The following is a 452,114-nucleotide window of genomic DNA, read 5'->3' as shown; positions in this document are numbered from 1 at the left end:
GCTGGCAAGGGATGGATACCGCAGGACGTGGCCGACCAGCTGACCCGGCATTACCGCGCCCACCGGGATGTGGAACACCGCATCCAGATGGTTCATGACGCGCAGACCCACGCCGTGCCCAATACCGAGGATGGGATTGAACGGGTCGCCTGCCTGATGGGCATTGACCGCGAGACATTGGTTGCGGACCTGACCCGCCGCCTGGCCGAAGTGCACGAATTGACCGAAGGTTTCTTTGCGCCGGGTCCAGGCGCGGGGGCCAAGCCAACCCCGGTCGAGGACTCGGCGTTTGACCAGGGCATCATGGCGCGCTGGACCACCTATCCGGCCCTGCGGTCACAGCGCGGCGCACGGATTTTCGAACGGCTAAAGCCCGAGCTTCTGTCGCGGCTGGCCAAGACCGCCCAACCCGATGAATCGCTGCGGGCGCTGGACGGTTTCCTGGGCGGCCTGCCTGCCGGGGTGCAGCTGTTTTCCCTGTTCGAGGCCAACCCGCAACTGATTGATCTGCTGGTGGATATCGTGGGCACCTCGCATGCGCTGGCGGCCCACCTGTCCCGCAACGCCTCGGTCTTTGATGCGGTGATCGGGGGCAGTTTCTTCAGCGCGTGGCCGGGGCTGGACAGCCTTCGGAACGAATTGGAGCAGGCGTTGCAGGCCGAGCCTGACTATGAAACGCAGCTGGATTACGCCCGCCGATGGTGCAAGGAGTGGCACTTTCGGATCGGGGTTCACCACCTGCGCGGGCTGATCGACGGGGCGCAGGCGGGCCGACAATATGCCGAACTGGCCGAGGCCGTCATCGCAGCGATCCTGCCTTGCGTGGCGACGCAGTTTGCTTTGAAACACGGGCCCGCGCCTGGACGCGGTGCGGCGGTGCTGGGCATGGGGTCGCTGGGGGCGGGGCGGATCAATTCGCAATCCGACCTGGATATGATCGTCATTTACGACCCGCAGGATCAGGACATGTCCGACGGCCCGCGCCCGCTGGCGACACGCACCTATTACGCGCGGTTCACCCAGGCGCTGATCACGGCCCTTTCTGCCCCGATGTCGCAGGGGCGCCTGTACGAGGTAGACATGCGCCTGCGCCCTTCGGGCAATCAGGGGCCGGTGGCCACAAGCTGGGCCAGCTTCACCAACTACCAGCAGAACGAGGCTTGGGTCTGGGAACACCTGGCCCTGACGCGCGCGCATGTGGTGGCGGGCAGTACGGCGCTGGCCAGCGATATCGAAGCCTTTCGTGCCCGGTTCCTGGCATGCCCCCGCGACCGCGGCAAGGTTTTGCAAGAGGTCGCCGAAATGCGCGCGCGCCTTGCGGCGGCCAAGGCGCCAGCCGGGCTCTGGGATGCCAAGAACGGCCCCGGCCGGATGATGGATATCGAACTGGTCGCGGAAACCGGCGCCCTGTTGTCGGGTGCGGCCGAACGGGATGTCAGCTCTGGTCTGGACGGGGCTGTCGCTGCCGGGCTTCTGGATGCCGCGCAGGCGCAAACGCTGAAATCCTGTTACGATCTATTCTGGTCGGTGCAATGTGCCGCCCGCCTGTTGTCGGGCAAGGTGATCGACGCGGACAAGATCGGGCAGGGCGGTACCGAATTCCTGTGCCGGGCCACCGGATATGACCGGGTCGAGGCGCTTCAGGCCGCGTTGCTGGACAGCTATGCCATAGCCGCCGACCTGATCGGCGCTGTTACCGGAAAGGCCGAAAATGGCACGCAGTGACGACCCCAATGACCCCAAGGGCCTGATACGAGAGGCCTACCGCATCGACGGTATCGCTTTGCCCGAATGCCGCAGCATCTTTCTGGACTGGGCGCTCAGCCTGCCCCAGACATGCGACCAGAAACAGGCGATTGCGACCCTGCACAAGGTCTATTCCGCACAACAGGCCGATCACCCCATGACGCAGGTCTTGCACGAAGGGCTGCAATCGGCCCCATCCCCTCGGCGTCGGGGGGGCTGGCGCGCCCGCGCGCGCTGATCGCAGCGGGGTTTTCCAACGGGGCTTCCCCCTGTGGCGGTTCGCGACTATGAGGTCCCCATGACCCAAGCCGACAATACCGACCGCCCCCGTATCCGTCTAAAACCCAAGGCCAATGCCCGCAGCCTGCGGCACGGGTTTCCCTGGGTCTATGCCAATGACATCGTCACGGACCGGCGGACGCGGAAAATACCGGCCGGAGCGCTGGCCGTGCTCGAAGATGACAAGCGGTCGCCGATCGCGCTGGTTGCGGTCAACCCGGTCTCGAAGATCATGTGCCGGGTGCTGGACCGCGACCTGAATGCCCAAATCGACGCCGCTTGGTTCAAGGCCCGGATCGCGCGGGCGCTGGCCTTGCGCGAACGGCTTTATGACGCCCCGTTCTATCGCCTGATCCACGCCGAGGCTGACGGGCTTCCGGGCGTCGTCATCGACCGGTTCGGCGATACCTGCGTGGTCCAGCCCAACGCCGCCTGGGCCGAGGCACGTCTGGACGCGCTGGCCGAGGCATTGACCGCCGTCACAGGCGTTCGCACCATCCTCAAGAACGCATCCGGTCGGGCCCGCGGGCTTGAAGGCCTGGACGAGGTGAATGCCACCTTGCGCGGCACCGCACCCCAGGCACCGCTGCCCGTGCCGATGAATGGGGCGACCTATATGGCCGACCTTGCCGAAGGGCAGAAAACCGGCCTGTTCTACGATCAACGCCCCAATCACGCCTTTGCCGCAGGCCTGGTTCACCCCGGCGCCTCGGTGCTTGATGTCTTCAGCCATGTCGGCGGCTTTGCCCTTGCGATGCTGGCCGGTGGCGCGGCGCAGGCGCTGTCTGTCGATGGCTCGGCCGCCGCGCTGGACTTCGCCCGCCAGGGGGCCGAAGCGTCAGGGCTGTCCGACCGGTTTCAAACACGTCAGGGCGATGCCTTCGAGGTGTTGACCGACCTGGGGCAGGAGGGCGCGCAGTTCGATGTTGTCATCTGCGACCCACCTGCCTTTGCACCATCGCGTCAGGCGCTGGATGCGGGTCTGCGTGCCTATGAACGGATTGCCCGGCTGGCCGCGCCCCTGGTCCGGCCGGGGGGCTATCTGGGCCTGTGTTCCTGCTCGCATGCCGCCGATCTGGGCCGGTTCCGCGATGCCTCGTCACGCGGCATCGGCCGGGCCGGTCGCCAGGCACAGCTGATCCACACGGGCTTTGCCGGCCCCGATCACCCGCAATTGCCGCAACTGGCGGAAAGCGGCTATCTCAAGGCCGTGTTCTACCGCCTGTGAAAGCTGTTCTCGATACCTGCGTCATTTATCCGACGGTGATGCGCGAAATGCTCCTGGGCGCGGCGCGGCTTGGGCATTTCACGCCGATCTGGTCACCCAGGATACTCGAAGAATGGGCCCGCGCCGCCCGCAAGATCGGCCCCGATGGCGAGGCGCAGGCGCGCGCGGAAATCGCACTGGCTCAGGCCGCATGGCCCAAGGCCACGCATCCCGGCGCCCCGGCGCTGGAAAACAGGCTCTGGCTGCCCGATGCCGCCGATATCCACGTTCTTGCAACGGCGGTTTCCACCTCGGCGGATGTCATCGTCACCGTCAATGCCAAGGATTTCCCCCGCAATATCCTGGCCGAAGAAGGGCTGGAGCGCTGCGACCCGGACGGGCTGCTATACCGCTTCTGGCTGGCCGACCCCAAGGGCCTGGTCACCGTTGCCTCTCAGGTGCTGGACGAAGCAAACCGCCTGTCCGGTGATCGCTGGCTTCTGCGTCCGCTGATGAAAAAGGCCCGCCTTCCGCGCCTTGGCAAAGCCCTGACAAGCTAAGCCCGATCCCCTTCATCTGGCCAAAAATATCCCGGAGAGCGCGAGAGGCTGGCCTCTCGCGGCCCCACGCTAATCACCCGATCCCCAGCGCTGCTCAAGCGCCTCCAGCGCCGCGATGCGCTCTGACGTATCGGGATGGCTCATCAACCAGGCCGGGGCGACACCAGCCCGGTGTTGCGTCAGGTCTTCCAGCTTGTGAAACAGGGATTTCTGCGGCCCGATCCCGATCCCGGCCTTGGTCAGCAGGGCGGCGGCATATTCATCGGCCTCATACTCATCCCCGCGTGACAGGCGCGAGGCCAACAGATGCGTCAGCATATTGGCAATCCAGGCACCAATAAAGGGAATGAACCGGTTCAACAGCATCATCAACGCGGCGCGCAACGCGTTCTGGCCGGAAAAGTCGATCATCCGCCGCCGGGCATGCCCCAGCGCCACATGCCCCAGCTCATGCGCGATGACGCTGGCCATTTCCTCGGCCGAGACCTCTCCGTTGCGGAACTTGCGATAGAACCCGCGGGTGATGAATATCCGCCCATCCGGGGCCGCGAGCCCGTTCACCGGGTCGATCTCGTAGATATAGACAGGCACCCGGTCGATCCCAAGCGCCGCCGCCAGCCGGTCCGTCATGCGCTTCAACGCCGGATCGGCCAGCTCGGTCGATTTCGCATCCAGTTCGCGATGCGTGCGCCAGACCGAAATCCGGTACATGACAATGGCATAGGCGACGGCCAGAAGGATCGGTGTCAGGCGAAGCATAAGGCAAATATGGGCAGACGCAGGTGTTGAGACAATATCGGTTCGGGCAATTTGTCTGGTTCGCGGGACAATGTCGACCGCGATCTACGGGCGTTCAATGTCAGCCAAGCGGTGATGTCAGGCAAATAACAACGCGCCGGACTTGCAAGCCCGGCGCGTTTCAATCTTCAGCGGTGATGGCAAGACCTTAGTGTTTGCCTTTCCATGGAACCAGGATGTTCTCAGCCTTGCGCATCAGGATATCAATGCCAAAGCCGATCACACCAATCAGAATGATCCCCATCAGAACGATGTCCGTCAGGGTGAACTTGGAGGCGACCATGATCATCATCCCTGCGCCCTCGGATGCGGCGACAAGTTCGGCGGCCACAACCGTGCCCCAACAGACCCCCATCGCGACACGGGCACCAGTGAAAATCTCGGGCAGCGAGTTGGGCACGATCACATAGCGCATGATCTGCCATTTGCTGGCCCCCAGTGAATAGGCGGCATGCACCTTTGAGATATTCACCCCGGACACACCGGATCGCGCGGCAATGGCCATGATCCACAGCGCGGCCAGGAACAACAGGATAATCTTGCCGGCCTCGCCGATGCCGAACCAGATGATGATCAATGGGATCAGCGCCAATGGCGGCACCGGCCGCATGAATTCGACAATCGGGTCGAACCAGCCACGGAACCACCCGTTGAGACCCATGGCATAGCCCAACGGGATACCAATCAGCGCCCCGGCAAGAAAGCCTGCGATGACCCGGAACAATGAATAACCAAGATGCACGGCAAGCGTACTGCCGCGATAGCCTTCGCGGCCAATCTCGACCACTCGGTCAACCACCGCCTCGGGCGGCGGAAGATAGACCGGGTCCATCTGCAGGCCCTTGGGCGGCGTGAAACTGATCGCGCCCTTGTCGGTAAGGGTAAACCGCCCCTTGTCATTGGTGACAACCACACCGGCGGAAATCGGTTCGCCGTCGATGGCAACAACTGACGCGCCTTGCTTGCGGTTAACTTCGTCGTTGCTGTCGAACAGAATTGTTTGCGTGCGCGATGCGGTCATGGCCACGGCATCGTCCTTGGAAATTCCCTCGCCCGGCTCGACCTGGAATTTTGCCACGTCTTCGCCAAAGTTGAAGACCCGGACAAAGACCGTGGCGTCGTCGCGATTGCCGTTGCCATCGTCAAGTGTGTAGTCAAACGAGGTTTCGCCCACGAACGGTGATGGCGCCTGCAGGAAACCGGGCACCCAGTTCGAACCGGTAAAAGCACCCCAGATCAAGAAGATCGTGATCACCGAAATAATGCTGGCCCAACGGTTCGAGACCACCGCGCTTTCATCGCCAAAGGTGACGGTTTTGAGCGACGTGTAATCCGATTGTGCGCGCTGGACGACAAACTTGATGACAAAGAACGACCCCACAAAGATCGCGACATAAACGAGAAGAATGATGAAGCCGGTCATTGGTTGTCCTCCGTGCGCCCCATGATTTCCTCTTCCATGTCCCAGATCATTTCGAGGATTTCCTCGCGGGTAGGGCCATAATCCGGGTGTTTCTTGACTTCGCGCAGGTCGGCCCCGACGCCCATGTCGGCAAAGGGCAACCGGTATTCTTTGTGGATGCGCCCCGGGCGGGGGGCCATCACCAGAAGGCGCTCGCCCAGCAAAAGAGCCTCTTCCACCGAGTGGGTGATCAGGATGATGGTTTTGCCGGTCTCTTTCCAGAGTTTCAAAACCAGACCCTGCATCTTTTCACGGGTCAGCGCGTCAAGCGCGCCCAAGGGTTCATCCATCAAGATGACATCGGGGTCATTGGCAAGACAGCGGGCCAGGGCGACGCGCTGTTGCATACCGCCTGACAGCTCGTAAATCGCTTTGTCCTTGAAATCACCCAAGCCGGTGACATCAAGCAAATGATCGACATGTTCGCCCCACTGCGCTTCTTTCTGACCCTTCATACGGGGGCCAAAGCTGACATTCTCGCGCACATCCATCCATTCAAAAAGCGCGCCCTGCTGGAACACCATGCCGCGTTCGGCATCCGGTCCGATGCAGGTGTGGCCATTCATCACCACCTGGCCTTCGGTGGGGGCCAAAAACCCGGCAACGATATTAAGAAGCGTGGTCTTGCCACAGCCCGACGGGCCAAGCACGCTCATCAACTCGCCCTCTTTTAGGTGTAGCGATACGTCTTTCAACGCCTGCACCGAGCTGCCATTTGGCAGGTCGAAACGCATTGAAACGTTTTCGATGGACAGTCCCGACATGCCCTGCCTCTCCTGTTTTTTTGGTTGTTTTGTTTTGACTGCTCTTCAATCCCTTTCGCACCCCCGCAAGGCGATCCGTTGGGAAACAAGAGCAATTGTTAAGATGCGCAGCGGCCCGGTTGACCCGGGCCGTGCAAGTTTCGCCTCTTACATATCGCCGGACGCTGCCAGCGGTCCAGTATTAACGGCACCGTCATAGCTGTCGAGCGCACTGTCGATGCTTTTTGCATCAACAAACACGTCTGCTACGCCCTTCATGAACGCCTGAGCGTTGCCACCGAGCCAAGCTTCGCTCAGCTGGTCTTCGACTGTCGGGAAGGTGAAGGTCGAAATGGTCGCCATGGTGGCGTCTTCATCCATACCCGCATCCTTGGCGATCACCGGCAGCATCTCGGCTCGGTTCGCCTCGTCCGCCCACATGGCATTGGCGTCGGCAGTCACCTTGAGGAATTTCGACACCAGTTCGCTGTTCTCGGCAACCCAACCCGCAGGGCCAGAGGTCACATCAAACACCAGGATGCCGATCTCGGTCTTCTCGTCGCCGGTCAAAAGCACGTTGCCATGTTCCAGCGCGCGGCGAAGCGATCCGCCCCAGCCACAGAACATGTCGATCGAGCCCTGGGCAATCGCAGCAGCGGCATCCGGCGGGTCCATGTCGACAACTTCCATGCTCTCGACATCCACGCCAAAGTGGCTCATCTGCTTCAGGAAGCCATAGTGAGCCGCAGTGCCAAGCGGCACGGCAACCTTCTTGCCGGCCAGCTCACCGGCATTGGTCTTGTCGATTTCCAGATCCGAGCGCACGACGCAGTTGTCATTTTCGGCATAGCTGACGGCCACATCGAGGATTTGCAGGTCCTGCCCCGCCGAGGTGGCGACCACAAAGGGCGGCAGGCCTTGGCTGACTGAAAGATTCACATCGCCAGAAGCCATGGCGGCGGACATTTTCACACCTGATTCAAAGCTGACCCAGTTGACTTTGACGCCCAGCGCTTCGTCATAGGTGCCCATTTGCTTGGCGTATTCAAACGGCATCGGCCACTCAAGGAAATACGCCACGGTTATTTCTTCGGCACTGGCATGTGACGCAGTCAACATTGCAGTTCCAGCGGCCAGCGCGGCCATAGATTGCCGAATGGTTTTGGATTTCATGTTTTTCTCCCGGTTGGAATTAGGTTTGGCCCATCTTTTTGGCGGACTCGTTGTGTTGAGTTGGACGCGGTGAGTTCACAACAGTTTTTATCGCGAATCTCGGAAAAGGACGCGATTCCACGATAATAAGATTGTAGTTTCTAATTTTTCGAAATGCTAGATTCATCTGAGACCCAACTTGAAAGGCCGATCATGCAACTGACGAAACTGAGCCTTAGGGGCCTGGAGATTTTTCAACTTGTTGCCAGTTCCGGATCCGCACGCAAAGTTGCGGCTGACACCGGGCTGTCAATCAGCACCGTATCGCATCATTTGCGCCGCCTGGAAGACGATCTTGGGGTCGTTCTTCTGGATCATACGCGCCGTCCGATGGTCCTGACACCGGTCGGAGCTATCTTTCTTCGCTACATTGACGGAGGCTTGCGCCTGATCCGGCGCGGTGAAATCGAACTGGCATCGGGTAACTTGGTCGAAGCTCAAAATCTTCGCCTTGGGATTGTCGATGACTTCGAAAGCGAAGTCGCACCCGAGTTGACGCAATTCCTAATGAGGGCGATGCCAAAATGCATCTTCAGACATTACACGCGCCCGAGCCACGAGATTCTTGAACTGCTTCAGAAACAGGCGCTGGATGCGGGCGTCGCGACAAGACCACCCCATGACCTGCCCGGGTTGATCGAATACCCATTGCTGCGCGATCCGTTTGTTCTGGCCGTGCCAAAGTCGAACAAATCCCCATCCGAAGAACTGCTGCAAGGCGGGTCCGGGCTGCCCTTTTTGCGGTATTCACGAGAACAGTTGATCGGAAACTTGATCGAAACCCATCTGCGGCGCAGCAAGATAACGCTGGAGAACCGCTTCGAACTGGAAAGCAATCAGTCAATAATGGGCATGATCGCAGAAGAAATCGGCTGGGCGATCACCACCCCGTCCCAGTATGGGCGTGCCAGACGCTTTCACGACAGGATAACGCTTCTTCCGTTTCCAAGGAAAAATTTCGCACGCACGGTTTCGCTTTATACAACGGAATTCTACCCCCGCGAGCTGACCACGCTGATCGCCGAAACATTCCGCCGTCTTTTGTCACGACATGTGGTCGAGCAGGTCACCGCCAGTTCCCCCTGGCTGCTTCACGACTTTAAACTGTTGACCGACGCGGACGAACAGGTCTGATCCACGACACCACCGGTTCACGCAAATCCCCCAAAGGGCATGACGGATTGGGCATCGGGGCGGGGCCAAGCCGCATTGACGCCTTTGCCCGGTGTGGAAGTGGGTATAGCGGCAAACTTTTCATCTATTAACAATGTATTACTTGCATTTATTGAGGTGGTAGGCCGGGCATCGAGGCAACGCTGCGGGGGTTTTAGTAAAACGTTATCCAATATTCATTTCGAATTTTTAGGATTTGCCGGTGCCGGATTGTGAAAATCTGAGATCGACCTATCCAATGGGTCTCGGTGAGTTTGGAGGCTCCTGCCATGAAATCACGGACCAAGGTTGTCGTTATCGGCGGCGGCATAGCTGGCTGCTCTACGCTGTATCATTTGACGCAGGAAGGCTGGAGTGACGTGGTTCTGGTCGAGCGCAACGAGCTAACCAGCGGCACCACCTGGCACTCGGCTGCGCAGGTCACGAACTTTGGCGGAAACCAGACGATGGTTGGGCTGAAGACGCATTCGATCAACCTTTACAAAACGCTGTCCGAGAACCCGGACTATCCGATCAACTATCACCACGCCGATGGTGGTATCCGTTTGGCCAATACCGAACAGCAGATGCAGGGCTATCGCCATTTCTCGTCGATGGCCCGCGGCATGGGCGTGGACCTGGAGGTGATCGACGCCGCGGAATGCGCCCGCCGCCACCCGTTGATTTCCACCACAAACCTGCTGGGCGGTCTGTGGGATCCGCTGGATGGCGACATCGATCCCGCGCAGCTTTGTCAGGCGCTGGCCTTCCATGCCCGCAAAGCCGGGGCCGAGGTCTATCGCAATACGCCCGTGACCGGGCTTGCCCAGCACAAGGATGACACCTGGACCGTGCATACCGAACATGGCGATATCGACTGTGACATCGTCGTGAATGCCTGCGGGTATCGCGTGAACGAGGTGGGCGCGATGATGGGTGTGCATCACCCCGTCGCCTCGATGGAGCACCAGTATTTCCTGACCGAGGACATCCCCGCCATCGCCGAGGCTGGCCACCGGATGCCTTTGCTGCGCTGCCCGATCTCGGATTATTACAGCCGCCAGGAAAAGGGCGGGTTGCTGGTCGGCTTCTATGAACAGGAGTGCAAAACCTGGGGCATGGACGGGATTGATCCGAATTTCGTCAACGCGCTGTGCCCTGACGATCTTGACCGCGTCATGGACGTTCTGGCTGGTGCTTTCGAACGTATGCCTGCGCTGGAAGAAACCGGTATCCGCGCGGTCGTCAACGGTCCCATCACCTATACGATCGACGGCGCCCCGTTGGTGGGCCCGATCCCCGGAAAACGCAATGCGTTCTGCATTATCGGGTTGCGCGCGGGGCTGGGCGAAGGTGGCGGTCACGGCTGGCTTCTGGCGCAACAGATCGTGCATGGGGAATCCTGCTATGACACCTGGTGCATCGACCCGCGCCGTTTCACCGGGCACACAAATGTTGAACTGACCGCGTTGAAGGCGGTCGAAGACTATCAGAACGAATTCCGCTTTCACTTTCCGCATGAACACCGCCCGGCCGGACGCCCTGCAAAAACCACACCGTTGACGCCGATCCTTGCCGCCCAAGGCGCAGCGTTCACCGTGGTAAACGGATGGGAGCGGTTGGATTACATCAAGCCCACGCCCGATTTTCACCCGACATTGTCATTCAATTTCGACGAAGCCTTCGACGTCATTGGCGCAGAAGTCAAAAACGTTCAGGAAAACGTTGGCCTGTGCGAGGTTAACGGCTTTAACCGGTTTGAAATCACTGGTGCGGATCGCCACAGCTTCCTTGATCGCATGTTCTGCGGCCACGTAACCAAACGCGATGGCCGAGTTGGCCTTGGCTATATGCTGAATGACCATGGCATGGTCAAAGGCGAAGCCACGGTGGCGAACCTGCCCAAAAGCGACCGTGGACCCGCGCGTGTCTGGTTTGGTTCAGCCGCCGCAGCCGAGTTTCACGACATGGATTGGCTGACCCAGCATCTAATCGCGGGCGAAGACGTTCAGATCAGGTCGCTGACCAACGACCAGACGATTCTGGTTCTGGCTGGCCCCAAGGCGCGGGATGTGCTTTCCGCCTGTGCGCGCGGGGGCTGGTCCAAAGAAGCATTCCCGTGGCTTTCCGTCCGCGAATGCTTTGTCGGGTTCTCACCGGCAACCGTTCTGGGCATCAGCTTTTCCGGCGAACTGGCCTATGAAATCCACGTTCCAAATGCCTCGCTTTATGCTGCTTATCTGGCCCTGCGGGCTGCGGGCGAAACATACGGTCTGAAACTGTTCGGTGCCCGCGCGGTTGACTCGATGCGCATGGAGAAGGGCTTCATGCACTGGAAAGCCGACCTGCTGACCGAATTCGACCCGTTTGAAACCGCGCTTGATCGCTTTGTGAAGCTGGACAAGGCCGCAGATTTCATCGGCAAGGAGGCCTTGAAAAAGCGCCATGCCGCTGGCCCGAACAAGATGCTGGTGCAGTTGAAAATCGACGCAACCCACGCACCCGCGCATAGCGGAGCCTCGTTGATGCGGGGCGACAAAGTGGTCGGCACTATCACCTCGGGCGACTGGGGCTATCGCGTGGGCATGAACCTTGCCTATGCCTTTGTCGAACCGGCTTTGGCAACAAAGGGCTGCACCATGGAGCTGGACCTGTGCGGAGATCGCGTTGCGGCCACGGTCATTGCGCAGTCACCCTATGACCCCACCTTCGCGTTGATGCGGAGCTGACCCATGCCGCAAGAGGTTCATTTCGCTGTTCTGGTTGCCGAAGGGGGCGTACCCAAAGTGCTGGCACAGCCCGTCGGTCAGGTCTTGCGCTTGGATCGCATCCGGGAAGACGATGACGGCCAACCGCGCACCGTTGTGGATGTTGAAGCATTTCCTCTTTCCCGGTTGGAACCGGGGGGCGCGGTGACAGACCAGAACATGGATGCACCAGCCCATACCTCTGAACCGGCCAAGACTTTGGGTGTCACAACCCGCCAGCTGGAACGCAAGTTCCAAAACACTGACGGCCAAAGCCGTGATCGGCGGCGTGCCCAGCTGTCCGGTACAGTGTCTCACGGAAAACCCATGACAATTACCAAAGGATTTCAATATGCACCTGTCTCGTTTCCCGCGCGTCCACCTTGCCCACTTGTCCACGCCGCTCGAACCGATGAAGCGGCTGTCAGAAAAGCTTGGCGTTGATCTGTGGATCAAGCGCGACGACTGCACCGGTATGTCGACAGGCGGAAACAAGACGCGCAAGCTTGAATTTCTGATGGCCGAGGCGCTGGAACAGGGTGCCGATATGGTGATGACACAGGGCGCCACCCAAACCAACCACGGTCGCCAGACCGCCGCGTTTGCCGCCAGGCTTGGCCTCAGGTGTCATATACTGTTGGAAGATCGCACCGGTTACGAGGATGCGAATTACAACAACAACGGCAACGTTCTTTTGGATCACCTGCACGGCGCCACCACCGAAAAATTCCCCGGTGGTCACGATATGCCCGGCGAGATGGAACATGCAGCAGAGAAGATGCGTGCCAAGGGCCACAAGGTTTACGTCATACCGGGTGGCGGCTCTAACCCGACCGGTGCACTTGGCTATGTGAACTGTGCCTTTGAACTTTTGGCGCAGGCCAATGATGCCGGGCTAAAGATCGACAGGGTTGTGCATGCCACCGGATCTTCGGGTACTCAGGCCGGGCTTGTCACGGGGTTCTGCGCAATGAATTCTGGCATTCCGGTTCTGGGTATCGGCACCCGCGCACCGCAGCCCAAGCAGGAACAGATGGTCTATGACCTGGCATGCAGGACCGCAGAAAAGCTTGGCTGTCCGGGCGTGGTGGCGCGCGACGACGTCATGGCCAACACCGACTATGTCGGCGAGGGGTACGGCCTCCCTACCGAAAGCGGTATCGAGGCGATACGGATGTTCGCCGAGTTCGAGGGCATCCTGCTTGATCCCTGTTATTCCGCCAAAGGCGCGGCGGGTTTGATCGACTTGGCCCGCAAAGGCGAATTCAAGGGCGAAACCATCGTGTTCGTGCACACGGGCGGCTCGGCATCACTGGGCGGCTATGATTTCGCTTTCGACAACGCTGATCGCTGGGTCAACCTTTAGGGAAATGGTCACCGTGGCATTGAAATTCACCGAACCGTTCGCTCAGCAGGATACAGGTCCGGACTGCGTATCCGATGCCGCAATGGCCGTTTTGCAGAGCGGCCGACCGCATCGGTCCACCCGTGCCGAAGCGGAGGGTGGCGATGTTTCCGCGCTTGCATCCGGGTGCCGCGATTGGCACGGCTGCGACGTTTGTCTCGCGGTTGTATCCGGTGGTGGCCAGCCGGTTCCTGAGAAGATCGACGAAAACCTGCGTCTGGATCGAAAAATCGGGACAAACGGTGCCCGCGTCCTGCTGTTGTCACAAATGTGCGGGCATCCTTGTGACATGAACCGCTTCATACAGACCTGTGACGCCCGCGACGTTGTTGTGATCTTGGGGTGCGCCCCATCGATGGGCGCCAGATGGAACGGCACTTGGTCAGGCTTGTTCGGCAGGATGGCGTGTTCTTCGACCCAGACCCACAAGCATTTGAATTCCAAAGCGCGAGGGTTTCCGACACCCGGTGACCCAACCCTTGCAGCGCGGGCAACGATCTTGTCAGGCTGCTTTATGCCGTTTGACATGCGCCTGCCTGTGACCTGGTCGAACAAAGACTGCGCCCGGGGTGCCGCGAACAGTTGCGACATCGTTCAATCGGTGGCCGCATGACGCGATCCGGTGCAAAACCCGTCGTGGGCATCCTTGGCGGTATGGGGCCCGAGGCAACGATCCTGTTGCAACAGCGCGTTCTGGCAACGGTCGAGGCCAGAGATGACAGTGATCACCTGCCTCTGCTGATTGATATGAACCCGCAAGTCCCCTCGCGCATCGCTCATTTGATCGAAGGCACGGGCCCCACGCCGGCACCAACCCTGGCGGCAATGGCCAGGCGGCTGGAACAGTTGGGCGCGACGGCTCTGGCAATGCCCTGCAACACGGCACATCACTATGCGCAGGCGATCACCCAGGCCACCACGATCCCTTTTCTGAACATGGTGGACCTGTCCGTCGCCCAGGCGGCACAATCCCTGATCCCCGGCGGCCGGATCGGTTTCCTGGCCTCGCCTGCGGTGCGGAAAGCAAAGGTTTTTACCCCTGCGTTGGACAGGGCCGGGGTAACGGAATTGTGGCCCGAAGACATGGACCGATTGCTGGAAACGATCAGACTGATCAAGGCGCAAGGTCCTGCACCCGAGGCCTTGCAGGCGCTGACACAGCTGGGCCACGAACTGGACCAGGCCGGCGCAGACATTCTGTTCATCGCCTGTTCCGAATTTTCCCTTCTTGCGCAAGACCTGCAAACCTCGCTTCCGGTCGTCGATACGCTCGACGTGCTTGCCCGTGCGATTTTCAAACACACGCAAACCCAAGAGGTGTCCCCGTGACTGTGACCTACCTGAAAAAGGCCGCCCCCCGTCCGACCGCAGAAAACAACGACATCCGTGACATCGTGCGGGTCATGTTGGCAAATATCGAACGTGGCGGCGAAGCGGCGGTCAGGGATTACGCCCAAAAACTGGACGGGTTTACCGGCGAAATCGTTCTGTCGGACGAAGCTCGCGCGGCCGCCTGTGCCCGCGTTTCGGACGTGCTAAAGGCGGATATCCAGTTTGCCCATGCCAACATCCGCCGTTTCGCCGAGGCTCAGCAAGCCACGGTGCTGGACTGCGAGATCGAGGTCATGCCGGGCCTGATGGCGGGGCAAAAGCAGATCCCGGTCTCAAGCGCCGGGTGCTATGTGCCCGGTGGGCGTTACAGCCATATCGCCAGCGCCCTGATGACGATTACCACTGCCAAGGTCGCAGGTGTCGGCCACATAACCGCCGTTTCGCCGCCGCGCGATGGCGGCATCCCCGATGCCATCGTCTATGCGATGGACCTGAGCGGAGCGGACCTGATCCTGAACCTGGGCGGGGTACAGGGCATCGCCGCGATGGCACAGGGGCTGTTCGGCGCAAAGCCCGCCGACATCCTGGTAGGCCCCGGAAACTCATATGTCGCCGAGGCAAAACGCATGCTGTTCGGCGCGGTGGGCATCGACATGTTCGCGGGCCCCACGGACTCATTGGTGATCGCAGATCACACGGCCTCGGTTGAAACCGTGGCCTGGGACCTCGTCAGCCAGGCCGAACATGGTGCCGACAGCCCGGTCTGGCTGATCGCAACCGACCGCAATTTGGCCGAAGGCGTTCTTGAACGCGTGCATGCGCTGATTTCCAAGTTGCCGGAACCCAATGCCTCGGCCGCCCGAACGTCCTGGGAAGACCGGGCCGAAGTTGTCCTTTGCGACACCCGCGAAGAAGCCGCGACCATGTCCGACCGCTATGCGCCCGAGCATCTTCAGGTTCAGGCGAACGACCTTGACTGGTGGCTGAATCGGCTCAGCGCCTATGGTTCACTGTTTCTGGGCGAAGAAACAACGGTCTCGTTCGGGGATAAAACTTCCGGGCCGAACCATGTTCTGCCGACAAGCGGAGCCGCGCGTTACACCGGCGGGCTGTCGGTCCACAAGTTCACCAAAACGGTGACCTGGCAGCGTTGCAGCCCCGACGCAGCGCATGAACTGGCGCAGCGGACCGCCCGCATCAGCCGGATGGAAGGCATGGAAGGCCATGCCCGCGCCGCCGAGATACGGCTGGTTGCCTCCCTTTCGATCCCATAGCCCCTTCAGTGCGAGGGGAACAGGGATTGCGCTGCATGCAGACCCACCAACACAGCAAAAACCCGCAAGGGACAAGCGTTTTGGGTCCCTTGGCGTCACGCTATCCTTGAACCTGTCCGCAGCAAGCCCTGGACCCTGATCTTGCCCGCCGATGGAAAAGGCCGGCCTTTCCGCGCCTTGCAAAACCCTGACAGTCCAGACCCGATCCCCTTCATCTGGCCAAAAATATCCCGGAGAGCGCGAGAGGCTGGCCTCTCGCTCCCCCGCGCTCAGCTCGCGATGCGGGCGCTCAGGCTTCGACCAGGTCGTAATGCCGGATCAGACGGCTTTCGACCAACTCGGCCTCGGCCGGGTCGACATGCGGGCTTGCATAATCCTCTCCGACAAAGGCTTTCAGGGCGTCCAGAGATTCCCATATCATCACGAAACTGAACTCGCGCGGGGTATCCTTGCGCGGTGCCCCCGGCAGCACGCTGACGATCCCTTTCGTGTTTTTCATCAGCGGTATGGCCGATTCGTGAAAGAACCGGCTGAACTCGGCCTCTTTTCCTGGCCGCGTCACAACCTGGAATATGCGCATGATCATGGTGCTTTCCCCCGGTTTTCGTGTGAACCCCTATGATAGCACAGGTTTCCCGGGTGGGGGTGGCGGGTGGCCTTACCGCGTCAGGTCGCGCATACCCTGTTCAAGGCCCGCCAGCGTCATCGGCACCATGCGGTTCTCGAAAATCTCGCGGATCATGCCGATGGAATGGGTGTATTCCCAGTATTTCTCGGGCACCGGATTGATCCACAGGTTCGACGCCCACTGATCCCGCGCGCGCTGCAGCCAGACCTGGCCTGCCTCGGGGTTCCAATGCTCGTTCGCGCCGCCGGGATAGGCGATCTCGTAGGGGCTCATCGACGCGTCGCCGACGAAGATGCATTTATAATCCGATCCATAGGTGCACAGCACCTCATGCGTGGGGGTCTGCTGGTCCCAGCGGCGGCGGTTGTCGCGCCAGACGCCTTCGTAAAGGCAATTGTGGAAATAGTAATATTCCAGGTGCTTGAACTCGGTCCGCGCCGCCGAGAACAGTTCCTCGACCACCTTGATATGCGGGTCCATCGACCCGCCGATGTCGAGAAACAGCAATACCTTGACGGCGTTGTGGCGTTCGGGCCGTGTCTTGACGTCCAGATAGCCATGCTCGGCGGTGGCGCGGATGGTGCCGTCCAGATCCAGTTCCTCGGCCGCACCCTCGCGCGCCCAGCGGCGCAGGCGCTTCAGCGCCACCTTGATGTTGCGGGTTCCCAGTTCGACCGTGTCGTCCAGGTTCTTGAATTCACGCTTGTCCCAGACCTTGACCGCGCGTTGGTGGCGGCTTTCCTTCTGGCCGATCCGCACGCCTTCGGGGTTATAGCCATAGGCCCCGAACGGAGAGGTCCCCGCGGTGCCGATCCACTTGTTTCCGCCCTGATGGCGGCCCTGCTGGTCCTTCAGGCGTTCGCGCAGGGTTTCCATCAGCTTGTCAAAGCCGCCCATGGCCTCGATCTCGGCCTTTTCTTCGTCCGACAGGTGCTTTTCAGCCATCTTGGCCAACCATTCCGCCGGAATGTCCACCGCGTCCAGAACCTGTTCGAACCCGATTTCGGCAAGCCCGTCGAAACTGGCGGCGAAGGCGCGGTCGAACTTGTCGATATTGCGTTCATCCTTCACCATCGACACGCGGGCGAGGTAATAAAACGCCTCGACATCATAGGTGGCCAGCCCCTTTTTCATACCCTCCAGAAAGGTCAGGTATTCGCGCAAGGAAACGGGAATGCCCGCATTGCGGAGGTTTTCGAAAAAAGGCAGGAACATCGGTCTAGACTACCAGGCGAACAAGGATCAGGGAAATCACAAGGCCCACCAGCGCAAAGGCAATGCCATACCCGGCCGCATATTGCGCCATGTCGGCGTGGCTGCCATTGCGTTTGCGCGCGGTTACCGCACCCAGTGCCGCGCCAAGCGCGGCCATTGCCAGAACAACTAACATGCGTCGATCATCCGCCTCTGCTGCTTTGCGGGGTCTGCTGCGCGACGTCCTGCATCAACGAGCGCACCACCAGATCCGAACCAAAGCCGTACCGCGCCCATCCCAGACTGTCCAGCCTGACCGCGCGCGCCTGGTCCTGGCGCCCGGCCTGTTTCAGCGCCTCGGATTTCAGCAGCATCAATGTCGCCAGCATCGAGGCATTTTCGGCCCGTCGCGCGACCCCGATGGCGGTATCCAGATCAGGCAGCACCTCGGGGCCCTTGCCACGGGCCAGGGCATAGGCGGCGGTTTGCGTGGTCACATGCGCCCGGTGCAGTTCGGTGCCGGGCGCGGCCCTGAGAAAACCCAGCGCGGTTGCGTATTGGGCTTGCGCCGCCTCGGGGGCGTCAAACTGGCCCAACCGGCCCAAAAGGTAGTGCGGATAGGCGCGCCGGTGGTCGGTCCAGCCCATTTGCGCGCCGATCCGTGCAGCTTGCTGGGCGGCCCGGATCTGCCGGGGCGATGGGGTGCCGCCGCCCAGCGATTTCTGCACCGCGTCGATCCATGCGCGGGGCGTGTCCGAAACCGATTGCGCAGGCACCGTGTTCCCGCGCGGGTTCAACCGGCTGAGAATGCCGGGGATGACTGCGGCGACTTGTTCGCGGGTCATGCCGTTTTGCAGTTCGGGCGCGTAAGAGGCGCGCAGCATCAACATGTCGAACCCGGTCAGGACGGTGTGGAAATTGTCATCGTTGAAAACCGAATCCGGCAGCCGGTACAGGTCGTTCAACGGCCCCAGCGCCTGTGCCAGCTCTTCGTTCAGGCAATCCCGGACTTCTTGCGGATTGACGTCATTGGGGATGAAAATCCCCAACCGGTCGCGGCGGCGCAGCTCTGTCCAGTTGCTTTTGCGCTTGCGCCGGTCGCGGCGGTATTCCTCAAGGCTTGAGGCGTTGGGGACGACGAAACAGGCGGCCTGGGGCAGGATGCGCTGTATCTGTTTCTGGCTCACGGCCTGGATGGTGATATTGGCCTGCCCTGATGTGACCTGGCGAATGTCGATGCGCGCCTCGTTGCGCAACCGTTGCAGAACCCGCGCCAGGTCGGGCTGCATCGTCGGCGGCGGCGTTCCGGTCAGGCGCACCGTGATCGGCATGTCGAACCGGGTAAAGACCGGCAGGGGGGTTCCGCTTTCCAGTTGGAAATGCAGGTCCAGAAAATCCCTGGCCATATCCGTATTGGCACGCGCCGGGGGAACGGGGCGGGGCGTGCCAAAGGCCTTGGCCGCCGGCAAGGCGATCTCGGTCGCCTTTACCTCGTCGGGCAGGGTGATCGTTTCAACGCCCGGGCTGCACCCGGTCAGCACCAACAGGACAAGGGCGGGCCACCATCGCATCACGACCGCTGGTATTTGACAAAGGGGGTCAGCGTGCCGATCCGGTCATACAGCTTGCGGGCGGTGTGATTGAAATCCTGCGTCAGCCAATAGACCGTGGGCGCGCCCCGCCGGTCGGCTTCGGCGTAAACGGCCTGGATCAGGGCGCGGCCAATGCCGGTTCCCCGGACAGAAGGTTTGGCAAAAAGATCCTGCAGGTAACACACATCCTCGGTTTTCCAGGCATGGCGATGAAACAGGAAATGGGTCAGCCCGACCAGTTGACCGTCGACCTCAGCCACGAAACAGGAAAAATCGCGCGGATCATCCCCCAGCAACCGGTCGAATGTCGACCCGTACACGTCATCAGGCAGTTGCGTTTCGTAGAACGCAAGATAGGCGCGCCACAACTCGGACCACGCGGCGCGGTCGTTCTTTGTCAACGGGCGGATAGTTGGGGATTGCGTCACGCGGGCATCCTGTTCTTGTCGGTGTGGTCTTGCTCGACTGCGGATTTGGCCCAATGCTGTCACCGGCCCCGGCCCATGGCAAGCCGCAATCACGATCTGTTCAAACCGGGCCGATCACCGCTTGCTGCGGGCCAGAAAGGCCAGCCGTTCGAACAGGTGAACATCCTGTTCGTTCTTCAGCAACGCGCCATGCAGCTTGGGCAACGCATCGGCACCGTCCCGCTTGAGGTCTTCGGCGCTCAGGTCCTCGGCCAGCAGCAGTTTCAACCAGTCCAGCACCTCCGAGGTCGATGGCTTTTTCTTGAGCCCCTGCGTTTCGCGGATTTCGTAGAACTGGGTCAGCGCCGTGGTCAAAAGCGCGTCCTTGATACCGGGGTGATGCACCTCGACGATGCGGCGCATCGTGGCCTCATCGGGGAAGCGGATATAGTGAAAGAAACACCGCCGCAGGAACGCGTCGGGCAGTTCTTTTTCATTGTTCGACGTGATGATCACGATGGGGCGGTGCCTGGCCCGGATCGTCGCGCCGGTTTCGTAGACATGGAACTCCATCTTGTCGAGTTCCTGCAGCAGGTCATTGGGAAACTCGATATCGGCCTTGTCGATCTCGTCAATCAGCAGAACGACCTTTTCGTCCGCCTCGAAGGCCTGCCACAGCTTGCCCTTGCGAATATAGTTCGCCACGTCATGTACACGTTCGTCACCCAACTGGCTGTCGCGCAACCGGCTGACCGCATCGTATTCATAAAGGCCCTGCTGCGCGCGGGTGGTCGATTTGACGTTCCACTCGATCATCTTAAGACCCAGCGCGCCCGCCACCTGCTTGGCCAGCTCGGTCTTGCCGGTGCCCGGCTCACCCTTGACCAGCAGCGGGCGTTCCAGCGTCACGGCAGCGTTCACGGCAATGGTCAGGTCATCGGTGGCGACATATTCTGCGGTGCCTTGGAAACGTGCGGTCATCTTGCTCTCATCCGGTTGCAGTTCGTTCTGCGGGTTGCGGTGCAGCCCTTGGGTTACAGAGCAGCGTCGCCTTTTACAACCCGCGCCCCCGCGTCGACTGGCGGCGAGCCCCGTAAGACCCGCGCGATTCGCCCATTGCCGGGGCCAAACACAGGCGCCGCCTGCCCGAAAATCGCCATGTAAATTACATATTAAAACAAGGTTTTGCCGATAAAAGTCTCACAATTAGGCCGGGTTGCGTGACGCTGCGCAGGATCGACGTTTGTGTAGTGACATTCCGGTCTCGGTCAGTTACACGCTGCGCAAAAGGGGGTGCCAAATGTCAGGTGAAACAACCGCAACCGACGTTACTGGCCATGCCAAGGGAGCAGAAATGAAACAGGAAGTTTTTCTGCCGGAAGACTATCGCCCGGCCGAAGATGAACCTTTCATGAATGACCGGCAGCTTGAGTATTTTCGCCGCAAGCTGCTGGATTGGAAGAATGAACTGTTGGCGGGCAGCCGCGACACGATCGAAGGGCTGCAGGACAACACCCGCAACATTCCCGACGTCGCTGACCGCGCAAGCGAGGAAACCGACCGGGCGCTGGAACTTCGGACCCGGGACCGTCAGCGCAAATTGGTCGCCAAGATCGACTCGGCCCTGCGCCGGATTGACGAAGGCGAATACGGCTATTGCGAAAAAACCGGTGACCCGATCTCGTTGAAACGTCTGGATGCGCGGCCGATCGCCACCATGACGCTTGAGGCACAAGAGCGCCACGAGCGCCGCGAGAAGGTGCACCGCGACGATTGATCGCTACACCATCCCAAGGGATACACGCCAGGGCCTGTGGCTCTGGCGTTTTTTATGGGATAAGCCATACCCATGTGTCTGAACGGTCAAAAATTCTGTGTGATCGGCGCGGGGATCGGTGGTCTGGCGGCCTCTATCGCGTTGCGGAAACAGGGTGCCGACATCCTGGTTCTGGAACAGGCCCGCGAAATTACCGAAGTTGGTGCCGGTCTTCAGATCAGCGAAAACGGCATGACCATCCTGCGCGCGCTGGGCGTTGTCGGAGAGGTGCCCGAAGCCGGGCAGCGCTCTTACGGGACCGTGATCCGCGATTACAGGTCGGGCCGTTTCATCAGCATGATCCGGGAACCTGCGGCCGGGCCAACCTATTACTACCACCGCGCGGACCTGATCGCGCTGTTGCGCCGGGCCGCTGTGGATGCGGGGGTGGACATCCGGCTGGCCACCCAGGTTGCCGGGGTTGAGGATCACGCCGACCACGCGCGCGTTCTTCTGGCCGATGGCAGCAGCCTGCAGGCAGATTGGGTTGTCGCTGCCGATGGGGGGCGCAGCGCCGTGCGCCCGCTTCTCAACGGTGAAGAGCTGCTGGGTTTTACCCATCAGGTCGCATGGCGCGCCACCATCCCCTGGAACCGCAACCTGGAGACGCCCCGGGCACATCTGACCATGGGTCCGGGCCGGCACGTCGTCACCTATCCGCTGCGCGATCAGCGTCTGCTCAACATCGTTGCGGTCGAGGAACGGTCCGACTGGCAAGAGGAAGGCTGGCGGCTGACGGGTGATCCAGATGACCTTAGGTCCCGGTTTTCAGAGTTCGGCGGCAAGGTGCACGACGTTTTGCAGCAGGTCACACAGACACATCTGTGGGCCCTGTTTCTGCGTCCCGTCGCGCGAAAATGGCAAAGCGGGCGTATCGCGCTTTTGGGCGATGCCGCGCACCCGACACTTCCGTTCATGGCGCAAGGGGCCTGTCTTGCGCTCGAAGATGCGTGGATCTTGGCGCGCGCATTCTCGGAACAGAGCCTGGATGCCGCATTGCCGGGCTACGAGGCAACCCGCGCGCCCAGGGCGCGGCAGGTGGTCGAGGCGGCCTCGGCCAACGCCCGGAATTTCCACCTCAGGGGCCCCGCGCGGATTGCCGCGCAGATGGCGCTGACGGCGCTGGGGCCACGCCTTGGTCGGCGGTATGACTGGATCTACAGCTACGACGCGACGGCCTGAAAGGGCTAGATGTCCAGATCGACCCAAACCGGCACATGATCTGACGGTTTCTCGTGCCCGCGTATCTCGGCGTCAATTCGGCAGTCACGCAAAAGATCCGCCGCCTGGGGCGTCAGCAGGAAATGGTCGATGCGGATCCCGTCATCCTTGTTCCACGCACCCCCCTGATAGTCCCAGAAAGAATAGTGCCCGGGACCTTGCGTCCGCGCGCGGAAGGCATCGGTAAAGCCCAGGTTCACGATCCGGCGGAAAGCGGCCCTGCTTTGCGGGCGAAACAGGGCGTCCTCGCGCCAGTCATCGGGTCGGCGGGCATCTTCGGCCTGGGGGATGATGTTGTAATCCCCCGCCATCAGCGCGGGCTCTTCACAGGCCATCAAGGCGCGCGCGCGGTCATACAGGCGTTCCATCCAGGCAAGCTTGTAGTCATATTTCGGCCCCGGCGCAGGGTTGCCGTTGGGCAGGTACAGCCCGCAGATGCGCAGGGCCTTTTCCCGGCCGAGAACAGTCGCCTCGATCCAGCGGGCCTGTTCATCCGCATCATCGCCGGGCAAACCGCGTGATACGTCTTCCAGGGGCAGCTTGGACAGGATCGCAACGCCGTTAAAGCTCTTTTGACCATGTGTTTCGACGCTGTAGCCCCGGTTTTCAAATAGCTCGACCGGAAAATTCTCGTCGACCGACTTGATCTCCTGCAGGATGACGACATCGGGCTGGGCGTCGTCCAGCCACCGGGGGAGCGCCTCGATCCGCGCCTTGATGCCGTTGATGTTGAACGTGGCGACCTTCATGCGCGTTCCTCCGTATCCTCTCGGCAACCTATCGCGCAGAACAGGTCCAACGGCAAGGGACGTACCGGGGGATTGCGAGGCTCTGCCTCGCGCTCCGGGATATTAATGGCCAGATGAAGAAACGGATTGTTAACCGGTTTGATCCAACTTGGTCTGGCGGTACAGGCGGGGACGCCGATGACCGCGCCAGGTGAAGCTCTCCGGCTTCCTCCCGGAGAGCGGATCCCTCTTCATCTGGCTGAAAATATCCTGGGGGTGTGGGGGCAAAGCCCCCACCTGAAACCCGTTTGCGTTACATCGAAAACGACGTACCGCAGCCGCAGGAAGCGGTGGCATTGGGGTTTTCGATAACGAAGCGCGCGCCGATAAGCTCTTGCGTAAAGTCAATCACCGCGTTTTCCAGAAACGGCAGCGAGATCGCGTCGACCACGACTTTCTGACCTTTACCCTCGAGAACAAGATCGTCATCCCGCGGGGCGTCCAGTGCGATTTCATACTGAAACCCCGAACACCCGCCGCCTTCGACGGCGACGCGCAGCGCCTGGCCCAGTTTGGCCGCACCGATCTCGGCAAGGCGGTCAAAGGCGCGCTCGGTGACTGATGGGGGCAGATTCATCCCAAACTCCAAAGGTTTATTTCCTTTACGCCTTACAATATAGAAAGTGCAAGGACAGGCGACAAGGACATCACCATTGCAAAGAGCGGGTTTTGCCTCTGATCCGGAGCGGGCGCGGGGGCGGCTGGTCCACGAGGAAGAGAGCAGTTTTCGGTCTTGTTTTCAACGAGACCGCGACAGGATTATTCACGCCAGTGCGTTTCGGCGCCTGAAACACAAGACACAGGTGTTTGTCGAGCATGAGGGCGATAATTACCGGACCCGGCTCACCCATTCGATCGAGGTTGCCCAGGTGGCGCGGACCATTGCGGGGGCGTTGGGCCTCAACCCCGAACTGACCGAGGCCGTGGCCCTGGCCCATGATCTTGGGCATACGCCTTTTGGGCATACGGGCGAGGATGCCATGCATGCACTGATGGCGCCTTATGGCGGGTTCGATCACAACGCGCAGGCCATTCGGATCGTTACCAAGCTTGAACGGCATTATGCCGAATTTGACGGGTGCAACCTGACCTGGGAATGCCTGGAGGGGATTGCCAAGCATAACGGGCCCGTCGTGGGCGATCTGCCTTGGGCGCTGGCAGAATGTGATGCGGGGTTTGACCTGGAATTGCACACCCATGCCAGCGGCGAGGCGCAGGTTGCGGCCTTGTCGGATGACATTGCCTATAACAATCACGATCTGTTGGATGGGTTGCGCGCCGGTCTGTTCGACGATGACGATATCGCGCAGCTGCCCATCGTCGGGGACTGTTACGATGCGGTTGACCGGCGCTACCCGGGGCTGGACGCTTACCGGCGCCGGCACGAGGCGCTGCGGCGGGTGTTTGGCGTCATGGTCTCCGATGTCATTGATACGTCGCGCGACCGGCTTGCGGGGTCGGGGGCGCACACGGTCGAAGACATCCGGGCGCTGGGATATCCGGTTATCCGGTTCTCGGACACACTTTGGGGACAGCTCCGGGATATTCGGGCGTTTCTGTTTACGCGGATGTACCGCGCGCCCAGCGTCATGGAGGTGCGGGCCGAGGTCGGCAAAGTGGTCGAGGACCTGTTTCCGATCTATCTGGGCGATCCCTTGCAAATGCCCGCTCGGTGGCATGCTGATATCGAGGCGGCAAGCGACACAACCGCCCTGGCGCGGATCGTTTCAGACTATATCGCCGGAATGACCGATCGTTTCGCGCTGCAGGAACATGCACGGCTGACCGCGGCCTGATCGCCGCGCCCCAAAGCGGACCGGCGATTGCATTCTGACCTGTCGCTTCCATTGACCTTGTCGCCTTGCGTGGTAAACCGCCGGGCAAGCAAAAGGACATCCGAAATGAACCTGTTTTCCGAGATCCGCGGCCTTGTACTGGACGCGCTGGCGCAGATGCAGTCCGAAGGCGCTCTGGCGCAGGGGCTGAGCTTTGACAATGTGGCCGTTGAGCCGCCGCGTGACGCTGCACATGGCGACATGGCAACCAACGCGGCGATGGTGCTGGCCAAACCCGCCAAGATGAAGCCGCGCGACATTGCGGATGTGCTGGCCGCCAAGCTGGCCGCAGATGACCGGATCACCAGCGCCGAAGTCGCAGGCCCCGGTTTTCTGAACCTGCGCCTTGCGCCATCGGTCTGGCAGGGTGTTCTGGCGGCGGTGCTAGAGAAGGGCACCGATTATGGCCGTTCGGACATGGGGCAGGGGCAGAAGGTCAACGTGGAATATGTCTCGGCCAACCCGACCGGACCGCTGCATGTGGGCCATACGCGGGGGGCTGTGTTCGGGGACGCTCTGGCAAGCCTGCTGGCCTATTCCGGCCATGATGTGACGCGCGAGTATTACATCAACGATGGTGGGGCGCAGGTGGATGTTCTGGCGCGTTCCGCATTCGAGCGGTATCGCGAGGCCAATGGCCTCAGCCCCGAGATTGCCGAAGGCCTGTATCCGGGCGATTACCTGATCCCAATCGGTGAGGCGCTGAAGGCGAAATACGGCGACAGCCTGATCGACCAGCCCGAAAGCGAGTGGCTGGAAGACCTGCGCGAATTCGCCACCGACGCGATGATGGACCTGATCCGCGCGGACCTAAAGGCGCTGGGCGTCGAGATGGACGTGTTCTTCTCGGAAAAATCGCTTTATGGCACGGGCCGGATCGAGGCCGCGCTGCAATCGCTGACCGACAAGGGCCTGATCTATGAGGGCGTGCTGGAACCGCCAAAGGGCAAAAAACCCGAAGATTGGGAACCGCGCGAGCAGACCCTGTTCAAATCGACCGAACATGGGGATGACGTAGATCGGCCGGTGAAAAAGTCCGACGGCAGCTGGACCTATTTCGCCCCGGATATCGCCTATCACTATGACAAGGTCAGCCGTGGTTTTGACGCGCTGATCGACGTGTTCGGCGCCGACCATGGCGGGTATGTCAAGCGGATGAAGGCGGCTGTTTCGGCATTGTCCGATGGCAAGGTGCCGCTGGATATCAAGCTGACGCAGCTGGTGAAGCTGTGGAAAAACGGCGAGCCGTTCAAGATGTCCAAACGGGCAGGGAACTTTGTCACCCTGCGTGATGTGGTCGATCAGGTCGGGCCAGATGTCACCCGTTTTGTCATGCTGACCCGCAAGAATGACGCGACGCTTGATTTCGACTTTGACAAGGTGCTGGAACAAAGCCGCGAGAACCCGGTTTTCTATGTCCAGTATGCCCATGCCCGCGTCATGAGCGTGCTGCGCCGCGCCGCCGAGGCGGGGATCGCGGCCGAAGATGCCGCCCTGAAAAGTGCCGATCTGGGCAAGATCGATCACCCGTCGGAACTGACCGTGGCCAAAAAGCTGGCAGAATGGCCGCGTCTGGTCGAGATCGCCGCGCGCACCAATGAACCGCATCGCGTTGCCTTCTATCTGTATGAACTTGCAGGGGATTTTCACGCGCTCTGGAACAAGGGTAACGACGAGACCCAGTTGCGTTTCATCCAGGATGGCGATGTTGCCACAAGCCAGTCAAAAATCGCATTGGCCCGGTCCGTTTCTGTTGTGATTTCAGCGGGCTTGGGTATTCTTGGCGTTACTCCGGCGCAGGAGATGCGGTAAACAATACCGTCCGAACCGCCGGTCCGAGGCAGACAAGAAATGACCCGCGCGCCATGATTTTCGGCGCACACGGGCAGTGAGGCGGATATGGCGAGTTACGATTACTCGGGGCAGGTGCGCCCCGAGCAAGGGCATTACACGAATCAGAGCCATCCGCAGGATGGCTATGACTATTCCGATGACACCGATGTGCAGGGCCAGGCGCCGCGCGGCGCCGCCGGGCTGGGGCGCATGCTCAATGTGATGGGCGCGGTTGCCTCGCTGGCATTGGTCGCCGGTGTCGGCGTCTGGAGCTATAAGCTGGTGATGCGCGATGTCAGCGGTGTGCCGGTGGTGCGGGCCGTCGAAGGGCCGATGCGCATCCAGCCGGAAAATCCCGGCGGAACGATGGCCGACCATCAGGGCCTTGCCGTCAATACGGTTGCTGCCGAAGGATCGGCAGCGCCGCCCGCCGACCGGTTGATCCTGGCGCCGCGCCCTGTGTCGCTGGCCGAGGAAGACGCGCCGATGGGAACGTTGAAGCCGACCGCGGCTGTGCATGTGGTCGAAGAGGATATCTCGGAGCAGGAAGCGGCCCGTTTGCGGCAGGGGGCTGTCGATGCCCTCGTGGCTGGGTTGGCTGATGACGCCAAGCCCACCCAGGACCCTGAGGGCGTTCAGCTTGCCGCGCTGGCCACGCCGGAAGACGACGAACCGGCAATTGATCCCGCTGATCTGGCGGCGCTGCAACCGGATCCGGAACTGGCCGTGCTGCCCGGGGTCCGCCGGTCCTTGCGTCCGTTGAACCGTCCGGCGCGGGCCACCCCTGTGGCGCTTGCCAATAATGCGGGCTCAGAAGACGCGATCAACGCCGCCGTCAAGGCCGCGGTCGGGTTGGACGTTGATCCTGACACTTTGGCCAAGGGTACGCGGCTGGCGCAGCTTGGGGCATATGAAAGCACCGATGTGGCACAGGCCGAATGGGCGCGGCTGAGCGGTCAGTTTGGTGAATATATGGATGGAAAGCAGCGGGTTATTCAGAAAACCTCAAGTGGTGGTCGCACCTTTTACCGCTTGCGGGTTCTGGGTTTTGATGACCTAAGCGACTCGCGGCAGTTTTGCGCTGCGCTGGTTGCCCGCGGCGCCGATTGCATCCCGGTGGCCGTACGGTGACATATGGCGCGGCTATCACCGATGCCGAAGGTTTGCGCCTGACACCGGAAGAAAAGACCCTTTTTCGCGATATGAACCCGTTTGGGTTCATCCTGTTTGCGCGCAATATCGAGACCGCCGATCAGGTCCGTGCCTTGTGCGGCGATTTCCGCGAGGCCGTAGGGCGCGACTGCCCGATCACCATCGACCAGGAAGGTGGCCGGGTGCAACGGTTGCGCGGACCGCTGGCGCGGAACTGGCTGCCGCCGCTGGATCATTGCGACCGGGCCGGCAATGGGGCCGAGCGGGCCATGTACCTGCGGTATCGCCTGATCGCGGCGGAACTGTTTGCGCTGGGTATCGACAGCAATTGCGCCCCGATGGTGGATGTGGCGCGCGACAGCACACATGAATTCCTGCGCAACCGCTGTTACGGCGCCGACGCCGATCGCGTATCGGTCATCGGACGCGCCGTCGCGCAGGGGCATCTGGACGGCGGCGTTCTGCCGGTTCTCAAACATGTTCCGGGTCACGGTTTGGCGACGCTGGACAGCCACCATGACCTGCCGCATGTGGACGCACCGCTGGATGAACTGGATGCCCGGGATTTTGCCCCGTTCCGCGCCCTGAACGATCTGCCGATGGGGATGACGGCGCATCTGGTCTATGACCGGATTGACCCGCAGCCCGCGACGGTTTCGCCCACCATGATGGCGCTTATCCGCGAAAGGATCGGCTTTGACGGCCTGATCATGACCGACGATATCTCGATGAAGGCGCTGTCGGGGTCGCTGGCCGACCTGTCGCGGCAGGCGCTTGAGGCCGGGTGCGATGTCGTCTTGCATTGCAACGGCAGCTTTGCCGAAAGGGCCGCAGTGATGCAGGCCGCCGGTGCAATGTCGCAGGCGGCGCAAACCCGCGCCGACCGGGCGCTGGCGATGCGCACCCCACCCGAGGAACTTGACATCGACGCCGCCGAGGCGGAACTATCTCGCCTAATGGGCGGGCAGGTGTATGAACGATAGCCTCTTTAGCGAAGACGCGGTTTCGGTTGCGGATCGGCTTGCAGCCGAGGCGCTGATTGTCGACGTCGACGGGTTCGAAGGCCCGCTGGACGTTTTGCTGACCCTGTCGCGCACGCAAAAGGTGGACCTGCGCAAAATCTCGGTTCTGGCGCTGGCACAGCAATACCTGACTTTTGTCGAAAAGGCGCGCGCGCTGCGGATTGAACTGGCCGCCGACTATCTGGTCATGGCGGCCTGGCTGGCCTTTTTGAAATCGCGCCTGCTGCTGCCGCCGGACCCCGACGATGAGGGGCCGTCGGGCGAGGAACTGGCCGCGCATCTGGCCTTTCAGCTTGAGCGTCTGCAGGCGATGCGCGATGCCGCTGCACGGCTGATGGCGCGCGACCAACTGGGGCGCGACTTTTTCAAGCGCGGGCAGGGCGAGGATGTCACGCGCATTCGCACCGTGACCTATTCGGCCACCTTGCTGGACCTGATGCAGGGCTATGCCCGCATTCGCACGCGTGACGAATTCCGGCCCTTTGTAATGGACCGGGACGCGGTGTTCACGATGGAACAGGCATTGGAACGCATGCGCCCGCTGATCGGCTTTGCCGGGGCGTGGACCGATATGGAAACCTATCTGCCCGATGGCTGGGATGCCGATCCCGTCCGCAGGCGTTCGGCCACGGCGGCGACATTTGCGGCCTCGTTGGAATTGGTGAAAGAAGGACATATGGAAATCAAGCAAAGCGAAACCTTTGCCCCGATCCACCTGCGCAAAAGGACCGATGACCGTGACTGACGCCCCCCAGGAAGATGGCTCTGGCACGCTGTTCGAGGCACCGCCCCTGGCCGAACAGGAACGCATGGTCGAAGCGGTTCTGTTCGCCAGCGCCGAGCCGGTGACACTCGCCGATCTCGAAGCCCGGATGCCCCATGGCAGCAATGCGGCGCAGGCCGTTGACCTGCTTAGGAAAAGATACGAGGGGCGCGGTGTTCGCGTGGTCCAGGTTGGCGAGGCCTGGGCAATCCGCACGGCCCCTGACCTGGGTTTCCTGATGCAAAAGGAAACGGTCGAGACCCGTAAACTCAGCCGCGCCGCAATCGAAACGCTTGCCATCGTGGCCTATCATCAGCCCTGCACGCGGGCCGAGATCGAGGAAATCCGGGGCGTATCAGTGTCCCGCGGAACCATCGATCAGTTGCTGGAGATGGAGTGGATCAGGCTGGGCCGCCGCCGCATGACGCCGGGCCGCCCCGTGACATTCGTCGTGACCCCGCAATTCCTTGATCATTTCGGGCTGGAAAACGCGCGCGATCTGCCGGGCCTCAAGGAACTGCGCGCGGCCGGGTTGCTGGAAAACCGCCCGCCGCCGGGCGCGATGCCGATGGGCGAGGGGGCATCAGGCGAAGACGAGGATGACGAGCAGACAGAACTGTTCGAGGATGAGTAATCGCCCGACCCCTTTCATCCGGGCAAACAGGGCCTATCTTGGGGTGCGAAATCGGAGATATCCATGAACGCCAACCGGATCATCAACATGATTATGCGCCAGATCATGCGCCGCGTTGTGACGCGTGGCATTGGCGCGGGGTTGGATATGGCGGGCCGGTTGCGCGACACGGACGGCACCACCGGATCACGGGGCGGCAGCGACACAAAGGACGGCGCGCCCGGTCCGAAACTCGATACACGGCAGGCGCAGCGCATAACCCGGCAGATGCGGCGGTTCATGCGCTTTTGACCTAGCCCACCGCCTTGAAATGTTTGGAAAGTTTCAGGCCTTGCCCCTGGTAATTCGACGCGATTCCGGCGCCGTAAAGCTGCGTCGGCAACTCGGCCATTCGTTCATAGACCAAACGTCCTACGACCTGACCATGCTCAAGCACGAAAGGCGCCTCGTGGCAGCGCACCTCAAGCACGCCGCGTGATCCGGCGCCACCCGCATCGGCATGGCCGAAGCCGGGATCGAAGAAACCGGCGTAATGCACGCGAAACTCGCCGACCATGGCCAGATAGGGCGCCATTTCGGCGGCGTATAGGGGCGGGATATGCACCGCCTCGCGGCTGACAAGAATGTAAAAGGCGCCGGGGTCCAGGATGATGCGCCCATCCTTGGTGTGCACCTCTTCCCAGTATTCCTGCGGGTCGTATTCACCGATCCGGTCCAGGTCGATCACCCCGGTATGGGGTTTCGCGCGGTAACCGACAAGATCGGTGTCGGGCAATTGCAGGTCGACCGAAAAGCCCAGCCCGTCCTGGATCACCGCCGGACCATCCACCAGCGGCGAGGCGTTGTGCAGCGCGGTCAGTTCCGCGTCGCTCAGGACCGCTTGGCCCTTGCGGAAACGGATCTGATTCAGCCGCATGCCCGGACGCACCAGAACGGAAAACGAGCGTGGGCAGATCTCGGCGAAAAGCGGACCGGCATAGCCTGCCGGAACGCGGTCAAACTCGGTGCCGCCATCGGTGATGGTGCGGGTCAGCAAATCCAGCCGCCCGGTCGAGCTTTTGGCATTGGCAACCGCGCTGATGTCCTGCGGCAGGGCCAAAGTCTCCATCAAAGGCACCAAGTACACGCAGCCTTTTTCAAGAACGGCACCGTCGCTGATGTCGATGCGGTGCATTTCGAATTCGGACAGACGTTCGGAAACGGATCGGCCTTCGCCCGCCAGGAACGAGGCTCGAACGCGGTAAGCGACTGTTCCCAAACGCAAATCAAGACTGGCGGGTTGGACCTGCTCGGTCAGAATATCGAGGGTGGCGGTGATTTCACCGCGGGCAATCATCGCTTCGATTTGCTGGTTTGGGCATACGCCGGTCATTCCGATCCCCCCTGATGCCAAGGCGGGATCAGGCCGGCCTGCCATGAACGTCGGTGTGATTTGGTCGGGCTAGCAGGACTCGAACCTGCGACCTTCCGTCCCCCAGACGGACGCGCTACCAGGCTGCGCCATAGCCCGACGTTGGGGTGTTCATAAAGGTTTTCCCGGCAGGGGCAAGAGCAAAACATTGCCTTTTTTGTTATCCCGCAGCCCGGGGTTCGACGCGGTTCATCCAATCGCGAAGCTCTTTCGCGATGGGTGCGATTTCACGCAACAGGTCGGCGTCAAACTCGGTTCGGTTCCAGGCCAGCGAGGCAACCCCGCCCAGCAGGGGCGCGGCATCCACGGGCGCGGGTTCTGACGATGCGGGCGCATCGCGCGCCGGCTGCGGCTGAGGCGCAGCGGCGGGTGCATCGGCCCGGTCGTCGGGCCGCTGTTGCGGCACATCCCCCAGATCCATCCCGATCTGTGTGGATTCGGCGGCGGGTTTCGCGGCAAAGGGCACAACCGTGTCGTCCTTCGGCACTTCGGGCTCGGCCATCTCGTCCAGCCCTTGCGACAGCGACGCGACATGCGCAACGCCTTGTTCGCGCAGGATTCTCTGGACGCCCTTGATGGTTATTCCGTCTTCGTGCAGCAGTTTCTTGATGCCGCCCAGCAGGCGCATGTCATTGGGGCGGTAATACCGCCTGCCGCCAGCGCGTTTGACCGGTTTGACCTGATTGAATCGGCTTTCCCAGAATCGCAGCACATGGGCCTGAACACCGAGCCAATCCGCGACCTCGCTGATCGTGCGAAATGCGTCGGGGGATTTGCTCATCTCTGCCTGTTCCTGAACTTACTTGCGGTTCCCGGCGGCGACGCGATCCTTCATCAGGTGCGACGGGCGAAAGGTCAGCACGCGACGCGGCTGAATCGGAACTTCTTCGCCGGTTTTCGGATTGCGGCCAATGCGGGCGGTCTTGTCGCGCACGCTGAAAGTGCCGAAAGACGAAATCTTGACCTGCTCGCCACGCACAAGCGCGTCGGACATGTGGTTCAGTACGCTTTCGACCAGCTGCGCGCTTTCGTTACGTGACAAACCGACTTCACGAAAGACGGCCTCGCTCAGATCCATGCGGGTCAGTGTTTTGTCGCCCATGCTTTTTTCCCCTGTTGATGTCAAAGCATAGGGCGAGGGGAAATTCACTGTCAATATCAATGAATTGCACGCGGCGGTGTAAGCTGGAATGCGCCGGTTACCAGCGCAGGACCACCGCGCCCCAGGCCAGCCCGCCGCCGATCGCCTCGGTAACGATCAGGTCGCCCTGTTTGATCTGGCCGCGTTCCTTGCCCACCGACAACGCCAGAGGGATCGACGCTGCCGACGTATTGCCGTGATCCTGAACGGTGACGACTACGCGTTCCATCGGCAAACCCATTTTCTTGGCGGTGCCCTGAATGATGCGGATATTGGCCTGATGCGGCACGATCCAGTTCACATCCGCGCTGTTCAGCCCCGCACGCCCTAACGCGGTCTCGGCGGTTTTTGCCAGCTTTTCAACGGCATGGCGGAAAACCTGGTTGCCTTGCATCCGCAGGTAGCCGGTCGTTTGCGTGGATACGCCACCATCGACATAAAGCAGATCCTTGAACCGCCCGTCAGAGTTCAGGTCGGTTGCCAGGATGCCGCGGTCGTCGGGTGTTCCGGCGCCGTCCTGCAATTCCAGGACCAGCGCGCCGGCACCGTCGCCAAACAGGACGCAGGTCGAGCGGTCGCTCCAATCCATGATTCGCGAAAATGTCTCGGCGCCGATCACCAGCACGCGGCGCGCCTGTCCCGACAGGATCAGCGCATTGGCGTTGCTCAGCGCAAAAACGAATCCGGCGCAGACGGCCTGAACGTCAAAGGCAAACCCCTTGGTCATGCCCAGGCGGGCCTGAACCATGGTCGCAGCCGACGGGAAGGTCAGGTCAGCGGTCGAGGTCGCGACGATGATTGCGTCGATATCATCGGCCTCTAGCCCCGCATCCTTCAGTGCGGCCTGGGCCGCGTTGGTGGCAAGATCGGATGTCGTTTCGCCGTCAGCGGCAAAATGGCGCCGCTCGATCCCCGACCGGGTACGAATCCATTCATCCGATGTATCTAAGGTCTGTTCAAACTCGGAATTCGGGACAACGCGGCTGGGCAAATAATGTCCGACACCTACAACAACTGAACGGCCTGCCATGTGGGGTTACTGCCTTCTAAGTTATTTTTCGGTCTGCGGTGCAGACTGCGCGGCATCTTGTGCAAGCTCGACCGTGGATGCAACCCGTGCCGCCAATTTTTCCGAGAAACCGGATTGCGCCAGCGTAAAGGCCAGTTTGACCGCCGCCGATACGCCGGTCGGGTCCGCGCCGCCATGCGATTTGACGACGGTTCCGTTCAGGCCCAGGAAAACCCCGCCATTCACCCGGCGCGGGTCAATCCGTTTCTTCAGGCGCTGCAACGAGGTGATCGCAAGAACCGAGGCAAGCCGCGAGAGGGGCGAGTATTTGAAGGCCTGGCGCAGCAGGTCACCGATCAGGCTGGCGGTTCCTTCGCCGGTCTTGATCGCGACATTGCCAGTGAAACCGTCCGTGACGATGACATCGGCCTTGTCGCCCGGAATGTCGCTGCCTTCGACGAAACCGACAAAATCGAAATTGGCGGGGTCGGCGAATTCGGCAATCATCCCATGGGCTTCTTTCAGCTCGGGGCGGCCCTTGTGTTCTTCGGTTCCGACATTCAGCAAGCCGATGCGCGGCCGGCTGAGCGCCATGCCGTTGCGCGCGTAAGACGCCCCCATCAGCGCATATTGCAACAAATCCTTGGCGTCGGCGCGTACATCCGCGCCCACATCCAGCATCACGTTGAACCCCTGGGGGTTGCGTGACGGCCAGAGGATTGCGATGGCAGGACGGCTCACGCCCGGCAATTTGCGCAGGCGCATCATCGACAGCGCCATCAGCGCGCCGGTATTGCCGCAGGATACGGCCCCGTGGGCCTCGCCTTTGCGCACGGCCTCAAGCGTGGACCACATCGAGGTCTGCTTGCCGTTGCGCACCACCTGGCTGGGCTTGTCTTCCATCGTGACCACGTCAGGGCAATCACGAAAAACGACGCGCCCATCAAGGACACGCCGTTTGGCAACCAGTTTGCGCAGCACATCTTCTTTGCCGTGCAGAAGAAACCCAATCTCGGGGTTCTTCTTGGCCGAAATCGCAATGCCGGAAACAACGACCGCGGGACCGGAATCCCCGCCCATTGCGTCAACCGATATGATGATCTGTCCAGTTTGCGTGGGCTGCGCCGTCATACCTGGGTCTGAGTCCGATCGCGCTTAGGCCGCGTCTTCGTCCAGGTCGATTTCATCGGCCTGTGCGACGACTTCGCGATCGTCATAGTGGCCGCAGGACGCACATACGTGGTGCGGGCGCTTCAGCTCGCCGCAGTTCGGGCATTCGTTCGGGTTTGCAGCAACCAGAGCGTCGTGTGCGCGGCGGTTGTTGCGACGCGACTTGGAAACTTTGTTTTGTTGGACGGCCATGGTCTCAACCTTTGTCTGACTGGGGCCCGCGGATTCGCCGCCGGCCGGGTTTCATTCTTCGTTTTTATCGTGGTGTGACGCGCGTTTAGGGGACCAGCCCCGCGTTGTCCAACCCAAATTCCGATGAGCGCGCGAAAATACTGCGATTCTCGACATGTTCAAGCGATTTTTCTGACCGCCTGCTATGACAGGAAATCTGCCCTATGTCACTCGTCTTTTTTCAGGCTGTCGCGCAGGGCGGCCAGCCCGGCGAACGGTTTGACGTCATCATCGGTCATCGCCTGCTGTCCCGGCTCGGTATAGATCGCCTGTTCCAGATGTGCGCCATCCTTGCGCGGATATTGTGGCAGGGCCAGCGACAGCGCCTCGATCATGACTTGCGCGGGGTCGATTTCGGGGCCCAGGGCCTCGGTCTCGTCATCTTCGGGCATTTCGAATTCCGGCTCATCGGGGTCCGACCAGTTGGCCAGAAAGACCCGGCGGACCGGGATGTCGATCCGGGTTGTCACCGGGTCCAGCGTGATCACGCAGGGCTGCACCACGGTCGCCCCCAAAACGCCGGACAGCAGCCAGTCACGCTTGGCCTGCGCGCGCAGGTCACCCGAAAAGCTGAGCTTGCGCAGGCCCTCAAGGCCCAGCTCTTGGCGGATCGCCTCCTGCTGTTGCGCGGTGGGGCGCAATTCGAACCGGGTCGGGGCGTTTTGCGGCAGGTCGCTCACCCGTAGAGGGGATTGATAGGTCATTGGAACCCTTTCCTGTGTTGAACCGGGGCAACGGTTTCTGTAATCGGATAGAAGCCGGACGGTGCCAAGGCAAGAGGGTGAAGATGGTGATGGTAACGAACAAGCTGACCAAAGCGTCAAGGATGTTTGCCTGCGGCGTTGTTTTGGCGGCTGCCTGTGCCTGCACGCCGATCTACAAGAATCACGGCTATATTCCGACGCCGGAAGACCTGGCCGAGGTCAAAGTCGGTGTCGATACGCGCGAAACGGTCATCGAAACCATCGGCGCCCCCAGCTCTTCGGGCGTTCTAAGGGATTCGGGGTTCTACTACGTGTCGTCGCGCGTGCGCCATTATGGCCCCAAACGCCCCAAGGTCGTTTCGCGCGAACTGGTCGCCGTGAGTTTTGATCAGCGTGGCGTGGTCCGCAACATCGAGCGGTTCGGACTGGAAGACGGGCTGGTGATCCCGCTGGAGCGCCGCGTGACGGATTCCAGCGTTCAGGACAAGGGCTTCCTGCGGCAGCTGCTGGGCAATATCGGGAACTTCAACCCGGCCAATATCCCGGGCGCCAACTAAGGCGGTTTTCGCGGCGCGGGGCTTCACACGGCGGTCACATTCCCCATGTTAGTCACCGGGCATCGAGTGTCGGTCGGCGACCGTGGAGGGTGTGACCATGGCCAATGCAATATTGCTGAGCAAGGGGCGGTATCGCGCACGGATCGCGCAGTCGGGGCAGGATGTGGCGGCGGCGCAGCAGCTGCGCACCCTGGCCTTTGGGACACCCGCGCTGGATCGTGACGCATTTGATGAGACCTGCGTGCATATCCTGGTCGAGGATGTGCGGGCCGATGGTCGCCTGGTGTGCTGTTTCCGCATGTTGACCATGGGCGATGGCGCCGAGATCGGGCGCAGCTATTCGGCACAGTTCTACGATCTGTCGGCGCTGGAGGGTTTCAGAGGACGCATGGTCGAGATGGGCCGGTTCTGCATTCATCCCGATTGCGCCGACCCAGATATCCTGCGGGTCGCATGGGGGGCAATGACCGCCTATGTGGACCGCAACCAAGTCGAGATGCTGTTTGGCTGTTCTTCTTTCGCCGGAACCGCGACCGAGGATTACCTGGACGCTTTTGCCATGCTGAAGCACCGCCACCTTGCACCAAAGCGCTGGTTGCCTCGGGTCAAGGCACCCGACGTGTTCCGCTTTGCCGCGCGGCTGCGGCGCAGGCCGGATGCCAAGCAGGCGATGCTGCGGATGCCGCCCCTGCTGCGCACCTACCTGATGATGGGGGGATGGGTCAGCGATCATGCGGTCGTTGATCGGCAGATGAATACGCTTCATGTGTTCACGGGGTTGGAAATCGGGTCGATTCCCCCGGCACGAAAACGGCTGCTACGGGCGGTGGCGGGGTGATATGAGTATTTTCGAAAAGGTGAAGCAGGGGCGTTGACGCCTTGTGCCTGCCGGTTTAGCTGGCGGCATGGCGAGAATTCCATTGTTGCAGATGACCGGCATTTCCCTGACATTCGGGGGTGATCCGGTATTTTCCGAGCTTGATTTGGTGGTGCAGCCCGGCGACCGCGTGGCGCTGGTCGGGCGCAACGGGTCGGGCAAATCGACCTTGATGAAGGTGATGGCGGGGTTGGTTGAGGCTGATCGCGGCGGGCTGGTGGTGCCTCCGGGCAAATCCGTGGGCTATATGGAGCAGGACCCCGGGATGGAGGGGTTCGCGACGTTGGGCGACTATGCCGCCAGCGGTCTGGAGCCCGGAGAGATGTACAAGGTCGAGCGGGCAGGCGAGGGATTGAAGTTTGACCCGTCGCGCCCGGTGGACACGGCCTCGGGCGGCGAGCGGCGGCGTGCGGCGCTGGCCAAGCTGATGGCCGAGGCGCCGGACCTGATGTTGCTGGATGAGCCTACGAACCATCTGGACATTGAAGCGATTGCCTGGCTGGAGCGAGAGCTGGGGTCGACCCGGGCGGCCTATGTTCTGATCTCGCATGACCGGGCGTTTCTGCGGGCGCTGACACGGGCCACGCTGTGGATCGACAGGGGCATGGTGCGGCGGCAGGAACAGGGGTTCGAGGCCTTTGAGGCATGGCGCGACAAGGTCTGGGACGAGGAAGATCAGCAGCGTCACAAGCTGAACCGGTTGATCAAGGCCGAAGCCCGCTGGGCCGTGGAGGGCATCAGCGCCCGCCGCAAGCGCAACCAGGGCCGGGTGCGCGCCCTGCAGGCGTTGCGGGCCGAGCGTGCGGCGCAGATTGCCCGGCAGGGATCGGCGGCGCTGGCGCTGGATTCCGGTCCGAAATCCGGTCGCAAGGTTATCGAGGCGAAGGGCCTGTCCAAGACCTATGGTGACAAGCGGATCGTGCGGAACCTGGACCTTTTGGTTCAGCGCGGGGATCGGGTGGCGTTTGTCGGGCCAAACGGCGTGGGCAAGACGACGCTGCTGAAGATGTTGTTGGGGCAGGAGGCCCCGGATGCAGGAACCGTGACGCTGGGCACCAACCTTGAGATTGCGTTTTTCGATCAGGCCCGTGCGCAGCTGGACCCGGAAATGAGCCTGTGGGACAGCCTGACCGGTGACCCCGAGATGCGGGTGTCGGGTAAGGCGGACCAGGTGATGGTGGGTGGTCAGCCCAAGCATGTGGTTGGTTACCTCAAGGAGTTTCTGTTCGACGACGCGCAGGCAAGAGCGGCTGTTAAGTCATTGTCCGGAGGGGAAAAAGCGCGGTTATTGCTGGCCAAGCTGATGGCGAAGCCATCGAATGTATTGGTGCTGGACGAACCCACCAATGACCTGGATGTCGAAACGCTGGACCTGTTGCAGGAACTGCTGGGCGATTATGACGGCACCGTTCTTTTGGTCAGTCACGACCGCGATTTCCTGGACCGTATCGCCACCACGACCATCGCGATGGAAGGGGACGGCCGGGCCACGGTTTATGCGGGGGGCTGGTCAGACTATATGTCTCAGCGCGCCCAGGTCGATGAGAAAAAGCAGGAAAAGACAAAGCCTTCCAAGCCAAAGGTAAAGCATGACGCCAAGCCGAAATCGGGATTGTCGTTCTCGGAAAAGCACCGGCTGGAAAAGCTGCCTGGCGAAATGGAACGGCTTGCCGCCGAGATTGCCAAGCTTGAAGAGTTGCTGTCGGACCCGGACCTGTTCGGGCGCGAGCCGGTCAAGTTCCAGAAGGCGACCGAAGCCCTGGTCGAACGGCAGGAAAAGCTGGCGGCGGCCGAGGATGAATGGCTGGTGCTGGAAGAGAAGGCCGAGGCCGGGTGAGTATGAGTTGTACAACTTTGACGGGCGAAGTTGTATGTGTTGTACGAAACTTGAGCCGCGACTTTGGCCCCGTTTTGTCAACGGTCGGTTAACCGGTCTGCGCCACCGTGTTCAGCCTGATGACGTGACACGCTGGTCCGTACAATCGGCGAGGCGGTGGGATGTTAGGGTTTTGGTAATACAGGGTTAATGGTGCGGGCGTATGGGTCGGGCGGGATTGCCGACAACGGTCGCGCCGGTCGGGACGTCTTTGGTGACGACACTGCCTGCGCCGATGATTGCGTCATCGCCGATGGTCACGCCGGGCAGGACGATGGCGCCGCCTCCGATCCAGACGTTATGTCCGATCGTGACGGGCAGGGCGATTTCCAACCCCTGTTGGCGCGCGTCCGGGTCCGTGGCGTGCTGGGCGCAGTATATGTGAACGCCCGGTCCGATCAGGGTGCGGTTTCCGACCCGGACCGCGGCAGTATCCAGGACCGTGCAGCCCGCGTTGAAGTAGACGCCATCGCCGAGATGGATGTTGATGCCATAGGCACAGTGGAACGGCGCTTCGAGAAAGCACCCTTTGCCGGTGGATGCAAACAGCGCGTGCAGGTCCGGGGCCATCGCGCCGCGCCTGTCCGGGGGGCAGGTGTTGTGCGCGTGAACGGCAAGCCGGGCGCGGGCGCGCAGGGCTTCAAGCTCGGCGTCCAGGCAGGAATACCACTGCCCGGACTGCATCTTTTCACGTTCAGACATGCGCGCAGGCTATCGCATCCGCAGGGCACCGTCGATGCGGATGACCTCGCCGTTCAGATAGCCCATTTCGACGATGAACCCGGCCAGCCGCCCGTATTCGCGCGGATCGCCCAGGCGCGCGGGGTTTGGCACATCGGCGGCAAGCTGTTGTTGTACGTCTTCGGGCAGGCCAGCCAGCATCGGGGTCATGAAAATGCCCGGCGCAATGGCCATTACGCGGATGCCGGTCGCGGCCAGGTCGCGTGCCATGGGCAGGGTCATTCCGACCACGCCCCCCTTGGACGCGGCATAGGCGGCCTGGCCTTTCTGGCCGTCAAAGGCCGCGATCGAGGCGGTGTTGATGATCACGCCCCGCGCGCCGTCGGGTTCGGGATCGTTCCCGGCCATCTCGGCGGCGGCCAGGCGCGAGACATTGAAGGTGCCGATCAGGTTGATGTCGATCGTGCGCTGGAATGCGTCCAGCGGGTGCGGGCCGTCTTTGCCGACGGTTTTGGCCCCGATGGCGATACCTGCACAGTTCACGGCAGCCGTAATCTTGCCCATCCGATCCTTGGCCAGCGCGATGGCCGACGCGACCGAGCCTTCGTCCGTGACATCGGTTTGCGCGAAATGCCCGCCGATTTCGGCGGCGACACTGGCCCCGCGTTCGGCATCGCGGTCAAGGATGGTAACCTGCGCGCCTTGCTCGGCAAAGTGGCGGGCGGTGGCCTCGCCCAGACCCGATGCGCCCCCGGTTATGACGGCTGCGGTGGTGGATAGCTGCATGGCGGGTTCCCTCTGCGTGATATGAACATGTGTTCATTTAAATCACGCCCCCCGCCGCTGTCCAGTCATGAGATGGGGCCGAAACAGGGAATTCCGGCAAAGTCTGACACGCGGCCTGGGGTGATGAAATGAATACGGGCCCGGAAACTGTCAGAGTTTCCGGGCCCGTTTGGCAGGGGGAAAGGGCGACTGACCGCCGTGGCGGTTACGCGTTACCCCAGTTGCACCAGCGCGTGGCGTTTCTTGCCCGCGCTCAGTTTGATCGGAGAGGACAAGGCGCCTGCGTCGATCATCAGGCCTGCATCGGTCAGCGGCGCGTCGTCCAGCTTGGCGCCGTTTTCCGAAATCAGGCGCTTGGCTTCTTTGCCGGACTTGGCGAGACCGGATTTCACGATCAACTGCACGATCGACATGCCATCGCCCAACTCATCCGCGCTGAGCGTGAGGGTCGGAAGGTCTCCGCCAACACCACCTTTTTCGAACACTTCGCGGGCGGTGGCCTCGGCGGTTGCGGCGGCTTCGGCCCCGTGCAGCAGGGTGGTCACCTCATTGGCGAGGCGGATTTTGGCCTCGTTGATCTCGGACCCCTGCAACGTGCCCATGCGGTCGCATTCATCCACCGGCAGTTCGGTAAAGATTTTCAGGAACCGGCCCACATCGGCGTCGGTGGTGTTGCGCCAGAACTGCCAGAATTCATATGGCGACAGCATATCGCCGTTCAGCCACACCGCGCCGCCCTGCGATTTGCCCATCTTGCGGCCATCGCTGGTGGTCAGCAGGGGCGTGGTCAGGCCATAGATCTCGTGATCCAGCACGCGGCGGGTCAGGTCGATACCGTTGACGATATTGCCCCATTGGTCGGAACCGCCCATCTGCAACACGCATTTATACCGGCGGTTCAGTTCCAGGAAGTCATAGGCCTGCAGGATCATGTAGTTGAATTCAAGGAAGCTGAGCGATTGTTCGCGGTCCAGCCGCGATTTTACCGACTCGAAGGACAGCATCCGGTTGACCGAGAAATGCCGCCCGATATCGCGCAGGAAATCGAGGTAGTTCAGGCTGTCCAGCCATTCGGCATTGTTCAGCATCAGCGCGCCGGTGTCGCTGTCATCATAGGACAGGTACTTGGCAAAGACCTTTTGCATCCCGGCGATATTGGCGTCGATCTGTTCCGGCCCCAGCAGGGGGCGTTCATCCGAGCGGAAAGACGGATCGCCCACCTTGGTGGTGCCGCCGCCCATCAGGGTGATCGGCTTGTGCCCGGTCTTTTGCAGCCAGCGCAGCACCATGATGTTCATCAGGTGACCCACATGCAGTGACTGCGCCGTGGCGTCATAGCCGATATAAGCCGTCTGCACCCCAGAGATCAGCGCGTCGTCAAGGCCCTGATAATCGGTGCAATCGGCGAGAAAGCCGCGCTCGATCATCGTGGCGATGAAATCCGATTTGGGGTGGTAGGTCATATCGTGCCCTTTGGGTTGAAGTTGCGGGGCACTGTATAGGCGGCTCACCGGTCGAGGAAAAGGCACGAAATGGCCGGGTCAGGCCGCCAGGCTTCTGTCGGGGTCGGTTCGGGGCAGGCGAAAGGCAAGGGCCATCGCCGCGACGTTCAGGGCGGCCAGGATAATGATCGGGGTGACCGGGTCATGCAGATGGGCCACCGCGCCCAGGATTGCGGCGAACACGATACCGGCCAGGCCCGCAGCGACGTCGCCGAACGCGACAAGAAAGGCGCGCTCGGCCTTTTTGGTCATCTCGATGACATAGAGGTAGCGGCCGTAGATCACGCCATTTCCGCCAAGCGACAACAGCAATATGACCAGCGTGTAAAGCCAGATGTTCTGGGCATACCCCATCAGTGTGAACGCAAGCGCCAATACTGCCGACATGGCCGAGACCAGGCATCCCAGATACATCACCGGCCGCACCGACCGCCAGCCGCTGAGCCTGCCCCAGATGACCGAGCCGATGACCACCCCGGCGCTGGCGCCAATCACGAAATAGCTGAGCGAATGCTTGGTGCCCACGTGAAACGTTGCTGCATGGATCGTATAGAACGGCATCGCCAGTTCGACCGAGATGAACAGAAGCCGGGCCAGCAGAAACTTGCGGTACCACCTATAGGTCATCCCCGTCCTGAAACCGGCGACCAGTTCGTTCAGGGGTTTGGTCCGGGTCGGGACCGGCGCGGTTCGGAGGCCGTGTTCCTCTTCGAAAATCCGGACACCGGCAAAGCTGATGCCAGCGGCAAACAGGGCCACGACGCCACACCACATGACGACGATATGGCGCTGCATCGGCTGATCGGACACCAACAGGTCCTTGGTAACCCATACCACGACAATCGCCAGAATGCCCGATATGGTCGCCTGTGCGAACAGCATCCGGTTGCGTTTCGCATCCGGTACCGAAACGCCATAGACCTGGCTGACACCCAGGCTGTTGATGCCCCGGCACAGGCCCATGACGATCGCCGTCGTCAAAAACAGAAGCACCACCAATGCCTGCGGCAATTGGGTTGCGAACAGGGCGACAAGCGCCAGAACCGCGCCGGTCAGGATGTTCGGAACGTAAACCGCCAGTTTGGCGCGGGTGATGCGGTTGATAAACGGAGACACGAATATCTCGGCAATCAGGCGGGCTCCGGTCACACATGGCAAAAGCAGGCCAGCCACAAAGGTCGGGGCCCCAAGCGCGAGGTACAGAAACGGTAGGACGAGGCGCGGATTGACCAACTGACCGCCGATCGTCGCCAGCGCTCCGGACCAGAAAATAATCTGATAGTTCCGGCCTTGGCTTTGGTCCATTGTATCCGTCGGGTCCTGCTGGGGCATCTGATGCTCTGGTCTGTCTGGTCCTTGGTCCGGTTGCGTGCGGTGCGGTGATGCTTGCCCGAAACGCCCGATGTTGCAATGCCCGCGTTTCAGGTTCGGGCGTCCGGGTGCCGAGGCAGGGCAAAGCGGCCCTCAGGGGGCGCAGGTGTTGATCCCGGGTACCGTCGCCGGAAATTCGACACGCATGACTTGCGCCGCGAGCGAAATGAGGGGCAATTTGGCCCTGCCGCACAGCAGGAGAATTTACGGGTGGTCCAGAACAATATCCGAACCGGGACAATCCGGGCGCTGGGCGCGATGTCCGGCACGTCGCTGGACGGGGTCGATACGGCCGTTGTCGAAACCGACGGGCACAGGATCATGGGGTTCGGCCCGACCGCGTATCGCGCGTATTCGCCGCAGGAACGCACCATATTGCAAGGCGCGCTTGGGCAGTGGAGCGGCGCGCAGGTGGACGCCGCGCAGGACCTTGTGACGCAGGCCCATGCCGAGGCGCTTTGCGCCTATGAGGACGTGGATCTTGTCGGATTTCACGGCCAGACGCTGGCGCATGAGCCGCGCGGGCGCGGCACGTTGCAGGTTGGCGACGGGGAATGGCTGTCTCAGGCGCTGGGTTTGCCGGTGGTCTGGGATTTCCGCAGCGATGACGTGGCGATGGGGGGCGAAGGGGCGCCGCTTGCGCCTTTTTTCCATTTCGCCTGTGCCAAGTGGATCGGGGCCGATCAGCCGGTCTGTTTCCTGAACCTGGGCGGGGTCGGGAACCTGACCTATGTGGACCCGTCCTTTGACGGGCCGGAAGAGCCCGGTGCCTTGCTGGCCTTTGATACCGGGCCGGCCAATGCCCCGGTGGATGACCTGATGCAGGCGCGGCTGGGTCTGCCGATGGACCGGGATGGCCGGGTGGCACGCGGCGGGCAGGTCGAGGCCGGGGCGCTGGAACTGTTCCTGGCCGAGCCGTTTTTTGCCCGGATGCCGCCCAAGTCGCTGGACCGGAACGACTTTTCCGAGATGATCGGCCTGGTCCGCGAACTGAGCGATTCAGATGCCGTGGCGACCCTGACCGCGATGTGTGCCGCCGGGGTGGCGCAGGGGATGGAACATTGCCCGAAGGCCCCGTCGCGGGTTCTTGTCACCGGTGGCGGACGCCGTAACCCGGTGTTGATGCAGATGCTGTCGGTTTCGCTGGATTGTCCGGTCGAGCCGGTCGAAACCGTGGGGCTGGACGGCGATATGCTAGAGGCCCAAGCCTTTGCCTATCTGGCGGTGCGCGTGGCGCGACGCCTGCCGACCTCGTGCCCCGGAACGACCGGCGTCAAGGCCCTGGTCGGGGGTGGCGTGCTCAGCTCGCCGGTTCGAAATGGCACGTAAGACCGGGTGATCAACCGTCCGGGGGGATGTCGAAACCGGGCGCGGCCAGTTCAAACCCTTCGAACAGAAACCCCGGCGACACGGTGCAACTGACCAGCGTATATGCGCCGGTGCTGTGGGCGGCCTGCCAATGGCCGCTGGGCACGATGACCTGCGGCGCGCCCTGGGCCAGGTCGGGGGTCAGCAGGTGCCGCGAGGCCGGGCCGGCATCCGTGGCGCTGGTTGCAAGGACAAGCGGCGCGCCCGCGTGGTAAAGCCAGATCTCGGTCGCGTCGACGCGGTGCCAATGGCTGCGTTCGCCCGCGCAAAGCAGGAAGTAGATGCAGGTGCCCGTCGGACGGCCGGCATTTTCGGCACGCCAGGTTTCGGCAAACCAGCCGCCTTCGGGGTGACGCCTGAGGTTGAGCCGGTCGATGATCTCTTGCGCGGTCATGTGGTCCTGTGATCCTCGGGCTGGAAAGGGGTGGGTGCGATTATGCCGGGGATGGGCCGCATCCGCTATGGCAATTGCGGGAACAGGTCATATGTTTGCCCCATGACCCTGACGATCCCTTTTGACAATTCCTATGCCCGCCTGCCGGATGGCTTTTTTGCCCGCCAGGCCCCCGAGCCGGTGCGCGCGCCGGCGCTGATTGCCTTCAATACCGACCTGGCGCGATTGCTGAACATCTCGCCCGGCGAGGCGCAAGAGATGGCGCAGGCCTTTTCCGGCAACCACCTGCCAGAAGGCGCAGACCCGCTGGCGCAGCTGTATTCGGGGCATCAGTTCGGTCATTACAACCCGCAATTGGGCGACGGGCGCGCGGTGCTTTTGGGCGAAACCGTCGGGGCCGACGGGGTTCGGCGCGACATACAGCTCAAGGGATCGGGCCGCACGCCCTTTTCCCGGCAGGGTGACGGGCGGGCGTGGCTGGGACCTGTCCTGCGCGAATACGTGGTGTCCGAGGCGATGCACGGGCTGGGGATACCGACGACGCGCGCATTGGCAGCTGTCGAAACCGGCGAGACGGTTTTGCGCGAAGGTCCGATGCCCGGCGCGGTGCTGACCCGCGTGGCGCAAAGCCATCTGCGCGTGGGGACATTCCAAGTCTTCGCGTCGCGGGGCCAGACCGACAGCCTGCGCCGCCTGACCGAATACGCGCTGCATCGGCATTATCCCCAGGCCGGTGGTCCGATGGGGCTGTTGCGGGCGGTGCGTGACGCCCAGGCCGCCTTGATCGCGGGCTGGATGAGCGTGGGCTTCATCCACGGGGTGATGAACACAGACAATTGTTCCGTCGCAGGCGAGACCATAGATTACGGCCCCTGTGCGTTCATGGACACCTATCACCCCAACACTGTCTACAGTTCGATTGACCGGATGGGGCGCTATGCCTATTCGAACCAGCCCGAGATTGCGGTTTGGAATATTGCGCAACTTGCGACCGCGCTGATCCAGCAGATGGATGACAAGGACGTAGCCGTGGAAGAGGCAACCGAAATCGTTCACGCGATGCCGGAGCTGATGCAAAACCACTGGCTGGACAGGTTCCGCGCCAAGATCGGGCTGGCGAGTGCGGAACAGGGTGATTTGCAGCTGATCTCGGACTTGCTGACGCGGATGGCGCAGAACCAGGCCGATTTCACCAACACGTTTCGCGCGCTGGGCACGGGTGCGGCCCGCGACCAGTTCACCGACCCGCAAGCCTTTGATATCTGGCAGGATGGCTGGCAAGCGCGCCTGCAGCGCGAGGCCTCGGCCCCGTCCGTCATGGCTGCGGCGAACCCGGCCTATATCCCGCGCAATCACCGGGTCGAGCAGATGATCCAGGCCGCGGTTCAGGGCGATTTTGCCCCGTTTCACAGGCTGAACGCGGTTCTGGCGGCCCCTTATCAGGAACAGGCCGGGTGTTCGGACCTGGCGCGCGCGCCCAGCGAAGCCGAGGTGGTGCACGCAACCTTTTGCGGCACATGATCCAGCGGTCGTTCCAAAGCCGCCGCGCAAGCGGTGAACGGGCGCCTGCGTCAGGCGCCGGGTGCCGCAATTGCGCGTGTTCCCATGGGTTCGGGGTTGCCATGAGGGGCGCAGACAACAATTCTGGGTCGCGAACAACCCGTGGACCGTTATGACCCAGACGTCGCACCTGCGCATTGCCAGCTACAACATCCAGAAATGTGTCGGGCTGGACTTTCGGCGGCAACCGCAACGCATTCTTCAGGTGCTGGACCGGTTGCAGGCCGATATCGTCGTGCTGCAAGAGGCCGACAAGCGCCTGCCGCCCCGGCCTGCGGCGCTGCCTGCTTTCATGCTGCTTGAGGCCGGGTGGCAGGTCGTTGACCTGGGCGGCGCGGGCAGTCTGGGCTGGCACGGCAATGCCGTGATCTGGCGCGGCGCGGACATCCGGGTTCACGAGGTCGGGCATCACGACTTGCCGGGGTTCGAACCGCGCGGTGCCGTGCGCGTCGAATTCGAGACCCGCATCGGCGCCTTGCGGGTCATGGGCATGCATCTGGGCCTGTTGCCAGCGTCGCGTCGACGTCAGATCACCCATATCCGCCAGGATGGCAGTGGCCTGTCGGACATGCCGACAGTCTGGGCCGGAGATTTCAACGAATGGTCGCGCCAACCGGTGCTGGACCATCTTGCGCCCGAAATGCGGTTTCTGCCGCCGATGCCCAGCTTTCCGGCGGCGCAACCGCTGGGCGCGCTGGACCGGATCGCGCTGGGCGCGGGGCTCGAAGCGGTCGGTCACGGCGTGCATGACGAACGCCCGGCCCATATCGCCTCGGACCATCTGCCGGTCTGGGCCGACCTGCGCCGCGCCGCATGACAAAGTCGAAATCCGCTGTGGCGCAGTCGGCGCAGACATATTATGACGGAAACCCGAAGAACCGTGGGGGGCACCATGTCGGATACCATCATCGCGCGCTGCGAGGCCAAGGGCCTGCGTATGACCGGCCAGCGCCGGACCATTGCGCAGGTCTTGCAGCAAAGCGATGACCACCCCGATGTCGAGGAATTGTATGCCCGCGCGTCCTCGCTCGATTCGGGGATCTCGATTGCCACGGTCTATCGCACCGTCAAACTGTTCGAAGAGGCCGGGATTCTGGAACGCCTTGAATTTGGCGACGGGCGTGCGCGGTACGAAGATGCCGAGCGTGACCACCACGATCACCTGATCGACATGCAATCAGGCAAGGTGATCGAATTCGTCGACCCCGAGATCGAGGCGCTGCAGGAAAAGATTGCCGCCAAGCTGGGATACGAGCTGAAAGGGCATCGGCTGGAGCTGTATGGCGTGCCGCGCAAGCGCGACTGACCCATCAGCATCCGCGATTGGGTGCCCAACGGCATTTCATCAATCCGCGTCGGATAGGGCTTGCCAGACAGCAGGGCATGCGGTTTCAGTGCGCATGCAGGCGGGCCTTTCAGACGCCTGGATCAACGGACGCGCATATGAACAACGTAAACGGCATCTTGCTGGTCATCGGGTCGATGGCCGCTTTTACGCTTGAGGACATGTTCATCAAGCACCTGTCGGCAACCGTGCCGACCGGGCAGATCATGGCCGTTCTGGGCCTGGTCTGCGCGCTTGTCTTTGCCGCACTGGCCCTAGCGACGCGCAAACGCATGTTCGACCCGGCCGCCTGGCGCCCGCTGCCCTTGCTGCGCGCGGGCACCGAGGCAATCGGCGCGCTGAGCTTCGTGACCGCCCTGTCGCTGGTGGACCTGTCGACGGTGGCGGCGGTATTTCAGGCCATGCCGCTGGTCGTGACGATGGGGGCCGCCCTGTTTCTGCGCGAACAGGTCGGGTGGCGCCGCTGGAGCGCAATCGGCGTCGGTTTCATCGGCGTTCTGATGATCATCCGCCCCGGCCTGGATGGGTTTCGCCCCGAGGCGCTGTTCGTGGTTGCCAGTGTCATTGCCATTGCCGCGCGCGACCTGATCACGCGCCGCCTGGAGGCCCGCGTCGCCTCGGCCGTTGTGGCAATGCAGGCCTATGTGGCGGTGGCGCTGGCCGGGGCCATCCTGATGGCCGTGACCGCGCAGCCGATCACCCCGATGCAACCGGGTCAGTTCGGCCCCTATACGGGCGCTGTGGTGTTTGGGGTCCTGGGGTATTTCGGCATCGTGACCGCCATGCGGGTGGGCGAGGCCTCGGCCCTGACGCCTTTTCGGTATACGCGCCTTTTGTTCTCGATCCTGGCGGGGATGTGGATGTTCAACGAACGGCCTGATCACATGACCCTGATCGGGGCCTCGCTGATCATCGGGTCCGGCATGTACACGTTCATTCGTGAACAGCGGCTGGCGCGCAGGCTGGCCATGGCCGCGGCCTGATCGGCACCTTTTGGCGCAATCATCGCCCGGTTGGGCCGGCCGTCACCGCGTTTTGCGTGTTAGCGATAACAGAAGCGGTTTACTTTTCGGCGCGTGCTGCTATGAGGCATGCAACCGAATGTATCTGTAGGGGCATCCAACATGAGCACCATCATCGACATCCACGCACGCGAAATCCTGGACAGCCGGGGCAACCCGACCGTCGAAGTCGACGTGATCCTGGAGGACGGAACGATGGGCCGCGCGGCGGTACCCTCGGGTGCGTCGACCGGTGCCTATGAAGCCGTCGAAAAGCGCGACAACGATTCCGAGCGTTACCTGGGCAAGGGCGTGCTTGAGGCGGTCGCCGCCGTGAATGGCGAAATCGCCGAAGAGCTGGCGGGTTTTGACGCGACCGAGCAGGTCGCGATCGACGCCGCCATGATCGAGCTGGACGGGACCGAGAACAAAGGCCGCCTGGGCGCCAATGCCATCCTGGGCGTGTCGCTGGCGGCGGCCAAGGCTGCGGCGGATTTCACGACCCAGCCGCTCTATCGCTATGTGGGCGGGACCTCGGCGCGGGTGCTGCCGGTTCCGATGATGAATATCATCAACGGCGGCGAACATGCCGACAACCCGATCGACATTCAGGAATTCATGATCATGCCGGTCGCGGCCAGCAACATCCGCGATGCGGTCCGCATGGGGTCCGAGGTGTTCCACACGCTGAAAAAGGAACTGTCAGCCGCCGGCCTGGCCACCGGGGTGGGCGACGAGGGCGGTTTTGCGCCCAATATCGCCAGCACCCGCGAGGCCCTGGATTTCATCCTGAAATCCATCGAAAAGGCAGGTTACAAGCCGGGTGACGAGATCCATCTGGCGTTGGATTGCGCGGCGACCGAATATTACAAGGACGGCAAATATGTCCTGTCGGGTGAGGGCAAGACCCTGACATCCGAGGAAAACGCCGATTACCTGGCCGCCCTGGTCAACGACTATCCGATCATCTCGATCGAGGACGGCATGTCGGAAGACGACTGGGACGGCTGGAAGGCGCTGACCGACGCCATCGGCGACAAGGTGCAACTGGTGGGTGACGACCTGTTCGTGACCAACCCCGCACGCCTTGCAACCGGGATCAAGCGCGGGTGCGCCAACTCGATGCTGGTCAAGGTGAACCAGATCGGGTCGCTGACCGAGACCCTACGCGCGGTCGATATGGCCCACCGTGCCGGATACACCAACGTGATGTCGCACCGCTCGGGCGAGACCGAGGATGCCACCATCGCAGACCTGGCCGTGGCCACCAATTGCGGGCAGATCAAAACCGGCTCGTTGGCGCGGTCGGACCGGTTGGCCAAGTACAACCAGTTGATCCGTATCGAAGAAAGCCTGGGCGAAATCGCCGAATACGCAGGTCGATCGATCCTTCGCTGAGCGAAGTGTTCATGCTATAGTCATCGCCGCGACCAAGGGAACGGCGATGCTTGCCATCATAGAACCGGAAACACCGCAACAGTTTGATGATGTCAGGCAGTTGTGCTGGGAATACAGGGATTTCCTGATCGGGCTGGGCGGGAAAAGCGCGCAGGTCTGTCTGCGTGCCTATCCGCATGACCAGTATGACGCCTTGATGCAGACGCTTGAGACCTATCACGCCCGGCCTGATGGCGGGTTGCGGCTTGCGATATACCGCGGTGAACCGGTCGGCTGCGGAATGTTCCAGAAATTCGATCCGGACACTGCAGAGATAAAACGCGTCTTTGTCCGCGAATCCGCGCGCGGTACGGGTGCGGGCCGGGGCATCATGAATGCGCTGATTCGCGATTGCCGGGACCGTGGCTATGACCGGATTCTGATGGATACCGGCAAGATCCTGACGGCCGCACGCGGGCTGTACAGTTCGCTGGGGTTTGCACAGCGCGGCCCCTATCAGGAATTTCACAAGAACGCGTTCAACCTGCTGACTTATTTCGAGATGGACCTCAGGGCCTCTCCGTAAGTCCGGCCGGGGCTGTGCCCTGCAAAAAGAATGTCAATAAAATATGCATAACGCCCGATATGTGTGAACTAGTTACTGGTTCCCCAGCGGGCCGCCCCGTATTGTTGAGAAATTCAGCAAAAGGGGGATGTCATGCAAAAGCGTATTACCTTGACTGCTATGGCCGCAATTGTCGCGGGTTTCCTGTCAGCCTGTGCGCAGGAAAACACCTATCCGATATCCGGGGACCCGGTATCGTCGGACGATCCGGTTCAAGAGATGTATAACCCAAGCCTGATCTTTAGGGGCGAGTGGCGCTAGAGCTTCTTGCTCATCAGCATGTAACGCTCGCGCGCCTCGAACCCGGTCCGCAGATACAGTTTCTGCGCGGCCTCGTTGGTTCGGTCGACCTCAAGATGCAGCGCCGTCAAACCGGCACCGGCAAGGGCCTTGGGCAGGTCCAGAAGGACCTCGGTCGCGATTCCGCGGCCCCGGATGGCGGGGCGGATGTAGATTTCATCGACAAAGGCATCCATGCCGCCGAATTCGACAGACCACCCGAAGGTCAGGATCAGATAGCCCAGCGGCGCGCGCGACGGGCCGATCAGGTAGACACAGCCATGCGGGATACCCTGCAACAAGGGCAACAAGGCGTCGCGCCGCTTGTCGCTGTCCTGCGCGATCCCGGCCTCGGTGTGAAACGCCGCCACAAGGCTCATCAGGCGGTCCAGGTCATCGGGGCGGGCCAGTCGAAGGGATGCGCTCATAGCCGGGCCAGCCTTTCCGACAGCAGGTCAAAGAAGCCGTCCGCGTCCAAATCGCCGATGAACATCGCGTTGGGCGGGCGGTCAGTCACGCCCCACCAGTCGGCGACTGTCATGCCCAGGGTCAGTTCGGACCCGGTTTCGATCTCGACATTGACGTGACGGCCCGAAAACAGCGCGGGCCGTATCAGATAGGCCGTCACGCAAGGGTCGTGCAGCGGCGCGCCCGAACTGCCGTATTTGGTCTTGTCGAACCGTTCAAAGAAATCGGTCATCTCGGCCACGGCGATGCCGACCTTGCTGCCCAATGCGCGAAAGGCGTCGTTGCGCGGTTTCGTGACAAGCGCCTTGTGGGTGACGTCCAGCGGCATCACCACAATGGGAACTTTGGATTTGAACACGATATCAGCGGCTTCGGGGTCGACGTAGATGTTGAACTCTGCCGCCGGGGTGATGTTTCCGACCTCGAAATACGCGCCGCCCATCAGCACGATTTCCTGAACCCGGTCGACAATGTCGGGCGCTTTGAGGAAGGCGGATGCAATATTGGTCAGCGGGCCCAGCGGGCACAGCGTGACGGTTCCGGGATCATGGGCGCGCAGGGTGTCGATGATGAAGTCGACGGCGTGGCCGTCGGTCAGCGGCATCTGCGGGTCGGGCAGAACCGGGCCATCAAGCCCTGTCTTGCCATGCACATGCTCGGCCGTGATCAGAGGGCGGCGCAGGGGGCGGTCACATCCGGCATGGACCGGTACATCTGTATGACCGGCCAGTTCGCAGACGATGCGCGCGTTCTTGGCCGTCAGTTCCAGCGGCACGTTCCCGGCAACAGCCGTGATGCCCAGCACGTCGATCTCGTCGGGGCTGGCAAGCGCCAGCAGGATGGCCACGGCGTCGTCCTGACCGGGATCGGTGTCGATGATGATCTTGCGCGGTGCCATGGGTGCCTCTTGTCTGTGCGAAGCCGGACACTGGCAAGTGCCGCCAGTCTTGTCCAGTTGTTTCAGGCGCCGCTGGCGGTATCGACCGGCGGGAGTTTGCCGTTGGCGCGGTGTTCCTCGGTCTTCACCTCGTCCCACAGCGCGTCCATCTCGGCCAGATCGCTTTGCGCGGGCGTTTTGCCGCGCGCCGCCAGCCGGGATTCAACCTGTTCAAAGCGGCGGGTGAACTTGGCATTGGCGCGGCGCAGGGCGGCCTCGGGCTCGATGCCCAAATGGCGGCCCAGATTGACGATGACGAACAGCAGGTCGCCGAACTCGTCCTCAAGCGCGTCGGCATCCATGCTGTCGCGGGCCTCTTCCAGTTCGGCGGCTTCTTCGGTGATCTTGGCCAGCACATGGCTGGCATCGGGCCAGTCAAAGCCGACGCGCGCGGCGCGTTTCTGCAGCTTGTGGGCGCGCAGCAGGGCGGGCAGGTTGGCGGCCACGCCGTCCAGCGCGCCTTTTTGTTCCTTGCCTGCGCGTTCGGCGGCTTTGATCGCCTCCCAATCCACGGTTTGCTGCTCGGCCGATTTGTCGCGGGATTCGTCGCCGAACACATGCGGGTGGCGGGAAACCATCTTGTCGGACATGGTGCGCACCACGTCCTGAAAGGTGAAATGCCCAGCCTCGTCAGCCATCTGCGCGTGAAAGACCGATTGGAACAGCAGGTCGCCCAGCTCTCCTTTCAGTTCATCCCAGGCCTTGCGCTCGATGGCGTCGGCGACCTCATAGGCTTCTTCGATCGTATAGGGGGCGATGGTGGCGAAATCCTGTTCGATATCCCACGGGCAGCCCGATTGCGGGTCGCGCAGGCGGCGCATAATTTCCAGCAGACGTTCGATTCCGGCGTCTGGATCATGGATCAGCGTGTTTTCTGCCATTGCGAAGCCCCTTTTTCCGGTGTCTGATGCAGACATCCCGCAGTCCCGATCAGGAGTCCACCCCATATGCCCGTCGTGAACCGAATTGCCGATTTCGCCGCCGACATGGCCCGGTGGCGCCAGCACCTGCATACGATCCCTGAGCTTGAGTTCGAATGTTACGAGACCGCCGCCTTTGTGGCCGAGCGTCTGCGCGAGTTCGGGGTGGATGAACTGCATGAAGGGATTGCCAAGACCGGTATGGTCGCGATCATCAACGGGCAGGGCGACGGGCCGACAATCGGGTTGCGCGCCGATATGGACGCGCTGCCGATTACCGAGGAAACGGGTGTGGATTACGCGTCAAAGAACCCCGGCAAGATGCATGCCTGCGGTCATGACGGCCATACCACGATGCTGCTGGGGGCTGCGCGCTATTTGGCAGAAACACGGAATTTCGCGGGCCGCGTGGCGCTGATCTTTCAACCGGCCGAGGAAGAGGGCGGCGGCGCGGGCGTGATGGTCCAAGAGGGCATCATGGAGCGGTTCGGCATCTCTCAGGTCTATGGCATCCACAACACGCCGGGGCGGCCCGAGGGCAGTTTCCAGACCACGCCGGGGCCGATCATGGCGGCGGTCGATACGTTCGAAATCCATGTGCAGGGCGTCGGCGGCCACGGGGCAATGCCGCATGAAACCCGCGACCCGGTCATGGCGGCCTGCGGTATGGCGCAGGCTTTGCAGACCATTGTCAGCCGCAACAATTACGCGCTGGACGACCTTGTCGTGTCGGTCACGCAGATCCATGCCGGGACCGTGAACAATGTCATTCCCGACACCGCCTATCTGAACGGCACGGTGCGCACCTTTGACCCGGCGGTGCAACAGATGGTGCGCGAACGGATGGCGCAGATCGTCGAGGGGCAGGCGGCGTCCTACGGGGTGACGGCGCGGCTGGATTACGAGGTTGGCTATCCCGCAACGATCAACGATCCCGAAAGCACGGCTTTTGCCGCAGAGACCGCGCGCGAGGTATCCGGGGCCGACCGGGTGACTGACCGGGCCGGGCGCGAAATGGGCGCCGAGGATTTCTCGTACATGTTGCAGGCACGGCCCGGCGCCTATCTGTTCCTGGGCCAGGGCGACGGCGCGGGCCTGCATCATCCCAAATACAACTTCAATGACGATATCGCCCCCGTCGGCGCGTCCTTCTTTGCCCGGATCGTCGAACGGGCACAGCCGGTCGGCTGAGGGCGAGCACAACAGGATCACAAGGACCAAGACACAAGACATGGCACTGGAAGATGCAAAGAACCAGGTGGACGAGGCGTTCACCAATCCCGACCTCAAGGGGCTGTCTTACGAGAACACCTTTGGCGGGGCGACCTCGTTCCTGCGGCGGCTTTATACCAAGGACCTGAAGGGCGTTGATATTGCCGTGACCGGCGTGCCGTTTGACCAGGCGGTGACCAACCGCCCCGGCACCCGTCTTGGTCCGCGTGCCATCCGCGAGGCCAGCGCCCTGCAATCGCCCGACGCGCCCTATGGCTGGCCGTTTGATGCGCTCAGCGAGCTGGCCATCATCGACTATGGCGACATGGCCTATGATTATGCGAATATCCCCGCTTTCCCCGACACGCTGACCGATCATATCCGCACGATCCTGAAGGCCGACGTGGCCTCGGTCACGTTGGGGGGCGACCACTATATCAGTTTTCCGATCCTGAAAGCCTATGCCGAGAAATACGGGCCGATGTCGCTGTTGCAATTCGATGCGCATACCGACACCTGGGCCGATGACGACATGAGCCGGGTGGACCACGGAACGATGTTCTACAAGGCGGTGAAATCGGGGATTGTTGACCCCAAACGCTCGGTCCAGGTGGGTATTCGCACGCATAACGAGGATACGTTGGGCGTCAATATCATCGACGCACGCGAGGTCTATGAATCCGGCCCGGCTGTCGTTGCGCAAAAGATCAAGGGCATATTGGGTGATCGCCCGGTTTACCTGAGCTTCGACATTGACGGGCTGGACCCGGCCTTTGCCCCCGGCACCGGCACGCCGGTCTGGGGCGGGCTAAGCTCGATCCAGGCGCAGATCATCCTGCGCGACATTGCCGGGATCAATATCAAGGGCGGGGATGTGGTCGAGGTCTCGCCACCCTTTGACACGTCGGGGGCAACGGCCATTGCGGGGGCCCATGTCGCAACCCAGATCATCTGCCTGTTGGGCTGGAACCAGCTGAAATAGACAAAACCGCCCGCGAATGTCGCGGCTTTAACCTTTGGTTAGCCATGTTTTTGCAGGGTACGCGCAGGGAATTATGACGGGATGGGGTTCAGCACATGACCGAATTCAACCAGCCGATCGGCGGCAATGACCTGGCGCGGTTTTCCGGGCCGAACACGTTCATGCGCTTGCCGCAGGCGTCCTCGCTGGACGGGCTGGATGTGGCGGTGCTGGGTATCCCGATGGATATCGGCACCTCGTGGCGATCGGGCACACGGTTCGGGCCCAAGCAGATCCGTGCCGAAAGCGCGATGATCCGGCCCTATAACATGGCAACGCTTGCGGCCCCGTTTGACAGCTTGCAGGTTGCCGATATCGGGGACCTGGCGATCAACACGTTTTCCCTGTCGGACAGCCTGTCGATCATCAAGGACAGCTATGACGGTATCCTGGCCCAGGGCGTGACGCCGCTGGCGATGGGGGGGGACCATTCCATCACCTTGCCGATTCTGCGGGCGATGGCCGGAAAACACGGCCCGGTGGCGCTGGTTCACGTCGATGCCCACGCGGACGTCAATGACGAGATGTTCGGCGAGCGCGAGACCCACGGCACCGTGTTTCGCCGCGCCTACGAAGAAGGGCTGATCGTCGCCGACAAGACCTTTCAGGTCGGCATTCGCGGGTCCGGCTATGCGGCCAGCGATTTTACCGAGGCACAGGGCTGGGGCTTTACCCAATTTCCCGCCTGGGACCTGTGGCAGCAGAACCTGACCGAGATCGGATCGCGCATTCGCAAGACGATCGGGGATCATCCTGTCTATGTCACCTATGACATCGACAGTCTTGACCCGGCCTATGCGCCGGGTACGGGCACGCCTGAGATTGGCGGGTTGACCACGCCGCAGGCGCTGCAACTGATCCACGCGCTGCAGGGGATGAACGTTGTGGGATGCGACCTGGTCGAGGTGTCGCCCCCTTATGACCCTTCGGGAAACACGGCCCTGACGGCGGCAAACCTGCTGTTTGAATTGCTGTGCATCCTGCCGGGTGTAACGTCCCGGTAGTCGGGTGCGGGGCGCGCGGTTTTCAGGCTTTGGCCGGCTGTCCGTGGCATCCGAAGCGGGTGGGGCATGAAGCTGTTTGCCGTGGTGTGCCTGGTCGGCCTGCCGGTTCTGGCCGGGGTCTATGTGCGCGTGGCGCCCTCGGACCCGGCCCGATGGCATGTCAGCCCGCAAGGCGCGCACCGGGACATGGCGACAGGGGTGGTGCGGGTGGTTGAAACCGGGCCCGGCGGGCTTGCGCGGCTGGACCGGATCGCGCGCGGCGCGCCCCGCACGCATGTTCTGGCCGGGTCGGTGGATGAGGGGATGATCACCTATGTCACGCGCAGCAGGGTATTTGGGTTTCCGGACTATACGACCGCCCAGCAGGTCGGCGGCAGCCTGCACATCCATGGCCGGTTACGATTTGGCCGCGCCGATTTCGGTGTCAACCGCGCCCGCGTCGATGGCTGGCTGAGCCGGTTGCAACCCTGACGACAGGCACCCGTCCTGTACCTCGCGCCACATCGGTACGTTCAGCGACATCTGGCACTGCGCCATGAACATGCGCCCGTCGACCTGCAGGCAGATCATCTGACCCAGTTCCACGCGGGTCCCGGATTTGTCGGTGCAATAGCAGTCCTGCAGCTTGCCCCCCGGTCCGATCACATCGGCCAGGCCGGGTGCGGCGCAGACTGTCAGGACTAGGATCAAACGTTTCATACCCCAAGACTAGCACAAGCCGGGGCCTTGACCAAAGCCCCCGGATGAGAGACACCGCCCGGATGATCCCCGAAGAACGACTTGAACAGATCACCCAGCGTTTCCAGTATCTCGAAGCTGCCATGGCCGATGGCGCCTCGGGCGGGGATATCGCCGCGCTGGCCAAGGAATATTCCGACCTCAAACCGGTGGTCGACCAGATCACCGAGTGGCGGCACCTGGTGGCCGATCTGGCCGAGGCCCAGGCGATGTTGTCCGACCCGGACATGAAGGAACTGGCCGAAGAAGAGATCCCCGCGCTCAGATCCCGCATCCCCGAGGCCGAACACGCGCTGCAACTTGCGCTGTTGCCCAAGGACGCCGCCGATGCGCGCCCTGCGATGCTGGAAATTCGCCCCGGCACCGGCGGGGATGAGGCCGCGCTGTTCGCGGGCGACCTGCTGCGCATGTACCAGCGCTATGCGGAAGGTCGGGGCTGGCAGTTTGAAATCATCGAGGAACAGGCCTCGGATCTGGGCGGCATCAAAGAGGTCGTGGCCCATATCAAGGGCGACAACGTCTTTGCGCGGATGAAATACGAATCCGGCGTTCACCGGGTGCAGCGTGTGCCCGAAACCGAAAGCGGCGGGCGCATCCATACCTCGGCGGCGACAGTGGCGGTTCTGCCCGAGGCCGAGGATGTCGACATCCAGATCGACGCGGGCGATATCCGCATCGACACAATGCGGTCATCTGGGGCAGGGGGGCAGCACGTCAACACCACCGACTCGGCCGTGCGGATCACGCATTTGCCGACCGGCCTTGTCGTGACCAGTTCCGAGAAATCCCAGCACCGCAACCGCGAGATCGCGATGCAGGTGCTGAAGACGCGGCTGTATGACCTTGAACGTCAACGCATCGACAGTGAACGCTCGGCGGATCGTGCCAGCCAGGTCGGCTCGGGCGACCGGTCCGAACGCATCCGGACGTATAATTTCCCGCAAGGGCGCATGACCGATCACCGCATCAACCTGACGCTTTATAAGCTGGATCAGGTCATGCAGGGCGACTTGGATGAGGTCATCGACGCCCTGACCGCCGATGACCAGGCGCGCCTGCTAGCCGAGATGGCGCAATGAATGGCGCGCTGACCGCCGCACAGGCCATGGCGGCCGCGACGGCGCGGTTGCGGGCTGCGGGTGTTGCCGATCCGGCGCGGGATGCGCGGCTGCTGCTGGCCCATGCGGCGCGGATCGAAGCCAGCCGCGTTACGCTGATCGCCCCCGAGGACCTGCCGCCTGAAATTGCCGAACGCTATGATCATCTGATCGCGCTGCGGGCCATCCGTGTGCCCGTGTCGCACCTGCTGGGCGAGCGCGAGTTCTATGGGCGCAGGTTTCGCGTCAGCGGCGATGTCCTTGACCCGCGCCCCGAAACCGAGGCGCTGATCGAAGCGGCGTTAAGCGAGCCGTTTGATCATGTTCTGGACCTTGGCGTCGGGTCCGGCTGCATCCTGATCACCTTGCTGGCCGAGCGGCGCAGCGCCTCGGGGCTGGGCGTTGACCTGAGCGAGGCGGCCTGCTTGCAGGCCAGCGCAAATGCCGTTCTGCACAAGGTTCAGGACCGTGCGGAAATCGTGCAGTCGAACTGGTTCGGCAATGTGGACGGGCATTTCGACCTGATCGTGTCAAACCCGCCCTACATCGCGCGCGACGAGATGGACGCCCTTAGCCCCGAGGTCCGCGAACACGAGCCACGCATGGCGCTGACCGATGAAGGCGACGGGCTGGATGCCTATCGCCGCATCGCGGCATCCGCACCGGACCACCTGGCGCCGGGCGGGCGCATCCTGGTCGAGATCGGCCCGACCCAGGCCCGTGATGTATGTGCGCTTTTCGATGCGACCGGTCTGGTCAGGACGACGGTTATTCCCGATCTGGATGGCCGCGACAGGGTCGTTGGCGCCAAATTGCCGCGATAAGGTCGGGGCTGAGGCCAAAAAGCGCCGCTTGATGTAAAAAAGCTGCGAAAATATGGATAAACCTCTTGTCTGCGCGGTCAGGACATGTTTACTCAGACTTAGTCGGCGAGGTTGACGCTGTTCCAGCGCGCCCCTGACGCCAAGCCCAAAAAAGTCGATGACGCGTAACGGCACAAGCTTCTGAGCGGCGCAAGGTACGGGTTGATCGACAGCGAATGACAAGGCTGACGTAAAGTAAGATGAGATCATCCAAATCCCGCTCGCGGGCCAAGAACAACCGCAATCGTCCTTCCGGCGGCAACGTCGTAAACCGGGTCTTTGACAGTTCAGGACCCGAAGGCAAGGTGCGCGGAACGCCGCAGCAGATCATTGACAAGTACAACCAACTGGCGCGGGACGCGCAGTTGGCCAATGACCGTGTGGCCGCCGAGAACTTTCAGCAGCATGCCGAACATTACCTGCGCCTTCTGAGCGAAGCGCAGCGCGAGATGGAGGCCAAGCGCGAAGAGCAGGAACGCCAGAACCGCGAGCGCCAGGCGGAACGGGACCGCGAGCGTGCCGAACGGCAGGAACGCGAGGCGGCCCGCCAGTCTGACCCCGCCGAGGCGCCACAGCCTGACGTGCTGGATTTCGGCAACGAAGCGGCCGCGCCCGGATCGGGTCTGGTCGAAACCCCTGAAAGCAAGGGCGGCGAAGGCGGCACCGAATCCGCCGAGCCCCGCAAGGAAAAGGCGCCACGTCGCCCCCGGTCGCGCAAGCCCAAACCGGCGGCAGAACCGGCCAAGTCGCCCTCGGGTGATGGCGATGCGCCCGAAGCGGCGGAATAACGCGGCCTTCACAGTCGAATTGAATTCAACCCCGGTGCGCCTGCATCGGGGTTTTTTTTCATGTGGGTTTTTCATGGGTTTTGCGCGCGGATCGCCCGGTCAGGGCGCCGGCTTGATCTGGCGGGAGAGGGCGCAGAATGCCTCGAGCGGGATCTGCTCGGCCCGGTCGGTCGGCTTGATCCCGGCGGCGAGCAGCCGGTCCTCGATGTCGGGCGCGATACCTTTGAGCGAGGCCCGAAGCATTTTTCGACGCTGGTTGAAGGCCGTCGCAACGACGCGGGACAGGGTGGCGGCGTCTGCGGGAAAGCGGGGCTTTGGCAGGGCGATCAGGTGCACCACCGCGCTGGAGACCTTGGGCGGCGGCGTAAAGGCACCGGGCGGCAAGGACATGGCGATGCGGGCATCCGATCTCCATTGTGCAAGAATGGCCAGCCGCCCATAGGCTTTGCTGCCGGGGCGCGCGACGATACGTTCGGCAACTTCGCGCTGGAACATCAGCGTCAGGCTTTGCCAGAAAGGCGGCCAGTCGGGGGGTGTCAGCCAACGCACCAGCAACTCGGTCCCCACGTTGTAGGGCAGGTTGGCGGCGATGCGGATCGGGGGCGTCAGATGCGTCAACGGGTCGATTTCCAGCGCGTCACCGTTGATCACCTCAAGCCGACCGGGATAGGCGGCGGCGATGTCATTCAGGGCGGCGATACAGCGATTGTCTTTTTCGACGGCCACAACCCGGCGCGCGCCTTCCGACAGCAATCCGCGGGTCAGGCCGCCGGGTCCAGGGCCGATTTCAAGAACATCGCATTGGGTCAGATCCCCGGCCTGGCGTGCAATCTTGGCGGTCAGGTTGAGGTCCAGCAGAAAGTTCTGGCCCAGGGATTTGCGCGCCGAGAGCTGATGTGTCGCTATGACCTCGCGCAGCGGCGGAAGGGTGTCGATTGCGCTCATGTCGCGGTTCCGATTGCATGGGGGCGCAGAGAATGCGTTGCGGACATTTTGCCTCCGGCGGGGATATTTTCAGCCAGGTGAAGCATCAGGACGCGTGGGCCATGCGGTGCGCCAGTTTGAGGGCCTCGATCAGGCTGGTGGCCGAGGCCTGCCCCTGTCCGGCAATGTCCAGTGCTGTGCCGTGATCGGGCGAGGTGCGGATGAAAGGCAGGCCCAGTGTCACGTTCACGCCGCGGTCGAAATCCAGTGTCTTGATCGGGATAAGGGCCTGATCGTGGTACATGGCGATGGCCGCGTCATAGCGGGCGCGGGCCTGGGGGTGGAACATCGTATCTGCCGGGTGCGGGCCTGTCACGCTGTGATCGGCGGGGTCCAGCGAAGACAGGAAGGGGGCGATCCAGTCCAGTTCCTCGGTGCCCATCTTGCCGCCTTCGCCCGCATGCGGGTTGAGACCGGCAACGGCCAGGCGCGGGTGGTCGATGCCGAACCGGGTCCGCAGCCCCTGGGCGGTGATTTCGATCGTTTCGCGCAGCAGATCGGGTGTCAGTGCGGCGGGGACCTGCGACAGGGCGATGTGGATCGTGGCGGGGACGACGCGCAGCTGATCGCTGGCCAGCATCATCACCACGCGCTCGCATCCGGCAAGTGCTGCCAGAAACTCGGTATGGCCGGGAAAGGAAAACCCGGCCCCGTCAATCAGCGCCTTTTTGTGGATCGGGCCGGTGCACAGCGCCGAGGCGGTCCCGGAGCGGACCAGCGAAACGCCCCGTTCGATGGCGTCGATCACCGACGGGGCATTGGCCGGGTCAGGCTGGCCGGGCCGGTTTGGGGCCGGAAAGGGCAGGTGCAGCACCGGCAGCGCATCGGCGCAGACGGTCTGCGCCTGCGCCGGATCGTCGATGGCGGCGGTCGGGACATCGTCGGGAAGGTGGGTTACGTCGCCGATATAGAAAAACGGGCAGGTGTCGCGCAGGCTCTGCCACGCCCGGCCTGCGATTTCCGGTCCGATTCCGGCCGGTTCACCGCAGCTGAGCGCGATGGGGGCTGTCATGGCTCGATGATTGTCGCATCGGCCCGCAGCTGTTCCAGCAGGCTTTCCGAGAAGGCCTGAAGTCTTTGCTGGGTCAACGCGTTGGCCACGTCCACGCGGGTGGTTTCCTCGCCCAGGTCGCGTGTCCGTTTGCACAGCATCAGGAACATCAGGGTCTGACCGTTGTTCCGGGTCAGCGCGGTCGAGACTTCGCCGGAATCGAGCTTGGCCAGTTCTACCGCCACGTCCTGCGGAATTTCGGATGGTTTGGCGGAGATACGGTCAAGCACCTCGGGGGGCTGGCCCTTGGCAACGCCATAGAGGTCTTCGCAGCCATCGACATTTTCGCGCAGCTCTGCGGCGGCTTTCAGGGTCTCGGGGCTGCGCCCGCCTGCCATGTAATAGACCGCATAGTCGATTTCCGAATAGCGCGGCGTGCCGGTCGACACTTCGCGCAGCCCGCGCATCTGGAACAGGGCGACCGCGTTGGGCAGGGACAGCGGCTTGGTGACCTCGCCGTTCTTGAGGCCCAGGATGACCGGTTGCAGAGCGGGCGGAAGGTTGGCGATTGGCAACCAGTCCAGGCGGCCGCCATTTTCGCGGGTGGCGGCGGCCGAATATTGCGTCGCCGCCGAGGAAAACGCGTCAACGGTTTGCAATTGCGCGATTTCGTCGGCCAGCGCTTCGGCCTGGGCCAGGGTTTGGGGTGTCACCGGGATGATGACCTCGGACAGCAGAACCTGCAGCCCGCCGCCACCGGCCTGTCCCATGGCCCGGTCGATTTCTTCGTCTGTCGGGCGGGCCTGCGATATGAACCGCGCGCTGATATAGTCGCGCCAGGACATCTGGTTTGCCACGAAGTCGCGCACTGTTTCCTTGTCGACACCGGCATCGCCCAGAAGCTTGATGAATTCTTCGGGGGACAAACGCCCGCGGGCGGCAAATTCGTCGATCCCGACCTGAATATCCTCGGGTGCGGTTTCAATGCCGGCTTTCTTCATCTCTTGCTTGCGCAGGCGGTCGTCGATCAGGGCCTGGCGCACTTCGGCCTCGGAACTGCCGGGAATTCCCAGCAGGTCAAGGAATTGCTGGCGCTGTTGCAGTTCGTACCAGGTCACAACGTCCTGATTGACGCGCACGGCGGGCGAAAACAGGCTTTGCCCATTGGCCAGGGGCGGGACGAGCGCCACCAGCAGGGCGGTTGCGGCCGAAAGGACCGTGCGGCGTTGCGGGGGGCGAATAAACCTGGAAAAAACTGATATCAGCTGCATGCTCTTTTGTACTTTTTGCCACCGCCTTCGACGGCGTATCCTGTCAGTGCAACGGTAAAGCCGAATTCTGTCGAAGGCTCAATACTTGATGTTGAGGTATAGCGCCGTCTGATGGACATGTTCACCTGCACACACTCGTTCTCATAGGTCACCCCCAGCCCCAGCCGGATCGGTTCGGATTCGCTCAGATCATACCGCGCGACGGCCTGGGTCAGCCAGTTCTGGTCGATCCGGTAGCGTCCGGTCAACCAGATCTCGGAAATTTCGTCACCCGCGTTTTCGGCCGGATCTGCCTCTTGCCAGATATAGCTGCCGGTCAGCCGGGTGTCACCCTGGGTCCAGGCGCCGCGAAATTCGGCCTTGGTAAAGCTCAGATCACCATCCAGCAGACCGCGTGCGGCCAGCGACAGGCCCTTGTCGGTTTTCAGCTGGCCTGCCAGCAGAAGGTCCGAGGATGTGCCCTGCAGGCCCGATGTCAGGGTGAAGTCGGGATCGGCATCGGCGCGAAACACCTGTCCGATCGTGGCCAGCGCCTGCCAGCCGCCGGGCGCGTAGCGCGCCCAGTTCAGGCCCATCACCGCTGTGGCGCCATCCTCGCGGCGGTCTTCGGCGGGGAAGCGCGACAGCGACAGCAGGTTGCCCTGGTCGAATTCCTGAAAGGTGCTTTCGTCATTGGGCACATCCGTGTCGGACACATGGGTCCATCCGACCTGCGCGATCGGCTCCAGGAACTGGGTGGCCCCGCCTTGTTCGCGGCGCAGCATCGGATAACGCAACGTCATGGCGGCGCGCGGCGTGGACCGGGTGACCTGGTTGGGATAGGCGGTGTCATCGCGGATGTCGAACGTGTCGATCGAGGCGCCAATCTGCGCATCCGCGCGCAGGCCCGATGCAAAGGTCCAGCTGCGCAGCCATTGGGCGTCGAAAGTGGCGCGCGCCACGTCGCGGCCGATGCTGTCCTCGTTGCTGGTGCGCGTGTGGGTGTGGCCCACGAGGCCCAGCCGCACCTCGCCGCCCAGCGCGCCGGGAAAGAACCGCTTTTGATAGTTGATGTCGAATACGCGCGACGGGATTTCATCCTGGTCTTCGCTGTCGCGCAATGTCTTGTAGTGGATAAAGCTGGTCTTGAAGGCCGTGTCGCGCTTGATCCGCTGCAGGGCGATTTCGCTGCGCAGCCGGTCAAGATCGGGCAGGCCGTAATCGGCCAGATAGGCATCATCCGAGGCGGCCTGAACGTCGAAGGTCAGTTTGAAATCGTTGCGCAGGTCAAACCAGCCCTCGGCAAACAGGTAACCCCGGTCCTGATCCGCCTGCACGTCATCGCGGGTAAAGGCGCCTTCGAACTGGATGCGGCCATTTCTGAACGCCTGCCGATAGCGATACCCAAGGGTCGTTGTCTTGGACGACAGATAGGGGGTCAGCGTCAGGTCCTTGTGATCGCCCAGCTTGAAGAAATACGGAACCTGGACACCTGTTCCCAGCTGCGACGTCGTGCGGATGGAAGGCACCAGGAAACCGGTCGCGCGTTCCAGCGTCGGGTCGGGCAGACGCAGGGCCGGGAAATAAAAGACCGGGAAATCGAGGATGCGGAACTGGGCGCCTTCGAAATACAATTGCCGTTCCAGCTGGTCATGGGTGACCTTGCGCGCCCGGATCTGCCAGAGCGGCGGCTTGCCGTTGGCGCAGACATGGCACGAGGTCGCCGAGACCTTGCTGAACTGCGTATACCGCCCGGTCGAGCGGGTGGCCTGAACCGAGGCGATCTGGACCTGCTGATCGAAGACCAGCCGCGCGCCGCTGAGCAGGCCGTTCTGAAATCCACCGTCCAGTTGCGCAGAATCGGCCAGCACGGTCGACCGGCCGCCCTGGTCGATGCGGATCGGGCCGTCCAGTGTCAGCTCTCCGGTTTCGCGGTCATAGGTGATGCGCCGGGCCGACAGTTTGACGTCGCCCTGGAAGGCTTCGACATTGCCCTCGGCGATCAGCTTTCGGTCCGGGGTGATAAAGATCTTGTCCGCCACCAGAAGGGCGGGCTGATCCTGCTGCTCGGCCGATCCTTCGGCCGGTTGCTGGTTCGGGCCGGGCTGCGGCCCGGTCTGGGATGCGGCCGAAACCGGCAGGCACAGAACAAGCGCGGTCGAGACAAGGACGGGAACCAGGGACCGCATCAGCCATCCTCCGCATGCAGCAGCAGGCCAAGCGCAAGCAAGATCGCCGCAAAGGGCGGGGCCCAGGCCGCGACATAGATCGGCAGCTGTCCGTTCTCACCAAGGATCTGTGCAAAGTTGCGCACGAAATAGATGACGAAACCCAAAAGAACCGCGGTCAGAACCGCGATGCCGGTACCGCCGAACCGGACGTGGCGCATGGTGAAGGCCGCGCCGATCAGGACCATCGAGACCAGGAAGAAGGGGCGTGCCAGCTGCACCTGAAGCCAGACCTCGTATTGCTTGGTCGAGAAACCGGCTTCGCGCAGGTCCCGTATCAGCTGGGGCAGGTCATAGACGGACACCGAATCCTGCTGTCCCAGCGTATCCAGTATCCGTTCGCGCGTCAGCGTTGTCGGCAGTTTCAGGACTTCGTGCTCGACCGCGCTGGCCTCGGGCGGGGTATCCTGCTCCAGCGGCCAGACCTTGGCGTTGTAAAGCGCCCAGTTTCCATTTTCCAACTGCGCCCGCTCGGCCTGGATCTGTTCGGTCGGCATGCCTTGGGGCGAAAAGGTGATGATGGTAACGTCGCGCAGCCCGAAATCGTCCTCGGTGCTGGTGCCGCTGGCGTGGATAACGGCCTGACCGGTTGGCGAGCCCTGGCGCAGCCACAGCCCCTCGCGGCTGATCGACAGGGTCGAGTTGCCGTTGTTGCGATAGCCGTCGGCGAGGCGCTGGAACTCTTCCGAGGTGGCCGCCGAAATCGGGTTGAGCAGCGCAACCGCAAGCGCCCCGATGACAAGAGCCAGCAAAACCGGCGCGACCAGCGCCCGGATGCCGGACCGGCCAATCGCCCGGGTCACCACCAGCTCAGAGCTGCGGGCCAGCCCGATGAACAGCGCGATGGTGGCAAGGATCATCAGCAGCGGCAGCATCTCGCTGATGGCGGCCGGTGTGTTCAGCAGCGTCAGCTGCAACAGCTGGCCAAAGGACAGGTCCACGTCTTCGAACCGACGCACCTGCTCGATCAGGTCGATCAGGATCATCAGCGTCAGAAAGATGCCGCCGATCACGACAAAGCTCTGCAGGAACCTGCGGGCGAAATACCGGTCAAGGATCACCGCGCCAACCCCGGCTTGTCGCCTTGGGGCGGGGTCAGGTCAGAATCGCTCTGGCTTTTTGTGATGCGCGACGGCTTATGCCTGCCGTGTGGTGCCAAGTCTTCTCCCCCGAGCCTGCCGGTTATTTTCGCGCGACCTTAATGCAATTGCGTGGCGGGGAAAACTGCTATCTGGTCAAGATCGGCAGGCCGCGTTAGGTCTTGGGAAAGCGCAATTCAGGAGCAAGCGATGAGCAGTCTGGTATCGATCCGTTTTCAGGCCTTTGATCTGGAGGAAATGGCCCAGGCCGAAGGCCGTGTCGTGATCATCATTCCCGCCGAGGGCAAGATGGGCCCCGCGGCACGGCGGGCCAACAGGCTGACACGCGGCGCCGTGGCGCGATTGGTGGAAAGCGACCGTTTCGCCAAGGCCAAATCGGGCGACGTAGTCTCGCTGGCCTGGCCCGCCGGAATGGCGGCCGAGGCGCTTGATGTCCTGGTCCTGCCGCGACGCCCCGATACGGACGAGGCCCGCAAGGCCGGTGCCGCGATTGCCAAATGCGCCGCGGGCAAGCCGGTTCTGGTGATGGCGGCCAACCAGGTCCGGACCGAAGATCTGGCCATGGGCATTGCGCTGCGCAGCTATGATTTCGATGCGCACAAGACCAAGGAATCGGACGCGCCCGGCGGGGTTGTCATTGCCCATTCCAAACATGCCGAGGTCGAGGCCGGGTTTGCCCCGCTTTATGCGGTTGCCGATGGCGTGCGCATGACGCGGGACCTGACCAACGAGCCTGCCAATGTGCTGACGACAACCGCATTCGCCGATCGCCTGGCCGAGATGGAATCGCTGGGCCTGACCGTCGAGGTGCTGGACGAGGACAAGCTGGCCGAACTGGGCATGCGCACCTTGCTGAGCGTCGGCCAGGGGTCGGACAGCCCGTCCAAGGTGGTGGTCATGCACTGGAATGGCGGCGACAAGGACGACGCGCCGCTGGCGCTGGTCGGCAAGGGCGTTGTCTTTGATACGGGTGGAATATCGCTGAAGCCTGCCGCAGGCATGGAAGACATGACCATGGATATGGGCGGCGCGGGTGTCGTTGCAGGCACCATGCGGGCGCTGGCCAAACGCAAGGCACAGGCCAACGTGGTGGGGCTGGTCGGCCTGGTCGAGAACATGCCGTCGGGCAATGCCACGCGGCCGGGCGACGTGGTCCGCTCGATGAAGGGGGACACGGTTGAAATTATCAATACGGATGCCGAGGGGCGGTTGGTTCTGTGTGACGTGATGTGGTACGCGCAGGAACGGTTCAACCCTGTCGGCATGGTTGATCTGGCCACGCTGACCGGGGCGGTGATCATCGGGCTGGGGCACGAGAATGCCGGTGTCTTTTCCAACAACGATACGTTCTGTGATGCCTTCCTCAAGGCCGCCCGGGCCGAGGACGAGGGCGCATGGCGTCTGCCGCTGGGCAAGAAATACGACGATATGCTGAAATCGCGGATTGCCGATATGAAGAATGTCGGGGGACGGCCTGCGGGCTCGATCACGGCGGCGCAGTTCCTGCAACGGTTCGTCAAGGACGGCACGCCGTGGATTCACCTGGATATCGCGGGGGTGGCCTCGGTCGCGGCCGAGACTTCCTATGCGCCCAAGGGGGCGACCGGGTGGGGCGTGCGTGCGCTGAGCCGGTTTGTGGCGGATAATTTCGAGTAGGTTTCGTGGGCGCCGTCTATTTCTATCATCTGACCCGGCAGCCGTTGGAACGGACTCTGCCGGTGCTGCTGGACAAGGCCCGGCAGGCCGGGTGGCGCATCGCGGTGCGCGGAACCGACGCGGCGCGGCTGGACTGGCTGGATGAAAGGCTGTGGTCAGAGCCCGCAGACGGGTTTTTGCCGCATGGTTGCGCAGGTGGGCCCCATGACGCGGATCAGCCGATTTTGCTGACCACGGGGGCTGCGGCCAATGACCCGGCCTGTGTGATGGCGATTGACGGCGCGCCCGTTGACCCGGACGAGGTGGCGGGGCTGGAACGCGTCTGCATCCTGTTTGACGGCAACGATGACGCGGCCGTGCAGCATGCTCGTGGCCAGTGGAAGACACTGACCGGCGCCGGGTGCGCGGCGCAATACTGGTCCGAGGAAAGCGGGCGCTGGGAAAAGAAAGCCGAGGCATGAGCCGCGGCATTGACCAAATTCAGGAGATTTCGGAATGGAAATGAAGCCTTTGGGCCGAACGGGGATCATGGTGTCGGACCTGTGTCTTGGAACCATGACCTTTGGAACGCAGACCACCGAAGCGGACGGGCATCGCCAGATCGAGATGGCGCTGGAGGCGGGGGTCAACTTCCTAGACGCCGCCGAGATGTATCCGGTCAACCCGATCTCGAAAGAGACCGTGGGGCGTACCGAAGAGATCCTGGGGAACTGGAATGCGGCCAACCCGTCGCGGCGGGGTGACTATGTTCTGGCGACCAAGCATTCGGGGGCAGGGTTTGCTCATGTTCGTGACGGGGCCCCGATCTCGGCGCAGACAATCCCGCAGGCCGTCGAGGGGTCGCTGAAGCGGTTGCAGACGGAATATATCGATCTGTACCAGTTCCACTGGCCCAATCGCGGAAGCTATATGTTCCGCCAGAACTGGGATTACGCGCCCTCGGGCGACAATTCGCAGGATGTTTTGGACAATATGCAGGCCTGTCTTGAGGCGCTGGCCGCGCAGGTGGACAAGGGCAACATCCGCGCGTTCGGCCTGTCGAATGAAAGCGCCTGGGGCACTGCGCAATGGCTTAGGCTGGCGCAGGAAACCGGCGGCCCGCGCGTGGCGTCGGTTCAGAACGAGTATTCGTTGCTGTGCCGCCTTTACGATACGGACATGGCCGAGCTGAGCATGCATGAAGATGTGGGCCTGCTGGCGTTTTCGCCATTGGCGGCGGGTTTCCTGACCGGGAAATACCAGGATGGCGCCGTGCCGGGGGCCTCGCGCATGTCGATCGTGCCGCAAATGGGCGGGCGGAATACGGATCGGACATACCAGGCAGTTGCAGCCTATCTGGATATCGCCGAGCGTCACGGCCTGGACCCGGTCCACATGGCGCTTGCGTGGTGCCAGGCGCGGCCTTTCATGCTGTCGGCCATATTCGGGGCGACCACGGTGGCGCAGCTGGAGCATATCCTGGCGGGCAAGGATATTGTCCTGTCCGAGGCTGTGATGTCCGAGATCGCGGCCGCGCATCGCGCCTTTCCGATGCCGTATTGATGTGGCCAAGGGGTGCAGGGGGCGCTACCCCCGACGCCTGCGGCGTCTCCCCCGGGATATTTTTGGCCAGATGAAGCGGGATCCCGTCAGTGATGGGTGGGATGGGCGCGTTCCTGCCTGAGGTCGCGCGCCGAAAGCCCGTGGGCGGTGCGGAAGGCGCGGGCAAAGCTGGATTGCGACCCGAATCCTGTGGCCAGCGCCACGTCCAACAGAGACATGTCCGTATCGGTTACCAGGCGGCGCGCCTCGGCCAGGCGCAGTTGCAGGTAGTGATCCTGAGGCGTGGTGTCGAGGCGCAGCCGGAACTGTTGTTGCAGGGTGCGCGGGCTGGTGCCCAGCGTATCGGCGATCTGGGCCAGCGGCAGCGGGTCGTCCAGCGCGGCCTGCATCAAGGCATTGGCCCTGGCGGTCAGTGCAGTGTGGCGGTGCGGCGCGCCGGTGCGGCTTTGCGGTTTGCCGGGATCGGATGTGCCGTCATAGAGGAACAGGCCCGAGACGCGGGCGGCAAACCCCGCCCCGTGGCGGGCTGCGATGATGTGCAGCATCATATCGACCGCGGGGATCGCGCCGCCTGAGGTCAGGCGGCGGTCGGATACTGTGAACCGGTCGGGGCGGACATCCACATTCGGAAAGCGGGCGGCGAAGTTTTCGAGGTCTTCCCAATGGGTTGTGGCGGGGTGGTGGTCCAGCAGCCCAGCCTCAGCCAGCAACCAGGGGCCGCCGTCAATCCCGGCCAGGGTGGCGCCGGTGGCCGCAATGCGGCGCAGCCCGGCCAGCAGGCTGGGCGTGGCGTGGCGGGCCAGTTGGAACCCGGCGACGACGATCAGCAGGTCGCAGGTTTGCAACCGCGCCAGCGGGGTGCCCGGCACCTGCAAGGCGCTGGTCAGCACGGCCGGTTCGGCCGTCGCGGTGATATAGTCCCAGTCAAAAGCCGGGCGGTCGGCCAGGCGGTTGGCCGCGCGCATCGGGTCGACCGCAGAGGCGAAGCTGAGCGTGTTGCAGTCATCCAGCACCAGCACAGCGGTTTTCAGGGCGCGGTGTTCGGGCTGTAGTATGTTTTTTGCGGATTGCATCAAGTTCGATTCGTATTTTGCCAAGTTCTTTGGCCAAGGCTGCGTCAGAGTCGGGGCGAAACGCAAACCGATATCGGGGGACAAGCCTGGGGAAAACAGGCCGCGAAACCGGGTATAACTTGGGGAAAACATGATGCCTCTGGAAATGAACCGCGACGTTTTCATCACCTGCGCCGTGACCGGATCGGGGGGGACGCAGGAGCGCAGTCCGCATGTGCCGCGCTCGCCCGCGCAGATTGCCGAAAGCGCGATTGCCGCCGCCAAGGCGGGGGCGGCGGTGGTGCATTGCCATGTGCGTGACCCCGAGACCGGGGTGCCGAGCCGCCGGCTGGATTTGTACCGGGAGGTCACGGACCGGATTCGGGATGCGGAAGTGGATGTGGTTCTGAACCTGACGGCTGGCATGGGGGGCGACATCGTTTTTGGGGGCGTCGAGAGCCCGTTTCCGGTGAACGCGGCCGGGACCGATATGGTCGGCGCGAGCGAACGGGTGGCGCATATTGCCGAATGCCTGCCCGAGATCTGTACCCTGGATTGCGGCACCATGAACTTTGCCGAGGCAGATTATGTGATGACCAACACGCCCGGTGCATTGCGGGCGATGGGGCAGATGATGACCGATCTGGGGGTGAAGCCCGAGATCGAGGCCTTTGACACCGGCCACCTTTGGTTTGCCAGGCAATTGGTGAAAGAGGGTATTTTGGAGCCCGACGCCCTGGTGCAGCTTTGCATGGGTGTTCCCTGGGGCGCGCCGGATGATCTGAATACTTTCTTGGCGATGGTGAACAACGTGCCTGAGGATTGGACCTTTAGCGCCTTTGCCCTGGGGCGGCACCAGATGGCATTCGTGGCCGCTTCGGTGTTGGCGGGGGGGAATGTGCGTGTCGGACTGGAGGATAACCTGTGGTTGGACAAGGGGGTGCTGGCCGAGAACTGGCAGTTGGTCGAGCGCGCGGGCAGTATCATCGAAAACATGGGTGCGCGCGTGATTGGACCGCAGGAGGTGCGCGAGAAGCTGCGCCTGGAAAAGCGGGCGCCGGTGTCGAAGGGGTGATTGGTGGTGCCTTGGGGGCCAGCCCCCAAACCCCCGGAGTATTTTGCAAAAGATGAAGCAGCGATGGCGGGTGGGGTTTCAGACTGCGCCTGTCAGGAGGTTTGATGATGAAGACAGCAGCAATCATTGGCGGCGGGGTGATCGGTGGCGGATGGGCTGCCCGGTTTTTGTTGAATGGCTGGGATGTGCGGGTTTTTGACCCTGACCCCGAGGCTGAACGCAAGATCGGAGAGGTTCTGGACAATGCGCGGCGGTCGTTGCCCGGTCTGAGTGATGTGCCGATGCCGCCCGAGGGCAGGTTGAGTTTTCATGGCGACATGGGGGAGGCTGTCCGCGGCGCGGCATGGATTCAGGAGAGCGTTCCCGAGCGGTTGGATTTGAAGCGCAAGGTCTATGCCGGGGTGCAGGCGGCATGTGATCCGGGCGCGATCATCGGGTCATCGACCAGCGGGTTCAAGCCGTCCGAGTTGCAGGACGGTGCGTTGCGGGCAGGGCAGATCCTGGTGACCCATCCATTCAACCCGGTCTATTTGCTGCCCCTGGTCGAGTTGGTGCCGACGCAGGCGAACGCGCCCGAACTGGTGGCGCGGGCGCGGGAGGTTTTGACATCGGTCGGGTTTTTCCCGCTGCAGGTCAGGAAAGAGATCGATGCCCATATTGCCGACCGGTTTCTTGAGGCCGTCTGGCGCGAGGCGTTGTGGCTGGTCAAGGACGGGGTCGCCACGACCGAGGAGGTCGACGAGGCGATCCGTATGGGGTTTGGTATCCGCTGGGCGCAGATGGGGCTGTTCGAGACCTATCGCGTGGCCGGTGGCGAGGCCGGGATGCGGCATTTCATGGCGCAGTTCGGCCCGGCGCTGAAATGGCCGTGGACCAGGCTGATGGATGTGCCCGAGTTTACCGACGCGTTGGTCGACATGATTGCCGATCAGTCGGATGCGCAGTCCGGCATGCATTCGATCCGCGAGTTGGAGCGCATTCGCGACAACAACCTTGTGGGCATGATGCGGGCGCTCAAGGTGCAGAACTATGGCGCCGGGGCGGTGCTGAACCAGCAGGATGAACGTCTGAAACCCGGTGCGCTGCCGACGCTGGACCAGGCGGATCTGAGCCAGCCGATCCTGACGCTGGCCCGTGCCGTTCCGTTGGACTGGACCGATTACAACGGCCACATGAACGAGGCGAAATACCTTGAGGCTTTTGCGGCGGCGACTGACCGGTTCATGGAAATCATCGGCTGCGATATGGAATATATCGCCACGGGTGGCAGCTATTTCACCGCCGAGAACCATATTCGTTACATGAATGAGGTTCATGCCGGTGCCAGGATCGAAATCCGGACCCAGATGCTGTTGGGGCAGGGCAAGAAGCTGCACGTGTTTCACAGCATGTATTCCGGCGATGTGCTGTTGGCGACGGGCGAGAGTTTTTTGCTGCATGTCAGCCTTGAGACCCGCCGCCCCAGTGCGCCGTCACCGCAGATCGAGGCCGCGATGGCGCGGGTTGCCGAGGCGCAGGGTGATTTGCCCTATCCGGACGGGGCGGGCGCGGCGATCCGCATGCCGTCATGACGGGGCGGGTTCTGATAACGGCCGGGGCCTCGGGGGTTGGGCGCGCCATGGCCGACGCCTTTGATGCGGCCGGGGCCCGCGTCTGGGTTGCGGATGTTGACGCCAAGGCACTGGCCGATTGTCCGGCGCAGTGGCGCAGGTCCGTGGTCGACGTGACGGACGAGGCTGCGGTGGCCGGCCTGTTTCAACAGCTTGAGGCCGATTGGGGCGGGTTGGATACCCTATGCGCCAATGCGGGCATTGCGGGACCGACCGCGGCGGTTGAGGATGTTCTCTTAAGCGACTGGAAAGACTGCGTTGCCGTCAATCTTGAGGGCGCGTTCCTTTGTGCGAAACATGCGGTTCCCCTTTTCAAGAGGCAGGCGAGCGGCGCGATCGTTATCACCGCGTCCACGGCCGGTCAGTTTGGCTATCCGAACCGGGCGCCTTATGCGGCTGCGAAATGGGGGGTGATCGGGCTGGGCAAGACCCTGGCGATGGAGCTGGGGCCGCACGGGATACGGTGCAACATTATCTGCCCCGGTGCCGTCGAGGGCGCGCGCATGGAAGGCGTGTTGCAACGCGAGGCGCAGGCCAAGGGCATGACCCGTGATCAGGTTTACGCGGGCTATGCCTCGGGCACGTCGATGGGCCGATTTGTAGAGGCGCGCGACATCGCGAATATGGCGGTCTTCCTGGCCTCGGACGCGGCGCGGCTTGTGTCGGGGCAGGTGATCGCGGTCGATGGGCACACGGTCAACCCCGACCCCAAGCTCTGAGCGCTGGTTGGCCCCCGGGCCGCATCGCAGTTATTACCCTTGATTGGGGCCGCGAATCTGCCGGATCGTACGGCGCACGGCCAGCCAGTCCTGGGCTTGCCGGGCCTCGCCTGCGGCTTCGCATTCGCGCATTTTCCGGGCGGCTTCGGCCTCGGCCTGGTCGCCGTGGACCGAGTACAGGGCGCGTGCATATTGGGCGGTTTTGAGTGCATCCATTGGTATCATCCTCCGTTCATGGTCGGATCGTCCGAATGTTCGTGCAGGGTGATTATATCATTGGATCGCCAAAATGACACCTTTCGCAGCCAAAGCGGTCACATCTCGGCATCGGTGATGGCTGCGCGCAATTGCTGCAGATACGCCGGAAAATGCCTGGCCGTCATGTCCGCCTGGCGCACCAGCGTGTCGAAATGCCTACTGAACAGCTCGATCCGGTCCCGGTCGCGAAAGGCCATATAGTGACTTCCGGCATAGAACACGCACAGCAACGGGCCAAAGATCGTCATCGGCGCGCAATAAAGCCGTTTGGCATCGTACAGGTATATCCGCAGACGGGGATAAAGCTGGTCGCACAGGTCCAAAAGGTGATCTATCTGGTCCAGCCGGACCTGCCTGTCCAGCCCCGCGTAATAGCCCGAGGCATGGGCAAAGCTGTCGACTTCATACAGGGGAAGGGCGATTTCGTAATCGGATTGGGCGCTGCGCATCCATGTCAGCCGGTCTGCTGAGGCCCCGATCGCCTGGTCTGCGGTCCGGCCCAGATGGGGGGCATATTCCCATTCCAGAACGGCGCGGGTTTTCAACATGTCCGGCAGCGCCGCAGGTACATAGCGGATCTTGTAGCCCGCGGCCTGTTGGTGCCATTCGAAAATGCGTTCATCGACAAGGGCGCGGGGGGCTTCGGTCATGGTCAGGGAACTGGCCAGCAACTCGGCCGCGCTTTCGGGCCTGTCTGACAGGCTGAGCAGCCAGTCCGCCGACACCCCAAGGGCCGAGGCGCAACTGCCGATGACATGGGCGTTGGGCAACCGGGCCCCGTCATCGGTCAGCAGCTGCGAAACCGTGGACCGGTCGACCCCGATCATCCGGGCCAGGGCGCTTTGACTGACGCTGCGGTCTTGCATTGCGCGCGCCAGGCGCAGCCGGAACTGCGCAGCGCGGTCTCGTTTGTCCAGTTTTTCCTGCATGTGGTGGTAAATATCACAGATGTAGAATTTTGTTAATCATTTACCGAATGTCCCCCTGTGCTGTTCGAAAGTAACTCTTGGGAAACAAAAACGAATATGGGGTTCGGAATGGAGACACGTCACAGGTCAGTCGTGAAGGCCGTCATCTGGAATGCGATGGGGCTTGCCGTGATGGCGCTTGTCGGGCGTATCGCCACGGGATCGGCGGCGATGGGCGGGGCGCTGGCTGTGGTCAATACCGGCATCGGGCTGACGATGTACGTGATCTATGAGCGCATCTGGGCCGGTATTTCCTGGGGGCGCAATGGCTGATCCCCTACGCATGCCCGACAAGCCCGAATGGGGCACATTTGCCCTGATCATTGGCTGCTATGTCGTCTGGTTGGTCGTGATCCACTGGGGCGCAGACTGGTCGGTCGGGGCTGCGATCCCGGCCATGGCCCTTGTTGCGGCATTGCATTCCTCGCTGACGCATGAAGCGCTGCACGGTCACCCGTTCCGGGCCAAATGGCTAAACGAAGCTCTGGTGGCGTTGCCGCTGACGTTGTTCATTCCCTACAACCGGTTTCGCGATCTGCATCTTGCGCATCACATGGATGCGACTCTGACCGACCCCTATGACGACCCGGAATCCAACTATCTTGATCCCGCCGTGTTTCAGGCGCTGCCGGGGTGGCAGCGGACCGTTCTGTCGGCGAATAACACGTTGCTGGGGCGGATGGTTCTGGGGCCGGCAATCGGGCAGGTGGCATTCCTGCGCGATGAATGGCGGGGGCTGCGGCGTGGCGACCGCGCCATATTGCTGGCATGGGCGTTGCATCTTCCTGCGCTTGGGGTCGTTTTGTGGATCGTGGCACAGTCGCCGATGCCGGTCTGGGCCTTTGTCATCGCGGCCTATTCGGGGCTGGGGCTGGTCAAGATCCGCACCTTTCTGGAACATCGCGCCCATGAAAAGTCCCGCGCAAGAACCGTCATCGTCGAAGATCGCGGAGTTCTGTCTTTTCTGTTTCTCAACAATAACCTGCACGTCGTTCATCACATGAACCCCTCGGCCCCGTGGTACCGTTTGCCCGGGCTGTACCGGGCGGACAGGGACAGGTATCTGTCTTGCAACGAGGCCTATGTCTATCGCTCGTATGCCGAGGTGTTTCGCCGGTATTTCTGGCGGGCCAAGGACCCTGTCGCGCATCCACTCTGGCCAAAGCCCTGAATTGCGGACAAAAGGGAGCCCATGAGCTTGTGGATTCCCGTCACTCTGGCTGCGGCGACCTTTCAGACGGTCCGTTTTATGCTGCAAAAATCCCTGAGCAGCATCAGGCTGACCGCATCCGGGGCGACCTTTGCCCGGTTTGCCTATTCGGCACCGCTGGCCGTCGCGGCGCTGTGTGCGGTTCTTTTGCTGGGCGACCGGGACCTGCCGCAGATGAACATGCTGTTTGGCGTGTTCGTCGTGGTTGGCGGCATCGCGCAGATACTGGCAACGATCTGTGTCGTGGCCCTGTTCAAACAGCGCAATTTTGCCGTGGGGATCACGTTCGCCAAGACCGAGGTGATCCAGACGGCGCTTGTCGGGTTCGTGGTGCTGGGCGATACGATCTCGGGCGGGGCAGTGATTGCGATCGGGCTTGGGCTGTGGGCGGTTCTGCTGCTGTCAAAGGTGCCGGGCGGGTCGGGGGTCTGGTGGCGGCACCTGACGAACCGGGCATCGCAACTGGGGCTGGGGTCAGGCCTTTTGTTTGCCTTTTCCGCCGTCAGTTACCGGGGCGCGTCATTGCAATTGGCGGATGGTGACGCCTGGTTTCGGGCGCTGGTCACGCTGGCCTGCGTGACCGCGTTTCAACTGCTCGGCATGTGGGTCTGGCTGATGTGGCGCGACCGGGGGGAATTGCGGGCCGTTTGGGAAACGCGCCGCACCGGCATCTTTGTCGGCCTGACCAGCCTGAGCGGATCGTTCTGCTGGTTCCTGGCCTTCACGTTGCAGAATGCGGCCTATGTCAAGGCGGTCGGACAGGTCGAGCTTGTCCTCAGCCTGCTGGCCTCGACCCTGGTCTTCCACGAGACCATAACCCGGCGCGAAATCGCCGGGATCACGATATTGGGGCTGTCGATACTGGTGCTGGTCCTGACGATCTGAACCGCCCGGACCGGCTGTCGCCAGCCCGGAGGCAAGAGGGCAGGTGAGGCGTCCGGCGTTACCCGGCGCGGCGTTCATCAAAGCTGAGCGCGATAAAGCTGGGCAGGTGGTCACCCATGCCGACAACCGCCGGACCCTTGTCATCCTTGCGATTGCGTCCGCGGCCCCGAGGCTCTTTGTCCTTTTTCCCGTCGCCTTTCCTGGCGTCAGATTTCGGCTCGGGCTTGTCATCGGCCGGTTTGGAGCGGGATTTGCGGTCAGATTTGGGCGCGTCTTCGGTGCGTTCCTCGATCTTGACCGGGTTTTCCAGGCGCGGGATCTCTTTCTGGATCAGCTTTTCGATGGCATCCAACGCCTTGTCGTCGCGGGGCACGCAGATGGTGATCGCCTTGCCCTCGCGTCCGGCGCGGCCGGTTCGACCGATGCGGTGAACGTAATCCTCGGCATGGCTGGGGACGTCAAAGTTGAAGACATGGCTGACCGAGGGCACATCAAGCCCGCGCGCGGCCACGTCGGACGCCACCAGCAACCGCAAGCTGCCATCGCGGAATCCGTCCAAAGTTCGCATGCGCTGCGACTGGTCCAGGTCGCCATGAATAGCGGCCGCGTCATAGCCATATTTCTTGAGCGATTTCGCGCAGATATCCACATCCGTCTTGCGGTTGCAGAAGATGATTGCGTTGGTGCAGCTTTCGCCTTCGGCGTCGATCAGCGCCCGCAGAACCTTGCGCTTCATGCTGGCTTCGCGGTCGCGGCGGCCTGCCTTGAACTGGACCACACCCTGTTCAATGGTCTCTGACGCGGTGGCCTGGCGGGCAACTTCGATCCGGGCAGGGGCCGACAGGAACGTGTCGGTGATCCGCTCGATCTCGGGCGCCATGGTGGCCGAAAAGAACAGGGTCTGGCGGGTAAAGGGCGTCAGCGAGAAAATACGTTCGATATCGGGGATGAACCCCATATCCAGCATCCGGTCGGCCTCATCGACGACCATGATCTGCACACCGGTCAGCAGCAGCTTGCCGCGTTCGAAATGGTCCAGCAACCGGCCCGGCGTGGCGATCAGAACATCGACGCCGCGATCGATCAGGGCCTCTTGTTCCTTGAAGCTGACGCCGCCGATTAGCAGCGCCTTGGTCAGCTTGAGATGCTTGGTGTAGGTGTCGAAATTCTCGGCCACCTGCGCGGCCAGTTCCCGTGTCGGGCACAGCACGAGCGAGCGCGGCATGCGTGCGCGTGCGCGGCCACGGGCCAGCAGGGTGATCATGGGCAGGGTGAAACTGGCGGTTTTGCCGGTCCCGGTCTGCGCAATACCCAGGACATCGCGCCCTTCCAGCGCATGCGGAATAGCGCCTTCCTGAATCGGGGTAGGGGTTTCGTATCCGGCTTCCTCAATGGCTTTGAGGACCTTCGGGTTCAGGTTCAGTTCGTTGAATTTTGTCATTTATGTCCGGTTCATGCGGACACTAGACCTGGCCCGCGCGTCTGAAAAATGCCGGGCCCGGATGGCCATGCGCCTCATGCGCGTTTCGGCTTGAACGCGGACATAACAAAATCGTGCGGCCCGGTCAAATGAACTTGGCTTAACCATTTCTATCCGGGATTTCGTGCAACAATTCAGCAGCTTCCGGGGAAGTGTTTCGCAAGTTTCCGGTCCAGGTCTAGCGGGCGATGCAGGATCATGCCGTGTTCCTGCAGCCTGGCGCGAACCCGGGAGTCGACGGCGCTCAACTCATCGTAGAATTCGCGCAGTCCTGCCTCGCCCTGATCGGCTTCGATCCAGCTGAGCAGCTCGTGCATGTTCAGCCCGCCAATCTCGCGCGGGACATTGGGGGCCATGCCGGGCTGGTACGATCCCTGTTTCAACCGGAACCGATAGTGGCGCAGCCAGTGGTCCCAATCCGGGGCATGCCGGTGGCACAGTTCGGTTTCGGGCAGTTGATAGCGGTGTCTGAGCATCTCGCCGTCCTGAAAGACGTTGTGGATGCGAAAGCTGACATGCGTCATCCCGGTGCGCAGGAACAGCTTGCCCTGAACGTGGCTCAGGAATCCGCCCAGAACAAAAGCGCCATAGGTGGGATATAGCGCCTGCACGATGCTGTCGCGGTCGGGACCGATGGGAATGAACGCCTTGTACAGGTCCGCGTTGCCGTCGATGGCCTCGACCGGGCGAACGCGGGCAAGAGGCATGTCCGGGGGCACCGCCGCAAGCAGGTCGGCAATCGGCCGCGCGGGCCACAGGAATTCGTCGATGTCGATATGGGCCAGCCAGTCCAGATCGGTGCGGCGGTACATGAACGAGGCGTTGGCCGTCTGCCGGACCTGGTGCTTGTCGGGCCGTTGCCTTTTGCGCCAGCTCCAATGCGCCGCGTCGCAGGTCCAGACCTGAATGCGCGGGTGGCTGCTCAGCGCGTCAAAGGCCTGGGGGTTTTCCTCGTCCAGGAACAGGTACAGCGCATCGGCCCCCAGATCGAGGTGATGGGCCGCAAACCCCAGAATGTCGCGGGCGGAGCCGCGCAGGGTGGAAACAACGCCCCAGCGGGTCATTTGCGCCCTTGGCGTTCGGCCCGAAGGTCGCGCATGGTTTTCAAGCGGCGGAACACCCCGCCGGGGTCGCGATTCAGCTGATCCAGCAGGTGGTCGGCCAGCGGGCCGATTGTTTCGTCCGATCTGGCCGCCTGCCAGACCGGCGCAATCAGGTTGATGTCCAGCCCGCCGGATTTCAGAGAATAAGACGCCATGTCCAGCGGCAGCGGCGCATCCGCCTTGCGCCCGAACGGGTAGGCCAGATCAGGCGTGCGCCCCGAAAACAGACGCTCGAACTCGTACAGTTTCATCATGCCGAACAGCATGCGCAGGGCCTGTCCGACTTCGCGTTGGGTCTGGGTCTCACCGTGATCGGCAAAGGTCTGAACCGACGAGACCAGCCAGCGCAGGTTCAGCTCGGCAATCAGGTGGGTGGCCTGCTCGGCCCAGAGGCGGCGAAACAGGGCCGGAACGTGCGCCGGTTGCGACCGCTTGCGCAGGACCGAGATCAATTGCGCGTTCAAAAAGGCCAGTTCTGATTTGCCCACGAACTCGGCGGCGATCTGGCGCCGCTTGCGCGTCCAGGCGCATTCGGCAATGTCGGGGTCTGCGAGGGTGGCGCTTTGGGGGACCGACCGGCGCGCCAACGCATCAAGGTCGATGTCGGGGGGCGGCAGCAGACCCGGACCGAAGTCAAACGGCGCGCGGCGCCCCTCGTACCGGTCCAGCATGGCCGCCAACCCGCCGGGATAGGTCAGGTCGTCATCGCTCATGCGGGCAGAATTGCACAGCCGGACTCGCCCGCGCAATCGTGCAGGTGCATCACGTCATCATTTCCTTGGTCGCGGTCAGGTTCAGGGCCGGGTAATCGCGCACAACCCGGTCGATATCCCATTGCAGGCGGGTCAGATACACGATGTCGCCGTCATGGTCATGGGCGATATGCTGCTTATTGGCGTTGACGAATTTCTCGACCTCGGCCTTGTCGCCGCTGACCCAGCGGGCCGAGGTGAATTGCGACGCCTCGAACCGCACGGGCAGGCCGTATTCCATCTCGATCCGGCTGGCCAGAACCTCGAACTGCAATGCGCCGACCACGCCCACGATAAAGCCGGAACCAATGGACGGCTTGAAGACCTTGGCCGCGCCTTCCTCGGCGAATTGCATCAGCGCCTTTTCCAGGTGCTTGGCCTTCATCGGGTCACCGGGGCGGACGGTTTGCAGCAGTTCCGGGGCAAAGGACGGGATGCCGGTCACGCGGATCGCCTCGCCCTCGGTCAGCGTGTCGCCGATACGCAATTGCCCGTGGTTGGGGATGCCGATGATGTCACCGGCCCAGGCCTCTTCGGCCAGTTCCCGGTCCGAGGCCAGAAACAGCACAGGATTCGAAATCGCCATCGGCTTTTTCGACCGCACATGGGTCAGCTTCATGCCGCGTTTGAAATGGCCTGAGGCCATGCGAACAAAAGCCACACGGTCGCGGTGCTTGGGGTCCATGTTGGCCTGCACCTTGAACACGAAACCGGCAACCTTCTTTTCGTCCGGCGCAATCTGCCGGGGCTCGGCCGACTGGACCTGCGGCTGCGGACCATAGGCGCCAATGCCTTCCATCAGTTCCTTGACACCGAACGAGTTGATGGCCGAGCCGAACCAGATCGGGGTCATGTGCCCCTCAAGCACGGCTTGCGGGTCAAGCTTGGGCAGCAATTCGCGCGCCATCTCGACCTCTTCCAGCAGCTTGTCCAGCAGATGGGCGGGCACATGATCGGCCAGCTTGGGGTCGTCGAGGCCGTTGATCTGGATGCTCTCGGCCACCTTGTTCCGGTCGGCGCGGTCCATCAGTTCCAGCCGATCGCGCAGCATGTCATAGCAGCCGATGAAATCGCGGCCCACGCCGATGGGCCACGCGGCGGGCGTGACGTCGATGGCCAGCATTTCCTGAATTTCGTCGATGATCTCGAACGTATCGCGGCTTTCGCGGTCCATCTTGTTACAGAAGGTCAGGATCGGCAGATCGCGCAGGCGGCAGACTTCGAACAGTTTCTGCGTCTGGCTTTCGACACCTTTCGCACCATCGATCACCATCACGGCGGCGTCCACGGCAGTCAGCGTACGATAGGTATCTTCCGAGAAATCGCTGTGGCCGGGGGTGTCCACCAGATTGAACCGGAAATTGTCATAGTCAAACGACATCGCCGAGGCGGATACCGAGATGCCGCGGTCCTTTTCCATCTGCATGAAGTCAGATCGCGTGCGCCGTGCCTCGCCCTTGGCGCGCACCTGTCCGGCCATCTGGATCGCGCCCCCATACAACAGGAACTTTTCGGTCAGCGTCGTCTTGCCCGCATCCGGGTGCGAGATGATGGCGAATGTTCTGCGCCGCGCGATTTCGGGCGGCAGGACGGGCTGGTTGGTGGCGGTATCAAGCATGAGGGCGCGTATAGGCGGGGAAACCTGCCGAGGCAAGACAAAGGGGCTGGTTCGAATCGATGACATGTGGCAAAAGGAACATATAGTGAACAAAATTGGTGGAGTGGATCGATGAATTTGAAAGAAATTGCCGACGAACTGGTTGCCGGATGCCGCGAAGACCGGGCCAAGGAAAACCTGGATAAGCTTTATGCGCCCGATGCCGTTTCGGTCGAGGGGCAGGATTTCGAAGGCATGGGCCGTGAAACCAAGGGTATCGACGCCATCCGTGGCAAACACGAATGGTGGGAAGGGGCGCATGAGGTGTCTGGCGCCTCGGTCAGCGACCCGCTTCCGCATGGCGAGGACCGTTTTGCCGTCATTTTCGAGGTGCAGGGCAAGGTCAAGGCGTCGGGCGAGAGCTTCGACATGAAAGAGGTGGGCGTTTACCACGTCGCCAATGGCAAGATCGTTCGGGAAGAGTTCTTTTACTGACACGGTTTGGTTTCTGGTCTTCCCTGTCTGGCCGGTGCTAGACATGCAGCAGCAACAGATGGGGAGGATCACATGGAACTGGGAATTCACGGAAAACGCGCGCTGGTCTGTGCCGGAAGCAAGGGGCTTGGTCTGGGCTGTGCCGAAGCACTGGCGGCGGCTGGTGTCGACCTTGTGCTGAACGCCCGCGGGGCCGATGCGCTGGAATCCGCGGCGGCGCAGTTGCGGTCTGACCACGGCGTCGATGTGCGCGCGGTCGCCTGTGACGTGACCACGCCCGAGGGGCAGGAACAGGTGATCGAGGCCGCGCAAGGCGTTGATATCCTGGTGACAAATGCGGGCGGCCCGCCGCCGGGCATGTGGTCGGACTGGGACCGGGACGATTTCATCAAGGCGCTGGATGCCAATATGCTGACGCCCATCACCTTTATGAAGGCTTTGCTGCCGGGGATGATGGACAAGGGATGGGGCCGGGTGGTCAATATCACTTCGCAATCCGTGCGCGCGCCGATTGCGGTGCTTGGCCTGTCGAACGCGGCCCGCACCGGCCTGACCGGCTATGTGGCCGGCACTGCGCGGCAGGTGGCGCCCAAAGGGGTGACGATCAACAATCTTCTGCCCGGTATCCATGCAACGGACCGGGCCGATGCGCTGGATGGCGGCGTGGCCGCGCAACAGGGCATCTCTCTGGACGAGGCGCGGGCCAGCCGGGCCGAAACGATCCCTGCGCGCCGCTATGGCACGCGGCAGGAATTCGGCGCTGCCTGCGCCTTTCTCTGTTCGCAACATGCCGGGTTTATCGTTGGCCAGAATATCCTGCTGGATGGCGGCGCGACCAACCTGACGATGTGATGGCCGGACCATGGCGCAGGGATATTCGCTGAAGGATCAGTTGTTCAACGCCGAAAGGACCCGGTATCTGGCGGGCCTTTTCGCGGGCGCAACCCCGTCATTCGACGCCGCCACGTTCGAGGCCGAGGTCCTGTCGCGTCTGCCCGAGCTGGAGTTGAAAGAGCGCATGACCTGGATCGCGGCCTGCCTGCAAAACGCGCTGCCGGGGCCTTTGCCCAAGGTCGCGCCTATCATCCTGCGGGCATTGCCACCGCCGCTGGACCCCACGCGCACCGACGATGATTTCGGCGACTTTATCTTTGCCCCGCTGGGGGAATGGGTGGTTGCCGTGGGTCTGGATCACCCGGATCTGGCATTGGATGTGCTGGCAGAGCTGACCCAGAGGTTTTCGATGGAATGGGCGATCAGGCCCTTTCTGAACGCGCATCCCGATCGGGTTCTGGCCCGAATGCAGGGATGGTGTGGGCATTCCAGCTATCATGTGCGCCGCCTGGTCAGCGAGGGCACCCGACCGCGTTTGCCATGGGGGCAGGCGATCGGCCTTGGCCTGTCCGATCCGCTGCCATTGCTGGACCGGTTGCATGGCGATCCTACCCGTTTCGTGACGCGCTCGGTGGCCAATCACCTTAACGATATCGCCAAGAAAGAGCCTTCGATCGTTCTGGACCGGCTGCGCCACTGGCGGGCCCAGGGCGGACAGGCGGCGCGGGAAATGGACTGGATGACCGGCCATGCGCTGCGCGGGCTGATCAAGGATGGGCACCCCGACGCGATGCGGATGCAGGGGTATGACCCCGATGCCGATATCACGGCCGATATCCGCCTTGATGGCGCCCCCCGGATCGGCGATGCGCTGGAGTTTTCGGTGACGTTGAACGGTCAGGAAGGTCAACGGGTTCTGGTCGATTATATCGTTCATTTTCAGCGTCCAACGGGAAAAACCTCATCCAAGGTATTCAAGTTGAAACAGAGCGTGTTAAAAGGCGATGGCCTGACAATGACAAAGCGTCACAAGCTGAAGGCCGACGCAACAACGTTTCAGCTGGTTCCGGGGGCGCATCGTTTGGACATCCAGGTCAACGGTGTGGTGCGCGGCGGGGTTCCGTTTGATCTTTTGGCCTGACCGTAAAACGCCGGGGCTGTCCTTGAACCTTGTCTGTATGCCTGTCGTCCGAACCGGTTTCGCACGCGCCCTCTGCGGTGGTGTGGACCTGCCATGTGGCTGATGCCTTGCACCCAAGGGGCGGGGTTGTTATCCCCGCCAAGGCCCGGTGGATGAAGTCGGGTTTTGCTACGGGATACATCGGTGACAGTGACGGCAGCCCCTCCGCGTCTGGAAATCCGCAACATGGTCTGCCGGTTTGGCGGCCGGCTTGTTGTGGACGATGTATCGCTGACCGTGCAGGCGGGGCAGGTGACTTGCCTTTTGGGGCCGTCGGGCTGCGGAAAATCGACCACGCTGCGCATGATCGCCGGGGTCGAGATGCAGGATTCGGGCGAAATCTATGTTGATGGCAAGCTGATCTGCGACACGGTGTTCCGCGTCCCTCCGGAACGGCGTCAGATCGGGCTGATGTTCCAGGATTTCGCCCTGTTTCCGCATCTGAGCGTGGCCGACAACGTGGCCTTTGGCCTGAAGGGCAGCAAGGAAGAAAAACGCGCCCGCGTCCAGGAGTTGCTGGAAAAGGTTGATCTGATCCGGTTCATCGACGGCTTTCCGCACCAGTTGTCGGGCGGCGAACAACAGCGTGTGGCGCTGGCCCGCGCGCTGGCGCCGCGTCCGCGCATCATGCTTATGGACGAGCCTTTCTCGGGGTTGGACAACCGCTTGCGCGACGGTATCCGCGACGAGACTTTGGCCATCCTGAAACAGGAAGACGCCGCCGTTCTGCTGGTCACCCACGAGCCGGAAGAGGCGATGCGCATGGCGGATGAGATTGCGCTGATGCGCCGGGGCAGGATCGTCCAGCAGGGCGCGCCCTATAACGTATATACCCGACCCGCCGACAAGGCCGCAGTGGCGTTTTTCAGTGATATCAACGTCTTGCAGGCGCAGGTAAACGGGGCCTTGGCCCAGACGCCCTTTGGCCGCTTTCTGGCGCCCGGGATCGCTGACGGAACAGATGTCGAGATTGTGTTCCGGCCACAGCATGTCAGGCTGGATTTTGATCGCAACGGCAAAGGCCCGGCCCCGACACCGGCCGATGGCGTCGCCGCGCGCGGGGTCGTTGAACGGGCCCGTTTTCTGGGCAATGAAAGCCTTGTGGAATTCCGCATGGATTACGACGGGTCGATCCTCAAGGCGACCGTGCCCAATGTCTTTGTGCCCAAGCCGGGGCGGGTCATGTGGCTGACCGTGCGCCGGGACAGGTGCTTTGTTTTCCCGGCCTGACCGGCATTTGACGCAGTTTGCGGGCAAGTGGTGCCTGAATGCCGCAGATTGCGCGCGTCCCTTGCTTGCCGCAGCGCAGGGGCGGGTCTATCAAGGGCAAAACGCGGGGGTAAGGCGAAGTCATGCGAATTCTTCTGACCAATGATGATGGTATCAACGCGCCGGGCCTTGCGGTGCTTGAGGCGATTGCCGGTGATCTGGCTGGCCCCGAGGGCGAGGTTTGGGTGGTCGCGCCTGCATTCGAGCAATCGGGCGTCGGTCATTGCATCAGCTATACCCACCCGATGATGGTCGCCAAGCTGGGCGAGAAACGCTTTGCCGCCGAAGGGTCGCCCGCGGATTGCGTGCTGGCGGGTTTGCATGACGTGATGAAGGATGCGCAGCCCGATCTGGTTCTTTCAGGTGTGAACAGGGGCAATAATTCGGCCGAGAATACGCTGTATTCGGGAACCATTGGTGGCGCGATGGAGGCCGCCCTGCAGGGCGTTCCGGCCATTGCCCTGTCGCAATATTTCGGCCCGGCAAACCTTGGGCTGGATAACCCGTTCGAAGCCGCGCAGCGCTTTGGCGCGGACCTGGTGCGGCGCATCCTGGCGGCGATGCCGGAAACCCAGGGCGATTACCGGCTGTTCTACAACGTGAATTTCCCGCCGGTATCAGCGGATGCCGTGCGCGGAACGCGGGTTGCCGCGCAGGGGTTCCGGCGCGACACGCATTTCGGGGTCGAGCCGCACAGCTCGCCTTCGGGGCGGCGGTTCCTGTGGATCAAGGGCGGGTATCAGCACAATCCGACCGCGCCGGGGACGGATGCGGCGGTGAATCTGGACGGGTATATCTCGGTGACGCCGATGCGCGCCGATCTGACCGCGCATGACGCGCTGGAGGCGTTGAAGGCGATCGAATGACCGGGCCTGATCCCCAGACAATCATGCAGTTCCTGTTTGCCCTGCGTTCGCGCGGGGTGACGGATGCCCGTGTTCTTGCAGCGATGGAGCAGGTCGACCGGGGCAGGTTCGTGCGCGGGCTGTTTGCTGACCGGGCCTATGAGGATACGCCGCTGCCTATTACCTGCGGCCAGACGATCAGCCAGCCCTCGGTCGTCGGGCTGATGACGCAGGCCCTGCAGGTGCGCCCGCGCGATACGGTGCTGGAGGTCGGAACAGGCTCGGGCTATCAGGCGGCGATCCTGGCCAAGCTGGCGCGGCGGGTTTACACGGTTGAACGGCACAAGCGCCTGGTGCGGGAAACCGGGCAGCTGTTTCGTGACCTGGGGCTGACCAATGTCACCGCTATGCTGTCGGACGGGTCCTTTGGTCTGCCCGAACAGGCACCGTTTGATCGGATCATAGTCACCGCCGCCGCCGAGGACCCGCCCGGGCCGCTCTTGGCGCAGCTTAAAATCGGCGGTATCATGGTGTTGCCCGTGGGGCAGTCGGATGCGGTTCAGACCCTGATACGGGTCAGGCGAACCGAAGACGGCCTGGACTATGATGAATTGTTGCCCGTCCGTTTCGTGCCCCTTCTTGAGGGGCTTGGGAAGGACGAGGTCTGAAAGACGTTTTCGGAATTGAGCGCCGGAACCCCGGCAAACAGGGGCAGGTGCGAGGACAGTGAGTGATATGAGAGCAGTGAGCAAAACAGCCATGCGCCGCGGCACGACCGCGATTGCCGCCCTGGTGGTCCTGGCCGGGTGTAACGGCCCGTTGGATTATGACCTGCGGGGGCAGTTGGGCGGGTTTTCCACCACCCAGGCCGCGCAATCGGCAACCACCAGCCGCCCCGCCACGGATGCGCGTGGCGTGATCACCTATCCGACCTACCAGGTTGCCGTGGCACAGCGGGGCGATTCCGTCAGTGACATAGCTGCCCGTGTCGGTTTGCCGGCAAGCGAGCTGGCGACATTCAACGGTCTGAACCCCGGCGATACGTTGCGCGAAGGCGAGGTTCTGGCCCTACCGCGCTCGGTCGGCGGCAGCGGCACCGGGGTGGACATCGAATCGCTGGCCTCGAACGCCATTGACCAGGCGCCCGAGTCCGGGTCGGTAAGCACATCGACGCTGGAACCCGCCAAACCGGCCCCCGCGCCGGTGCCTGCGGGCCCAGAGCCGATCCGGCACAAGGTCAAGCGGGGCGAGACCGCCTATACCATTTCCCGACTGTACCAGGTGCCAGTGGAATCGCTGGCCGAGTGGAATGGGCTGGGGTCCGATTTCACCGTGCGCGAGGGGCAGTACCTGCTGATACCCGTCAAGGATCAGGCGGCCCCGCGCAACAGCGCGGCTGCCGGTGCCGCTGCGGGTGCGGGGGCGGCCGCGGTGACCGCGCCGGGCGAAGGGTCGCCGACCCCGACGCCGCCAAGCGCCACCCAGCCCTTGCCCGAACAGGATGTGGCGGCTGCGACGCCTGCGCCGGATGTGACGGCCGAGGCGCCCACCAATACCAGCACGGCGGCCCTGGGCCTGCCCGTAACCGGCAAGATCGTGCGCACCTATGACAAGGGCAAGAACGAAGGCATCGATATCGCAGCGGCGCCCGGTTCGGCGGTCAACGCCGCCGAGGCCGGAACGGTTGCCGCGATCACCGCGGATGCCGACCAGGTGCCGATCATCGTGGTCAAACACACCAATGACCTGCTGACGGTCTATGCCAATGTCGACGGGATCACGGTCAAGAAAGGCGATCGTGTCCGGCGCGGGCAAAAGATTGCGGCTTTGCGCGGCGGCGACAACGCCTATGTGCATTTCGAAGTGCGCAAAGGGTTCGAATCGGTTGATCCCGAGCCGTACCTGAAGTGAGGGCTGTCGGGTAGCTCGCTGGGATGGCCCGTTCCGGGCCATGCCTCCGGCGGGGATATTTTTGGCCAGATGAAGAGCGGATCAGGTCTGAGGATCATAGTCGCTTAGCCGTTTTCCCGGTTCGTCAGCAAAGATTTCAGGCAGCGGCGTGACGGATTCGATCAGGTCGATGCGAAAGACGCGGAACCCGTCGCGCAACTCGCACCACGCGGTCAGTGTCCACACCCGCCCCCAATATTCCATGTGGAGCGGGCGGATGGTGCGTTCGGTCAATCTGCCGTCTATGCGGCGGTAAGACAGGTGCAGTTTCTGGCGGGATTTTATGGCGGTGCGGATCGGCGCCATATGCGCCAGCGCGCGCGCGGCATCGGCAAAGGGGTAGACGGCGAATTTCCATGCATCGGCTTCGGCAACGACCTGTGTGGGCAGGACGGCGTCGATCTTGTCGGCCAGCGACTCGGCGGCTGTTTTCAGGGTGGGGTCGGCGGCCTGGGCCACGATGGCCATGCCGAGATTCAGCGCCTCGAGTTCGGCAGGTGTCAGGTTCAGCGGGGGCAGGGTGATCTGCTCGCGCACCAAGTATCCGACACCGCGTTCCCCTTCGACCGGCACGCCCGAGGCGGCAAGCGTGTCCATGTCGCGATAGATCGTGCGGACCGACACTTCGAGCCGGTCCGCGATGTCCTGCGCGCGGTGCAGTTTGCCGTCACGCAGGATCTGGATGATGTCGAACAGGCGATCCGTGCGGCGCATGTCACGCCGTCCGGGCCGCGCCTAGGCGGTCATGTTCCATAGCACATTCTCATGGCGCAGCCGGACGCTGTCGGGTTGAATGGCAGCCATCAGGGCAGGGGCGAAATCCTGTTGCGGGAATTGGGCTGCCACGTCCTGTGCGGCTTTCATGTCCTGCCAGATGACATAGTCGGTCCAACGCCCGTCCGCGCCCTGACTGAGCTGGCGATGAGCAAAGCCGGGTGCCGCACGGACGAAAGCTTCGGTCGCCTGGCTGAGTTTTACGAACGCATCCGGGGTTACGCCGTCCGCCAGCGAAAAGGTGACGATTTCTGCAACTTGGGTCATGTGAATCTCCGTTGACCAGGGTGTGTGGTCACGATTTAGCCGGGTCCAACTGACATAAACCTGTCAGTTGAGAAAGGCCAGTCCTGAAAAACCGGTCTTTGCAGGGGTAATTGACGGTCAATTTTGATCTACCTCTCTTTTGCGGCGCGGTGCGCGGGCGTAAACACGTCTTGAAAACGAATACCCGGTGCGCGTGGCGCCGGTGAACAAGGAGATTAAGACATGCTCAACAATATCGGCCTTCCCGGTCTGCTGCTGATTGCCGTTGTGGTGCTGGTGCTGTTTGGCCGCGGCAAGATCAGTTCCCTGATGGGCGAGGTGGGCAAAGGCATCACAGCGTTCAAAAAGGGCGTCAAGGACGGCACCGAAGAGATCGAACAGGACGTGTCCGAGCTGGCCAAGGACGTCACGCCCGACTCCGACAAGGACAAGGTCTGATCCGGTATGTTTGACCTGGGCTGGACCGAGCTTTTGGTCATCGGCGTCGTTGCCCTGATCGTGGTGGGGCCAAAGGACCTGCCGGTGCTGTTTCGCAATGTTGGCCGATGGGTCGGCAAAGCCCGCGGCATGGCCCGCGAATTTTCGAATGCCATGAACGAAGCCGCGGACGAGGCTGGCGTGAACGACATTCGCAAGGGTCTGACCGCCGCAACCAACCCGGTCGGCACTGCCATGGACGGGGTAAAACAGGCCGCGCAGGATATGGCAAAAAGCATGGACCCGACCAAGTTCGATCCTGACAGCGAAACGGGCAAGCTTGCCGCCGAACGGGCCGAGCAAGCCAAGAAGATCCAGGCGTCGACCGCCCGTGCGGCAGCCGAGCGCAAGGCCAGAGAAGCTGCTGATGCGTTGGCAAAGGCAGAAGAAGCCGAAGCCGCGCTGAATACCGAAAGCAAGACATGACCAAGACCGACGAGATCGAGGACAGCTCTGCCCCTTTGATCGAACACCTGACCGAATTGCGCACGCGCCTGATCCATTGTGTCGTGGCGTTCCTGATCGGCATGGTGATCTGCTTCACCGTGGCCACGCCGATTTTCAACTTTCTGACCCAGCCACTCTGTGATGTGCTGTCGGAACGCGGCCAGGATTGCGACCTTATTTTCATCTCGCCACAAGAAGGTTTCTTCGTGGCCATCAAGGTCTCGCTGCTGGGCGGGTTCATCCTGTCCTTTCCCTATATCGGAATGCAGATGTGGCGGTTTGTGGCGCCGGGACTTTACCGGTCGGAAAAGAACGCGTTTCTGCCATTTATGCTGGCCTCGCCTTTCATGTTTCTGTTGGGGGCCAGTTTTGCGTTTTACGTCGTGACGCCTCTGGCCTATGACTTCTTCCTTGGTTTCCAGCAATTCGGAACCGAGGGGGAAGCGGTTGCAGAGGGCGCCACCGGGGCACCCTTAAGCGTGGTGTTTCAGGGCTCGGCCCAGGAATATCTGAACCTGACGATCAAGTTCATCGTGGCCTTTGGCCTGTGCTTTCAACTGCCTGTTTTGCTGACCCTGATGGGCAAGGCCGGGTTGGTCAGCGCCGAAGGTTTGGGGGCCGTTCGAAAATATGCCGTGGTGGCAATCCTTGTGTTGGCGGCCATCGTAACCCCCCCCGACGTGATCACGCAGATCATCCTGTTTGTCGTGGTCTATGGCCTCTACGAAATCTCGATCTTCCTCGTCGCCCGTGTCGAGAAAAAGCGCGAAGAGCAATTGCGCGCCGACGGCTATTACGACGATGAAGAGGCCGAGGCGGATGCCGACATGATGCAAGATTACGAAGACGAAAAGTAACGCATCGACTATTGGTGATCAGGCGCGTAATTGGGCGCGCCTGGCACATACGCCGCCGCGCACAGCCGACCAAGACCGGAGACCCCGAATGGACGACCCAGCAGCCCTGAACCGTATCGCCGAGGCGCTAGAACGCATGGCACCGGCGCCGCGGGCAGCTCCTGATTTTGCCTCGGCCCCCGCTTTTGTCTGGCAGGTGGACCCCGATCGCCTTGCGCCGGTCGAACAGGTCAGCCGGGTCGATCTGGACCTGTTGGTCGGCATCAACAGGTCCCGCGACACGCTGCTGGACAATACCCGCCGTTTTGCAACCGGGTTCAAGGCCAACAACGCGTTGCTCTGGGGCGCCCGGGGAATGGGAAAATCCAGCCTGGTCAAGGCGGTACACGGTACATTGCAGGCCGATCACCCGGACCTCAAGCTGGTCGAGCTCCAGCGCGAGGACATGGGATCAGTCGCACGTCTGCTGAACCATCTGCGCGCCGCACCTTACCGGTTCATCCTGTTCTGCGACGACCTGTCCTTCAGCCATGATGACCAGCATTACAAATCCCTCAAGGCCGTTCTTGACGGCGGTATCGAGGGCCGTCCAGAAAACGTGGTGTTCTACGCCACGTCGAACCGCCGCCACCTGATGCCGCGGGACATGATCGAGAATGAACGCTCCAGCGCGATCAACCCCTCTGAGGCGGTCGAGGAAAAAGTCTCGCTCTCGGATCGGTTCGGCTTGTGGCTGGGCTTCCACCCTTGCGATCAGGACGAATACTTCGCAATGATCGACCGCTACTGCGCGGCATATGGCGTTACGGTCGCGGCCGATACGCTGCGTGCCGAAGCAATCGAATGGCAGGCCACCCGAGGGGCCCGTTCAGGCCGGGTTGCGTGGCAATTTTTCGTCGATCTGGCCGGGCGCAACGGCGTTCATATCGCGTAACCCGCCCGCTTCATCTGGCCAAAAATATCCCCGCCGGAGGCATGGCCCGGTACGGGCCAATTCACAGTTTGGCCAAAATCTCGGCGGCGGCATCTGCCGGGCTGGTCAGCGCTTCGCGGTCTTCGCCCGGATGGAACCGTGCGCGCACGGCGGTGGGCATCGCGGCAGGCTCGACGATCGACACGCGCGGGCCGGTGCGCTCGGTCTCCGCCGCCCAGCTTCGGGCCAACGACATTTGCGCCGCCTTGGTCGCGCCATAGATCCCATAGAATTTTTCGCCCGCGCGGGGGTCGTCAAAGAACACGGCGTGTCCCTCTTCGCCCAAAAGCAGCGCGACATAAGGGATCAGGACCGAGGTTGCCGTGGCGTTGGTCCCCAGTGCCTTGGTCCATTCCTTGGGATCAACGAAATGCGCAGGCGTCAGGGCCGAGCTGTGGATGGCCGTGTGCAACCACAGATCCACCTTGCCCCACCGATCATGGATGCCGCGGCACAGGGTGGCCATCGCATCGGGGTCGGTGATGTCCATCGGCGCCAGCGTTGCCGAGCCGCCCTTGGCCTGGATACGGTCATCCAGCTCCTCCAGCCCGCCAGTGGTCCGGGCCACGGCGACGATGTGGTAGTGCGGGGCCAGCGCCTCGGCGAGGGCAGCGCCCAATCCGCGAGAGGCCCCGGTGACAAGGGCGATTTTGGTCTGATCGGTCATGCAGGCGGTTTGAACCGACAGGCGCGGGGCGTCAAGGCAGGATCAACTGCCGGGGATCGTGATCCGGCGGGTCTGGCCGCTTTGTCGCACCATGACACCATGCTCATCAATGGCCACCACCGTACCAGACGCAACGCGGCTGCCGGTCTTGACCTCTTTTACCCGCCCCGAGGACAGGCGCATCAGGGCGCGCATATCCGCGCCTGGCCCAAAAACACCCAGGACCGAGACCGAATGTTTATGAAGCACATTTTTCTGCGTGGCCGTGCTTGCGACTGTGGTGTTCGACATAAGATACGACCCGTACCAAAGCCCGGGTCCCTTGTGATGCGTGGTTGAAGGCGGTCGGATAGCAAGGGCGCCTGCGAAACAAAAGGCTTCCGCTGGGGCAATTGTTTCGGCCCAGCGACCCAAGAACCGGAAGCCCTTGCAAACGCGCCGGGTTCTTCTTCCGGCTGTAGGCGGAAAATTACCAATCCAGGAAAGCTCGGGTCAGGTCACAACGGGGGCACCCTCGGCGGGTGCCGGAACACCGACGTGATTCGCGCTGCGCGGGCGGGCAGGGGGCGGCCCGCATTCAGGCCGTGACTTAACCCGAAGCCAGCTTGGCCGCGTTCCACGACCCGCCGACGACCTGCATGTCATCCTTTTTCTGGCTAGCGCGGCTGCTGTTTTCCAAACTGTCCAAGTAGTCTTCGCTGACGCTGCCGGTGATGTACTGGCCGTTGAAGCACGAGCAATCAAAGGCCTCGATCTCGGGATTGCCCTCTTTCGCGGCCCAGATCAGGTCATCCAGGTGCTGATAGAACAGCGCATCTGCGCCCAGTTCCTGGCGGATTTCTTCGATGTCCTTGCCGTTTGCGATCAGCTCATGCTTGGTGGGCATGTCGATGCCATAGACATTGGGGTATTTCACCGGCGGCGAGGCGCTGGCGATATAGACCTTCTTGGCGCCGGCTTCCCGGCACATTTGTACGATCTTCTTGATGGTGTTGCCCCGCACGATCGAATCGTCGATCAGCAGCACGTTGTGTCCCTCAAACTCCAGCGGAACCGCGTTCAGCTTGCGACGCACGGATTTCTGCCGTTCGGCCTGGCCGGGCATGATGAACGTGCGCCCGACATAGCGGTTCTTGACCAGGCCTTCGCGGTAGGGGATGCCGGTGATCTTTGCCGCTTCCAATGCGACAGGGCGGGCGCTGTCGGGGACTGGGATGATCCGGTCGATATCCAGCCCGGAGTCCTGGATCTGCCTGGCCAGGGTTTGCCCCATGCGCATCTGTGTCTTGTAGACCGACACGCCATCCAACAGGGAATCGGGTCGCGCCAGGTAGACATATTCAAAAATGCACGGGGTCAGCTTGCCCTCGACCGCCTGGAACGTGTGCATGTTGCCTTCGAGGTCGATCAGGATCGCCTCGCCGGGGTTCAGGTCGCGAAGCTTTTCGAACCCGTTGATACCAAAAGCCACATCCTCTGACGCAAAGGCATAATCATCGCCATTGCCATCCGTGGCGCGTTTTGCAACCGACAGGGGCCGGATGCCGAACGGGTCACGAAAGGCCAGCATGCCGACACCGGCCACCAGGCAAATGACCGAATAGGCGCCCTGGACCCGTTCCATGGTCATTTTCACCCCGGCAAACAGGTTGCGAATAGGTTCGGCGTTGCCGTTGACCTTGATCGCATCGGCAACCTTGTCGGCCAGCACATTCAGCAGAATTTCGGAATCCGAGGTGGTCCGCAGGTGGCGGCTGTATTTTCCGGTCACCTTCTCGCGCTGTTCGGCGGTGTTGGTGATATTGCCGTTGTGGACCAGGTAGATGCCGTAGGGGGCGTTTACGAAGAACGGTTGCGCCTCGGCGGCGCTGAGCGATCCCGCGGTCGGATAACGCACATGCCCCATGCCCACCTTGCCCAGCAGGGTTTCGGCATCGGCGCTGTTGAACACGTCCTTGACCAGGCCGTTGGCCTTTTTCTCGCGGAAGAATTCGCCGTTATAGGTTACAATCCCCGACGCATCCTGTCCCCGATGCTGAAGCATCAGCAAACCGTCATAGATTTCCGCAAAGACATCATGTGTCCTGCTTGCGATCCCCAATATCCCACACATGTACGGGCTCCAATACCTATGACATTGTCATGTTGAGTTTACGCGACACCCAGCGGCGGCCTGCCTGTGCAATGTGGTCCCGACTTCTGATTGCTGGCGCTGGCTGCACCTTGACCGCCAATGCGGCGGACACGGCAAAAAGCGCGAAGAAAAACAGAAATAACAAGATCGGCGGCTCCGATTCCGTGGCGGTTCGGGTCTCACATAATGCCTAACGCTGCCCCTGTCATCAAAGGATCACAAATCCTGTTTTTCCGTTGCCTGTTTTTCACAGGCCCCGCGGCCCTGGGCGCAAAAAGATGACTTTTTTCGCGCCTTGTGCTGTCATGGGGGCAAGCCCGGCAACACGGGCGAAACAGGGTTTCGGACGAGACAGCGATATGTGGCAAAACAGACCTGCACCCAACAAACAAGCCCCGGTCAAGCGGCGGTGTCACCGGTGTCGCGGGCAGGGGCGCGCGCCCTGTCAGATCTGCAAGGGGTCGGGCGAGGTGGTCAAGGGCAGGGACGTCTTGGGAAACCCGCAATCCAGCCGCTGTGACGGCTGTTTCGGTCTCAAGGCAACCCGGTGCGCCCAATGCGGCGGCGAAGGGTTCATCTGAGCCGGGCAGCGCCCCGAATGACCCGGCCCTGACGGTCAGAAAAAAGCCCGGTCCTGAGGCCGGGCTTGTTTGTTCTGTGCGATGCGGCCTGAAGGCCGTGCTTAGCCGTCTGTGCCCGCGGTGCAGCTGGCGACAAGATCCTCGTACTGGTTGGTGACCCATCCCAGTGCGGCCTCGGGGTTTTGTTCTTCGATCTTGCTGCTGAACTGGTCAAACACCTGTGCCGAACGGCTTTCGTCGACGATGGTATAGGATTGGCCGGTCATCACCGTGTCATAGACAAAAAAGGCGATTGCAACCAACAGGATGCCGCGCGCGATGCCAAAGAAGAACCCCAGCGCCTGATCCAGTCCGCCAAGCGCCGAGCGTTGCACAAGCGACGAAAACAGCGGTGTGAATATGCTGACTACGATCAGCGCAACGGCAAAAACGGCGGCAAACCCGGTGATCACCGACAATTCGCAACTGTCACGCAGGAACTCTCCGACGACCGGGATCTCCTTGACCAGCGGTACGACCTGCGGTGCGAAGATGAATGCAAGCACGGCCGCCGCGACCCAGCCTGCAATGGCCAGAACCTCGCGCATGAAGCCGCGCGAATAGGCCAGCAGGCCTGACAGCACGACGATCAGGGCAACCACCCCGTCAATTATTGTAAAACCTTCCATGGCCCTCGCCTGTTCTTTTTGCTGCCCCTCAGGGCGCGACTTTAACCTGCTCCGAAGGTTTCGCCAACAAACCCCACCAAATCAGTGTGTCGGGTGAGTGTCAGACCTGCCACAGTGCCGGTTTTGCCCCCAGCCGGAGCTATTGCGGATGTGAAACCAAGTTTTTGCGCTTCTTTCAACCTGTTTTCGGTTTGCGATGCAGGTCTAAGTGCCCCTGATAGCGAGATTTCTCCGAATACGACGGTATCGGCGGGCAGGGCGGTGTCTTCGCGGGCGCTGAGCAATGCGGCTGCAACGGCCAAGTCCGCGGCGGGTTCGCTGACTTTCAGCCCTCCGGCCACGTTCAGATAGACATCCAGCCCCGTGAAGGGAATTCCGCAGCGCGCTTCGAGCACGGCAAGGATCATCGCAAGGCGTCCGCTGTCCCAGCCGACGACCGTTCGGCGCGGTTGCGAATGGGGCGAAGGGGCCACCAGCGCCTGAAGCTCGACCAGCACGGGGCGGGTGCCTTCGATACCGGCAAATACGGCCGATCCGGGGCTGGGGGTGCCGCGTTCGGACAAAAACAGGGCCGAGGGGTTGGTGACCTGCGCCAATCCCTTGCCTGTCATCTCGAACACGCCGATCTCATCCGCTGGGCCAAAGCGGTTTTTGACCGCGCGCAGGATACGGAACTGGTGGCCGCGCTCGCCTTCGAAATACAGCACCGTGTCGACCATATGTTCGACCACGCGGGGGCCCGCGATCTGGCCGTCCTTGGTGACATGGCCGACCATGATGATCGAAACACCGTGCCGTTTCGCAAACGTGGTCAATTCATGGGCTGCGGCGCGAACTTGTGACACCGAGCCGGGCGCGCTGTCGACATTGTCGGCCCACATGGTCTGAATCGAGTCGATGATGGCCAGGCCGGGCTTTTCCGCCTCGAGCGTGGTCAGAATATCGCGCAGATTGGTTTCGGCGGCCAGGTGAACGGGCGCGTCCTGCAGGCCCAACCGGCGGGCCCGCATCCGGACCTGGGCGCTGGCTTCCTCGCCCGAGACATAGATGGTTTTGACGCCCGCGCGCGCGAAACGTGCAGCGGCTTGCAGCAACAGGGTGGATTTGCCGATGCCGGGGTCTCCGCCCACCAGCAGTGCCGAGGCGGGCACAAGGCCGCCCCCCAGGACCCGGTCCAATTCTTCGACCCCGCAAAGGGTGCGGGGCGGGGGTGTTTCCTCGGTCGCCAGGTCCGACAGCGCGATGGCCTGGCCACGTTTGCCGCCCAGCGACTTTTTGGCCGGGCCGGACGAAAGCGGCGTTTCCTGAACGATGGTGTTCCATTCGCCGCAGGCGTCGCAGCGCCCGGACCATCTTGTATGCGAGGCGCCGCAGGCCGAGCAGGTGAAGGAAGGTGTCTTTGCCATGCCGCCCTTGGTGCCCGAGGATGGGCGGTTCTTCAAGCCCTTGTGGGCTGTCTTCACCGCCGGTGGGCGGCCGTGTCCTCAGGCCCCCATGGGGCCATCGTCCGCGGCAGGCGCCGGTGGCGCCTATTCGGCGGCGCGCGGAGGTCGCGACATGGCAATGATGCTGGCGGCATCGGGGTCGCTGCCATCCGGTGGAACGGTCAGCTGCGCCGACAATTCGGGCAGAAGTTCGAACAATTCATCGCGCAGGCGTGTCAGTTGCGAACGAGCAATGGATTCCTCGATTTCGATGTCGCGGGTCCATTGCTGCAATTCATGCAGGATGGTCTGGGCGTCCTCGATCCTTTGCTGAAAGGTTTCGACCTCTTGCTGGCGCTGATGCAGAAAGCCGCGGGCCCGGCTGACATTGTCATCGCCATAGGTCTGGGCCAGTTCCTGGCTGACCTTGCTCATCTGTGCGGCCAGTTCCAGCACATCGGGTTCCAGCGCCTGCAGGTCGGGGTGATCGCGCAGAAAGGCCATGCGTTCCTTGACCGCATCGAATTCCGAGGCCAGCGCGAAGGCGCCGCTGCGGTCGGCGGCATGGGCCGTCTGGTAGGCGTCGACCACATCCTGCATCTTGAGAGAAAAGCTGCGATGCGCAGTCTCCAGCGCCATGATCCGGGCATTGGCGGGCAGGTAAAAGACCAGCATCACGATCAGGCAGGTCACGCCGATCTGGACATAGGTCCCTGCATTGGCAATGGCGACATCGCCCAACCCGGCCTGAAGAGACAGCCACGGCCAGACCCCCGTCGCCGCCAGCAGCGTGGCGGCAATGGCAAACAGCGCCGCGGCACAAATGAAATACAACGTGACGCGCAGAAAAATGGTTTGGGCTTGTAATGTAATTGCGTGGAGGGCGGCCATGGCAGTCCTTCTCCTTTCGAAACCGGTACAATCCGGGTCGGAAGCGAAGGAACCAACAACCAAGCAGGTCGGTCCGCCGCGGACCCGCAAAACTCTCAAAACACAACTGCTCGAATGGCTGTCATGATAGCAAGTTTTGCGTTTCCAATCAATTATCTCGGGGCGGTTCGTGATTTAGATTGCAGTTCGGTAACGTAGCCCAGCCCGATCGAGGCCAGAATGCAGGCCGTGAACAGGTACAGCCCCCATGCGGTTTCTATGGTGGCGTAAGAAATGCCCTTGGCCAGCGTGATATAGAGCGCGATCAGGAAAATATCGGCCATGGCGAGCTTGCCCATGATGTTCAGCGCAGGCTGAACACGCGGGTCCAGCAGGTCCCATTGAACCAAAGCGGTGCCGATGGTTTTGATATAGGGCGCAAAGAGCGCGAAAACGGTGACGACCAGCGCAAGGATGATGTCGGATTTCCACAAGGATTGGAGGCCAGTGATGACGCTGATTTCCGAAAGGCCGAAGATCGGCAGGAGGCCCGCGCGCATCAGTGGGGCGAACCACGCGATGGGGTAGAAGATCAGGAGCGAGAGGGTGGCGAGGCGTAGGGTCATGAACAAGATTTTTGGTAAGGCTATTGAATACCTAATGAGTGGAAGGATCTGCGGCAAGTTCTGAGTTGCGGCCGCTTGAGTTGAGTGTAAGTTTAAGTAAGTCTTAAATTAATCAGCTTTAGATTGCAGTGCCTGACCCTATAATAAAGATCGTAAATGGCCCATCCGCGTTGAGCAAAGGAATCGCTGCTGCGGGAACTGACGGCTTAAATGCTGTCTTTTCTGCTGGGAGTGCTGCAGCAGACAGATTACCGTTTGACCGAGAGCAGCTCTTTGGTGTTTTGCATTTCCGGCTCTACGAAACGGATCGCGCACGAAAAAGGGCCGGATGGTTTGGTGGACGTCTATTCAACAAGTTTTCTGGTGAAGACCCCGGCTACATCCCGGTTTCCGGTACACATCTTCGGCAAGTGTTTGATGCGATACGCATTCAAACCCCCGACTTTGTGATAAACGCCGGGCAGTATCTATTGCGCTATGACTACGCTAAGCGCGCGTATGATCAGCTAAAGCAGGAACGCGAGGCGGAGAGAGCTTAACGCACCGCCTCAATCGGCCCTTCTGCACTCCCGCTGATGAACTGCTCTACATAAGGATCACCCGAGGCATCCATCTGACCCACAGGCCCGGTCCATTGGATCACACCTCCGTGCAGCATCGCCACGTTGTCGGCAATCGCGCGGACGGAACTCATGTCGTGGGTGATGGTCATGGCGGTTGCGCCCATCTCGGTCACGATCTCGCGGATCAGGTCGTTGATGACGCCGGACATGATCGGGTCGAGGCCCGTGGTGGGCTCGTCGAAAAAGATGATCTCGGGCTCGGCGGCGATGGCACGGGCCAGGCCCACGCGTTTTTGCATGCCGCCTGACAGTTCGGCCGGGAACCGGTCGGCGACGTCTGCTTTCAGACCCACGCGGCGCAGTTTCTCGATGGCGATTTCGCGCGCCTCATCCGCGGGGCGTTTCAGCGAACCGCGCAGCAGGCGAAAGGCGACGTTCTGCCAGACGGTCAGCGAGTCAAACAGGGCCGCGCCCTGAAACAGCATGCCAAACCGCGCCAGAAACGCATCCCGGTCGCCTTTTCTGGCGTCTTTTCCGTCGACATAGATCAAGCCGCTGTCAGGCTGGATCAGGCCGAGGATACATTTCAGCGCAACCGATTTCCCCGTGCCAGAGCCGCCGATGATGACCATCGACGTGCCCTTTGGGATCTCAAGGTTCATACCTTGCAGGACGTGGTTTTCGTCAAAGGCCTTATGCACGTTCTCCATTCGGATCATAGCGAGAAGAACACCCCTGTCAGAACGAAGTTTGCGGCAAGGATCAGCACGGCGGCGGCCTCGACCGAACCTTTGGTGGCCCGGCCCACGCCCTGTGCGCCGCGGCCCGAATGCATGCCGAAATAGCACCCCATGATGGCCGCGATCATGCCAAAGGCCGCGCCTTTGACCAGCGACGACAGGATGTCGAGCGGTTCCAGGAAATCGACCGTGTTTTTCAGATAAGCCGCCGGGTTGAAGCCCAGGTTTTGCGTGGCCACCACATAGCCGCCCGCGATGCCGATGATGTCGCCGACCGCAACCAGAACCGGCACTGTGATCAGCGCGGCCAGAACGCGCGGGGCGGTCAGGTATTTCATCGGGTGGGTCGACAGGGTGACCAGCGCGTCAATCTGCTCGGTCACTTTCATGGTGGCGATCTCGGCCGCGATCGACGAGGTGACACGGGCCGCGATCATCAGGCCGACCATGACGGGGCCAAGTTCGCGCACCATGCCGATGGCGACGATCTGGGGGACCACGGCCTCGGCGTTGAAACGCGCGCCACCGGCATAGATCTGCAGGGCCAGCGCGCCGCCGGTAAAGATGGTGGTCAGGCCCACGACCGGCAGGGACAGCCAGCCGATATTCAGCAGCGCCATCCCGAACTCTCGCGGGTAAAAGGGCGGTCGGAAGATATGCGAAACGGCGTCCAGCGCAAACAGGGTCACACGGCCAAAGGCCGAAAACAGGCTCAGGACCGCACGGCCCAGTTCGGCAAGCCAGGCGATGGGGTTCATTCCACGTAGCCCCGCGAATAGCGGCTGCCCAGCGAGGTCAGGATTTCGTATCCGATGGTCCCGGCCGCCTCGGCCAGGTCATCCACCGTCTGATGGCCGTTGAGGATGCGCAGCCGGTCGGGCGCGTGGCTCAGGTCGGTGACGTCGACCGTGATCAGGTCCATCGAGATGCGCCCGACCACCGGGCAGGGCTGGCCGCCTGCAAACGTGTCGATGCCGCCGCCGATGGCCCGGTGCAGCCCGTCCGCATAGCCAGCCGCGACCGTGGCGATGCGCGACGGCCTGCGTGCGGTCCAGCTGTTGCCATAGCCGACGGCTTCCCCGACCTCGAGCGTGCGGATCTGGACCACCGGCAGATCGACCGTCACCACCGGTTTGGCCGCCGCAAAGGGCATGCCGCCATAGAGGCCGATGCCGGGGCGGCAAAAATCAAAGTGGAATTCTGACCCCAGCAAAACCCCCCCGGTCGCCGCCAGCGACCGCGGCGCGGAGATACCGTCGGTCATGTCGCGGAAAGCCTGCAATTGCTGATGGTTCATCGCGTGGTCGGGCTCGTCCGAGCAGGCGAGGTGGGACATGACGACCACGGGGTTAAGCGCCTCGGCCTGCGGGCGCAATTCGGCCCAGTCGGCGGGTTCCAGCCCCAGCCGGTTCATGCCGCTGTCCAGTTGAATGCCGAACGGATGGTCGGGCAGCGCCTGAACGTGGCGTTGGAACTGCTCAGGCGAATTGAGCAGCGGGGTCAGGTCATGGGCGCGCAACAGGTCGGCATCGCCCTCCATATGCCCCGAGAACACGCAGATCATCGGACCGGGGCCAATGGCCTTGCGCACGGCGGCGCCTTCCTCGGCCACGGCGACAAAGAACTTGCGCACGCCTTCTTCGGCCAACGTGTCGGCCACGGGGCCTGCGCCCAGCCCATAGGCATCGGCCTTGACCACGGCGCCGGTCTCGACCTCTGTCATCGCATCCAGTGCCCGCCAGTTGCTGGCAAGGGCCTGAAGATTGATTGTCAAACGTGCGGTACTCATGGGTCTGTTCATGACATTGCCAATCCGAAGGTCAAGAGGGAAAGCCGCATTTGCGCCCGCTATTGCAAGGCTTGTCGCCGCTATCGGCCCAAACCGGCCGCAAACCCGAGGGAAACGGGCGGGCATTCGCGGAAAGCGCCGCGCAGGCGATTGTGCGGGCCCCGGCACAAAAAGCGCGGGGCAGGGCAGATCGTCGACCGATTTCGGCTGCCCGCCATTGAGGTTGCCCCACGGCGATGCAACAGTAACGAACCGTCAGAACTGGGAAACTCGACCCAAGGGGGGCCTATGGAACTTGTCGCCGGAATGACCGACCAACCGCAACAGTTTGCACAGCTATTCGCGGATGTATTCACGGCCTCTGAAGGCGAGGACGAAGGCCGGGCCATCGGCGCATTCGTCCAAGAGATGTTGGCCGACACGCCCCCCGAGGCGCTTTATGTCTTTTCGGCCCGCACAGGTGACGCCTTGCTGGGCGGCATCCTGTTTTCCCGGCTGGAATTCGTGCAGGACCCGCGGCGGGTCTTTATCCTGTCGCCGGTTGCCGTGCGGACGGACCATCAGGCGCAGGGCGTCGGGCAAAAGCTGATCGGGTTCGGCCTGGACAGGCTGCGCGCCGACGGGGTTGATGTGGCGATGACCTATGGCGATCCGGCCTATTACGTCAAAACGGGCTTTCAGCCGCTGACCGAAGATCAGGCCAGCCCGCCATTGCCGCTGAGCCACCCGCATGGCTGGCTTGGGCAGGCGCTGAACGGGCAGCCTCTGGCACCGCTTGTCGGGCCGTCGCGCTGTGTTTCCGCACTGAACAAACCGGAATTGTGGTAGTTGGGGGTCAGTACCCTTCGATCTCGCCGCCCTGCTGCCAGGGTTTGATCAGGTTGCCAAAGCGGGTGAACTGAGCCTCGAAGGACAGCTCGACCGTGCCGATTGGGCCGTGGCGCTGCTTGCCGACGATGACCTCGGCCTTGCCATGCAGGCGCTCCATCGCCTGCTTCCACTCTTCCATCTTGTCCAGCTCGTGATCGCCGGGCTTTTCACGTTCTTTGTAATATTCCTCGCGGTAGACGAACATGACCACGTCGGCATCCTGCTCGATCGAGCCCGATTCCCGCAGGTCGGACAATTGCGGGCGCTTGTCATCGCGGCTTTCGACCTGACGCGACAGCTGTGACAGGGCGATGACGGGGATGTTCAGTTCCTTGGCAATGGCCTTCATGCCCATCGAAATCTCGGCGATCTCGTTGACGCGGTTGTCGGCCATGCCACGGCACAGCTGAAGGTAGTCGATCACCAAAAGGTCCAGCCCATGCGTCCGCTTTAGTCGCCGCGCCCGCGCGGCCAGCTGCGAAATCGGCAGGGCCGGGGTGTCGTCGATGAACAACGGGCAGGCCTCAAGCGTCTTGGCGGCATCCACAAAGCGGCGGAACTCGGCCTCGGTCATATCGCCCTGACGGATCTTGTGGGACGAGATTTCGGATGCCTCGGCCAGAACCCGGCCCGCCAGCTGTTCGGCGCTCATCTCAAGCGAGAAGAAACCCACCACGCCGCCATCAACCGCGCCCTCGGTGCCATCGGGTTTCAACCCGCGCTTATAGGCCTTGGCGACGTTGAAGGCCACGTTGGTTGCCAACGAGGTTTTCCCCATCGAGGGACGACCGGCAAGAATGATCAGGTCCGACGGGTGCAGGCCACCCAGCTGCTTGTCCAGATCGGCCAGACCGGTCGAGATGCCGGCCATCCCGCCGCCACGCTGATAGGCCTCGTTGGTAACGTTGACCGCCTCGGTCACCGCCTTGAGAAAGGACTGAAACCCCTGTTCGGTCTGACCCTGCTCGGACAGCTGGTACAGCTGCTGTTCGGCTTCGACGATCTGTTCCTTGGGCTCGCTGGCCACGTCCACGCGGGCGGCCTTGTCCGAGATATCGCGGCCCAACCGGATCAGCTCACGCCGAATGGCAAGGTCATAGATCATCTGGGCGTAGTCATGCACGGCAAAGGCGCTGATCGAGGCACCGGCCAGTTTGGCCAGATAGGCCGGGCCGCCAAGCTCTTTCAGCCCCTCATCCTCGGCCATGAAGGATTTCAGCGTCACCGGAGAGGCCAGCGCGTTCTTTGCGATACGTGCGGCCGCCACCTCGTAGATGCGGGCATGGACCGGGTCAAAGAAATGCTCGGCCCCGATGACCGAGGCGACCCTGTCATACAGATCGTTGTTGGTCAGGATCGCACCCAGAAGCTGTTGTTCGGCCTCGATGGAATGGGGCATGGTTTCGGCGTTTTGAATCTGTGCCGCCGCCTGTTCGATACTGCTGATCTCGTTCATTGCTGCTCTCACCGTCCCTTGGGACAAGGTCCATAGCCCGGCCTTGCGAGTCGTGGCAAATTGTATGTTTTCTGGGGATAGGCTGTGCATATCTCCAGTCCCCTCCATATTGACGGACGCGAAGGGGCTGCGTCAACATATTGTGGGCTGGCCCGATCCCGCAGCCTGTATCGGCAGCGGGGTCAGGCCGGTGCTGGCCTCAGGTCTTGCGGGCCTCTTGCCAGCCGCGCGGGTCGTTCAGAAACGCCTCGACCCCGCTCAGGGTTTCTTCGTCAAACGCCTGTTGCGCCTTGGCCTCGGCCAGAACGTCCCACCATGTACACAGGCTGTGCAGTTTGACCCCGTGATCACCCAGCGTTTTTTCGGTTTCGGGGAATATGCCGTAATAGAAGATCACCGCCGTGTGGCCGCAGGTGGCGCCAGTTTCGCGGATCGCGTCCACGAAAGACAGTTTCGAGCCGCCATCGGTGGTCAGGTCCTCGACCAGCAGCACACGTTCGCCTTCGCTCATTGCGCCTTCGATGCGGGCGTTGCGGCCATAGCCCTTGGGTTTCTTGCGCACATAGGTCATCGGCAGCGCCATGCGTTCGGCGACCATGGCCGCAAAGGGGATGCCCGCAGTCTCGCCGCCTGCGATGTTGTCGAAAGCTTCGAAACCGGCATCGCGCATGACGGTGACGGTCAGAAAATCCATCAGCGTGGACCGGATCCGCGGGTATGAAATCAGCTTGCGGCAGTCGATATAGGTGGGGCTGGGAAGACCCGATGCCAGCGTGAACGGCTCTCGCGCGTTGAAATGCACGGCCTTGATCTCCAGCAGCATCCGCGCGGTCAGGCGGGCGATTTCGGTGCTGTCGGGAAAGGAACTGGGGATCATGGCGCAAACCTCGGGGCTGAAAGAGTGTTGCGGGCTGATAGCCTGACGGCGGGGCCGCTGTCGAGAGGAGATGCGCCCAAACGAAAAGCGGACCCCCAAAGGGATCCGCTTTGGCCCATGCGGGCACCGAGCTGGCTGAGGTGGGCTCAGCTGCTCATATCATAGGCGCGCTCTCCGTGAACCGAGAGGTCGAGCCCGTTTGTCTCGGTCTCCGGGTCTACGCGAAGCGGCGTGATCAGTGCAACCACCTTGATCAACACAATCGTGACAACTGACGTAAAGGCACCCACGATAACCAGCCCGCCAAGCTGTGCAGTCCAGGCGCCCAGGCCGAATACGGCAATCATGATGGTGCCGAAGATGCCGCCAAGCCCGTGCACGGCAAAGACGTCCAGCGTGTCGTCGATGTTCAGCTTGTTGCGCACGATGTTGACGCCTTCCTGGCACAGAACCCCTGCGACGGCACCGATGATCAGGGCCTGCACCGGGTCGACATATCCCGACGCGGGTGTGATCGAAGCGAGGCCTGCAATCGTACCGGTCACCAGCCCCACCATCGAGGCCTTGCCGTATTTGATGCGCTCCCACAGGGCCCAGGACAGCGACGCGGTGGCGGCCGAGATATGGGTCACGGTCATCGCCATCGCGGCACCGCCATCAGCGGCCAGCTGTGACCCGCCGTTAAAGCCGAACCAGCCAACCCACAACATCGCCGCGCCGATCATCACGAAACCGGGGTTGTGCGGCGGCGTGGTGCGGTTCTGGCGCGGGCCAAGGACGACGGCGATGATCAGCGCGGCGATACCGGCGGTTTCGTGAACCACGATGCCACCGGCGAAATCGCGAACGCCGACCTCTCCGAGAATTCCGCCATCGGTCAGGATGCCGCCGCCCCAGATCCAGTGAACGACCGGTGCATAGCACAACAGCATCCACAAGGCCGAGAATGTCAGGACAAAGCCAAAGCCGACCCGTTCCACATAGGCCCCGACGATCAGGGCCGGGGTGATGATGGCAAAGGTCATCTGAAAGGCGAAAAACAGGATCTCGGGCAAATTGCCTGACAGGCTGTCCGCATCGACGCCATTCAGAAAGGCCTTGCCCAGGCCGCCCCACAGCCCCGATCCCCCATCGCCGAACGCGATGGAATAGCCCGCGACCAGCCACAGAACGCTCATCAGGCAGGCAATCGAAAAACAGTGCATGAAAACGCTCAGGACGTTTCGCGCGCGCACCAGGCCGCCGTAAAACAGGGCAAGTCCCGGTAATGTCATGAACAGGACCAATGCGGTTGCAACGATGATCCAGGCTGTATCGGCTCCGTTCATGGGCCAGTCTCCTTTTGCCGTATACTGGTGCCGGACCGCAGGGACAACCCGCAGCCCAACACGATGTGAGCGGTGGTGCGCGCTCTTGAAGCGGAGGGCGGGCGCAGAAAAAAGAGGCAAGGCCCCAAAAAGCCGCACAAAATAGGGGCTTTTTGCAAAGCGATTATAAAAAGGGCTGAAATGGGATGTGGGTGCCTAAAAGGTGGGCAGTTCCTGAATGCCGCGCAAAAGCAGGTTCAGCGCATGATCCCGTGCCGCGTGGCGCACGCGATCCCGCCCCAGCGGGCCAAATTCGACGGTTTCGGTGACAGTGGCCCGGCCCGAGGACGCCAGCCCGAAACAGACCCGCCCTTCGGGTTTGAATTCTGATCCGCCCGGCCCGGCAATGCCGGTGACCGAAACCGCCAGGGATGCATGCGAAAACCGCAGGGCACCGTCGGCCATTTCCCCGGCAACCTGTTCTGAGACGGCGCCATGGGCGGCAAGCGTGTCGGCGGCGACGCCCAACATTTCCTGCTTGGCGGTGTTCGTGTAGGTCACGAACCCCCGCTCGACCACGGCTGAGCTGCCGGGGATGTCGGTCAGGGCCGCCGCGACCATGCCGCCCGTGCAGCTTTCGGCGGTGGCGATCATGATGCCGCGGGCCTTGGCGTGTTCCAGCAGGTTTGCGGCGTTCACAGGCCCAGTACCCCATGCGAAATGCCAGCCAGGACCAGAACCCCGATGGCGGCGAAACCCCCGGCGATCACGTCGTCCAGCATGACGCCCATCGGGTCGCCCCGACGGTCTGCCCAGCCGACCGGGCCGGGCTTGGTGATGTCGAACAGGCGAAACAGGGCAAAGCCCGCGACCCAGCCGGGCCACAGCGCGGTGATGTCGATGCCATGCGCCCAGGACGGGTAGGAAATTGCCCAAAGCGCGATGAATTGCCCGGCGACCTCGTCGATCACGATTTCCGACGGGTCGTGATCATCCTTGCCGGCCGTCAGTTCGCGCGTGGCCCACAGGCCCGCCACGAAAACAAGGCCGGTGGCCAGAACCAACAGGGGAAACCCGCCGAGCATGTGCAGGGCCCAGGCCAGTGGCAGCGCGGCCAGCGACCCCCATGTGCCCGGTGCCGGTCTGATATGCCCGACACCGCAGACGGTCCCGATCAGGGATGCCGCGCTCATGATTTCACCAGGCAGGCCGTGGCGAGCGCCGCGATGCCCTCGCTGCGGCCGGTAAAACCCAGCCTCTCGGACGTGGTTGCCTTGACCGATACCTGGTCGGGACGCAGCCCCAGGATTGCCGCCAGTGTTTCGCGCATGGCCGCGGCGTGGGGGCCAATCTTGGGATATTCGCAGACCAGCGTGCAATCGACATTCGAGATGCGGTATCCCATGGTCTGGGCAAGCTGGGCGGCGTGACGCAGGAATATGTCGCTGGCCGCACCTTTCCATTGCGGGTCCGAGGGCGGGAAATGCTGGCCGATATCGCCCTGCGCCAGCGCGCCATAGATCGCGTCGGTGATTGCGTGCATGCCAACATCAGCGTCCGAGTGCCCCTGCAAGCCGCGATCATGCGCGACGGGAACGCCGCACAGTATGACGTGATCTCCGGGGCCGAACCTGTGCACGTCGTATCCGTTGCCCAGTCTTACATCCATGTCCATTCCCACTATGCGTTCTGCCCGTGCGAAATCGCCGGGCGTTGTGATCTTTAGGTTGTCCGGGTCGCCGGGCACGATGGCCACGTCTATTCCGGCGGACCGGGCGACCTCGACATCGTCGGCCGCGCCGCCGGGATGGGTGCTGTGCGCATCCAGGATCGCATCAAGGTGAAACCCCTGCGGCGTTTGCGCCGCAAACAGCCCGGCACGGTCGCGCGTGCCGGTCACGATCGCCCCGTCGCCGGTCCACAGCGCATCGGTCACCACCAGACCGGGGGCCGCGGCGCGGCTGTTGTCCAGCGCACCCAAAACGTCGCGGATGATCCGTTCACTTACACAAGGCCTGGCAACGTCATGGATCAGCACCCGCGATACGCCCAACCCGTCAAGCGCCGCCAGGCCGTTCCGGACCGACGCGGCGCGGTCGGGGCCGCCCTCGGCCAGGATCAGCCCCGTGTCGCGGTATTGTTCCCAGGCATCACAATCCTGTGCCGACACCACAAGGACGATATGGTCGACCAGGCCCCGAAAGGCACCAATGCTGCGGTCGGCGACCGAACGCCCGGCCAGTATGCGCCACTGTTTGGGCATGACCCCTCCGGCGCGCGATCCGCGTCCGGCGGCGACGATGATGGCGGCGGTGGTCATGGGGTCTGGCTCTCCTGTTTGGCCATTGTTTAGGCGGCGGTGAATGCAGAGGCAATCACCCGTGGTAACTTGCCCAAAAAATAGGCAGATGATGATTTTGCGGGCTTGAAGGCCGCCGTTTTGTTGTTCATATGCCGCGAATTCGATATCTAAAACCCAACTGCTCAAGGATTAAGCACGTTGACTCTGCATCTTGCTGACAAGGAATTGCACCCGCCGGTCTTGCTGGCACCGATGGCCGGAATCACCGATCGTCCGTTCCGCGACCTCGTCTCGCGGTTCGGCGCGGGGCTTGTGGTCAGTGAAATGGTCGCCAGCCAGGAGATGGTACAGGCCAAACCCGGCGTGCGCGAACGTGCGGAACTGTCTGCCGATGTGGAAAACACGGCGGTGCAACTGGCGGGGCGCGATGGCCACTGGATGGCCGAGGCAGCCCGGCAGGTCGTGGACCGGGGGGCGCGGGTCATTGATATCAACATGGGGTGCCCGGCCAAGAAAGTGACCAACGGGTATTCGGGATCGGCGCTGATGAAGACGCCGGACCACGCGCTGCACCTGATCGAATCGGTGGTCGGCGCGGTTGACGTTCCGGTGACGCTAAAGACGCGGCTGGGCTGGGATGATGCGGCATTGAATGCGCCCGATATCGCCCGCCGGGCGCAAGAGGCAGGGGTGCAGATGGTGACAATCCACGGCCGCACGCGGTGCCAGTTCTACAAGGGGCGCGCCGATTGGGCCGCAATTGCCGCCGTCAAGGATGCCGTTTCGATCCCGGTCGTGGCCAATGGCGACATCGTTGACACGGGCTCGGCCGACAGGGCCATGCGCCTTTCGGGGGCCGATGGCGTCATGGTGGGGCGTGGCGCGCAGGGGCGCCCTTGGATATTGGCACAGATCGGTCACGACCTGTTCGGGACCGCGCCGCCCGTTATCCCTGTGGGCCCGGACCTGATCGACATGGTGCGCGCGCATTACGAGGCGATGTTGGTATTCTACGGCATCGAACTGGGGCTGCGCGTCGCCCGCAAACACCTGGGATGGTACATGGACGCGGCGGGCACGGCCCCGTGCCTGCGCCGCACGATCCTGACCGCGCGCGACCCGGCCGAGGTTCTGCGCCTGTTGGGCGATGCCCTGGATCACACCGGAAAGGAAGCCGCATGACGCCCGATCGCGATATCTGGACATCGCTGCCAGTGCCCGCGTTCATCATTGATGACGCCGATCTCATCACCGATGTGAACTCGTCAGGCGAGGGGTTTCTGAACGCGTCGCGCAAGGCGGTTGTCGGTCAGCCCGTGTGGGACCAGATCGCGGTGGATGCGCCGCTGGAAGAGGCGCTGTTGCGGGCCAGGGCGCAGGGCACACCGTTATTCGTCAACGATGTGGATGTCGGGACGGGCAGCAGGGCACCGCTGCAATGCGCGTTGCAGATCGCGCCACTTGTGGGGCAGCCCGGTTCGATGATCATGATCATCACGCCGCGCGAACTGGCCGGGCGCATGACCCGCGGCAACACGGTCAAATCAGCCGCGCAATCTGCGATTGGCATGGCCGAGATGCTGGCCCATGAGATCAAGAACCCGCTGGCCGGGATCACCGGGGCCGCCCAGTTGCTGAGCATGAATATCTCGCAGGAAGACCTTGAACTGACCGATCTGATCGTCGCCGAAAGCCGCCGGATCGTGAAGCTGTTGGAACAGGTCGAACAATTCGGAAACCTGTCGCGCCCGGATTTCAAGCCGGTCAACATTCACGACGTTCTGGACCGTGCGCGGCGTTCGGCGCTGTTGGGCTTTGGCGCACAGATGAAAATCATCGAGGATTACGATCCCTCGCTGCCGCTGGCCTATGGCGACCCGGATCAGTTCCTTCAGGTTGTTCTGAACCTGCTCAAAAACGCATCCGAGGCCGCCGGTCCCGACGGAGGGACGATCCGCCTGCGGACCTATTTCGAACACTCGTTCCGCCTGCGCCGCAGCGACGGCTCGGGGCATTCGCTGCCCCTGCAGGTCGAGATCATTGATGACGGACCGGGCCTGCCCGAGGACATCCGGGGCGATATTTTCGACCCGTTTGTTTCAGGCAAGGAAAACGGCACCGGCCTCGGGCTGGCGCTGGTCAGCAAGATTGTCTCGGACCATGACGGCTGGATTTCTGCCGATTCCGTGCCGGGACGCACCGTATTCCGCCTGTCGCTGCGACGGGCACCCCGAGACACAGAACAAGGCCGCTAAGAGCACAAGATAGGAGACCTTCCGATGGATGGCACAGTACTGGTAGCAGATGACGACCGCACGATCCGCACGGTTCTGACGCAGGCCCTGACCCGGGCCGGGTGCAAGGTGCATGCCACCTCGTCCCTGACCACGCTCATGCGCTGGGTCGGCGAAGGCAAGGGCGACGTGGTGATCTCGGATGTGGTCATGCCCGACGGAAATGGCCTTGAGATGTTGCCCAAGATTTCGCAGGACCGACCGGGGCTGCCGGTAATCGTGATCTCGGCGCAGAACACGATCATGACGGCGATTCAGGCGGCCGAGGCCGAGGCATATGACTATTTGCCCAAGCCGTTCGACCTGCCGGACCTGATGAAACGGACCGCCCGTGCGCTTGAGCAGAAACAGCGGGTTCAGCCCGAAGCCGCGGATGACGCCGAAGACCGTCCGGACGAATTGCCCCTGGTCGGGCGGACCCCGGTCATGCAGGCACTTTACCGTCTTGTCGCCCGTGTCATGAACACGGACCTTTCGGTCATGATCTCGGGCGAAAGCGGAACCGGAAAGTCGCTGATTGCACGGGCTATTCACGATTTCTCGGACCGCCGCACCTTGCCCTTCGTGACCGCGACCGCTGCCGACCTGCGCGACCTCGAAGGCCCGGCGCGGGTGATGGCCCGTGTGCGGGGCGGCACGCTTTTGATCGACGAGATCAACGATATCGACGACGAGATTCAGGCCCGTATCGTGCGCATGATGGATACGCCGGGCGATCACATCCCGCGTTTCATGGCCACCAGCCAGTCTGACCTGACCGAAGCGATGGAAACCGGGCGCGTGCGCCAGGACCTGTATTACAGGCTGTGCGGGGCGACGATCCACGTTCCGGCGCTGCGCGAACGGGTCGACGATATCACGCTGCTGGCCGATCATTTCCTGGCTCGCGAGGAACGCGAAAACGGCGCCAAACGCTGGCTCAGCCCCGAGGCGGTGGAACTGGTGCGGCGCTATTCCTGGCCCGGCAACGTGCGCCAGCTGGAAAACGCCATTCGCCGCCTGAGCCTGACCAGCCGGTCCGACGAGATTTCCAAGATCGAAGTCGAAACGGTGCTGGGCAGCCAGCCCGAAGCCGAGCCGGTTCTGGGTGGCGGTGAGCGTGAAAAGCTGTCGGCCTCGGTCGCGCGCCATTTGCGCCGGTATTTCGACCTGCATGGCAACATGTTGCCGCCGCCGGGCCTGTATCAGCGTATCCTGCGCGAAGTCGAGGCGCCGCTGATCGAAATTGCGCTTGAGGCAACCGGCGGAAATCAGGCGAAATGCGCCGATTTGTTGGGGATCAACCGGAATACGCTGCGCAAAAAGATCACCGAACTCGATATTCAGGTGACACGCCGCCGCAAACTGATGTAATATCGCCACACAAAGCGTGGCATCCGGGTTCTGGCCCGGCAAAGATCACGAAATATGGCGGTCCGTCGCAACAGCGACACATCAGGATGAGGGCAGACAGTGGCAACCCGGGCACAGAGCGGGCCGATTTTATGGATGAATCGGTGGCGTAAATCCCGAAAACTGCGCAATTTCGGTACCTTGGGGCTGGTTGTTCTGGGGCCGGTTCTGACGCTTGCGACCTATCTGGTGATCGGTCCGTTTGATCTTGGGGCCTCGGCGCCGACCCTGCGTCTGATTCTGCTGGCCGATCTGGTCTACATCCTTGTGGTCGCCGCGCTGGTGTTCAGCCAATTGGGCAATCTTATCGTCGCGCGCCGTGCCAAATCGGCGGGGTCGCGGCTGCACTTGCGTCTGATCGGCGCGTTTACCCTGTTGGCGCTGGTTCCGACTGTCACCGTGGCGATCTTTGCCGGGTTGACGGTGAATATCGGGCTTGAGGGCTGGTTCTCGGATCGGGTGCGGCAGGTTGTTGGGTCGTCGCTGACGGCGGCCGAAGCGTACGAGCTGGAACACCGCAGCGGGCTGACCCAGGACGCCGCCGTGCTGGCCCGTTTCCTGGATAATGCGCGGTCGCTGGATTTCTATATCTCGGACGCGGAACTGCGCGAGGTTCTTGCGCAGGGGCAGGCGCAGATACAACGGGGCCTGCGTGAGGCCTATGTGATTGATGGCAGTGGTGAAATCAGGTCGCGCGGCGACCGGTCTTATCTGTTCAATTACGAGGCACCAACCCCGGAACAGATCATCGAATCCCAGGACAAGGGCCTGTTGATCATCGCGGATTGGCCCAACAACGAATTTCGGGCCCTTGTGCCGTTGCAGGCCTATCTGGACCGTTACCTGTATGTCAGCCGCGATGTTGACGGGCAGTTGCTGACGCTGCTTGATGACACCAAGGAAACCGCGCAGTTCTATCAGCAACTGGAGAACGAACGGGGTCGTGTCCTGTTCGAGTTCGGCTTGCTGTACCTTGGGTTCGCGGTCATCCTGATCCTGGCCGCCGTGTCGCTGGGTATGTGGTTTGCCGAACGCCTGTCGCGCCCGGTGGGGCGGCTGACAACGGCGGCACAGCGGGTTGGCGCGGGCGATCTGGGCGTGCAGGTCATCGAAGAGGCCAGCGATGACGAAATTGCCATGCTGGGCCGGTATTTCAACCAGATGACGCGACAGTTGAAGGGCCAGCGGGACACGCTGCTGGAAAACACCCGCCAGATCGAACGCCGGCGGCGGCTGTTCGATTCGGTTCTCAGCTCGGTCACCTCGGGCGTGGTCGGGGTCGATTCCGACGGGTGCGTTACTTTCGTGAACCGGTCCGCCGAACGTCTGCTGGACTGGTCGCGCGGCGAAGAACACCTGTCCATCGGTATTGCCGTGCCCGAGTTCCTGCCGCTGTTCGAAAGCCTTAAGGAAAGCGGGCAAGAGGCCGTGCAGGGCGAGGTCAAGGTGACCCGCAAGGGGCAGTTGGAAAACCTGCTTGTCCGCATGGCCACCCGGCGCGGCGAAGATGGCGGGCTTGAGGGATATGTGGTTGCCTTTGACGACGTGACCGATCTGGTCAGCGCGCAGCGTATGGCTGCGTGGGGCGACGTGGCCCGGCGCATCGCGCATGAGATCAAGAACCCGCTGACCCCGATCCAGCTGAGCGCCGAGCGCATCAAGCGCAAGTTTTCGCGCAAGCTGGACGAAGAGGATTGCGACAGCCTGGTGTCGATGACCGATGTGATCGTGCGTCAGACCAACGACTTGCGGCGCATTGTCGATGAGTTCTCGAAATTCGCCCGGATGCCCGAACCGGAACGCCGCGAGGAAGACATCGCCGGGCTGGTGCGCGAGGCGGTTCTGTTGCAGCAGGCCGGGCAGCCCGATGTGCGCATTGATGCAGAGCTGCCGGATCAGCCCATTCTGGCCGATGTTGATGCAACCATGCTGAGCCAGGCGCTGACGAACCTGATCAAGAACGCGGGAGAAGCCATTGAAAGCCTTAAGCAAAAAGGGGCGCCAGAAAACCTGGAGCCGCAGATACAGGTAAAGGTGGCCACAGATCAGGCCGGAACCGAGATCACCATTGCCGACAATGGCATCGGCCTGCCCGAGGACCGGGCGCGGCTGTTTGAACCTTATGTCACCACGCGGGACGAGGGCACCGGTCTGGGGCTGCCCATTGTGAAGAAGATCATCGAAGAACATGGCGGAGCGCTGACCCTGGAAGACGCGCCCACCTTTGACGGACAGGACCATTTTGGCGCGATGGCCGTTATCCGTTTGCCAGGGGCCTCAGGCGGCCCGACCAATGCGCCGGAAAAAGTGGCGATTAAAACCAACAAACTGAAAGCAGGCCAAAGATGAGCGACATTCTGATCGTAGATGACGAACGCGATATTCGCGAATTGGTGTCCGACATTCTGGAGGACGAAGGCTATTCCACCCGGCTGGCGGCGAACTCGGACGAGTGCATGTCGTCAATCAACGCAGAGCCGCCGGGGCTGTTGATCCTGGATATCTGGCTGAAGGACAGCCGCATGGACGGGATCGACATTCTCAAGGCCGTCAAGCGTGACAACCCGGATGTGCCGGTGGTGATCATTTCCGGCCATGGCAACATCGAGATTGCCGTGGCGGCGATAAAGCAGGGCGCGTATGATTTCATCGAAAAGCCCTTTAACATTGACCAGTTGATGGTCGTGATCCGCCGCGCGATGGAAACCTCGCGCCTGCGCCGCGAAAACGCCTCGCTCAAGCGCAAGGAAGTCAGCAATTCCGACATGATCGGCAAATCGGCCGCTTTCCGCACGATGCAGGGGCATCTGGACAAGGTCACGAAATCCAACGGCCGGGTCATGCTCAGCGGGCCTGCGGGGTCAGGCAAGGAAATCGCCGCGCGTTATATTCATGCGCATTCGAACCGGGCCAATGCGCCCTTTGTGACCGTGAATTGCGCCGGGATCGAACCCGAACGGGTCGAAGAGGTCCTGTTTGGCCGCGAATCCGCCGAGAGGGGCGTGGAATCGGGCCTTTTGGAAGAGGCGCATGGCGGCGTGGTCTATTTCGACGAGGTCGCGGATATGCCGCTGGGGACCCAGTCAAAGATCCTGCGCGTGCTGGTTGATCAGCAGTTCCAGCGCGTCGGCGGCTCGGACAAGGTGCGGGTCGATCTGCGGGTGATATCCTCGACCAACCGCGATCTGGAAACCGAGATTTCCGCGAACCGGTTCCGCGAAGAGCTTTATCACCGGCTGAACGTGGTGCCGATCGCGGTTCCCTCGCTTGAGGAACGCCGCGAAGACATCCCGGTTCTTGCGCAGCATTTCATTGAAATGTGCAACGAAACCCAGGGGCTGCCGGTTCGCGACCTGTCCGAGGAAGCGGTTGCGTTGTTGCAGACCATGACCTGGCCCGGCAATGTCCGACAGCTGAAGAACCTGATCGAAAGGGTGCTTATCCTGGGCGATGGTTCTGGCCCGATCGAGGCGCGCGAACTGCCGAACGAAGAAGAAAAGACCGACGATTCAGGCCGGGTGGTGCTGTCTGGCGCGCTGGCAACGCTTCCGCTGCGCGAAGCCCGCGAGGCGTTCGAGCGTGAGTACCTTCTGACGCAAATCAACCGGTTTGGCGGCAATATCAGCCGCACCGCCAGTTTCGTGGGCATGGAACGCAGCGCGCTGCACCGCAAGCTCAAGTCTTTGGGGGTTGTCACCTCGAACAAGTCGGGCGCGCGGGTTGCGCAACTGGATGAGGCCGAGCCGGTAGAATAAGGGCGCAATCGGGGCCGGTTGACGCCGCCCCGAAAAGGGCGTCCGGCACGGCGGGCCCGCCCGACCGGAGGCTGCGGCGCAGCGCGGAGCGGCCGAAACCGAGCCATGCGAAATGGTGTCGCCGCGCAATTGCCAATGTCAGGGCGCCTGCGTTTTTCGGATTTCCGCCGCCGACCGTCGGCGTTACAACCCGCCCTATGAGATTTCCGTTCATGACGTTTTTGCAGGTCATCCTGTTGTGGTTGGCCGGGCTGGGCGCGGCCACGCAATTTGCCAAGATTGCCGTGCCGTTTGCCGAGGTCGGTCTTTTTTACCCGGCCCATGCCGAGGCGCTTGGATGGCTTTTGTCCATCATCAGCCTGATGGGGGCGATACTGGGCGCTGTTTCGGGGGCGATTGCGGGCAAGATCGGCCCGCTGCGCCTTTTGGCTTTTGGACTGGTGCTTGGTGGTGCGGTCTCGCTGCTGCAGGCCATGATCCCGCCATTTCCGGTCATGCTGGCCAGCCGGATCGTCGAAGGGCTTTCGCATCTGGCAATCGTGGTGGCCGCGCCGACATTGATTGCGCAGCTGACCCGGGGCAGGGCGCGCAATGCCGCCATGGTTCTGTGGAGCTCGTTCTTTGGTGTGGCCTTTGCGCTGAATGTCTGGATCGGGTTGCCATTCGTGGACTGGTACGGCCTGCCTGCCTATTTCGCGCTGCACGGCATTTTGATGCTGGTGATCATGGCGCTGGTCCTGATGTGCCGCATCCGCGTGGTGCAGGACCAGGTCGATCACGGGGGCAGGGGTGTTGCGCTGTTTGTTCAGGCCCATCTGAACAGCTATCGGTCGGCTTATGTGTCGGCCCCGGCGATCGGGTGGTTCTTTTATACGCTGACCTTCGTGTCGCTTTTGGCGATCCTGCCGGGCCGGCTGCCTTCGGGGCTGAGCGCGCAAATCGCCGGGCTGATGCCTTTGGCCGGAATTGTCCTGTCCTGGCTGGCGGTGCCTGTATTGCTGAACGTCATGTCCGCCGTGGCGGTGGTCAATATCGGCTTTGGGCTGGGTATCATCGCCCTGGCGGCATCGTATTTCGGTGCGCCGCTGTGGATGGTCTGCATCGGTTTGTTCTCGGTTCTGGGGCTTGTTCAGGGCGGCAGCTTTGCCGCTGTCCCGCAGTTGAACCAAACGGCAGACAACCAGGCGCTGAGCTATGGGGCGCTGGCGCAGATGGGAAATGCCGGAAACCTGCTGGGCACACCGGTCCTGCTGTGGGTGCTTGGGCGCAGCGATGAGGCGGGAATGTTCGCCGCCGTCATCGGGTTTTACGCTGCTGCCATGCTGTTGCATCTCTGGCTCGGGTTCCGCCGCAGACATGACCGGAAACCGGACGGATAAGCCGACCGCGCCATCAGCCGGATTGGCCCGGCGTGATGATCTGGAACGATCCGTCGTCGAATTTCACGAAACACGAGGCCGTGCCCAACGGCGGCAGCCGGGTTGTGGCCATCGCAGGGGCGCCGGATTTCACCGCCTGCTTGCAGGGCGGCAGACTGACCGGGCGATAGCCTTTTTCGGCCATGCATTGCGCCTCGACCTTGTTGCGCAGCGGCTGGTTCACGTCGACCGTGTAGATATTGCCCTGTTGCCACCAGCCGGGCGATTGCCAGCAGCGCCCGCGACCGTCGCAATAGGTGCGCCCGGGCCAGTAAACCGGCGGGCTTTGACGGACCTGGTTGGCCACGGGGGCTTTTTCCAGCGCCAGCACCTGGCACCGGGTCGTCTCGGTCTGCATCTGCGACACGGTTTCCCCCTCGCGGTAATACAGCGAAAGCGGACCGCAGGCCGTCAGGATCGCCGGTAGAATAAGCAGGCGTGTCACTGTTTTCATATGCTTACATTGCCTCACCTTTCGAACCATGACAATTCAATTGACCCGTTTGGGGGCATCTGTCATTCAAAGCGTTCAGGCAGAAGGGCCAATACCATGAAGGTCATCATTTGCGGCGCAGGCCAGGTCGGCTGGCAGATTGCGCGTCACCTGTCGGGCGAACTGAATGACGTGACGGTGGTGGACAACAACCCCGACCTTGTCCGGCGGGCCACCGAAACGCTGGATGTACAGGGCATTGCCGGTTTTGCCAGCTACCCCGACGTGCTGGAACGCGCCGGCGCGCGGGACGCCGACATGATCATCGCGGCCACGCATTCGGACGAGGTGAACATGGTCACCTGCCAGATGGCCCATTCGGTCTTTGCCATTCAGCGCAAGATTGCGCGGCTCAGGTCGAAATCCTATCTCGAAGCCATCCACTCGGACCTGTATCGGCGCGACCACCTGCCGATCGACGTGGTCATCAGCCCCGAACGCGAGGTCGCCGCGGCGGCCATGCGGCGGCTGTCGGCGCCGTCGGCCTTTGACACCGAAATTTTCATGGACGGCAAGGCGCAGCTGCTTGGGCTTAGGGTCGACGAGGATTGCCCGATCGTGAACACGCCCCTGCGGCAGCTGACAGACCTGTTTTCCACGCTCAGTTCCATCGTCGTCGGTATCCGGCGCGAAGGAACGCTGTTTGCGCCGGAATCCGAGGATCAGCTGTTCGAAGGTGACGAATGTTATGTCTTTACCAATGTCAAAGACGTGGACCGCACGGTCGAGGTTTTTGGCAAGGCGCAGAAAAAGCAGGACCGGCTGGTCATTGTCGGCGGCGGGAATGTCGGGCTTGAGGTCGCGCGCACGCTTGAGGAACGCGAAAGCCGTGTCCGGGCCAAGATCGTGGAACGCGACCGGCGGTGTGCGGAAATGGCGGCCGAGGCGTTGGAACGCACGATTGTTCTGAACGGTGACGGGCTGGATGCGGCCCTGCTGCGCGAGGCGGGGATCGAACGGGCCGACGCCATGCTGGCGGTGACGGATGATGACCGCACCAACATGCTGGCCGCCGTGCGCGCCAAGGCCGAAGGCTGTGCGCTGGCGATTGCGTTGATCAACGATCCCAGCATGGTTGCCCTGATGGGGCCGCTGGGGATCGACGCCTATATCAACCCGCGCGCCACCACGGTCAGTTCGATCCTGCGCCATATCCGCCATGGCCGGGTCCGGCAGGTCTATTCGATCGGCGATGCCGAGGCCGAGGTGATCGAGGCCGAGGTTCTGTCGACCTCGCCCCTGGCCGGGCAGAAACTGCGCGATATCGACTTTCCCGAAGGCGTTCTGGTGGGTGCAGTGCGTAAAGGCGACGAGGTCTTGCGTCCGACGGGCAGCCTGCGGATCGACGAAAAGGATGTGGTTGCCATTTTCGCGATGGCCAAGGATGTCCCCGAAGTCGAACGCCTGATGCAGGTTTCGATAGATTTCTTCTGATGGGTGTCGCGCGCAGACAGCAGGTCGGGGTGTTGCGGCGGTTGCCGTTATTTCTGCTGATCTGGGGGATGGCATCGCTGGCGATGTGGATTCCCGCAATCTATGCGCTTGCGCTGGATGATCACCCGACGTCGCGGTCGTTCTTTTATTCGGGGTTGCTGGGCGTTTTCCTTGTCGGCCTTGTCGCGCTGGCGATGATGAACCGCCAGCCCAGATACGGAACGCTGGGGCAGCTGGCCGTCTTGCTTGCGACCTTTACCATCCTGCCGCTGTTTCTGGCAGTGCCGTTCCATGACGCGGTTGGCAATACCACGTTTCTGAACGCGTATTTCGATATGGTCAGCGCCCTGACCACGACCGGGGCCGACCTGTTTCCCGACCCGTCCCGCCTGTTGGCGCCGCTGCATCTGTGGCGCGCGCTGGTGGGGTGGCTGGGCGGATTGCTGATGTGGATTTCGGCCGCGGCGATCCTGGCTCCGCTGTCGCTGGGCGGGTTCGAGATTACCGCACGCGGACAGCCGGGTCGCCCGGTTTCGGGCGTGGCGCAAAGCGAAAAGGTGGACCCGCGCGGGCGGCTGCTGCGGGTGTCGCGCACGCTGACCCCTGTCTATGTCGGTCTGACGGCGGTGATCTGGGTTCTGCTGCTGATCGCGGGCGAGGCCGGGTTGACCGCGATCTGCCACGCGATGTCGGTGATGGCCACCTCGGGGATTTCGCCGGTCGGCGGGCTGGAAGGGGCCGCAGCCGGCGTGACGGGCGAAGCGATCCTGTTCCTGTTCATGTTCTTTGCCCTGTCCCGCCTGACGTTTTCCGCCGACACAGCCGCTTCGGGCCAGTTGCGGCTGGACCAGGACCCCGAGTTCCGGATCGGCCTGATGATCGTTGTCGCGGTGGCGCTGCTGCTGTTCTTCCGCGCTTTGGCAGGCGTCGCCGAACTGGGCGAACATGTGGATGTTTGGCAATTGCTGAATGTGATGTGGGGGATGGTGTTTACCGTCATGTCCTTTCTGACCACGGCCGGGTTTGAAAGCGCGAACTGGAATGATGCGCAGCAATTGTCGGGGCTGGGAACGCCGGGGCTGGTCCTGATGGGGCTTGCCCTGATCGGCGGTGGCGTCGCCACGACCGCCGGGGGCGTCAAGCTGCTGCGGGTCTATGCCCTGTACCTTAACGGTGCGCGCGAGATTGATCGTCTGATCTATCCGTCTTCGGTAAGCCGCGAAGGCGGCCACAATCGCCGCATCCAGAGCGACGGCGCCTTTATCGCCTGGATCTTTCTGATGATGTTTGCCATCACGCTGGGGCTGTTTGACGTGTTGCTGGCGGCCTTTGGCGTCACTTTCGAACACGCCATGGTACTGAGCGTCGCGACACTCAGCACAACCGGGCCGCTGATCGAACTGGCCACCGACGACCCGATCCGCCTGATTGACCTGGGCGGGGGGGCAAAACTTGTGCTTTGTGCCGCGATGGTGATCGGACGGCTTGAGACATTGGCAATCATCGCCCTGATCACGCCTGCGTTGTGGCGGGGTTGAACACCCGTCAGCCCTGCCGGTTTGGTGCGTGATTTTTCATCTGGAATATCTTGGCGCGCCACTCCATACTCGGCCAGAGGGAGCGCGTTGGTCCGCAGCGCGTAGCAAGAACAACGGCGAGACTATAAAAACATGGCTTCGGACAGACAGAATCTTCAGGACGCGTTCCTGAACAATGTACGCAAAGCAAAAGTCCCGGTCACGATTTTCCTGATCAACGGTGTCAAATTGCAGGGTGTGATCACCTGGTTCGATAATTTCTGCGTATTGTTGCGCCGCGACGGACAGTCGCAGTTGGTATACAAACACGCGATTTCGACCATCATGCCATCGCAACCGATCAACCTGTACGAGGGCGAAGACGCCTCTTGATGGAACATGACAGGACGCGCACCCGGGCCTGGGTGCTGCATCCCGAAATCAAATCAGACGAACAGCGCCGCGTTCCCGAACCGGCGCTGGCCGAAGCTGTGGCGCTTGCCGACGCTTTGCCTGACCTCGACGTGGTCGGGTCTGAAATCGTGCGTCTGCAACGCGCCCAGCCCGGTCTGTTGTTCGGAAGCGGCAAGATCGAAGAACTGGGTGCCCGGCTGCATGACCACGAGGTCGAGCTTGTCCTGATCGACGGTCCGGTCACCCCGGTCCAGCAACGCAATCTGGAAAAGGCCTGGAAGGTCAAGATCCTGGATCGCACCGGGCTGATCCTTGAGATCTTCAGCGACCGCGCCCGCACCCGCGAGGGTGTGTTGCAGGTCGAGATGGCCGCGCTCAGCTATCAGAGAACCCGGCTGGTGCGGGCCTGGACCCACCTGGAGCGTCAACGGGGCGGGCTGGGCTTTGTCGGCGGCCCCGGCGAAACCCAGATCGAGGCAGACCGCCGCGCGATTGACGAGCAGCTTGTCCGCTTGCGGCGGCAATTGCAGAAGGTGGTCAAGACACGCACCCTGCACCGGGCGGCGCGGGCCAAGGTACCGTATCCGATTGTTGCGCTGGTGGGCTATACCAATGCCGGAAAATCGACGCTTTTCAACCGTTTGACCGGGGCCGAGGTGATGGCCAAGGACATGCTGTTTGCCACGCTGGACCCGACAATGCGCCGGGTGCAGCTGCCCGACGGCCCCGAGGTGATCCTGTCGGACACGGTGGGGTTCATCTCGAACCTGCCAACAGAGCTGGTCGCGGCTTTTCGCGCCACGCTGGAAGAGGTGCTTGGCGCGGACCTGATCGTGCATGTGCGCGATATCAGCCACGCGGAAACCGATGCGCAGGCGCGCGATGTCGCGGCGATCCTGGCGTCGCTGGGCGTCGATGACGAACGGCCGCAGCTTGAAGTCTGGAACAAGATCGACCTGCTGACCCCGGATGAGCGTGACGCGGCGTTAGCGCGGGCCGAACGTGACGCGGATATCTTTGCCCTGTCAGCCGTTACCGGCGAGGGGCTGCCGCAATTGTTGGAACAGATTGCGACCACGATTCAGGGCGCTCGGCATCAGGCCACTTTGACGCTTGGCTTCGCCGAGGGGAACAAGCGCGCCTGGCTGTTCCGGCAGGATGTGGTGCGCGCCGAGGACCAGACAGAGACAGGGTTTGTCCTGCAGGTTCTGTGGACCGACAAGCAAGCCGCGCAATTCGCGGCGCTGTGATCCCTCTCCAGAACTGAGGTAGGCATGTCAGACGAAAAGATATTTCTGAACGGGCACATCATGGTGCCTGCCGACAGGATCGAACAGGTGCGGGCGGCCTTGCCGGACCACATCGCGCTGACCCGTGATGAACCCGGCTGCCTCGTCTTTGAAGTTCTGGAAGACCCCGATACTGCGGGCCGTTTCAATGTACGGGAAGTGTTCGAAAATCAGGCCGCCTTTGACGCCCATCAGGCCCGTATGCGGGCATCGGACTGGTTCCGGGTCACGCAAGGCCTGCCGCGCGACTATTCGATCACCCGGCAACAGGATCAAAGACCGTCGATCTGACGCTGAAAATCGTCGGCGTCGAACCAGCCCTGCGACGCGATGACTTTGTGTTCCGCGTCCAGGTCCCATTCTTCCCAGCCGCGCGTGACGACAAGGTTGCCGGTTTCGGCATGGTGCCCTTCCAGCGTCCAGACAAAGATGGCGTGGCTGCCCGCCCATCGCAACATGTCGCAGCGCAGTTCAAGGTCGGGAAACTGCGCGTGAAATCCGCGCGCCATTTCGGAAATTGCGGCGCGCCCCTGCAGGGGTTCGCCCCGGTTGATGGATATCTGACCTTCGGGGACAAAAAACGCCGCAACCGCGTCCGGATCGCCCGAGCTCCAGGCTATGGCATAGTCGCGCGCAAGATTGTTCAGGGTGTCTCGAACGCTGCCCACCGGCCTTTTCCCCCATGTCCGTACATCGGCCCTCAGGATGCTAGTCGAAAAGGGGGCAGCGCGTCCATGTAAGGCCGCCGCAAGGGGCGGGGAATTGCCGATGCCGCGCGGTCTTAGCGTGGCGTAAGGACGGTGACGCCAACCGCTGCGGCACGGGCCAGGTCGATATCCAGGGACATGGGGATGTATTCGCCGCGCCGCCACAGCTGTGCCTGGTCATCATAGTATCGCGACAGGAAATGGCCGGACTGGCCCGTTGCGGTGATAAAGACCGAGCTGTCGGGATCGGCGAAATCGTAGACGCCGCGATACCCTGCGCCATGCACGTTTTGGAACGGGTCGGGGCCATCGCCCGACGTGCGGCCCCGCAGCAAGGTGTTGTCGCCGCCGCTGGTGGATTGGCGGATATTGACGAAATACCGCAGCACCGGGATTGTCCCCAGAACCGGATGGTCATGGGTGGCCTGGTGTGCATCGCCCCAGCGCAGTGATTCCAGCGCGCCGCCATAGCGTTCCGTTATCCAGATCAGCGCATCGTCCAGCGCCAGGCGGGCCATATCGGTGCAGGTCTCAACCGGGGCGCTTTGCCGGACATCGCACCAGGCCCCGGCACCGTCGATGTTGCGGTATACGCGTTCGATGAACAACGGCTCGACATGTTTGAACTCGTTTGCCAGCGGCCCCAGCTCATCCGCGATCAGGCGGATTTGCAAGGCCCTCAGCCAGGCTGCATAGATCAGCGGCTCGGGCAGGTGCTCGTTCATCTCGCCGTTCCATTCAGCCAGCAGGGACAGGGCGATCTGGCGCTGGCGTTCGGGGGTGCCTGCCGGTGCGGCCTGGCCGGTGAACCACAGGTCGGCGCCGATCAGCGGCAGCAGGGACCGTGCGGTAAAGCTGACCGTGTCAAGCTGCGCCTCGATAAAGCTGTCGCGGGTATGTACCTCGCGCGATTGCATCAGCCGTTCCCAGCGGTGGACCCGCTGCGTATCGCCCCATTCATACGAGACATGGTCGGGAAAGGGGCGGTCGATGATCTTGTTGTTGGTATTGCCCAGAATGCCGCCCAAAGGGGCCACGAATTCAGGGTTATCGGCAAAGGGAAGCCGCCCCTGCCACAGGTTTTCGCGCAGCCATCCTTGCGTCGGGACGCGGCCCTTGCCGACATTTCGCCGGTCGCGGGCGGGCATGGCGCCGATCAGCTTTAGCCCGATGGTGTTCTGGTCGACCAGCGACAGGTTCTGCGACGGGGCGATGAACCCCTCGGCCACGCGGATCGCTTGTTGGACGGTGTCGGCATTCATCAGGGCCATCGACGCCGTCATCGACGTATCGCGCGGGCTGAGCGCGGTCCAGCTGAGCGAGGCGACATGCCCCGGCGGGGTGATACTGGCCAGGTCAAGATGCGAGCCCGGCAGAACCGGTCCGTTGTCGGTCCAGCGCAGCGTCAGCGTAACGGGGGCGGCATTCTTGATGTCGATAATGGACGGGCGCGTCTGGAACTGCTTATAGCCGTCAGGCGTCAGGTATTCTTCTGGGTTGTCGGGGTTGAGCTGTTCGATATGAACGTCCTGATCATCCAGGTAAGACGAGGTCAGCCCCCAGCCCAGCCGATCGCTGCGCCCGGTCATGATGGCCGGAACACCGGGGATCGAGGCGCCGATGACGCCCCCCTTGGCCAGTTCCAGCCGGGCCAGGTACCAGATGCCGGGGGCGGTGAAACCCAGATGCGGATCGTTGGCCAGCAGCGTGCCGCCACTGGCGGACCGGGACGGCGCGGCAGTCCATGCGTTGGATGCGCCAGCAAGCCCCCGCACGGGAATTGGCGACAACGGATGCACGGGTTCGGCGTCGCTGGCCGCGTATCGGGGCAGGCCGGGAAACAGTGCAGCATATTCCGGCAGCGCCGCGATGCCCGAACCGGGAACATCGGGCAGGATATCGGCAAGCCGCGCCGGGTCGTTCAGCATCAGCGATGTCCGCGCCCGCAGCACCTCGTCGCGCATATGGCCCGACAATTGCAGGCTCATCAGCTTGATGATCGCAAGGCTGTCGCCGGGTTGCCAGGGCGAAACCGGCGCGTTGAACAGGAACATCTCGGGCGCGCCACGTCCCAGCGCCATTTCGTTGATTTCCGTCAGCCGGGCATTTACCCCCGCGGAATAGGCCCGCAGGGCAGCCCTGGTATAATCGTCCTGAACCTCGACCGACCGGTGGGCAAGCCCATAAAGGTCCAACCGGCGCAGGAACTTGTCGACGGAAACGGTGCGCGCGCCAAAGACCTCGGACAGCCGCCCCTGGACGGTCCGGCGCAGGATGGTCATCTGCCACAACCGATCCTGGGCATGGGCATACCCCAGTCCGAAAAAGACATCCGGGTCGGTTTGCCCAAGGATATGCGGGACATTGGCGGTATCCCGGACGATTTCGACAGGCGCGTCCAGCCCGTCAACAGTCAGGGTTTGGTCATAGTCGGGCAGGGACTGGCTGGCCAGGAAATAGACCAGCCCGATGGCGCCAAGCGTCAGCAAGACAAGCCCCGACGCGACCCGCATCAACCAGCGAAAGACATGACCCATCGGTGCCGTACCACTTTGTTCAATTCAAGTTGCGCCAAGTCTATTTCATGGCGCGGGTGTCCGAAAGAGGAACCGCCCGAAAATCTGGCCGCGAAAGGAAAGACCCCGCCAGAACCGGTTGGGATCTGGCGGGGTCCAAGGGTGGGGGAGTGGTATGTGGTTTACGGAATGATCCGCGTGTATTTCTGACCCTCGACCGTTGCGCCGATCTGCAGTCCGGCCTGACCGAATATGGCCGCCAGGACCGGGGTACGCAGGGTTGTTGTATCTGTCGAAAGCTGGTCGCCCTGATCGCTGACCACGTATCCGATATCGGCCCCCGCGGTCCAACCGCTGGAGCGGCGGAAATCGTTCAGCGCGTCCTCGGTCATGAAGAACAGGACATGCGCGTATTGCTGGGCGCCGATCTGCAGGCCAGCCGTGCCCTTGACGGCCGAGTAATAGTCGACCGTTGCCCCCTGAATGCGCAGCGCGCCGCGCCCATAGCCGCCACCAAAGACGAAACCGGCTTCGGTGATCAAGGGCATGACCAGCATGCCGTTCGCCTTGTCGGCGATTTCAACCGTATTGGGATAGCGGCTGTACATTTCGTTCAGCGTGGCGTCGACGCGCGCGTCGATGGTCGCCGCGTTGGAATTGCCAATGCCGTTGCCGCAAGCGGCGGTCAGCGTCAGTCCGGCCATGCCAAAGGCAAAGCCGCGACGGCTCAATCGAGGTGTCTGGAAACTGCTCATGTTTATTTTTTCTCTGTCGATGTGCCTGAAATGCCGGGTCGTCCCGATCTTATGTGCAAGAATACGCCGATTGCGCCTGCGTGTCACGGAAAAGCTGCCCCGACTACGCAGGTCATCGGCGAAATCTTGCAAGATACCGGGGAATTAGCCTTGAAGGATACGGGCCACCTGCGGTGCGAAATAGGTCAGGATGCCGTTGCAGCCCGCGCGTTTGAACGCCAGCAGGCTTTCCAGCATGACCTGTTCGCCGTCGATCCAGCCGTTTTGCGCCGCGGCCTGTATCATCGCGTATTCGCCGGACACCTGATAGGCATAGGTCGGCGCGCCAAAGGTGTCTTTGACCCGTCGGCAGATATCCAGATAGGGCAACCCCGGTTTGATCATGACCATGTCTGCGCCTTCGGTCAGGTCGCGTTCGATCAGGCGCAGCGCCTCATCCGTGTTGGCCGGATCCATCTGATAGGTCTTCTTGTCTCCGGTCAGCGCCCCGGATGCGCCCACCGCATCGCGGAACGGGCCGTAAAAGGCGCTGGCATATTTGGCGGCATAGCTGAGGATCATCACCCGCTGGTGACCCGCCGATTCAAGCGCGCGGCGCATTTCGCCGATACGGCCATCCATCATGTCCGACGGACCGATGATGTCGGCCCCGGCCTCGGCCTGGGCCAGCGTCATCTTGACCAGCGCCTCGACCGTCCGGTCATTCACGATCTCGCCATCCACGACATAGCCGTCATGGCCGTTGATGTTGTAGGGGTCCAGCGCCACGTCCGTCATCACCGCGATATCGGGCGCCGCGGCCTTGATCGCGCGAATGGCGCGGTTCGACAGGTTGTCGGGGTTCCAGGCCTCGGCGCAGTCTTCGGTCTTCAGCGCGGTGTCGGTATAGGGAAAGATGCAGATGGCCGGAATTCCCAGCGCCTGTGCCTCGGTCGCGGCGCGGGCGATCAGGTCGACCGAGCGGCGCATGACGCCGGGCATCGAGGGCACGGGTTCTTCGATGCCTTCGCCATCGCGCACGAAAACGGGCCAGATCAGATCCTGTATGCCCAGGCTGTTTTCGCGAACCAGCCCCCGGATCGCATCGGATTGACGCGCCCTGCGAAAGCGGGCAAGTGGATAGGGGGCGACGGTCGGTTTCATGCGTGTTCTCCTTGAACATTCGCGCATTGGGTGGCATGAATTCGCCGTGGTCTCAAGGGTACCAATGGACGCGCCGCCGCGATAAACCCCCTGATGAATTGAACAAAGGTTTGGGTTTGGACTGGTACTCTTCGATCTTCGAACTCATCGACATGCGCAGCTTTTCGAATCTGTGGTTCTGGATCGCATTGGCGGTTCTGTGGTCCTCGGCCAGCCATTGGGTGATGGGTGTGCCCTATGACCTGGTCGTGCGGGCCCGTCGTGTCGGCGGACAGTCCGAGGCAGACCTGCTGGACATCGTGCGTATCAACACCAATCGGCTGATCTATATCGCGGATGTATCCGGAGTGGTCATCTTTTCGTTTTGCTGTTTCATTTTCGCCGGTCTGGTGACGCTGGGCTTTTTCTATCATGTCGAATTCGCGCAGGCGGTGTTCCTGCTGCTGTTTCCGATGTCCCTGGTTGCGATGATGAACGTCAAGGTCGCCCGCCGTTTGCGGCAGCAGGAATTGACCGTGGACCGCGTGTCAAAGATCCTGACCCGCAGCCGCGTCTACACCCAGATCATCGGGATGATCGCGATACTGGTCACTTCGCTTTGGGGCATGTATCAGAACCTTTCGATCGGCGTTCTGGGATAAGAAATCTGAAAGGCACGGCAATGACGGCTCCGAACCACGTAACTGTCGGCGGCGCCCCGGAAGGGCATGACGCGCAGCTTGTCCTGAACGAGGTCGCCCGGTCGGGTGGGCCGGTGGCCCATGTCGCCCGTGACGACAAGCGGTTGGAGGCGATGCGCGCCGCCTTGGCCTTTTTCGCGCCTGACATGCCGGTCTTTGTCTTTCCGGGTTGGGATTGCCTGCCTTATGACCGGGTTTCGCCCAATGCCGATATTGCCGCGGCGCGTGTGGCGACCCTTGCGGCACTGGTCCATCAGATGCCGGACCGGTTTGTGTTGCTGACTACGCTGAATGCGGCGACGCAACGCGTTCCGGCCCGCGCGACCCTGCGCGAGGCGGCGTTCTCGGCCCGGGTGGGCCAGCGCGTTGACGAAAACGCGCTGCGCAATTTCCTGGTGCGGATGGGGTTTGTCCAAAGCCCGACGGTGATGGAGCCGGGCGACTATGCCATTCGCGGCGGCATCATCGACATCTACCCGCCGGGCGAGGCCGGGCCGGTGCGGCTGGACCTGTTCGGCGACGTGCTGGACGGCGCGCGCCGGTTCGATCCGGTCTCGCAACGCACGACAGACAAGCTGGATATCGTGGAACTGGCCCCGGTCTCTGAGGTCATTCTGGATGACGCCGCGATAACCCGGTTCCGCCAGAACTATCGCATCGAATTTGGCGCGGCGGGCACCGATGATCCGCTGTACGAGGCCGTCAGCGCGGGCCGCAAACATCAGGGCATCGAGCATTGGTTGCCGTTCTTCCACGAGACCTTGGAAACGCTGTTCGACTATCTGCCGGGGGCAACGATATCGTTGGATGATCAGGTTACGCCTGCGCGTCTGGCGCGGTGGGACACCATTGCCGATCAGTATGAAACCCGGCGGCTGGCGCTGGAAAACCGATCACGCATGGACACGGTGTATAAACCGACGCCGCCTGCGTTGCTGTATCTTGACGATGCCGCATGGCAGGCCGCAATCGGCGACCGCCGGGTGCTGCAGTTCAGCCCCTTGCCGCAGGCCAGCGGACCGGGGGTGATCGATGCAGGCGGGCGGATCGGGCGCAATTTTGCCCCCGAACGTCAACAGGAAAGCATCAGCCTGTTTGGCGCGCTGACCAGCCATATCACCGACAAGATGGCCAAGGGGCCGGTGTTGATTGCGTCTTACTCCGAAGGCGCCCGCGAACGGCTGACGGGGCTGATCGAGGATGAAGGTCTGGCCGAGGCGATCCCGGTGATGAACGGCACCCGCGTCGGCAAACGGGGCCTGCATCTGGCCGTCTGGGCGTTGGAACACGGGTTCGAAACCCCCGATCTGACGGTCATCGCCGAACAGGATGTGCTGGGTGACCGTCTGATCCGCCAGCCCAAGAAACGCCGCAAGGCCGAGAATTTCCTGACCGAGACCCAATCCCTCAGCCCCGGCGATCTGGTGGTGCATGTGGACCACGGTATCGGCCGCTATATGGGGATGGAGGTGGTCACGGCCGCCGGGGCGGCGCATGAATGCCTGCTGTTGGAATATGCCGAAGCGGCCAAGCTGTACTTGCCGGTCGAGAACATCGAGCTGCTGTCGAAATACGGCCATGACGAAGGTCTGCTGGACCGTCTGGGCGGCGGCGCGTGGCAGGCCAAAAAGGCCAAGCTGAAAGAGCGCATCCGCGAGATGGCGGACAAGCTGATCCGCATCGCCGCCGAACGCGCCCTGCGCAAAGCGCCCGTGATGGACCCGCCGCCCCACGCGTGGGAGGAGTTCAGCGCGCGCTTTCCCTATCAGGAAACCGACGATCAGTTGCGTGCGATTTCCGAGGTAATGGAGGACATGCATTCCGGCGCGCCGATGGATCGTCTGATCTGCGGCGATGTGGGCTTTGGCAAGACCGAGGTCGCCATGCGCGCGGCCTTTGTGGCGGCCATGTCCGGTGTGCAGGTCGCCGTTGTCGCGCCGACCACGTTGCTGGCGCGCCAGCACGCCGCCAGTTTCAGGGAGCGGTTCCGGGGTTTCCCGCTGGAGGTGCGTCAGCTTTCGCGCTTTGTCTCGGCCAAAGAGGCGCAGCAGACCCGCGACGGGCTGGCGCGCGGCACGGTGGATATCGTGATCGGCACCCATGCGCTGTTGGCCAAAGGGGTGCGGTTCAGCAATCTGGGCCTGCTGATCATCGACGAGGAACAGCATTTCGGGGTTGGCCACAAGGAACGGCTGAAACAGCTGCGTTCCGACATCCATGTGCTGACCCTGACCGCCACGCCAATCCCGCGCACGCTGCAACTGTCGCTGACCGGGGTTCGCGATCTGTCGATTATCGGCACGCCGCCTATCGACCGGCTGGCGATCCGCACCTATGTCAGCGAGTTCGACGCGGTGACGATCCGCGAGGCGCTTTTGCGCGAACATTATCGCGGCGGGCAGAGCTTTTACGTGGTGCCGCGCATCTCGGACCTTCCCGAGATCGAGGAATTCCTGAAGGAACAACTGCCGGAACTGACCTATGTGGTTGCCCACGGGCAGATGGCGGCGGGCGAGCTTGATGACCGCATGAACGCCTTTTACGACGGCAAGTATGACGTGCTGCTGGCCACGACGATCGTGGAAAGCGGGCTGGATATTCCGACGGCTAACACGATGGTGGTGCACCGGGCGGATATGTTCGGTCTTGCGCAGCTTTATCAAATCCGGGGCCGGGTGGGGCGCTCGAAAACCCGGGCCTATGCTTATCTGACCACCAAGCCGCGCGCGCGCCTGACGGCGACGGCTGAAAAGCGGCTGCGGGTTCTGGGCTCGCTCGATACGCTGGGGGCCGGGTTCACTTTGGCCAGCCAGGACCTGGACATTCGCGGCGCCGGTAACCTGCTGGGCGAGGAACAATCCGGCCAGATGCGTGACGTCGGCTATGAACTGTATCAGTCGATGCTGGAAGAGGCGATTGCCAAGATCAAATCCGGTGAAATGGAGGGGCTGTCGGACGCCGATGACCAATGGGCGCCGCAGATCAATCTGGGCGTCCCGGTTCTGATCCCCGAGGACTATGTGCCCGATCTGGACGTGCGTCTGGGCCTTTACCGCCGCCTGTCGTCGCTGTCGACCAAGGTCGAGCTTGAGGGCTTTGCCGCCGAACTGATCGACCGGTTTGGTGCATTGCCCAAAGAGGTCAACACCTTGATGCTGGTCGTGCGCATCAAGGCCATGTGCAAACGCGCAGGCATCGCCAAGCTGGATGGCGGGCCAAAGGGCGCGACGATTCAGTTCCACAATGACAAATTCGCCTCGCCTCAGGGTCTGGTCGAGTTCATCCAGAACCAGCGCGGGCTGGCCAAGGTCAAAGACAACAAGATCGTCGTGCGCCGCGACTGGAAGAAAGACAGCGACAAGATCAAAGGCGCCTTTGCCATTGCGCGCGACCTGGCGGAAAAGGTCGTGGCTGAAAGGAAGAAAAAGACGAAAGCCTAGTCGCCGGTGACAAAGGTGCAGATTTGCCAGTCGCCCGCCTCGGTTTTCACCAGCGCAGCGCGATAGCCGACCATAGACCACAGAAAATCGCTGTGCATGAAGCCCGATGTGCCATCCGTCAGCCGGACTTTCTGATACTCGGCCCCCGATCGGTGTTCGGGGATAATGACGACTTCGTGGCTGATAAGGTCCAGGATCGGGTCGCTGCGCGACGGGCCCGAGCGCAGCGAAACACGGTCGCCGGTGACGAAATAGGCCGTGAACGGGTCCAATGCGGCAGGCAGGGTGATTTTCCAGGCATGCGGCATCCAGAATTCGCCCTGGTCGTCGAAATATCCCGGCTGTGACAGCGTATCCTGCAACGCCTGCCAATAGGCGTCGGCATTGCCGGTGGCATCCGCCGACTGCGCCTTGGGCGGCTGCGTCAGGTTGCTGCGCAATTCTTCGGGGCCGCCCTCGGTGCCGTGGCTCAGATAGATGTCGGGGCAGGCCGCGGCTACCACCGCTTCGGTATCGCGGGCCCTGACCTTTGACAGCACGTCGGCGCGAAATTCGACCAGCGCAGGATCACGATCCGCTTCGTCCAGGGGCGGAAAACTCTGGCGCTGTGCCAGGGCGGGCGCGGCGCTCAGCAGCAGGGCCGCAAGATATGTGGTTTTCATTCAGCCGCCCTCATCGCCGCCTGAGCGCAAAAACAGGACGCCCCCACCGCGCGATCCGCGCGCGCCAATGCAAGGCTAAGGCGCTGTTGCACCTGTTTGATTTCAACGTCTTCCTTGCGCGCCTTCAGACAGTCGTGCAAGCCCTTGAGGCTCCAGACATTGTCGGGATGGATCGACGCCCGGCCGAGCGTGCCGCCCAGGCCCAGATCCTCGCGATAGACGGCCTCGGCTTCGGCGACGTGACCCTGTTCGAACAGCAAAGCCCCCAGCGCGTGCCGGGTTGGCTGCATCCAGCCCCACGGCTCGTCATAGGGCAGCGCGTCATCCAATTCGACCGAGCGGCGCAGATGGGCATAGGCAAGATCGAAATTGCCCTTGCGGTACTCGATCTCGCCGCGTGCCATTTCTGCCGCGATATCAAGCAGGTCGACGACGCGGTTATTGTGCAGAAGCCGCGAGTCCGGGACGCAGGATTTTGCCGCGAGGAACAACCGTTCTTCGGCTTCGGCCTCGGCAATCTGGCCGGTCGCCGCATGGGCGATGGCGCGGGCATAGTGGATCGTGGCGGTCAGAGTCCGATAGAGGTCGGGCTCGTCGGGCAGGTCCAGCGCCTTGGCCTCTTCCCAGCGGCCAAAGCGGATCAGGATATGTGGACCCATGGCCATGTAGCTTTCGAAATAATCCGCCATGGGCGGGCTTTCGATGCGCAGCAAATCCGCCGGCGTGGTGTCCCACAGGCCCTGGTTGGCGCGCAGGGCGGGTTCGATCTGGCCCAAGAACATGGCGCCGTAAATGGCAAAGTGATAATTGTGCTGGCGATAGCCGGTGTAGATGTTGAAGGCGCCTTCGCGCTCAAAGTACTTCAGGTCGGCCTCGGTGGCCTTGGCGTTCCAGTGGGCGACATTGTGATAATGGCCGCACAGCACGTCGATATGGGTCGGCATGTGGATCAGGTGCCCGGAATCCGGGACCAGCGTGCGCAGCACGTCGCCCGCTTTCAGCGCCTTCTCGGGCGTGGGCGACATCTCCATCAGGTGCACATAAAGATGCAGCAGGCCGGGATGTGACATGGCGGCGGGGTCATTGGCCATTGCCCATTCCAGCGCCTCTTGTGCCTCAAGCGTGGCGGCGCCTTTGGCGGGCTGGCCGGTTTTCAGGTCCCACATCTGCCAGGGGGTCAGGTTCAGCAGGGCCTCGACGAAAATCGTGCGCAGCGCCAGATGGTCGGGCTGGGCCGCAAAGGCCGCGCGCATGGCGTCGGCGAAATCGTGATCCCAGGACTGCATGTCTTCGATCGGGGTCCGCTGCGGATAGCGGGCGGGCAGCGCGCGGATCAATGCCTGTTCGGCCTCGGTGCAGCCGTCCATCGTAGCCAGCGCGTTTTGGGTGGCGTCATAGGCCGTGGCCAGGGCCGTTTCGCGCCCCTGATCATCGCGCCGCCACCAGGGCATGTTATAGTTCGGCCCAGCCGCATAGGCGACGCCCCAATGGGCCATGGCGCAGTCGGGGTCATGTTCCAGCGCCTGTTGAAAACAGGCGACGGCCTCTTCGTGGTTATAGGCATAGGTCCAGATCAGACCACGATCGAACCAAAGCTGCGCCTTGGCGGACGGGGTGGTTACCGGGCAGGTATGCGCGCCCAGATCATAGTAGTCGCCCATTGAGAAACCTCCGCTGATTGCGGGCAGGTTAGCGCGATTCCCACGCTCTGCACAGATCAGGCGGGCAGGCGGTCTTCGATCCGCCCCATATGCACCATCAGCCCAAAGCCAAGGATGCACATGGCCAGGATACCGATTGTCAGCGGCCCCAGAGTTCCGTCGAACAACAGTCCGATGGGCGCCGCGATTGCGGCGGCCAGCACGGTGGAAATCGACCCGATGACCGATGCGGCCATACCCGCGATATGGCCCATCGGCTCCATCGCGATGGCGTTCAGGTTGCCCATCGTAACCCCGGCCATAAAGAACACGGTCGTTTGCCAGAAAACGAACAGGGCAAAGGATGCCGGGGCTGACAGGTCGGACATGTTCAGAACGATCACCAGCGACGTGATCACGATCTGCGCCCCCAGCGCCCAGGTGACGATCCGGCGCATGCCGACGCGCACCACCATGGCGGCGTTCAAAAGGCTGGCCGAACCGGACATCAGCGCCACGAAACCGAACCAGAACGGAAAGCTGTCGGCGCGGTCGTGAATGACGTCATAGACCTGCTGCACCATGGTCAGCATGGTGAACAGCATTCCCATGCACAATGTCTGCACAAGGATCGACAGGCGAACGGTGGGGTGGGCGAACATCTCTTTGATCGCCGAGATCATCAGCGGCAGGCGAAAGGGGCGGCGGTCTTCGACGGCCAGGGACTCGGGCAGGCGGAAGCTCATCCAGACTATGATGATCAGCGCAAAAAGGATGAAGGACGCAAAGACACCGCGCCACCCGGCAAAGGCGATTACGGCGGCGCCTGCCATTGGCGCGATAGCGGGAACCAATGTGAAGATCATCATCGCAATCGAGACAATCCGCGCCATTTCGCGGCCTGAAAACAGGTCGCGGATGATTGCCATGGCCACGACGCGCGGCCCGGCCGAGCCCAAACCCTGTGCCACGCGGGCGGCCAGAACCAGTTCCAGCGACGAGCTGGCCCAGGCCACGGCCGAGGCCGCGATATACACGACCGCGCCTGCAAAAATCACGGGCCTGCGGCCAATCGCGTCGGAAATCGGGCCGGTGAAGAATGTCCCTATGCCCATACCCAGCACAAAACTGGTCAGGATCAGCTGTGCCCGGTTCACATCATCCGGGCTGAGCTGGGCACCGATCTCGGGCAGGGCGGGCAGCATCGAGTCGATCGAAAAGGCGATGGTGGCGAACATCATCGCGATCAGCGCAATGAACTCCGCCTTGGAAATGCGATCAGCCATGAGGGGACTCCTTACCCAACCGCGCTATCACGGTTGGGCAGGATCGGGTAGGTTGGAAAATGCACAGACCTATGTGCTATTCTGCAGGTGAAGCCTCAATCTGAGACATGATCTCGGCAATCACTTTTTCCCATAGTTCAGGCGGTTGCGCCCCCGGAACCGCGTGCTGGTTGGCCACGATAAAGGTCGGAACGGAACTGACGCCCATCTCGCGCGAATGGGTGTCACGGGTGCGGATGTCGTCGCGGTCGGCATCTGATTTCAGCAGTTTCAGGACAACGGCGGCGTCCATTCCGGCGCCGTCGGCGATATCGGCCAGAACCTCGTGGTCGCCAATGTCGCGGGCCTGCACGAAGTAGGCTTGGAACAAGGCATCGACCACGGCGTTCTGCTTGCCTTCAATCCCGGCCCAATGGATCAGGCGATGCGCGTCCAGCGTGTTGGGCGTGCGTTTCATCCCTTCAAAGTCGATTGTCAAACCTGCGGTCTCGGCGTGCTCGACCACCGGTGCATAGGCACGGATGGCACCATCCTTGCCGCCGAACTTGCGTTCCAGGTATTCGCGCCGATCCATACCGGCGTCGGGCATGTCGGGGTTCAGCTGGAACGGGTGCCACTCGATCACGAAGGGGTGGTCGGGGATGCGGGCCAGCGCCTTGTCCAGATGGGTCTTGCCGATATAGCACCACGGGCAGATCGGATCGGACATGATGTCGAGTTTCACAGTCTGGGTCATTTAGACGAAGCCTTGAAATAGGCCGGCAGGGCGCGGCGCAGAAGTTTCCCGTTGCCGCCGGTGGGCAGGGCCGGAAGGTGTACAAAGGCGCGCGGCTGCTTGTAGCGCGCCAGGTTTTCTTCGACATAGGCTGCAAGGACCGCATCGTCCAGCTTTTCCGGGCCGGTATAGAACGCAGCTATCACGAATGTGTCCTGTTTCACCTCGACGGCCGCCGCGCCGACCTGGGTTATTCCGGGGTGCCGGGTCAGGACGGCTTCGACCTCGACCGGCGACACCCGGTATCCGCCCGCGTTCATCATGTCATCGTCGCGGCCCAGATAGGTGACCTGGCCGTCGACGGCCATGGCGCCCTGATCACCGGTCAGGAACCAGTCGCCCTGCATCCGGGCCTGGGCCTCGTCCGGCGCGTTGAGATAGGTCAGCATCAGGCCGGGGTCGCTTTGGTGGATGGCAATCGTGCCTTCCTGCCCCTGCGGGACGGGATCACCGTCGGGCCCCAGAATCGCCACCCGCCGCCCGACCTGAGGCTGCCCCAGCGCCGCGCCACGCGCCGGATGGGCAGGGCAGGATGAGATGAAGGTTGAACATTCGGACATGCCATAAGCTTCGTACAGCTCGGTGCCGGTCGCCTGCACCCAGGTTTCATGCAATTGCGGCGAAAGCTTTTCGCCCGCGCACAGGCCATGGCGCAGATGCGGCAGGTCCGGCGTGTTTTTGGCCTGCAATATCTTGCGGTAAACCCCCGGCGCGGCTGCGAAAATCGTGGCGCGGTTGCGGTGCAGCAGACCGGGCAATTGCGACAGCGCCGTTCCGGGTTCGGGGATCAGGGCCGTTGCGCCGATGGTCCAGGGGTCCATCAGCCCGGTGCCCAGCGTATAGGTCCAGTTGAATGCCCCCGCATGGCATAACCGGTCGTCAGGCCGCAGCCCGTACCACCCGTCCACCATCATCTGGCGGGCCCAGATCGCACGGTGGGCATGCGCCACGGCCCGCGGATTGCCCGACGTGCCAGAGGTATAGACGACATAGGCCATCCGGTCCGGGTCGCCCATGTCGAACCGGGCCGGGGGCAGGGCGCGCATGTCGGCAAGGGCGTCCAGCCCGATCTGGCGCGGATGGTCCGCGCAGGCCACTGACGGGTCGCGCAGGACCGCCGCCGGGGACAGCTCTGCGATCATCCGGGCCGTTTCCGGTTCGGTCAGCAGCGAAGAGGTCGGCACCGGCACAAGCCCCACCGCGATGCAGCCAAGATAGGCAATCGGGAAATCCACGGTATTTCCAAGCCGCATCAGGACGATGTCGCCGGGGGTCAGCCCCATATGCAGCAGCCCGGCCCCGGTGCCCAGGATGGCCGCCTTGAGCTGCCCAAAGCTCCAGTCTTGCGACCCGTCCGGGGTCAGGACCGACAGTGCCACCTTGTGCGCCTGCGCGTCGGCCCGGCGCAGCACATGGGCGGCCAGGTTGAACGGCGCGGGGCAGGGTTGGGGCGGGCCTTGATCAAAAACAGACAGCATGGGAATTGGCTATCGCCGAAGATGGCGCGTTGCAAGCATGCGGTCGTGGCCCTATAGAATGACCATGACAACCCGAGACCATAATTCGATCATCCGTATCGCCCGCGACAACGGCGACAGACCCGAGGCCGAGCCTGTTGACCTGGGCGCGCGCGTGCGCGAATTGCGCAAGGCGCGGCAATGGACGCTGGAACAGGCGGCCAACCAGGCGGGGCTGGCGCGGTCCACGCTCAGCAAGATCGAGAACGGTCAGATGTCGCCGACCTATGACGCGCTCAAGAAACTGGCGACGGGTCTGGAAATCTCGGTCCCGCAACTGTTCACCCCGCCCGAGCGCGATCAGGTGATCGGACGCATGTCGGTGACAAAGGCCGGCGAAGGCGCGGCACATGCCACCACGACATACGAACATGAGCTGCTTGCTGAAACCCTGACGAAAAAGCAGATGCTGCCGTATCGGGCCCGGGTTCGCGCCCGGTCGATGGAGGAATTCGAAGGCTGGGTCCGCCACGACGGAGAAGAGTTCCTGTTCGTGCTGACAGGGGTTATCCGGCTGTATACCGAGTTCTACGAACCCGTGGAAATGCGCCGTGGCGACAGCGCCTATTACGACGGCAGCATGGGGCACAACGTGGTGTCGGTCAGCGACGAGGATGCAACGATCCTGTGGGTGACTTCGCTGGCCTAGCGGGTGTTGTTGGTCATTTCCCGGTTCAGACCCTCTGTGTACAGAAAATCTTCGACCTCTTCCCTTGCCTCGGTCACGGTCAGGTGGTGGCGTTCGGCCAGATAGGCCTCGAACCGCTTCCGGTCGGACGTGACCTGCGCCATATCCTTGTCGCGCAGGTTCGGAAAACGACGCTTGGCCCGCGCATAGGATGCGCCCCAGTCTTGCGTCAGATCTGTCCAGTTCAGCATCTGCGAGCTTTCCTTTGTTCAGGTTTCAGGACTGCTCTCCCCCGAAACAGGTTAAGGACGCTCGGCGGGCCTGATCGTCATGACAAAATGTCGCACCCGAAAACGCGGCGCGTCCGGTCCGGTTTCCGGGGCGCAAAACGGTCAGAGTGTCGCACCCCTTGGGGGCGTCAGCAAAGAAAACACAGGGTGTAGCGTCACAACAGGATTTGCCGATTTCCGCCGATCCATTGCCCCGTGGAACAGGCCGGTCCGCCGCGCGCGGCGCTTTAGCCGTCGTACCACCAAACTTCTGGCATGTATTGCGGGCCGTCGCCATAGATCGGCAGGGTGTCGGGGTGTTTCAGTTCCTTGGCATGGGCAATCCGGCCCACATCAAAGCTCCAGATCGGGATGACATAGCGACCGGCGGTCAGAACCCGGTCCAGCGCACGGGTTGCCGCCACGAAATCCTCGCGGCTTTCCGAGGCCAGCATGGCGTCGATCAGCCCGTCAACCGCGGGCGAGGTCACGCCCATCAGGTTGCGCGTGCCCGGCGTGTCTGCGCCTTCGCTGCCCCAATACAGGCGCTGTTCGTTGCCCGGCGACAGGGACAGCGCGCGGCGAAACGGGGTGACGTCAAAATCCTGCTCGGATATCCGGCCGGTATATTGCGCATTGTCCACGGTTTCGGTCATGACCTGAATGCCAAGACGTTCCAGCGCGCGGGCGTAGATTTCGACCGCGGTCTGCATGTCGCTGTCGCCCTGTTGCAGCAGAACCGTCAGCGAAAACGCCTGGCCATCGGGGTTGCGCAAGACGCCGTCCTGAATGGTCCAGCCCGCCTCGGCCAACAGCTTGGACGCTTTGCGGATATTGGCCCGGTTGCGGGCCGACCCGTCCCCCTGAGGAAGAACATATCCTTCGACCGTTCCCGGCAGCAGGTCACCGGCGAATTGTTCCAGCAGGTCCCGCACGCGTCCGGTCGCGGGTCCGGGTTGCATGGCCAGGTCCGAGCCTGAGAAATAAGAGGTGATCCGAGGCTGCGCGCCGCCCGTGATCGTGTCATTGATGAATTCGAAATTGAAAGCGGTCAGCAGCGCCTCGCGGACGCGCCAGTCGTCAAAGGGCGCCTTGCGCGTGTTCATGACAAATCCGGTCATGCCCGATGGTTTGCCATGCGGGATTTCGGTTTTGATCACATCGCCGCGCTGAACGGCCGGAAACCCGTATTGGGTGTCCCACTTGTCGGCATTGAACTCGCGCATGGCGGACAGTTCGCCCGCTTTGAACGCCTCGAACAGAACCGTCTGGTCGCCGTAGAACTCGATCCGCATTTCATCAAGGTTGTGCGTGCCGCGCCGAAACGGAATGTCGGCGCCCCAGTAATCGGGGTTTCTGCGCAGGGTCACGTAACGGCCGCCTTCGTAATCGTCGACGACATAGGGCCCGCTGCCCAATGGGATGTCATGCAACTGTGCGTTGGCAAAGTCCTTTCCGTCCCATTGCGCCTTTTGCAGAACGGGGCGCATGCCCGCGATCAGGGCCAGTTCCCGGTCCGCTTCGTTGAACGAGATGCGAACCGAACGCGGCCCGGTCTGTTCGATCGTGTCGATCTTTCCCCACAAGCCGCGATACCGCAGGTGCCCTTCGGTGCCCAGCGTCTGATAGGACCAGATGACATCGTCCACCGTTACCGGGCTGCCATCCGAGAATCGGGCATTCTCGCGCAGGGTAAATTCGACCCAGGACCGGTCCGGCGCGGTCTCGACCGATTCGGCCAACAGCCCGTAAAGAGTGAAAGGTTCGTCCCATGACCGCCCCATCAGGCTTTCATGTGTCCAGAACCGCAACTGCCACGGCGCGGTGCCTTTCTGCACGAACGGGTTCAGGCTGTCATAGCCGCCCGTATTGCCAAACACGACCTTGCCACCCTTGGGCGCATCGGGGTTGGTATAGGGCAGTGACACAAAATCAGGTGGTAGGGCAGGGTCCCCATACATAGCTATGCCATGCGACGATTCTGCCAAGGCCAATCCGGCAGAAAAAAACACGGCGATTCCCGCGATTGCGGGGCGAAAACGGCGTAGAAAATCCGGGCTCATTTTGGAAACAATCCTGCTCTGGCCTTATTTTGTTGGGATTCACCGTACCGATGATTTTTCATATTATCAAACTTTTAGCTTGGAGGACGGCACGGAATTGCTTATAAAGGACGCACTGCTCGATAGGTTTCTTGCCTGTATGAAACCTGCCTCAATAACTTAACGCCCGCTTCGTGCGGGCGTTTTTTTTGGCGGTGCGCCGGGGCGGTTTTCCCGAAAATTTGACGGTCTTCGAATGGCGTGACCTGCGAAGATTTCCCGTTTTCTTTGCAGGTGCAGCATGGCAAGGTGGAGGCGAAACTGGACCAATTGGAGAGCTGATATGGGCTTGTCGGGAAAGACTGCAATCATCACCGGATCGAACTCGGGTATCGGATTGGGTGTCGCGCGCGAGCTTGCCAGGGCCGGGGCCGACGTCGTTCTGAATTCTTTTACCGACCGGGATGAAGATCACGCGCTGGCGGCCGAAATCGCTGCCGAGACCGGAACAAGCGCGCGCTATATCAAGGCGGACATGTCCAAGGGCGCGGAATGCCGCGCGCTGATCGAACAGGCCGGGGCCTGCGATATTCTGGTCAACAATGCCGGTATCCAGCACGTCGCCCCGATCGACCAGTTCCCGGTCGACAAGTGGGACGCGATCATCGCGATCAATATGAATTCGGCCTTTCATACGACGGCGGCGGCCCTGCCGATGATGCGCAAGGCCGGATGGGGCCGGATCGTCAACATCGCCTCGGCGCACGGGCTGACGGCATCGCCTTACAAGGCAGCTTATGTATCGGCCAAGCATGGCGTGGTCGGGATGACCAAGACCGTCGCGCTGGAAACCGCGCAGGAACCGATCACCTGCAACGCGATCTGTCCGGGCTATGTCCTGACCCCCCTGGTCGAGGCGCAAATCCCCGACACGATGAAAGAATATGACATGAGCCGCGAAGACGTGATCAAGAATGTCATGCTGGAACGGCAACCCTCGAAAGAGTTTGCGACGGTCGAGCAACTGGGGGGCACCACGGTCTTCCTGTGCTCGGACGCGGCGGCCCAGATCACCGGAACGACGATCTCGGTCGATGGTGGCTGGACGGCATTGTGAAGCGGATCAATCTGGCGCTTCAGGGGGGCGGGGCGCATGGGGCCTTTACCTGGGGCGTACTGGACCGGTTGCTGGATGAGGACGACATCGAGGTGGCGGCCATCACCGGCACCTCGGCCGGGGCGTTGAACGGGGCTGCGTTCAAGTCTGGCATGGTCAGGGCAGGGCGCAAGGGCGCGCGGGAAAACCTGAACCAATTGTGGTCGCGTATGGGGGCGTTGGACGACCCTCAGATGGCGGCCTGGATGCAGGGTGTTGTTCCTGGCCACGTTGCGCGGGCCATGGAATATTCGGTGCCCTATACCCTCGCCGATGCGTGGTTGCGCATGGTTTCGCCCTATGCCTATGGCCCATTTTACCAAAACCCGCTGACCTCAGTCGTGGACCAGTTCGATTTTGACCACGTTTGCGCCACGCAAGGCCCCCAGCTGTTCATTTGTGCAACCTGCGTGCGCAGCGGCAAGATACGGATCTTTACCGGACACGAGGTGTCAACGGATGCCATTCTTGCCTCGGCCTGTTTGCCGAGCCTGTTCAAAGCTGTCGAGATTTTTGACCCCGATTCAGGTCGGACCGAGGCGTATTGGGATGGCGGCTATACCGGGAACCCGGCGCTGTACCCGCTGTTCGAAGATGATCTGCCCGACGATGTGGTCATCGTGAACATCAACCCGCTGGAACGCGATGAAATCCCAAAGACGCCGCAGCAGATTCAGAACCGGATCAACGAGATCAGTTTCAATTCTTCGTTGCTGCGCGAATTGCGCGCCATCAGTTTTGTGCAGCGCCTGCTGCGCGAGGGCAAGCTGAAGGCGGGCGAGATGAGCCGCGTTCTGGTACATATGATTGCCGATGACGCGCTGATGAACAGCCTGTCGGTGGCAACCAAGACGGTGCCGAACCCAATCATTCTGAACAGTTTGAAACAGGCAGGCCAATTGGCGGCCGACCGGTTCCTGCATCACCACAAGGCGGATCTGGGCGATCGCAGCACCGTTGATCTTCCGGACATGTTCGGATGATCACTCGGGCGGGGTCGTGGGGTCTTTTTCGTTGGGATAGACAAGCCCGGCCGAGATGACCAGCTTGGCCGCGTCCTCGATGCTCATGTCCAGGATGATGACGTCTTCGGCGGGAAAGAACAGCAAAAAGCCGGATGTCGGGTTCGGTGTTGTCGGGATGAAAATGCTCAGCAATTCACCGCCGGTTTCGGCGCGCTGGCTGACCTCTCCGCGTGCCGTGGTCGACACAAAGCCGATGGCCCAGATGCCACGGCGCGGATACTGGACCAGACAGGCCTTTTCGAAGGACCGCTCGGTCTGGGCGAATACGGTTTCTGATATCTGCTTGATGCCGGAATAGATCGACCGGATGACCGGCATCCGGTTGACCAGGCTTTCGGCGAAATGGATCAGAGACCGCCCCAGGATCCCCTTGGCCACCCATCCGACGATGACCGTGAAGATCAGGAAAATGACAACCCCGACACCGCGCAGGTTTATGCCGACATATTGCTCGGGCTGAAACCGCTGCGGGATCAGGGGAAGGACCGCACTGTCGATCCAACCGACCACGGACCAGATCAGCCAGATCGTCAGCCAAACGGGCGCGATGACCACGATCCCGGTCAGGAACGACGCGCGCAGCCCGGCGAACAGCCCGGGGCCGCGTTGGGGTTCTTGGTCAAACGGTGTGTTCATTTCAGATCCGAGCGGTTTGCGGAATCAGTTAATCAGTCTGCTGTGACGGTACAATAGGACAGCGCCATTTACCGGTTTTTTGGCAATGCCTGTGCGATTGCTGCTGCAAGACGGGCGTTGTTCCGGACCAGCGCGATATTGGCCACCAGTGACCGGCCTTCGGTCAGCTCGAATATCCGTTGCAGCAGATAAGGGGTCACGGCCTTGCCGGTGATGCGATGGGCGTCGGCATCCGCCTGGGCCGCGGCAATGATCGGGGCCAGTTCCTCGGCCGGGATCTGGTCGTCCTGGGGTATGGGGTTCGCCACCAATTGCCCGCCGGGCAGCCCCAGCGCCCGACGCGTCGCGTGGGCCTGTGCGATCTGGGCGGCGCTGTCCATTCGCAAGGGCGCGTCCAGCGAGGATTGCGAAGACCAGAATGCCGGAAACGCATCCTGTCCATAGGCAATGACCGGCACGCCCAGGGTTTCCAGCACTTCGAGCGTTTTGGCCAGGTCCAGGATTGCCTTGGCCCCGGCCGCCACGACCGTGACGGGGGTCTGCCCCAGCTCGTGCAGGTCGGCCGAGATGTCAAAGGTCGTTTCCGCGCCCTGATGGACCCCGCCGATACCGCCGGTGGCAAAGACCTCGATCCCGGCGAAATGGGCGGCGATCATGGTTGCGGCAACCGTGGTGGCGCCGGTGCCCCGGCTGGCAATGCAGGCGGCCATATCGGCGCGCGAAATCTTGGACACATCCTGGGCGGTGCCCAGGGCCTGCAGCTGATCCGGTTCTAACCCGACATGCAGCCGGCCCTGGATGACGGCCATGGTCGCGGGAACGGCCCCTGCATCGCGAATGTCCTGTTCGACCAGGGCGGCGACTTCGACATTTTGCGGATAGGGCATGCCATGGGTGATGATGGTGCTTTCAAGCGCCACGATTGGGGTGCCGTTTTCCTTGGCCGCGCGGACCTCGGTCGAATATTGGATGTCGATCACAGTGGAGTTTCTCCGGATACATAGGTTGCTGCGGCGTGCAGGGCGCGGGACAGGGCGGCATCGGTGGCGGCGCCATTTGCCTCGGCGGCAATATGGGCGGCCATGAAGGTATCGCCTGCACCTGTCACCCGTGTGACAAGGACAGATGGCGGGGTCTGCGTCAGCACACCTTGGGGTCCGCCGACGGTTGCGGATCTGCCGCCGTCGGTCACCAGGACCCGCAATGCGCCCCTGTCCAACAACCCCTTGGCGGCGCTTTCGGAACCGGCGAATTCGCGCTGGCACAAAATCCCGGCTTCTTCGAGGTTCACGTAAAGCGTTGCGCGGGCATGTTTGAGAAACGGCAACAGCCTTTCCGCCTTGCCGGGCGAGGCCGGAGCCACGCGCAGGTCAGCCAGCGCAAAGGCCGGGCTTTGCGCGATCTCTTCCAGCAGGTCCAGCGTCAGGTTCCCATCCAGCGCAATCGGCCCGGCAAACGGCGTATTTTCAAAGCCCAGCGGCCCGTGCAGCAGCGGGCGCAGGATCTTGGCCCCCGCCGCCTCAAGCGAATGCGCATCGGCAATCGCCGCGATCAGGCCATTTGCGCCTTCGACCGCCATATAGCGGTCTGTCGGCAGGTCCTGGGACCGATAGACATGGTCCGTGTTCATGCCCAGCCGTGCGCAGGCATGGATCAACTCGTCACCCTCGGGGTCGCGGCCAATCGCGGTCAGCAGGGTCGGCGTCATGCCAAACCGCACCAGCGTCATGGCGATATTCATGGCAACCCCGCCGGGCAGGCGGGTGATGCGGCCGGGCACATCCGACCCCTGGCGCATCGCGCTTGCGGACCGACCGATCACATCCCACAGGACCGATCCGATGCACAATATTTCGCTTTTCTCTGTCATCCTGCTGTCATGCCGCAGCCCAACGGCCCGTGCAAGCCGGAACCTGCACAAGCCGGTATCGCTGGCGGGTCCGGGACGGGCCCGGATTTGCCCTTGTCATTGGCGCGGTTCGGGCTGACAATCTCAACCCATGGTGATCTGGTTTTTGTCATAGGCGGTACGCGGCACATGGCTGGTCGACGCGGTTGGGTCGCGGTTTTGCGCGCGGCGCTGCTGTTACTGGGTTTGGCAATTTCCCTGGGTGCCGTGCCGGGCCGGGCCGTGTCCCAAACCGCCCCGCCCACCATCATTGATTTTCGCGTGGACGGTGAAACCCTGTTTCTGGAAATCAGCATGAATGCCGAGGCGTTCTTGGCCGGGCTGCGCCCCGATACCCTGTTTGCTGATGCCGATGAAAAGAAGGTCAGCCGGTACAACGCATTGCGCAAAACGGTCTCGTCCGAGCTGGAACCGCTGGTCCGCGATTTCGTAAAGCCATGGATGCAATCCTTGCAGGTTCAGATCGGGGATGCGGCGCAATTGTCCTATGAAGGGGTGCGCATCCCGGTGGTGGGCGACCCGCAAATCGCGCGTATCTCGCGCGTGTTGCTGACCGCACCCGTGCCCGAGGGGGCAGGCGGCATGCGCCTGACCTGGCCCGCAGGGCACGGCGCCCTGATCCTGCGTCAACAACAGGTCGCGGCGCCTTATACCGGGTATCTGGCGGGCGGGCAGACCAGCCCGCTGATCCCGTTGAACGGGGGCGCGGCGCTGGACGCCCGTGAAACGCTGAAAAGCTTCTTTCCCAAGGGCGTGGCCTGGGTCTTTTCGGATGGCGTGCAACAGGTTCTTTTTGGTCTGGCACTGGTGTTTCTGTCGCTCAGGGTTTTGCCCTTTGCCGCGCAGATGCTGGCCTTTGCGGCGGGCATTGCGCTGGCCATGGTGCTGCGCGTCATGGGGCTGCAGGTCATCGCCATGCCGACCGCGGTTCTGGCGGTGCCGACCGGGATCGTGTTGCTGGCGGTTTGGAACCTGTTTGTCAGTCGGTTCAGTGGTCTGCGGGTGGTGGCGGTCTTTGTGCTGGCCATTCCGCACGGGGTCATCCTGTTCGACGGGCTGGCGCGAATCGGCGTGCCACCGGACCGCGCGACCCAGGCTCTGCTGGCCTATGGGGGCGGGGCCTTGCTGGCCCTGACCGCAGTGTCGACACTGGCATTCGTGTCCGTGACAGTTCCAACGCAACGGTCGCACCGCCTGCGCGGGCGCGTGGCCGTACTCGCATCCATGCTGATCGCGGCCATCGGCCTCTATTGGCTTCTGGCCCCGGTCGTTCTGGCCTAGCCCAGCCCCGACACCAGGGATTTCAACGTGGCCAGCGGGTCTTCGGCAGACCAGATTTCAGTGCCGATGCCAAAGAAATCGGTACAAGGAGAAAGGTCCCGGACCAGCTCCGGGGTCAGCGCACCTTCGGCGACAACCGGTACCTCGATCATCTCTGACCACCACTGGAACAGGTCCTGTTCCGCCCGTGTACCATCGCCCAGACCGGCCTGACCCACCGGGCCGAACGCGACGTAATCCGCGCCGCTTTCACCCGCCGACATCCCGTCATGGCTGGAGGTGCCGCAGAAACTGCCAACGATGGCATCGGCCCCCAACTCTTTGCGGGCGGCGCGAACCGACCGGGCCGCGTCATCCAGATGCACCCCGTCCAGCCCCAACCGCTGTGCCAACAGGACATGGTTCGAAATCACGATGGCCACATCGCGCGCATGCGCCACCTCGCGGCAGGCATCCGCCGCACGGGCGATGGTGTCTTCGTCACTGCCCGCCAGGGCCAGCCGGATACAGGCGATCTCGGCCCCGTCCAGAACGCGGGCCAACTGCTCGGGAAAGCTGCTCAGCGCGATGGTCGGAGGCGTGATCAGGTAAATCTGCGGCTGCTCGGGGGTATCCATGGGCGCGTCCTTCGGCTGTCGGTTCTGCGCGCGGTTTAGCGGATTGCGGCGGGGAAGCAAACTTATTAGCCCCCAACCCGGTCTTTTGGGCCCCAAAGGGGCGGGCGCGGCCTTGCCCTGCGGCAGCGCCCCGATTACAGCATGGCCAGTTTTCGGAGTGACCCATGCCCAGCGATCAGCCCCAACCGTCCTTTGTGCTCGTGCGCCCGCAGATGGGTGAAAACATCGGCGCCGCCGCGCGCGCGATGTGGAATTTCGGGCTCGACCGGATGCGGATCGTGGCCCCGCGTGACGGCTGGCCCAACCCCAAGGCGGTGGCGATGTCCAGCGGGGCAGGGCGGTTGCTGGACGAGGCGCAGCTTTTTGACGACCTGGCAGGGTCGCTGGCCGACAGCACCTTTGTCTTTGCTACCACCGCCCGGCAACGCGGGCTGACCAAACCGGTCTACAGCCCCGAACGCGCGATGCAATTGGCGGCCGAAAAGGTTGCGGCAGGCGAAAAGGTGGCGGTGCTGTTCGGCCCCGAACGGGCCGGGCTTGAAAATGAAGATATCGCCAAGGCCAATGCCATCATCTCGGTACCGGTAAATCCGGAATACGCCTCGCTGAACCTTGGGCAATGTGTGTTGCTGACTGCCTATGAGTGGATGCGCCAGACCGGCGATGTGGTGCACGAGGCCACAGATCTGGGCAAGGGCGACTGGGCCACGGGGATCGAGGTCGAAAAGCTGGTCGAACATTACGAGGATCGGCTGGAAGAGGCCGGGTTCTTTTATCCGCCCGAAAAGGCCGAGGGCATGAAAACCAACCTGCGCAACCTGTGGTCGCGGATGCGGATGACGCGGGCGGATGTGCAGATGCTGCACGGGATCATGCGGCAGATGGTCCGCTGGAAAGACAGGGGCTAAGGCTGGACCTGACCTTGCTTGCGGCCTAGCTTGCGACGAAATCAGGACATGAGGACAGCATGAGCGGTAAGCGCAGCATCTTCCAAGAGGTCTCGGACACCGAGAAGCAACAGGCGGTTCAGCCCGGCATGATCGACCGCGGGCGCGGCGGTGCACGCGGTGCGATCCGCGCCTGGCTGATGATCCTGTTTGCCCTGGTCGTCGTGATGATTGCCGTGGGCGGGCTGACCCGCCTGACCGATAGCGGCCTCTCGATCACCGAATGGCGCCCGGTCACCGGGGCCATCCCGCCGATGACCCAAGCCGAGTGGCAGGCCGAATTCGACAAATACAAGGAAATCGACCAGTGGCGCATCCAGAACCAGTGGATGGAACTGGATGATTTCAAGTCGATCTACTGGTGGGAATGGGGCCACCGTCAGCTTGGCCGGGTCATTGGCCTCGTCTGGGCAATCGGCTTTTTCGGCTTCCTTGCCGCCCGCAAGATACCTCCTGGTTGGGCGGGTCGTCTTGCCATCCCAGGCGCGCTTGGCGCGGTTCAGGGGGCCGTCGGATGGTGGATGGTCGCCTCGGGCGTGACACAGGGCGAAGGCATGACCGCCGTTGCCAGTTACCGCCTGGCGGTGCATCTGGGCCTGGCCTTTGTCATCCTCGGTTTCCTGGCCTGGTACATCCTGATGCTGGGGCGCGAGGAACGCGATTTGATGCAGGCCCGCCGCGCTAAAGAGGCAAAGCTGTTCTCGCTGTCCACCGGCCTCATGCATTTCGCCTTTTTGCAAATACTCATTGGCGCGCTCGTCGCGGGTATCGACGCCGGGCGGTCTTATACCGACTGGCCGTTGATCGGCGGACAGGTGCTGCCGCCCGATGCCACGATGTTTGATCCGATGTGGCGCAACTTCTTCGAAAGCCCCGGCCTGGTCCAGTTCATCCATCGCTGTGCGGGATATCTGCTGTTCATCTTTGGCCTCATCGTCTGGCGGCGGGGCGGGGCCAGCGCGCATCCACAAACCCGGTTTGCCTTCAACGCGGCCTTTGCGGCGCTGTCGCTGCAGGTGGTTGTCGGCATTCTGACCGTGGTCTACGGCGCCCCCTGGCAGATCGCGATTTTCCACCAGTTCGTGGCGGTCATCGTCTGGACCCTGATCCTGCGGGCCCGGTTCCTGACGGCCTATCCCATCGCAACCTCTCTGCGCGGAGCGTGACCCCATGACTGCATTCGACAAGCTGATGACCTTTCAGCGCGAAACCTCGGCCCTGGGCCAGATTGCCGGGCGGTTGGGCTGGGACCAGGAAACCGTGATGCCGCGCGGCGCAGCGCCCCAACGGGCCGAGGAAATGGCCGCGATCGAGGCCGTTCTCCATGCGCGCCGGTCGGACCCTCGGGTCGCCGAATGGCTGGAACAGGCCGCCCCGCAGGATGCGGCCGGCAAAGCGCAACTGCGCGAAATCCGCCGTTCCTATGAGCGCGCGGTAAAGGTGCCCGCCGATCTGGCGACGGCGATTGCCCGTGTCACTTCGGCCGCCCAGGGGAAATGGGCGCAGGCGCGGGCGGACGAAGATGTCGCCGCCTTCCTGCCTGTGCTGCAAGAAGTTGTCTCGCTGAAACGCCAGGAAGGCGCGGCCTTGGCGCAGGGCGGTGACATCTATGACGCCATGGTCGAGGATTACGAGCCCTATACGACCGGCGCCCAGATCGCGGCGATTTTCGACGCCATGCGCCCCCGGCTGGTGGCGTTGCGGGCGGCTGTACTGGACCGCCCCGAACCCGCGGCGCTGACTGGCCACTTTGACGAACTGACCCAGATGCGCCTGTCGCAGAAACTGGCGGTTGCGTTCGGCTATGACCTGAACTACGGCCGTGTGGACAAGGCCGTGCACCCGTTCAGCTCGGGCAGTGGCCTGGATGTGCGCATCACCACACGAACCAGCGAAACCGACCCGTTCAACTGTTTCTATTCCACCATTCACGAGGTCGGCCACGCCGCCTATGAACAGGGGATCGACCGCGATTACCTGCTGACGCCTCTGGGGCGCGGCGTTTCGATGGGCGTGCATGAAAGCCAAAGCCGCATCTATGAAAACCAACTGGGCCGGTCGCGCGCCTTTACCGGCTGGTTGTTCGAACAGATGAAAACGGCATTTGGCGATTTCGGCATCACCGAGGCCGACGCATTCTATGCCACCGTGAACCGTGTCCATAACGGCTATATCCGCACCGAGGCGGACGAGGTGCAGTACAACCTGCATATCATGCTGCGTTTTGACCTGGAACGCGCCCTGATGGCGGGCGATTTGCAGGTCGCTGATCTTGAGGGGGCGTGGAATGACCGGTTCAAGGCCGATTTCGGTTATGCGGTCGACAAACCCTCGAATGGGTGCCTGCAGGATGTGCATTGGTCCGTGGGTCTGTTCGGATATTTCCCGACCTATTCCCTTGGCAATGTCTATGCCGGGTGCCTCAACCAGGCTTTGCGCGCCGCGATCCCTGATCTGGATGCTCAACTGGCCCGTGGCGACACCTCTGGCGCCACAAAATGGCTGCGCGAGAATGTGCAGCAATTCGGCGGGCTTTATGCCCCGCGCGAGGTGATACAGCGCGCCAGCGGCATCGAGCCTGGGCCAGAGCCCTTGCTGACCTACCTGGAACAGAAGTTCGGCGGGCTTTACGGATTGTAAGTACGTCCCACGACGAAATTGCGATAGAATAGCGGCACCTGTAGCATCGATGGGAGATCCCGATGACTGGAACAGCCCGCAAGAAAGCAAGTGATTTCGACCCCAGGATCCTGGAAATTTTCGATGGTTACGTGCATGGCAAGATGACCAAGCGCGCGTTCATTTCGAAAGCCGGAAAATTCACTGCCGCCGGGGTGACCGGCGCAATGATCCTGGAAGAATTGCAACCCAATTACGCCTGGGCGCAGCAGGTCGCGCCGGATGACCCGGAAATCGAGACCGCGATTGTTGAATTCCAAAGCCCCGAAGGCCATGGCGCGGTCAGCGGACTTATGGCCAAACCGGCAAACGCCCAAGGCAGGCTTCCGGCCGTGCTGGTGGTGCACGAAAACCGCGGGCTCAACCCCTATATCCAAGACGTGGTCCGGCGTACGGCCAAGGCCGGGTTCCTGGCTTTCGGACCGGATGGCCTGTCGCCGCTTGGCGGTTATCCGGGCACCGATGACAAGGGGCGCGAAATGCAGGGGTCGATGGATCGCGAAAAGCTGATGGCCGATTTCTTTGCAGCCTTTGAATACCTGCGCGATCTTGAAGGATCGACTGGCAAGGTCGGCGCGGTCGGGTTCTGTTATGGCGGCGGGGTCTGCAATGCGCTGGCCGTGGCTTACCCGGACCTTGCGGCCTCGGTCCCGTTCTATGGCCGCCAGCCCGTGGCCGAGGATGTGCCCGCGATCCAGGCGCCGTTATTGATCCATTACGCAGGTCTGGACGAACGGATAAATGCCGGTTGGCCCGCCTATTCCGAGGCGCTGGAAGCAAACCAGAAAAAGTTCAGCGTGCATTTCTATCCGGATGTGAATCACGGTTTTCACAACGACACCACCCCCAGATATGACGAGGTGGCGGCCAAGCTGGCCTGGAAGCGAACCATCGCGTTTTTCAACAACTACCTGATGTAGAAAGAAAAAGGGGGCAGAGTTACTCTGCCCCCGTTCAACATTTTCTTTCGGCCAAGGTTACTCTTCGGCCTCGTCCTCATCGCCCTGATCGGCGATCCAGGCGACGCTGACGACCTCTTCGTTTTTGCCGGTGTTGAACACCTTGACGCCGCCCGCGCTGCGCGACCGGAACGAGATGCCATCAACCGGAACACGGATCGATTGCCCTTTGGACGTGGCCAGCATGATCTGGTCGTCGATTTCGACCGGGAACGAGGCCACCAACTCGCCGCCGCGCATCGCCTTGTCCATTGCCGCAACGCCCACGCCGCCGCGTCCGCGGACCGGGTAATCGTGGCTGGAGCTCAGCTTGCCCGCGCCGCCCGTGGTGATGGTCAGGATCAGGTTCTCGGCGGCGGACATCTCGGCATAGCGTTCCTGAGGCAGCACGCTGTCGGCATTGCCTTCATCTTCGTCCGCCTCGGCCTCTTCGGTGACGCCTGCCATCAGGCGGCGCATCTTGAGATAGGCGGCACGCTCGTCCGAGGTCGCCTCGAAATGGCGGATCACGGACATCGAGACAACCCGGTCGCCATTGGTCAGCTTGATGCCGCGCACACCTGTCGATTTACGGCCCTTGAAGACCCGAACAGCCGTCGTCTGGAACCGGATCGCGCGGCCCGAATTAGTGACCAGCATCACGTCGTCGTCTTCTGAACAGATGCGCGCATTCACCAGTTCCACGCCTTCGGGCAGGTCCATTGCGATCTTGCCGTTGCGTTTGACATTGGTGAAATCGCTCAGCGCGTTCCGGCGCACGTCACCGGCGCTGGTGGCAAAGACGATCTGCAGGTTTTCCCATTCTTCATCCGGCACATCCACGGGCATGATGGCCGCGATGGAAACTCCGGTCGGGATCGGCAGGATGTTGACGATCGCCTTGCCCTTGCCGGTGCGCCCCGATTGCGGCAGGCGCCAGGTCTTGAGCTTGTAGACCATCCCGTCGGTGGTGAAGAACAAAAGCTGGGTATGCGTGTTTGCGACGAAGAGGGTGGTGACCACGTCCTCTTCCTTGGTCTGCATCCCCGACAGGCCCTTGCCGCCACGCTTCTGCGCCCGGAAATCGGCCAGCGGCGTGCGCTTGATGTAACCGCCCGAGGTGACAGTCACGACCATGTCCTCGCGTTCGATCAGGTCCTCGTCTTCCATGTCGCCGGACCAGTCGACGATCTGTGTGCGGCGGTCGACGGCGAATTGCTCGCGGACGCTGCGCAGCTCATCGGCGATGATGCCCATGATGCGTTCGCGCGACGACAGAATATCCAGGTATTCCTTGATCTTGGCGGCCAGCTCCTCCAGCTCGTCCGTGACCTCTTTGACGCCCAGTTGGGTCAGGCGTTGCAGGCGCAGTTCCAGGATCGCGCGGGCCTGAACCTCGGTCAGGTTATAGGTGCCGTCGTCGTTCATCTTGGACAGCGGATCGTCGATCAGGCGCAGATAACCTTCGATCTCGGATGCTGGCCAACGGCGGGTCATCAGCTTTTCGCGCGCTTGCGCCGCGTCCGCCGACGACCGGATGGTGGCAACCACCTCGTCCACATTCGACACCGCCACGGCCAGACCACACAGGATGTGGCTGCGTTCGCGCGCCTTGCGCAGATCGTATGCGGTGCGGCGGGCGACGACATCCTCGCGGAAGTCGATGAAGGATGTCAGGAACCGGCGCAGGGTCAGTTGCTCGGGCCGGCCACCGTTAAGGGCCAGCATGTTGCAGCCAAAGGATGTTTGCATCGGCGAGAAGCGATATAGCTGGTTCAGCACCACCTCTGGTGTCGCGTCGCGTTTCAACTCGACCACGACGCGCACACCGTTCCGGTCGGATTCGTCCTGAACGTGGGATACGCCCTCGATCCGCTTTTCACGCACCGCTTCGGCGATCTTTTCGATCATCGAGGCCTTGTTCACCTGATACGGGATCTCGTCCACGATGATGGCATAACGGTCCTTGCGCAGTTCTTCGACGCGGGTCTTGGCGCGGATGATGACGCTGCCGCGCCCCTCAAGATACGCCTTGCGCGCGCCGGACCGGCCCAGCATGACGCCACCGGTCGGAAAGTCGGGGCCGGGCACGTATTCGATCAGCTGTTCCGAGGTCAGATCGGGGTCGTCGATCAGCGCCAGCGTGGCGTCGACCACCTCACCCAGATTGTGCGGCGGGATATTCGTGGCCATACCCACGGCAATACCACCGGCACCGTTGACCAGCATGTTCGGGAAACGGGCGGGCAGGACCGTCGGTTCCCGGTCCTTGCCGTCATAGTTGTCCTGAAAATCGACCGTTTCTTTTTCAATATCGGCCAGCAGGGCAGCGGCGGGTTTGTCCATCCGCACTTCGGTATACCGCATGGCCGCCGGGTTATCGCCGTCCATCGAGCCAAAGTTGCCCTGACCATCCAGCAGCGGCAGCGACATCGAGAAATCCTGCGCCATCCGCACCAGCGCGTCATAAATCGCACTGTCGCCATGCGGGTGGTACTTACCCATCACGTCGCCAACCGGACGGGCCGATTTGCGATAGGCCTTGTCATGCGTGTTCCCGGTTTCATGCATCGCATATAGGATGCGCCGGTGCACCGGTTTCAGCCCGTCGCGCAAATCGGGGATCGCGCGGCTGACGATAACCGACATGGCATAATCCAGATAGGACGTGCGCATCTCGGATTCGATGGACACCGTCGGACCGTCATAGACGGGGCGCTCTGGCGGGGTTTCATCCATGTTTTCGGGGATTTCTGGCGTATCGCTCACGTAAACTGCCCGTTCTTTGTGCAGACTCTATATCTTGTGGATGTACCTTATCAGACCCGGCACATAAGGTGCAAGCAAGCAGCAGATTTGTTGCGCAATCGCCGGGCAACCAACCGGTAACATATTGTTATATAACTGTTAGAGTTTTTCGGTGTTACCCTGAAGAGACCTTTTGAAAAATTGGAGGTCTGAATGGAGCGAAGCGAAACCGAACTTATGCTCAAGGGCTATGGGCTGACCACCGCTGAATTCTTCTATCACATGCCGGACTATATCCATGTCCTCAACACGTTTATCTGGCAGGAATACGACCTGGCGCCCGACCACCCAAAGCTGTTTGATTTCATTGAATTCTGGCAGCGGGAAATCGACGGCCCGCTGCATTCTGTCCGGTATACGCATCGCAAGATGATCGCGCCGGGCGAGTGGCGCAACATGGTGGGTGAATTCCGGGTGAACTAACCCGAACAGCTTGCCCCGCCCAGGACGCAGAATTTTGCGCAATGCGGGTGGTTCAGAAACACGTCATCCTCGGCCTCGGCCAGGGTGCTGCCCATTTCAAACGCCGTGTCATAAGGCAGCAGCGTGCAGGCCAGAACAGCAGGGCGGGCCGCACCCTTGCGTTTGACCACCATGCGCGCAGTCGCACACATGACCGTATCGGGGGATTTGCCAAGAATATCCCAGCAGGCGGTGGTGATCTCGGGGACTTCGACGGTCTCGTCCATTTCAGGGAACAGGACCGTCTGACCGGGGTCATGCGCGTCGATGTCGAACCCGTGTTCGGCAAAGAACGCGGCATATCCCGCGCGGCTTTCGGCCTCGGCTTCGCCCCATACCGTGCGTCCGGCAATGGCCATGTTGATCCCATGATCCCCAAGCCATTTCATCCCCGCCAAGGTCTTGGCGAAACTTCCCGTGCCGCGTTCCTCGTCATGCAGGCCGGGCCGGTAATGATCGACGGAAATGCGCAGCGTCAGCCGGTTGCCAAAGGTCTTGTGCAGGTCCAGCAACCCGTCGCGCATCCGGGGGCGCATCATCGGTGACATCGCATTGGTCAGGATCAGTACCGCATAGCCGCGCGCAAGGGCGGCGCGGGTCATGTCGATGATGTCCGGGTTCATGAACGGCTCGCCCCCGGTCAGGCCGATTTCCTGAACCGGCCAGTTGCGGGCTTCGATCTGGTCCAGAAAATCGGTGACCTCGGGCGTGGTGATGTAAACCAGCGCATCGTTGCTGGGGCTGCTGTCGATATAGCAGTTGCGGCATTCGATGTTGCACAGGGTGCCGGTGTTGAACCACAGCGTCTGCGCATCGCGCAGCGGCACCGAGGCGCGGGCCTGTCCGTCGGCTGTCACCAACCTGTTTTGAAACTTGCCCATATTGGCAGGCTGAGGGGCGTTGTCTTTCATGTCCGCGTCCGGTTTCCTGATGCCACCGGACACACTTAGCCCCGGGGCGCAGACAAGTTAAGGTCCGCAGGGCGATGCTGACAGAGTTTTGAACGCCGCGGTGTTTTCGCGGGGAAATGGAAAAATGATTGCGCTAACATTGGACATGCGCACGCAGTAGAGATATGGACGGGCTATGGTTTCTCGTGTCATCCCGGTCGATCCTTTCGATCTGATCATTTTCGGCGGAACGGGCGATCTTGCGCAGCGCAAGATCATGCCGGCGCTGTTTCGTCGGTTTTGCGCTGGCCAGTGGCCGCGCGATGCCCAGGTGATCGGGGCCGCGCGCGGCGATCTTGACCGCGCCGGGTTTCAGGCCGTTGTCGCCAAGTCGCTGCGCAGCTTTGCGCCCGATCTGGCCCGCAACGGCGATGCTTTGGACGCGTTTCTGCAGCGGGTCGGGTTTGTGCGTCTGGATGCGCTGTCCGATGCGGGATGGGATCGGTTGGCGGGCCTTTTGGACAATGCGCGGGTCCGGGCGTTTTATTTCTCGGTCGGGCCGGGGTTGTTTGCGCCGCTTGCCACCAGGATACAGGCGCATAACCTGGCGACCGACAAGACCCGGATCGTGGTCGAAAAACCGTTTGGCCACGATCTTGAAAGCTCTCGCGCGCTGAACGCGACCCTGGCCGCCCATTTCGACGAAAGCCAAATCTACCGGATCGACCATTACCTGGGCAAGGAAACGGTGCAGAACCTGATGGCTGTCCGCTTTGGCAACATGCTGTTCGAGCCGCTGTGGAACAGCCAATATGTGGATCATATCCAGATCACGGTTGCCGAAACGGTCGGGATCGACGGGCGCGAAGATTATTATGACCGCGCCGGGGCCATGCGTGACATGATGCAGAACCACCTGATGCAGCTGCTATGCCTGATCGCGATGGAGCCACCGGCCAAGTTCGACCCGGACGCGGTGCGGGACGAAAAGCTAAAAGTTATCCGCGCGCTGGACCCGGTCGAGCCGCATCATATCGTGCGCGGCCAGTTTGGCGCGGGGACGGACGGTCCCGGCTATCGCGATGTCGTCGGCAACCCCAGGTCGGCAACCGAAAGCTATGTGGCGCTGCGCGCGCATGTCAGCAACTGGCGATGGGCAGGAACCCCGTTCTATTTGCGGACAGGCAAGCGTCTGGTGGCGCGGTCCTCGGTCATCAACGTGCTGTTCAAGGACGCCCCGCATTCGATCTTTGGCGCGGCGGCCGGACGGCATGCCAATGCCCTGTCGATCCGGTTGCAACCCAACGAAGGGATCACCCTGAAGGTGACCATCAAGGAACCGGGCCCTGGCGGTATGCGCCTGGTCGATGTGCCGCTGGACATGAGCTTTGCCGAGGCCCTGGGCCCCGACAGTGACACGCCGCCCGACGCCTATGAGCGGCTGGTGATGGATGTGATCCGGGGCAACCAGACCCTGTTCATGCGCGGCGACGAGGTCGAAGCCGCCTGGGCCTGGGTCGATCCGATCATTGCCGGCTGGCAGGCGCGCGGCGATGTGCCGAAACCTTATGACAGCGGCAGCACCGGACCCGGCGACGCCGAGCTGCTGATGAAACGCGACGGTCGCCACTGGCAAGGGATCAAGCCATGAATATTGTGGAATATGCCGACCGGGACATGCTGGCCATCGATGTGGCGAATGTTCTGGCAGGTCAGATTAAGGCGGCATTGTTGCATCACGACACCGTGGCATTTGCCGTGCCCGGCGGAACCACGCCCGGCCCGATTTTCGATGGGCTGTGCGCCGCTGACCTGGACTGGGACCGGGTGCGCGTGCTGCCCACCGACGAACGGTGCGTGCCCGCAGACAGCGACCGGTCGAACGAGCGCCTGATCCGCGAACGCCTGCTGACCGGGCGCGCCGCGACGGCACATTACATCCCGCTTTACCTGCCGGGCACCGCGCCCGAAGATGCGCTGCCCGAGATCGAGGCCGTGATCGCGCCGGTTCTGCCGCTGTCGGTTTTGGTGTTGGGCATGGGCGAAGACATGCATACCGCATCCCTGTTTCCCGGTATGAGCGGCCTTGCCGCGGCGCTGGACAGTCACGCGCCGCCCCTGGTCGTGGCCCGGACCGAGGTTCAGCCAGAACCGCGGATTTCGCTTTCGGGTCCGGTTCTGGACGGGGCCCTGTCCAAACACCTGGTCATCTTTGGCGCGGCCAAGCGGGACGCACTGGACCGGGCGCTGAGCCTGCCACCCGAAGAAGCCCCGATAGGTGCAGTTCTCAGCGGTATGACCGTACATTGGGCGGAGTAAGTGAAATGAAACTGGAAACCCTCAAGACCCTGGCCGCCGCCCATGCCGACCGCCACATCCTTGATCTTTTTGCCGCCGACCCCAAGCGGGCCAGCCGCTTTTCGGCCACCGCGGGTGACATGCTGTTCGACTATTCCAAGACGGGCATCGACGATGACATCCGCGATGCGCTGATCGGGCTGTGCGACGAGGCCGGTCTGGGCGCGCGCCGCGCAGCGATGTTTGCGGGCGAAAAGATCAATGAAACCGAGGGCCGCGCCGTGCTGCACACCGCATTGCGCAACCTAGACGGTGGCGCGGTTCATGTCGACGGGCAGGACGTCATGCCGGACGTTCTGGATACGTTGCAACGGATGCGCGTTTTCGCCGAAGAGATTCGCGGAGGCGCGGCAAAGGGGGCAGGGGGCAGCCTTACCGATATCGTCAATATCGGTATTGGCGGGTCTGATCTGGGGCCGGTGATGGCGACCCATGCGTTGGCGCCGTATCATGACGGCCCACGGGTGCATTATGTCTCGAATGTCGATGGCGCCCATATCGCCGATACGCTGCGGCTGCTGGACCCGACCCGAACGCTGGTCATCGTTGCGTCCAAGACGTTTACCACGATTGAAACCATGACGAATGCCCGCACCGCGCGCGCATGGATGCAGGAAGGGGGCGGCGATCCTGCTCAGCAATTTGCCGCGGTTTCAAGCGCGTTGGACAAAACGCAGGCCTTTGGCATCCCCGCGTCGCGCGTGTTCGGTTTTGCCGATTGGGTTGGTGGGCGCTACTCGGTCTGGGGGCCGGTCGGCCTGCCGGTCATGATCGCGGTGGGGTCCAACGCCTTTGATGCCTTTTTGCGGGGCGGTCAGGCCATGGACCTGCATTTCCGTTCCGCCGAATGGTCCGAGAACCTGCCGGTCCTGCTGGCACTGGTCGGCATCTGGCACCGTCAGGTGCTGACCCATGCCAGCCGCGCGGTGTTGCCCTATGATCAGCGACTGCTGCGGCTGGCAGCCTATTTCCAACAGCTCGAGATGGAATCGAACGGCAAGTCGGTGCAAATGGACGGCGCGCAGCTGACCCTTCCGTCTGGCCCGGTGGTCTGGGGCGAGCCGGGGACCAATGGTCAGCACGCCTTTTACCAGCTTATCCACCAGGGTACGGATGTGATCCCGTGCGAATTCATGGTTGCCGCCGAAGGGCACGAGCCTGAACTGGCCCATCACCATCGCCTGTTGCTGGCCAATTGCCTGGCCCAATCCGAGGCGCTGATGCGGGGAAGGTCGCTGGACGAGGCGCGCGCGCGCATGGCTGAAAAGGGCCTGACGGGCGCAGAGCTGGATCGCCAGGCGCGCCACCGGGTATTTGCCGGAAACAGGCCGTCCACGACGCTGATCTATCCCAAGCTTACCCCGTTCGTTCTGGGCCAGATCATTGCCTTGTATGAACACCGTGTGTTTGTCGAAGGCGTTCTGCTGGGCATCAACTCGTTCGATCAGTGGGGCGTTGAACTGGGCAAGGAACTGGCCACCTCGCTGGGGCCGATCGTGGATGGCGATCAGGATACAAGCGGCAAGGATGGTTCAACCGCGGCCCTGGTGGGGTATGCCCTGCGTCACAGGGGCTGACCGGCAGGCGCCCACCGACGGCTGCCGTGGGGCAAAGACCGGGGCAAAAACGAGGCAAAGAAAATGACCTGCCGTTATGCGGCAGGTCATTCTTTTATTGTCAGACAATTAAATGCTTGGCAGGTTCGGGAAAGAACTAGCCCGAACCGACGGGCCGTGCCCCTGGCACGGCGTCACGGTCAAGGGCGCGAACAGGTGCCGGCCCAAAGCCAGGGCACCGACACAGGGAGGATGCCCATGCTGGGACAGATGATGACGCAGCCATTGCTGATTTCGTCGCTGATTGACCACGCCGAACGCTACCACGGCGAAACCGAGATTGTCTCGGTCGAGGCGGATGGCCGCGCGGTGACCACCAACTGGGCCGGGATTGCTGTGAATGCCAGGCGTCTGGGGTCGGCGCTGACCCAACTTGGGCTGGACCCGCAGGACCGCGTCGGCACGCTGGCTTGGAACAACCGGCGGCATCTGGAAATCTATTACGGGGCTTCTGGCGCGGGCTTTGTTTGCCACACGATCAATCCCCGGCTGTTTCCCGAACAGCTGGTCTATATCATGAACCACGCCAAGGACCGGGTTCTGTTCTTTGACGCCACCTTTGTCCCGCTGGTGGCTGCGATCCGCGAGCACCTGACCGAGACCCGCCACTTTGTCCTGATGGGGCCGCGCGATGACGATGTTGTGGCACAGCTGCCGGGTGTTGCGTTCTTTGATGAACTGATCCAATCCGGCGCCGAGGATTTCACCTGGCCCGACCTGGACGAAAACACCGCGTCCAGCCTGTGCTATACCTCGGGGACGACGGGGCATCCCAAGGGTGTTTTGTATTCGCACCGCTCGACCGTCCTGCACAGCTTTGCATCCAATACACGCGACGTGATCGGGTATTCGGCGATGGATGTCGTCATGCCCGTCGTGCCGATGTTCCACGTCAACGCCTGGGGGTCACCCTATGCCTGCGCCATGTCGGGGTCTCGGATGGTGTTGCCCGGCCCGGACCTGCATGGCGAGGCGCTGGTCAACCTGATCGACACCTATGGCGTTACCCTTGCGATGGGGGTGCCGACGATCTGGCAGGGGCTGTTGGCCCATGCGGCGAAATCGGGGACCCGGCTGGCCAGTCTTGACCGCACGGTGATCGGGGGGGCGGCCTGCCCGCCATCCATGATGGCAACCTTCCGCGAAGACTATGGAGTCGATACGGTTCATGCCTGGGGCATGAGCGAAATGAGCCCGCTGGGCACAACCAACTACCCCTTGGCCAAGCATATGAATCTGCCGCCCCAGGAACAGCACAAGATCCGCGAAAGCCAGGGCCGCCCGCCATTTGGTGTCGAGCTGAAGATCGTTGACGATGATGGTGTCCAACTGCCCAATGACGGGCAGACCCAGGGCGACCTGATGGTGCGCGGTCATTGGGTTCTGGACAGCTATTTCCAGATGCAGGACCAGAACATTCTGCAAGATGGCTGGTTCGCCACCGGCGACGTGGCCACATTGGACCCCGACGGGTACATGACGATCCGCGACCGCACCAAGGATATCATCAAGTCTGGCGGCGAGTGGATCAGCTCGGTCGAGTTGGAAAACATCGCCGTGGCGCATCCCAAGCTGGCGGCGGCCGCCGTCATCGGCGTGCCGCATCCCAAATGGGACGAACGCCCCCTTTTGGTTGCCGTCCGGGCCGAGGGCGCGACCCCGACCGAAAGCGAATTGCTCGAGTTCTTTAGCGGCAAGATCGCCGACTGGCAGGTGCCCGACAAGGTCGTCTTTGTCGATGCCTTGCCGTTGAATGCAACCGGCAAGGTTCTCAAACGGACGCTGCGCGAGGATTTCAGCGACGCCCTGACGGGGTGAGGGCCGGTAATCTGGGGGAAATGGCTCCGGCGGTAGGGATCGAACCTACGACCAATTGATTAACAGTCAACTGCTCTACCGCTGAGCTACGCCGGAACGGTTCGCGCCGTATAGCAACCAGACCCAGCCGCGTCCAGAGGGCGCGGCACATTTTTTGCCGGTCCCCGGAATTTTTCAAGGGCACGCGGCTAGTGCTTTGAAACAACAGACAATATTGGGGGAAATTGGCTCCGGCGGTAGGGATCGAACCTACGACCAATTGATTAACAGTCAACTGCTCTACCGCTGAGCTACGCCGGAACTTTCGGGGCGTATAACAATCCGGATTTTCGGCGTCCAGAGGGGAAGCGCGTCGAAAGTGATAATTTTGCGAAACTATGCATCGCGGATGAACACCGCCTCGGCAGACAGATCGCCCTGGGCCGAGACCTGGGATTTTCCTGCCAAATCAACAAGGTGGGCAAATACGTTGCGTTCAGCGGCGGGCAAAAGGCCGGGTGGCGTTTCGGTATAGATGCGCGCGGCCAGGTCGCGGGCGGTGCCGCTGGACTGGGCCAGAGCATCAAGAATCTGCGCCTCGCGCCCCATTCGGTGTTGAATCAGCCACTCCAGACGCCCGGCGGGGTCCTGGACCGGCGCGCCATGTCCGGCGTGAAAGATGCGCCAGTCGCGGCGGCGCAGGCGGTGGCAGGCCTCCATGAAATCGGTCAGATCGCCATCGGGCGGCGAGACCAGAGAGCTTGCCCAGCCCATGACGTGATCGGCGGTAAAGCAGACATCCCCCCAGGCCAGCGCGATGTGATTGCCCAGGTGACCGGGGGTGTGGATCACTTCCAGAGACCAGTCTTGGGTTTCAATCACCTCGCCATCGGCCAGTTCGATGTCGGGCCGGAACGCAGTATCGATGCCTTCGCCGCCCCCGGCCAGACCTTGGGCGGCAAGGCGGGTCATCACGGCGCTGCGCCCAGCCTGCGGCCCACCAAAGGCCAGGATCGGCGCACCGGTGCGGGCGGACAGGGGGGCCGCCAGCGGGGAATGGTCAAGATGGGAGTGGGTGACAAGAATGTGGCTGATTCTCTGTCCCGGCGTCAGCGCTTCGAGAATCGCGGTCAGGTGCGGCTGGCTTGCGGGGCCGGGGTCGATCACGGCAATGTCGCGTGTACCCAGCAAATAGGTGTTGGTCCCGCGATAAGTCATTGGCGACGGGTTCGGCGCCAGAATGCGGCGCAGGCCCGGCTGCAATTCGATGGCCTGCCCGGCAACAGGGTTGAAATCGTCAGGGGCGTTCATTCTGGGCTCTTCCTCTTGTCGGGGCAGCCCGCTAGGTTTAGCGCATGTCCTCGCGATGGCTCAAACCCTATATGCCGCGCAGCCTCTATGCCCGTGCTGCATTGATCCTGGTCCTGCCGGTCGTGGTGGTGTTGCTGGTCGTTGCGGTGGCATTCCTGCAAAAGCATCTTGAGGACGTGACGGCGCAGATGACCCGGACGGCCTCGCGCGAGGTTCTTCTGGTGACCGGCGTCATGCGGGGCGCGGAAACGCAGCAACAGGCGCTGGCTGCGGCGCGGCCTGATCTGTCGGCGCTTCAGATGCAGGCCCGTTTTCTGGATGCAAACGAATCTCCGCAGATAGATGCGCGCCGCTGGTATGATTTCATCGCGCCGCAAGTGGCCGAGGAACTGTACGCGCTGCTGCCCCGGCTTGTGGATATCTCGTTGCCCAGCAGCCGCGCGGCGACCCTGTTTCTGGACACCGACCTTGGCGTTCTTGAACTGACCTTTGACCGGCGTCGCCTGTCCCCGGCGGCACCGCACCAACTGATCGTGACAATGGTCTTTTTCGCGGTGCTCATGACGTCGATCTCGTTTCTTTACATGCGCAACCAGCTGCGTCCGATCACGCGGCTTGCCGATGCGGCGCAGGCCTTTGGGCGGGGCAGGGTGGTGCCATACGCGCCCAGCGGCGCGATCGAGGTGCGGGCGGCGGGAAACGCCTTTTTGGACATGCGCGCGCGGATCGAACGGCAGATCGAACAGCGCACGCTGATGCTGTCGGGCGTCAGCCACGACCTGCGGACGCCGTTGACCCGGCTCAAGCTTGGGCTGGCCATGCTGCCCGAAGACGAGGCCGGGCCAATGCTGGAAGACGTGAAGGAAATGCAGTCCCTTCTGGACGCCTTTCTCGACTTTTCGCGCGGCGCAGCCGAGGGCGAGGCCGAAGAGGTCGATCTGGAAATACTGCTGACCCATATCGCCGAGGATTCGCGCCGTGCCGGGCGCGCCGTTCAACTGGTGTCGGTTGAAGGTGGAGGAACCGCGATGCTGCGCCCCTCGGCCATCAAGCGCGCGGTCGAAAACCTGATCGGCAACGCCGTCCGATACGGCAGCCGGGCTGAAATCAGCCTGACATCGACGCCCAAATCCGTGCGCATCCGGGTCGAGGATGACGGCCCCGGCATCCCGGTGGCGCAACGGTCCGAGGCGGTACGGCCCTTTACCCGGCTCGACCCCGCGCGCAATCAGAATCAGGGCAGCGGCGTCGGGCTGGGCCTGGCGATCGTGGCCGATATCGCCCGCGCCCATGGCGGCACATTGCGGCTGGCCCAAAGCGAACGCCTGGGTGGATTGTGCGCCGATATCATCATTGGGCGGTAATTGACTGGTAGGCCCGGAGGGACTCGAACCCCCAACCAAAGCGTTATGAGCGCTCTGCTCTAACCAATTGAGCTACAGGCCCGCCTGAGCGCCTTGCGTATCACGATGAATGACCGCGTCAAGCCTGACCGTTGCAACAAGGCGCACAATCGACTAACCCGCCCGCAAAGCACTCATGAGGGAATGGCCATGACAGCGGGCAAGAACGGCATCACATATGCGGACGCGGGCGTTGATATCGATGCAGGCAATGCGCTGGTGGACAGGATCAAACCAGCAGCCAAGCGTACAAACCGCCCTGGCGTGGCCAGCGGCCTTGGCGGGTTTGGCGCATTGTTCGACCTCAAGGCGGCCGGATACACGGATCCGATTCTGGTTGGCGCGACCGACGGCGTGGGAACCAAGCTGCGGATCGCGATTGATACCGGCGTCGTGGACGGGGTCGGCGTGGACCTGGTGGCGATGTGTGTGAACGACCTGATCTGCCAGGGCGCCGAGCCGCTGTTCTTTCTCGACTACTTTGCCACCGGCAAGCTGGACACCGATACCGCCGCCCGCATCATCGAAGGCATTGCCGAAGGCTGCGCCCAGTCGGGCTGCGCGCTGATCGGTGGCGAAACCGCCGAGATGCCCGGAATGTACCCCGATGGCGATTTCGACCTGGCCGGGTTCTCGGTCGGCGCGATGGAGCGAGGCGAGACCTTGCCGGCGGATGTTGCGCAGGGGGATGTCCTGCTGGGGCTGGCATCGAACGGGGTGCATTCCAACGGCTATTCGCTGGTCCGCAAACTGGTCGATCTGTCCGGGCTGGGCTGGGATGATACCGCGCCCTTTGGCACCGGATCGCTGGGCGAGGCGCTGCTAACGCCGACCCGGCTTTATGTCAAACCTGCTTTGGCGGCCATTCGGGCCGGTGGCGTGCATGCGCTGGCGCATATCACCGGTGGTGGCCTGACCGAAAACCTTCCGCGCGTCCTGCCCGAGGGGCTGGGCGCCGGGATTGACCTGAACGCCTGGGACTTGCCGCCCGTCTTCCGCTGGATGGCCGAAACCGGCGGGATCGCCGAGGCCGAGATGTTGAAGACCTTCAACTGCGGCATTGGCATGATCGTCGTCTGCGCGCCGGACCGCGCGGACGCGCTGAGCGCTTTGCTGACCGAAGCGGGCGAAACGGTCTCGCGGCTTGGAACCGTCACCGACACTGCAGGTATTGCCTATTCGGGCCGGCTGCTGTGAGCCATAAGCGCGTCGCCATCCTGATTTCGGGCGGGGGGTCGAACATGCTGTCGCTGGTCGACAGCATGACCGGGGATCACCCGGCGCGGCCCTGTCTGGTCCTGTCCAATGACGCGCAGGCGGGCGGGTTGAAAAAGGCGGCCGCGCGCGGCATCCCGACGGCATCCGTCGATCACCGGCCCTTTGGGGCAGATCGCGCCGCCTTCGAGGCCGAGTTGTTGAAGCCGCTCGAACAGGCGCAGCCCGATATCGTCTGCCTGGCCGGGTTCATGCGCGTTCTGACCGCCGATTTCGTTTCCCGTTTTCAGGGACGGATGCTGAATATCCACCCATCCCTGCTGCCCAAATACAAGGGCCTGAATACTCATGCTCGCGCCATTCAGGCCGGGGATGCAGAACATGGCTGTTCTGTGCACGAGGTCACGGCGGCGCTGGATGACGGCCCAATTCTTGGCCAGGCGCGGTTGAACATCGCGCCGGATGACACGCCCGATACCCTTGCCGCGCGCGTTTTGACCTGGGAACACAAGCTGTATCCGGCGGTGCTTTGGCGCTTTGCCGCCGGGGACCGAACACCGGTTCTTCTGCCCTGATCCGATCAGAGTGATTTACACATGCCGGTCATTCGTCCTATGGTTGCCTCCATGGCTCGGGACGAGGTCAAATAATCGAGCGATCACAAGAACAAGAGCAAGACTAAACGGCGCATGAAAATCCTGACAACGACCCAAGAGCTGGCCACTTTTTGCAAGGCTGCCGCTGACCACCCTTACGTCACAGTAGATACCGAGTTTCTGCGCGAACGGACGTATTACTCGAAACTCTGCCTGGTTCAGATCGCGGTTCCCTCGGACGATGAAGGCAGCGCCGTTCTGGTTGACCCGTTGGCCGAGGGCATGTCGCTGGACCCGCTATACGAGCTGTTTGCAAACGAGGGTGTCGTCAAGGTTTTCCACGCCGCGCGGCAGGACCTTGAAATCTTTTGGGTCGAGGCGGGCGTGTTCCCCAAACCACTGTTCGACACGCAGGTCGCCGCGATGGTCTGCGGCTTTGGAGAGCAGGTCGGATATGAAACCCTGGTGCGCAAGATCTGCAAGCAGGGTGTCGACAAGACGTCGCGGTTCACGGACTGGTCTCGCCGTCCGCTCAGCGATGCGCAGAAAACCTATGCGCTGGCGGACGTGACCCATCTGCGGCAGATCTATGAATACCTGGCGGCCGAGTTGAAAAAAACCAAGCGGAGCCATTGGGTTGCCGAAGAGTTGCAGATTCTGACCCAGCCCACGACCTATGATATTCAGCCGCAGGATGCGTGGCGCCGGGTGAAAACCCGCACGAATTCAGCCAAGTTTCTGGCGGTCGTGCGCGAGCTTGCGCAGTTCCGCGAATCCTATGCCCAATCGAACAACGTGCCGCGCAGCCGGGTCTTCAAGGACGATGCCCTGATCGAGCTGGCCTCGACCAAGCCCAAGACACCTGCGGATCTGGGCGGTTCGCGCCTGTTGCTGCGCGAGGCCCGGAAAGGCGTGATCGCCGACGGTATCTTGGCGGCGGTGAAACGCGGGGTGAATTGTCCGGCCGAGAATATGCCAAAGGTGGACAACAGCCGCGACAAGCTGAAGGTCAACCCGGCATTGGCCGATCTGTTGCGCGTATTGCTCAAGTCGAAAACCGAAAGCTCGGGCGTGGCAGCCAAGCTGATCGCCACCAGCGCTGATCTGGACCAGATCGCCGCCGGTGAGCGTGACGTCCCGGCCATGACGGGATGGCGCTATGAAGTGTTTGGCGAAGACGCGCTGAAACTGTGCGAGGGCAAGATCGCGCTGGCGGCCAACGGCCAGTCGGTGCAGGCCGTATCCTTGTAATGGCTCAGCGGCGGCGCGATTCCAGCGTGTTCTGCTGGCCGATCACACGCACCAGGCGCACATTCTGCAAATCCTGATCGCTGACATTGACGGCGTCCGACACCATGCGCGACCGTTCTGGTCCCTGTTGCGTGGCATATCGGGGGTAGTTCACGCGGAATGTGAACTCCAATACTCCGTCTTCGCGGTTCTCTGACGAAACGACCGGCACCAGCCGAGCGTTATACGCCCCCTGGCGGGTGGCCGTGCCTGTCGCATAGATGATTGCGCCGGTCGGGGTCGGGTTGATTCGCAGTTCGTCGATCACGGCAATTGGAATACTGGTATCCGTTTCTTCGGGGCGGGACAGCAGCCCGGTGCCGCCGCGCTGTGCGGGAATCAGGGCGTCTGCGTCATTCGGCGAGGTTGCCTCGGGTGGTGGGCCGGAAGGGCCGAACCAGTTGGACGGGTTGGCGCGCGAGTTGCGCCAGCTGCTGCATGCGGACAGGGCCAGGGTGGCGACCAGAAGAACGGACAGAGTTTTTTGCATGGACCCGTGACTTTGAGCATTATTGTCTGCAACGGGTTACCGCAAAACCGGCGGGTTGAAAAGCCGCGCTTGGGGCTGGACAGCTGAGTTCGGGCAACATAGGTCAGTTTTGTGATCGCAACGCAAGGACCGCCACGCCATGGCCACGCCCGCTTTTGAAGAAATCGTCGAGGATTTCGAGTTCCTGGAAGACTGGGAGGACCGGTATCGCCACGTTATCGAACAGGGCAAGGCGATGGCTCCATTGGATGATGCGCTAAAGGTGCCGGCCACCAAGGTGGATGGCTGTGCCAGCCAGGTCTGGCTGCATCCGGTGGTCGAGGGCGGCACGTTCCGTTTTGACGGCGACAGCGATGCGCTGATCGTTCGGGGGCTGATTGCCGTGTTGCGGGCGCTGTACAATGACCTGCCCGTGGGTGCGGTCGCCACTGTCGATGCAGGCGCCGAACTGGCGCGTCTGGGCCTGCATGATCACCTGTCGGCACAGCGATCGAACGGGTTGCGCGCGATGGTCGAACGTATCCGCGACGTGGCGCGCGAATACGCCTGATCGGCGTGGGGCAGGGGCGTTAGCCCTGAGGCTCTGATTTTGCCCAGCGTGATAAGGTTGTTTCCAGATCACCATAGCCGGTAACCCGGCGTTCGAACGCCAGCCCCATCCGGTCGGCGCAGTCGCGCGCCTTTTCGGTCAGCGCCGGGTCGTCGGTCTGCGCCTGGTAGACAAGCTTGGTGTAATTGCCGAAATACATGTCCCGCAGTTCGGGGTGGCGGTCCAGGCCAAGGGGTTTCCAGACAAAGGCGTCAAACTGTCGGGCCAGGAAATCCGTCAGGTAGAACGCGGTGGTTTCATCTTCGCCATGTTCGGCAAACACCTGGTTTCCCTCGAAGAAAGAATAGCAATGCGGCCCCTTGATCATTTCAACGCCCAGCCGGTCGCAGGCGCTTTGCAATAGGCCGCCGGTGCCGCAATCGGCATAGACCACATAGATGGCGTCGTAATGGTCGCGGTGCTTTGCGACGGTATCCTCGACGGCTTGCGTGATCTTTTCGGGGTGGACATGCAGGATGGCGGGCAGGCATGTCAGCGCCAGATGATCCCAGCCATTGCGCGTCTTCAGGTCCAGGATTTCGCGGGCCAGTGCGCCGCAGGCGATCAGCAACGTGTTTTGCCGCGCATCCAGGCTGGCATAGCCGTGCCGCGTCAGGCTTTCATCGTCGGGGATGTCGTTTCTTTGCATGGCTCTGACCAAATCGCTGCCCCGACAGCAGACGCCTTACCGCCACCGAACGCAACCCCCGTTTCCGACATGCAATGTCAGGCCACCGACGCAAGGGTTTCGAACCGCTTCAGCGACGGGCGTGCGGATGGGCCGTAAGATGCCGGACCGTGATCCGCGATCTGCGGGAACAGGGCAAGGATTTCGGCCCTGGCCGCTGACGTAAGCGTGGTCCAGGACAGGGTACCGGGGTGAAAGCTTTCGCTTAGGCTGCCTTCGGCCCAGATCAATTCGTGGCGGTCGAACAGCAGATGGAAATAGGTGACGTTTCCGCCGGTTTGGAGGGTCGCATACGGGCCGCCCAACAGGTGTTTTGCCGGGCACAGCGCCTCGGGGTGGCCCGTGTTCAGCTCAACACGCCAGTCGCGGACCAACATCCGGTGTTGCGGCGAAACCAACAGGTCACGGCGGTTGCCGAATGCGCCGGCCTTGATCCGCACCGGCGCAAACGCCCCCTGCGCCGGTACCGTTCGCCGGCCGATCCAGCGGATGCATTGCAGACCGTTGTCAAGCGTCTGAACCCTGTCCCCGATACGCAGGTCGTCGATGCGCCTTTCGCCCCTGTCGGTTGCAATGCTTGTTCCCGAGGTGAAACACGTCACCAGATCCCAGGTTTCGCGGCTGGCGGTCAGCCCGGAATAGCGGTTTCCCAGCAGGCTGTTGAGGGTGATCGACTGTATCGGCCCCGATTGCAGAATGCCCTGGTCCTGATTGTCGGAAAATTCCGGCATCAAATAGGTGTTGCCGTCGGTATCCTGCGCAACCACGGCCGAAATGTTTCCGGTGCTTCCATCGGCAAAGGTGACCGTGGCCTTGTAGACCGAGGTCGCATCAAAATTCTGCGCCGGTCCGCCGTCGATCGAGAACTTCTCATTCGTAGAATTGTTCATGTCATAGACGGACCCGGAAACCTTGACCGCACTCCAGGTCACGGCGTTGTTCAGCAGGGCATCACCGGGCGCGCCAAAGGTCTGCCCGACCAGGGCCGAGGCGTTTTCGGCGGTATTATTCCCCTCGGTCGTGTCGATATCGGCAAGGTTGCCCAGGAACAGGGCGGTAAATGTCTGGGGCACGGGAAACCTCTGCTGTTGCGCAGGGTTTTCTAGCCGAGGATCATTTTAGAAACGGTAAACAGGGCCGCTCCGGGCGTGGCCGCAATAAAAAAGGCCGCCCCGATCGGCGGCCTTTCATCTGTTCCGCGAGGCGTTGTCAGCCAGCCATCTGGTTGTGCTTGCGCGCCACGAATTCCTTGGCGGTTTCCACCGCAACGGCGGCGTCACGGCAATAGGCATCGGCCCCGATGGCCTTGCCGAATTCTTCGTTCAACGGCGCGCCGCCGACCAGCACGATATAGTCTTCGCGCATACCCTGTTCGACCAATGTGTCGATGACCACTTTCATGTAGGGCATCGTGGTCGTCAGCAGGGCGGACATGCCCAGAATGTCGGGCTCTTCCGTCTCCAGCGCCTCAAGGTAGTTTTCAACGGGGTTGTTGATCCCCAGGTCCACGACCTCGAACCCGGCGCCCTCCATCATCATCGACACAAGGTTCTTGCCGATGTCGTGAATGTCGCCTTTGACGGTGCCGATCACCATCTTGCCGACGCGTGGCGCACCGGTTTCGGCCAGCAGTGGCTTGAGGATGGTCATCCCGCCCTTCATCGCGTTGGCGGCCAGCAGAACCTCGGGTACGAACAGGATACCGTCGCGAAAATCATGTCCGACGATCGTCATGCCGCCGACCAGCGCCTTGGTCAGAATGTCGTAAGGCGCCCAACCCCGCTCCAGCAGGATATTCACACCTTCTTCGATTTCTTCCTTCAGACCGTCGTAAAGGTCATCAAACATCTGCTCGACGAGTTCATCGTCGTTGAGTTCCGACAGGACAATGTCTTCTTCGTCAGACATGCGCGTTTCCCTGAGCTGTTCGGGCCGGGGCCCGTGGTGGCGAGATTAATTCCGTTGTGGCCATTTCGCCGCAGGGTGACTGTGACGATTGCGACCTCAGTCGTTCCGAGACCGACCTATAGGGGATATTTAGCGGAGGCTCGACGGAATAATTTGCATGATCATCGTGTATCCGGCTCAGGTTGCGGGCCGGTGCGCCCAGGATGGGGCGAATTTGGACATCCAGCAGCCGGTTTGCCGCATTCACGGGGGATACCGGTGGGTGCTTGCGTCATGAGGGGTGATTATCTAGGTTGAATACATCAGAACAAACAGGGAACAAAATGCGCAATCAACCAAAGCCATTGGCCCGGGGGGCCGTGTCGAATACGGCGGGGCGCTATGAACGGTTTGTGCCCGAGGCGTTCGACGATGGCTGGGACAGTGATCAGGATTTGCCCGTGCTGCGCACGGATGTGCGCGATGAACATGCGCGCAGCGTGATTACGTACAACACGTCGCCCGATTTGCCCTTTGACCGGTCGATCAACCCGTATCGGGGATGCGAACACGGGTGCATCTACTGTTTTGCGCGTCCCACCCATGCCTATCTTGGGCTGTCTGCGGGTCTGGATTTTGAAACCCGCCTGATTGCCCGACCCAATGCGGCCGAAGTCCTGAGGCGTGAATTGTCGCGCCGCGCCTATAAGGTTGCGCCGATCGCAATGGGCACAAACACCGACCCGTACCAGCCGGTCGAAAAGACGCGCCAGATAACACGGGCCTGCCTTGAGGTGTTGCGCGATTTCGGCCACCCGGTGGCCATTGTGACCAAGGGAACCATGGTCGAGCGTGACCTGGATATCCTGGCCCCCATGGCGCGGCGCGGGCTTGTGCGTGTCGGTATTTCGCTGACAACCCTGGATGCTGACCTGTCGCGCCGGTTGGAGCCCCGCGCCCCAGCGCCCCGGCGCCGCCTTGAAACGATACGGCGATTGACCGGGGCAGGGGTGCCGGTACGGGTCATGACATCGCCTGTCATACCGGGGCTGACGGATCACGAACTTGAAACCCTGCTTGCCGCCGGGCACGCGGCGGGGGCCGATGCGGCCAGCTGGATCATGCTGCGCCTGCCGCGCGAAGTGTCCGGCCTGTGGCAGGAATGGCTGGACAAGCACCAACCAACGCGTGCGCGCAAGGTCATGGGCCACCTCAGAGAGATGCATGGCGGGCGGGATTATGACCCGCGCTGGGGGCAGCGGATGCGCGGCCAGGGGCCCTATGCCACGCTGATTGCGCAAAGGTTTGACAGGGCCTGTTCGCAACTGGGGCTCGCGCTCAGGTCGCCGCCGTTGAACTGCGCCACGTTTTCCGTACCGCCGCAGCCGGGTGATCAGTTGAACCTGTTCTGAGGGCGGATCAGAAGCTGATCCCGATCCCGGCGGTGAAGCCGTTGACCGTGTCGCTGCCATAATAGCGCACCATGATGCGCGTGGTGGTCACCCAAGGGACCCAGGTATCCGACAGGTCAACCTCGACACCGCCGCCGACACGGGCCAGCCAGTCGGTGCCCAGAACAAGGGACTGATCGCCGATCAGGTATGACAAGGACAGGTCCCCGACCCAGCGCACGGGACGGCCAAACATGCGTGTGCCGGTGGGAAACCTGTAGCGGGTCCACAACACCGCATTTGCCGCCGTCGACTGGACCAGCAGGTCCTTGTCATCGCCGATCGGCCAATATTCGATATGCGTATAGCGAAAGCTCATCTCGAATTCGCGATCGTTTTCAAGCGGCCGATCATAGGCAAGCGTGAACGATCCCCCGGCGCCGCCTGCCCAAAGCCCGCCGCTTTGGACAAAGTCGCGGTCAAGCCCCAGCCGGTTGGCAACCGCCTGTGTCACCACCGACGCATCAGACTGCGTGCGGCCAATCGAGATATGGGCCATCGGCGTCAGCGTCCAGTGGTCGTTCAGGTCGAACTGGTACCCGACACCGCCGGTCGCAGCGGCGCTGGTCCATTTCAACGGCAGAACAGCGGTTTGGCCCGAGCCGCTGAAGCTGAGGACGGGATCATACCGGGCATAGCCGATATAGCCTTCCAGATAGATCGGCACGCCTTCGCTCAGCCGGAAACCACCACCCAATTGGGCGGATTTGAAATCATAGTCCCGGTTCCGGGTGTTGGATTGCAGCGATATCGCACTGGCCGAGTCATCGGGGATGCCGGCCAGCCCCATGACAGCCAGCGACCCGGCTGCGTTTTCGCGCTGCAGGTCCTTGAACTTGTTTTCAAGCCCGCTTTGCGCAAGGGCAGGGCCGCCGAGGATCAGCAGGCAGAGGAGGGGCAACAGGAACGTGGATTTCATTGTGATTCTGCCTGGATGTGATCCGCGCAGAATACCCGCCCCGATATCTGGGAAAAGCGCACAGCCCCGCTGGCGGGAATTTTTGCCGCAATCGCTTCTGTTCGGTAACACTGGCCGAAACCCAAAAAGGCCCCGCATCGCGGGGCCCGTTTGCTGTCTTGTGTCGGTGATACCCCAGAGGGTTCAGCGGTTTTCGATATCCACGTAATCGCGCAGCGTTTCGCCCAGGTACAACTGGCGCGGGCGGCCGATCTTGTTCTGTGGGTCTGCGATCATCTCTTTCCACTGGCTGACCCAGCCGACGGTGCGCGAAAGCGCAAAGATCGGGGTGAACATCGATGTCGGAAAGCCCATCGCCTCGAGGATGATGCCCGAATAGAAATCCACGTTCGGGAACAGCTTCTTCTCGGTGAAATACGGGTCTTCCAGCGCTTCGCGCTCCAGCTCTTTGGCAACCTGAAGCTTGGGGTTGTCCTCGATGCCAAGCAGTTCAAGCACTTCGTCTGCGGACTGCTTCATCACCTTGGCGCGGGGGTCGAAATTCTTGTAGACGCGGTGACCAAAGCCCATCAGGCGGAACGGGTCGTTCTTGTCCTTGGCGCGGGCAATGAATTCGGGGATGCGGTCAACGCTGCCGATCTCTTCCAGCATCTCAAGGCAGGCCTGGTTCGCACCACCATGCGCCGGACCCCAAAGACAGGCGATACCCGCCGCGATACAGGCGAACGGGTTGGCACCCGACGACGACGCCAGGCGCACGGTCGAGGTCGACGCGTTCTGTTCGTGATCTGCGTGCAGGGTAAAGATACGGTCCATCGCACGGCTGAGGATCGGGTTGACCTCATAGTCCTCGGCCGGAACGCTAAAGCACATGCGCAGGAAGTTCGACGCATAGTCCAGATCGTTGCGCGGATACACGAACGGCTGACCGGTGTGGTATTTATAGGCCCAGGCCGCGATGGTCGGCATCTTGGCGATCAGACGGTGCGAGGCGATTTCGCGCTGGCGCGGGTCTGAAATATCGGTCGAGTCGTGATAGAAGGCCGACATTGCGCCAACAACACCCACCATGATCGCCATCGGGTGCGCATCACGGCGGAACCCGCGATAGAAATACTGCATCTGCTCGTGCAGCATCGTGTGGCGGGTGATGGTGGTTTCAAAGGTCTCCAGATCCTTGGCGGCCGGTAGCTCTCCGTACAGAAGCAGATAGCACACTTCTAGGAAGTGCGATTTCTCGGCCAACTGGTCGATCGGGTAGCCGCGGTGCAGCAGCTCGCCTTTTTCGCCGTCAATATAGGTGATGGTGCTGTCACAGCTTGCGGTCGAGGTGAAACCGGGGTCATAGGTGAACATACCCGCCTGGCCGTAAAGCTTGCGGATATCGATGACATCGGGACCAGCGGTCGGCGAATGTACCGGCAACTCGTATGTATCGCCGTGCACAGTCAAAGTGGCTGTTTTTTGGCTCTCGGTCATGGGTATCCCTTCCTCAATCGTTCGTATGCCGGTGCGTGGTCCGGCATTGCGGGCATCGGTCGCGCGTGGTCGCGCAATCCGACGTGTAGATGAGCAGCGTTACCCGAATGTGAAACCCGGCTATTGCGCTGCATCCGACAGTCGCGCCAGGGTCTCTTCCCGCCCCAGCACGAGCATCATGTCAAACACCGAAGGTGTTACGGCGCGTCCCGCCAGCGCAGCCCGTAATGGCCCGGCCAGCTTGCCGAACTTGACCCCGTTGGCGTCGGCAAACGCGTTCAGGGCTTCCTCCAGTTCGTTCCGCGTCCAGCTAACATTTTGCAACTGCGGCGTCAATTCATTCAGTATACCATCGGATACAGATGCAAGCGCTTTCTGCGCCTTCTCATCCAGCGAAATTGGACGTTGTGCCAGAATAAATTGCGCTTTTTCAAGAAGTTCCGGGAAGGTCCGGGCGCGATCCTTGAGGCAATACATCGCACGCTCCAGATCGGCGGCCTGTGCTTCCGTGAGGTCAGGCAGGTTCGCGGCGTCCAGATAGCCCTGAATCTCGCGCCGCAATGCAGCATCCTCGGTGACGGCAATATGCTGACCGCTCAGGTTTTCCAGCTTTTTCAGGTCGAACCGGGCCGGGCTTTTGCCGATTCCGTCCAGGTCGAACCACGCCTTGGCCTGTTCATCGGTAAAGAACTCGTCGTCACCGTGGCTCCAGCCCAGTCGGGCAAGATAGTTACGCATCCCGGCGGCGGGATATCCCATTGCCTGGTATTCCTGCGCGCCCAACGCGCCGTGGCGTTTGGACAGTTTCTTGCCGTCGGGGCCGTGAATCAGCGGGATATGCGCCCAGACGGGAATGTCCCAGCCCATCGCCTCATAGATCATCATCTGGCGCGCAGCGTTGTTGAGGTGATCATCGCCCCGGATCACATGGGTCACGCCCATGTCGTGGTCATCGACCACAACCGCCAGCATATAGACCGGGGTGCCGTCCGAGCGCAGCAGGATCATGTCGTCCAGCTGATCGTTCCTGATGGTGACGTCGCCCTGAACCTGGTCCCGGATGACGGTCACGCCGTCCTGGGGGGCCTTGATGCGGATGGCATAGGGAAGGTCGGGGTGGTCGGCGTCATCCGCGTCGCGCCAGGGGCTGCGGAACAGGGTCGATTTGCCCTGGGCCCGTGCGTCTTCGCGAAAGGCGGTGATTTCGTCCTGGGTGGCAAAGCACTTATACGCCTTGCCCTGGTCCAGAAGGTGGCGGGCAATTTCGGCGTGTCTGTCGGCGCCGTCGAACTGGCTGACGATCTCGCCGTCATGGTCCAGCCCCAGCCAGCCCATCCCCTTGAGGATCGCGGCGGTTGCCTCGGGCGTGGACCGTGTCCGGTCGGTATCTTCGATGCGCAACAGGAATTTGCCGCCGCGACCGCGCGCGTACAGCCAGTTGAACAGCGCGGTGCGCGCGCCTCCTATATGCAGAAAGCCGGTTGGAGAGGGGGCAAATCGAGTGACGACCTGTTCGGGCATGGTGAGTGTTAACCTTTTGGTAACCGCGTCGGCGCTAGTGTTGGCGCCTGTCTAACGAGCCGGAAGGACGGGGGCAACCATGCGTGTTCTTGCACGGCTCAACGCCGCGTTGTTGAACCAGCGTGGGCACCTTTTGCCCTGGTCTCCGGTCTGTCTGGCCATCGGTATCGGGGCTTATTTCGCGCTGCGGTTCGAACCCGGCGCGCCGTGGTATGCCTGTGTGATCGCGCTGGCAATCGGCGCGGGGTTTGCGGGATTGCGCGGGATGTCGGCCTGGGCACCGGTGATGACGGCCGCTGCACTGATTGCCTGCGGGTTTGCCCTGGCCGGCTTGCGCGCCCATCTGGTTGCCGAACCGGTACTTCAATGGCGCTATTACGGCCCGGTCGAGGGGCGGGTCGTGGCGATGGACCGGTCGGCGTCGGATGCGCTGCGGGTGACATTGGACAGGGTGCGCCTGGAAGACCTGCGCGCCGATCAAAGGCCGCAGCGCGTCCGGCTGTCCATTCACGGCGATACGGTGCCGCTGCAACCGGGGCAAAGGATCATGACAACGGCCCATCTGTCACCGCCGCAAGGGCCGGTGGAACCCGGTGGCTTTGATTTTCGCCGTCACGCGTGGTTCCAGCGCCTGGGCGCCGTCGGCTACACGCGGGTTCCGGTTCTGACCATCGCACCGCCGTCCGAGGGCCGGGACGGGGTCCGCGTCACCGCGGTGCGCATGGCGATATCACGGAATGTGCGCAATGTGCTGCCGGGTGAAGTTGGCGGGTTTGCCGCTGCCGTCACAACCGGCGACCGCAGCGGCATGGGGCAGGCGACGCTTGAGACGTTGCGCAAGTCCAACCTGGCGCATCTCTTGGCGATCTCGGGCTTGCATATGGGGCTTTTGACCGGCTTTGTCTTTGTCGGCAGCCGGATCGGGCTGGCCGCCATCCCCGGCCTGGCGCTGCGGATGCCGGTCAAGAAACTGGCCGCGCTGGCCGCCCTTGTGGCCGCGCTTGCCTACCTGTTGCTGTCAGGCGGAAACGTCGCCACCGAGCGGGCCTTTGTCATGGTTTCGGTCATGCTGGGCGCAGTTTTGATCGACCGACGGGCCATTTCGCTGCGGGCGGTTGCGGTGGCTGCCCTGATCGTGCTGTTCCTGCGCCCCGAATCCCTGCTGAGCCCGGGGTTCCAGATGTCATTTGCCGCCACCACGGCCCTGGTCGCGGTATTTGGCGCGCTGCGCGACCGCGGCCCCATGCCGGGCCCGAAATGGGTACGCGCTGCTGGTGGGCTGATCGCCTCGTCGCTTATCGCGGGCCTTGCAACTGCACCAATCGGGGCTGCGCATTTCAACACCACCTCGCATTACGGTCTTTTGGCCAACCTGCTGGCCGTTCCGGTCATGGGCACACTTGTCGTCCCCGCGGCCGTGGTGGCGGCGCTGCTTGTGCCGATCGGCCTTGAAGCGGTGGCCTTGTGGGTGATGGGGCTGGGGCTGCGCTGGATCATGGGGGTTGCCGATTGGGTTTCTAACCTTGAGGGCGCTCAGGGCCATGTGCCCGCCCCGCCGGATTACGTCCTGCCCGTTGCCGCGCTGGGGGCCTTGTGGGCCATCCTCTGGCAGGGGCGGGCCCGGTACCTGGGGGCGGTTCCGGCCTGTGCCGCATTCCTGATGTGGGGGCAAGCGCCGCGTCCGCAGGTTCTGATTGCCGAATCCGGCGGGCTGGTCGGTGTGATGACCGAAACCGGCCGGGCGCTCAGCAAACAGAAAGGCAGCGGTTTTGTCGCCGGGGTCTGGCTGGAAAACGACGGCGATGCAGGTGATCAGGCACAGGCCGCGGCCCGGTGGCCGGGCGCGTCGGACGGTATTCAGAGGTTCCGCCTCGGCCCGACCGAGGTGGTTCACCTGACCGGCAAACGGGCGGCAAACGGGTTTGATGAATGCATGGCGGGGCAGGTGATCGTGGCGCCGGTGGCCCTGGATTTGCGCGGCGATTGCGGGCTTTTCGACGTGGGCGCGCTTGGGACCACGGGCAGCCTGGCCATAGATCAGGGCAAGATCATCTCGGCCGCCCAGGTTTCCGGGCCGCGCCTGTGGTCACCCAGCAGGTCTGCGGCGGGCAAGCATCAATAGCTGCGGATCAGGCCGACCAGTCGACCCTGAACCTTGACCTTGTCCTCGGGCAGCACGCGGGTTTCATAGGCCGGGTTCGCAGCCTCAAGCGCGATGGCCTGGCCGCGGCGAAAGAACCGCTTCAGCGTCGCTTCCTGATCTTCGACCAGCGCAACAACGATGTCGCCATTATCGGCCGAGGATGTTTCCCGGATCACAACCACATCGCCATCATTGATACCCGCGTCGATCATCGAGTCGCCACGCACCTCAAGCGCGTAATGCTCGCCGCTGCCCGAAACCATCGAACCGGGCACCGCCACACGGTGCGACACATGGCTGATCGCTTCGATCGGAACACCGGCCGCGATGCGGCCCATGACCGGCAGTTCCATCGCGTCGACAGTCACAGGTTCAAAGTTTGCAGGCCGCGGACCGCTGGGCTTGTCGCCTTCGATGACACGGGGGGTGAACCCGGTTGCAGGTTCGCCGCCCAGGCTTTCGGGCAGCTTGACGATTTCTATTGCCCGCGCCCGATGCGCCAGCCTGCGGATAAAGCCGCGTTCCTCAAGCGCCGTGATCAGTCGGTGAATGCCGGATTTCGACCTCAGGTCCAATGCGGTTTTCATTTCGTCGAAACTGGGCGGAACACCATCTGCCTGGACGCGTTTGTGGATGAATTCCAACAAATCCAATTGCTTCTTGGTTAGCATTGCTCAAACCTCGTCGCTCATGCGTTTTCTTTTGTTCTACGCATGTTCACGTTTTGTGTCAACGGATTTGCCGCAGTCCGGTCAGATCGGCAGAAACTGGACTTGCTCGCCCGCCGCGCGAGGCGGGTCATCGGGGGGGCGTACCACCAGGGCGTTGGCCTGCGCCAGAACGCTGAGCAGCGAGCTGTCCTGATCGTCGCATACGCGGATCCCATCCGCGCCAAATTCGGCGCGCATATAATGCTCGCGCGGGCCGTTAGGCCCGATCGGTGCCGCCAATGGCGCGCTTTGAAAGGCCGGCAGCGCGACATCCAGCCCAAGCATGCGGCGCACCATCGGCAACAGGAACAAGTATCCGCAAACCATTGCACTGACGGGGTTTCCGGGCAGTCCGATCATGGCGGAACTGCCAAGGCGCCCGGCCATCAAGGGTTTCCCCGGACGCATGCGCACCTTGTAAAAGGACTGTTCGACACCCAGGCGTTGTGCCACATCCGAGACCAGGTCGTGATCGCCAACCGAAGCGCCGCCGATCGTCACCACGATGTCGGCGCCCTGGGCCAGGCCAAACGCGGTTTCCAGCGATGACAGCGTATCGCGCGCAATCGGAAGAATGCGGGTCTCGGCTCCGGCGCGGTCAAGCAGCGCCTTCAGGCCAAAAGTGTTCGAGGCGATGATCTGGTCGGGGCCGGGCTGTTCCCCTGGCATCACCAACTCGTTCCCGGTGGAAATCAGCGCGATCCGGGGCTTGCGCGCAACCGGGACCCGGGCGTGGTTCATCGCAGCGATCAGGGCAATGTCCTCGGGCCGCAGAAAGCGGGGGGCCGAAATCGCGGTTCCCGTGGTGAAATCCACTCCGACCGGGCGGACATTCGATTTGCTGCCCGGCGCGCGCGCGATGGTGATCAGGTCGCCCCGGCGGTCGACATCCTCTTGGATCACAACGAAATCAGCGCCTTGCGGCATCGGCGCGCCGGTAAATATCCGCACGGCCTGTCCCGCACGCAACTGGCCGTCAAACCGGTGGCCCGCAGCGGCTTCGCCGATGACCTTGAACATCGCATGCAGTTCGACCTCTGCCGCATTCACCGCGTAGCCATCCATCGACGATGCGGCAAACGGAGGCTGGTTGCGGGTCGCGACGATCTCGGTCGCCAAAACGCGCCCGGCGGCTTCGGTCAGGGGAACCTGTTCCGACGAAACAGGCGCCACAAGGTCAAACAACAACGTACGCGCTTCATCGACGGTGATCATGTCGCCTCGTAACGTCCGGATTTTCCACCATCTTTCAGAACAACGCGTATGCCGCCGATCTCCATCGCCTTGTCCACGGCCTTGATCATGTCATACACTGTCAGGGCCGCTGTTGACACGGCCGTCAAGGCCTCCATCTCGACACCGGTCTGGCCGGTGGTCTTGACGGTCGCCTCGATCCGAACACCCGGCAGGTCGGGGTCGAGGGTCAGTTCCACCGCAACCTTGGTAATCGGCAGCGGGTGACACAGCGGGATCAGATCCGGTGTCTTCTTTGCCCCCATGATCCCGGCCAGCCGCGCAACACCCAGAACATCGCCTTTTTTTGCGCGACCTTCTGAAATGATTTCAAAGGTTTGGGTTGCCATGGTGATGTAACCTTCGGCAACGGCAATGCGGTCAGTCGTCGCCTTGTCCGACACATCGACCATATGGGCCTGGCCGTCGGCATCGAAATGGGTCAGCGGCATCACATCACACCGGGTATCAGAGGGTTGGCCAGCAAGGCCTGCGTGGCGCTTGCCACGTCATCCTGACGCATCAGGCTTTCGCCGATCAGGAAACACCGGGCGCCATAGCGGGCGATATCGGCCAGGTCCTGCGGCGTGTTCAACCCGCTTTCGCAGACGATCGTCCGATCCTCGGGAACCAGTTTCGAAAGGGTCCGCGTTACATCAAGAGAGGTATCGAACGTCTTGAGATTGCGGTTGTTTATCCCGATCAGCGGGCTTTTCATCTGGGCCGCGCGGCTCAGTTCTGCCTCATCATGGACTTCGATCAGAACATCCATGCCCCAGTCAAAGGCGGTCTGTTCAAGTTCGGCGGCCTGACCGTCATCGACCGAGGCCATGATGATCAGGATACAATCGGCCCCCAGGGCGCGGGCTTCGACAACCTGGTAAGGGTCGTACATGAAATCCTTGCGCAACGCCGGCAGCGCACAGGCGTCGCGTGCTGCCGTCAGATACTCTTTTGCGCCCTGAAAGCTGGGCGTGTCGGTCAGCACCGAAAGACAGGCCGCGCCGCCGTCCTCATAGGCTTTCGCCAGGGCGGGCGGGTCGAAATCGGCACGGATCAACCCCTTGGACGGGCTGGCCTTTTTGACCTCGGCAATCAGGCCATAGCCTTGCCTGCTGGCGGATTGCAACGCCTTGGCAAAGCCCCGGACGTCGGACGCATTGCGCGCCTCTTGCTCCAGCTCGTCAAGCGATTTGCGCGCCTTGTCCGCCGCAACCTCTTCAAGCTTGTAGGCCTTGATTTTGTCCAGAACGGTTTCGGTCATGCGGTTTCCTGTGTGATACGGGCCAGAGCGGTGATTTTGTCCTTGGCTTTGCCGCTGTCGATGCTTTCGGCGGCCATGGCGACGCCTTCGCGCAGGTCACCTGCCACGTCGGCAACCACCAGGGCTGCGGCGGCGTTCAAAAGGACCGCATCGCGATAGGCCGACGGTGTGCCATCAAGCAGCGCGCGCAGGGCGACGGCATTTTCCTGCGGCGTCCCGCCAAGGATGTCTTCGAACGGATGCACGGCCAAGCCGGCGTCTTCGGGATGCAGTTCGACCTCGCGCACCGCACCGTCTTCCAGCGACGCAACCCAGCTGACGCCGGTTATCGTCAGTTCGTCCGTCCCGTCCGAGCCATGCACCAGCCAGGCATGGTCCGCGCCCAGAACGCCCAGGGTTTCCGCCATCGGGCGGATCAGGTCGCGGCTGAACGCCCCGGTCAGTTGCCGTTTGACGCCCGCCGGGTTGGTCAGTGGTCCCAGAATGTTAAAGATCGTGCGGGTTCCCAGCTCTTGCCGGGTTGGCATGACATGGGCGATCGCCGGATGATGCATGGGCGCCATCATGAAGCCGATCCCGACTTCGCGCAGGGCGTTTTCGACCACCTCTGGCCCGATCATCACGTTGATGCCCATCTGGCCCAACGCATCCGCGGCACCGGATTTCGAACTGAGATTGCGGTTGCCATGCTTGGCCACGGTCACGCCTGCGCCTGCCACCACAAAGGCGGTCGCGGTCGAGATGTTCAGCGTCCCCTTGCCGTCGCCACCGGTTCCCACGATGTCGATCGCGCCTTCGGGCGCGCGGACCGCGTTGCATTTGGCGCGCATGACAGCTGCTGCGGCGGCGTATTCGTCCACGGTTTCGCCGCGTGTCCGCATGGCCATCAGCAGGCCGCCGATCTGACTGGGCGTGGCTTCGCCGTCAAACAGGATACCAAAGGCCTGTTCGGCCTCGGCGCGGGTCAGGGGCCGGTCGGCGGCGACACCGATCAACGGTTTCAGAGCATCGCTCATGCGGGGACTTTCATCTCGTTCAGGAAGTTCTTGAGCAGGGCGTGGCCATGCTCGGACGCAATGGATTCGGGGTGAAACTGAACGCCGTGTATCGGCAGTTCCTTGTGCTGAAGCCCCATGATCGTGCCGTCTTCGAGTTCGGCGGTAATCTCAAGGCAATCGGGCAGGGTGGCGCGATCCACCACCAGCGAATGATACCGCGTGGCCTCGAACGGTGTAGGCAGCCCGGCAAACAGACCTTTGCCGGTGTGGTGCATCGTTCCCATTTTGCCGTGTACGATTTCATGGCAGCGGATGACCTTGCCGCCAAAGCTTTGGCCGATGGTCTGATGCCCCAGACATACGCCCAAAAGCGGTGTCCCGGTTTCGGCTGCGGCCTCGGTCAGGGCCAGGCAAATCCCGGCCTGGTCCGGGTCGCAGGGACCGGGGCTGAGCAGGATGCCCGCCGGGTTCATTGCCATGGCTTCCTGGACGTCCAGCGCATCATTTCGGCGCACGACCATCTCGGCGCCCAACTCGCCCAGATAGTGGACGAGGTTGTAGGTAAACGAGTCATAGTTGTCGATCAGCAGCAGCATTTTGTACTTATCTTCGTTTGGGCATTTCAGGCTGGCGATACAACCCAGAGCCACGGTATGGTGTCGGGGACATACATGCTCAGGCTTGCGTGGCAGCGTCAAGGGTGCATCCCGCCCCAAACGGTCACGCGCAGGAGTGTCGCAGCAGACGGCACACAGGCCAGCAAGGCAGGACGAATGGCAAGAGGCGAGGACAGATGGGCGGCTTTTACGGTGGAATGATCGCAGGCGCGGTTGTTGTGGTGGCGATGGGCGCGGTCCTGTCGCTGAACACGCCGCTGGCCAGGAAACCCGATGTTGCAACCTCGGCCCCGGCAAGCGCCGCGGTGGACGCGCCCCGTACCGAAGCCGATCTTGACGGATCGGGCCCGGATTCTGATCTGGTTGAAATTGCCCCCGGCGCTTTGCAGCCTGCCGAGGATGAGCCCGATACGCTTGATGGTCTGGCCGGGATCGCCCCTGAACCCGATACCCGCCCCGAAGTATCGGATGTATCGCAGGCGTTGCAGACGCCCGGTGCCGCCGACGCCACGGGGGTTTCTGTTGAAACGGATGCTCCGGCCGCCCCTCCGGCGCCTGCGCCCGTTCCCGCATCGCCCGAGGAAGAGGTGCAGCCGGTCACCGTCGATGCCGCGCCGGCTGAGCCTGCGGAACCACGGGACGAGGATATCGCCGCGCTGCAGCCCAACGAAACGCCGGTCCCGGCCACGCCGCCCGCTTCCAGCCCGGCAGACCAGCCTGACGAACAAGAGATATCGATCCAGGACAGTCCGATTGCTGTTGAAGGTGATGAGGACGTGCTGCCGCGCAAACGCGCCCGTATCGCGGCCCTGCCGCAGATCGGCGGCGAACAGACCGAGACATCGACAACTATCGTGGGCAAGCGGGTGGTGCCGCTGACAGAACGCGACGATGCGCCCGCCGAACCCGAGGTCGCAGCGCAGCCTGCGGTCGGCAAACCGATCGAGGCTTATGCCGCCGCATTCGATAACCCCGAGGCCAAACCGTTGATGTCGATCATCCTGATCGATGACGCCGACGCGTTCGGGGCCGAGGCGTTGCAGGACTTTCCCTATCCGCTGAGCTTTGCGGTCAACCCGTCCGATCCGGGGGCGGCCGAAAAGATGGCGCGCCACCGTGCGGCGGGGTTCGAAGTTCTGGCCATGGCTGATCTGCCCAAAGCCGCCAGCGCACAGGACGCCGAGGTATCCTTGTCGGTCTGGCTGGAAACGCTGCCCGAAACCGTGGGTATCCTTGAAGGTGTCGACACCGGTATCCAGGGCAACCGCAAACTGGCCGATCAGGTTGCCGCCATTGCCGCCGGAACCGGCCGCGGGCTGATTACGCAGGATAACGGGTTGAACACGGTTCAGAAGCTGGCGGCGCGCAACGGAACGCCTTCTGGCGTGGTGTTCCGCGATATTGACGGCGCCCGCCAGGACCCGAAAATCATGCGTCGTTTCCTGGATCAAGCGGCCTTTCGCGCCAGCCAGGAAGGGGCCGTTGTGATGCTGGGGCGGGTGCGTCCCGAAACGATATCTGCCTTGCTGCTATGGGGGTTGGAAGACCGCGGCAGCCGTGTCGCCATGGCGCCCATTTCGGCTGTCATGAAGCACCACGTTCAGTAAGTCCCGGCGTCGCAGGCGGAACGCGGGGCCAGCACGGCCCCGCCTGTTCAGCTGTTTCCAGAGCCCGTAAACCGCGCGGCATCCGACGCGGCGCGCCGGATGGCATTCGATTTATGAACGGTCTCCATATATTCCGCCTCGGGGTCGCTGTCATAGACGACACCGCCACCGGCCTGAATATACAGCTTTTGGTCCTTTACGATCGCCGTGCGCAACGCGATGCACATATCCATATCGCCGCCCGCGCTGAAATAGCCGACGCCGCCGCCGTAAACGCCGCGCTTTTCGGGTTCCAACTCGTCGATGATCTCCATCGCGCGCACTTTGGGCGCGCCCGAGACCGTGCCGGCGGGCATCCCGGCAAAAAACGCATCCAGCGCGTCCTTGTCATGGGCCAGTTCGCCGACCACGTTTGACACGATGTGCATCACATGGCTGTAGCGTTCGATGATGAACTCTTCGGTCGGCCGGACCGTGCCGATCTTGGAAACGCGACCTGTGTCATTGCGGCCCAGGTCCAGCAGCATCAGGTGCTCGGCCAGCTCTTTCTTGTCGGCCAGCAGGTCCACTTCGTTGGCCTTGTCTTCCTCGGGCGTTGCGCCGCGCGGACGGGTGCCTGCGATCGGGCGGATGGTGACTTCGCTGCCAAAGACACGCACCAGAATCTCGGGGCTTGCGCCCACGACCTGAAAGCCGCCGAAGTTGAAATAGAACATGAACGGCGACGGGTTCGTGCGGCGCAGCGAACGGTAAAGCGCAAAGGGCGGCTGGGGAAAGTCCTGTGTCCAACGCTGTGCGGGCACCACCTGAAAGATATCGCCGGCCCGGATGTATTCCTTGGCCTTTTCAACGGCTTCCATATAGCCCGACTTGGTGAAATTCGACACGGGCGGCGCGATTTCATGCGCATCGCCCAGATCGCGGGTTTCAGCAGGCATCGCGCGTTCAAGATCGCGCACCGCATCCATGACCCGTTCAGCCGCCTGGGCATAGGCGGCCTTGGCCGATTGACCGTCACTGACCCAGGCAGGAGAGACAACGGTGACTTCGCCCTTTACCCCGTCAAGCACAGCAACGACCGACGGGCGCAGCATCACCGCATCCGGCAGGCCAAGGGGATCGGGGTTCACATTCGGCAGGTGTTCGACCAGGCGCACCATGTCATAGCCGAGATACCCGAACAGACCCGCCGCCGCCTGCGGAAGGTCATCGGGCAGGGCGATCCTGCTTTCGTCCAGCAGGGCGCGCAGATTGTCCATCGGATCGCCTGTCTGGGGTTCAAACGCCTCGGCGTCGAACCGGGCGGTCCGGTTCAAAGAGGACGTGCTGCCCCGGCATTGCCAGATCAGGTCCGGCTTCATCCCGATGATCGAATAGCGGCCGCGTACCTCGCCGCCGGTGACCGATTCCAGCATGAAGGCGTCTTTTTGTGCGCCCGTCAGCTTGAGCATCAGTGAAACCGGCGTATCCAGATCGGCGGCAAGGCGGGTGTAGACCACCTGGTTTTCACCCGCTTCATAGGCGCGGGCGAAACTCTCATACTCGGGGATCAGGGCCATCTTGGGGTCTTTCTCAGAAATTCGCCTGCACGGCGTTCAGCGCGGCCTGATCCAGAACCGGACGGGCGCGGGCCTGGGCATCGCGCACATAAAGATCAAAGATGTTCTGGGCCAGCGCCTGGCTGAGCTGCGCGGTCAGCGCATCCTGCATTTGCTGCTGTTCATCGGTTTCGGCGGGCGGCAGTTCTTCGTCCAGTCGTACGATAAAGGCCGCGCCTTCGCCGGGAATGACACGCAACTCGCCGGTTTCCATTTCAAAGATGCGGGTCATGAAATCGACCGGGGCGTCATCCAGGAACGCAGTGCGGGTCAGGGCGTTTTCAACCCGGAACGGCAGCCCGGTTTCGGTGAAATCGCCGCTTGCGGCCAGCTGGGTCAGAACCGTGTTGGCCTGTTCCTGCAGGGCCTTGGCCGTTTGTTCCTGCGTCCAGGCCGCGACCACCGCATCGCGGGCGGTGTCCAGGGGCTCGGGGCGCGGGGGCAAGACGTCATTCAGGCGCAGCGCAAAGACCGACCCGTCCTCAAGGAAAGCGATTTCGGGAAAATCGCCTTTTTGCACAGCCTGTGCCGCCGTGCGGAACCCGTCATAGGCGGCGATGCCGTCAACGGTCTGGGCGGTCCAGTCGATTGCGCCCAGCTCCATTTCGGTTTCACCCGCCAGTTCTTCCAGCGTGGCACCACCGGCCAGCATATCGTTGAAATCCTCGGCCTGGGCTTCGATCAGGCGGCGTGCGCGTTCGGCGGCAAGCTCTTCGCGCAGTTCGGGCATCGCTTCTTCAAAGGTCACGTTGTTGGCAGCAAACGTACCGTTGATACGAAACAGGGCCGGGCCAAGGTCCGAGGGCAGGGGACCGACCACATCATCGATCTCGGATGCGAAAACCGCGTCGGCGGCGGCACCCAGATCCTGGCGCGTGACGTCGCCCAAATCGATATCGCTGAGGTCCAGGTCACGGTCCTTGACCAGTTGTTCGAAATCGGTGCCGCCGACTTCGAGCTGGGCCAGGGCTTCGGTCGCCGCAGCGTCGTCGGCAAAGACCAGGCGTTCGACCAGGCGCCGCTCGGGCTGCTGGTACTGGTCGGCGCGGTCGTCATACAGGCGCCGCAGCGCGTCCTGGTCGATCTCGACCGTGTCCAGGATCATCTCGGGCGACAGGATGGCATAGGTCAGCTGCTTGGTGCGGGGCAGGGTGAACCGGTCGGTGTTCTCGTCGTAAAAGGTCTGGATTTCGGGATCCGTGGGTGCGGGCACCGGCGTTTCCAACGCATCAGCGGCCAATGTGGCCACGGTAAAGCTGCGCCGGGCCAGAACGTATTGCGCCAGGGTTTGGGTCATGATGTCGGGCATGTTCACGCCGCTCATGATTGCGCCCTGAACGATCGTGCGGGCGGATTCCTTGCGCAGGTCCTCTTCGAATTCGGAATCGGTCATGCCGACCTGTTCCAGCTGAAAACGATAGGCTTCGCGGTCGAACGTGCCATCGACCCCCTGAAAGGCAGGGATTGCGACAATCTCTTTTTGCAGGTTTTCATCCCCGATCGATATGCCCAGCTGTCCGACTTCGTTATCCAGCGCCGCCAGCGCGATCAGGCGCGACAGGGCCAAACGGTCCAGGCCCAGTTCCATGGCTCGGGACATCTGCAGCGGTTGGTTGGTCTGCGCCTCGACCGCCCTGATCTCGCGCTGCAATTCGCGGGCATAGGCATCGACCGAGATATCCTCGTCGCCGACCTGCGCCACGGTGCGTACCGTACCGCTGAGATTGACGGCGCCAAAGCCGGCAAGCCCCAGCATCAATAGGCCCATGAGAATCCATACAAAGGTTTTGGATAGGTTTTTCATGCCTGCGGCCATGGTGCCCTCTTGCTTGGTTCGGCAGGTGTCTGCCCTGACGGTTGCGGCCCTGAATACGCTGCGCACCGCCGGGGGGCAAGCTTAGATGGCCAATGCCTGCAAACGGCTGAACAATTGTTCGATACCGGCCCGGTCAAGATTGGCAAAGGCTATGCGAACCTGGCGTTTCCCCGCCGGGTCATCGGCTGGCACGAACATCGTTCCCGGCAGCAAAAGAATGCCCGCCTTTGCCACCAGCAATCGGGCCAGCGCGTCCGAATCCATGTCGAGCGGATGTTCCAGATGCGCAAAGTAGGCCCCCAGCCCCAAAAGACGCCAGCCCCGCGATTCCAGGCGCGGCATCCCGTCTTGGATCGCCTTGTGCCGGGCCAGGATCGCGGACCTTTGTTCGGCCATCCAAGGGGTCAGGTTTTGCAGGCCCCACAGCGCCGCGAACTGGCCGATCTGGTTGGGGCAGATCGTGACGGTATCCAGGAACTTTTCCATTTCGGCCAGAAGGCCCGTGCTGGTGACGATGGCGCCGACCCGGTGACCGGTCAGGCGGTAGGCTTTGGAAAAGGAATACAGATGTATCAGGGTGTCCGGCCAGTCCGGCTGGCGGAACAGATCATGTGGCGGGCCGCTGCGGCTATTGCCGCGGGTCAGTCAGTTCCGCGATAGGGCTCGACATATTGCAACGCCATATCCCACGGGAAGAAAATCCAGGTGTCCTGGCTGACCTCGGTGATGAATGTATCAACCATGGGGCGGCCCTTGGGCTTGGCATAGACGGTTGCGAAATGGGCCTTTGGGTACATGTCCCGGACCAGTTCCAGCGTTTTGCCGCTGTCGACCAGGTCGTCGATGATCAGGATGCCCTCGCCATCGCCCATCAAGGCGCTGTCAGGGGCTTTGAGAACCTGCGCTTCGCCTTGTTCCTGGTGGTGATAGGACCGGACGCTGATCGTGTCGACGGTGCGAATGTCCAGTTCGCGGCTGACGATCATGGCCGGGGCCATGCCGCCGCGCGTGATCGCCACCACCGCGCGCCATGCGCCGTCATCGGGGCCTTGCCCATCCAGGCGCCAGGCCAACGCGCGCGAGTCGCGGTGAATCTGGTCCCAGCTGATGTGAAACCCTTTTTCGTGGGGCAGACGGTCCTTTGCGCTCATCGCGTTACCCTTTTTCCACATCCGGTGCGTCGACGGCCTTCATGCCGACGATGTGATACCCCGAGTCGACGTGCAGGTTTTCCCCGGTCACGCCGCTGCTGAGATCGGACAACAGGTACAGCGCCGATTTTCCGACATCGTCGATGGTCACGTTCCGACGCATCGGCGAATTATATTCGTTCCACTTCATGATATAGCGGAAATCACCGATACCGCTGGCGGCAAGGGTCTTGATCGGACCGGCCGAGATCGCGTTGACGCGGATGCCGTCCTTGCCCAGATCCTCGGCCAGGTATTTCACCGACGCCTCAAGCGCCGCTTTCGCAACACCCATGACATTATAATGCGGCATGACCTGCTCGGCACCGTAATAGGTCAGGGTCAGGGCGCTGCCGCCATCGGTCATCATCTTTTCGGCGCGCTGCATGACGGCCGTGAAGGAATAGACCGAAACATCCATCGTCAGGTTGAAATTCGCGCGCGACGTGTCCACGTAGCGGCCGCGCAATTCGTTCTTGTCCGAAAAGCCGATGGCGTGGACGACAAAGTCCAGCTTGCCCCATTTTTCCTCAAGCGCCGCGAACAGGCCGTCGATCGAGGCTTCGTCCGAGACGTTGCAGGGCAGGACGATTTCGCTGCCAAGCTGCGCCGCAAGCGGATCAACCCGCTTTTTCAGCGCGTCGCCCTGATAGGAAAAGGCCAGCTCGGCCCCGGCTTCGGACAAGGCGCGGGCGATTCCCCATGCGATTGATTTGTCATTGGCCAGTCCCATGATGAGGCCGCGCTTGCCGGCCATCAACTGATTTGACATGTTCGGTTCTCCGCCTGTCTTCGCGATGTGTTGGGTTGGTTTATGCCATTGATTGCCCTGCATCAAGGCCGTCTGGTCTTGCCCGCAGCGGGTTCTCGCCTTAGGGTCGTTAACAATTCGTTCCAGGGGATGGAAATGAGTGAGCGGAACGGCATATTCGCCGGCGCTGATCCGTTTGTAATAGCGGGGCGGTGGCTGGCCGAGGCCGAGAAGACGGAATCGAACGATCCGAACGCGATTGCCTTGGCAACCGTGGACCCGGAAGGTTTGCCGAATGTTCGAATGGTATTGCTGAAGGAAATCGAAAAAGACGCGTTTGTTTTTTATACGAATTACCAAAGCGCCAAAGCGTCCGAATTGGACAATGCGGGCCAGGCGGCGTTTGTGATGCACTGGAAATCGTTGCGGCGTCAAATCCGGGTGCGCGGATCCATTACCCGCGAAGACGGGCCGCAGGCGGATGAATATTATGCCTCTCGGTCCCTCAAAAGCAGGTTGGGCGCCTGGGCGTCGCACCAGTCACATCCGCTGTCCAGCAGGACGGCCCTGATGGGTGAGGTGGCGAAAGTGACGGCCAAATACGGATCGAACCCGCCGCGGCCACCATTTTGGGGCGGATACCGGCTGTGTCCGGTTGAAATCGAATTTTGGGCGGACGGAGCTTTCCGGCTGCATGATCGGTTCCGCTGGCGCCGGTCTCAACCGGATCAGGAATGGGATGTGCAGAGGTTAAATCCATGACACTCGCGTATCGTGAAATGCAACACGCCGATTTCACAGGTTTTTTTCGACTTGAAATTGCGCGCCAATACCATACACATCGGACGTCTGATGACCGCTGAAACTGGTGATAGGAATACCGTGCCAGAAGATCTGAGCAACATGTACCGCATACGCGGTCACGTGAAGTGGTTTGATCCCGCCAAGGGGTACGGCTTTGTCGTGTCCGATACTGGCGGGCCGGATATCCTGTTGCATGTAAATGTGTTGCGCAATTTCGGTCAAAGCTCGGTCGCTGATGGTGCCGGGATCGAGATCATGACCCATCGCACCGATCGTGGTGTCCAGGCGGTCGAGGTTCTCAGCATCGATCCGCCCGAACGCACCGACTCGATGTTGCTGGCGGATTTCGCGGAACTGGACCCTGGCGTTATTTCAGAGGCGCCGCTTCAGGCGGCCCGGGTCAAATGGTTTGACAAGGGCAAGGGGTTCGGGTTTGCGAATGTCTTTGGCCGGGACGAAGACGTGTTTCTGCACATCGAGGTTCTGCGCCGGTCCGGTCTGGCCGACCTGCAACCGGGCGAGGCGCTGGCCATGCGCGTCATCGACGGCAAGCGTGGCCGGATGGCAGCACAGGTTCTGGCCTGGGAAGCGGCCCTGGCGGACTGAACACCACCGATGAAGCAGCTTGCATTTCTTTTCCTGGCATATGTGATCTGGCCGGGAATCGGGCTTGCCGCTTGCAGCGATGATCGCGTCGATCTCAGGAATGACCGGGCGCAGATCCGTTTTGATATCGAACTGGCAATAACGCCACAGGACCGGGCGCGTGGGCTGATGTTCCGTGAAACGCTGCCCGGACGGTCGGGAATGCTGTTTGTGTTCGATCCACCCCAGCCGGTTGCGTTCTGGATGAAGAATACGCTTATCCCGCTGGACATAATCTTTGTCGACCGCGCGGGCACGGTGACCCATGTCCATCAGGGGGCGATACCGGGCGATCTGACACCGATCGAGGGCGGCGATTCGGTTTACGCGGTGCTTGAGATCAACGCCGGGCTGGCCGCCCGCTATTTCATCGCGCCGGGAACCGTCATGCGGCACGAAGTTTTTTCGGGTGGGCCTGCTGTTTGGCCCTGTTAGGGCTTTTCAAACCCAGACGGCCCCGTTAGGAAGGCGCACGGTCCGGGGCGTGGCGCAGTCTGGTAGCGCACCTGTTTTGGGTACAGGGGGTCGTGAGTTCGAATCTCGCCGCCCCGACCACTTTCTTCTCAGCGTTGTTGCCTGGGGTTTCCCGCCTGAATCGGGGTCCCCCCGAAATAGCGGTACAGGCGCGTGATCTGCTGATCCAGAACGTCGCTTTCAACCGGAACTTTGACCGACGTTCCGTTCTTTTGGGGAATCAGAAAGAACATATCGGCATCGACCCGGTACCCATCCGAGTTGCGCGTCGATGACAGTCGGCGGATGCTGGTGGGCAGGTTCTGCGGAAGCCCGTCATAATTGAGGATCAGGAACGCGGTGGTCTTTGGCGGCAGCAACTCGCGGCATTCGAACCCGTCCTTCCCAAGTTTGGTGAAATTTTCATCAGGGCCGTCACAACTGACCTTGAAGGTATCGAACAGGTTTTGCGGATAGTCGGGAAACTGCGCGCTGCGCGACACCGTGGGCTGGTCCTGCGTGGTACAAGCCGCCAGCACAAGGGCAGCGCAGAACAATCGGAATGGCGGTAAGCGCACGACGGACCCCAAAGTTTTTCAATTCCCCTTCAATGTCAGCCCGCCTGTGGATGGGGGCAATGATTCTCTGACACAGGATTACAGGGAACTGGTTGATTATCTGCTGATAACTATGCCGACAAAAACGTGAAATGGCTTTGATGGCAGGGGGCATAGGCGAAGATTTGCCGGTGATCGGCCTGTGGAGGAATCGAAATCCCCCGCGCGGCGATCACTTTGGGCGACCCGGTCAACAGAAAAGATTTTGAAAATGATCGAAAATGGCGTTGACCAACTATGGCAAGATACGTCAGATTGTATGGGCCGAGTGAATTGCCACTAAATCTGGTAGAAGAAGCCAGGGGTGGCAACGGGCGAGGGTCGGAAAGCACAATTCAGTAACGTGCAGCCGTTTGATCGGCTTGGCGCTGTGTATGGCAGCGGCCAGAGACTTGCGTCCAATTCACAAGCATGGCGGGCGGCACCCCGCAGAGAAAATTTGGTGCCGGGAACAAAATTGGGCTGAATGAATCGAAGGCGGCGGACATGAAGATTGACAGAAAATTCACCAAACCAGGGCAAGATGCGTATGCAGAGCTCGACTTTGTGTCTGCGACTTCGGAAATCCGCAACCCAGACGGGACCATCGTTTTCCGCCTGGACGATATCGAAGTCCCCGCCGGCTGGAGCCAGGTTGCCAGCGATGTGATCGCGCAGAAATATTTTCGCAAGGCCGGGGTTCCGAGCAACCTGAAGAAGGTCAAGGAAAAGGATGTTCCCGAATTCCTGTGGCGCTCGGTCCCTGCAGAGGGTGCTGAATTCGTAGGGGAAACCTCGTCCAAGCAGGTGTTCGATCGTCTGGCAGGCGCTTGGGCCTATTGGGGCTGGAAAGGCGGCTATTTCTCGACCGAGGAAGACGCGCGCGCTTACTTTGACGAAATGCGCTACATGCTGGCGACCCAGCGCGCCGCGCCGAACAGCCCGCAGTGGTTCAACACCGGCTTGCACTGGGCTTATGGGATCGACGGCCCGGCGCAGGGTCACCACTATGTCGATTACAAAACCGGCAAGCTGACCAAATCGAAATCCGCATACGAACATCCGCAGCCGCACGCGTGCTTCATTCAATCCGTCGATGATGACCTGGTGAACGAAGGCGGCATCATGGATCTGTGGGTGCGCGAGGCGCGCCTGTTCAAATACGGGAGCGGAACGGGCACCAACTTCAGCCATCTGCGGGCTGAAGGCGAGGCACTGTCGGGTGGCGGCAAGTCCTCGGGCCTGATGGGCTTTCTCAAGATCGGCGACCGCGCCGCTGGCGCGATCAAATCAGGCGGTACAACCCGTCGGGCAGCAAAGATGGTAATCGTCGATGCAGATCACCCGGACATCGAGCAATTCATCGAATGGAAGGTGATCGAAGAGCAAAAGGTGGCCTCGATCGTTGCCGGATCGAAGATGCACGAAAAGATGCTGAACGGCATTTTCGAGGCCATCCGCAGCTGGGACGGCGCGCAAGACGATGCGTATGATCCCAACAAGAATGACAGCCTGAAGAAAGCGGTGCGCGAGGCGAAAAAGGTCGCGATCCCCGAGACTTACATCAAGCGCGTGCTGGACTATGCGCGGCAGGGTCACGACAGTATCGAATTCCCGACCTATGACACGGATTGGGACTCGGAGGCCTACAGCTCGGTCTCGGGTCAGAACTCGAACAACTCGATCCGCGTGACCAACGCGTTCCTGACCGCCGTTGAGAAAGACGCCGATTGGGAGCTGATCAACCGCACCGACGGCAAGGTCGCCAAGACCGTCAAGGCGCGTGACCTTTGGGAAAAGGTCGGCCATGCCGCTTGGGCCTGCGCTGATCCGGGTATCCAGTTCCATGACACGGTCAATGAATGGCACACATGCCCCGAAGATGGTGAAATCCGCGGCTCGAACCCGTGCTCGGAATACATGTTCCTCGATGACACGGCCTGCAACCTGGCGTCGATGAACCTGCTGACCTTCCTCAAGGATGGTGAGTTCCAGGCCGCCGACTATATGCACGCCTCGCGCCTGTGGACCCTGACGCTGGAAATCTCGGTGACCATGGCGCAGTTCCCGTCCAAGGAAATCGCGCAACTGTCCTATGACTTCCGCACCTTGGGTCTGGGCTATGCCAATATCGGCGGTCTGCTGATGAACATGGGCTACAGCTATGACTCGGACGAGGGTCGGGCGATCTGTGGCGCGCTGACCGCGATCATGACCGGTGTGGCCTATGCAACCTCGGCCGAGATTGCCGGTGAGCTGGGCCCCTTCAAAGGCTATGAGCGCAACGCCGATCACATGCTGCGCGTTATCCGCAACCACCGCCGCGCGTCGCAGGGCGTGACAGAAGGCTATGAAAAGCTGGCGGTCAAGCCGGTGCCTCTGGATCACGGCAACTGCCCGGACAAACGTCTGGTCGATCTGGCCATGTCAGCCTGGGATGAGGCGCTGAGCCTTGGTGAAAAGAACGGATACCGCAACGCGCAGGCCACCGTGATCGCGCCGACCGGCACGATCGGTCTGGTGATGGATTGCGACACCACCGGGATCGAACCGGACTTTGCGTTGGTCAAGTTCAAGAAGCTTGCCGGTGGCGGTTATTTCAAGATCATCAACCGCTCGGTTCCGTCGGCGCTGGAAAAGCTGGGCTATTCCTCGGCGCAGATCGAAGAGATCGTGGGATATGCGGTTGGTCACGGAACCATCGGCAACGCGCCGGGGATCAACCACACCTCGCTGACCGGCCATGGCTTTGGCCCCAATGAGTTGGCCAAGGTTGATGCCGCGCTTGAAAGCGCCTTCGACATCCGGTTCGTCTTCAACCAGTGGACACTGGGCGAGGATTTCTGCACTGGCGTTCTGGGCATCCCGGCGACCAAGCTGAATGACCCGACCTTCGACCTGCTGCGCCATCTGGGCTTTACTAAGGCGGATATTGACGCCGCGAACGACCACGTCTGCGGAACAATGACGCTGGAAGGTGCGCCGCACCTGAAAGAGGAACACTATTCGATCTTCGACTGCGCCAACCCGTGCGGCAAGAAAGGCAAGCGTTTCCTTGGGGTTGACAGCCACATCACCATGATGGCCGCAGCGCAGAGCTTTATCTCGGGCGCGATCTCGAAAACGATCAACATGCCGAATGACGCAACCATCGAGGATTGCCAGAAGGCATATGAACTGTCGTGGTCGCTGGGTGTGAAGGCCAACGCGCTCTATCGTGACGGCTCGAAACTGTCGCAACCTTTGGCGGCTGCGCTGGTCGAAGATGACGACGAAGCGGCGGAAGTGCTGGAAAGCGGTTCGACGCAGGAAAAAGCCGTCGTTCTGGCCGAGAAGGTGATCGAAAAGGTTGTGGTCAAGGAAATGATCCGCAGCCATCGCGAGAAACTGCCCCATCGCCGCAAGGGCTATACCCAGAAGGCAATCGTTGGTGGCCACAAGGTCTATTTGCGGACGGGTGAGTTCGAAGACGGCCAGTTGGGCGAGATCTTCATCGACATGCACAAGGAAGGCGCTGGCTTTCGGGCGATGATGAACAACTTTGCCATCGCGGTGTCGGTTGGTTTGCAATATGGCGTGCCGTTGGAAGAGTTCGTCGACGCCTTTACCTTCACCAAGTTCGAACCGGCCGGGATGGTGCAGGGCAACGACTCGATCAAGAACGCGACGTCGATCCTGGATTACATCTTCCGCGAACTGGCCGTGTCCTATCTGGACCGCACGGATCTGGCCCATGTCAAACCCGAAGGCGCAACCTTTGACGATCTGGGTCGCGGCGAAGAGGACGGGTTGTCAAACGTGTCCGAGATCAGCGACAGCGCGGCCTCGAAGTCTTTGGAAGTGTTGAAACAAATCAGCTCGACCGGGTATCTGCGCAAGCGTTTGCCGCAAGACCTGATGGTGTTCAACGGCGGACAGTCCGACGTGACCGGCATGGCTGAAACCGCGGCCACTTTCGAAGCGCCTGCCGAAACCGCAGTAGCCACCGGAATGGACGCCCGCACCAAGGCCAAAATGCAAGGCTATGAGGGCGACCCTTGCGGCGAATGCGGAAACTACACGCTGGTGCGCAACGGCACCTGCATGAAGTGCAACACCTGCGGGGCGACAAGCGGGTGTAGCTGACCCAAACGCCCCGGCAGCCCGGGGCGCAGGGGTCGGATAGCTGCCACAGGTACCGACCCCGACGAATACGGAGCAAGGCGCTGAGACTTACCATCGATGCCTCGCTCCACGCGGTCGACATGCCCGTGTCGACCGGCAACAGGGTGGGGCGGAATATTTGCTCCTTCCCACTCTTTCACGGGGCGGGTGCGCTCGCCCCATGCGCAGTCCAGGCCGCAGGCAAAAAAACACCGGGCGGTCAACGAAATGAGCCTGGAAGGCGAAACTGACAGGGGGCTTCGGCCCCCTTTCTTTTTGTCTCGTGCAGACTCTGCCGGTTCAGCGGTCGATTGCCGGAAATGCCTTGGGGCGTCGGGGAAGTTCTGCCGAAACCCGAAAGGGGCGTTTGGCTCAGCAATAGCTTGCAGGGATTTGTGGCGGTAACGGGCAGGGTTTGGCGTGAATCGACCGTGTCGGGGCGGGCGGCGTGACAGGCCGGGGCCGGGTGGTGTCTGTGGTGGGTGTCCTGACGGACTACCACGAACCAACCCCTGTAAGGAGAAACGATAATGAAACTGTGCAAACTGGCCGCGATGGCCTCGGTCACAATTGCCGCCCCTGCAATTGCCTTTGCCGACACAAGCGTCGATGCAAATGGTGATGGTGTCCTGACCATCGAAGAGGTGCAGGCCGTGATCCCGGAATTGGATGCCGATGGTTTTTCGGTTCTGGATGTGAACGGCGACGGTGCCCTGGACGAGGCCGAAATTGCCGCCGCGCAAGAGGCAGGCGTGCTGCCGCCCAGCAACGGGTAACCGATGACGGCAGGCGGCCCGGAGCGATCCGGGCCGCTGTTTTCAATGGCTTACGCTGGCAAGTGAATGTTGAACTGCTGGCGCAATGCCGCATCCAGCGCCGGGTCAAACCGGGCTTGCGGTGGCGTGGACAAGATCATCTCTTTCCGCGCGGTTGCCTTGTCGATCAGGTCCGGCTTGTCCAGTTCAGCCCATTCCTTGGGCGAGGTGCGGTCGCCGAGTGTCGGATAGACGTAATCGGCCTGCATCCGGGCCAGCGTGGCCTCTGTCCCCAGGTAATGACCCGGCCCACCCAGGCAGACATCCGCCATCTGGTCCAGCGCAAGGGTTTCATCGGTGACTTCGATGCCCCGCACGCACCGCAATGCCTGGCCAATCAGGTCATCGCCCAGAATTAGGGATTCAAAGCAAAATCCCAACAGGGATGCGTGCATACCTGCCGCTTCGTAGACCATGTTCAGCCCCGACAGCCCGGCCATCACGTTGGAACACATCTGCTCCCATCCGGCCTGCATGTCGGGAAGCTTTGAATCGGATGCCCCCGCAGCGGCACCGCCGGGCAGGTCATAGAACTTGTGCATCTGCGCGCATCCCGCACTCAGCAGAGCCTGCTCGCCGGACCCCACCGACATGGCGCCTGTGCGCAGGTCCAGACCAAAAGGCCAGGTGCCAAAAACCGCTGGGGCACGGGGGCTTACGGCGTGAACATAAACCAATCCGGCCAGGCATTCCGCCGTGGCCTGGGTGATTGCGCCTGCAATGGTCGAAGGGGCCGTCGCGCCCGCCATGCCCGCCGACAGCAACAGGACCGGCATGCCCGCCTTGATGCATTCCTCCATCACCTGACAGCTTTCGGTGGCGAACTTCATCGGGGGCACGACAAAGCAGTTCGTGTTCGAAACGAAGGGGCGCGCGCGCCACGCGTCTTCGCCGCCGGCAATCATGTGCAGCATGTCCATCGCCGGTGCGACAAAGCTGGGGTCGGTAAACGACGTTCCGATATGTTTGAACGTACCGGAACAGCACGCATAGATCGTGTTCAGGTCCATCTCACGGTTGTCGGCGATATCGCGGCAGACCATAGGGCGTTGAACGAAATGGATATTTTCCAACTGGTCACAGATCCGCGCGGCGTCATGCAGGTCTTGCACCGTTGAATCGCGATAGTTCCGCCCCTGGGCGTCAACCATGCTGACCGCGGCGCCTGCGGTCCCGTAGTGAACCCGCGCACCGCTCAGCTCCAGGTCGGTTTTGCCGTCACGGCTGTACAGGGTGACCGATCTGTTGGCGCGCGCGACGGTGTCTTCGACCAGCGCGCGTGGAAACCGAATCCGTCCATCCTCGCCCAGATTGCAGCCCGCCGAGACCAGGTATTCGATCCCGCTTGCCGGGGCGTCGGCCAATCCGATAGTTTCCAACGCCGTCAGCGCCGCCTCGTGGATGCGCGCCATATCCGTTTGGCTGAGCGGCTTGAGCGTTCCGCCCTCGATCCCGGGGCGAACGGGGCGCAGGTGGTCCGGCAGGGCCGTGGCCCGGGCCGCGCGACGCGCTGCGCGACCGCCGCTGCGGGATGTGGCGCGAGGTTGATCATTCATGTTGTATTCCAGTGCGTTGAAGGGGGGTGTTCAGGTTGAATTCAACCCGGTGGCCGTCCCCGTGCCGCACGGCCGCGATCCGCACCGATGGTGCGGCTGATCAGGCAGATTTTCCAATGGTCGCTCTGCATGTAATCCCCTGGCAACTGCCCCGAGCCTGCCTGTGACATGCGGCAAAATCTGTCCTGTTTACGACAAATTGCGCGGCGCGATTTGCCCGATCCGGGTGCGGTGGGAGGCGAAAAACAATTTTTCCCGCTCTGATAGTATTCTGTTAACATACCATCACTTACTGTCGATTGGAGCATCGCCCGAATTGAAACCGGGGCCGGGTGGCCCCACCATTTGAACCAGTTGGTTTCCAGGTCCGCCGGGCCGCATTTTCCCGGCAAAACAACTTAGGAGGCGCGGATGAAATTGCATTGGGTCCTTCTGACTGCCTTGCTTTCGGCAAGCGCAACCTCGGTCACAGCCGAGGATTGGACGGGGGCTTATGCAGGGTTCAGCTTTGGGTATACCGATGCGGACGGGCCGGGCGGCGCGGGGGGCCATGACACCGGCTTTGCGCCCCATATCGGGTATGACTTTGATTTCGGCGATTTCGTCCTGGGCGGTGAATTTGAATATGACAGGCTGAACCTGGACCTCGGCACGGGTGAGGGCAGCCTGGATTCGGTGTCGCGGCTGAAACTCCGGGGTGGATATGATTTTGGCCCGGCTCTGGGCTATGTCGTCGTGGGGGCCGCGCGGGCGGATACCTCTGGCGACAGTGACACCGCCGCGGTCTATGGAATTGGCGTGGCATATCCCGTCGGCGACAAATTCGTGATCAGCGGCGAGGCGTTGCGCCAGAATTTTGACAACGTGACCCGGTCAAACGGGGATCTGGATACCAACACGTTCAACCTGCGCACGACATTCCGTTTTTGATCCCCCCGTTCGGGAATGCAGCGGTCTATTCAGCAGCGTTTAGCCCGGCCTGCGCCGTTGCAAAGTCGCAGATCGTCCGCAGCGCGGTTTTAAACCGCGCGTCGTCGATGGTCATGGCCACCCGGATATGACCGGCCGCCGCGGCACCGAAACTTTCGCCCGGCATGACGGCGATTGCATGCGCGTCTAGCAGGGCATGCGCGAAACCCGTACCGCTGAGGCCCGTGGACCGTATATCCAGCATCAGGTACATCGCACCCTGCGCGGGCAGCAGACCGACGGTATTCTGCCTACCCAGCACCTGCATGGCCAAGGCACGTCGCCGACGGAACGGTGCGGCGACCTGTGATTCCAGCGCTTCCCCGGCCGCAAGGGCAAAGCATGCCGCGTCCTGAATGTAACCGGGCACGCCATATGTGGTGTGGGTTGCAAGGTTGATCAGATGCCCAATCGCCTCTGCCGGGCCGACGATCCAGCCGCACCGCGACCCGGTCATGGCGTGGGATTTCGACATCGAGCCCACCACAAGTGTCCGGTCGGCCATGCCCGGCAAGACACGGGGCGACAAATGTTGACCATCCCAGACCTGGGTGTCGTACACCTCGTCCGAGATCAGCCACATATCCCGCCGCTGGCACAGCTCGGCAATGCCGGTCAGCGTTTCTGCGCCATAAACCGCACCGGTCGGATTGTTCGGCGTGTTGATCAGCAACGAAACCGCGCCCTCGGCGCAGTCTTCGATCAGCTCGGCCCGCGGGTGGAACGCGTCCTGGGGCAGGGTTCGGACAGGCCGCGCGATGGCCCCGGCGCCGCGGATCGTACCGGGGTAGGTCGCGTAATAGGGATCCAGGTACAGACCGACATCACCTGGATCGCAGACCGCCAGATGCGCCGCGAACAGCGCCGCCTGACCGCCGGGGGTGATCAGAACGTTGTCGCGCGTTGTCGGAACCCCGGTGCGCGTCTGGATGCGTGCGGCCACCGTATCGCGTAGCAGGTCGGTGCCCGGAACCATGGCATATCCGGTGTGGCCGCCACGGGCTGACCGGTCCATCTCGGCCAGGATGGAAGGATCGGTGAGGATGTCATGTTCACCGATGGTCAGTTCGGTCACCGCATGCCCTTCGGCGATCATGCGGCGGGCGCGATAGAAGACCTCCCATCCGTCGGAGCCGTCACCGGTCAGTTGCGTGATGTGTTGTGACAACCTCATGGCCGGTATCTCCTGACGTTTGCAGGCAGAATGGGGCAGAGCGCGCGGGGATTGTCAATCAGCCGCGTGGCGGCAACGCGGCCTGCGCCTTTTTGGTCAGCGAAGCGCGGATGATATCGTAGGATGCAATCAGCCTGTGGCGCATTTCGTCGGGGTCGGTGGTCCATGGCAAGTGGACCCAGCTGCGATGGAAATAGCGCGCCTTGGTACCAATGCCTGCATCGATCAGCATCTGGGCTGTTTCGACATCGGGCGTCTTGACCGATACGCCATCACCACGCGTGCCGATGCTGGCAAACATCTTGCCGCCGACCTTCCACGCGTCATGCCCGCCACCCCAGGGGTCCGAGACCTCGGCTCCGGGCAGTTGCTGGCATATGGCGTTGATCTGTTCCCTGTCCATGGGGGGCAGGGTGGCGCGATCCGGGTTTCAACACAAGCCTTGGCTCGGGCGGGTTATCGTGCTAACGAACGGGCATGAACCGGATGACCTGCATCATTATTTGCTGCATTACCTGCTGAACCTTCAAGCGGGCCGGTTTCTTTCGTTTTCATCCCTGAGACAAGTTGCTAAGCCCGCGCCAACGCGCAAGCGCATGCTGTTTCTTAGGAGCCCGACCGATGACGACGATCAAGCTGCACAATACCCGGACGCGGACGAAAGAAGACTTCGTTCCGATCGATCCCGACAACGTGCGGATGTATGTCTGTGGGCCGACGGTCTATGACCGTGCGCATCTGGGAAACGCGCGCCCGGTGGTGGTCTTTGATGTGCTGTTTCGGCTATTGCGCCACGTATACGGGGCGGATCACGTCACCTATGTGCGCAATTTCACCGATGTCGACGACAAGATAAACGCAACCGCCCTGGCGCGCCAAAAGGCCGGGGCCACGGGCACGCTGGAACAGCTGGTTCAGGAACGGTCGGACGAAACCATCGCCTGGTATCTGCACGACATGGGCGCGTTGGGCGCGTTGGAACCGACCAAAATGCCCCGTGCCACGGCGTATATCGGGCAAATGATCACGATGATCGAAGACCTGATTGCCAAGGGCCATGCCTATGCCGCCGAGGGGCATGTTCTGTTTGCCGTCGACAGCTGGAAAGACCGCTATGGCGCCTTGTCCGGACGCTCGGTCGACGACATGATCGCAGGCGCACGGGTCGAAGTGGCCCCGTACAAGAAAAACCCGATGGATTTCGTGTTGTGGAAGCCTTCGACGGATGCACTGCCGGGGTGGGATTCGCCATGGGGCCGGGGGCGGCCGGGCTGGCATATCGAATGCTCGGCCATGAGCTATGAGCTGCTGGGGGCCAGCTTTGACATTCATGGCGGCGGCAATGACCTGATGTTTCCGCACCATGAAAACGAAATCGCCCAAAGCTGCTGCGCCCACCCCGAGGGCGCGTTCGCCCGTGTCTGGATGCACAACGAAATGCTGCAGGTCGAAGGCAAGAAGATGTCCAAATCGCTGGGCAATTTCTTTACCGTGCATGACTTGTTGGAACAGGGCGTGCCGGGCGAGGTGATCCGGTTTGTCTTCCTGCAGACCCATTACCGCAAGCCGATGGACTGGACCGAGAAAAAGGCCCGCGAGGCCGAGGGCACGTTGCGCAAATGGCGGGCCCTGACGACGGGCATCGAGCCCGCCGCCAGCGCGGCGCCTGCAGTGATCGAGGCGCTGTCGGATGACCTGAACACAGCGGGCGCGGTGGCAGAGCTGCACCGTTTGGCCGCAGCCGGAGATGCCGCCGGGTTGCTTGCAAGCGCGCGGGTTCTTGGGCTGTTGACTGATGCGTTGGCAGGCTGGACAGGCGTTGGCGACGTCGATCTGCAGCACCATGCGGATCAATTGTCGCTGGCACGCGAAGAAGCCATGAAAAGCAAAGACTTTGCCGAAGTGGACAGGTTGAAATCGGTTTATGTTGCGGCCGGGCTTGAGGTCCGCATGAGCAAGAACGGGGTCGAACTGGTGCCGGGCGCCGGTTTCGATCCATCCAAGCTGGAGGGTGTGTAATGTCGCGGCGACGCGCGGCACAGAACGCCCTTTCACGACAGTAAGCCGAAGGCCAGCGGGAGCAAGCAATGACCAGGGAACGTCTTTACCTTTACGACACCACGTTGCGGGACGGTCAACAGACGCAGGGCGTGCAGTTTTCGACCTCGGAAAAGGTGCAGATCGCGCAGGCGCTGGACCAGCTTGGCGTGGACTATATCGAAGGCGGCTGGCCCGGTGCGAACCCCACCGACAGCGCGTTTTTCCAGGCGGCACCCGAAACCTCGGCCCGGCTGGCGGCGTTTGGCATGACCAAGCGTTCCGGCCGGTCGGCGGAAAATGACGATGTCCTGGCCGCGGTGATGAATGCCGGAACCCGCGCGGTGTGCCTGGTTGGAAAGTCGCATGATTTCCACGTCACCGATGCCTTGGGCATTTCGCTGGACGAGAATATCGAAAACGTCCGTGCATCTGTCGCGCATCTGGTGGCGCAGGGGCGCGAGGCGCTGTTTGATGCGGAACATTTCTTTGACGGCTACCGGGACAACCCCGATTACGCCGTCCGGGTCTGCCGGGCGGCGCTGGATGCGGGCGCGCGGTGGGTGGTCTTGTGTGACACGAATGGCGGCGCATTGCCCGCCGAAGTGTCCCGTACCGTGTCCGAGGTCATCGCCGCCGGGCTGCCGGGGGATCGGCTGGGCATTCACACCCATAACGATACCGAAAACGCCGTTGCCTGTTCGCTTGCGGCGGTCGATGCCGGTGCGCGCCAGATTCAGGGCACCCTGAACGGCCTGGGCGAGCGGTGCGGCAATGCCAACCTGACCGCCCTGATCCCGACATTGCTGCTGAAAGAACCCTATGCCTCGCGGTTCGAGATTGGCGTCACGCGGGATGCGCTGGCGGGTCTGACGCGCATCAGCCGAATGCTGGACGACATCCTGAACCGGGTGCCCAGCAAGCAGTCGGCCTATGTCGGGGCCTCGGCCTTTGCGCATAAGGCCGGGCTGCATGCCAGCGCGATCCTGAAAAACCCCGCCACTTATGAACATGTCGATCCCGCGACCGTAGGAAATGCCCGGATCATTCCGATGTCCAACCAGGCGGGGCAGTCGAACCTGCGCAAGCGCCTGGCCGAAGCCGGGCTGACGGTCGATGCGGGTGATCCCGCGCTGGGGCGCATTCTGGACCGGATCAAGCAGCGCGAATCCGAAGGGTATTCCTATGACACTGCCCAGGCCAGTTTCGAACTGCTGGCCCGCGATGAGCTGGGGCAGTTGCCATCCTTCTTCGAGGTTAAGAGATACAAGGTCACCGTAGAGCGCCGCAAGAACAAGTACAACCGGATGGTCAGCCTGTCCGAGGCGGTGGTCGTCGTGAAGGTCGACGGCGAAAAGAAGCTGTCGGTCAGCGAATCCCTGGACGAAAGCGGCAGCGACCGCGGTCCCGTCAACGCGTTGGCGCGGGCCTTGTCCAAGGACCTGGGGCAATATTCGCAGGTGCTTGACGATATGCACCTTGTGGATTTCAAGGTCCGCATAACCCAGGGCGGCACCGAGGCGGTCACGCGTGTCATCATCGACAGCGAAGACGGGCAGGGCCGCCGGTGGTCCACCGTCGGGGTCAGCGCGAACATAGTGGATGCGTCCTTTGACGCTCTGCTGGATGCGATTCAATGGAAACTGGTGCGCGATTGCGGCCCCCGATCTGCGGCGGCAGGCTGATCGTGGAGTTCGATGACGACGTCAAGGCCTGCGCGGCATTGGTGCATCGCGCAGACCCGGACCGGTTCATGGCGGCGATGGCCGCACCGGTGGCGGCGCGGGCGGTTCTGTTCCCGCTATATGCCCTGAATGTCGAAGTTGCGCGCGCCCCTTGGGTGACGCAAGAACCCATGATCGCCGAAATGCGCCTGCAGTGGTGGCGCGATGCCCTGCAGGAAATCGCAGAAGGGCCAACCGTGCGGCGGCACGAGGTCGTTTCGCCCCTGGCGCGGGTCCTGTCACCGCATCTGGCATCGCTGCTGGATGAATACGTCGCCGTCAGGCGTTGGGACATCTACCGGGACCCGTTCGAGGATCAGGAGCATTTCGACACCTACCTGACCCAGAGCGCGGGCAGTTTGATGGTTGTCTCGGCCCAGGCATTGGGACCCGCAGATCAGGACGTGTTGCAGGATTTCGGATATGCCACGGGTGTGGCCAACTGGTTCCGCGCGATCCCGGACCTTGAGGCGCGCGGGCGCATCCCGTTGCTGGACGGCACGCCGGACGGGGTCAGGGACCTGGCGCACAGCGCCCTGGACAGGCTGCAACGGGCGCGGGCCAACCGTGGGGCGGTGTCGCTGGCGGCACGTCCGGCGCTGTTTGCAGGATGGCAGAGCGAACGGATATTGCGGCGCGTGGCCGCGGCCCCGCAAATCGTTGCAAGCAAGGGCCTGTCCGAGGGTGAGATCAGACGCCGGATTTCCCTGATGTGGACGGTCGCCTCGGGGCGCTGGTAAGGCGGCGCGGGATCAGACTGTTTCGCGGTCGTCTGCGGGCCGCAGGATCAGCCACAACAGGGCCCCTCCGGCCAGGGTCAGCAGCGGGATCATGGCCAGGTTGACAGCGGTCCACCCTTCAACAGCCGATCCGCCCGAACAGTTCATCAACCCGCCCGAGGCCAACGAGGCCAGTGTCACGCCGCCAAAGACCAGAAGGTCGTTCAGGCCCTGCATCCGCCCCCGTTCGCTGACCTCATGCGAAGCCGCCAACATGCTAGTGGCACCGATGAACCCAAAGTTCCAGCCAACCCCCAGCAGGACAAGCGCGACAAAGAAATTCCCAAGCTCGACCCCTTGCAGGGCGACGACACCGGCGGCCCCCAGAATGGCCAGCCCAAGCGCCACGATCTTTTCGACGCCGAAACGCGCGATCAGCTGTCCGGTGAAAAAACTGGGGACATACATCGCCAGAACATGGCTGGTCACCACATCCGCCGCGTCATTGGCGGAAAAGCCGCAGCCCACGACGGCCAAAGGTGTCGAGGTCATGACCAGGTTCATCAGCGCATAGGACACCATGGCGCAGATGATGGCCACCGCGATGCGCGGCGTGCGCAGCATTTCCAGCCGGCTGCGGCCGCGCGGGGCATCAGCATCGGGTTTTGGCGGTGTCGGGATGTCCAGAAAGAAGAACAGGGCCGATCCGGCAATATTCATGGCGATGACCGCCAGATAGGTCCCCAGAAAAGGTATGACATAGGCCTGGGCGGTCAGCTTGACGATCTGCGGGCCGATGATTGCCGCCGCCAGCCCGCCAGCCATCACATAGGAAATCGCCTTGGGCCGAAAATCATCCGAGGCGGTATCAGTAGCGGCAAAGCGATAAAAACCGTGCGCGCTCATGTAGATGCCGGTCAACAGGCTGCCCAGCAGAAAGATGGGGAAAGACCCCAGATACAGCCCATAGGCCCCGATCACTCCGCCACAGGCCCCTGCAGTCGCACCGACCAGAAACCCCGCGCGTCGGCCCCAACGCTGCATGATCGCCGAGATCGGCGTTGCCGCAAGCATCGATCCGAGAACGATCAGCGAGATCGGCAGCGTCGCCAGGCAGGGGTTGGACGCCAGCGATTGCCCGGCCAGCCCGCCCACGATGAAGATCATCGGCATCTGCGCGCCCAGGATCGCCTGCGCGGCCACAAGCACGGCAACGTTGCGTTTGGCCTGGCTGTTGTCAGAAGGGGGGGTGATCGCATCCATGGCGCCATGGGTATCGGCGAAACCCATCCTGCACAAGCGGGTTGCATGTGCGGCAAAGGCGCCTAACCTGCGCGGGGCTGCCACCACGGAGAATCCATGCCTGTCGGACGCATTATCGAAACTCCGGACTGTGTGGCCGAAGGGGCCGCGTGGCTGGCCGGAACCTGTCCGCGCATGGCCTATGCGATGGACCAGACCGGGCCGTTGCCGCTGCGGCGTCAACCAGACGGGTTTGCCCAATTGCTCAGCGCGATTGTCAGCCAACAGGTCAGCGTCGCTTCGGCCAATGCGATCTGGAAAAAGATGCAGGGCGCAAGGCTGACGGGGCCGCGCAAGATCATGTGGGCAACCGATGATGACCTGCGGGCCGTGGGGTTGAGCCGCCAGAAAATCCGCTATGCCCGCGCACTGGCCGAAGCGCGCATAGATTACAAAGCCTTGCGAGACCTACCTGATGCCGGTGTCGTCGAGGTTTTGACGCAGGTGCCGGGGATCGGCGTCTGGACGGCCGAAATCTACGCGATGTTTTCGCTGGGGCGCGCCGATGTCATCGCGCCGGGCGATCTGGCCCTGCAAGAGGCCGCGCGCATCCTTTATGACCTGCCTGAACGTCCCACCGACAGGCAATTGCGCCAGATGGCCGAGGCATGGTCGCCCTGGCGGTCGGTTGCGGCGCGGGTTTTGTGGGCCTATTACCGGGTTGCCAAGCAAAGAGAAGGGATCAGATGACACGGGTTTTGAATGCGCTCAGGAAAGAGCCGGTATCGGGCGACACGCGGTCGGTCGTGGTCTTCGTGCATGGCTATGGGGCAAACGGGGCCGATCTGCTGGGCCTGGCCGATCCCCTGGGCGAACATTTGCCCGATACGCTGTTCGTGGCCCCCGATGCGCCCGAGCAGATCCCTGGAATGCCGAACGGTTTCCAATGGTTTCCGATCCCGTGGATCGACGGGTCATCCGAAGAAGAAGCCCGGCGCGGGATGGAGATGGCGGTCGAGGATTTTAACGCCTTCCTTGACGCCCTGATGGTGGACGAGGACGTTCTGCCCGAACAGGTGGTTTTGTTCGGGTTCAGCCAGGGCACGATGATGAGCCTTTATGTGGCGCCCCGGCGCGAAGACCCGGTTGCCGGGATCGTGGCCTTTTCGGGCCGGTTGCTTGAACCCGATCTGCTGCCTGACGAAACCGTCAGCCGGATGCCCGTCCTGCTGGTGCATGGCGATGCCGATGACGTTGTGCCCCCGCAATCGCTGCCCGAGGCTGCCGAGGCTTTGCAGGCTGCGGATTTCAAGGAAGTCTATGCGCATGTGATGAAGGGCACCGGCCACGGCATTGCCCCTGACGGGCTGAGTGTGGCGCTTGCCTTTATGCGCGACAAGCTGAGCCTCTGACGATTATCCAGGTTCGCCCGATGATGCGCGGGCGCACCGGCGACCCCGTGCCATCCTGACCGATTTGATGGGGCAGGCGGTACAAGGGGCGTCGGCCCCCGATATTGCCGGGCTTAACGTCTGCGATCCCGTTTGCGCGTTGGTGCGTGGCTCGGCGTCGGCAATGGCAGGCTGTCCCAGGTGCCGGGGGCGAGGTCGTCCAATGTCCAATCCCCGATACGCGCGCGGATCAGGCGCAGGGTCGGGTGACCGACCGCCGCCGTCATGCGGCGCACCTGCCGGTTGCGGCCTTCGCGGATCGTCAGTTCGATCCAACTGTCGGGCACGGTTTTGCGGACGCGGATCGGCGGGATGCGCGGCCACAGGTCCGGCGGCTCGTCGATCAACCGCGCCTTTGCCGGGCGCGTCGGCCCCTCTTTCAGGTCAACCCCGTCGCGCAGCGCCTTCAGCGCGGCCCCGTCCGGGATGCCTTCGACCTGCACCCAATAGGTCTTGGCCATCTTGTGCTTGGGGTCCGATATCTGCGCCTGCAGCTTGCCGTTATCCGTCAGCAGCATCAGCCCTTCGCTGTCACGGTCCAGCCGCCCCGCCGGGTAGACGCCGGGCAGATCGATAAAATCGGACAGGGTGCTGCGCGGGCTGTCCGCATTGGCGCGGTCGGTGAATTGCGGCAGCACGTCAAAAGGTTTGTTGAAGCGAATGAACCATGACATGGGCGCTGCAATAGCTTGCCGACCCGGCCCGTGCAAGCTGTGGATAACTGTCATGTCGCTGTTACGGATTCGGTTTACCCAGACTGCGACATATTGTGGAAACTCAGGGCTTGTCAGAGTTTAACCACGATATATAGTTGAATAAAGACCGGGGCGGGTGCTCCCCGCTCTGGTGTCACAAACGGGCAGCTGAGAGCGAGGAGCGATTCTGGTATGGACGGAGATTTCAGAACTGAATTTGTCAGGGAACCCGGTGCACTCAGGCACCATCCGGCATTGGTTCTGAACGCCGATTACCGGCCGCTTTCCTATTACCCGCTGTCCCTTTGGCCCTGGCAAGAAGCGATCAAGGCGGCGTGGCTGGACAGGGTGGATATCGTCGCCGAATATGACGAGGTGGTCCGCAGCCCCAGCACCGAGATACGAATACCCTCGGTTGTCGTGCTCAAAGATTATGTGAAACCCAGAAAGCGCGTGGCCTTCACGCGCTTTAATTTGTTTCTGCGCGACGAATTCTGCTGTCAGTATTGCGGCAGCCGGGGCGATCTGACCTTTGACCATGTCGTGCCGCGGGCGGCGGGGGGCGTGACCAGCTGGCAGAACGTGGTTGCGGCTTGCAGCCCCTGCAATCTGCGCAAAGGGTCAAAATCGCTGCGGCAGGCCGGGATGACCCTGCGCAAGCCGCCGCGGCAACCGGATGCCGAAGCGCTGCGCAATATCGGTCGCAAGTTTCCGCCAAACCACCTGCATGACAGCTGGATCGATTTTCTATACTGGGATGCGGAACTGGATCAGCAGTAACCCGCGGCAAGCCGCCGTTCAGCGCTGACGCCAGGCTGCGACCCAGACCAGAACCAGCCCGGCAGACAACAGCGCGTTCCATCCGGCCATCGAAATGCCGAACAATTCCCACGGAATGTCATCGCAGCGGACAAGCGGCGCGGCCATGATCTGGTCCATCAGCTGTTGCGGCGACAGCCCGCTGATATCGCTTGAGGTACAGCTGGACGGACCTTGCCACCAGCCTTGCTCGACGCCTGCGTGATACAGCCCGATCCCGGCTGTCACCGACGCTGCCACTGCGCCGAGAATTGGCAACAGCCGCTGCGCGGGCAGGGCAAGCGCAACAAGCCCGACCACCACCGCCACGCCATGCGGATAGCGTTGCCAAATGCACATTTTGCACGGCGCAAGGCCGCCCACATACTGAAACCCCCAAGCCGCCAACAAAAGGGCTGCCGAGCCCGCCGTCGCCAGGGCGATAAGCCGTCGTCGTGCTGTCATAGGAAACGTACCACCATGAACCCTCCGATCAGGAGAAGAATGAAAACGGTAAAGACCAGCCCCAACCGCTTTTCGATAAAGTCGCGAATGGGTTCGCCGAACCCCCACAAAAGCATGGCCACGACGTAAAACCGCAGCGCCCGCGCCAGGATCGAGGTCGCCACGAACGTTCCCAACGGCATTCCGGTCCAGCCGGACATGATGGTAATCACCTTATAGGGGAAGGGCGTCACCCCGGCGGTCAGCACCGCCCAGAACCCGAAATCGTTGAACCGCTGGTTGAACTCTTCCATCGCGTGACCCTTGCCCATCGCTTCGAGAATGGGTTGGCCAAGGCTCTCATAGAAAAACGCACCGATCGCATAGCCCAGCATGCCCCCAAGAACCGAAGCCACCAGGGCGACGGTGGCAATCAGCCAGGCGCGCGATGGCCGCGCCAGGATCATCGGGATCATCAGCACATCGGGTGGAATAGGAAAGACCGAGCTTTCGATAAAGGCGACAAAGGCCAGCGCCCAAAGGGCACGCGGATGGTCCGCCAGACGTATGGTCCAGTCATACAAAGATCGCAACATTCCGTACCGGCGCCCCCAGGAAATTCGCGACAAGCCAAATCACGGGTCTGCGAGAGGGTCAACCGCTCTTACCGGTTTGCGCGCTTGAATTCCGGTGCTTTTGCCTCTGGACCTTCCTGTCGCGGGGCGCTAATCCAATGCCCGTGGCCCAAGTGGCGGAATGGTAGACGCAGGGGATTCAAAATCCCCCGATGGCAACATCGTGAGAGTTCGAGTCTCTCCTTGGGCACCACATCCTTGTTTGAAAACCCTTATTCGGCTTGTCCGACCGGCGTGGCCCGGGGCGCTTTTTTGCGATGCTGATAATCCCCTATGATATTGATAATAGTCATAAAACCTCGTTGAATTCCGCTTGCTTTGCACGGATTCCAAGGGGGAAACTGCGTTCTGTTTCGTCATATCTGGCGCGCGGTCGGGCTCTGGCCTTGACAACGATTGCGTCAGAATGAAACCTCTGCCGTGTTGGGAGATATTGAAAAAGCACGTCTGGCCCCGCCGAATGCGATGCGCATCCGGTTGGCTGTTTGGGTTGGTTTCCGGTTCCGGGAATCGACCGCTGTGTCGTCTTCCGAACAATAATAATGGGAGTTTCCAAATGAAAAACAGCAGCAAACTGAGCCTTGGCGCGTTTGTTACCGCGGCGATGATGGCTCCGGCCGCTTACGCCGAAGAATTCATCACCATCGGCACCGGTGGGGTAACCGGTGTGTATTACCCGACAGGGGGCGCGATTTGCCGTCTGGTGAACAAGGGCCGCAAGGAACATGGCGTGCGCTGCTCGGTCGAATCGACCGGGGGATCGGTCTACAACATCAACACCATCCGCGAGGGCGAACTGGAGTTTGGTGTGGCCCAGTCCGACTGGCAGTACCACGCGTATAACGGCACATCGAAATTCGAGGAGGCCGGGCCGTTCGAAGACCTGCGCGCCGTATTCTCGGTTCACCCCGAACCGTTCACCGTTGTTGCCCGCGCCGATGCCGGCATCAGCAGCTTCGAAGACCTCAAGGGCAAGCGCGTGAACATCGGCAACCCCGGTTCCGGTCAGCGCGGCACAATGGATGTTGTTCTGGAAGCGATGGGCTGGACCCTGGACGATTTCGAACTGGCGTCCGAGCTGAAAGCGGCCGAGCAGTCGGCGGCTCTGTGCGACAACCAGATTGACGCGATGATCTATACCGTGGGTCACCCGTCGGGTTCGATTCAAGAGGCGACCACCGCCTGTGATTCCGTTCTGGTGAACGTCACCGGCGACGCGATTGCCGGTCTGATTGACGGAAACTCGTACTATCGGTCGGCGACGATTCCGGGCGGAATGTACCGGGGGTCGGACAATGACACCGAAACCTTTGGCGTCGGCGCGACCTTCGTGACCTCGGCGGGTGTGTCCGATGATGCGGTCTATGCCGTCGTCAGCTCGGTCTTTGAAAACTTTGATGATTTCAAAAAGCTGCACCCGGCATTTGCCAACCTCAAGCCCGAGGAAATGATTGCGGACGGCCTGTCGGCACCGCTGCATCCGGGCGCCGAGAAGTACTACAAAGAACAAGGCTGGCTGCAATAAGCCTGACCTGACGCGGGGCGCGCCGTTTGGCGCCCCGCACCAACCCGGTAAACGGGTGACGTTAATAACAGCCGCAAAAGGCTGGCGACGGGGAGACATCTTCATGAGTTCCGATACCCAAGGCAATCGCCCTCTATCCGAAGAAGAGCTTCAGGATCTTGTGGCCTCATCCGATGCGGGCGCACGCAACCCCATCGGCAAGGTCGGGGTGTTCCTGGCCATCGTTGCGGCGATCTGGTCTGTGTTCCAGGTCCTGCTGGCGTCGCCGATTTCGAACGCGGTTTTGCCGGGCAGCGTGGTCAACAACGCACGCCAGATTCACCTGGCTTTTGCCATCTTCCTGGCTTTTGCGGCCTATCCGGCGCTCAAATCCAGCCCGCGGGACTATATCCCGGTGCAGGACTGGATCATGGGGATACTGGGTGCGGCCATCGCGCTTTACGGGTATTTCTTTTATACCAAGATCGTGAACGCGGGCGGACTGGCGGACGACACCGACAAATGGGTGGCCCTGGGCGGTCTGCTGTTGCTGTTCGAGGCCGCGCGGCGTGCGCTTGGCCCGGCAATGGCGATCATCGCGACGATCTTTCTGGCCTATGTGTTCTTTGGCTCATCCGAATGGGTCCCCGAAGTGATCCGCTGGAAAGGGGCAAGCCTGAAAAAGGCCATGAGCCATATGTGGATCACGTCCGAGGGCGTGTTCGGCATCGCGCTTGGTGTGTCGACCAAGTTTGTCTTTCTGTTCGTTCTGTTCGGTGCCTTGTTGGATAAGGCCGGGGCAGGGAACTATTTCATCAAGATGGCCTTTGGTGCCCTGGGCCACCTGCGGGGCGGCCCGGCCAAGGCCGCCGTCGTGGGATCGGCCGCAACCGGTCTGATCTCGGGTTCGTCCATCGCCAACGTCGTCACCACCGGCACCTTCACCATCCCGCTGATGAAGCGCGTGGGGTTCAGCAGCGAACAGGCGGGCTCGGTCGAGGTTGCCAGTTCGGTGAACGGTCAGATCATGCCGCCGGTGATGGGGGCCGCGGCGTTTCTCATGGTGGAATATGTCGGCATCTCGTATGTCGAGGTGATTACACATGCCTTCCTGCCCGCCGCGATTTCCTATATCGCGCTGGTCTATATCGTGCATCTTGAGGCGGTGAAGCGGAACATGCCGACGCTGGGCGACCGCGACGTGCACCTGGCCCGGACCGTGGTCGGTATGCTGTCCTTTTTCCTGGTCTTCGCCGGGCTGTGCTATGCCTCGCAATTCCCGGTTGACGCGGTTACCACTTGGGCCCCTTCGGCGGCCGGGCTGATCCTCAGCCTGATTGTCTGTGCGGTCTATGTGGCGCTTTTGTACCTGGCGTCACAGGTTCCCGATCTGGAACCCGATGACCCCAATGCCAAAGAAGTAACGCTGCCGGTCATCGCCGATATCTACAAGGCCGGTCTGCACTATCTTTTGCCGATCATCGTCCTGGTCTATTTCCTGATGATCGAACAGAAATCGCCGGGGCTGTCGGCCTTTTGGGCCACCACATTGCTGTTCGTGATCCTGCTGACGCAAAAGCCGCTCAAGGCGCTGTTTCGCGGTCAGAGCAACCTGTATGACACATTCATCGACGGGGTTGCCGATCTGTGGCAGGGGCTGATCGACGGCGCGCGCAACATGATCGGGATCGCGCTGGCCACGGCCACCGCAGGCGTGATCGTAGGCACCGTGACGCTGACTGGCGTGGGCCAGGTGATGGCTGATCTGGTCGAGTTCCTGTCGGGCGGCAACCTGATCCTGATGCTGATCATGGTCGGTATTCTCAGCCTGATCCTGGGCATGGGCCTGCCGACCACTGCGAACTATATCGTCGTCAGTTCGTTGATGGCGGGTGTTGTGGTCGAGTTGGGCGCGCAAAGCGGGCTTATCGTTCCGCTGATCGCGGTGCATCTGTTCGTCTTCTATTTCGGCATCATGGCCGACGTGACCCCGCCGGTCGGGTTGGCCAGCTTTGCGGCGGCCGCCGTGTCGGGCGGGGATGCGATCAAGACGGGCTTTACCGCTTTCTTCTATTCCTTGCGCACCGTGGCGTTGCCGTTTGTGTTCATCTTCAACACGGACCTGCTGCTGATCGATGTGACCTGGGTCGAAGGGATAACGGTGGCCATATTCGCGACCATCGCGATCCTTGTGTTCACCGCCGGGACGATGGGGTATTTCCTTGCCCACAGCCGTATCTACGAAAGCGTTGCGCTAATTCTGGTGGCCTTTGCACTGTTCCGGCCGGATTTCTTCATGGACAGGCTTTCTCCGCCATATGCCAGCGTTGAGCCTGCGGCCTTTGTGGAAACCATCGGCGAAACGCCCCCCGGAACCGAGGTGCGCATGGTTGTCAGTGGCCCCGATTTCGACACGCTGGAAATGGTGGACACCACGGTCGTTGTCCCGGTCGGCAGCGAAGAAGGCGGTGCCGCACGGGTCGAGGCGATGGGGCTGTTGCTGCTGCCAGAGGACGGGCTGATCAAGCTCGAAGAGCCGATGTTCGGGTCGCCTGTGGCCGATGAGCTGGACATCTTTGATTACTATGGCGACGAGGCGGTCCGCCTGACCTCGGTCAGCCTGCCGTCCAGCCAGCCCCCCAAACAGCTGATCTATATCCCGGCGATGATCCTGCTGGGCCTGATCGCCTTCCTGCAACGCGGCCGTGCCGCCAGACAAGAGGTGCCCGCATGACACGTTCTGTTCTTTGTGCCGTGGATATCAGCAACGGCGAAATCGACGTTCCCGTGTTGCAAAAGGCGGCCAAGCTGGCCGACCTTGAGAATGCGCAACTGGATGTGGTGACGGTCTTGCCGGATTTCGGGGAAAGCTGGGTTTCCGGCTTTTTCCAGTCGGGCTTTCACGAAAAGGCGCTGGAAGAGGCCCAGCAGAAGCTGGCCGAGATGTGCGTTGGAACGCTGGGCAAGGACCGCAATGAAAAGGTCCGCCACGTGGTTGCCACCGGGACCGCATATCAGGAGATTCTGAAAACGGCCGAGGGCGCGGGATCGGACCTGATCGTGATCGGCGCACATAAACCCGATTTCAAGGACTATCTGCTGGGTCCGAATGCCGCGCGGGTTGTGCGCCATTCAACGGTTTCGGTCTACGTCGTCCGCTAGGGGTCGGGCTGGGCCGTGATGGCCACAGCCTGCGCCTAGTAGCCTGTCATCTCAAGGTAGCCGCGCCCTGCGTGGCTGCCTGTCACTGTCACCGGGCCTTCCCAATACTCAAACCGCGTGCCCATCCAGGCGTCGGGCATAAGGGCCTGAACCTCGATATCCAGCGCACGGTCGGGTATCTGCACCCGCCAGCGTACCGGAATGTCGCGGGCGGCCACCGATGCGGTTTGCAGCGGTGTAAAGCGGACAGCGCCATCGGTCAGTGCCGTGCTTTGGCCATCTGGTCCGATCCAGGTGGCCGAGGTGAAATCGCCCCGCGCCCCGCGCAGCCGAAACGCCATCAGCTTGTCACCATCCTCAAAGCTGAGCGAGAACCAGTCCCATCCGCTTTGATCCGCGGCCAGCGGCTGTGACGACCATTCCCGGTCCAGCCATCCCTGTCCGGTCACGGCCATGTCGCCCTGGGGCAGGGACAGCACGCCCTGAACGGAATAGGCCGGTTGCGAGTAGTAATAGCTGGCCTGCCCATCGGCGGATTTCACCGAATACCCCCTGTCGCCATGAAAGACCAACGGCCCCGTCGCCGTCAGGTTCAGGTGATAGGCAAACTCCTCGGCGCTGGCGGCTAGGGTCAGGGCATCGGTATCGGTGCCCCGCATGTGCCATTCGTCGATCCACGCCTCGAAAGGCTGTGCGGTAACCCCGGCCTGACCCGTCCCGCCCCGCGACAGGCGTTCAGCAAAGAAATGCCGGTCGGGCGTGGTCAGCGCCGCATGTCCCATCCAGATCTGAGGCGATTGCCATCCTGCCTGGTCTGACGGTTTCAGCGCCGATCGGAACAATGTCCACTGAACCCCGTAATCGCGTCCTTCCGCCCCGGTAAGATTGGCCGTCAGGTACCACCATTCGATGCGAAACTGCGGATGCGCCCCGTGATCGCGCGGGAACTGGAACTGGTAACCGGGGCGCGGGCGTTCAAACCCCGTGGCATCGCCACCCAGCCCGGCATAACCCTGTGCCAAGGCGGTCAGGGGCAGGACAAGGAATATTATTAGCGCTCTAACGTTCACTGGCAAAAACTCTCAGCAGATCGGCGGGCGGAAGGCGGCGCAGCCGCCAGGCCGGAATGGCCGCAGCCGCGCCTGCAGCAAGGACTGTCAACACCAGCAAGCGCAGCCAATCGGCTGGGAAAACGGTCATCGGAATGCTCCAGCCAAAGGCGCGGATATTTATCACGTTCAGCAGAAGCCAGGCCAGAAACAACCCCAACGGCAGCGCCAGCGCAGCCGTCAGTGCCGCCAGCAGGACCGAGCGCAGCACCTCAAGCCCCGCGATATGTGATCGGGTCAGGCCCAGCCCCCATAGCGGCGCAACCTGTGGCAGGCGCTGGGTCCACAAGGTCAATAGGCTGGTCAGGATCGCAAAGCCTGCAACCCCCAGTGTCAGGATGTTCAGTGCCGATGTCACCACGAAAGTCTGGTCGAAAATGGCCAGCGATTGCGCCTTCATGGTCGACAGATGGACGACCGCGCCGGGGGGCAGGGCAAACCGGTCTTGCAGGTCGCGCGACAGGGTGGCAGCCTGTGCCGGGTCGATGCGCACGCCGATCCGCCGCGTGGGGGTACCCGGCGCGATCTGATCGAGGCGCTGCATGGACACGATGGCCTGCCCGGTAGGGTTTCCATAGTCGGAATAGACCCCCGCCACGGTCAGGTCGTGATCGCCGGACAGGGTCAGGCTGTCGCCGGGCCAAAGATCGGCGCGGCGGGCAAGTTGTTCATTGATCAGAACGGCGCGACCTGCATGAACCCGGTCCCAGATATCCGGGCCGGACGCGATCAGCGGCCATTTGTTGCGATAGGTGGCATCGTCCACGATCCCGTACAGAAACAGCGGGCCGGTGCGGTGCGGCAGTTCAGTGCTTCGGATCGGCAGAACACCATCGGCGCGCGGCCCAAGCCATTGCATCATCTGCGCGCCCTGGTCCTGGCTGGTTGGTGTCACGTAAAGCTCTGAGGTCAGGCGCTGATCCAGCCATCCCGTGAACGTCAGGCGAAAGCTGGACACCATGGTCCCCACGCCGATATTTGCCGCCAGCGCCAGCAGCAATGCCATCAGCGCCAGCGAAAGCCCCGGCAGTTGCGCCTGCAAATCCGCCCAGACCCATTGCGTGACCGGTCGGCGCGCGCGGCGGGACAGGGCAGACAGGACCCACGACAACACAAGCGGCAACAGCAAGGCGGCGCCGGTCAGAATGGCGGCAAGCAGCCCGAACCCGGCGATCAACCCACTGGTCCCTGTGAAACTTGCAATGCCGCCCAGGATCAGGGCTACGCCGGTCCCCGCAGCCATTGCACGGGCCCGCGCATTGCCGCCCCAGGCGCGCAAGCCCGGCCCGGACAGCAGCGGCATACGCGACAGCCGCCACAGCGCGTGCCCGCTTGCGCCAAGCGTTCCGGCCAGCGCCATACCCATTCCGGTCAGCGCCCAAAGCGGTCGAAGGGTCAGATGCCCTTCGACCGGGGCGCCGTAGAGGCCGCGCAACGTGACCGCCACATCCGGCAACAGGGCACCGGCAAGCATGTATCCCAGCGCCAGCCCGATCACGCCTCCGACCAGGGCGAAGGCCGTAAGTTCCGCCAGGGTGATCCAGACCAGCCGGCGCATTGGCACCCCCATTGCCCGCAGCGTTCGGATCATTCCGCGACGTTGCGCAAAGGCCAGCCCCACGGTTCCGTGCACGATGAACAGACCAACGGCAAAGGCAAGCAACCCGAACGCCGACAGGTTGAGGTGAAAGCTGTCGGCCAGGCGGGCAGTATCGACCTGCCGGTCCGGGCTGTGGCGCACAAGCTCGGGCGCGACATTGTCCAACGAGGGGCGTCCGATCGGTTGTTGCGGCAACACGATCAGCCGGGAAATCTGGCCCTGTCTGTTCAGCAGGACCTCGGCAACCCCGATATCGGTCAGGATCACATCCGCCGGAATCGCTGCAGAGGGTATCCGGGGCGGAAGGTCGTCCCGGTCCTGCATCAGGCGCGCAAGGTCAGGTGAGACCACAAGACGGCCCGGCGCCGTCAGCATCTGGGCCGGGTCCGGCGGTGCCTGATCCGGGGCGGCCCCGGTCAGTGCAGGAAGGGCTGGATAGGCCAACATGTCCACGCCCAGCACCCGTACGGCCCTGTTGCCGACATACAGGCGGCCATCCAGAACGGCGGCGACCTGCCAGCCCGCGCGGCGCAGATCGACATAGCGCGACAAGGCAATGAACCCCGACCGGGCGCGCAATTCTTCAAACTGGCCCAGCCCAAGCTGCTGGCTTGCGCGGGCATAGCTGGCTCGTGCTTCGGCATTGATCGCCTGCACCGCTGACCACAGGCCCGTGGCCAGAGCGATGCCCACCAGCAAGGTGACGACCTGCAAGCGATGCGTGCGCCAGTGTGACAGCAAGGCCTGAAGGACGGGACCGGTCATGCGATGCGGCCACCCACCAGCCGCGCCTGGCGGTCCAGGCGTGCGGCGATGCCCTGCGAATGGGTCACCAGCAACAGCGCCGCGCCGGTCTCGGAAACCAGCGACAGCATCAGGTCCAGCACGACGGCGCTGGCCGTTTCATCCAGGTTGCCGGTCGGCTCATCCGCCAGCAACAGGCGCGGCCGCATGGCCATGGCCCGACCGATGGCCACGCGCTGCTGCTGTCCGCCGGACAGGTTTTCGGGATACCTCTCCAACAGGTCGGCCAGGCCCAGCCGCTGCGCCAGCGTTGCGGTCCAGGCGGGATCGTCGCACCCGGCAAGGCGGGCGTGGAAGGACAGGTTCCCGGCCACCGTCAGGGAGGGGATCAGGTTGAATTGCTGAAACACCAGCGAAACAGTGTCACGCCTCAGCGCCGCGCGCCCGGCATCGCCCAGGCCTGACAGTTTGGTGCCGTCCAGCGTAATCTCGCCGCCCTCGAACCCATCCAGCGCGCCCACCAGGTTCAGCAATGTGCTTTTGCCGCTGCCGCTTTCGCCGGTCAGGGCCAGGGTCTGACCGCTATCAAGCGCCAGCGATACGCCGTTCAGAACGGGTCTTGTTCGGGCATAGGTCTTGCGGACATCATCAACCTTCAGCAGCATTTCGACCTTCTCTTTCTGCGCGCCAGATTGAGCAGCGACAGCGCCCGCTGTCCAGCGCAGAGACCGACCCGGAGCCATTCGCCGCAGTTGCCTGCGTTCGCGGGGTTGTTCCCGGTGGCACTAGCGTCCATTCTGTCGGCGACACTTATCGGAATACAGGACGACGCCATGACGCTGTCGCAACAGATAATTTGGGGCAGCGTCTATTTGGGCATATGTTTCCTGTTCGAAATCATGCTGCTGACATGGTGCACGCTGGTCTTGCGCCGCATGATTGACAAATGGGTGCTTAAGGGCAAGGTGCTGGCAACGGCCGGACCGATCTGTATCACGCTGGTTTTCATCATCTTCATCCACACTGTCCAAGTCTGGATCTGGGCGATTGTCTGGGTGCTGGGCGACGTGTTGCCGGACTGGAATTCGGCGCTTTATTTCTCGTTGGTGACATTCACCACGCTGGGTTACGGCGATATCGTCCTGGGCGAGGGGTTGCGGATATTTGCAGCATTTGCGTCGGTGACCGGGCTGCTGGCATTTGGATTGTCCACGGCCTTTATGGTTGCGGTCATGACGCGGGTCTTTCAGGAACGGTTGCTGCCCTAGAGGATGGGGGCAAACAGGCGCGCGATGGGCGCGCCAAGGCGGATATGGGCCGGTTGCTGTGCAAGGCTGTCGGTCAGCTCAAAGCTCGCCTCGAAATCGGTTTGCAGCATGTCTGCCGCCGCGCTTGCCGCGCGGGGGTCGAACAACAGCGCCATGGCTTCGAAGTTCAGCCGAAACGAGCGGTTGTCCAGATTGGTTGTGCCGATGGCAGCCAGGGCGTCGTCCACCACAAAGACCTTTTGGTGCATGAAGCCGCCGGTATAGCGGTACACGCGGACGCCACAGTCGCGGATCTCGTCGAAATAGGCAAAGGCCGCCAGCCAGGGCAGGCGGTGGTCGATGACATCGGGCACAAGTATGCGGACATCGACGCCGCGCAGCGCGGCGTTCTGAAGGGCGGCCATGATGTCGATATCGGGCACGAAATAGGGCGACGCGATCCACAAACGCTCTTGCGCTTCGGTGATTGCGGCAAAGAACATCATCGCCCCGGTTTCGGTGTCGTCGCCGGGCCCTGTGGCCACCAAAAGCCCGTTCATGTCCTGATTGGATTCGCTTCCGGCCCAGTCCAGGTGATCAATCAGATCCTCACCGCGCGCCCAGTGCCAGTCTTCGGTAAAGATCAGCTGCAACTGGCGCACGATATGGCCGGTCAGCCGGACATGCGTGTCGCGCCAGGCGCCGAAACGCGGGCTTTGGCCCAGATATTCGACCCCTACATTATGTCCACCGATGAACCCGGTCTCGCCGTCGATGATCACGGTCTTGCGGTGGTTGCGGTAATTGAGCTGGAACCGGAAATTCGGCCCGCGCTGCTGCCGTGGGTCGGCCACATCCACACCGGCCTGCTGCAAGGTTTCAAGATAGGCCGTAGGCAGGCCATAGCTGCCGACGGCGTCGGTCATGAACCGGACATGCACGCCGCGTTGGGCCGCGGCAATCAGCCGTTCCTGCAATTCGACCCCAAGGGCATCGTCCCGGACGATGTAGAACTGGACAAGCACATAACGCGTCGCGTGGTCGATCGCGCGAAAGATCGACCGGAACGTGGCATCACCGTCAATCAGCAGCTCTGCGCCATTGCCCCGCGATACGGGAAGATGTGCCAGCCGCTCAAACGGGCGCGGGTTGATCCGCATCGTGTCGGGGTCTGGCCGCAAGTAATCCGCAAAGGTCTTGATCCCCTCGACCACCTGTTCGCTTTGTTGTCGCGCGATGCGGTAGCCGCGGAAACGGTGGTGGCCCAGGAACAGGTACAGCGGCACCCCAAGCACAGGTACGGATAGCAGGAAAACGGCCCAGCCGACCGCGCCCTGAGGGGTGCGCGCGGTCTGCGCGGCGCGGATGGAAAACACTACCGCCGCGCAGTACAGCGCAAAAACCAGGCCAGATACCAGGACCGCCCACATCTGTTATTCAGCCCCGCGTTGGGTCATTGCGACCCGGTAAAGACGCGCGACCAGTCATTGGCCATGTCGACGATGACCCAGCCCATGCCGGGGCCGTTGTCCAGGCCATCGGCCAACCGACCGATCGCGCTGTCCCTGTCATAGGCCCATTCGCGCTCGGCATCGGTGTGATGGACCAGCACGCCCAGCCGCGCACCGTCGCCGGCCGTGGTCCATTCCAGCATCGCGTAATCGCCGTCCGAGTTGCCAACGGCCATGATCGGGCGCCGCCCCAGCGTGCGCTCGATGTTGATTGGCTTGCCTTCCTTGTCGTCGACAAAGGCCACGCCCGGGGCCTTGGTGATCGTCGGCTCACCATCGACCATCTCATAGGTGCTGTCGGCATAGGTGCCAAGGATCTGTTCCGGCGGAATGCCATATGCCTCTTCGGTGAATGCGCGCATGAAATGCAGCCCACCACCCGAGACAATATAGGTACGAAAGTCCTCGTCGCGCAGGTATCGCAGCAATTCGACCATCGGCTGATAGGTCATCTGATCATAGGAAAGACCGGTATCGGGGTGTTGCGCGGTGTCCAGCCACTGCGACACCACCGCCTGGAAATCGTCCACGCTGGTCCCCGAATGTGACGCGTTCACAACCTCGATCAATGCTTCATGGCCGCCCTCTGCCACGGCGGCAAGATCCCCCTTGGCAGCGGCCTGCAGAACCGGAGAGGTCAGAATGTCCGGGTTGTCTTCCGCCAGTTCGGCCAGCCGCTCCATCGCGAAGATCAGCTGGAAATACACCGGCTGTTCGGCCCACAGGGTTCCGTCATTGTCAAACACCGCCACGCGCGCTGCCGGGGTGACGTAATCCGCGCTGGACGGGTCGGTGACGGTTTCCACGAACGCGACGATCTGTTGCTTGGTCGCCGTGTCCTCCCAACTGGGAAGCGGGTCAGACAGCGCGGCGATGGGCAGGGTTGCAAGAAGGGCGGGAAGTACAAGATTTCTCATCTGGGTATCTCCGGGTAAAAAAACAGGTTCTGACAAAGTCGTTTTTGGTTCGAGCCTACAGCGGGGTGCCCCTGCATCCGGTTGCCCGGCGAGGCCGGGTCAGGCAGGCGCGTGCTTGTGGCAAAGGGGTGGTATGTCGCATCATGACAGGCCTCATCGTGATACCGGATCGGCGTTGTTTCCGTCCAGCCTGCCGTCCAGCGACATCAGGATGGCAACCGGTCGAAGCGCCGGTATATGGCTGAAGATGATCAGGATGCACACGGTCAGCGGTACGCTCAGAAACGCGCCGATCAGGCCCCAGACGGTGGACCAGAAAGTCAGCGCAAGGATCACCAGGAATGTCGACATGTTCAGCGACCGGCCCAGCATGGCCGGGTCCAGGAAATTCCCGATCAGAAACTGGATGGTTCCGCAGCCCAGCACGATGATCAGAAAGGGCCCGACGGTTTCGAACTGAACCAGCGCGATCATCGCCGGGAAGACCACCGCGATGATCGACCCGATGGACGGGATGAAGTTCAGCGCAAAGGTCAGAACCGCCCATGTTTCCGCATATTCCAGGCCTAGCATGCGAAACACCGAATAGCTGATCCCGGCGGTAATCAGGCTGATGAATGTCTTGACCCCGACATAGCGTTGCAGGCTTTGCGATATGGCATCCAGCAGGGCCGACAACTCGGCCCCGGTTTCGGGATTGCCAGCGGCCAGCTGGATCTTTTTGCGCATCGCCAGACGCTCGGCCATCAGGAACGCCACATACAGGCTGATCAGCAGGAACTGGTTCAGCAACGATGTGGCGCTGCCCAGCAGCAGCCTGGCGACATAGGACATGTCGATACTGACCAGGTTGTCGCGGATAAAGCTCGTGACGTCATTGCCAACCAGCCCGGTGATGCGGTTCACCGCGCCGTCGAACTGGTTTTCATATGTGCCGACCGAGCGGGCAAACTGCGTGGCCTGACTGCCCAGAATGTACATGATCATGAACAGCCCGGCCAAAACCACGGTCACCGCCGCGACATTGGCCAGCCAGACCGGCGCGCGGGTCACGGCGATAACGCGGTCGCTCAGCGCGATGATCAGCACGTTGACCAGCAGGGCAAGCGTCAGGGGGATCAGGAACCCGGCACCGGCATAAAGCGCAAGCACCCCCAGCGTGGCCACGATGGTGACATCCCGCAGCACCGTCAGCGACAGGCGGGGGCGTGTTCGGGTCTCGTCTGGTTTCGTGGTCATAACCGGCCCTCGGCCTGAATTGCCCGCGGGGTTCCCCCCATTGCCCGCCAATCCTGCACAGCCCAAGCGGTTTATGCAATCCGCTCAGGCGTTTATCGGTGTGGATTTCTCGGAAATGCGCTTTGGGCGGGTTCTGCCGGTGCCTTGCGCACGCTAGGGTCTTTCCATGACACGCCCTGCGATTCCCCTGATTGGCCGCCTGCTGCAAGCCGTTTGGCTTTCGGTTCGCCGATTCAACGACAAGAACATGTTCGTGATGAGCAGCCATGTCGCGATGTCACTGATGCTGGCGCTGTTTCCTTTTGTTCTGTTCACGGTCGCACTGGCCGGGGCATTATCGCAGGACTATGTCACCAACGAGCTTATCGACCTGATATTCGGCGCCTGGCCAAAGGATGTGGCTGATCCGATTATATCAGAGCTGCGCGCGGTTCTTGCAGGGGCCGGGTCCGGGGTGATCACGCTTGGCGGGATTTTGGCGATCTACTTCGCCTCGAACGGGGTCGCGGCGGTGCGCGCGGCCATGAACATGGCCTATCACGACGAGGACAGGTGGCCGTTCTGGAAAACGCGGCTGTTGTGTTTCGCGCTGGTTATCGCGGGCGGCGCGGCCATTCTGGCGATTGCCGCCGTCGAAGTCGTCTTGCCGGTCTATACGCAGCTGGTGTCGGAAAAGACCGATGTGGATGTGTCCGAGTGGCTTTCGGTGGACCGCTTGCGCTGGACCTTTACCGTTGCGGTGCCTGCGGGGACCGTGGCCCTGGCGCATCTGATCCTGCCGACCCGGCGGCACAGCCTGGCGCAGATTTTGCCCGGCGTTGTCCTGACGCTGGCCCTTTGGTCGGCTGGCGGGTGGGGGTTTTCCATCTATATCGCCCAGTTCGCGACCTATAGCGCCACCTATGCGGGGCTGGCCGGTGCCATGGCCGCGCTGATTTTCCTGTACCTGTGTTCGGCAATGCTGATCTTTGGGGCCGAATTCAACGGAGCGCTGATCGACCTGCGCAATGGCGACGGTGACAATGGGGGGCGGGGCAGGTGATGTCGTGCATTTTGGGTGCCCGCGCACGGATTTACGCAGGCCTGTTGGTGGTTCTCGCGCTGTTCTGCGCAGGCCCGGCCGCGCAGGCACAGGACTATGTCGGGTCGCAGGCCTGTGTCGACTGCCATGAACAGCAAGCCGACGCCTGGCGTGGCTCGCATCACGCGCTGGCCTGGACCCCGGCCCAGGCGGACAATATCCGCGCCGATTTCGATGGGACTGCGTTTTCTCATGACGGGATGGATGTCACGTTTGACATAACCGGGGATGCCTATCATGCGCGCGTGACCGAGAAAGACGGGACAACCACCGCATACCGGGTTCATTCCGTTGTCGGGATCGAGCCTTTGCAGCAGTACCTTTTTGAAACCGAACCCGGCAAGTTGCAGAGCTTTGACGTGGTGTGGGACACGGAAAACCAGACCTGGTTTCACCTTTATCCCGATCAGGATCTGCCGCCCGATGACGGTCTGCACTGGAGCGGCCCCTACAAGAACTGGAACGCGCGCTGCGCCGAGTGCCATGCCACGGGATTTGCCAAGAATTATGACCCGCAGGCGCGGTCCTATCAGTCGCGGCAGGCCGAAATCGGCGTCGGATGCGAGGCCTGCCATGGGCCGGGCTCTGCCCATATCGACTGGACCGGCGGGGCATCCCTGGCGCCGGGGCTGGGCGACGCGGGGTTCGCGATGCAATGGGGAAAGGGCCAGACCGAGGCCGAAATCCAGCAATGCGCCGGGTGTCATTCGCGCAGAGAAGCGCATGAGAACGGCTCTCCGCTGCCGGGCACGGCGTTTCACGACGCTTATAACCTGGCCGTGCTCAGGCCGGGGCAGTACCACCCCGACGGTCAAATCCTGGACGAGGTTTACGTCTATGGGTCGTTCTTGCAGTCCAAGATGTACGCCAAGGGCGTCAGCTGCATGAACTGTCACGAACCGCATGGCGCGACCCTCAGGGCCGAAGGCAACGGGATCTGCACTCAGTGCCATTCACCGGCGGCGAACCCAGAGTTCCCAAGCCTTCGGAAGGCTGAATATGACAGCCCGGACCATCATCACCACGCCGAGGGCAGCCCTGGCGCGCAATGTACGTCGTGCCACATGATCGAACGTGTCTATATGGGCGTTGATGGCCGCAGGGATCACAGCTTTCGCATTCCCCGCCCGGATCTGGGCCTGGGGACGGATGCCTGTACCGATTGCCATGGCGACGCGGGGCAGGGCTGGGCCGCGCAGCAGATCGAAACCTGGTACCCGGAATCGACGCATCGAACGGCTCACTATGGCTCGGCCTTTGCGGCGGCTTTGGATGGCGCGCCTGACGGTGCCGCCCGGTTGCAGGCCATCGCCGCCGATCCTTCGCAACCCGGCATCGTGCGCGCCACGGCCCTGTACCTGCTGCAACCTCATGCATCGGCGGATATCGCCCGCGCCACCGCGCCTTTGCTGGCCGCCTCTGATCCGTTGATCCGGGCGAATGCCGCGGCCTTGCAGCGCGCCGCCGGTCTGCCCGACCGAATTGCGCGGTTAGAGCCCTTGCTGTCCGATCCGCTGCGCAATGTCCGTATCGCGGCCGCCAAGGAAATGCTGACCGTGCCGCCATCGGTTTTGAACCCTGACCAACGGGCAAGCGCAGGGCAGGCCATGTCGGAATGGCGCGGGGCGATGTCGAACCGGCTGGATTTTCCCGAAACGCATCTGGTTCTGGGCGGCATGGCGTTGACCATGCGCAACGCACAGGCCGCCAAACAGGCATTCCGCGAGGTCGTGACACTGGACCCTCAGCGGGCCGAGGCCTGGCCCATGCTTGTGCAGCTGACCCAGATCACCAACGGCCCCGATGCGGCCCGGCTGGTTCTGCGCGAGGGCCTGAGCGCCGTGCCTGACGATCCCGCGTTGCGGCAGTTGCAAACCCAGCTTGGCCGCTGAAACGGCATGGAAGGGGCCGGATTGCGCCATCTTCCGGGCCAACTTGGGCGTTAGGTCTGTGGGGCAGGGGAATGGTCCCCGATCCCAAGAGGTGACGCATGTCCGATCCGAAATCACCTGGCCAACTGGCCCCCGCAAGGGCCGAGAAACTGCCGCTGGATCAGCGCATTGCCCGGCTGCGCGGCAGTAAACCAGTCGATATCAACCATGGCGAGGCCCTGTTGCTGCAAGGGCTGGCTGCGGCCTCGTTGCGGGAACAACGCCTTGCCGGGGCGCAGGTGTCGCTGGACTAGGGGAAACCGTAAGGCGGGATCAGCCGCGAAACCCGGTTGCCACGACGAATTTCTCGGAACTGTCCGAACGTGATGCTGGCGGTTTGACGTTGGCGACCTTTTCGAATTTCTGCTTGAGCAGCTTCTGCAAATCGCCCTCGGCGCCGCCCGCCAGAACCTTGGCGACAAATGTGCCGCCCTGTTCCAGCACGTCGAATGCGAAATAGGCGGCGGTTTCGCACAAGGCCATGATGCGCAGGTGATCTGTTTGTTTATGACCCGACGATGCGGCGGCCATGTCGGACATGACCACATCGGCCTTGCCGCCCAGCCAGGTCTTTACCTTTTCGTCGGCGTCATCATCCATGAAATCCAGCTGATGGATCTCGGCCCCCGCGATCGGTTCGACCTCTTGCAGATCGACCCCCAGCACCGTGCCGATCTTCTTGCCGGATTTTTCGCCCAGCGCATTCACCCGCTTGACGGCCACCTGGCACCAGCCGCCCGGCGCACAGCCCAGGTCGACCACACGTGCGCCCGGAACCAGGAAACGGTATTTTTCGTCCAGTTCCAGTATCTTGAACGCAGCGCGCCCCCGGTACCCTTCGACCTGGGCCCGTTTCACATAGGGGTCGTTCAGCTGCCGCTGCAACCACAGGGTCGAGCTGAGCTTGCGCCCGCGGGCGGTCTTGACCTTGACCTTCAGGTCCCGCTGTCCGCGCCCCGAGGTGTTTTTGCCACTTGGTGTCTTCGCCATCAGAATGGTCCGTCTTCCAATACGCCGTCCGCGCTCATCTGTGCATAAAGCAGACCTTCGCGCAGCCCCCGGTCCGCCACGGAAAGGCGGTCGGTGGGCCAGCAGCGCAGCAATGCCTGCAATATGGCCGAGCCGGACATGATCAGGGCCTGCCGGTCGTCTCCGATCCGAGGGTCGCGGCGCCGCCCCTGAGGGCCGAGTTCTAGATAACCGCGTATGACCTTGTCAATCTGATCGCTGGTCATGCGCAGCCCGTCCACTTTGGTCCGGTCATATCGCTTGAGACCCAGATGCGAGGCCGCGACCGTGGTCACGGTTCCGCTGGTGCCGACAATCTGAAACCCCTCGCGCGCCTGTTCATCCTTGTAGGGCGCGAAATCGACAAGGTTTTCCTCGAAAAACCAGCTCATCAGCGCGAAACGGGCGGAATCATCCTCGACGTCGTGAAACTGATCGCGCAGCGTGGCGACCCCCAGCGGGACGCTGATCCAGTCCACGACCTTGGCCGCGGGAAAGGGGCTTTCGGCGCTGTGAAACCCGTTATGCAGCCGCATGATTGCCGCAGGCCGGTCGCGGCGCGGCACCGACGATATGTCGATCCAGACCAGCTCGGTCGAGCCGCCGCCGATATCGACAACCAGCAACTGCTCGGTCTTGGTGGAAACCAGGGGCGCACATGAGATGACGGCCAGGCGCGCTTCTTCCTCGGGCTGGATGATTTCCAGCGTCAGCCCGGTTTCACGTTTGACCTGGCGGATGAAGTCACGCGCATTCTTGGCGCGGCGACAGGCCTCGGTGGCCACCAGCCGCATGCGACGGACCTTGTTACGCTTGAGCTTCTGCTGGCAGATTCGCAGCGCCTGAATGGTGCGCGCCATTGAGGACCGCGACAGCCGCCCGGTCCGTTCAAGCCCGGCACCCAGCTGCACGGACTTGGAAAAACTGTCTACCACATGGAACCCGCTGCCCTTGGGCTGGGCTATCAACATGCGACAGCTATTTGTCCCCAAATCCAGCGCCGCATACAACGCATCTGGATCGGGTCTTGCCGGCGCGGGGCTTTCGACCGCTTTCGGGAACGCGCCCGCACCTTTGGGACGCTTGGGCGCCATCGTAACGCCCTCCGATTTTTCGAGTTACCCTGACCCTAGGCGGGGCTTCGCCGACGTGCAAGCGATTTCAATTTTGAAATTAACACGACTGTCACACAGCGTTCATACTGAAATGCGACCTGAAGGCCCGGAACCCGTTTTGGGTGATCCTACCAGCATGCTGCAAGATACGGAGCCAGCCATGAAAGACGACCAAACCCTGACATTCGACGAATATGACGAGGTAGTGAACCCGCGACCCGAGGAATGCGATTTCGACCGCATTGTCGAACGCGCCCTGTCGCGTCGCGGTTTCCTGGGCGGGGTCCTGGCAATGGGCAGCTTTGCCGCTGTCGGTGGCTCGATCCTGCCAAGCACAGCACGTGCGGCGGCCGACCGTTTTGCATTTGACGCGATTCCCGTCTCGACCGCCGACGCGGTTACGGTTCCCGCCGGTTACAAGGCCGAGGTCATGGTGCGGTGGGGCGACCCGCTGTGGTCCGATGCGCCCGAGTTCGATCACGCGACCCGCGGCACGGCGGCAAGCCAGGAACGCGCCTTTGGTGACAATACCGACGGGCAGGATGTGTTCTTTCACGATGGCCACGTTTTGCTGGTCGTGAACAATGAATACACCAACCGCGATATTCTGTGGGGCAACAACCCCGATGCCAAACCGGCCTCGGATGACGATATCGCCAAGGGCATGATGGCGCATGGTGTAACGGTTGTCGAAATCGCCAATACCGACGGCACCTGGGCGATTGTCAAGGACAGCCCCTATAACCGCCGGATCACACCGCAGACCGACATGGCCATCACCGGCCCGGCGGCGGGTCACGATCTGATGAAAACCGCAGCCGACCCGTCCGGCACCACGTCCAAGGGCACCTGGAACAACTGCGGCAACGGCATGACGCCCTGGGGCACCTACCTGGCCTGCGAAGAGAACTTCAACGGCTATTTCTCCGCCGAGGATGAAAACCACGAGGTTAGCCCCGAACTGAAACGTTACGGCGTTTCGTCCAAGGACTGGGGCTATGGCTGGGCTGCGATCGACGCGCGTTTCGACGTGTCGAAGAACCCGAACGAGCCCAACCGCGCGGGTTACGTCGTTGAAATCGACCCGACCGATCCGAACGCGGCACCGCGCAAGCTGACGGCGCTGGGGCGCTTCAAGCACGAAAACGCGGATGTCGTGGTCAACAATGACGGGCGCGTTGTCGTCTATATGGGCGATGACGAACGTGGCGAGTTCCTGTACCGCTTTGTGTCCGACGGCGTTTACGCGGCGGGCGTGGACACCAATGCGCTGCTGGAAAGCGGGACGCTTTCGGTTGCCAAGTTCAACGATGACGGCACCGGTGAATGGCTGGCGCTGACGCCTGAAACCACCGGGATGGCGTCGCTGGCCGAAATCAGCATTCACACCCGGCAGGCGGCCTCGGCCGTAGGTGCAACCACGATGGATCGCCCGGAATGGGTTGCGTCCAACCCCAACACCCCCGAGGTCTATTGCTGCCTGACCAACAACAAGAACCGTGGCGTCAAACCCAATGCGGGCGGCGATGATACCTCGGTCAACGGTCCGAACCCGCGTGATGCCAACAACTATGGTCAGATCGTGCGCTGGCGGCCCGACGGCGGCGACCATGGTGCAGCCGGGTTCGGGTGGGACCTTTACGTTCTGGCCGGTAACCCGACAGTGCATCAGGATGCCTATGCCGGGTCCGACAACGTGACGGCGGACAACATGTTCAACTCGCCCGACGGGTTGAAGTTCGACAGCAATGGCCTGTTGTGGATCCAGACCGACGGCAATTACGGCAACGAGGGCGACTTTGCCGGGCAGGGCAACAACCAGATGCTGGCAGGCGACCCGGTCACCGGTGAGATCCGCCGCTTTCTGGTCGGTCCGAACGAATGCGAGGTCACCGGCCTGAGCTGGTCGCCGGATCGCCGCACGATGTTCGTCGGCATCCAGCACCCCGGTGAGGACGGCAACAGCCATTGGCCCGAGGGCGGCGATTCGGTTCCGCGTTCGGCCATTATCGCAGTCACGCGCGAAGATGGCGGTCTGGTGGGTTAATCCACCCGACATTGCAGATTGCAGGCCCCGGATGGCATTCGCCGTCCGGGGTTTTTGCCTTTATGCGCCGCGCTCATACAGACATTGAGAATTTTGATATGCGCCTTTGCGCCGAAATTGGCTAGAACCCGGCCATGCCCGCGTCGCAAAACGTCGCTGTAAAAGCGTCGTGTGTCGAAATCCGACCGACGCGGGCCCACATAGAAGTCTAGAACCGATCCATCCGGTTAGGAGGAATCAACAGCAATGCCCGACGTCACCATCGTTTACTGGCGCGACATTCCCGCCCAAGTCATTGTCGGCAAAGGCCGTCGTGGCGCCAAGCGGCAATTGGAAGAACGGTTCGAACAGGCCATCGACCGCGCTGCAATGAAGGTGAACGCCAAGGACAGCGATGCCTACCTGGCCGAATGGCGCAAGGCTGAACCTTTTGCGGTTGAGGGCGACCCGTCCGAAATCGCCGAAGCCCAGGCCAGCCGCCTTGAAACGGAATACGATCAGGATCGCATCAAGGCCCTGATCGCCAATGACGGTTGGGCATGAGCCCGAGACAGCTATGGGAGGCCGCAATGGCTTTGCTGAACTTCAAGAAACGCGATGCGGCCGACAAGGCCCCTGTGAACCCGACTGTCGAGGCTTTCTTGCAGGGCTATTCGATCGAGGTGATGCCGCGTACGGCTGAAAAGATCGACGATTTCCGCGATTTTCTGCCCGATGGCACGCGCGTCTATATCGCCCATATCGAGGGCACGCCGATTGACGACATGGTCAAGACCGCCAAGCGGATCGCGGCCGAAGGATACACCGTCATGCCGCACTTTCCGGCGCGGATCATCCAGGATGCGGCGACGCTGGAAAACTGGATCGCGATGTATCAGGGCGAGGCAGGCGTTGAACAGGCGCTGCTGCTGGCCGGTGGCGTTGCCAAGCCGCACGGCGATTTCGACAGTTCGATGCAGTTGCTGGAATCTGGGCTGTTCGACAAGGCGGGTTTCAAACGCCTGCATGTGGCCGGCCACCCCGAGGGCAACAAGGATATCGACCCCGACGGTTCGACCAAAAACGTCGACGACGCGCTGCGCTGGAAACAGAAATTCTCGGAAACCACCGATGCGGAAATGGCTCTGGCCACGCAGTTCGCCTTTGACGCCAAGCCTATCATTGCCTGGGCCGACAGCCTGAAAGAGGCCGGGATCGACCTGCCGATCCATATCGGCATCGCGGGTCCAGCCAAGCTGCAAACGCTGATCAAATTCGCCATTGCCTGCGGCGTCGGCCCGTCGCTGAAGGTTCTGCAAAAGCGCGCCATGGACGTTTCCAAACTGCTGCTGCCTTATGAGCCGACCGATGTGATCACCGAACTAGCCAACCACAAGGCGGCCAATCCCGACTTCAACATCACCAACGTGCATTTCTTCCCGCTTGGCGGCATCAAGACCAACGCCAACTGGGCCATCGACAACGGCGGCGCCTCGGCAAAGCCCGTAAACTCCTAAGGACAGCCCATGACCCGTACAGTCGTCGAATCAAAAACAAAAACCGCCGTTCTGGGCTTTGACGAACCATTCTGCGTGATCGGAGAGCGGATTAACCCCACGGGGCGCAAGAAGCTGGCCGCCGAGCTTGAAGCGGGCGATTTTTCGACCGTTGAGAAGGACGCTCTGGCGCAGGTCGCGGCGGGCGCGACCGTTCTGGATATCAATGCAGGCGTTGTCTACAACTCGAACCCCAACCCCAATGAGACCGAGCCGCCGCTGATGCGCAGGATCGTCGAGCTGGTGCAGGGTCTCGTGGACGTGCCGCTGTGTATCGACAGCTCGGTTCCCGGCGCGTTGGAAGCTGGTCTTGAGGCGGCCGAAGGCCGCCCGCTGCTGAACTCTGTCACCGGCGAGGAAGAGCGGCTGGAACTGGTTCTGCCGCTGGTCAAGAAATACAATGTTCCCGTCGTGGCCATCTCGAATGATGACACCGGCATCTCGGAAGACCCGGATGTGCGTTTTGCGGTCGCCAAGACAATCGTGGAACGGGCCGCCGATTACGGTATTCCGGCCCATGACATCGTGGTCGACCCTCTGGTCATGCCCATCGGGGCGATGGCAACTGCCGGTCAGCAGGTTTTTGCGCTGGTCCGCCGCCTGCGCGAAGAGCTGGGTGTGAACACCACTTGTGGTGCGTCCAACATCTCGTTCGGGCTGCCCAACCGCCACGGCATCAACAACGCGTTCCTGCCCATGGCCATGGGCGCTGGTATGACATCGGCGATCATGAACCCGGTCGCCTTGCCCGTGACCCAGAAAAAGATTGCAGAAAAGAAAGAGGCCGTCGCCGCAGCCGGGATCATCCTGCCTGACGGCATGGATGACGAGACATTCGTCCAGATGTTCGGACTTGGCTCGACCCATCCCCGGTCGGGCAAAGAGATGGAGGCGATCCGCGCCGCCAACCTGCTGACCAATAATGACCCGCATGGCGGCGAGTGGATCAGATCCAACAAACCCCCCGAAGCCGCCGGGGCCGAAGGCGAGGGCGCACGTGGGCGCCGCGGCGGTGGCCGTCGCCGCCGGGCCTGACCCTCGGGACTTGGGATTGCGATTTACCGGGCCGGGCAGAGATGTCCGGCCCTTGTTTTCATGTTGATGCGGATCAAGGCCCGCGCCGCGCGCGACCGGGATAGTGGGCAGGTAGCTATCCCAAGGGGCCGCCGCATATGTCCACGCACCTGCATCCGAAACTGTCCGATGTCGACCTTGGCAAAAGGCTTGGCAAATCCGACTATCTTGAACAGCTTGCCGACCTTCAGGCCCGGCTGGCCCGCATTCAACAGGCCTTTTTGTTCCACGGCACCAAGGGCGTCATCGTCTTTGAGGGGTGGGATGCCGCGGGCAAGGGCGGGACGATCCGCAGGATCAGCCAGGCGCTGGACCCGCGCAGCTTTAAGGTCTGGCCAATCGGTGCGCCGCGCAACTATTACCTCAATCGTCACTACCTGCTGAGGTTCTGGGAAAGACTGCCGCCCGAAGGCGCGATTTCAGCCTTTGACCGCAGCTGGTATGGCCGGGTTTTGGTCGAACGTATCGAAGGGTTCACACCCGAAACCCGTTGGCGCGCCGCCTATCGCGAGATCAACGATTTCGAACGAATGCTGGTCGATGATGGCACCCGGATCGTAAAGCTGTTCTTTCACATCTCGCCCGACGAACAGATGCGCCGCTTTGCGGAAAGGCTGAAAAACCCGCTGAAACGCTGGAAACTGACCTATGAGGACTTTCGCAACCGGGAAAAGTGGGACCAAAGCGAAATCGCTATTGACGAGATGCTGGCCCGGACATCGACATCGGTTGCGCCATGGCATGTCATACCGGCAAATAACAAAAAATACGCGCGAATCAAGGCAATGCAGATCGTTGCTAAGGTGTTTTCCGAGGGTCTGGACCTTGACCCGCAACATCTTGACGGCAGAACGCTGGATGCGGCGGGCCGGGTTCTGGACGTGGATCAATCGCTGATCGACAGTTTGCGCGCGCGCACGGATTGATCCGCAAAGCGACTTGATCCCCGCCAATTGCTGGTGTTATTGAGCCTGACGCGGCGGGTATGATGTAATGGTAGCCTGTCAGCTTCCCAAGCTGAACGCGCGGGTTCGATTCCCGCTACCCGCTCCAATCTTTCAATCCTATCACCCCCGACGCCTGCGACGACGCCCGCCGCCCGGCTGGGCATCCCCGCCACCGGCGTTGAAACTGGGGCTGGGCAGGGTAACGATCTTTGCCAATTCCGGAAACGGGTCCGTTTTGTGCGGAATCGCATTGGCGGCGACGAAGTGATCCTGAAACTTGGGCTCGATGGCGGTTTCGACCTTGGTGATTTCGCGCACAACCCGTTCGATTTCGGCCCGTGCGCCGATATTGCACAGCGCAATGCGCGCACCGGTGCCCGCCGCGTTGCCTGCGCTTGAAACCTTGTCCAGCGGCGCATCGGGTATCATGCCCAGCACCATGGCGTGCTTGGTCGAGATATGGGCCCCAAAAGCACCCGCCAGAACAACGCGATCAACCTTATCGACCTCCATCTCATCCATCAGCAGGCGGGCACCGGCATAAAGCGCAGCCTTGGCCAATTGGATGGCGCGGATGTCGACCTGCGTTACAGTGATGCGCGGACCTCCTTCGGTACTGGCATCGTAGATCAGGTAGGCATGAGTTCGGCCTTCGGGCACGCAGCGCGTGGTGCCGGTCTGCTCCGCCGATCCGATCAGGCCGTTCTCGTCCAGCAAACCCGCGATGCGCATTTCCGCGACGGCCTCGATAATGCCGGACCCGCAGATGCCGGTAATGCCCGTGGTGGCAATATCGCGGTCAAACCCGTCTTCGTCGGACCATTTCTCGGACCCGATGACACGGAACCGCGGTTCCTTGGTAACGGGGTCGATTTCAATCCGCTCAATCGCACCGGGCGCGGCACGTTGGCCCGAACTGATCTGGGCACCCTCGAACGCCGGACCCGTGGGCGAGGAGCAGGCCAGAACGCGGCTGGTATTGCCCAACAGAATTTCTGCATTGGTGCCCACATCGACGATCAACACCAGGTCCTCGGATTTACCGGGTTCCTCGGACAGCGCAACGGCAGCGCAGTCGGCCCCAACATGGCCCGCGATACAAGGCAGGATATAGACCTGCGCGCGTGGGTTCATGCGGGTCAGGTCCATCTCGCGCGCGGGCAGGGATATGCTTTCCGAGGTTGCCAGCGCAAACGGGGCCTGACCCAGCTCGACCGGGTCCAGACCGAGCAGCAGGTGGTGCATGACGGGGTTGCAGACGAATACGGTCTCGACGATCAGGTTGGCGTCAATTCCGGCCTCGTCGGCGATCGAGGATGTCAGATCGTTGATTGCCTCGCGCACGGCTTTGGTCATTTCCCTGTCACCGCCCGGGTTCATCATGGCGTAGGAAACCCGGCTCATCAGGTCTTCGCCAAAGCGGATCTGTGGGTTCATCAGCCCCGAGGACGCCTTGACCTCGCCGGTTTCCAGATCGGTCAGGTGGGCTGCGATTGTTGTCGACCCAAGGTCTATGGCCAATCCGTACAGCCCGCGTTCATGCAGGCCCGGCCAAATCTCGACGATGCGGGCGACGCTGTCCTTGTGGCCTTTGTGGACGGCGACCGTGACCTCCCATTTGCCTTTGCGCAATACGGGTTGCAGCTTGGACAACAGCGACAGGTCCGCCGTTGCGGCGGCGATATCCCATTGTTCGCGCAAGGCGCGCTCCAGCCGTTCCAGATCGCCGGTGGGCGAATGCATGTCGGGTTCTTCCACCACGACGAAATACAGGCGCGTGGCCGGGTCCATCGTGATTGCACGCGCGGCGGCGGCCTTGCGGACGACCTGGCGGTGGACCTGGCTTTCGGGGGGGACGTCGATGACCACGTCCCCCTGCACGGTGGCCTGGCAACCCAACCTGCGGCCGGGTTTGAGCCCGCGCTTGTCTTCATAACGCTGTTCGACCGCGTTCCAGTCGCTGAGTGCATCCGCGGAAACGGTGACGCCGTGCTTGGGGAATTCACCATAGCTGGGGGTGATCTGGCACTTGGAACAGATCCCGCGGCCGCCGCAGACCGAATCCAGATCGACACCCAATTGGCGGGCGGCCGTCAGGACCGGAGTTCCGACGGGAAAGTGCCCGCGTTTGCCCGAAGGCGTAAAGACGACAAGAGGGTCGGTGGTCATGATCTGCCTGCATTTTTCGTTTGCGCGTGTTGGCCACAGGATATGGGTTTGTGCGCAAAGGGAAAGGCCATTCCGCGGCAGGTTTTGCGCGACGAGCGTCGTTTTCCGGGCCGCCGGGTCGGATGATCTGCAACAACTTGTCCGCAGGGGCTTTCCCTTGGGGACGATCCATGCAATAGGGTCACCGCCAAACGGGCTTATGCATGGGGTTTTCAGATGCAGATTCGTGAGGCACTCACCTTTGACGATGTTTTATTGGTTCCGGCCGCCTCTTCGGTGTTGCCGGCCACGGCGGATACCGCGACACGCGTCACGCGGCAGATTACCATGAACATCCCCCTGCTGAGTTCGGCCATGGACACCGTGACCGAAGCCCGGATGGCCATTGCGATGGCGCAGGCGGGCGGCGTTGGCGTGATCCACAAGAACCTGACGGTCGAGGAACAATCCCGCGAAGTCCGGCGCGTCAAACGGTTTGAATCCGGTATCGTCTACAACCCCGTGACGCTGCGGGTCGATCAGACGCTGGCAGATGCCAAGGCGTTGGTGCAGCGCTATAATTTCACCGGTTTCCCGGTCGTCGACAATGCGGGCCGGGTCGTCGGGATATTGACGAACCGGGATATGCGCTTTGCCACGTCGGATGATACGCCGATCGAGGTCATGATGACCTCGGAAAACCTGGCCATGCTGCAGGAACCCGCCGACCTGGAAGAGGCCAAAAGCCTGATGAAGGCGCGCCGGATTGAAAAGCTGCTGGTTGTTGACGGCCAGGGCAAGCTGACCGGTCTGTTGACGCTCAAGGATACCGAGCAGGCGGTGCTGAACCCGACCGCGTGCAAGGACCACCTGGGGCGTTTGCGCGTGGCCGCTGCGACATCGGTCGGGGACTCCGGCTTTGAACGATCCGAAGAGCTGGTGGATTCGGGTGTCGACATCATCGTCGTGGACACGGCGCACGGCCATTCCAAGGGCGTGATTGACGCGGTGAAACGGGTCAAGGCGCTGTCGAACGAAGTTCAGATCATCGCCGGGAACGTGGCAACAGCCGATGCCGCAAAGGCGTTGGTGGACGCCGGGGCGGATGCGATCAAGGTCGGCATCGGGCCCGGTTCGATTTGCACCACGCGTATGGTGGCCGGGGTTGGTGTTCCGCAGTTGACCGCGATCATGGATTGCGCCTCGGCCGCTGGCGATGTTCCGGTTATTGCGGATGGCGGCATCAAGTTCTCGGGCGATTTCGCCAAGGCCATCGCGGCCGGTGCGTCCTGTGCCATGGTTGGCTCGATGATTGCAGGCACCGATGAAAGCCCGGGTGAGGTCATCTTGTACCAGGGGCGGTCGTTCAAGTCCTATCGCGGCATGGGCAGCCTGGGCGCCATGGCGCGCGGCTCGGCTGACCGCTATTTCCAGAAGGACGCGGCCAGCGACAAGCTGGTGCCCGAAGGGATCGAAGGGCAGGTGCCCTACAAGGGTTCGGCCAGCGCGGTGATCCACCAGTTGGTCGGCGGTCTGCGTGCGGCGATGGGGTATACCGGATGCGCCACGGTGGATGAAATGCGCAAGAACTGCAATTTTGTCAAAATCACCGGTGCTGGGCTGAAGGAAAGCCATGTGCATGACGTTCAGATCACCCGCGAAAGCCCGAACTACCGGGTTATGTAACCTGCGGCGCTGACCCGGCGCGTGCGTCGGGAAACACAATGCCGCCTTCACTTGGAACTTTGTCATGACCCCAGCCGCGCGGGTTCAGGCCGCCATCGAGGTGCTGGACGATATCCTGGGCGGAGTGCCCGCCGAAAAGGCCCTGACCGGATGGGCCAGGCGCAGCCGGTTTGCGGGCTCGGGCGACCGCGCCGCGATCCGGGATCATGTGTTCGGCGCCCTGCGGTGTCGCCGGTCCTTTGCCGCCCTTGGCGGGTCTCAGTCCGGTCGCGGGCTGATGCTTGGCGGGGTGCGTGCAGCGCGTATGGACCCCGACCAACTGTTTACGGGCGCACGCCATGCCCCGGCGCCGGTTGCACCGACCGAAATCGCGCGCGACTTTGCCAGCGCGGCCGAGCGGCTGGATATTCCCGACTGGCTTTGGCCCGAATTCAACAGGTCGCTGGGCGCGGAAACCGAACAGGTCGCAATGGCCCTTCAGACGCGTGCGCCGGTGTTCCTGCGGGTGAACGTGGCCCGCTGCGATCTGCCGACCGCAATCCGGGAACTGGAACGTGACGGGATTGCCGTGCAACCGCATGACGAATGCGATACCGCGCTTGAGGTCACCGAAGGCGCCCGGAAAGTCGCGCAGAGCCAGGCCTATTCCACCGGTCTGGTCGAACTGCAGGATGCGGCCAGCCAGGCGGTGACCGGTCTGTTGGATTTGCGCCCCGGCATGCGGGTTCTGGACTATTGCGCCGGTGGCGGCGGCAAGGCGTTGGCGATGGCCGCGCATTCCGGAGTCGAGGTATTCGCCCATGACGCAAATCCAGACCGGATGCGCGATCTGCCCGCCCGTGCCGCCCGGGCCGGGGTTGGCATTACGCGCCTGTCGTCCGCACAGCTTGCTGAGAGCGGCCCCTATGACCTGGTATTGACGGATGTTCCCTGCTCGGGCAGCGGGTCCTGGCGCCGGGCGCCTGCGGGGAAATGGGCACTGGATGCCGATCGTTTGGCGGCGCTTGGCGTTACGCAATTGGAGATATTGCGCGCCGCTGCGCCGCTGGTGGCCCAAGGGGGTACGCTGGCCTATGCGACTTGTTCGGTCCTGGATGTTGAAAACCGGCAGATTGTCGACCGGTTCCTTTCAGCGAACCCGGATTGGCGGGTGACGGTGCAAAAATCGTGGCCGGTTTCCCACGGTGGTGACGGGTTCTATTCTGCCCACTTGACCAGGGCGTAGACTGAAAACAACTTATGGTAGAGGGCGCGATTATTCTTAAGCGTCCGTTAACCTATCCCGTGCCGGTATGGGCGGGACCATTTATTCGAGTTGTTGATGTCCGAAACAATTGATTACGTGACTGATCCCATTGGCCGATACAAACCGGGCGGGTTCAGGCTTATTTCACTGGCCCTGATCGCCTTGACCTTGTGCGTTCTGCCCTTGCTACGGTTTTTCCCGACCGAATGGCGCGTCGGGGTGGGGGTCGTGGGGGCGTCCCTGTTGGTGACGCTGGCCCTAGTGTTGATCGCCAACAGGGTGGCCGGATATGCGGCCAGAGATGTCGGGGCGGTTCTTAAACGTCTGGTTCAGGCCGAAACGACCCCTAGTGTGGTTACCGATGCCACGGGCGCTGTGCTGTTTGCCAATCAGGACGCAGCCCAAAAATACCGCACCATTGCCGGGGCCCGCCTGGACGATTGCCTGCGGTCGGTATTCGCGAACCCTTCGGCGGTCTTGTTTCGGCTTCAATCGTGCGCATCACGTCAGGGGCAGGCGCAAGAGGGCGTTGCCACCAAAGGCAGAACCGTGCCGATCACCGTTACCGATCTGGGCGGCGGGCGGATGCTCTGGCGGATTGCGGACGAAGATCGAAGCCCCTGGTCTGACGTGCCGTTTCCCGTGGTTACTTTGGGGCGTGGCGATTCCGTCTTGGCGATGAACGCGGCGGCAAGCGCAGCATTGGATATCGAATCCGGCGCGTTGGACGCCATCGCAGACTCATGCCGTGGTTGTACGGGACAGATGCTGTACCTGCCAACCGCCCAAGGGTTTGCCCCGGTTGCGCTGTCCGAAATCCAACGGGTCGGGGCCGTGCGCGATGTCCTGGTGCTGCCGCTGCAAGACAGCCCCAAGAACCCCGCAGGCACACAGATCGAGGATCTTCCGGTGCCGATCATCCGCTTATCACCAACGGGTGAGATCCGCGAAACCAACCGCCTGGCCGCGCGGCTGATCGGTGAGGCCGGCAAAGGCGTCACTTATATTGATCAAATCCTTCAGGGGCTGGGGGGCTCGGTGCAGGACTGGCTGGCCCAAACCGCAGAGCAGGACACTGCCCCCCGGTCTGAGTTTCTGCGCCTTGCACGCAAGGACAAAGAGGTCTTTGTTCAGGTTACCCTGTCACGCACCATGTGCGACGGGCAGGTCAGCCTGATTGCCGTTCTCAATGACGCGACCGAGCTCAAGACCCTTGAGGCGCAGTTCGTCCAGGGGCAAAAGATGCAGGCTGTCGGGCAATTGGCGGGCGGTGTTGCGCATGACTTTAACAATCTTTTGACTGCAATTTCAGGGCATTGCGACCTGTTGTTGTTGCGCCACGAAGAAAGCGACCCGGATTACGGAGACCTGGTGCAGATCAACCAGAACGCCAATCGGGCGGCGGCGCTGGTCAGCCAATTGCTGGCGTTTTCAAGAAAACAGACGCTGCGCCCCGAGGTTCTGGACCTGCGCGACACGATTTCCGACCTGATCCACCTGCTCAACCGTCTGGTCGGCGAAAAAGTCCGCCTGACGCTCAGCCATGATCCGGTGCTGAAACCGGTTCAGGCCGACAAGCGGCAGTTGGAGCAGGTGTTGATGAACCTTGTGGTCAACGCCCGCGACGCGATGCCCGATGGCGGGGAAATCCGTATCGAGACCGAGGTCGTGATGCTGGCGCGGCCCTTGCTGCGCGACCGGGCAACGGTGTTGCCGGGCGAGTATGTCACGGTGAAGGTGATCGACAGCGGCGTCGGCATCCCGGCCGACAAGCTGCAAAAGGTGTTCGAACCTTTCTTTACGACCAAACGAATGGGCGAAGGCACCGGGCTGGGGCTGTCGACGGCCTATGGTATCGTAAAGCAAACCGGCGGCTTTATCTTTGTGGATTCAGTCGAGGGCAGGGGCACAGAATTCTCGGTCTACCTGCCGGTCTGTCCGGTTGTCGAAGCGCCGGAACCGGCCAAGGTCGACGTGCCAGCCGTGCAATCTGCGCATCAGGGCGAAGGCGTCGTGCTGCTGGTCGAAGACGAAGCCCCGGTACGGGCCTTTGCGACACGGGCGCTGCGGTTGAAAGGGTATACTGTATTCGAGGCGGATTCCGCCGAGACCGCGCTGAGCCTGCTTGAAGATGGCGACCTGAAGGTCGATGTTTTTGTGACCGACGTCGTGATGCCGGGCATGGACGGGCCAACCTGGGTGCGCGAGGCCATGAAGACCCGACCCGATGTTCGCGTTATCTTCATGTCTGGCTATACCGAAGGTGCCTTTGGCACGTCGGGGCCGGATGTCCCAAACTCGGCCTTCCTGCCCAAGCCGTTTTCATTGAACCAATTGACCGAGGCGGTGTTTCAGCAAATGAACTAGCCGAGATCAAAGCGCGGCGGAGTGCAAGGCGAACTCTGCCGCGTGCGATTGGCGAAAGGCGGTTTCGGTGGCGTCACTCAGGGACAGCGGCATAGCCGGAGACACGTTGTGCCGGTCCAGGGTAATTTCGCCGCCAAGCCGATCCTGCAAAAAGGCCAGAATCCGGTCCTGGTGTTCGTATTTGAAGATATGCGTTGCGCCCTTGCCGTTGCTGCGGGTCCGAAAGAACTCGCTTTGGCTTCCGACATGGGCGAAGGGCGGGCAGGGTTTGGCCATATAGGCACGCACAAAACCGTCAAAGCTTACCCCGCGGGTAGAATGGGGGTGACCTGCCAGGTCTTCGCGGCTGCGATACCGGTACCAGCTGCCCAGCCAATCGACCGGTTCGCGTACGATGGCCATGATTTCCATTTCCGTATCGTACATCTTGCGAAAAATGTTCTGGAAAAACCGATCATACCGCCGCACGGGCGCGTGTTTAAGGTCGGGCGGTCCGGTCACGACAATATCCGCCCGGTCCCGCAAGGCCGCCTGGTATGCGGTGCTGCCGGTTTTTGGCAGCGACAACAGGGCAAGACGTTCTTCGTAGAAAACAAGCATTTAGCGGGATCTCTTTGCTTGGGTCACTAACAGCAGATTGATGTAAACGAGTTTTTAACACAATTGCTGAAGAGTGAAGATTGAAAGTTTTAGTTGAAATGTTCTCTTTTTGATCTCATAAGGAACAAGAGGCGAACAAAGCAGTGATTGCCGCCCGTTCAAGGGTGTGACAAAAGGGAAGGCGACAGGAAAATGGCGGATCTTCTGACGATGAGCGACAAGAAAAACGCAGACAAGCAAAAGGCGCTCGACAGCGCGTTGGCGCAGATCGAACGGCAGTTTGGCAAAGGGTCGATCATGAAGCTGGGCGAAGACGCCAAGCAGGATATCGACGCCAGTTCGACCGGGTCGCTGGGCCTGGATATTGCTCTGGGGATCGGTGGCTTGCCGATGGGCCGGATCGTCGAGATTTATGGCCCTGAAAGCTCGGGCAAGACGACGCTGACGCTGCATTGCATCGCAGAACAGCAAAAGCGTGGCGGTGTCTGTGCCTTTGTCGACGCCGAACACGCGCTTGACCCGCAATATGCGCGCAAGCTGGGTGTCGATCTGGACGAATTGCTGATTTCGCAGCCCGATACCGGTGAACAGGCGCTTGAGATTACCGATACGCTGGTGCGCTCAGGCGCGGTGAACATGGTCGTGGTCGACTCGGTGGCGGCGCTGACGCCGAAATCCGAGCTTGAGGGCGACATGGGCGACAGCAATGTCGGCGTTCAGGCGCGGCTGATGAGCCAGGCGATGCGCAAGCTGACCGGCTCGATTAGCCGTTCGAACTGTATGGTGATCTTCATCAACCAGATCAGGATGAAGATCGGCGTGATGTTTGGCAGCCCGGAAACCACCACCGGCGGCAACGCGCTGAAATTCTACAGCTCGGTCCGTTTGGATATCCGCCGTATCGGCGCGATCAAGGACCGGGACGAAGTGGTCGGCAACCAGACCCGCGTGAAGGTCGTGAAAAACAAGGTGGCACCGCCGTTCAAACAGGTTGAATTCGACATCATGTATGGCGAAGGCATCAGCAAGATGGGCGAATTGCTGGATCTGGGCGTAAAGGCCGGCGTGGTCGAAAAGTCGGGCTCGTGGTTCAGCTATGGCGACGAACGGATCGGGCAGGGGCGCGAGAATGCCAAGCAGTACCTGCGTGACAATTCCCGTATCGCGTTCGAGATCGAAGACAAGATCCGCGCCGCGCATGGGCTGGATTTCGACATGCCGCCGGGCGCAGCCGATGAGGATGACATCCTTGAGGCGTAAGGCCTACGCGATGGGTGCGTGAGTATTTCCGCGCACGCACGGGCGATCCGAGGACGATAACAGAACAGGGCGGCCCCGACAGGGTCGCCTTGTTCCGCTTCGAGTGCGTGACCTGTGGACACCAGGGGGGCTGGGGGCTAAACCTGCGGGGATCAAGAATTAAGCGCGCCGAGAGAGCCCAATGCCAACCCTGAACGACATCCGATCGACCTTTCTGAACTACTTTGAAAATCAGGGGCACGAGGTGGTGGCATCCAGTCCGCTGGTCCCACGCAATGACCCGACACTGATGTTCGTGAACTCGGGTATGGTGCAATTCAAGAACCTGTTCACCGGCGTTGAAACCCGCGACTATCAGCGCGCGACCACGGCGCAGAAATGTGTACGGGCTGGTGGCAAGCATAACGACCTGGACAATGTCGGCTATACCGCCCGTCACCATACGTTCTTTGAAATGCTGGGAAATTTCTCGTTCGGGGACTATTTCAAGAGCGACGCGATTCCCTTTGCCTGGGAACTGATCACCAAGGAATTTGGGATCGACAAGAACCGCCTTTTGACCACCGTCTATCACACCGATGACGAGGCGTTCGAGATTTGGAAAAAGGTCGGCGTCCCCGAAGACCGGATCATTCGCATCGCCACCAGCGACAATTTCTGGCAGATGGGCCCCACCGGGCCATGCGGCCCCTGCACCGAGATTTTCTATGACCACGGCGATCACATCTGGGGCGGCCCTCCGGGATCGGCCGAGGAAGATGGCGACCGCTTCATCGAGATCTGGAACATCGTTTTCATGCAGAACGAGCAGTTCGAAGACGGTTCGATGGTGGAACTCGACATGCAGTCGATCGACACCGGCATGGGGCTGGAACGGATCGGCGCGCTGTTGCAGGGCAGCCATGACAATTATGACACCGATCTGTTCAAGACCCTGATCGAGGCATCCGCCGGGGCCACGGGTGTTGATCCTTACGGGGATCAGAACGTGCATCACCGTGTTATCGCGGATCACCTGCGGTCGACCTCGTTCCTGATTGCCGACGGGGTCATGCCCAGCAATGACGGGCGCGGATATGTGCTGCGCCGGATCATGCGCCGCGCGATGCGCCACGCGCATTTGCTGGGGGCCAAGGACCCTGTCATGCACCGCCTGGTGCCGACATTGGTGCAACTGATGGGCGCGCAATATACCGAACTGGGTCAGGCCCAGTCCCTGATCGAGGAAACGCTGTTGCTGGAGGAAACCCGGTTCAAGCAAACGCTGGACCGTGGGCTCAAACTGCTGGACGACGAGGTGGCCGGTTTGCCGCAGGACGCCCCGCTGCCCGGACAGGCGGCGTTCAAGCTGTATGACACATATGGTTTCCCGCTGGACCTGACACAGGACGCGCTGCGCGAAAAGGGCCGCACCGTTGACACGGACGGGTTTGACGCCGCCATGGCCGAGCAGAAGGCCAAGGCCCGTGCGGCCTGGTCGGGTTCGGGCGAAAGCGCGGATCTGGCTGTGTGGTTCGACGTTCTGGACCTGGCTGGCGCGACAGATTTCCTGGGATACGAGACCGAAAAGGCCGAGGGCCAGGTTGCCGCGCTTGTCGTCGACGGCGCCTTGGCCGACAAGATCGGGCAGGGTGGCACAGGCTGGGTGATCGTCAACCAGACGCCGTTTTATGGCGAGGCCGGTGGCCAGGTTGGCGATACCGGTGAAATCCGCAGGCTTGATGATCGCGACAATGTCGCGCGGGTCGAAGACACTCGCAAATTCGCCGATGGCAAGGTTTACGCCCACAAGGTCACCGTCGACAGCGGCGCGCTGTCCACGGGCGATGCGGTTGAGCTTGAAGTCGACCATGCGCGCCGCAGCTCGATCCGGGCCAACCACTCGGCCACGCATTTGCTTCATGAAGCGCTGCGCGAAACGCTGGGCGATCATGTGGCGCAGCGCGGGTCGCTGAATGCCGCCGACCGGTTGCGTTTCGACTTTAGCCATTCCAAGGCTCTGTCTTTGGAAGAAATTCAGAAGGTCGAGCGTGATGTGAACGAATTCATCCGCCAAAACTCGGTGGTCGAGACCCGGATTATGACCCCGGATGATGCGCGGGGTTTGGGTGCCCAGGCTTTGTTTGGCGAAAAATACGGGGACGAGGTGCGCGTTGTGTCGATGGGCAAGGCCCCGACCGGCAAAGGGCAGGACGGGGAAACTTGGTCGATCGAGCTGTGTGGCGGGACCCATGTGCGCCAGACCGGCGATATCGGCACCTTTGTTGTGCTTGGTGACAGCGCCAGCAGCGCCGGTGTCAGGCGGATCGAAGCGCTGACCGGCGACGCGGCGTTCACCTATCTTTCGGCCCAGGATCACCGTGTTGCGCAGGTCGCGCTTGAGTTGAAGGCGCAACCTGATGACGTGGTGTCGCGGCTGAAATCCCTGCTGGATGAACGCAAGTCCTTGCAGAACGAAGTGGCGCAATTGCGTCGCGACCTTGCCATGGCGGGCGGTGCAGGCCAGGGCGGCGGAGCCGAGGCCCGCGATGTGAACGGCGTCAAATTCCTGGCACAGGCTTTGACCGGTGTGTCGGGCAAGGACCTGCCGTCGCTGATTGACGAACACAAAAGCCGCCTGGGCAGCGGGGCGGTTCTGTTGATCGCCGACACCGGCGGCAAGGCCGCCGTGGCGGCCGGGGTCACACCCGATCTGACCGACACGGTTTCTGCCGTCGATCTGGTCAAGGCCGCAGTGGTCGAACTGGGCGGCAAGGGCGGCGGCGGTCGCCCGGACATGGCGCAGGGCGGTGGCCGGGACGCGTCGAAATCGGACGCGGCCATCGCAGCCGCGGCCAAACTATTGGGAGGGTAAGATGCCTGCACTCTGGATTGCGCATGTGACGGTGACAGATACCGAGGCTTACGGCAAATATGCCGAACTGGCCGGACCGGCAATTGCCAGTCATGGCGGCACGTTCATCGCAAGGGCTGCGCGCTATGTTCAGCTGGAAGGCAAGGATCGGCCGCGTAATGTGGTTGCGCGGTTCCCATCACTTGAGGCAGCGGTCGATTGTTACCACTCGGATGCCTATCAACAGGCCCTGAGCCACGCTCGCGGCGCAAGTGAGCGGGAACTGGTCGTGGTCGAGATTGATTCGTGAGATTCGGCGGGGTTCCTCCTTTTAGGGTGAACCCCCTTAGATTGACATAAACCTGTGAACAATGTTGGCGAATTGTTTCCGCTGGCTGGTTTTTCGTGTCGCTTTCCGTTGCGTAATCTTTAAATAACTGCATAAAAACAAATGGTTGATGCATAGTTTTGCGCGAGCAAAAGTTTTTCCCGTTCCAATTGTGTTCGTGCCTGCCATTTTCCTGGACGTAAATGGTCACAAAAAGTGACGAATTTCCGCCGTTTTTTCCACTCACCTTGACGAAAGATTGCACAGGCAGTGCCGTTTACTGTTAGTTTCAGAAAACGCGTTACGGTCCGGACTGGCAGCAATCTGTCGGATGAACATGGATCGAGGGACAGGCATGAAACCGATTGGCACCAGACTGGACGCCCGGAAAGGGCAGGTTTTCGCAGGCTCGGGCAGGGCTGTTGCGCTGCTGGCCTTGGTCTGTGCCACGCTGACGGTTCCAACCTTTGCACAGGCGGCAGAGCCTGCCTTTATTCCCGCGCTTGCGTCTTCGCCCCCGCCGACCGGGGCCCGGCAGTTGTGCCGTGAATATACCTGGGCCTGCGCCAAGAAGCGGTCGATCAATCTGTCCAGCCAGCAAGAGCTGCGCCTGGTCAAGCAGATCAACCGTCAGGTCAACGCGAACACACCTTCGGTGACGGATCAATCGCAGTACAAAACCCGTGAGCTTTGGGCATTGCCAACGTCCCGCGGCGGGGATTGCGAAGACTTTGCCCTGTTGAAAAAGCGCGATCTGATCCAGGCCGGGATTGACCCTAGCAAGCTGCTTTTGGCGACGGTTCTGGATTCCCGCAGGAATTCGCACGCCGTTCTCGTCTATCGCTCAAGCCAGGGCGATCTGATCCTGGACAACCTGACCAGCCAGGTCAAACCCTGGTCCAAGACCAATTATCTGTTCCTGCGGATGCAGGACCCCAAGCAACCGCGGCGCTGGGTTGGCGTTTACGGAAAAAGCTAGGGCTTGATTTCAGGCGACCGAACCTGTTCCAAAACCTGAGGCCAACGAAAAAGGGGCGAACCTGAGTTCGCCCCTGTTCTTTTGATCTGACAAAACCTTGTTCAGCGGGTCAGAGCAATTTGCTCGGGTCGGGTTGGCCAACTGGGTCCGCATTGGGGCCGGGGTCGGGTGCGCCACCCGAGCCATCGCCGGAACCGCCGCCATCACCACCGTCGCCGCCGCCGTCGCCGGAGCCGCCACCGTCGCCGGAGCCACCACCGTCGCCGGAGCCACCGCCAGAGCTGGAACCACCACCGGAGCTGCCGCCATTGTCGTCATCGTCACCTTCGTCAGAGCCGCCGCCGCTGCCGCCGCTGCCACCGGACCCGCCGGTTCCGCCGCTGCCGCCGGAACCACCGGCGGTTTCGTCCGCTGGACCGTCACCGGACCTTTGGGTGAACGAACCGATCGACGCAGTGGGAAAGTCGGTCAGCGCCGCGGCAAATGCCGGGCATTGCTGCAGAACGCGGTCAAGAATGTCTTCGAAATCCGCGCGGCGGTGCAAGTAACGCAGCATCTTTGCGTCAACGACAGTGCAGGCGCACAGGGTTTCGGTTGATACGGATTGCTTGGCGGTCCTAACCGTACATTTGTCGGCTGCCTGCACGGTGCCGGTCGAAACCATCGGCAGAGCTGCGGACACAAACACTAGGGATAACAGACGGGATTTAATGCGCATCGCGCTTCTCCTTTAACTCTTTACTAAATTCGTCGTCATTATGAACGCTAAAAACGGCGGTGTTTATGAACGACGTCACACTTTGGCCAAGAATACACCTTTATCAGGCCGGAATTGCAAGGGGGGCAAAGAGAGATCGAATTGAAATTAATGCGCCTAAAAGTTGAATGTTCCATGAAAACAGGGCTGAAACGTGACGTGGGGTCAGGCGGCGCAGGTTCTCATGATTTTTGGATTCGACGCAAAAATGCCACAATAGGGTTCATTGTTTCCAATTTTTGCGCCGATCCAACACGCAGGTTACGCTGATTTCGCCATCCGCTTGCGTTCATGGGGATCGAGAAAGCGTTTTCTCAACCGGATCGCATTGGGAGTTACCTCGACCAGTTCGTCATCGTCGATATAGGCGATGGCCTCTTCCAGCGAGAATTGAATATGTGGGGTCAGGCGAACGGCATCGTCGGACCCGCTGGCGCGGACATTGGTCAGCTTCTTGCCTTTCAGCGGGTTCACTTCCAGGTCGTTATCCCGCGAATGTTCCCCGATGACCATGCCCTGATAGACATCGGTCTGGGGCGCGACGAACATGCGGCCGCGCTCTTCCAGGTTCCAAAGCGCATAGGCAACGGCCTGACCGTTTTCCATCGAGATCAGCACACCGGCCCGGCGGCCCGGAATCGGCCCCTTGTGGGCAACCCAGCCGTGAAAGACCCGGTTCAGAACCCCGGTTCCGCGCGTATCGGTGAGAAACTCGCCGTGATACCCGATCAGCCCGCGCGATGGGACATGCGCGATGATCCGGGTCTTGCCCGCACCGGCTGGACGCATCTCGACCAGTTCGCCCTTACGCGCGCCGGTGATTTTTTCGATGACCGCGCCGGAATATTCGTCATCGACATCAATCGTGACTTCTTCGACGGGCTCCATGCGCTGTCCGTTTTCTTCGCGAAACAGGACCTGCGGGCGCGAAATGCTCAGTTCGAACCCTTCACGACGCATGTTCTCGATCAGAACGCCCATCTGCAATTCGCCACGGCCCGCGACCTCGAACGCCTCGCCGCCGGGTGTGTCGGTGATGCGGATGGCGACGTTGGATTCGGCCTCTTTCATCAGACGATCGCGGATCACCCGCGACTGGACCTTTTTGCCGTCGCGACCGGCAAGCGGCGAGTCGTTGATGCCGAAGGTCACGGTGATGGTTGGCGGGTCGATGGGTTGCGCGGGCAGGGCTTCGTCAACCTGCGGGGCGACAAGCGAATCCGCGACGGTGGCCTTGCTCATACCGGCAATGGTCACGATGTCGCCCGCCTCGGCCACGTCGATCGGCTGCTGGGCCAGGCCGCGGAATGCCAGGATCTTGGTGGCGCGGAAATTCTCGATCAGCGTGCCGTCGCGGCTGAGCGCCTTGAGGCTGTCACCGGCTTTCAGCGTGCCGCTTTCGACACGGCCGGTCAGGATGCGCCCGATGAACGGGTCGCTGCCAAGCGTGGTGGCCAGCATGCGGAACGGTTCATCCTTGTGCGCGGTCTGGGCCGGCGCGGGGACGTGGTCGACGATCAGGTCGAACAGCGCGCTGAGATCGGCGCGCGGGCCGTCCAGTTCCATATCGGCCCAGCCCGAACGGCCCGACGCATACATGGACGGAAAGTCCAGTTGCTCGTCATCGGCGCCGAGGTTGGCGAACAGGTCGAAACATTCGTCCAGCGCGCGGTCGGGTTCGGCATCGGGCTTGTCGACCTTGTTCAGCACCACGATCGGGCGCAGCCCCAGCGCAAGCGCCTTGGATGTGACGAACTTGGTTTGCGGCATCGGACCTTCGGCCGCGTCCACCAGCAGGACAACCCCGTCCACCATGCTGAGGATACGTTCAACTTCGCCACCGAAATCGGCGTGTCCGGGCGTGTCGACGATGTTGATACGGGTGTCTTTCCATTCCACCGACGTGGCCTTGGCCAGGATGGTGATGCCGCGCTCACGCTCCAGGTCATTGCTGTCCATGGCCCGTTCTGAAACGGCCTGGTTTTCCCGGAACGCGCCGGATTGTTTGAGCAGCTCATCGACCAGAGTCGTCTTGCCGTGGTCCACGTGAGCGATGATTGCGATGTTGCGCAGGTCCATGAGAGGTCAGCCTTTGAACGGGAAGTTGCCGCGCCCATAACGCGGCCCGCGCAAATATGCCAGCCCTAACCGGACATCAATGCGTGGCCGTGTCAGAAAAAAGATGGATGACCAGGATGCCCACAAGAATAAGGGTCAGCCCCAGAACCGCCGGCCAGTCCAGCCTTTGCCCGAAAACGACAAAGCCGATCAACGCGATCAGCACGATGCCCAGGCCCGACCAGATTGCATAGACGATGCCCACCGGCATCACCCGCAGCGTCAAACCCATCAGGTAGAACGCAAAGCCGTATCCGACCACGACCAGAACCGACGGCCAGAACCGCGTGAACTGCTGGCTGGCCTGCAAAGCCGTTGTTCCGATTGTTTCGGCAACGACCGCCAGAAGAAGAATCAAATAGGCCTTGGGCATCTTGGGTTCGCTCCGCAGGGTTTCGGGCAGATTGATCACGACCTTGTCGTCCGGGGCAAGCGTTTTTGCCCCGTTTGCCTGCGCTGGCCAGCGCCCTGGATAGTGAGAACACGTTTCCGTGGGGTCAGGTAAACCCGACTATGGGAAACGCCACGCCCGTGATACTCAGAGCGCGTATTAGTTTCCTTTTTAACGAGTTTTGAACAATGACGACTTTTGCGAAATCCGTCATATTTGCTTCGGCAATCATCGTGGCGCTAGGGTGGCTTGCAGGCGGGGGGTCCGTCGAGACAGACGCAGCCCAAATTTTTGAACGATTGAATGATCAAGCGGTATAAGCGTCGCTGATAAAAATTTGGGAAAGGGGCTTTCGGGCTCCTTTTTCATTTTTTTCAGGGGACGGTCGCCGACGATCAGGTGCCGGTCGTGGCGTCAACTTGTGCGAAATGCGCCCTTAGCTTCGGGTGCAGCCAATCCCACAAACGCGGCGCGCCCCGTTCAATCGGAACACCGACCCGGTCTTCCAGTTGGGCCAGTGTCACGCTGTAATCCACCCATGATCCGCCGCCCGTTTCCAGGTTGGCAATCGGCGTCTGCACCCGGTCTACTGCTTTGGCAAACCGGGCGTCCGGGCTGTTGGCTGCTTCGAATTCGTGCCACAGTTTCAAGAACGCGTCGTGCTGATCGCGGGGCAGCAGGCCAAACAGGCGTGCGGCTGCGGCCTCTTCGGTTGCGGCTTGGGCGGCGTGATCGACAGCGCCGTGTATCGGGTTGTCGCCTGCGTCGATTTCGACAATGTCATGCAGCAGGAGCATTTGAACAACCCGGTCGATTTTCACGCCGGGCAGGGCGTATTCGGCCAGAACCCAGGCGTGCAGCATGACGTGCCAGCTGTGCTCGGCCGAGTTTTCGAACCGGTCCTCAGACAACAGGCGCGATGCGCGCAACACCGATTTCAACTTGTCGGCCTCTGCCAGGAACGGGATGCGCTGGATGAACGCGTCGGATGTGTCCGGCGCAGTGCCGGACAGCAACGACACCGCATAGGCGTAAGCCTGCGGGAATGCGTCGCTCAGATATGCTGCGCGGCCCTCTGCAAGGTTGGCGCGCACAACCTCAAGATGGTCGGGGCGGGGCCGCGCGGCGCAGAGCACCTGAAACAAGGGCTGGCACCGGTCCAGCTTTTTGGCAAACCGCGCATCGGTGGTCTCGTCAGCTTCGAATTCGTGCCACAGCGCAAGGAATGTGGCGGCCTGATCGGGGGGCAGTATGCCGAAAATCCGCTGTGCGGCAGAGTGTTCCGCGCGGGCCACCGCCTGCCAATCCGTTTGCAGATGAATGGGGTGGTCGCCCGTGATGATCTCGACAAGGTCGTGCAGCAGCAGCATCTGGATGACGCGGTCAATGCGGGTGCCAGGGTCCGCAAAAGGCGCCATGACCAAGGCCCACAAGGCCAGGTGCCAGCTGTGTTCGGCCGAATTTTCGGGGCGGGACTGATCCAGAAGGACATTCGCCCTCTGGACCGTTTTCAACCTGTCTGCCTGTTTCAGAAACGCAACTTGCGCAGACAGCCGGTCGGTCATTGCTTTTCAATCGCCTTGAGCTTGGATCGATGTTCCGACAGGCGCTTGACTAGGAACTGCCGGGCCTTGCGTTCGGCCAGGCGCACACGAATTTCGGTCAGGTAGGCCTCTTCCAGCGACTGCGAGGCCGCCCCCAGAACATCGCCCACCTCGACATAGAACCGGTCCTGGCCGGTTTCATCCATGACCTTCATCGTGTCCTCGGCCAATTTGGCGGCCAGATGGGTGATGGTGTCCGTCATTACCGCGTGGTCTCGGTCAGGCGGCGTTTAACATAGTCGCTGACATCGGTGATCATCGTATCCATGTGCTGATCCTGGAAAAAGTGATCCGCGCCTTCGACCTCGGTATGGGTAATGGTGATCCCCTTCTGCTCGTGCAGTTTTCCGACCAGGGACGTGGTGTCGGCGGGCGGCGCCACGCGGTCGGCGGTTCCGTTGATGATCAGGCCCGAAGACGGGCAGGGCGCCAGGAAGGAAAAGTCATACATGTTTGCCGGGGGCGATACGCTGATGAACCCGGTGATCTCGGGGCGACGCATCAGCAGCTGCATTCCGATCCAGGCCCCAAACGAAAAGCCCGCGACCCAGCAATGTTTCGAGTTGTTGTTCATCGACTGCAGGTAATCCAGCGCCGAGGCCGCGTCGCTCAGCTCGCCCACGCCCTGATCATATTCGCCCTGGCTGCGCCCGACGCCGCGGAAATTGAACCGCAAAACGGTAAAGCCCATGTTGTAGAACGCATAGTGCAGGTTATAGACGACCTTGTTGTTCATGGTCCCGCCGAATTGGGGATGCGGGTGCAACACGATTGCGATCGGTGCGTCTTTTTCCTTTTGCGGGTGGTAGCGGCCTTCCAGGCGGCCTTCGGGTCCGGGAAAAATCACCTCGGGCATGTGTGCTTTGGTCCTGTCTTTTTTCCAAACGGTGCCGGGATATACTTGACGGATTTCGTCGGGCACCTTAGAACGGTTCTAACTGATTTTGCTTCGCGCGAATGCGCTGTCAGTGGGAGATACGCACTGGCTGCGTCGGCGTCAATGTTTTCGCGCGTTACTTGCCAAGAGGAAACGAAAATGAAGCTTTCGACCAAGGGTCGTTACGCGATGGTCGCGCTGGCCGATATTGCCCTGCAACCAGCGGACAAGCTGGTTACGCTGGGCGAGGTTTCCGAACGGCAGGACATTTCGTTGCCCTATCTTGAGCAATTGTTCGTAAAGCTGCGCCGGGCCGATCTGGTGGCGTCGGTCCGTGGCCCCGGTGGCGGGTACCGTCTGGCGCGTCCGGCTTCGGAAATCCGTGTCGTCGAAATTCTGGCCGCGGTCGATGAAACCGTCGATGCGATGCACAAGGGGGCGGGTGCATCCGGTGGCTCGTCCGGCAGCCGCGCGCAATCACTGACCAACCGTCTGTGGGAAGGGCTGAGCGCACATGTCTATGTCTTTCTGCATCAAACGCGGCTTTCGGATGTCATCAAGAACGACCTGGCGCCGTGCCCCGCGGTACCAAGCCTGTTTTCAGTTGTGGATGAGTGACCGGACCCTATGATCTGTTGCTTGCAGAAAAAGATGCATCCATGAAACGTGTTTACCTCGATCACAATGCGACCACGCCGTTGCGCCCCGAGGCGCGCGCGGCCATGATCGCGGCCATGGATCAATGCGGCAACCCGTCCTCGGTCCATGCCGAGGGGCGGGCCGCCAAGTCGATCGTGGAAAAGGCGCGCGGGCAGATCGCGGCGGCATTCGGCGCGGATGGGGCCGATATCGTCTTCACCTCGGGGTCGACCGAGGGCGCAGCCCTTGCGCTTGGCGGTCGCAACCTGCATGGCGCAGCAATCGAACATGACGCCGTAAGAGCCTGGATTGACCAGGATTTGGCGGTTTCGGCGGATGGTTCGGTTGGCGTGTCCGATGCGGGTTCGACGACTTTGCAACTGGCAAATTCCGAAACCGGGATTATCCAAAACCTGCCCGACGGGCTGGCGGTGACCGATGCCACCCAGGCTTTTGGCAAATTGCCCATTGCCTTTAATTGGTTGGGGGCCGAAATGGCGTTGATTTCGGCGCACAAACTGGGCGGGCCCAAGGGCGTTGGCGCGGTCGTGATGCGGCGCGGAACGGATATTGCGGCGCAGATCAAGGGCGGCGGGCAGGAAATGGGCCGCCGGTCGGGCACCGAAAACGTGATCGGCATCGCAGGGTTCGCCGCCGCTGCCGAGGCCGCGGCGCAGGATTTGGCCAATGGTGTCTGGGAAAAGGTTGCGCACCTTAGAAATATTCTAGAAAAGGCCCTTGAGGCAGGGTCGCAAGCCCTTACCTTTGTGGGGCAAGGTCAGGAACGGTTGCCGAACACGTTGTGTTTCGCGGCCCCCGGCTGGAAGGGCGAAACGCAGGTCATGCAAATGGACCTGGCCGGGTTCGCCGTAAGTGCCGGTTCGGCCTGCTCCAGCGGCAAGGTCCGGGCAAGCGCGGTGTTGACCGCAATGGGATTTGACGAGGTGACGGCGGCCAGTGCGATCCGGGTATCGCTGGGGCCCCAGACGACGGAAGAAGATGTGTTGCGTTTCGCTGAAACGTGGCTGGAAAAAGAAAAACGGTATCGCGCGCGCGCCGCGTGAACTCTAGGAGGGTAAGTTATGGCCGCTTTGGACCAGACCCAGGTAAAAGAAGGTGTCGATCAGGAAACCGTGGACGCGGTACGCGAGGTCGGAACCTATAAATACGGGTGGGATACCGATATCGAGATGGAATACGCGCCCAAGGGCGTGGGTCCCGACATCGTGCGGCTGATCTCTGAGAAAAACGAAGAACCGGAATGGATGACCGAATGGCGTCTGGCCGCGTTCGACCGCTGGAGCCAGATCGAAGAGCCGAAATGGGCGATGGTGAACTATCCCGAAATCGATTTCCAGGACCAGTATTACTATGCCCGGCCCAAGTCGATGGAAGAAAAGCCCAAGTCGCTGGACGAGGTCGACCCCAAGCTGCTGGCCACTTATGAAAAGCTTGGTATCCCCTTGAAAGAACAAATGATTCTTGCAGGCGTCGACGGTGCCGAAGAGGCCCCGGCCGAAGGGCGCAAAGTTGCCGTTGATGCGGTATTTGATTCCGTTTCCGTCGGCACCACCTTCCAGGCCGAGTTGAAAAAGGCGGGGGTCATCTTTTGTTCGATCTCGGAAGCCATCCGTGAACATCCTGAATTGGTTCGCAAATACCTGGGCTCGGTCGTTCCGGTTTCGGACAATTTCTATGCCACGCTGAACTCGGCGGTCTTTTCGGATGGGTCCTTTGTCTATGTGCCGCCGGGTGTCCGCTGCCCGATGGAGCTGAGCACCTATTTCCGCATCAATGCCGAAAATACAGGCCAGTTCGAGCGCACCCTGATCATCGCCGACAAGGGCTCTTACGTGTCCTACCTGGAAGGCTGCACCGCACCGCAGCGCGACACTGCGCAGCTGCACGCGGCGGTGGTCGAGATCATCGTCGAAGAAGACGCCGAGGTGAAATACTCGACCGTTCAGAACTGGTTCCCCGGGGATGAGAACGGCAAGGGCGGGATCTACAACTTTGTGACCAAGCGCGCCGATTGCCGTGGCGATCGGTCCAAGGTGATGTGGACGCAGGTTGAAACCGGCAGTGCCGTGACATGGAAATACCCGTCCTGCATCCTGCGCGGCAATGAAAGCCAGGGCGAGTTCTACTCGATCGCCATCACCAACAACTATCAACAGGCCGATACCGGCACCAAGATGGTTCACCTGGGCAAGAACACCAAGTCGCGGATCGTGTCCAAGGGCATCAGCGCGGGCAAGGCGCAGAACACCTATCGCGGGCTGGTGTCGATGCATCCCAAGGCCAAGGACAGCCGCAATTACACCCAATGCGACAGCTTGCTGATCGGCGACAAATGCGGCGCGCATACGGTTCCGTATATCGAGGTCAAGAACAACTCATCCCGTGTCGAACACGAGGCGACCACCTCGAAGGTGGACGATGATCAGCTGTTCTATTGCCGCCAGCGCGGCATGGACGAAGAAGAAGCCGTGGCACTGGTTGTCAACGGGTTCTGCAAGGACGTGCTGCAGGCCCTGCCGATGGAGTTTGCAATGGAAGCGCAACAGCTGGTTGCGATTTCGCTGGAAGGCTCGGTCGGCTGATGACGCGGACACCCCGGAATCGCATCCAGAAGGATGATGTGCTGACCTGGCTTGGGTACGCACTGCCGGTTTTGGGCGGTGTTCTTGGCGTCGCTTATGTCAACATCAGGTACATGGACTTTATCAACCCGGTCTGGGCCATTGGCGGTGGGGCGATCCTTGGATGGATCGCCGCGCGGACCTTGCGCCGGATCCTGGGATAGAAACAATCGGGCCGCGGGGCCCAACGCGAGACGTAAAAGGACAAAAAATGCTGGAAATCAAAAACCTGCACGTACAGCTTGAAGAAGAGGACAAGCAGATTCTCAAGGGCGTTGATCTGACGGTTGAAGCCGGCAAGGTTCACGCGATCATGGGGCCGAACGGCTCGGGGAAATCGACGCTCAGCTATGTGCTGTCGGGGCGCGACGGCTATGAGGTCACCGAAGGCTCGGCCACGCTGGAAGGCGAAGACCTGCTTGAGATGGAGCCGGAAGAGCGCGCCGCCGCCGGGGTATTCCTGGCGTTCCAGTATCCGGTCGAAATTCCGGGTGTTGGCAACATGACCTTCCTGCGCACGGCTGTGAACGCACAGCGCAAGGCGCGCGGTCAGGACGAGCTTTCGGCGACCGACTTTCTGAAAGTTGTGCGCGCCAAGGCAAAATCCCTGAAGATCGACGCCGATATGCTGAAACGCCCCGTCAATGTCGGCTTTTCGGGCGGTGAGAAAAAGCGCAACGAAATCCTGCAGATGGCCATGCTGGAGCCCAAGATGTGCATCCTGGACGAGACCGACTCGGGCCTTGATGTGGACGCCATGAAACTGGTGGCCGAGGGCGTGAATGCGCTGCGCGACGAACGTCGTGGGTTTCTGGTGATCACGCATTACCAACGCCTGCTGGACCACATTCAGCCGGATGTCGTTCATATCATGGCTGACGGCCGGATCGTGAAAACCGGGGGCCCCGAACTGGCGCTTGAGGTGGAAAACAATGGCTATGCCGACATTCTTGCCGAGGTGAACTGATGGCTTTGCCCGAAGTGAAACAAACCGCGACCGAGGCGCGGCTGTCTGCCATGTCACTGCCCGATGCGGGCTGCACCCGTGCCGCGCGCGAAGACGCGTTGGCGCGCGTCCGCGAGATGGGCCTGCCGGGGCGGCGCGACGAATATTGGAAATACACGCGCCCCGACACGCTGGTATCCCCCGACGTGACCCCGGCCGAGGTTTTCGCATCCGACGAACCCGTCATGTTCGACGGGTTTGATCGGCTGAAGATCGTGTTTGTCGACGGTGTCTTTGATGCGGATGCGTCTGACGATTTGTCGATGGAAGGCGTCACGATCGACCGGATCGAAGACATTTGCTGCAAGGATATCCACTGGGCCAAGGAACTGTACGGCGTGTTGGAAGCGCGCGGGCAGGTGCCGGTTCAGCGCCCCTTGGCCGCGTTGAATACGGCCTTTGCGCGTGATGGCGTGGCAATCCATGTCACCGGCAAGCCAAGCCGGCCCATCAGCCTGATCTACCGCCACGGCTCGGAGATGTCGGACGCGATGTTGCACCACATCATCCGCGTCGAAAGCGGGGCAGAGGTCACCATTCTGGAAAACGGCCCGGCCGCATCGCGGTTCAACAAATGCATGGAAATCGACGTGGCCGATGGCGGTGTCCTGCATCATGTCCGGGCACAGGGCCGTGATCACCAGCGTCGTGCTGCAACCCATATGTTTACCCGTCTTGGGGCCGCGTCGGTCTATAAGTCCTTTACCCTGACGGTAAACGGCGTGCTGACCCGCAACGAGCAGGTGGTCGAGTTGACCGGCGACGATGCCGTGGCACATGTGGCCGGTGCCTGTGTCGGGGACGGTGATTTTCACCACGACGACACGGTTTTCATCACCCATGACGCCGTGAATTGCGAAAGCCGCCAGGTGTTCAAGAAGGTTCTGCGCAACGGCGCGACCGGCGTGTTCCAGGGCAAGATCCTGGTCAAGGCGGGCGCGCAAAAGACCGACGGCTATCAGATCAGCCAGTCCTTGCTTTTGGATGACGACAGCCAGTTCCTCGCCAAGCCCGAGCTTGAGATCTATGCCGATGACGTTGCCTGCTCGCACGGGTCGACCTCGGGCGCGATTGACGATACGGCCTTGTTCTACCTGCGCTCGCGCGGGGTTCCGGTGAAGGAAGCGACCAATATGCTGACGCTGGCCTTCCTGGCCGAAGCCGTGGACGAGATCGAGGATCAGTCTCTGGCGTCGGATATCGTGACCCGTCTGGAAGGCTGGCTGGCGCGGCGCAGCTAATGCCTGTGACCGCCGATATCGTGGCCACGTATCGTGGACCGGGCCGCGTCGTGCGGCGCCTGCTGGATATGGGGCCGCGGGAAGATCGCGCGCTGGCCTTTGTCATGGCGTTTTGCGGCGTCGGGTTCATCGCGCAATTGCCGCGCCTGGCGCGGCAGGCGCATTTGGACGGCGAAGACCTGAACATGTTGATGGGCGGCGCGCTTTTGGGGTCGGTCATCATCCTGCCGCTGCTTTTGTACCTGGTCGCCTGGATCACGCATCTTGGCGCCAGGATTGTTGGCGGCAAGGGCACATCTTATGGCGCGCGGCTGGCGTTGTTCTGGGCCTTACTGGCCTCGACACCTCTGGTCTTGCTGAACGGGCTGGTTGCCGGGTTCATCGGGCCGGGACCGGCGCTGACGCTTGCGGGGCTGACATGGGTCGCCGTATTCGCCTGGTTCTGGGCGGCCGGCATCCGACAGGCCCAGGGGGCAGCAGGATGAACGCGGCCTATCTGGGAAAGCTGGCCGGTCTTACATTGCGCGACCCGGCCGAGGCCGCCCGCCACCTGATGGCGCGCAATCCGGGCCGCGACGTGTTGTGGATGGTGTTTTTCCTGACCATCATCCTTGCAACCATGGTTCAGCTGACATCGGATACGCTGGTTCCCGTCGACGACCCTGCCATGCAGACGCTGGTGCTTTCGGCGCCCCAATACCTGGCCACCGCCGCGGCGGCCCTGATGCTGAGCATCGCGACCTTCTTCTATGTCGGGCGTTTCCTGGGCGGTGACGCGTCCTTTGATGACATCATGATCCTTGTCATATGGCTGCAACTTCTGCAGGTCGCGGCACAACTGCTGAGCCTGCTGATCATGATCATTGCGCCCGATCTTGCCTTTCCGCTGGTCTTGGCCACCATCCTGTTAAGCCTTTACATTACCGCCCATTTCCTGGATCAGGCGCACCGGTTCGGGTCGCTGGGGCGCTCGGTTCTGGTGATGTTCCTGTCGGGCGTCGTTGCCGTCCCCTTTGTCCTCGCTTTGTCCCTGATTGGGCCCGTTTAGAGAATTGATGCCGATGTACGATGTTCAGAAAATCCGCGATGATTTCCCGATCCTGTCACGAGAGGTGAATGGCAAGCCGCTGACCTATCTCGACAACGGGGCATCCGCGCAAAAGCCGCAGGTGGTGATCGACGCGGTGACGCAGGCCTATGGCCACGAATATTCCAACGTCCATCGCGGGCTGCATTACCTGTCCAACCTGGCGACCGAGAAATACGAATCCGTGCGCGGCACGGTAGCGCGGTTTCTGGGCGTGGCGGATGAGGATGAAATTGTCCTGAACTCTGGCACGACCGAAGGGATCAACCTGGTCGCCTATGGCTGGGCCATGCCGCGCCTGCAGGCCGGGGACGAGATCGTGCTGAGCGTGATGGAACACCACGCCAATATCGTGCCCTGGCATTTCCTCAGGGAACGGCAGGGCGTTGTTCTGAAATGGGTCGATGTCGACGCCCAGGGGGCGCTGGACCCGCAAGCCGTCATCGACGCCATCAGTCCGAGAACCAAACTGGTCGCGGTTACCCATTGTTCGAACGTTCTGGGCACAGTGGTTGACGTCAAGGCGATCACCGCGGGTGCCCATGCCAAGGGCGTCCCGGTTCTGGTCGATGGCAGCCAGGGCGCGGTTCACATGCCCGTCGATGTTCCGGATATCGGCTGCGATTTCTATGCCATCACCGGGCATAAACTGTATGGCCCGTCAGGTTCGGGCGCGATCTTTATCAAATCGGAACGCATGGCCGAAATGCGCCCCTTTATCGGCGGCGGCGACATGATCAAAGAGGTCTCGAAGGATCAGGTCGTCTATAACGACCCGCCAATGAAGTTCGAGGCCGGAACCCCCGGTATCGTCCAGACCATCGGTCTGGGGGTTGCGCTGGATTACATGATGGATCTGGGCATGGCCGAGATTGCCAGTCACGAGGCCGACCTGCGGGATTACGCGATGCAACGGCTGTCCGGCCTGAACTGGTTGCAGGTTCAGGGCACCACCGCCACCAAGGCGGCGATCTTCAGCTTTACGCTTGATGGGGCAGGGCACGCCCATGACGTTTCAACGATTCTGGACAAGAAGGGTGTCGCCGTCCGCGCAGGGCATCATTGCGCAGGCCCCCTGATGGATCATCTTGGGGTGACGGCGACCTGCCGCGCCAGCTTTGGTCTTTACAACACCAGGTCCGAGGTCGATACGCTGATCGACGCCTTGGAACTGGCGCATGATCTGTTTGCATAAGGCCGCGCCGAACCGCGTTCAAAACGCTGATTTCCAGTTGCGCCCGGTTCGGAACAAGGTTAGCTAACGGCTCAGGCACCTGTAGCTCAGCTGGATAGAGCGCTGCCCTCCGAAGGCAGAGGCCAGAGGTTCGAATCCTCTCAGGTGCGCCATTTCCCCGAAACAGTTCATATGGCGCTGCGCAGTCATCAATCGGCGTTTGTTGGGCCGCCGCCCAAGTGCCCCAAATGCTGCGCAGGGCCAAACGTGGTTTTCCAAAGCCCAAAAACAAAAAAGAGCGCCAACGCCCGGGACGGGGCGCGCGCTCAAAGAAAACGGAACGGTTTGTAGTGGTCTTATCCGCGCCAGGTGCGGACCACGCCGCAATCCATGTGGACGAAGTTCGAACGATAATATTGACCCACACCGCCTGCGCGGCAGGACATCGCTGCCTTGGCCATTTGCGAGACCGAGCGGGAGGACAGGCGCAGGTCGGCGGCCTGACCTTTCATGTGAAGCGAGTTCTTCGCCACACCGCGTGACCGGGACCGCAACATCGCGTTGGTCTGGGGCGATCGGTAACCCGAAAGCAACATATAGGGTTCGTTCACGTCCAAAAGGTTGTGCGATGCGGCCATGATGTCCAGCGTACGCAGGTCCATCGATTTCGACTGATCCGTGCGCCAGTCGCGCATGAAGTGGTTCACTTCCTTCACAGCGTCCTTGATGTATTTGCCATCCACCCAATAGATCATGTCGATCCGTTCGCCGGTGCGGCCCGAATACATGCGAATACGGCGAATATCACCGCCGCCGCGAAGAAACCCTGCTGCATTGGAAAAAGTCGGTGCTGCTGCAACTGCTGTTGCGGCGAATGCGCCCAATAGGGCACGCCGGGTCAGGCCCGATGTACTGCTCTTGGTCATTTTCTGTTTCGTCCCGTACTGTTCCTGCCTGCGCACGATGTTACGCGCGCTGTCTTAATTTTTTCCCATCCCAGATGCGGAACTTATTGCACAGACGGATTCGTGCGCCAAGAAGTCTTTGGTATTCATGTTTTCAAGGGGGAATTTTCGGCAGTTTTTTGCGCAACTGACACAGAACGGCTCAGGAATTTCGCAAATCGACCGGTGGCGCGCGCTGCGATGCAAACGCGCATCACGGGTGCACAGATACACCGTTCTGATGATATTGTGAATGGACAAGACCCTGTTGCCCCAACCATATTTGATCGGCGCAATGCGCAGATTTACAAGTTATTGAAGTGCCAAGGCCATCCCATGACGTCTGTTTTTTCCAAACCTACCTGTTTGATCCTCGCTGCATGCCTGGCCGTTTCCGCCAGTCTGGCGCGCGCCGAAGCGCCCGCCGCACCCAGCACGGCGTTTCAGATGGCGGTGGCCGAAAAGATTTCGGCCCTTCCGAATCTGGCGGCATTTTATCGCGAAACGGGGTTTCAACCCGTTTGGGTCGGAGATACCGAACAGCATGCTGCGCGCCGCGCCGCCCTGATTGCGGCGTTATCGGCGACCCAGGTGCATGGTCTGCCCGAGGCCCGGTATGACGTTCAGACGATTTTGGACCAGATGGATCAGGTCGGTTCGGTGCGCGACCTGGGATTTGTCGAGGCCGAACTCAGCCGAGTTTTCCTGAAATACGCAGATGATGTTCAGTCGGGCATCCTGCGACCATCGGACATCGACGCAGGCTTGGTGCGCCAGGTCGAGCGTCAGACCGCCTCTGACCACCTGGGGGCGCTGGTGGCGTCGGACGATGGGGCCTATATCCGCGGTCTTGCGCCCGCGTCCCTGCAATATACCGCGCTGCTCAAGCAGAAGCTTGCGTTGGAAAACCTGATGGCCGCTGGTGGATGGGGGCCGACAGTACCGGCCAGCAAGCTGGAATTCGGTGACAGCGGGCCAAATGTCATAAAGCTGCGTAACCGATTGGTTCGCATGGGTTATATGGCGCCGACCGCCAGCCCCACATATGATGATGCCTTGAAGTCAGCGGTCCAGAGCTTTCAGCAGGGGCACGGGCTGGAACCCGATGGCGTGGCCGGAAAAGGCACCATTGCCGAGATTAACCGCCCCGTCAGCGACCGGCTGAAATCGGTCATGGTCGCGCTGGAACGCGAACGGTGGCTGCCGCGTCAGCGCGGCGCGCGGCATGTTCTGGTCAACCAGGCCGATTTCTCGGCCAAGATCGTCGACGAAGGCCAGGTGACATTCGAGACCCGCGCCGTGATCGGCAAGAACACCCATGACCGCCGCAGCCCCGAGTTTTCGGACCAGATGGAACATATGGTCATCAACCCCAGCTGGTATGTCCCGCGTTCCATCATCACCAAGGAATATCTTCCGAAACTGCGGGCGAACCCGAACGCGGTTCGGCATCTGGAAATCACCGACCGGCGTGGCCGTCAGGTGAACCGCGGTGCCGTGGATTTCAGCCAGTTCAGCGCGCGAAGCTTTCCGTTCGCGATGCGGCAGCCGCCGGGGAAAAGCAATGCGCTTGGGCTGGTCAAGTTCATGTTCCCCAACAAGTACAACATCTATCTGCATGATACGCCTCAGAAAAGCCTGTTCGCCCGCGAGGTGCGCGCCTTTTCCCACGGCTGTATCCGCCTGGCTCAGCCGTTTGAGTTTGCCTATGCGCTGCTTGCCCTTCAGGAAGAAGACCCAAAGGCGTTCTTTCACCGGGTTCTGAACTCGGGCAAGGAAACCAAGGTTGAACTGGACAAGCCGGTTCCGGTCCACCTGATCTATCGGACGGCATATGTCGGACCCAAGGGCGATGTGCAGTACCGGCGCGACGTCTACGAAAGAGATCGCAAGATTTGGGCCGCCCTGCAAAAGGCAGGGGTGGCCCTGCCGGACGTTCAGGGGTAATCACTGGGCCCACGTCCTGCGACAAGGAAGCCCGACATGCAGTTTACCGTAAAGCAGATTGCCGAAGCCCTGGGCGCATCGGCCGAAGGAAGCACCGGCCTGACGATCCTGCGGGCGGCCGAGCCGGGGGATGCCGGGCCGACCGACCTGGCCATGGCAATGTCCCCGAAATATGCCGAGGCGCTGGCGCAGGGAACAGCCCGCGCGGCCGTCGTCTGGGAAGGCGCCGACTGGCAGGGCCTTGGGTTGGAGGCCGCAATTTTCGTACCGCGTCCGCGCATGGCGATGGCCGGTATCACCGCGATGCTGGACCGGGGGCAGGGTGTTGAACCGGGGGTGCACCCTTCGGCGGTGGTCGATCCGACGGCTGAAATCGGTGCCGATGTTTCGATCGGGCCGCTCTGCGTGATCGGCCCGCGCGCCCGGATTGGCGCAGGTTCGGTTCTGGGGGCCCATTGTGTTGTTGGCATGGATGCCAGCCTTGGCGAAAACGCGCTGCTGCGCGAAATGGTCAGCATCGGCGCCCGCGCCCGGATCGGCGACCGTTTTATCGCCCAACCCGGCGCGCGGATTGGCAGCGATGGGTTCAGTTTTGTCACGCCCGAGGTCTCGGACGTTGAGAATGTGCGCAAGACCATGGGCGACAAGGGCGATGCCAAGGCGCAAAGCTGGCTGCGCATCCATTCGCTTGGTGCCGTTGAAATCGGGGATGATGTCGAACTTGGTTCAAATTGCACCATCGACAATGGCACGATCCGCAATACGGTCATCGGAAGCGGCACAAAACTGGATAATCTCGTCCATATCGGGCACAACACCCGCGTCGGGCGCGATTGCCTTCTGTGCGGACAGACCGGCGTTTCCGGGTCGGTCGAGATCGGCAACAATGTGGTTCTTGGCGGCCAAACCGGTGTTGTCGACAATATTTTCATCGGCGATGGGGCCATCGCAGCCGGCGGAAGCAAAATCCTGTCCAATGTGCCCGCCGGGCGCGTAATCATGGGCTATCCGGCCGTCAAAATGGCAACCCATACCGACATGTACAAGGCACAGCGCCGCCTGCCGCGTATCACCCGCGACGTTGAGGCACTTAAAAAGGCTGTTTTCAAACAGCCCCCGAGCGATTAAATCATCCCCAACTCGTCAACCAGGGGACCGACATGAGCATCAGCGACCGCGTTATCGCAATCATTGCCGAACAGGCCGTGCTTGAACCCTCGGATGTGACGCCCGACAGCACGCTGGAGGATCTTGGTATCGACAGCCTGGGTCTGGTTGAAAGCATCTTTGCCATCGAAGAAGAGTTCGACATCACCGTACCGTTCAATGCCAATGAACCAACAGCCAGCGATTTCGACATTTCCAATGTCGCCGCAATCATTGCGGGCATCGAAAAGCTCGTATCGGAAAAGGTCTGACAAGCGGTCATGAAACGCGTTGTCATTACAGGTGCCGGCACCATCAACTCGCTTGGTCATTCCGTTGCGGATACGATGGAGGCCATGCGCGAAGGCCGGTGCGGGATTTCCGTGCTGGAGTTTCGCGACGTAGATCGCCTGGCCATCAAGATCGGCGGTCAGGTCCGCGGGTTCGAGGCCGAAGGGCGCTTTAACCGTCAGCAGATGACCCTGTATGACAGGTTCACCCAGTTCACTCTGACGGCCGCAAAAGAGGCGATCGACCAGTCCGGCCTTGTCTTTTCCGGCGACCTTGCGGCACGTTCCGGCGTGGTGCTGGGCACGGCCGGCGGTGGCGTTTCCACCTGGGACGACAATTACCGTTCGGTCTATGAAGACGGCAAGAACAGGGTGCACCCGTTTGTGGTCCCCAAGCTGATGAACAACGCGGCCGCAAGCCATGTGTCGATGGAACACAACCTCAAAGGTCCCAGTTTTACTGTTTCAACGGCCTGCGCGTCGTCCAACCACGCAATGGCGCAGGCCTTTCAGCTGGTCCGCAGCGGGGCTGCTCCGGCAATGGTCACTGGCGGGTCCGAATCCATGCTGTGCTTTGGCGGGGTCAAGGCCTGGGAAGGGCTGCGCGTGATGTCCAAGGACGCGTGCCGCCCGTTCAGTGCAAACCGCAATGGCATGGTACAGGGCGAAGGCGCCGGGGTTTTCGTGTTCGAAGAATACGACCATGCCAAGGCGCGCGGCGCGGATATCCTGTGCGAGGTGGTGGGTTTTGCCATGTCGTCGGATGCCTCGGATATCGTCATGCCCAGCAAACAGGGCGCAGCGCGGGCCATGTCCGGCGCGCTGTCCGATGCAAAGCTGAACGCCAGCGATGTCGGGTATATCAACGCCCACGGAACGGGCACGGCCGCCAATGACAAGACCGAATGCGCAGCGGTTGCAGATGTATTCGGACCCCACGCGGATGAGCTGATGATCTCGTCCACCAAATCCATGCATGGCCATCTGATCGGCGGCACCGGCGCGGTCGAGTTGCTGGCCTGTATCATGGCGCTGCGTGACGGGGTCATTGCGCCGACCATCGGTTATCAGGAACCCGATCCGGAATGCGCGCTGGACGTCGTACCGAACGAAGCGCGCGAAGCCCGTGTTGACGTGGCGCTCAGCAATGCGTTTGCCTTTGGTGGTCTGAACGCGGTGCTGGCCCTGAAACGGGTATGAAAAAGCCGCCGCGGGCTGCGCGGCGGCGATTCATTCGGGTTGCGCAAGCTTAGTTGACGTTGACAGTCAGCCCGTCAAACCCGGCGGTAAAGCCGCTCAGCGACATGTCCATGTTCAAGATCTGATCGGGCAGGCGCGCAGGCACCAGCGACAGAACCGCCTTTGAGCCGCCCTTCATCGCGTCGATATCGCCTTGCGTCAGGCCAAGCTGCGCCACGCAGCCGATCGGAACACAGTGGTGATAATTGTAAAGCTTGCGCGGCGCGCCGTCGATCGACACCGCAAGCTGCGCCTGCAACAGGGTTTCAAGCGGGACGATCACATTGGCCCAGGCCACAGCCGCGCCACCTTCGGGCAGCTTGCCCACGGTGATCTCGGCAATCGGCTCGCCTTGCTGGCCGTTGAGGATCTGGACCATGGCGCAGGGGTCTTCGCCGGTTTCTGTCTTGATGCACGAAACCTCCCAGTCGCCTGATGTTTCCTTGATATATTGCTCACCGACGCGCGGGCCGGATTCACCCAGATCCAGGTCTGCCGGAACGTCACCGGATTGCTGCGCCTCTGCCTCGGGCTCGGCTTCGGTTTCCTGCGCAAACCCTGCGGTACCGCAGAGCAGGGCCGCCGCAAGGGTGATAGGGGTCAGTTTCTTGATCATGAGTGCCTCATAGTTCTGATCGGAGTTTTGCCCCGGTCTATCATCCTGTTCCCGTGGTGTCAGGATCAAAGCTGTTTTCGGCACCCTATTCGTACGATTTTCCGCCGAAACCCAGCGGGCAAAGCGACCGCCGCAACCCTATCTTCAGCCAACGAAAAAGGGAGCCGAACAAACGGCTCCCTTCCGGTAATGTTTCTCCCCGTCGGACTGGCCGACTTATTTATGGGCAGACGTTACGAAAGGGCATCACGTCGGTCAACTGCTAACGTCAAAAATTAATGTTCGCGCGGGGAAAATTCGGGATGTTTCCGAAAAACAGGCAAAAAAGCCGTGCCCGAAGGCACGGCCAGTCGACAGGGAGGAAGTAAACCACCCCCACGCAGCGACGCGGAAGCGGTAATTTGACTATCGCAGTCAAAGGTTAAGTTTGTATGCTGGCCCCAGATCGGTGCTTTTCGGGACAGAATATACATGAGTGACAACATTTTCATCGGCGGCGCAGGTGCCGAATACGGGCAACCGGAAGAGCTTGCGCTGAAATACGCAAACCGCCACGGATTGATCGCGGGCGCGACGGGAACCGGCAAGACGGTGACGTTGCAGATCCTGGCAGAAGGGTTTTCCAAGGCCGGCGTGCCGGTGTTCCTGTCCGATGTCAAAGGCGACTTGTCCGGGCTTGCTTTGTCGGGCAGCGATTCTCACAAGCTGCATTCAGCCTTTACAGAACGGGCCGAACGAATCGGTCTGTCCGATTATGCCTATGGGGCCTGTCCGGTGGCGTTCTGGGACCTGTTCGGCAATCAGGGCCACCCGGTAAGAACCACCGTGACCGAGATGGGCCCTTTGTTGTTATCGCGCCTTCTTGAACTGAGCGAAGCCCAGGAAGGCATCCTGAACATCGCGTTCCGTGTCGCCGACGAAGAGGGCCTGCCGCTTTTGGACCTCAAGGACCTGCAATCCCTGCTGGTCTGGATCGGCGAAAACAGATCGAAACTGTCACTGCGCTATGGAAACGTGTCCACCGCGTCGATCGGGGCTATTCAACGCAGGCTGCTGGTCCTGGAAAACCAGGGCGGCAACAGCCTGTTTGGCGAACCAGCGCTGGCCCTGTCAGACCTGATGCGCACCGACGCCGCAGGACAGGGGGTGGTCAACATCCTGGCGTCGGACAAACTGATGGGCGCGCCGCGACTGTACGCGACCTTCCTGCTGTGGCTGCTGAGCGAATTGTTCGAAGAACTGCCCGAGGTTGGCGACCCCGACAAACCAAAGCTGGTGTTCTTTTTCGACGAGGCGCATCTGTTGTTCGAAGACGCGCCCAAGGTGCTGGTCGACAAGGTGGAACAGGTGGCCCGGCTGATCCGGTCCAAGGGGGTGGGGGTGTATTTCATCACCCAGAACCCGGCGGATATTCCCGAGGACATTCTTGGGCAATTGGGGAACAGGGTCCAACACGCGCTGCGCGCCTTTACGGCACGGGATCGAAAGAATTTGCGCCTGGCTGCGGAAACCTATCGCGAGAACCCCGAGTTTGATACCGAGGCCGCCATTCGCGAGGTCGGCGTCGGAGAGGCCGTCACCTCGATGCTGCAGAAAAAGGGCGTGCCCGGAGTGGTTGAACGCACCTTGATCCGCCCGCCCGCATCGCAATTGGGGCCGATTACCGATGCCGAACGCACGGCGATTATGGCCCGCTCGCCGATGGCTGGAAAATACGACACTGCCGTTGACCGCAAGTCGGCTTATGAAATCCTGCAGGCAAGGGCCGAACAGGCCGCGCGCGAGGCCGAAGCCGCCGAGGCAGAAGAGGTCGTGGAACAGCAATCGCCGATGCAGCGTGAATACGCCTCGGCGCGCAGATACAGCGGCAGCAGGGTCGGCCGGTCCACCGCGCGCAAAACGCGCAAGACCGACAGTTTTGCCAGCGCCATGAGCCAGGCCGTCATCAAAGAACTGAAAGGCACCACCGGCCGCCGGATCGTGCGCGGAATTCTGGGCGGGCTGTTTCGCGCCAGATAATTAGCGTCAGCCGACGCCCGGCGGGGTAGGTGGCCCCAAGCCGGGCGTCATTGCACCTAGCGGTTCAGGCGGCGCTGGCCTTCCTGTTTGCAATAGGCGTCCGCCTCGGGGACCGACATCTTGGTCGCCGGGAAATCAATTGCCCGGTCCCACGAAATCCGGTCGGGACGATAAAGCTGACAGGTCACCACGCCCTTGGGCGTCTGAACCTTGACTGGTGTGGTCTCCAGCTCTTCGGGGGTCGGGATGCAAGCGGTCAGCATCGCCAGAACGGGCAGCAGCCCGGCGGTTTTGATCAGGGGGGTTTTCATCACAGATATGTACTCGTTTGGTGTCAACAGAAGTGATCGTTACAGATCGGCAAATGGTGTGAGTGAATGCCGGTACACCACCGCTGAAACATGCGGTGGTGTACTGGCATAAGAAATTTACGCGCGCCAATCAAGAAAACCGGCCGGTTACGCGGCGTAATCTCGCCAATGTGAATGAAATGCGAACTATTTCTCGGGGATCAGGCCCCTTGGGCTGAATCTGAGAACAAGCAGCAGAATCAACCCCATGGTAAACAGGCGCATATGGGCCGCGCTGTCGATCAGGTGAGACTTAAGCGCGCTGCCATCCGGCATGCCAGACGTGATCAGGTTCATCAGCCACAGCCCGATGGGTTCGACCTGAACCCACAGGAACCAGATCAGAAACGCCCCCAGCACGGCGCCGAAATTGTTGCCCGACCCGCCCACGATCACCATCACCCAGACCAGGAAGGTAAAGCGCAGCGGTTGATAGGCGCTGGGGGTCAGCTGTCCGTCCAGCGTGGTCATCATCGCCCCTGCGATGCCGCAGATGGCCGATCCCAGCACAAAGATTTGCAGGTGGCGGCGGGTGACATCCTTGCCCATGGCCTCGGCCGCGACCTCATTGTCGCGAATGGCGCGCATCATGCGGCCCCAGGGGCTGCGCAGGGCCATTTGGGCCATCCATAGCAGGGTCAGCAAGACGACCATGAACAACAGCGAATAGCCAAGTTTGACGGACAGGGTCGACGCGGTGACCGGGTCCAGGCCAAGCCAGTCGGCGCGGGCGATAAATCCGGGATCCTGTTGCAGGTCGACCTCATAACCCACCACAGGCGCGGGGCGCGGGATGCCGTAGACGTTCTTGACGCCACGGGCCAACCAATCTTCGTTCTTCATGACCGCGATGATGATTTCGGCGATCCCCAGCGTGGCAATCGCCAGATAGTCCGAGCGCAGCCCCAAGGCCGTCTTGCCGATCAGCCATGCGGCCCCGGCGGCAAGCAATCCACCGGCAGGCCAGGCCAGCAACACCGGCAGGTTCAGACCGCCGATATTCCCGGCAATTGCGGGATCGATGGCCTCGACCGCTGCAATGCTGGGATCAAACACCGCGCGGTAGACAAAGAACCCGACGATCAGGATCGCAATGATGGCCAGGGTTCTGGCCCGCCCTTTTGGCATGCGGGTCGCAACCAGAACTGCGGCGACCACGGTTGCAGCCCCCAGCAACAGCGCCAGAACGATGCCATAGCCCCCCGCGGACCATGCCCCCGGTGTCGGCGGGGTTGAGACCAGCACGACCGCCAGACCGCCCAGCGCCACGAAACCCATGACGCCGACATTGAAAAGCCCGGCAAAGCCCCATTGCAGGTTCACCCCGATGGCCATGATGGCCGAGATCAGCCCCATGTTCAGGATCAGGATCGCCGTGTTCCAGCTTTGCGTGAAACCGGTCAACAGGATCAGGCCGCCGACAATAGCGAAAAGCAGAGTGTTTTTGACGGGCTCGGTCATACCGCTTTCCCTTTGAACAGGCCGGTGGGCTTAAACAGAAGAACAATCAGCAGGATCACGAAGCTGACCGCGAACTTGTAGTCGGTGGAAAGGAACTGCACCAATCCCGATGGCTCCAGACCTTCGGGCGCCAGGTAGGTCAGCACCTTTTTCCAGGCATAGGTGATGGTCACCTCGGAAAAGGCGATGATGAACCCGCCCGCAATGGCCCCCAGAGGGCTGCCAAGACCACCAACGATGGCCGAGGCAAAGATCGGCAGCAGCAGCTGGAAATAAACGAAGGGCTTAAAGCTTTTGTCGAGCCCGTAAAGTACGCCTGCCGTGGTCGCCAGTGCTGCAACGATGATCCAGGTGATCATCACCACGCGTTCGGGGTTGATACCGGATAGTAGCGCAAGATCCTCGTTATCCGAATAGGCGCGCATCGATTTACCTGTACGCGTCTTGTTGAGGAACCAGAACAAAGCGGCCACGGCGACCACCGCCACAACAACCGTGATGGCCTGAGAGGTCTTGATCGCCAGCCCCTCGTTCAGCCCCGTCCAGGTCTTGAAATCACGCGCTTTGATCAGAAAGCGCGCGCCGTCCGAGAACCTTTGGTCATCCGGTCCGATGATAAATCTTACCAGCCCGTTCATGATGAACATCACGCCCATCGAGACGATTACCAGTATGACCGGCTTGGCTTTTTGCTCGCGGTAAAACCTGTAAACAAGCCGATCCGTGACCAGCACCAGAACGATACAGCCCAAAATGGCAAAGGGCAGGGCGAGCAGAGCAGTCGGCAGCGGCCCGAAACTGACCCCGGCGGCCTGCAAGCCCCAAGTGACCATCACAGCGATCATCGCGCCAAAGGCCATCGTATCGCCATGGGCAAAATTCGAGAACCTCAGGATGCCATAGATCAGCGTCACCCCCAACGCGCCCAGCGCCAACTGGCTGCCATAGGCGATTGCGGGAACAAGAACGAAGTTGGAGAGCGCCACCAGGGCGTTGAGGAAGTCCATTAGTTCGTTACCTCATTTTCCAAGTTCGTTTGGCTTGTTTGTTTCGATGCACAGAGAGGAAATACAAGCATTGCAATCACTGGCCTCACCCCCCCAAGAAACTCTTACGAACCTCGGGATCGGCCAGAAGTTCCTTGCCCGTGCCGGTATAGGCGTTGCGCCCCTGAACCAGCACGTACCCTTTGTCCGCGATCTCCAGCGCTTGTCGGGCGTTCTGCTCAACCATCAGGATTGGCAGGCCGGTGCGCGAGACCTCGATGATCCGGTCGAACAGCTCATCCATCACGATGGGCGAGACACCGGCGGTCGGTTCGTCCAGCATCAGCACCTTGGGCTGGGTCATCAGCGCGCGGCCCACGGCGACCTGCTGGCGCTGGCCGCCCGACAGCTCTCCGGCGGCTTGGTTGCGCTTGTCGCGCAGGATGGGGAACAGGTCATAGACCTGTTCCATCGTCTGGCTGATGTCGTCGCGGCGGATGAAAGCGCCCATTTCCAGGTTCTCTTCTACCGTCATTGACGTGAAAATGTTCGACGTCTGAGGCACAAAGCCCATGCCCCGTTGAACGCGGTCTTGCGGGGTCAGGTTGGTGATGTCCTCGCCATCCAGCCGCACCGCGCCCGCGCGGACGTCCAGCATCCCGAACACGGCCTTCATCGCGGTGGATTTTCCTGCCCCGTTCGGGCCGACGATCACGGCGATTTCGCCCTTGTCGACTGCGATCGTGCAGTCATGCAGGATGTCCGGCCCCTTGCCGTACCCCCCCGTCATGGTGTCGCCAATCAAAAAGGGGCCACCTTCGACCTTGTGGGTTTCACCGCTTTTGCGATGTGCGGGTGTCATGGTGCCTACACCATGCGTATTGGTAATCGAGGCGTCCTTGTTGCCCTTGTCGTCCTGGTAGGGGTTGTCACTCATGCGCCCGCCTCCAGCTTGTCCTTGTTTTTCAGGCCGGTGCCCAGATAGGCCTCGATCACGTGCTCATTGGCTTTGATCTCGTCCAGGGTGCCCTCGGCCAGTACCTTGCCCTCGGCCATACAGATGACCGGGTCGCAGATCTTGCCGATGAAATCCATGTCATGTTCGATGACCACGAAGGTATATCCGCGTTCCTTGTTCAGGCGCAGGATGGTGTCGGCGATGGTCATCAGCAGGGTGCGGTTCACACCTGCGCCGACCTCGTCCAGGAACACGATCTTGGCGTCAACCATCATGGTGCGGCCAAGCTCCAGCAGCTTCTTCTGCCCGCCCGAGACCTGACCCGCCTTGTGATCGGCCAGGTGTTCGATGGTCAGAAACTCCAGCACCTCATCAGCCTTGGCGCGCAGGGCGCGTTCTTCGTTGGCGATCCGTTTGCGCCCGAACCAGGTGTTCCACAGCGATTCACCTGATTGTGCGCCCGGCACCATCATCAGGTTCTCGCGGCAGGACATCGACGAGAACTCATGCGCGATCTGAAAAGTGCGCAGAAGGCCCTTGTGAAACAGCTCGTGCGGGGGCAGGCCGGTAATATCTTCGCCATCCATGAAGACACGGCCCGACGTCGGAGGAAGAACGCCCGCGATCACGTTGAAAAGAGTGGTTTTTCCGGCTCCGTTCGGCCCGATCAGGCCGGTGATTGAGCCTTTTTGGATTTCCAGCGATGCCCCATCCACCGCATGAAACCCGCCGAAATGCTTATGCACGTCTTCGACGACGATCATCTTATCCCCTAGCCGCCGTTTTCGGCGTTGTTGCCCCATCCCCTGTGTGAAAGGTGCGGCCTTTTGTCATTGAAACAGCCCGGACACAAGGCCCGGGCTGCTTGTTTTTATGACCGTTCAGTCCTGATCAACGGAAGTTGACGGTCTTGTTTTCGCCGTCGGTGACTTCGATCTCGCGATAGGAACCCGCGCTTTCGCCGGGGCCGATCAGCTCAACGCCGGATGCGCCGACATAGTCGATGTCCTGACCCGCAGCCAGCAGTTCTAGACCCTTGGCCAGTTCACCGGGATAAATCTTCTCGCCCGGTTCGTTGGCAACATCCATGATCTTGGCGCCGTATTCGGCGGGGTTGGTCGATCCTGCGGCCTGCATTGCCAGCATGAACAGCGCAGCCGCATCATAGGATTCGGGCGAATAGGGCGACGAACCGTCAAAACCCGCGGCTTCGGCCATGGCAAAGTACTTTTCAGCGCCTTCACCGCCCGAACCTGCGATCTGACCGAACGAGCCGTTCAGGTCGGGGCCGACATTTGCGGGCAGCGAGTCACCGATCATGCCGCCGGGCAGACCGAACGTGTCAAACGCGCCGCTGTCCAGCGACGATTGGATGATGCCCAGGCCACCCTGGTCCAGATAGCCTGCAACGACCAGAATGTCGCCACCGGCCGAGGCCAGCGCGCCCACTTCGGCCGAGTAATCCGCCTTGCCGTCTTCGTGTGCGGCCACGATGGTCACTTCGCCACCGGCTGCTTCGAACGAGGACTGGATCGCGTCCGCCAGGCCCTTGCCATAGTCGTTGTTGGTATAGGTCAGCGCGATTGAGCTGATGCCACGGTCTTTCAGGATGTCTGCCATCACCTGGCCTTCGCGCGCATCCGACGGGGCGGTGCGGAAGAACAGGCCGTTATCTTCCATGGTCGACAGGCCGGGCGAGGTTGCCGAGGGCGAGATCATGACCATGCCATTGGGAATGGCGACGTTTTGCAGGATCGCACCGGTCACACCCGAGCAATCGCCGCCGATGATGCCAGCCACGCCGTCGGCGATCATGCGTTCACCGTTCGAGGTCGCCAGGCCATTGTCGATACAGCCAGTATCGGCCCGCGACGCGGTCACAGCGGCACCATCCAGCAGTTTGCCGGACTCGGTGACTTCGGCCATGGCCAGTTCTGCGCCGGCTCCCATCGCCGGGGCCAGCGATTCAATCGGACCGGTAAATCCGAACAGAACACCCAGCGATACATCATCGGCCATTGCGGTGCCCGCCATCAGAGCGGTTGCTGCAGTTGCAGTAAGCAGCTTTTTCATATGGTAACTCCCTGTTTGGAACGTATTCGTTCTGCCCTAGACCCTAGGCAAGCAATCCAAAAAAGAAAAGTCCAAACAAACCGTGCCTTTTCGGTGCATAATCCTATTTAATCCTAGGGGCTTGGCACCCTTTGTTGCGGTCAGGCCAGGACAGGAGCACCGTGTGATGAGAACCCTTTACCTTACGTTGGTCTTTCTCTGCGTTGCAGCGGGCGCGATGTCCGAACAGATGCAGACATCCTTGGGGCGTGTGCATGTGGAACAGATGGTGGCAAACCTGGATACGCCCTGGGCAATCGGCATCCTGCCCGGCGGTGCCTTTTTGGTGACCCAGCGCGGCGGGACGCTGACATATGTCGATCAGGGGCGCAGGCGTTCCGTTTCAGGTGTGCCCAAGGTCGCAACCACAGGGCAGGGCGGATTGCTGGACGTGACGATCGCCCGCGATTTTGCCCAAAGCCGCGAAGTGTTTCTGACCTTTGCCAAGCCACAAAGGGGCGGGGCGGGTACGGCGCTGGCCGTTGCGCGGTTGTCGCGCAATGGCGGGCGTCTGACAGATACCCGCATTCTGTTCGAGGCCCGCCCCGGTGGAACGGGGGGCAGGCATTTCGGATCACGGGTGGTCGAACGCGCTGACGGGACCCTGTTTGTAACAGTGGGCGAACGCGGTGACCGGCCCGCGGCGCAAGACCTGTCCAATCATCTGGGCACGGTGGTTCGGATCGGGCGCGATGGCGCGGTGCCCCCCGACAATCCCTTTGTGGGCCGGGACGGCGCGCGGCCCGAAATCTGGTCCTATGGCCACCGCAACCCGCAAGGCGCGGCCTTGGATGCGCAAGGGCAGCTTTGGGTGTCGGAACACGGCGCGCGCGGCGGGGACGAGGTCAACCGCGTGCGGCGTGGTGCCAATTACGGATGGCCCGTGATTTCATACGGGACGCATTATTCCGGCGAAAAGATCGGCGAGGGGACCGCGAAGCCGGGAATGGAACAGCCCGCGCATTATTGGGACCCCTCAATCGCACCGTCCGGGTTGCTGGTCTATTCGGGGAAACTCTGGCCCGAATGGAAAGGCGACATCTTTGTCGGATCGCTCAAGTACGACTATATCGCACGGCTTGCGGGCAATCCGCTGCGCGAGGTGGAACAGATCAAGGGGCCCGAAACGGAACGCGTCCGCGATATTGTCGAAGGTCCGGACGGCGCGATCTGGTTCCTGTCGGTCGGGCGGGGTGCCGTTTACAGGATGGTGCCGTTGAAATAGCCTGCAAAGGCAGGGTGGATTTCGGAATGCGTGACTATGAAATCGAGCTATGTGAAACCATCCCGCCCCGGCGGGATTTGGACGCGATCCTTGCACAGTATTATCAGCTTATCGTCCGCCGGATGCAGGGCATGGGGTTCGAGATCGACCCCGCCGCGCCCGAAAGTGCGCTGGACGAGTTTTGGGCCAACACAGGCGACTACCTGCCGCCAAACGGCTGTCTTATCGTCGCCCGAGACACCGGGGGCACGATTGTCGGATGCGGAATGATGAAACGGTTCGATCAGCAGACAGGTGAGCTGAAACGGGTATTCGTCACCGAACGGGCACGCGGCACCGGGTTGGGGCGCGCGCTGATCGAGGCGCGGGAACAGGCCGCGCGTGACATGGGGCTGACGCGGCTCATTGCCGATACGCTGACCCCAAATGTCGAAATGCGAAGCCTGTACCCCAAGCTTGGTTTCGTGGAATTGGACGAACCGATCAGGACGACAACCTATCTGGATCAGCCGATGTTACGGCCGCATCTGCACTATTTCGCCAAAGACCTGTGACCCGCCGCCGAATCCGGTGGCTTAGACAGACAACCGGCCTGCCTGCGCCCCGCGTTCACGATAGGGGGTGGTGTTGTAATGGGCCCTGTAGCATTTCGAAAAATGACTGGGCGAGGCAAAGCCGCAAGCCAGCGCCACGTTGATGACGCTCATATCGGTTTGCATCAGCAGGTTGCGCGCTTTGTGCAGACGCAATTCCATGTAATACCGCTTGGGCGATCGGCTCAGATACCGGCGGAACAGGCGTTCCAGCTGACGGGTCGACATGCCGACATCCTTGGCCAGGATCGAGGGCGAGATCGGCTCCTCGATGTTCTTTTCCATCATCAGGATGACCTGGCTCAGCTTGGGGTGGCGGACACCGATGCGGGTGGGCGTAGACAGGCGCTGCGTGTCCTGGTCGGTCCGGATCGAGGAATAGATCATCTGATCCGCCACCGCATTGGCCAGATCCTCGCCAAAATCCTGCGCTATCATCTTCAGCATCAGGTCGATGGACGAGGTGCCGCCCGCCGTTGTCATCCGGTTTCCGTCCATCTGGAACACGGATTTCGTCAGTTCGACATTTTCGAATTCTTCGGTAAAGCTGTCTGCGTTTTCCCAGTGGATCGTGGCACGCTTGCCTTCCAGCAAACCGGCCTTGGCCAGGGTATAGGCCGCCGTACACAGGCCACCGATCTTGACGCCTTTGCGGGCCTCGCGGCGCAGCCAGTTCAGCACCTTTTTGGTTGTCGCCGCCTGCACGTCGACACCGCCGCAGACGATGATCACCTCATCGCGCTGCAATTCACGCAGGTCAGTATCCAATTTGAACGTGGTACCGGCCGAGCAGGTGACGACCTCGCCATCCTCGCCCGCCAAAGTCCAGGAATAGATCGGCCGATCAGCCATCCTGTTTGCGATACGCAGGCTGTCCAGCGCCGAAGCAAAGGACAACAACGAGAACCTTTCCAGAAGGACGAATACAAAATTCAGCGGCTTTGCGTCGCTGCCGTCCACTGGGACAACTTGGCGTTGCTCTTGCATGGCGAACTGTCCTTGATTCGGAGACCGCACTTCCCTGCATGCGGCGGATTTGGCCGCCACCTTGCTCAAAGCTTGTTTACGTCGTCAAGAGGCGCAAATGGGATATGGCCACCCGGACCTGCATTTTGTATAGAGACGGCCTGAAATAACTCAGCGGAGATCCAAGCTATGACCGAGTGGCAAAAAACGAACTGGCGCAACAAGCCCCGAGTTCAAATGCCCGACTATACCGACGCGGCCGCATTGGCCAAAGTCGAGGCGCAGCTTTCGCAATATCCACCGCTGGTTTTTGCAGGCGAGGCGCGGCGGCTGAAACAGCATCTGGGCGCCGCCGGTCGTGGCGAGGCCTTCTTGCTGCAGGGCGGGGATTGCGCTGAAAGCTTTGAACAATTCAGCGCAGACGCGATCCGCGATACGTTCCAGGTCATGCTGCAAATGGCCATGGTCCTGACCTATGGCGCCAAGGTTCCGGTGATCAAGGTCGGGCGCATGGCCGGACAGTTTGCCAAACCGCGCAGCGCACCGACCGAGGTTGTGGATGGCGTGGAACTGCCCAGCTATCGTGGTGACATCATCAACGAACTGGCCTTTACCCCCGAAGCACGGATTCCGAATCCGGCCAAGATGCTGCAGGCCTATACGCAGGCGGCGGCGACGCTCAACCTGTTGCGCGCCTTTTCCACGGGTGGTTTCGCCGACATGAGCCGGGTGCATTCCTGGACGCTGGGGTTCACCGGTGAACAGGATGTTCAGAAATATTCGGAAATCGCGGACCGGATTCAGGACACGATCGATTTCATGGGCGCGGCCGGAATTTCTGGCAGCACCACGCATGAATTCTCGACCGTCGAATTCTACACAAGCCACGAAGGCCTGCTGCTGGAATACGAAGAGGCGCTGACGCGGATGGATTCGACCTCGGGCAACTGGCTGGCGGGGTCCGGGCACATGATCTGGATCGGTGACCGCACCCGGCAACCGGATGGTGCGCATGTTGAATTCTGCAGCGGCGTGCTGAACCCCATCGGCCTGAAATGCGGACCGACGACAACGGCCGAAGACCTCAAGGTTCTGATGTCCAAGCTGAACCCCGAAAACGAAGAGGGGCGGCTGACCCTGATCGCCCGCTTTGGAGCGGGCAAGGCGGCCGAACATCTGCCGCGGCTTATCCAGGCCGTGAAAGAGGAAGGCGCAACCGTGACCTGGGTTTGCGATCCGATGCATGGCAATACGATCAAATCGGCCACTGGCTACAAGACGCGCCCGTTTGATTCCGTCCTGCGCGAGGTCCGCGACTTCTTTGGCGTGCACGAAGCCGAAGGAACAATCCCGGGCGGCGTTCATTTCGAGATGACCGGACAGGATGTGACCGAATGCACCGGCGGCGTCCGTGCCGTGACCGAAGAGGACCTGTCGGACCGCTACCACACGGCCTGCGACCCGCGTCTGAATGCGACGCAATCGCTGGAACTGGCCTTTTTGGTCGCCGAAGAGCTGACCAACCTGCGCCGCAACGGCAAGAAACGCGCGGCCAGCTGACAGGCTGAATCAACACCAAAGAACGGCGGGTCAGGTACCCGCCGTTTTTCTTTGGGCCATCAAACCTTAGTCCTCGCGCGAGGCGACCAGGCGCAGGTGATTGGCCGGACGTTTGAACCCGTCCTGATCTTCGGCAAACCCGGCGGGCGTCTTATGTGCGGGTCGGATTCGGGCCGGTATGTCCGATACCGCCCGGATGTTCCGGTCCGACACGGAAAAACGGCGCGGCGTCACCCCAATTGCACCGTCGCTGACCATGACCCCCAACACGCGGCTGACATCCCCCAAATCGCTTTTCAACGGCAACAGGATCATGCGCGCCTGCAGGCGTGCCCGACCGATCTTGCCGCCCGACACAAGGCCCAGTTCCGCAATCGACGGGCCGGCAAATACCTGTTCCAGTATGTCCACGGCATCCGAACGCGCGCCGGGCTCGAAAAACGAGGTCAGCGGCATGCCCCGCACCTCCATCCCTGCGATTTTGTTCAGATGGCTGCCTGCCAGACGAAACCGGGCCAGGCCGGGCGCGATCCGTTCCAGGATGAACGTGTATTCAAGGATGTTTTCCAGGCCGCGCGGGTCGATTTGAGACCGCGCAGGCACGCCATCCTGCCCCAGCAGGGCGGTCCAATAGGCCTCGGCCTGACGGATGGGTGTTACTGTGCGCCCACTGTCAAAGCGGTCCATTGCAACGATCTTTCCAAGTTTGGTCCCGGAAATGTTCCCGAAGATAGTTTTCACCTTTAACCCTCCGTGCCGATCGTCTGACATTTTCCTAAAATGTTGCACATCTGGCGGGGTCAAGGATGACCCGCCTTGTGATGATCAGTCTGGCACGGGTTGATTCAATTTTGGATCAATTCTTTAACGAATGGTTAACCCGCACCGATCAGGGGCAAACTCAGCAAACTCTTGCTCTGGGGCCGGGGATGGCATTAGGTGCCCCAAACGGGCGATACACGCAGGAAAGGGCAGGTATGATCAGATCCATGACCGGGTTTGCCGCGGGCAAGGGAAGCTTTGGCGCTCATAGCTGGAGCTGGGAACTGCGCAGTGTCAACGGCAAGGGCCTGGACATGCGGGTGCGGGTGCCGGACTGGCTGACCGGCCTTGAGGCCGCGCTGAGGGCGGCGTTGTCCAAGCAGGTGCGGCGCGGCAACGTGACCCTGTCGCTGCGCCTGAGCCGCGACGACACGACCGCCGCAATTGCCCTGGACGAAGCCGCTGTCGCCACGATCTTGGATGCGCTTGCCCGCACCGAGGCACTGGCGGATGAGCGCGGGGTGTCGCTGGCGCAATCCCGGGCCTCGGACCTTCTGTCGCTGAGGGGGGTCATGGAAGCCGGAACCGACAGCGATGACCCGGCACCGCTTGTCGCGCATCTGACGTCAGAGTTCTCAGACCTGCTGGCGGCGTTCCTGGATATGCGCCAATCCGAGGGCACGGCACTGGCCACCATCCTGAAAGCACAGTTGGACACAATCGAACAGCTGACCGCATCCGCAGCCGAACTGGCTGAACAGCGCAAGGCCGCGATGGCCGACGTGCTGCGGGAAAACCTGAAACTGGTGCTGGATAACAGCCAGGGCGCCGACCCGGACCGGGTTGCACAGGAACTGGCGCTGATCGCGGTCAAATCCGATATCACCGAAGAAATCGACAGGCTGTCCGCCCATGTCGCCGCGGCTCGCACTTTGCTGAACCAGGACGGTGCCGTGGGTCGAAAGCTGGATTTTCTGATGCAGGAGTTCAACCGCGAAGCCAACACATTGTGCTCCAAGTCCCAGAACTCGGACCTGACCGCTGTTGGCCTGGAGTTGAAGGCAGTGATAGACCAATTGCGCGAGCAAGTGCAGAATGTCGAATGAATACAAGGACACATGACATGACGGATCGCCGAGGTCTTTTAATCATCCTGTCGTCGCCATCGGGTGCCGGGAAATCAACGCTGGCGCGCCGGCTCATGTCCTGGGACCCCGCGCTGGAGTTTTCGGTTTCGGCCACGACCCGCGCGCCCCGCGACGGCGAAGAACATGGGCGCGAGTATTACTTTCTGAGCGAGGAAAGTTTCAAACAACAGGTTGCCTCAGGTCAGATGCTGGAACATGCGCATGTGTTCGGGAACTTCTACGGATCACCCGCAGGGCCAGTGCGCCAATCCATCGAGGCCGGGCGGGACGTTCTGTTCGACGTGGATTGGCAGGGCGAGGTTCAGATCCGCAATTCCGAACTGGGCAAGCACGCGCTGTCGATCTTTATCCTGCCGCCATCCATTCGCGAATTGCGCCGCCGTCTTGAAACCCGCGGCCAGGATTCCGAAGACGTGATCGCGCGCCGCATGCTGAAAAGCTGGGACGAGATCAGCCACTGGGGGTATTATGACTATGTTCTGGTCAATGATGACCTGGATACAACCGAAGAAAAGCTGAGGACGATCGTCAGCGCAGAGCGCATGCGCAGAATTCAGCAACCTTCGCTGCAGAACCACGTCCGCACCCTGCAAAGCGAATTCGAGGCAATGTCATGACCGTTTACGCATTGGGGCCGCATGTGCCGCAAATTCACGCCGATACCTGGGTCGCCCCGGATGCAAACCTGGTGGGCCAGGTGGTGCTGGAGCAGGGGGCCTCGGTCTGGTTCGGCTGCACCATCCGCGCCGACCACGAAGAGATACGGGTCGGGCAGGGCAGCAATGTCCAGGAGAACTGTGTCATGCATATCGACGCGGGCTTTCCATTGACCATCGGCCGCAACTGCACCATCGGCCACAAGGTGATGCTGCATGGCTGCACGATTGGCGACAATAGCCTGATCGGCATGGGGGCGATCGTGCTGAACGGGGCGAAAATCGGGCGGAACTGCCTGATCGGTGCAGGGGCATTGATCACCGAGGGCAAGGAAATACCGGACAATTCGCTGGTCATGGGGGCGCCGGGCAAGGTCGTGCGCACGCTTGATGACGCCGCCGCAAAGCGGATTGAAATAAGCGCGTTACATTATCAGGAGAATATGCGCCGATTCCGGGACAGCCTGGTGCCGGTTCCTTCTGAAACAGACGCGCGATAATCCAACCATGACCGACAAGCTGCTTGCCGAATTCGTGTCGGCCATCCCGGTGCCGGCCCTGGTTGTTGACCGGACCGAACGGATCATCGCGACCAACACGGACGCCAAGACGCTGTTGGGGCAAAACATCACGGGCCGTCATTTCGCGACGATCCTGCGGCAACCCCAGGTCATCGAAGCGTTAGAGCAAAGCCTGCGTACCAAGGGCCCCGCAACAACGCGTCACCTTGCCAATGACGGCGCCCAGGACACCACATTCGAATTCAAGTGCCGATACATGAACGGCGTCGGCGCAGCCTCGGGCGGGGCGGTTCTGGCGATCTTTCAGGATATCACGCATATGGAACAGGCCAGCCAGATGCGCCGGGACTTTGTGACCAATGTCAGCCACGAGTTGCGAACACCCCTGACTGCGTTGATGGGGTTCATCGAGACCTTGCGCGGCCCGGCGCGTGACGACCCGGCGGCACGCGACCGGTTCCTGCAGATCATGGACGAAGAAGCCAGCCGCATGAACCGGCTGGTGGGCGACCTGCTTTCGCTGAACCGGGTCGAAAGCCAGGAACGTATCCGTCCAAAGAATGACCTGGACCTGAAAGGCCTGCTGGCCTCAACGCTGGATTCCCTGCGCCCGCTGGCCGAGGACGCCAAGGTCACGCTTGGCCTCAAGGCACCGGATGAGCCGGTTCTGGTGAAAGGCGACAGCGACCAGCTGCGGCAGGTATTCACCAACCTTGTCGAGAACGGGATCAAATATGGCGCCAGTGGCGGCAGTGTCGACATTCGTGTCACCATATCAGACCGCGATACCGCCATGCGTGGCCCTGCGGCGCGCATTCAGGTTGTCGACAAGGGGCCGGGCATCGACCCCCAGCACCTGCCGCGCCTGACCGAAAGATTCTATCGCGCCGACAGCCACCGCTCGCGGCAATTGGGGGGCACCGGTCTGGGGTTGGCCATCGTCAAGCATATCGTCAACCGACACCGGGGGCGTCTGCGGGTCGAAAGCGATCTGGGCAAAGGCACCGTGTTTACCGTCATCCTGCCGCGCCAGGCCGGAAATTGACGCGGGCTATCGCCCTGAGACCTTAAGCGGCGGGATACGGCTGACCTTGGGTAAAAACCCAAAAAAGCCGCCCCTTGTCATAAAACTGTTACGTTGGTGTCACAAAAGCTTTGCCCAAGGCCCCTAGGGGTTCGGCCAGGATCATCATGGGGGTGATCATGAACACTTCTCTACCAAGGAGACTTAAATGTCCTTTGTGAAACTGTCGGCTTCGGCCATTGCCATTGCTGCCGTATCGGCCACCGCTGCCGCCGCACGCGACAACGTCCAGGTTGCCGGTTCGTCGACCGTGCTGCCCTACGCCTCGATCGTTGCCGAACTGTTCGGCGAGAACACCGATTTCCCGACGCCGGTTGTTGAATCGGGCGGTTCCTCGGCTGGCCTCAAGCGCTTCTGTGAAGGCGTTGGCGAAAACACCATCGACGTTGCAAACGCATCGCGTGCCATCCGCGAAAAAGAGATCAAGGCCTGTGCCGAAAACGGTGTCACCGACATCATGGAAGTGCGCATCGGTTATGACGGCATCGTTTTTGCAAGCCAGCAGTCTGGCCCTGCATTCAACGCGTTTGAGCCTGCCGACATCTTCAACGCTCTGGGTTCGAAGGTTCTGAAAGACGGCGAGATCGTCGACAACCCTTACAACTCCTGGGCCGAATTCAATGGCGATCTGCCTGACGTTGAAATTGCAGCCTTCATCCCCGGCACCAAGCACGGCACCCGTGAAGTGTTCGAAGAAAAAGTTCTGCTGATCGGCTGTGAAGCAACCGGCGCCATGGAAGCGATGATCGCTGGCGGCATGAGCGAAGACGACGCAGAAGATGCATGCCTGGACGTTCGTACAGATGGCAAGTCGGTCGATATCGACGGTGACTACACCGAGACCCTGGCCCGTATTGACACCAACCCCAACGGCATCGGCATCTTTGGTCTGGCGTTCTACGAGAACAACACCGACAAGCTGAAAGTTGCGACCATGTCGGGTATCGCACCGTCGACCGAGACCATTTCGACCGGTGAATACCCCGTGTCGCGCCCGCTGTTCTTCTATGTCAAGAAAGCGCATATCGGCGTGATCCCTGGCCTGAAAGAATACGCTCAGTTCTTTACCGCTGACGAGATCGCAGGCGGTTCGGGCCCGCTGGCCAACTATGGCCTGGTTGCCGACCCTGAACTGGCCGCGACCCAGGACGCGATTGCCAACGAAGTAACCCTGGGTTCGGACAGCTAAGTCCGCCTTTGGTTTGAACAGCCCGGAGGGCGGCGCGACCCGCCGCCCTCTCAGCACCCCGAATATTCCCCAAAACCAGACCTGAGAGGGTGTCATGCCAATCCTTTGGCTTTTCCTGATCGTCATCGCAATCGCCGCCGTCGGGTATGTACTCGGGCGGTCGCGCGCGCTTCAGGGCGCGGGCGGCGACAGCCGCAACCTGCATTCCCTGCCCAGCTTCTATGGCGCAAATGTCGCGCTGAAGACGGTCGTACCGGCCTTTGGTCTGCTGATTATCTGGCTGCTGGCGCAGCCGCTTTACGTCAATTCCCAGATTTCCGGGATGATCCCTGACAGTGCCGTCAAGGAAGGGTCGTCCCACAGCCTTGTGATGGCCGAGGTGCGCCGCACCTCCGAAGGTCTGAACAATGCCGTGGCACAGGGCGCCATCACCGAAGAACAGGCGCAGAACGCCCGTGCCGATTTCACCGATATGACTCAGCGTCTGAAAGATGCCGGTCAGGTGGTGACCTCAAACATTACCCAAACGGTGTTGCAGGCGGCTCAGCGCTATCGGATCATGAACGCGACCGGCTATTCCATTATGTCGATTGCGGTGATCCTGGTGGCGCTGGTCGGCGCTGTCTTTAGCTGGGTCCAAACCAACGCAGACTATCGCGCCCGCAACGTTGTAGAGCAAGGTGTCCGGGTCCTTCTACTCGGTGCCGCCTCAATCGCGATCCTCACCACGGTCGGGATCGTTCTTTCGCTGGTGTTCAACACCTGGGAATTCTTCAAACTGTACCCGGCAACGGATTTCTTTTTTGGCACAACCTGGGCGCCCAGCTTTTCGGGGCGCGGCGGGTCGTCATCCTTGGGCATCCTGCCCTTACTGTGGGGCACGTTCTACATCTCGCTCGTGGCGCTGCTGGTCGCTGTGCCGATCGGCCTTTTCGCGGCGATCTACCTGAGCGAATACGCCTCGCCAAAGGTCCGCGCCTTTGCCAAGCCTTTGCTTGAGGTTCTGGCCGGTATCCCGACCATCGTCTACGGCCTGTTCGCGCTGCTGACCGTCGGCCCCCTGTTGCTGAGCGTCTTTGGCGATGACGGGCTGGGCTGGATGAAAGCGGGCACGGCGGTCATGACTGCGGGTCTGGTGATGGGGATCATGCTGATCCCGTTTGTCTCGTCCCTGTCGGATGACATCATCAACGCCGTTCCGCAGGCCATGCGGGATGGGTCCTACGGTTTGGGTGCCACGCAATCCGAAACCATCCGCCAGGTCGTTCTTCCGGCCGCGCTGCCGGGGATTGTCGGCGCCATCCTTCTGGCCGCGTCGCGCGCCATCGGGGAAACCATGATCGTGGTTCTCGGCGCTGGCGCCGCCGCCCGCCTGAGCCTTAACCCATTCGAAGCCATGACCACCGTCACGGCCAAGATCGTCAGCCAGTTGACCGGGGACGCGGATTTTGCCTCGCCCGAGGCGCTGGTGGCCTTTGCCCTGGGGATGACCCTGTTCATCCTGACACTGGGGCTCAACATCTTTGCCCTCTATATCGTGCGCAAGTACCGGGAGCAGTACGAATGACCGACGCAAGCATGCAGACCCCCGAAACGGGCCGCCACACTGTTTCGCTGACGGCCACGGACCCGCACACGCGCAAACGGGCCAATGCTGAAAAACGGTTCCGCGCCTATGGGATTGCGGCCATTGCAACGGGCCTGTTCTTTCTGGTGGTCCTGTTCACATCCATCCTGTCCGAAGGGATACCGGCCTTTAAACGCACGGTCGTAAGTGTCGATTTCACCCTGACCGAGGCACAGCGCACCGAAGCCGAAGGTGAATTGTTCAAGACCAAGGCCTATTCGAGCCTGTTCATTGCCGCCCTGAAATCCGAACTGGACGAGCGCGGATTGAACGTCGCGGTCGACGAGGCAGCAATCGAGCGCCTTTTGGGCAAGGTCGGCGGAACCATCCGCACATTCTACAGCGACAACCCGGACAAGATCGGCCAGCCGGTCGCCTTTGACCTGACCGCATCAAGCCGGGTGGACGGGTATTTCAAGGGCCGCGTGTCCCGTGACACGATGCAGGACAGCCGGTTCCTGCAGAAAAGCGACCTGGACCTTGTTGATGCGCTGGAAGAGGCCGGGATCGTCAAACAGGCGTTCAACTGGCCCTTCATCACAGGGGCGGACTCGGGCGTGGACAATCCGGGCGGCGCCGGGATCGGTGCCTCGGTCGTGGGGTCGTTCTTCATGATGCTGGTTGTCCTTGGCCTGTCGCTGCCCATCGGTGTGGCCGCGTCGATCTATCTGGAAGAATTCGCGCCGCAGAACCGGTTTACCGACCTGATCGAGGTGAACATTTCGAACCTGGCCGCGGTTCCGTCGATCGTCTTCGGTATCCTGGGTCTGGCCGTGTTCATCCAGTTCATGCACTTGCCGCAATCGGCGCCTTTGGTCGGGGGGCTGGTGCTGACCCTGATGACCCTGCCGACAATCATCATCTCGACCCGCGCATCGCTCAAGGCGGTTCCGCCGTCGATCCGTGATGCGGCGCTTGGGGTAGGGGCCTCGAAGATGCAGGCGGTATTCCACCATGTGCTGCCGCTGGCGGCCCCCGGTATCCTGACCGGCACCATCATCGGACTGGCGCAGGCGCTTGGCGAAACCGCGCCGCTGCTGCTGATCGGAATGGTTGGGTTCGTGGCCCGTGGATACCCTGACGGTTTTCTTGCCGGATTCACCGAGCCCAACTCGGCCATGCCGGCCCAGATCTATACCTGGGCTGCGCGGGCGGATGTCGGGTTTTACGAAAAGGCATGGGGCGGGATCATCATTCTTCTGATTTTCTTGCTGTCGATGAATATAATCGCAATCATCCTGCGCCGCCGCTTTGAACGCCGCTGGTAAAAAGGGGCCTGAACAATGAACGACATGTCGCGAGTGGAGAGAGAAGTGGACACGAACGAAATCAAGCTGGAGTGCCGTGACTGCCAAGTCTACTACGGCGACACTCACGCCATCAAAGATGTGAATGTCGACATCGAAGACAAGACCGTCACCGCCTTTATCGGCCCGTCGGGCTGCGGCAAGTCGACATTCCTGCGCTGCCTGAACCGGATGAACGACACGATCGATGTCGCCCGCGTCGAAGGCTCGTTCCGGCTGGATGGCGAAGACATCTATGACAAGCGCGTCGACCCGGTGCAGCTGCGCGCAAAGGTAGGCATGGTGTTCCAGAAGCCGAACCCGTTCCCCAAGTCGATCTATGACAACGTGGCCTATGGGCCGCGCATTCACGGGCTGGCCAAGAACAAGGCCGATCTGGACGAGATCGTCGAAAAATCCCTGCGCCGCGGCGCGATCTGGAACGAGGTCAAAGACCGGCTGGATGCGCCGGGCACCGGCCTGTCAGGTGGTCAGCAACAGCGTCTGTGCATCGCCCGCGCCGTTGCGACCGAACCCGAGGTTCTGTTGATGGACGAGCCCTGCTCGGCGCTGGACCCGATTGCCACCGCGCAGGTCGAGGAACTGATCGATGAATTGCGCAGCCAGTATTCGGTCGTGATCGTGACGCACTCGATGCAGCAGGCGGCCCGCGTCAGCCAGAAGACCGCGTTTTTCCACCTGGGCAACCTGGTCGAGTTTGGCGAAACCGGTCAGATTTTCACGAACCCCGTTGATCCGCGCACGGAAAGCTACATTACCGGCCGGATCGGCTGAGAGCAGGTATTCAGAAATGAGCGAACAACATATTGCATCCGTTTTCGACCGCGATCTCGAGGCCATTCAGGCCCATATCATGAAAATGGGCGGGCTTGTCGAAGCCTCGATCATTGGCGCCGCGCGCTCGTTGGAAGAGCGTGACGAAGAACTGGCCACCGACGTCCGCAAGGGCGACGCCGCCATTGACGCCCTCGAAGAGCTGATCAACGAAGAAGCCGCCCGCCTGATTGCGCTGCGCGCCCCCACGGCGGGTGACCTGCGGCTTGTCCTGTCGGTGATGAAGGTTTCGGGCAACCTGGAACGCATCGGGGATTATTCCAAGAATATCGCCAAGCGGACCTCGGTGCTGGTTGAGGCGTCCCATATCGACGGCAGCGCTGCAGCCCTGCGGCGCATGGCGCGTGAAGTGGAACGGATGCTGCGCGACGCGCTGGATTCCTATATTCAACGCGACGCCGAACTTGCCGCCGACGTCATCGAACGCGACGCCGAGGTGGATCAGATGTATAACGGGCTGTTCCGCGAACTTCTGACCTTTATGGCCGAGGATCCCCGCAACATTTCGGCATGTATGCATCTGCACTTTATCGCCAAGAACGTTGAACGTATGGGCGACCACGTGACCTCGATTGCCGAACAGGTGGTTTACCTGGTTACCGGCGAACGTCCGACCGAGGCGCGCACCAAGGCCGACAGGACGTCGCAGACTGTGTAGGAGATCGGATCATGTCCGCAGATCAACCAACCGTGCTGGTGGTCGAGGATGAACTGGCCCAGCGCGAAGTGCTGGCCTACAACCTCGAAGCCGAAGGGTTTCGGGTGTCCAAGGCCGGCAGCGGCGACGAGGCGTTGTTGCTGGTCGATGAGGACAGCCCCGACATCATCGTCCTTGACTGGATGATGCCCAATCTCAGCGGGATCGAGGTCTGCCGCCGCCTGAAAATGCGCCCCGATACCCGAACCATTCCGATCATCATGCTATCGGCCCGCTCGGAAGAGGTGGACAAGGTGCGCGGCCTGGAAACCGGCGCTGATGACTATGTGGTCAAACCCTATTCGGTCGTTGAACTGATGGCGCGCGTGCGCACGCAATTGCGCCGCGTGCGCCCCGCAACGGTTGGGCTCAGGCTGGAATTCGACGACATCATCCTGGATTCAGAAACCCACAAGGTCAGCCGCGACAGCCAACCGCTGAAACTTGGCCCGACCGAGTTTAGGCTGCTGAGCACATTCATGGAAAAACCTGGCCGGGTCTGGAGCCGCGAACAGCTTTTGGACCGGGTCTGGGGTCGCGACATCTATGTCGATACGCGCACCGTGGATGTGCATATCGGCCGGTTGCGCAAGGCGCTGACGCAGCATGGCGGCAACGATCCGGTTCGGACAGTGCGTGGCGCGGGGTATGCGTTGGGGTAAACCCAGCGCATCGGGCGGGGCTATCTGGGCAGGGTTTCGTCGACTTGCGCCTGCGACCCTAGCCAATGGCGAAATGCGCGCAGGTTTGCGTCATCTGACTTCGCCTTGGGCCAGACCAGGTAATAGGCGCCCATCGTCTCGGTCGTGTCCGGAAACAGGGCCACCAGATCACCCGTCGCAAGGTCCTGTTCGATCAGGTAATTGGGCAGCAGCGCCGCACCCAGACCATGCAACGCGGCCTGGTTGATCGTGGTAAACTGATCATGCACCGTGCCGGGCAGGGGGCCTGCGTGCTGAACCCCCATCTGCCGGAACCAGTCCTGCCACGCCCGAGGTCTGGTCTGGATGTGCAACAGCGGCATCCGCAGCAGATCCTGCGGGCTGTCCACCGACCCCGCCGCCAATAGCTGCGGCGCGCAAACCGGCACGACCCGTTCAAGACGCAGCAGCAACCGGTCCGTTCCGGGCCAGTTCGTTTCGCCAAAATGCAACGCCGCATCAAAGGGTTCCGCATCAAAGTTGAAGGGTCTCAGGCGGGTTGCCATGTTGATCGTGATCTCGGGGTGGCGGCGCGCAAAATCGGGCAGACGCGGAACCAGCCAGCGCATCCCGAAGGTGGGCAATATGGCAAGGTTCAGGGTCCCGCCAACAGGTGCGACATGCAGCTTGACCGAGGCTTGCGCGATCAGGTTCAGCCCCTGCCGGATATCGGCAACATAAGTTTGCGCAACAGGCGTCAGCGACAGACGTTTCTTTTCCCGGCTGACCAGCGAAACACCCAGTTGCGCCTCAAGCGTTTGCAACTGGCGGCTGACCGCGCTTTGGGTCAGCGCAAGTTCCTCGGCCACGGCTGAGGCCGAACCAAGGCGGTCCAATGCTTCGAGCGCCCGAAGCGAGGCGATTGACGGGTATAGACGGCGAGAATGGCTCATCTATTCCCTTTACTCATGTTACTTTGCCAATGTCTTGCTGTTTTTTGCGAAAACCGCAGGGTAGGGTGCGCGCAACCCCTGACAGGAGGACCATTATGACCGCCGCCGACACACGACCTGCCCTGCGCGACAAGGATGCGCCCGATCTTGGTTCTTTCACATGGCAGGACCCATTCCGGATTGCCGACCAGCTGACCGAAGAAGAACGGCTGATCGCCGACAGCGCCCAGGCCTATGCGCAAGAAAAACTGCAACCGCGTGTGACCCAGGCCTTCCTGAACGAGGAAACCGACCCCGATATCTTCCGTGAAATGGGTGAAATGGGCCTGTTGGGCACCACCATCCCCGAAGAATACGGAGGCATCGGCGCAGGCTATGTCGCCTATGGTCTTGTCGCGCGCGAGGTCGAGCGGGTCGATTCCGGCTATCGCTCGATGATGTCCGTCCAGAGTTCGCTGGTCATGTACCCGATCTATGCCTACGGAAGCGAAGAGCAGCGCCAAAAATACCTGCCCAAACTTGCCAGTGGCGCATTCATCGGCTGCTTTGGCCTGACAGAACCGGATGCAGGCTCGGACCCGGCTGGCATGAAGACCCGCGCCGAAAAGATTGACGGCGGTTATCGCATCACCGGCACCAAGATGTGGATTTCGAACGCGCCGATTGCAGATGTCTTTGTTGTTTGGGCCAAGTCCGATGCCCACGATGGCAAGATCCGCGGCTTCATCCTGGACAAAGGCATGAAGGGTCTCAGCGCACCGAAAATTCAGAACAAGTTGAGTCTGCGCGCGTCGATCACCGGCGAGATCGTGATGGACGGCGTCGAGGTGGACGAGGGCGCCTTGCTGCCACATGTCCAGGGCTTGAAAGGACCGTTCGGGTGCCTGAACCGCGCAAGATACGGGATCAGTTGGGGCGCCATGGGCGCAGCCGAGGCCTGTTGGCATGCCGCGTATCAATACGGTCTGGACCGGAAACAGTTCAACCGGCCCTTGGCGCAGACGCAATTGTTCCAACGCAAACTTGCCGACATGCAGACCGAGATCTCACTGGGCTTGCAAGCCAGCCTGCGCGTCGGTCGGTTGATGGATCAGGCACAGGCCGCACCCGAGATGATCTCGATCATCAAACGAAACAATTGCGGCAAGGCGCTGGATATCGCACGGATGGCGCGTGACATGCACGGTGGCAACGGCATTTCACTGGAATTCAACGTGGTGCGCCATATGGTCAACCTTGAGACCGTGAATACCTATGAGGGGACACATGACGTTCACGCCTTGATCCTTGGGCGCGCGCAGACCGGGTTGCAGGCATTCTACTAGGGTCATCTATTAATCGCGTAATCGGTATTATGGTAAAATATAGACAAGGCAGTTACGGTCAAATTCGGGCTGACGACGTGTTTTCAAGATGTTACGCTGATCTCTGAACACAGCCAAGGAGCGCGCCCCATGGACCTGAAGGGAAAGACGGTTGTCGTCACTGGCGCTGCGTCGGGTATCGGAAAAGGTCTGGCCGAAGGTTTCGCAGAACAAGGCGCGCGGATCGTCTGTGCCGATATCGATGTCCAGGGCGCGCGCGAACTGGCGCGGCAATTGGATGGCCACGCGTTCGAATGCGACGTGTCCAGAGAAAGCGACATTCAGGCGTTGATTGCCCAGGTCGAAGATCAGATCGCCCCGATTGATCTGTTCTGCGCCAACGCTGGCATCCTTACGCTGGGCGGCCCGGAAACCTCTGACGCGGACTGGGACCGGACTTGGAAAACCAACGTGATGTCGCAGGTCTGGACGGCACGGCATCTGGTGCCGCGCATGTTGGCGCGCGGCCACGGCTACATCCTGATTACCGCCTCGGCAGCCGGCTTGCTGAACCAGCCCGGTGCCGCGCCGTATGGCGTCACCAAACACGCATCCGTCGGCTTTGCCGAGTGGCTGGCTTTGACCTATGCCCATCGTGGCATCAAGGTTTCCGTTCTGTGCCCACAGGCCGTTCGATCCGAGATGATGAAAGGTCACGAGTTTTCGGTGGCGTCCGTGGACGGCATACTTGAACCCAAGGACGTCGCCGAGACCTGCGTTCAGGCATTGCGCAATGAACAGTTCCTGATCCTGCCACATACGCAAGTTCAGGACTATATCCGTTTAAAATCACAGGATTACGACCGCTGGATTGCCGGAATGAACATGTTGCATCAACGGTTTTCCGACGGGGATTAACCCGGTTTTCGCGCCCGCCGCAACAGACCTTCTTGTGCGACCGACGCGACAAGAACGCCGTCTTGGCTATAAATCGAGCCCCGATTGAAACTGCGCCCCTGCCCGGTCCATGGCGCATCCATGGAATACAGATGCCAGTTCTGAAACTGGACCGGTGCGTGGAACCACATCGCGTGATCCAGACTTGCGCCGTTGATCTCTCCGGTGAACCAGCTTAGCCCATGTGGCCGCATCCCCGAGCTTAACAGCCCCATGTCTGACGCATAAGCCAGCAACAGGTGCTGGGTGATGGTATCGGCCTCGTTCGCGGCATTCATACGGAACCACAAGTGATTGGTGTCACTTGTTTTTTCAGGCTGAAACAGGTCAAGGGGTTCAACCTCGGTCACTTCGATGGGGCGTTCGCGCATCAATTCGGCACGCAGGCTTTCGGGAACGCGGGCCATGTATTTGTCGCGCAATTCATCCCGCGAGGCATGAAATTCAGGGGCCAGAACATCCGGCATCGGGTGCTGATGGTCCCAGCCCTCATCCTTGATGTGGAAAGATGCCGACATATTCAGGATCTGTTTGCCATGCTGAATGGCCACAACGCGCCGGGTCGTGAACGAGCTTCCGTCCCGTGCCCGATCAACTTGATAAATAACGGGAATATCCGGGTCGCCGGGGCGGATGAAATAGGCGTGCAGCGAATGACACAGGCGGTCATCCACGGTGCGATAGGCCGCGGCAAGCGCCTGCGCGATCACCTGCCCACCGAATATCCGCATGGGCGTTTCGCCGCCGGACCCGGTTCCGCGAAACAGGTCCACTTCCAGCCGTTCGATATTCAACAGGTCCAGCAGGACGCGTTCGGCCTCGGTCATGTGCGAATCTCCGGTTTTGGATGACAGGTTGCGGGTAACAGCCGCCCGGCCATCAATCAATCAACGCGCCATGGATAAGCGCCTTGAGTTCCGACCGGGACGGGTAAGAGCTGGACGGTGAAAGCTGGGTAAAGAAGACCACGCTCAGGTCATTTTCGCGGTCGATCCAGAAAAAGGTCGACGCCATGCCGCCCCAGCTGAAGTCACCGACCGACCCCGGCGTGCGGGCCCTGCCCGGGTCCAGAACCACAGCGCCGCCCAGACCAAAGCCCATGCCGTCCATCGGCTGCTCGGCGAAACTCTGTGGTCCCATCGATGCGATGTCGCCCGGCAAGTGGTTGGACAGCATGAAATCCACGGTCTTGGGGCTCAGCAACCTGCCCTGCCCCGCCTTGCCCGGGTTTCGCAGCATTTCCGCAAACCGCATGTAATCGTCGATGGTACTGACAAGTCCGCCACCACCGGAAAAGGTCGTGGTGGCTTCAAAGGGTGAATGCCCGGCCTGATCCACCAGACGCAATGTGTCGCCGCCCGACTGCGCCCTGTTCAGCGCCATCGCGTCCCCGGCCAACGGCGTATAAAGCGATGCAAACCGGTCCAGCGCATCGGGCGCCACCGAAAACCCGGTTTCTGACATGCCCAGGGGGCCGAGAATATGGTCGGCAAAGAACCGGTCCAGCGGTTGCCCCGAGGCAACTTCGACCACGCGCCCGATCACGTCAATTCCGACCGAGTATTCCCAGCGCGTGCCGGGCTGAAAGCCCAAGGGCAAGCTGCTGAGTTTGACGACATTGTCGGACAGAAGCCCTTGATCCGGTTTGAAAATCAAGTCCATCTCATCCATCGCCCGCGGCAGGACGCCCGGATTGAACGGATAGCTGAGACCGCTTGTATGCGTCAGCAATTGATGCAGGGTCGGGGTCGCGGCATCTTCGGTCTGGTCAATCCGTATGGCCCCATCAACCAGCGCCTGCATGTCTTTGAATTCGGGCAGGAAATCGGAAACCGGCGCGTCCAGGTGGAACATTCCGCGTTCCACCAGCATCATCAGCGCAACACTGGTTACCGGCTTGGTCATCGAATAGATCCGGGTCACCGTATCGCGCTGAAACGGCAGGTTCTTTTCAACACTGCGTTGACCGCAGGCATGGAACAACACCTCTTGCCCCTTGTGGGAAATCAGCACCGCGCAGCCGGGGTATTTTCTTTGATCGACATAGCCCTGCATCCATTGTGGAATGCGGCTCAGGCGTTTCTCATCAAATCCCATTTCAGGCTCAAATTCCTGTTGTCTTGTCCATTCGGCCAATCATGCCGTTTCGCGGCGGCAAGCGACAGTCAAAAAATGGCGGTTATCTGATTGGGCAGCGTTCGGGGCCGATCCGCACGTTGGCCAACAGGTGTTGCCGGGGGCCAACCCGGGGCGTCGCAAAAATGACGAAGATCTGGAAAAATTCCCCTTGATTGCGGCGCAGCCCCCGCAAGGGTTTCGCTATTGATCCAGCGCAGACAACCCGAACTTGGCAAATCCCGGCACGTAAGAGCCCAGAATGCGCGCCCGGTCAGGGTCCGAGGCATTGCCGTCAAGCGCGCGCTTGTAAACGCCTTGCAGAATTCCGGCCATGCGGAAAAAGTTGAACGCCAGGTAGAACCCGAAATCCTCGATCCCCGGCAATCCGCGACGTCTGCAATAGCTTTCGATGAATGCGGCATCCGACGGCAGCCCCAGCTCATCGCGGTCGACACCGGCCAATCCGCGACCGTCTTTGCCGGGCGGCATCTGCCATTGCATGATCACTGCCGCAAGGTCGGCATAAGGGTGGCCGATGGTCGACAATTCCCAATCCAGAACACCGATGCACCTGCTGCCACCCTGTTCAAACATCAGGTTGTCGATCCTGAAATCCCCATGCACCAGCGTTCTTTGCCCGTCATCCGCCGGGATCGACGCCTGCAAACGGGTCATGAGATCGTCCATATCAGCGATCGTTTCCGTTTCAGAGGCGCGGTATTGCTTTGTCCAGCGGGCCACCTGACGTTCAAAATAATTGCCCTGAGGCCCGAAATCAGACAGACCGACAGCGTCGATATCCACCTCGTGCAGATCGGCCAGAACCCGGTTCATTTCGTCCAGAACCGCCTTGCGCGTTTCGATTGTTTCGCCCGGCATTGTCGGTTCGAAAAAACCGCGACCCTCCAGCCGTTCCATCACGTAGAAGGCCGATCCGATGACGCTGTCATCTTCGCAAAGCAGGTACATTTCCGGCACCGGAACTTTGCTGTTGCTCAACGCGCTCTGAACGCGAAATTCGCGATCCACGGCATGCGCCGATTTCAGCAATATGCCGGGCGGTTTGCGGCGCAGCACATAGGTCCGGCCGGGGATCTGCAACTCGTAAGTCGGGTTTGACTGGCCGCCGGTGAACTTGGTGGCGGTCAACGGCCCCTGATAGCCGGCCAGGTTCCGCTCAAGATAGGCATCGACCGAGACCAGGTCCAGATTGTCCATGTCAGCAGGCATATACGTGGCCTCCGTTGTTGCGATCCCGCGCTATAGGGCGTCGGCAAAGATGTTGCCGCCCGTGACCACGTTGATGCCGCCCGATACGGGAATGACCGCGCCGGTCACATAACCGCCGCCGGGACCGCACAGAAACAGCAAACAGCCACCGATATCCTCGGGGCGGCCCACGCGCCCCAACGGTACTGACTTTCCGACTTTCTCGCGCTTGTCCGCATCGGCCGTGGCAAAGGCCGTCATGCGCGACACGAAGGGTCCCGGCGCGATGGCGTTTACCGTCACCTTGAACGGTGCCAGCTCTTTGGCCAGGATTTTCGTCAGGTGAATAACGGCCGCCTTCGAGGCCGAATAGCTGTAGGCGCCGTCGCCCATCGGCACTTCGCCCATGACCGACGCCACATTCACAACGCGCGCCGGATCCTGGTCCGATCCGGCCTTCATCAGCAATGGCAGCAATTTCTGCGTCAGGTCGAAAATGCCCGCAACGTTTACAGACATGACCTTATCCCAGGCGTCATAGGGGAATTGCCCCATTGGCGCACCCCAGGACACACCGGCATTATTCATCAAAATATCAAGGCTTTGCACGCGGCTCTTGACCTCAGACACCAGCGCGTCTATGCCGTCCTGACTGCCGATATCCCCGGCAAAGCCTTCGGCCGAACCTGGCGCCCCCAAGGCGTTCAGCTCCGCCGCGACGGCCTCGCACGCATCACCCTTGCGGGATGCGATCAACACCCGTGCGCCGCCGCGCACCAGCGCCTCGGCGGCCATGCGCCCGATCCCGGTTGCGCCGCCTGTGACCAGTGCCGTTTTGCCCTGGACCGAGAATAAGAGTTCCGGTGTCATTTCGTCCCCTTTTTGGTTCGCGCGACGCTTGCAACACAGCCTCCGATCCCGGGTTTCGGTCCGGTTGGGACGGGCCGCCTGTTTCGCGTCGCAACGTTGCATTTTGCTATTGCCTTGACAATAACGGCCTGTGCTTCATCGTGGCTGTCCCGACAATGGTTGCGAACAGAGGGCCGAATGCAAGCGTTACTGAGCGTCGCTCCGGGTGGACCGGAAACACTGGAACTGACCACCCTGCCCGATCCCACCCCCAAAAGCCGAGAAATCCTGGTTCGGGTGCGCGCCGCCGGTGTCAATTTCCCCGATACCCTGATGATCAACGATCTGTACCAGATCAAGCCGCCGCGCCCATTCGCGCCCGGAGGCGAGATCGCGGGCGAGGTCATTGCTCTGGGGCCGGACACCTCGGGCTTTGCCGTCGGCGACAGGGTGCTGGCCTTGACCGGCTATGGGGGGTTTTCCACCCATCTGAACATCAAGGCACAGGCCGCAATCCCGTTTCCGGCCAGCATGCCCTATGACGATGCCGCGTGCTTTGTTTTCACCTATGGAACATCCTATCACGCGCTGAAAGACCGGGCCGCGCTGCAAGCGGGTGAAACGCTTTTGGTGCTGGGGGCCGCAGGCGGGGTCGGATCGGCCGCGATCGAACTGGGCAAGGCCATGGGCGCACGCGTCATCGCCGCCGTTTCCTCGGCCGACAAGGCCGCATTCTGCAAATCCGTCGGGGCGGATGAAACAATCGTCTACGCGCGCGATATGACACGCGAGGCGCAAAAAGACCTGTCGGCTCAGATCAAGGCGCTGGCAGGCGGCGACGGGGTCGATGTCGTCTATGACGCGGTTGGCGGCGACTATGCCGAACCCGCCCTGCGCAGCATGGCCTGGAATGGCCGCTTTCTGGTGGTCGGGTTTCCGGCCGGGATCCCAAAGATCCCGCTCAACCTGCCGCTTCTCAAAGGGTGCCAGATTGTCGGCGTGTTTTGGGGCGCATCCGTATTTCGCGATCCCGCCGGGCATGCCTCCAACATGAAGGACCTGTTTGACCTTTACGGCAAAGGCCAGATCAAGCCGCGCATTTCCCAGCGTTTTGACCTGCCGCAGGCGGCGCAGGCCCTGACCCTTTTGGGTGACCGGACGGTCCTTGGCAAAGTCGTCGTGACCATGGGGGATGGCTGAGGCAATTCGAACCGCCGCCCTGCCCCGCCAAATGTCACCACCCGGGCATTCGCGTCATAAGCGCGCGGCCCGGTGGACATGCCCACCATTTCGCGTTTATCAAGAATCAATGGGGACATTGAGAAAATGCACAATATTCTGGTACTGAATGGCCCGAACCTCAACCTGCTGGGAACACGGCAGCCCGAGGTCTATGGCCATACCACATTGAAGATGATCGAAGACCTGTGCGTGGCGCATGGTCAACGCGCTGGCCTGACGGTCACCTGCGCGCAATCCAACCACGAAGGTGTTCTGATCGATGCGATCCATGACGCCAGGGGAAAGCAGGCCGGTATCGTCCTGAATGCCGGGGCATTCACCCACACATCCGTGGCGCTGATGGATGCGATCTCGTCCGCACAGGTCCCCGTGGTCGAGGTGCACCTGTCCAACATTCACGCGCGCGAGGCTTTCCGGCACAAATCCTTCATCGCCCCCGTGGCGCTTGGCCAGATCTGTGGTTTCGGCGCCCAGGGCTATGTCATGGCGCTGGACGCGCTGGCGACCCATCTTGGTGACGGGGGCGCCGGATGACCCTTGGCGAATACCTGAACTTTGTCAGCTATGCCAAGACGCTGGAAGAGTTGTGGGACGCCCATTGCCGGCAGATGAGCGCCTTTGGCTTTGACCGCCTGCTGTATGGTTACACGCAATACCGCACCAAGACTTCGCTGGGCGATCCCGAGGATTTCGTGATCCTGTCCAATCACTGCAAGGAATACCTGGACGGGTTCCTTGACGGCGGCCTGTATTTCCATGCGCCCATGCTGAAATGGGCCCTGCAGAACGAAGGCGCTGCCAGTTGGCGCATGATCAATGAACTCATGGCCGATGGAACGATGACCCCCGAGGAACGCCGGGTCTTTGATTTCAACGCGTCCAAGAACATTACCGCCGGATATACGGTCAGCTTCAACTCTGTCTCGTTGCGCTCGAAAGGGGCCATATCGCTGGCCGCCCGTAACCTGAGCCAATCCCAGGTCGACGCCGTCTGGTCGGAACATGGGCAAGACATTCTTTTGATGAACAATATGGCGCATCTCAAGATCCTCACCTTGCCCTATAACGCCCCCAACCGGGCCCTGACAAAACGTCAGCGCGAAGCACTGGAATGGGTCGGTGACGGAAAGACCACGCAGGATATAGCCCTGCTGATGGGCCTGACCTCGGCCACCGTTGAAAAGCACCTGCGCCTCGCCCGCGAGGCCCTGTCGGTCGAAACCACGGCACAGGCCGTCTTGAAGGCCTCGTTGCAAAACCAGATGTTCGTGATGGAAGCCTGAACCGGGAAAACGGCCGGTTCCAAACGGCAAAGTTTACCTAGGGTAAGGAAATCATGACTTTTCGAATCCCGCCAAAAAATTGCACAATCGCCTCGTTCCGTGAGTGGTGGCTTTTGCCAAAGGAACATTTGATCGGATCCTTGTGATTTCAGGGCTCTCCGGTCGCTCTGACACAGGGGGCGCTTATTCGTCCGCGTACCTTTTGTTGGAATTTTTGAGGGGCCTCGACCATCCCCATCATGCGGGGCCCCTCAATCCCCATCCCGGCCCTTTTCCCTAAGGCAAGACCCTTCCTCCCCCTTCTCGTTCAGCGCGATCCCATTTGCGGGCTTTGACAAGGCCGAAAATGCATCGCCGCCAGACACGAAAAAACCGGCTGCGCACGGGCGCAACCGGTTGATTTTTCAGTCTCGTCGGCCGAGGCCCTGACGATAGACTTAGCCTTGGGCTGCCTTGGCAACTTCGGCGGCGAAGTCTTCTTTTTCAACGACGATACCTTCGCCGACTTCCATGCGGATAAAGCCGGTGACGGTCGCACCCGCTTCCTTGGCGGCGGCTTCGACGGTCAGGTCAGGGTTGACGACGAACTGCTGGTTCAGCAGCGTCGATTCAGCCACGAACTTCTTCATGCGGCCGATGATCATCTTTTCGATCACCTGCTCCGGCTTGCCGGATTCGCGGGCGATGTCCATCTGAACCTGCTTTTCCTTTTCGACAATGGCGGGGTCCATGTCTGCTTCGGACAGGGCGGCGGGGTTCACCGCGGCGATGTGCATCGCGATCTGCTTGCCGATGGCTTCGTCACCACCGGTCAGAGCAACCAGAACACCGATCTTGCCCATGCCGTTGGTTGCCGCGTTGTGGACGTAGGACACAACCGTATCGCCCGACAGTTTGGCCATACGGCGCACCGACATGTTTTCACCGATGGTGGCAATCTTGTCGGTCAGCGTGTCCGACACGGATTTGCCGCCCAGGTCCGCCGCCAGCAGCGCGTCAACATCCGCGACACCTTCAGCAGCATAGGCGATCTTGCCAACCATTTCCTGGAACTCGGCGTTCTTTGCAACAAAGTCGGTTTCCGAGTTCACTTCGACCGCAACACCGTTGCCGCCATTGACGTGAACAGCAACCAGGCCTTCGGCCGCGGTACGGCCCGATTTCTTGGCCGCCTTGGCCAGACCCTTGGTGCGCAGCCAGTCAACGGCTTCGTCCATGTTGCCGCCGGTTTCAGTCAGCGCTTTTTTCGCGTCCATCATGCCTGCGCCGGTCTGGTCGCGCAGTTCTTTCACCATTGCTGCTGTGATTGCCATCTTTTGGCTCTCCTCAATTCAAACGGATTTGGGGCAGGTCTACCCTGCCCCATATGTCATTAACGTGACGGGAAGCTTACGCTTCGGCCGAAGCGTCTGCTTCTGCCGGGGCTTCTTCGGCAACGGCTTCTTCAACCGGCGCTTCTTCGAAGGCACCCAGGTCAACGCCTGCGGCACCCATCTGAGCGGTCATACCGTCCAGAGCGGCGCGTGCGGCCAGATCGCAGTACAGAGCGATTGCGCGCGCTGCGTCATCGTTGCCGGGGATGATGTAATCAACACCATCGGGCGAGCAGTTGGTGTCGACCACAGCCACAACCGGGATGCCCAGCTTGTTGGCTTCGGCGATTGCCAGCGATTCTTTCTTGACGTCGATGACGAACAGCAGGTCAGGAACACCGCCCATTTCGCGGATACCGCCCAGCGACGCCTGCAGCTTGATCTGGTCACGTTCCATGCCCAGACGCTCTTTCTTGGTCAGGCCCTCGGCGCCCGATTCCATGGCTTCGTCGATCTGGTTCAGACGGTTGATCGACTGGGAAACGGTTTTCCAGTTGGTCAGCGTGCCGCCCAGCCAGCGGTGGTTCATGTAGTACTGAGCCGACTTTTCAGCGGCTTCGGCGATCGGCTGAGCTGCCTGACGCTTGGTACCGACGAACAGAACGCGGCCGCCTTTGGCGACGGTGTCACGAACAGCCTGCAGAGCCTGGTCCAGCATCGGAACGGTCTGAGTCAGGTCCATGATGTGGATGCCATTGCGCGAGCCGTAGATGAACGGACCCATGCGGGGATTCCAACGCTGTGTCTGGTGACCAAAGTGAACGCCAGCTTCCAGCAGCTGACGCATGGTGAACTCGGGAAGAGCCATGCTATTTTCCTTTTCCGGTTTACGCCTGGGCGGGGGTGAAAGAAGCGGATGCTCCAACCGGCGGTCTTGATGAGGATGTCTCCCTCAAAAAGGCCAAACCCCGCCTGCGGGTTTGAATGGCGCGCGTATACGGCAGGACGTGCGTCAGCGCAAGGGCCAAATGCCCCTATTTTTCAAGCCGCGCCAAGCTGTGCGCATGACGCACCGCCGCCTCGCAATGCGCCGCCAGCGCCTTGCGGTTTTCAAAGTCGCTGACCTTGGCAGGTTCATGATAGATCAGCTCGACCGCCCCCTGCCGACGCGCGCCAAGCGTCTTGAGCAGATGCGGCCCGAATTCCATGTCTCCCCACCAGCCATAGAACCTGTCTGGTTGCCCTTTGGGTGCGTGGAACACGACCGAAACCGGCTGAACATACATGAAACTGCGCAACTCTTCTGCGAAGAACGCCGCAAATAGTGTTGTTTTAAAAGGCAAAACCCGCAGTCCGTCGGTCGAGGTGCCCTCGGGGAAAAACAGCAGTTTATGGCCCGCCTTCAAACGCTCTTGAAACACCCGGGTCTGTTCCTGCGCCTTTTTGCGGTCCCGTTCGATAAAGACTGTGCCCGTGGCCCGCGCAAGCCAGCCGATGCCGGGCCAGTTGGCGACCTCGGCCTTGGACACAAAATAGATCCGCTTGCGCGCGTTCAGCGCGAATATATCCAGCCATGACGTGTGGTTGGCCACAACCGCGCCGGATTCGTGCATCAACCTGCCCGATACCCGAAACCCCATCCCCAGGATTCGGAACGCGTTGCGGCATACAAATTGCGTGACGAATGGCGTTATCGGGCGGCGCAGACCGAAAAGCGGTCGTTCGATCAGCCGAAGCGCCAGCAACACGGCCAGTCCGCCGAACACCAAAACCGCCAGCGGCAGGCCGCGCAACAGGACCAATACCCATCCGATCGGGCCCAAGACAATGGGATCGGGCGCATCTTCGCTGTTCCAAAGCGGGTCGTTCACCGTGTCACGCCCCGCCGTAGATGCGTTTTTGGCGGTCATTCATGCGCGCCGTGTCCAGGATCAGGCAAACGTCGGTCGTGTTGAACGCATGATCAATGAACGCCCCCTCGCCGACAAAGCCCCCCAGCCTCAGATACGCTTTTATCAAGGCGGGCACCTGAACCATGGCCGCCCGCCGGTCAAGATCGGTTTCTGCAACCAGGTCCATGGGTTGAAAGGCATCGGCCTGGGCCCGCACCCTGAGGTCGGGTGGCGCCAGATGGTTGTGATGCAACATGGACAGAGGCTGCGCCAGTTCTTGCGGGTCCGTTCCGTGAAAGCTGGCAACGCCAAACAGAACCTCGACCTGGTGTTCCGCGACATAGGCCGCAAGCCCGTTCCACAGGTGGTACATCGCCATACCGCCGCGATAGTCGGGATGCAGGCATGAACGCCCAAGCTCCAGCAACTTGCGGCCGCCTTGTTTCAGCACCGTCAGGTCATATTCATCCTCGGAATAGAACTGCCCGACCTGCGCGGCGCGCGCGCCCGGCAAAAGCCTGTAGACACCGACAACCGCGCCGCTGCGATCGTCGATGGCCAGCATGTGGTCGAAATAGGGGTCGAACCTGTCCCGCTCCAGCCCGGCCTGGTGATCGACCATTTCGCCGCCGCCGCCCAGTTCGCGCACGAACACGTCATAACGCAGCCGCTGGGCCGCGCGCAGTTCGTCGTCGGTTTCGGCCAGTTTGACAGTAAAGGAAGGGCCTGCGTCCGGCATTGAGCGTTCCGTTCTTGTTTTCGCGCTGATACCGCAGTTGGCGGGCCGATGGCAACATGCGCGGGAAAGCCGGGGCGTTAACCTTTCCTAAACCAGTTTCACAGATCAAAGACGGGCATCAGGGCGATGCGTGTCCCGTCGATCACCACTTTCCCCTGCTCGCGAAAGTTCACGGTGATCTTGCCGGCGACGTTGGACTGAACCTGTCCAACGCCCCAATCGGGGAAATCCGGGTGGCGGACAAACATGCCCGGTGCAAGTATGGCATTCAGGTCTGTCATGTGGCGACTCCGGTCCGGCAAAAGGCAGATGCAGCAGGAGGTACGCATGGGCGCATCGGACGTCAACCTGGCCGAGCTGGTCGGCTCCCGGATCTGTCACGATCTGATCAGCCCCATCGGGGCGGTCACGAACGGGTTGGAGTTGCTGGATATGGTCGGATCAGCCCGCGGCCCCGAGATGGACCTGATCACCGGCAGCGTTGCCAGCGCCGGTGCGCGTATCCGGTTTTTCCGTGTCGCCTTTGGCGCCGCCAGCGATCACCCGCTTGGACGAACGGAAATTTCCCAATTGCTGAGCGATATCCAGAACGCGGGCCGGGTTCGGGTTCATTGGGCCCCGTCCGACGCGGTGCCGCGCAGCCTGGTCAAACTGGCATTCCTGGCCGCCCTGTGCTGTGAAAGCGCGATGCCCCTGGGTGGCGATGTTCAGATCACATCACAGGACGGCAAGCTTGACGTGACCGGTTCAGCGGACCGGCTGAGCATCGACGCCGCGCTTTGGAACGGGTTGCAAACCGGCCGGTTCGAAACAGGACTGACCCCGGCGCAGGTGCAATTCGCGCTGTTGGCCGAAACGGCCCGCGCCCAAGGCCGGCGGATCACGCTGGAAACAGCGACAACCCGCATCGCCTTGCGGCTGTGACGGCGCGCGCGGTCAGGCCCGCGTGGCCCCGTCACCGGTCACCAGGTATTTGAAGCTGGTCAATTGCGCGGCCCCAACCGGCCCGCGCGCATGCATCTTGCCAGTCGCGATGCCGATCTCGGCCCCCATTCCGAACTCGCCCCCATCCGCAAACTGGGTCGAGGCGTTATGCATCAGGATGGCGCTGTCCAGACGCTGAAAGAAACGCGCGGCGGCGGCGCTGTCCTCGGTCATGATGCAATCGGTGTGGTTCGACCCGAAACTGCGGATATGCGCGATTGCGTCATCAATATCGGCAACCGGCTTTGCGGCGATCACGCTGTCCAGAAACTCTTTGCCCCAATCGTCATTGGTGGCGGCAACCGTCCCGTCAATGGCCAGGGCTCCGGCGGCATGTACCTCGACGCCACTGGTCAGCAAGGCGGCAACCAGGTCACGGCCCAATGTCTCGGCCACGTCCTGATGCACCAAAAGACATTCGGCCGCACCGCAAATCCCCGTCCGGCGCGTCTTGGCGTTCAGCACAACGTCAAGCGTCTTGCGCGGGTCGGCGTCCTTGTCGACATAGATGTGAACGATCCCTTCGAGATGCGCAAAGACCGGCACGCGGGCTTCGCGTTGCACCAGCCCGACCAGCCCCTTGCCGCCGCGCGGCACGATCACGTCCACACATTCCGTCATCGTCAACAATTCCTGCACCGCGGCCCGGTCGCGGGTCGGCACAAGCTGGATGGCATCCTCGGGCAGGTTCGCGGCCTTCAGCCCCTGAACAAGGCAGGCGTGAATGGCCACCGAGGAATGCAGCCCCTCGGACCCGCCGCGCAAAATCACCGCATTGCCGGATTTCAGGCACAACGCGCCCGCATCAGCTGTCACGTTGGGGCGGCTTTCATAGATCACGCCAATCACGCCCAAGGGCGTGCGCACACGCTGGATATGCAGGCCCGAGGCCATATCCCATTCGCTGAGAACCTCGCCCACGGGATCGGCCTGTTCGGCGACGGCGCGCAGCCCGTCGACCATGCCCTGAATGCGGCTTTCATCCAGCATCAGACGATCCATCATCGCCGGGCTTAGCCCCTTGTCGCGGCCAAATTCCAGGTCTTTCTTGTTGGCCTCGATGATATCGGCACGATTGGCCCAAACCGCGTCTGCCGCTGCAATCAGGGCTGCGTGTTTCCGCTCGGCACTGGCATAGGCCAGTTCGCGTGACGCTGCCCGGGCCCGTTGCCCCAGATCGGCCATCAGCGCGGGGATGTTGTCAAAATCTTTCATCTCATGAGCCTTTCTCGTCATCGGTCTGTTGCGCCGCGAAATTCTGCCATGTCACAGCGCCAGGTCGTCCCGGTGGATAAGAACCGCGCGTCCGGGATAGCCCAGCGTGGCCTCGATTTCCGAGGATTTCCGCCCCTTGATGGCGTCGGCCTCTTGCGCGGTGTACCGGCTGAGCCCCTGCGCCAACCGGCGGGCCATTGGATCGAATATAGCAACTGGATCGCCGCGGCCAAAATCGCCGGTCACCTCGACAATACCGGCAGGCAACAGGCTTTTGCCATTGCTCAAGGCCGTGGCCGCGCCCGCATCCACCACAATTTCGCCCCGCGGCTTCATCGCCGATATCCAGCGCTTGCGGGCCGCCTGCGGGTCCATGGCCGCCGTGAACCATGTGCAATTTGCACCGTTTTCCAGCGATTTCAGTGGGTTCAGCGTCGATCCTTCGGTAATGACCATATCGCAACCGGCGGCAGTTGCCATGCCGGCAGCCAACAGCTTGGTCTTCATGCCACCCTTGGACAGCCCCGAGCCCGCATCGCCTGCCATGGCTTCGATCTCGGGGGTGATCGTGTCAATCACGTCAAAGCGTTTGGCCGCCGGATCTTCGGCAGGGTTCCCGGAATAGAATCCGTCAACATCCGACAGCAAAATCAGTTGATCGGCCCCAACGGTCACCGCAATCTGGGCGGCCAAACGGTCGTTGTCGCCATAGCGAATCTCGTCGGTGGCGATGGTGTCATTTTCGTTGACGATCGGAACCACACCCAGCCCCAGCAGCGTTTCCAGCGTCGCGCGCGAATTCAAATAGCGGCGCCGATCCGCGCTGTCCTCAAGCGTTACAAGCACTTGCGCGGTGGTGATGCCGTGGGGTGTCAGTGCCTCTTCATAGGCGCGGGCCAGCCTGATTTGCCCCACCGCGGCGGCGGCCTGCGATTTTTCCAGCGCAAGGGCCGCCTTGGGCAGGCCCAGAACCTCGCGCCCCAGCGCGATCGAGCCCGAGGACACAAGGATAACGTCAATCCCCAGCCCCTTGAGCCATGCAACATCGCGCGCCAGCGCATGCAGCCATTCGGACCGCAGCAACCCGCTTTGGCGATCCACCAACAAGGCTGACCCGATCTTGACAACCAGCCTTTTTGCCCTGGTCAGGGTTGCCACGTCGATGTCTCCTCGGCGGGTTTTTGACGCAGGCGGTTTTCGTCAATCTGGGACCGCAGGGCGCGCAGCACCTCGGTGACGCCCAGATGGGCAACCCCGGACATGGTCATGACGGGACCGCCCACCGCCTCTTGCAGCGCGTCCCTGGCCTGTTCCCGTTCGCCATCGTCGAGCGCGTCAATCTTGTTGAGAACGGTGATCCGCGGTTTTTGCGCAAGCTCTCCGCCATAGGCTTCGAGTTCGTGAATAATCGTCCGGTAATCTTCGGCCAGGGTTTCCGAGGTTCCATCAACCAGATGCAGCAGAACCGCACAGCGTTCCACATGGCCGAGGAAACGGTCACCGATTCCGCGCCCTTCATGTGCGCCTTCGATCAGGCCGGGAATGTCGGCAACGACAAATTCGACATTGTCCACGCCAACGACGCCCAGGTTGGGGTGCAGGGTCGTGAACGGGTAATCGGCGATCTTGGGGCGCGCATTCGACGTGGCGGCCAGAAAGGTCGACTTGCCCGCATTGGGCATGCCCAGCAGGCCAACATCGGCAATCAGCTTCAGCCGCAGCCAGATGGTGCGGTCTATTCCCGCCTGCCCCGGATTGGCCCGGCGCGGCGCCTGGTTGGTGGCCGATTTGAAGTGCAGGTTGCCGAAACCGCCATTGCCGCCCTTGGCAAGCAGGACCCGCTGACCGACCTCTGTCAGGTCACAGATGACGGTTTCTTCGTCCTCATCCAGAATCTCTGTGCCGACGGGAACCCGCAGGATGATGTCATCGCCGTCCTTGCCGGTGCGCTGCTGACCGCGGCCCGGTTGGCCGTTCTTGGCAAAGAAATGCTGCTGATAGCGAAAGTCGATCAGGGTGTTCAGCCCATCCACGACCTCGGCCCAGACAGACCCGCCCTTGCCCCCGTCGCCCCCGTCGGGGCCACCATATTCAATGTATTTTTCGCGCCGGAAACTGACGCAGCCATTACCCCCGGCCCCGGACCGGATGTAGACCTTTGCAAGATCGAGAAATTTCATGTCTGTCCCCTACTGCAAAGGCCCCATCGGCCACAAGTCAGAGTTTCTTTGTATATGTCCAGGTGGGCACATTTGCGTCGCGCGCCACCGAATAGGTTTCGGCATCGCCCAGATACTGGAACCCGCAATGGGTCAGCACCCGCGCCGAGGCCGGATTGTCCTGAAACACGCTGGCAAACATGGCCGCGTTGTTCAGCGGATTGGCCATGACCAGCGCTTCGACGGCAAGCGAGGCCACGCCGGTATTCCAGTAAAGAGGTGCAACCCAATACCCGACCTCAGACTGGTTGCGATCCAGCCGCTGCAGGGAAATCAGCCCGATCAGTTCGGGCCCGCCATCCTTGGTGGCATCCAACGCCCAGACGTCTTCGTCGCGGTCCTCTGCCATCGCACGCGCCACGAACGCCTCGATCGAGCCCGGCGGCAACGGATGCGGAATGGTCGTGGTCATACGCGCCACGCGCTCGTCGCCTGCATAATGTTCGATGAGACCCATATCCGAACGGCGCACGGGGCGCAGATCGAACCGCTCGGTTTCGATGACCGGCTGATTGATTATCGTCTCAAGTTTCATGAGTGCGTTCCTCCTCCGAACAACACGAAATTTACGACTGCAACAGCAAAACCAATTAACCCGTACACCAGATATTTTCGCACCCGCCGATCTTCAACCGCGCGCGCGGGCTCGCCCAGGGCGAGAACCGGAAAAATGCGTGCTGTGTCAGTCATCGGGGCATACGATCAAAACGTTGTTAAAACGACAAAAGGGACCGGCATTTTCTGCCGGTCCCCCATGAATTTTCAAACCTTATGGGTTTCGGCTTACTCTGCGGCCTCCGCCACTGGCAGGACCGAAATAAAGGTGCGGTTCTTCAGTCCCTTGTGGAACTTTACGGCGCCATCGGTGGTCGCAAAAATCGTGTGATCCTTGCCCATGCCTACGCCTTCGCCCGGCCAGAACTTGGTGCCGCGCTGACGCACGATGATGTTGCCTGCGATGGCGGCCTGGCCACCATACAGTTTCACGCCAAGGCGGCGACCAGCTGAGTCGCGACCGTTACGGGAGGAACCGCCAGCTTTTTTATGTGCCATTCTCTCTCTCCTTAGCCTTTAGCCAGTTCTTTGGCCTGTTCGATCCAGCCTTCACGCTCGATCCGGCCTTTGAACGAAAGTTTCTCGTCCATAGCAGCAACGTCTGCTTCCGTCCATGCCGCGATTTGGGCAAAGGTGGTGATACCAGCCTCAAGAAGCTTTTTCTCAAGCGCCGGGCCAACACCGGACAGTTTCTTCAGATCGTCCGCGCCAGCGTCGGCAGCGGGTGCCTCGGCCTTTTTCGCAGCGGCTTTCTTGGCCGGCGCCTTTTTCGGAGCAGCAGCTTCGACAGCTGTTGCAGAAACCGAACCGGTTGCAGCCTTGATGCCCGACTTGTCAGCGCCCGACGACAGGATGTCGGTGATCTTGACCAGGGTCAGCTTTTGACGGTGGCCAACGGTACGCTTCGAGCTGTGCTTACGACGGCGTTTGACGAATTTGATGACCTTGTCACCTTTGATCTGTTCGATCACTTCGGCCTGAACGCCAGCACCTTCGACGAACGGTGCGCCAACAACCGGTGCGTCGCCGCCCAGCATCAGAACATCGTTGAATTGAACTTTTTCACCTGCGTCGGCAGCCAGCTTTTCAACACGGAGCACATCGCCCGCCTGAACCTTGTACTGCTTGCCGCCAGTCTTGAGGACCGCAAACATGCGTCTTTCCTTTTCATTCCCGCGTTCTGTGGTCCCCTTTCGGGCGTTTCGGCCTCAAGTTCCTTGAAAACCACCTCGAACAGCGCGCCCTTTTCGGGCTGTGTGAAGACCCGGGGACCATAGGCCCAAGGTCAATAATAACGATACCCGGCGCGGAGAGCCCGGCCGGGATGCGCGCTTATCCGGTCAATCGGACGGAAAGTCAACCATATTCCGAGGTCAAAGTTCCGATGCCCCCAGAACCTGACCGACGGTTATCCCCAACTGGTACGAGATCTCGTTATACATCTTGTCGATACCGTCGAAAACGGCGTCATTCAGCGCCCGCCCGGTATCGGTCCGGGAAAAGGCGATATTGCCCCGAATCTGCGACTCGTCAAGCGGTTGGTAGGCCAGCAGAAGAAATGAGAACAGCCAATCGCGCGTGTCGCTTTCGACCTCGTCCTTGTGGGCCAGCAACTCGGCCAGAAGCTCGCCTTCGTCCGGCGGGGTGCCCTGCCCGTTCGCCATACCGCGAAAGAAACTGTAATCCGAGGTGATCGTACTTTGCACATTGCGCGCGATCAGATCATTGACCTCGATATATTCTTCGATCAGCAGAAAATGTCCGGCATCGCGGTCCGCATCCCGCAGGGCTGCCTGCGCCATATCGGTGACCGCTTCGTCCATCATGGCGCGGCGGGCCGAGTTTTCGAGCGAGACAATGACCTGTCCCAGATCGCTTTCGAAAAAGGTGGCGGCCTGTTCCAACTGCTGCTCGGTCAGCATGTCGGACAGGCTTTCAGAGATCTGGCCCGTCATCCAGACCGGGTCATAGATGTCTTCGATCTGGGCGTGAAAAAAGGCACCGCCCGCGCCGCCCAGAAACCCTTCATCCAGCTTTTTCCCGCTGCTGACGCCTTCTTCGCGCAGCACCTCGACCACCTCGTCAAGGCGCATGGCCCCCGTCAGTCTGTCAACCAGCTCGCTGGCGCTGGCCGGCATAGACAGGCCCACAATTGCCACGAACAGAACCAAGAACCGTTGCATCAGATGTCTTGCGCCGGGCGCAGCTCGGCCATCCGGGCGGCCAGGACCTCGAACCGCATGGCCATGATCTCGTATTGGATCGCGTTGAGCAGTTCATAGACTTCCTGCATCAAGGGCGCTTCGAGCGCATCGGCATAGGCGTCCACATCCGCATCTGAAAACGTCTGATACGTATAGGCCGCCCCGGCCAGCGACGACAGTTGCAAAGACCGCCGCATCTCGGGTTCGTTGGCCTTCATCATCTGTCGCAATTCATCCCCGCCCAATTGCAGATCGATCACCCCCGAGGCACTGGCCGCCAGAAGAAACCGCACCTGAATTTCCTGAAGCGCCCGCACCGCGGTACCGCTGGCATCGATGGCCCGGTTCATCCGCTTGAGGCTTTCAACCCGGTGCGACCCCTCCTGGATCAGGTCCGAAACGATTTTCTGGCCCTCAAGTTGCTTGGCCTCGTCATCCTCGACCAGGTGCGACGCGTTTTCCGCCGCAACCAGCCTTTGACCCAGATCAGAGGCATAGAACTCGACCGCATGGGTCAGCGCCTGATCGCTCAGCGTCTGTTCAAGGATCGTGACCGCGGTTTCATGCATTTCGCCGGTGTCGAACACCTCTTGGGTCAGGCGCGTCCAATCCGCGCCGAATCCGTCGGGATCAAGCCCCAGCATGCCCGGCGCCGAGGCAGATGCCAGCGCGATGCTTTCAAGCGCTACATCGAAACCGGTCGTGGTCAGAAAAGCCTCGATCCGGTCCCTGTTTGCCGCAGCCAAAGGCTGGGCAAAGGCGGCAACGGCAACAAGCGGGACCAGGACGGCCACATAAAAACAGCGCAGGAAGTGTTTCATGCCTATCAACCTAGGCAATTTCCCAATGCAGGCAACGGAAAAACCCGACTTGGCGTTTTTCGGGAATTTTCCGCTTGCACCGTCCGGGTTTCGCAACTAAATCCCCCCCTCACAGACCCCCGCGGAGAGGTGCCGGAGTGGTCGAACGGGGCGGTCTCGAAAACCGTTGTGGGTGCAAGCCCACCCAGGGTTCGAATCCCTGTCTCTCCGCCACTTACCCCAATCGGGTTTTCGGCACAGTTTCCCAAGGCAACAGATTTCTGGCCCGCGACCAGTGTATGCGGCGTGTTATCGCCACCGCCGGCACGCCCGATCAGCGCAGCACGGCCTATCGCCGCACCATGCCGAATATTTCCGGGTTTTCCCCTTTGATCCCAGATAGTTTTTCAGCATTTCTGCGGCGCATAGTTCAAAGGAGATCATCATGTCCCGCCTCATATATATCGTCATCATCGCAGCCATAGCTGCCGGTGCCTATTTCTTCCTGGCCAAACCGGAACAAACGCCGGTCGAACAGCTTCAATCCGCCGCTGAAGAGGCCGGAGAAGCCGCTAGCGAAGCAGCCTCGGCCGCGCAGGATGCCGCCAGCGATGCTCTGACAGACGCCACCGAACAAGCCGGGCAAGCGGCCTCGGACCTGGCGGACCAGGCGACCGAAACCGCCCAGCAGGCCGGCGAGGCCGCGTCCGATCTGGCCGATCAGGCGGGCGAACAGGTTGCCGCGCTTGCCGGTCAGGGACAGGAGCTGTTCAACTCTTGGGTTCAGGACGGCATGCTGACCGCCGAGCAGTTCGATTTTGACAAGATGGTTGCATCGGTTCAGGACAGTGACCTGGCCCAGGGGCTCAAGGATCAGGCCCTTGCGATCCTCGAAGAAATCAAGGCCTCGCCCGAAACGATTGCCGAAAAGCTGCAAGAGCTGCAGGCGTTGCTGACCCAGCAATGACACCCGCCGGGCCTGCGGTTTGCGCGGGCCCTGCAAATCGCTGTACCAGGCGGTTTTCCGTCACGTCAGGTGACAGATGAATTGACGGCAAGGGGCGCTTTTGTTTGGCTTGGGCCAACAGCGCCCCTTTTTGCTGCCTGCCCGGTTGGATGCGTCAAAGACCGCTGCGGCACCCGCGCAAAAACCGGCCGCCAACCCGTTCAAAACAAGGAATTTTCACATGTCCGACCTGCCCAGTTCGATGTTTGCCGTCATTCAGTCCCATGACGGGTATTCGGGGACCGCAACCGGCCCGGTGATCGCGGATGCCGCAGATTGGCTGGAAAATGCGACCCTGCCGGTTTCGGCGCCGGGCGCGGGTCAGGTCCTGATCCGGCTGCGCGCGGCCTCGGTCAACCCGTCGGATATTCATTTCATCAAGGGCGAGTATGGCCAGCCGCGCGTCAAAGGCAGCCCCGCCGGGTTCGAAGGGTGCGGCGACGTGATCGCAACCGGACCGGGGGCCGAAGCCTTGCAAGGCCTCCGGGTCGCCTTTGTCGCCGCCGGGTCCGGCGCCTGGGCGGAATATGTGGTAACCCAAGCCCAGATGTGTATCCCGCTGCGCCCCGAAATCTCGGACGAGGATGGTGCCGCGCAGATCGTCAACCCGATGACCGCTATGGCCATGGTCGATATCGCGCGCAAGGCGGGCGACGCGTTTGTCGTGTCTGCGGCAACCAGCCAGCTGGGCAAGCTGATGTGCAGCCTGGGGCGCGATTTGGGGTTGAAGCCCATCGCCCTGATCCGGCGGGCCGAAGCCGCCGATATGATCCGCGATGCGGGCGCGGCCGAGGTTCTGGTAACCGGTGATGCCGATATGACCGAAAGATTCGCCGCCATCAGCGCCGACCTCAAACCGCGGGTCTTCCTGGATGCTGTCGCCGATCAGCAATGCGAACAGGTCTTTTGCAACATGCCAAACGGTGCGCGCTGGGTGTGCTATGGCAAGCTCAGCACGGAGTTGCCAAGGCTGACCCAGATGGGGCAGTTGATCTTTATGAACAAGCGCATCCAAGGGTTCTGGCTGACCCAGTGGATGATGTCGACCGCCCCCGAAGACCAGATGGGCGTCGTCGCCGAGGTTCAGGCCCGGTTCGCAGATGGCCGATGGAAAACGGATGTTTCTGAACGGCTTACACTTGTAAATGTGGTGCCAAATCTTGCCGATGCACTAAAAAAGAGTGACGGCAAAGTCATTATCACGCCATAGTAGGTCCAAATGACGGGCAAATCGAACGCCCGCAGGGAACGATACCGGCTCAACCGGTAGAGGGAGGACAGTTTGGACAATGCGCAGCTGCTGATCAGCGGGCTGGCGAATGGCTGTGTCTATGGCCTGATCGCACTGGGGTTCGTTCTGATCTACAAGGCCACCGAGGCGGTGAATTTTGCCCAGGGCGATTTCATGATGCTGGGGGCCTTTGTTACCATCGGGCTGACGAATACCGAATATATGGGCCTGCCCTTTTGGGTCGCGCTGCCGGTGTCGCTGGGGATCATGGGGGCGCTTGGCTATCTTGTTGACCGGCTGATCATCCGCCGCCTGTTCGGCGAAAGCCAGACCGCTGTCGTGATTCTGACCATCGCCCTGGGGTTCGTGATCCGTTTCGTCGCCGGGTTGATCTGGGGCCACGAGCCGCAGACCCTGCAAAGCCCTCTGGCCGGTAAAGAAGTCCGTTTTGGCGGGCTGGTTCTGGGGATGGAGGATGTTGCCGTCATCGTGGTGACGGTCCTGCTGACCTGGGGGCTGTATGTTTTCTTCAGCCGCACCAAGCTTGGCCTGGCGATGCAGGGCGCATCGCAGAACCAGCTGGCGGCCTATTACATGGGAATTCCCGTCAAACGGGTTCAGGGGTTCATCTGGGCCCTGGCGGGCGTGGTGGCCGGAATTGCGGGCATCCTTTTCGCGGCCAAGGGATCGGTTGACCCGACAACGGGGCTGATGGGGATCAAGGCCTTTGCAGCGGCCGTCATCGGCGGCTTTGGCAGCCTGCCCGGCGCCCTGGCCGGAGGGTTGATCGTCGGCGTCATAGAACCCTTTGCCAGCCGGTATATCGCAGCCGGATACAGCCAGGTTGCCCCTTATGCGCTGTTGCTGGCGGTGCTGATTTTCCGGCCCCATGGGCTGTTTAGCCAAGTGCGGGTCAAAAAGGTCTGATTGTCATGCGAATAGTGTTCAAAACCAACTATATGCAGGACATTCGACCATGGAAGGACGGGTATCAGCTGGGTCTGTACCTGGCTCTGATCGCCCTCGTCGCGGCCGCGCCGTGGTGGCTGGATGCGTTCTATCTGGGCGAATTGACCAACGTCCTGATCTGGGCCATCGCCGGGCTGGGCCTGATGATCCTTACCGGGCATACCGGCCAGGCCAGCCTGGGCCACGCCGCGTTTCTGGCCTTTGGCTGCTATGCCAATGTCATCCTGATCGAAAATGGCGTGCCGTTCCTTGTGGCCTTCCCCCTGAGCGGGGTCCTGACAGGGATTGCCGGTGTGACCGTCGCCATTCCCGCGCTGCGCCTGCACGGCATCTATCTGGCCATTTTCACGCTGGCGTTGTCGATCTTGATGGATGACATCATCGTGCTGGCCGAACCCCTGACCGGCGGCGTTGCGGGCAAATACCTGGGCGGGGTTGAAATCTTTGGCCATCTTGTCGACCGCTGGGCCACGCCAGAACAGTTCTTTTGGCTGGTGCTGGGCACGGCCATTGTGGTGACGCTGGGTTATATCAACCTGCTGCGCGCGCCACTGGGCCGCAGCTTTATCGCGGTGCGCGATTCCGAGGTTTCGGCACAGGCGATGGGCGTGGACATTGCCCGCACCAAGATGATCTCGTTCGCGCTGTCCTGTGCCGTCACCGGTTGGGCCGGTGCGCTGATGGGCCTTTATGCAGGGGCCTTCAACAACGAAACCTTCAGTGTCGTCATATCCATCCAACTGCTGATGATGATCGTCATCGGCGGGCTGGGGTCGATCCACGGCGCGTTTCTTGGCGCGATCGTCATCGGGTTTCTGCCCCAGTTCCTGTCAATCGCCAAGGAATATGTCGGCGCCGCATTCGGCGGCAGCACCGTGGCCATTCCGGGATTGGAATTCGGCATATTCGGCATGATCCTGATCGCCTTCATCCTGTTCGAGCCGATGGGCCTCTATGGGCGTTGGCTGAAGATCCGGACATGGTTCGAGCTGTTCCCCTTTTATCGCAAGGACATGTTCAAACGGCAGAAATCCTATCTGCGGACGGAGCGCCTGAGATGAGCTTGCTTGCCTTTGAAAACGTCACGCTGAAATTCGGCGGCCTGACGGCGGTCAATGATCTTTCGTTCGAGGTTCACGAAGGCGAAGTCTTTGCCATTGTCGGCCCCAACGGGGCGGGCAAGTCGACCGTGTTCAACCTGATCTCGCGGTTCTACACGCCCCATGCCGGCGCGATCCGGTTCGACGGTCACGACCTGCTAAAGGTGAAACCGTCGGGCGTGGCGGCCTTTGGCGTGGCGCGCACGTTCCAGAACATCGAGCTGTTCGAGCATGCCACCGTTCTTCAGAACCTGTTGGTCGGCCGCCATCGGCACCGCCGCACCAACCTGGTTTCCGAATTGCTGTTTGCCCCGTCCGCGCGGCGCCAAGAGATCGAGAACCGCGAAAAGGTCGAAGAAATCATCGACTTTCTGGACTTGCAGGCCTTTCGCGACAAGCTGATCTCGGGCTTGCCATACGGTGTGCGCAAGGTTGTCGAGGTGGCCCGCGCCCTGGCCACCGACCCCAAGCTGCTGTTGCTTGACGAACCCGCCTCGGGCCTGTCGGTCGAGGAAACAACCGACATGCGCTGGTGGATCGACGATATCCGCCGCCAAATGGGCATCACGGTGTTGATGGTGGAACATGACATGGGTCTGGTGTCGGGGGTCTCGGACAGAGTGCTGGCCATGGCCGATGGCGCGATGCTGGCATTGGGCAGCCCCGCGCAGGTGCAATCGCACCCGGCGGTGGTCGAGGCGTATCTGGGGAAAGCCTCATGACCGAGCCGATCCTGAAAATCCGCAATATCGAAAGCTTTTACGGCCCGATCATGGCAATTCGCGGCGTGTCGCTGGATGTGCATCCCGGTCAGATCGTATCAATCCTTGGCGCCAATGGTGCGGGCAAGACGACGTTAATGAAAACCGTGTCGGGGGTGATGGACCCCGAAAAGGGCACCATCACATTTGACGGGACGCAGATACAGGGTTCGGAACCGCATAAGGTTGTCCAGCGCGGCATCGTCCACGTGCCCGAAGGGCGCGAGGTGTTCCCCCTGATGACCGTCGATGAAAACCTAAGCCTGGGTGCGTATACCCTGACCGACAAGGCCCAGATCGACCACGACCGCGAGCTGGTCTTCAGCTATTTCCCGGTTCTGAAGGAACGGCGCAACCAAGAGGCCGGCACCCTGTCGGGCGGGCAACAGCAAATGCTTGCCATTGGCCGGGGCCTGATGGCCAACCCAAAGATCATGCTGCTGGATGAACCCTCGCTGGGTCTGTCGCCGCTGCTGGTTCAGGAGATCTTTGGCATTCTCAAGCGGTTGAACGAAGAACAGAACATGACGATGATGCTGGTCGAGCAAAATGCAAACGCGGCGCTGGAGCTTGCCCATCACGGCTATGTCATGGAAATCGGCCGCATCGTCATGGACGGCGAAGCCAGCGACCTGATGCAATCCGAAGACATCCAGAACTTCTATCTTGGCGTCAAGGAAGAAGGCGCGCGTGAAAACCGCCGGTGGAAACGCAAGAAGACGTGGAGGTGACCCAGATGGACGCAAGCCCCCTGCCCCCGCAAATCACGATCAACGGCGTTCAGTTCAACGCGACGCCGGGACAGCGGCCGCTGCGGGTTGATGGGTGCATGACAATCGGTCAGCTGTTTCGCAAACGATGCGCCGACCTGGGACAGCGGACAGCGCATCGGGAAAAGGATTTCGGGATATGGAAGTCGTTTTCCTGGGCGGATTACTGGCAACACGCCAGGTGGATCGGCCTTGGGTTGCGCCAGCTTGGCCTGAACCGGGGCGAGGTCGTTTCGATCCTGTCCGAAGACCGCAAGGAATGGGCGTGGTTCGACCTTGGCATCCAATGCGTCGGCGGGATCACGTCCGGCGTTTACACCACCGATTCCGCCAGCCAGTTGCAATATCTTGTAACCGACAGCGACAGCCGCTTTCTGATCGTCGAGAACGAAGAACAGCTGGACAAGTTTCTTGAGGTCGAAGATGCGCTTCCCTCGTTGCAGAAGGTCATCATTCTGGATGACGAGGGGCTGCATGACCTGAACCATCCGCGTTGCATGATGATCGCGGATCTTTACGCGCTGGGGCAGCAGGCCGAAGCCCGGGACCCCGACCTGTTCGAAGCCGAGATAGAAAAGACCACGCCCCAGGATACGGCGCTGCTGATCTATACATCCGGCACGACCGGACAGCCCAAGGGCGCGATGCTGAGCAACGAAAACATCCTGGCCGCCATCGAATCCGGCGCCCGCGCCCTGCCGACGCGGGAAACGGACGAACAGCTTTGTTTCCTGCCCCTGTGCCATATCCTTGAACGCGACGTGTCGATCTATTTCCCGCTGGCGGGCAAATGCACCGTCAACTTTGCAGAAAGCCCCGAAACGGTGTTCGCCAACCTGCAAGAAGTGTCGCCCACCACCTTTACCGCCGTGCCGCGGGTCTGGGAAAAGATCTATTCGCAGGTCCTGATCATGGCGCAAGAGGCCACCCCCGCCGGTCGGGCTGCTTTTGGACTGGCGCTGAAGGCCGGGATGGCGCGCGCCGAATACATTCATCGCGGCGAACCGGTTCCGGCGGGTGTCGCGGCGCGGTTCTGGTTGTGGGACAGGCTGGTTCTGCGCAACCTGCGCCGGATGCTGGGCATGGACCGGCTGCGCCGGGGCGGCACCGGCGCGGCGCCGATCTCGGGCGAGCTGCTCAGGTGGTACTGGGCCATCGGCGTCCCGCTGGTCGAAGGGTTCGGCATGACCGAAACCGCGGGGATTGCGTCACTGAACACGCCCAAAATCAACCGGATCGGCACGATAGGCCAGCCTGTCATCGGCAATGATCTGCGCATTGCCGAGAACGGGGAAATCCAGATCAAGGGGTTGAACGTGTTTCAGGGCTATTGGCGCAACAACGCCAAGACCGCAGAAACCTTTACCGCCGATGGCTGGTTGCGCACCGGGGACATGGGCCACCTGGACGAAGACGGGTTCGTGTCGATCACCGGGCGGCTCAAGGACATCATCATCACCGCGGGCGGCAAGAACATCACCCCTGCGGAAATCGAAAGCCGGTTGAAGTTCAGCCACTATATCTCTGACGCTGTCATCATCGGCGATCGTCGCAAGTTTCTGACCGCTCTGATCATGATCGACCAGGAAAATGTCGAAAAGCTGGCCCAGGACCGCAAGATCCCGTTCTCGAACTTCGCCTCGCTGTGCGCGGCACCGCAGATCCGCGAATTGATCAGCCAGGAGGTTGCAGCGGTAAACAAGGAATTTGCCCGTGTCGAACAGATCAAGGATTTCCGCCTGATTGACGTGTTGCTGACCGCCGAGGATGATGAACTGACCGCCACCATGAAGCTGAAACGCGGCTTTGTGGAAAAGAAACACGCGCATCTGATCGAAGACATGTACACATAATCACAGGGAAACACCCAAGGGAGGAGAAATCATGAGGAACGTGTTCAAGCGGATGGCGACGGCTGCCGCGATGACGGCAACGGCAACCGTGGCACTGGCCGATGTGCAGGGCGTGTCGGATGAGGAAATCGTCATCGGTTCCGTCAACGACCTGAGTGGCATTTTCGCGGCTGTCGGGGTTCCCGCGACCAAGGGCGCCAACGTCATGTTCGACCGCGTCAACGCCAATGGCGGCGTTCATGGCCGCCAGATCCGCTTTGTGGTCGAGGATAACGGCTACCAGATGCCACGGGCGATGCAGGGCTATAACAAGCTGCTGAACCGCGACAAGGTCTTTGCCATGCTGCAATCGCTGGGCACGCCGATGAACCTGGCCGGGTTCAAACTGCTGGACCCGAAAGGCATTCCCAACGTGGCCCCCCTGTCCGCGGCCCGGCAAATGCTGCAGGAGCCGGTGACCAACAAGTTCACATCCTTCAGCAGCTATTACGACCAGTCGCTGGTCGGCGTGAAATACCTGGCTGAAACCTTTGGCGGGCAAAACGTTTGTACGATGTACCTGCCCACCGATTTCGGCAAAGAGATCCTGGAAGGCAGCCATGCCGGGGCCGAGGCCGCGGGGATCACCTTTGCAGCCGAAACGACCCATAAACCGGATGAGACCGATTTCGTCGGATCACTCAGCAAGCTCAAGGAAGAAGGCTGCGATATCGTCACCATGGCGCTTGGGGTCCGCCAGGTCATCACCGTCGTGGGGACCGCCAAGAAAATGGGGCTTGAGGACATGAAGTTCCTGGGCACCTCGGCCAGCTTTCTGACCGTGGTTGCGCAGGTGCCCGGTGGCGTGACCGAAGGGTTCTATGCCGCGGCATCCTGGCAAGACCTCTGGGCCCGCGCCGAAGAGCCCGCGCCAGCCGCCTTTATCGAAGAATACAAGGCCGCCACGGGCGAAGACCCGGTCGGGTTCTCGATGCTGGGTTACGCGGCCGCCGATCTGATGGTCCGCGCATTGGAGGCCGCAGGCCCCGACCTGACCCAAGACAGCTTTATCGCCGCGATGGAGACCCTGGATTACCAGGACGATCTGGTGGGAAATCACATGACCTTTAGCGCCGATGACCACCAGGGCGCGGATTCGGTCTATGTGAACGTGGTCGAAAACGGGGCCTGGAAAATGGTCTACGAAGAATAAGATCCGGAACGCCCTGTCGATTGCACGGGGCGTTCCGACCTCCGGGGTTGTGGGCCAGACAGGTTTCAAACCCTCGCTTGACTTGAAAAATATGGTACCCCTAAACTCGAACGCGAGGGGGATATCGATTATCGCTAACCATTGTTTTGGCGCGGATTTTGCGGGTTTTCCCGTGGCGTTTCGGTGCGGTATTCGATCTAAAGGGTTATAAGTTTAGTGAACAAATTTCTAAAAAACACCGCATTGGTTCTTGCCGTTACAATTTCGCTACTTGCAGTGATCGAGATTTCCGTCCGGCTGTTTTTGCCGCAATCGGTCGACACGACCTATTATGTTGGCGAAGCGCTGGCACTTAAAAACCCGGTGACCGGACACGTGAACCGGCCCAAAACCCGCGCTGTCCTGTCTGCGCCGGAATTCGAGGTCGAATATATCGTGAACGCTCGCGGCTTCAGAAGTGCGGCGCTGGACGATACCCCGCTGCCGTCCCCGGACGCCGTCAAGGTTTTGTTGTTGGGGGATTCCTTTGTCTTCGGCGCCGCCAACCATTTCGAAAACATCTGGCCCGAAGTTCTGGCAAGACGCTATGAGAACGAGGACCAGAACGTCGAAATCATCAACGCCGGCGTTCCCGGCTATGACACCTCGCAACAGGCATTGTACCTGGAAGCACTATTCGAAACCTATCAGCCCGACATTGTGGTGCTGACCTTTCTTCCCAACGACCTGTTTGCAAACCGGCCCATCGAAACCGAAAATGGTCAGGACAATGCCCATGGCGATGCCCGGGCGGTTGTGAAATCCGGCGTCGGCAAAAAATCGCATCTGCATTCCCTTACCCTGCTGAAGCGGATCATCATGGCCACGGATGCGACCTATACGCGCCTGTACCTTCTGACCCCGAGAAAAGCGTTCTTCACCGTGCCCGCGTCGCAAGAACTGCTGAAACAGGCCGACACGACCAAGGATATCATCATGCGGGCCAAGCAGTTCACGACCGAACGGGGTGCCGATTTCATCGTCCTTTCGGTGCCGCAACTGTTTCAGGTTCTGCATTCCGCCAGTGGCCGCAGCGGGGATGGAATTGACCCCGCCCTGACCGACGACGTGTTTTCAGAGTTTTCCGCAACGCATGGCATCAACTGGGTTAAGGCACTGCCGATCCTTGCCGAAACCTATCGGCAAAACGGCGTCGATCTTTACCACAGGTTCGACGGTCACCTGAATGCCACCGGAAACAAGCTGCTTGCCGACATCGCCTATGACGCCCTGGAACCGATGGTTTCCCAATAACGCCACCCGACGGCCCAAAGAAAAATGGCGACCACGCATCTGCGTGACCGCCAATTTTGGTCTTTTCGAATTGTCCCGGACGCGATTAGCGCTTCGAGAACTGGAACGAACGACGCGCTTTGCGCTTACCGTATTTCTTACGTTCCACAACGCGGCTGTCGCGGGTCAGGAAGCCAGCGGCTTTCAACGCGCCACGCAGGCTGGGATCGTACAGTTGCAGCGCTTTCGAGATGCCGTGCTTGACCGCACCGGCCTGACCGGTCAGGCCACCGCCCTTGACGGTTGCGACAACGTCGAATTCACCTTCGACACCAGCAACCTGGAACGGCTGGCGCAGGATCAGCTGCAGAACGGGACGCGCGAAATACTTGTCCTGGTCTTTGCCGTTCACGGTGACCTTGCCGGAACCCGGCTTGATCCAAACGCGGGCAACAGCGTCTTTACGCTTGCCGGTGGCGTAGGAACGGCCCAGCTCGTCACGTACGGGTTCACGCACGATGACTTCTTCGGCCACGGTTTCAACGCCTGCGACGGCGCTCAGCTCTTCGAGAGTATTGATCTGATCAGCCATCGGTCATTAGCTCCGGGTGTTTTTCTTGTTCATGGACTTCACGTCCAGAACTTCGGGCGCTTGCGCCTCGTGGGGATGCTCGGCACCGGCGTAAACGCGCAGGTTGGTCATTTGCTGACGCGCCAGACGGTTGCCCGGCAGCATGCGCTTGACCGCCTGGGTCACGACGCGCTCGGGGTGGGCACCTTCCAGGATCTGCTGCTTGGTGCGCGATTTGATGCCGCCCGGGTGGCCAGTGTGCCAGTAGAAGTTTTCTTCGCGCTTCTTGCCGGTCATCTGGATTTTGTCAGCGTTGATCACGATGACATTGTCGCCCATGTCCATGTTGGGGGTGAACGACGCTTTGTGCTTGCCACGCAGGCGCATGGCGACGATCGAGGCAAGACGGCCCAGAACAACGCCCTCGGCGTCGATCAGGATCCATTTCTTGTCGATGTCTGCAGGTGTTGCAGAAAAGGTTTTCATGGCAGGATAGTCCTGTTTGATGTGAAAGACCGCCCCCTTGGCGAGGCGGCCCGAATTCGATGGACGGGTTTTATGGGCAGATCATCTGCGCGTCAAGAACCGCTTATCAGTATTTAGCAAGCAAAATCATATAGTTAGAAAATAGGTATTATTTTACCCCAAATTCAAACGCTGATTTGCTCGGGCGGATTGTCCAGCAGGCTGCGCAGACGCAGCATCGCGTTTTCGAACTGTTGCAGGGAAACATGCCCGTTCATCGCAATGCGCACCGCGTTTGGCGCCCGCCCGTCGCGCAAGGCGAACTCATCCGCCGACCGCAATTGAATGCCCTCACGTTCGGCGGCCCGGCTGAATGCGGCCGAGCGCCAGCCGGATGGAAGGTTCAGCCAGACAAAAGGAATGTCGGAATCCCAGTTCAGATCGAACCCACCCAACGCATTGACCGCGACGCGGACATATTCGCCCATCCGCGCACGGACATCCGCCGCAAGCTTTGGCGCATCGGGATGTCCAAGCAACAAACGGGTCAGTTCGGCAAGGGGCTGAGCCAGGCCGAAATACCCGTATTCGGCAGATCGGCGCAGGTCGCCGCTGCGTTCCTTTGGGGCAAGGGCAAACCCGACGCGCAGGGCTGGCGTCAGGATTTTGGAAATCGACGAAACGTGCCAGCCCCGCTCCGGGGCCAGCGCGCGGTAACAGGGCGCACGCGCCTCGCCCATGCGGTAACAATCGTCTTCGATGATCTGCAGGTCATGTTTGCGCGCAACCTCGACGACTTCCTTGCGCCGCTCCAACGGAGAATGCCCGCCGGTCGGATTCTGCACCTCGGGCGAGACACAGACGGCCTGCGCATCGGTCTGCTGCAGGATATGATCCAAAGCGTCGGGGCTGATCCCCCATTTGTCCATCTTTACGCCAACCACATCGGCCCGCATCAATTCACCGGCGCGGCGGAACCCGGCATAGGACAGGTCTTCGACCAGGACCACTGGCCTGGGTCCGTTGAGAACGGTTTGAAACACAACGCACAGCCCGCTTTGCCCGCCATGGGTCAAGACGATGTCATCAGCGGTGAATGCCCCCAGCGGAAGATCGGCCAACCAATCCACGACGACCTGCCGCACTGGCAGATAGGCGTCACGTGTCGGATAGTTCATGAACATGGCCGGATCGCCTTGGGCAACCTGCGCCAGGCATGACCGGATCAGGGCCACCTGCCCCACATCCGGAAGCCGGGGACTGAACAGGCTGACGCTGGCATCGTATTTGTCGTCACGCAGATGCAGCTGCCGCGACCAGACATCATCCAGTAAAGGCGTTTTCGCGGGCGCAACAAATGTACCACGCCCAACCTCGGCCCGCAGCAGCCCTTCTTCTGTCAGGATCGTATAGGCCCGCGCAACCGTTCCGGGCGTGATTTGCAGCCTATAGGCCAGTTCGCGCACCGGAGGCAGTTTCGCTCCGACCTGCAACGCCTTGGTATCTATTGCTTTGCGAATGGCATCGGCGACCAGGGTGTATTTCGGCCCCTTGGTGTCGGGCAATGCGTTTGGCCAAATTGTATCCATTACAATTCTTTCTTTGCCTTCGGTACAATTCCAAATGTATCAACCAAACATACCGAACATTTTTGCTTTGTGTCAATACAATTTGAAAGGACCCACGAAATGACACGCACAATGCACACACCCGCCCTCATGCTTCTGAACGACAGCCCCCGGCTGCCGCTGATCGCTGCTTTGGCCGTGCGTTTTGCTGCGACAGTCACCAAGTGGGAACAGCGCCGGCGCAGCCGCGTCAACCTTGGGCGACTGGATGACAGAATGCTGAAGGATGTCGGGCTTTCCCGTCACCAGGCGCACCGCGAAACGACCCGCTATTTCTGGATGAACTAGGATATCCCCAGTCCCAATTCGGGACCTCTTCCTGGGCCGGGGCTTGTCCCCGGCCATTTTTCATCCAAACGCCGCGGCGGCGGAGCCTTCCGGCGGCAGGGAATAGGTCATGCTGGCACGGGCCACGGCCTTGTCCGAGCCGTCGGAATACATCAACACATCGCCCACCGCCAGCGTGCGCCCCAGCTTTAGCAGCCTGCAATGGGCGATCATGTCGGATCGCCCGTCTGGTTTACGTAGGAAATCCATCGAACTGCTGGTCGTCACGGCCAGCGACTGCCGCCCCTTTCGGGCCAGAACCATCGCGTATACGCACACATCGGCCAGCCCGAACATCGACGGCCCCGACACAGTACCGCCAGGACGCAGATGACGGTCCTGAACCACAAGCCGCATGATGATTTCGTCCTCGCGCAGATCCTCGACGACAAAATCGCTGTGCACCTGCGGGAAGACCTGCCCGAGGTATTCCGTCAATTCCGCCTTGTTCATCGCCAATACCATGCTTCCCCTCCGTGTTCCGCCGCCCTAGAGTTGGCCCGACTGCTGGTGGAGGGCAAGATGACAATTCTGGAACGTAACGACACAGGCGCGGTTGCGCGGCTTCACATGAACGCGCCCGACCGGCTGAACGCGCTCAGCGACGAGATGCTGGCCGCGTTGCAGACCGAACTGGACAAGCTGCGCGGCGATCAGTCAATCCGGGCCGTCATCCTGTCGGGGGCGGGCAAGGCGTTTTGCGCCGGGCACGACCTGAAACAGATGACGGCAGGGCGCCAGTCCGCCGATGGTGGCCGGGCCTATTTCCAAGACCTGTTCGCCCGCTGCGCCCGCATGATGATGTCCATCCAGTCCCTGCCCCAGCCGGTCATCGCGCAGGTCCACGGTATCGCCACGGCCGCCGGGTGCCAGCTGGTGGCCACCTGCGACTTGGCCGTCGCGGCCGAAGGTACCCGGTTTGGCGTCAACGGCGTCAATATCGGCCTGTTCTGTTCGACGCCTATGGTGGCCCTCAGCCGTAACATCCCCCGAAAACACGCCTTTGAAATGCTAGCCACCGGCGACTTCATCACCGCCGAACGCGCCGCCGCCCTGGGGCTGGTCAACCGCGTGGTGCCCGAAATGCTGTTGGAACATGAAACAGTGTCGCTGGCCGAACAATTGGCGTCCAAGCTGAAAACGGCCGTAAAGATTGGAAAACAAGCGTTCTACGAACAGCTGCACATGCCGCTTGACCAAGCCTATGACTTTGCCGGAGGCGTAATGGCCGAGAATATGCTGGATCGTGATACCGAAGAAGGGATTCAGGCCTTTATCGAGAAAAGACCACCAAATTGGCCTCAATGAAGCAAAGGTGTTACACAATTTTATCGACTGTTCGCATTTTTGCACTTTTCAAAAGGGCAACACTGTGGCAAAGGTGGGTCAAGGCTAAGGCCTGAAGATACTTTTGGGTCGCCGTGGGCGGAAGGTCCCTCCAAGCTGGTCTCTCTCACCGGCGTTGACATTCCCGCAGCGGCGACCCCAAGAATCCCCTTCCCGACAGACCTGCAAATGAACGGGCGCTATGCGTGCAAGACGTCCGATCCTGCCTATCTGTGCAAGCATCGTTGCGGTTGCCGAAACTCTGCCCTATTTGGCACCCTATGACTGAGACATTACATATCGTGGGCGGCGGCATGGCCGGGTCCGAGGCGGCCTGGCAGGCGGCGGAAATGGGCGTTGACGTGGTGATCCACGAAATGCGGCCCAATGTTGGCACATTTGCGCACCAGACCGGAAACCTGGCCGAAATGGTCTGTTCCAACTCGTTCCGTTCGGATGATGACGAACAAAACGCAGTCGGCCTGCTTCACTGGGAAATGCGCGCAGCCAATGGTCTGATCATGGCCACCGCAGATGCGCACCGACTGCCAGCGGGCGGCGCACTGGCGGTTGACCGCGATCCCTTTGCGGAAAGCGTTACCCAAAAGCTGAAGGCCCACCCGCGCGTTACGGTTACCGCGCAGGAAGTGTCCGACCTGCCCGATCACGGTCACTGGATCTTTGCCACCGGCCCGTTGACCTCACCGGGATTGGGACAGGCGATCCGCACCCAGACCGGGGCCGATTCGCTGGCGTTTTTCGACGCAATCGCGCCAATCGTCTATGCCGACAGCATTGATATGTCCCAGGCCTGGATGCAGTCGCGCTATGACAAGGGCGAAACCGAGGAAGAGCGTACCGCATATCTGAACTGCCCCATGGACCGCGACCAGTACGAGGCGTTCATCGACGCGTTGCTTGCCGCCGACAAGACCGAGTTCCACGAAGGCGAAACCGCCGGTTATTTCGACGGCTGCCTGCCGATCGAGGTGATGGCTGAACGCGGGCGCGAGACTTTGCGCCACGGGCCGATGAAACCCGTCGGCCTGACCAACCCGCATCAGCCCGAGGTCAAGCCCCACGCGGTGGTTCAATTGCGGCGCGACAACGCGTTGGGCACGCTGTTCAACATCGTGGGCTTTCAGACCAAGATGAAATACGGGGCCCAGACCGAGGTGTTCCGGATGATCCCCGGCCTGCAAAACGCCAGTTTCGCGCGGCTTGGCGGTATTCATCGCAATACATTCATCAACTCTCCGACCTTGCTGGATGCGCAGATGCGGTTGAAATCCCAACCCAATATCCGGTTTGCGGGGCAGATCACGGGCGTCGAGGGCTATGTCGAAAGTGCCGCGATGGGGCTGCTGGCCGGTCGGCTGGCCGCATCCGAGATACTGGGCCGCCCCCTGCCCCCGGTGCCACAGGACAGCGCCATGGGCGCGCTTATTCATCACATCACCGGCGGCGCCGAGGCCAAGACCTTTCAGCCCATGAATGTGAATTTCGGCCTGTTCCGCCCGGTTGACGGGCTAAAGGGCGGGCGCAGGGGCCGCAAGGACCGGTACAAGGCCTATACCGACAGGGCAAAATCGGCCTGGACCGAATGGCTGGCGCATTGCTGACTGGACGCTGGCCCTTGCGGGGGCCTAACATACAGCATGACCAAAAAGTACCTGGCCGACACTTACCGCCTGACCACTGCTCAGGAAACGCGGTCCCACTATCAGAAATGGGCCGCGTCCTATAACGACGAAGTCAGCGAACATGGCTATGCAACGCCTGCGCGTGTGGCCGAGGCCCTGTGGGCCACGATGCCAGAGCCGCAAACCCCGATCCTGGATTTCGGATGCGGCACCGGTCTGTCGGGGGTTGCGCTGCACGCGGCGGGCTTTCGGGTCATCGATGGGCTGGACCCGACCCCGAAGATGCTTGAAGGCGCGGCTGCAACGGGTGTCTACAGGGCCTTGTCGGGGTTCGACATCGCCGATCCCGATCCGCTGACGCCCCAGGGGTACAAGGTCATAACCGCAATTGGCGTGATCGGCGCAGGCGCGGCACCGCCACAAACCTTTGACCTGCTGATGAATGCCCTGCCCAAGGGCGGCTATCTGGCGTTTTCCTTCAACGATCACACGCTGGCCGATCCGTCCTATACCGTGCGCCTGAAAGACTGGCTGGACATGGGCGCGGCGCGTCTGCTGTTTCGGGAACATGGCCCGCACTTGCCGGGGCTGGACTTGAAGTCTGATGTATACATAATTGAAAAAACGTGACTTTCACCACACGCTTCGCCCCATCACCGACCGGCCCGCTGCATCTTGGGCATGCCTATTCGGCCCTGCGTGCCCATGACATGGCCGCGTCGCGGGGCGGCGTGTTTCTGCTGCGTATCGAGGATATTGACCGGTCGCGTGCCCGGCCAGAGTGGGAACAACAGATTTACGATGATCTTGAGTGGTTGGGACTGCGTTGGCCAGAACCCGTGATGCGACAGTCGGACCGCCTGCCGCTGTATGACACGGCGCTGGACAGGTTATGGGCGCAAGGGTTGCTTTACCCGTGCACCTGCAATCGCAAAGATATCGCCGCAGCGGCCAGCGCACCCCAGGAAGGCGCGCCGTTGCATGGGCCAGACGGGATCATCTATCCCGGCACCTGTCGCAAAACGCGGATACCGGGCCAACCCGTCACCCCGAACAGGCCAAGGGACATCCCCCTGCGGCTGGACATTGCTGCGGCAGCGCGCCAGGCAATCGCGTCGGCGCCCGGAACATCCCGATTTCAGGAATTCGGCGCGGGCCCGGATGGGGAAACCGGTCTGATCGAATTCACCCCAGACGAGCTGATCCGCACGGTCGGCGACGTTGTCCTGTCCCGCCGGGACATGGGCACATCCTATCACCTGTCCGTCGTTCTGGACGATGCCGAACAGGGCGTAACGCGGGTCGTGCGGGGCCAGGACCTGTATGAGGCGACCCGAATACATGTTCTGTTACAGGCGCTTCTGGGCCTGCCCGTGCCCGAGTATTTCCATCACCGCCTGATCCGCGACACCGGCGGTAAACGCCTTGCAAAGCGCGACGATGCCCGTGCAATTGCCCGGTTCCGGGACGATGGCGCCTCGCCCGCCGATATCCGGGCAATGATCGGCCTGGATCAGCCCCGCCCGGTCAGCTCATCGGTGTCATGATCTCGGTCTCGATGCCGTCTCGGACAGCCGTATAGAAACAACTGCGCCGGTGGGTATGGCAGGCCGCCCCCGTCTGGCGCACCACCACCAACAGGCAATCCCGGTCGCAATCCACGCGCAGATCGACCAGTTCCTGAACGTGGCCCGATGTATCGCCCTTGACCCAGAACGCCTGGCGCGATCGCGACCAATAGGTCACGCGCCCGGTTTCAAGCGTGCGGGCGACGGCTTGGGCATTCATCCACGCCATCATCAGGACCTCTCCGGTTCCTTCCTGTTGCGCGATTGCGGGAACAAGACCCGCCTCATTGTATTTCAGTGTCGACGGGTCGAACGAGACAGTTTGCGTCATGGCAAAAACCTTTTGCATCCCAGAGGCTGGCCACTATGTATGGGGAACAGGCAACGAGGGAAACCCATGTCCGGCGAAACCGACCTGATCAAACTTTATTCCGGCCGAATTTTGGCACTTGCCGCCGATATCCCCCATTTGGAACGGCTGGCAGACCCGGATGCAACGGTCAAGAAACGGTCACCGCTGTGCGGGTCTACCGTTACCGTGGACCTGTCGTTGCGCGACGGGCGGATTGCCGCGTTCGGACAGGACGTAAAGGCCTGCGCGCTTGGGCAGGCCTCTGCCTCTGTCGTGGGCGGTGCCTTGATCGGAACGACCCGCGCGCAGGTCGAAGCGGCGCGCGACCAGCTGTCGGCCATGCTGAAAAAGGACGGACCGGCCCCGGACGCACCCTTTGACGGGCTAAAAGTGCTGATGCCGGCCCGCGAATACAAAAACCGGCACGCGTCGATCATGTTGGTTCTGGACGCAACTGCCGAGGCTTTTGAAAAGGCGGAACAGGCCGACTGCGCCTGAACGTGGCCTTTTGCGTCCATCGCGTCTAGGCTCCTGCCAAAACCAGGGAGAGCAACGCGTTGGACAGCCTGCTGGAACATTTCGTGACATTGTGGGTCGTGATCGACCCGATTGGCACCATTCCTGTCTTCATCGCCGTCACCGCAGGTGTCGAAGCCGCCGCCCGCCGCCGCACCGCGTTTCTGGCAGCCGCCGTCAGCGCGGGCGTTTTGCTGTTCTTTCTTGTGTTTGGCCAGATCCTGATCGATGCGCTGGATATTGGCCTGAATTCCTTTCAGGTGGCTGGCGGCATCATCCTGTTCCTGTTTGCGCTGACCATGATCTTTGGCGAAAGCAAGCCGGATTCGGACCAGCGTTTTGGCCAGGAAGAGGCCGCAGAGGACACGCACAAGCCGAACCCTGCGATCTTTCCGCTGGCGGTACCCTCGCTGGCCTCGCCCGGTGCCATGCTGGCAATTGTCATCCTGACCGACAACAACCGCTATAGCATCGCGGATCAGGGTGTCACGGCATTGGTCATGCTGGCGGTTATTGCCATTGCCGCAATCCTGATGCTGCTGGCCGATCCGATCATACGCATCATCGGCCATTCGGGATCGGCCATCGTCAGCCGCGTGATGGGCATGATCCTGGCCTCTGTTGCCGCAAACTCGGTCCTGTCTGCGTTGCTGGAAATCTTCAAGACCGGGCAGCTTTAGGTCCGGAAAGAAAAGGCCGCCGCTCTTTCCGGGCAGAAAGGGCGGCGGCAGGTAATGCGTTTCTCATGTTGGGTCCGGATTTCCACGCTGGGGCCGAGGCATGGCCCCTTCAAGGGTCTTGGGACAGGCAGGTCACCCTTGACTGAGATGGGTATGACAAGCGCGGCGTGATCGGCACGAGATCGCAGGCAGGAAGGCTTAGAACCCCAACGGCAGGTGAAGGGCGACCATCAGCATGACAACCAGAGAAACGGCACCGGCAGCGTCTTGCAGAATCGTTGCTTGCGAACGGCTGAAAGCGGTCTTGATCTGGGTCAGCATGGTGTCACCTCCGGTCAGGGCTTAATCATTTGTTGACCTTTTGTTCTCATATTTTTCACCTTCGGTAAAGAACTTTTTGAGAACATTTGTGAACTTTCGCGGACTTTCCGCCTAACCGACTGAAATCAAACGTATTGCCTGATCCTGCTTCATCAGCCACAACAAGACCCGCGCGGCCTTGCCCCTGTCCGAGTTCAGGTTCGGGTCGGACGACAGCAACGCCCGCGCGTCCGATTGTGCAATGGCCATAAGCCCCGCCTGCCGTTCCAGATCGGCAATGCGGAACCGGGGCAGCCCGGATTGGGCCGTGCCGATAACATCGCCCGCGCCGCGCATCTGAAGATCGGTTTCGGCGATACGAAAACCATCTTCGGTCTCGCGCAGAACCTCCAACCGCTTGCGTCCGCCTTCGGTTAGCGGCGGCTGATACATCAGCAAACAGGTCGAGGCCCCCTCGCCACGCCCGACCCGGCCACGCAACTGATGCAGCTGCGCCAGGCCAAAGACCTCGGCCCGTTCGATCACCATGATCGTCGCATTGGGAACGTTCACGCCGACCTCGATCACCGTGGTCGCAACCAGAACCTGGGTCTGCCCCGATTGGAACGCAGCCATTGCCGCGTCTTTCTCTGCCGCTGGCATCTGCCCGTGAACCAGACCCACCGCGCCCTCACCAAGTTCAGCGCGCAGACGTTTGAACCGGTCTTCAGCCGCCGTCAGATCGGACACTTCGGATTCGTCGACCAACGGGCATACCCAGTAACATTGCCTGCCATCCCGAATGGCCTGCCGCAGGTGTTCAACCACCTCGGCCATGCGCGGCGTGCCCAGGATGGCCGTTTTTACGGGCTTTCGGCCCGGCGGCTTTTCATCCAGAACCGACACATCCATATCGCCGTATTGCGCCAGTGCCAGACTGCGTGGGATGGGTGTCGCTGTCATCACCAGAACATCCGCCCCCTGCCCCTTTTCCGACAATTCCATGCGCTGGCGAACACCGAACCGGTGTTGTTCATCGACGATTGCCAGCCGCAAATCGTCAAACGCGACATCCCCCTGAAACACCGCATGCGTGCCGACCAGAATCTGGATCGCACCGGATTTCAGCGCCTCAAGCTTGGCTTTGCGTTCGGCCCCCTTGTCGCGCCCCGTCAACAGCTCAAGTACAACGCCCGCCTGTTCGGCAAGCGGGCGCAACCCCTCAAGATGCTGACGCGCCAGAATTTCCGTCGGCGCCATCATGACCCCCTGGCCACCGGCTTCGACCGCGACCAGCAATGACATGAAGGCAACAAGCGTCTTGCCCGACCCCACATCCCCCTGAAGCAGCCGGTTCATCCGCGCCTGCCCCGCCATGTCGGCGGCAATCTCGCCAATGGCGCGTTCCTGCGCACGGGTTGGCCGGTATGGCAAGCTGTCCAGAACGCGGGACTGCAACGCGCCGGTTCCCTGACTGACAATCCCGCGCGATTTGCGTTCTTTCTGACGCGCCAGGGCCAGGGTCAGCTGGTGCGCCAGAAGCTCGTCATAGGCCAGTCGCTCGCGCGGCAGAGAAAACGGCGACACATCATCTGCGCCCTGGGGTGCATGCGCCATGCCAATGGCCGCCTGCCAGTCCGGCCAGTTTTTCTGGGCGCGTTGAGCCGGATCAATCCATTCGGCCAGGTCCGGTGCGCGGGACAGCGCGCTGCGTGCTGCCCGAAAGGCCGTTTTCTGGGTCACGCCCTGTGTCAGGTGATAGACCGGTTCGAATTCGGGGATGCTGTCCGCTTCGGCCAGGGGCGCGACATGATCGGGGTGGACCATCTGTGCCTGCCCGTCAAACAGCTCAAGCCGGCCCGACACCAGCCGCAAAGCGCCTTCGGGCAGGATCTTTTTCAGGTATTCACCGCGCGCATGGAAAAAGACCAGCTGAAAACTTGTCTGGGCATCTTCGACAAGGATGCGATACGCGCCGCCCCTGTTGCGGGGCGGACGGTGGGCCCCGACGGTGACAGCCACCGTCAGCGTGGTTGGCAGATCCGCCCCCTGAACGGTGTCGCGGCGGCGCCTGTCGATGACCGCATAGGGCAAGGAAAATATCAGATCGCGCGGCGAGGCAATATCCAGCTGGCCAAGCAATTGCGCGGTTTTGGGGCCAACACCGTCAAGTGTTTCCAGCCCCGCAAACAACGGAAACAGGCTTTCGGGGCGCCCGCTCATGCTGGGGTGATCAGCTGTAGCCAGCCATCCTCGTCCAATGTCCGAACGCCAAGTTCGGCGGCCTTTTTCGCCTTGGACCCCGCACCGGGACCCGCGATCAGAATGTCGGTTTTCTTGCTGACCGAGCCTGACACCTTGGCACCCAAAGCTTCGGCGCGGGCTTTCGCCTCGGCGCGGGTCATCTTTTCAAGCGTGCCGGTAAACACAACCGTAAGCCCGGCAACCGGGCTGCCTTCGGTCTTTGGTTTCGTGGCGTCCTGAACGTCGAGCTGCGCAACCAATGCGTCGATACTCTGGCGTTCGGCATGCTGGGCAAAGCTAGCCACAAGGGTCTGGGCCATGACCTCTCCGACGCCGTCGATGCCAAGCAATTCGTCCCATTCCGGGCCGGTCCGGTCGGCGGCTGCGGTAATGGCCCGTTCAAACGCGTCCCAGCTGCCGTAATGGGTTGCGATCAGGTTCGACGCTGCCTCGCCAAGATGGCGGATGCCCAAAGCGAACAGCAACCGGCCAAGCGGGATTGCGCGCTTTTCCTCGATTGCGGCCCACAGGTTTGCCGCGCTTTGCGCGCCCCAGCCCTTGCGGTTGGCAAGCTTGTTCAGATTGGCCGCGTCCCGCGTTTGCAGCGTAAATATATCCGCCGGTGTTTTCACCGGCAAATCGGGATCAACATAAAATGCCTCAACCTGGCGGGCGCCGAGACCGTCAATGTCAAAAGCCTTTCGAGAAACGAAATGTTTCAGCTTTTCCATGGCTTGCGCGGGGCAAATCAGACCGCCCGTGCAGCGCCGCACCGCGTCGCCCTCTTCGCGGATCGCGTCGCTGCCGCATTCGGGGCACCGGGTTGGAAAGTCATAGGCCACGGCGGTATCGGGGCGCTTGGACAGATCGACATCGGCAACCTTGGGAATAACGTCGCCCGCACGATAGACCTGTACCCAGTCGCCAACGCGAATGTCCTTGCCGTCACGAATTTCCCCGCCCTTGGCATTGCGCCCGGCGATGTAATCCTCGTTGTGGAGCGTCGCGTTCGATACAACGACACCGCCCACGGTGACCGGATGCAGGCGGGCCACGGGGCTGAGGGCACCGGTCCGCCCGACCTGAATGTCGATCCCTTCGAGCCGGGTCCAGGCAAGTTCTGCGGGAAACTTGTGGGCGATGGCCCAACGCGGTGTTGTCGAGCGGAAGCCAAGGCGGGATTGCAAGGCCAGGTCGTTGACCTTGTAGACAACGCCGTCGATGTCATAGCCCAGCGTCGCACGCTGTTCCTCGATCAGGCGGTAATGGGCCAGAAGTTGATCCGTGGTATCGCAAACCTGAGTCAACGCGTTGATATCAAACCCAAAGTCGCCCAGGCGCTGTATTGCGCCCATTTGGGTATCTGACAATGGTTCAGACAATTCCCCCCAGGCATAGGCAAAAAACCCCAGCGGCCGCGACCGGGTGATCCGCGCGTCAAGCTGGCGCAAGGATCCGGCGGCGGCATTGCGCGGGTTGGCAAAACTTTTGCCGCCGGTTTCGGCCTGCCGCGCATTCAGTGCGTCAAAATCCCGGTGGGACATATAGACCTCGCCCCTGACCTCAAGAATGTCGGGCGCGTTTTCGATGTGGCGCGGAATGCCTTGGATGTTCAGGGCGTTTTCAGTGACATTCTCGCCAACCTGACCGTCCCCCCGCGTGGCGGCCTGCACCAGGGCTCCGCGCTCGTAACGCAGGGACAAAGACAGCCCGTCAATCTTTGGCTCGGCGGTATAGGACAGTGGCGCATCCGCCCCCAGCCCCAGGTATTTTCGGACCGAGCGGTCAAAATCCGTGACATCGACGGCATCAAAGGCGTTGCCCAACGACATCATGGCAACCGCATGGGTGACCTTGGTGAACCCGTCGGCCGGGCGGGCACCGACCCTCTCGGAGGGGCTGTCCGCCCGTTTGAGCTCTGGAAAACGGAGTTCGATTTCGGCGTTGCGCCGTTTCAGCTGATCATATTCCGCATCCGAAATCTCGGGCGCGTCCTTGGCATGGTATTGATCATTTGCCCGCAACAACAATTGCGCAAGGCGGGCCAGTTCGGCCCGCGCCTGATCTTTGGACAGATCTTGCACCAGAATGGTTTCGGTCATGGCCTCGCCCTTAACGGAATCTTGGACCCTAGTGATAGGGCGAGGCCATGGCCAGGTCCAGACGTGCTGAGCCGTGAGTGATGGCGCCGCCCTGGACCACGGCGGCGGTGTCTTGTCGGTTCAGGCCCCGACGGCCATACGCGTTTCTTCGACGGAATTGGTTTGCGGATCTCTCAGCACATATCCCCTGCCCCAAACCGTTTCGATGTAATTGTCGCCGCCCGTCGCATTGCTGAGCTTTTTCCGCAGCTTGCAGATGAAAACGTCGATGATCTTGAGTTCCGGTTCATCCATGCCACCGTAGAGGTGGTTCAGGAACATTTCCTTGGTCAGGGTCGTGCCCTTGCGCAGGCTCAAAAGCTCAAGCATCTGGTATTCCTTGCCGGTCAGATGCACTGTTTTTCCGTCAACCTCGACCGTTTTTGCATCAAGGTTCACGGCAACCTGGCCGGTATGTATCACCGATTGCGAATGGCCTTTCGACCGGCGAATGATGGCGTGAATGCGCGCAACCAGTTCTTCGCGGTGGAACGGCTTGGTCAGGTAGTCATCGGCCCCGAACCCAAACCCCTTGATCTTGCTTTCCGTGTCATCCGCGCCCGACAGGATCAGAATGGGGGTTTCAACCCGCGAAATCCGCAACTGCCGCAAAACCTCGTGCCCGTTCATGTCAGGCAGGTTCAGGTCCAGAAGGATCAGGTCGTAATCATAGAGTTTCGCAAGATCGATCCCTTCTTCGCCAAGGTCCGTTGCATACACGTTGAGATTGGCATGCGTCAGCATCAGTTCGATGCTTTTGGATGTTGTTGGATCATCCTCGACAAGAAGTATTCGCATATTACTGCTCCAATTCGGGTCAAATTATTCCTGCTAAAATCGAACCTGAATAAAAATGGTTAATCTGACGTTACCGTTGATTCATTTATTCACTTTCTACTTTAGGTTGTCGATATTTTTTTAGAGCCGTGGTCTTTAATGCGTCCACTCCGTGTTCTGCGACGGCCGAAACCCAGGCATTGAATTCCTCGTCGCTGATGCCGTATTTCTTTTTGGCATCAGACAGGGTTATCAGGCCGTACAGCACCCCGCGCACCACCATGGCCTTGCGCGATGCGACCCAGCGCTTGGTGTCTGGTGGGGGCAAATCCGCGCGCGTCAAAACCGTTCCGTCCGGCAGGTTTACCGATCGCGGCCCTTCAACTTTGTGCAAATACATCTTTCGACCCTCTTCTTGCTGCGACAAAGTTGGATCAGCCTACTTAATGTGCGGTGAAACCGCCCCTTGAGAGTGTCTAGAATTTTCCTATATTCTGCCGGTCTTCATTAACGCGAACGGACAGGCGATGGCCCTCGATACCAAGACACCTCTGAACTCGCTCGGATTTGCCAAGCCCCCCTCGGAAACAAGGGTTGTGGTGGCCATGTCCGGTGGCGTCGACAGTTCCGTTGTTGCCGCGCATCTGGCTGACGAGGGCTATGATGTGGTTGGCGTCACGCTGCAGCTTTATGACCATGGGGCGGCATTGGCCAAGAAAGGCGCCTGTTGTGCCGGCATCGACATTCACGATGCGCGCCGCGTCGCCGAGGAACGCGGCTTTCCGCATTACGTGCTGGATTACGAAAACATATTCAAGGACGCAGTCATCGACGAATTCGCCGACAGCTATCTGGCGGGGGCCACCCCGGTGCCCTGTATCCGGTGCAATGAACGGGTCAAATTCAAGGATCTGCTGGAAACGGCGCGCGATCTTGAGGCAGATTGCATGGCCACCGGTCATTACATTCAGCGCAAGGACGGCCCGAACGGTCCCGAATTGCACAGCGCGGCAGATGCCAACAGGGATCAGTCCTATTTCCTGTTTTCAACAACGCCCGAGCAATTGGATTACTTGCGGTTTCCTCTGGGCCATTTGCCATCCAAGGACGCCACGCGTGAAATGGCGGCGCAATATGGATTGGCGGTCGCGGACAAACCCGACAGTCAGGATATCTGTTTTGTCCCCGACGGCAATTACGCCAGCGTCATCGAAAAGCTGCGCCCGGGTGCCGCAGAACCCGGCGAAATCGTTCACGCCGACGGGCGTGTATTGGCGCAGCATGAGGGCGTGATTCACTATACGATCGGTCAGCGGCGCGGGCTGGGCATTGGCGGGCTGAGCGAGCCGCTTTATGTCGTCAAGCTGGATGTGGACCGCAAACAGGTTGTTGTCGGTCCCAAGGAAATGCTGGCGACCCGCACGATTCCGGTGCGCGAGATCAACTGGCTGGGCGACGCGGCGTTTACATCGCGCAAGGAGTGGCATGTCTCGGTCAAGGTCCGATCGACCCGCCCACCGCGCGACGCAATCATCCGGCCATTGTCAGAAACCACCGCCGAGGTCGAGCTGCTGACCCCCGAAGAAGGGGTTTCGCCCGGACAGGCCTGCGTGTTTTACGAAACCGAAGGCAGCCGCATCTTTGGCGGCGGCTGGATTTGGCGCGGATACTAGAGCGCGTCCGTCCATGAATTGCTGAGGATATAGATCCCCGCGCATATCATGACAAAAGGGACCAGCTTTTCAAGCCGCCGGGCCAGGCCGCCGGTATGGCCCGAAAAACGCCCGCCCAGGAATCCCAGCATCGCCAGCCCCAGCGCGGCCATCCCCGCACCCGCAAGACCGGCTACACGGAATGCGGGCGCGGAATCCGCCAACAAGGGTGCCAAGACCGCAAAGGTGTCCATCGACAGGCTGACAAACAGCAGCATCGTCACAAGGACCGGCGCGCTTGATGAGATCTGAAACCGCCTATCGTCTTGATCTTCAGTCGGCCTGAATTGCCGAACGACACCCAACAGGCCCAGACCCAGGGGGATAAAGCCCAGATATCCGGCCCAGTGCGGCATGACATCGTCGACACCCAGCGCCAACAGCGCGGCTGCGGCGATCACGACCACTTGCGCCAGCAAGAACCCCGGCACCGCCCGTTTCGGCCCCGAAACAAGGACCAGCCCAAGCAAGGCCGCCAGATTGTCCAGATTGGTCAGCACCTGGGTCACAAAGGCCGAGGCCCCAAAGACCACATATTCAGCCATCATGCCGGCAGACGCTCAAGAATCGCCCGGGCCGCGCGCAAACCGGGGGCTTCGCCGCCGCGCCCAAGCCGTTGCATGGTCACGGCCATCGCATCCTGTTGCAGGCCCGGTTTCTCGGCGACCGCAGACAAGGCCGACGCGATCGTCTGGGGCTGACAGTTATCCAGCAGGCATTCGGGAACGGCCCGTGTTTCCGACACAAGATTGACAAGGGTCACCGTGTCCAGCTTGACCAACCGCTCGGCCATTTTTTGCGTCAGCCACGACAACCGGTAAGCGATAACCATCGGTGTGTTCTGTGCGGCAAGCTCTAACGAGACAGTGCCGGATGCCGCCAGCGCAAGATCAGCCGCAGCAAAGGCCGCGCGTTTTTGCCGTGACGCGTCGGCAGGCGTCAGGTCACGCGGATCAAGAACAATTGGCGTGCCGGGCCAGTCGCGGACATGCTCGGCAACGGTGTCTGCGATATGCGCCACCGCCGGAACCACAACCCGCATACCGGGACGGTCCCGCAGGAACAGTCCAAGCGCCTCGCCGAAGACGGGCGCCAGCCGGTCAACCTCGCCCCGACGCGATCCGGGCAGTGCCAGCACGAAGGGCGCATCGCCCAAACCGCACGCGTCCCGCAAAGCGGCCCTGTCTGCATCACGCGCAACAGGCTCGTTCACAACCGGATGCCCTACAAAGTCGCACTCCATCCCGGCGCGTTCCATATAGGGCGGTTCGAACGGCAACAGCGCAAGAACATGGTCGATGACCTTTGCCATCTTGTCCGCCCGCCCCGGCCGCCAGGCCCAGACACTTGGGGCGACATAGTGAACCGTTCGCAAAGTACTGCGCGCCTTGACCAGACGCGCCACCCGTAACGAGAAATCGGGGCTGTCTATGGTGATCAGCACGTCGGGTGCGGTGTCCAGAACAGCCTGTGCCGTTTCTGCGATCCGCCGCTTGAGGTGAAAGAACTTAGGCAACACCTCGACCAGCCCCATGACGCTGAGCTCGGCCATGGGAAACCGGCTGTCCAGTCCCTGGGCCTGCATCAACGGGCCGCCGATGCCATCAAATGTGACGCCCGGCACCAGGGCTTTCAGCCCCTCCATCAGCGCGCCGCCCAGCCGATCCCCCGAAGGTTCGCCGGCCACAAGGAAAACGCGCATCAGACGGCCCGCTCGCGCACGACAAGGAAAAGACCCAACCGGTCACAGGCTTCCAGCACGCGGTCCTGCTGCAGAACGATTACACCGCCCTTTTCAAGAACAATGCCTGCCAGACCAGCCGCGGCGGCTGCGGGCACCGTTTCAGGTCCGATGGCAGGCAGGTCTGCGCGGCGATCTTGTCCGGGCTTTGGGCCTTTGAACAGGATGCCGCCCCCCGCATCAGGGCGCTGGGTCAGCGATTGCAACATCCATGCAGTGCCATAAATGCCCTCAACCGCCAGCGCCTGACCTTTGGACACGACACAGGCTTGACCGATATCGGCATCACCCATGGCACGCAGAATACCGGCCGCGCGGTCGGCGTCGGACAAATCGGCCTCTGTGGGCGTGGTCTGCGTCAGGCACCCCAGCGGCGGCAGAATATCCGGGGCAAGGCCATGGGCCGGCAGCACCTCGAACCCCGCATCTTCGAAAATGCCGATCACGGCGCGCAATGCACCATCATCGCCGGACATGATCGCCTTTTGCAGTACCGGAACCAGCGGCATCGTTGCCGCGTCAATTCGGGCCGGGTCAACCTTGGGGCGGCGCACGGCACCGGCCATGCAAATGCGGGTTACCCCCCGCGCCTTGAGATCAGCCACGAAACTGCCGAGCGTTTCCAGAGGAAAGACAAGATCTGCCTCAAGCCTGTCTGGCAGAAACCCTTCCATGGCGCAGATCAGGGGCTGTTCATCCAGCCGTGCAACCACTTCGTCCGGCAAAAGGCCCGTGCCCGCGATCAATGCCAGCATCGGCTTACTTCCCAGGCGTCAGGAAGGACCGGTCGGTATGCCCGGTGACGAACTCGACAATGCGCTGAACGTATTCGCTGTCATTGCCGTCGCCCACCCGGTGCGCCCGGTCCATGAAGGTGCCCTGCCCCTCGGACAATTCGCGGAAGGCCGCCCGCAGGGCCGAGATATCCTCGCGCGGGACGCCGCGGCGTTTCAGACCGACCAGGTTCAGCCCGTCCAGAACGCCGCGCGGCGCCTGCACCAGCCCATAGGGAATGACGTCATTGGCGACCATCGTCAGCGCCCCGATAATGGCGCCCTGTCCCACGCGCACCCATTGATGCAAGCCCGAGATGCCGCCCACGATGACGTCATCCTCGACGATGCAATGACCAGCGGCGCCGGAATGGTTGACCATGATCACGCGGTTGCCGATCTGAACGTCATGGGCCACGTGAACACCGGCCATCAGCAGGCAGTCATCCCCGATGCGGGTGACACCGCCGCCCCCTTCGGTTCCGGTGTTGATGGTGACATGTTCGCGAATGCGGTTGCGCTTGCCGATTTCCAGACGGGTATTTTCGCCGCCGAACTTCAGGTCCTGCGGAATTTCGCCAATGACGGAAAAGTTGAAAACGACCGTTTCTTCGCCGATTTGCGTTTCGCCGGTCACCACGACATGAGATTTCAGCTCGACCCCGTCAGCCAGCCGCACCTGCGGACCGACATAGCAGAACGGGCCGATCTTGCAGCCCAGCCCGACCTGGGCACCGTCTTCGATGATCGCGCTTGGGTGGATATCGCTCATGCCGTCTTTTCCATGTCCCAGTCGACATAGGCCGAAAACTCGGCCTCGGCTGCGACTTCGCCATCTACGGTCGCGCGGCCGCTGAACTTGAATATCTTGCCGCCCTTCTTGCCGCGCACGGTTTCCACATGCATTTCCAGAACGTCGCCCGGCACCACCTTGCGGCGGAATTTGCACTTGTCGATATTCATGAAATAGATCAGCAGCTCGCTGTCGATGACATCCATGCCCACGCCCAGCATGACGCCGGCGGTCTGGGCCATCGCCTCGACAATCGTCACGCCCGGCATGATCGGAGTGCCGGGAAAATGCCCCTGGAAATGGGGTTCGTTCATGGTGACGTTCTTGACACCGACGGCCGAGTGATACCCGGAAATATCTACGACCTTGTCAACCAGCAGAAACGGATAACGATGCGGCAGAATACGCTGTATCAGCTGAATGTCGGCGCTCTTGGTTTCCGTGGTCATAGTGCAGAATTCCTGTTTTGGACGTCTCTTTCCAGCGTGGTTAGCAATCCCGGCCACCAAGGGCAAGCACACCTATTGATCGGTACCGCTTTCCAGGGCCTGCCCGTCGCCGATTGCGGCGTTGATCCGCGCGATGGCCGCATCCGTCACATCCGACGCGTCCGAGCTGAGAAAAACGTTCGAGCGTTCGATGATCATCGAGGATCCGGTTTCGCGCAACAGGTCGATCAGAACCGGCTGTACCAGATCAAAAAACATGTTCCGGGCCTCTTCGCTGCGGCGGGCAAGAGCATCAAGCTTGGCACGCTGCCCATCGCGGTGCGACTGAACCTTCTGGTCGAACGCTTCGGCCAAGGGTCTAAATTCGCCCGCAGCAAGCGAGGATCGCCGGTCGGTCAGGTCCTTTTCCTCTTTGCTCAGTTCCTGAACAATGCGCTCGTTTTCCTCGGCCAGCACGCTGCTTTCGGCCTCGATCTCGCGAAAGACACGCTGGCCAAACTCCGATTCCGCAAACAGCCGCTCGCTGGAAATGGTCAGAACCCCCGATTGGGGCAGGCCAATCTGCTGGGCCACCACCGGTGCCGCCACTGTCAGCAGGCACAAAACACACAGGGCCCGAAACGGGCCCTGCATGATATTCACGACGCTTGCGAACATGGCGTCAGAACTGGGCCTGAATGGTCAGGTCAAAGTTCTGCACCTTGTCGAATTCCTCTTTCTTGACAGCCTGAGAGAAGTTGAACCGCAGCGGGCCAAACGGCGTGTCCCACAACAGCGACACCCCGACAACATGGCGGATCGAGCCATCGGCCCCGACAATATTCGCGCCATTCGTGTTGACGTTGCTCACGTTGTAGAGATTGCCGAAATCATAGAACACACCGCCGCGCAGCCCAAGCTCTTCGGGCAGGCCAAGCGGGAAATCCGATTCCAGACGCGCAACCCAGTAATAGTTACCGCCGATCCCGTCATCCTGACCAGAAGACAGGTCGCGCGGGCCAATACCGGCAGGTTCAAACCCGCGGAACGTGTTGGGGCCAAGGACGAAACGGTCGATGGTTCGGCTGAAATCGTTGCCCCGCCAGTGCAAGGCACCCATTTCCAGCGATGCCCGCAGGGTCACCTCTTCGTTCAGAACCTTGGTCTGCGCCACGGTCCGCGCTGTCGTCTTGAAGTACTGATTGTCACCCCCAAGGCCCGCGGCATCCACGCCAACCTCGAACAGGACACCAGCATTGGGGTTCAGACCACCCAGACGGCTGTCATAGACATAAGACAGCCCCAACGAGCTGGTGACACGCTTGCCTTGTGCAATCTCGGACGCGATGACCGCACCATTGGTTTCATTATCCTGTTGCGTCATCTCGCTGCGATCCCAGCCGTACCTGACGCGCAGGGCCGAAAGCTCGCCAATCGCATAGGTCAGCTGCGGGTTCAGGAAGACCCGCTTGGTATCATAGCTGGCAAAGCTTGAATTGGTGCTGGCCAGGCCAAGCCCCAGGTCAAAGCGCAGCTTACGCCCCAAAAGATAAGGTTCCGTGAAATTAATCACGTACTGTTCGGCATCCTGCGCGGTCGACAGGGTAATTCCCAGGTTCTGTCCGCGCCCCAGAAAGTTCGATTCCTGCAGCCCGATCGCAATCCCGAAACCGTCCGAGACCGAGTAGCTGCCGCCCAGGCTCAGCGAGCCGGTGGGCTGTTCCTCGACATCCACGTCGACAATCACCTGGCTGGGGGTCGACCCTTCGCGGGTTTCGACATCGGCCACCGCAAAGAAACCCAGCGCGCGGATGCGCTCGGCGCTCTGGCGGATTTCGCGCGGGTTGAACGGGTCACCTTCGACGGTGTCGAACTGGCGGCGAATGACACGGTCCAGTGTCGTCGTGTTGCCTTCGATATCGATCCGTTCAACAAAAATGCGCGGGCCCTTGGTCAGAACAAACTCGATATCCAGTGTCAGGTCGCGGTCATTGCGTGTCACGCGCGGTTCGATCCGCAGGAAATCGACGCCTTCCTTGATGCCCAGCCGTTCCTGGCGGGCGATCGAGTTTTCGATCAGCGTCGGCGAATAGATAACGCCGGGTTTGATCTTCAGCGCGTCCTGATAGGGCGCGGGATCAACACCAGGTATCTCGCTGACGGTGGTGATCCTGCCAAAACTGAACTTCTGACCCTCGGTGATGTTCATCACCAGAAAGAACGCATCCCGCTCGCGGGTGAATTCCACGTTTGCGCTGTTGACCCGGAAATCGACATAGCCGCGCGACAGGTAGAAATCGCGCAGGACCTGTTTGTCGAATTCAATCCGGTCGGCAATAAAGGTATCGCCGCGCAGGAATGTCCGCAAAAAGTTGGCTTGCTTGGTTTCAAGCACGCGACGCAGGCGGCGGTCGGAATAGGCCCGGTTGCCGACAAAGCTGACACGCTCGATCTCGATCGTGGTGCCTTCGGCGACCTCAAAGACCAGATCGACACGATTGTCGCTGCGCCGGATGATCCGGGGAATGACGGTGGCCGCCACCCGGCCCTGCGCCGAATACACTTCGGCAATCAGATCGGCGTCGGTTTCGGCCACTTGCGGCGTGAACACACGCCGCGGCTGAGAGGTTATGACCTCCATCAGCACGTCGTCCTTGACCCGGCGGTTGCCTTCAATGCTGATCTTGTTGATCGTCGGGTATTCCTGAACCTCGATCAGCAATGTGCTGCCGCTTGGGGTCAGTTCGACTGTTTCAAAAACACCACTGTCAAGCAAACGCTGATAGGCATCGTTCAACTGCCCCGCAGTCACCGATTGCCCGGGTTCGATTCCGGTGCGGGCGATGATCGTCGAGGTTTCGATCCGACGATTACCCTCGACCTTGAAGCCGTTGAAACTGTAGTTCTGAGCCAGCGCGCTTTGCGGCAGAACCGTCAAGGTCATTGCAGCGAAAAGGAAAAAAATTGTAAGCGCGCGCCACAAAATATTGTCTTGCGGCGATTTCGCACCGCAGGATATGCCCGTGCCTCTGCTGTAAGCCATATTGTTCTCTACCTAGAATTTTCAGACTTTAGCAGTTGAGTAACGGGATTGATTGATCTTGTCAAAAGACCAAACAACACAGCCCGCCAGCGGCGTGCGGCGGGCCGTTTTCCACATGATTGTAAGAATCACATTCCTGCGAGATATGCGCCCGCAGCCAAGGCCAGCGCGGTGGCGCCGAAGCTCAGCAAAACGTCCCAGTTCAGTACAAACAGGAAGCTGAAGCTTTGATAGGATTTTTGCAGCGTCTTGGTCATGGCGCGTAAGCCCACTTAGGAAATTGCCCCGAAACACTAAAAATGAATTGGGGCAATTTTGCGGCTTTAGCGTGCCGGGGCCGCCTTATTCAGCAAAACAGGTCGTTGCTGACGGAAAACAACATCAGGCTGAGGATGATGGTGACACCGATTCCCATCAGCACCCGCAACGCCAGATCGCTGGGCGGTTTTCCGGCAACGGCTTCATAGGCATAGAACACCAGATGCCCCCCATCCAGCGCGGGAATCGGGAACAGGTTCAGCAGGCCCACCGCCGTCGAAAGCACAGCGATAAAGAAGATAAAGCTTTGCGCGCCCTGGCTGGCCATGGCCCCCGAGGTTTCGGCGATACCGATCGGCCCGGACATGTTGCATGTGCTGATTGCGCCGGTAACCATGTGCCAGATTCCTGACAAGGACCCTTCGATGATGCGCCCCGTTTGCTGGACGCCGCCGGTCAGCGAATCCCACAGACCCGCAGGTTCGGTTGCCGGGACCAACATCATCCCGCCCACGATGCCGATCCGCCAATGGGTAACGAAACCGCCATCGGGTTGCGGCTCGTCCGTGCGCCGCGGCGCTAGGGCGAATTCCAGTTCGGCCCCATCGCGCCAGACATCCAGCAACAGAACCTTGCCGTCCGACCCCTCGACATGTTCCTTGAGCTGTTCAAAGGCAAAGATCGGATCACCGTCAACGGCGGTGATGACATCACCCTGTGCCAGTTGAATATCCATCGCGGCGCTGCGCGGGGTGACCTGTTGGATCAGCGGCGGAAACAGCCAGGGCGCGGATACGTCCAGCGTCTGGCCGTCGCGGATTACCGTATAGTCCAGCACGGGCTCGACCGGCAGCGCCTCGGTATAATCAGACCAGGCCCCCTCTTGATCGAAATCGGGGGTCGGCATGCCGGCGATGGCGATGATCTCGTCCCCGTCCTGCAATTCCTGCACGGTGCCCGGCAACGGATGCAGCGACCCGACGGTCAGCGGCTCACGCGACACGCCCTGAGACCAGAAGATCAGACCGAAAACCAGGATCGACATGACAAAGTTGAAGACAGGCCCGGCCGCCACGGTCGCGGTGCGTGCCCAAAGCGGCGCGCCGTGCATGGTACGCCGCAGCTCTTCGGGGCTCTGCTCGGATATTTCGGCCATGGCGTCTTCGTCCTTGCCCGAGGCCGCATTGGCATCGCCCAGGAACTTGACGTACCCGCCAAACGGCAACAGCGCGATCTGCCACCGGGTGCCGCGCTTGTCTGTCCTGCTCCACAATACGGGGCCAAACCCGATCGAAAACACCTCGGCATGGATACCGGACCAGCGGCCCACGATGTAGTGGCCATATTCATGGACCGCGACAATCACCGACAACGCGATGATGAATGCGCCAATCGTATAGGCAATGCTTCCGAATTGCGGAATAAGAGAGAAAATGTCCAAAACGTCTATCCTGCTCGTTGTACCACGGCTTCATCCACCCACTGACGTGCCAGATGGTCCGTTTGCTGCACGTTATCAAGTGACAAAGGGGCATCAATATGGCTGCCGTCGGTCTCGAACCGGTCCAGGACCGACGCCACCATGTCGGCCATGTCCAAAAACCTGATCCGCCGCGCGATGAAATGGTCCAGCGCCCGTTCCTTGGCGGCGTTGAAGATTGCCCCCGACAGGCCGCCGCGTTCCATCACCGCCCGCGCCAGCCTCAGCGCCGGATAACGTTCGGGGTCCGGGTCGGCAAAGCGAAGCTGGCCCAATTGCGCAAGGTCCAGACGGTTGACCGGCAAGGCCCGCCGGTCAGGCCAGTGCAGCGCATAGCCGATGGCGTGGCGCATGTCGGGCGCCCCCAGATGGGCCATGACGGCGCCATCGCAATACCCCACCAGGGCATGCACGATGGATTCGGGATGCACCAGAACCTCGATCCGGGACGGGTCTATGCCAAAAAACTCTTTGGTTTCGATCAGTTCAAGTGCCTTGTTGAACATCGAGGCGCTGTCGATCGTAATCCGCTGCCCCATGTCCCAATTGGGATGGCTCGACGCCTGTTCGACCGTCGCATTGGCAAGCTCGGCCAATGGCCAGTCACGAAAGGCGCCGCCGCTGGCGGTAATGATGATCCGTTCCACCGTGCGCGGGTCTTCGCCCACCAGCGCCTGGAACACCGCCGAATGCTCGCTGTCCACAGGCAGCAACCGTGCGCCATGCGCGCGCGCGGTCTCAAGCACAAGCGGACCGGCGCAAACAAGCGTTTCCTTGTTGGCCAACGCCAGGGTTGCCCCCTGTTTCAGGGCCGCCAGCCCCGGTGCCAGCCCCGCTGCGCCGACGATGGCCGACATGACCCAATCTGCGGGCCGCGTCGCGGCCTCGGTCAGGGCCGCCTGCCCGGATGCCGCCGCGATCCCGCTGCCGTCAAGCGCTGCACGCAGGTCTTCCAACCGGGTGTCATAGGCGGTAACCGCCACATCCGCTTTCAGCCGCCGCGCGTCCCGCGCAAGCTGGTCGATATTGGCGCCGCCTGTCAGGGCAACCACGTCATAGGCATCGGGGTCGCGCGCAATCAGGTCGATCGTGTTCTGACCAATCGACCCGGTGGCGCCGAGAATCGACACTTTGCGCATTACATGCCTCCGGGGGCGTAGAAGATGCCCGCGATCAGAACAAACAATGCGGCCCCCATCATCCCGTCAAACCGATCCAGAAACCCGCCATGGCCGGGGATCAGGTTCGAACTGTCCTTGATCCCGAATTTCCGCTTGGTCGCGCTTTCGACTATGTCGCCCGCCTGACTGGCCATCGAGGCGAGGACCGAAACAAGCACGAATGTCAGGCCAAACCCGGCCTGCGCTGCGAAAATCGCACCCACGACAGCGGCGGCGGCCCATCCGCCCGCCGTTCCCGACCAGGTCTTCTTTGGGCTGACCCTGGGCCAGAACTTGGGACCGCCGATCAGCTTGCCGACAAAATACCCGGCAACATCCGTGGCAACCACCACGGCAATCAGCCAGATCATCCAGCCGAACCCCATGTTTTCACGGATTGATAGGAACCCAAGCCCGGCTGCCGCGATCCAGATTGCAAATAACAGGTACGTCCCCTTGTTGCGGCTGATCTGACCGGCCCCGACAAGGGCGGGCGCAACAAGAAACGGAATTTTGTAAAGGGCCGGCAAGTGGAAACACAGGACGACGGCAAACCCCGTCAAAAGAGCCATCTGAAGAGCAAGCCCACCGCGCGGCGGGTCAATCATCCGCACCAGTTCCCAGGTCATCAGCCCGCAGGCCGCGCCAATGAAGGCCTCGAACCACAGGCCGCCCACCCAAACCTCGATACCGCCAATCGCGATCAGGACCACCGCCGACAGAATGCGGGCGGTCAGATCAGACCATCGGCCGTCACTCATGCCGGTACAGCCCCAAAACGCCGCTCACGCGCGCCAAAACTCTTGCACAGGCGTTCCAGTTCGGCCGCGGTGAAATCCGGCCACAGCGTGTCGATGAATTCGTATTCCGAATAGGCCGATTGCCACAGCAAAAAGTTCGAAATACGCGCCTCGCCGCTGGTTCGGATCACCAGGTCGGGATCAGGCAAGACCCGCGTATCCAGATACCTGGGCAGGGTCTCTTGGTCGACATCATCGGGATGCAGCTTGCCATCGGCCACGTCGCGGGCCAGCCGCTTGGTGGCCCGGGCCACCTCGTCGCGCCCGCCATAGTTCAGCGCCACGGTCAGATGCACCAGGTCATTGTCCTGGGTTTCACGTTCAAGCGTATCCATCAATTCGGTCAGCTTGGCATCCAGCCGGACCCGGTCGCCGATGAACCGGACGCGAATTCCATTGTCCTTGAGGGTACGGGTTTCCTTGACGATATACCGCCGGAACAGGCTCATCAGCCCGGCCACCTCGACCTGGGTGCGTTTCCAGTTCTCGGTCGAAAAGGCAAATACCGTCAGGTACTTGACGCCCAACCCCGGGCAAGCTTCGACAACCTCGCGGACCCGGCGCGCACCGGCGTGGTGGCCAAACAGCCGCGGCCTGCCCCGTGCCTGCGCCCAGCGGCCATTCCCATCCATGATGATGGCAACGTGGCGCGGTCCGGCAACCTGCGCGTTATGCGGGTCCTTGGGCATGGCGTCCGGCTCAGACCTGCATGATCTCGGCTTGCTTGGTCTCAAGCGCGCCATCCACGGCCTTGATCATCTGGTCCGTCAGGTCCTGAACCTCGGCCTCCCAGAATTTCTGATCATCTTCCGACATGCCGTCGGCCTTGGCCTTCTTGATCTGATCCATACCATCGCGACGCACATTGCGGATGGAAACCCGCGCGTGCTCGGCATATTGCCCGGCCACCTTGGTCAGCTCGCGGCGCCGCTCTTCGTTCAACTCAGGAATCGGCAGCATGATGATCGTGCCGTTCAGCTGCGGATTGATACCCAGCCCGCTTTCGCGAATGGCCTTTTCCACCTTGCCGACAAGGCCCTTGTCCCAGACATTGACCGTGACCATGCGGGGCTCGGGCACATTGACCGTACCGACCTGGTTGATCGGCGTCATCGAGCCATAGGCATCCACCATCACCGGCTCCAGCATCGAGGCCGAGGCCCGCCCCGTTCGCAGCGATGCAAACTCGGTCTTGAGGTTGGCCATGGCACCGTCCATGCGGCGTTTCAGATCATCGGTATCCAGTTCGAAATCGTCAGACATGCTGCTCACTCCCCGTATTCAGGTGCTGTTCGGATGGGTCATAAGCCATCGGAATTGGGATGTATAGCAATCATGATCAGGAATTGCCCCGATGGCCAGAGTTGTTTCCACCCCGCTCAAAGGCCGACAATGGATCGAAACCGGCCGGCCAATACGGCCGACCGGTTCACACCCAAAATCACGGGCAATCAGGCATTCACGTCTACGACAACCCGCCCCTTGACCTGACCGGCCAGGATATCGGCGCCCAGTCGGGGCAAATCGCTCAGCGCGGCAGGGTGGATCATCGCTTCCAGCTTGTCCATCGGCAGGTCGGTCGCGATGCGGTGCCAGGCCCGCAGGCGGTTGTCATAAGGCTGCATCACGCTGTCGATGCCCAACAGGTTCACCCCGCGCAACAGGAAGGGAATAACCGTGGCAGGCAGGTTCGCACCACCGGCCAGGCCAACCGCCGCGACCGAACACCCGTATTTCATCTGCCCCAACACCCGGGCAAGCATCGCGCCGCCCACCGCGTCGACACAGCCCGCCCAGGTCTCGCTTTCCAGCGGTCGCTTGGTGGTTTCGTTCAACGCGTCCCGCGCAACAATCGTCGTTGCGCCCAGCGATTTCAGATAATCGGCGGTATCGGGGCGGCCGGTCACTGCCGCGACCTCATACCCCAGATGCGCCAGTATCGCCGTCGCGACCGACCCCACGCCCCCGGCGGCCCCCGTCACCAGCACCGGACCCTGGCCCGGACGCAAACCGTGATCTTCCAACGCCATGACCGCCAGCATCGCGGTAAATCCCGCGGTTCCCACCGCCATGGCCTGGCGTGCCGTCAGCCCCTCGGGCAGCGGCACCAGCCAATCCGCCCTTGCATTGGCCTTTTGCCCATAGCCGCCCCAATGCGCCTCGCCCACGCGCCAACCGGTCAAGACCACCTTGTCGCCCGGCTTATAGCGGCCATCCGACGAAGCCTCGACCGTACCGGCATAGTCGATCCCCGGAATATGCGGATAACTGCGAACCAGGCCGCCGCCCTTGGGCGACATGCACAAACCATCCTTATAGTTCACGGTCGAATACGCGACGGCCACGGTCACTTCTGCCTGCGGCAATTCTTCTTCCGCGACCGGCCGGATGACGGCATTGGCAAGCCCGCTTTCCTCGTCCTTTTCCATAACCAAAGCATTGAACATGAATCACTCCTCTCATTCACTTGCGGCCAGCCCGTTGCTTCACCTGGCCCTAAATATCCCGGGGGAGTCGCGCAGCGACGGGGGCAGAGCCCCCTTCCCCGATCTCCTACAACCAGAACCGCTCCTGGACCGTGGCGCGGCGCATGCCATCCGGCGTTTCAACCTCCAGCCCGGTGCCCGGATCCCAGTGGCTCAGCCGCAGCATACCGATTGACACATTGGTTCCGAAATCGGGGGACCATGCCGCAGACGTCACCTGCCCGACCCGCTTGCCATCGGCAAAGACGGGCCAGGGCCGGTCGCAGGGGCCCAGTGGATCCCCCCTTAGAGTGATCGGGCGAATCTGCTGTACCGGCCCTTCCTTCGCCACGCGCAGCAGGGCATCACGCCCGATACAGCCAATGGCCGTATGCGTGTTGCAGAACTTTCCCAGACCGCATTCATGCGGCGTGTTGTCATCGGTCATGTCGTTGCCATAGGACAGCAACCCGCCCTCGATCCGTTCAATCATGTTGGGGCACCCTGCCCGCACATTCAGATCTTCGCCCACTGCAAACAACGCGTTCCAAAGTGGCATGCCGATATCCGCACCTTCGACATAGATTTCGAATCCGCCCTGCTTGGAATATCCCGACCGGGCCACGGCCAGGCTGCGGCCCTGAAACTCGAACATGTCAAACCTAAAGAACCGGATATCGCGAACCCGGTCCCCGAATACCCGCGCCATCAGTTCCTCGGCCTTGGGGCCCTGCACCGCCAGCGGCGATACATCCGGCTCATCCACCAGCACATCCAGGCGATAGCCATTGGCGATGCCCTTGACCCACAGCAGCAGATCACTGTCGGCAATCGAAATCCACCAGCGGTCATCGGACAGTTTCACGGCCACCGGGTCATTCAGCATGCCGCCCGTCTCGTCCACGATGGGCACGTAATAGCACTGCCCCGGCAGCATCCGCCTCAGGTCGCGCGGGGTCAGCATCTGCATCAACCGCCCGGCGTCCGGTCCCCGCAACTCGACCTGCCGCTCACAAGAGACATCCCAGACCTGAACATGGGTCTTGAGATGGCGGTAATCCGCCTCGACGCTTTCAAATACGGTGGGCAGCAACATCCGGTTGTAAACCGTATATCCCTGGACGCCTGCCGCCTCGACCCCTTGGGAAAAGGGCGTCCGGCGCAAGCGCCGCGATATCGATATGTGCGTCATTCAACCCTCCTGCGGCAAGAATACAAGGTCACTGACCGGCGCATCCGACCCCAATGCGGTCAGCATCTGGTGAAGCTGTCCCCGGTGATGGGTCTGATGATTGAACATATGGACGATACATTGCGCCAAAGGCCGGGTGACTTCGGCCCCCTTGGCTGCCGAGAACCAGGAGAATTCTCCGTCCAAAATCCCTGCGCCCAGCGTTGCCGCCCAGTCGGCGATCCGCGTGTCGATTTCCTCGCGCCGGGGCAACCACTGGGCCAGCCCTGGGCACAAGGAAACGCTTTCGGATATCCCGCCGCCGGGTCCCTGGCCGCCATCAAAGCGCGAAATCCAGATCCAGTCGCCCCAAAGCAAATGGTTGGCCGTGCCCAGGATCGAGCCGAAAAAGGCCCCCCGGTCCCGGTGCAGGTCGGCTTCGGACAATCGCGCAAAGAACGCCGCCAACTGCTTGTTTTGCCAATGACCATACCGCGCCATTTCGCGCGCATAATCGCCGGTAATCATCACTTTGGCCCGTGCCAGTCGATCGGGCAGATTTCGGCTGACTTGCCGCCAAAATCCCAGACCCGGCCGTAATCGCGCACTTTCGACTTGGTGCCGCGCGCCACGATGATATCGGGCCCCATCCAGTATTTGGAATTGGACACCATGACGGGGTGTTCCGGGTCTTTTCCGGCCAGCATCTCGATCTCGCCCTGGATCTTGCGCCCGATCATGATCCGCCGCTTGGCCCCATCGCGCTCGATCTGAACCGGAGCCCGCTCGGCCCCGATGATCTCGCTCACCAGCATGGTGAACAATCCGGTCGTGCCGCCCGCCTGGCCACTGAATATCTGCAACAACCCGTTATAGGCCTTGCCGCTGGCGCGTTCGTCCACATAGGCGGCGACCTTCCATTGCCCTTCCCCCATGCGCCCCGGGATATCGACCAGCAGACCGACATTCAGACCCGACAGGTCCTCGCCCTCGTAATGGCCTTCGTCGATGATGATCCCCATCCAGGCATGGCAATGGCCTTCGGTGGGCGGGTGCGCGCCCAGCGATACAACGCAGGGGCAAAACACGTCGCAGGAACAGTTCAAAAGCAATTCGCCCTTGATGGCCCAGTCCGTCGGGCTCATCTCGCGCCGCTTTGGATTGGGCATCCGGCTGTCGATCCGTTGACTGATCGGCAACCTGTCGGATTCGGGTTTTCTGTTCTTTGCCATTGAGTTACCCTCCGTACACAATGTGATGGGCGATCAGCAGGATGCCGCCCGCGATTAAGGCAAACCCCATCGGCCGCGTGATTGCGTGTCCGATTTGGGGCAGTTTTTCCAAGACCATGAACAGGGTCGCCAACCCCATCCAAAGCAGGCTCATGACGCCGCCCACGAACCCAAGCGCCATAAAGCCCCAGCAGCAGCCGACGCAAAACGCACCCAGTCCAAGCCCCATGCGCACGCCGCCCGTGAAACCGGTTTTCCAGTGACCGAAGAAATAGGTCATGGGCGAATGGCAAACGCCGTGGCACACCTCTTTGGCGCGGGTAAACTGAAAGGCGCCGACCGCGATCAGCAACCCGCCCGCAAGATAAGGCGACTTGGCAATGCCCAGCATATCCACCGCTCCACCGAACAGCAGCGCCAGTTGCAGCCCGGCAATTGCGGCGGCAAATCCGACCCAGACCAGGAAATACCCCGCCAGCACCCCGATCCACCCGGCACGTGTGCCATTGGCGCTGTGGATCAGGTCGTCATAGCTGCGCAAGGTCGGAACCAGGGTCGGCAACATCATGGCTGCCATCATGATCGCCCACATCCAGAACAACGGGCCGAACTCGGCCATGGGCATGTACATGTCCATACGCGGATCCATCGCCGCCATGGCCTGCCCCATAGGGCCGGGCCGACCGACCCAGTCCAGATCCATGTCGCGGCTCATGGTGAACATCATCCACCAGGCCCACAGGATCGCGATGTAAAATGCCAGCCAAAGCCCGCTGCGTAGAACCGCGCGACTCACTTCGCCCTCCCGACTCAGTCCTTGCAATTCAAATGTCAGACTTTTAAATGTCAGACAAATAAAAAATTGCGGAACCAGGCCCCGGCCATGAAAATCGACCCAAAGAAACCAGCCGATCTTTCGGCGCAAATCGCGCAGGCGATACGGGATGCCATTGTGTCGGGACGGTTGATCGTTGATGAACGGCTGCCATCCGAGGCCGAACTGGCAGATCAGTTCCAGGTTTCGCGTCCGACGGTACGCGAGGCCTTGAAACGCCTTGCAGCCCAATCGCTTATCCGCACGCAGCGCGGGGCCTCGGGCGGCGCATTTGTCAACAGGTTGAGCTTTGAGGACGCCTATTCGCAGCAAGTCACGACCTCGACCCTGCTGTTGTCCATGAATGCCGTCAGTTTCGACACCGCCTGCGAAGCGCGCTATGCGCTGGAACGCGCCTGTGCGCCCCTGGCCGCGGCAAGACGCACGCCCGACCACCTGGCCACCATGCGCGCCGAGATTTTCCGGCAGGCACAACCCGGCCTAACCGACGAGGCCTTTTGCGCCTCGGACGTGGCCTTTCACCGCGCCCTTGTGGACGGGGCCGGAAACCCGGTTCTGTCCTATCAACTGGCGGGCGCCGTCGAAGCGATGCAGCCCCTGATGAACATGATCACGTTTTCCGCACGCTCACGCGAAGAGATCATCGCCCTGCACAGCCAGATTGCGGATGCGCTGGAACAGCAGGATGCCCCGGCCGTGGATACGGCTTTGGTCGCGCTTGAGGCGTATACGCGTCAGTTGGCCTGCAACATCGCCGAACGTCGCCGCAAACCGGCCTGAGCCCGCCGCGGGCGTTTTCGCGCCCAATGATCCCAAAGCTGACATTCACATGAGGTTGCGCAGGCAATCCATTGTAAAACCAGGTATTTGCATTCCGAATTCGGGAATTGCATCCCGGCGCGACCTCACCTATATATGATATGTCCTTCGGGACTATGGACATAAACGCGCTCGTAATAAGCGGATCGGACCCGGGGGCGGTACCCGGCGGCTCCACCAACCATCCTTCGTTTGGGGATTTTGGGGCCGAAACAGGATCGACGAACGTCTAAAGGGGTTAGCTTTGTCTCGGCTGTCTGCCACCGTTACCGGCGAAACTAGTACAATTGCAAACGACAATCGTGCTCCGGTTGCAGTTGCTGCGTAAGCAGTAACAAGACCGAAACTTAAGCCCTTGCGCCTAGCCGCGTAAGGCGGGGTTCGCAGGTACCTGGCAACAGAAACCTGCATTTCCCTTATATGTCTGCATTTTTGGGCCGAACCGTTGTTTGGTTCAGAGTTTGTTCACCCCTTTGCGACATCCTGATGCGTATCAGACAGGAGAGTTGGGATGACGCATTCAGAGATACTCAGGGCATGGTATTCCGAGGTTTGGGAACAGGGAAACACCGATGCGATCGATCAGTTTTTTGCACCTGAAACAACCGCCGAAGGGCTCATCCCGGAAATGCAGGTCGGCGCCGACGATTTCCGCGACCTGGTCACGGCCTTCCGCCATGTCCTTGGTGAAATCACGGTCGACCTGCCCAAGATCATCGAGAACGGGGATTGGGTTTCCGCCATTTTGCACGTTCGGACCTTTCGGGCCGATAACGGTGCCCCGCTTGAGGTAACGGGACAGGTCATGGCCCGTTTCAAGGACAACAAAATGGTCGAGGCCTACAATCAGTTCGACTTCATCTCGTTCTTTGAACAACTGGGGCAGTTCCCGCTTGATACCTTGCCGGTATGCATGACCGGTCAGCGTCTGGATTGGGCCTGAGGATCGCATTTGTTGCAAGCTTGACCCCCCGCGCCGATCCGCGTTAGCAAATCGGCACGGGGTAAGGGTGCGAACACCCCGCTAGTCGGGGTTTCAATGCCCATCCGGGGTGCCGCCCAAGTTTCGCATGTATCCGAACGACGCCAGGAGACATGCCTTGCCCGCCCCTCAGCACCCCCCAACACTGCACGAGATGTTCCGGGTCTTTGGGCGGATCGGCCTTTTATCCTTTGGCGGGCCTGCTGCGCAAATTTCATTGATGCATCAGGAATTGGTCGAACGGCGGCCCTGGCTGGACGAACAGACCTTTCTGAGGGCGCTGTCCCTGTGCATGTTGCTGCCGGGCCCCGAGGCGATGCAACTGGCAACCTATGCGGGCTGGCGCTTGCGCGGCGTGCCGGGCGGTTTGATCGCGGGCGCATTGTTTGTTCTGCCCGGTGCGCTGGTCATCGCCTTGCTGGTGGCGCTTTATGCCGCCTATGGCGCGGCACCATTGGTCCAATCGGCCTTTCTGGGCGTGAAGGCGACTGTGATCGTCATCGTCCTGCAGGCGCTCAGGACCCTGTCCCGCAAGGCGCTTACGGATGGGCGGCACCGCCTGGTCGCGGGGCTTGCATTCCTTGCCATCTTTGCGCTGAACCTGCCATTTCCGCTGATTGTGCTGACCGCCGCCCTGTCGGGCTATGCCCTGTCCCGCGATACAGCGCCCGCGCCGGACCCGGTGAACACACCAAGGGCGCTGGCAAATCCGGTTCGGACCGCCGCGATCTGGCTGACCCTGTGGCTTGGGCCTTTGGCGCTGTTGCAAGTGTCGGGTCACGCCTTGCTTGCCGATCTGGGGTGGTTCTTTGCCCGCCTCGCCGTCGTCACCTTTGGCGGAGCCTACGCGGTATTGGCCTATATGACGCAAACCGTGGTCGACAGCTATCACTGGCTGAATACCGACCAGATGATCGACGCGCTGGGCCTGGCCGAAACCACGCCCGGCCCGCTGATCCTGGTGACGCAATTTGTCGCCATGCTGACCGGCCAAATCGCCGGAGGCGCCCCGCTGGCCATAGCCGCCGGGGCCGTTGCCCTGTGGGCCACCTTCGTTCCGTGTTTCCTGTGGATATTCCTGGCGGGCCCGCATTTGGAGATGATTGCGAACCGTCCGCGCCTGGCCGGCGCGATGCATGCAATCACCGCCGCGGTCGTCGGAGTGATTCTCAACCTATCAGTGTGGTTCGCCCTGAACGTTCTATTTGAGCATTTGCCGGTCAAATCCCGCGGCCCGCTTTCGGTGCCCGTACCGGATGTAACAACGCTGAACCCCGAGGCGTTGGCGTTAACAGCCGCCGCCGCCATACTGATTTTCAGGCAAAAACTGGGATTTGCACCAACTTTGGCAATCATGGGATTGTCTGGCGCAGGATTGCATTTTATCTGAACAATCCGGCGCAACCTGCTCTTTCGTTTCCAGCCGAATCCCCTATGCTGAGACCAACCACTTTCGAGGAAAACGCATGTCGCAAGACATTGACTATGGGAACCTGATGCACACGGCGATGCGCGGTCTGATCAAGACCGTGCTGAACGATGTTGCCGAAAACGGCCTGCCGGGCGCGCATCACTTCTTCATCACCTTCGACACACGTCACGAAGGCGTCGAACTGGCGGATTGGCTGCGTCAGCGCTATCCCGATGAGATGACCGTGGTCATGCAGCATTGGTTCGAAAACCTTGAGGTCGGCAAAGACGGGTTTTCGATCACGCTGAACTTTGGTGATACGCCGGAACCGCTGTATATTCCCTACCTCGCAATCAAGACATTCGTTGATCCGTCGGTTGAATTTGGCCTGCGATTCGAAAGCCCCGATGACGAGGATGACGCCGACCTGATCACCGAAGAGTCGATCGAGGTTGAGGTCGAAGAACCTGAGCAACCGCATGATGCGGACGTTGTGTCGCTGGACAGTTTCCGCAAATAAGGACGCCCGGTCGCCCTTACCGTTTTTCCAGGAAGGTCTGAACCGATCTGGATTTCAGGCCATCCCTGAATCTGGAAAAGGACAAATCCAGACCATTCTCGGTCAGCGTCCGGTCGAATTGCTGAAGCTCATAGCCGCCGCTTTCGTCGATAAACAACGAAAATACGGTCAGCGTGGCGCCGTCGATCCGCCCCCAGACAAAGGGTTCGCCCTTCATCGGGTCCAGGGGCACCTCATGGCCGAAGACATTGCGTTTCATCGCCGCTGAAAAGACATCCGGGCGATCCGAGGCGCGAAAATCGACCGAATATTTCTGTTCTTTGACGCGACCATCGCCTTTATAGGTCGTTGTTCGCCAACTGACATTGAACCCGTCAGAGGTTTCCTGGATCGACACGCTCATGTCGCGGGGCGTGGTCTCTCCGCTTGCGTCCACAACATCGGCCGAGCCGACATAATCCCCGACAAACGGCGCAATGTCAGCCGCTTGGGCCAATTTGGGCAGCGCAGACGCCCAAACCACCGCAACCAGTGCAAGAATTCCAACAATTGACAGCCGGGCCCGGTCGCGAACGCGCATGAAAATCTCCACCAAGGTTACATCTTTATTCTAGCCGAGCCACGCGCGCCCGCAATGGCGCTGATTGTCCCGAACACAAGAAAATGACGCACCCGGTTGCCTATACCTTTGACGCCCTTGCGTTTAAGGTGCGCGCAACTGGCCGATTGCGCCACAGGGCAACTGCGGCTAAACGGCATACAATTGCATACCCGACGGAGTGACAGATGTCCCAAACCCGCACCGAATCCGACAGTTTTGGCCCGCTGGAGGTCCCTGCCGACAAATATTGGGGCGCGCAGACGCAGCGTTCGATCATGAACTTCCCCATCGGCTGGGAAAAACAACCCGTGGCCATCGTACGCGCGCTGGGCGTTATCAAAAAAGCCTGCGCCATGCAGAACAAGGCGACCGGCAAGCTGGACGCAACGATTGCCGATGCGATCATTCAGGCCGCGGGCGAAGTGATCGAGGGCAAATTCGACGACAATTTCCCGCTGGTCGTGTGGCAGACAGGGTCCGGCACCCAGTCCAACATGAACTCGAACGAGGTCATTGCGAACCGCGCGATCGAGATTCTGGGCGGCGTGATCGGTTCAAAAGACCCGGTTCACCCCAATGATCACTGCAATATGGGGCAGTCGTCGAATGACACGTTCCCCACCGCAATGCACATTGCCACGGCCATGAGCGTGCGCGACGTCCTGCTGCCGGGTCTCGATAAACTGGCCTCCGGGCTGGAACAAAAGGCCCGGGAATTTAAAGACATCATCAAGATCGGCCGGACCCATACCCAGGATGCGACGCCTCTGACCCTGGGGCAGGAATTTGGCGGCTATGCCCATCAGATCCGCCAGGGCATCGCCCGCGTTCAAGCCGCCCTGCCCGGCATTTACGAACTGGCCCAAGGCGGCACCGCCGTCGGCACCGGCCTGAACACCCAGAACGGTTGGGGCGAGGCGGTCGCGGGCCATATGGCCGAGATCACCGATCTGCCCTTCGTGACCGCTCCGAACAAGTTCGAAGCCTTGGCGGCCCACGACGCGATGGTCTTCATGTCCGGCGCGTTGGCGACGATTGCAGGCAGCTGCTACAAGATCGCCAACGACATCCGGTTCCTGGGCTCTGGCCCCCGCTCGGGTCTGGGCGAGCTGATCCTGCCCGAGAACGAACCCGGATCGTCCATCATGCCCGGCAAGGTGAACCCGACCCAGGCCGAGGCGCTGACGCAGGTTGCGGCCCATGTGATGGGCAACAACGCTGCGATGAATTTCGCAGGCAGCCAAGGGCATTTCGAGCTGAACGTCTATAACCCGATGATGTCCTATAACCTGCTGCAGTCCATCCAATTGCTGGGCGATGCCGCCGACAGCTTTACGGAACGGATGCTGCTGGGCATCAAGGCGAATGAGCCGCGCATCGACAAGCTGATGAAGGAATCGCTGATGCTGGTCACCGCGCTGGCCCCCACGATCGGCTATGACAACGCCACAACCGTCGCCAAGACCGCGCACAAGAACGGCACCACATTGAAGGAAGAAGCCATCGCACTGGGCTTTGTCGACGAAGCGACCTTTGACGCGGTCGTGCGTCCCGAACAGATGATCGGGCCCAAGGACTGATGGGAAAGCCGGTCAACCTGAACCGGTATCGCAAAGAAAATGCACGGGCCAAGAAAAAGGCCCGTGCTGACCAAAACGCCGCGAAGTTCGGACAGTCCAAAGAGGACAAAACGCTGGCAAGACTGCGTCGCGAAAAACAGGACCGAACCCTGGACAACCATGAGTTGGACGAATGAGCGACGGCCCGGTGAAACGCTCGCTCACGCTCAAAGGGCATCGGACGTCGGTGTCTCTGGAAGATGAATTCTGGTTGGCCTTTCGCGACATCGCACGCGAGAAAGACATTCCAATCAATGTCTTGGCGTCAGAAATTGATGTGTCCAGAAACCCTGAAACGGGATTGGCTTCTGCCATTCGCGTATTCATCCTGAATTGGTACCGCTCGCGTTCCTGAACGCTTGCAATTGAACTGCGCTGCGGCCTAGAGTTTCTGCGAACAAAAGGTGTACGAACATGAGCGATACAGTTCCCGGCCCCGATGGAAAACCGCGCTGCGCATGGTGCCGCGCTGCGCCCGAATTTTTTGAATATCACGACAATGAATGGGGCTATCCCGTTGCGGACGATCAGCGATTGTTCGAGAAACTATGCCTGGAAAGTTTTCAGTCCGGGTTGAGCTGGCGCACGATTCTCAGCAAGCGCGAGAATTTTCGAAACGCGTTTTGTCAGTTTGATTTCAATGCGTTGTCACAGTTTGATGAAGCGGATGTTGAACGCCTTCTGCAAAACGAAGGGATCGTTCGCCACCGCGGCAAGATCCAAGCGGTCATCAACAACGCCCAAAGGGCGCAAGAGGTCGTCGCCTCGCACGGATCGCTGGCCGCCTATGTCTGGGCTTATGAGCCTTCTGCCCCGGGCAAACCGCAATCCGCCTCGACCTCGGCCGAATCCATCGCGATGTCGAAAGACCTTAAGAAACGTGGCTGGAAATTTGTCGGGCCGACCACGGTGTTTGCCTTCATGCAGGCGATGGGCCTGATCAATGACCATGCCGAAGGGTGTTCCATGCGTGAAAAAGCGGCGCAATTGCGCCGCTCGTTCACCAGCCCAGCCTAAGCAGGATGACAGTCAGACCGAGGCCTGGAAAATCTTTGTGATATTACCGCCCAGGGCCGCACCGAAATCGGCATCTGATTGCTGTTTCGACAGGCCTTCGGTCAGTGCGCGCGAGAATGACGCGATCATCTTCCCGTTCCGGGCCAGCAGCGCACAGGCTTCTTGCGTGGAATAGCCACCCGACAGCGCCACCACCCGCAGGACGCGCGCATGATCCGCGACCGTGTCATACAGGCCGTCAACACTGGGCAGTGTCAGTTTCAGCATGACTTCCTGGCCTTCGTCCAACTGGTCAAGGTTCTTCAGGATTTCCGCTTTCAGAATGTCCTCGGCTTCGGCCTTGGTGGCCGAGTGAATATTCACCTCGGGTTCGATGATCGGAACCATGCCAGCGGCCAGAACCTCGCGCGCGACGTCGAACTGCTGTGCGACCACGGCAGCGATACCTTCGGCATTGGCCTCGTGAATGACAGACCGTTCCTTGGTGCCGAATACGTTGTCGGCCTTGCCCAGCGTTTCCGCCAGACCGGGGATCGGCTTCATCAACTGGACGCCGTTGGCCTCGGCCTCAAGCCCCTTGTCGATCTTGAGAAACGGAACAATACCCTTCACCGACCAGAGATAGTCGGCAACCTTACGGCCCTCGATCTCTTCGCCCAAAGTGCGTTCGAACAGGATCGCGCCGATGACCTTGGCGCTGGTGAAATCATCCGCAAGGATGATCCGGGCCCGCATCTTTTGGATTTCGCCGAACATTTCTTCGTCCGAGCCATAGTCGGATGCCTCAACGCCATAAAGCGCCAGCGCCTTGGGTGTGGATCCGCCGCTTTGATCCAGTGCTGCAATGAACCCTGCACCCGTTGTCATCTGCGCGCGCTGTTCTGCTTTGGACATAACACATTCCTGTTCAATACTGATTCCGGTCTATGCACCCGCATACAACATGGGGCCAACCGATGGTAGTTTGTTAGCGCCCACTGATGCGCAACCATATTCCGTCGCCTGCGCGCACGGTCAGATGCGCAACCGGGACCGGGTCCCGCCCCTGGATCGTGTCAAACCGGAAATGCCGCAGCAACATCGACAGCAACAGCGGGCCCTCGACCATCGCGAACCCGGCCCCGGTACATACGCGTGGCCCCGCCGAGAACGGCATAAAGGCCTGACGCTGGCAAGCGCGGCCGTTTTCCGTGTGCCAGCGGGCCGGGTCAAATTCATCGGGGCGTTCCCACAGGCGTTCGTGGCGCTGAAGGTGCCAGGGGCTGAGGACAATTTGCGACCCGGCGGGCACATCCCGGTTGCGAAACCGTTCCGGGCAGGTGTTTTCACGCACCATCATCGGAACCGGCGGGTACAGGCGCAGCGCCTCGCGAAAGACATCGCGGCTGATCCTGAGCCGGGACATGGCCGCAAAATCCCCTTGGTCAAGCGCCGACGCCTCGGCTGCGACCTTGTCCTGCCAGTCCGGGTAACGCGCCATCAGGTACAGCGCCCAGGCCAGGGCCGAGGCGCTGGTTTCATGTCCCGCCAGAAAGAAAATCGCCACCTGGTCGATCATCTCTTCGGTCTCGAAACAGCGGCCGGTTTCGGGATCGGGCGTGGTCATGATCTTGGTGGCAAGGTCATCGGGTGCCGTACCCGCCCGGATCGCCGCGGCCCGGTCCCGTGTCAGTTGCCCGATCAACGCGCGTATCTCTCGGGCATTGCGCCGCGTGCGGCCCGAATGCAAGCGCGGCATCCACTGAGGCATTCGCACAAAAGCGGCAAGGTTCAGCAAGGGCTGCGCGCGCTGATAGTCACGGAATTTCTCGAAGACTTGTGCTGCGATCTCATGCTCGATCGGAACCGAAAAAAGCGTGCGGAAAATCACGTCGGCGGCGACGTGGCTGGTGATTTCTTCGACCTCAATCTCGGGGTCTGGGGCGTGTTGCAATCGCCGGACACAGGACCGGGCGGCATCCAACATGGCCGGAAACGTATCCTTCAGTCGCCCGCCTTCAAAAGCCGGATCAATGATCCGGCGCTGCCGCTTCCAGGTTTCGCCATTTGTCAAAAAGACCGAATTGCCCAGCAAGGGGCGCAACCCCTCGCGGATCCGGTCGGATTTCGGAAAGTCGTCGGGCCGTTCCTTCAGCACGATGTCGATCAAGTCCGGCTGGTTGATCATGTAGGACCGGAAGAACAGCGTGCGGAACTCGGCCATCCATGCACGATAAAGCCGCTGCGGTTGCGCCGACAGGATGTCCTGGCGAAACAGCTTGATATAGCGCCACAAAGGCACGTTATCGGGCCGGGGTTTCGGTTTGGGCGGTGTCATGAGACCACCGAGGTGAAACCGGATACGGCGGTTTCGATCCGTGACTTCGAGGGGGTCCGCCCCCGAAACCTTTGGGCCAAAGTCCAGGGCCCTGCAGTGATCTGGAAATAGTCGTAATCGCCCGGTCGGTCAAAAGCGCAGAGATACTGAAAATGCAGCCTGAAGAACCTCCAGCGCAGCGCCTTCCAGCGCGCTGGTGACATGGTTTGGGTAAAGGCTGCCGACAGGACCAGCGGGCCGCGTTTGCCCTGGCCTGCAACGCCGCTGACGGCGACCGGGTCGCACAGGGCAAAGGCACAGCCGTCACCCGGCGCGGACACGTCCACCCAAGTGACATCCGGGCTGGCCGACAGAAACTGCAGATCACCGCGCAGCTTGTCGGCGCCGGGCAGGAACGAGACCATGGGAACCACCTGCCCCAGCGTCAGAAACGACAGAACCGGGCGCTTGTCGGGCAGATCATCGCGCCGCAGCAGGTCGGCCAGAACCGAAACGCCCAGATGCGCGCCCGAACTGTGCCCGACGACCAGAACTTCGTCCACATCCGCGCTCAGCGCCTGCGCGACACGAGTGCAAAATCCATCCAGCCGCTGCTGCAAATCTGGCGAGATTGTCCCGTTGCCGCGTGCGGTATGGGCATAGTCATGCATCAGGTAATAGGCAAAAAGCCGGTTGTCGATCTTGCGGAACCACTGCAACAGCGCATAGGCCGCGATACCCGCAGGCAACAGCGCCGCCGTGCCAATTACCGGGTTCAGGATACGCATCAGCCCCCAGCCAATCGCCACCGCCAGGATCAGTTGCGCAATCAGCATCCCAACGGGATAAAGCGCCGCGATCACTGGCCCCTTGCGCAGACGCATCAGCCGCCACAGCGCGCCGGTCGACAGATAGGTCCAGGCGGTACGAACCAGTTGCGCATATGTGGCCGGGATTGTCCGGGCCATACTGTCACGCACGATATCGGACCAGACCAGAACCTCGACCTGCGACTGGACCTGGGCGCTCTCCTGGCACGAGGCAACGTTCCAGCCGTAGACGCCACCCCCCGATTTCGCCGATACCGTGATCTCGTACCCCGATATCCCGGCCTGCGCCCGGCTTTCGGTTCGGTACAGCTCGCGGTAGCGGCGCGGGTGGAACGGGTCATAGCCGGGAATGTAAAATACCCGGCGCCTGCGCACTGTTGGTTGAGGTGACTGACTGCTCATGACCCTGCCTTTTGACCGGCAGGTTAGCCCAGCGATCCCGACAAGGTAAGACCCGCTGACGGACAGGCTGTCGCGGGGGCCAACAGGTCAGCCCAAGGTCGCCAGCGCCGGAAATGTCTCAAGCAGCCACCAGCTGAATTCGGTGAACAGGCCGGTGATCAGCATGATGCCGACAAACAGCAAAAGGCCGCCCATGACCTTTTCGATCGTGCCCATATAGGGCTTGATCCGGTTCATCACGGTCATCGACCGGTTCAGGAACATGGCGGCCAGAAGAAACGGTATTCCCAATCCGGCGGCATATACCCCCAGCAGCAGCGTGCCCCGCGCGACCGAGGCCTCGGACGCGGCCAGCGACAGAATCGCCCCAAGCTGAGGACCAATGCAGGGCGTCCAGCCAAACGCAAAGGCCAACCCCAGGATATAGGCGCCAAATACCGACCCACCGGAATCGCCGGTTTCGACCCGCGCCTCGCGATCCAAAAGCGGGATACGGAAGACGTTCAGAAAATGCAGGCCGAATACGATGACAACCGCCCCCGACAGCTTGGCGAACAATTCCTGGTTCTTCAGCACGAACGCGCCAAAGGCCGACGCGGTAAAGCCCAGCAAAAGAAAGACCGTCGATAGACCCAGAACGAAAAACAATGCCGACAGCGTGGCCTTGCGCCGCGCCGCGGCCTCGTCCTGCATCTCGTTGATGGTCACGCCGCTCATATAGGCCAGGTACGGCGGAACAATCGGCAACACGCAGGGCGACAGAAAGCTGATCAGCCCCCCGACCAGGGCGATGAACATCGCGGGCAACAGCCCTGCGTCTATGATATCAATTCCGAACATGCCTCAGCACATAGGGTATCGCGCGGACAAGGTCACGGGGCCATTCGGTCACATCCGCGTGCTCAGGCGCTGGACACGGTCGCATCGGCAAAATACTTGTGGCGCATGACCACTGATATCGAAACCCTGGACGCGCTTGGCCTGTTGTGCCCGCTGCCCGTACTCAAAGCCCGAAAGCGGTTGAAATCCTTGCCCGCCGGGGGCCGCTTGCGTGTGCTTGCCGACGATCCGGCCGCAATCATTGATGTTCCGCATTTCTGTTCCCAAGCCGGGCACACGCTGCTCAGCCAGGAAGAGGCGGACGGTCATCAAGTCTACGTCATCCAGAAATCGGGCTGACACCCCCGCAGAATTGAAAAAGGCGGGCAATCGGCCCGCCTTTCGCTTTACTGACCCAGGGACCACCAGCCCCGGCGCTTGGGTTTGGCCGGTGCCGGTTCGGGTTCCGGCTCTGCCGCTGCGGTGGCCATTTCCGGCTCGGCTTCGACAGCCGGGGCCGCGACCTCTTCGGTCGTGCCCTGCGCCTCTGGCTGAGGTTCCGGGGCTTCGGCTTCCGCCTCGGTGGCCTCGACGGTGGAGTCTTCCGCCGCAGCGGGACCTTCGGGGGCTACATCGCCACCGTCGGGTTCAGCGCCCGTATCGGCCGCGTTGACGACCTCGGCCGCATCGGCGGCGGGGGTATCCTCCGCCGGCTCTGACGCGCTTGCGGCATCGGCACCCTCGGTTGCGGCAAGCGTATCCTCGACGGTGCTGTCGGGGTTTGCCGCATCCTTGGCGGTGTCTTCATCCTTTTTGCGGCGGCGCGGTGCGCGGCGTTTCTTGGGCTTGGCCGGTTGCTCGGCCTCAGCCGTCGCCTCGGAGCTTTCGCCCTCATCCTTGGCCTCGGCCTGCGTATCGCCCGCCTCTGCCTCGGCGGTGTCCGCTTCGGCCTTTGCCGACGCTTCGTCCTGATCGCCGGATGCCTCGGGCGCGTCACCGGAATTGTTGCCCTTCTTGCGGCGACGCCGACGGCGTTTGCGCTTGGGCTTGACTTCCTCTTCTGCCTGCACCTCTTCTTCGACCTCGTCTTCGGACGCGTCAACAAGGTCCATCAAAGAGGCATCCACCGACACGACGGGCGCCGTCGCCTCGGGCACGACCCGGCTTGCCGTCTTGAATTTCTCCATCGAGAAATCCGGGCTGACCAGGTGAACATCACCCTCCAATCGAACAGACAAACCATAACGGGCCTCGATCTGGGCGATATGTTCGCGTTTCTGGTTCATCAGGAAATTGGCGATGCTGACCGGGCAGCGCACCAGAACCTCGCGCGACCGGCGGCGTGTGCCTTCCTCTTCGATCTGGCGCAGGATCGACAGCGCCATATTGTCGTCCGAGCGGATCAGGCCGGTGCCGTGGCACGCCGGACAGGGCTGCGTCGTGGCCTCGATCATGCCGGGGCGCAAACGCTGACGGCTCATCTCCAGCAAGCCAAACCCCGAGATCCGACCCACCTGGATACGGGCCCGGTCGGTCTTCAGCTTGTCCTTGAGGCGCTTTTCAACGGCGGCATTGTTCTTGCGCTCGTCCATGTCGATAAAGTCGATGACGATCAGACCGGCCAGGTCACGCAGACGCAACTGGCGGGCGACTTCTTCAGAGGCCTCCAGGTTGGTCTTCAGCGCGGTTTCCTCGATCGAGCCTTCCTTGGTCGCCCGGCCCGAGTTCACATCGATCGCCACAAGCGCCTCGGTCACACCGATGACGATATACCCGCCCGATTTCAGCTGAACGGTCGGGTTGAACATGCCCGCCAGATAGCTTTCGACCTGATACCGCGCGAACAATGGCAGCGCGTCTTCGTACCGTTTCACGTTCTTGGCGTGCGACGGCATGATCATCTTCATAAAGTCCTTGGCGATGCGGTATCCGCCCTCGCCTTCGACCAGAACCTCGTCGATGTCGCGGTTGTAAAGGTCACGGATCGACCTTTTGATCAGATCGCCTTCCTCGTAAATCTTGGACGGGGCAATCGATTGCAGGGTCAGTTCGCGGATCTGTTCCCACAGGCGCTGAAGGTATTCATAGTCGCGTTTGATCTCGGACTTGGTGCGCTTGGCACCCGCGGTCCGCACGATCAGACCCGCCCCGGTCGGCACGTCAATCTCGGACGCGATGTCCTTCAGCTTCTTGCGGTCGGCGGCATTGGTGATCTTGCGGCTGATACCGCCCCCGCGCGCCGTGTTCGGCATCAGCACGCAATAGCGCCCCGCCAGCGACAGATAAGTTGTCAGCGCAGCGCCTTTGTTGCCGCGCTCTTCCTTGACCACCTGGACCAGCAGAACCTGGCGGACCTTGACGACCTCCTGGATCTTGTAGCGGCGCGGACGCGGCTTGCGCGGCGGGCGAATGTCTTCGCTGTCATCCTCATCCGCAACGGATTCGATCGAATCGTCCTTCGAGGTCGCATCGGCACGATCATCGCGCGCGGCGTCGTCATCGGTGCTGTCCTCGCCAGACTCGGGCGCATTCTCGGCCTCAGCCGCTTGCGTTTCGGCCGTGTCGCCAGCTTGCGCGTCGCCCTCATCGGCGGGTGCGCTGTCCGTGTCCTCTGTGGTCTGTTCGTCGGCCTCTGCGGCTTCAGCCTCGGGTGCTGCATCCTGCTCCGGGGCTGCGTCGCTTGCGTCGGGCGTGTCCACCGGTTCCTCAACCGGCGTTTCGGCCACGCTTTCCATGGGCGATGTGCCCTCGGGAACGTCCGGCGCACCTTCGTCACCTGAACTGTCCAGGTCGATGGTCTCCATGCCCGACGGTTCGGACGACACGTCCAGCGTTTCAACCGGATCGTCCGTTTTTACGTCGGCCGCCTTGGACCGGGACCGGGACCGGCGCTTTTTGGGCTTGGCTTCATCGGCCTCGTCGCGCGCCTTCATCGCCTCGGCATAGGCGCGCTCTTCCTCCATCAGCGCCTCGCGGTCGGCGACGGGGATCTGGTAATAATCCGGATGGATCTCGGAAAACGCCAGGAACCCGTGCCGGTTGCCCCCATAATCCACAAAGGCCGCCTGCAGCGATGGTTCGACCCGGGTTACCTTTGCAAGATAGATGTTGCCAGCAAGCTGGCGTTTGTTTTCGGATTCAAAGTCAAACTCCTCAACCTTGTTTCCGTCGACCACCACGACGCGGGTTTCCTCCGCGTGGGTGGCATCGATAAGCATTTTCTTAGCCATGTGTCCTTGGTGCACCGCGCCAAACGCGTTGTCCTGACCTGTCCGGGCGGACAGGCGCTTTTGGGGTGGTGTCTTGTCAGGGCGATATCAGACGGCGCGCGGCAGGGTCTGGCTCTGTGGCCCCCTGCCCGTTTACTCAATCGTTGCGCGCGCGTCATCGCGGTTCTTCTCCGACAGGCGCGGTTGCCGCAGCCTGCCCATTTATTCCTTTCGCCCGTCAGAACGGGCTCAGGTACTCAACTGCCCCGTTTGGGGCACAATCGGTCTGCTGAACAGCGTGGGTATGATCCTCGGCACCGGATCAGCAGCGAAACTCAAAGATTCGGGACTTCTGAGCGACAAAATGCCCGGCCCGTCCGCACACAATAAAAGCAGTCCTGTGGAAAAGACAATGGTCAAACTGCATCCCGACCCAAGAACACGACACAGGATCGCTTCATCTGGCCCAAAATATCCCGGGGGCGTGAATTGGCCGCAAGGCCAAGAGAGGGGGCTGGCCCCCTCTGACACCGTTACAGGTAGTCCGACCTTTGCAATCCGTACTTGGCCATCTTTTCGTTCAGCGTACGGCGCGGCAGGCACAGCTCATCCATGACCGAGGCAATCGACCCCTTGTGGCGGCGCATCGTATTGTCGATCAGCATCCGCTCGAACGCCTCGACATATTCCTTCAGCGGCTTGCCCTCGGTGGTCATCACCGGCTGCATTTCCTCGTGATCGGACATCAACAGCGACGCGATGGTCCCGGATCCGCGACGCGACTGCAAAACCGCCCGCTCGGCGATATTGATCAGCTGGCGCACATTGCCCGGCCACGGGGCCTGCAAAAGCTGCGCCGCTTCCTGCGCGCTGACCTGCGGTGCATCACAGCCGTATTCCTCGGCGAATTGCTCGCTCAGCCGGGTGAACAGCGTCAGGATATCCTCGCCGCGCTGGCGCAGCGGCGGCATGGTGATCCGCAGCGCGGCCAGGCGATAAAACAAATCCGGGCGCAGAACATCCTCCGAGGTCTTGCCCGCTTCCTGCAGGTTCGAGATCGCAACGATCCGGGTTTCCGCCGGCGTCCCCTGCTCGTTCATCACGCTCAGCAGGCGTGCCTGCAACGTGTCACTCAGCGCCTCGACATCCTCAAGAACAAGGGTCCCGCCGCGGGCTTCTTCGATGGCAGGCAGCTGCGCATCCTCGGGCATCATCGGCCCGAACAGACGTTTGGACAGAACCTCTTCTTCCAATGCGGCACATGAGACCAGAACGAATTTCTTGCCCGCCCGGCTGCCGACCGCGTGCAACGCATGCGCCACCAATGTCTTGCCGGTGCCGGTTTCTCCGTCGATCAGAACATGACCATCGGCCTGCCCCAGGTCCAGAATGTCCTCGCGCAACCGCTCCATCACCGGGCTGGCGCCGATCAGTTTGTTCATGATCTGCGTGCCGCCGGACAATTCACGCCGCAGGGCGCGGTTATCCAGGGTCAGCCGCCGGACATTGCTGGCTCGTTTGGCCAGTTCGGACATGCGGTCAGGGTTGAAGGGCTTTTCAAGAAAGTCAAAGGCCCCGACCCGCATCGCCTCGACCGCCATGGGCACGTCGCCATGCCCGGTGATCATGATCACCGGCAGCGTGCTGTCGGCCCCCATCAGCTTTTTCAACAGCTGAATCCCGTCCATTCCAGGCATCTTGATGTCCGATATCACGATCCCCGGATAATCGGGCCCCAACACCTTGAGCGCATCTTCGGCGCTGGCAAAGGTTTCGGTGTCGTAACCGGACAACGCCAGCCACTGGCTGATCGATTGGCGCATGTCCTGTTCATCATCCACGATGGCGATTTTCATGGCCTGTGCCATAGTCGTACCTCGTTATTCAGCGGCCTCAAGGCCGTCACTTCCCAATATAGGCAATTGCATCTCGAACACCGCACCGCCGTGCTGTCCGTTGCGTGCAGTCAGCCGTCCCCCGTGGTCGTTCACGATCCCGGACGAGATGGCAAGCCCCAGCCCGACCCCGTCGCCGGGTCGTTTGGTGGTATAAAACGGCTCAAACAGGTTCTCGATATTTTCGATCCCGTGGCCGTTGTCGCGCACGGTCAGAACCGCTGTATCACCGGCGGCCAGAATGATTTCCACGTCAGGTTCCGCCACGGATTTGGTTGCATCCAAAGCGTTGCGCAACAGGTTGACCATGACCTGTTCGATCCGCATCCGATCCCCCATGACCACAACCGGTTCTTCGGGCAAAATCTGCGTGATCTTGACATGGCGCTGACGCAGCTGCGGCTCCATCATGGACAGGGACGAGGCCAGCGCTTCGCCAAGGTTTACTGGCGAAAACGCATCCGCACCCTTGCGGGCATAAGATTTCAGCTGGCGGGTAATTGCCCCCATCCGTTCGATCAGACCGTCAATGCGGCCAAAGCTTGCCAGCGCCTCTTCCGGGCGGTTGCGCCGCAACAGCAGACGCGCACCGGCAAGATAGGTTTTCATCGCCGCCAAAGGTTGGTTCAATTCGTGGCTGACCGCCGCGGACATCTCGCCCAACGCGGCCAGTTTCGAGCTTTGGGCCAGGGTCTGTTCCGCGACTTCCAGCGTCTTTTCAACCCGTTCCCGTTCGGCGATTTCGCGCTGTAGCCGTGCATTCAATGCGCGAAGCTCCGCCGACTCGCGCTGGAACAAGGCCACGCGCAGCGCCGCCCTGCGACTGAGCGCATAAAAGGCCAGCGCCAGAAGAATCGCGAACCCCATGATTTCCAGCGCCAGAACGCTGTTCACCTTTTCGCGGATCGACGAATAGGTGGTGAACGACGCCATCTGCCAGCCCCGGAACGGGATGCGGGTTTCCATCCGCATCACAGCCTCGCCCTGCAGATAGGCATCGGGCGGCAGGGCCGTCCAGTCAGTAGTGGCGCGAATGGCGCGCTGGATCGCCCCTTGCGGAGGTTGCCGCAGCATGGCGGCAGCCTCGTTCAGGCCGCGCCATTGCGGCTCAGTGGACAGGATGATCGTTCCGGTGCTGTCCGTGACCATGACCGCATCCGATATCCCGGCCCAGGCGCGTTCGAATTTCTGCAGGTCCACCTCGACAACGATGACCCCCAGGATCTCGGCGCCGGCCTCCAGCCTGCGGGAATAGACAAAGCTGTAGCCACCGGATTCGCGCGGGATGACCGAAAAGATCGTCGCGTTGGACCTGATCGCATCCACGAAATACGAGGTATTGCGGTGCGCCTCTCCCAGGCGGTTGCGGTCGGTTGCAGCAACCGACCTGCCATCGCGGTCCAGCAGCATCAACGAGGCGGCGCCGATTTCTTCGACGAATGAGATCAGGCGTTGCGTCGACAGGGAAAAATCGCTGGATTGCAGGGCCGAGATCAGCGTCGGATCGCGGGCCAGCAGTTGCGGCACGATGGCGTTGCGGCGCAGCTCGCTCAGCAAGTTGCCTGAATACAGCGCCAGGCGCAGCTCGGCCCGGTTGCGCGTGGATTCGGTAAACCGGTTGGTCAGAAGGCTGTTGGTGATCCAGACCGTTGCAACAGTCGCCACCAACAGAACCAACACAGCCAGCCGCAAGCGCCAACCCAGTGGCGCACCGCGAAATTGTCCCAGGGCACCGGCCCAGACTGACTGCAGCTTAGAACTCATTTTCAGAGGCTACGCCCCCGCGCCGCCGACCTCAAGTCACGCCGGGGTCAGGACACCCGACAATGCGCGGAAGAGCGCCGTTCCATCGGTGCCGCCATGGCCATCATCGGCGGCCCGCTCGGGGTGCGGCATCATGCCAAGCACGCGGCGGTTGTGCGATAGAATGCCCGCAATATCATCGCGCGATCCGTTGGGGTTCTCGGTATAGCTAAAGGCGATCCGGTCCGCGTCGCGCAACGCCGCAAGCGTCGCGTCATCGGCAAAATAGTTGCCGTCGTGATGGGCAATCGGAATTCCGATCACATCGCCCGCGTTATAGCCTTGGGTAAAGGCGCTGTCGCTGGTTTCGACCTTAAGGCCCACGGTCTTGCAGATGTATTTCAGACCGGCATTGCGCAGCAGCGCACCGGGCAGAATTCCGGTTTCGGTCAACACCTGAAACCCGTTGCAGATGCCAATGGCATAGCCGCCGCGTTCCGTATGTTCGACAACCGCCTTGCAGATCGGCGATTGCGCGGCGATTGCGCCGCAGCGCAGGTAGTCGCCATAGGAAAACCCGCCGGGGACACCAACGATGTCCACATCTTTGGGCAAGCTGTGGTCCTTGTGCCAAACCATATCGACCGAAAATCCGGCCTGTTCAAAGGCAACGGCCAGGTCGCGGTCACAGTTGGACCCGGGGAAAACGATCACGGCTGCGCGCATGGCGAACACTCCTTGCTCAGACTTGGGTGTGGAACTCAGATAAGTTCGATCTCGTAACGTTCGATGACGGTGTTGGCCAACAGCTTTTCGCACATTTTGGTCACGTCGGCCTCGGTTGCGCCATCGGCCAGCTCAAGGTCGATAACCTTGCCCTGACGTACGCCGTGAACCTGATCAAAGCCCATGGCACCCAAAGCGTGACGCACCGCCTCGCCCTGCGGGTCCAGAACCCCGTTCTTGAGCATCACATGCACCCGTGCCTTCATCTTTGTCACTCCACCTGTGTCCCGGCGCGGCCGGGGCCTGTTACGTTGCCGCGGGGATAGCGTGCCTTTGCGCGCTAAACAACCCAAACTCGCACAAAGGTCTAACCACCTGCGGTCCCCGGCGCCAATTGCGGGTAATGGGCGTCAATCGCGTGAAACACTCCGGTTGTGACCATCTCAATCGAAACCGCCACCAAAAGGATGGCCATGATCCGCTTGATGACATTGATCGCCGTCGCCCCCAGCATGCGCGAGATCTGATCCGCAAAAGCCAGGCCAAGCCCGACAATCGCACAGGCGATCAACGCGGCCGACCCCAGGGTCACGATCTCTGCCCCGTCCGAAAGCTGGTGCGAAAATACGATCGTGGTGGCGATCATCCCCGGACCGATGGTCAGCGGAATGGCCAGCGGCACCACCGCAAAGCTCATCTTGCGGTCCTGCGCAGCGCCGGTTGATGCAACAACCGCCGCCTGGTCTCCGGGCGCACGATCCTGGGCGTTCAGCATGGACATGCCGATCCCAAAGATGATCAGGCCGCCAGCGATCCGAAAAGACGGGACATCAATACCAAAAACAGACAGGATTTCTTCGCCGACAGCCACGGCTGCCAGCGCGATGACGGTCACCGAAATGGTGACGACCGCCGCAACGCGCCGCCGCTCGGACCGGGAATAGCCCGCCGTCATGTTCAGAAATATCGGGATATTGTAGAGCGGATTGAAAATCGCCAGCGCCGCGGCAAGGAACTTGAAGAATACGGCCTGGTCAAACAGCTCGGTCATCGCATCATGCCCCCGCGCAGCCCCTGTTCATGCGATGAAAACACCACATCCCGCCAAAATGGAAGAATTTGCTGCCAACACCGCCGAAACAGGGGCCGAACCGGTCAGTTGATCAGGGTCGGTTTGGTGACCTGGCCCGTCTTGGGCAGAACACCCAACCGGCGCGCGACCTCGGAATAGGCATCGGTCAGGCTGCCCAGGTCGCGGCGGAACACATCCTTGTCCAGCTTTTGCCCGGTCTCGATATCCCACAGCCGACAGCTGTCGGGGCTGATCTCGTCCGCAACGATAAGGCGCTGGAAATCGCCCTCGAAAACCCGGCCAATCTCGATTTTGAAATCGACCAGGCGGATACCCACGGCCAGCATCATGCCGCTCATGAAATCGTTGACGCGCAAGGCCAGGCTCAGGATATCGTCCATGTCCTGCTGGCTGGCCCAGCCGAACGCCGCAATATGCTCTTCGGTGACCAGCGGATCACCCAGCGCGTCGTCCTTATAGCAATATTCGACGATCGGGCGCGGCAGTTGCGTGCCCTCGGCGATGCCCAGACGCTTCGACATCGACCCGGCGGCATAGTTGCGCACGATCACCTCAAGCGGCACGATCTCGCAGCTGCGCACCAGTTGTTCGCGCATGTTCAGACGCCGGATGAAATGGGTCGGCACGCCGATCTGGTTGAGACCGGTCATGAAAAACTCGCTCAGGCGGTTGTTCAGAACGCCCTTGCCGTCGATCACGTCCTTTTTCTCGGCGTTGAACGCGGTAGCGTCATCCTTGAAATACTGCACAATGGTGCCGGGTTCGGGGCCTTCGTACAGGATCTTGGCCTTGCCTTCGTAAATCTTTTTGCGACGCGCCATGGGCGACCTTTCCAGTCTGGGGCGAGGGAATGAGTCCCTTCGCGTTGGCGTCCTCATAGTCCAAGCCCCCCTTTCCCGCAAGTTCATGCCGCCCGAGCGGCTTTGACGCAGCGCAAATACCTTGAAGAGAGACCGTCATATGGTCATATCATCAGGAAGAAAATTGTTACGCAAAGAGGTCCACAGCCAATGACCACATTCGACGAACGTGAAGCCGCGTTTGAAAACAAATTCGCCCATGACGAAAAAATGCAATTCGTTGCCCGCATGCGCCGGAACCGGTTCATGGCCGTCTGGGCGTCGACCCTGAAGGGTGAAACCGTTGAACAAGCGCGGGCCTATGGGCAGGAACTGGTCCACACTGACCTGCAAAATGTCAGCGAAGACGACGTGGTCGAGGCCGTGAAAGGCTATCTTGGCGATCTGGCAGACGAAGCCAAGATTCGCGAAAAGATGGCCGAACTGCTGGTCGAAGCCAAAGAGCAGGTAGTGGCCGAGGCCGATATCTGAGCCACTGCACAAGCCTCATGATCTTCATGAGATTTATGAGTTTGATTTGGCGCCCCTGTCATGAGACATGGGGCGTCTGTGTTTTCTCGGCCCCGGGCCATTTTGCGGAACATCCCAATGACAAACGCACTCAGCACACTTCTGGACACCGCAGACGCCATCCTTGCCGATGGCGCAACCGGTACGAACCTGTTCAACATGGGGCTGCAATCGGGTGATGCGCCCGAATTGTGGAATGTCGAGGCACCGGACAAGATCCGCGCCTTGTATCGCGGCTCGGTCGAGGCCGGCAGCGATCTGTTCCTGACCAATACGTTCGGCGGCACGGCGGCCCGGCTGAAACTGCATGACGCCCAGAACCGGGTGGCCGAGCTGAACCGGATCGGTGCCGAGCTGGGCCGCGAGGTGGCCGATGCCGCCGGGCGTCCGGTCGTCGTGGCCGGGTCGGTTGGCCCCACGGGCGAAATCATGCAGCCGGTCGGCACCCTGTCCCACGCTGATGCGGTCGAAATGTTTCACGAGCAGGCCGAGGCGCTGAAAGACGGCGGCGTGGATGTTCTGTGGCTTGAGACCATCAGCGCGCCGGAAGAGTTCCGCGCCGCGGCCGAGGCCTTTGCCCTGGCCGACATGCCCTGGTGTGGCACGATGAGTTTTGACACTGCCGGGCGCACGATGATGGGTGTGACCTCGGCCGACCTGGCGCAATTGGTCGAAACCCTGCCCAACCCACCGGTGGCATTCGGCGCCAATTGCGGCACCGGCGCGTCGGATATCCTGCGCACCGTCCTGGGCTTTGCCGCGCAAGGGACCGAGCGCCCCCTTGTTTCCAAGGGCAATGCGGGCATTCCCAAATATGTTGACGGCCATATCCACTATGACGGAACGCCCGAGTTGATGGGGCAATATGCGGTCATGGCGCGGGATGCGGGCGCCCGCATCATCGGCGGCTGCTGCGGCACGATGCCTGCACATCTTCGCGAGATGCGCGCAGCGTTGGACAGTGTTGCGCGCGGCGACCGGCCCACGCTGGATCAGATCACCGATGCTTTGGGGCCGTTTTCCTCGGCCTCGGATGGCACCGGTGACGATGCCGGCACCCCCGAAAGACGCACGCGCCGCCGCCGCAGGGCCTGACCTAGCCTGGCCTGCGCCAGACAGGGCTTGGCCCTGGTTCAGCGCCCCTCGAACCGCGCGGGGCGTTTTTCCAAAAAGGCGACAACGCCCTCGGCGAAATCGCGCGTACGCCCGCAATCCCCCTGCAGATGCGCTTCGGTCGCAAGCTGTTGCGGCAAGGTCCGGTCATAGGTGCCACGGATCGCCTGTTTGATCGCCCGGAAACCGGCCGTGGGGCCATTGGCCAGGTAATCGGCACGCTTGCGCCAATGGGCGGCAAAGTCATCATCGGCGACCGCTTCCCAGATCAGCCCCCAATCATCGGCCTGCCGGGCGCTGATCTTGTCGGCGAAGAGGGCCGCGCCCATGGCCTTGGCAAACCCCATCTGCCGGGGCATGAACCAGGTTCCGCCAGCATCGGGCAAAAGCCCGATCCGGGCAAAAGCCTGCAGGAAATAGGCGCTTTCGGTTGCGATCACCACATCGGCGCACAGCGCCAGATTGGCCCCTGCCCCCGCAGCGGGCCCGTTGACCGCCGCAATCGTGGGCACCGGACAGTCATAGACGGCCTGAAGCATCGGCTCATACTCGTCGCGCAAGGCGCGTTCGAGGTCGATTTTTCCGGTGCTGGACGCATCGCCCAGATCCTGGCCAGAGCAAAAGGCCGCGCCTGCGCCCGTCAGCACGATGGCCCGCGCATTTCGGCCCGCATGGGTCATGGCATGCGTGATTTCCGCACGCATCTGCGTGGTCAGCGCGTTCATCTTGTCCGGGCGGTTCAGTGTCAGCACCGCCAGACCGTCAGTAATGTCCAGTTGGACCGCTTCGTAATCCATGAATTTCCTCACCTGCGCTTAGCTTTGCCCGACCCTGCCGCAGATGACGTCCGAGGGAAAGCAGGACGGCGCGTCAGTCTTCGAGAATCCGGCGCAGGCGCTCTTTCTCGGCATCGCTCAGGGCATCGGCATCAACCGCGTCCTGGTTTTGCGCGCGGTTGCGCAGAAAGGACCACCCCATCCCGGCGGCGATCAGCAACATGATCGGACCCGCCAGCCACAGCAGCAGGTTCGACCCCGAGGCGGTCGGCTTCAGCAGTACATATTCGCCGTAGCGGTCGACGATAAAGGCAACGGCCTCTTTGTCGGTATCCCCGGCAACCAGCCGTTCGCGCAACAGGATCCGCAGGTCGCGCGCCAGTTCCGCGTTGCTTTCGTCGATGCTTTCGTTACGGCACACCAGACAGCGCAACCCGGTACTGATGTCGCGCGCGCGCGCCTCAAGCGCGGGGTCGTCCAGCACTTCGTCGGGCTGAACCGCAAACAGGGGCGTTGCGACAAGCATCAGGATCAGGGCAATGCGTTTCATTCTGCCGGTACCCCCGATGCACGTGTCTTGCGCGCGCCCGCGGCGACGCGGAACCTGCGGTCAGACAGGCTGATCACGCCCCCAAGCGCCATCAGGATGCAGCCGCCCCAGATCCAGTTGGCCAGGGGTTTGATATAGGTCCGCATGACCCAGCCGCCATCGGCCTGCTGATCGCCAATGACAACATAAAGGTCCCTCAGGAAACGATAGTCGATGGCAGCCTCGGTCGTGGGCATCCGGGCCACGGGATAGTCCCGTTTTTCCGGGTGCAGCGTCGTTATGGTCCGACCGCCCTGCTGAACCGCGACATCGGCGGTGGTCGAAAAGAAATTCGGCCCCTGAACCCGCCGGACCCCTTCAAGGGTCAGGGTGAACTGCCCAACCTCAAAGGGCTGACCGGGCTGCACCACGCGGATGTCTTCGACTTCCCAGGCGGTCAGCCCGGCAATGGCGAACATGGTGACACCCAAGCCCGTATGGGCCACGGCCTTGCCCCAATCGGCGCCAGGCAGACGCACCAGGCGCTTCAGGTTGCCTTTGCGCCCCGTCCGGCTCCACAGATCGACGATGGCGCCGAAGGTGATCCAGGCCCCCAGGAACAGGCCAACCGGCCCCAGCAGGCTGCGGCCCGTCTGCATCACCCAGACCAACAGCGCGACCGAAACCGCCAGAACAAACGCATAGCGCATCGACCAGGCCGCCCGGCCCAGCTTGCCCCGTTTCCACGGCAGCGTCGAACCGACCGGCAGGATAATGCCCAGCACCACCATGAACGGTGTAAAGGCGGCATTGAAATACGGTGCGCCGACCGACAATTTGCGGTCAAAGGCCATCTCGGCGACCATCGGCCACATCGTTCCGAAGAACACGACGAAACAGCTGACCGCCAGCAGGATGTTGTTCACGACCAGCGCGCTTTCGCGGCTGACCACGCCAAAGACGCCCTTGGCCTCCATCGCCTGCGCGCGGGCGGCGAACAGGGTCAGCGCCCCGCCGATGAAAAAGATCAGGATGATCAGGATGAACACGCCGCGCTCGGGGTCGTTGGCAAAGGCGTGAACCGATGTCAGCAGCCCGGACCGCACGATGAAAGTCCCGATGAGCGAAAATCCAAAGGCAATGATGGCCAGCAGGATGGTCCAGCTTTTCAGCGCCTCGCGCTTTTCGACCACGATGGCCGAGTGCAGCAACGCAGCGGCCAAAAGCCACGGCATGAACGAGGCATTTTCGACCGGGTCCCAGAACCAGAACCCGCCCCAGCCCAGCTCGTAATAGGCCCACCAGGACCCAAGCGCGATACCGATGGTCAGGAATATCCAGGCGGCCAGGGTCCAGGGGCGGACCCAGCGGCCCCAGGCGGCGTCAATGCGCCCTTCGATCAGCGCCGCCACGGCAAAGCTGAAGGCCATGCTCAGCCCAACATACCCCAGGTACAGGAACGGTGGATGGAAGGCCAACCCCGGGTCCTGCAGCAGCGGGTTCAGATCACGCCCGTCGAACGGGGCGATAGCCAGCCTGTCAAACGGGTTCGACGTGAACAGAATAAAGGCAAAGAACGCCACCCCGATGGCCCCCTGAACCGCCAGCACCCGCGCCTTGAGCGTGGGGGGAAGACCGCCGCCAAAGAACGCGGCCATGGCCCCGAATATGGTCACGATCAACACCCATAGCAGCATCGACCCCTCGTGGTTTCCCCAGGTGCCGCTGATCTTGTAAAGCATGGGCTTGGCCGAATGGCTGTTTTCGACCACGATCCGCAACGAGAAATCGGACACCACGAAGGCCCAGATCAAGGCCGAGAACGCAAAGGCCGTCAAAAGGAATTGCGCGATTGCCGCGGGTTCGGCAAAGGCCATCCATCCGGTCCAGCGTTTTGCCGCCCCGACCAGGGGCACGACACTCTGAACCATGGCGACAAGAAAGGCGAGGATAAGGGCGAAGTGGCCAAGCTCTGTTATCATGCGCCCGGTATAATCCGCTGTCTGACCAAGCGCCAATCACTTTCGCCCGGAATCCCCGCACAAAGTGTCGCGGGCTATGGGTCCCGCAACCGGCGCCAGTCCTCCAGCGCAGGGTTTCCATCTGGCGATACCGCCTGCTCATGCAGCTCTGCCCGGGACCAGTCCCGGCGCATGCGACGCAGCGCACCAAGGTTCGACATGACGACCGGGGTTCGCGCCATGGTCGCGGTGATGTCCCGCTGCAAGTCCTGAACCTTGGCCTGATGGCGGGCCCCGAAATAAAATGACACGATGACCCCCAAGAGCCACCACAAAGGTTCAGGCACCAGCGCGATTCCCTGCATGCGTGCCGAAAACCAAAGCGGGTCGACCATGGCAACGACGAACAGGCCCAGCGTTCCCAGCGCCATGGCGGGCCGGGGCAACCTGTTCAGACCGTCGATAACCTGGTCAAAGCGCCCTTTGCGCGGCAACTGGAATTCGCTGCCGAACTGCGCCATGGCCTGCCCCTGGACCGTCACCGACCGTTCCGCGCCTGCTTCGGCATTTTCGCGGAACACTTCGGCCGTTTCCCGAACAAGGTTGCGCTCGTCGCCGAACAGCAGGCGCAAGAGACCGGAAATCAATCCCATGCCGCGACCCTCCTTTGGAATTGGGCGTCATTCAGATGATAGGCAGGCGACAGGAATTCTTCTGCCCGCCGTATCCAGCCGCCCTTGGTTCCGGCACGGGTGCGGGCATATTTGCGCGATGCCGGGCGCCGATCGGCCAACCGGAAATAGTAGTTCCTTCGCGCCACGCCATAAGCATCCCGCAGGGCGATCGGGTCAGGGTCTGCCGCCAGATGCGCGGCGCGCGCTGTTTGGGGGCCCATTGTCCCGTCAACGCCGACGTCAAACCCCATCTCGCAGAGCAGCGTCTGCAACAGCCGCACCGCAGCCGAGCCCGCGTTGACATACATGTCAAAAAGCGACGGCTGCAGCGCCTGGGGCACCAGCGCCAATCGGGGGCGGTCAAAATAGTGCCGGACAAATATCTCGACTGCCTGCCCACGACCCAGCGCGGCCACGTCCGACCGGTCCACCGCCCCGTCGCCTGTAACGTCCAGGCCAAGCCTGCGCAGGGTATGGATCGTGACGCCGAACTTGGTCGCGCCGCCCGGATCATCCGGGTCGTCGACAAACCCGCCCTCGCGCGCCACGATTTCCTCTGCAATCTGCTGAACTGTCTGCATCGCCACCACCTTTGTTGTGCCGTGGCAAATGCTGGCGAAAACCGATTAACTGCGCCCAAATGCAAAGGGCGCTGCATGATTTGAACATGCAACGCCCCGGTTTGGTTCACGTCCCCGCCACACGGATGCGCGGGGCGTTGCCTCAGCTATCTTCGGCCTCTTGATAGAGACCCTGTTCCTTGAGGGCATCGACGACCTCTTTCGGCATATAGGTCTCATCGTGCTTGGCCAGGATTTCGGTCGCCTCGAACACGCCATCCACATAGCGCCCAGTGCCGATCATGCCCTGGTTTTCGTCAAAGAGGTCCGGCAATACGCCGGTAAAGGCAACCGGAACGCTTTCGCCGCCATCGGTCACCACAAAGCGGACCGTTTCCCCCTGCCCCCGGATGATCGAGCCTTCTTCGACCAGCCCGCCCATCCGAAACACTTCGGTCGGCTTGGGCGGCTCGGCCACAACCTCGCTGGGCGAGCGGAAATAGTTGATCCCATCCTTGAACGCGAACCCGATCAGGACCGTCGCCACCAAAAGGGCGACGATCGACATCAGAATGACCTGTACGCGGCGGCGTTTCTTTAGCGTTTTCATACCGTCCTCACGGGAAAAGAGGTGCCATCATCAGCCCCCGGGTTTCGATTTCACCTAGCATCAGGTTGGCATTCTGCAAGGCCTGCCCGCTGCTGCCTTTTGTCAGATTGTCCAGCGCCGCAACGACGATCGCCCGGCGTTCGATCCGGTCGGCGACAACGCCGATATGGCAGAAATTCGATCCCCGCACATGATGCGTCGACGGCGTTTCGCCAAAGGGCAGAACCTTGATGAAAGGCTCGTTTTCGTAGGCTGCGACCAGCGTATCCTGGATGCTTTGCGCGTCACCCCGGACATAGGTCGTGGCCAGGATACCCCTGTTCGCCGGAATCAGATGCGGCGTGAACTGGATGTGAACCGTGCGCCCGGCCAGTTTTGAGAACTCCTGATCGAACTCTCCCAGATGCCGGTGCGTACCGCCGACGGCATAGGCATTGCTGCCCTCGCTGAGTTCGGCATGCAGCAGGTTTTCCTTGAGCGACCGCCCGGCGCCCGACACGGCGCATTTCAGGTCAAGAATAATGTCATCCAGATCAATCACCCCGGCCGTGATCAACGGCCGCAGCACGTATTGACCGGTGGCCGCATTACAGCCGGTTCCGGCCACAAGCCGCGCGGCGCGGATCTCATCGCGGTAGAATTCGGTCAGGCCGTATACCGCCTCTTGCTGCTGCTCAAGCGCGGTATGGGGATTGCCATACCATTGCTCGTAATCCGCGCCGTCACGCAACCGGAAATCGGCGGACAGATCGACGATTTTCAGGGATTTGGGCAGCGCGCGGATCACCTCTTGGCTGGTCTTATGCGGCAGCGCGCAAAAACACAGGTCGACCTGGTCAAAGTCGATCTCGGATATTTTGCACAGCTGCGGCAGGTCCAGATGCCGCAGATGCGGGAACACCTGCGCCATCGACAGCCCGGCCTTACGCTCGGCCGCCAGGGCGGTGATTTCCATGTTCGGGTGCTCGGCGATCAGCCGCACCAGTTCGGCACCGGTGTAACCCGAAGCGCCCAGAATTGCGATTTTATGGGTCATGTCAGACCTCTTTTGCTTGTGTGCCACATATCAGGATCGCCGATGTGACGGTCCCTGAGTTAAGGAAAGGAAAGTCGGCCGTCCTTGACCTAAGTCAGACAGCCTGGAACCGGATTTGTCGTCGCAGGAACTGCGTTGCGCGGTCGCTGACAACGTCCGGCTTGCCGGTGGTCAGGAAACCGCCCTCGCCCGTTCCCATCATGCCGGGATGCCGTTGCAGATAGTCGCCCAGACTGGCCGCAACCAGATCCCCCTGGCTGAAAACCTGCACATCGTCACCAAGCGCTTTTTGGAACGATTCCGCCATCAGCGGATAATGCGTGCATCCCAGAATCGCCGCCTGCGGCTCGGGCATCTTGCGCCTGAGCGCATCCACATGGCTGCGTACCAGAGCCTCGGCCAGGATCATGTCGCCGTCTTCGATGGCGTCGACCACGCCCCCGCAAGCCTGCGCCTCGACATCCACGCCAATCGCCCGAAAGGCAAGTTCGCGCTGGAACGCCCGGCTTGAGACTGTTGCCGGGGTCGCAAACAAGGCCACATGTTTGACCGAAACTTCGCGTGGCGGGCTGTTGTCGCCCCATTGCCGCTCGGTCAGCGCCTCGATCAGGGGGACAAAGACCCCCAGCACCCGCTTGCCTTCGGGCACGCCTTCTTCCTGCATCCGGCGCAGCGCCGCGGCGCTGGCGGTATTGCAGGCCAGAATCACCAGCGCACAGCCCCGCGACCACAGATCGTTCACGGCCTTGCGGGTCAGTTGGTATATATCCTCGGCGTCACGCACACCGTAAGGGGCATGCGCGCTGTCCGCATAATACAGGAAATCAACGTCGGGCAGATGTTTCTGCGCGGCGTTCAGGACGGTCAGCCCGCCCAAACCGGAATCAAAGATGCCTACTGCCATTTGCCCCTTCAGGCGCGATGCCGTTCCTCGAATTCATAGCCGTAGTCATAGGACTTCAACGGCTTCGGAGACAGCTCATACGTGGCTTTGCGCAAGAAATCCATCATCTTGCGCGTGTCCTTGCCCAGAGGGTCCAGAACATCGCGGCCAATGGGGTCCCCGATGACCACCTTGACCGGCGTATCGACGCGCTTTTTGAACTCTTTGATCAGCAGCCCCATGCGCAACGTGTTGTGCAGATGACTGGCAATCTGGAACAGGCGGGACGTGTGCCCGTCAAAATAGACCGGCACGACGGTGGCGTTGGACTTGGCCACCATCCGCGCGGTAAACCCGCGCCAACCGGGGTCCATCGGATAGGCAAACGGCTTGACCGCGGTGCTGACCGTCCCGCCCGGAAATATCCCGATTGCCCCGCCATTGCCCAGATAATCCAGAGCGGTTTTCCGCGTCTCAAGGTTCAGCTTTACCGCCTCGCGCGTGTCGTCAAAGGAAATGGGCAGGATGATCCGGTCCAGGTCTTCGGCCTTGCGAAACACACGATGTGCCAGAATGCGGAAATCGCCACGGGCCTGGGCCAGGATATGGCCCATCATCAACCCGTCCAGGATGCCATAAGGGTGGTTGGCGATCAGTATCAGCGGCCCGTCGCTGGGGATATTCGACAAGGCGCCGCCGACGACATCCAGGGACAAACCATAACGTTCGACCATGACCGCCCAAAAGTCGCGCCCATTCGCCACGTCTTTCTCGTAGCCGTCGGCGCGCTTGATCAAGCGCAGGCGACCGGTGGTGTTTTCCATCAACCTGATGACCATCCGGCCGCCTTTTGTTTCGGCGGAATACGAATAGGAAATGTCACGAGCGACATGGCGGCGCGAGGGCATTTGGGTCTCCGATCTGTTACCCGCTAAATAGCGGCAGGTAACAATTTTGCCTAGCCTGCGTGACAAATCCGTGACGGTTTACTCGGCCGCCGCCTTCAACTCTGGCCCTCCGCTGCGAATAACCGCCAGCAATTCCTCGCGCCGCTTGGCCGCCTTGGCTTCGTTTGCAACCAGAACGGGGCCAAAGCCGCGAATGTCCAGTGGCAAGCGCGCCAGGGCAACCACCGCATCGCGGGTTGCCGGATTGGCCTGGGAAAGAACCTCTTTCATGTCGGCCTCGTATTGCCGGATCAAAGCGCGTTCCATCCGCCGTTCGGCGCTGTACCCAAAGATGTCCAGCGGCGTGCCGCGCAGTTTCTTCATGCTGGCCAATATGCGCAAAGGCCCCAGCAGCCATTCACCGAATGCCCGCTTTTTCGGGCGCCCGCTTGCGCCGGGCTTGTTCAGGAAGGGAGGTGCCAGATGGAAGGTCATCTTGAACGCGCCGTCAAATTCCTGTGCCGCCTTGTCACGGCTTGTCAGCAACAGGCGCGCCACCTCGTATTCGTCCTTGTATGACAACAGCTTGTGATACCCCAGCGCAACCGCCGCGCGGATATCGGCATCCTCGATAGCGTCCACCAGCTTGCGGTACCTGCGGGCCAGACGCCCGCCCTGATAATCGGTCAGGTGCTGCGTGCGGGTTTCGACGTCCTGGTCCGCACTGCGCGGCAGGTCCGTGACGTTCGGCGCAACGATCCCTGCGGCCTCGGCGGGGTGAAGAACAGCCCAGCGACCGACGTCAAAGGCGCGCTTGTTGCGGTCAACTGCGGCACCGTTCATTTCAATCGCCCGAAGGATCGCATCATGGCTGACCGGCAGCAGACCGCGTTGCCACGCCGCGCCGAAAACCATCATGTTCGAATAGATCGAATCGCCCATCACCGCGCGGGCCAGTTCGGTCGCATCAAACAAGGCCAACCCGTCCTTCAGACGGGCCTCAAGCGCAAGCTCCAGCCGGTCCGAGGGGATGCTGAATTCGGTATCGCGGGTGAAATCGCCGGTGATGATCTCGTGGCTGTTGACCACGGCACCGGTCTGACCGGTCCGCGTCAGGCCCAGGGTCTTGGCACCGGCCGAGACGACAAGATCACCGCCAATCAGCGCATGCGCTTCGCCCGTCGCCACGCGAATGGCACTGATATCCTCGGGCGCATTGGCAAGGCGGCAATGGATATGAACCGCGCCGCCCTTTTGGGCCAGACCGGCCATTTCCATCATTCCGGCCCCTTTGCCGTCGATCTGCGCCGCCTGGGCCAGAACCGCACCGATGGTCACGACCCCGGTGCCGCCGACCCCGGTGATGACGACGTTATGCGTGCCGTCGATCACCGGCAGATCAGGCTGGGGCAAATCCGGCAGATGCAGGTCGGTGGTCGCCTCTTTGCGGATCTTGGCGCCTTCGAGCGTGACAAAGGACGGGCAGAACCCGTTGAGACAGGAAAAATCCTTGTTGCAACTGGACTGGTCGATCGCGCGTTTGCGGCCCAGTTCGGTTTCCTTGGGAACGATCGAGACACAGTTCGACTGGACACCGCAATCGCCGCAGCCTTCGCAGATATCAGAGTTGATGAACACGCGTTTATCCGGGTCCGGGAAGGTGCCGCGTTTTCTGCGCCGGCGCTTTTCGGCAGCACAGGTCTGTACGTAAACGATGATCGATACGCCTTTGATTTCCCGAAACTTCTTCTGGACTTCTTCCAGTTCGGAACGCTCGAATGTCTGAACGCCCCCCGGCAGGGATTTGAGGTCGATATCCTCTTTTTCGTCATAAACCACGGCCACGTCGCGCACGCCCATGGCCTTGACTTCGTTGACAATTCGCTCGGCGGTCAATCCGCCTTCGTTGTCCTGCCCGCCGGTCATTGCGACCGCATCATTGAACAGGATCTTGTAGGTGATGTTGGTTCCCGCCGACAACGCGGCGCGGATCGCCTGAACGCCCGAGTGGTTATAGGTGCCGTCGCCCAGGTTCTGGAAGACGTGGTCCGTGGCCGAGAACGGCTCTTCTCCGATCCAGTTCGCGCCCTCGCCGCCCATCTGCGTGAAACCGGTGGTGTTCCGGTCCATCCACTGAACCATGTAATGGCAGCCGATCCCGGCATAGGCGCGACTGCCATCCGGCACCTTGGTCGAACTGTTATGCGGACATCCCGAGCAGAAATAGGGCAAACGCGCCGCGATTTCTTCGGCATTGTCGGCCCGGCGGGCCTCGGCCAGGCTGGCCAGACCGGCGCGCACACCGTCAGTGTCGCGCCCCTCTTCCACCAGAATGCCACCAATCTTTTCGGCAATCATGATCGGATCCAGCGCGCCGCGGGTCGGGAACAGTTCCTCGCGGTGCAACGCCCCGGCACCGCCCTTGTACCAGCCATAGACGCGCCGCCCGCGGCGGTCGTCAAATATGGTCTCCTTGACCTGAACCTCGATCAGCTTGCGCTTTTCCTCGACGATGACAATCAGGTCCAGACCTTCGGCCCATTCGTGGAACCCTTTCATATCCAAAGGAAATGTCTGACCGATCTTATAGGTCGTAAGGCCCAGACGCTCGGCCTCGGTCTCATCGATATTCAGTAAGGACATGGCGTGGACAAGGTCCAGCCAGTTCTTGCCGGCCGCCGCGATGCCGATCTTGGCTCCGGGTTTCCCCCAGACCCTTTTGTCCATCTTGTTGGCATGGGAAAAGGTCTCGGCCGCAAAGCGTTTATAGTCGATGATCCGCGCTTCCTGCAGGTGCGGCGTATCGCCCAGCCGAATATTCAAACCACCGTCGGGCATGTCGAATTTGGGCGCGACCAGTTGCACCCGGTCCGGGCGGCCATCAACGACCGAGGTGACCTCGATCGTGTCTTTCATCGTCTTCAGCCCGACCCAGACACCGGCAAACCGGCTGAGCGCAAACCCGTAGATGCCGTAATCCAGTATCTCTTGCACCCCTGCCGGGCTGACAACAGGCATGTACATGTCCACCATGGACCATTCAGACTGATGCAGAACGGTCGAGCTTTCGCCGGTGTGGTCATCGCCCATCGCCATCAGCACACCGCCATGTTGCGCAGTGCCTGCCATGTTCGCGTGGCGCATGACGTCCCCCGAACGGTCGACGCCCGGCCCCTTGCCATACCAAAGGCCGAACACCCCGTCGAACTTGCCATCGCCGCGCAGACCCGCCTGCTGGCTGCCCCACAGGGCGGTTGCGGCCAGATCCTCGTTCAGACCGTATTGAAAGACCACGTCGCTTTCGGCCAGTTGCTTTTGCGCGCGCGACATCTGCAGATCGACCGCCCCCAACGGCGACCCCCGATACCCGGTCACAAGACCCGCAGTATTCAGGCCCGCGTGGCGGTCCCGTTCCTTTTGCAGAAGCATCAGACGGACAAGCGCCTGCGTCCCATTCAAAAGCACCGGGCTTTTGGATAGATCGAACTTATCGTTTAGCGAAATCTTCGGCTGACTCATCTGACGCCTCCCCGTCAAATTAGTGTGCTGTATTTCACATCATTTTAGGTCATAAATTCTGACCTGTATAGCAAATTTCCCATATTCCTGAGCGTTTTCAGTGTTTGATTGTAGAAATTGTTACCTCTTTCATATAGGCGTGCCGAAGAATAACGAAAGTTGCGAACATGGACTGGGACAAGCTCAGAATATTTCACGCGGTCGCTGATGCCGGCAGTCTGACCCATGCGGGTGACAAGCTGAATCTGTCACAATCCGCGGTCAGCCGCCAGATTCGCGCGCTTGAGGAATCGCTGGCGGCCACCCTGTTCCACCGTCATGCGCGGGGCCTGATTCTGACCGAACAGGGCGAATTGCTGTTTGATGCCACCTCGGCCATGTCCAAACGACTGGACACCGCCGCCGCCCGTATCCGCGACAGCGAGGATGAGGTGTTCGGCGTTCTGCGCGTGACCACCACATTCGGGTTCGGCACCCTTTGGCTAGCCCCGCGCCTGCCCAAACTGTACGAACAATATCCCGACCTCAATATCGACCTGATGCTCGAAGAACGCGTGCTTGATCTTCCCATGCGCGAGGCCGACGTGGCCATCCGCATGAAAGAACCCAGCCAGGCGGACCTTGTGCGCAAGCGCCTGATGACCATTCAGATGATGCTGTACGCCACCAAGGACTATCTTGAGGCCCATGGCGGCGTCCCCAAGGCGCTTGAGGATATTTCGCGCTATCGCCTGATTTGCCAGACACCCTCTGCCCCGCAGGTCGGCGTCGGGGCCACAATGGTTCGGCATCTGATGACCTATGAACCCAGTTCCCTGCTGACCGTGAACAACTATTTCGGGGTGCTGCAGGGCGTGTTGCACAATCTCGGCATTGGCGTTCTGCCCGATTACGTGACCGACGACTTTCCGGACCTGGTCCCGGTTCTGTCCGATATCGAAAGCGCGGATGTCCCCGTCTACCTTGCCTATCCCGAAGAGCTTCGGCATTCCAAGCGCGTTGCAGCGTTCCGCGACTTTGTTCAGGAAGAAATCATTGCGCATCGCAAACAACTGAGGCAAATGGGAAAACTCTAGCTATGCGCCCACGGCATAGCGGACATGTCGCCATTGCGCCCAAAATTCCTTGATCAGACAAACTGTGATCCCTAAATGAGCACTCGAAGGCGGTGATGCTGAAACGCTCATCATCTTCATACCTCCCTGTTGGACTACGGCCGAGCTTTATGCTCGGCCTTTTTTTTGGCCCGCCCTGATACAGGGAATGCCCTCCGGGGTACAATTCTGCTGGGAAATTGGCGCCCGCCTCTCTATGATGCCGGAAAACAATAGATTTCTGACTTCGAGGGAAGCCCAATGTTCCACCTGACGCGTCTTATTCTGGCGTTGATACTTGCCGTCTTTGTCGCTGCGCCGTCTATCGCGCAAGTGCCCATGACGGGCACATCATCGTCAACACCCGCGCCCGCCACCGTTCCCGAGGATCTGACACCCGATCAGGTCGATGACCTTGTCGCCCGCATGTCGGACGATCAGGTGCGCGCGCTGTTGCTTGAACGGCTGGATGCCGTCGCCGCCCAAAAGACGGCGGCACCCGCCAAAAAAGGTCTGGTGACCCGGATCAGCGACACCGCGAACGGGCTGGTCGCATCCTGGCTGGATGTTATCAAAAAGATACCCAGTCTTGTGACTTTGCAATTCGAAGCGATTTCGAATTTTGCAACGACCTTTGGCGCTGCGGGCATGTTGACGCTGTTTGGTTTCGCGGCTTTGGCCGTGGCCATCGGTTTTGCCGCCGAAAAGCTGGTGGGTATGTGGACACGCCGCTGGATCAAGGCGGTTCCCGGCGATGCCGAGCATGACTTGCGCGGCGCGGTTCTGTTTCTGGTCCGCCGGTTCTGCCGCGAATTGCTGGGCCTTATCGTCTTTTATTACACGCTGGTCCTTGTTGGGCGTCAGCTTTTGGACCCCGAACAGATTGCCCAGGTTGCGCCTTTCGTGTTCTTCCTGATCTGGTTCCCACGGCTGGGGGCCGCGATCTCGCGCTTTGTGCTTGCGCCGGAAAGGTCGGAACTGCGGCTGGTGAATATTGACGACCATTGGTCAAAATACCTGCACCGCAACCTGATCGGTCTGTTCCTGCTGATCGGGTTCACCATGTTCATCATCCGGTTCAATACTCTGAACGGGGTTGAGATGAGCGAGACAAGGCTGGGCTTCTGGCTGAACACCTCCATTCACATCTATATCGGCCTGATCGCCTGGACCGCCCGCAGCGGTCTGAGCGACATGATGCGCGGCACAGACCCGGACCGCACCGAGTTTGATGAATGGGTGGCACGGATGTACCCCTATTTCGCAATCGGTGTGTCATTCGTCATGTGGCTGGTGGTTGAATACCTGTCCTCGACACGGGATCCGCAACTGGTCGCCATGGCGGCAGAGGGTGCCCATTTCGCGACCATGTTCTGGCTGTTGATCGCGCCTGCGCTGGATACGGTGATCCGCGGGCTGGTGCGGCATTTGCAACCCCCGATGCTGGGCGATGGACCGGTTGCCGAACGCGCCTATAAATCGACCAAGCGCAGCTATATTCGGATCGGGCGCGTTCTGGCCGGTATCCTGGTTGTCCTGATGATCGCCAATGCCTGGGACCTGGATCTGCAAGAGATTGCCGGTGCAGGGTCGGAATCGGGCGGCAAGGTGATCCAGTTCTTCATCATCGCCGCCATCGGCTACATCCTGAACGAGGTTGTCTCGCTCTGGATCAACCGCCGTCTGGCCAAGGAACAGACCGCAGCCGAGCAGAGCCCCGACGAAGAGGCTGGCGAAGGTGGCGGCTCGGGCGGGTCGCGCCTTGCAACTGTTCTGCCGCTGTTGCGGGTCACCGCACAGGTCGCAATCGCGGTGATCTTTACCCTGCTTGCGCTGGGCGCGCTGGGCCTTGATATCACGCCGCTTCTGGCTGGTGCTGGTATCCTGGGTCTGGCCATCGGTTTCGGTGCCCAGAAACTGGTGTCGGACATCGTGGGCGGCATCTTCTTTCTGGTCGATGACGCGTTCCGCGTCGGCGAATATGTCGATGTCGGCGGCACCACCGGTACGGTCGAGAAAATCTCGATCCGGTCGATGCAACTGCGCCACCACCGCGGCCCGGTACACACCATCCCTTATGGCGAAATTCAAAAGCTGACCAACTACAGTCGTGACTGGGTCATCATGAAGCTGAAATTCACCGTGCCCTTCGACACCGACCCCAACAAGGTCAAGAAGATCTTCAAGAAGATCGGTGCCGAGATGATGGCGGACGAGACCCACAAGGACGGGTTCCTGCAGCCATTCAAATCGCAAGGCGTGTTCGACTTTGACGATGTCGGGATGATCATCCGCGGCAAGTTCATGGCCAAACCCGGCAAGCAGTTCACGCTGCGCAAGGAAATCTTCAACCGGGTCAAAGCCGCGTTCAAGGAAAACGGGATCGACTTTGCCCGCCGCGAGGTTCGTGTTGCGATACCGGGGCTGGACGAGGCCGAAAACCTCAGCGATCAGCAAAAGGCCGCGATCGGTGCGGCCGCCGCTGACGCGGTCAACAAGGAACAGGGCCCGGCCTGAGGCCGCATGTCCCGCAAAGGCGCCGGGCCAGCCCCGGCGCCTTGAGTTGATTGAAAGGTAGGATTCCCGTGCGACGCCTGGTTTTGGCCCTGTCTCTGGCTGTTCTGGCTGTTGCGCCCGGCACCGCCTCGGCAGGGTCCAACACGGTTGAGCCCAATGTCGCCGCCTTCGACACCCCGCAGGATGACGCGGCGGTCGGGTTTGGCCAGGGGTCTGTCATCGTGGTGCCGATACCGTTTTCGGACCCCACCATCGGGTCTGGGCTGGCGCTTGCGGCGGGGTATCTTTTCACCATCGACGAGGGGTCCAAACCGTCCATGCTCGGGCTTGCCGCCCTACGGTCCAGCAATGGCAGCCAGGCTTATGGCGGGGCCGCGAATTTTGCGTTCGATGACAATCGCTGGCTTGTCGAAACGATGTTCGCAAAGGCCAAGATCAACTACGACCTCTATTCGTCACTGGGCCGCCTACCCGTCCGCCAGGACGGCAACCTGGCCCGTCTGGCGCTGTCTTATGGGGTGACACCGGATTTCTCAGCCGGCCTTGCCCTGCGATACCTTGACACCCAAATCGTTCAGTTCGGATCGGGGCAGCCCGCGATCCCGGACCCATTCGACCGGTTCCTGAACATGAAGATCGTGACACCGGCCCTTGTTGTCGACTGGGACCGGCGCGACGATACGATCTATCCGACCCGGGGCCTGAACCTCAGCTTTGAGCTGTCACACAGCTTTACGCTGGACGGGCTGACGGGCGACTATGCCAAGTCGTTCGTGAATTATACCCACTATTTCAACCCGATCCCCAAGGGTGTCATCGCAGCGCGGGCCTCGGTTTGCGCGGCGACATCGGAAACGCCGTTTTTCGATCAATGCTCGGTCGGCGGCACCGATGCGTTCCGGGGGTTCCCGGTGACCCAGTTTCTCGATTTCCGGTCGGCGTCATTGCAGGTGGAATACCGCCAGCAATTCACCAAGCGGATCGGCGCCGCAGCCTTTGGCGGTATTGCGCAAACCGGCGGCAGCTTTTCGGACCTGTCTGAAAACGGAACCCATTCGGCCTTTGGTGTCGGGGTCAGATACCGCGTGTCACAGAAATACCCGGTCGACTTTTCGGTGGACTGGGCCCGCAACAATCTGGATGAAGATCAGCTGTATATCTATGTCGGCCAGCGTTTCTGACCGGTCTGCGCGGGTTTGACCCTTCCCCCCGGCGCGCCCTTGCCCTAAAAGGCGCGCAATCTCGGCCACCCATGAGAACAGGACAGACGATGCAAGAGCCCGCCATCACACCCGATCTGATTGCTGCACACGGGCTCAAGCCCGACGAATACGAGATGATCCTTGAAATCATCGGGCGCGAGCCGACGTTTACCGAACTGGGCATTTTCTCGGCGATGTGGAACGAGCATTGTTCCTACAAGTCGTCCAAGAAATGGCTGCGCACCCTGCCGACCTCGGGGCCCCAGGTCATATGCGGTCCGGGTGAAAATGCGGGCGTGGTCGATATCGGCGACGGTCAGGCCGTGGTGTTCAAGATGGAAAGCCACAACCACCCGTCCTATATCGAACCCTATCAGGGCGCGGCAACCGGGGTTGGCGGCATCCTGCGCGATGTCTTTACCATGGGCGCGCGCCCCATCGCGTCGATGAACGCCCTGTCCTTTGGCGAGCCCGATCATCACAAGACCCGCCAGCTTGTAAATGGCGTGGTCGAAGGCGTCGGCGGCTATGGCAACTGCTTCGGCGTGCCCTGCGTGGGTGGCGAGGTGCGCTTCCACCCCGCTTACAACGGCAACTGCCTTGTGAACGCCTTTGCCGCCGGTCTGGCCGACAGCGACAAGATCTTTTACTCGGCCGCATCGGGCGTCGGCATGCCGGTTGTCTACCTTGGTGCCAAGACCGGCCGCGACGGCGTTGGCGGCGCGACCATGGCCTCGGCCGAGTTTGACGACACGATCGAAGAAAAACGCCCCACCGTTCAGGTTGGCGACCCGTTCACCGAAAAGCGCCTGATGGAGGCGACGCTGGAACTGATGCGGACCGGCGCGGTAATTTCCATTCAGGATATGGGTGCAGCGGGCCTGACCTGTTCCGCCGTCGAAATGGGTGACAAGGGCGGCCTAGGCGTGCGGCTTGACCTGGAAAACGTGCCCCAGCGCGAAGAGAACATGACCGCATATGAAATGATGCTGTCCGAGTCTCAGGAACGCATGCTGATGGTTCTCAAGCCCGAGCTTGAGGCCGAGGCCCGCGCCGTGTTCGAAAAATGGGATCTGGATTTTGCCATCGTTGGCGAAACCATCGCCGAGGACCGTTTCCTGATCGTTCACAATGGCGAAGTCAAAGCCGATCTGGTACTGTCAAAACTCTCCTCGACCGCGCCGGAATATGACCGTCCATGGGTGGCAACGCCCGAGGCCGACGAGCTGACCGAAGTGCCACAGATCGACCCGGTCGACGGGCTGCGCGCCCTGCTCGCCTCGCCCAACTATGCGGGCAAACAGTGGGTTTATGAACAATATGACACCATGGTCATGGCCGACACCGCCCGCACGCCGGGTCTGGGTGCGGGCATGGTTCGCGTACACGGCACCGACAAGGCGCTGGCCTTTACGTCCGACGTAACCCCGCGCTACGTGCGCGCCAACCCGGTCGAGGGCGGCAAGCAGGCGGTGGCCGAGGCGTATCGCAACCTGACCGCCGTGGGCGCCAAGCCGCTGGCGACCACCGACAACCTGAATTTCGGCAACCCCGAAAAGCCCGAGATCATGGGCCAGTTTGTTGGCGCCATTCAGGGTATCGGCCAGGCGGTCGCCGCGCTGGACATGCCGATCGTTTCGGGCAACGTTTCGCTGTATAACGAAACCGACGGTCAGGCGATCCTGCCGACCCCGACCATAGGCGCGGTTGGTCTGCTGGCTCATACGGATGAGATCATCGGCAACGAGGTCCGCGAAGGCCATGTTGCGCTGGTCATCGGCGAAACCAACGGCCATCTGGGTCAATCCGCCCTTCTGGCCGAAGTTTTCAACCGCGAAGACGGTGATGCGCCCCATGTCGACCTGGACGCCGAAAAGCGCAACGGCGAGTTCATCCGCGCCAACCGCGAGATGATCCGGGCCTGCACCGACCTCGGCGATGGTGGTCTGGCGCTGGCGGCGTTCGAACTGGCCGAGGCCGCAGGCGTCGGGGTGCATCTAGACGACGCGCCGACCGAGTTTTTGTTCGGCGAGGATCAGGCCCGCTATCTGGTCGCCTGCAACTTTGATCAGGCCGAAGCGCTGATGATCGCGGCCGGTCAGGCTGGTGTCCCGCTTGTTTCGGTTGGCCGTTTTACCGGCGACTGCGTGCGCATCGGCGGGTCCGAGGCCCCGCTTGCCGATCTGGCCGCCACCTTCCGCACCAGCTTTGCCGAGGCCGTCGCCTGACAGGCCGCGGAACACGTCACGAAACCCGCGCGTTCCAGCACGGGTTTCGGGTTTTCCCGGCGCTGCCATCTGACCCTTGCGCGCCCCGGCGCGCCGCTCTACATCTTGGGAAAGACCTTCAGGAGTGACCTACATGCCGATGAGCGCCCACGAGATCGAACACCTGCTGCGCGAAGCCTTTCCGGATGCGGAAATCCAGGTGGGCGGCCATGACGGTGTCCATATGGCTGCCATGGTCGTGGACGAAAGCTTTCGCGGCAAGAACCGGGTGCAACAGCAACGCGCGGTCTATGCGGCGCTAAAGGGCAAGATGGACGGCCCGGACGGCGAATTGCACGCACTGGCGCTGACGACGAAAGTGCCGGAATGATCCTGGCCCGCCGCCTTGTGACCCGTGCCTATACGGCCAGGACATGAGCGGCTGGGTTTTCTGGATATGCGGCATCGGCGGTCTGATCGTTGCCGCCGCGCTGATCGAAGCCTATGTGAAGCGGAACAGGAACCGAAACCTCGCCGACATGCGCCCCGACCCGGACAAGGTCAGCAAAGTTGGCGGCATTGAAAGATACGGGCTTGATCCGCTGGCCATGGCGCAGGCCGAACATCAAAGGCTCGAAAAGGACGGGTGGACCGCCACCCGGTTGGAAAACGAACCAAATGGCCCAAAAGCGGGCAAAGAGGACAACCAAGATGAGCGACGTTAAGACCCAGATCGACGAAACCGTCAAAGCCAATGATGTGGTGCTGTACATGAAAGGCACCAAGGAAATGCCGCAATGCGGGTTCTCGTCCCGCGTGGCCGGGGTGCTGAATTTCATGGGCGTGTCTTACACAGACGTCAACGTCCTGGCCGACGAAGAGGTGCGTCAGGGCATCAAGGACTATTCCGACTGGCCGACTGTTCCCCAGCTTTATGTCAAAGGCGAGTTTGTCGGCGGCTGCGACATCATCACCGAGATGACCCTATCGGGCGAGCTGGACACGTTGTTCGACGAAAACGGTGTCGGCTATGACAAGGACGCCGCGGACAAGATCCGCGAAGCCAACGCCTGAATGGGTTTTAGCGACTGCTACAGTCCCTGAGCACCACGCGTTCAGGGGCCGTGGCGGCCTGACCCTGATGGCTGATCGTGGCGTTCCAGCCTTTTGATCGCAGGATATACGTCCCCTCGCCGGCCACGGATTCATACCGAATTCCCGACCCGCTTTCGACCTGGCGCATCGGGATCAATTGCCCGTCCAGCATCATGGCCGCGGCACCGGGCCCGCCGGTTTCATTGAAATAGACAACCGACAATTCGGTGTTGTTCTCGCAGGTGAATGACACTGGCAGGATGTCAATTTCCGCCAGTGTCGCCGTTGCCGAAACCGAAAACAGGGCCGCGCAAATCGCTGTGTGCAGGCGGGTCATCCGGCCGCCTTTTCTTCGATTACCGATGCCAGCGCCTCGGCCTGGGCGGCCAGTTCCGCCAGCGTGTCCGTAACCGACGGCGGAACCACGGCGACCTCAACGCGTTCGGGCTCTGGCGGGGGCGCGCTGCGCAGGCGGGTCAGCTCTGCCTCGACCTCGGCCAGCTTGGCTTCGGTCGATTTGATGCGCTCATCAAAGGCTGCCGTCTTGTCGGCCAGCATCAGCCCAGCCATCAACAGCATCCGGGATTCCGGCATCCTGCCGATCTGATCGGACAGAACCTGCGCTTCGTCATCCAGCAACTTGGCCGCCGCCTGCAGAAACGGCTCTTCGCCTTCCTGGCAAGAAACTTCAAAGCCGCGCCCACCGATATGAATGGTTACCTCGGGCATTATTCCACCTCTCCTTCTGCAAGGCTGGCCTGGGTCAGCAAGGGTTCAAGCCGAGCCAGAACCGCATGGGCCTCGGCGGCGTCCGTTGCGCGGGCTGCGCGTGTCGCTTCCAGTTCGGCCGCGGTTGCGCGGTTCAACAGCTCGGCATCGGCAACACCGCCTTCGGCAGCCGTCCGCAATTCTTCGACACTTGCGTGCAATTCTTCGTTGGCTTTGCGCAGCCTCTGCAGATCGTCATCCAGGCGGGACATTGCCGCGCCATGGCTCTTGCGCTCGGCCCGCAACATCTCAAGCTCGCTGTTCAGTTCGGCAACCCGCTCGCTGTCGGCCAACTCGGATGCAAGGCGCGCGTTTTCGGCCTCAAGCTCTTGCGCCCTGCCCGCCGCAGACCGCAGTTGATCCAGTTCGCCGCGCAGGGCCTCGACCTCGTCGCCGTCAGCCTGTGCTGCGCGCAATGTCTCAACCTCGGCCTTCAGCGCTGCAAGCTCATCCTGGTTTTCCAGCGCGGCCTTGGCGTCGGCCAATTCGGCCCGCGCCGCCTCGACCGAGGCGAGCCGGGCCGTGGCCTCGGCCAGCTGTTCGCGCAACGTCGCGGTTTCCGCGTCATCGCCCGCAGATGCGCGCAGTGTTTCAAGATCGGCGCGCATGGCGTCGGTTTCCTGTTCATGCCGTTCTTTCAACGACTTCAGGCGTTCTTCCAGCTGGGCATTCGCCAGCCGTTCCTCATCAAGTGCGGATTGCAGATCGGGATCGGGCGCAGCCATTTCCGTGGGTGCGGCGCGCAGGCCATCTGCGCTTGCGCTGATCCGCTCCATCGCCGCAACGATACGCCGTTGTAATTCTTCAATCTGACTCATTGCCCCTGCCACCTCTTTACCAAGGTTCCTTGTGTCGCGCGGCGCGCCGAATCAAGACCCGCCATGCTGCGCCCTAGTCTAACGGAATGTTCCGGAAAATACCCACTCTTTGCTTTCAACGGCTTGAGCTGCACTCTTGAACCAATCACAAGGCCCGTCAGGTGGTTCCACTTGCACTTTGACCTCTGGATGGTATTGAGCCGACAATCTGCTTGTAATCCAAAGGAACAACGCCCGTGGACCTGACTGCGCTGCGCAATGCCAACCCCGAACACTGGGACAAGGCTGCGGCCATCCGCACCCTGACCCTTGACGCTGTCGCCGCCGCCAATTCCGGCCATTCCGGCATGCCGATGGGCATGGCGGACGTCGCAACCGTGCTTTTCGAAAAGCACCTGAAATTCGACGCATCAAACCCAAGCTGGCCGGACCGTGACCGGTTCATCCTGTCGGCGGGCCACGGTTCAATGCTGGTCTATTCGCTGCTCTATCTGACAGGCCACGCCGACGTCACCCTGGAAGAGATCAAGAATTTCCGCCAGTTGGGTGCGAAAACCGCAGGCCACCCCGAAAACTTCCTGGTCGACGGGATCGAAACCACCACGGGCCCTCTGGGTCAGGGTATTTCAAATGCCGTGGGCTTTGCCATGGCCGAGGAAATCCAGCGCGCCCATTACGGCAAGAAGATCGTCGATCACTATACCTATGTGATTGCAGGCGACGGCTGCCTGATGGAAGGCGTCAGCCAAGAGGCGATCACCCTGGCCGGACGGCACGAGCTGAGCAAGCTGATCGTGTTCTGGGACAACAACAACATCACCATCGACGGCACTGTCGATATTGCCGACCGTACCGACCAGGTCCGCCGTTTCGCGGCCTCGGGCTGGCATGTGATCGAGATTGATGGTCATGATCCCAAGGCGATCGACGCGGCCATCGTCCAGGCGAAAAAGTCGAACAAGCCGACCATGATCGCCTGCGAAAGCCATATCGCGCTGGGCCACGCGGCGCAGGACACCTCAAAGGGCCACGGCGCGCTGACGGATCAGGAACAACTCAAGGCCGCCAAGCAAGGCTATGGCTGGCCGCATGACGCGTTCGAAATCCCCGCCGACGTGAAATCGGCATGGGAAGCCATCGGTGCCCGTGGCGCCGCCGAGCGTGTCGCGTGGGAAGAGCGTTTCGCGCAAATCTCGGAGCGTAAGCAGGCCGAGTTCAATCGCGCCTATGCGTTTGAAGCGCCCAAGAAACTGGCCGGTGCGATCCGTTCCTTCAAGAAACAGATGTCGGAGGATCAGCCCAAACTGGCCACCCGCGCCTCGTCGGAAAAGGTTCTGAACGTTGTGAACCCGATCATGACCGAGACCGTGGGCGGCTCGGCCGACCTGACCGGTTCGAACAACACCAAATCGGCTGATATGGGTGTGTTCCTGCCCGAAAACCGCAAGGGTCGCTACATCCACTACGGTATCCGTGAGCACGGCATGGCTGCTGCAATGAACGGTATGGCGCTGCATGGCGGTATTCGCCCCTATGGCGGCACCTTCATGGCCTTTACCGACTATGCCCGCCCGTCCATGCGTCTGGCCGCGCTGATGAAGGTACCGTCTGTCTTTGTGATGACCCATGACTCGATCGGTCTGGGCGAAGACGGCCCGACCCACCAGCCGGTCGAGCATCTGGCGATTTCGCGCGCGACGCCGAACACCTATGTGTTCCGCCCCGCCGACACCGTTGAAACCGCCGAAGCCTGGGAACTGGCGCTGACCTTCAAGGACAGCCCCTCGGTTCTGTCGCTGACCCGCCAAGGCGTGCCGACCGTTCGCACCCAGCACAAGGGCAAGAACCTGACCGCGCAGGGCGCCTATGTTCTGGCCGAGGCCGAGGGCAAGCGTCAGGCCATCCTGATTGCAACCGGGTCCGAGGTTTCCTTGGCGATGGAAGCCAAAGCGATGCTTGAAGCCGAAGGCATCGGCACCCGCGTCGTCTCCATGCCCTGCATGGAACTGTTCGCCGAGCAGGACGAAGCCTATCGCAAGCGCGTTCTGCCCGCAGGCGCGGTACGCGTCGGCATCGAGGCCGCCGTGCGCGCCGGTGGCTGGGACCGCTGGCTGCTGGGCGAGCGTGGACGTGAAGCCAAGGCAGGTTTCATCGGCATGTCGAGCTTTGGTGCTTCGGCTCCTGCTGGTGAGCTTTACAAGCATTTCGGCATCACCGCCGAAGCGACCGTTGCCAAGGTCAAAGAACTTCTGGGGCTCTGAAAGCACAAAGCCCCGGTTTCGGCCGGGGCTTTTGTCAGACGAAGATGATCACCGACTGCATCCCGTCAACGACCAGATCGCCGTCGGCATTCCACACCCGCATGACCTGAGAGCTGTATCCATCATGACCTGCGGTCAGTTCATGCTCCATCAGCCACCAGCCATCACGGGTCTGAATATCCTCGGATAGCACGTTGAAAATCCAGTTCATTGACGAGTTGTTGCCCGGTTTTTTCAGAGTTGGAAAGATGGCAGGCGGCAACAGGTCGGCAATAGCAATCAGCCCTTCAATCCGGTCCCGCATCTGTACGTCCTTGTGACGCGCCCAGACGCGCACATACCCGCGCTCGGCCCCGGCGAATGGCCGCGCGCCTTCCAGCAACCGAACCTCGAAATTCTCCAGAAACGCGATGGGTGGTTTCGGAAGGTCCGGCGGAAAATAGTGATCGGTTGCCTCAGGCTCGGCCGCCGGTTTCGACGGAAACGAGAATGCGACGTGGCTGTTCTGGGCGTGACCGAAGGAAAATGTCCCCAGCGCGGCCACCTTGCCATCAATCTCGGCCCGGGTGTTGATGGTTGTCACGTTGCGGCCTTGCCGCAGAACTTCGGTTTCGATCAGCGGCGGTGACCCGATCGGTGCGGTGAAATTGATCAGTGCCGAGCGTAACGGCGGAAGGTCACTGACCCTTGCGCGGGCCGCGGAAAGAAGCAGGGCGGCGGAAAAACCGCCATAGGTGGTTCTGCCCTGCATCCAGTTCTGCGGAACCGGATAGCACATTCGACCGTCAGTATTTTCGGCAGCCTTCAGAACTTCGGACAAGCTAAGCTTGGACATCTTCTTCTCATACTCAGGAATCGCATGGAACCTTAGTCGGCTTGGATCGTCCAGCCAGCCCAGACCTCACGTCACTCTGAAATCCTGTCAGTGTTTTTTGGATGCGCCCAGCAAAGGTGCGATCAGCTTGGTCGCAACCGGGATCAGGACAAACCCGTAGGCCAGACCGAATATCCCGTCCATCGTAGCTTTCGAAATCCACTCGGCGGCTCCGACCCATTGTTCGGAAACCGAATGCCCGATAGCATGCGCCCAGTCATGGATATGATGCCCAAGCCAGCCAAAGCCCAGAACCTCCATCCCGTGGATGACGATTGATCCGCCAACCCACAGCATGGCCGCCGTGCCAACAATCGACAGGGTTTTCAGAACCGTCGGCATTGCCTTCACCAAGCCGCGCCCCAGGCCCCGCCCAACCGGTGTTGGTGCGTTCTGCGCAAGAAACAGCCCAACATCGTCCATCTTGACGATCAATGCGACCGATCCATAGACCGCCAGCGTTACGCCAAGGCCGACAACGGCCAGGGTCGCGGCCTGCATCCACAGGTTCGGTGCCTCGATTGCCGACAGGGCGATAGTCATGATCTCGGCCGACAGGATGAAATCCGTCTTGATCGCGCCCTTGACCTTCTGTTCCTCCAGATGGCCCGGATCGCGCACGCTCATGTCTTCGTCGATGACGTGACTGCCATGCGGGAAAAGGACGTGAAATATCTTTTCCGCGCCCTCGAAACACAGGTAAGAGCCGCCGATCATCAAGAGCGGCGTAATCAGCCAGGGTGCAAAATTGGCCAGCAGCAGCGCCACGGGCAACAGCAGGATGATCTTGTTGAACACCGATCCCCGCGCGATCCGCCAGATGATCGGCAATTCGCGTGCAGGCGCAAAGCCCTGAACATATTTCGGCGTGACCGCGGCGTCGTCGATAATCACCCCCGCGGTTTTGGCACCGGCCTTGCCTGCAGCCGCCACAACATCATCCACAGATGACGCCGCAACCTTGGCGATCCCCGCCACATCATCCAACAGGGCCAACAGACCGCTCATGCCGCTTCCTTTCCTTTCATCTGGTCGCAACCGGACCCTACCTGATCCCACGCTTAGCGCAAGCGTTAGCGCAATCGGCCCAGGTTTGCGCTAACACCTTAAAAATATGTCACTTTTCCCCTTTTGAGATTTCCGATTCACGGCTATATGGCCTTCAACGCAAGCGCATTGGAGACGTCAGATGACCATCAAGGTCGGTATCAATGGTTTTGGCCGCATCGGCCGCTGTACCCTGTCGCATATCGCCGCCTCGGGCCGGAACGACATCGAAGTGATCAAGGTCAACGCAACCGGACCTTTGGAAACCTCGGCGCATCTGCTCAAGTATGACAGCGTTCACGGGCGGTTCCCGCGCGATGTTTCGATCAATGGAAACACCATGGATCTGGGGCGCGGACCGATGGAGATGTTTTCGACCTACGATATGAACGAGCTGGACTGGGATGGCTGCGACGTCGTTCTGGAATGCACCGGCAAGTTCAATGACGGCCACAAGGCCAGGACCCACCTGGACCGCGGCGCGCGCAAGGTACTGTTGTCTGCGCCGGGCACGAATGTCGACAAGACGATCGTCTTTGGCGTCAACCACAACACGCTGACCGCAAATGACAACATGGTGTCGAACGGCTCGTGCACCACGAATTGCCTGGCGCCGCTGGCCAAGGTTCTGGACGAAGGCATCGGCATCGAACACGGCATCATGACAACCATCCACGCCTATACGGGCGACCAGCCCACGCTGGACCGACGCCACAGCGACCTGTACCGCGCCCGCGCCGCGGCCATGTCGATGATCCCGACCAGCACCGGTGCGGCGGCGGCCCTTGGCGAAGTTCTGCCGAACCTCAAGGGTCGGCTGGACGGCTCTGCCATCCGCGTCCCGACACCGAACGTGTCGGCGGTTGACCTGAGCTTTCGCGCCGCGCGCGATGTGACCGTGGACGAGGTCAACGCCGTTGTGCGCGAGGCCTCCAAAGGCCCGATGCAACGCGTCCTGGGTTATGAACCCGCGCCGCTGGTCTCGACCGATTTCAACCATACCGAGGAAAGCTCGATCTTTGCGCCGGACCAGACCCGCGTCGTCGACAACCGGATGGTGCGCGTGCTGGCGTGGTATGACAACGAATGGGGTTTCTCGGTTCGCATGGCCGATGTGGCCGCCGCGATGGGCCGCCTTAACTGACACCCGCTTGTCCGCTTGAACAGCTTGGCCCGCTCAGGTTATCTGGGCGGGCTTTTTCGTTCGAGGACATGATGACCAATCAACTCGCCATCTGGCTCGGGATTTTCATTCTCGGCGGGGTCATGCTGGACTATGCGGTCTTCGGCGCGGAAAACCTGTTGTTCCTGAGCAAGAAGCTTTTCGACTTTCTGGACTGGCTGGCCTTCTGGCGCTGACAGAGGTTTTGCTTGACTTTTACGCCCATCTGCATTTGTTAGCGCTAACTAGTTTTTCACCGAAGCCGCACGGCTCATCAGACGGAGCGTAACATGACCCTCAAACTGGCAATCAATGGCTTTGGACGTATCGGACGCGGCGTTTTGCGCGCCGTTATGGAAACCGGCCGCACAGATGTCGAGATCGTCGCCATCAACGATCTGGGCAAGCCCGAGATGAACGCACACATGTTCGAATTCGACAGCGTGCACGGCCGTTACCCCAACCCCGTTACCCTGACCGAAGCCGGCCTGGATGTCGGCGCAGGTCCGATCCGGCTGACCAGCGAACGCAACCCCGAGGACCTGCCCTGGTCCGATATCGACGTTGTTCTGGAATGTACCGGCGTGTTCCGCACCCGCGAAGCCGCGGAACGTCATTTCAAGAACGGCTCAAAGAAAGTGCTGATCTCGGCGCCTGCCCGTGGCGACGGCGCGGTAAAGACCGTGGTCTTTGGCGTCAATGACAACGAACTGACGGCGGCTGATACGGTTGTGTCGAACGCATCCTGCACGACGAACTGCCTGTCGCCGGTTGCCGCTGCGCTGGATGCCGGGCTGGGCATCCTGCATGGCAACATGACCACCGTTCACGCCTATACCGCCAGCCAGCCTGTGCATGACACTGCGGGCAAAGACCCGTACCTGTCGCGTGCGGCGGCCCTGTCGATGATCCCGACCACCACCGGTGCGGCTGCGGCTGTTGGGCTGGTTCTGCCGCAACTGGCGGGCAAACTGACGGGTCAGGCGATTCGCGTCCCCACACCCAACGTGTCCGTGGTCGATCTGGTGGCCGAGGTTTCGCGCCCCACCACCGAAGAAGAAGTCAACCAGCTGTTCGCCGATGCCGCCGCCAAGATCCCGGGCGTTCTGGCTGCGGAAAGCCGTCCGCTGGTCTCGATCGACTTCAACCACGATTCCCACAGCTCGACCGTTTCGCTGGCGGAAACCAAGGTCACCGACGGAACCCTGGTGCGCGTTCTGGCCTGGTATGACAACGAATGGGGTTTCTCGAACCGGATGCTGGACACGGCTGCCGCGATGGGCGCGCTATCCTAAGCGGTCACGCAACGCATCATTGACCAGGGGCGTGACAAACCGTGACACGTCCCCGTTCAACCGGGCAATTTCCTTGACCAGTTTGGACGCAATTGCCTGGTGGCGGGCCTCTGCCATCAGGAAAACGGTTTCAATCGAATCGTCCATCGCGCGGTTCATGCCAACCATCTGAAATTCATATTCGAAATCGGCAACCGCACGCAGGCCGCGTACGATGATCTGTGCGCCCACGTCGCGGGCGCAGTCGATCAACAGGTTCTCGAAAGGATGCGCGACGATCTCTGTTCCGGTCTGCTCGGTCAGATGGGCACATTCGGCCTCGATCATCGCGACCCGTTCCTCCAACGTGAACAGCGGACCCTTGTCCCGGTTGATCGCAACCCCGATCACAAGCTTGTCGACCAGCGCAGCAGCCCGTCGAATGATGTCGATATGGCCCAGGGTGATCGGGTCAAAAGTTCCGGGATATAATGCAACCCTCATCACGCCCTCCTGCGCAACAATATTTCTGCGCAAGCAAACACAATCTTGCCGCAGGTGCAAGTGGCGGCGGCGGGTCCGGCCCGGATTAGTGCCCCATGATCATGCCTTCAAGGGCGTCCTTTTCCATCGCCAATTCGGCCAGTTGTGCCTTGACAACATCGCCCAGCGTGACGATGCCGACCAAACGACCGTCTTCGACCACAGGCATGTGGCGAAACCGTCCATCCGTCATGCGGGTCATGATGTCCTGCACGGTGTCCTGACGGCTGGCGGTCACCAGCTCTTTGGTCATATAGGCGTTGACGGGTTCTTGCAGGCATCCACTGCCGCTGGCGGCCAATTCCCGGACGATATCCCGTTCCGACAGAATTCCGGCGGCCGTCTCCCCGCCATCCTGAGACACCACCACGGTCCCTATGCGTTTCTCGGCCAGGATTTTCGCCGCGTCGGACACGGTCGTATTCGGCTCGACCGTCACGACCCCATCTGTTGGCTTTGATTTCAGAATGGCCTGAACAAGCATAGGTAAAACCTCCGAAATTACTTTACGATAGTCAAAACGTTGCCGGATTGACGAAAGCTGTCAAGCCAGACCTTCGGCCTCCAGCCTGGTGATCTCGTCGCGGATGCCGCGGGACAGCACGTCGGCGAACCGGTTCAATCGCTGATTTCGCTGGTCGCCCTGGTGACGCACCAGGTAGAAACTGCGGGTCAGACTGACCTGATCCACCAGAAAACGTTCCAGCCCGGTATGAAACGGCAAGGTAAAGTCATGCGCCACGCAGATACCGGTTCCCTGTGAGACCTGGCGCAGCTGAACCGAGACCGAGTTCGAGGCCAGAGCCACCCGGTCGATCCCGATGTCGTTGAGGTAATCCAGTTCCCGGTCAAAGATCATGTCCGGTATGTACCCAATCATCCGATGGTCCGACAGGTCATCGACTTTGCGAATGGGGTCATGCTGGTCCAGATAGGCCCGCGTTGCCACAAGGTGCAGCTTGTAATCGCTGATCTTTTTCACCAGCAATTTCCCCGCCGTCGGCGCACTGACGGTCACCGCCATATCCGCCTCGCGCCGGGACAGGTTGATGATGCGCGGCAATGCCAGGATCTGGATATCCAGGTCGGGGTTGGCCTCTCCGATCCGCGCACAGACCTGCGGCAGCAAGTAGTTCGCACACCCGTCCGGCGCGCCAATGCGAATCTGGCCGCTAAGCGATTTGCTGGCCCCGGCCAAAGCACCGGTCGCGGCGCGCATCGCTTCTTCGGCTTGCAAACCGTGTTCAAGCAACCGCTCGCCGGCAGGTGTCAGCACATATCCCTGCTGCGACTTGGTAAACAGCACCGCGTTCATGGCTTGCTCCAACCGGGCGATTCGCCGACCGACCGTCGCCGGGTCGATTTTCAGAATACGTCCGGCAGAAGAAAGGCTTTCCTCGCGCGCGACGGATAGGAATATGCGCATGTCGTCCCAATTCGGCGTCATTTACTGGCGTCCTTCTTCGACCTTCCATCTTATCTTTGCATTTTTGCAAAGCTCTTTTGAAACATTGCCTCTGTTCGATATATTTCTGCAAGCCTATTGTGCCCTCAAATTCATCGGAGGAACCAGCAATGCAAGACCTGACCCATTACATCAACGGAGAGCTCAAGGCCGGGACATCCGGCCGGTTCGACGACGTGTTCAACCCCGCCACCGGCGAAGTTCAGTACAAATGCCCGATGGCCAGCGCCGACGAAACCACCGCTGCCATCGAAGCCGCCGCTGCGGCGCAACCGGCCTGGGGTGCGACCAACCCGCAGAAACGCGCACGCGTCATGATGAAGATGGTTGCGCTGATGAACCGCGACATGGACAAGCTGGCCGAAGCGCTGAGCCGCGAGCACGGCAAGACCATCCCCGATGCCAAGGGCGACCTGCAGCGTGGCCTGGAAGTGGTTGAATACTGCATTGGCGCCCCGCAGATGCTGAAAGGCGAATTCACCGACAGCGCGGGACCGGGCATCGACATGTATTCCATGCGTCAGCCGCTGGGTGTTGTCGGCTCGATCATGCCGTTCAACTTTCCCGCGATGATGCCGCTGTGGCACGTTGGTCCGGCACTGGCCTGCGGCAACGCCGTGGTCCTGAAACCGTCCGAGCGTGACCCCTCGGTGCCGCTGATGCTGGCCGAACTGTTCGTCGAAGCGGGCCTGCCCGCAGGTGTGTTTCAGGTCGTGAACGGCGACAAAGAGGCCGTCGACACCATCCTCGACAGCGAGATCATCCAAGGCGTCAGCTTTGTGGGTTCGACCCCGATCGCGCAGTATATCTATAGCCGCGCCACAGCGAACGGCAAACGCGCACAATGTTTCGGCGGCGCAAAGAACCACATGATCGTCATGCCCGACGCGAACCTGGACCAGGCCGCTGACGCCCTGATCGGTGCCGGTTTCGGCGCGGCAGGCGAACGCTGCATGGCAATCTCGGTCGCGGTTCCGGTTGGCGAAGAAACCGCCGACGCGCTGATCGAAAAGCTGATCCCGCGTATCGAGAAACTGAAGGTCGGCCCTTACACCGCTGGCAATGATGTCGACATGGGACCCGTTGTTACCGCCGCCGCCAAGGAACGTATCCTGGGCCTGATCAATTCGGGCGTTGAGCAAGGCGCGAAGTTGGTTGTCGACAACCGCGACTTCAGCCTGCAGGGCTATGAAGACGGTTTCTTTGTCGGCCCGCATCTGTTCGACCATGTCACCCCCGACATGGATATCTATACGCAAGAGATCTTTGGCCCGGTTCTGTCGACCGTTCGCGCCGGTTCGTATGAAGAAGCTCTGAAACTGGCGATGGACCACGAATACGGCAACGGTACCGCGATTTTCACCCGTGACGGTGACACCGCGCGTGACTTTGCCAGCCGTGTCAACATCGGCATGGTCGGGATCAACGTGCCGATCCCGGTTCCGCTGGCCTATCACACCTTTGGCGGCTGGAAGAAATCCATGTTCGGCGACCTGAACCAGCACGGCCCGGACAGCTTCAAGTTCTACACCCGGACCAAGACCGTGACGTCGCGCTGGCCGTCGGGCATCAAGGAAGGTGGCGAGTTCAACTTCAAGGCCATGGACTAAGCCTCTGGTCTGCAAGACAGCAAAAAACACAGAAATCGGCCCCCCGCGGGCCGATTTTTTTGGCATAAACATGCCGGTGCGCCGGATTGCCCGAAATCTCACGATAAATTCAGGGCGCGCCTCTGGATTTAGCGGGGCCAGCGCCATATTTTGCCCTCGAATTCCAGTTCGAGCAGCACATCCCCGGAGGCACCCTTGTCCCAGTTTCGCATGACCCGTCGCTCTGCCCTGTTCGGGGCGGCATCGCTGATCGCCACTCCGGCCCTTGTTCGCGCGCAAAGTGTGGACGCGTTTCCACAGGACGAAGACGCCATCAGCACCCAATTGCCGGTACGCCGGAACATCTCGTCTTTTTCACAGCAAAGCTGGCAGGATCATTTCGACGCATTGGGTGTGGGTTGCCTTCTGGCTGACATCACCAGCCGCGCCGTGCATTATTGGGGGCCGGACGGCACCTACAAGCTGTATCCCAGCTCGGTTCCCATGAGCGAGGAACTGACCAAACGCGGATATACCGAAGTGGTGCGCAAGCGCGAGAACCCAAGCTGGACACCGACCGCTTCGATGCGGGAACGCGACCCGTCGCTGCCAACCACCGTCGAAGGCGGCGTGCCCAACAACCCGCTTGGCACCCGCGCGATGTATCTTGGCTGGCCCGCCTACCTGGTGCATGGCACGCATGACACCCGCAAGATCGGACGGCAAAGCTCGTCGGGATGTATCGGGCTATACAACCAGCATGTCGAAGAACTGTACCCGCTGGTCAAGATCGGCACCAAGGTGCGCCTGGTCTGACCGGCGCAAATCGACACTGTGAATGACAAGGGGCAACGCAGGTTGCCCCTTTTGTTTTGTCGGGTTCAGATTTTGCGGACCCAGATGCTTTGGGCGCGCCCGTCCTTGAGAAACGGCAGCGCCTCGACCGCATCCGGGCGGGCCTGCTGCAGGAAATAACCCGGCCAAAGCATCTCGTAGGCTCCGGACTGCAACAGGGCATGCAACATGTATTGCTCGCCCCACCCCGGACAATCATAGAAAAAGCGTTTGGGGTATTCATAGGGCAGAAACACATCGTGGACATGGATCACGACCCCCGGCTTCAGGGCCGGGATGATCCGGCAAAACAGATGCGCGACATCGTTGCTCATGCGGACGACGTGGCTGGAATCGATGAACAGGATGTCCCCGGCCTCCAGTTCGGAAAACAGCGCCGGATCAACATCCTCAAGCCGTTTTTGTTCGAACCGGTCCACCACATGCGCGATATCCGCCCGCGGATAGGGATCGATTGCAGTGATCGTCGTGGTCAGTTCACCATCAATGATCGCCTGCCGGGTGACGCGGGTCGAATTTCCGCAGCCGACCTCGATCACGTGCTTTGGCTTATGGCGCCGCACCATCAGATACAGCGCGTCCGCGTCCGGGCTGTCGTAATAGCCGTTACCGGGGCGATATCCGGTCTGGTTGCGCGCAGGATCTTTCAACGCCTCCAACTCGGCCGCATGGGTTTTGTATTCGCCAGTCAACGCGCCAATATCAAAGGTCTCCATCCCCGGCGACAGGGCATAGGCCGGGCGGGTCAACCCGCCTGCCCGTTCAAAGGCTTCAAGCCGGTCGCGTTCCTCACGCTCGGTGCATTTGTCGATCAGCTTGACCCCAACGCGGTCCAAAACGGCATTGATCCGGGGAAATTTCCTGGGTTTCACGGCGCTCTCCGTTTTTGGGCGGTTTTCTCCTCGCTCCTTACCGCCGGTTGTGCGGGCTGCGCAAGAACCCCTGCCCCAAACCCTTGGCAAAAAGCCAATTTCCGTATTCACTGATCGGGCCAAAGAACGGGAGGTCCGCATATGCAGCAGGAATTCACGCTGGGTATCGAAGAGGAATACCTGTTGGTCGATCGCGACGGGTTGCACCTTGCCGAAGCGCCAGCCGCCCTGATGGAGGCCTGCCAGGCCGATTTCGAAGGCCAGGTCAGCCCCGAGTTCCTGCAATGCCAGATCGAGGTGGGCACACGCCCGCACACCACCATCGCCGGCGCGCGCGAAGACCTGAAACGGTTGCGAACCTGCGTGGCGAAACGGGCGGCCGAATACAACCTGGCGCCAATCGCCGTGTCCTGCCACCCGTTTGCCAATTGGAAGGACCAGCACCACACCCGCAAGGAACGGTACGATGCACTGCAACACGCGCTGGGCGGCGTGGCGCGGCGCATGCTTATCTGCGGCATGCATGTCCATGTCGGCATCGCCGACCCTGCCCTGCGTGCTGATCTGATGCCGCAACTCAGCTATTTCCTGCCGCATCTGCTGGCGCTGTCGACATCCTCGCCCTATTGGAACGGCGAAGATACCGGCCTGTCATCCTATCGTCTGACCGTCTTTGACAACCTGCCCCGGACAGGGCTGCCCCCGGTATTCGGCAGCTGGGCTGAATATGAACGGACAACTGGCATTCTGGTCGAACTGGGCGTGATCGAGGACACTTCGAAAATCTGGTGGGACCTGCGCCCATCGCACCAGTTTCCAACTTTGGAAACCCGTATCATGGATGTGCAGCCCCGCCTGGAACACACCCTGGCGCTGGCTGCGATGGTGCAGGCCTTGTCCCGCATGTTGTGCCGCCTGAAAGATCGCAATCTGCGCTGGCGACAATATGACCGGTCCCTGATCGGCGAAAACCGCTGGCGCGCGCAGCGCTATGGCGTTGGCGAAGGCCTGATCGACTTTGGCGACAGGTCTATCAAGCCGATGCCCGAACTGATCGGCGAATTGATGGGGATGCTGGCCGAAGATGCCGAGGCTCTGGGCACCCTTTCGGAACTTGCGCGGTTGCGCCAGGTTGCCGAAACCGGCACCTCGGCCACCCGCCAGCGGCGGGTGCACGCCGAGGCTGCGGCTGCGGGTCAGGATCCCGGCAAAGCGGTCGTCAAACACCTGATCGAGGAATTTCACGCCGATCTTTGACGCCCTTTCGCCGGTTGACCCGGCTTCTGCAACCGGCGCACTGCCCCGCAAACGCGGCGCTTTTTCATTCTTTGAACCTGCCCGCGTCTAATGATTGTGGGGCCTGAAAAATTTCTGTAAGGATTAGGAAATAAACAACCGTTCAATTCACTGATTTGCAGAGGAGGCAAGCCATGGATTTCGCTCTGACCGAGGAACAGACCGCCATATTCGATATGGCCCACGCCTTTGGGCAAGAGCATATCGCCCCCTTTGCCCGGCAGTGGGAATCCGAAGGAACCATTCCCAAAACCCTGTGGCCACAGGTTGGCGAGCTGGGCTTTGGCGGGCTTTACGTTTCGGCCGAAAACGGCGGCTCGGGGCTGACGCGCCTGGATGCAACCCTGGTGTTCGAAGCGCTGTCCATGGCCTGCCCCTCGGTTGCGGCGTTTCTGTCCATCCACAACATGTGCGCCAAGATGCTGGACAGTTTCGCCGATGACGCGCTGAAATCCCGCATCATGCCCAGCGTGCTAAGCCTTGATACCGTCCTCAGCTATTGCCTGACCGAACCGGGCTCGGGCTCGGACGCGGCCGCGCTGAAAACGCGGGCGGAACGGACAAACGAAGGGTTCACGCTGAACGGTACCAAGGCGTTCATCTCGGGTGGCGGCTATTCTGACGCCTATGTCTGCATGGTGCGCACCGGAGAAGATGGGCCCAAGGGAATCTCGACGGTCTATGTCGAAGACGGAACACCCGGGCTCAGCTTTGGCGCGCTGGAAAAGAAGATGGGCTGGCTCAGCCAACCGACCGCACAGGTGCAGTTCGATGATTGCAAGATACCGGCGGACAACCTGGTCGGCACCGAGGGCGACGGGTTCAAATATGCGATGATGGGCCTGGATGGCGGGCGGCTCAACATCGCGTCATGCTCGCTGGGCGCGGCCCAGGCCGGTCTGGACATGACGCTGCAATATATGTCCGAACGCAAGGCTTTCGGAAAGTCGATCGACCAGTTCCAGGCGCTGCAATTCCGCCTGGCTGATATGGAAATCGAACTGCAGGCCGCCCGCACCTTCCTGCGCCAGGCCGCATGGAAACTGGACCAGGGCGCACCGGACGCCAGCAAGTTCTGCGCCATGGCCAAGAAATTCGTGACCGAGACCGGATCAAAGGTCGTAGACCAGTGTCTTCAACTGCATGGCGGCTATGGGTACCTTGCCGATTACGGTATTGAAAAGCTTGTCCGCGACCTGCGAGTGCACCAGATTCTGGAAGGCACCAACGAAATCATGCGCGTGATCGTCGCCCGGCAAATGCTGACCAACCGCTGAGGACCCCATGCCCGACATCGACATTCGCACCATTGGCCGAGCGGGGCGGATCACGCTGACGCGCCCGCAGGCGCTGAACGCGCTCAGCTACGACATGTGCATGGCCATCGACGCGGCCCTGCGCAACTGGCGCGAGGACGACTCGGTTGACCTGATCATCCTCGACGCCCAAGGCGACAAGGCCTTTTGCGCAGGCGGCGATATAGCCGAGCTTTACGCCACCGGAACCCGCGGGGATTTCGCCTATGGCAGAACCTTCTGGCGCGATGAATACCGCCTGAATGCGCTGATATTCGAATATCCCAAACCGGTGATCAGCTTTCTGCAGGGCTTCACCATGGGTGGCGGTGTTGGCATCGGGTGCCACGGCAGTCACCGCATTGTCGGCGAGAACTCGCAAATCTCGATGCCCGAATGCGCAATCGGCCTGGTCCCCGACGTTGGCGGCACGCTGATGCTCGCACTGGCGCCGGGCCGTCTGGGCGAATATCTGGGCACCACAGGCCACCGAATGGGCCCCGGGGATGCACTCCTGGCCGGTTTCGCCGACCACTACATCCCGCGGGCCGAATGGGCCGGATTGATCCAACAGCTCGAAGCCTCGGGCCGCACCGATAGTATCGACACCCACGCACAAACGCCGCCAGACGGTTCATTGGCCGGTCTGATACCACAGATCGACCGGTTTTTTGGCGGCGAAACACTGGGCGACATCCTGACGGGCCTGGGCAGCGACAAGTCAGAATTTTCCACTCAATCGCAAAAGGTTATGCGGCGCAATTCACCCTTGTCCATGGCATGCACGATTGAAATCGTTCACCGCTTGCGCGGCCCGTCCCTGACCCTGCGCAAAGCACTGGACATGGAATACCGTTTTACCCATCGCGCGATGGAACATGGCGATTTTCTGGAAGGTATCCGCGCCCAGATCATTGACAAGGACCGCAATCCCGCCTGGCAATATGCGGACAAGACCGTTCCGGGCGTGGCCGTTTCGAAGATGCTGCAACCGCTGGGGGCGGAGGCGCTGAGTTTTTCTGAGGAGTAAGGGATGAAGATCGCATTCATAGGACTTGGCAATATGGGCGCGCCGATGGCCGCCAACCTGGCCCGCGCCGGGCATGATGTTACCGGTTTTGACAGGGCCGAAGTCTCCGCCGAGGGCGTGACAATGGCCGCATCCGGCGCTGCAGCGGCAGACGGCGCCGACGTTGTGATCACGATGCTGCCAAACGGCCAGATCCTGCGGGCCGTCGCAGACGAAGTCGTGCCCGCCATGCAATCCGGCGCTGTACTGATCGATTGCTCAACCGTGGATGTCGACAGCGCCCGCGCCGTTGCACAACAGGCAATCGATGCCGGGCTGCTCGCGGTCGATGCGCCGGTCTCCGGCGGTATCGGAGGCGCGTCAGCAGGCACCCTGACCTTCATGGCCGGAGGATCGGACGCCGCCTTTGCCAAGGCCGCGCCGCTCTTTGACATCATGGGACAAAAGGCCGTTCATTGTGGCGCATCCGGCGCCGGGCAAGCGGCAAAAATCTGCAACAACATGATCCTGGGCGTCACCATGATCGCCACCTGCGAAGCCTTTGCACTGGCCGACAAGCTGGGGCTCGACCGGCAGAAAATGTTCGATGTCGTCAGCACGTCCTCGGGATACAGCTGGACCATGAACGCATATTGCCCCGCCCCGGGCGTCGGCCCGCAAAGCCCCGCTGACAACGACTATCAACCCGGCTTTGCCGCCGAGCTGATGCTCAAGGACCTGCGCCTCAGCCAGCAGGCCGCCGACAGCGCGGATGCAGACACCCCGATGGGCCAGGCCGCAACCGCCCTCTACGAAGAATTCGTGGAACAGGAAAACGGCCTGGGCCGCGATTTCAGCGCCATGCTGCCACGGTTCGAAAAACGCGGGCGCGGCTGACCCGCGCGCACCGCCCCCTGTTCATCTGGCCATAAATATCCCGGAGCGCGAGGCAGAGCCTCGCACCCCCGGAAACCAAACCGCGTCCGGCCCGGTTTCGGGCCTATTCTGCCGCCACGCGCGCATCATCCAGCATCGGCTTGAGATACCGTCCGGTATGGCTGTCGGGGGCTTCGGCGACCTTCTCAGGCGTGCCTTCGGCCACAATCTGACCGCCACCGTCACCGCCCTCGGGGCCGATATCGATGATCCAGTCGGCGGTTTTCACCACGTCCAGATTGTGTTCGATCACCACCACGGTGTTCCCCTGATCCACCAATTCATGCAGCACTTCCAACAGCTTGCGCACGTCCTCGAAATGCAGCCCCGTGGTCGGTTCATCCAGGATGTACAGCGTCCGCCCGGTTGACCGCTTGGACAGTTCCTTGGACAGCTTGACCCGCTGCGCCTCGCCGCCGGACAGTGTGGTCGCCTGCTGACCGACCTTGATATAGCCCAGGCCAACGCGGGCCAGCGCATCCATCTTGTCCCGGATCGACGGCACGGCCTTGAAAAACTCCTGCGCATCCTCGACCGTCATGTCCAGCACGTCCGCAATCGACTTGCCCTTGAACTTGATCTCCAAGGTCTCGCGGTTGTAACGCGCGCCCTTGCAGGTTTCGCAGGTCACATAGACATCGGGCAGGAAATGCATCTCGATCTTGATGACCCCGTCACCCTGACACGCCTCGCACCGCCCGCCCTTGACGTTGAAACTGAAACGGCCCGGCTTGTAGCCGCGCGCCTTGGCTTCGGGCAGACCGGCGAACCAGTCGCGGATCGGGGTGAAGGCCCCGGTGTAAGTCGCTGGATTCGAACGCGGAGTTCGCCCAATCGGGCGCTGGTCTATGTCGATCACCTTGTCCAGATGTTCCAGCCCCTTGATCGTCTCGCAGGGCGCCGGCGTCTGACGCGCGCCATTCAGCCGCATCGAGGCCGTCTTGAACAAAGTCTCGATGGTCAGGGTCGATTTGCCCCCGCCCGACACACCTGTCACGCAGACGAATTTGCCCAACGGAAAATCTGCCGTGACATTCCTGAGGTTGTTCCCGCTGGCCTTCACCACGGTCACTTTCTTCTTGTTCCCCTTGCGCCGCTCGGTCGGCACCGGAATTTCCCGCACCCCCGACAGATACTGCCCCGTGACCGAGGCCGCATCACCGGCGATATGATCGGGTGTGCCATGGCTGACGACCTGCCCGCCATGCACGCCCGCGCCGGGACCGATGTCAAAAACGTAATCCGCCTCGCGGATCGCCTCTTCGTCATGTTCGACGACGATCACCGTGTTGCCCTGATCGCGCAGGTTTTTCAGCGTTCCCAGCAAACGGTCATTGTCGCGCTGATGCAACCCGATCGAGGGTTCATCCAGCACATACAAAACCCCCGTCAGGCCCGAGCCGATCTGGCTGGCCAGCCGGATACGCTGGCTTTCGCCGCCCGACAGGGTTCCGCTTGAACGTGACAGCGTAAGGTATTCAAGTCCCACATTATTCAGAAATCCAAGACGTTCGCGGATTTCCTTCAGGATCGCCCGCGCGATCTCGTTTTTCTGCACCGACAGGTGGTTCGGTGCATCTTCGACCCAGGCCAGGGCCTCGCGGATCGACATCTCGACCACCTGCCCGACATGAAGCCCGGCGATCTTGACGGCCAGCGCTTCGGGGCGCAGACGATACCCGTCGCAGGTGCCACAGGGACGATTGTTCTGATAACGCTCGAATTCTTCACGGATCCAGGCACTGTCGGTTTCGCGGTAACGGCGCTGCATATTCGGGATCACGCCCTCAAAGCTGCGGGTAACCTGGTAAACGCGCCCGCCTTCGTCATAGCGAAACTGGATTTCCTCGTCGCCGGACCCGCGCAGGAACACGTTCTGCACCTTGGCCGGCAGGTCCTTCCACGGCGTGTTCTTGTCAAACTCGTAATGTCGCGCGATGGCTTCGATGGTCTGCAGGAAATAGGGCGATTTGCCCTTGCGCCACGGCGCCAGCGCCCCGTCATACAGTTTGAGCGTCTGGTCCGGCACCACCAGGCGTTCGTCAAAGAACAACTCGACCCCCAGACCGTCGCAATCGGGGCACGCGCCAAAGGGCGCATTGAACGAAAACAGGCGCGGTTCGATTTCAGGGATCGTGAAACCACTGACCGGGCAGGCAAAGTTTTCGCTGAACGTGATCCGTTCAGGGTCCCCTTCACGCGGTGCGGTCTCAAGAATGGCGATCCCGTCAGCCAGGTCCAACGCGGTGCGCAGACTGTCGGCCAGCCGGGTTTCCATGCCCTCTCGCACCACCAGACGGTCAACCACCACGTCAATGTCATGGCGGAATTTCTTGTCCAGCGTGGGCGGCTCGTCCAGCTCGTAGAACGCGCCATCGACCTTTACACGCTGAAACCCCTGTTTGCGCAGCTCCAGAAATTCCTTTTTGTATTCCCCTTTTCGGTCCCGAACGATGGGCGCCAGAAGGTACCCGCGCGTGCCCTCCTCCATCGTCATGATCCGGTCGACCATGTCCTGCACCTGCTGCGCTTCGATCGGCAAACCGGTGGCCGGGCTGAACGGCGTCCCGGCACGGGCAAACAACAGACGCAGATAATCGTAAATCTCGGTCACGGTTCCCACGGTCGAACGCGGGTTTTTCGACGTCGTCTTCTGTTCAATCGAAATCGCCGGGCTCAGGCCGCTGATGTGATCCACATCGGGCTTTTCCATCATGTCGAGGAACTGTCGCGCATAGGCCGACAGGCTTTCGACATAGCGCCTTTGCCCCTCGGCATAGATCGTGTCGAACGCCAGCGATGACTTGCCCGATCCCGACAACCCGGTGATCACCACAAGCTGGTCGCGCGGTATATCCACGTCGATGTTCTTGAGGTTATGCTCGCGCGCGCCGCGCACCTCGATATTCTTAAGCTCAGCCATCCCGGCCCCCAACACACAAGTCCCCTAGAGATAAGCGAGCGGCGCCGAGTCTCCAACAGAAAAATCAGAACAAACTGTGAACGAATGGATTTTCGCCGACCCGATACATCTAATGACAGCTGAACGGCGGCGCAGATGCGCGCGCGTGGACCAGTTCCTATGAAATTCGAAGAAATGGCGCGGTTGACGGGGCTCGAACCCGCGACCCCCGGCGTGACAGGCCGGTACTCTAACCAACTGAGCTACAACCGCGCATTTTGGGTCTATGTCCGATCCGTTTGCCCGGATCAAAGGCTGGCAGCGATGGCGCGGTTGACGGGGCTCGAACCCGCGACCCCCGGCGTGACAGGCCGGTACTCTAACCAACTGAGCTACAACCGCCCGCTGCCCGTTCATCTCAGAACGTTGGGGTGTATTATGGGTCTGCCCCGACCTCGTCAAGCGGCCATTTGAAGTTTTTTCCCCAAATTCATTTTTTTGACCCGACCCGCCACGCGGCGTGTTCGCACGCATCCGCGAATTGCAACGCGCCGCCAATGGGCACCAAAGGCGCCCGGCGCAATTCGGCATTCGGGCGGCTGCCCCGGCCACGTTCAAACCCGCGCTGCGCCATGCGGCGTCCTGCAACCTCAAAATGTGTTGTCCCCGCAACAAGCTATTGAATTTGGCTCAGGCCGATACACTTGGCTGCGCGGTGCAGATACATCTTGCAATGCGAGGCCGGCGTATTGAAAAGCCGCTCGCCAAACCAAAAAAGACGGAGCAGAAAAGTGAAAACAGCTTTTGTTTGCAGCGCATTGGCGGCTGCAACGATTGCCGGTTCAGTTCAGGCGGCTGAAATTACCGGCGGGTATATTGACCTTGGCTATTCAACCTTCACCGACAGCAACCTGGGTGACGTGTACAACCTGAACGGTTCGGGTGAAGTGGCGTTCTCGAAATCCTTCAGCACGCAGCTTGATCTTGGTGGGTACCGCTTTCAGGACGAAGACCTGGATGGCAACGGTTTTACCCTTCACGCGAATCTTCACACCGGCAATAACGCATCCTTTGGCGCGTTCTACGGCCGCGACAACCTTGAGCACGAAGATTTCCAGTTCTACGGTCTGGAAGCGGGTTTCGACGCAGGAACGGTTGAAATCGAAGGTTACATCGGTCGGCAGGACCTGAAGGGTGTATCCGATGCAGATGGCACCGTTCTTGGCATCGCCGTGTTCAGCGACATCAACGACAAGTGGGAGCTCAACGCCAAATACGACCTGCTCGACAATGTCGAGGGTCTGCTGGACGTGAACACATTCTCTGTTGGCACCGCGTATAACCTGACCGAACAGGCCGAGGTTTACGGCGAGCTGGGTACGGCCCATTTGTCTGTTGGCAATGCCAGCACGAACGAAGCCTTTGTCGGTGTCGGCGTTCGGATGAACTTTGGCAAATCGCGCGGAACGACCTTTGGCCGCCGCGGCGTTCTGACCAAGCTTCCCGGACTTTGATACATGCTGCGTCCCGGCGGGCAACTGCCGGGGCGCGCAAGGCGGCCGATGGTCGCCAATTGACTTGCGGCCTGCGATGACTCGCGATATGACGCGGCCTCACGGGTGATTAGCTCAGTGGTAGAGCGCTTCGTTCACATCGAAGATGTCAGCGGTTCAAATCCGTTATCACCCACCACCTTCCCCCCCTTTCGGTTTCTTGCCCAGCCATTGCGCGGTTGCCAGCGTCGACCACAGCGGATTACCCTGTATTTACCGAGCAGAGCGATCGATGCCTCTGCCGCAAGACAGGGCTGCGTATGGCCATATTGAAAAGGGATATTGGCCTGGTCGGCCTGACCTTTATCTCGGTTGGTGGAATTATCGGGTCGGGATGGCTGTTTGGTCCCATGCTGGCTGTTCAGCATGCCGGACCCGCTGCAATCCTGTCCTGGATCATCGGGGCCGTGGCGATGTTCATCCTGGCCATTACCTTTGCCGAGATATCCGCAATGCTGCCGATACCGGGCGGGATCGCGCGCGTGCCGCATTTCTCGCACGGCAATATCGTTTCCATGGCAATGGGGTGGACGGCCTGGATCGGGTACAACACGACCGCACCCATCGAGGTCGAGGCCATGTTGAAATACCTTGCGCCTTATGCCCCCTGGCTACACAGCGCCGAGACCGGTGACCTGACGGGGGCGGGCATACTCGTTGCTTTGTTCTTCATGTTGGTTTTTGTCGCCATCAACGCGCTGGGGGTAAAGTTCTTTGCCCGGGTCAACGCGGTCCTGACCTGGGCGAAACTTGCCATTCCGGTCGGGCTGACCGTCTTGCTGATTGCAACGCGCTTTGAAACCTCGAATTTCACCAGCCCCGACGGGTTTGCGCCCTATGGGGTGCAGGGCGTCATGGCGGCGGTGTCGACGGGGGGCGTGATATTCTCGTTCATCGGATTTCGTCATGTCGTGGACATGGCCGGAGAGGTCCGAAACCCGAAATTCGCAATCCCCACGGCCCTGATCCTGTCAATCGTTCTGTGCGCCGCGATTTACCTGGGACTTCAGATCGCCTTTATCGGTGCGCTGGACGCAGACATGATCAAACAGGGATGGGCGGGTCTGAACTTCGGTGGCCAGGGGCCTTTGGATGCGGTCATCATGTCCGTCGGGCTGGTGTGGTTCCTTAGCCTGCTGAACGTTGGCTCGGTGATCGGGCCTTTTGGCAACGGCCTTGTTGCGACTGGATCAAATGCCCGCATCGCCATGGCTTTGTCCCAGAACGGGTTCCTGCCCAAAAGGCTTCAGGTGCTGTCAGCCTTTGGTGTGCCGCTCTGGGCGCTGGCGCTGAATTTCCTGATCGGGATTTTGTTTTTGCTGACGGTTCCGTTCACGACCGTCATCGCCCTGAACGGGGCGGCGATCGTGTTGTCCTTTGCGGTCGGTCCCATTGCCGTCGTGTGCCTGCGCGACCTGTTGCCCGATCACCCCCGTTCGATCCGCATTCCGGCCGTGCGGCTGACCGGGGTCACGGCCTTCGCCATCGCCACGCTGATCGTTTATTGGAGCGGCTGGGACACGGTCTGGCGCCTGGCCATCGCGTTGGTTGTGGGCCTGGTGCTGCTGCTAGCCCGGTTCCGCGGACGGCTCGACGAAATGGATGTGACCGAGGCGCTCTGGCTGCTGCCCTATTTCATCGGGATCGGGCTGATCTCGTATCTGGGCCAGTTCGGCCAAGGCGCGTTGAAACAGATCCCGTTCGGCTGGGACATCGTGTTGTGCGTCCTGTTCTCGGCGATGATCTTTGTCCTTGCGGTACGCTCTGCCCTGCCCGCGCGAAAGTTCAACCGCTATATCGCGGAAGAAGAGGTTCTTGACCCGGCAAAACCGGTGATCGGGTTCTGAGCCCAATTAAAAAAGGCGGGGTTTCCCCCGCCTTCGTGTCAGAGCAATGAGCCCGATCAATGCGCCGTCTGGCTTGGCCCCGCCGACCCCGAGGCCTTGGCCGCGGCCGCGGCGGCCTCTTCTGCAGCCTCGTTCCATTCGATCGGTTCGGGCGCACGCACCAGGGCGCGGCTGAGAACCTCGGACACATGCGATACGGGGATGATTTCCAGCCCTTCTTTCACATTGTCCGGAATCTCTGCCAGGTCCTTTTCGTTTTCTTCGGGGATCAGAACCGTCTTGATCCCGCCCCGCAGCGCGGCCAGCAGCTTTTCCTTCAGCCCGCCAATCGGCATCGCATTCCCGCGCAACGAAACCTCGCCGGTCATGGCGATATCCTTGCGCACCGGAATACCGGTCAGAACCGAAACGATCGAGGTGACCATCGCCAGACCGGCCGACGGGCCATCCTTGGGCGTTGCGCCATCGGGAACGTGAACGTGGATATCCAGCTTATCGAACTGCGGCGGTTTCACCCCGATCTGGGGCGAGATCGACCGCACATAAGACGACGCAGCGTCGATGGATTCCTTCATCACATCGCCCAGCTTGCCGGTGGTCTTCATCCGACCTTTGCCCGGCAGCTTCAGCGCCTCGATATGCAGCAGGTCGCCACCGACGGATGTCCACGCCAGCCCGGTGACCACACCAACCTGATCGTCCTGTTCCGCCAGTCCATACCGGAATTTGGGCACGCCCAGGAAGTCATCCAGATTGTCCGGCGTCACCGTTACGGTTTCGGCCTCTTTCTTGATGATCTTGGTCAGCGATTTCCGTGCAACCTTGGCGATTTCACGTTCAAGGTTCCGTACGCCCGCCTCGCGGGTATAGGTGCGGATGATCGATTGCAGCGCGTCGTCAGTCAACTCGAACTCTTTGGCTTTCAGGCCGTGGTTCTTGACCTGCTTGTTGATCAGGTGCTGCTTGGCGATCTCGCTCTTTTCTTCCTCGGTGTAACCGGCCAGCGGAATGATCTCCATCCGGTCCAGCAAAGGCCCAGGCATGTTATAGCTGTTCGAGGTGGTCAGGAACATCACGTTGGACAGGTCATATTCGACCTCAAGGTAGTGGTCCATGAACGTGCTGTTCTGTTCCGGGTCCAACACCTCAAGCATGGCCGAGGCCGGATCGCCACGGAAGTCCTGCCCCATCTTGTCGATCTCATCGAGCAGGATCAGCGGGTTCGTGGTTTTCGCCTTTTTCAGCGCCTGAATGATCTTGCCGGGCATCGAGCCAATGTACGTCCGGCGGTGACCGCGAATTTCAGATTCGTCGCGCACCCCGCCCAACGAGATGCGAATGAACTCGCGCCCCGTGGCTTTGGCAACAGACTTACCCAAGCTGGTTTTACCCACGCCCGGAGGGCCAACAAGACACAGGATCGGGCCCTTCAGCTTTTTCGAACGCTGCTGAACCGCCAGATATTCAACGATCCGCTCTTTGACCTTTTCAAGCCCATAGTGATCGGCATCCAGAATGTCCTGCGCACGGCCCAGATCCTTTTTGACGCGGGACTTGTTGCCCCACGGCAATGCCAGGATCCAGTCCAGATAGTTGCGCACGACGGTGGCCTCAGCCGACATCGGGCTCATGTTGCGCAGCTTTTTCAGCTCGCCCTCGGCCTTTTCGCGCGCCTCTTTCGACAGCTTGGTTTCGGCAATCTTCTCTTCCAGCTCGGCAACTTCGTTGCTGCCATCCTCGCCATCGCCAAGTTCCTTCTGAATGGCCTTCATCTGCTCATTCAGATAGTATTCGCGCTGGGTCTTCTCCATCTGGGTCTTGACGCGGGTCTTGATCTTTTTCTCGACCTGCAGCACCGACATTTCGCCCTGCATCAGGCCATAGACCTTTTCAAGCCGCTCGCTGACGCTGAGCGTTTCCAGCAATTCCTGCTTTTGCTCGACCTCGATACCCAGATGCCCCGAGACCAGATCGGCCAGCTTGGCCGGTTCCGTTGTCTCGCCGACAGCCGCCAGCGCTTCTTCGGGGATGTTCTTGCGCACTTTGGCATAGCGTTCAAATTCGTCGGCCACCGTGCGCAACAGCGCCTGCGTGGTGGTGACGTCGCCGGGAATTTCGGTCAGGTACTCGGCGCGCGCCTCGAAGAAATCTTCGTTCTCAAGGAATTCGGTAATCTCGACGCGGGCCTGACCTTCGACCAGAACCTTGACCGTTCCATCCGGCAATTTCAGCAGTTGCAGCACATTGGCCAGCACGCCCGACCGATAGATGCCGTCAATCTCGGGGTCATCCACACCGGGGTCAATCTGGCTGGACAACAGGATCTGCTTGTCATCCTGCATGACCTCTTCCAATGCGCGGACCGATTTGTCACGGCCCACGAACAGCGGCACGATCATATGTGGAAAGACCACGATATCGCGCAGCGGCAGGACGGGGTACGAGGAATTCAGAGGCTCTTGCATGCTCTATCCTTATCTTTGGCAAGACGGCACCGGTCCCTGTTCAGGCAACCCATGGCCGTCTCCTGTCTTGGACGATAAAGGTGGGGCGCGGACTGCGCCATTTCAACCGTGTCGCCATGTTTCAAATATCAGCATGGCCCGAGCATTGCCGGACTGCAAGGCATCGGGCCAACATATCCACCGAAAATCCCCGTTCCGCAGAAAAACCGATCAAATCGGTTCGATATCGCCCTGCGCGCGCTGCGCATGGAATTCGGCCTGCCAGGCCTCAAACCTCCCCGCCGCGATGGCGTCGCGCATCCCCTGCATGATGTCCTGAAAGTAGTGCAGGTTATGCCAGGTCAACAGCATGCCCGAGATCATCTCGTTCGAGCGGAAAACATGATGCAGATAGGCGCGCGAGTAATTCGAGCAGGCCGGGCATTTGCACTGTTCGTCCAGCGGGCGCGGATCGTCCGCATGGCGGGCGTTCTTGATATTGACCACGCCGTGCCGCGTGAATGCCTGACCGGTGCGGCCTGAACGCGATGGCAAAACGCAATCCATCATGTCGACACCGCGCGCCACGGCCCCGACGATATCGTCGGGTTTGCCCACACCCATCAGATATCTGGGCTTGTCTTCCGGCAGGAAATCTGGCGCGTAATCCAGGCAGGAAAACATCGCCTCCTGCCCCTCGCCCACGGCCAGGCCGCCAATGGCATAGCCTTCGAACCCGATATCACGCAGCGCCTTGGCGCTTTCTTCGCGCAGGTCCTGTTCCAACCCGCCCTGCATGATGCCAAACAGCGCGTGACCAGGGCGATCCCCAAACGCATCACGCGACCGCTGGGCCCAACGCATCGACAACTGCATCGACTCGGCAATGCGCTTGCGATCAGCAGGCAGCGAGGGGCATTCATCGAAACACATCACGATGTCCGATCCCAGCAAGCGCTGGATCTCCATCGACCGTTCCGGCGTCAGTTCGTGCTTGGAGCCATCAATGTGCGATTTGAAGGTCACGCCCCTTTCGGTCAGCTTGCGCAGCCCCGCCAGGGACATCACCTGAAACCCGCCAGAGTCGGTCAGGATGGGGCGTTCCCAGTTCATGAACTTGTGCAGCCCGCCCAATCGGTCGATCCGCTCTGCCGTGGGGCGCAGCATCAGGTGATAGGTATTGCCCAGCAGGATATCGGCCCCGGTTTCGCGAACGCTTTCAGGCATCATCGCCTTGACCGTAGCGGCCGTTCCAACCGGCATGAATGCGGGTGTCCTGATATCGCCGCGGGGCGTGCTGATCACCCCGGTCCGGGCCTTGCCGTCGGTGGCTTGCAGATCGAATGAAAAAGCTTTGGTCATCTCGTCGCCTCGGGGTCGGTGAACCGCGCAGCACTTGCCTGATCTCCCGCGCCAATGCAACCCGTCAGGGCAAGGACCCGACCCTGCCCGCGAACAGGGACATGACCTGCCCCACATCGATACCACGACACACACGCACGGGCGGGCGGTCGGCATCGGGCCGGGTTGCCCCGCGCTCATCGCCCTGCTGGATGACGCGCAGGCCCGTGGCCTGGGTTTCAAACAGGTGTTCGTGGCTGCAGGCGATCACGGCCGTTGAATCGTGCAACCCGCACCCTTCCAGCCCCGCAACCTCGCGGTAGAAATTCAGGTAGAACCGCGAAATCTCGCGCAGGAACCCGCCGGTCTTGGGGGCCTGGCCGGCCAGCGTGTCGAAATCACGGGCCGCAAACAGCGTCTGCAGCGTCACGTCCAGACCCACCAGAACGGTTGGGGCCCGGGCTGCAAATACCGCATCCGCAGCCAGCGGATCATGATAGATATTGGCCTCGGCATGTTCGGTCACGTTGCCGTTGCAGAACACGGCCCCGCCCATGATCACCAGTTTTGAAAGGTTCTGCACAAAATCCGGATCAAGCCGGATCGCATCGGCGATATTGGTCAGCGGCCCGATGGCGCAAACGACAAGCTGGCCCTTGTGCAACCGCGCCTGTTCTACCAGATACTCTGCCGCGCCAAGCGCATGGTTCTGACCGATCTCGGGGATGTCGGTCACATCCCCGAACCCTTCGGGGCCGTGAACATGGGTCGAAGGCGCGTGCAGCCCCCCTTGCCACCCCAGCGCGGCCCCCTGCGCCACCGGCACATCAAGACCAAGCTTATGCACAAGAAACCGCGCATTGCGGCTGGACTGATGGACATGCGTGTTCCCGAAAACCGTCGTCAGACCGATCAGGTCAAGTTCGGCGGCGGCGGCGGAATAAGCGATGGCCATGGCATCATCAATGCCCGGATCAGTGTCGATAATCAGCTTCATCCCGCCCCGATACCGCAACGCGCGCCGGAAGAATAGCGGGAACGCCACCTGACGAAAGCCGATTTTCACCAACACAGCGCCTTGCTTCGGCCATCAAACCCACCATACCTGAGTTGAAAATGTGCGACTCAGACCCCAAATGTATACCATCGCACACAAAAAGAGGACAGAAATGACCGAAGATCAGATTATCGACTTGTTTTCATCCAACATCATTTTCCTGCTGGCGGCGGTTCTTGTCATCGTCGTCATCCTCAAAGGCATCAAGATCGTGCCACAGTCCGAAAAATACGTCGTGGAACGGTTCGGGCGCCTGCACTCAGTCCTGGGGCCCGGCATCAACTTTATCGTTCCGTTTCTGGACGTTGCCCGGCACAAGATTTCGATCCTGGAACGGCAATTGCCCAATGCAACCCAGGATGCAATCACCAAGGATAACGTGTTGGTGCAAATCGATACTTCGGTGTTTTACCGCATCCTCGAGCCGGAAAAGACCGTTTATCGCATCCGCGATGTGGATGGCGCCATCGCCACCACGGTGGCCGGTATCGTGCGGGCCGAAATCGGCAAGATGGATCTGGACGAAGTACAGTCCAACCGCGCGCAACTGATTGAACGCATTCAGGAAAGCGTTGAAACCGCCGTTGACGACTGGGGCATCGAAGTAACCCGCGCCGAGATCCTGGACGTAAACCTGGACCAGGCAACCCGCGACGCGATGCTGCAACAGCTGAACGCCGAACGCGCCCGCCGCGCGCAGGTGACCGAGGCCGAGGGTCAGAAACGCTCGGTCGAGCTTCAGGCCGACGCGGAACTCTACGCCGCCGAACAGACCGCCAAGGCGCGCCGCATCCAGGCCGAGGCCGAAGCCTATGCCACCGGGGTTGTGGCCAAGGCCATTCAGGATAACGGTATCGAGGCCGCTCAGTACCAGGTTGCGCTGAAACAGGTCGAGGCGCTGAACACGCTCGGCGGCGGCTCGGGGTCGCAGACGATTGTCGTTCCCGCAAACGCGCTCGAAGCTTTTGGCGACGCCTTCAAGATGCTGAAAGGTGGCAAGTGATGGCCGATCCGTTCTGGCTGACCTGGTGGCTGTGGCTGGCGGCAGCGCTGGTTTTGGGCATCCTCGAAGTCGCGCTGCCCGGGTTTATCTTCCTTGGCTTCGCGGTTGGTGCGGCAATCACGGGCATCTTTCTGGCCATACCGGGGATCGCGCCGTCCCTGCCCGTCCTGCTGCTGATTTTCGCGGTCCTGTCACTTGTCGCCTGGCTGGTGCTGCGCCGCATGTTCGCCCTGCCGCATGGTCAGGTAAAGACCTTTGACCACGATATAAATGAATGACCAACGGTGGCGCCCCATGCGGGCGCCACGGTAGCTCTGGACGCTGCTTCGGCCTTTCCCTATATATTTTATCAGAAACAGCTCCGAGGCATAAATGACTCATCCCAGTGAACAGCTTGAAGGCGCGCCGCTTATTGCGCCGTCGAATGTCGAGCACCCGCTGTACGACTCGATCGTCGAAGCCTGCCGCACGGTCTTTGACCCGGAAATTCCGGTCAACATCTATGATCTTGGGTTGATCTATACGATTGAAATATCAGACGAAAACAGCGTCAAGGTCATCATGACACTGACCGCTCCGGGGTGTCCTGTCGCCGGCGACATGCCCGGCTGGATCGTCGAGGCTGTCGAACCCGTCGCCGGGGTTAGGGATGTGGATGTCGAACTGACATGGGAGCCCCCCTGGGGCATGGAAATGATGTCGGACGAAGCGCGGCTTGAGCTTGGGTTCATGTAATCCGGGTTTTATCCACAGAAATCAGCGAATTGTCATCAAACGGTGATCTTTGCGTTACCGTTCCGTCCGACGCCTGTCACACAACTGCGCCACAAGGCACGCGTGCTGGCGCACCCCAGTGTTTCGCAGGATCCGGCTAAGTTCAGGCCCGGTTTTACTGAAATCAAAAGACCAGTGGGTTCCGTCCGCCAGCCGCTTGGGCTCTGATCGACTTGATTGATCCCCCCCAATGTTCAGATCCCGGAATTTGGGCCGCCCTTGCCCGGGGGCGGTCCTTTTACGTGAAAGGCACGCACCCATCGGTCGGACATCATTTCAAACCGCATGTGGATTTGATTTCCGCCTCTCGCTGATTCAACTGATCGACGTAATCGCCTGATAACATTTCCAACTTCTTATTCTCATTCCCCGCAATCAGCCCAAGCAATGCGCCCGCCGGTGTCAAGGCGACCACGCTTTCCAGCTGCTGGTCCTGTGCATGCTTTCTTTCAGCAGCGATTGCCCTCAGGTCGCCCTGGGCCGTTGCACAATTGACCGGATGCCGCTTGGGGTCTGGTTTGGCAACGGCACCGCCGACCGTGACCAGACTGACAAGAACCGCCAGTTTCAGACCCCGCCGCGTTGCCCGGTTACCCTTGTATGCACCCGCCATTCGAAACCCCTCCTCGCTTGTTCGATCACACAGACCATCATGGTCTCTGCGCGATACTGGCAGGTTAGTGTCATCCGGCTTTGCAAGGCAAGAACATGCATTTTCGTCGCAGCATTGCAGGAATGCGCAGTTTAACGCGCCGCCTCTCTTGAGCCTGCAGGCCGTCAGCCTTAGATTAAGTGTATCGCATGACGACGGAGATTTTCATGTTCGGCATTCCCGGCAAACAAGCCGTGACCATAACGGCCAAAGCCGCAGAGCAGATCGTGCGCCTGATGACGTCGGGCGGGCATGCCGGTTTGCGCATCGGCGTCAAGAAAGGTGGCTGTGCCGGTATGGAATACACCATGGATTACGTCGACGAGGCCGATCCGAATGATGAGGTGGTCGAAACGGACGGCGCCCGGGTGATGATCGCCCCCATGGCGCAGATGTTCCTGTTTGGCACTGAAATCGACTATGAAACATCGTTGCTGGAATCCGGCTTCAAGTTCCGCAATCCGAACGTCGTCGATGCCTGCGGCTGCGGCGAATCCATCAAGTTTGACGAGTCACTGGCCGCGCAAGGCTAGGGTTTGTCCTGCAGGTGCAGGTAGGTTTCGTTGAACCGCTGCGTCAGATGCTCGCCCGCCAGAATTGCATGATCGGCACCCGGCGGGGCGACGTTGGTGTCGTAGGACGGGTTAAAGAACAACGGAACGGAAATTCGTTCATGATACCCGCCCCTGACGCGGTGCAGCGTCGCCTTGACCGCTTTGGCGGTCCAAAACTCCAGCATCTCGCCAAAGTTGATGACAAAGGTGCCGGGTTCGGCGGTAACCGGCTGCCAGGTGCCGTCGGGCATACGGACCTCAAGACCGGGACGCCCGTCCGTGGCCAACAGGGTCAGACAGCCGTAATCCGTATGTGCCGCGATGCCAAAGTCCTTTTCGCCAGCCCAATTCGGGCGTGACGGATAGAAATTCCCGCGCAGCAAGGCCATGGGCGTTTCAAACGCCCCGTCGAAACTGGTTTCCGAATGCCCCAATGCGACGGAAATCGCGCGCAGTACACGCATGGCCACATCGCTGGCATCGGCATAATAGGCCTGAATTGTTTCGCGAAACGCGGGCAATTCCTCGGGCCAGAGATTGGGCGCATAGACACTTAGCCCGCGCGCGGCATAGGCGTTTCCCGGCGGCAGCTCATAGCCGCAATCGAACACCTCTTTGAAGTCGGGGTTCGCCTCCGGATCAACCTGTTCGGACCGCGGCGCGCCCCAGCCCCTGTTTGCACCTGTCCGGGCCATGTCGACGCTGGCTTTGACAGTGTCCGGCAACCGGAAAAACCGCAAGTAGGCGTCCATGACCGCGCGCACCCGTTGCGCATCCAAACCGGTATTGGTCACTGTCAGAAAGCCGACATCGCCAACCGCGCGGGCCAGCCTGTCCAATTCGGCCGGGGCGCGCCGGTCCAGCTGTTCCAGGTCAAGGTTTTCGATCATGGGCCACTCGATTCTGATGACGGCATCCTGTCGCCCAGGCCGCAGGCCCGCAACCGGAATTGTCAGCCCGGCCAAGCGGTGATAACTGGAACGCAGATTATCGAACACCAAGGAGACATGGACATGCGGCGGAAACTGGCGGCAGGCAACTGGAAAATGAACGGAACCAAGGCCAGCCTTGCAGAGCTGGACGCCGTGGCCAAGACCCATCCCGACCCATCCGTCGATATCCTGATCTGCCCGCCGGCCACGCTGATCGACCGGGCCGCACAAGCGGTTCAGGGCACCGGTGTCGGCATCGGCGCCCAGGATTGTCATGCCGAAACCTCGGGGGCGCATACCGGCGATCTCAGCGCGACCATGCTGGCGGATGCCGGGGCAACCCACGTTATCCTGGGCCATTCCGAGCGGCGCGAGGACCATGCCGAGCATAATACGGACATCCGCGCCAAGGCCCGCAGCGCGATGGATGCCGGGCTGGTGACAATCATCTGCGTCGGCGAAAGCCTGGAACAGCGCGAGGCGGCCAATACGCTGGACATCATCGGGGGCCAGTTGTCGGGATCGATCCCCGATCAGTCGACCGGAGAAAACCTGGTGGTTGCCTATGAGCCGATCTGGGCCATCGGCACGGGCAAGGTCCCGACCCTGGACGAGATTGGCGAGGTTCACGACTTTATCCGGTCGCGGCTGGAACATCGTTTCGGCGAAGGCGTCGGCCGCTCTGTCCGTCTGCTGTATGGCGGATCGGTAAAACCCGGCAATGCGGCCGAAATTTTCGCCGTTTCCAATGTCGACGGCGCTTTGGTTGGCGGCGCCAGCCTGAAGGCCGCCGACTTCTCGGGCATCATCAACGCGCTTGAAGCGGGCTGACCCCCTGCCCTGTCATCACCGCCCCCGTTGCTTTGGCCCCATTTGCCGAAACCTGGTGGCGGTGACGCAGATTTGTTCATTTGAAGATAGAGCGCGCCTGCACGATGCGATAAGGCGGTACCTGGCAAAAGACCGGCCCGGCCTTTCAGGCACGGCAAGCATTGGGGAGTGAGCGTATGACCGGACAAAAGGTCTGTATCGTCTGCATGAAATGGGGCAAGGCCTATGGCGGTGAGTATGTGAACATGCTGTACCGGGCCGTTCGGGACCACCTGTCGCTTGATCATGACTTTATCTGCATCACCGACCGGACCGACGGGCTGGACCCCGGCATCACCTGCCACCCGCTTGCTTTTCCGCAACTGGAAAAACAGCTTTGGGCGCATGGCAAATGGCCCAAGCTTTTGATGTTCGACCGCAATATCGTCGGGCAATATGATGCGGCCGTATTTCTTGACCTTGACCTTCTGGTCACCGGCTCGCTGGACCCGCTGATCGAGATCGTCCAGGACAAAGGCGGGCTTTACCTGATGCCGAAATTCCGCGGCCTGATCTGGCGCATGATCCCGGCGCCGTTTTGGGACCGGTTCCCTGGCTTTATGAACCGCGTGACGCGCGGAAATTCCTCGGTGGTCGGGTTCCGCCCCGCCGAGCAGTTTCACCTGTTCGATGCGTTTGACGGCGACAAGCACCTGCCGAAATACGAGAACGACCAGAATTACATCTCGGACCTGGCCCATGATCGGAAATGTTACCCCAAGGGCTGGTGCATCGGGTTGATTCACCTGGTTCCCTATTGGCCGTTCGGGTTGATCTTCAAAACCTACCGCAAACACCCCAAGCGCCCCAAGATCGTAATTTTCAACGGCCGGCCCAACCCCGACGAACTGATCAGCGACGCGGTCGGCTATTGGGGCGCACGCCGCCGCAGGGCGTATGGCGGCATCGGCTGGGTGGCTGATTATCTTCAGAAATACAGCGGCTGACATGCAAAAGACGGGCCGGTTTCCCGGCCCGCCTGCACCAACAAAAGCGGTGGCTAGTTGGTTACGATCTCGGGCCCCATAAAGGTGTTGGGCAACACCGTCGAGAGCCATGGGATATAGGTCACCATGATCAGGAAGATGAACAGAACCGCCAGGAACGGCAGCGCCGCCTTGACCACGCTCATCATCGGCATTCCGGCCACGCCGGACGTGACGAACAGGTTCAGGCCAACCGGCGGCGTGATCATGCCGATTTCCATGTTCACCACCATGATGATCCCCAGGTGAATCGGGTCGATGCCCAGCTCGATTGCGATTGGGAACACCAGCGGTGCAACGATGACCAACAGGCCCGAGGGCTCCATGAACTGGCCGCCGATCAGAAGGATCACATTGACCACGATCAGGAACGTCACCGGACCAAGACCCGCTGACAGCATGGCCCCCGCGATATGTTGCGGCACCTGCTCGTCCGTCAGGACATGTTTCAGGATCAGCGCATTGGCGATGACGAACAGCAGAGTCACTGTCAGCTTGCCCGCCTCGAACAGCGTGTGCTTGGTGTCCGGGTGGAAAAAGGCCGTCACCAGGGCAATCGGCTTGCGCATCAGCGATATGTTGCGCCCATCCCCTTCGACATGCAGCGGCCCCATATCCTTGTACACGAAACTGGCGATGAGGAAGGCATAGACAGCCGCAACCGCCGCGGCCTCGGTCGGGGTGAAGATACCGCCATAGATACCGCCCAGGATGATGACGATCAGGAACAGGCCCCAACCGGCCTCGCGCGCCGAGGTAAAGATCTCGCCCCAGCCTTTCCAATCGCCCTTGGGCAGGTTCTTGACCTTTGCCATGACATAGATCGTGATCATCAGCATCAGACCCGCCATAAGGCCGGGGATGACCCCCGCCAGGAACATGCGCCCGACCGAGACCTCGACCGCGGCGGCATAAACCACCATCACGATGGACGGGGGGATCAGGATGCCCAGCGTCCCCGCGTTACAGATGACACCGGCGGCGAATTCCTTGGAATACCCCACCTGCCGCATCCCGGCGATGACGATGGACCCGATGGCCACCACGGTGGCCGGGGACGACCCGGACAGCGCCGCAAACAGCATACAGGCAAACACGCCCGCTATCGCCAGACCGCCCGGCAAATGCCCCACGCAGGCGATCGAAAAGCGGATGATCCGGCGCGCCACGCCCCCCGTTGTCATGAAAGACGACGCCAGGATGAAGAACGGAATCGCCAGCAGGGTAAAGTGCCCTTCGAACGCCTCGAACAGCGTGCCTGCGACCGAGGCCAGCGAGCTGTCGGAATAGATCAGCAGGAACAGGGTCGAGCTGAGGCCAAGCGAAACCGCGATCGGAACCCCGATCAGCAGCAGGCCGATGACCATTGAAAACAGGATTACGACGTCCATCAGTCATGCTCTCCTTGCTGCGCGCGCACTTCTTCGATTTCATCCTCGACCTCGTGGCTGGCCACGATGCGGTCGGTCTGACCGCGCACGATCTGAACCGCGACCTGCGTAAACCGGATGACCAGCAGCAGCATCGACAGCGGCAGCACGAAATACGGCACGACCTTGGGCAGTTTCTCGTAAGCTTCGCCATAGTTTATGAGGTCTTCCAAAAAGCGCAGCGGAGCCACCATCGGGATATCGTCGACCTCGTAGAAGCTTTGGCTTCGGGCACTTGTGTCAAAGCCCGTCGGGAACCACCTGCCGGACGTCGGCGGCAAATCCGCGAAAACGGCCCAATAGTCATAGGCCCCTTTGAGCAACAACAGCGAGAACGCCAGGCAACTACCGATGGCGATCAGCGCCAGAACCTTGCGCGGCCCCGGTGCCAGCATGTTCAGCACAGCATCAACACCCAGATGGGCGTGTTTTTTCACCGCGTAAGACGCTCCGAGAAGCACAAGCCAGCCAAAAGTAAATACCGTCAGCTCCAGCGCCCAAAGGATGTTGGAATTAAACACGAACCGCGCGATCACGTTGGCAAAGGTCACGACCGTCATCAGGCCCAACAGCAATGCGATCAGGGTTTCTTCGATATGGTCGACCAGTCCTGACGGACCGGAATTCGCACCAGACATCACGTTGTCCCCACATTATTTTTTGAAATTGGTCGGCGTCGGGTCTTGAGCGACCGGACGGTGCTGTTGCCCGGGGCCAATGGGCCCCGGACACAGAAGGTGTTTGGATCAGAACCCGGCGTTGATCGCCTGGGCCGCGTCGATTTTGTCCTGACCGACATCGCCTGCAAACTGGTCCCAAACCGGCTTCATGGCATCAACCCATGCGGTGCGCTGTTCGGGCGTCAGTTCACGAATGGTGCCACCGGCATCAATGATCGACTGCTTGGCAGCTTCGTTGACCGAAAACGCTTCTTTGTTCCGGGTCTCAGTCACTTCGGACATGATGGTCAGGAACTGGTCCCGAACTGCGGGGTCCAGGCTGTCGAGCCAGTCAACATTGGTAACCACCAGATAGTCGATGATGCCGTGGTTGGTCTCGGTGATGCCGTCCTGCACTTCGAAGAACTTCTTGCCATAGATGTTCGACCAGGTGTTTTCCTGCCCGTCCACAACGCCCTGCTGCAACGCGCCGTAAACTTCGGAAAACGCCATTTTCTGGGGGCTGCCGCCGATGGCTTCCATCTGCGCAACAAGAACGTCCGAAGACTGAACACGGAACTTCAGCCCGTCCGCGTCGGACGGATCGACCAGCGGCTTGTTGGCCGACATTTGCTTCATGCCATTGTGCCAGAACGCCAGCCCCTGCAGGCCGCGGCGCTGCATGCTGTCCTTCATGGCCTGCCCATCGGCCGAGGCCTGGAACGCATCGACCGCTTCGATATTCTTGAACATGAACGGCAGGTCGAACAGGCGGAACTGCTTGGTGAATTTCTCGAACTTCGACAGTGAAGGCGCGGCCAGCTGAACATCGCCCTGCAACATCGCCTCAAGCACCTTGTCATCGTTGTACAAGGTCGAGTTCGGATAGACCTCCATGCACATGACGCCCTGCATCTCGTCATTCACGCGCTGCTCCAGCAACGCGGCGGCAATGCCTTTCGGGTGTTTGTCAGTATTGGTCACATGCGCAAACTTGACGACGATCTCGCCTTCCTCGCAGGCCGCAAAGCCGGCAGTAGCGGTTACCGACAGTGCAAGCGCGGTTGCAGCCGTTGTCAGGAATTTCATTTGGTTCTCCTCCCAGACTTCCTTGGTCACTCCAATCAGGCACCGCATCGGCGCCTCACGGGACGGAGTGAAGCGAATCAAATCTCGCCGCTCAACATTTTGTCACCATATTGGCGCGGTGCTGTTTTTCTGTTCTTTTACAGACCACTAAATGGTGTGAAACAGATGTGTGATTCGTCTGTCCTCGACCGTTGTGCGAAAAACCGCACGGCAGATTCGCATATTGTGCGAAATTCCGCACTAAATGCGAATCACCCGGTATCCGGCCCGCCCGAACCTGCCATGCGATCAAGGTATTGCCGCCATGCCCCGCAGACAGCGGATCGGCGGCGACGACTGCGAGTGGTTACCTGCGATAATCTTCAGGCCTGATCTTGTACCGGGCCAGCTTGTCATAAAACGTCTTGCGCGGCAGTTTCAGCGCCTCGGCCGCTGCGGATGCCTTGCCGTTGTGACGGCCAAGGGCGGCAATCAGCAAGGACCGCTCGACCCGCGCCATCTGTTCGCTCAGGCCCAGGTCAGCCGCCTGCGTGACCTCTTCGGGCATTCCCAGAACAAAGCGCATCGCCGCCGACATCAGCGAACGGGCATTGCCCGGCCAGTCGCTGGCCATCAGCGACGCCAGGTGCTCCGACGAAACCTCGGGCGGTTCGATCCCCGATTGCTCGGCTGCCTGGGCGACATAATGGCGAAACAACACCGGGATATCCTCGGGCCGTTCCGCCAGTGACGGGATACGAACCCGCATCACATCCAGGCGATAGAACAGATCGGCATGAAAACGACCCTGTTCCGACAGGGCGGCAAGATCCGCCGTTGTTCCGGCCAGAATCCGAACGCCAACCCCCTGCTCGATCATTTCCAGCGCGGCGTATTGCGTGGCTTCGGGCATGGCCGATACTTCGTCCAAAAACAGCGAACCGCCGCTTGCGACATCGCATATGCCGGTCAATTCGCTGGCCGTCAGCCCGGATGCGGGACGTTTTACAAACGGCCCCTGCCCGACGGGCGACATCAGGTGCACCACCTCGGCCACCTTGGAAATCCCGCTTCCTGGCGGGCCTGTCACCAGCACTTCGGCGCCGGTCGGGGCCACGCTGCGCACGCGTTCCCTCAGCGTTTCGGCCAGCACGGATTGTCCGAACAACATCCGGGCAGCCGGGTCACCCCGTTCCAGTTCACGCTGGATTTCGCGCTGGTCCATGACCTGATCGCGGGCCCGGGCCGCCCTTTCCAGAACCAAAAGCAGGTCGGCCGCCGCACAGGGTTTTTCCAGGAATTCAAATGCACCCTGCCCCATCGCCTGTACGGCCATGGGAATATCTCCTTCGCCGGTCAGAAGGATCACGGGCAATTCGGGATCGGTTTCACGCGCATAGGACAGCAGATGGAACCCGTCCCGCCCCGGCATCCGGATATCCGAAACGATTACCCCCGGAAAGCCGGGCACGATGTGATCCTTGGCGGCAACGAAAGACCCGGCCGAGATCACCTTGTACTCGGCCAGTTCAAGCGTCTGCGAAAGCGCTTCGCGAACGGATGCGTCGTCATCTACCAACAGAACCTGCCGGGTCATACGGGTGTCACCTCTTTGTAGGGTTCCAATTCGACGGTGAACCGGGCGCCTTCGGGCGTGTTTACGCCCCGGATATCGCCCCCGAAGCTTTGGACCAGACCGTATGAGATTGAAAGACCAAGGCCCATGCCATCATCTGACGCGCCCACGGTCTTGGTCGTGTAGAACGGTTCGAACATCCGGTCGGTGTCGGCGATGCCGGGGCCGGTATCGGTGACCGACACCGACAGGCGCGGCCCTTCGGTCAGCGTGATCGTGATCTCGCGCCGGGGCTGGCCGGTCATCGCATCGGCGGCATTGTTGATCAGGTTGACGAATACCTGAACCAGCCGCACCTCGCCGCCCCAGGCAAATACCGGCCTGTCCGGGGGCTGCCAGCTCAGCCGGATGTCTTCTGCGCGCAGATGCGTTTCGGTCAGTTCGACCGCGGTGGTCAGAACCTGCACAAGATCGACCCGGCCCATCGGTTCGCTTTCGTTGCGGGCAAAGGCGCGCAGGTTTTTGATGATCCGCGCCATTCGCGCGGCCATATCCGATATCCGGCCCAGGTTTTCGCCCGCCTGACCCACATTGCCCCGATCCAGAAACGCGGCGCCGTTGTCGGCAAACTGACGGATCGCCATCAGCGGCTGGTTCAATTCGTGACTGATACCGGCCGACATCTTTCCCAGAGCGCTGAGCTTTCCGGCCTGAACCAGATCGGCCTGGGCTTTTTTCAGGGCCGCTTCGGCCTCTTTGCGTTCTGCAACCTCGCGGGTCAGCGCCGCATTGGCCGCCGTAAGCGCCCGCGTGCGCCGGGCCACGCGGCTTTCAAGGACGGTATTGGCCTCGGCCAGGGTCCGGCGCCTTTCGGTCGCCAGAAACAGCAGCGCCCCGAATGCCAGACAGATCCCGGCCACCGCCGCGGCCTGCAATGCCGCCAACCGCCGGGCCGGGGCCACATCCATCAGAACCTCGCCCGTCATCCCGATGACAGGCAACTCACGCGCCAGGTGCAGCGCCGTTTGCGGCAGGTACGGGCCCCAGCCCATCCGCCACAGCTCGTGCGGACCGGCCCGGAAAACGGAAAACTCGGCCTTGCCATCCCGCGGGGACAGCCCGACCTGCCCCGGTGCGCGCCGCCAGAACAAAAGGTCGGACCGGTTTGAGATAAAGACCAGCCCGGCGTCATCGACAAAAAACACGGCCTCGGTACTGCCGCGCCAGGTGCGTTCGACATCTTCGACATCGGCAATAACCATCAGCGCCCCGATTACCTGCCCGTCGGCGCCAAAAGCGGGCGCGGCATAGGTATAGATGCGGTTTGCGCCCCCCGGCGGCACCCAGGTGAAATTGCGGTCCGTACGGGTTTGCAGACTTTGATGAGAGCTGCCAAGCGCGCCGTGCATCGCCCGTTTGAACGCCGGATGATCGCGAACCGACCCCCGGACTATGTCATGGGCCGCGGCCAGAACCCGCCCGTCTGTATCGGCAAACAGAACATCAACCGCCGCGGTCTTGTCCGAGACCTCAAGCAAAAGCGCCCCGGCCTCGCGCCGCTTGGACAGGCTGTCGAGCTGCCGCAAGGACGGATGGGCCGCCATCAGCACGGCCAGTTCCTGATAGATCTGCAACTGCGAACCCAGACCGTCGGCCGCAAGCGCCAGATCGGCCTCGGCCTGTTCGCTCAGCTGTGTCAGGGCCTGCCGGTACCCATAGGACCAGACGGCCATCGACAGCAGGATGACCGCGCTGAGGAAACCAATGATAAGCCCAAGCCGTTGCATGTAACAGGGTCTTGCATTCGCCGCGCCTTATGGCAAGCCCGCGCTGCGCCGGTTTGGTCGGCGCAAATCACGGCAGGTCTGGATTTGCGATGACGGCGCGTGCGACCCAATCCGCCCCTGTCGGTTACGGCGCGCCCGCGCCGTTCAGCGGCAGCATGGTGGTCGACTTGATTTCCTCCATCGACAAAAGGGCTGTGACATTGTGAACGCGCACCTCGGAAATCAGTGTCTGGTAAAAGGCGTCATAGGCGCGGGCGTTTTTGACCCGGACTTTCAGGATATAATCGATATCCCCCGCCAGCCTGTGCGCCTCTTGTACTTCGGGGCGGTCGCGCAGCGCCTTGAGGAATTTGCGCTGCCAGTCGGCCTCATGTTCCGATGTCCGGATCAGAACAAAGAACGTCGCTTCGAACCCCAGCGCCTCGGCATCCAGCAGAACGGTTTGCTGGCCGATCACACCGGCGCCCTTCAGCTTGCGGATTCGATTCCAGACCGGCGTCTTGGAACTGCCGACCCGGGCGGCGATTTCATCAAGCGACTGGCTGGCATCGCGCTGCAACTCGGCCAGAATTTTCCGATCTGTATCGTCTATTCGAACCGACATTCCAAATTTCCCTTCGAATTAAAACCAGCGTCCCGCCCTGCACGCGACAAAGAACAAATGTCCTTATTTGTCCAGCAATATGGCGCAGTACCGGGAATATTTCCTATATTACACAACAAGTCAAACAACAGCCGGACCAACCTCGATGCAAGGTTCACAAACACAGCGCACCACTGGGCACGTCGATTTCGTCGGCGCAGGCCCCGGTGACCCCGAACTGCTGACGCTCAAGGCGTTGGCTGCGTTCGGGCGCGCGGATGTTGTCCTGCATGACCGCCTGATCAGCCCCGAAGTCCTGAGCCTGGCTGGCCAGTCGGCGGACCTGGTGGATGTGGGCAAAAAAGGCTTTGGGCCGTCCTGGAAACAGGAAGACATTGATGCCTTGCTGGTCAAATACGCGCAAGACGGCGCGCGTGTCGTGCGGCTGAAGTCGGGCGACGCCACGGTTTTTGGCCGGCTGGACGAAGAAATTGACGCGCTGCAGGCCGCCGGCATCAGCTGGGCCATCATTCCCGGCATCACTGCGGCATCGGCGGCCGTGGCCGCCATCGGCCAAAGCCTGACGCGGCGCGGCCGCAACGCATCGGTCCGGTTGCTGACCGGCCACGACATGAAGGGTTTCGCCGATCATGACTGGACAGCGCTGGCGCGCCCCGGCGCGGTCGCGGCAATTTACATGGGCAAGAAATCTGCCCGTTTCATTCAGGGGCGTCTGCTGATGCATGGCGCTGATGGCGCCACGCCTGTGACCCTGGTTGAAAACGCCTCGCGGCCCGACCAAAGGGTCGTGGCCACCACATTGGACAGCCTGTCCGACACCCTGGCCACTGCCGGGATGGATGGCCCTGCCCTGACCTTTTACGGCCTTGCCCCGCGCGACGCGGCCCGTGCCGCCACCGAATTCAAAGAGGAGCTTGCCTGATGGCCCGCGCTTTTACCCCCAAAGTCGTCACCGCAAATGACCTGCTGGAAGGCGACGTGATTTATCTGACCGAGGATGACCGCTGGTCGCGCGACCTGTCCGAGGCCGAGTTGATCACCGACGAAGCCCACGCTCAGGTGCGCCTGCTGGATGCCTCGCGTCAGGTCGGCAAGATCGTCGGCGCCTATCTTGCCGATGCCGTCGCCGGGGATAACGGCCCCGAGCCCACCCATTTCCGAGAGGAATTCCGCCGGACTGGTCCGTCCAACTATGCCCACGGCAAACAGGAAACCTCTCGCGCGCAGCCCCGGACCTGACCTCAGGCCGATCTCTCCCCATCTGGCCCCAGTTTCGGGGCTGCAAAAAGGACAGCTAGACATGTATCGCTACTCCGAGTTCGACACCGCATTTTTGGCAGAGCGCAACGCCCAGTTCCGCGCCCAGGTTGAACGCCGCATTGACGGATCGCTGACCGAAGACGAATTCAAGCCGCTGCGGCTGATGAACGGCCTGTACCTGCAGTTGCACGCCTATATGCTGCGGGTTGCCGTCCCCTATGGCACGCTGAACAGCGCACAGATGCGCCAACTGGCCCTGCTGGCCGAAAAGTGGGACAAGGGCTATGGCCATTTCACCACCCGTCAGAACATCCAGTATAACTGGCCGAAACTGAACGACGTGCCGGATATGCTGGACGCGCTGGCCGAAGTTGGCATGCACGCGATCCAGACCAGCGGAAACACCATCCGCAACGTGACCGCCGACCATTTCGCCGGTGCCGCCGCGGATGAGGTCGCCGACCCCCGCCCCTATGCCGAACTGCTGCGCCAGTGGTCGACCGACCACCCCGAATTCCAGTTCATGCCGCGCAAGTTCAAGATCGCCATCACCGGCAGCGAAAACGACCGCGCCGTGATCAAGGCGCATGATATCGGCCTGCAATTGGTGGAACGTGACGGCGTTCTGGGCGCCCGCGTGATCGTGGGCGGTGGCCTGGGCCGGACCCCGATGATCGGCAAGGAATTGTCCGAGTTCGTGGCCTTTGACGACCTGCTGGCTTACCTTGAGGCCACCGTTTCCGTGTGGAACCAGATCGGTCGCCGCGACAACAAGTACAAGGCGCGCATCAAGATCACAGTGCATGAAAACGGCATCGATATCATTCGCGCCAAGGTCAACGAGCGGTTCCTGAAGGTTCGCCCGCAGTTCAAAGGCGCGGATATGAACCTGCTGGAAGAGATCAAGGGCCATTTTGCGCCTCCGGCTTTCCGCGAAGGTTCGGTTGCGTCCTTTGAGTCCGCCTATTCCAACGATCCGGTCTTCCGCTCGTGGGTCGATACCAACATCGCACCGCACAAGAACGCGGACCACGCGATTGTCACGATCTCGATCAAGAAGCACGGAGCGACACCGGGCGATGCGACAGCGGAACAGATGCGCGTGATGGCCGATCTGGCCGAAGAGTTCGCCTATGACGAGCTGCGCATCAGCCACGAGCAGAACGTGATCCTGCCGCATGTCCACAAATCGGACCTGCCCGCAATCCACGCCAAGCTGAAGGAATACGAGCTGGCCACCGCCAATATCGGCCTGATCAGCGACATCATCGCCTGCCCCGGCATGGATTACTGTGCGCTGGCCACGGCCCGCTCGATCCCGGTTGCGCAACAGATCGCGACCCGGTTCGACGAGCTGAAGCTGGAACATGATATCGGCCACCTGAAGATCAAGATCTCGGGCTGCATCAACGCCTGTGGTCACCACCATGTGGGCCATATCGGCATTCTGGGCCTGGATCGCGCGGGCGTCGAGAACTACCAGATCACTCTGGGCGGTGACGGCACCGAGACCGCGGCCGTGGGCGACCGCACCGGTCCCGGCTTTGCCTATGACGAGATCGTGCCCGCCGTCGAACGCATCGTCGAAACCTATCTGGAACAGCGCGACAGCGCCGAGGAGACATTCCTGCAGACCTATCGCCGTGTCGGCATGGCCCCGTTCAAGGCGGCGCTCTACCCCGAGGCGCAGGCCAATGCCGCTTGACCTGATCCAGACCGAGCTGGGCCGGGACCGAAGCGAGTTGACCGAACGGGTCAACGCGCTGAATGCCCGGTTCCGTCACCACAGCGCCCATGACGTGATGCATGGCGCGCTGGAGGAGATCGACACGCTTGCGCTGGTGTCCAGCTTTGGCGCGGAATCCGTGGTGCTGCTGCATATGGCCGCCGTGGTCAACAAGGCGACACCGGTCCTGTTCATCGACACGCAGATGCTGTTTACGGAAACGCTGGAATACCAGCAGGAGGTCAGCGAGCGTCTGGGGTTGAAGAATGTTCAGATCATCCGCGCCGATGACGAGGACGTTCAGCGCGATGACCCTTATGGCGCCCTGCGCCTGCGCGACATGGATGCGTGCTGCAACCTGCGCAAGACCTTCCCGTTGCAAAGGGCGCTCTCCGGTTATGACGGCTGGATCACAGGCCGGAAACGGTTTCAGGCCGGATCACGTGCCACGCTCGATTTCTTTGAGGTCGAAGACGGTACCGGCCGGATCAAGGTCAACCCGCTGGCCCATTGGGCGCCCGAAGATGTGCGCGCCTATATGATTGAAAACAACCTGCCCCGCCATCCGCTGGTGGCCAAGGGATACCCGTCGATTGGCTGTGCGCCCTGCACCTCGCCGGTTAAGGAAGGCGAAGACCCCCGCGCCGGTCGCTGGCGCGATCAAAACAAGGAAGAATGCGGCATTCATTTTGTCGATGGCAAGATGGTGCGCGCCGGAGAAAAAACATGAACGTAATCGTAACGGATACGGGCTTTGCCCCCGATGACTGGACAGACGGGTTTGTCACGCTGGACGATGCCGCCAACGATGTCGTGGCACTGGATGTCCCGTCGGACACGGACCCCGATGATTTGTATGACCGCCTGGGCACCGCACAGATGGTCCGCATCGATTTCCCGTCCTTTGCCGACGGGCGCGGCTTTACCATTGCGCGCACCTTGCGGCTAAAGGGCTACACCGGCCGCCTGCGGGCCAAGGGCCATGTCCTGGCCGATCAATATGCCATGGCGCGGCGCAGCGGTTTTGATGAGGTCGAAATCGACGGCGTTCTGGCAAACCGGCAACCCGAAGATCAGTGGCTGGCCCGCGCCGACTGGAAAGAGAACAATTACCAAGCACGCCTGCGCGGCTGACGCCGCCTCCGCAAGCTTTTGCGACATAGGGGCAATCTGCCCCTTTTCCTGACTTGGATCAAAGATTAAACGGAGATGCCGGTTTAGCAGACCGGTAGTGAAACGATGACAGAGATGAAGCCCGTGAGTGAAGCAACAGCCGTCAAGGCCCCCGTTCTGCCCGACGCCCAGACCGTGACCGAGGTCAAGCATTGGACCGACCGCCTGTTTTCTTTCAAGGTATCGCGCCCGGCCTCGCTGCGGTTCCGTTCGGGCGAGTTCGTGATGATCGGCCTTTTGGGCGACAATGGCAAACCCCTGCTGCGCGCCTATTCCATTGCGTCGCCGTCCTGGGACGAAGAGCTGGAGTTCTACTCGATCAAGGTGCAGGACGGCCCGCTGACCTCAAAGCTGCAGCACATCCAGCCCGGTGACCAGATCATCCTGCGGCCCAAGCCGGTTGGCACGCTGGTGCATGATGCCCTGCTGCCCGGCAAGCGCCTTTGGTTCTTTGCAACCGGTACCGGCTTTGCCCCGTTTGCCTCGCTGCTGCGCGAGCCGCAGACCTATGAAGATTATGACGAGGTCATCATCACCCATACCTGCCGCGACGTGGCCGAGCTGGATTATGGCCGTGAACTGATCGACAGCATCCGTCAGGACGAAATGCTGGCCGAACTGATCGGCGAAGGGTTCGCAGACAAGATCCGCTATTACCCGACCACAACGCGCGAACAGAGCCCCAAGATGGGCCGCATCACCACCCTGCTGCAAGATGGCACCGTGTTTGCCGACCTGGGCATCGAGGGCGGGATCAAGCCGGAAACCGACCGCGCCATGGTCTGCGGCAGCCTGGCCTTCAACCACGACATCAAGGCCATCCTGGAAGAGTTCGGCCTGCGCGAAGGCGCAAATTCCGAGCCCAAGGAATTCGTGATCGAAAAAGCCTTTGTCGGTTGACCCGTTGCCGGGGCCGCCAAAACAGATTGCGCCGGCCCCGGAACATTGACGCCGCACGAGATTTTCCTGCGCGCGCGCCTTTATGGCGCTTGAAAGAACAAACGTCTCAGTTTAAGTTCCCGGCTCGGAATTCGGCAACAATCAAAGGAATGAACCCATAGCCCGCAGACCTCACAACGCGCCGCCTCAACGAGACACCGGCCCGCGCGTCAATGACAAGATCCGTGCCCCCGAAATTCGCCTGATCGGCGCAGAAGGCGAAAATGTCGGGGTGGTTCATCCCGCCAAAGCTATGCAGATGGCCGCCGATGCCGGCCTTGACCTGGTCGAAATCTCGCCCAATGCAAACCCGCCGGTCTGCAAGATCATGGACTTTGGCAAGTTCAAGTACGAACAGCAGAAACGCGAAAGCGAAGCCCGCAAAAAGCAAAAGATCATCGAGGTGAAAGAGGTCAAGTTCCGGCCCAACACCGATACGCATGACTATGACGTCAAGATGCGCAACGTGTTCAAGTTTCTTGAAAACGGCGACAAGGTCAAAGTCACCCTGCGGTTCCGTGGCCGTGAAATGGCGCACCAGAACCTTGGGCGGGAATTGCTGGAACGGGTCGCAGAAGACATCAAGGAACTTGGCAAGGTTGAAAACATGCCAAAGATGGAAGGCCGCCAGATGATCATGATGATCGGCCCGCTGCCGCAAAAATAAGGCCCTGGTAAAAGACTGTTCTGAAAGGCTCCGCTATAATGGCCGGAGCCTTTTTCGTTCCGTCTGGTCTTGGTCAGGACGCGGTTATAGCACCTGCGCCAGCGCACGGCCCAGCTTGGCGACCATCTCGTCAACCTGATCGTCTTCGATGATGAAGGGCGGGGCCAGCAGAACATGGTCGCCATGCTGCCCGTCCCGCGTTCCCGACATCGGATAGCATATCAACCCTTCGGCAAAGGCCGCCTTTTTGATCTTGCCCGCAACACCTCGCGACGGGTCAAACGGGCGCTTGCTTGCCCGATCCTCGACCAGTTCAATCCCCCGGAACAGGCCACGCCCGCGGATATCGCCGACATGGGGGTGCTGACCAAAGGCCGCGGCCAGGGCCGATTGCACCTTTTCACCCATAACGGCGGCGCGGTGTGAAAGATCCTTGCCGGTCAGTTCAGTGACAACCGCCAGCGCCGCAGCGGTTGCAACCGGATGGCCGACATAGGTGTGGCCATGCTGGAAAAATCCCGACCCATCGCGGATGGCATCATAGATACCGGCTGTGCACAGCATCGCGCCAATCGGCTGGTACCCTGCCCCCAGCCCCTTGGCTATACACAAAATATCCGGTGCGATCCCGTCATGATCACAGGCAAAAAGATGCCCGGTCCGGCCCATGCCGCACATGACCTCGTCAAGGATCAGCAGAATGCCATAGGCATCACAGATCTCGCGAATACGTCGAAAATACCCCTGAACCGCCGGGACCGCGCCCAGGGTTGCGCCGACAACAGGCTCGGCGATGAACGCCATGACAGTGTCGGGTCCCAGGCTCAGTATCTCGTCCTCCAACGCGTTGGCAACGCGCTGACCATAGTCAAAGCTGGCTTCCCCGGCAGGCTTTTCGGCATATTCATAGCACGGCGCGATATGGCTCATTTCAATCAGCATCGGCGCGAATTGCGCCCGCCGCCAGGCGTTCCCGCCCGCCGACAACGCCCCCAGCGTGTTCCCATGATAGCTTTGGCGCCGCGCGATGACCCGGCGGCGCTCGGGCTGGCCGACTTCAAGGAAATATTGCCGCGCCAGCTTGATGGCCGCCTCTGTCGCCTCTGAACCGCCCGAGACGAAATATACCCTGTCCAATTCCCCCGGAGCATGCCGGATCAACAGATCCGCCAACGCCTCGGCAGGTTCGGATGTCATAAACCCGGTATGCGCAAAGGCAACCCGTCCGACCTGGTCCTGTACGGCCCCGATAACGGCGGGGTTCGAATGGCCAAGGCACGACACCGCAGCATCGCCGCAATCCAGGTACCGGTTGCCCTGTGCATCGATCAGATAACACCCATCCCCGGCCGCAGCGACCGGAAGCCCCGCCTGGGTATGGCGCGGAAATACATGTGACATCCTATTGCCCTTTCAAAACGCTTACCATTGCCGCGACCGAGGCCGCGTTGTCCGACCAGGCGACACCGTCGGAATCCGTCGTGCTGTTCTCGAACCCTACACGAATATCAGCGCCGCGCCGGGCAGCCGCCAAAAGACACCCGTGTTCCCGCGCCCCAAAGGCACAGACCATCCATCTGCCGCCCGGTTCCGGAAACCGGTCCAGATCATCCGGCACCGATTGTTGCCCCACTGCATAGCGGCCCAGAACAAGCAGGCATTCGGATTGCACGGCCCGAACGATCCCGGCGGCGCGCCATGCGCTCAGCACCGCGGCATCGGCGGCATCATACAAGATATGCTGAACGCGCGTCCCCTGGTCCGCGCACAGCCCATAGACCCGGTCGGCCATATCATCCGCCCGCGCGACCTCGCGCACCGAGATCGAAGCCCATTCAGGCCGTACATCCCGCAGGCACGCAAACTGGTCGGAAACATCGTAAACCCCACCGGCCTCGGTCGTGATCTGCACCTGCATTTCCGGGACCTGCTGCCGTAGCGCAGCAATCGTTTCCCTGTATTGGCCAGGGTCCAGGGTATGGCGCCCCGCATGGTCCCGGATATGCAGATGCACACCCCGCGCCCCCGCAATGTGGCAAGCGCTGGCCGCGTCCACGATCTGACCGGTCGTCACCGGCAACCGGGCATGATCCGCCTGCGTTTTGCGCCCACCATTCAGCGCCACAAGGACATAGGGCATCTGGCCAAGAACACAGGGGCCATCGGGTGAAACTGAACCATCCGCCAACAAGAAAACCTCGGTCGTTTCCCCAAGATCTACGCGAGCATTTGACGTTTTCAACTTGCCAAATTGATAACATATGTTTTTTCTACACTATGCTCCACACACCCAGACAGATCACCGACCACCTGCGCCACGAGATCGGCGCGATGCCGACCCAATTGCAGGCGGCGGCCAAATATATCATCGACCACCCGGCTGACTTCGCCATGGACCCGATACGGGTGACCGCCGACAGGATCGGGGTCAGCACCAATGTCCTGGTCAGGTTGTCCCGACGCCTCGGCTTTTCCGGCTTCGAAGCGCTGCGCCAACCCTTTCGCAAGGCCCTTGTGACCGATACCGAGACCCGCCTGGACCAAAGCTGGTTATCCGATCTGCGAAACCGGGACGACTGGGCCAGATCGCAGGCGGCATTTGCGCAAAACGAGATCAACGTGGTCGCCCGCTCGCTGCGCCTGCTGGACCCGGACACCGCAAAACAGGCGTTGGAGTGCATAATTTCGGCCCGCCGGTGCTATGTCACGGCAACCCGCGCAAGCTATGCCCTGGCCTATTACTTTCACTATGCCGGGCGCATGGCGCATCCCGACATGCAACTGGTCCCGCGACATCAGGGCTCTGCAATCGACGACTTGGTTGAGGCCGCCGATACCGACTGCCTTGTGGCAATAACCGTCCACCCCTATTCGGCGGACACGATCCGTTCGATGAAGTTCGCGCGCAAACGCGGGATGAAAATCGTGCTGATCTCCGACAGCGCAGTGATTGCCCCCAGCGTCGACCCGGACGTCACACTCACGGTCAGCACCCGATCAGAGCATCATTTCTCCAGCTTCTCCGGGGCCATGTCAGTCCTGGAATGCCTCTTGGGCCATCTGTTCAATGCGGGCGGCGACGCTGCGCGCGACCGGGTCGATGCCTATCGGACCGCCCGCGAAGACACCGGCGCCTATTGGGGGCCGAACCGCCTGCCGCGCCTGCGCCCCACTTCGCGCCCCCCGGACTGATGGCCCGGGGGAATTGCTTTCCGCCTACAAACACCCCTGTACGGCGCGTTTTGTCATGACGCTGACGAGATGTGCGCGGTAGGCTTTGCTGCCATGCAGGTCGGCGATCATGTTTGCGGGGTTGATGCTGAGACCGGTCAGGGCATCCGGGCGGAATTCCTTGTTCAGGGCCGCCTCCGCCTCTGTCCAGCGGAACACGCCATCCTCGCTGGCGCCGGTGACGGCCACGCGCACGCCGTCGGCGAACCGCGCCACATAGACACCGACCAGGGCAAACCGGGACGCCGGCTGCAGGAACTTCTGATAGCTCGCCGCCTGCGGCACCGGAAACCGGACCGAGGTGATGATCTCGCCCTCTTCCAGCACGGTGGCAAACATGCCTTGAAAAAAGTCATCCGCCGCAACCTGCCGGGTATTGGTCACGATCGTGGCCCCCGAGCCCAGCACACCCGCCGGATAGCAGGCCGCCGGATCATTGTTGGCCACCGACCCGCCAATGGTGCCGCGATTGCGCACCGCCGGGTCACCGATCTGACCGGCCAGCGCCGCCAGCGCCGGATACGATCCTGCCGCCTCGGCGGCCACGGTGGCATGGGGCGTCGCCCCGCCGATGACCAGCGCCCCGTCATCCTCGACACAGACGCCCCGCATCTCGGCAATCCCGCTCAGCGACACCAGGACCGACGGCGCCGCCAGGCGCTGCTTCAGCGTCGGGATCAGCGTCTGACCCCCACCCAGCGCCTGCGCATCCTCGGCCCCCAACGCAGCAACCGCATCGGCAATACTCGAGGGCTTTTCAAAATCGAAACTGTACATTTCGTCTTCCTTTCCGAAAGGCGCGGATCCGCCCTTCATCTGGCTAAAAATATCCCGGGGGTCTGGGGGCAGAGCCCCCAGCCGCACCAACCTCTCAGCTGTTCATCGCCGCCCAGACGCGCGACGGGCTTACCGGCATGTCGATGTGATCCACCGCCTTGCCGCCCGAGTTCATCGCATCCAGAACCGCATTGACCACAGCAGGCGGAGAGCCGATGGCCCCGGCCTCACCACAGCCCTTCACCCCCAGCGGGTTATGCGTGCAGGGCGTCTGGCTGGAATGATCGACGCCATAAAACGGCACATCATCAGCGCGCGGCATGGCGTAGTCCATGAAGGACGCGCTCAGCAGCTGGCCATTCTCGTCATAGGCGCAGTTCTCCAGCAGCGCCTGGCCGATACCCTGACCGATACCGCCATGCACCTGGCCATCCACGATCATCGGGTTGACGATGTTGCCAAAGTCATCGGCGGCGGTGAAGGCCTCGATGGTCACCTGGCCGG

Annotated in this window: 441 protein-coding genes, 12 tRNA genes, 1 other RNA gene and 2 pseudogenes (1 of these 456 running past the window's edge); 227 read left to right on the top strand and 229 right to left on the bottom strand. The window is 61.3% G+C overall.

Going from position 1 to position 452,114, the window contains the following annotated elements; genetic code table 11:
- The 4 genes in view from ACXAG8_RS02280 to ACXAG8_RS02265 are tightly spaced (at most 60 nt apart) and all read left to right on the top strand, a layout consistent with a single transcriptional unit that may run on beyond the window.
- A protein-coding gene (locus ACXAG8_RS02280; protein ID WP_475221804.1) for a bifunctional [glutamine synthetase] adenylyltransferase/[glutamine synthetase]-adenylyl-L-tyrosine phosphorylase crosses the window boundary here: on the top strand, positions 1–1,725 show its 3' portion. Its footprint begins 1,074 nt before the window's first position; only the last 1,725 of its 2,799 coding nucleotides appear in the window; the start codon falls outside the window, past its left edge; it ends in the stop codon at positions 1,723–1,725.
- Positions 1,712–1,984, top strand: coding sequence for a hypothetical protein (locus ACXAG8_RS02275; RefSeq protein ID WP_475221802.1), 273 nt, complete (start codon positions 1,712–1,714; stop codon positions 1,982–1,984). Before ACXAG8_RS02280 ends, ACXAG8_RS02275 begins: the two co-directional genes overlap by 14 nt.
- Before the next feature lie 60 nt (positions 1,985–2,044).
- A complete protein-coding gene (locus ACXAG8_RS02270) occupies positions 2,045–3,253 on the top strand; it encodes an RSP_2647 family RNA methyltransferase (RefSeq protein ID WP_475221800.1) in 1,209 nt (402 codons plus the stop codon).
- Positions 3,250–3,792, top strand: a complete 543-nt coding sequence (locus ACXAG8_RS02265; protein ID WP_475221799.1) for an RSP_2648 family PIN domain-containing protein — start codon at positions 3,250–3,252, stop codon at positions 3,790–3,792. The genes ACXAG8_RS02270 and ACXAG8_RS02265 overlap by 4 nt, the downstream gene beginning before the upstream one ends.
- 69 nt (positions 3,793–3,861) lie before the next feature.
- Here the strand turns inward: ACXAG8_RS02265 and ACXAG8_RS02260 are convergent, their stop codons facing one another.
- The 4 genes from ACXAG8_RS02260 to ACXAG8_RS02245 form a co-directional block, all read right to left on the bottom strand.
- Entirely contained in the window at positions 3,862–4,551 is a 690-nt protein-coding gene (locus ACXAG8_RS02260; RefSeq protein ID WP_475221797.1) for a M48 family metallopeptidase, read from the bottom strand.
- A gap of 187 nt (positions 4,552–4,738) precedes the next feature.
- Entirely contained in the window at positions 4,739–6,013 is a 1,275-nt protein-coding gene (locus ACXAG8_RS02255) for an ABC transporter permease (RefSeq protein ID WP_475221795.1), read from the bottom strand.
- A complete protein-coding gene (locus ACXAG8_RS02250; RefSeq protein ID WP_475221794.1) occupies positions 6,010–6,816 on the bottom strand; it encodes an ABC transporter ATP-binding protein in 807 nt (268 codons plus the stop codon). The genes ACXAG8_RS02255 and ACXAG8_RS02250 overlap by 4 nt, the downstream gene beginning before the upstream one ends.
- Positions 6,817–6,963: 147 nt before the next feature.
- Positions 6,964–7,968 carry a taurine ABC transporter substrate-binding protein gene (locus ACXAG8_RS02245; RefSeq protein ID WP_475221792.1) on the bottom strand — a complete coding sequence of 335 codons (1,005 nt, stop codon included), beginning with the start codon at positions 7,966–7,968 and terminating at the stop codon, positions 6,964–6,966.
- A 192-nt stretch (positions 7,969–8,160) separates the two neighbouring features.
- Between ACXAG8_RS02245 and ACXAG8_RS02240 the strand changes: the two genes are divergently transcribed.
- The 7 genes from ACXAG8_RS02240 (at position 8,161) to hisD (ending at position 15,917) form a co-directional block, all read left to right on the top strand.
- Complete coding sequence (locus ACXAG8_RS02240) at positions 8,161–9,141, top strand: LysR family transcriptional regulator (protein ID WP_475221791.1); 981 nt, start codon at positions 8,161–8,163, stop codon at positions 9,139–9,141.
- Between the two features lie 308 nt (positions 9,142–9,449).
- Positions 9,450–11,888, top strand: a complete 2,439-nt coding sequence (locus ACXAG8_RS02235) for a GcvT family protein (RefSeq protein ID WP_475221789.1) — start codon at positions 9,450–9,452, stop codon at positions 11,886–11,888.
- A gap of 3 nt (positions 11,889–11,891) precedes the next feature.
- Complete coding sequence (locus tag ACXAG8_RS02230) at positions 11,892–12,350, top strand: hypothetical protein (protein ID WP_475222428.1); 459 nt, start codon at positions 11,892–11,894, stop codon at positions 12,348–12,350.
- The gene (gene cuyA / locus ACXAG8_RS02225) at positions 12,259–13,272 is read left to right on the top strand and encodes a D-cysteate sulfo-lyase (RefSeq protein WP_475221788.1); all 1,014 of its coding nucleotides are present in this window, start codon (positions 12,259–12,261) and stop codon (positions 13,270–13,272) included. Before ACXAG8_RS02230 ends, cuyA begins: the two co-directional genes overlap by 92 nt.
- On the top strand, positions 13,229–13,924 hold the full coding sequence (locus ACXAG8_RS02220) for a DegT/DnrJ/EryC1/StrS family aminotransferase (protein WP_475221787.1): 696 nt from the start codon (positions 13,229–13,231) through the stop codon (positions 13,922–13,924). The genes cuyA and ACXAG8_RS02220 overlap by 44 nt, the downstream gene beginning before the upstream one ends.
- The gene (gene cuyB, locus ACXAG8_RS02215) at positions 13,921–14,640 is read left to right on the top strand and encodes a cysteate racemase (RefSeq protein WP_475221785.1); all 720 of its coding nucleotides are present in this window, start codon (positions 13,921–13,923) and stop codon (positions 14,638–14,640) included. Before ACXAG8_RS02220 ends, cuyB begins: the two co-directional genes overlap by 4 nt.
- Positions 14,637–15,917, top strand: a complete 1,281-nt coding sequence (gene hisD, locus ACXAG8_RS02210; protein WP_475221783.1) for a histidinol dehydrogenase — start codon at positions 14,637–14,639, stop codon at positions 15,915–15,917. Before cuyB ends, hisD begins: the two co-directional genes overlap by 4 nt.
- A gap of 289 nt (positions 15,918–16,206) precedes the next feature.
- On the opposite strand, the gene ACXAG8_RS02205 is transcribed toward hisD, so the two are convergent.
- The 6 genes from ACXAG8_RS02205 to ACXAG8_RS02180 all read right to left on the bottom strand — a co-directional run bounded on the left by ACXAG8_RS02205 (position 16,207) and on the right by ACXAG8_RS02180 (position 20,719).
- Positions 16,207–16,503 carry an antibiotic biosynthesis monooxygenase family protein gene (locus tag ACXAG8_RS02205; RefSeq protein WP_475221781.1) on the bottom strand — a complete coding sequence of 99 codons (297 nt, stop codon included), beginning with the start codon at positions 16,501–16,503 and terminating at the stop codon, positions 16,207–16,209.
- A 72-nt stretch (positions 16,504–16,575) separates the two neighbouring features.
- The gene (locus ACXAG8_RS02200; RefSeq protein ID WP_475221779.1) at positions 16,576–17,760 is read right to left on the bottom strand and encodes a vWA domain-containing protein; all 1,185 of its coding nucleotides are present in this window, start codon (positions 17,758–17,760) and stop codon (positions 16,576–16,578) included.
- A gap of 4 nt (positions 17,761–17,764) precedes the next feature.
- Entirely contained in the window at positions 17,765–17,935 is a 171-nt protein-coding gene (locus tag ACXAG8_RS02195) for a hypothetical protein (RefSeq protein WP_475221777.1), read from the bottom strand.
- 7 nt (positions 17,936–17,942) lie between these two features.
- Positions 17,943–19,310 carry a DUF2927 domain-containing protein gene (locus ACXAG8_RS02190; protein WP_475221775.1) on the bottom strand — a complete coding sequence of 456 codons (1,368 nt, stop codon included), beginning with the start codon at positions 19,308–19,310 and terminating at the stop codon, positions 17,943–17,945.
- The gene (locus ACXAG8_RS02185) at positions 19,310–19,759 is read right to left on the bottom strand and encodes an N-acetyltransferase family protein (RefSeq protein WP_475221773.1); all 450 of its coding nucleotides are present in this window, start codon (positions 19,757–19,759) and stop codon (positions 19,310–19,312) included. The genes ACXAG8_RS02190 and ACXAG8_RS02185 overlap by 1 nt, the downstream gene beginning before the upstream one ends.
- Positions 19,760–19,873: 114 nt before the next feature.
- Positions 19,874–20,719, bottom strand: a complete 846-nt coding sequence (locus tag ACXAG8_RS02180; RefSeq protein WP_475221771.1) for an AAA family ATPase — start codon at positions 20,717–20,719, stop codon at positions 19,874–19,876.
- A 373-nt stretch (positions 20,720–21,092) separates the two neighbouring features.
- Between ACXAG8_RS02180 and dksA the strand changes: the two genes are divergently transcribed.
- Positions 21,093–21,515, top strand: coding sequence for an RNA polymerase-binding protein DksA (gene dksA, locus ACXAG8_RS02175; protein ID WP_170432517.1), 423 nt, complete (start codon positions 21,093–21,095; stop codon positions 21,513–21,515).
- Positions 21,516–21,587: 72 nt separating this feature from the next.
- Entirely contained in the window at positions 21,588–22,736 is a 1,149-nt protein-coding gene (locus ACXAG8_RS02170) for an FAD-dependent monooxygenase (protein ID WP_475221769.1), read from the top strand.
- Positions 22,737–22,741: 5 nt separating this feature from the next.
- On the opposite strand, the gene xth is transcribed toward ACXAG8_RS02170, so the two are convergent.
- Together xth and ACXAG8_RS02160 are read right to left on the bottom strand one after the other, a co-directional pair.
- Entirely contained in the window at positions 22,742–23,524 is a 783-nt protein-coding gene (gene xth, locus ACXAG8_RS02165) for an exodeoxyribonuclease III (RefSeq protein ID WP_475221767.1), read from the bottom strand.
- A 292-nt stretch (positions 23,525–23,816) separates the two neighbouring features.
- Positions 23,817–24,140, bottom strand: coding sequence for a HesB/IscA family protein (locus ACXAG8_RS02160; protein ID WP_475221766.1), 324 nt, complete (start codon positions 24,138–24,140; stop codon positions 23,817–23,819).
- Positions 24,141–24,216: 76 nt separating this feature from the next.
- Here ACXAG8_RS02160 and ACXAG8_RS02155 point away from each other — a divergent pair, with 76 nt between their 5' ends.
- From ACXAG8_RS02155 to ACXAG8_RS02125, 7 genes are all read left to right on the top strand, one after another.
- Positions 24,217–25,359, top strand: coding sequence for a deoxyguanosinetriphosphate triphosphohydrolase (locus ACXAG8_RS02155; RefSeq protein ID WP_475221765.1), 1,143 nt, complete (start codon positions 24,217–24,219; stop codon positions 25,357–25,359).
- 105 nt (positions 25,360–25,464) lie between these two features.
- Entirely contained in the window at positions 25,465–27,210 is a 1,746-nt protein-coding gene (gene argS / locus ACXAG8_RS02150; RefSeq protein WP_475221763.1) for an arginine--tRNA ligase, read from the top strand.
- Positions 27,211–27,297: 87 nt separating this feature from the next.
- Entirely contained in the window at positions 27,298–28,362 is a 1,065-nt protein-coding gene (locus ACXAG8_RS02145) for an SPOR domain-containing protein (protein WP_475221761.1), read from the top strand.
- On the top strand, positions 28,359–29,366 hold the full coding sequence (gene nagZ, locus ACXAG8_RS02140) for a beta-N-acetylhexosaminidase (RefSeq protein WP_475221760.1): 1,008 nt from the start codon (positions 28,359–28,361) through the stop codon (positions 29,364–29,366). The genes ACXAG8_RS02145 and nagZ overlap by 4 nt, the downstream gene beginning before the upstream one ends.
- On the top strand, positions 29,356–30,150 hold the full coding sequence (locus tag ACXAG8_RS02135) for a segregation and condensation protein A (protein WP_475221758.1): 795 nt from the start codon (positions 29,356–29,358) through the stop codon (positions 30,148–30,150). The genes nagZ and ACXAG8_RS02135 overlap by 11 nt, the downstream gene beginning before the upstream one ends.
- On the top strand, positions 30,137–30,802 hold the full coding sequence (gene scpB, locus ACXAG8_RS02130) for an SMC-Scp complex subunit ScpB (RefSeq protein WP_475221756.1): 666 nt from the start codon (positions 30,137–30,139) through the stop codon (positions 30,800–30,802). The genes ACXAG8_RS02135 and scpB overlap by 14 nt, the downstream gene beginning before the upstream one ends.
- A 63-nt stretch (positions 30,803–30,865) precedes the next feature.
- The gene (locus tag ACXAG8_RS02125; RefSeq protein ID WP_475221754.1) at positions 30,866–31,093 is read left to right on the top strand and encodes a hypothetical protein; all 228 of its coding nucleotides are present in this window, start codon (positions 30,866–30,868) and stop codon (positions 31,091–31,093) included.
- Between the two features lies 1 nt (position 31,094).
- On the opposite strand, the gene ACXAG8_RS02120 is transcribed toward ACXAG8_RS02125, so the two are convergent.
- The 8 genes from ACXAG8_RS02120 to ACXAG8_RS02085 all read right to left on the bottom strand — a co-directional run bounded on the left by ACXAG8_RS02120 (position 31,095) and on the right by ACXAG8_RS02085 (position 36,468).
- Entirely contained in the window at positions 31,095–32,174 is a 1,080-nt protein-coding gene (locus ACXAG8_RS02120; RefSeq protein WP_475221752.1) for a 2'-deoxycytidine 5'-triphosphate deaminase, read from the bottom strand.
- Positions 32,175–32,235: 61 nt separating this feature from the next.
- Positions 32,236–32,312, bottom strand: a tRNA-Pro gene (locus ACXAG8_RS02115).
- 61 nt (positions 32,313–32,373) lie between these two features.
- Positions 32,374–32,994: a MerR family transcriptional regulator gene (locus ACXAG8_RS02110; protein WP_475221751.1), complete on the bottom strand. Its 621-nt coding sequence runs from the start codon at positions 32,992–32,994 to the stop codon at positions 32,374–32,376.
- An 18-nt stretch (positions 32,995–33,012) separates the two neighbouring features.
- A complete protein-coding gene (gene ihfA, locus ACXAG8_RS02105; RefSeq protein WP_008755922.1) occupies positions 33,013–33,315 on the bottom strand; it encodes an integration host factor subunit alpha in 303 nt (100 codons plus the stop codon).
- Positions 33,316–33,412: 97 nt separating this feature from the next.
- Entirely contained in the window at positions 33,413–34,384 is a 972-nt protein-coding gene (locus ACXAG8_RS02100; RefSeq protein ID WP_475221749.1) for a beta-ketoacyl-ACP synthase III, read from the bottom strand.
- 21 nt (positions 34,385–34,405) lie between these two features.
- The gene (plsX, locus tag ACXAG8_RS02095) at positions 34,406–35,494 is read right to left on the bottom strand and encodes a phosphate acyltransferase PlsX (RefSeq protein WP_475221747.1); all 1,089 of its coding nucleotides are present in this window, start codon (positions 35,492–35,494) and stop codon (positions 34,406–34,408) included.
- A gap of 24 nt (positions 35,495–35,518) precedes the next feature.
- A complete protein-coding gene (gene rpmF, locus ACXAG8_RS02090) occupies positions 35,519–35,725 on the bottom strand; it encodes a 50S ribosomal protein L32 (protein ID WP_008756996.1) in 207 nt (68 codons plus the stop codon).
- Between the two features lie 206 nt (positions 35,726–35,931).
- Positions 35,932–36,468, bottom strand: a complete 537-nt coding sequence (locus ACXAG8_RS02085; RefSeq protein WP_475221746.1) for a YceD family protein — start codon at positions 36,466–36,468, stop codon at positions 35,932–35,934.
- 83 nt (positions 36,469–36,551) lie between these two features.
- Here ACXAG8_RS02085 and ACXAG8_RS02080 point away from each other — a divergent pair, with 83 nt between their 5' ends.
- The 3 genes from ACXAG8_RS02080 to ACXAG8_RS02070 all read left to right on the top strand — a co-directional run bounded on the left by ACXAG8_RS02080 (position 36,552) and on the right by ACXAG8_RS02070 (position 39,739).
- Positions 36,552–37,025, top strand: a complete 474-nt coding sequence (locus ACXAG8_RS02080) for an outer membrane protein assembly factor BamE (protein WP_475221744.1) — start codon at positions 36,552–36,554, stop codon at positions 37,023–37,025.
- A 97-nt stretch (positions 37,026–37,122) separates the two neighbouring features.
- A complete protein-coding gene (locus tag ACXAG8_RS02075) occupies positions 37,123–37,863 on the top strand; it encodes a GNAT family N-acetyltransferase (protein ID WP_475221742.1) in 741 nt (246 codons plus the stop codon).
- Positions 37,864–37,930: 67 nt separating this feature from the next.
- Positions 37,931–39,739 carry an ABC-F family ATP-binding cassette domain-containing protein gene (locus tag ACXAG8_RS02070; RefSeq protein ID WP_475221740.1) on the top strand — a complete coding sequence of 603 codons (1,809 nt, stop codon included), beginning with the start codon at positions 37,931–37,933 and terminating at the stop codon, positions 39,737–39,739.
- A gap of 186 nt (positions 39,740–39,925) precedes the next feature.
- On the opposite strand, the gene ACXAG8_RS02065 is transcribed toward ACXAG8_RS02070, so the two are convergent.
- From ACXAG8_RS02065 to ACXAG8_RS02050, 4 genes are all read right to left on the bottom strand, one after another.
- Complete coding sequence (locus ACXAG8_RS02065; RefSeq protein WP_475221738.1) at positions 39,926–40,480, bottom strand: sugar O-acetyltransferase; 555 nt, start codon at positions 40,478–40,480, stop codon at positions 39,926–39,928.
- A gap of 9 nt (positions 40,481–40,489) precedes the next feature.
- A complete protein-coding gene (locus ACXAG8_RS02060) occupies positions 40,490–41,245 on the bottom strand; it encodes an SDR family NAD(P)-dependent oxidoreductase (RefSeq protein ID WP_475221736.1) in 756 nt (251 codons plus the stop codon).
- A 212-nt stretch (positions 41,246–41,457) separates the two neighbouring features.
- Complete coding sequence (gene tyrS, locus ACXAG8_RS02055) at positions 41,458–42,708, bottom strand: tyrosine--tRNA ligase (protein WP_475221734.1); 1,251 nt, start codon at positions 42,706–42,708, stop codon at positions 41,458–41,460.
- A 78-nt stretch (positions 42,709–42,786) separates the two neighbouring features.
- Complete coding sequence (locus ACXAG8_RS02050; RefSeq protein ID WP_475221732.1) at positions 42,787–44,079, bottom strand: MFS transporter; 1,293 nt, start codon at positions 44,077–44,079, stop codon at positions 42,787–42,789.
- Between the two features lie 249 nt (positions 44,080–44,328).
- Here ACXAG8_RS02050 and ACXAG8_RS02045 point away from each other — a divergent pair, with 249 nt between their 5' ends.
- Positions 44,329–45,447, top strand: coding sequence for an anhydro-N-acetylmuramic acid kinase (locus tag ACXAG8_RS02045; protein ID WP_475221730.1), 1,119 nt, complete (start codon positions 44,329–44,331; stop codon positions 45,445–45,447).
- A gap of 10 nt (positions 45,448–45,457) precedes the next feature.
- On the opposite strand, the gene ACXAG8_RS02040 is transcribed toward ACXAG8_RS02045, so the two are convergent.
- Positions 45,458–45,880 carry a cupin domain-containing protein gene (locus ACXAG8_RS02040; protein WP_475221729.1) on the bottom strand — a complete coding sequence of 141 codons (423 nt, stop codon included), beginning with the start codon at positions 45,878–45,880 and terminating at the stop codon, positions 45,458–45,460.
- A 102-nt stretch (positions 45,881–45,982) separates the two neighbouring features.
- Between ACXAG8_RS02040 and ACXAG8_RS02035 the strand changes: the two genes are divergently transcribed.
- The 7 genes from ACXAG8_RS02035 to ACXAG8_RS02005 all read left to right on the top strand — a co-directional run bounded on the left by ACXAG8_RS02035 (position 45,983) and on the right by ACXAG8_RS02005 (position 52,049).
- Positions 45,983–47,401, top strand: a complete 1,419-nt coding sequence (locus tag ACXAG8_RS02035; RefSeq protein ID WP_475221728.1) for a protein adenylyltransferase SelO — start codon at positions 45,983–45,985, stop codon at positions 47,399–47,401.
- Positions 47,402–47,552: 151 nt separating this feature from the next.
- Positions 47,553–48,257: an endonuclease/exonuclease/phosphatase family protein gene (locus ACXAG8_RS02030; RefSeq protein WP_475221726.1), complete on the top strand. Its 705-nt coding sequence runs from the start codon at positions 47,553–47,555 to the stop codon at positions 48,255–48,257.
- Between the two features lie 75 nt (positions 48,258–48,332).
- Positions 48,333–48,746, top strand: a complete 414-nt coding sequence (locus ACXAG8_RS02025; RefSeq protein ID WP_475221724.1) for a Fur family transcriptional regulator — start codon at positions 48,333–48,335, stop codon at positions 48,744–48,746.
- Positions 48,747–48,883: 137 nt separating this feature from the next.
- Positions 48,884–49,768 carry a DMT family transporter gene (locus ACXAG8_RS02020; RefSeq protein WP_475221722.1) on the top strand — a complete coding sequence of 295 codons (885 nt, stop codon included), beginning with the start codon at positions 48,884–48,886 and terminating at the stop codon, positions 49,766–49,768.
- Positions 49,769–49,909: 141 nt separating this feature from the next.
- Positions 49,910–51,184 (top strand): phosphopyruvate hydratase, encoded by a 1,275-nt coding sequence (eno, locus tag ACXAG8_RS02015; RefSeq protein WP_475221721.1) that lies wholly within the window; start codon positions 49,910–49,912, stop codon positions 51,182–51,184.
- Positions 51,185–51,230: 46 nt separating this feature from the next.
- Positions 51,231–51,749: a GNAT family N-acetyltransferase gene (locus ACXAG8_RS02010; protein ID WP_475221719.1), complete on the top strand. Its 519-nt coding sequence runs from the start codon at positions 51,231–51,233 to the stop codon at positions 51,747–51,749.
- Positions 51,750–51,881: 132 nt separating this feature from the next.
- The gene (locus tag ACXAG8_RS02005) at positions 51,882–52,049 is read left to right on the top strand and encodes a hypothetical protein (RefSeq protein ID WP_475221718.1); all 168 of its coding nucleotides are present in this window, start codon (positions 51,882–51,884) and stop codon (positions 52,047–52,049) included.
- On the opposite strand, the gene ACXAG8_RS02000 is transcribed toward ACXAG8_RS02005, so the two are convergent.
- The 3 genes from ACXAG8_RS02000 to mazG form a co-directional block, all read right to left on the bottom strand.
- On the bottom strand, positions 52,046–52,495 hold the full coding sequence (locus tag ACXAG8_RS02000; protein ID WP_475221716.1) for a GNAT family N-acetyltransferase: 450 nt from the start codon (positions 52,493–52,495) through the stop codon (positions 52,046–52,048). The genes ACXAG8_RS02005 and ACXAG8_RS02000 overlap by 4 nt on opposite strands.
- Positions 52,492–53,433: a nucleoside hydrolase gene (locus ACXAG8_RS01995; RefSeq protein WP_475221714.1), complete on the bottom strand. Its 942-nt coding sequence runs from the start codon at positions 53,431–53,433 to the stop codon at positions 52,492–52,494. The genes ACXAG8_RS02000 and ACXAG8_RS01995 overlap by 4 nt, the downstream gene beginning before the upstream one ends.
- Positions 53,434–53,495: 62 nt before the next feature.
- Positions 53,496–54,353: a nucleoside triphosphate pyrophosphohydrolase gene (mazG, locus tag ACXAG8_RS01990; RefSeq protein WP_475221712.1), complete on the bottom strand. Its 858-nt coding sequence runs from the start codon at positions 54,351–54,353 to the stop codon at positions 53,496–53,498.
- 66 nt (positions 54,354–54,419) lie between these two features.
- On the opposite strand from mazG, the gene ACXAG8_RS01985 reads away from it, so the two are divergent.
- From ACXAG8_RS01985 to ACXAG8_RS01970, 4 genes are all read left to right on the top strand, one after another.
- On the top strand, positions 54,420–55,583 hold the full coding sequence (locus ACXAG8_RS01985) for a M20 aminoacylase family protein (protein ID WP_475221711.1): 1,164 nt from the start codon (positions 54,420–54,422) through the stop codon (positions 55,581–55,583).
- 40 nt (positions 55,584–55,623) lie between these two features.
- Positions 55,624–56,586 (top strand): agmatinase, encoded by a 963-nt coding sequence (gene speB / locus ACXAG8_RS01980; RefSeq protein ID WP_475221709.1) that lies wholly within the window; start codon positions 55,624–55,626, stop codon positions 56,584–56,586.
- A gap of 95 nt (positions 56,587–56,681) precedes the next feature.
- On the top strand, positions 56,682–57,629 hold the full coding sequence (speB, locus tag ACXAG8_RS01975; RefSeq protein ID WP_475221708.1) for an agmatinase: 948 nt from the start codon (positions 56,682–56,684) through the stop codon (positions 57,627–57,629).
- 66 nt (positions 57,630–57,695) lie between these two features.
- Positions 57,696–58,100 carry a DUF1499 domain-containing protein gene (locus ACXAG8_RS01970; protein WP_475221706.1) on the top strand — a complete coding sequence of 135 codons (405 nt, stop codon included), beginning with the start codon at positions 57,696–57,698 and terminating at the stop codon, positions 58,098–58,100.
- Here ACXAG8_RS01970 and ACXAG8_RS01965 read toward each other — a convergent pair.
- On the bottom strand, positions 58,026–58,328 hold the full coding sequence (locus tag ACXAG8_RS01965; protein ID WP_475221704.1) for a hypothetical protein: 303 nt from the start codon (positions 58,326–58,328) through the stop codon (positions 58,026–58,028). The two genes, ACXAG8_RS01970 and ACXAG8_RS01965, sit on opposite strands and share 75 nt — an antisense overlap.
- Before the next feature lie 62 nt (positions 58,329–58,390).
- Between ACXAG8_RS01965 and prfA the strand changes: the two genes are divergently transcribed.
- The 3 genes from prfA to ACXAG8_RS01950 all read left to right on the top strand — a co-directional run bounded on the left by prfA (position 58,391) and on the right by ACXAG8_RS01950 (position 61,115).
- Complete coding sequence (prfA, locus tag ACXAG8_RS01960; protein ID WP_475222400.1) at positions 58,391–59,446, top strand: peptide chain release factor 1; 1,056 nt, start codon at positions 58,391–58,393, stop codon at positions 59,444–59,446.
- Positions 59,443–60,288, top strand: coding sequence for a peptide chain release factor N(5)-glutamine methyltransferase (gene prmC / locus ACXAG8_RS01955; protein WP_475221703.1), 846 nt, complete (start codon positions 59,443–59,445; stop codon positions 60,286–60,288). Before prfA ends, prmC begins: the two co-directional genes overlap by 4 nt.
- 239 nt (positions 60,289–60,527) lie before the next feature.
- Positions 60,528–61,115, top strand: a complete 588-nt coding sequence (locus tag ACXAG8_RS01950) for a DUF4167 domain-containing protein (RefSeq protein WP_475221702.1) — start codon at positions 60,528–60,530, stop codon at positions 61,113–61,115.
- Positions 61,116–61,214: 99 nt separating this feature from the next.
- Here ACXAG8_RS01950 and rsmA read toward each other — a convergent pair whose 3' ends face one another.
- From rsmA to lptG, 5 genes are all read right to left on the bottom strand, one after another.
- Positions 61,215–62,060, bottom strand: coding sequence for a 16S rRNA (adenine(1518)-N(6)/adenine(1519)-N(6))-dimethyltransferase RsmA (rsmA, locus tag ACXAG8_RS01945; RefSeq protein WP_475221700.1), 846 nt, complete (start codon positions 62,058–62,060; stop codon positions 61,215–61,217).
- A gap of 85 nt (positions 62,061–62,145) precedes the next feature.
- On the bottom strand, positions 62,146–63,111 hold the full coding sequence (gene pdxA / locus ACXAG8_RS01940; protein WP_475221699.1) for a 4-hydroxythreonine-4-phosphate dehydrogenase PdxA: 966 nt from the start codon (positions 63,109–63,111) through the stop codon (positions 62,146–62,148).
- On the bottom strand, positions 63,108–64,361 hold the full coding sequence (locus ACXAG8_RS01935; RefSeq protein WP_475221697.1) for a peptidylprolyl isomerase: 1,254 nt from the start codon (positions 64,359–64,361) through the stop codon (positions 63,108–63,110). The genes pdxA and ACXAG8_RS01935 overlap by 4 nt, the downstream gene beginning before the upstream one ends.
- The gene (locus ACXAG8_RS01930) at positions 64,352–66,529 is read right to left on the bottom strand and encodes an LPS-assembly protein LptD (protein WP_475221695.1); all 2,178 of its coding nucleotides are present in this window, start codon (positions 66,527–66,529) and stop codon (positions 64,352–64,354) included. Before ACXAG8_RS01930 ends, ACXAG8_RS01935 begins: the two co-directional genes overlap by 10 nt.
- Positions 66,529–67,629: an LPS export ABC transporter permease LptG gene (gene lptG / locus ACXAG8_RS01925; protein ID WP_475221693.1), complete on the bottom strand. Its 1,101-nt coding sequence runs from the start codon at positions 67,627–67,629 to the stop codon at positions 66,529–66,531. Before lptG ends, ACXAG8_RS01930 begins: the two co-directional genes overlap by 1 nt.
- 228 nt (positions 67,630–67,857) lie before the next feature.
- Here lptG and ACXAG8_RS01920 point away from each other — a divergent pair, with 228 nt between their 5' ends.
- The 3 genes from ACXAG8_RS01920 to ACXAG8_RS01910 are packed head-to-tail and all read left to right on the top strand — an operon-like array spanning position 67,858 to position 70,866.
- The gene (locus tag ACXAG8_RS01920; protein WP_475221691.1) at positions 67,858–69,324 is read left to right on the top strand and encodes a leucyl aminopeptidase; all 1,467 of its coding nucleotides are present in this window, start codon (positions 67,858–67,860) and stop codon (positions 69,322–69,324) included.
- Positions 69,325–69,329: 5 nt separating this feature from the next.
- Entirely contained in the window at positions 69,330–69,785 is a 456-nt protein-coding gene (locus tag ACXAG8_RS01915; protein WP_475221690.1) for a DNA polymerase III subunit chi, read from the top strand.
- Positions 69,786–69,819: 34 nt separating this feature from the next.
- A complete protein-coding gene (locus ACXAG8_RS01910) occupies positions 69,820–70,866 on the top strand; it encodes an aldo/keto reductase (RefSeq protein WP_475221689.1) in 1,047 nt (348 codons plus the stop codon).
- An 86-nt stretch (positions 70,867–70,952) separates the two neighbouring features.
- Here the strand turns inward: ACXAG8_RS01910 and ACXAG8_RS01905 are convergent, their stop codons facing one another.
- Entirely contained in the window at positions 70,953–71,939 is a 987-nt protein-coding gene (locus ACXAG8_RS01905; RefSeq protein ID WP_475221686.1) for a GlxA family transcriptional regulator, read from the bottom strand.
- A gap of 133 nt (positions 71,940–72,072) precedes the next feature.
- On the opposite strand from ACXAG8_RS01905, the gene bcoG reads away from it, so the two are divergent.
- The 3 genes from bcoG to ACXAG8_RS01890 all read left to right on the top strand — a co-directional run bounded on the left by bcoG (position 72,073) and on the right by ACXAG8_RS01890 (position 75,322).
- Positions 72,073–72,993, top strand: a complete 921-nt coding sequence (gene bcoG, locus ACXAG8_RS01900; RefSeq protein WP_475222399.1) for a 3-dehydrocarnitine:acetyl-CoA trimethylamine transferase BcoG — start codon at positions 72,073–72,075, stop codon at positions 72,991–72,993.
- 104 nt (positions 72,994–73,097) lie between these two features.
- Positions 73,098–74,564 carry a carnitine 3-dehydrogenase gene (locus ACXAG8_RS01895; protein WP_475221684.1) on the top strand — a complete coding sequence of 489 codons (1,467 nt, stop codon included), beginning with the start codon at positions 73,098–73,100 and terminating at the stop codon, positions 74,562–74,564.
- On the top strand, positions 74,561–75,322 hold the full coding sequence (locus ACXAG8_RS01890; RefSeq protein ID WP_475221682.1) for an SDR family oxidoreductase: 762 nt from the start codon (positions 74,561–74,563) through the stop codon (positions 75,320–75,322). Before ACXAG8_RS01895 ends, ACXAG8_RS01890 begins: the two co-directional genes overlap by 4 nt.
- 33 nt (positions 75,323–75,355) lie before the next feature.
- On the opposite strand, the gene ACXAG8_RS01885 is transcribed toward ACXAG8_RS01890, so the two are convergent.
- Both ACXAG8_RS01885 and ACXAG8_RS01880 read right to left on the bottom strand, forming a co-directional pair.
- Positions 75,356–75,538, bottom strand: coding sequence for a hypothetical protein (locus ACXAG8_RS01885; RefSeq protein WP_475221680.1), 183 nt, complete (start codon positions 75,536–75,538; stop codon positions 75,356–75,358).
- A 98-nt stretch (positions 75,539–75,636) separates the two neighbouring features.
- Entirely contained in the window at positions 75,637–76,509 is an 873-nt protein-coding gene (locus tag ACXAG8_RS01880; RefSeq protein WP_475221679.1) for a helix-turn-helix domain-containing protein, read from the bottom strand.
- 108 nt (positions 76,510–76,617) lie between these two features.
- On the opposite strand from ACXAG8_RS01880, the gene ACXAG8_RS01875 reads away from it, so the two are divergent.
- Genes ACXAG8_RS01875 through ACXAG8_RS01865 form a run of 3 tightly spaced genes read left to right on the top strand, consistent with a single transcriptional unit; the run spans position 76,618 to position 78,643 of the window.
- Positions 76,618–76,821, top strand: coding sequence for a DUF2061 domain-containing protein (locus tag ACXAG8_RS01875; protein WP_475221677.1), 204 nt, complete (start codon positions 76,618–76,620; stop codon positions 76,819–76,821).
- Positions 76,814–77,719: a fatty acid desaturase gene (locus tag ACXAG8_RS01870; RefSeq protein WP_475221675.1), complete on the top strand. Its 906-nt coding sequence runs from the start codon at positions 76,814–76,816 to the stop codon at positions 77,717–77,719. The genes ACXAG8_RS01875 and ACXAG8_RS01870 overlap by 8 nt, the downstream gene beginning before the upstream one ends.
- A 21-nt stretch (positions 77,720–77,740) precedes the next feature.
- Complete coding sequence (locus tag ACXAG8_RS01865) at positions 77,741–78,643, top strand: EamA family transporter (RefSeq protein WP_475221674.1); 903 nt, start codon at positions 77,741–77,743, stop codon at positions 78,641–78,643.
- Positions 78,644–78,701: 58 nt separating this feature from the next.
- On the opposite strand, the gene ACXAG8_RS01860 is transcribed toward ACXAG8_RS01865, so the two are convergent.
- The 4 genes from ACXAG8_RS01860 to ACXAG8_RS01845 form a co-directional block, all read right to left on the bottom strand.
- The gene (locus ACXAG8_RS01860; RefSeq protein WP_475221672.1) at positions 78,702–80,084 is read right to left on the bottom strand and encodes a DEAD/DEAH box helicase; all 1,383 of its coding nucleotides are present in this window, start codon (positions 80,082–80,084) and stop codon (positions 78,702–78,704) included.
- Positions 80,085–80,257: 173 nt separating this feature from the next.
- Positions 80,258–81,187: a glycosyltransferase family 2 protein gene (locus ACXAG8_RS01855; protein ID WP_475221671.1), complete on the bottom strand. Its 930-nt coding sequence runs from the start codon at positions 81,185–81,187 to the stop codon at positions 80,258–80,260.
- Positions 81,184–81,939, bottom strand: coding sequence for a hypothetical protein (locus tag ACXAG8_RS01850; protein WP_475221670.1), 756 nt, complete (start codon positions 81,937–81,939; stop codon positions 81,184–81,186). The genes ACXAG8_RS01855 and ACXAG8_RS01850 overlap by 4 nt, the downstream gene beginning before the upstream one ends.
- A gap of 49 nt (positions 81,940–81,988) precedes the next feature.
- Positions 81,989–83,596: a peptide chain release factor 3 gene (locus ACXAG8_RS01845; protein ID WP_475221668.1), complete on the bottom strand. Its 1,608-nt coding sequence runs from the start codon at positions 83,594–83,596 to the stop codon at positions 81,989–81,991.
- Positions 83,597–83,707: 111 nt separating this feature from the next.
- Here ACXAG8_RS01845 and ACXAG8_RS01840 point away from each other — a divergent pair, with 111 nt between their 5' ends.
- The 7 genes from ACXAG8_RS01840 to ACXAG8_RS01810 all read left to right on the top strand — a co-directional run bounded on the left by ACXAG8_RS01840 (position 83,708) and on the right by ACXAG8_RS01810 (position 90,109).
- Positions 83,708–84,070, top strand: a complete 363-nt coding sequence (locus ACXAG8_RS01840) for a SnoaL-like domain-containing protein (protein ID WP_475221666.1) — start codon at positions 83,708–83,710, stop codon at positions 84,068–84,070.
- 72 nt (positions 84,071–84,142) lie between these two features.
- Positions 84,143–84,922: an SDR family oxidoreductase gene (locus tag ACXAG8_RS01835; RefSeq protein WP_475221665.1), complete on the top strand. Its 780-nt coding sequence runs from the start codon at positions 84,143–84,145 to the stop codon at positions 84,920–84,922.
- Positions 84,923–84,932: 10 nt separating this feature from the next.
- Positions 84,933–86,045 (top strand): hypothetical protein, encoded by a 1,113-nt coding sequence (locus ACXAG8_RS01830; RefSeq protein WP_475221663.1) that lies wholly within the window; start codon positions 84,933–84,935, stop codon positions 86,043–86,045.
- 225 nt (positions 86,046–86,270) lie between these two features.
- Positions 86,271–87,314 (top strand): ABC transporter ATP-binding protein, encoded by a 1,044-nt coding sequence (locus ACXAG8_RS01825; protein WP_475222397.1) that lies wholly within the window; start codon positions 86,271–86,273, stop codon positions 87,312–87,314.
- Positions 87,315–87,436: 122 nt separating this feature from the next.
- Positions 87,437–88,219, top strand: a complete 783-nt coding sequence (gene surE / locus ACXAG8_RS01820; protein WP_475221661.1) for a 5'/3'-nucleotidase SurE — start codon at positions 87,437–87,439, stop codon at positions 88,217–88,219.
- Complete coding sequence (locus ACXAG8_RS01815) at positions 88,216–88,866, top strand: protein-L-isoaspartate(D-aspartate) O-methyltransferase (protein WP_475221659.1); 651 nt, start codon at positions 88,216–88,218, stop codon at positions 88,864–88,866. The genes surE and ACXAG8_RS01815 overlap by 4 nt, the downstream gene beginning before the upstream one ends.
- A gap of 67 nt (positions 88,867–88,933) precedes the next feature.
- On the top strand, positions 88,934–90,109 hold the full coding sequence (locus ACXAG8_RS01810) for a LysM peptidoglycan-binding domain-containing protein (RefSeq protein ID WP_475221657.1): 1,176 nt from the start codon (positions 88,934–88,936) through the stop codon (positions 90,107–90,109).
- Positions 90,110–90,190: 81 nt separating this feature from the next.
- Here the strand turns inward: ACXAG8_RS01810 and ACXAG8_RS01805 are convergent, their stop codons facing one another.
- Positions 90,191–90,862 carry a helix-turn-helix transcriptional regulator gene (locus ACXAG8_RS01805; RefSeq protein WP_475221655.1) on the bottom strand — a complete coding sequence of 224 codons (672 nt, stop codon included), beginning with the start codon at positions 90,860–90,862 and terminating at the stop codon, positions 90,191–90,193.
- A gap of 21 nt (positions 90,863–90,883) precedes the next feature.
- On the bottom strand, positions 90,884–91,189 hold the full coding sequence (locus ACXAG8_RS01800) for a hypothetical protein (RefSeq protein ID WP_475221653.1): 306 nt from the start codon (positions 91,187–91,189) through the stop codon (positions 90,884–90,886).
- A gap of 222 nt (positions 91,190–91,411) precedes the next feature.
- On the opposite strand from ACXAG8_RS01800, the gene ACXAG8_RS01795 reads away from it, so the two are divergent.
- From ACXAG8_RS01795 to ACXAG8_RS01780, 4 genes are all read left to right on the top strand, one after another.
- Positions 91,412–91,627, top strand: coding sequence for a twin-arginine translocase TatA/TatE family subunit (locus tag ACXAG8_RS01795; RefSeq protein WP_475221650.1), 216 nt, complete (start codon positions 91,412–91,414; stop codon positions 91,625–91,627).
- Between the two features lie 6 nt (positions 91,628–91,633).
- Positions 91,634–92,092 carry a Sec-independent protein translocase protein TatB gene (tatB, locus tag ACXAG8_RS01790; protein WP_475221649.1) on the top strand — a complete coding sequence of 153 codons (459 nt, stop codon included), beginning with the start codon at positions 91,634–91,636 and terminating at the stop codon, positions 92,090–92,092.
- Positions 92,089–92,970: a twin-arginine translocase subunit TatC gene (gene tatC / locus ACXAG8_RS01785; protein WP_475221648.1), complete on the top strand. Its 882-nt coding sequence runs from the start codon at positions 92,089–92,091 to the stop codon at positions 92,968–92,970. The genes tatB and tatC overlap by 4 nt, the downstream gene beginning before the upstream one ends.
- Positions 92,971–93,058: 88 nt before the next feature.
- Positions 93,059–93,904, top strand: a complete 846-nt coding sequence (locus ACXAG8_RS01780; protein ID WP_475221646.1) for an ATP-binding protein — start codon at positions 93,059–93,061, stop codon at positions 93,902–93,904.
- Between the two features lie 61 nt (positions 93,905–93,965).
- On the opposite strand, the gene ACXAG8_RS01775 is transcribed toward ACXAG8_RS01780, so the two are convergent.
- The 7 genes from ACXAG8_RS01775 to ACXAG8_RS01745 form a co-directional block, all read right to left on the bottom strand.
- Positions 93,966–94,610, bottom strand: coding sequence for an SDR family NAD(P)-dependent oxidoreductase (locus ACXAG8_RS01775; protein WP_475221644.1), 645 nt, complete (start codon positions 94,608–94,610; stop codon positions 93,966–93,968).
- Positions 94,611–94,652: 42 nt separating this feature from the next.
- Positions 94,653–94,901, bottom strand: a complete 249-nt coding sequence (locus ACXAG8_RS01770) for a hypothetical protein (RefSeq protein ID WP_475221642.1) — start codon at positions 94,899–94,901, stop codon at positions 94,653–94,655.
- 298 nt (positions 94,902–95,199) lie between these two features.
- Positions 95,200–96,723 (bottom strand): amidophosphoribosyltransferase, encoded by a 1,524-nt coding sequence (gene purF / locus ACXAG8_RS01765; RefSeq protein WP_475221641.1) that lies wholly within the window; start codon positions 96,721–96,723, stop codon positions 95,200–95,202.
- Between the two features lie 703 nt (positions 96,724–97,426).
- A complete protein-coding gene (locus ACXAG8_RS01760) occupies positions 97,427–97,993 on the bottom strand; it encodes a CvpA family protein (protein WP_475221639.1) in 567 nt (188 codons plus the stop codon).
- 41 nt (positions 97,994–98,034) lie between these two features.
- Positions 98,035–99,399, bottom strand: coding sequence for a DNA repair protein RadA (gene radA, locus ACXAG8_RS01755; RefSeq protein ID WP_475221638.1), 1,365 nt, complete (start codon positions 99,397–99,399; stop codon positions 98,035–98,037).
- A 123-nt stretch (positions 99,400–99,522) separates the two neighbouring features.
- The gene (locus ACXAG8_RS01750; protein WP_475221636.1) at positions 99,523–100,308 is read right to left on the bottom strand and encodes a DNA repair protein; all 786 of its coding nucleotides are present in this window, start codon (positions 100,306–100,308) and stop codon (positions 99,523–99,525) included.
- Positions 100,309–100,460: 152 nt separating this feature from the next.
- Positions 100,461–100,913: a paraquat-inducible protein A gene (locus ACXAG8_RS01745; RefSeq protein ID WP_475221635.1), complete on the bottom strand. Its 453-nt coding sequence runs from the start codon at positions 100,911–100,913 to the stop codon at positions 100,461–100,463.
- Positions 100,914–101,083: 170 nt separating this feature from the next.
- On the opposite strand from ACXAG8_RS01745, the gene ACXAG8_RS01740 reads away from it, so the two are divergent.
- Positions 101,084–101,452 (top strand): hypothetical protein, encoded by a 369-nt coding sequence (locus ACXAG8_RS01740; protein WP_475221633.1) that lies wholly within the window; start codon positions 101,084–101,086, stop codon positions 101,450–101,452.
- Here the strand turns inward: ACXAG8_RS01740 and ACXAG8_RS01735 are convergent.
- Genes ACXAG8_RS01735 through alr form a run of 3 tightly spaced genes read right to left on the bottom strand, consistent with a single transcriptional unit; the run spans position 101,449 to position 104,005 of the window.
- Positions 101,449–102,195 carry an ABC transporter ATP-binding protein gene (locus ACXAG8_RS01735; protein WP_475221631.1) on the bottom strand — a complete coding sequence of 249 codons (747 nt, stop codon included), beginning with the start codon at positions 102,193–102,195 and terminating at the stop codon, positions 101,449–101,451. The two genes, ACXAG8_RS01740 and ACXAG8_RS01735, sit on opposite strands and share 4 nt — an antisense overlap.
- Positions 102,192–102,974 (bottom strand): MlaE family ABC transporter permease, encoded by a 783-nt coding sequence (locus ACXAG8_RS01730; RefSeq protein WP_475221630.1) that lies wholly within the window; start codon positions 102,972–102,974, stop codon positions 102,192–102,194. Before ACXAG8_RS01730 ends, ACXAG8_RS01735 begins: the two co-directional genes overlap by 4 nt.
- Positions 102,971–104,005: an alanine racemase gene (gene alr / locus ACXAG8_RS01725; protein WP_475221629.1), complete on the bottom strand. Its 1,035-nt coding sequence runs from the start codon at positions 104,003–104,005 to the stop codon at positions 102,971–102,973. The genes ACXAG8_RS01730 and alr overlap by 4 nt, the downstream gene beginning before the upstream one ends.
- Before the next feature lie 288 nt (positions 104,006–104,293).
- Here alr and ACXAG8_RS01720 point away from each other — a divergent pair, with 288 nt between their 5' ends.
- Positions 104,294–104,833, top strand: a complete 540-nt coding sequence (locus ACXAG8_RS01720) for a GNAT family N-acetyltransferase (protein ID WP_475221627.1) — start codon at positions 104,294–104,296, stop codon at positions 104,831–104,833.
- A gap of 7 nt (positions 104,834–104,840) precedes the next feature.
- Here the strand turns inward: ACXAG8_RS01720 and ACXAG8_RS01715 are convergent, their stop codons facing one another.
- The 6 genes from ACXAG8_RS01715 to ACXAG8_RS01690 form a co-directional block, all read right to left on the bottom strand.
- Positions 104,841–106,331, bottom strand: a complete 1,491-nt coding sequence (locus ACXAG8_RS01715) for a replicative DNA helicase (RefSeq protein ID WP_475221625.1) — start codon at positions 106,329–106,331, stop codon at positions 104,841–104,843.
- 199 nt (positions 106,332–106,530) lie between these two features.
- A complete protein-coding gene (locus ACXAG8_RS01710) occupies positions 106,531–107,208 on the bottom strand; it encodes an orotate phosphoribosyltransferase (RefSeq protein ID WP_475221624.1) in 678 nt (225 codons plus the stop codon).
- Positions 107,209–107,354: 146 nt separating this feature from the next.
- Positions 107,355–108,536, bottom strand: coding sequence for an ammonium transporter (locus ACXAG8_RS01705; RefSeq protein ID WP_475221623.1), 1,182 nt, complete (start codon positions 108,534–108,536; stop codon positions 107,355–107,357).
- A 195-nt stretch (positions 108,537–108,731) separates the two neighbouring features.
- Positions 108,732–109,214 (bottom strand): CinA family protein, encoded by a 483-nt coding sequence (locus ACXAG8_RS01700; RefSeq protein ID WP_475221622.1) that lies wholly within the window; start codon positions 109,212–109,214, stop codon positions 108,732–108,734.
- Positions 109,211–109,708 carry a phosphatidylglycerophosphatase A family protein gene (locus ACXAG8_RS01695; protein ID WP_475221620.1) on the bottom strand — a complete coding sequence of 166 codons (498 nt, stop codon included), beginning with the start codon at positions 109,706–109,708 and terminating at the stop codon, positions 109,211–109,213. The genes ACXAG8_RS01700 and ACXAG8_RS01695 overlap by 4 nt, the downstream gene beginning before the upstream one ends.
- The gene (locus tag ACXAG8_RS01690; protein WP_475221619.1) at positions 109,705–110,835 is read right to left on the bottom strand and encodes a bifunctional 2-C-methyl-D-erythritol 4-phosphate cytidylyltransferase/2-C-methyl-D-erythritol 2,4-cyclodiphosphate synthase; all 1,131 of its coding nucleotides are present in this window, start codon (positions 110,833–110,835) and stop codon (positions 109,705–109,707) included. Before ACXAG8_RS01690 ends, ACXAG8_RS01695 begins: the two co-directional genes overlap by 4 nt.
- 180 nt (positions 110,836–111,015) lie before the next feature.
- Here ACXAG8_RS01690 and dusB point away from each other — a divergent pair, with 180 nt between their 5' ends.
- From dusB to ACXAG8_RS01660, 6 genes are all read left to right on the top strand, one after another.
- The gene (gene dusB, locus ACXAG8_RS01685) at positions 111,016–111,999 is read left to right on the top strand and encodes a tRNA dihydrouridine synthase DusB (RefSeq protein WP_475221618.1); all 984 of its coding nucleotides are present in this window, start codon (positions 111,016–111,018) and stop codon (positions 111,997–111,999) included.
- Positions 111,996–113,072 carry a two-component system sensor histidine kinase NtrB gene (locus tag ACXAG8_RS01680; protein ID WP_475221616.1) on the top strand — a complete coding sequence of 359 codons (1,077 nt, stop codon included), beginning with the start codon at positions 111,996–111,998 and terminating at the stop codon, positions 113,070–113,072. Before dusB ends, ACXAG8_RS01680 begins: the two co-directional genes overlap by 4 nt.
- A 24-nt stretch (positions 113,073–113,096) precedes the next feature.
- Positions 113,097–114,464, top strand: coding sequence for a response regulator (locus ACXAG8_RS01675; protein WP_475221613.1), 1,368 nt, complete (start codon positions 113,097–113,099; stop codon positions 114,462–114,464).
- Between the two features lie 135 nt (positions 114,465–114,599).
- Positions 114,600–116,852, top strand: a complete 2,253-nt coding sequence (locus ACXAG8_RS01670) for a sensor histidine kinase NtrY-like (RefSeq protein ID WP_475221611.1) — start codon at positions 114,600–114,602, stop codon at positions 116,850–116,852.
- Entirely contained in the window at positions 116,849–118,258 is a 1,410-nt protein-coding gene (gene ntrX / locus ACXAG8_RS01665; protein WP_475221609.1) for a nitrogen assimilation response regulator NtrX, read from the top strand. Before ACXAG8_RS01670 ends, ntrX begins: the two co-directional genes overlap by 4 nt.
- A gap of 197 nt (positions 118,259–118,455) precedes the next feature.
- Positions 118,456–119,637: an MFS transporter gene (locus tag ACXAG8_RS01660; RefSeq protein ID WP_475221608.1), complete on the top strand. Its 1,182-nt coding sequence runs from the start codon at positions 118,456–118,458 to the stop codon at positions 119,635–119,637.
- A 13-nt stretch (positions 119,638–119,650) separates the two neighbouring features.
- On the opposite strand, the gene ACXAG8_RS01655 is transcribed toward ACXAG8_RS01660, so the two are convergent.
- Positions 119,651–120,130, bottom strand: coding sequence for a hypothetical protein (locus ACXAG8_RS01655; RefSeq protein WP_475221606.1), 480 nt, complete (start codon positions 120,128–120,130; stop codon positions 119,651–119,653).
- Positions 120,131–120,226: 96 nt separating this feature from the next.
- Here ACXAG8_RS01655 and trkA point away from each other — a divergent pair, with 96 nt between their 5' ends.
- The 5 genes from trkA to ACXAG8_RS01630 all read left to right on the top strand — a co-directional run bounded on the left by trkA (position 120,227) and on the right by ACXAG8_RS01630 (position 125,114).
- Positions 120,227–121,603 (top strand): Trk system potassium transporter TrkA, encoded by a 1,377-nt coding sequence (gene trkA, locus ACXAG8_RS01650; RefSeq protein ID WP_475221604.1) that lies wholly within the window; start codon positions 120,227–120,229, stop codon positions 121,601–121,603.
- The gene (locus ACXAG8_RS01645; protein ID WP_475221603.1) at positions 121,603–123,141 is read left to right on the top strand and encodes a TrkH family potassium uptake protein; all 1,539 of its coding nucleotides are present in this window, start codon (positions 121,603–121,605) and stop codon (positions 123,139–123,141) included. Before trkA ends, ACXAG8_RS01645 begins: the two co-directional genes overlap by 1 nt.
- 132 nt (positions 123,142–123,273) lie before the next feature.
- The gene (hfq, locus tag ACXAG8_RS01640; RefSeq protein ID WP_005982826.1) at positions 123,274–123,513 is read left to right on the top strand and encodes an RNA chaperone Hfq; all 240 of its coding nucleotides are present in this window, start codon (positions 123,274–123,276) and stop codon (positions 123,511–123,513) included.
- Complete coding sequence (gene hflX, locus ACXAG8_RS01635) at positions 123,513–124,784, top strand: GTPase HflX (RefSeq protein ID WP_475221601.1); 1,272 nt, start codon at positions 123,513–123,515, stop codon at positions 124,782–124,784. Before hfq ends, hflX begins: the two co-directional genes overlap by 1 nt.
- A gap of 24 nt (positions 124,785–124,808) precedes the next feature.
- On the top strand, positions 124,809–125,114 hold the full coding sequence (locus tag ACXAG8_RS01630) for a putative quinol monooxygenase (protein ID WP_475221600.1): 306 nt from the start codon (positions 124,809–124,811) through the stop codon (positions 125,112–125,114).
- Here the strand turns inward: ACXAG8_RS01630 and ACXAG8_RS01625 are convergent.
- From ACXAG8_RS01625 to hemB, 4 genes are all read right to left on the bottom strand, one after another.
- Positions 125,096–125,491 (bottom strand): SgcJ/EcaC family oxidoreductase, encoded by a 396-nt coding sequence (locus ACXAG8_RS01625; RefSeq protein ID WP_475221599.1) that lies wholly within the window; start codon positions 125,489–125,491, stop codon positions 125,096–125,098. The genes ACXAG8_RS01630 and ACXAG8_RS01625 overlap by 19 nt on opposite strands.
- 113 nt (positions 125,492–125,604) lie before the next feature.
- A complete protein-coding gene (locus ACXAG8_RS01620; protein ID WP_475221598.1) occupies positions 125,605–128,067 on the bottom strand; it encodes a penicillin acylase family protein in 2,463 nt (820 codons plus the stop codon).
- Between the two features lie 161 nt (positions 128,068–128,228).
- Positions 128,229–128,801, bottom strand: a complete 573-nt coding sequence (locus ACXAG8_RS01615) for a lipid-binding SYLF domain-containing protein (RefSeq protein ID WP_475221596.1) — start codon at positions 128,799–128,801, stop codon at positions 128,229–128,231.
- A gap of 144 nt (positions 128,802–128,945) precedes the next feature.
- Positions 128,946–129,944 carry a porphobilinogen synthase gene (hemB, locus tag ACXAG8_RS01610; protein WP_475221595.1) on the bottom strand — a complete coding sequence of 333 codons (999 nt, stop codon included), beginning with the start codon at positions 129,942–129,944 and terminating at the stop codon, positions 128,946–128,948.
- Between the two features lie 116 nt (positions 129,945–130,060).
- On the opposite strand from hemB, the gene ACXAG8_RS01605 reads away from it, so the two are divergent.
- A complete protein-coding gene (locus tag ACXAG8_RS01605) occupies positions 130,061–130,585 on the top strand; it encodes a component of SufBCD complex (RefSeq protein ID WP_475221593.1) in 525 nt (174 codons plus the stop codon).
- Positions 130,586–130,605: 20 nt separating this feature from the next.
- Positions 130,606–134,064, top strand: a complete 3,459-nt coding sequence (mfd, locus tag ACXAG8_RS01600; protein ID WP_475221591.1) for a transcription-repair coupling factor — start codon at positions 130,606–130,608, stop codon at positions 134,062–134,064.
- Here mfd and ACXAG8_RS01595 read toward each other — a convergent pair.
- The 5 genes from ACXAG8_RS01595 to ACXAG8_RS01575 form a co-directional block, all read right to left on the bottom strand.
- The gene (locus ACXAG8_RS01595) at positions 134,061–134,726 is read right to left on the bottom strand and encodes an SH3 domain-containing protein (RefSeq protein ID WP_475221589.1); all 666 of its coding nucleotides are present in this window, start codon (positions 134,724–134,726) and stop codon (positions 134,061–134,063) included. The two genes, mfd and ACXAG8_RS01595, sit on opposite strands and share 4 nt — an antisense overlap.
- Positions 134,723–136,387, bottom strand: a complete 1,665-nt coding sequence (locus ACXAG8_RS01590; protein WP_475221587.1) for a tetratricopeptide repeat protein — start codon at positions 136,385–136,387, stop codon at positions 134,723–134,725. Before ACXAG8_RS01590 ends, ACXAG8_RS01595 begins: the two co-directional genes overlap by 4 nt.
- 56 nt (positions 136,388–136,443) lie before the next feature.
- Positions 136,444–137,652 (bottom strand): multidrug effflux MFS transporter, encoded by a 1,209-nt coding sequence (locus ACXAG8_RS01585; protein WP_475221586.1) that lies wholly within the window; start codon positions 137,650–137,652, stop codon positions 136,444–136,446.
- Between the two features lie 76 nt (positions 137,653–137,728).
- Entirely contained in the window at positions 137,729–138,388 is a 660-nt protein-coding gene (locus tag ACXAG8_RS01580; protein ID WP_475221584.1) for a DsbA family oxidoreductase, read from the bottom strand.
- Positions 138,385–139,905 carry a class I adenylate-forming enzyme family protein gene (locus tag ACXAG8_RS01575; RefSeq protein ID WP_475221583.1) on the bottom strand — a complete coding sequence of 507 codons (1,521 nt, stop codon included), beginning with the start codon at positions 139,903–139,905 and terminating at the stop codon, positions 138,385–138,387. The genes ACXAG8_RS01580 and ACXAG8_RS01575 overlap by 4 nt, the downstream gene beginning before the upstream one ends.
- A gap of 64 nt (positions 139,906–139,969) precedes the next feature.
- On the opposite strand from ACXAG8_RS01575, the gene ACXAG8_RS01570 reads away from it, so the two are divergent.
- Positions 139,970–140,593 carry a helix-turn-helix domain-containing protein gene (locus tag ACXAG8_RS01570; protein ID WP_475221581.1) on the top strand — a complete coding sequence of 208 codons (624 nt, stop codon included), beginning with the start codon at positions 139,970–139,972 and terminating at the stop codon, positions 140,591–140,593.
- Here ACXAG8_RS01570 and ACXAG8_RS01565 read toward each other — a convergent pair.
- Entirely contained in the window at positions 140,590–140,823 is a 234-nt protein-coding gene (locus ACXAG8_RS01565; protein ID WP_475221580.1) for a hypothetical protein, read from the bottom strand. The genes ACXAG8_RS01570 and ACXAG8_RS01565 overlap by 4 nt on opposite strands.
- Positions 140,824–141,089: 266 nt before the next feature.
- Complete coding sequence (locus ACXAG8_RS01560; RefSeq protein WP_475221578.1) at positions 141,090–142,904, bottom strand: extracellular solute-binding protein; 1,815 nt, start codon at positions 142,902–142,904, stop codon at positions 141,090–141,092.
- A gap of 322 nt (positions 142,905–143,226) precedes the next feature.
- On the opposite strand from ACXAG8_RS01560, the gene ACXAG8_RS01555 reads away from it, so the two are divergent.
- Both ACXAG8_RS01555 and ACXAG8_RS01550 read left to right on the top strand, forming a co-directional pair.
- Positions 143,227–144,000, top strand: a complete 774-nt coding sequence (locus ACXAG8_RS01555; protein ID WP_475221577.1) for a 3-hydroxybutyrate dehydrogenase — start codon at positions 143,227–143,229, stop codon at positions 143,998–144,000.
- Entirely contained in the window at positions 143,994–145,022 is a 1,029-nt protein-coding gene (locus tag ACXAG8_RS01550; protein WP_475222396.1) for a patatin-like phospholipase family protein, read from the top strand. The genes ACXAG8_RS01555 and ACXAG8_RS01550 overlap by 7 nt, the downstream gene beginning before the upstream one ends.
- On the opposite strand, the gene ACXAG8_RS01545 is transcribed toward ACXAG8_RS01550, so the two are convergent.
- From ACXAG8_RS01545 to ACXAG8_RS01535, 3 genes are all read right to left on the bottom strand, one after another.
- Positions 145,023–145,700 carry a DUF502 domain-containing protein gene (locus ACXAG8_RS01545; protein ID WP_475221576.1) on the bottom strand — a complete coding sequence of 226 codons (678 nt, stop codon included), beginning with the start codon at positions 145,698–145,700 and terminating at the stop codon, positions 145,023–145,025.
- Positions 145,701–145,768: 68 nt separating this feature from the next.
- The gene (locus ACXAG8_RS01540; protein ID WP_475221575.1) at positions 145,769–146,680 is read right to left on the bottom strand and encodes a pseudouridine-5'-phosphate glycosidase; all 912 of its coding nucleotides are present in this window, start codon (positions 146,678–146,680) and stop codon (positions 145,769–145,771) included.
- Complete coding sequence (locus ACXAG8_RS01535; protein ID WP_475221574.1) at positions 146,677–147,570, bottom strand: PfkB family carbohydrate kinase; 894 nt, start codon at positions 147,568–147,570, stop codon at positions 146,677–146,679. Before ACXAG8_RS01535 ends, ACXAG8_RS01540 begins: the two co-directional genes overlap by 4 nt.
- A gap of 9 nt (positions 147,571–147,579) precedes the next feature.
- Here ACXAG8_RS01535 and ACXAG8_RS01530 point away from each other — a divergent pair, with 9 nt between their 5' ends.
- A complete protein-coding gene (locus ACXAG8_RS01530; protein ID WP_475221573.1) occupies positions 147,580–148,890 on the top strand; it encodes a HupE/UreJ family protein in 1,311 nt (436 codons plus the stop codon).
- Here ACXAG8_RS01530 and ACXAG8_RS01525 read toward each other — a convergent pair.
- A complete protein-coding gene (locus tag ACXAG8_RS01525; protein ID WP_475221572.1) occupies positions 148,887–149,507 on the bottom strand; it encodes a thiamine phosphate synthase in 621 nt (206 codons plus the stop codon). The genes ACXAG8_RS01530 and ACXAG8_RS01525 overlap by 4 nt on opposite strands.
- A gap of 164 nt (positions 149,508–149,671) precedes the next feature.
- On the opposite strand from ACXAG8_RS01525, the gene ACXAG8_RS01520 reads away from it, so the two are divergent.
- The 4 genes from ACXAG8_RS01520 to yghX all read left to right on the top strand — a co-directional run bounded on the left by ACXAG8_RS01520 (position 149,672) and on the right by yghX (position 154,053).
- Positions 149,672–150,415, top strand: a complete 744-nt coding sequence (locus ACXAG8_RS01520) for an RNA methyltransferase (RefSeq protein ID WP_475221571.1) — start codon at positions 149,672–149,674, stop codon at positions 150,413–150,415.
- 59 nt (positions 150,416–150,474) lie between these two features.
- Positions 150,475–151,620, top strand: a complete 1,146-nt coding sequence (gene ctaA / locus ACXAG8_RS01515; protein WP_475221569.1) for a heme A synthase — start codon at positions 150,475–150,477, stop codon at positions 151,618–151,620.
- Positions 151,621–151,624: 4 nt separating this feature from the next.
- Positions 151,625–153,094, top strand: coding sequence for a carboxypeptidase M32 (locus tag ACXAG8_RS01510; RefSeq protein WP_475221568.1), 1,470 nt, complete (start codon positions 151,625–151,627; stop codon positions 153,092–153,094).
- Between the two features lie 62 nt (positions 153,095–153,156).
- Positions 153,157–154,053, top strand: a complete 897-nt coding sequence (gene yghX / locus ACXAG8_RS01505) for a YghX family hydrolase (RefSeq protein ID WP_475221566.1) — start codon at positions 153,157–153,159, stop codon at positions 154,051–154,053.
- A 57-nt stretch (positions 154,054–154,110) separates the two neighbouring features.
- Here yghX and gyrA read toward each other — a convergent pair whose 3' ends face one another.
- Entirely contained in the window at positions 154,111–156,810 is a 2,700-nt protein-coding gene (gene gyrA / locus ACXAG8_RS01500) for a DNA gyrase subunit A (protein WP_475222394.1), read from the bottom strand.
- 222 nt (positions 156,811–157,032) lie between these two features.
- Here gyrA and ACXAG8_RS01495 point away from each other — a divergent pair, with 222 nt between their 5' ends.
- Positions 157,033–157,302: an usg protein gene (locus tag ACXAG8_RS01495; protein ID WP_475221565.1), complete on the top strand. Its 270-nt coding sequence runs from the start codon at positions 157,033–157,035 to the stop codon at positions 157,300–157,302.
- Here the strand turns inward: ACXAG8_RS01495 and ACXAG8_RS01490 are convergent.
- The gene (locus tag ACXAG8_RS01490) at positions 157,299–158,252 is read right to left on the bottom strand and encodes a radical SAM protein (protein ID WP_475221564.1); all 954 of its coding nucleotides are present in this window, start codon (positions 158,250–158,252) and stop codon (positions 157,299–157,301) included. The genes ACXAG8_RS01495 and ACXAG8_RS01490 overlap by 4 nt on opposite strands.
- A 175-nt stretch (positions 158,253–158,427) precedes the next feature.
- Between ACXAG8_RS01490 and zwf the strand changes: the two genes are divergently transcribed.
- From zwf to ACXAG8_RS01470, 4 genes are all read left to right on the top strand, one after another.
- Positions 158,428–159,882, top strand: a complete 1,455-nt coding sequence (gene zwf / locus ACXAG8_RS01485; RefSeq protein WP_475221561.1) for a glucose-6-phosphate dehydrogenase — start codon at positions 158,428–158,430, stop codon at positions 159,880–159,882.
- A complete protein-coding gene (pgl, locus tag ACXAG8_RS01480) occupies positions 159,879–160,550 on the top strand; it encodes a 6-phosphogluconolactonase (RefSeq protein ID WP_475221560.1) in 672 nt (223 codons plus the stop codon). The genes zwf and pgl overlap by 4 nt, the downstream gene beginning before the upstream one ends.
- 5 nt (positions 160,551–160,555) lie before the next feature.
- Complete coding sequence (pgi, locus tag ACXAG8_RS01475) at positions 160,556–162,166, top strand: glucose-6-phosphate isomerase (RefSeq protein WP_475221558.1); 1,611 nt, start codon at positions 160,556–160,558, stop codon at positions 162,164–162,166.
- A gap of 237 nt (positions 162,167–162,403) precedes the next feature.
- On the top strand, positions 162,404–164,023 hold the full coding sequence (locus tag ACXAG8_RS01470) for a long-chain-fatty-acid--CoA ligase (RefSeq protein ID WP_475221556.1): 1,620 nt from the start codon (positions 162,404–162,406) through the stop codon (positions 164,021–164,023).
- 21 nt (positions 164,024–164,044) lie between these two features.
- Here ACXAG8_RS01470 and ACXAG8_RS01465 read toward each other — a convergent pair.
- From ACXAG8_RS01465 to ACXAG8_RS01455, 3 genes are all read right to left on the bottom strand, one after another.
- Positions 164,045–164,119, bottom strand: a tRNA-Asn gene (locus tag ACXAG8_RS01465).
- A gap of 129 nt (positions 164,120–164,248) precedes the next feature.
- Positions 164,249–164,323 (bottom strand) — tRNA-Asn (locus ACXAG8_RS01460).
- Between the two features lie 75 nt (positions 164,324–164,398).
- Positions 164,399–165,313: an MBL fold metallo-hydrolase gene (locus ACXAG8_RS01455; protein WP_475221553.1), complete on the bottom strand. Its 915-nt coding sequence runs from the start codon at positions 165,311–165,313 to the stop codon at positions 164,399–164,401.
- Positions 165,314–165,357: 44 nt separating this feature from the next.
- Between ACXAG8_RS01455 and ACXAG8_RS01450 the strand changes: the two genes are divergently transcribed.
- Positions 165,358–166,677, top strand: a complete 1,320-nt coding sequence (locus tag ACXAG8_RS01450; RefSeq protein ID WP_475221552.1) for an ATP-binding protein — start codon at positions 165,358–165,360, stop codon at positions 166,675–166,677.
- A 5-nt stretch (positions 166,678–166,682) separates the two neighbouring features.
- On the opposite strand, the gene ACXAG8_RS01445 is transcribed toward ACXAG8_RS01450, so the two are convergent.
- Positions 166,683–166,759 (bottom strand) — tRNA-Ile (locus ACXAG8_RS01445).
- 107 nt (positions 166,760–166,866) lie between these two features.
- On the opposite strand from ACXAG8_RS01445, the gene purM reads away from it, so the two are divergent.
- The 3 genes from purM to rnd all read left to right on the top strand — a co-directional run bounded on the left by purM (position 166,867) and on the right by rnd (position 169,778).
- The gene (gene purM / locus ACXAG8_RS01440; RefSeq protein ID WP_475221550.1) at positions 166,867–167,913 is read left to right on the top strand and encodes a phosphoribosylformylglycinamidine cyclo-ligase; all 1,047 of its coding nucleotides are present in this window, start codon (positions 166,867–166,869) and stop codon (positions 167,911–167,913) included.
- The gene (gene purN, locus ACXAG8_RS01435; protein WP_475221548.1) at positions 167,910–168,506 is read left to right on the top strand and encodes a phosphoribosylglycinamide formyltransferase; all 597 of its coding nucleotides are present in this window, start codon (positions 167,910–167,912) and stop codon (positions 168,504–168,506) included. Before purM ends, purN begins: the two co-directional genes overlap by 4 nt.
- Before the next feature lie 114 nt (positions 168,507–168,620).
- Positions 168,621–169,778, top strand: coding sequence for a ribonuclease D (gene rnd, locus ACXAG8_RS01430; RefSeq protein ID WP_475221547.1), 1,158 nt, complete (start codon positions 168,621–168,623; stop codon positions 169,776–169,778).
- A 4-nt stretch (positions 169,779–169,782) separates the two neighbouring features.
- Here rnd and ACXAG8_RS01425 read toward each other — a convergent pair whose 3' ends face one another.
- Positions 169,783–170,307: a hypothetical protein gene (locus ACXAG8_RS01425; RefSeq protein ID WP_475221544.1), complete on the bottom strand. Its 525-nt coding sequence runs from the start codon at positions 170,305–170,307 to the stop codon at positions 169,783–169,785.
- Positions 170,308–170,446: 139 nt separating this feature from the next.
- Between ACXAG8_RS01425 and ACXAG8_RS01420 the strand changes: the two genes are divergently transcribed.
- Positions 170,447–170,857 carry a SufE family protein gene (locus ACXAG8_RS01420; protein ID WP_475221543.1) on the top strand — a complete coding sequence of 137 codons (411 nt, stop codon included), beginning with the start codon at positions 170,447–170,449 and terminating at the stop codon, positions 170,855–170,857.
- 19 nt (positions 170,858–170,876) lie between these two features.
- Here the strand turns inward: ACXAG8_RS01420 and ACXAG8_RS01415 are convergent, their stop codons facing one another.
- From ACXAG8_RS01415 to ACXAG8_RS01405, 3 genes are all read right to left on the bottom strand, one after another.
- The gene (locus ACXAG8_RS01415) at positions 170,877–171,545 is read right to left on the bottom strand and encodes a DUF1638 domain-containing protein (protein ID WP_475221541.1); all 669 of its coding nucleotides are present in this window, start codon (positions 171,543–171,545) and stop codon (positions 170,877–170,879) included.
- A gap of 77 nt (positions 171,546–171,622) precedes the next feature.
- Positions 171,623–172,657: a Hint domain-containing protein gene (locus ACXAG8_RS01410; RefSeq protein WP_475221539.1), complete on the bottom strand. Its 1,035-nt coding sequence runs from the start codon at positions 172,655–172,657 to the stop codon at positions 171,623–171,625.
- Between the two features lie 136 nt (positions 172,658–172,793).
- Positions 172,794–173,492: a corrinoid protein gene (locus tag ACXAG8_RS01405; protein WP_475221537.1), complete on the bottom strand. Its 699-nt coding sequence runs from the start codon at positions 173,490–173,492 to the stop codon at positions 172,794–172,796.
- 323 nt (positions 173,493–173,815) lie between these two features.
- On the opposite strand from ACXAG8_RS01405, the gene ACXAG8_RS01400 reads away from it, so the two are divergent.
- Positions 173,816–174,883, top strand: a complete 1,068-nt coding sequence (locus ACXAG8_RS01400; RefSeq protein WP_475221535.1) for a PA0069 family radical SAM protein — start codon at positions 173,816–173,818, stop codon at positions 174,881–174,883.
- 7 nt (positions 174,884–174,890) lie between these two features.
- Here ACXAG8_RS01400 and ACXAG8_RS01395 read toward each other — a convergent pair whose 3' ends face one another.
- The 3 genes from ACXAG8_RS01395 to gltX all read right to left on the bottom strand — a co-directional run bounded on the left by ACXAG8_RS01395 (position 174,891) and on the right by gltX (position 178,841).
- Positions 174,891–175,841: an autotransporter domain-containing protein gene (locus ACXAG8_RS01395; RefSeq protein WP_475221533.1), complete on the bottom strand. Its 951-nt coding sequence runs from the start codon at positions 175,839–175,841 to the stop codon at positions 174,891–174,893.
- Positions 175,842–176,024: 183 nt separating this feature from the next.
- Entirely contained in the window at positions 176,025–177,320 is a 1,296-nt protein-coding gene (gene gltA, locus ACXAG8_RS01390; protein WP_475221531.1) for a citrate synthase, read from the bottom strand.
- 120 nt (positions 177,321–177,440) lie between these two features.
- Positions 177,441–178,841 (bottom strand): glutamate--tRNA ligase, encoded by a 1,401-nt coding sequence (gltX, locus tag ACXAG8_RS01385; RefSeq protein WP_475221530.1) that lies wholly within the window; start codon positions 178,839–178,841, stop codon positions 177,441–177,443.
- Positions 178,842–178,920: 79 nt separating this feature from the next.
- Between gltX and ACXAG8_RS01380 the strand changes: the two genes are divergently transcribed.
- Positions 178,921–180,963, top strand: a complete 2,043-nt coding sequence (locus tag ACXAG8_RS01380; RefSeq protein ID WP_475221529.1) for a ComEC/Rec2 family competence protein — start codon at positions 178,921–178,923, stop codon at positions 180,961–180,963.
- Here ACXAG8_RS01380 and lexA read toward each other — a convergent pair.
- The 6 genes from lexA to ACXAG8_RS01350 all read right to left on the bottom strand — a co-directional run bounded on the left by lexA (position 180,957) and on the right by ACXAG8_RS01350 (position 185,785).
- The gene (lexA, locus tag ACXAG8_RS01375; RefSeq protein ID WP_475221528.1) at positions 180,957–181,655 is read right to left on the bottom strand and encodes a transcriptional repressor LexA; all 699 of its coding nucleotides are present in this window, start codon (positions 181,653–181,655) and stop codon (positions 180,957–180,959) included. The genes ACXAG8_RS01380 and lexA overlap by 7 nt on opposite strands.
- Positions 181,656–181,736: 81 nt before the next feature.
- Positions 181,737–182,909 (bottom strand): molybdopterin molybdotransferase MoeA, encoded by a 1,173-nt coding sequence (locus tag ACXAG8_RS01370; protein WP_475221526.1) that lies wholly within the window; start codon positions 182,907–182,909, stop codon positions 181,737–181,739.
- Positions 182,906–183,379: a cyclic pyranopterin monophosphate synthase MoaC gene (gene moaC / locus ACXAG8_RS01365; protein WP_475221524.1), complete on the bottom strand. Its 474-nt coding sequence runs from the start codon at positions 183,377–183,379 to the stop codon at positions 182,906–182,908. The genes ACXAG8_RS01370 and moaC overlap by 4 nt, the downstream gene beginning before the upstream one ends.
- Positions 183,379–184,191, bottom strand: a complete 813-nt coding sequence (trpC, locus tag ACXAG8_RS01360) for an indole-3-glycerol phosphate synthase TrpC (RefSeq protein ID WP_475221522.1) — start codon at positions 184,189–184,191, stop codon at positions 183,379–183,381. Before trpC ends, moaC begins: the two co-directional genes overlap by 1 nt.
- Positions 184,188–185,207: an anthranilate phosphoribosyltransferase gene (gene trpD / locus ACXAG8_RS01355; RefSeq protein WP_475221521.1), complete on the bottom strand. Its 1,020-nt coding sequence runs from the start codon at positions 185,205–185,207 to the stop codon at positions 184,188–184,190. The genes trpC and trpD overlap by 4 nt, the downstream gene beginning before the upstream one ends.
- Positions 185,204–185,785: an anthranilate synthase component II gene (locus tag ACXAG8_RS01350; protein ID WP_475221519.1), complete on the bottom strand. Its 582-nt coding sequence runs from the start codon at positions 185,783–185,785 to the stop codon at positions 185,204–185,206. Before ACXAG8_RS01350 ends, trpD begins: the two co-directional genes overlap by 4 nt.
- A gap of 197 nt (positions 185,786–185,982) precedes the next feature.
- Between ACXAG8_RS01350 and ACXAG8_RS01345 the strand changes: the two genes are divergently transcribed.
- Complete coding sequence (locus ACXAG8_RS01345) at positions 185,983–187,413, top strand: divergent polysaccharide deacetylase family protein (protein WP_475221518.1); 1,431 nt, start codon at positions 185,983–185,985, stop codon at positions 187,411–187,413.
- 47 nt (positions 187,414–187,460) lie between these two features.
- Here ACXAG8_RS01345 and trpE read toward each other — a convergent pair whose 3' ends face one another.
- The 5 genes and pseudogenes from trpE to fabI form a co-directional block, all read right to left on the bottom strand.
- On the bottom strand, positions 187,461–188,972 hold the full coding sequence (trpE, locus tag ACXAG8_RS01340; protein ID WP_475221516.1) for an anthranilate synthase component I: 1,512 nt from the start codon (positions 188,970–188,972) through the stop codon (positions 187,461–187,463).
- A gap of 13 nt (positions 188,973–188,985) precedes the next feature.
- A complete protein-coding gene (locus ACXAG8_RS01335; RefSeq protein WP_475222392.1) occupies positions 188,986–190,827 on the bottom strand; it encodes a peptidyl-prolyl cis-trans isomerase in 1,842 nt (613 codons plus the stop codon).
- 81 nt (positions 190,828–190,908) lie between these two features.
- Positions 190,909–191,460, bottom strand: a pseudogene (locus tag ACXAG8_RS01330) (aminotransferase class I/II-fold pyridoxal phosphate-dependent enzyme); the annotation flags it as partial.
- Between the two features lie 8 nt (positions 191,461–191,468).
- The gene (gpt, locus tag ACXAG8_RS01325) at positions 191,469–191,978 is read right to left on the bottom strand and encodes a xanthine phosphoribosyltransferase (RefSeq protein ID WP_475221515.1); all 510 of its coding nucleotides are present in this window, start codon (positions 191,976–191,978) and stop codon (positions 191,469–191,471) included.
- A gap of 4 nt (positions 191,979–191,982) precedes the next feature.
- The gene (fabI, locus tag ACXAG8_RS01320; RefSeq protein WP_475221513.1) at positions 191,983–192,789 is read right to left on the bottom strand and encodes an enoyl-ACP reductase FabI; all 807 of its coding nucleotides are present in this window, start codon (positions 192,787–192,789) and stop codon (positions 191,983–191,985) included.
- Positions 192,790–192,924: 135 nt separating this feature from the next.
- Here fabI and pdxH point away from each other — a divergent pair, with 135 nt between their 5' ends.
- The 4 genes from pdxH (at position 192,925) to ACXAG8_RS01300 (ending at position 194,772) form a co-directional block, all read left to right on the top strand.
- The gene (gene pdxH, locus ACXAG8_RS01315) at positions 192,925–193,530 is read left to right on the top strand and encodes a pyridoxamine 5'-phosphate oxidase (RefSeq protein WP_475221512.1); all 606 of its coding nucleotides are present in this window, start codon (positions 192,925–192,927) and stop codon (positions 193,528–193,530) included.
- A 120-nt stretch (positions 193,531–193,650) separates the two neighbouring features.
- Positions 193,651–194,178 (top strand): cold-shock protein, encoded by a 528-nt coding sequence (locus tag ACXAG8_RS01310; protein WP_475222390.1) that lies wholly within the window; start codon positions 193,651–193,653, stop codon positions 194,176–194,178.
- Between the two features lie 9 nt (positions 194,179–194,187).
- The gene (locus ACXAG8_RS01305) at positions 194,188–194,652 is read left to right on the top strand and encodes a DUF192 domain-containing protein (protein WP_475221510.1); all 465 of its coding nucleotides are present in this window, start codon (positions 194,188–194,190) and stop codon (positions 194,650–194,652) included.
- Between the two features lie 43 nt (positions 194,653–194,695).
- A tRNA-Pro gene (locus tag ACXAG8_RS01300) sits at positions 194,696–194,772 on the top strand.
- 8 nt (positions 194,773–194,780) lie between these two features.
- On the opposite strand, the gene ACXAG8_RS01295 is transcribed toward ACXAG8_RS01300, so the two are convergent.
- The gene (locus ACXAG8_RS01295) at positions 194,781–195,248 is read right to left on the bottom strand and encodes a hypothetical protein (protein WP_475221509.1); all 468 of its coding nucleotides are present in this window, start codon (positions 195,246–195,248) and stop codon (positions 194,781–194,783) included.
- A gap of 525 nt (positions 195,249–195,773) precedes the next feature.
- Here ACXAG8_RS01295 and ACXAG8_RS01290 point away from each other — a divergent pair.
- Complete coding sequence (locus tag ACXAG8_RS01290; protein ID WP_475221507.1) at positions 195,774–199,391, top strand: vitamin B12-dependent ribonucleotide reductase; 3,618 nt, start codon at positions 195,774–195,776, stop codon at positions 199,389–199,391.
- Positions 199,392–199,939: 548 nt separating this feature from the next.
- Positions 199,940–200,185 (top strand): EF-hand domain-containing protein, encoded by a 246-nt coding sequence (locus ACXAG8_RS01285; RefSeq protein ID WP_475221505.1) that lies wholly within the window; start codon positions 199,940–199,942, stop codon positions 200,183–200,185.
- A 50-nt stretch (positions 200,186–200,235) separates the two neighbouring features.
- Here ACXAG8_RS01285 and ACXAG8_RS01280 read toward each other — a convergent pair whose 3' ends face one another.
- Entirely contained in the window at positions 200,236–201,780 is a 1,545-nt protein-coding gene (locus tag ACXAG8_RS01280; RefSeq protein WP_475221502.1) for a trimethylamine methyltransferase family protein, read from the bottom strand.
- 411 nt (positions 201,781–202,191) lie between these two features.
- Between ACXAG8_RS01280 and ACXAG8_RS01275 the strand changes: the two genes are divergently transcribed.
- Complete coding sequence (locus ACXAG8_RS01275; RefSeq protein ID WP_475221500.1) at positions 202,192–202,710, top strand: outer membrane protein; 519 nt, start codon at positions 202,192–202,194, stop codon at positions 202,708–202,710.
- A gap of 25 nt (positions 202,711–202,735) precedes the next feature.
- Here ACXAG8_RS01275 and ACXAG8_RS01270 read toward each other — a convergent pair whose 3' ends face one another.
- Both ACXAG8_RS01270 and ACXAG8_RS01265 read right to left on the bottom strand, forming a co-directional pair.
- A complete protein-coding gene (locus ACXAG8_RS01270) occupies positions 202,736–203,923 on the bottom strand; it encodes a pyridoxal phosphate-dependent aminotransferase (RefSeq protein WP_475221498.1) in 1,188 nt (395 codons plus the stop codon).
- A 58-nt stretch (positions 203,924–203,981) separates the two neighbouring features.
- Positions 203,982–204,326 (bottom strand): MmcQ/YjbR family DNA-binding protein, encoded by a 345-nt coding sequence (locus tag ACXAG8_RS01265; RefSeq protein ID WP_475221496.1) that lies wholly within the window; start codon positions 204,324–204,326, stop codon positions 203,982–203,984.
- A 218-nt stretch (positions 204,327–204,544) separates the two neighbouring features.
- Between ACXAG8_RS01265 and cysS the strand changes: the two genes are divergently transcribed.
- From cysS to ACXAG8_RS01250, 3 genes are all read left to right on the top strand, one after another.
- The gene (gene cysS / locus ACXAG8_RS01260) at positions 204,545–205,942 is read left to right on the top strand and encodes a cysteine--tRNA ligase (protein ID WP_475221494.1); all 1,398 of its coding nucleotides are present in this window, start codon (positions 204,545–204,547) and stop codon (positions 205,940–205,942) included.
- A gap of 68 nt (positions 205,943–206,010) precedes the next feature.
- Positions 206,011–207,645, top strand: coding sequence for a citramalate synthase (gene cimA / locus ACXAG8_RS01255; RefSeq protein WP_475221490.1), 1,635 nt, complete (start codon positions 206,011–206,013; stop codon positions 207,643–207,645).
- A complete protein-coding gene (locus ACXAG8_RS01250) occupies positions 207,597–208,424 on the top strand; it encodes a squalene/phytoene synthase family protein (RefSeq protein ID WP_475221488.1) in 828 nt (275 codons plus the stop codon). The genes cimA and ACXAG8_RS01250 overlap by 49 nt, the downstream gene beginning before the upstream one ends.
- A gap of 12 nt (positions 208,425–208,436) precedes the next feature.
- Here the strand turns inward: ACXAG8_RS01250 and ACXAG8_RS01245 are convergent, their stop codons facing one another.
- Positions 208,437–209,693, bottom strand: coding sequence for an MFS transporter (locus tag ACXAG8_RS01245; protein ID WP_475221486.1), 1,257 nt, complete (start codon positions 209,691–209,693; stop codon positions 208,437–208,439).
- Positions 209,694–209,762: 69 nt separating this feature from the next.
- On the opposite strand from ACXAG8_RS01245, the gene ACXAG8_RS01240 reads away from it, so the two are divergent.
- Both ACXAG8_RS01240 and ACXAG8_RS01235 read left to right on the top strand, forming a co-directional pair.
- A complete protein-coding gene (locus ACXAG8_RS01240; RefSeq protein WP_475221484.1) occupies positions 209,763–210,395 on the top strand; it encodes a DNA-3-methyladenine glycosylase family protein in 633 nt (210 codons plus the stop codon).
- Positions 210,392–211,057 carry an alpha/beta hydrolase gene (locus tag ACXAG8_RS01235; RefSeq protein WP_170788629.1) on the top strand — a complete coding sequence of 222 codons (666 nt, stop codon included), beginning with the start codon at positions 210,392–210,394 and terminating at the stop codon, positions 211,055–211,057. The genes ACXAG8_RS01240 and ACXAG8_RS01235 overlap by 4 nt, the downstream gene beginning before the upstream one ends.
- 113 nt (positions 211,058–211,170) lie before the next feature.
- Here ACXAG8_RS01235 and ACXAG8_RS01230 read toward each other — a convergent pair whose 3' ends face one another.
- On the bottom strand, positions 211,171–211,770 hold the full coding sequence (locus ACXAG8_RS01230; protein ID WP_475221482.1) for a pseudouridine synthase: 600 nt from the start codon (positions 211,768–211,770) through the stop codon (positions 211,171–211,173).
- A gap of 213 nt (positions 211,771–211,983) precedes the next feature.
- Here ACXAG8_RS01230 and ACXAG8_RS01225 point away from each other — a divergent pair, with 213 nt between their 5' ends.
- Complete coding sequence (locus ACXAG8_RS01225) at positions 211,984–212,571, top strand: HNH endonuclease (protein WP_475221480.1); 588 nt, start codon at positions 211,984–211,986, stop codon at positions 212,569–212,571.
- A gap of 18 nt (positions 212,572–212,589) precedes the next feature.
- Here the strand turns inward: ACXAG8_RS01225 and ACXAG8_RS01220 are convergent, their stop codons facing one another.
- Positions 212,590–213,054 carry a disulfide bond formation protein B gene (locus tag ACXAG8_RS01220; RefSeq protein WP_475221478.1) on the bottom strand — a complete coding sequence of 155 codons (465 nt, stop codon included), beginning with the start codon at positions 213,052–213,054 and terminating at the stop codon, positions 212,590–212,592.
- Positions 213,051–213,629, bottom strand: a complete 579-nt coding sequence (locus tag ACXAG8_RS01215) for a YqaA family protein (protein WP_475221476.1) — start codon at positions 213,627–213,629, stop codon at positions 213,051–213,053. The genes ACXAG8_RS01220 and ACXAG8_RS01215 overlap by 4 nt, the downstream gene beginning before the upstream one ends.
- Before the next feature lie 146 nt (positions 213,630–213,775).
- Between ACXAG8_RS01215 and ACXAG8_RS01210 the strand changes: the two genes are divergently transcribed.
- The 4 genes from ACXAG8_RS01210 (at position 213,776) to ACXAG8_RS01195 (ending at position 218,334) form a co-directional block, all read left to right on the top strand.
- Positions 213,776–213,861 (top strand) — tRNA-Leu (locus tag ACXAG8_RS01210).
- 363 nt (positions 213,862–214,224) lie between these two features.
- Complete coding sequence (locus ACXAG8_RS01205; RefSeq protein WP_475221475.1) at positions 214,225–215,193, top strand: TAXI family TRAP transporter solute-binding subunit; 969 nt, start codon at positions 214,225–214,227, stop codon at positions 215,191–215,193.
- 103 nt (positions 215,194–215,296) lie between these two features.
- A complete protein-coding gene (locus ACXAG8_RS01200; RefSeq protein ID WP_475221474.1) occupies positions 215,297–217,906 on the top strand; it encodes a TRAP transporter permease in 2,610 nt (869 codons plus the stop codon).
- Positions 217,903–218,334 carry a universal stress protein gene (locus ACXAG8_RS01195; protein ID WP_475221472.1) on the top strand — a complete coding sequence of 144 codons (432 nt, stop codon included), beginning with the start codon at positions 217,903–217,905 and terminating at the stop codon, positions 218,332–218,334. Before ACXAG8_RS01200 ends, ACXAG8_RS01195 begins: the two co-directional genes overlap by 4 nt.
- Before the next feature lie 35 nt (positions 218,335–218,369).
- On the opposite strand, the gene ACXAG8_RS01190 is transcribed toward ACXAG8_RS01195, so the two are convergent.
- The 3 genes from ACXAG8_RS01190 to ACXAG8_RS01180 are packed head-to-tail and all read right to left on the bottom strand — an operon-like array spanning position 218,370 to position 222,452.
- Entirely contained in the window at positions 218,370–219,404 is a 1,035-nt protein-coding gene (locus ACXAG8_RS01190) for a lipocalin-like domain-containing protein (RefSeq protein ID WP_475221470.1), read from the bottom strand.
- Complete coding sequence (locus ACXAG8_RS01185; protein WP_475221468.1) at positions 219,394–221,808, bottom strand: ABC transporter permease; 2,415 nt, start codon at positions 221,806–221,808, stop codon at positions 219,394–219,396. The genes ACXAG8_RS01190 and ACXAG8_RS01185 overlap by 11 nt, the downstream gene beginning before the upstream one ends.
- Complete coding sequence (locus ACXAG8_RS01180; protein ID WP_475221467.1) at positions 221,805–222,452, bottom strand: ABC transporter ATP-binding protein; 648 nt, start codon at positions 222,450–222,452, stop codon at positions 221,805–221,807. Before ACXAG8_RS01180 ends, ACXAG8_RS01185 begins: the two co-directional genes overlap by 4 nt.
- A 168-nt stretch (positions 222,453–222,620) precedes the next feature.
- On the opposite strand from ACXAG8_RS01180, the gene ACXAG8_RS01175 reads away from it, so the two are divergent.
- Positions 222,621–223,055, top strand: a complete 435-nt coding sequence (locus tag ACXAG8_RS01175) for an ion channel (protein WP_475222389.1) — start codon at positions 222,621–222,623, stop codon at positions 223,053–223,055.
- Here ACXAG8_RS01175 and cls read toward each other — a convergent pair.
- From cls to ACXAG8_RS01160, 3 genes are all read right to left on the bottom strand, one after another.
- Positions 223,052–224,464: a cardiolipin synthase gene (gene cls, locus ACXAG8_RS01170; protein ID WP_475221465.1), complete on the bottom strand. Its 1,413-nt coding sequence runs from the start codon at positions 224,462–224,464 to the stop codon at positions 223,052–223,054. The two genes, ACXAG8_RS01175 and cls, sit on opposite strands and share 4 nt — an antisense overlap.
- A 23-nt stretch (positions 224,465–224,487) precedes the next feature.
- The gene (locus tag ACXAG8_RS01165) at positions 224,488–225,462 is read right to left on the bottom strand and encodes an HAD family hydrolase (protein ID WP_475221464.1); all 975 of its coding nucleotides are present in this window, start codon (positions 225,460–225,462) and stop codon (positions 224,488–224,490) included.
- 153 nt (positions 225,463–225,615) lie between these two features.
- Positions 225,616–226,701: an AI-2E family transporter gene (locus tag ACXAG8_RS01160; RefSeq protein WP_475221462.1), complete on the bottom strand. Its 1,086-nt coding sequence runs from the start codon at positions 226,699–226,701 to the stop codon at positions 225,616–225,618.
- 166 nt (positions 226,702–226,867) lie between these two features.
- Between ACXAG8_RS01160 and ACXAG8_RS01155 the strand changes: the two genes are divergently transcribed.
- The 3 genes from ACXAG8_RS01155 to ACXAG8_RS01145 all read left to right on the top strand — a co-directional run bounded on the left by ACXAG8_RS01155 (position 226,868) and on the right by ACXAG8_RS01145 (position 229,967).
- A complete protein-coding gene (locus ACXAG8_RS01155) occupies positions 226,868–227,743 on the top strand; it encodes a YihY/virulence factor BrkB family protein (RefSeq protein WP_475221460.1) in 876 nt (291 codons plus the stop codon).
- Positions 227,743–229,674, top strand: a complete 1,932-nt coding sequence (locus tag ACXAG8_RS01150; protein WP_475221459.1) for a multiheme c-type cytochrome — start codon at positions 227,743–227,745, stop codon at positions 229,672–229,674. Before ACXAG8_RS01155 ends, ACXAG8_RS01150 begins: the two co-directional genes overlap by 1 nt.
- 98 nt (positions 229,675–229,772) lie before the next feature.
- Complete coding sequence (locus ACXAG8_RS01145) at positions 229,773–229,967, top strand: hypothetical protein (protein ID WP_475221457.1); 195 nt, start codon at positions 229,773–229,775, stop codon at positions 229,965–229,967.
- A gap of 19 nt (positions 229,968–229,986) precedes the next feature.
- Here the strand turns inward: ACXAG8_RS01145 and ACXAG8_RS01140 are convergent, their stop codons facing one another.
- Both ACXAG8_RS01140 and ACXAG8_RS01135 read right to left on the bottom strand, forming a co-directional pair.
- Positions 229,987–230,703, bottom strand: a complete 717-nt coding sequence (locus ACXAG8_RS01140) for an RlmE family RNA methyltransferase (RefSeq protein ID WP_475221456.1) — start codon at positions 230,701–230,703, stop codon at positions 229,987–229,989.
- A complete protein-coding gene (locus ACXAG8_RS01135) occupies positions 230,703–231,815 on the bottom strand; it encodes a Ppx/GppA phosphatase family protein (RefSeq protein WP_475221455.1) in 1,113 nt (370 codons plus the stop codon). The genes ACXAG8_RS01140 and ACXAG8_RS01135 overlap by 1 nt, the downstream gene beginning before the upstream one ends.
- A 181-nt stretch (positions 231,816–231,996) precedes the next feature.
- Between ACXAG8_RS01135 and ACXAG8_RS01130 the strand changes: the two genes are divergently transcribed.
- The 6 genes from ACXAG8_RS01130 (at position 231,997) to ACXAG8_RS01105 (ending at position 237,545) form a co-directional block, all read left to right on the top strand.
- Positions 231,997–233,883 (top strand): PhoX family protein, encoded by a 1,887-nt coding sequence (locus tag ACXAG8_RS01130; protein ID WP_475221453.1) that lies wholly within the window; start codon positions 231,997–231,999, stop codon positions 233,881–233,883.
- Between the two features lie 246 nt (positions 233,884–234,129).
- Complete coding sequence (locus ACXAG8_RS01125) at positions 234,130–234,426, top strand: virulence factor (protein WP_475221452.1); 297 nt, start codon at positions 234,130–234,132, stop codon at positions 234,424–234,426.
- Between the two features lie 26 nt (positions 234,427–234,452).
- Positions 234,453–235,379: a methylenetetrahydrofolate reductase gene (locus ACXAG8_RS01120; RefSeq protein WP_475221451.1), complete on the top strand. Its 927-nt coding sequence runs from the start codon at positions 234,453–234,455 to the stop codon at positions 235,377–235,379.
- A gap of 9 nt (positions 235,380–235,388) precedes the next feature.
- Positions 235,389–236,453, top strand: a complete 1,065-nt coding sequence (locus ACXAG8_RS01115) for a methyltetrahydrofolate cobalamin methyltransferase (protein ID WP_475221449.1) — start codon at positions 235,389–235,391, stop codon at positions 236,451–236,453.
- Positions 236,454–236,590: 137 nt separating this feature from the next.
- Positions 236,591–237,418 (top strand): polyphosphate kinase 2 family protein, encoded by an 828-nt coding sequence (locus tag ACXAG8_RS01110; protein WP_475221448.1) that lies wholly within the window; start codon positions 236,591–236,593, stop codon positions 237,416–237,418.
- A 53-nt stretch (positions 237,419–237,471) separates the two neighbouring features.
- A tRNA-Gly gene (locus ACXAG8_RS01105) sits at positions 237,472–237,545 on the top strand.
- A 14-nt stretch (positions 237,546–237,559) separates the two neighbouring features.
- Here ACXAG8_RS01105 and ACXAG8_RS01100 read toward each other — a convergent pair.
- Positions 237,560–239,608, bottom strand: a complete 2,049-nt coding sequence (locus ACXAG8_RS01100; RefSeq protein WP_475221447.1) for an ASKHA domain-containing protein — start codon at positions 239,606–239,608, stop codon at positions 237,560–237,562.
- 216 nt (positions 239,609–239,824) lie between these two features.
- Between ACXAG8_RS01100 and guaB the strand changes: the two genes are divergently transcribed.
- The 3 genes from guaB to ACXAG8_RS01085 all read left to right on the top strand — a co-directional run bounded on the left by guaB (position 239,825) and on the right by ACXAG8_RS01085 (position 244,886).
- On the top strand, positions 239,825–241,273 hold the full coding sequence (gene guaB, locus ACXAG8_RS01095) for an IMP dehydrogenase (protein ID WP_475221446.1): 1,449 nt from the start codon (positions 239,825–239,827) through the stop codon (positions 241,271–241,273).
- A gap of 64 nt (positions 241,274–241,337) precedes the next feature.
- On the top strand, positions 241,338–242,498 hold the full coding sequence (locus ACXAG8_RS01090; protein ID WP_475221444.1) for an RsmB/NOP family class I SAM-dependent RNA methyltransferase: 1,161 nt from the start codon (positions 241,338–241,340) through the stop codon (positions 242,496–242,498).
- Between the two features lie 96 nt (positions 242,499–242,594).
- Positions 242,595–244,886, top strand: a complete 2,292-nt coding sequence (locus tag ACXAG8_RS01085) for an ATP-binding protein (protein WP_475221443.1) — start codon at positions 242,595–242,597, stop codon at positions 244,884–244,886.
- 6 nt (positions 244,887–244,892) lie between these two features.
- Here ACXAG8_RS01085 and ACXAG8_RS01080 read toward each other — a convergent pair whose 3' ends face one another.
- A complete protein-coding gene (locus ACXAG8_RS01080; protein ID WP_475221442.1) occupies positions 244,893–245,486 on the bottom strand; it encodes a gamma-glutamyl kinase in 594 nt (197 codons plus the stop codon).
- Between the two features lie 192 nt (positions 245,487–245,678).
- On the opposite strand from ACXAG8_RS01080, the gene recA reads away from it, so the two are divergent.
- The 4 genes from recA (at position 245,679) to ACXAG8_RS01060 (ending at position 250,886) form a co-directional block, all read left to right on the top strand.
- Positions 245,679–246,746, top strand: a complete 1,068-nt coding sequence (gene recA, locus ACXAG8_RS01075; RefSeq protein WP_475221440.1) for a recombinase RecA — start codon at positions 245,679–245,681, stop codon at positions 246,744–246,746.
- Positions 246,747–246,927: 181 nt separating this feature from the next.
- On the top strand, positions 246,928–249,600 hold the full coding sequence (alaS, locus tag ACXAG8_RS01070; protein WP_475221437.1) for an alanine--tRNA ligase: 2,673 nt from the start codon (positions 246,928–246,930) through the stop codon (positions 249,598–249,600).
- A 1-nt stretch (position 249,601) separates the two neighbouring features.
- A complete protein-coding gene (locus ACXAG8_RS01065) occupies positions 249,602–249,889 on the top strand; it encodes a DUF1330 domain-containing protein (protein WP_475221436.1) in 288 nt (95 codons plus the stop codon).
- A 349-nt stretch (positions 249,890–250,238) separates the two neighbouring features.
- Positions 250,239–250,886 (top strand): transglutaminase-like cysteine peptidase, encoded by a 648-nt coding sequence (locus tag ACXAG8_RS01060; RefSeq protein ID WP_475221434.1) that lies wholly within the window; start codon positions 250,239–250,241, stop codon positions 250,884–250,886.
- A gap of 109 nt (positions 250,887–250,995) precedes the next feature.
- Here the strand turns inward: ACXAG8_RS01060 and ACXAG8_RS01055 are convergent, their stop codons facing one another.
- The 6 genes from ACXAG8_RS01055 to ACXAG8_RS01030 form a co-directional block, all read right to left on the bottom strand.
- The gene (locus ACXAG8_RS01055) at positions 250,996–251,604 is read right to left on the bottom strand and encodes a hypothetical protein (RefSeq protein WP_475221432.1); all 609 of its coding nucleotides are present in this window, start codon (positions 251,602–251,604) and stop codon (positions 250,996–250,998) included.
- A gap of 300 nt (positions 251,605–251,904) precedes the next feature.
- A complete protein-coding gene (gene typA / locus ACXAG8_RS01050) occupies positions 251,905–253,722 on the bottom strand; it encodes a translational GTPase TypA (RefSeq protein WP_475221430.1) in 1,818 nt (605 codons plus the stop codon).
- A 76-nt stretch (positions 253,723–253,798) separates the two neighbouring features.
- On the bottom strand, positions 253,799–254,134 hold the full coding sequence (locus tag ACXAG8_RS01045; RefSeq protein ID WP_475222388.1) for a DMT family transporter: 336 nt from the start codon (positions 254,132–254,134) through the stop codon (positions 253,799–253,801).
- Positions 254,135–254,547: 413 nt separating this feature from the next.
- A complete protein-coding gene (locus ACXAG8_RS01040; protein ID WP_475221428.1) occupies positions 254,548–255,717 on the bottom strand; it encodes an HD domain-containing protein in 1,170 nt (389 codons plus the stop codon).
- Positions 255,714–255,959 carry a hypothetical protein gene (locus tag ACXAG8_RS01035; protein WP_475221427.1) on the bottom strand — a complete coding sequence of 82 codons (246 nt, stop codon included), beginning with the start codon at positions 255,957–255,959 and terminating at the stop codon, positions 255,714–255,716. The genes ACXAG8_RS01040 and ACXAG8_RS01035 overlap by 4 nt, the downstream gene beginning before the upstream one ends.
- Positions 255,959–256,612 carry an alpha/beta hydrolase gene (locus tag ACXAG8_RS01030; RefSeq protein ID WP_475221425.1) on the bottom strand — a complete coding sequence of 218 codons (654 nt, stop codon included), beginning with the start codon at positions 256,610–256,612 and terminating at the stop codon, positions 255,959–255,961. The genes ACXAG8_RS01035 and ACXAG8_RS01030 overlap by 1 nt, the downstream gene beginning before the upstream one ends.
- Positions 256,613–256,792: 180 nt before the next feature.
- Between ACXAG8_RS01030 and iscR the strand changes: the two genes are divergently transcribed.
- The 10 genes from iscR (at position 256,793) to ACXAG8_RS00980 (ending at position 264,595) form a co-directional block, all read left to right on the top strand.
- Positions 256,793–257,251, top strand: coding sequence for a Fe-S cluster assembly transcriptional regulator IscR (gene iscR / locus ACXAG8_RS01025; protein WP_475221424.1), 459 nt, complete (start codon positions 256,793–256,795; stop codon positions 257,249–257,251).
- Between the two features lie 41 nt (positions 257,252–257,292).
- Positions 257,293–258,336 carry a cysteine desulfurase family protein gene (locus ACXAG8_RS01020; RefSeq protein ID WP_475221423.1) on the top strand — a complete coding sequence of 348 codons (1,044 nt, stop codon included), beginning with the start codon at positions 257,293–257,295 and terminating at the stop codon, positions 258,334–258,336.
- Between the two features lie 18 nt (positions 258,337–258,354).
- On the top strand, positions 258,355–259,875 hold the full coding sequence (sufB, locus tag ACXAG8_RS01015) for a Fe-S cluster assembly protein SufB (protein WP_475221422.1): 1,521 nt from the start codon (positions 258,355–258,357) through the stop codon (positions 259,873–259,875).
- A complete protein-coding gene (locus ACXAG8_RS01010; RefSeq protein WP_475221421.1) occupies positions 259,875–260,078 on the top strand; it encodes a hypothetical protein in 204 nt (67 codons plus the stop codon). Before sufB ends, ACXAG8_RS01010 begins: the two co-directional genes overlap by 1 nt.
- Before the next feature lie 47 nt (positions 260,079–260,125).
- The gene (sufC, locus tag ACXAG8_RS01005) at positions 260,126–260,881 is read left to right on the top strand and encodes a Fe-S cluster assembly ATPase SufC (protein ID WP_475221419.1); all 756 of its coding nucleotides are present in this window, start codon (positions 260,126–260,128) and stop codon (positions 260,879–260,881) included.
- Positions 260,881–262,161: a SufB/SufD family protein gene (locus ACXAG8_RS01000; protein WP_475221418.1), complete on the top strand. Its 1,281-nt coding sequence runs from the start codon at positions 260,881–260,883 to the stop codon at positions 262,159–262,161. The genes sufC and ACXAG8_RS01000 overlap by 1 nt, the downstream gene beginning before the upstream one ends.
- Positions 262,161–262,646 (top strand): YIP1 family protein, encoded by a 486-nt coding sequence (locus tag ACXAG8_RS00995; protein WP_475221417.1) that lies wholly within the window; start codon positions 262,161–262,163, stop codon positions 262,644–262,646. The genes ACXAG8_RS01000 and ACXAG8_RS00995 overlap by 1 nt, the downstream gene beginning before the upstream one ends.
- Entirely contained in the window at positions 262,643–263,209 is a 567-nt protein-coding gene (locus ACXAG8_RS00990) for a Yip1 family protein (RefSeq protein ID WP_475221416.1), read from the top strand. The genes ACXAG8_RS00995 and ACXAG8_RS00990 overlap by 4 nt, the downstream gene beginning before the upstream one ends.
- 13 nt (positions 263,210–263,222) lie before the next feature.
- Positions 263,223–264,443 carry a cysteine desulfurase gene (locus ACXAG8_RS00985; protein WP_475222386.1) on the top strand — a complete coding sequence of 407 codons (1,221 nt, stop codon included), beginning with the start codon at positions 263,223–263,225 and terminating at the stop codon, positions 264,441–264,443.
- A gap of 75 nt (positions 264,444–264,518) precedes the next feature.
- Positions 264,519–264,595, top strand: a tRNA-Arg gene (locus ACXAG8_RS00980).
- Between the two features lie 183 nt (positions 264,596–264,778).
- Here the strand turns inward: ACXAG8_RS00980 and mepK are convergent.
- On the bottom strand, positions 264,779–265,348 hold the full coding sequence (mepK, locus tag ACXAG8_RS00975; protein WP_475221415.1) for a peptidoglycan L,D-endopeptidase MepK: 570 nt from the start codon (positions 265,346–265,348) through the stop codon (positions 264,779–264,781).
- A 354-nt stretch (positions 265,349–265,702) separates the two neighbouring features.
- Here mepK and ACXAG8_RS00970 point away from each other — a divergent pair, with 354 nt between their 5' ends.
- The 4 genes from ACXAG8_RS00970 to ACXAG8_RS00955 are packed head-to-tail and all read left to right on the top strand — an operon-like array spanning position 265,703 to position 269,949.
- Entirely contained in the window at positions 265,703–267,313 is a 1,611-nt protein-coding gene (locus tag ACXAG8_RS00970; RefSeq protein ID WP_475221414.1) for a L,D-transpeptidase family protein, read from the top strand.
- 36 nt (positions 267,314–267,349) lie between these two features.
- Positions 267,350–268,441, top strand: a complete 1,092-nt coding sequence (lpxD, locus tag ACXAG8_RS00965; protein WP_475221413.1) for a UDP-3-O-(3-hydroxymyristoyl)glucosamine N-acyltransferase — start codon at positions 267,350–267,352, stop codon at positions 268,439–268,441.
- Between the two features lie 32 nt (positions 268,442–268,473).
- Complete coding sequence (locus ACXAG8_RS00960; RefSeq protein ID WP_010440190.1) at positions 268,474–268,731, top strand: acyl carrier protein; 258 nt, start codon at positions 268,474–268,476, stop codon at positions 268,729–268,731.
- Positions 268,732–268,740: 9 nt separating this feature from the next.
- A complete protein-coding gene (locus tag ACXAG8_RS00955) occupies positions 268,741–269,949 on the top strand; it encodes a beta-ketoacyl-[acyl-carrier-protein] synthase family protein (protein ID WP_475221412.1) in 1,209 nt (402 codons plus the stop codon).
- 49 nt (positions 269,950–269,998) lie between these two features.
- On the opposite strand, the gene ACXAG8_RS00950 is transcribed toward ACXAG8_RS00955, so the two are convergent.
- Positions 269,999–270,604 (bottom strand): invasion associated locus B family protein, encoded by a 606-nt coding sequence (locus ACXAG8_RS00950; RefSeq protein ID WP_475221411.1) that lies wholly within the window; start codon positions 270,602–270,604, stop codon positions 269,999–270,001.
- Between the two features lie 471 nt (positions 270,605–271,075).
- Between ACXAG8_RS00950 and ACXAG8_RS00945 the strand changes: the two genes are divergently transcribed.
- On the top strand, positions 271,076–272,623 hold the full coding sequence (locus ACXAG8_RS00945; RefSeq protein WP_475221410.1) for a helicase HerA-like domain-containing protein: 1,548 nt from the start codon (positions 271,076–271,078) through the stop codon (positions 272,621–272,623).
- A gap of 56 nt (positions 272,624–272,679) precedes the next feature.
- On the opposite strand, the gene ACXAG8_RS00940 is transcribed toward ACXAG8_RS00945, so the two are convergent.
- The 6 genes from ACXAG8_RS00940 to ACXAG8_RS00915 form a co-directional block, all read right to left on the bottom strand.
- On the bottom strand, positions 272,680–272,934 hold the full coding sequence (locus tag ACXAG8_RS00940) for a hypothetical protein (RefSeq protein WP_475221409.1): 255 nt from the start codon (positions 272,932–272,934) through the stop codon (positions 272,680–272,682).
- Positions 272,935–273,120: 186 nt separating this feature from the next.
- Positions 273,121–274,434, bottom strand: coding sequence for a branched-chain amino acid ABC transporter permease (locus ACXAG8_RS00935; RefSeq protein WP_475221408.1), 1,314 nt, complete (start codon positions 274,432–274,434; stop codon positions 273,121–273,123).
- Entirely contained in the window at positions 274,431–275,441 is a 1,011-nt protein-coding gene (locus tag ACXAG8_RS00930) for a branched-chain amino acid ABC transporter permease (RefSeq protein ID WP_475221407.1), read from the bottom strand. Before ACXAG8_RS00930 ends, ACXAG8_RS00935 begins: the two co-directional genes overlap by 4 nt.
- 85 nt (positions 275,442–275,526) lie before the next feature.
- Positions 275,527–276,357 carry an ABC transporter ATP-binding protein gene (locus ACXAG8_RS00925; RefSeq protein ID WP_475221406.1) on the bottom strand — a complete coding sequence of 277 codons (831 nt, stop codon included), beginning with the start codon at positions 276,355–276,357 and terminating at the stop codon, positions 275,527–275,529.
- Positions 276,354–277,142 (bottom strand): ABC transporter ATP-binding protein, encoded by a 789-nt coding sequence (locus ACXAG8_RS00920; protein WP_475221405.1) that lies wholly within the window; start codon positions 277,140–277,142, stop codon positions 276,354–276,356. The genes ACXAG8_RS00925 and ACXAG8_RS00920 overlap by 4 nt, the downstream gene beginning before the upstream one ends.
- Before the next feature lie 127 nt (positions 277,143–277,269).
- Positions 277,270–278,451 (bottom strand): ABC transporter substrate-binding protein, encoded by a 1,182-nt coding sequence (locus ACXAG8_RS00915; protein ID WP_475221404.1) that lies wholly within the window; start codon positions 278,449–278,451, stop codon positions 277,270–277,272.
- Between the two features lie 166 nt (positions 278,452–278,617).
- Here ACXAG8_RS00915 and ACXAG8_RS00910 point away from each other — a divergent pair, with 166 nt between their 5' ends.
- Both ACXAG8_RS00910 and ACXAG8_RS00905 read left to right on the top strand, forming a co-directional pair.
- A complete protein-coding gene (locus tag ACXAG8_RS00910) occupies positions 278,618–279,715 on the top strand; it encodes a PQQ-dependent sugar dehydrogenase (RefSeq protein WP_475221403.1) in 1,098 nt (365 codons plus the stop codon).
- A gap of 26 nt (positions 279,716–279,741) precedes the next feature.
- Positions 279,742–280,269: a GNAT family N-acetyltransferase gene (locus tag ACXAG8_RS00905; RefSeq protein WP_475221402.1), complete on the top strand. Its 528-nt coding sequence runs from the start codon at positions 279,742–279,744 to the stop codon at positions 280,267–280,269.
- A 21-nt stretch (positions 280,270–280,290) separates the two neighbouring features.
- Here ACXAG8_RS00905 and ACXAG8_RS00900 read toward each other — a convergent pair whose 3' ends face one another.
- A complete protein-coding gene (locus ACXAG8_RS00900; RefSeq protein WP_475221401.1) occupies positions 280,291–281,295 on the bottom strand; it encodes a GlxA family transcriptional regulator in 1,005 nt (334 codons plus the stop codon).
- A gap of 168 nt (positions 281,296–281,463) precedes the next feature.
- Here ACXAG8_RS00900 and ACXAG8_RS00895 point away from each other — a divergent pair, with 168 nt between their 5' ends.
- A complete protein-coding gene (locus ACXAG8_RS00895) occupies positions 281,464–282,834 on the top strand; it encodes a class II 3-deoxy-7-phosphoheptulonate synthase (protein WP_475221400.1) in 1,371 nt (456 codons plus the stop codon).
- A gap of 66 nt (positions 282,835–282,900) precedes the next feature.
- Here ACXAG8_RS00895 and ACXAG8_RS00890 read toward each other — a convergent pair whose 3' ends face one another.
- On the bottom strand, positions 282,901–283,575 hold the full coding sequence (locus ACXAG8_RS00890; protein WP_475221399.1) for a PAS domain-containing protein: 675 nt from the start codon (positions 283,573–283,575) through the stop codon (positions 282,901–282,903).
- A 236-nt stretch (positions 283,576–283,811) separates the two neighbouring features.
- Here ACXAG8_RS00890 and ACXAG8_RS00885 point away from each other — a divergent pair, with 236 nt between their 5' ends.
- The 10 genes from ACXAG8_RS00885 to phoB all read left to right on the top strand — a co-directional run bounded on the left by ACXAG8_RS00885 (position 283,812) and on the right by phoB (position 293,321).
- Positions 283,812–284,702, top strand: a complete 891-nt coding sequence (locus ACXAG8_RS00885) for a YicC/YloC family endoribonuclease (protein ID WP_475221398.1) — start codon at positions 283,812–283,814, stop codon at positions 284,700–284,702.
- 17 nt (positions 284,703–284,719) lie between these two features.
- Positions 284,720–285,361 (top strand): guanylate kinase, encoded by a 642-nt coding sequence (gene gmk, locus ACXAG8_RS00880; RefSeq protein WP_475221397.1) that lies wholly within the window; start codon positions 284,720–284,722, stop codon positions 285,359–285,361.
- Positions 285,358–285,900, top strand: coding sequence for a gamma carbonic anhydrase family protein (locus ACXAG8_RS00875; RefSeq protein ID WP_475221396.1), 543 nt, complete (start codon positions 285,358–285,360; stop codon positions 285,898–285,900). Before gmk ends, ACXAG8_RS00875 begins: the two co-directional genes overlap by 4 nt.
- Before the next feature lie 7 nt (positions 285,901–285,907).
- Positions 285,908–286,966, top strand: coding sequence for an ATP-binding protein (locus ACXAG8_RS00870; protein ID WP_475221395.1), 1,059 nt, complete (start codon positions 285,908–285,910; stop codon positions 286,964–286,966).
- A 187-nt stretch (positions 286,967–287,153) separates the two neighbouring features.
- The gene (locus ACXAG8_RS00865; protein WP_475221394.1) at positions 287,154–288,194 is read left to right on the top strand and encodes a substrate-binding domain-containing protein; all 1,041 of its coding nucleotides are present in this window, start codon (positions 287,154–287,156) and stop codon (positions 288,192–288,194) included.
- Positions 288,195–288,288: 94 nt separating this feature from the next.
- Positions 288,289–289,761, top strand: a complete 1,473-nt coding sequence (pstC, locus tag ACXAG8_RS00860; RefSeq protein ID WP_475221393.1) for a phosphate ABC transporter permease subunit PstC — start codon at positions 288,289–288,291, stop codon at positions 289,759–289,761.
- Positions 289,758–291,089, top strand: a complete 1,332-nt coding sequence (gene pstA, locus ACXAG8_RS00855; protein ID WP_475221392.1) for a phosphate ABC transporter permease PstA — start codon at positions 289,758–289,760, stop codon at positions 291,087–291,089. The genes pstC and pstA overlap by 4 nt, the downstream gene beginning before the upstream one ends.
- Before the next feature lie 24 nt (positions 291,090–291,113).
- On the top strand, positions 291,114–291,902 hold the full coding sequence (pstB, locus tag ACXAG8_RS00850; protein ID WP_475221391.1) for a phosphate ABC transporter ATP-binding protein PstB: 789 nt from the start codon (positions 291,114–291,116) through the stop codon (positions 291,900–291,902).
- A gap of 16 nt (positions 291,903–291,918) precedes the next feature.
- Positions 291,919–292,620, top strand: coding sequence for a phosphate signaling complex protein PhoU (gene phoU, locus ACXAG8_RS00845; RefSeq protein ID WP_475221390.1), 702 nt, complete (start codon positions 291,919–291,921; stop codon positions 292,618–292,620).
- Between the two features lie 11 nt (positions 292,621–292,631).
- On the top strand, positions 292,632–293,321 hold the full coding sequence (gene phoB, locus ACXAG8_RS00840; protein WP_475221389.1) for a phosphate regulon transcriptional regulator PhoB: 690 nt from the start codon (positions 292,632–292,634) through the stop codon (positions 293,319–293,321).
- A 20-nt stretch (positions 293,322–293,341) separates the two neighbouring features.
- Here the strand turns inward: phoB and ACXAG8_RS00835 are convergent, their stop codons facing one another.
- Positions 293,342–294,253: a LysR family transcriptional regulator gene (locus ACXAG8_RS00835; RefSeq protein ID WP_475221388.1), complete on the bottom strand. Its 912-nt coding sequence runs from the start codon at positions 294,251–294,253 to the stop codon at positions 293,342–293,344.
- A 95-nt stretch (positions 294,254–294,348) separates the two neighbouring features.
- Between ACXAG8_RS00835 and ACXAG8_RS00830 the strand changes: the two genes are divergently transcribed.
- Together ACXAG8_RS00830 and ACXAG8_RS00825 are read left to right on the top strand one after the other, a co-directional pair.
- Positions 294,349–295,578, top strand: a complete 1,230-nt coding sequence (locus ACXAG8_RS00830; protein ID WP_475221387.1) for an acyl-CoA dehydrogenase — start codon at positions 294,349–294,351, stop codon at positions 295,576–295,578.
- A gap of 129 nt (positions 295,579–295,707) precedes the next feature.
- A complete protein-coding gene (locus ACXAG8_RS00825) occupies positions 295,708–296,475 on the top strand; it encodes an SDR family NAD(P)-dependent oxidoreductase (RefSeq protein ID WP_475221386.1) in 768 nt (255 codons plus the stop codon).
- Here ACXAG8_RS00825 and ACXAG8_RS00820 read toward each other — a convergent pair.
- The 4 genes from ACXAG8_RS00820 to ACXAG8_RS00805 form a co-directional block, all read right to left on the bottom strand.
- Complete coding sequence (locus tag ACXAG8_RS00820) at positions 296,472–297,341, bottom strand: acyl-CoA thioesterase (protein WP_475221385.1); 870 nt, start codon at positions 297,339–297,341, stop codon at positions 296,472–296,474. The genes ACXAG8_RS00825 and ACXAG8_RS00820 overlap by 4 nt on opposite strands.
- Before the next feature lie 52 nt (positions 297,342–297,393).
- Positions 297,394–298,611, bottom strand: a complete 1,218-nt coding sequence (locus ACXAG8_RS00815) for a serine hydrolase domain-containing protein (RefSeq protein WP_475221384.1) — start codon at positions 298,609–298,611, stop codon at positions 297,394–297,396.
- 222 nt (positions 298,612–298,833) lie between these two features.
- Positions 298,834–299,862: a phosphotransferase gene (locus ACXAG8_RS00810; protein ID WP_475221383.1), complete on the bottom strand. Its 1,029-nt coding sequence runs from the start codon at positions 299,860–299,862 to the stop codon at positions 298,834–298,836.
- A 30-nt stretch (positions 299,863–299,892) separates the two neighbouring features.
- Positions 299,893–300,711: an SDR family oxidoreductase gene (locus ACXAG8_RS00805; RefSeq protein ID WP_475221382.1), complete on the bottom strand. Its 819-nt coding sequence runs from the start codon at positions 300,709–300,711 to the stop codon at positions 299,893–299,895.
- Between the two features lie 177 nt (positions 300,712–300,888).
- On the opposite strand from ACXAG8_RS00805, the gene ACXAG8_RS00800 reads away from it, so the two are divergent.
- The 3 genes from ACXAG8_RS00800 to ACXAG8_RS00790 all read left to right on the top strand — a co-directional run bounded on the left by ACXAG8_RS00800 (position 300,889) and on the right by ACXAG8_RS00790 (position 303,215).
- On the top strand, positions 300,889–301,890 hold the full coding sequence (locus ACXAG8_RS00800; protein WP_475221381.1) for an NADPH:quinone oxidoreductase family protein: 1,002 nt from the start codon (positions 300,889–300,891) through the stop codon (positions 301,888–301,890).
- Between the two features lie 126 nt (positions 301,891–302,016).
- Entirely contained in the window at positions 302,017–302,466 is a 450-nt protein-coding gene (gene aroQ, locus ACXAG8_RS00795) for a type II 3-dehydroquinate dehydratase (RefSeq protein WP_475221380.1), read from the top strand.
- Entirely contained in the window at positions 302,463–303,215 is a 753-nt protein-coding gene (locus ACXAG8_RS00790) for a LuxR family transcriptional regulator (RefSeq protein ID WP_475221379.1), read from the top strand. Before aroQ ends, ACXAG8_RS00790 begins: the two co-directional genes overlap by 4 nt.
- Before the next feature lie 437 nt (positions 303,216–303,652).
- Here ACXAG8_RS00790 and tsf read toward each other — a convergent pair whose 3' ends face one another.
- From tsf to ACXAG8_RS00765, 5 genes are all read right to left on the bottom strand, one after another.
- Positions 303,653–304,528, bottom strand: coding sequence for a translation elongation factor Ts (gene tsf / locus ACXAG8_RS00785; protein WP_475221377.1), 876 nt, complete (start codon positions 304,526–304,528; stop codon positions 303,653–303,655).
- 76 nt (positions 304,529–304,604) lie between these two features.
- Positions 304,605–305,396 carry a 30S ribosomal protein S2 gene (gene rpsB, locus ACXAG8_RS00780; protein WP_475221375.1) on the bottom strand — a complete coding sequence of 264 codons (792 nt, stop codon included), beginning with the start codon at positions 305,394–305,396 and terminating at the stop codon, positions 304,605–304,607.
- A 166-nt stretch (positions 305,397–305,562) separates the two neighbouring features.
- On the bottom strand, positions 305,563–306,438 hold the full coding sequence (gene olsA / locus ACXAG8_RS00775; RefSeq protein WP_475221373.1) for a lyso-ornithine lipid O-acyltransferase: 876 nt from the start codon (positions 306,436–306,438) through the stop codon (positions 305,563–305,565).
- Positions 306,404–307,159 (bottom strand): L-ornithine N(alpha)-acyltransferase, encoded by a 756-nt coding sequence (gene olsB / locus ACXAG8_RS00770; RefSeq protein WP_475221372.1) that lies wholly within the window; start codon positions 307,157–307,159, stop codon positions 306,404–306,406. Before olsB ends, olsA begins: the two co-directional genes overlap by 35 nt.
- Positions 307,160–307,257: 98 nt before the next feature.
- Positions 307,258–307,440 carry a DUF3553 domain-containing protein gene (locus ACXAG8_RS00765; RefSeq protein ID WP_475221371.1) on the bottom strand — a complete coding sequence of 61 codons (183 nt, stop codon included), beginning with the start codon at positions 307,438–307,440 and terminating at the stop codon, positions 307,258–307,260.
- A 46-nt stretch (positions 307,441–307,486) separates the two neighbouring features.
- Here ACXAG8_RS00765 and ACXAG8_RS00760 point away from each other — a divergent pair, with 46 nt between their 5' ends.
- The gene (locus ACXAG8_RS00760) at positions 307,487–308,083 is read left to right on the top strand and encodes a histidine phosphotransferase family protein (RefSeq protein ID WP_475221369.1); all 597 of its coding nucleotides are present in this window, start codon (positions 307,487–307,489) and stop codon (positions 308,081–308,083) included.
- Positions 308,084–308,095: 12 nt separating this feature from the next.
- Here ACXAG8_RS00760 and ACXAG8_RS00755 read toward each other — a convergent pair whose 3' ends face one another.
- The 9 genes from ACXAG8_RS00755 to ACXAG8_RS00715 form a co-directional block, all read right to left on the bottom strand.
- The gene (locus ACXAG8_RS00755; protein ID WP_475221368.1) at positions 308,096–309,358 is read right to left on the bottom strand and encodes a glutamate-5-semialdehyde dehydrogenase; all 1,263 of its coding nucleotides are present in this window, start codon (positions 309,356–309,358) and stop codon (positions 308,096–308,098) included.
- 51 nt (positions 309,359–309,409) lie between these two features.
- The gene (gene proB, locus ACXAG8_RS00750) at positions 309,410–310,516 is read right to left on the bottom strand and encodes a glutamate 5-kinase (RefSeq protein ID WP_475221367.1); all 1,107 of its coding nucleotides are present in this window, start codon (positions 310,514–310,516) and stop codon (positions 309,410–309,412) included.
- Positions 310,504–311,538, bottom strand: a complete 1,035-nt coding sequence (gene obgE / locus ACXAG8_RS00745; protein WP_475221366.1) for a GTPase ObgE — start codon at positions 311,536–311,538, stop codon at positions 310,504–310,506. The genes proB and obgE overlap by 13 nt, the downstream gene beginning before the upstream one ends.
- Before the next feature lie 37 nt (positions 311,539–311,575).
- Entirely contained in the window at positions 311,576–312,112 is a 537-nt protein-coding gene (locus tag ACXAG8_RS00740) for a GNAT family N-acetyltransferase (protein WP_475221365.1), read from the bottom strand.
- Positions 312,109–312,267: a hypothetical protein gene (locus ACXAG8_RS00735; RefSeq protein ID WP_475221364.1), complete on the bottom strand. Its 159-nt coding sequence runs from the start codon at positions 312,265–312,267 to the stop codon at positions 312,109–312,111. The genes ACXAG8_RS00740 and ACXAG8_RS00735 overlap by 4 nt, the downstream gene beginning before the upstream one ends.
- A gap of 93 nt (positions 312,268–312,360) precedes the next feature.
- The gene (gene rpmA, locus ACXAG8_RS00730; RefSeq protein WP_039535512.1) at positions 312,361–312,630 is read right to left on the bottom strand and encodes a 50S ribosomal protein L27; all 270 of its coding nucleotides are present in this window, start codon (positions 312,628–312,630) and stop codon (positions 312,361–312,363) included.
- A gap of 11 nt (positions 312,631–312,641) precedes the next feature.
- Complete coding sequence (locus ACXAG8_RS00725) at positions 312,642–313,286, bottom strand: 50S ribosomal protein L21 (RefSeq protein ID WP_475221362.1); 645 nt, start codon at positions 313,284–313,286, stop codon at positions 312,642–312,644.
- Positions 313,287–313,505: 219 nt separating this feature from the next.
- Positions 313,506–314,315, bottom strand: a complete 810-nt coding sequence (locus ACXAG8_RS00720) for a DUF2059 domain-containing protein (RefSeq protein ID WP_475221361.1) — start codon at positions 314,313–314,315, stop codon at positions 313,506–313,508.
- Complete coding sequence (locus ACXAG8_RS00715; RefSeq protein ID WP_475221359.1) at positions 314,315–315,157, bottom strand: DUF2059 domain-containing protein; 843 nt, start codon at positions 315,155–315,157, stop codon at positions 314,315–314,317. Before ACXAG8_RS00715 ends, ACXAG8_RS00720 begins: the two co-directional genes overlap by 1 nt.
- Before the next feature lie 123 nt (positions 315,158–315,280).
- Here ACXAG8_RS00715 and ACXAG8_RS00710 point away from each other — a divergent pair.
- The 10 genes from ACXAG8_RS00710 to ACXAG8_RS00665 all read left to right on the top strand — a co-directional run bounded on the left by ACXAG8_RS00710 (position 315,281) and on the right by ACXAG8_RS00665 (position 325,311).
- A tRNA-Ser gene (locus tag ACXAG8_RS00710) sits at positions 315,281–315,370 on the top strand.
- A 211-nt stretch (positions 315,371–315,581) separates the two neighbouring features.
- The gene (locus tag ACXAG8_RS00705) at positions 315,582–316,103 is read left to right on the top strand and encodes a hypothetical protein (RefSeq protein WP_475221358.1); all 522 of its coding nucleotides are present in this window, start codon (positions 315,582–315,584) and stop codon (positions 316,101–316,103) included.
- Positions 316,104–316,323: 220 nt separating this feature from the next.
- Positions 316,324–317,352, top strand: coding sequence for an alcohol dehydrogenase catalytic domain-containing protein (locus ACXAG8_RS00700; RefSeq protein ID WP_475221357.1), 1,029 nt, complete (start codon positions 316,324–316,326; stop codon positions 317,350–317,352).
- Between the two features lie 72 nt (positions 317,353–317,424).
- On the top strand, positions 317,425–318,300 hold the full coding sequence (locus ACXAG8_RS00695) for a branched-chain amino acid ABC transporter permease (RefSeq protein WP_475221356.1): 876 nt from the start codon (positions 317,425–317,427) through the stop codon (positions 318,298–318,300).
- A 5-nt stretch (positions 318,301–318,305) separates the two neighbouring features.
- Positions 318,306–319,403, top strand: a complete 1,098-nt coding sequence (locus tag ACXAG8_RS00690) for a branched-chain amino acid ABC transporter permease (RefSeq protein ID WP_475221355.1) — start codon at positions 318,306–318,308, stop codon at positions 319,401–319,403.
- Positions 319,400–320,164, top strand: coding sequence for an ABC transporter ATP-binding protein (locus tag ACXAG8_RS00685; protein WP_475221354.1), 765 nt, complete (start codon positions 319,400–319,402; stop codon positions 320,162–320,164). The genes ACXAG8_RS00690 and ACXAG8_RS00685 overlap by 4 nt, the downstream gene beginning before the upstream one ends.
- Positions 320,161–320,934 carry an ABC transporter ATP-binding protein gene (locus ACXAG8_RS00680; RefSeq protein WP_475221353.1) on the top strand — a complete coding sequence of 258 codons (774 nt, stop codon included), beginning with the start codon at positions 320,161–320,163 and terminating at the stop codon, positions 320,932–320,934. Before ACXAG8_RS00685 ends, ACXAG8_RS00680 begins: the two co-directional genes overlap by 4 nt.
- 5 nt (positions 320,935–320,939) lie before the next feature.
- Positions 320,940–322,826 carry an AMP-dependent synthetase/ligase gene (locus ACXAG8_RS00675; RefSeq protein WP_475221352.1) on the top strand — a complete coding sequence of 629 codons (1,887 nt, stop codon included), beginning with the start codon at positions 320,940–320,942 and terminating at the stop codon, positions 322,824–322,826.
- Positions 322,827–322,857: 31 nt separating this feature from the next.
- Positions 322,858–324,018, top strand: a complete 1,161-nt coding sequence (locus ACXAG8_RS00670) for an ABC transporter substrate-binding protein (RefSeq protein WP_475221351.1) — start codon at positions 322,858–322,860, stop codon at positions 324,016–324,018.
- 276 nt (positions 324,019–324,294) lie between these two features.
- Complete coding sequence (locus tag ACXAG8_RS00665; RefSeq protein ID WP_475221350.1) at positions 324,295–325,311, top strand: SGNH/GDSL hydrolase family protein; 1,017 nt, start codon at positions 324,295–324,297, stop codon at positions 325,309–325,311.
- Between the two features lie 85 nt (positions 325,312–325,396).
- Here ACXAG8_RS00665 and rpsI read toward each other — a convergent pair whose 3' ends face one another.
- The 3 genes from rpsI to ACXAG8_RS00650 all read right to left on the bottom strand — a co-directional run bounded on the left by rpsI (position 325,397) and on the right by ACXAG8_RS00650 (position 327,915).
- The gene (rpsI, locus tag ACXAG8_RS00660) at positions 325,397–325,882 is read right to left on the bottom strand and encodes a 30S ribosomal protein S9 (protein ID WP_039535473.1); all 486 of its coding nucleotides are present in this window, start codon (positions 325,880–325,882) and stop codon (positions 325,397–325,399) included.
- A 6-nt stretch (positions 325,883–325,888) separates the two neighbouring features.
- Positions 325,889–326,347: a 50S ribosomal protein L13 gene (rplM, locus tag ACXAG8_RS00655; RefSeq protein ID WP_039536983.1), complete on the bottom strand. Its 459-nt coding sequence runs from the start codon at positions 326,345–326,347 to the stop codon at positions 325,889–325,891.
- Between the two features lie 164 nt (positions 326,348–326,511).
- Positions 326,512–327,915, bottom strand: a complete 1,404-nt coding sequence (locus tag ACXAG8_RS00650) for an aminotransferase-like domain-containing protein (protein ID WP_475221349.1) — start codon at positions 327,913–327,915, stop codon at positions 326,512–326,514.
- Between the two features lie 99 nt (positions 327,916–328,014).
- On the opposite strand from ACXAG8_RS00650, the gene ACXAG8_RS00645 reads away from it, so the two are divergent.
- Positions 328,015–328,242 carry a DUF1127 domain-containing protein gene (locus ACXAG8_RS00645; RefSeq protein ID WP_475221348.1) on the top strand — a complete coding sequence of 76 codons (228 nt, stop codon included), beginning with the start codon at positions 328,015–328,017 and terminating at the stop codon, positions 328,240–328,242.
- 60 nt (positions 328,243–328,302) lie between these two features.
- Here ACXAG8_RS00645 and ACXAG8_RS00640 read toward each other — a convergent pair whose 3' ends face one another.
- A complete protein-coding gene (locus tag ACXAG8_RS00640) occupies positions 328,303–328,746 on the bottom strand; it encodes a PaaI family thioesterase (RefSeq protein WP_475221347.1) in 444 nt (147 codons plus the stop codon).
- A 57-nt stretch (positions 328,747–328,803) separates the two neighbouring features.
- On the opposite strand from ACXAG8_RS00640, the gene ACXAG8_RS00635 reads away from it, so the two are divergent.
- The 4 genes from ACXAG8_RS00635 to gluQRS all read left to right on the top strand — a co-directional run bounded on the left by ACXAG8_RS00635 (position 328,804) and on the right by gluQRS (position 332,797).
- On the top strand, positions 328,804–329,589 hold the full coding sequence (locus ACXAG8_RS00635) for an enoyl-CoA hydratase (RefSeq protein WP_475221346.1): 786 nt from the start codon (positions 328,804–328,806) through the stop codon (positions 329,587–329,589).
- Between the two features lie 299 nt (positions 329,590–329,888).
- Entirely contained in the window at positions 329,889–331,229 is a 1,341-nt protein-coding gene (trmFO, locus tag ACXAG8_RS00630) for a methylenetetrahydrofolate--tRNA-(uracil(54)-C(5))-methyltransferase (FADH(2)-oxidizing) TrmFO (protein ID WP_475221344.1), read from the top strand.
- A gap of 36 nt (positions 331,230–331,265) precedes the next feature.
- The gene (locus ACXAG8_RS00625; protein ID WP_475221343.1) at positions 331,266–331,880 is read left to right on the top strand and encodes a class I SAM-dependent DNA methyltransferase; all 615 of its coding nucleotides are present in this window, start codon (positions 331,266–331,268) and stop codon (positions 331,878–331,880) included.
- Positions 331,877–332,797 carry a tRNA glutamyl-Q(34) synthetase GluQRS gene (gluQRS, locus tag ACXAG8_RS00620; protein WP_475221342.1) on the top strand — a complete coding sequence of 307 codons (921 nt, stop codon included), beginning with the start codon at positions 331,877–331,879 and terminating at the stop codon, positions 332,795–332,797. Before ACXAG8_RS00625 ends, gluQRS begins: the two co-directional genes overlap by 4 nt.
- Here gluQRS and hisI read toward each other — a convergent pair.
- Entirely contained in the window at positions 332,778–333,167 is a 390-nt protein-coding gene (gene hisI, locus ACXAG8_RS00615; RefSeq protein WP_475221341.1) for a phosphoribosyl-AMP cyclohydrolase, read from the bottom strand. The genes gluQRS and hisI overlap by 20 nt on opposite strands.
- 48 nt (positions 333,168–333,215) lie before the next feature.
- Between hisI and ACXAG8_RS00610 the strand changes: the two genes are divergently transcribed.
- The gene (locus ACXAG8_RS00610; protein WP_475221340.1) at positions 333,216–333,668 is read left to right on the top strand and encodes an iron-sulfur cluster assembly scaffold protein; all 453 of its coding nucleotides are present in this window, start codon (positions 333,216–333,218) and stop codon (positions 333,666–333,668) included.
- A 59-nt stretch (positions 333,669–333,727) separates the two neighbouring features.
- Positions 333,728–334,366, top strand: a complete 639-nt coding sequence (locus tag ACXAG8_RS00605) for a MarC family protein (protein ID WP_475221338.1) — start codon at positions 333,728–333,730, stop codon at positions 334,364–334,366.
- A gap of 198 nt (positions 334,367–334,564) precedes the next feature.
- On the opposite strand, the gene ACXAG8_RS00600 is transcribed toward ACXAG8_RS00605, so the two are convergent.
- From ACXAG8_RS00600 to sciP, 5 genes are all read right to left on the bottom strand, one after another.
- Entirely contained in the window at positions 334,565–334,687 is a 123-nt protein-coding gene (locus ACXAG8_RS00600; protein WP_475221337.1) for a hypothetical protein, read from the bottom strand.
- A 111-nt stretch (positions 334,688–334,798) separates the two neighbouring features.
- A complete protein-coding gene (gene recG / locus ACXAG8_RS00595; protein ID WP_475221336.1) occupies positions 334,799–336,889 on the bottom strand; it encodes an ATP-dependent DNA helicase RecG in 2,091 nt (696 codons plus the stop codon).
- Complete coding sequence (ligA, locus tag ACXAG8_RS00590; RefSeq protein WP_475221334.1) at positions 336,886–339,012, bottom strand: NAD-dependent DNA ligase LigA; 2,127 nt, start codon at positions 339,010–339,012, stop codon at positions 336,886–336,888. The genes recG and ligA overlap by 4 nt, the downstream gene beginning before the upstream one ends.
- 120 nt (positions 339,013–339,132) lie before the next feature.
- Positions 339,133–339,849, bottom strand: a complete 717-nt coding sequence (gene ctrA / locus ACXAG8_RS00585) for a response regulator transcription factor CtrA (RefSeq protein ID WP_475221333.1) — start codon at positions 339,847–339,849, stop codon at positions 339,133–339,135.
- Between the two features lie 85 nt (positions 339,850–339,934).
- On the bottom strand, positions 339,935–340,228 hold the full coding sequence (sciP, locus tag ACXAG8_RS00580; protein ID WP_475221332.1) for a CtrA inhibitor SciP: 294 nt from the start codon (positions 340,226–340,228) through the stop codon (positions 339,935–339,937).
- A gap of 127 nt (positions 340,229–340,355) precedes the next feature.
- On the opposite strand from sciP, the gene mnmA reads away from it, so the two are divergent.
- The gene (mnmA, locus tag ACXAG8_RS00575; RefSeq protein WP_475221331.1) at positions 340,356–341,501 is read left to right on the top strand and encodes a tRNA 2-thiouridine(34) synthase MnmA; all 1,146 of its coding nucleotides are present in this window, start codon (positions 340,356–340,358) and stop codon (positions 341,499–341,501) included.
- Here mnmA and ACXAG8_RS00570 read toward each other — a convergent pair.
- From ACXAG8_RS00570 to ACXAG8_RS00485, 18 genes are all read right to left on the bottom strand, one after another.
- Entirely contained in the window at positions 341,498–342,088 is a 591-nt protein-coding gene (locus tag ACXAG8_RS00570) for a hypothetical protein (RefSeq protein WP_475221330.1), read from the bottom strand. The two genes, mnmA and ACXAG8_RS00570, sit on opposite strands and share 4 nt — an antisense overlap.
- Positions 342,085–343,242 carry a lipid-A-disaccharide synthase gene (gene lpxB / locus ACXAG8_RS00565; RefSeq protein WP_475221329.1) on the bottom strand — a complete coding sequence of 386 codons (1,158 nt, stop codon included), beginning with the start codon at positions 343,240–343,242 and terminating at the stop codon, positions 342,085–342,087. Before lpxB ends, ACXAG8_RS00570 begins: the two co-directional genes overlap by 4 nt.
- Complete coding sequence (locus ACXAG8_RS00560) at positions 343,242–344,036, bottom strand: LpxI family protein (RefSeq protein ID WP_475221328.1); 795 nt, start codon at positions 344,034–344,036, stop codon at positions 343,242–343,244. Before ACXAG8_RS00560 ends, lpxB begins: the two co-directional genes overlap by 1 nt.
- Positions 344,037–344,040: 4 nt before the next feature.
- A complete protein-coding gene (gene lpxA, locus ACXAG8_RS00555; RefSeq protein ID WP_475221327.1) occupies positions 344,041–344,826 on the bottom strand; it encodes an acyl-ACP--UDP-N-acetylglucosamine O-acyltransferase in 786 nt (261 codons plus the stop codon).
- Positions 344,823–345,296, bottom strand: coding sequence for a 3-hydroxyacyl-ACP dehydratase FabZ (gene fabZ, locus ACXAG8_RS00550; protein WP_475221326.1), 474 nt, complete (start codon positions 345,294–345,296; stop codon positions 344,823–344,825). The genes lpxA and fabZ overlap by 4 nt, the downstream gene beginning before the upstream one ends.
- A 72-nt stretch (positions 345,297–345,368) precedes the next feature.
- Complete coding sequence (locus ACXAG8_RS00545) at positions 345,369–345,953, bottom strand: OmpH/Skp family outer membrane protein (protein ID WP_475221325.1); 585 nt, start codon at positions 345,951–345,953, stop codon at positions 345,369–345,371.
- A 4-nt stretch (positions 345,954–345,957) separates the two neighbouring features.
- Positions 345,958–348,318, bottom strand: a complete 2,361-nt coding sequence (bamA, locus tag ACXAG8_RS00540; RefSeq protein ID WP_475221324.1) for an outer membrane protein assembly factor BamA — start codon at positions 348,316–348,318, stop codon at positions 345,958–345,960.
- A 128-nt stretch (positions 348,319–348,446) separates the two neighbouring features.
- A complete protein-coding gene (locus ACXAG8_RS00535; protein ID WP_475221323.1) occupies positions 348,447–348,575 on the bottom strand; it encodes a hypothetical protein in 129 nt (42 codons plus the stop codon).
- A gap of 89 nt (positions 348,576–348,664) precedes the next feature.
- On the bottom strand, positions 348,665–350,017 hold the full coding sequence (rseP, locus tag ACXAG8_RS00530; protein WP_475221322.1) for an RIP metalloprotease RseP: 1,353 nt from the start codon (positions 350,015–350,017) through the stop codon (positions 348,665–348,667).
- A 5-nt stretch (positions 350,018–350,022) separates the two neighbouring features.
- Entirely contained in the window at positions 350,023–351,195 is a 1,173-nt protein-coding gene (dxr, locus tag ACXAG8_RS00525; RefSeq protein WP_475221321.1) for a 1-deoxy-D-xylulose-5-phosphate reductoisomerase, read from the bottom strand.
- Positions 351,195–351,977: a phosphatidate cytidylyltransferase gene (locus tag ACXAG8_RS00520; RefSeq protein ID WP_475221320.1), complete on the bottom strand. Its 783-nt coding sequence runs from the start codon at positions 351,975–351,977 to the stop codon at positions 351,195–351,197. The genes dxr and ACXAG8_RS00520 overlap by 1 nt, the downstream gene beginning before the upstream one ends.
- Positions 351,974–352,705, bottom strand: coding sequence for a polyprenyl diphosphate synthase (uppS, locus tag ACXAG8_RS00515; protein WP_475221319.1), 732 nt, complete (start codon positions 352,703–352,705; stop codon positions 351,974–351,976). Before uppS ends, ACXAG8_RS00520 begins: the two co-directional genes overlap by 4 nt.
- A gap of 10 nt (positions 352,706–352,715) precedes the next feature.
- Positions 352,716–353,279, bottom strand: coding sequence for a ribosome recycling factor (gene frr / locus ACXAG8_RS00510; RefSeq protein ID WP_475221318.1), 564 nt, complete (start codon positions 353,277–353,279; stop codon positions 352,716–352,718).
- 188 nt (positions 353,280–353,467) lie between these two features.
- Positions 353,468–354,463: an acryloyl-CoA reductase gene (gene acuI, locus ACXAG8_RS00505; protein ID WP_475221317.1), complete on the bottom strand. Its 996-nt coding sequence runs from the start codon at positions 354,461–354,463 to the stop codon at positions 353,468–353,470.
- Between the two features lie 106 nt (positions 354,464–354,569).
- Positions 354,570–355,673: a dimethylsulfoniopropionate demethylase gene (locus tag ACXAG8_RS00500; RefSeq protein ID WP_475221316.1), complete on the bottom strand. Its 1,104-nt coding sequence runs from the start codon at positions 355,671–355,673 to the stop codon at positions 354,570–354,572.
- Positions 355,674–356,180 (bottom strand): DinB family protein, encoded by a 507-nt coding sequence (locus tag ACXAG8_RS00495; protein WP_475221315.1) that lies wholly within the window; start codon positions 356,178–356,180, stop codon positions 355,674–355,676. It abuts the gene before it with no gap.
- Complete coding sequence (locus tag ACXAG8_RS00490) at positions 356,180–356,884, bottom strand: DUF1326 domain-containing protein (protein WP_475221314.1); 705 nt, start codon at positions 356,882–356,884, stop codon at positions 356,180–356,182. The genes ACXAG8_RS00495 and ACXAG8_RS00490 overlap by 1 nt, the downstream gene beginning before the upstream one ends.
- Positions 356,885–356,888: 4 nt before the next feature.
- Entirely contained in the window at positions 356,889–357,680 is a 792-nt protein-coding gene (locus ACXAG8_RS00485) for a DUF2182 domain-containing protein (RefSeq protein WP_475221313.1), read from the bottom strand.
- Between the two features lie 87 nt (positions 357,681–357,767).
- On the opposite strand from ACXAG8_RS00485, the gene ACXAG8_RS00480 reads away from it, so the two are divergent.
- The 5 genes from ACXAG8_RS00480 (at position 357,768) to ACXAG8_RS00460 (ending at position 361,451) form a co-directional block, all read left to right on the top strand.
- Complete coding sequence (locus ACXAG8_RS00480) at positions 357,768–358,499, top strand: FadR/GntR family transcriptional regulator (protein ID WP_475221312.1); 732 nt, start codon at positions 357,768–357,770, stop codon at positions 358,497–358,499.
- A 103-nt stretch (positions 358,500–358,602) separates the two neighbouring features.
- Positions 358,603–358,950, top strand: a transfer-messenger RNA (tmRNA) gene (ssrA, locus tag ACXAG8_RS00475).
- A 99-nt stretch (positions 358,951–359,049) separates the two neighbouring features.
- Positions 359,050–359,481, top strand: coding sequence for an ester cyclase (locus ACXAG8_RS00470; protein WP_475221311.1), 432 nt, complete (start codon positions 359,050–359,052; stop codon positions 359,479–359,481).
- Positions 359,482–359,674: 193 nt separating this feature from the next.
- The gene (chrA, locus tag ACXAG8_RS00465) at positions 359,675–360,910 is read left to right on the top strand and encodes a chromate efflux transporter (RefSeq protein WP_475222384.1); all 1,236 of its coding nucleotides are present in this window, start codon (positions 359,675–359,677) and stop codon (positions 360,908–360,910) included.
- Between the two features lie 76 nt (positions 360,911–360,986).
- Positions 360,987–361,451 (top strand): SspB family protein, encoded by a 465-nt coding sequence (locus ACXAG8_RS00460; protein WP_475221310.1) that lies wholly within the window; start codon positions 360,987–360,989, stop codon positions 361,449–361,451.
- 16 nt (positions 361,452–361,467) lie between these two features.
- Here ACXAG8_RS00460 and ACXAG8_RS00455 read toward each other — a convergent pair whose 3' ends face one another.
- Positions 361,468–362,031, bottom strand: coding sequence for a hypothetical protein (locus tag ACXAG8_RS00455; RefSeq protein ID WP_475221309.1), 564 nt, complete (start codon positions 362,029–362,031; stop codon positions 361,468–361,470).
- Positions 362,032–362,237: 206 nt separating this feature from the next.
- Between ACXAG8_RS00455 and fumC the strand changes: the two genes are divergently transcribed.
- Genes fumC through ACXAG8_RS00435 form a run of 4 tightly spaced genes read left to right on the top strand, consistent with a single transcriptional unit; the run spans position 362,238 to position 364,688 of the window.
- Positions 362,238–363,632, top strand: a complete 1,395-nt coding sequence (gene fumC, locus ACXAG8_RS00450; RefSeq protein ID WP_475221308.1) for a class II fumarate hydratase — start codon at positions 362,238–362,240, stop codon at positions 363,630–363,632.
- Positions 363,632–363,808 carry a DUF4169 family protein gene (locus tag ACXAG8_RS00445; protein ID WP_475221307.1) on the top strand — a complete coding sequence of 59 codons (177 nt, stop codon included), beginning with the start codon at positions 363,632–363,634 and terminating at the stop codon, positions 363,806–363,808. Before fumC ends, ACXAG8_RS00445 begins: the two co-directional genes overlap by 1 nt.
- Positions 363,805–364,026 (top strand): ribbon-helix-helix domain-containing protein, encoded by a 222-nt coding sequence (locus tag ACXAG8_RS00440; RefSeq protein ID WP_475221306.1) that lies wholly within the window; start codon positions 363,805–363,807, stop codon positions 364,024–364,026. Before ACXAG8_RS00445 ends, ACXAG8_RS00440 begins: the two co-directional genes overlap by 4 nt.
- Positions 364,027–364,085: 59 nt before the next feature.
- On the top strand, positions 364,086–364,688 hold the full coding sequence (locus ACXAG8_RS00435; RefSeq protein ID WP_475221305.1) for a DNA-3-methyladenine glycosylase I: 603 nt from the start codon (positions 364,086–364,088) through the stop codon (positions 364,686–364,688).
- Between the two features lie 12 nt (positions 364,689–364,700).
- Here the strand turns inward: ACXAG8_RS00435 and ACXAG8_RS00430 are convergent, their stop codons facing one another.
- The 4 genes from ACXAG8_RS00430 to ACXAG8_RS00415 form a co-directional block, all read right to left on the bottom strand.
- Positions 364,701–365,582, bottom strand: a complete 882-nt coding sequence (locus ACXAG8_RS00430) for a fructose bisphosphate aldolase (RefSeq protein WP_475221304.1) — start codon at positions 365,580–365,582, stop codon at positions 364,701–364,703.
- 73 nt (positions 365,583–365,655) lie between these two features.
- Positions 365,656–367,005, bottom strand: a complete 1,350-nt coding sequence (locus tag ACXAG8_RS00425; protein ID WP_475221303.1) for a cytochrome P450 — start codon at positions 367,003–367,005, stop codon at positions 365,656–365,658.
- Positions 367,002–368,216, bottom strand: coding sequence for a hypothetical protein (locus tag ACXAG8_RS00420; RefSeq protein WP_475221302.1), 1,215 nt, complete (start codon positions 368,214–368,216; stop codon positions 367,002–367,004). Before ACXAG8_RS00420 ends, ACXAG8_RS00425 begins: the two co-directional genes overlap by 4 nt.
- An 87-nt stretch (positions 368,217–368,303) precedes the next feature.
- Positions 368,304–369,056: a cytochrome c biogenesis CcdA family protein gene (locus tag ACXAG8_RS00415; RefSeq protein ID WP_475221301.1), complete on the bottom strand. Its 753-nt coding sequence runs from the start codon at positions 369,054–369,056 to the stop codon at positions 368,304–368,306.
- Between the two features lie 105 nt (positions 369,057–369,161).
- On the opposite strand from ACXAG8_RS00415, the gene ACXAG8_RS00410 reads away from it, so the two are divergent.
- Positions 369,162–369,395, top strand: a complete 234-nt coding sequence (locus tag ACXAG8_RS00410; RefSeq protein WP_475221300.1) for a sulfurtransferase TusA family protein — start codon at positions 369,162–369,164, stop codon at positions 369,393–369,395.
- 47 nt (positions 369,396–369,442) lie between these two features.
- Here ACXAG8_RS00410 and ACXAG8_RS00405 read toward each other — a convergent pair whose 3' ends face one another.
- From ACXAG8_RS00405 to purC, 7 genes are all read right to left on the bottom strand, one after another.
- Entirely contained in the window at positions 369,443–372,265 is a 2,823-nt protein-coding gene (locus tag ACXAG8_RS00405; RefSeq protein ID WP_475221299.1) for an Rne/Rng family ribonuclease, read from the bottom strand.
- Positions 372,266–372,777: 512 nt separating this feature from the next.
- Complete coding sequence (locus ACXAG8_RS00400; protein ID WP_475221297.1) at positions 372,778–374,112, bottom strand: sigma-54-dependent transcriptional regulator; 1,335 nt, start codon at positions 374,110–374,112, stop codon at positions 372,778–372,780.
- Between the two features lie 12 nt (positions 374,113–374,124).
- Positions 374,125–375,903, bottom strand: a complete 1,779-nt coding sequence (locus ACXAG8_RS00395; protein ID WP_475221296.1) for a sensor histidine kinase — start codon at positions 375,901–375,903, stop codon at positions 374,125–374,127.
- Positions 375,904–375,939: 36 nt separating this feature from the next.
- The gene (purQ, locus tag ACXAG8_RS00390; protein ID WP_475221294.1) at positions 375,940–376,608 is read right to left on the bottom strand and encodes a phosphoribosylformylglycinamidine synthase subunit PurQ; all 669 of its coding nucleotides are present in this window, start codon (positions 376,606–376,608) and stop codon (positions 375,940–375,942) included.
- 35 nt (positions 376,609–376,643) lie between these two features.
- A complete protein-coding gene (gene purS, locus ACXAG8_RS00385) occupies positions 376,644–376,874 on the bottom strand; it encodes a phosphoribosylformylglycinamidine synthase subunit PurS (RefSeq protein WP_475222383.1) in 231 nt (76 codons plus the stop codon).
- Between the two features lie 101 nt (positions 376,875–376,975).
- Positions 376,976–377,659, bottom strand: a complete 684-nt coding sequence (locus ACXAG8_RS00380) for a MarC family protein (protein WP_475221293.1) — start codon at positions 377,657–377,659, stop codon at positions 376,976–376,978.
- Between the two features lie 104 nt (positions 377,660–377,763).
- Positions 377,764–378,522 (bottom strand): phosphoribosylaminoimidazolesuccinocarboxamide synthase, encoded by a 759-nt coding sequence (gene purC, locus ACXAG8_RS00375; protein WP_475221292.1) that lies wholly within the window; start codon positions 378,520–378,522, stop codon positions 377,764–377,766.
- A 189-nt stretch (positions 378,523–378,711) separates the two neighbouring features.
- On the opposite strand from purC, the gene ACXAG8_RS00370 reads away from it, so the two are divergent.
- Positions 378,712–379,032, top strand: coding sequence for a DUF1476 domain-containing protein (locus tag ACXAG8_RS00370; RefSeq protein ID WP_475221291.1), 321 nt, complete (start codon positions 378,712–378,714; stop codon positions 379,030–379,032).
- A 117-nt stretch (positions 379,033–379,149) separates the two neighbouring features.
- A complete protein-coding gene (bmt, locus tag ACXAG8_RS00365; RefSeq protein WP_475221290.1) occupies positions 379,150–380,166 on the top strand; it encodes a betaine--homocysteine S-methyltransferase in 1,017 nt (338 codons plus the stop codon).
- Positions 380,167–380,204: 38 nt separating this feature from the next.
- Here the strand turns inward: bmt and ACXAG8_RS00360 are convergent, their stop codons facing one another.
- From ACXAG8_RS00360 to ACXAG8_RS00315, 10 genes are all read right to left on the bottom strand, one after another.
- Positions 380,205–380,981 (bottom strand): enoyl-CoA hydratase-related protein, encoded by a 777-nt coding sequence (locus ACXAG8_RS00360; RefSeq protein ID WP_475221289.1) that lies wholly within the window; start codon positions 380,979–380,981, stop codon positions 380,205–380,207.
- 73 nt (positions 380,982–381,054) lie between these two features.
- Positions 381,055–381,510: a cytochrome c-type biogenesis protein gene (locus tag ACXAG8_RS00355; RefSeq protein WP_475221288.1), complete on the bottom strand. Its 456-nt coding sequence runs from the start codon at positions 381,508–381,510 to the stop codon at positions 381,055–381,057.
- The gene (locus tag ACXAG8_RS00350; protein ID WP_475221287.1) at positions 381,507–383,471 is read right to left on the bottom strand and encodes a heme lyase CcmF/NrfE family subunit; all 1,965 of its coding nucleotides are present in this window, start codon (positions 383,469–383,471) and stop codon (positions 381,507–381,509) included. The genes ACXAG8_RS00355 and ACXAG8_RS00350 overlap by 4 nt, the downstream gene beginning before the upstream one ends.
- Positions 383,472–383,545: 74 nt before the next feature.
- Positions 383,546–384,103 (bottom strand): holin family protein, encoded by a 558-nt coding sequence (locus ACXAG8_RS00345; RefSeq protein ID WP_475221286.1) that lies wholly within the window; start codon positions 384,101–384,103, stop codon positions 383,546–383,548.
- Positions 384,094–384,705 (bottom strand): holin-associated N-acetylmuramidase, encoded by a 612-nt coding sequence (locus ACXAG8_RS00340; protein WP_475221285.1) that lies wholly within the window; start codon positions 384,703–384,705, stop codon positions 384,094–384,096. The genes ACXAG8_RS00345 and ACXAG8_RS00340 overlap by 10 nt, the downstream gene beginning before the upstream one ends.
- Before the next feature lie 142 nt (positions 384,706–384,847).
- Positions 384,848–385,294, bottom strand: coding sequence for a cytochrome c maturation protein CcmE (gene ccmE, locus ACXAG8_RS00335; RefSeq protein ID WP_475221283.1), 447 nt, complete (start codon positions 385,292–385,294; stop codon positions 384,848–384,850).
- 7 nt (positions 385,295–385,301) lie between these two features.
- Complete coding sequence (gene argC, locus ACXAG8_RS00330; protein ID WP_475221282.1) at positions 385,302–386,330, bottom strand: N-acetyl-gamma-glutamyl-phosphate reductase; 1,029 nt, start codon at positions 386,328–386,330, stop codon at positions 385,302–385,304.
- A gap of 94 nt (positions 386,331–386,424) precedes the next feature.
- Positions 386,425–387,234 (bottom strand): glutamate racemase, encoded by an 810-nt coding sequence (locus ACXAG8_RS00325; RefSeq protein WP_475221281.1) that lies wholly within the window; start codon positions 387,232–387,234, stop codon positions 386,425–386,427.
- Between the two features lie 8 nt (positions 387,235–387,242).
- Positions 387,243–388,121, bottom strand: coding sequence for a lysophospholipid acyltransferase family protein (locus ACXAG8_RS00320; RefSeq protein ID WP_475221280.1), 879 nt, complete (start codon positions 388,119–388,121; stop codon positions 387,243–387,245).
- A 78-nt stretch (positions 388,122–388,199) separates the two neighbouring features.
- Positions 388,200–391,619 carry an indolepyruvate ferredoxin oxidoreductase family protein gene (locus ACXAG8_RS00315; RefSeq protein ID WP_475221279.1) on the bottom strand — a complete coding sequence of 1,140 codons (3,420 nt, stop codon included), beginning with the start codon at positions 391,617–391,619 and terminating at the stop codon, positions 388,200–388,202.
- A gap of 167 nt (positions 391,620–391,786) precedes the next feature.
- Between ACXAG8_RS00315 and ACXAG8_RS00310 the strand changes: the two genes are divergently transcribed.
- From ACXAG8_RS00310 to grxD, 7 genes are all read left to right on the top strand, one after another.
- Positions 391,787–392,695 (top strand): LysR family transcriptional regulator, encoded by a 909-nt coding sequence (locus tag ACXAG8_RS00310; protein ID WP_475221278.1) that lies wholly within the window; start codon positions 391,787–391,789, stop codon positions 392,693–392,695.
- 279 nt (positions 392,696–392,974) lie between these two features.
- The gene (locus tag ACXAG8_RS00305; protein WP_475221276.1) at positions 392,975–395,230 is read left to right on the top strand and encodes a mechanosensitive ion channel domain-containing protein; all 2,256 of its coding nucleotides are present in this window, start codon (positions 392,975–392,977) and stop codon (positions 395,228–395,230) included.
- Between the two features lie 68 nt (positions 395,231–395,298).
- Entirely contained in the window at positions 395,299–396,411 is a 1,113-nt protein-coding gene (locus ACXAG8_RS00300) for a BamA/TamA family outer membrane protein (RefSeq protein WP_475221275.1), read from the top strand.
- Between the two features lie 89 nt (positions 396,412–396,500).
- Positions 396,501–398,660, top strand: coding sequence for a phosphoribosylformylglycinamidine synthase subunit PurL (purL, locus tag ACXAG8_RS00295; RefSeq protein ID WP_475222382.1), 2,160 nt, complete (start codon positions 396,501–396,503; stop codon positions 398,658–398,660).
- Positions 398,661–398,793: 133 nt separating this feature from the next.
- On the top strand, positions 398,794–399,030 hold the full coding sequence (locus tag ACXAG8_RS00290; RefSeq protein WP_475221274.1) for a BolA/IbaG family iron-sulfur metabolism protein: 237 nt from the start codon (positions 398,794–398,796) through the stop codon (positions 399,028–399,030).
- A 43-nt stretch (positions 399,031–399,073) separates the two neighbouring features.
- Positions 399,074–399,364, top strand: a complete 291-nt coding sequence (locus ACXAG8_RS00285; RefSeq protein WP_475221273.1) for a hypothetical protein — start codon at positions 399,074–399,076, stop codon at positions 399,362–399,364.
- Positions 399,351–399,713, top strand: coding sequence for a Grx4 family monothiol glutaredoxin (gene grxD, locus ACXAG8_RS00280; protein WP_475221272.1), 363 nt, complete (start codon positions 399,351–399,353; stop codon positions 399,711–399,713). Before ACXAG8_RS00285 ends, grxD begins: the two co-directional genes overlap by 14 nt.
- A gap of 7 nt (positions 399,714–399,720) precedes the next feature.
- Here grxD and ACXAG8_RS00275 read toward each other — a convergent pair whose 3' ends face one another.
- From ACXAG8_RS00275 to ACXAG8_RS00265, 3 genes are read right to left on the bottom strand one after another with little or no spacing between them, the layout of a single operon-like run.
- Positions 399,721–400,071, bottom strand: coding sequence for an MliC family protein (locus tag ACXAG8_RS00275; protein ID WP_475221271.1), 351 nt, complete (start codon positions 400,069–400,071; stop codon positions 399,721–399,723).
- Positions 400,068–400,463, bottom strand: a complete 396-nt coding sequence (locus ACXAG8_RS00270) for a cell division protein ZapA (protein ID WP_475221270.1) — start codon at positions 400,461–400,463, stop codon at positions 400,068–400,070. The genes ACXAG8_RS00275 and ACXAG8_RS00270 overlap by 4 nt, the downstream gene beginning before the upstream one ends.
- Positions 400,463–401,320, bottom strand: coding sequence for a hypothetical protein (locus ACXAG8_RS00265; RefSeq protein ID WP_475221268.1), 858 nt, complete (start codon positions 401,318–401,320; stop codon positions 400,463–400,465). Before ACXAG8_RS00265 ends, ACXAG8_RS00270 begins: the two co-directional genes overlap by 1 nt.
- A gap of 236 nt (positions 401,321–401,556) precedes the next feature.
- Here ACXAG8_RS00265 and tkt point away from each other — a divergent pair, with 236 nt between their 5' ends.
- Positions 401,557–403,581: a transketolase gene (gene tkt / locus ACXAG8_RS00260; protein WP_475221267.1), complete on the top strand. Its 2,025-nt coding sequence runs from the start codon at positions 401,557–401,559 to the stop codon at positions 403,579–403,581.
- A 34-nt stretch (positions 403,582–403,615) separates the two neighbouring features.
- Here the strand turns inward: tkt and ACXAG8_RS00255 are convergent, their stop codons facing one another.
- Positions 403,616–404,416, bottom strand: coding sequence for a thioesterase family protein (locus ACXAG8_RS00255; protein ID WP_475221266.1), 801 nt, complete (start codon positions 404,414–404,416; stop codon positions 403,616–403,618).
- Between the two features lie 87 nt (positions 404,417–404,503).
- Positions 404,504–405,463 carry a DUF808 domain-containing protein gene (locus tag ACXAG8_RS00250; protein WP_475221265.1) on the bottom strand — a complete coding sequence of 320 codons (960 nt, stop codon included), beginning with the start codon at positions 405,461–405,463 and terminating at the stop codon, positions 404,504–404,506.
- Positions 405,464–405,644: 181 nt separating this feature from the next.
- On the opposite strand from ACXAG8_RS00250, the gene gap (ACXAG8_RS00245) reads away from it, so the two are divergent.
- The 3 genes from gap (ACXAG8_RS00245) to gap (ACXAG8_RS00235) all read left to right on the top strand — a co-directional run bounded on the left by gap (ACXAG8_RS00245) (position 405,645) and on the right by gap (ACXAG8_RS00235) (position 407,959).
- Complete coding sequence (gene gap / locus ACXAG8_RS00245; protein ID WP_475221264.1) at positions 405,645–406,646, top strand: type I glyceraldehyde-3-phosphate dehydrogenase; 1,002 nt, start codon at positions 405,645–405,647, stop codon at positions 406,644–406,646.
- A gap of 71 nt (positions 406,647–406,717) precedes the next feature.
- Entirely contained in the window at positions 406,718–406,861 is a 144-nt protein-coding gene (locus tag ACXAG8_RS00240; protein ID WP_475221263.1) for a hypothetical protein, read from the top strand.
- Positions 406,862–406,954: 93 nt separating this feature from the next.
- A complete protein-coding gene (gene gap, locus ACXAG8_RS00235; protein WP_475221262.1) occupies positions 406,955–407,959 on the top strand; it encodes a type I glyceraldehyde-3-phosphate dehydrogenase in 1,005 nt (334 codons plus the stop codon).
- Here gap (ACXAG8_RS00235) and coaD read toward each other — a convergent pair.
- From coaD to ACXAG8_RS00220, 3 genes are all read right to left on the bottom strand, one after another.
- Positions 407,951–408,442 carry a pantetheine-phosphate adenylyltransferase gene (gene coaD / locus ACXAG8_RS00230; protein ID WP_475221261.1) on the bottom strand — a complete coding sequence of 164 codons (492 nt, stop codon included), beginning with the start codon at positions 408,440–408,442 and terminating at the stop codon, positions 407,951–407,953. The two genes, gap (ACXAG8_RS00235) and coaD, sit on opposite strands and share 9 nt — an antisense overlap.
- A gap of 85 nt (positions 408,443–408,527) precedes the next feature.
- Positions 408,528–408,965 carry a CBS domain-containing protein gene (locus ACXAG8_RS00225; RefSeq protein WP_475221260.1) on the bottom strand — a complete coding sequence of 146 codons (438 nt, stop codon included), beginning with the start codon at positions 408,963–408,965 and terminating at the stop codon, positions 408,528–408,530.
- A 60-nt stretch (positions 408,966–409,025) separates the two neighbouring features.
- Positions 409,026–409,928, bottom strand: a complete 903-nt coding sequence (locus tag ACXAG8_RS00220; protein WP_475221259.1) for a LysR family transcriptional regulator — start codon at positions 409,926–409,928, stop codon at positions 409,026–409,028.
- Between the two features lie 128 nt (positions 409,929–410,056).
- Here ACXAG8_RS00220 and ACXAG8_RS00215 point away from each other — a divergent pair, with 128 nt between their 5' ends.
- Both ACXAG8_RS00215 and ACXAG8_RS00210 read left to right on the top strand, forming a co-directional pair.
- Positions 410,057–411,556 carry a CoA-acylating methylmalonate-semialdehyde dehydrogenase gene (locus tag ACXAG8_RS00215; RefSeq protein WP_475221258.1) on the top strand — a complete coding sequence of 500 codons (1,500 nt, stop codon included), beginning with the start codon at positions 410,057–410,059 and terminating at the stop codon, positions 411,554–411,556.
- A 210-nt stretch (positions 411,557–411,766) separates the two neighbouring features.
- Positions 411,767–412,351, top strand: a complete 585-nt coding sequence (locus ACXAG8_RS00210) for a L,D-transpeptidase (RefSeq protein WP_475221257.1) — start codon at positions 411,767–411,769, stop codon at positions 412,349–412,351.
- Positions 412,352–412,416: 65 nt separating this feature from the next.
- Here the strand turns inward: ACXAG8_RS00210 and ACXAG8_RS00205 are convergent, their stop codons facing one another.
- Entirely contained in the window at positions 412,417–413,262 is an 846-nt protein-coding gene (locus tag ACXAG8_RS00205) for a class I SAM-dependent methyltransferase (protein WP_475221256.1), read from the bottom strand.
- A gap of 141 nt (positions 413,263–413,403) precedes the next feature.
- Here ACXAG8_RS00205 and ACXAG8_RS00200 point away from each other — a divergent pair, with 141 nt between their 5' ends.
- The 4 genes from ACXAG8_RS00200 (at position 413,404) to mmsB (ending at position 417,759) form a co-directional block, all read left to right on the top strand.
- Positions 413,404–414,519 (top strand): carboxylate-amine ligase, encoded by a 1,116-nt coding sequence (locus tag ACXAG8_RS00200; protein WP_475221254.1) that lies wholly within the window; start codon positions 413,404–413,406, stop codon positions 414,517–414,519.
- A 173-nt stretch (positions 414,520–414,692) separates the two neighbouring features.
- Entirely contained in the window at positions 414,693–415,835 is a 1,143-nt protein-coding gene (locus ACXAG8_RS00195; protein WP_475221252.1) for an acyl-CoA dehydrogenase family protein, read from the top strand.
- A gap of 7 nt (positions 415,836–415,842) precedes the next feature.
- A complete protein-coding gene (locus ACXAG8_RS00190) occupies positions 415,843–416,883 on the top strand; it encodes an enoyl-CoA hydratase/isomerase family protein (protein WP_475221250.1) in 1,041 nt (346 codons plus the stop codon).
- 3 nt (positions 416,884–416,886) lie between these two features.
- On the top strand, positions 416,887–417,759 hold the full coding sequence (mmsB, locus tag ACXAG8_RS00185) for a 3-hydroxyisobutyrate dehydrogenase (protein ID WP_475221247.1): 873 nt from the start codon (positions 416,887–416,889) through the stop codon (positions 417,757–417,759).
- Between the two features lie 103 nt (positions 417,760–417,862).
- Here the strand turns inward: mmsB and uvrA are convergent, their stop codons facing one another.
- From uvrA to ACXAG8_RS00170, 3 genes are all read right to left on the bottom strand, one after another.
- Positions 417,863–420,721, bottom strand: a complete 2,859-nt coding sequence (uvrA, locus tag ACXAG8_RS00180; RefSeq protein WP_475221245.1) for an excinuclease ABC subunit UvrA — start codon at positions 420,719–420,721, stop codon at positions 417,863–417,865.
- A gap of 175 nt (positions 420,722–420,896) precedes the next feature.
- A tRNA-Asp gene (locus tag ACXAG8_RS00175) sits at positions 420,897–420,973 on the bottom strand.
- A 52-nt stretch (positions 420,974–421,025) separates the two neighbouring features.
- A tRNA-Asp gene (locus tag ACXAG8_RS00170) sits at positions 421,026–421,102 on the bottom strand.
- A 118-nt stretch (positions 421,103–421,220) separates the two neighbouring features.
- Here ACXAG8_RS00170 and ACXAG8_RS00165 point away from each other — a divergent pair.
- From ACXAG8_RS00165 to ACXAG8_RS00150, 4 genes are all read left to right on the top strand, one after another.
- On the top strand, positions 421,221–421,559 hold the full coding sequence (locus tag ACXAG8_RS00165) for a hypothetical protein (RefSeq protein WP_475221243.1): 339 nt from the start codon (positions 421,221–421,223) through the stop codon (positions 421,557–421,559).
- Positions 421,492–422,214, top strand: a complete 723-nt coding sequence (locus tag ACXAG8_RS00160; RefSeq protein WP_475221240.1) for a porin — start codon at positions 421,492–421,494, stop codon at positions 422,212–422,214. Before ACXAG8_RS00165 ends, ACXAG8_RS00160 begins: the two co-directional genes overlap by 68 nt.
- Before the next feature lie 103 nt (positions 422,215–422,317).
- A tRNA-Val gene (locus tag ACXAG8_RS00155) sits at positions 422,318–422,392 on the top strand.
- A gap of 121 nt (positions 422,393–422,513) precedes the next feature.
- The gene (locus ACXAG8_RS00150) at positions 422,514–424,100 is read left to right on the top strand and encodes an APC family permease (protein ID WP_475221238.1); all 1,587 of its coding nucleotides are present in this window, start codon (positions 422,514–422,516) and stop codon (positions 424,098–424,100) included.
- A gap of 56 nt (positions 424,101–424,156) precedes the next feature.
- Here ACXAG8_RS00150 and lon read toward each other — a convergent pair whose 3' ends face one another.
- The 3 genes from lon to ACXAG8_RS00135 form a co-directional block, all read right to left on the bottom strand.
- Positions 424,157–426,565 carry an endopeptidase La gene (lon, locus tag ACXAG8_RS00145; RefSeq protein ID WP_475221236.1) on the bottom strand — a complete coding sequence of 803 codons (2,409 nt, stop codon included), beginning with the start codon at positions 426,563–426,565 and terminating at the stop codon, positions 424,157–424,159.
- Between the two features lie 210 nt (positions 426,566–426,775).
- Positions 426,776–427,906, bottom strand: coding sequence for a tRNA guanosine(34) transglycosylase Tgt (gene tgt / locus ACXAG8_RS00140; RefSeq protein WP_475221232.1), 1,131 nt, complete (start codon positions 427,904–427,906; stop codon positions 426,776–426,778).
- A 64-nt stretch (positions 427,907–427,970) separates the two neighbouring features.
- Positions 427,971–428,882 carry a nucleoside hydrolase gene (locus ACXAG8_RS00135; RefSeq protein WP_475221229.1) on the bottom strand — a complete coding sequence of 304 codons (912 nt, stop codon included), beginning with the start codon at positions 428,880–428,882 and terminating at the stop codon, positions 427,971–427,973.
- Between the two features lie 172 nt (positions 428,883–429,054).
- On the opposite strand from ACXAG8_RS00135, the gene ACXAG8_RS00130 reads away from it, so the two are divergent.
- The 3 genes from ACXAG8_RS00130 to ACXAG8_RS00120 all read left to right on the top strand — a co-directional run bounded on the left by ACXAG8_RS00130 (position 429,055) and on the right by ACXAG8_RS00120 (position 430,680).
- Positions 429,055–429,945 carry an SPFH domain-containing protein gene (locus ACXAG8_RS00130; protein WP_475221227.1) on the top strand — a complete coding sequence of 297 codons (891 nt, stop codon included), beginning with the start codon at positions 429,055–429,057 and terminating at the stop codon, positions 429,943–429,945.
- Positions 429,945–430,223, top strand: a complete 279-nt coding sequence (locus ACXAG8_RS00125; protein ID WP_475221225.1) for an NfeD family protein — start codon at positions 429,945–429,947, stop codon at positions 430,221–430,223. Before ACXAG8_RS00130 ends, ACXAG8_RS00125 begins: the two co-directional genes overlap by 1 nt.
- Before the next feature lie 94 nt (positions 430,224–430,317).
- Positions 430,318–430,680, top strand: a complete 363-nt coding sequence (locus ACXAG8_RS00120; RefSeq protein WP_475221222.1) for an SUF system Fe-S cluster assembly protein — start codon at positions 430,318–430,320, stop codon at positions 430,678–430,680.
- 310 nt (positions 430,681–430,990) lie between these two features.
- On the opposite strand, the gene ACXAG8_RS00115 is transcribed toward ACXAG8_RS00120, so the two are convergent.
- Positions 430,991–431,332, bottom strand: a complete 342-nt coding sequence (locus ACXAG8_RS00115; protein ID WP_475221220.1) for a hypothetical protein — start codon at positions 431,330–431,332, stop codon at positions 430,991–430,993.
- A 206-nt stretch (positions 431,333–431,538) separates the two neighbouring features.
- Between ACXAG8_RS00115 and ACXAG8_RS00110 the strand changes: the two genes are divergently transcribed.
- Positions 431,539–431,904, top strand: coding sequence for a HesB/IscA family protein (locus tag ACXAG8_RS00110; protein ID WP_475222380.1), 366 nt, complete (start codon positions 431,539–431,541; stop codon positions 431,902–431,904).
- Here ACXAG8_RS00110 and ACXAG8_RS00105 read toward each other — a convergent pair.
- Positions 431,901–432,815: an isopenicillin N synthase family dioxygenase gene (locus ACXAG8_RS00105; protein WP_475221217.1), complete on the bottom strand. Its 915-nt coding sequence runs from the start codon at positions 432,813–432,815 to the stop codon at positions 431,901–431,903. The genes ACXAG8_RS00110 and ACXAG8_RS00105 overlap by 4 nt on opposite strands.
- Before the next feature lie 123 nt (positions 432,816–432,938).
- Between ACXAG8_RS00105 and tpiA the strand changes: the two genes are divergently transcribed.
- Together tpiA and ACXAG8_RS00095 are read left to right on the top strand one after the other, a co-directional pair.
- On the top strand, positions 432,939–433,688 hold the full coding sequence (gene tpiA, locus ACXAG8_RS00100) for a triose-phosphate isomerase (RefSeq protein WP_475221214.1): 750 nt from the start codon (positions 432,939–432,941) through the stop codon (positions 433,686–433,688).
- 176 nt (positions 433,689–433,864) lie between these two features.
- Entirely contained in the window at positions 433,865–434,674 is an 810-nt protein-coding gene (locus tag ACXAG8_RS00095) for a hypothetical protein (RefSeq protein ID WP_475221211.1), read from the top strand.
- A gap of 53 nt (positions 434,675–434,727) precedes the next feature.
- Here ACXAG8_RS00095 and ACXAG8_RS00090 read toward each other — a convergent pair whose 3' ends face one another.
- The 6 genes from ACXAG8_RS00090 to ACXAG8_RS00065 form a co-directional block, all read right to left on the bottom strand.
- Positions 434,728–436,104, bottom strand: coding sequence for a TRAP transporter large permease (locus ACXAG8_RS00090; protein ID WP_475221209.1), 1,377 nt, complete (start codon positions 436,102–436,104; stop codon positions 434,728–434,730).
- Positions 436,104–436,781: a TRAP transporter small permease gene (locus ACXAG8_RS00085; protein ID WP_475221207.1), complete on the bottom strand. Its 678-nt coding sequence runs from the start codon at positions 436,779–436,781 to the stop codon at positions 436,104–436,106. The genes ACXAG8_RS00090 and ACXAG8_RS00085 overlap by 1 nt, the downstream gene beginning before the upstream one ends.
- 108 nt (positions 436,782–436,889) lie before the next feature.
- Positions 436,890–437,891, bottom strand: coding sequence for a DctP family TRAP transporter solute-binding subunit (locus ACXAG8_RS00080; RefSeq protein WP_475221205.1), 1,002 nt, complete (start codon positions 437,889–437,891; stop codon positions 436,890–436,892).
- A gap of 346 nt (positions 437,892–438,237) precedes the next feature.
- On the bottom strand, positions 438,238–439,467 hold the full coding sequence (locus tag ACXAG8_RS00075; RefSeq protein ID WP_475221203.1) for a sigma-54-dependent transcriptional regulator: 1,230 nt from the start codon (positions 439,465–439,467) through the stop codon (positions 438,238–438,240).
- On the bottom strand, positions 439,464–441,233 hold the full coding sequence (locus ACXAG8_RS00070) for a sensor histidine kinase (RefSeq protein ID WP_475221200.1): 1,770 nt from the start codon (positions 441,231–441,233) through the stop codon (positions 439,464–439,466). The genes ACXAG8_RS00075 and ACXAG8_RS00070 overlap by 4 nt, the downstream gene beginning before the upstream one ends.
- A gap of 124 nt (positions 441,234–441,357) precedes the next feature.
- A complete protein-coding gene (locus ACXAG8_RS00065; protein WP_475221197.1) occupies positions 441,358–441,837 on the bottom strand; it encodes an Lrp/AsnC family transcriptional regulator in 480 nt (159 codons plus the stop codon).
- 175 nt (positions 441,838–442,012) lie between these two features.
- On the opposite strand from ACXAG8_RS00065, the pseudogene cobA reads away from it, so the two are divergent.
- From cobA to infC, 7 genes and pseudogenes are all read left to right on the top strand, one after another.
- A pseudogene (gene cobA, locus ACXAG8_RS00060) lies at positions 442,013–442,759 on the top strand (uroporphyrinogen-III C-methyltransferase); the annotation flags it as partial.
- The gene (locus tag ACXAG8_RS00055; protein WP_475221193.1) at positions 442,759–443,076 is read left to right on the top strand and encodes a DUF2849 domain-containing protein; all 318 of its coding nucleotides are present in this window, start codon (positions 442,759–442,761) and stop codon (positions 443,074–443,076) included. The pseudogene cobA and the gene ACXAG8_RS00055, both read left to right, overlap by 1 nt.
- 61 nt (positions 443,077–443,137) lie before the next feature.
- Complete coding sequence (locus ACXAG8_RS00050; RefSeq protein WP_475221191.1) at positions 443,138–444,802, top strand: nitrite/sulfite reductase; 1,665 nt, start codon at positions 443,138–443,140, stop codon at positions 444,800–444,802.
- Positions 444,792–445,553, top strand: coding sequence for a phosphoadenylyl-sulfate reductase (locus tag ACXAG8_RS00045; RefSeq protein WP_475221190.1), 762 nt, complete (start codon positions 444,792–444,794; stop codon positions 445,551–445,553). The genes ACXAG8_RS00050 and ACXAG8_RS00045 overlap by 11 nt, the downstream gene beginning before the upstream one ends.
- The gene (locus tag ACXAG8_RS00040; protein ID WP_475221188.1) at positions 445,550–445,957 is read left to right on the top strand and encodes a DUF934 domain-containing protein; all 408 of its coding nucleotides are present in this window, start codon (positions 445,550–445,552) and stop codon (positions 445,955–445,957) included. Before ACXAG8_RS00045 ends, ACXAG8_RS00040 begins: the two co-directional genes overlap by 4 nt.
- Before the next feature lie 105 nt (positions 445,958–446,062).
- Positions 446,063–446,896 carry a ferredoxin--NADP reductase gene (locus ACXAG8_RS00035; protein WP_475221186.1) on the top strand — a complete coding sequence of 278 codons (834 nt, stop codon included), beginning with the start codon at positions 446,063–446,065 and terminating at the stop codon, positions 446,894–446,896.
- A gap of 157 nt (positions 446,897–447,053) precedes the next feature.
- The gene (gene infC, locus ACXAG8_RS00030) at positions 447,054–447,602 is read left to right on the top strand and encodes a translation initiation factor IF-3 (protein ID WP_475222378.1); all 549 of its coding nucleotides are present in this window, start codon (positions 447,054–447,056) and stop codon (positions 447,600–447,602) included.
- A gap of 84 nt (positions 447,603–447,686) precedes the next feature.
- Here infC and ACXAG8_RS00025 read toward each other — a convergent pair whose 3' ends face one another.
- Together ACXAG8_RS00025 and ACXAG8_RS00020 are read right to left on the bottom strand one after the other, a co-directional pair.
- Complete coding sequence (locus tag ACXAG8_RS00025) at positions 447,687–449,003, bottom strand: aspartate aminotransferase family protein (RefSeq protein ID WP_475221185.1); 1,317 nt, start codon at positions 449,001–449,003, stop codon at positions 447,687–447,689.
- Between the two features lies 1 nt (position 449,004).
- Entirely contained in the window at positions 449,005–449,742 is a 738-nt protein-coding gene (locus ACXAG8_RS00020; protein WP_475221184.1) for a beta-keto acid cleavage family enzyme, read from the bottom strand.
- Positions 449,743–449,879: 137 nt separating this feature from the next.
- Between ACXAG8_RS00020 and ACXAG8_RS00015 the strand changes: the two genes are divergently transcribed.
- Entirely contained in the window at positions 449,880–450,794 is a 915-nt protein-coding gene (locus ACXAG8_RS00015; RefSeq protein WP_475221183.1) for a MurR/RpiR family transcriptional regulator, read from the top strand.
- Positions 450,795–450,818: 24 nt separating this feature from the next.
- Here the strand turns inward: ACXAG8_RS00015 and ACXAG8_RS00010 are convergent, their stop codons facing one another.
- Both ACXAG8_RS00010 and ACXAG8_RS00005 read right to left on the bottom strand, forming a co-directional pair.
- Complete coding sequence (locus tag ACXAG8_RS00010; protein ID WP_475221182.1) at positions 450,819–451,610, bottom strand: FAD binding domain-containing protein; 792 nt, start codon at positions 451,608–451,610, stop codon at positions 450,819–450,821.
- A 94-nt stretch (positions 451,611–451,704) separates the two neighbouring features.
- A partial coding sequence (locus ACXAG8_RS00005) for a molybdopterin cofactor-binding domain-containing protein (protein ID WP_475221181.1) occupies positions 451,705–452,114 on the bottom strand: 410 nt, incomplete at its 5' end.

It is taken from the genome of Ruegeria sp. ABD4_443 (assembly GCF_056160865.1).
This window is presented reverse-complemented; position numbering and strand designations above follow the sequence as displayed.

Coding starts and splice junctions, on each gene's coding strand:
- ACXAG8_RS02275 (WP_475221802.1), top strand. CDS start 1,712: ATGGCACGCAGTGACGACCCCAATGACCCCAAGGGCCTGATACGAGAG.
- ACXAG8_RS02270 (WP_475221800.1), top strand. CDS start 2,045: ATGACCCAAGCCGACAATACCGACCGCCCCCGTATCCGTCTAAAACCC.
- ACXAG8_RS02260 (WP_475221797.1), bottom strand. CDS start 4,551: ATGCTTCGCCTGACACCGATCCTTCTGGCCGTCGCCTATGCCATTGTC.
- ACXAG8_RS02255 (WP_475221795.1), bottom strand. CDS start 6,013: ATGACCGGCTTCATCATTCTTCTCGTTTATGTCGCGATCTTTGTGGGG.
- ACXAG8_RS02250 (WP_475221794.1), bottom strand. CDS start 6,816: ATGTCGGGACTGTCCATCGAAAACGTTTCAATGCGTTTCGACCTGCCA.
- ACXAG8_RS02245 (WP_475221792.1), bottom strand. CDS start 7,968: ATGAAATCCAAAACCATTCGGCAATCTATGGCCGCGCTGGCCGCTGGA.
- ACXAG8_RS02240 (WP_475221791.1), top strand. CDS start 8,161: ATGCAACTGACGAAACTGAGCCTTAGGGGCCTGGAGATTTTTCAACTT.
- ACXAG8_RS02235 (WP_475221789.1), top strand. CDS start 9,450: ATGAAATCACGGACCAAGGTTGTCGTTATCGGCGGCGGCATAGCTGGC.
- ACXAG8_RS02230 (WP_475222428.1), top strand. CDS start 11,892: ATGCCGCAAGAGGTTCATTTCGCTGTTCTGGTTGCCGAAGGGGGCGTA.
- cuyA (WP_475221788.1), top strand. CDS start 12,259: ATGCACCTGTCTCGTTTCCCGCGCGTCCACCTTGCCCACTTGTCCACG.
- ACXAG8_RS02220 (WP_475221787.1), top strand. CDS start 13,229: ATGATTTCGCTTTCGACAACGCTGATCGCTGGGTCAACCTTTAGGGAA.
- cuyB (WP_475221785.1), top strand. CDS start 13,921: ATGACGCGATCCGGTGCAAAACCCGTCGTGGGCATCCTTGGCGGTATG.
- ACXAG8_RS02205 (WP_475221781.1), bottom strand. CDS start 16,503: ATGATCATGCGCATATTCCAGGTTGTGACGCGGCCAGGAAAAGAGGCC.
- ACXAG8_RS02200 (WP_475221779.1), bottom strand. CDS start 17,760: ATGTTCCTGCCTTTTTTCGAAAACCTCCGCAATGCGGGCATTCCCGTT.
- ACXAG8_RS02195 (WP_475221777.1), bottom strand. CDS start 17,935: ATGTTAGTTGTTCTGGCAATGGCCGCGCTTGGCGCGGCACTGGGTGCG.
- ACXAG8_RS02190 (WP_475221775.1), bottom strand. CDS start 19,310: ATGCGATGGTGGCCCGCCCTTGTCCTGTTGGTGCTGACCGGGTGCAGC.
- ACXAG8_RS02180 (WP_475221771.1), bottom strand. CDS start 20,719: ATGACCGCACGTTTCCAAGGCACCGCAGAATATGTCGCCACCGATGAC.
- dksA (WP_170432517.1), top strand. CDS start 21,093: ATGAAACAGGAAGTTTTTCTGCCGGAAGACTATCGCCCGGCCGAAGAT.
- ACXAG8_RS02170 (WP_475221769.1), top strand. CDS start 21,588: ATGTGTCTGAACGGTCAAAAATTCTGTGTGATCGGCGCGGGGATCGGT.
- xth (WP_475221767.1), bottom strand. CDS start 23,524: ATGAAGGTCGCCACGTTCAACATCAACGGCATCAAGGCGCGGATCGAG.
- ACXAG8_RS02160 (WP_475221766.1), bottom strand. CDS start 24,140: ATGAATCTGCCCCCATCAGTCACCGAGCGCGCCTTTGACCGCCTTGCC.
- argS (WP_475221763.1), top strand. CDS start 25,465: ATGAACCTGTTTTCCGAGATCCGCGGCCTTGTACTGGACGCGCTGGCG.
- ACXAG8_RS02145 (WP_475221761.1), top strand. CDS start 27,298: ATGGCGAGTTACGATTACTCGGGGCAGGTGCGCCCCGAGCAAGGGCAT.
- ACXAG8_RS02135 (WP_475221758.1), top strand. CDS start 29,356: ATGAACGATAGCCTCTTTAGCGAAGACGCGGTTTCGGTTGCGGATCGG.
- scpB (WP_475221756.1), top strand. CDS start 30,137: ATGACCGTGACTGACGCCCCCCAGGAAGATGGCTCTGGCACGCTGTTC.
- ACXAG8_RS02125 (WP_475221754.1), top strand. CDS start 30,866: ATGAACGCCAACCGGATCATCAACATGATTATGCGCCAGATCATGCGC.
- ACXAG8_RS02120 (WP_475221752.1), bottom strand. CDS start 32,174: ATGACCGGCGTATGCCCAAACCAGCAAATCGAAGCGATGATTGCCCGC.
- ACXAG8_RS02110 (WP_475221751.1), bottom strand. CDS start 32,994: ATGAGCAAATCCCCCGACGCATTTCGCACGATCAGCGAGGTCGCGGAT.
- ihfA (WP_008755922.1), bottom strand. CDS start 33,315: ATGGGCGACAAAACACTGACCCGCATGGATCTGAGCGAGGCCGTCTTT.
- ACXAG8_RS02100 (WP_475221749.1), bottom strand. CDS start 34,384: ATGGCAGGCCGTTCAGTTGTTGTAGGTGTCGGACATTATTTGCCCAGC.
- plsX (WP_475221747.1), bottom strand. CDS start 35,494: ATGACGGCGCAGCCCACGCAAACTGGACAGATCATCATATCGGTTGAC.
- rpmF (WP_008756996.1), bottom strand. CDS start 35,725: ATGGCCGTCCAACAAAACAAAGTTTCCAAGTCGCGTCGCAACAACCGC.
- ACXAG8_RS02085 (WP_475221746.1), bottom strand. CDS start 36,468: ATGACCTATCAATCCCCTCTACGGGTGAGCGACCTGCCGCAAAACGCC.
- ACXAG8_RS02080 (WP_475221744.1), top strand. CDS start 36,552: ATGGTGATGGTAACGAACAAGCTGACCAAAGCGTCAAGGATGTTTGCC.
- ACXAG8_RS02075 (WP_475221742.1), top strand. CDS start 37,123: ATGGCCAATGCAATATTGCTGAGCAAGGGGCGGTATCGCGCACGGATC.
- ACXAG8_RS02070 (WP_475221740.1), top strand. CDS start 37,931: ATGGCGAGAATTCCATTGTTGCAGATGACCGGCATTTCCCTGACATTC.
- ACXAG8_RS02065 (WP_475221738.1), bottom strand. CDS start 40,480: ATGTCTGAACGTGAAAAGATGCAGTCCGGGCAGTGGTATTCCTGCCTG.
- ACXAG8_RS02060 (WP_475221736.1), bottom strand. CDS start 41,245: ATGCAGCTATCCACCACCGCAGCCGTCATAACCGGGGGCGCATCGGGT.
- tyrS (WP_475221734.1), bottom strand. CDS start 42,708: ATGACCTACCACCCCAAATCGGATTTCATCGCCACGATGATCGAGCGC.
- ACXAG8_RS02050 (WP_475221732.1), bottom strand. CDS start 44,079: ATGCCCCAGCAGGACCCGACGGATACAATGGACCAAAGCCAAGGCCGG.
- ACXAG8_RS02040 (WP_475221729.1), bottom strand. CDS start 45,880: ATGACCGCGCAAGAGATCATCGACCGGCTCAACCTCAGGCGTCACCCC.
- ACXAG8_RS02035 (WP_475221728.1), top strand. CDS start 45,983: ATGACCCTGACGATCCCTTTTGACAATTCCTATGCCCGCCTGCCGGAT.
- ACXAG8_RS02030 (WP_475221726.1), top strand. CDS start 47,553: ATGACCCAGACGTCGCACCTGCGCATTGCCAGCTACAACATCCAGAAA.
- ACXAG8_RS02025 (WP_475221724.1), top strand. CDS start 48,333: ATGTCGGATACCATCATCGCGCGCTGCGAGGCCAAGGGCCTGCGTATG.
- ACXAG8_RS02020 (WP_475221722.1), top strand. CDS start 48,884: ATGAACAACGTAAACGGCATCTTGCTGGTCATCGGGTCGATGGCCGCT.
- eno (WP_475221721.1), top strand. CDS start 49,910: ATGAGCACCATCATCGACATCCACGCACGCGAAATCCTGGACAGCCGG.
- ACXAG8_RS02010 (WP_475221719.1), top strand. CDS start 51,231: ATGCTTGCCATCATAGAACCGGAAACACCGCAACAGTTTGATGATGTC.
- ACXAG8_RS02005 (WP_475221718.1), top strand. CDS start 51,882: ATGCAAAAGCGTATTACCTTGACTGCTATGGCCGCAATTGTCGCGGGT.
- ACXAG8_RS02000 (WP_475221716.1), bottom strand. CDS start 52,495: ATGAGCGCATCCCTTCGACTGGCCCGCCCCGATGACCTGGACCGCCTG.
- ACXAG8_RS01995 (WP_475221714.1), bottom strand. CDS start 53,433: ATGGCACCGCGCAAGATCATCATCGACACCGATCCCGGTCAGGACGAC.
- mazG (WP_475221712.1), bottom strand. CDS start 54,353: ATGGCAGAAAACACGCTGATCCATGATCCAGACGCCGGAATCGAACGT.
- ACXAG8_RS01985 (WP_475221711.1), top strand. CDS start 54,420: ATGCCCGTCGTGAACCGAATTGCCGATTTCGCCGCCGACATGGCCCGG.
- speB (WP_475221709.1), top strand. CDS start 55,624: ATGGCACTGGAAGATGCAAAGAACCAGGTGGACGAGGCGTTCACCAAT.
- speB (WP_475221708.1), top strand. CDS start 56,682: ATGACCGAATTCAACCAGCCGATCGGCGGCAATGACCTGGCGCGGTTT.
- ACXAG8_RS01970 (WP_475221706.1), top strand. CDS start 57,696: ATGAAGCTGTTTGCCGTGGTGTGCCTGGTCGGCCTGCCGGTTCTGGCC.
- ACXAG8_RS01965 (WP_475221704.1), bottom strand. CDS start 58,328: ATGAAACGTTTGATCCTAGTCCTGACAGTCTGCGCCGCACCCGGCCTG.
- prfA (WP_475222400.1), top strand. CDS start 58,391: ATGATCCCCGAAGAACGACTTGAACAGATCACCCAGCGTTTCCAGTAT.
- prmC (WP_475221703.1), top strand. CDS start 59,443: ATGAATGGCGCGCTGACCGCCGCACAGGCCATGGCGGCCGCGACGGCG.
- ACXAG8_RS01950 (WP_475221702.1), top strand. CDS start 60,528: ATGAGATCATCCAAATCCCGCTCGCGGGCCAAGAACAACCGCAATCGT.
- rsmA (WP_475221700.1), bottom strand. CDS start 62,060: ATGAGCGCAATCGACACCCTTCCGCCGCTGCGCGAGGTCATAGCGACA.
- pdxA (WP_475221699.1), bottom strand. CDS start 63,111: ATGACAGCCCCCATCGCGCTCAGCTGCGGTGAACCGGCCGGAATCGGA.
- ACXAG8_RS01935 (WP_475221697.1), bottom strand. CDS start 64,361: ATGCAGCTGATATCAGTTTTTTCCAGGTTTATTCGCCCCCCGCAACGC.
- ACXAG8_RS01930 (WP_475221695.1), bottom strand. CDS start 66,529: ATGCGGTCCCTGGTTCCCGTCCTTGTCTCGACCGCGCTTGTTCTGTGC.
- ACXAG8_RS01920 (WP_475221691.1), top strand. CDS start 67,858: ATGAGCAGTCTGGTATCGATCCGTTTTCAGGCCTTTGATCTGGAGGAA.
- ACXAG8_RS01910 (WP_475221689.1), top strand. CDS start 69,820: ATGGAAATGAAGCCTTTGGGCCGAACGGGGATCATGGTGTCGGACCTG.
- ACXAG8_RS01905 (WP_475221686.1), bottom strand. CDS start 71,939: ATGCAATCCGCAAAAAACATACTACAGCCCGAACACCGCGCCCTGAAA.
- bcoG (WP_475222399.1), top strand. CDS start 72,073: ATGCCTCTGGAAATGAACCGCGACGTTTTCATCACCTGCGCCGTGACC.
- ACXAG8_RS01895 (WP_475221684.1), top strand. CDS start 73,098: ATGATGAAGACAGCAGCAATCATTGGCGGCGGGGTGATCGGTGGCGGA.
- ACXAG8_RS01890 (WP_475221682.1), top strand. CDS start 74,561: ATGACGGGGCGGGTTCTGATAACGGCCGGGGCCTCGGGGGTTGGGCGC.
- ACXAG8_RS01885 (WP_475221680.1), bottom strand. CDS start 75,538: ATGGATGCACTCAAAACCGCCCAATATGCACGCGCCCTGTACTCGGTC.
- ACXAG8_RS01880 (WP_475221679.1), bottom strand. CDS start 76,509: ATGCAGGAAAAACTGGACAAACGAGACCGCGCTGCGCAGTTCCGGCTG.
- ACXAG8_RS01875 (WP_475221677.1), top strand. CDS start 76,618: ATGGAGACACGTCACAGGTCAGTCGTGAAGGCCGTCATCTGGAATGCG.
- ACXAG8_RS01870 (WP_475221675.1), top strand. CDS start 76,814: ATGGCTGATCCCCTACGCATGCCCGACAAGCCCGAATGGGGCACATTT.
- ACXAG8_RS01865 (WP_475221674.1), top strand. CDS start 77,741: ATGAGCTTGTGGATTCCCGTCACTCTGGCTGCGGCGACCTTTCAGACG.
- ACXAG8_RS01860 (WP_475221672.1), bottom strand. CDS start 80,084: ATGACAAAATTCAACGAACTGAACCTGAACCCGAAGGTCCTCAAAGCC.
- ACXAG8_RS01855 (WP_475221671.1), bottom strand. CDS start 81,187: ATGACCCGCTGGGGCGTTGTTTCCACCCTGCGCGGCTCCGCCCGCGAC.
- ACXAG8_RS01850 (WP_475221670.1), bottom strand. CDS start 81,939: ATGAGCGATGACGACCTGACCTATCCCGGCGGGTTGGCGGCCATGCTG.
- ACXAG8_RS01845 (WP_475221668.1), bottom strand. CDS start 83,596: ATGCTTGATACCGCCACCAACCAGCCCGTCCTGCCGCCCGAAATCGCG.
- ACXAG8_RS01840 (WP_475221666.1), top strand. CDS start 83,708: ATGAATTTGAAAGAAATTGCCGACGAACTGGTTGCCGGATGCCGCGAA.
- ACXAG8_RS01835 (WP_475221665.1), top strand. CDS start 84,143: ATGGAACTGGGAATTCACGGAAAACGCGCGCTGGTCTGTGCCGGAAGC.
- ACXAG8_RS01830 (WP_475221663.1), top strand. CDS start 84,933: ATGGCGCAGGGATATTCGCTGAAGGATCAGTTGTTCAACGCCGAAAGG.
- ACXAG8_RS01825 (WP_475222397.1), top strand. CDS start 86,271: ATGGTCTGCCGGTTTGGCGGCCGGCTTGTTGTGGACGATGTATCGCTG.
- surE (WP_475221661.1), top strand. CDS start 87,437: ATGCGAATTCTTCTGACCAATGATGATGGTATCAACGCGCCGGGCCTT.
- ACXAG8_RS01815 (WP_475221659.1), top strand. CDS start 88,216: ATGACCGGGCCTGATCCCCAGACAATCATGCAGTTCCTGTTTGCCCTG.
- ACXAG8_RS01810 (WP_475221657.1), top strand. CDS start 88,934: ATGAGAGCAGTGAGCAAAACAGCCATGCGCCGCGGCACGACCGCGATT.
- ACXAG8_RS01805 (WP_475221655.1), bottom strand. CDS start 90,862: ATGCGCCGCACGGATCGCCTGTTCGACATCATCCAGATCCTGCGTGAC.
- ACXAG8_RS01800 (WP_475221653.1), bottom strand. CDS start 91,189: ATGACCCAAGTTGCAGAAATCGTCACCTTTTCGCTGGCGGACGGCGTA.
- ACXAG8_RS01795 (WP_475221650.1), top strand. CDS start 91,412: ATGCTCAACAATATCGGCCTTCCCGGTCTGCTGCTGATTGCCGTTGTG.
- tatB (WP_475221649.1), top strand. CDS start 91,634: ATGTTTGACCTGGGCTGGACCGAGCTTTTGGTCATCGGCGTCGTTGCC.
- tatC (WP_475221648.1), top strand. CDS start 92,089: ATGACCAAGACCGACGAGATCGAGGACAGCTCTGCCCCTTTGATCGAA.
- ACXAG8_RS01780 (WP_475221646.1), top strand. CDS start 93,059: ATGGACGACCCAGCAGCCCTGAACCGTATCGCCGAGGCGCTAGAACGC.
- ACXAG8_RS01775 (WP_475221644.1), bottom strand. CDS start 94,610: ATGACCGATCAGACCAAAATCGCCCTTGTCACCGGGGCCTCTCGCGGA.
- ACXAG8_RS01770 (WP_475221642.1), bottom strand. CDS start 94,901: ATGTCGAACACCACAGTCGCAAGCACGGCCACGCAGAAAAATGTGCTT.
- purF (WP_475221641.1), bottom strand. CDS start 96,723: ATGTGTGGGATATTGGGGATCGCAAGCAGGACACATGATGTCTTTGCG.
- ACXAG8_RS01760 (WP_475221639.1), bottom strand. CDS start 97,993: ATGGAAGGTTTTACAATAATTGACGGGGTGGTTGCCCTGATCGTCGTG.
- radA (WP_475221638.1), bottom strand. CDS start 99,399: ATGGCAAAGACACCTTCCTTCACCTGCTCGGCCTGCGGCGCCTCGCAT.
- ACXAG8_RS01750 (WP_475221636.1), bottom strand. CDS start 100,308: ATGGCCGCCCTCCACGCAATTACATTACAAGCCCAAACCATTTTTCTG.
- ACXAG8_RS01745 (WP_475221635.1), bottom strand. CDS start 100,913: ATGACCCTACGCCTCGCCACCCTCTCGCTCCTGATCTTCTACCCCATC.
- ACXAG8_RS01735 (WP_475221631.1), bottom strand. CDS start 102,195: ATGATCCGAATGGAGAACGTGCATAAGGCCTTTGACGAAAACCACGTC.
- ACXAG8_RS01730 (WP_475221630.1), bottom strand. CDS start 102,974: ATGAACCCCATCGCCTGGCTTGCCGAACTGGGCCGTGCGGTCCTGAGC.
- alr (WP_475221629.1), bottom strand. CDS start 104,005: ATGAGTACCGCACGTTTGACAATCAATCTTCAGGCCCTTGCCAGCAAC.
- ACXAG8_RS01720 (WP_475221627.1), top strand. CDS start 104,294: ATGGAACTTGTCGCCGGAATGACCGACCAACCGCAACAGTTTGCACAG.
- ACXAG8_RS01715 (WP_475221625.1), bottom strand. CDS start 106,331: ATGAACGAGATCAGCAGTATCGAACAGGCGGCGGCACAGATTCAAAAC.
- ACXAG8_RS01710 (WP_475221624.1), bottom strand. CDS start 107,208: ATGATCCCCAGTTCCTTTCCCGACAGCACCGAAATCGCCCGCCTGACC.
- ACXAG8_RS01705 (WP_475221623.1), bottom strand. CDS start 108,536: ATGAACGGAGCCGATACAGCCTGGATCATCGTTGCAACCGCATTGGTC.
- ACXAG8_RS01695 (WP_475221620.1), bottom strand. CDS start 109,708: ATGAGCGCGGCATCCCTGATCGGGACCGTCTGCGGTGTCGGGCATATC.
- ACXAG8_RS01690 (WP_475221619.1), bottom strand. CDS start 110,835: ATGACCACCGCCGCCATCATCGTCGCCGCCGGACGCGGATCGCGCGCC.
- ACXAG8_RS01680 (WP_475221616.1), top strand. CDS start 111,996: ATGACGCCCGATCGCGATATCTGGACATCGCTGCCAGTGCCCGCGTTC.
- ACXAG8_RS01675 (WP_475221613.1), top strand. CDS start 113,097: ATGGATGGCACAGTACTGGTAGCAGATGACGACCGCACGATCCGCACG.
- ACXAG8_RS01670 (WP_475221611.1), top strand. CDS start 114,600: ATGAATCGGTGGCGTAAATCCCGAAAACTGCGCAATTTCGGTACCTTG.
- ntrX (WP_475221609.1), top strand. CDS start 116,849: ATGAGCGACATTCTGATCGTAGATGACGAACGCGATATTCGCGAATTG.
- ACXAG8_RS01660 (WP_475221608.1), top strand. CDS start 118,456: ATGAGATTTCCGTTCATGACGTTTTTGCAGGTCATCCTGTTGTGGTTG.
- ACXAG8_RS01655 (WP_475221606.1), bottom strand. CDS start 120,130: ATGAAAACAGTGACACGCCTGCTTATTCTACCGGCGATCCTGACGGCC.
- trkA (WP_475221604.1), top strand. CDS start 120,227: ATGAAGGTCATCATTTGCGGCGCAGGCCAGGTCGGCTGGCAGATTGCG.
- ACXAG8_RS01645 (WP_475221603.1), top strand. CDS start 121,603: ATGGGTGTCGCGCGCAGACAGCAGGTCGGGGTGTTGCGGCGGTTGCCG.
- hfq (WP_005982826.1), top strand. CDS start 123,274: ATGGCTTCGGACAGACAGAATCTTCAGGACGCGTTCCTGAACAATGTA.
- hflX (WP_475221601.1), top strand. CDS start 123,513: ATGGAACATGACAGGACGCGCACCCGGGCCTGGGTGCTGCATCCCGAA.
- ACXAG8_RS01630 (WP_475221600.1), top strand. CDS start 124,809: ATGTCAGACGAAAAGATATTTCTGAACGGGCACATCATGGTGCCTGCC.
- ACXAG8_RS01620 (WP_475221598.1), bottom strand. CDS start 128,067: ATGGGTCATGTCTTTCGCTGGTTGATGCGGGTCGCGTCGGGGCTTGTC.
- ACXAG8_RS01615 (WP_475221596.1), bottom strand. CDS start 128,801: ATGAGCAGTTTCCAGACACCTCGATTGAGCCGTCGCGGCTTTGCCTTT.
- hemB (WP_475221595.1), bottom strand. CDS start 129,944: ATGAAACCGACCGTCGCCCCCTATCCACTTGCCCGCTTTCGCAGGGCG.
- mfd (WP_475221591.1), top strand. CDS start 130,606: ATGACGGCTCCGAACCACGTAACTGTCGGCGGCGCCCCGGAAGGGCAT.
- ACXAG8_RS01595 (WP_475221589.1), bottom strand. CDS start 134,726: ATGAAAACCACATATCTTGCGGCCCTGCTGCTGAGCGCCGCGCCCGCC.
- ACXAG8_RS01590 (WP_475221587.1), bottom strand. CDS start 136,387: ATGGGCGACTACTATGATCTGGGCGCGCATACCTGCCCGGTAACCACC.
- ACXAG8_RS01585 (WP_475221586.1), bottom strand. CDS start 137,652: ATGGCTGATCGCATTTCCAAGGCGGAGTTCATTGCGCTGATCGCGATG.
- ACXAG8_RS01580 (WP_475221584.1), bottom strand. CDS start 138,388: ATGACCCAGACTGTGAAACTCGACATCATGTCCGATCCGATCTGCCCG.
- ACXAG8_RS01575 (WP_475221583.1), bottom strand. CDS start 139,905: ATGCTGTCTGTTTTTGATCAAGGCCCGCCCCAACCCTGCCCCGCGCCG.
- ACXAG8_RS01570 (WP_475221581.1), top strand. CDS start 139,970: ATGACAACCCGAGACCATAATTCGATCATCCGTATCGCCCGCGACAAC.
- ACXAG8_RS01565 (WP_475221580.1), bottom strand. CDS start 140,823: ATGCTGAACTGGACAGATCTGACGCAAGACTGGGGCGCATCCTATGCG.
- ACXAG8_RS01560 (WP_475221578.1), bottom strand. CDS start 142,904: ATGAGCCCGGATTTTCTACGCCGTTTTCGCCCCGCAATCGCGGGAATC.
- ACXAG8_RS01555 (WP_475221577.1), top strand. CDS start 143,227: ATGGGCTTGTCGGGAAAGACTGCAATCATCACCGGATCGAACTCGGGT.
- ACXAG8_RS01545 (WP_475221576.1), bottom strand. CDS start 145,700: ATGAACACACCGTTTGACCAAGAACCCCAACGCGGCCCCGGGCTGTTC.
- ACXAG8_RS01535 (WP_475221574.1), bottom strand. CDS start 147,570: ATGACAGAGAAAAGCGAAATATTGTGCATCGGATCGGTCCTGTGGGAT.
- ACXAG8_RS01530 (WP_475221573.1), top strand. CDS start 147,580: ATGCCGCAGCCCAACGGCCCGTGCAAGCCGGAACCTGCACAAGCCGGT.
- ACXAG8_RS01525 (WP_475221572.1), bottom strand. CDS start 149,507: ATGGATACCCCCGAGCAGCCGCAGATTTACCTGATCACGCCTCCGACC.
- ACXAG8_RS01520 (WP_475221571.1), top strand. CDS start 149,672: ATGCCCAGCGATCAGCCCCAACCGTCCTTTGTGCTCGTGCGCCCGCAG.
- ctaA (WP_475221569.1), top strand. CDS start 150,475: ATGAGCGGTAAGCGCAGCATCTTCCAAGAGGTCTCGGACACCGAGAAG.
- ACXAG8_RS01510 (WP_475221568.1), top strand. CDS start 151,625: ATGACTGCATTCGACAAGCTGATGACCTTTCAGCGCGAAACCTCGGCC.
- yghX (WP_475221566.1), top strand. CDS start 153,157: ATGACTGGAACAGCCCGCAAGAAAGCAAGTGATTTCGACCCCAGGATC.
- gyrA (WP_475222394.1), bottom strand. CDS start 156,810: ATGGATGAAACCCCGCCAGAGCGCCCCGTCTATGACGGTCCGACGGTG.
- ACXAG8_RS01495 (WP_475221565.1), top strand. CDS start 157,033: ATGGAGCGAAGCGAAACCGAACTTATGCTCAAGGGCTATGGGCTGACC.
- ACXAG8_RS01490 (WP_475221564.1), bottom strand. CDS start 158,252: ATGAAAGACAACGCCCCTCAGCCTGCCAATATGGGCAAGTTTCAAAAC.
- zwf (WP_475221561.1), top strand. CDS start 158,428: ATGGTTTCTCGTGTCATCCCGGTCGATCCTTTCGATCTGATCATTTTC.
- pgl (WP_475221560.1), top strand. CDS start 159,879: ATGAATATTGTGGAATATGCCGACCGGGACATGCTGGCCATCGATGTG.
- pgi (WP_475221558.1), top strand. CDS start 160,556: ATGAAACTGGAAACCCTCAAGACCCTGGCCGCCGCCCATGCCGACCGC.
- ACXAG8_RS01470 (WP_475221556.1), top strand. CDS start 162,404: ATGCTGGGACAGATGATGACGCAGCCATTGCTGATTTCGTCGCTGATT.
- ACXAG8_RS01455 (WP_475221553.1), bottom strand. CDS start 165,313: ATGAACGCCCCTGACGATTTCAACCCTGTTGCCGGGCAGGCCATCGAA.
- ACXAG8_RS01450 (WP_475221552.1), top strand. CDS start 165,358: ATGTCCTCGCGATGGCTCAAACCCTATATGCCGCGCAGCCTCTATGCC.
- purM (WP_475221550.1), top strand. CDS start 166,867: ATGACAGCGGGCAAGAACGGCATCACATATGCGGACGCGGGCGTTGAT.
- rnd (WP_475221547.1), top strand. CDS start 168,621: ATGAAAATCCTGACAACGACCCAAGAGCTGGCCACTTTTTGCAAGGCT.
- ACXAG8_RS01425 (WP_475221544.1), bottom strand. CDS start 170,307: ATGCAAAAAACTCTGTCCGTTCTTCTGGTCGCCACCCTGGCCCTGTCC.
- ACXAG8_RS01420 (WP_475221543.1), top strand. CDS start 170,447: ATGGCCACGCCCGCTTTTGAAGAAATCGTCGAGGATTTCGAGTTCCTG.
- ACXAG8_RS01415 (WP_475221541.1), bottom strand. CDS start 171,545: ATGCAAAGAAACGACATCCCCGACGATGAAAGCCTGACGCGGCACGGC.
- ACXAG8_RS01405 (WP_475221537.1), bottom strand. CDS start 173,492: ATGTCTGACGAAGAAGACATTGTCCTGTCGGAACTCAACGACGATGAA.
- ACXAG8_RS01400 (WP_475221535.1), top strand. CDS start 173,816: ATGCGCAATCAACCAAAGCCATTGGCCCGGGGGGCCGTGTCGAATACG.
- ACXAG8_RS01395 (WP_475221533.1), bottom strand. CDS start 175,841: ATGAAATCCACGTTCCTGTTGCCCCTCCTCTGCCTGCTGATCCTCGGC.
- gltA (WP_475221531.1), bottom strand. CDS start 177,320: ATGACCGAGAGCCAAAAAACAGCCACTTTGACTGTGCACGGCGATACA.
- gltX (WP_475221530.1), bottom strand. CDS start 178,841: ATGCCCGAACAGGTCGTCACTCGATTTGCCCCCTCTCCAACCGGCTTT.
- ACXAG8_RS01380 (WP_475221529.1), top strand. CDS start 178,921: ATGCGTGTTCTTGCACGGCTCAACGCCGCGTTGTTGAACCAGCGTGGG.
- lexA (WP_475221528.1), bottom strand. CDS start 181,655: ATGCTAACCAAGAAGCAATTGGATTTGTTGGAATTCATCCACAAACGC.
- ACXAG8_RS01370 (WP_475221526.1), bottom strand. CDS start 182,909: ATGATCACCGTCGATGAAGCGCGTACGTTGTTGTTTGACCTTGTGGCG.
- moaC (WP_475221524.1), bottom strand. CDS start 183,379: ATGCCGCTGACCCATTTCGATGCCGACGGCCAGGCCCATATGGTCGAT.
- trpC (WP_475221522.1), bottom strand. CDS start 184,191: ATGACCGAAACCGTTCTGGACAAAATCAAGGCCTACAAGCTTGAAGAG.
- trpD (WP_475221521.1), bottom strand. CDS start 185,207: ATGAGCGATGCTCTGAAACCGTTGATCGGTGTCGCCGCCGACCGGCCC.
- ACXAG8_RS01350 (WP_475221519.1), bottom strand. CDS start 185,785: ATGCTGCTGCTGATCGACAACTATGACTCGTTTACCTACAACCTCGTC.
- ACXAG8_RS01345 (WP_475221518.1), top strand. CDS start 185,983: ATGGGCGGCTTTTACGGTGGAATGATCGCAGGCGCGGTTGTTGTGGTG.
- trpE (WP_475221516.1), bottom strand. CDS start 188,972: ATGGCCCTGATCCCCGAGTATGAGAGTTTCGCCCGCGCCTATGAAGCG.
- ACXAG8_RS01335 (WP_475222392.1), bottom strand. CDS start 190,827: ATGGCCGCAGGCATGAAAAACCTATCCAAAACCTTTGTATGGATTCTC.
- gpt (WP_475221515.1), bottom strand. CDS start 191,978: ATGAGCGCAAAGGACCGTCTGCCCCACGAAAAAGGGTTTCACATCAGC.
- fabI (WP_475221513.1), bottom strand. CDS start 192,789: ATGTCAAATCAGTTGATGGCCGGCAAGCGCGGCCTCATCATGGGACTG.
- pdxH (WP_475221512.1), top strand. CDS start 192,925: ATGAGTGAGCGGAACGGCATATTCGCCGGCGCTGATCCGTTTGTAATA.
- ACXAG8_RS01305 (WP_475221510.1), top strand. CDS start 194,188: ATGAAGCAGCTTGCATTTCTTTTCCTGGCATATGTGATCTGGCCGGGA.
- ACXAG8_RS01290 (WP_475221507.1), top strand. CDS start 195,774: ATGAAGATTGACAGAAAATTCACCAAACCAGGGCAAGATGCGTATGCA.
- ACXAG8_RS01285 (WP_475221505.1), top strand. CDS start 199,940: ATGAAACTGTGCAAACTGGCCGCGATGGCCTCGGTCACAATTGCCGCC.
- ACXAG8_RS01280 (WP_475221502.1), bottom strand. CDS start 201,780: ATGAATGATCAACCTCGCGCCACATCCCGCAGCGGCGGTCGCGCAGCG.
- ACXAG8_RS01275 (WP_475221500.1), top strand. CDS start 202,192: ATGAAATTGCATTGGGTCCTTCTGACTGCCTTGCTTTCGGCAAGCGCA.
- ACXAG8_RS01270 (WP_475221498.1), bottom strand. CDS start 203,923: ATGAGGTTGTCACAACACATCACGCAACTGACCGGTGACGGCTCCGAC.
- ACXAG8_RS01265 (WP_475221496.1), bottom strand. CDS start 204,326: ATGGACAGGGAACAGATCAACGCCATATGCCAGCAACTGCCCGGAGCC.
- cysS (WP_475221494.1), top strand. CDS start 204,545: ATGACGACGATCAAGCTGCACAATACCCGGACGCGGACGAAAGAAGAC.
- cimA (WP_475221490.1), top strand. CDS start 206,011: ATGACCAGGGAACGTCTTTACCTTTACGACACCACGTTGCGGGACGGT.
- ACXAG8_RS01250 (WP_475221488.1), top strand. CDS start 207,597: ATGGAAACTGGTGCGCGATTGCGGCCCCCGATCTGCGGCGGCAGGCTG.
- ACXAG8_RS01245 (WP_475221486.1), bottom strand. CDS start 209,693: ATGGGTTTCGCCGATACCCATGGCGCCATGGATGCGATCACCCCCCCT.
- ACXAG8_RS01240 (WP_475221484.1), top strand. CDS start 209,763: ATGCCTGTCGGACGCATTATCGAAACTCCGGACTGTGTGGCCGAAGGG.
- ACXAG8_RS01235 (WP_170788629.1), top strand. CDS start 210,392: ATGACACGGGTTTTGAATGCGCTCAGGAAAGAGCCGGTATCGGGCGAC.
- ACXAG8_RS01230 (WP_475221482.1), bottom strand. CDS start 211,770: ATGTCATGGTTCATTCGCTTCAACAAACCTTTTGACGTGCTGCCGCAA.
- ACXAG8_RS01225 (WP_475221480.1), top strand. CDS start 211,984: ATGGACGGAGATTTCAGAACTGAATTTGTCAGGGAACCCGGTGCACTC.
- ACXAG8_RS01220 (WP_475221478.1), bottom strand. CDS start 213,054: ATGACAGCACGACGACGGCTTATCGCCCTGGCGACGGCGGGCTCGGCA.
- ACXAG8_RS01215 (WP_475221476.1), bottom strand. CDS start 213,629: ATGTTGCGATCTTTGTATGACTGGACCATACGTCTGGCGGACCATCCG.
- ACXAG8_RS01205 (WP_475221475.1), top strand. CDS start 214,225: ATGAAAAACAGCAGCAAACTGAGCCTTGGCGCGTTTGTTACCGCGGCG.
- ACXAG8_RS01200 (WP_475221474.1), top strand. CDS start 215,297: ATGAGTTCCGATACCCAAGGCAATCGCCCTCTATCCGAAGAAGAGCTT.
- ACXAG8_RS01195 (WP_475221472.1), top strand. CDS start 217,903: ATGACACGTTCTGTTCTTTGTGCCGTGGATATCAGCAACGGCGAAATC.
- ACXAG8_RS01185 (WP_475221468.1), bottom strand. CDS start 221,808: ATGACCGGTCCCGTCCTTCAGGCCTTGCTGTCACACTGGCGCACGCAT.
- ACXAG8_RS01180 (WP_475221467.1), bottom strand. CDS start 222,452: ATGCTGCTGAAGGTTGATGATGTCCGCAAGACCTATGCCCGAACAAGA.
- ACXAG8_RS01175 (WP_475222389.1), top strand. CDS start 222,621: ATGACGCTGTCGCAACAGATAATTTGGGGCAGCGTCTATTTGGGCATA.
- cls (WP_475221465.1), bottom strand. CDS start 224,464: ATGTGGGCGGTCCTGGTATCTGGCCTGGTTTTTGCGCTGTACTGCGCG.
- ACXAG8_RS01165 (WP_475221464.1), bottom strand. CDS start 225,462: ATGAGAAATCTTGTACTTCCCGCCCTTCTTGCAACCCTGCCCATCGCC.
- ACXAG8_RS01160 (WP_475221462.1), bottom strand. CDS start 226,701: ATGACCACGAAACCAGACGAGACCCGAACACGCCCCCGCCTGTCGCTG.
- ACXAG8_RS01155 (WP_475221460.1), top strand. CDS start 226,868: ATGACACGCCCTGCGATTCCCCTGATTGGCCGCCTGCTGCAAGCCGTT.
- ACXAG8_RS01150 (WP_475221459.1), top strand. CDS start 227,743: ATGTCGTGCATTTTGGGTGCCCGCGCACGGATTTACGCAGGCCTGTTG.
- ACXAG8_RS01145 (WP_475221457.1), top strand. CDS start 229,773: ATGTCCGATCCGAAATCACCTGGCCAACTGGCCCCCGCAAGGGCCGAG.
- ACXAG8_RS01140 (WP_475221456.1), bottom strand. CDS start 230,703: ATGGCGAAGACACCAAGTGGCAAAAACACCTCGGGGCGCGGACAGCGG.
- ACXAG8_RS01135 (WP_475221455.1), bottom strand. CDS start 231,815: ATGGCGCCCAAGCGTCCCAAAGGTGCGGGCGCGTTCCCGAAAGCGGTC.
- ACXAG8_RS01130 (WP_475221453.1), top strand. CDS start 231,997: ATGAAAGACGACCAAACCCTGACATTCGACGAATATGACGAGGTAGTG.
- ACXAG8_RS01125 (WP_475221452.1), top strand. CDS start 234,130: ATGCCCGACGTCACCATCGTTTACTGGCGCGACATTCCCGCCCAAGTC.
- ACXAG8_RS01120 (WP_475221451.1), top strand. CDS start 234,453: ATGGCTTTGCTGAACTTCAAGAAACGCGATGCGGCCGACAAGGCCCCT.
- ACXAG8_RS01115 (WP_475221449.1), top strand. CDS start 235,389: ATGACCCGTACAGTCGTCGAATCAAAAACAAAAACCGCCGTTCTGGGC.
- ACXAG8_RS01110 (WP_475221448.1), top strand. CDS start 236,591: ATGTCCACGCACCTGCATCCGAAACTGTCCGATGTCGACCTTGGCAAA.
- ACXAG8_RS01100 (WP_475221447.1), bottom strand. CDS start 239,608: ATGACCACCGACCCTCTTGTCGTCTTTACGCCTTCGGGCAAACGCGGG.
- guaB (WP_475221446.1), top strand. CDS start 239,825: ATGCAGATTCGTGAGGCACTCACCTTTGACGATGTTTTATTGGTTCCG.
- ACXAG8_RS01090 (WP_475221444.1), top strand. CDS start 241,338: ATGACCCCAGCCGCGCGGGTTCAGGCCGCCATCGAGGTGCTGGACGAT.
- ACXAG8_RS01085 (WP_475221443.1), top strand. CDS start 242,595: ATGTCCGAAACAATTGATTACGTGACTGATCCCATTGGCCGATACAAA.
- ACXAG8_RS01080 (WP_475221442.1), bottom strand. CDS start 245,486: ATGCTTGTTTTCTACGAAGAACGTCTTGCCCTGTTGTCGCTGCCAAAA.
- recA (WP_475221440.1), top strand. CDS start 245,679: ATGGCGGATCTTCTGACGATGAGCGACAAGAAAAACGCAGACAAGCAA.
- alaS (WP_475221437.1), top strand. CDS start 246,928: ATGCCAACCCTGAACGACATCCGATCGACCTTTCTGAACTACTTTGAA.
- ACXAG8_RS01065 (WP_475221436.1), top strand. CDS start 249,602: ATGCCTGCACTCTGGATTGCGCATGTGACGGTGACAGATACCGAGGCT.
- ACXAG8_RS01060 (WP_475221434.1), top strand. CDS start 250,239: ATGAACATGGATCGAGGGACAGGCATGAAACCGATTGGCACCAGACTG.
- ACXAG8_RS01055 (WP_475221432.1), bottom strand. CDS start 251,604: ATGCGCATTAAATCCCGTCTGTTATCCCTAGTGTTTGTGTCCGCAGCT.
- typA (WP_475221430.1), bottom strand. CDS start 253,722: ATGGACCTGCGCAACATCGCAATCATCGCTCACGTGGACCACGGCAAG.
- ACXAG8_RS01045 (WP_475222388.1), bottom strand. CDS start 254,134: ATGCCCAAGGCCTATTTGATTCTTCTTCTGGCGGTCGTTGCCGAAACA.
- ACXAG8_RS01040 (WP_475221428.1), bottom strand. CDS start 255,717: ATGACCGACCGGCTGTCTGCGCAAGTTGCGTTTCTGAAACAGGCAGAC.
- ACXAG8_RS01035 (WP_475221427.1), bottom strand. CDS start 255,959: ATGACGGACACCATCACCCATCTGGCCGCCAAATTGGCCGAGGACACG.
- ACXAG8_RS01030 (WP_475221425.1), bottom strand. CDS start 256,612: ATGCCCGAGGTGATTTTTCCCGGACCCGAAGGCCGCCTGGAAGGCCGC.
- iscR (WP_475221424.1), top strand. CDS start 256,793: ATGAAGCTTTCGACCAAGGGTCGTTACGCGATGGTCGCGCTGGCCGAT.
- ACXAG8_RS01020 (WP_475221423.1), top strand. CDS start 257,293: ATGAAACGTGTTTACCTCGATCACAATGCGACCACGCCGTTGCGCCCC.
- sufB (WP_475221422.1), top strand. CDS start 258,355: ATGGCCGCTTTGGACCAGACCCAGGTAAAAGAAGGTGTCGATCAGGAA.
- ACXAG8_RS01010 (WP_475221421.1), top strand. CDS start 259,875: ATGACGCGGACACCCCGGAATCGCATCCAGAAGGATGATGTGCTGACC.
- sufC (WP_475221419.1), top strand. CDS start 260,126: ATGCTGGAAATCAAAAACCTGCACGTACAGCTTGAAGAAGAGGACAAG.
- ACXAG8_RS01000 (WP_475221418.1), top strand. CDS start 260,881: ATGGCTTTGCCCGAAGTGAAACAAACCGCGACCGAGGCGCGGCTGTCT.
- ACXAG8_RS00995 (WP_475221417.1), top strand. CDS start 262,161: ATGCCTGTGACCGCCGATATCGTGGCCACGTATCGTGGACCGGGCCGC.
- ACXAG8_RS00990 (WP_475221416.1), top strand. CDS start 262,643: ATGAACGCGGCCTATCTGGGAAAGCTGGCCGGTCTTACATTGCGCGAC.
- ACXAG8_RS00985 (WP_475222386.1), top strand. CDS start 263,223: ATGTACGATGTTCAGAAAATCCGCGATGATTTCCCGATCCTGTCACGA.
- mepK (WP_475221415.1), bottom strand. CDS start 265,348: ATGACCAAGAGCAGTACATCGGGCCTGACCCGGCGTGCCCTATTGGGC.
- ACXAG8_RS00970 (WP_475221414.1), top strand. CDS start 265,703: ATGACGTCTGTTTTTTCCAAACCTACCTGTTTGATCCTCGCTGCATGC.
- lpxD (WP_475221413.1), top strand. CDS start 267,350: ATGCAGTTTACCGTAAAGCAGATTGCCGAAGCCCTGGGCGCATCGGCC.
- ACXAG8_RS00960 (WP_010440190.1), top strand. CDS start 268,474: ATGAGCATCAGCGACCGCGTTATCGCAATCATTGCCGAACAGGCCGTG.
- ACXAG8_RS00955 (WP_475221412.1), top strand. CDS start 268,741: ATGAAACGCGTTGTCATTACAGGTGCCGGCACCATCAACTCGCTTGGT.
- ACXAG8_RS00950 (WP_475221411.1), bottom strand. CDS start 270,604: ATGATCAAGAAACTGACCCCTATCACCCTTGCGGCGGCCCTGCTCTGC.
- ACXAG8_RS00945 (WP_475221410.1), top strand. CDS start 271,076: ATGAGTGACAACATTTTCATCGGCGGCGCAGGTGCCGAATACGGGCAA.
- ACXAG8_RS00940 (WP_475221409.1), bottom strand. CDS start 272,934: ATGAAAACCCCCCTGATCAAAACCGCCGGGCTGCTGCCCGTTCTGGCG.
- ACXAG8_RS00935 (WP_475221408.1), bottom strand. CDS start 274,434: ATGACCGAGCCCGTCAAAAACACTCTGCTTTTCGCTATTGTCGGCGGC.
- ACXAG8_RS00930 (WP_475221407.1), bottom strand. CDS start 275,441: ATGGACTTCCTCAACGCCCTGGTGGCGCTCTCCAACTTCGTTCTTGTT.
- ACXAG8_RS00925 (WP_475221406.1), bottom strand. CDS start 276,357: ATGAGTGACAACCCCTACCAGGACGACAAGGGCAACAAGGACGCCTCG.
- ACXAG8_RS00920 (WP_475221405.1), bottom strand. CDS start 277,142: ATGATCGTCGTCGAAGACGTGCATAAGCATTTCGGCGGGTTTCATGCG.
- ACXAG8_RS00915 (WP_475221404.1), bottom strand. CDS start 278,451: ATGAAAAAGCTGCTTACTGCAACTGCAGCAACCGCTCTGATGGCGGGC.
- ACXAG8_RS00910 (WP_475221403.1), top strand. CDS start 278,618: ATGAGAACCCTTTACCTTACGTTGGTCTTTCTCTGCGTTGCAGCGGGC.
- ACXAG8_RS00905 (WP_475221402.1), top strand. CDS start 279,742: ATGCGTGACTATGAAATCGAGCTATGTGAAACCATCCCGCCCCGGCGG.
- ACXAG8_RS00900 (WP_475221401.1), bottom strand. CDS start 281,295: ATGCAAGAGCAACGCCAAGTTGTCCCAGTGGACGGCAGCGACGCAAAG.
- ACXAG8_RS00895 (WP_475221400.1), top strand. CDS start 281,464: ATGACCGAGTGGCAAAAAACGAACTGGCGCAACAAGCCCCGAGTTCAA.
- ACXAG8_RS00885 (WP_475221398.1), top strand. CDS start 283,812: ATGATCAGATCCATGACCGGGTTTGCCGCGGGCAAGGGAAGCTTTGGC.
- gmk (WP_475221397.1), top strand. CDS start 284,720: ATGACGGATCGCCGAGGTCTTTTAATCATCCTGTCGTCGCCATCGGGT.
- ACXAG8_RS00875 (WP_475221396.1), top strand. CDS start 285,358: ATGACCGTTTACGCATTGGGGCCGCATGTGCCGCAAATTCACGCCGAT.
- ACXAG8_RS00870 (WP_475221395.1), top strand. CDS start 285,908: ATGACCGACAAGCTGCTTGCCGAATTCGTGTCGGCCATCCCGGTGCCG.
- ACXAG8_RS00865 (WP_475221394.1), top strand. CDS start 287,154: ATGTCCTTTGTGAAACTGTCGGCTTCGGCCATTGCCATTGCTGCCGTA.
- pstC (WP_475221393.1), top strand. CDS start 288,289: ATGCCAATCCTTTGGCTTTTCCTGATCGTCATCGCAATCGCCGCCGTC.
- pstA (WP_475221392.1), top strand. CDS start 289,758: ATGACCGACGCAAGCATGCAGACCCCCGAAACGGGCCGCCACACTGTT.
- pstB (WP_475221391.1), top strand. CDS start 291,114: ATGTCGCGAGTGGAGAGAGAAGTGGACACGAACGAAATCAAGCTGGAG.
- phoU (WP_475221390.1), top strand. CDS start 291,919: ATGAGCGAACAACATATTGCATCCGTTTTCGACCGCGATCTCGAGGCC.
- phoB (WP_475221389.1), top strand. CDS start 292,632: ATGTCCGCAGATCAACCAACCGTGCTGGTGGTCGAGGATGAACTGGCC.
- ACXAG8_RS00835 (WP_475221388.1), bottom strand. CDS start 294,253: ATGAGCCATTCTCGCCGTCTATACCCGTCAATCGCCTCGCTTCGGGCG.
- ACXAG8_RS00830 (WP_475221387.1), top strand. CDS start 294,349: ATGACCGCCGCCGACACACGACCTGCCCTGCGCGACAAGGATGCGCCC.
- ACXAG8_RS00825 (WP_475221386.1), top strand. CDS start 295,708: ATGGACCTGAAGGGAAAGACGGTTGTCGTCACTGGCGCTGCGTCGGGT.
- ACXAG8_RS00820 (WP_475221385.1), bottom strand. CDS start 297,341: ATGACCGAGGCCGAACGCGTCCTGCTGGACCTGTTGAATATCGAACGG.
- ACXAG8_RS00815 (WP_475221384.1), bottom strand. CDS start 298,611: ATGGGATTTGATGAGAAACGCCTGAGCCGCATTCCACAATGGATGCAG.
- ACXAG8_RS00810 (WP_475221383.1), bottom strand. CDS start 299,862: ATGCCTGCTGACATGGACAATCTGGACCTGGTCTCGGTCGATGCCTAT.
- ACXAG8_RS00805 (WP_475221382.1), bottom strand. CDS start 300,711: ATGACACCGGAACTCTTATTCTCGGTCCAGGGCAAAACGGCACTGGTC.
- ACXAG8_RS00800 (WP_475221381.1), top strand. CDS start 300,889: ATGCAAGCGTTACTGAGCGTCGCTCCGGGTGGACCGGAAACACTGGAA.
- aroQ (WP_475221380.1), top strand. CDS start 302,017: ATGCACAATATTCTGGTACTGAATGGCCCGAACCTCAACCTGCTGGGA.
- ACXAG8_RS00790 (WP_475221379.1), top strand. CDS start 302,463: ATGACCCTTGGCGAATACCTGAACTTTGTCAGCTATGCCAAGACGCTG.
- tsf (WP_475221377.1), bottom strand. CDS start 304,528: ATGGCAATCACAGCAGCAATGGTGAAAGAACTGCGCGACCAGACCGGC.
- rpsB (WP_475221375.1), bottom strand. CDS start 305,396: ATGGCTCTTCCCGAGTTCACCATGCGTCAGCTGCTGGAAGCTGGCGTT.
- olsA (WP_475221373.1), bottom strand. CDS start 306,438: ATGACCGCCAAAAACGCATCTACGGCGGGGCGTGACACGGTGAACGAC.
- olsB (WP_475221372.1), bottom strand. CDS start 307,159: ATGCCGGACGCAGGCCCTTCCTTTACTGTCAAACTGGCCGAAACCGAC.
- ACXAG8_RS00765 (WP_475221371.1), bottom strand. CDS start 307,440: ATGACAGACCTGAATGCCATACTTGCACCGGGCATGTTTGTCCGCCAC.
- ACXAG8_RS00760 (WP_475221369.1), top strand. CDS start 307,487: ATGGGCGCATCGGACGTCAACCTGGCCGAGCTGGTCGGCTCCCGGATC.
- ACXAG8_RS00755 (WP_475221368.1), bottom strand. CDS start 309,358: ATGAAAGATTTTGACAACATCCCCGCGCTGATGGCCGATCTGGGGCAA.
- obgE (WP_475221366.1), bottom strand. CDS start 311,538: ATGAAATTTCTCGATCTTGCAAAGGTCTACATCCGGTCCGGGGCCGGG.
- ACXAG8_RS00740 (WP_475221365.1), bottom strand. CDS start 312,112: ATGAAACTTGAGACGATAATCAATCAGCCGGTCATCGAAACCGAGCGG.
- ACXAG8_RS00735 (WP_475221364.1), bottom strand. CDS start 312,267: ATGACTGACACAGCACGCATTTTTCCGGTTCTCGCCCTGGGCGAGCCC.
- rpmA (WP_039535512.1), bottom strand. CDS start 312,630: ATGGCACATAAAAAAGCTGGCGGTTCCTCCCGTAACGGTCGCGACTCA.
- ACXAG8_RS00725 (WP_475221362.1), bottom strand. CDS start 313,286: ATGTTTGCGGTCCTCAAGACTGGCGGCAAGCAGTACAAGGTTCAGGCG.
- ACXAG8_RS00720 (WP_475221361.1), bottom strand. CDS start 314,315: ATGCAACGGTTCTTGGTTCTGTTCGTGGCAATTGTGGGCCTGTCTATG.
- ACXAG8_RS00715 (WP_475221359.1), bottom strand. CDS start 315,157: ATGAAACACTTCCTGCGCTGTTTTTATGTGGCCGTCCTGGTCCCGCTT.
- ACXAG8_RS00705 (WP_475221358.1), top strand. CDS start 315,582: ATGTCCCGCCTCATATATATCGTCATCATCGCAGCCATAGCTGCCGGT.
- ACXAG8_RS00700 (WP_475221357.1), top strand. CDS start 316,324: ATGTCCGACCTGCCCAGTTCGATGTTTGCCGTCATTCAGTCCCATGAC.
- ACXAG8_RS00690 (WP_475221355.1), top strand. CDS start 318,306: ATGCGAATAGTGTTCAAAACCAACTATATGCAGGACATTCGACCATGG.
- ACXAG8_RS00685 (WP_475221354.1), top strand. CDS start 319,400: ATGAGCTTGCTTGCCTTTGAAAACGTCACGCTGAAATTCGGCGGCCTG.
- ACXAG8_RS00680 (WP_475221353.1), top strand. CDS start 320,161: ATGACCGAGCCGATCCTGAAAATCCGCAATATCGAAAGCTTTTACGGC.
- ACXAG8_RS00675 (WP_475221352.1), top strand. CDS start 320,940: ATGGACGCAAGCCCCCTGCCCCCGCAAATCACGATCAACGGCGTTCAG.
- ACXAG8_RS00670 (WP_475221351.1), top strand. CDS start 322,858: ATGAGGAACGTGTTCAAGCGGATGGCGACGGCTGCCGCGATGACGGCA.
- rpsI (WP_039535473.1), bottom strand. CDS start 325,882: ATGGCTGATCAGATCAATACTCTCGAAGAGCTGAGCGCCGTCGCAGGC.
- rplM (WP_039536983.1), bottom strand. CDS start 326,347: ATGAAAACCTTTTCTGCAACACCTGCAGACATCGACAAGAAATGGATC.
- ACXAG8_RS00650 (WP_475221349.1), bottom strand. CDS start 327,915: ATGGATACAATTTGGCCAAACGCATTGCCCGACACCAAGGGGCCGAAA.
- ACXAG8_RS00645 (WP_475221348.1), top strand. CDS start 328,015: ATGACACGCACAATGCACACACCCGCCCTCATGCTTCTGAACGACAGC.
- ACXAG8_RS00640 (WP_475221347.1), bottom strand. CDS start 328,746: ATGGTATTGGCGATGAACAAGGCGGAATTGACGGAATACCTCGGGCAG.
- ACXAG8_RS00635 (WP_475221346.1), top strand. CDS start 328,804: ATGACAATTCTGGAACGTAACGACACAGGCGCGGTTGCGCGGCTTCAC.
- trmFO (WP_475221344.1), top strand. CDS start 329,889: ATGACTGAGACATTACATATCGTGGGCGGCGGCATGGCCGGGTCCGAG.
- ACXAG8_RS00625 (WP_475221343.1), top strand. CDS start 331,266: ATGACCAAAAAGTACCTGGCCGACACTTACCGCCTGACCACTGCTCAG.
- hisI (WP_475221341.1), bottom strand. CDS start 333,167: ATGCAAAAGGTTTTTGCCATGACGCAAACTGTCTCGTTCGACCCGTCG.
- ACXAG8_RS00610 (WP_475221340.1), top strand. CDS start 333,216: ATGTCCGGCGAAACCGACCTGATCAAACTTTATTCCGGCCGAATTTTG.
- ACXAG8_RS00600 (WP_475221337.1), bottom strand. CDS start 334,687: ATGCTGACCCAGATCAAGACCGCTTTCAGCCGTTCGCAAGCAACGATT.
- recG (WP_475221336.1), bottom strand. CDS start 336,889: ATGAGCGGGCGCCCCGAAAGCCTGTTTCCGTTGTTTGCGGGGCTGGAA.
- ligA (WP_475221334.1), bottom strand. CDS start 339,012: ATGACCGAAACCATTCTGGTGCAAGATCTGTCCAAAGATCAGGCGCGG.
- ctrA (WP_475221333.1), bottom strand. CDS start 339,849: ATGCGAATACTTCTTGTCGAGGATGATCCAACAACATCCAAAAGCATC.
- sciP (WP_475221332.1), bottom strand. CDS start 340,228: ATGTATTTGCACAAAGTTGAAGGGCCGCGATCGGTAAACCTGCCGGAC.
- mnmA (WP_475221331.1), top strand. CDS start 340,356: ATGGCCCTCGATACCAAGACACCTCTGAACTCGCTCGGATTTGCCAAG.
- ACXAG8_RS00570 (WP_475221330.1), bottom strand. CDS start 342,088: ATGATGGCTGAATATGTGGTCTTTGGGGCCTCGGCCTTTGTGACCCAG.
- lpxB (WP_475221329.1), bottom strand. CDS start 343,242: ATGCGCGTTTTCCTTGTGGCCGGCGAACCTTCGGGGGATCGGCTGGGC.
- ACXAG8_RS00560 (WP_475221328.1), bottom strand. CDS start 344,036: ATGCTGGCATTGATCGCGGGCACGGGCCTTTTGCCGGACGAAGTGGTT.
- lpxA (WP_475221327.1), bottom strand. CDS start 344,826: ATGAGCGATATCCACCCAAGCGCGATCATCGAAGACGGTGCCCAGGTC.
- fabZ (WP_475221326.1), bottom strand. CDS start 345,296: ATGACCACGGAAACCAAGAGCGCCGACATTCAGCTGATACAGCGTATT.
- ACXAG8_RS00545 (WP_475221325.1), bottom strand. CDS start 345,953: ATGTTCGCAAGCGTCGTGAATATCATGCAGGGCCCGTTTCGGGCCCTG.
- bamA (WP_475221324.1), bottom strand. CDS start 348,318: ATGGCTTACAGCAGAGGCACGGGCATATCCTGCGGTGCGAAATCGCCG.
- ACXAG8_RS00535 (WP_475221323.1), bottom strand. CDS start 348,575: ATGACCAAGACGCTGCAAAAATCCTATCAAAGCTTCAGCTTCCTGTTT.
- dxr (WP_475221321.1), bottom strand. CDS start 351,195: ATGCGCAAAGTGTCGATTCTCGGCGCCACCGGGTCGATTGGTCAGAAC.
- ACXAG8_RS00520 (WP_475221320.1), bottom strand. CDS start 351,977: ATGAGTGACGGCCGATGGTCTGATCTGACCGCCCGCATTCTGTCGGCG.
- uppS (WP_475221319.1), bottom strand. CDS start 352,705: ATGCCCAAGGACCCGCATAACGCGCAGGTTGCCGGACCGCGCCACGTT.
- frr (WP_475221318.1), bottom strand. CDS start 353,279: ATGTCTGACGATTTCGAACTGGATACCGATGATCTGAAACGCCGCATG.
- acuI (WP_475221317.1), bottom strand. CDS start 354,463: ATGTTCAATGCTTTGGTTATGGAAAAGGACGAGGAAAGCGGGCTTGCC.
- ACXAG8_RS00500 (WP_475221316.1), bottom strand. CDS start 355,673: ATGACGCACATATCGATATCGCGGCGCTTGCGCCGGACGCCCTTTTCC.
- ACXAG8_RS00495 (WP_475221315.1), bottom strand. CDS start 356,180: ATGATTACCGGCGATTATGCGCGCGAAATGGCGCGGTATGGTCATTGG.
- ACXAG8_RS00490 (WP_475221314.1), bottom strand. CDS start 356,884: ATGGCAAAGAACAGAAAACCCGAATCCGACAGGTTGCCGATCAGTCAA.
- ACXAG8_RS00480 (WP_475221312.1), top strand. CDS start 357,768: ATGAAAATCGACCCAAAGAAACCAGCCGATCTTTCGGCGCAAATCGCG.
- ACXAG8_RS00470 (WP_475221311.1), top strand. CDS start 359,050: ATGACGCATTCAGAGATACTCAGGGCATGGTATTCCGAGGTTTGGGAA.
- chrA (WP_475222384.1), top strand. CDS start 359,675: ATGTTCCGGGTCTTTGGGCGGATCGGCCTTTTATCCTTTGGCGGGCCT.
- ACXAG8_RS00460 (WP_475221310.1), top strand. CDS start 360,987: ATGTCGCAAGACATTGACTATGGGAACCTGATGCACACGGCGATGCGC.
- ACXAG8_RS00455 (WP_475221309.1), bottom strand. CDS start 362,031: ATGCGCGTTCGCGACCGGGCCCGGCTGTCAATTGTTGGAATTCTTGCA.
- fumC (WP_475221308.1), top strand. CDS start 362,238: ATGTCCCAAACCCGCACCGAATCCGACAGTTTTGGCCCGCTGGAGGTC.
- ACXAG8_RS00445 (WP_475221307.1), top strand. CDS start 363,632: ATGGGAAAGCCGGTCAACCTGAACCGGTATCGCAAAGAAAATGCACGG.
- ACXAG8_RS00440 (WP_475221306.1), top strand. CDS start 363,805: ATGAGCGACGGCCCGGTGAAACGCTCGCTCACGCTCAAAGGGCATCGG.
- ACXAG8_RS00435 (WP_475221305.1), top strand. CDS start 364,086: ATGAGCGATACAGTTCCCGGCCCCGATGGAAAACCGCGCTGCGCATGG.
- ACXAG8_RS00430 (WP_475221304.1), bottom strand. CDS start 365,582: ATGTCCAAAGCAGAACAGCGCGCGCAGATGACAACGGGTGCAGGGTTC.
- ACXAG8_RS00425 (WP_475221303.1), bottom strand. CDS start 367,005: ATGACACCGCCCAAACCGAAACCCCGGCCCGATAACGTGCCTTTGTGG.
- ACXAG8_RS00420 (WP_475221302.1), bottom strand. CDS start 368,216: ATGAGCAGTCAGTCACCTCAACCAACAGTGCGCAGGCGCCGGGTATTT.
- ACXAG8_RS00415 (WP_475221301.1), bottom strand. CDS start 369,056: ATGTTCGGAATTGATATCATAGACGCAGGGCTGTTGCCCGCGATGTTC.
- ACXAG8_RS00410 (WP_475221300.1), top strand. CDS start 369,162: ATGACCACTGATATCGAAACCCTGGACGCGCTTGGCCTGTTGTGCCCG.
- ACXAG8_RS00405 (WP_475221299.1), bottom strand. CDS start 372,265: ATGGCTAAGAAAATGCTTATCGATGCCACCCACGCGGAGGAAACCCGC.
- ACXAG8_RS00400 (WP_475221297.1), bottom strand. CDS start 374,112: ATGGCACAGGCCATGAAAATCGCCATCGTGGATGATGAACAGGACATG.
- ACXAG8_RS00395 (WP_475221296.1), bottom strand. CDS start 375,903: ATGAGTTCTAAGCTGCAGTCAGTCTGGGCCGGTGCCCTGGGACAATTT.
- purQ (WP_475221294.1), bottom strand. CDS start 376,608: ATGCGCGCAGCCGTGATCGTTTTCCCCGGGTCCAACTGTGACCGCGAC.
- purS (WP_475222383.1), bottom strand. CDS start 376,874: ATGAAGGCACGGGTGCATGTGATGCTCAAGAACGGGGTTCTGGACCCG.
- ACXAG8_RS00380 (WP_475221293.1), bottom strand. CDS start 377,659: ATGACCGAGCTGTTTGACCAGGCCGTATTCTTCAAGTTCCTTGCCGCG.
- purC (WP_475221292.1), bottom strand. CDS start 378,522: ATGGCGCGTCGCAAAAAGATTTACGAAGGCAAGGCCAAGATCCTGTAC.
- ACXAG8_RS00370 (WP_475221291.1), top strand. CDS start 378,712: ATGACCACATTCGACGAACGTGAAGCCGCGTTTGAAAACAAATTCGCC.
- bmt (WP_475221290.1), top strand. CDS start 379,150: ATGACAAACGCACTCAGCACACTTCTGGACACCGCAGACGCCATCCTT.
- ACXAG8_RS00360 (WP_475221289.1), bottom strand. CDS start 380,981: ATGGATTACGAAGCGGTCCAACTGGACATTACTGACGGTCTGGCGGTG.
- ACXAG8_RS00355 (WP_475221288.1), bottom strand. CDS start 381,510: ATGAAACGCATTGCCCTGATCCTGATGCTTGTCGCAACGCCCCTGTTT.
- ACXAG8_RS00350 (WP_475221287.1), bottom strand. CDS start 383,471: ATGATAACAGAGCTTGGCCACTTCGCCCTTATCCTCGCCTTTCTTGTC.
- ACXAG8_RS00345 (WP_475221286.1), bottom strand. CDS start 384,103: ATGGGATTGATTTCCGGTCTCTTGCGCCTGCTGTTCGGCGACGAGCGC.
- ACXAG8_RS00340 (WP_475221285.1), bottom strand. CDS start 384,705: ATGCAGACAGTTCAGCAGATTGCAGAGGAAATCGTGGCGCGCGAGGGC.
- ccmE (WP_475221283.1), bottom strand. CDS start 385,294: ATGAAAACGCTAAAGAAACGCCGCCGCGTACAGGTCATTCTGATGTCG.
- argC (WP_475221282.1), bottom strand. CDS start 386,330: ATGACCCATAAAATCGCAATTCTGGGCGCTTCGGGTTACACCGGTGCC.
- ACXAG8_RS00325 (WP_475221281.1), bottom strand. CDS start 387,234: ATGGCAGTAGGCATCTTTGATTCCGGTTTGGGCGGGCTGACCGTCCTG.
- ACXAG8_RS00320 (WP_475221280.1), bottom strand. CDS start 388,121: ATGCCCTCGCGCCGCCATGTCGCTCGTGACATTTCCTATTCGTATTCC.
- ACXAG8_RS00315 (WP_475221279.1), bottom strand. CDS start 391,619: ATGAGTCAGCCGAAGATTTCGCTAAACGATAAGTTCGATCTATCCAAA.
- ACXAG8_RS00310 (WP_475221278.1), top strand. CDS start 391,787: ATGGACTGGGACAAGCTCAGAATATTTCACGCGGTCGCTGATGCCGGC.
- ACXAG8_RS00305 (WP_475221276.1), top strand. CDS start 392,975: ATGTTCCACCTGACGCGTCTTATTCTGGCGTTGATACTTGCCGTCTTT.
- purL (WP_475222382.1), top strand. CDS start 396,501: ATGCAAGAGCCCGCCATCACACCCGATCTGATTGCTGCACACGGGCTC.
- ACXAG8_RS00290 (WP_475221274.1), top strand. CDS start 398,794: ATGCCGATGAGCGCCCACGAGATCGAACACCTGCTGCGCGAAGCCTTT.
- ACXAG8_RS00285 (WP_475221273.1), top strand. CDS start 399,074: ATGAGCGGCTGGGTTTTCTGGATATGCGGCATCGGCGGTCTGATCGTT.
- grxD (WP_475221272.1), top strand. CDS start 399,351: ATGAGCGACGTTAAGACCCAGATCGACGAAACCGTCAAAGCCAATGAT.
- ACXAG8_RS00275 (WP_475221271.1), bottom strand. CDS start 400,071: ATGACCCGCCTGCACACAGCGATTTGCGCGGCCCTGTTTTCGGTTTCG.
- ACXAG8_RS00270 (WP_475221270.1), bottom strand. CDS start 400,463: ATGCCCGAGGTAACCATTCATATCGGTGGGCGCGGCTTTGAAGTTTCT.
- ACXAG8_RS00265 (WP_475221268.1), bottom strand. CDS start 401,320: ATGAGTCAGATTGAAGAATTACAACGGCGTATCGTTGCGGCGATGGAG.
- ACXAG8_RS00255 (WP_475221266.1), bottom strand. CDS start 404,416: ATGTCCAAGCTTAGCTTGTCCGAAGTTCTGAAGGCTGCCGAAAATACT.
- ACXAG8_RS00250 (WP_475221265.1), bottom strand. CDS start 405,463: ATGAGCGGTCTGTTGGCCCTGTTGGATGATGTGGCGGGGATCGCCAAG.
- gap (WP_475221264.1), top strand. CDS start 405,645: ATGACCATCAAGGTCGGTATCAATGGTTTTGGCCGCATCGGCCGCTGT.
- ACXAG8_RS00240 (WP_475221263.1), top strand. CDS start 406,718: ATGACCAATCAACTCGCCATCTGGCTCGGGATTTTCATTCTCGGCGGG.
- gap (WP_475221262.1), top strand. CDS start 406,955: ATGACCCTCAAACTGGCAATCAATGGCTTTGGACGTATCGGACGCGGC.
- coaD (WP_475221261.1), bottom strand. CDS start 408,442: ATGAGGGTTGCATTATATCCCGGAACTTTTGACCCGATCACCCTGGGC.
- ACXAG8_RS00225 (WP_475221260.1), bottom strand. CDS start 408,965: ATGCTTGTTCAGGCCATTCTGAAATCAAAGCCAACAGATGGGGTCGTG.
- ACXAG8_RS00220 (WP_475221259.1), bottom strand. CDS start 409,928: ATGACGCCGAATTGGGACGACATGCGCATATTCCTATCCGTCGCGCGC.
- ACXAG8_RS00215 (WP_475221258.1), top strand. CDS start 410,057: ATGCAAGACCTGACCCATTACATCAACGGAGAGCTCAAGGCCGGGACA.
- ACXAG8_RS00210 (WP_475221257.1), top strand. CDS start 411,767: ATGACCCGTCGCTCTGCCCTGTTCGGGGCGGCATCGCTGATCGCCACT.
- ACXAG8_RS00200 (WP_475221254.1), top strand. CDS start 413,404: ATGCAGCAGGAATTCACGCTGGGTATCGAAGAGGAATACCTGTTGGTC.
- ACXAG8_RS00195 (WP_475221252.1), top strand. CDS start 414,693: ATGGATTTCGCTCTGACCGAGGAACAGACCGCCATATTCGATATGGCC.
- ACXAG8_RS00190 (WP_475221250.1), top strand. CDS start 415,843: ATGCCCGACATCGACATTCGCACCATTGGCCGAGCGGGGCGGATCACG.
- mmsB (WP_475221247.1), top strand. CDS start 416,887: ATGAAGATCGCATTCATAGGACTTGGCAATATGGGCGCGCCGATGGCC.
- uvrA (WP_475221245.1), bottom strand. CDS start 420,721: ATGGCTGAGCTTAAGAATATCGAGGTGCGCGGCGCGCGCGAGCATAAC.
- ACXAG8_RS00150 (WP_475221238.1), top strand. CDS start 422,514: ATGGCCATATTGAAAAGGGATATTGGCCTGGTCGGCCTGACCTTTATC.
- lon (WP_475221236.1), bottom strand. CDS start 426,565: ATGCAAGAGCCTCTGAATTCCTCGTACCCCGTCCTGCCGCTGCGCGAT.
- tgt (WP_475221232.1), bottom strand. CDS start 427,906: ATGACCAAAGCTTTTTCATTCGATCTGCAAGCCACCGACGGCAAGGCC.
- ACXAG8_RS00135 (WP_475221229.1), bottom strand. CDS start 428,882: ATGAAGCTGATTATCGACACTGATCCGGGCATTGATGATGCCATGGCC.
- ACXAG8_RS00130 (WP_475221227.1), top strand. CDS start 429,055: ATGACCGAAGATCAGATTATCGACTTGTTTTCATCCAACATCATTTTC.
- ACXAG8_RS00125 (WP_475221225.1), top strand. CDS start 429,945: ATGGCCGATCCGTTCTGGCTGACCTGGTGGCTGTGGCTGGCGGCAGCG.
- ACXAG8_RS00120 (WP_475221222.1), top strand. CDS start 430,318: ATGACTCATCCCAGTGAACAGCTTGAAGGCGCGCCGCTTATTGCGCCG.
- ACXAG8_RS00115 (WP_475221220.1), bottom strand. CDS start 431,332: ATGGCGGGTGCATACAAGGGTAACCGGGCAACGCGGCGGGGTCTGAAA.
- ACXAG8_RS00110 (WP_475222380.1), top strand. CDS start 431,539: ATGTTCGGCATTCCCGGCAAACAAGCCGTGACCATAACGGCCAAAGCC.
- ACXAG8_RS00105 (WP_475221217.1), bottom strand. CDS start 432,815: ATGATCGAAAACCTTGACCTGGAACAGCTGGACCGGCGCGCCCCGGCC.
- tpiA (WP_475221214.1), top strand. CDS start 432,939: ATGCGGCGGAAACTGGCGGCAGGCAACTGGAAAATGAACGGAACCAAG.
- ACXAG8_RS00095 (WP_475221211.1), top strand. CDS start 433,865: ATGACCGGACAAAAGGTCTGTATCGTCTGCATGAAATGGGGCAAGGCC.
- ACXAG8_RS00090 (WP_475221209.1), bottom strand. CDS start 436,104: ATGGACGTCGTAATCCTGTTTTCAATGGTCATCGGCCTGCTGCTGATC.
- ACXAG8_RS00085 (WP_475221207.1), bottom strand. CDS start 436,781: ATGTCTGGTGCGAATTCCGGTCCGTCAGGACTGGTCGACCATATCGAA.
- ACXAG8_RS00080 (WP_475221205.1), bottom strand. CDS start 437,891: ATGAAATTCCTGACAACGGCTGCAACCGCGCTTGCACTGTCGGTAACC.
- ACXAG8_RS00075 (WP_475221203.1), bottom strand. CDS start 439,467: ATGACCCGGCAGGTTCTGTTGGTAGATGACGACGCATCCGTTCGCGAA.
- ACXAG8_RS00070 (WP_475221200.1), bottom strand. CDS start 441,233: ATGCAACGGCTTGGGCTTATCATTGGTTTCCTCAGCGCGGTCATCCTG.
- ACXAG8_RS00065 (WP_475221197.1), bottom strand. CDS start 441,837: ATGTCGGTTCGAATAGACGATACAGATCGGAAAATTCTGGCCGAGTTG.
- ACXAG8_RS00055 (WP_475221193.1), top strand. CDS start 442,759: ATGGCCCGCGCTTTTACCCCCAAAGTCGTCACCGCAAATGACCTGCTG.
- ACXAG8_RS00050 (WP_475221191.1), top strand. CDS start 443,138: ATGTATCGCTACTCCGAGTTCGACACCGCATTTTTGGCAGAGCGCAAC.
- ACXAG8_RS00045 (WP_475221190.1), top strand. CDS start 444,792: ATGCCGCTTGACCTGATCCAGACCGAGCTGGGCCGGGACCGAAGCGAG.
- ACXAG8_RS00040 (WP_475221188.1), top strand. CDS start 445,550: ATGAACGTAATCGTAACGGATACGGGCTTTGCCCCCGATGACTGGACA.
- ACXAG8_RS00035 (WP_475221186.1), top strand. CDS start 446,063: ATGACAGAGATGAAGCCCGTGAGTGAAGCAACAGCCGTCAAGGCCCCC.
- ACXAG8_RS00025 (WP_475221185.1), bottom strand. CDS start 449,003: ATGTCACATGTATTTCCGCGCCATACCCAGGCGGGGCTTCCGGTCGCT.
- ACXAG8_RS00020 (WP_475221184.1), bottom strand. CDS start 449,742: ATGCCCTATGTCCTTGTGGCGCTGAATGGTGGGCGCAAAACGCAGGCG.
- ACXAG8_RS00015 (WP_475221183.1), top strand. CDS start 449,880: ATGCTCCACACACCCAGACAGATCACCGACCACCTGCGCCACGAGATC.
- ACXAG8_RS00010 (WP_475221182.1), bottom strand. CDS start 451,610: ATGTACAGTTTCGATTTTGAAAAGCCCTCGAGTATTGCCGATGCGGTT.